This is a genomic window from Sphingobacterium faecale, assembly GCF_016746095.1.
In the GTDB taxonomy this organism is placed as follows: domain Bacteria; phylum Bacteroidota; class Bacteroidia; order Sphingobacteriales; family Sphingobacteriaceae; genus Sphingobacterium; species Sphingobacterium faecale.
In genome coordinates this window covers 288,357-632,322 of sequence record NZ_JAERTY010000002.1, presented here as the reverse complement: position 1 = coordinate 632,322, position 343,966 = coordinate 288,357, and the positions used below count along the sequence as shown (strand labels likewise).

General features: G+C 39.7%; 279 protein-coding genes, 1 tRNA gene and 1 rRNA gene (1 of these 281 running past the window's edge). 113 read left to right on the top strand and 168 right to left on the bottom strand.

The genetic code is table 11. The features are described 5' to 3' along the window. Positions 1-115 (bottom strand): 16S ribosomal RNA (locus JKG61_RS05625); the annotation flags it as partial. Positions 116-647: 532 nt separating this feature from the next. On the opposite strand from JKG61_RS05625, the gene JKG61_RS05620 reads away from it, so the two are divergent. After that, positions 648-827, top strand: a complete 180-nt coding sequence (locus JKG61_RS05620; RefSeq protein ID WP_202101990.1) for a hypothetical protein — start codon at positions 648-650, stop codon at positions 825-827. Positions 828-1,118: 291 nt separating this feature from the next. On the opposite strand, the gene JKG61_RS05615 is transcribed toward JKG61_RS05620, so the two are convergent. From JKG61_RS05615 to JKG61_RS05595, 5 genes are all read right to left on the bottom strand, one after another. After that, positions 1,119-1,313 (bottom strand): hypothetical protein, encoded by a 195-nt coding sequence (locus JKG61_RS05615; RefSeq protein ID WP_202101989.1) that lies wholly within the window; start codon positions 1,311-1,313, stop codon positions 1,119-1,121. Positions 1,314-1,403: 90 nt separating this feature from the next. Further along, the gene (locus tag JKG61_RS05610) at positions 1,404-1,841 is read right to left on the bottom strand and encodes a DUF5675 family protein (protein ID WP_202101988.1); all 438 of its coding nucleotides are present in this window, start codon (positions 1,839-1,841) and stop codon (positions 1,404-1,406) included. 205 nt (positions 1,842-2,046) lie between these two features. Then, on the bottom strand, positions 2,047-2,307 hold the full coding sequence (locus JKG61_RS23260; protein ID WP_394371072.1) for a fibronectin type III domain-containing protein: 261 nt from the start codon (positions 2,305-2,307) through the stop codon (positions 2,047-2,049). 1,072 nt (positions 2,308-3,379) lie between these two features. Next, entirely contained in the window at positions 3,380-3,763 is a 384-nt protein-coding gene (locus JKG61_RS05600) for a hypothetical protein (protein ID WP_202101848.1), read from the bottom strand. Positions 3,764-4,171: 408 nt separating this feature from the next. Then, on the bottom strand, positions 4,172-4,342 hold the full coding sequence (locus JKG61_RS05595) for a hypothetical protein (RefSeq protein ID WP_202101986.1): 171 nt from the start codon (positions 4,340-4,342) through the stop codon (positions 4,172-4,174). Between the two features lie 32 nt (positions 4,343-4,374). Between JKG61_RS05595 and JKG61_RS05590 the strand changes: the two genes are divergently transcribed. After that, positions 4,375-5,358 (top strand): helix-turn-helix domain-containing protein, encoded by a 984-nt coding sequence (locus JKG61_RS05590; protein ID WP_202101985.1) that lies wholly within the window; start codon positions 4,375-4,377, stop codon positions 5,356-5,358. Positions 5,359-5,912: 554 nt separating this feature from the next. Continuing rightward, positions 5,913-6,383 carry a hypothetical protein gene (locus JKG61_RS05585; RefSeq protein ID WP_202101984.1) on the top strand — a complete coding sequence of 157 codons (471 nt, stop codon included), beginning with the start codon at positions 5,913-5,915 and terminating at the stop codon, positions 6,381-6,383. Positions 6,384-6,442: 59 nt separating this feature from the next. On the opposite strand, the gene JKG61_RS05580 is transcribed toward JKG61_RS05585, so the two are convergent. From JKG61_RS05580 to JKG61_RS05570, 3 genes are read right to left on the bottom strand one after another with little or no spacing between them, the layout of a single operon-like run. After that, positions 6,443-7,828 carry a RagB/SusD family nutrient uptake outer membrane protein gene (locus JKG61_RS05580; protein WP_202101983.1) on the bottom strand — a complete coding sequence of 462 codons (1,386 nt, stop codon included), beginning with the start codon at positions 7,826-7,828 and terminating at the stop codon, positions 6,443-6,445. Between the two features lie 11 nt (positions 7,829-7,839). Then, positions 7,840-11,046 carry a SusC/RagA family TonB-linked outer membrane protein gene (locus JKG61_RS05575; protein ID WP_202101982.1) on the bottom strand — a complete coding sequence of 1,069 codons (3,207 nt, stop codon included), beginning with the start codon at positions 11,044-11,046 and terminating at the stop codon, positions 7,840-7,842. After that, positions 11,043-11,909, bottom strand: a complete 867-nt coding sequence (locus JKG61_RS05570) for a TlpA family protein disulfide reductase (RefSeq protein ID WP_202101981.1) — start codon at positions 11,907-11,909, stop codon at positions 11,043-11,045. The genes JKG61_RS05575 and JKG61_RS05570 overlap by 4 nt, the downstream gene beginning before the upstream one ends. 856 nt (positions 11,910-12,765) lie before the next feature. Here JKG61_RS05570 and JKG61_RS05565 point away from each other — a divergent pair. Together JKG61_RS05565 and JKG61_RS05560 are read left to right on the top strand one after the other, a co-directional pair. Further along, on the top strand, positions 12,766-13,341 hold the full coding sequence (locus tag JKG61_RS05565) for a hypothetical protein (protein WP_202101980.1): 576 nt from the start codon (positions 12,766-12,768) through the stop codon (positions 13,339-13,341). Between the two features lie 31 nt (positions 13,342-13,372). Continuing rightward, entirely contained in the window at positions 13,373-13,906 is a 534-nt protein-coding gene (locus tag JKG61_RS05560) for a DUF1016 N-terminal domain-containing protein (RefSeq protein ID WP_202101979.1), read from the top strand. Between the two features lie 323 nt (positions 13,907-14,229). Here the strand turns inward: JKG61_RS05560 and JKG61_RS05550 are convergent, their stop codons facing one another. The 3 genes from JKG61_RS05550 to JKG61_RS05540 are packed head-to-tail and all read right to left on the bottom strand — an operon-like array spanning position 14,230 to position 17,040. Beyond that, complete coding sequence (locus JKG61_RS05550) at positions 14,230-15,546, bottom strand: TolC family protein (protein ID WP_202101978.1); 1,317 nt, start codon at positions 15,544-15,546, stop codon at positions 14,230-14,232. 4 nt (positions 15,547-15,550) lie between these two features. Then, entirely contained in the window at positions 15,551-16,273 is a 723-nt protein-coding gene (locus JKG61_RS05545) for a LytR/AlgR family response regulator transcription factor (RefSeq protein ID WP_202101977.1), read from the bottom strand. After that, positions 16,270-17,040, bottom strand: coding sequence for a sensor histidine kinase (locus tag JKG61_RS05540; protein WP_202101976.1), 771 nt, complete (start codon positions 17,038-17,040; stop codon positions 16,270-16,272). Before JKG61_RS05540 ends, JKG61_RS05545 begins: the two co-directional genes overlap by 4 nt. A 390-nt stretch (positions 17,041-17,430) precedes the next feature. Here JKG61_RS05540 and JKG61_RS05535 point away from each other — a divergent pair, with 390 nt between their 5' ends. The 13 genes from JKG61_RS05535 (at position 17,431) to JKG61_RS05475 (ending at position 32,311) form a co-directional block, all read left to right on the top strand. After that, the gene (locus JKG61_RS05535) at positions 17,431-17,658 is read left to right on the top strand and encodes a hypothetical protein (protein WP_202101975.1); all 228 of its coding nucleotides are present in this window, start codon (positions 17,431-17,433) and stop codon (positions 17,656-17,658) included. Between the two features lie 172 nt (positions 17,659-17,830). Further along, positions 17,831-19,471 carry a vitamin K epoxide reductase family protein gene (locus JKG61_RS05530; RefSeq protein WP_202101974.1) on the top strand — a complete coding sequence of 547 codons (1,641 nt, stop codon included), beginning with the start codon at positions 17,831-17,833 and terminating at the stop codon, positions 19,469-19,471. Positions 19,472-19,688: 217 nt separating this feature from the next. Further along, complete coding sequence (locus tag JKG61_RS05525) at positions 19,689-19,994, top strand: hypothetical protein (protein WP_202101973.1); 306 nt, start codon at positions 19,689-19,691, stop codon at positions 19,992-19,994. Positions 19,995-20,204: 210 nt separating this feature from the next. After that, complete coding sequence (locus JKG61_RS05520) at positions 20,205-21,182, top strand: TlpA family protein disulfide reductase (protein ID WP_202101972.1); 978 nt, start codon at positions 20,205-20,207, stop codon at positions 21,180-21,182. A 301-nt stretch (positions 21,183-21,483) separates the two neighbouring features. Further along, positions 21,484-23,001, top strand: coding sequence for a hypothetical protein (locus JKG61_RS05515; RefSeq protein ID WP_202101971.1), 1,518 nt, complete (start codon positions 21,484-21,486; stop codon positions 22,999-23,001). 8 nt (positions 23,002-23,009) lie between these two features. Further along, entirely contained in the window at positions 23,010-23,846 is an 837-nt protein-coding gene (locus JKG61_RS05510; RefSeq protein ID WP_202101970.1) for a hypothetical protein, read from the top strand. 13 nt (positions 23,847-23,859) lie between these two features. Next, a complete protein-coding gene (locus JKG61_RS05505) occupies positions 23,860-25,092 on the top strand; it encodes a glycosyltransferase family 2 protein (protein ID WP_202101969.1) in 1,233 nt (410 codons plus the stop codon). A 22-nt stretch (positions 25,093-25,114) separates the two neighbouring features. Beyond that, positions 25,115-25,681, top strand: a complete 567-nt coding sequence (locus JKG61_RS05500; protein ID WP_202101968.1) for a hypothetical protein — start codon at positions 25,115-25,117, stop codon at positions 25,679-25,681. Positions 25,682-25,683: 2 nt separating this feature from the next. Then, the gene (locus JKG61_RS05495) at positions 25,684-26,346 is read left to right on the top strand and encodes a glycosyltransferase family protein (RefSeq protein WP_202101967.1); all 663 of its coding nucleotides are present in this window, start codon (positions 25,684-25,686) and stop codon (positions 26,344-26,346) included. A gap of 13 nt (positions 26,347-26,359) precedes the next feature. Continuing rightward, entirely contained in the window at positions 26,360-27,553 is a 1,194-nt protein-coding gene (locus JKG61_RS05490; RefSeq protein ID WP_202101966.1) for a hypothetical protein, read from the top strand. Between the two features lie 66 nt (positions 27,554-27,619). Then, entirely contained in the window at positions 27,620-29,806 is a 2,187-nt protein-coding gene (locus JKG61_RS05485; protein ID WP_262896189.1) for a peptidase domain-containing ABC transporter, read from the top strand. A 4-nt stretch (positions 29,807-29,810) separates the two neighbouring features. Then, positions 29,811-31,088 (top strand): HlyD family secretion protein, encoded by a 1,278-nt coding sequence (locus JKG61_RS05480; protein ID WP_202101965.1) that lies wholly within the window; start codon positions 29,811-29,813, stop codon positions 31,086-31,088. Positions 31,089-31,204: 116 nt separating this feature from the next. After that, on the top strand, positions 31,205-32,311 hold the full coding sequence (locus tag JKG61_RS05475; RefSeq protein ID WP_202101964.1) for a TlpA family protein disulfide reductase: 1,107 nt from the start codon (positions 31,205-31,207) through the stop codon (positions 32,309-32,311). 614 nt (positions 32,312-32,925) lie between these two features. On the opposite strand, the gene JKG61_RS05470 is transcribed toward JKG61_RS05475, so the two are convergent. The 10 genes from JKG61_RS05470 to ettA all read right to left on the bottom strand — a co-directional run bounded on the left by JKG61_RS05470 (position 32,926) and on the right by ettA (position 42,513). Beyond that, a complete protein-coding gene (locus tag JKG61_RS05470) occupies positions 32,926-33,099 on the bottom strand; it encodes a hypothetical protein (RefSeq protein WP_202101963.1) in 174 nt (57 codons plus the stop codon). Between the two features lie 127 nt (positions 33,100-33,226). Continuing rightward, positions 33,227-33,334 carry a DUF6934 family protein gene (locus JKG61_RS23255; RefSeq protein ID WP_394371070.1) on the bottom strand — a complete coding sequence of 36 codons (108 nt, stop codon included), beginning with the start codon at positions 33,332-33,334 and terminating at the stop codon, positions 33,227-33,229. Positions 33,335-33,530: 196 nt separating this feature from the next. Further along, positions 33,531-33,773: an AAA family ATPase gene (locus JKG61_RS05465; protein ID WP_202101962.1), complete on the bottom strand. Its 243-nt coding sequence runs from the start codon at positions 33,771-33,773 to the stop codon at positions 33,531-33,533. Between the two features lie 252 nt (positions 33,774-34,025). Further along, the gene (ccoS, locus tag JKG61_RS05460) at positions 34,026-34,202 is read right to left on the bottom strand and encodes a cbb3-type cytochrome oxidase assembly protein CcoS (protein ID WP_202101961.1); all 177 of its coding nucleotides are present in this window, start codon (positions 34,200-34,202) and stop codon (positions 34,026-34,028) included. 10 nt (positions 34,203-34,212) lie between these two features. Further along, positions 34,213-36,606 carry a heavy metal translocating P-type ATPase gene (locus JKG61_RS05455; protein WP_202101960.1) on the bottom strand — a complete coding sequence of 798 codons (2,394 nt, stop codon included), beginning with the start codon at positions 36,604-36,606 and terminating at the stop codon, positions 34,213-34,215. A gap of 6 nt (positions 36,607-36,612) precedes the next feature. Continuing rightward, on the bottom strand, positions 36,613-37,971 hold the full coding sequence (gene hemN / locus JKG61_RS05450) for an oxygen-independent coproporphyrinogen III oxidase (protein ID WP_202101959.1): 1,359 nt from the start codon (positions 37,969-37,971) through the stop codon (positions 36,613-36,615). A 5-nt stretch (positions 37,972-37,976) separates the two neighbouring features. Next, positions 37,977-38,405 carry a Rossmann-fold NAD(P)-binding domain-containing protein gene (locus JKG61_RS05445; protein ID WP_202101958.1) on the bottom strand — a complete coding sequence of 143 codons (429 nt, stop codon included), beginning with the start codon at positions 38,403-38,405 and terminating at the stop codon, positions 37,977-37,979. Between the two features lie 153 nt (positions 38,406-38,558). Further along, positions 38,559-39,620: a response regulator gene (locus JKG61_RS05440; RefSeq protein ID WP_202101957.1), complete on the bottom strand. Its 1,062-nt coding sequence runs from the start codon at positions 39,618-39,620 to the stop codon at positions 38,559-38,561. Positions 39,621-39,638: 18 nt separating this feature from the next. Continuing rightward, positions 39,639-40,829, bottom strand: a complete 1,191-nt coding sequence (locus JKG61_RS05435) for a PAS domain-containing sensor histidine kinase (RefSeq protein WP_202101956.1) — start codon at positions 40,827-40,829, stop codon at positions 39,639-39,641. 1 nt (position 40,830) lies between these two features. After that, the gene (ettA, locus tag JKG61_RS05430) at positions 40,831-42,513 is read right to left on the bottom strand and encodes an energy-dependent translational throttle protein EttA (protein WP_202101955.1); all 1,683 of its coding nucleotides are present in this window, start codon (positions 42,511-42,513) and stop codon (positions 40,831-40,833) included. A 256-nt stretch (positions 42,514-42,769) separates the two neighbouring features. Here ettA and JKG61_RS05425 point away from each other — a divergent pair, with 256 nt between their 5' ends. After that, positions 42,770-45,313, top strand: coding sequence for an ATP-dependent Clp protease ATP-binding subunit (locus JKG61_RS05425; RefSeq protein ID WP_202101954.1), 2,544 nt, complete (start codon positions 42,770-42,772; stop codon positions 45,311-45,313). Positions 45,314-45,359: 46 nt separating this feature from the next. Here JKG61_RS05425 and argC read toward each other — a convergent pair whose 3' ends face one another. The 3 genes from argC to JKG61_RS05410 form a co-directional block, all read right to left on the bottom strand. Next, the gene (argC, locus tag JKG61_RS05420; protein WP_202101953.1) at positions 45,360-46,379 is read right to left on the bottom strand and encodes an N-acetyl-gamma-glutamyl-phosphate reductase; all 1,020 of its coding nucleotides are present in this window, start codon (positions 46,377-46,379) and stop codon (positions 45,360-45,362) included. Positions 46,380-46,540: 161 nt separating this feature from the next. Next, the gene (gene argG, locus JKG61_RS05415; protein ID WP_202101952.1) at positions 46,541-47,728 is read right to left on the bottom strand and encodes an argininosuccinate synthase; all 1,188 of its coding nucleotides are present in this window, start codon (positions 47,726-47,728) and stop codon (positions 46,541-46,543) included. 82 nt (positions 47,729-47,810) lie between these two features. Further along, positions 47,811-48,527, bottom strand: coding sequence for a GNAT family N-acetyltransferase (locus JKG61_RS05410; RefSeq protein ID WP_202101951.1), 717 nt, complete (start codon positions 48,525-48,527; stop codon positions 47,811-47,813). Between the two features lie 522 nt (positions 48,528-49,049). On the opposite strand from JKG61_RS05410, the gene JKG61_RS05405 reads away from it, so the two are divergent. Beyond that, on the top strand, positions 49,050-49,277 hold the full coding sequence (locus JKG61_RS05405; RefSeq protein WP_202101950.1) for a hypothetical protein: 228 nt from the start codon (positions 49,050-49,052) through the stop codon (positions 49,275-49,277). Between the two features lie 51 nt (positions 49,278-49,328). Here JKG61_RS05405 and JKG61_RS05400 read toward each other — a convergent pair whose 3' ends face one another. Continuing rightward, on the bottom strand, positions 49,329-51,485 hold the full coding sequence (locus JKG61_RS05400; RefSeq protein ID WP_202101949.1) for a S9 family peptidase: 2,157 nt from the start codon (positions 51,483-51,485) through the stop codon (positions 49,329-49,331). Positions 51,486-51,625: 140 nt separating this feature from the next. Here JKG61_RS05400 and JKG61_RS05395 point away from each other — a divergent pair, with 140 nt between their 5' ends. The 4 genes from JKG61_RS05395 (at position 51,626) to recA (ending at position 55,380) form a co-directional block, all read left to right on the top strand. Next, positions 51,626-53,251: a S8 family peptidase gene (locus JKG61_RS05395; RefSeq protein ID WP_202101948.1), complete on the top strand. Its 1,626-nt coding sequence runs from the start codon at positions 51,626-51,628 to the stop codon at positions 53,249-53,251. Positions 53,252-53,325: 74 nt separating this feature from the next. Continuing rightward, on the top strand, positions 53,326-53,511 hold the full coding sequence (locus JKG61_RS05390; RefSeq protein ID WP_202101947.1) for a hypothetical protein: 186 nt from the start codon (positions 53,326-53,328) through the stop codon (positions 53,509-53,511). Positions 53,512-53,580: 69 nt separating this feature from the next. Next, a complete protein-coding gene (gene nth / locus JKG61_RS05385) occupies positions 53,581-54,252 on the top strand; it encodes an endonuclease III (protein ID WP_202101946.1) in 672 nt (223 codons plus the stop codon). Between the two features lie 105 nt (positions 54,253-54,357). Next, the gene (gene recA / locus JKG61_RS05380; RefSeq protein ID WP_021069112.1) at positions 54,358-55,380 is read left to right on the top strand and encodes a recombinase RecA; all 1,023 of its coding nucleotides are present in this window, start codon (positions 54,358-54,360) and stop codon (positions 55,378-55,380) included. 162 nt (positions 55,381-55,542) lie between these two features. On the opposite strand, the gene pruA is transcribed toward recA, so the two are convergent. The 6 genes from pruA to JKG61_RS05350 form a co-directional block, all read right to left on the bottom strand. Next, positions 55,543-57,180 (bottom strand): L-glutamate gamma-semialdehyde dehydrogenase, encoded by a 1,638-nt coding sequence (gene pruA, locus JKG61_RS05375; RefSeq protein ID WP_202101945.1) that lies wholly within the window; start codon positions 57,178-57,180, stop codon positions 55,543-55,545. 209 nt (positions 57,181-57,389) lie between these two features. Further along, positions 57,390-58,259, bottom strand: a complete 870-nt coding sequence (locus tag JKG61_RS05370; RefSeq protein WP_202101944.1) for a helix-turn-helix domain-containing protein — start codon at positions 58,257-58,259, stop codon at positions 57,390-57,392. A 98-nt stretch (positions 58,260-58,357) separates the two neighbouring features. Next, positions 58,358-58,966, bottom strand: coding sequence for a superoxide dismutase (locus tag JKG61_RS05365; RefSeq protein WP_202101943.1), 609 nt, complete (start codon positions 58,964-58,966; stop codon positions 58,358-58,360). An 89-nt stretch (positions 58,967-59,055) separates the two neighbouring features. Then, on the bottom strand, positions 59,056-59,526 hold the full coding sequence (locus tag JKG61_RS05360) for a nucleoside deaminase (RefSeq protein ID WP_202101942.1): 471 nt from the start codon (positions 59,524-59,526) through the stop codon (positions 59,056-59,058). Position 59,527: 1 nt separating this feature from the next. Next, positions 59,528-59,875 carry a tRNA-binding protein gene (locus JKG61_RS05355; protein ID WP_202101941.1) on the bottom strand — a complete coding sequence of 116 codons (348 nt, stop codon included), beginning with the start codon at positions 59,873-59,875 and terminating at the stop codon, positions 59,528-59,530. After that, positions 59,876-60,091 (bottom strand): hypothetical protein, encoded by a 216-nt coding sequence (locus JKG61_RS05350; RefSeq protein WP_202101940.1) that lies wholly within the window; start codon positions 60,089-60,091, stop codon positions 59,876-59,878. A 100-nt stretch (positions 60,092-60,191) separates the two neighbouring features. Here JKG61_RS05350 and JKG61_RS05345 point away from each other — a divergent pair, with 100 nt between their 5' ends. From JKG61_RS05345 to JKG61_RS05325, 5 genes are all read left to right on the top strand, one after another. Further along, positions 60,192-60,782 (top strand): porin family protein, encoded by a 591-nt coding sequence (locus JKG61_RS05345; RefSeq protein ID WP_237249378.1) that lies wholly within the window; start codon positions 60,192-60,194, stop codon positions 60,780-60,782. 295 nt (positions 60,783-61,077) lie between these two features. Beyond that, positions 61,078-61,857, top strand: a complete 780-nt coding sequence (locus JKG61_RS05340) for a succinate dehydrogenase cytochrome b subunit (protein WP_202101939.1) — start codon at positions 61,078-61,080, stop codon at positions 61,855-61,857. Between the two features lie 30 nt (positions 61,858-61,887). Further along, the gene (locus tag JKG61_RS05335; RefSeq protein ID WP_202101938.1) at positions 61,888-63,822 is read left to right on the top strand and encodes a fumarate reductase/succinate dehydrogenase flavoprotein subunit; all 1,935 of its coding nucleotides are present in this window, start codon (positions 61,888-61,890) and stop codon (positions 63,820-63,822) included. 72 nt (positions 63,823-63,894) lie between these two features. Next, complete coding sequence (locus tag JKG61_RS05330) at positions 63,895-64,668, top strand: succinate dehydrogenase/fumarate reductase iron-sulfur subunit (RefSeq protein ID WP_031301390.1); 774 nt, start codon at positions 63,895-63,897, stop codon at positions 64,666-64,668. A 214-nt stretch (positions 64,669-64,882) separates the two neighbouring features. Continuing rightward, complete coding sequence (locus JKG61_RS05325; RefSeq protein ID WP_202101937.1) at positions 64,883-65,344, top strand: response regulator; 462 nt, start codon at positions 64,883-64,885, stop codon at positions 65,342-65,344. Positions 65,345-65,499: 155 nt separating this feature from the next. Here JKG61_RS05325 and JKG61_RS05320 read toward each other — a convergent pair whose 3' ends face one another. From JKG61_RS05320 to JKG61_RS05305, 4 genes are all read right to left on the bottom strand, one after another. Continuing rightward, entirely contained in the window at positions 65,500-66,585 is a 1,086-nt protein-coding gene (locus tag JKG61_RS05320; RefSeq protein ID WP_202101936.1) for a hybrid sensor histidine kinase/response regulator, read from the bottom strand. A gap of 82 nt (positions 66,586-66,667) precedes the next feature. Beyond that, on the bottom strand, positions 66,668-68,827 hold the full coding sequence (locus JKG61_RS05315; protein WP_202101935.1) for a sensor histidine kinase: 2,160 nt from the start codon (positions 68,825-68,827) through the stop codon (positions 66,668-66,670). A gap of 37 nt (positions 68,828-68,864) precedes the next feature. Further along, positions 68,865-69,953, bottom strand: coding sequence for a ThiF family adenylyltransferase (locus JKG61_RS05310; RefSeq protein ID WP_202101934.1), 1,089 nt, complete (start codon positions 69,951-69,953; stop codon positions 68,865-68,867). Between the two features lie 19 nt (positions 69,954-69,972). Beyond that, positions 69,973-70,785, bottom strand: coding sequence for a hypothetical protein (locus JKG61_RS05305; protein WP_202101933.1), 813 nt, complete (start codon positions 70,783-70,785; stop codon positions 69,973-69,975). Between the two features lie 134 nt (positions 70,786-70,919). Here JKG61_RS05305 and JKG61_RS05300 point away from each other — a divergent pair, with 134 nt between their 5' ends. Next, a complete protein-coding gene (locus JKG61_RS05300; protein ID WP_202101932.1) occupies positions 70,920-71,165 on the top strand; it encodes a hypothetical protein in 246 nt (81 codons plus the stop codon). A 71-nt stretch (positions 71,166-71,236) separates the two neighbouring features. Here JKG61_RS05300 and JKG61_RS05295 read toward each other — a convergent pair whose 3' ends face one another. The 3 genes from JKG61_RS05295 to JKG61_RS05285 all read right to left on the bottom strand — a co-directional run bounded on the left by JKG61_RS05295 (position 71,237) and on the right by JKG61_RS05285 (position 75,837). Beyond that, positions 71,237-72,220, bottom strand: a complete 984-nt coding sequence (locus JKG61_RS05295) for a hypothetical protein (RefSeq protein ID WP_202101931.1) — start codon at positions 72,218-72,220, stop codon at positions 71,237-71,239. Positions 72,221-72,344: 124 nt separating this feature from the next. After that, complete coding sequence (locus JKG61_RS05290; protein ID WP_202101930.1) at positions 72,345-74,456, bottom strand: type IA DNA topoisomerase; 2,112 nt, start codon at positions 74,454-74,456, stop codon at positions 72,345-72,347. A 34-nt stretch (positions 74,457-74,490) separates the two neighbouring features. Then, positions 74,491-75,837, bottom strand: a complete 1,347-nt coding sequence (locus JKG61_RS05285) for a deoxyguanosinetriphosphate triphosphohydrolase (RefSeq protein WP_202101929.1) — start codon at positions 75,835-75,837, stop codon at positions 74,491-74,493. A 201-nt stretch (positions 75,838-76,038) separates the two neighbouring features. Here JKG61_RS05285 and JKG61_RS05280 point away from each other — a divergent pair, with 201 nt between their 5' ends. Together JKG61_RS05280 and JKG61_RS05275 are read left to right on the top strand one after the other, a co-directional pair. Continuing rightward, positions 76,039-77,097 carry an aldose epimerase family protein gene (locus tag JKG61_RS05280; RefSeq protein ID WP_202101928.1) on the top strand — a complete coding sequence of 353 codons (1,059 nt, stop codon included), beginning with the start codon at positions 76,039-76,041 and terminating at the stop codon, positions 77,095-77,097. 71 nt (positions 77,098-77,168) lie between these two features. After that, positions 77,169-78,662: a TlpA disulfide reductase family protein gene (locus JKG61_RS05275; protein ID WP_202101927.1), complete on the top strand. Its 1,494-nt coding sequence runs from the start codon at positions 77,169-77,171 to the stop codon at positions 78,660-78,662. Positions 78,663-78,700: 38 nt separating this feature from the next. On the opposite strand, the gene JKG61_RS05270 is transcribed toward JKG61_RS05275, so the two are convergent. From JKG61_RS05270 to JKG61_RS05255, 4 genes are all read right to left on the bottom strand, one after another. Further along, complete coding sequence (locus tag JKG61_RS05270) at positions 78,701-79,153, bottom strand: PepSY-like domain-containing protein (protein ID WP_202101926.1); 453 nt, start codon at positions 79,151-79,153, stop codon at positions 78,701-78,703. A 24-nt stretch (positions 79,154-79,177) separates the two neighbouring features. Continuing rightward, the gene (locus tag JKG61_RS05265) at positions 79,178-79,612 is read right to left on the bottom strand and encodes a PepSY-like domain-containing protein (RefSeq protein WP_202101925.1); all 435 of its coding nucleotides are present in this window, start codon (positions 79,610-79,612) and stop codon (positions 79,178-79,180) included. Between the two features lie 96 nt (positions 79,613-79,708). Continuing rightward, positions 79,709-80,995: a sensor histidine kinase gene (locus tag JKG61_RS05260; RefSeq protein ID WP_202101924.1), complete on the bottom strand. Its 1,287-nt coding sequence runs from the start codon at positions 80,993-80,995 to the stop codon at positions 79,709-79,711. After that, positions 80,995-81,666 (bottom strand): response regulator transcription factor, encoded by a 672-nt coding sequence (locus JKG61_RS05255; RefSeq protein WP_202101923.1) that lies wholly within the window; start codon positions 81,664-81,666, stop codon positions 80,995-80,997. Before JKG61_RS05255 ends, JKG61_RS05260 begins: the two co-directional genes overlap by 1 nt. A gap of 233 nt (positions 81,667-81,899) precedes the next feature. Here JKG61_RS05255 and JKG61_RS05250 point away from each other — a divergent pair, with 233 nt between their 5' ends. The 4 genes from JKG61_RS05250 (at position 81,900) to JKG61_RS05235 (ending at position 91,023) form a co-directional block, all read left to right on the top strand. Next, positions 81,900-87,188 (top strand): translocation/assembly module TamB domain-containing protein, encoded by a 5,289-nt coding sequence (locus JKG61_RS05250; RefSeq protein ID WP_202101922.1) that lies wholly within the window; start codon positions 81,900-81,902, stop codon positions 87,186-87,188. Further along, positions 87,154-89,490: a translocation and assembly module lipoprotein TamL gene (tamL, locus tag JKG61_RS05245; RefSeq protein ID WP_202101921.1), complete on the top strand. Its 2,337-nt coding sequence runs from the start codon at positions 87,154-87,156 to the stop codon at positions 89,488-89,490. The genes JKG61_RS05250 and tamL overlap by 35 nt, the downstream gene beginning before the upstream one ends. A 103-nt stretch (positions 89,491-89,593) precedes the next feature. After that, on the top strand, positions 89,594-90,532 hold the full coding sequence (locus JKG61_RS05240) for a malate dehydrogenase (RefSeq protein WP_202101920.1): 939 nt from the start codon (positions 89,594-89,596) through the stop codon (positions 90,530-90,532). A gap of 50 nt (positions 90,533-90,582) precedes the next feature. Next, positions 90,583-91,023, top strand: coding sequence for an aspartyl protease family protein (locus JKG61_RS05235; RefSeq protein WP_202101919.1), 441 nt, complete (start codon positions 90,583-90,585; stop codon positions 91,021-91,023). A 69-nt stretch (positions 91,024-91,092) separates the two neighbouring features. On the opposite strand, the gene JKG61_RS05230 is transcribed toward JKG61_RS05235, so the two are convergent. Next, on the bottom strand, positions 91,093-91,509 hold the full coding sequence (locus JKG61_RS05230) for a T9SS type A sorting domain-containing protein (protein WP_202101918.1): 417 nt from the start codon (positions 91,507-91,509) through the stop codon (positions 91,093-91,095). Between the two features lie 256 nt (positions 91,510-91,765). Between JKG61_RS05230 and JKG61_RS05225 the strand changes: the two genes are divergently transcribed. Beyond that, positions 91,766-93,670: a KUP/HAK/KT family potassium transporter gene (locus tag JKG61_RS05225; RefSeq protein WP_237249377.1), complete on the top strand. Its 1,905-nt coding sequence runs from the start codon at positions 91,766-91,768 to the stop codon at positions 93,668-93,670. 37 nt (positions 93,671-93,707) lie between these two features. On the opposite strand, the gene JKG61_RS05220 is transcribed toward JKG61_RS05225, so the two are convergent. Together JKG61_RS05220 and JKG61_RS05215 are read right to left on the bottom strand one after the other, a co-directional pair. Continuing rightward, complete coding sequence (locus JKG61_RS05220; RefSeq protein WP_202101916.1) at positions 93,708-95,399, bottom strand: amino acid permease; 1,692 nt, start codon at positions 95,397-95,399, stop codon at positions 93,708-93,710. A gap of 46 nt (positions 95,400-95,445) precedes the next feature. Further along, on the bottom strand, positions 95,446-96,120 hold the full coding sequence (locus tag JKG61_RS05215) for a hypothetical protein (protein ID WP_202101915.1): 675 nt from the start codon (positions 96,118-96,120) through the stop codon (positions 95,446-95,448). A gap of 142 nt (positions 96,121-96,262) precedes the next feature. On the opposite strand from JKG61_RS05215, the gene tyrS reads away from it, so the two are divergent. The 4 genes from tyrS (at position 96,263) to JKG61_RS05195 (ending at position 102,112) form a co-directional block, all read left to right on the top strand. Continuing rightward, a complete protein-coding gene (gene tyrS, locus JKG61_RS05210; RefSeq protein ID WP_202101914.1) occupies positions 96,263-97,546 on the top strand; it encodes a tyrosine--tRNA ligase in 1,284 nt (427 codons plus the stop codon). A 105-nt stretch (positions 97,547-97,651) separates the two neighbouring features. After that, positions 97,652-98,839, top strand: a complete 1,188-nt coding sequence (locus JKG61_RS05205) for an aspartate aminotransferase family protein (RefSeq protein WP_202101913.1) — start codon at positions 97,652-97,654, stop codon at positions 98,837-98,839. 175 nt (positions 98,840-99,014) lie between these two features. Further along, positions 99,015-99,764: an SGNH/GDSL hydrolase family protein gene (locus JKG61_RS05200; protein WP_202101912.1), complete on the top strand. Its 750-nt coding sequence runs from the start codon at positions 99,015-99,017 to the stop codon at positions 99,762-99,764. 86 nt (positions 99,765-99,850) lie between these two features. Beyond that, positions 99,851-102,112, top strand: coding sequence for an inorganic phosphate transporter (locus tag JKG61_RS05195; RefSeq protein ID WP_202101911.1), 2,262 nt, complete (start codon positions 99,851-99,853; stop codon positions 102,110-102,112). 40 nt (positions 102,113-102,152) lie between these two features. Here JKG61_RS05195 and mtaB read toward each other — a convergent pair whose 3' ends face one another. Next, entirely contained in the window at positions 102,153-103,472 is a 1,320-nt protein-coding gene (gene mtaB / locus JKG61_RS05190) for a tRNA (N(6)-L-threonylcarbamoyladenosine(37)-C(2))-methylthiotransferase MtaB (protein WP_202101910.1), read from the bottom strand. 201 nt (positions 103,473-103,673) lie between these two features. On the opposite strand from mtaB, the gene JKG61_RS05185 reads away from it, so the two are divergent. Continuing rightward, positions 103,674-104,495 (top strand): thymidylate synthase, encoded by an 822-nt coding sequence (locus JKG61_RS05185; RefSeq protein ID WP_202101909.1) that lies wholly within the window; start codon positions 103,674-103,676, stop codon positions 104,493-104,495. Positions 104,496-104,548: 53 nt separating this feature from the next. Further along, positions 104,549-105,040, top strand: a complete 492-nt coding sequence (gene folA / locus JKG61_RS05180; protein ID WP_317192383.1) for a type 3 dihydrofolate reductase — start codon at positions 104,549-104,551, stop codon at positions 105,038-105,040. Positions 105,041-105,078: 38 nt separating this feature from the next. Here the strand turns inward: folA and JKG61_RS05175 are convergent, their stop codons facing one another. The 7 genes from JKG61_RS05175 to argH form a co-directional block, all read right to left on the bottom strand. Continuing rightward, the gene (locus tag JKG61_RS05175) at positions 105,079-105,768 is read right to left on the bottom strand and encodes a hypothetical protein (RefSeq protein ID WP_202101908.1); all 690 of its coding nucleotides are present in this window, start codon (positions 105,766-105,768) and stop codon (positions 105,079-105,081) included. 185 nt (positions 105,769-105,953) lie between these two features. Beyond that, positions 105,954-106,571, bottom strand: coding sequence for a hypothetical protein (locus tag JKG61_RS05170; protein WP_202101907.1), 618 nt, complete (start codon positions 106,569-106,571; stop codon positions 105,954-105,956). A gap of 803 nt (positions 106,572-107,374) precedes the next feature. Beyond that, positions 107,375-108,343, bottom strand: coding sequence for a helix-turn-helix transcriptional regulator (locus JKG61_RS05165; RefSeq protein ID WP_202101906.1), 969 nt, complete (start codon positions 108,341-108,343; stop codon positions 107,375-107,377). Positions 108,344-108,502: 159 nt separating this feature from the next. Next, positions 108,503-108,967: a hypothetical protein gene (locus tag JKG61_RS05160; RefSeq protein ID WP_202101905.1), complete on the bottom strand. Its 465-nt coding sequence runs from the start codon at positions 108,965-108,967 to the stop codon at positions 108,503-108,505. 118 nt (positions 108,968-109,085) lie between these two features. Next, complete coding sequence (locus JKG61_RS05155; RefSeq protein ID WP_202101904.1) at positions 109,086-109,859, bottom strand: hypothetical protein; 774 nt, start codon at positions 109,857-109,859, stop codon at positions 109,086-109,088. A gap of 253 nt (positions 109,860-110,112) precedes the next feature. Continuing rightward, positions 110,113-110,751, bottom strand: coding sequence for a TetR/AcrR family transcriptional regulator (locus tag JKG61_RS05150; RefSeq protein ID WP_202101903.1), 639 nt, complete (start codon positions 110,749-110,751; stop codon positions 110,113-110,115). Between the two features lie 23 nt (positions 110,752-110,774). Next, a complete protein-coding gene (argH, locus tag JKG61_RS05145; RefSeq protein ID WP_202101902.1) occupies positions 110,775-112,106 on the bottom strand; it encodes an argininosuccinate lyase in 1,332 nt (443 codons plus the stop codon). Positions 112,107-112,233: 127 nt separating this feature from the next. Between argH and JKG61_RS05140 the strand changes: the two genes are divergently transcribed. Beyond that, positions 112,234-115,146 (top strand): alpha/beta hydrolase family protein, encoded by a 2,913-nt coding sequence (locus tag JKG61_RS05140; RefSeq protein WP_202101901.1) that lies wholly within the window; start codon positions 112,234-112,236, stop codon positions 115,144-115,146. 176 nt (positions 115,147-115,322) lie between these two features. Here JKG61_RS05140 and atpG read toward each other — a convergent pair whose 3' ends face one another. The 9 genes from atpG to JKG61_RS05095 form a co-directional block, all read right to left on the bottom strand. Further along, complete coding sequence (gene atpG, locus JKG61_RS05135) at positions 115,323-116,201, bottom strand: ATP synthase F1 subunit gamma (RefSeq protein ID WP_202101900.1); 879 nt, start codon at positions 116,199-116,201, stop codon at positions 115,323-115,325. Positions 116,202-116,284: 83 nt separating this feature from the next. After that, a complete protein-coding gene (gene atpA / locus JKG61_RS05130) occupies positions 116,285-117,859 on the bottom strand; it encodes a F0F1 ATP synthase subunit alpha (protein ID WP_202101899.1) in 1,575 nt (524 codons plus the stop codon). Positions 117,860-117,917: 58 nt separating this feature from the next. Then, a complete protein-coding gene (gene atpH, locus JKG61_RS05125) occupies positions 117,918-118,463 on the bottom strand; it encodes an ATP synthase F1 subunit delta (RefSeq protein WP_202101898.1) in 546 nt (181 codons plus the stop codon). A gap of 145 nt (positions 118,464-118,608) precedes the next feature. Further along, complete coding sequence (locus JKG61_RS05120) at positions 118,609-119,109, bottom strand: F0F1 ATP synthase subunit B (protein ID WP_202101897.1); 501 nt, start codon at positions 119,107-119,109, stop codon at positions 118,609-118,611. A gap of 92 nt (positions 119,110-119,201) precedes the next feature. Continuing rightward, complete coding sequence (atpE, locus tag JKG61_RS05115) at positions 119,202-119,393, bottom strand: ATP synthase F0 subunit C (protein WP_021069048.1); 192 nt, start codon at positions 119,391-119,393, stop codon at positions 119,202-119,204. A gap of 35 nt (positions 119,394-119,428) precedes the next feature. Then, positions 119,429-120,505, bottom strand: a complete 1,077-nt coding sequence (atpB, locus tag JKG61_RS05110; RefSeq protein ID WP_202101896.1) for a F0F1 ATP synthase subunit A — start codon at positions 120,503-120,505, stop codon at positions 119,429-119,431. 87 nt (positions 120,506-120,592) lie between these two features. Beyond that, positions 120,593-121,000: a hypothetical protein gene (locus tag JKG61_RS05105; RefSeq protein ID WP_202101895.1), complete on the bottom strand. Its 408-nt coding sequence runs from the start codon at positions 120,998-121,000 to the stop codon at positions 120,593-120,595. Further along, positions 120,993-121,220: an AtpZ/AtpI family protein gene (locus JKG61_RS05100; RefSeq protein ID WP_202101894.1), complete on the bottom strand. Its 228-nt coding sequence runs from the start codon at positions 121,218-121,220 to the stop codon at positions 120,993-120,995. The genes JKG61_RS05105 and JKG61_RS05100 overlap by 8 nt, the downstream gene beginning before the upstream one ends. Positions 121,221-121,295: 75 nt before the next feature. Continuing rightward, positions 121,296-123,527, bottom strand: a complete 2,232-nt coding sequence (locus JKG61_RS05095; RefSeq protein WP_202101893.1) for a helix-turn-helix domain-containing protein — start codon at positions 123,525-123,527, stop codon at positions 121,296-121,298. 236 nt (positions 123,528-123,763) lie between these two features. Here JKG61_RS05095 and JKG61_RS05090 point away from each other — a divergent pair, with 236 nt between their 5' ends. From JKG61_RS05090 to JKG61_RS05075, 4 genes are all read left to right on the top strand, one after another. After that, entirely contained in the window at positions 123,764-124,264 is a 501-nt protein-coding gene (locus tag JKG61_RS05090) for a cupin domain-containing protein (protein ID WP_202101892.1), read from the top strand. A gap of 70 nt (positions 124,265-124,334) precedes the next feature. Next, on the top strand, positions 124,335-126,188 hold the full coding sequence (locus JKG61_RS05085) for a DNA topoisomerase IV subunit B (RefSeq protein ID WP_202101891.1): 1,854 nt from the start codon (positions 124,335-124,337) through the stop codon (positions 126,186-126,188). Between the two features lie 62 nt (positions 126,189-126,250). After that, positions 126,251-127,096: a formyltetrahydrofolate deformylase gene (gene purU / locus JKG61_RS05080; protein ID WP_202101890.1), complete on the top strand. Its 846-nt coding sequence runs from the start codon at positions 126,251-126,253 to the stop codon at positions 127,094-127,096. A gap of 108 nt (positions 127,097-127,204) precedes the next feature. Continuing rightward, positions 127,205-128,983 (top strand): hypothetical protein, encoded by a 1,779-nt coding sequence (locus JKG61_RS05075; RefSeq protein ID WP_202101889.1) that lies wholly within the window; start codon positions 127,205-127,207, stop codon positions 128,981-128,983. 36 nt (positions 128,984-129,019) lie between these two features. Here JKG61_RS05075 and JKG61_RS05070 read toward each other — a convergent pair whose 3' ends face one another. From JKG61_RS05070 to JKG61_RS05060, 3 genes are read right to left on the bottom strand one after another with little or no spacing between them, the layout of a single operon-like run. Next, positions 129,020-129,919 carry a class I SAM-dependent methyltransferase gene (locus tag JKG61_RS05070; RefSeq protein WP_202101888.1) on the bottom strand — a complete coding sequence of 300 codons (900 nt, stop codon included), beginning with the start codon at positions 129,917-129,919 and terminating at the stop codon, positions 129,020-129,022. Between the two features lie 43 nt (positions 129,920-129,962). Continuing rightward, positions 129,963-130,718 carry an ABC transporter ATP-binding protein gene (locus JKG61_RS05065; protein ID WP_202101887.1) on the bottom strand — a complete coding sequence of 252 codons (756 nt, stop codon included), beginning with the start codon at positions 130,716-130,718 and terminating at the stop codon, positions 129,963-129,965. A 45-nt stretch (positions 130,719-130,763) separates the two neighbouring features. After that, the gene (locus JKG61_RS05060) at positions 130,764-131,498 is read right to left on the bottom strand and encodes an MlaE family ABC transporter permease (RefSeq protein ID WP_202101886.1); all 735 of its coding nucleotides are present in this window, start codon (positions 131,496-131,498) and stop codon (positions 130,764-130,766) included. Positions 131,499-131,713: 215 nt separating this feature from the next. Here JKG61_RS05060 and JKG61_RS05055 point away from each other — a divergent pair, with 215 nt between their 5' ends. Beyond that, the gene (locus tag JKG61_RS05055) at positions 131,714-132,622 is read left to right on the top strand and encodes a LiaI-LiaF-like domain-containing protein (protein ID WP_202101885.1); all 909 of its coding nucleotides are present in this window, start codon (positions 131,714-131,716) and stop codon (positions 132,620-132,622) included. Positions 132,623-132,651: 29 nt separating this feature from the next. Beyond that, positions 132,652-134,658: a (E)-4-hydroxy-3-methylbut-2-enyl-diphosphate synthase gene (gene ispG / locus JKG61_RS05050; protein WP_202101884.1), complete on the top strand. Its 2,007-nt coding sequence runs from the start codon at positions 132,652-132,654 to the stop codon at positions 134,656-134,658. Here the strand turns inward: ispG and JKG61_RS05045 are convergent. Next, positions 134,618-135,871 carry an MFS transporter gene (locus JKG61_RS05045; protein WP_202101883.1) on the bottom strand — a complete coding sequence of 418 codons (1,254 nt, stop codon included), beginning with the start codon at positions 135,869-135,871 and terminating at the stop codon, positions 134,618-134,620. The genes ispG and JKG61_RS05045 overlap by 41 nt on opposite strands. A 149-nt stretch (positions 135,872-136,020) precedes the next feature. On the opposite strand from JKG61_RS05045, the gene fsa reads away from it, so the two are divergent. From fsa to rnr, 3 genes are all read left to right on the top strand, one after another. Continuing rightward, entirely contained in the window at positions 136,021-136,680 is a 660-nt protein-coding gene (gene fsa, locus JKG61_RS05040; RefSeq protein WP_202101882.1) for a fructose-6-phosphate aldolase, read from the top strand. Between the two features lie 11 nt (positions 136,681-136,691). Then, entirely contained in the window at positions 136,692-137,210 is a 519-nt protein-coding gene (locus JKG61_RS05035) for a Fur family transcriptional regulator (protein WP_237249376.1), read from the top strand. A gap of 296 nt (positions 137,211-137,506) precedes the next feature. Beyond that, positions 137,507-139,636 carry a ribonuclease R gene (gene rnr, locus JKG61_RS05030; protein ID WP_202101881.1) on the top strand — a complete coding sequence of 710 codons (2,130 nt, stop codon included), beginning with the start codon at positions 137,507-137,509 and terminating at the stop codon, positions 139,634-139,636. Between the two features lie 45 nt (positions 139,637-139,681). Here rnr and JKG61_RS05025 read toward each other — a convergent pair whose 3' ends face one another. The 6 genes from JKG61_RS05025 to JKG61_RS05000 form a co-directional block, all read right to left on the bottom strand. Beyond that, a complete protein-coding gene (locus tag JKG61_RS05025) occupies positions 139,682-141,628 on the bottom strand; it encodes an OmpA family protein (RefSeq protein ID WP_202101880.1) in 1,947 nt (648 codons plus the stop codon). A gap of 57 nt (positions 141,629-141,685) precedes the next feature. Beyond that, on the bottom strand, positions 141,686-142,699 hold the full coding sequence (locus JKG61_RS05020) for a PorP/SprF family type IX secretion system membrane protein (RefSeq protein WP_237249375.1): 1,014 nt from the start codon (positions 142,697-142,699) through the stop codon (positions 141,686-141,688). Positions 142,700-142,729: 30 nt separating this feature from the next. Continuing rightward, positions 142,730-154,750, bottom strand: coding sequence for a gliding motility-associated C-terminal domain-containing protein (locus tag JKG61_RS05015; RefSeq protein WP_202102008.1), 12,021 nt, complete (start codon positions 154,748-154,750; stop codon positions 142,730-142,732). A gap of 462 nt (positions 154,751-155,212) precedes the next feature. Beyond that, positions 155,213-156,304: a helix-turn-helix domain-containing protein gene (locus JKG61_RS05010; protein ID WP_202101879.1), complete on the bottom strand. Its 1,092-nt coding sequence runs from the start codon at positions 156,302-156,304 to the stop codon at positions 155,213-155,215. Between the two features lie 2 nt (positions 156,305-156,306). Next, a complete protein-coding gene (locus JKG61_RS05005; RefSeq protein ID WP_202101878.1) occupies positions 156,307-157,278 on the bottom strand; it encodes a helix-turn-helix domain-containing protein in 972 nt (323 codons plus the stop codon). Between the two features lie 424 nt (positions 157,279-157,702). Continuing rightward, entirely contained in the window at positions 157,703-159,463 is a 1,761-nt protein-coding gene (locus tag JKG61_RS05000; protein ID WP_202101877.1) for a DUF4091 domain-containing protein, read from the bottom strand. Between the two features lie 235 nt (positions 159,464-159,698). Here JKG61_RS05000 and JKG61_RS04995 point away from each other — a divergent pair, with 235 nt between their 5' ends. Together JKG61_RS04995 and JKG61_RS04990 are read left to right on the top strand one after the other, a co-directional pair. Further along, the gene (locus JKG61_RS04995; RefSeq protein ID WP_202101876.1) at positions 159,699-161,096 is read left to right on the top strand and encodes an aldehyde dehydrogenase family protein; all 1,398 of its coding nucleotides are present in this window, start codon (positions 159,699-159,701) and stop codon (positions 161,094-161,096) included. A gap of 232 nt (positions 161,097-161,328) precedes the next feature. Continuing rightward, entirely contained in the window at positions 161,329-162,165 is an 837-nt protein-coding gene (locus JKG61_RS04990; RefSeq protein ID WP_202101875.1) for an aminotransferase class IV, read from the top strand. 77 nt (positions 162,166-162,242) lie between these two features. On the opposite strand, the gene JKG61_RS04985 is transcribed toward JKG61_RS04990, so the two are convergent. Genes JKG61_RS04985 through JKG61_RS04975 form a run of 3 tightly spaced genes read right to left on the bottom strand, consistent with a single transcriptional unit; the run spans position 162,243 to position 166,290 of the window. Further along, positions 162,243-162,833: an HmuY family protein gene (locus JKG61_RS04985; RefSeq protein WP_202101874.1), complete on the bottom strand. Its 591-nt coding sequence runs from the start codon at positions 162,831-162,833 to the stop codon at positions 162,243-162,245. Positions 162,834-162,860: 27 nt separating this feature from the next. After that, on the bottom strand, positions 162,861-165,185 hold the full coding sequence (locus tag JKG61_RS04980; RefSeq protein WP_202101873.1) for a TonB-dependent receptor: 2,325 nt from the start codon (positions 165,183-165,185) through the stop codon (positions 162,861-162,863). Positions 165,186-165,219: 34 nt separating this feature from the next. Further along, the gene (locus JKG61_RS04975; RefSeq protein WP_202101872.1) at positions 165,220-166,290 is read right to left on the bottom strand and encodes a PepSY-associated TM helix domain-containing protein; all 1,071 of its coding nucleotides are present in this window, start codon (positions 166,288-166,290) and stop codon (positions 165,220-165,222) included. Positions 166,291-166,551: 261 nt separating this feature from the next. Here JKG61_RS04975 and JKG61_RS04970 point away from each other — a divergent pair, with 261 nt between their 5' ends. The 4 genes from JKG61_RS04970 to JKG61_RS04955 all read left to right on the top strand — a co-directional run bounded on the left by JKG61_RS04970 (position 166,552) and on the right by JKG61_RS04955 (position 171,698). Further along, complete coding sequence (locus JKG61_RS04970) at positions 166,552-167,469, top strand: DMT family transporter (protein ID WP_202101871.1); 918 nt, start codon at positions 166,552-166,554, stop codon at positions 167,467-167,469. 80 nt (positions 167,470-167,549) lie between these two features. Then, positions 167,550-168,764 (top strand): porin, encoded by a 1,215-nt coding sequence (locus JKG61_RS04965; RefSeq protein ID WP_202101870.1) that lies wholly within the window; start codon positions 167,550-167,552, stop codon positions 168,762-168,764. A 119-nt stretch (positions 168,765-168,883) separates the two neighbouring features. Next, positions 168,884-169,783, top strand: coding sequence for a S1 family peptidase (locus JKG61_RS04960; RefSeq protein WP_202101869.1), 900 nt, complete (start codon positions 168,884-168,886; stop codon positions 169,781-169,783). A 103-nt stretch (positions 169,784-169,886) separates the two neighbouring features. Then, positions 169,887-171,698: an ABC transporter ATP-binding protein gene (locus JKG61_RS04955; RefSeq protein WP_237249374.1), complete on the top strand. Its 1,812-nt coding sequence runs from the start codon at positions 169,887-169,889 to the stop codon at positions 171,696-171,698. 112 nt (positions 171,699-171,810) lie between these two features. On the opposite strand, the gene JKG61_RS04950 is transcribed toward JKG61_RS04955, so the two are convergent. The 5 genes from JKG61_RS04950 to JKG61_RS04930 all read right to left on the bottom strand — a co-directional run bounded on the left by JKG61_RS04950 (position 171,811) and on the right by JKG61_RS04930 (position 181,142). Next, positions 171,811-173,847, bottom strand: coding sequence for a phosphodiester glycosidase family protein (locus JKG61_RS04950; RefSeq protein ID WP_202101868.1), 2,037 nt, complete (start codon positions 173,845-173,847; stop codon positions 171,811-171,813). A gap of 4 nt (positions 173,848-173,851) precedes the next feature. After that, on the bottom strand, positions 173,852-175,603 hold the full coding sequence (locus JKG61_RS04945; protein ID WP_202101867.1) for a RagB/SusD family nutrient uptake outer membrane protein: 1,752 nt from the start codon (positions 175,601-175,603) through the stop codon (positions 173,852-173,854). 14 nt (positions 175,604-175,617) lie between these two features. Then, on the bottom strand, positions 175,618-179,217 hold the full coding sequence (locus tag JKG61_RS04940; protein ID WP_202101866.1) for a SusC/RagA family TonB-linked outer membrane protein: 3,600 nt from the start codon (positions 179,215-179,217) through the stop codon (positions 175,618-175,620). Between the two features lie 110 nt (positions 179,218-179,327). Then, a complete protein-coding gene (locus JKG61_RS04935) occupies positions 179,328-180,503 on the bottom strand; it encodes a FecR family protein (protein ID WP_202101865.1) in 1,176 nt (391 codons plus the stop codon). A 48-nt stretch (positions 180,504-180,551) separates the two neighbouring features. Then, positions 180,552-181,142, bottom strand: a complete 591-nt coding sequence (locus JKG61_RS04930; protein ID WP_202101864.1) for an RNA polymerase sigma factor — start codon at positions 181,140-181,142, stop codon at positions 180,552-180,554. A 161-nt stretch (positions 181,143-181,303) separates the two neighbouring features. Here JKG61_RS04930 and JKG61_RS04925 point away from each other — a divergent pair, with 161 nt between their 5' ends. Next, entirely contained in the window at positions 181,304-182,521 is a 1,218-nt protein-coding gene (locus tag JKG61_RS04925; protein ID WP_202101863.1) for a DUF763 domain-containing protein, read from the top strand. On the opposite strand, the gene JKG61_RS04920 is transcribed toward JKG61_RS04925, so the two are convergent. The 8 genes from JKG61_RS04920 to JKG61_RS04885 form a co-directional block, all read right to left on the bottom strand. Continuing rightward, the gene (locus tag JKG61_RS04920; protein ID WP_202101862.1) at positions 182,518-183,774 is read right to left on the bottom strand and encodes a hypothetical protein; all 1,257 of its coding nucleotides are present in this window, start codon (positions 183,772-183,774) and stop codon (positions 182,518-182,520) included. The two genes, JKG61_RS04925 and JKG61_RS04920, sit on opposite strands and share 4 nt — an antisense overlap. Before the next feature lie 106 nt (positions 183,775-183,880). Beyond that, entirely contained in the window at positions 183,881-184,468 is a 588-nt protein-coding gene (locus JKG61_RS04915; protein ID WP_202101861.1) for an RNA polymerase sigma factor, read from the bottom strand. 223 nt (positions 184,469-184,691) lie between these two features. Beyond that, complete coding sequence (locus JKG61_RS04910; protein WP_202101860.1) at positions 184,692-185,714, bottom strand: MBL fold metallo-hydrolase; 1,023 nt, start codon at positions 185,712-185,714, stop codon at positions 184,692-184,694. A gap of 10 nt (positions 185,715-185,724) precedes the next feature. Beyond that, complete coding sequence (locus JKG61_RS04905) at positions 185,725-187,341, bottom strand: DUF4998 domain-containing protein (RefSeq protein ID WP_202101859.1); 1,617 nt, start codon at positions 187,339-187,341, stop codon at positions 185,725-185,727. Positions 187,342-187,368: 27 nt separating this feature from the next. Continuing rightward, positions 187,369-188,733, bottom strand: coding sequence for a DUF5126 domain-containing protein (locus tag JKG61_RS04900; RefSeq protein ID WP_202101858.1), 1,365 nt, complete (start codon positions 188,731-188,733; stop codon positions 187,369-187,371). Between the two features lie 27 nt (positions 188,734-188,760). Next, the gene (locus tag JKG61_RS04895) at positions 188,761-190,776 is read right to left on the bottom strand and encodes a RagB/SusD family nutrient uptake outer membrane protein (protein WP_202101857.1); all 2,016 of its coding nucleotides are present in this window, start codon (positions 190,774-190,776) and stop codon (positions 188,761-188,763) included. An 18-nt stretch (positions 190,777-190,794) separates the two neighbouring features. Beyond that, the gene (locus JKG61_RS04890) at positions 190,795-194,325 is read right to left on the bottom strand and encodes a SusC/RagA family TonB-linked outer membrane protein (RefSeq protein WP_202101856.1); all 3,531 of its coding nucleotides are present in this window, start codon (positions 194,323-194,325) and stop codon (positions 190,795-190,797) included. 246 nt (positions 194,326-194,571) lie between these two features. Further along, on the bottom strand, positions 194,572-195,747 hold the full coding sequence (locus tag JKG61_RS04885) for a FecR family protein (protein WP_202101855.1): 1,176 nt from the start codon (positions 195,745-195,747) through the stop codon (positions 194,572-194,574). Between the two features lie 150 nt (positions 195,748-195,897). Here JKG61_RS04885 and JKG61_RS04880 point away from each other — a divergent pair, with 150 nt between their 5' ends. Genes JKG61_RS04880 through JKG61_RS04870 form a run of 3 tightly spaced genes read left to right on the top strand, consistent with a single transcriptional unit; the run spans position 195,898 to position 198,281 of the window. Then, positions 195,898-196,929 carry a hypothetical protein gene (locus tag JKG61_RS04880; protein ID WP_202101854.1) on the top strand — a complete coding sequence of 344 codons (1,032 nt, stop codon included), beginning with the start codon at positions 195,898-195,900 and terminating at the stop codon, positions 196,927-196,929. 26 nt (positions 196,930-196,955) lie between these two features. After that, complete coding sequence (locus JKG61_RS04875) at positions 196,956-197,114, top strand: AlbA family DNA-binding domain-containing protein (RefSeq protein ID WP_202101853.1); 159 nt, start codon at positions 196,956-196,958, stop codon at positions 197,112-197,114. Positions 197,115-197,159: 45 nt separating this feature from the next. After that, positions 197,160-198,281, top strand: coding sequence for a Fic family protein (locus tag JKG61_RS04870; protein WP_202101852.1), 1,122 nt, complete (start codon positions 197,160-197,162; stop codon positions 198,279-198,281). A gap of 36 nt (positions 198,282-198,317) precedes the next feature. On the opposite strand, the gene JKG61_RS04865 is transcribed toward JKG61_RS04870, so the two are convergent. The 4 genes from JKG61_RS04865 to JKG61_RS04850 form a co-directional block, all read right to left on the bottom strand. Next, positions 198,318-198,485 carry a hypothetical protein gene (locus JKG61_RS04865; protein ID WP_202101851.1) on the bottom strand — a complete coding sequence of 56 codons (168 nt, stop codon included), beginning with the start codon at positions 198,483-198,485 and terminating at the stop codon, positions 198,318-198,320. A gap of 173 nt (positions 198,486-198,658) precedes the next feature. Further along, positions 198,659-198,883 (bottom strand): hypothetical protein, encoded by a 225-nt coding sequence (locus JKG61_RS04860; RefSeq protein ID WP_202101850.1) that lies wholly within the window; start codon positions 198,881-198,883, stop codon positions 198,659-198,661. Between the two features lie 67 nt (positions 198,884-198,950). Then, a complete protein-coding gene (locus JKG61_RS04855) occupies positions 198,951-199,304 on the bottom strand; it encodes a DUF5675 family protein (protein WP_202101849.1) in 354 nt (117 codons plus the stop codon). A 428-nt stretch (positions 199,305-199,732) separates the two neighbouring features. After that, the gene (locus tag JKG61_RS04850; protein ID WP_202101848.1) at positions 199,733-200,116 is read right to left on the bottom strand and encodes a hypothetical protein; all 384 of its coding nucleotides are present in this window, start codon (positions 200,114-200,116) and stop codon (positions 199,733-199,735) included. A gap of 605 nt (positions 200,117-200,721) precedes the next feature. Between JKG61_RS04850 and JKG61_RS04845 the strand changes: the two genes are divergently transcribed. Continuing rightward, entirely contained in the window at positions 200,722-201,315 is a 594-nt protein-coding gene (locus JKG61_RS04845) for a Crp/Fnr family transcriptional regulator (RefSeq protein WP_202101847.1), read from the top strand. Between the two features lie 242 nt (positions 201,316-201,557). Then, entirely contained in the window at positions 201,558-201,872 is a 315-nt protein-coding gene (locus JKG61_RS04840) for a hypothetical protein (RefSeq protein ID WP_202101846.1), read from the top strand. 38 nt (positions 201,873-201,910) lie between these two features. Here the strand turns inward: JKG61_RS04840 and JKG61_RS04835 are convergent, their stop codons facing one another. Genes JKG61_RS04835 through JKG61_RS04825 form a run of 3 tightly spaced genes read right to left on the bottom strand, consistent with a single transcriptional unit; the run spans position 201,911 to position 207,971 of the window. Next, the gene (locus tag JKG61_RS04835; protein WP_202101845.1) at positions 201,911-203,266 is read right to left on the bottom strand and encodes a RagB/SusD family nutrient uptake outer membrane protein; all 1,356 of its coding nucleotides are present in this window, start codon (positions 203,264-203,266) and stop codon (positions 201,911-201,913) included. 11 nt (positions 203,267-203,277) lie between these two features. After that, on the bottom strand, positions 203,278-206,292 hold the full coding sequence (locus JKG61_RS04830) for a SusC/RagA family TonB-linked outer membrane protein (protein ID WP_202101844.1): 3,015 nt from the start codon (positions 206,290-206,292) through the stop codon (positions 203,278-203,280). Continuing rightward, positions 206,289-207,971 carry a TlpA family protein disulfide reductase gene (locus JKG61_RS04825; RefSeq protein WP_202101843.1) on the bottom strand — a complete coding sequence of 561 codons (1,683 nt, stop codon included), beginning with the start codon at positions 207,969-207,971 and terminating at the stop codon, positions 206,289-206,291. Before JKG61_RS04825 ends, JKG61_RS04830 begins: the two co-directional genes overlap by 4 nt. Before the next feature lie 681 nt (positions 207,972-208,652). On the opposite strand from JKG61_RS04825, the gene JKG61_RS04820 reads away from it, so the two are divergent. Then, positions 208,653-209,051: a hypothetical protein gene (locus JKG61_RS04820; protein ID WP_202101842.1), complete on the top strand. Its 399-nt coding sequence runs from the start codon at positions 208,653-208,655 to the stop codon at positions 209,049-209,051. Here JKG61_RS04820 and JKG61_RS04815 read toward each other — a convergent pair. The 5 genes from JKG61_RS04815 to JKG61_RS04795 all read right to left on the bottom strand — a co-directional run bounded on the left by JKG61_RS04815 (position 209,028) and on the right by JKG61_RS04795 (position 212,650). Continuing rightward, complete coding sequence (locus JKG61_RS04815; protein ID WP_202101841.1) at positions 209,028-209,312, bottom strand: TolC family protein; 285 nt, start codon at positions 209,310-209,312, stop codon at positions 209,028-209,030. The genes JKG61_RS04820 and JKG61_RS04815 overlap by 24 nt on opposite strands. A gap of 261 nt (positions 209,313-209,573) precedes the next feature. Next, entirely contained in the window at positions 209,574-210,497 is a 924-nt protein-coding gene (locus JKG61_RS04810; RefSeq protein ID WP_202101840.1) for an RpnC/YadD family protein, read from the bottom strand. A gap of 92 nt (positions 210,498-210,589) precedes the next feature. Beyond that, positions 210,590-210,997 (bottom strand): hypothetical protein, encoded by a 408-nt coding sequence (locus JKG61_RS04805; protein ID WP_202101839.1) that lies wholly within the window; start codon positions 210,995-210,997, stop codon positions 210,590-210,592. A 93-nt stretch (positions 210,998-211,090) separates the two neighbouring features. Then, positions 211,091-211,273 carry a hypothetical protein gene (locus JKG61_RS04800; protein ID WP_202101838.1) on the bottom strand — a complete coding sequence of 61 codons (183 nt, stop codon included), beginning with the start codon at positions 211,271-211,273 and terminating at the stop codon, positions 211,091-211,093. Positions 211,274-211,411: 138 nt separating this feature from the next. Beyond that, entirely contained in the window at positions 211,412-212,650 is a 1,239-nt protein-coding gene (locus JKG61_RS04795; protein ID WP_202101837.1) for a hypothetical protein, read from the bottom strand. A gap of 209 nt (positions 212,651-212,859) precedes the next feature. Between JKG61_RS04795 and JKG61_RS04790 the strand changes: the two genes are divergently transcribed. Beyond that, positions 212,860-213,537 (top strand): DUF1016 N-terminal domain-containing protein, encoded by a 678-nt coding sequence (locus JKG61_RS04790; protein ID WP_202101836.1) that lies wholly within the window; start codon positions 212,860-212,862, stop codon positions 213,535-213,537. Between the two features lie 88 nt (positions 213,538-213,625). On the opposite strand, the gene JKG61_RS04785 is transcribed toward JKG61_RS04790, so the two are convergent. From JKG61_RS04785 to JKG61_RS04775, 3 genes are all read right to left on the bottom strand, one after another. Continuing rightward, positions 213,626-214,219 carry a collagen-like protein gene (locus tag JKG61_RS04785; protein WP_202101835.1) on the bottom strand — a complete coding sequence of 198 codons (594 nt, stop codon included), beginning with the start codon at positions 214,217-214,219 and terminating at the stop codon, positions 213,626-213,628. 104 nt (positions 214,220-214,323) lie between these two features. Continuing rightward, entirely contained in the window at positions 214,324-215,052 is a 729-nt protein-coding gene (locus JKG61_RS04780) for a LytR/AlgR family response regulator transcription factor (protein WP_202101834.1), read from the bottom strand. Positions 215,053-215,090: 38 nt separating this feature from the next. After that, complete coding sequence (locus JKG61_RS04775) at positions 215,091-216,800, bottom strand: sensor histidine kinase (RefSeq protein WP_202101833.1); 1,710 nt, start codon at positions 216,798-216,800, stop codon at positions 215,091-215,093. A gap of 307 nt (positions 216,801-217,107) precedes the next feature. On the opposite strand from JKG61_RS04775, the gene JKG61_RS04770 reads away from it, so the two are divergent. Together JKG61_RS04770 and JKG61_RS04765 are read left to right on the top strand one after the other, a co-directional pair. Beyond that, positions 217,108-217,257 carry a hypothetical protein gene (locus tag JKG61_RS04770; protein WP_202101832.1) on the top strand — a complete coding sequence of 50 codons (150 nt, stop codon included), beginning with the start codon at positions 217,108-217,110 and terminating at the stop codon, positions 217,255-217,257. 242 nt (positions 217,258-217,499) lie between these two features. Next, positions 217,500-219,203, top strand: coding sequence for an erythromycin esterase family protein (locus JKG61_RS04765; RefSeq protein ID WP_202101831.1), 1,704 nt, complete (start codon positions 217,500-217,502; stop codon positions 219,201-219,203). 178 nt (positions 219,204-219,381) lie between these two features. Here the strand turns inward: JKG61_RS04765 and JKG61_RS04760 are convergent, their stop codons facing one another. Together JKG61_RS04760 and JKG61_RS04755 are read right to left on the bottom strand one after the other, a co-directional pair. Beyond that, entirely contained in the window at positions 219,382-221,178 is a 1,797-nt protein-coding gene (locus JKG61_RS04760; protein ID WP_202101830.1) for an erythromycin esterase family protein, read from the bottom strand. 13 nt (positions 221,179-221,191) lie between these two features. Continuing rightward, the gene (locus tag JKG61_RS04755; RefSeq protein ID WP_202101829.1) at positions 221,192-221,392 is read right to left on the bottom strand and encodes a hypothetical protein; all 201 of its coding nucleotides are present in this window, start codon (positions 221,390-221,392) and stop codon (positions 221,192-221,194) included. Positions 221,393-222,018: 626 nt separating this feature from the next. Between JKG61_RS04755 and JKG61_RS04750 the strand changes: the two genes are divergently transcribed. Both JKG61_RS04750 and JKG61_RS04745 read left to right on the top strand, forming a co-directional pair. Further along, entirely contained in the window at positions 222,019-222,750 is a 732-nt protein-coding gene (locus tag JKG61_RS04750) for a DUF4369 domain-containing protein (RefSeq protein ID WP_202101828.1), read from the top strand. Position 222,751: 1 nt separating this feature from the next. Beyond that, a complete protein-coding gene (locus JKG61_RS04745; protein ID WP_202101827.1) occupies positions 222,752-223,879 on the top strand; it encodes a TlpA family protein disulfide reductase in 1,128 nt (375 codons plus the stop codon). 217 nt (positions 223,880-224,096) lie between these two features. Here the strand turns inward: JKG61_RS04745 and JKG61_RS23250 are convergent, their stop codons facing one another. Continuing rightward, a complete protein-coding gene (locus tag JKG61_RS23250) occupies positions 224,097-224,549 on the bottom strand; it encodes an erythromycin esterase family protein (RefSeq protein ID WP_202102000.1) in 453 nt (150 codons plus the stop codon). 14 nt (positions 224,550-224,563) lie between these two features. Further along, positions 224,564-224,842 carry a hypothetical protein gene (locus JKG61_RS04735; protein ID WP_202101826.1) on the bottom strand — a complete coding sequence of 93 codons (279 nt, stop codon included), beginning with the start codon at positions 224,840-224,842 and terminating at the stop codon, positions 224,564-224,566. 265 nt (positions 224,843-225,107) lie between these two features. On the opposite strand from JKG61_RS04735, the gene JKG61_RS04730 reads away from it, so the two are divergent. Then, positions 225,108-226,433, top strand: coding sequence for a TlpA family protein disulfide reductase (locus tag JKG61_RS04730; RefSeq protein WP_202101825.1), 1,326 nt, complete (start codon positions 225,108-225,110; stop codon positions 226,431-226,433). Between the two features lie 344 nt (positions 226,434-226,777). On the opposite strand, the gene JKG61_RS04725 is transcribed toward JKG61_RS04730, so the two are convergent. The 6 genes from JKG61_RS04725 to JKG61_RS04700 form a co-directional block, all read right to left on the bottom strand. Further along, entirely contained in the window at positions 226,778-227,593 is an 816-nt protein-coding gene (locus JKG61_RS04725) for an endonuclease/exonuclease/phosphatase family protein (protein WP_202101824.1), read from the bottom strand. Positions 227,594-227,603: 10 nt separating this feature from the next. Further along, the gene (locus JKG61_RS04720) at positions 227,604-229,172 is read right to left on the bottom strand and encodes a DUF5689 domain-containing protein (protein WP_202101823.1); all 1,569 of its coding nucleotides are present in this window, start codon (positions 229,170-229,172) and stop codon (positions 227,604-227,606) included. Between the two features lie 23 nt (positions 229,173-229,195). Next, positions 229,196-230,752 (bottom strand): SusD/RagB family nutrient-binding outer membrane lipoprotein, encoded by a 1,557-nt coding sequence (locus tag JKG61_RS04715; protein ID WP_237249373.1) that lies wholly within the window; start codon positions 230,750-230,752, stop codon positions 229,196-229,198. Positions 230,753-230,757: 5 nt separating this feature from the next. Next, positions 230,758-234,177: a SusC/RagA family TonB-linked outer membrane protein gene (locus JKG61_RS04710; RefSeq protein WP_237249372.1), complete on the bottom strand. Its 3,420-nt coding sequence runs from the start codon at positions 234,175-234,177 to the stop codon at positions 230,758-230,760. Positions 234,178-234,358: 181 nt separating this feature from the next. Then, a complete protein-coding gene (locus tag JKG61_RS04705; protein ID WP_202101820.1) occupies positions 234,359-235,546 on the bottom strand; it encodes a FecR family protein in 1,188 nt (395 codons plus the stop codon). A gap of 83 nt (positions 235,547-235,629) precedes the next feature. Next, on the bottom strand, positions 235,630-236,190 hold the full coding sequence (locus tag JKG61_RS04700) for a sigma-70 family RNA polymerase sigma factor (protein ID WP_202101819.1): 561 nt from the start codon (positions 236,188-236,190) through the stop codon (positions 235,630-235,632). Positions 236,191-236,910: 720 nt separating this feature from the next. On the opposite strand from JKG61_RS04700, the gene JKG61_RS04695 reads away from it, so the two are divergent. The 4 genes from JKG61_RS04695 to JKG61_RS04680 all read left to right on the top strand — a co-directional run bounded on the left by JKG61_RS04695 (position 236,911) and on the right by JKG61_RS04680 (position 241,726). Next, positions 236,911-238,521, top strand: a complete 1,611-nt coding sequence (locus JKG61_RS04695; protein ID WP_202101818.1) for a sensor histidine kinase — start codon at positions 236,911-236,913, stop codon at positions 238,519-238,521. Beyond that, entirely contained in the window at positions 238,518-239,264 is a 747-nt protein-coding gene (locus JKG61_RS04690) for a LytR/AlgR family response regulator transcription factor (protein ID WP_237249371.1), read from the top strand. The genes JKG61_RS04695 and JKG61_RS04690 overlap by 4 nt, the downstream gene beginning before the upstream one ends. Before the next feature lie 128 nt (positions 239,265-239,392). Beyond that, positions 239,393-240,658: a TlpA family protein disulfide reductase gene (locus JKG61_RS04685; protein ID WP_202101817.1), complete on the top strand. Its 1,266-nt coding sequence runs from the start codon at positions 239,393-239,395 to the stop codon at positions 240,656-240,658. A 219-nt stretch (positions 240,659-240,877) separates the two neighbouring features. Next, a complete protein-coding gene (locus JKG61_RS04680; RefSeq protein ID WP_202101816.1) occupies positions 240,878-241,726 on the top strand; it encodes a hypothetical protein in 849 nt (282 codons plus the stop codon). 14 nt (positions 241,727-241,740) lie between these two features. Here the strand turns inward: JKG61_RS04680 and JKG61_RS04675 are convergent, their stop codons facing one another. From JKG61_RS04675 to JKG61_RS04635, 9 genes are all read right to left on the bottom strand, one after another. Beyond that, on the bottom strand, positions 241,741-244,491 hold the full coding sequence (locus JKG61_RS04675; protein WP_202101815.1) for an outer membrane beta-barrel protein: 2,751 nt from the start codon (positions 244,489-244,491) through the stop codon (positions 241,741-241,743). A gap of 16 nt (positions 244,492-244,507) precedes the next feature. Beyond that, on the bottom strand, positions 244,508-245,767 hold the full coding sequence (locus tag JKG61_RS04670; RefSeq protein ID WP_202101814.1) for a 6-bladed beta-propeller: 1,260 nt from the start codon (positions 245,765-245,767) through the stop codon (positions 244,508-244,510). 104 nt (positions 245,768-245,871) lie between these two features. Further along, the gene (locus JKG61_RS04665) at positions 245,872-246,744 is read right to left on the bottom strand and encodes an endonuclease/exonuclease/phosphatase family protein (protein WP_202101813.1); all 873 of its coding nucleotides are present in this window, start codon (positions 246,742-246,744) and stop codon (positions 245,872-245,874) included. A gap of 80 nt (positions 246,745-246,824) precedes the next feature. Continuing rightward, complete coding sequence (locus JKG61_RS04660; protein WP_202101812.1) at positions 246,825-248,009, bottom strand: endonuclease/exonuclease/phosphatase family protein; 1,185 nt, start codon at positions 248,007-248,009, stop codon at positions 246,825-246,827. 6 nt (positions 248,010-248,015) lie between these two features. Beyond that, entirely contained in the window at positions 248,016-249,686 is a 1,671-nt protein-coding gene (locus JKG61_RS04655; RefSeq protein WP_202101811.1) for a DUF4998 domain-containing protein, read from the bottom strand. Between the two features lie 29 nt (positions 249,687-249,715). Continuing rightward, positions 249,716-251,005 (bottom strand): DUF4959 domain-containing protein, encoded by a 1,290-nt coding sequence (locus JKG61_RS04650; RefSeq protein ID WP_202101810.1) that lies wholly within the window; start codon positions 251,003-251,005, stop codon positions 249,716-249,718. Between the two features lie 47 nt (positions 251,006-251,052). Further along, positions 251,053-253,014 carry a RagB/SusD family nutrient uptake outer membrane protein gene (locus tag JKG61_RS04645; protein WP_202101809.1) on the bottom strand — a complete coding sequence of 654 codons (1,962 nt, stop codon included), beginning with the start codon at positions 253,012-253,014 and terminating at the stop codon, positions 251,053-251,055. An 11-nt stretch (positions 253,015-253,025) separates the two neighbouring features. Beyond that, entirely contained in the window at positions 253,026-256,133 is a 3,108-nt protein-coding gene (locus tag JKG61_RS04640; protein WP_202101808.1) for a SusC/RagA family TonB-linked outer membrane protein, read from the bottom strand. Between the two features lie 949 nt (positions 256,134-257,082). Continuing rightward, complete coding sequence (locus JKG61_RS04635; RefSeq protein ID WP_202101807.1) at positions 257,083-258,075, bottom strand: EamA family transporter; 993 nt, start codon at positions 258,073-258,075, stop codon at positions 257,083-257,085. A 149-nt stretch (positions 258,076-258,224) separates the two neighbouring features. Between JKG61_RS04635 and JKG61_RS04630 the strand changes: the two genes are divergently transcribed. Then, positions 258,225-258,686, top strand: coding sequence for an Lrp/AsnC family transcriptional regulator (locus tag JKG61_RS04630; protein WP_202101806.1), 462 nt, complete (start codon positions 258,225-258,227; stop codon positions 258,684-258,686). Positions 258,687-258,803: 117 nt separating this feature from the next. Here the strand turns inward: JKG61_RS04630 and JKG61_RS04625 are convergent, their stop codons facing one another. The 6 genes from JKG61_RS04625 to JKG61_RS04600 form a co-directional block, all read right to left on the bottom strand. Then, entirely contained in the window at positions 258,804-259,019 is a 216-nt protein-coding gene (locus tag JKG61_RS04625; protein ID WP_202101805.1) for a heavy-metal-associated domain-containing protein, read from the bottom strand. A 35-nt stretch (positions 259,020-259,054) separates the two neighbouring features. Beyond that, positions 259,055-261,274 (bottom strand): heavy metal translocating P-type ATPase, encoded by a 2,220-nt coding sequence (locus tag JKG61_RS04620; RefSeq protein ID WP_202101804.1) that lies wholly within the window; start codon positions 261,272-261,274, stop codon positions 259,055-259,057. A gap of 101 nt (positions 261,275-261,375) precedes the next feature. Further along, positions 261,376-264,732 carry a DEAD/DEAH box helicase gene (locus tag JKG61_RS04615; protein ID WP_202101803.1) on the bottom strand — a complete coding sequence of 1,119 codons (3,357 nt, stop codon included), beginning with the start codon at positions 264,730-264,732 and terminating at the stop codon, positions 261,376-261,378. A 29-nt stretch (positions 264,733-264,761) separates the two neighbouring features. After that, entirely contained in the window at positions 264,762-265,628 is an 867-nt protein-coding gene (locus JKG61_RS04610) for a DUF808 domain-containing protein (protein ID WP_202101802.1), read from the bottom strand. Positions 265,629-265,696: 68 nt separating this feature from the next. Beyond that, positions 265,697-266,248 carry an NADPH-dependent FMN reductase gene (locus tag JKG61_RS04605; protein WP_202101801.1) on the bottom strand — a complete coding sequence of 184 codons (552 nt, stop codon included), beginning with the start codon at positions 266,246-266,248 and terminating at the stop codon, positions 265,697-265,699. Between the two features lie 66 nt (positions 266,249-266,314). Then, a complete protein-coding gene (locus JKG61_RS04600; protein ID WP_202101800.1) occupies positions 266,315-266,815 on the bottom strand; it encodes a DUF2480 family protein in 501 nt (166 codons plus the stop codon). A 222-nt stretch (positions 266,816-267,037) separates the two neighbouring features. Here JKG61_RS04600 and JKG61_RS04595 point away from each other — a divergent pair, with 222 nt between their 5' ends. From JKG61_RS04595 to JKG61_RS04570, 6 genes are all read left to right on the top strand, one after another. After that, entirely contained in the window at positions 267,038-267,670 is a 633-nt protein-coding gene (locus JKG61_RS04595) for a helix-turn-helix transcriptional regulator (protein ID WP_202101799.1), read from the top strand. Between the two features lie 136 nt (positions 267,671-267,806). After that, on the top strand, positions 267,807-268,220 hold the full coding sequence (rpsL, locus tag JKG61_RS04590) for a 30S ribosomal protein S12 (RefSeq protein WP_002993550.1): 414 nt from the start codon (positions 267,807-267,809) through the stop codon (positions 268,218-268,220). A 19-nt stretch (positions 268,221-268,239) separates the two neighbouring features. Further along, a complete protein-coding gene (gene rpsG / locus JKG61_RS04585; RefSeq protein ID WP_022829265.1) occupies positions 268,240-268,707 on the top strand; it encodes a 30S ribosomal protein S7 in 468 nt (155 codons plus the stop codon). Positions 268,708-268,835: 128 nt separating this feature from the next. Then, complete coding sequence (gene fusA / locus JKG61_RS04580) at positions 268,836-270,959, top strand: elongation factor G (RefSeq protein ID WP_202101798.1); 2,124 nt, start codon at positions 268,836-268,838, stop codon at positions 270,957-270,959. Between the two features lie 141 nt (positions 270,960-271,100). Then, positions 271,101-271,406, top strand: a complete 306-nt coding sequence (rpsJ, locus tag JKG61_RS04575) for a 30S ribosomal protein S10 (protein WP_013667229.1) — start codon at positions 271,101-271,103, stop codon at positions 271,404-271,406. A gap of 141 nt (positions 271,407-271,547) precedes the next feature. Beyond that, the gene (locus JKG61_RS04570) at positions 271,548-272,264 is read left to right on the top strand and encodes a 3-ketoacyl-ACP reductase (protein WP_202101797.1); all 717 of its coding nucleotides are present in this window, start codon (positions 271,548-271,550) and stop codon (positions 272,262-272,264) included. Positions 272,265-272,325: 61 nt separating this feature from the next. On the opposite strand, the gene JKG61_RS04565 is transcribed toward JKG61_RS04570, so the two are convergent. The 6 genes from JKG61_RS04565 to JKG61_RS04540 form a co-directional block, all read right to left on the bottom strand. Continuing rightward, the gene (locus tag JKG61_RS04565) at positions 272,326-272,961 is read right to left on the bottom strand and encodes an outer membrane beta-barrel protein (protein ID WP_202101796.1); all 636 of its coding nucleotides are present in this window, start codon (positions 272,959-272,961) and stop codon (positions 272,326-272,328) included. Between the two features lie 340 nt (positions 272,962-273,301). Beyond that, the gene (locus JKG61_RS04560) at positions 273,302-274,537 is read right to left on the bottom strand and encodes a TCR/Tet family MFS transporter (protein ID WP_202101795.1); all 1,236 of its coding nucleotides are present in this window, start codon (positions 274,535-274,537) and stop codon (positions 273,302-273,304) included. Positions 274,538-274,876: 339 nt separating this feature from the next. Then, the gene (locus tag JKG61_RS04555; protein WP_202101794.1) at positions 274,877-275,401 is read right to left on the bottom strand and encodes a DinB family protein; all 525 of its coding nucleotides are present in this window, start codon (positions 275,399-275,401) and stop codon (positions 274,877-274,879) included. Positions 275,402-275,614: 213 nt separating this feature from the next. Then, positions 275,615-276,550 carry a siderophore ABC transporter substrate-binding protein gene (locus tag JKG61_RS04550; protein ID WP_202101793.1) on the bottom strand — a complete coding sequence of 312 codons (936 nt, stop codon included), beginning with the start codon at positions 276,548-276,550 and terminating at the stop codon, positions 275,615-275,617. A 32-nt stretch (positions 276,551-276,582) separates the two neighbouring features. Then, positions 276,583-277,533: an iron chelate uptake ABC transporter family permease subunit gene (locus tag JKG61_RS04545; RefSeq protein ID WP_202101792.1), complete on the bottom strand. Its 951-nt coding sequence runs from the start codon at positions 277,531-277,533 to the stop codon at positions 276,583-276,585. Further along, positions 277,530-278,549: an ABC transporter permease gene (locus tag JKG61_RS04540; protein WP_202101791.1), complete on the bottom strand. Its 1,020-nt coding sequence runs from the start codon at positions 278,547-278,549 to the stop codon at positions 277,530-277,532. Before JKG61_RS04540 ends, JKG61_RS04545 begins: the two co-directional genes overlap by 4 nt. 83 nt (positions 278,550-278,632) lie before the next feature. Between JKG61_RS04540 and JKG61_RS04535 the strand changes: the two genes are divergently transcribed. Beyond that, positions 278,633-279,622 carry a helix-turn-helix domain-containing protein gene (locus tag JKG61_RS04535; RefSeq protein WP_202101790.1) on the top strand — a complete coding sequence of 330 codons (990 nt, stop codon included), beginning with the start codon at positions 278,633-278,635 and terminating at the stop codon, positions 279,620-279,622. A gap of 43 nt (positions 279,623-279,665) precedes the next feature. On the opposite strand, the gene JKG61_RS04530 is transcribed toward JKG61_RS04535, so the two are convergent. After that, positions 279,666-280,376, bottom strand: a complete 711-nt coding sequence (locus JKG61_RS04530) for a hypothetical protein (RefSeq protein WP_202101789.1) — start codon at positions 280,374-280,376, stop codon at positions 279,666-279,668. A 227-nt stretch (positions 280,377-280,603) separates the two neighbouring features. On the opposite strand from JKG61_RS04530, the gene JKG61_RS04525 reads away from it, so the two are divergent. Further along, the gene (locus JKG61_RS04525) at positions 280,604-281,227 is read left to right on the top strand and encodes a hypothetical protein (protein ID WP_202101788.1); all 624 of its coding nucleotides are present in this window, start codon (positions 280,604-280,606) and stop codon (positions 281,225-281,227) included. A 132-nt stretch (positions 281,228-281,359) separates the two neighbouring features. Here JKG61_RS04525 and JKG61_RS04520 read toward each other — a convergent pair. Next, positions 281,360-281,433: transfer RNA gene (locus JKG61_RS04520), tRNA-Met, on the bottom strand. A gap of 241 nt (positions 281,434-281,674) precedes the next feature. Here JKG61_RS04520 and JKG61_RS04515 point away from each other — a divergent pair. From JKG61_RS04515 to JKG61_RS04505, 3 genes are all read left to right on the top strand, one after another. Then, positions 281,675-282,052: an START-like domain-containing protein gene (locus tag JKG61_RS04515; protein ID WP_202101998.1), complete on the top strand. Its 378-nt coding sequence runs from the start codon at positions 281,675-281,677 to the stop codon at positions 282,050-282,052. A gap of 66 nt (positions 282,053-282,118) precedes the next feature. After that, positions 282,119-283,576 carry an LptF/LptG family permease gene (locus tag JKG61_RS04510; RefSeq protein ID WP_202101787.1) on the top strand — a complete coding sequence of 486 codons (1,458 nt, stop codon included), beginning with the start codon at positions 282,119-282,121 and terminating at the stop codon, positions 283,574-283,576. Between the two features lie 74 nt (positions 283,577-283,650). Beyond that, complete coding sequence (locus tag JKG61_RS04505; protein WP_202101786.1) at positions 283,651-284,865, top strand: bifunctional 3,4-dihydroxy-2-butanone-4-phosphate synthase/GTP cyclohydrolase II; 1,215 nt, start codon at positions 283,651-283,653, stop codon at positions 284,863-284,865. Between the two features lie 57 nt (positions 284,866-284,922). Here JKG61_RS04505 and JKG61_RS04500 read toward each other — a convergent pair whose 3' ends face one another. The 6 genes from JKG61_RS04500 to JKG61_RS04475 are packed head-to-tail and all read right to left on the bottom strand — an operon-like array spanning position 284,923 to position 289,183. Next, on the bottom strand, positions 284,923-285,420 hold the full coding sequence (locus tag JKG61_RS04500) for an outer membrane beta-barrel protein (protein WP_202101785.1): 498 nt from the start codon (positions 285,418-285,420) through the stop codon (positions 284,923-284,925). A 7-nt stretch (positions 285,421-285,427) separates the two neighbouring features. Next, complete coding sequence (locus JKG61_RS04495) at positions 285,428-285,979, bottom strand: CopD family protein (RefSeq protein WP_202101784.1); 552 nt, start codon at positions 285,977-285,979, stop codon at positions 285,428-285,430. A gap of 54 nt (positions 285,980-286,033) precedes the next feature. Further along, the gene (hemE, locus tag JKG61_RS04490; protein ID WP_202101783.1) at positions 286,034-287,068 is read right to left on the bottom strand and encodes a uroporphyrinogen decarboxylase; all 1,035 of its coding nucleotides are present in this window, start codon (positions 287,066-287,068) and stop codon (positions 286,034-286,036) included. A gap of 6 nt (positions 287,069-287,074) precedes the next feature. Then, the gene (locus JKG61_RS04485) at positions 287,075-287,590 is read right to left on the bottom strand and encodes a hypothetical protein (RefSeq protein ID WP_202101782.1); all 516 of its coding nucleotides are present in this window, start codon (positions 287,588-287,590) and stop codon (positions 287,075-287,077) included. A gap of 8 nt (positions 287,591-287,598) precedes the next feature. Further along, positions 287,599-288,318 carry a response regulator transcription factor gene (locus tag JKG61_RS04480; protein WP_021068929.1) on the bottom strand — a complete coding sequence of 240 codons (720 nt, stop codon included), beginning with the start codon at positions 288,316-288,318 and terminating at the stop codon, positions 287,599-287,601. Continuing rightward, the gene (locus JKG61_RS04475) at positions 288,308-289,183 is read right to left on the bottom strand and encodes a sensor histidine kinase (RefSeq protein WP_202101781.1); all 876 of its coding nucleotides are present in this window, start codon (positions 289,181-289,183) and stop codon (positions 288,308-288,310) included. The genes JKG61_RS04480 and JKG61_RS04475 overlap by 11 nt, the downstream gene beginning before the upstream one ends. A 200-nt stretch (positions 289,184-289,383) precedes the next feature. Here JKG61_RS04475 and JKG61_RS04470 point away from each other — a divergent pair, with 200 nt between their 5' ends. Next, entirely contained in the window at positions 289,384-290,085 is a 702-nt protein-coding gene (locus tag JKG61_RS04470) for a YjjG family noncanonical pyrimidine nucleotidase (protein ID WP_202101780.1), read from the top strand. 26 nt (positions 290,086-290,111) lie between these two features. On the opposite strand, the gene JKG61_RS04465 is transcribed toward JKG61_RS04470, so the two are convergent. From JKG61_RS04465 to JKG61_RS04450, 4 genes are all read right to left on the bottom strand, one after another. Then, the gene (locus tag JKG61_RS04465) at positions 290,112-291,212 is read right to left on the bottom strand and encodes an SGNH/GDSL hydrolase family protein (RefSeq protein ID WP_202101779.1); all 1,101 of its coding nucleotides are present in this window, start codon (positions 291,210-291,212) and stop codon (positions 290,112-290,114) included. Between the two features lie 11 nt (positions 291,213-291,223). Next, entirely contained in the window at positions 291,224-292,033 is an 810-nt protein-coding gene (locus JKG61_RS04460; protein WP_202101778.1) for a 3-keto-disaccharide hydrolase, read from the bottom strand. Between the two features lie 142 nt (positions 292,034-292,175). Then, positions 292,176-294,668, bottom strand: coding sequence for an outer membrane beta-barrel family protein (locus JKG61_RS04455; RefSeq protein ID WP_202101777.1), 2,493 nt, complete (start codon positions 294,666-294,668; stop codon positions 292,176-292,178). An 85-nt stretch (positions 294,669-294,753) separates the two neighbouring features. Further along, the gene (locus tag JKG61_RS04450) at positions 294,754-295,035 is read right to left on the bottom strand and encodes an ATP-dependent Clp protease adaptor ClpS (protein WP_021068923.1); all 282 of its coding nucleotides are present in this window, start codon (positions 295,033-295,035) and stop codon (positions 294,754-294,756) included. A gap of 145 nt (positions 295,036-295,180) precedes the next feature. Here JKG61_RS04450 and JKG61_RS04445 point away from each other — a divergent pair, with 145 nt between their 5' ends. Next, positions 295,181-296,227 (top strand): 3-oxoacyl-ACP synthase III family protein, encoded by a 1,047-nt coding sequence (locus JKG61_RS04445; protein WP_202101776.1) that lies wholly within the window; start codon positions 295,181-295,183, stop codon positions 296,225-296,227. A 69-nt stretch (positions 296,228-296,296) separates the two neighbouring features. Here the strand turns inward: JKG61_RS04445 and JKG61_RS04440 are convergent, their stop codons facing one another. From JKG61_RS04440 to thrA, 4 genes are all read right to left on the bottom strand, one after another. Next, a complete protein-coding gene (locus tag JKG61_RS04440) occupies positions 296,297-297,481 on the bottom strand; it encodes a class I SAM-dependent rRNA methyltransferase (RefSeq protein ID WP_202101775.1) in 1,185 nt (394 codons plus the stop codon). 131 nt (positions 297,482-297,612) lie between these two features. Beyond that, the gene (gene thrC, locus JKG61_RS04435) at positions 297,613-298,920 is read right to left on the bottom strand and encodes a threonine synthase (protein WP_202101774.1); all 1,308 of its coding nucleotides are present in this window, start codon (positions 298,918-298,920) and stop codon (positions 297,613-297,615) included. A 120-nt stretch (positions 298,921-299,040) separates the two neighbouring features. After that, positions 299,041-300,033, bottom strand: coding sequence for a homoserine kinase (locus JKG61_RS04430; protein WP_202101773.1), 993 nt, complete (start codon positions 300,031-300,033; stop codon positions 299,041-299,043). A 40-nt stretch (positions 300,034-300,073) separates the two neighbouring features. Continuing rightward, positions 300,074-302,524 (bottom strand): bifunctional aspartate kinase/homoserine dehydrogenase I, encoded by a 2,451-nt coding sequence (gene thrA / locus JKG61_RS04425; protein ID WP_202101772.1) that lies wholly within the window; start codon positions 302,522-302,524, stop codon positions 300,074-300,076. Positions 302,525-303,033: 509 nt separating this feature from the next. Here thrA and JKG61_RS04420 point away from each other — a divergent pair. Both JKG61_RS04420 and JKG61_RS04415 read left to right on the top strand, forming a co-directional pair. Beyond that, positions 303,034-303,609, top strand: a complete 576-nt coding sequence (locus tag JKG61_RS04420) for a C40 family peptidase (RefSeq protein ID WP_202101771.1) — start codon at positions 303,034-303,036, stop codon at positions 303,607-303,609. A gap of 142 nt (positions 303,610-303,751) precedes the next feature. Next, a complete protein-coding gene (locus JKG61_RS04415; protein WP_202101770.1) occupies positions 303,752-304,267 on the top strand; it encodes a phosphoribosyltransferase family protein in 516 nt (171 codons plus the stop codon). A gap of 17 nt (positions 304,268-304,284) precedes the next feature. Here JKG61_RS04415 and JKG61_RS04410 read toward each other — a convergent pair whose 3' ends face one another. The 5 genes from JKG61_RS04410 to JKG61_RS04390 form a co-directional block, all read right to left on the bottom strand. Further along, positions 304,285-305,712, bottom strand: a complete 1,428-nt coding sequence (locus tag JKG61_RS04410) for a LysM peptidoglycan-binding domain-containing protein (RefSeq protein WP_202101769.1) — start codon at positions 305,710-305,712, stop codon at positions 304,285-304,287. A 243-nt stretch (positions 305,713-305,955) separates the two neighbouring features. After that, entirely contained in the window at positions 305,956-306,156 is a 201-nt protein-coding gene (locus JKG61_RS04405) for a twin-arginine translocase TatA/TatE family subunit (RefSeq protein ID WP_133585255.1), read from the bottom strand. Between the two features lie 86 nt (positions 306,157-306,242). Beyond that, entirely contained in the window at positions 306,243-307,508 is a 1,266-nt protein-coding gene (locus tag JKG61_RS04400; RefSeq protein ID WP_202101768.1) for a murein hydrolase activator EnvC family protein, read from the bottom strand. A gap of 100 nt (positions 307,509-307,608) precedes the next feature. Continuing rightward, complete coding sequence (locus JKG61_RS04395) at positions 307,609-308,379, bottom strand: DUF4292 domain-containing protein (RefSeq protein WP_202101767.1); 771 nt, start codon at positions 308,377-308,379, stop codon at positions 307,609-307,611. Further along, positions 308,369-310,081: a tetratricopeptide repeat protein gene (locus JKG61_RS04390; protein WP_202101766.1), complete on the bottom strand. Its 1,713-nt coding sequence runs from the start codon at positions 310,079-310,081 to the stop codon at positions 308,369-308,371. The genes JKG61_RS04395 and JKG61_RS04390 overlap by 11 nt, the downstream gene beginning before the upstream one ends. A 321-nt stretch (positions 310,082-310,402) precedes the next feature. Here JKG61_RS04390 and rplM point away from each other — a divergent pair, with 321 nt between their 5' ends. From rplM to tsf, 4 genes are all read left to right on the top strand, one after another. Further along, a complete protein-coding gene (rplM, locus tag JKG61_RS04385) occupies positions 310,403-310,846 on the top strand; it encodes a 50S ribosomal protein L13 (RefSeq protein ID WP_021068910.1) in 444 nt (147 codons plus the stop codon). Positions 310,847-310,857: 11 nt separating this feature from the next. Then, the gene (rpsI, locus tag JKG61_RS04380; RefSeq protein WP_021068909.1) at positions 310,858-311,244 is read left to right on the top strand and encodes a 30S ribosomal protein S9; all 387 of its coding nucleotides are present in this window, start codon (positions 310,858-310,860) and stop codon (positions 311,242-311,244) included. 18 nt (positions 311,245-311,262) lie between these two features. Further along, complete coding sequence (gene rpsB / locus JKG61_RS04375; RefSeq protein WP_021068908.1) at positions 311,263-312,069, top strand: 30S ribosomal protein S2; 807 nt, start codon at positions 311,263-311,265, stop codon at positions 312,067-312,069. A 164-nt stretch (positions 312,070-312,233) separates the two neighbouring features. After that, positions 312,234-313,070 carry a translation elongation factor Ts gene (gene tsf, locus JKG61_RS04370; RefSeq protein ID WP_202101765.1) on the top strand — a complete coding sequence of 279 codons (837 nt, stop codon included), beginning with the start codon at positions 312,234-312,236 and terminating at the stop codon, positions 313,068-313,070. Between the two features lie 73 nt (positions 313,071-313,143). On the opposite strand, the gene JKG61_RS04365 is transcribed toward tsf, so the two are convergent. The 6 genes from JKG61_RS04365 to JKG61_RS04340 all read right to left on the bottom strand — a co-directional run bounded on the left by JKG61_RS04365 (position 313,144) and on the right by JKG61_RS04340 (position 317,718). Further along, positions 313,144-313,788: a hypothetical protein gene (locus JKG61_RS04365; RefSeq protein ID WP_202101764.1), complete on the bottom strand. Its 645-nt coding sequence runs from the start codon at positions 313,786-313,788 to the stop codon at positions 313,144-313,146. Continuing rightward, positions 313,785-314,870 carry an aminotransferase class V-fold PLP-dependent enzyme gene (locus tag JKG61_RS04360; RefSeq protein WP_202101763.1) on the bottom strand — a complete coding sequence of 362 codons (1,086 nt, stop codon included), beginning with the start codon at positions 314,868-314,870 and terminating at the stop codon, positions 313,785-313,787. The genes JKG61_RS04365 and JKG61_RS04360 overlap by 4 nt, the downstream gene beginning before the upstream one ends. After that, entirely contained in the window at positions 314,839-315,516 is a 678-nt protein-coding gene (aat, locus tag JKG61_RS04355; protein WP_202101762.1) for a leucyl/phenylalanyl-tRNA--protein transferase, read from the bottom strand. Before aat ends, JKG61_RS04360 begins: the two co-directional genes overlap by 32 nt. Positions 315,517-315,531: 15 nt before the next feature. Then, on the bottom strand, positions 315,532-315,906 hold the full coding sequence (gene rbfA, locus JKG61_RS04350; RefSeq protein ID WP_202101761.1) for a 30S ribosome-binding factor RbfA: 375 nt from the start codon (positions 315,904-315,906) through the stop codon (positions 315,532-315,534). A 408-nt stretch (positions 315,907-316,314) separates the two neighbouring features. Beyond that, on the bottom strand, positions 316,315-317,370 hold the full coding sequence (locus JKG61_RS04345) for an AI-2E family transporter (RefSeq protein WP_202101760.1): 1,056 nt from the start codon (positions 317,368-317,370) through the stop codon (positions 316,315-316,317). A gap of 39 nt (positions 317,371-317,409) precedes the next feature. Further along, on the bottom strand, positions 317,410-317,718 hold the full coding sequence (locus JKG61_RS04340) for a hypothetical protein (protein WP_202101759.1): 309 nt from the start codon (positions 317,716-317,718) through the stop codon (positions 317,410-317,412). Positions 317,719-318,207: 489 nt separating this feature from the next. On the opposite strand from JKG61_RS04340, the gene hemA reads away from it, so the two are divergent. The 6 genes from hemA (at position 318,208) to JKG61_RS04310 (ending at position 325,042) form a co-directional block, all read left to right on the top strand. Next, on the top strand, positions 318,208-319,449 hold the full coding sequence (hemA, locus tag JKG61_RS04335; protein WP_202101758.1) for a glutamyl-tRNA reductase: 1,242 nt from the start codon (positions 318,208-318,210) through the stop codon (positions 319,447-319,449). A 106-nt stretch (positions 319,450-319,555) separates the two neighbouring features. After that, a complete protein-coding gene (gene hemC, locus JKG61_RS04330; protein WP_237249370.1) occupies positions 319,556-321,145 on the top strand; it encodes a hydroxymethylbilane synthase in 1,590 nt (529 codons plus the stop codon). Positions 321,146-321,200: 55 nt separating this feature from the next. Next, positions 321,201-322,172, top strand: coding sequence for a porphobilinogen synthase (gene hemB, locus JKG61_RS04325; RefSeq protein ID WP_202101757.1), 972 nt, complete (start codon positions 321,201-321,203; stop codon positions 322,170-322,172). 29 nt (positions 322,173-322,201) lie between these two features. Continuing rightward, positions 322,202-323,512: a glutamate-1-semialdehyde 2,1-aminomutase gene (gene hemL, locus JKG61_RS04320; RefSeq protein WP_202101756.1), complete on the top strand. Its 1,311-nt coding sequence runs from the start codon at positions 322,202-322,204 to the stop codon at positions 323,510-323,512. Between the two features lie 126 nt (positions 323,513-323,638). Continuing rightward, positions 323,639-324,451: a hypothetical protein gene (locus JKG61_RS04315; RefSeq protein ID WP_202101755.1), complete on the top strand. Its 813-nt coding sequence runs from the start codon at positions 323,639-323,641 to the stop codon at positions 324,449-324,451. A 171-nt stretch (positions 324,452-324,622) separates the two neighbouring features. Then, positions 324,623-325,042 (top strand): hypothetical protein, encoded by a 420-nt coding sequence (locus JKG61_RS04310; RefSeq protein ID WP_202101754.1) that lies wholly within the window; start codon positions 324,623-324,625, stop codon positions 325,040-325,042. A gap of 811 nt (positions 325,043-325,853) precedes the next feature. Here JKG61_RS04310 and recN read toward each other — a convergent pair. Both recN and porD read right to left on the bottom strand, forming a co-directional pair. Beyond that, positions 325,854-327,515, bottom strand: coding sequence for a DNA repair protein RecN (recN, locus tag JKG61_RS04305; RefSeq protein WP_202101753.1), 1,662 nt, complete (start codon positions 327,513-327,515; stop codon positions 325,854-325,856). Between the two features lie 16 nt (positions 327,516-327,531). Then, positions 327,532-328,425 carry a type IX secretion system protein PorD gene (gene porD, locus JKG61_RS04300; RefSeq protein ID WP_202101752.1) on the bottom strand — a complete coding sequence of 298 codons (894 nt, stop codon included), beginning with the start codon at positions 328,423-328,425 and terminating at the stop codon, positions 327,532-327,534. 103 nt (positions 328,426-328,528) lie between these two features. Here porD and JKG61_RS04295 point away from each other — a divergent pair, with 103 nt between their 5' ends. From JKG61_RS04295 to JKG61_RS04285, 3 genes are all read left to right on the top strand, one after another. Then, positions 328,529-329,146: a SprT family zinc-dependent metalloprotease gene (locus JKG61_RS04295; RefSeq protein WP_202101751.1), complete on the top strand. Its 618-nt coding sequence runs from the start codon at positions 328,529-328,531 to the stop codon at positions 329,144-329,146. Between the two features lie 101 nt (positions 329,147-329,247). Beyond that, on the top strand, positions 329,248-330,909 hold the full coding sequence (locus JKG61_RS04290) for a M28 family metallopeptidase (RefSeq protein WP_202101750.1): 1,662 nt from the start codon (positions 329,248-329,250) through the stop codon (positions 330,907-330,909). A 74-nt stretch (positions 330,910-330,983) separates the two neighbouring features. Continuing rightward, positions 330,984-331,397 carry a hypothetical protein gene (locus tag JKG61_RS04285; protein ID WP_202101749.1) on the top strand — a complete coding sequence of 138 codons (414 nt, stop codon included), beginning with the start codon at positions 330,984-330,986 and terminating at the stop codon, positions 331,395-331,397. 46 nt (positions 331,398-331,443) lie between these two features. Here the strand turns inward: JKG61_RS04285 and JKG61_RS04280 are convergent, their stop codons facing one another. Then, positions 331,444-333,051: a DUF4139 domain-containing protein gene (locus JKG61_RS04280; protein WP_202101748.1), complete on the bottom strand. Its 1,608-nt coding sequence runs from the start codon at positions 333,049-333,051 to the stop codon at positions 331,444-331,446. Positions 333,052-333,212: 161 nt separating this feature from the next. Between JKG61_RS04280 and JKG61_RS04275 the strand changes: the two genes are divergently transcribed. The 5 genes from JKG61_RS04275 to JKG61_RS04255 all read left to right on the top strand — a co-directional run bounded on the left by JKG61_RS04275 (position 333,213) and on the right by JKG61_RS04255 (position 337,002). Next, positions 333,213-334,061: a transketolase gene (locus JKG61_RS04275; protein WP_202101747.1), complete on the top strand. Its 849-nt coding sequence runs from the start codon at positions 333,213-333,215 to the stop codon at positions 334,059-334,061. A gap of 92 nt (positions 334,062-334,153) precedes the next feature. Beyond that, positions 334,154-335,107 (top strand): transketolase family protein, encoded by a 954-nt coding sequence (locus JKG61_RS04270; protein WP_202101746.1) that lies wholly within the window; start codon positions 334,154-334,156, stop codon positions 335,105-335,107. A 5-nt stretch (positions 335,108-335,112) separates the two neighbouring features. Continuing rightward, positions 335,113-335,658: an RNA polymerase sigma factor gene (locus tag JKG61_RS04265; RefSeq protein ID WP_202101745.1), complete on the top strand. Its 546-nt coding sequence runs from the start codon at positions 335,113-335,115 to the stop codon at positions 335,656-335,658. Positions 335,659-335,722: 64 nt separating this feature from the next. After that, positions 335,723-336,565, top strand: a complete 843-nt coding sequence (locus tag JKG61_RS04260; protein ID WP_202101744.1) for a hypothetical protein — start codon at positions 335,723-335,725, stop codon at positions 336,563-336,565. Then, positions 336,565-337,002 carry a hypothetical protein gene (locus JKG61_RS04255; protein ID WP_237249369.1) on the top strand — a complete coding sequence of 146 codons (438 nt, stop codon included), beginning with the start codon at positions 336,565-336,567 and terminating at the stop codon, positions 337,000-337,002. The genes JKG61_RS04260 and JKG61_RS04255 overlap by 1 nt, the downstream gene beginning before the upstream one ends. A gap of 11 nt (positions 337,003-337,013) precedes the next feature. Here the strand turns inward: JKG61_RS04255 and JKG61_RS04250 are convergent, their stop codons facing one another. Continuing rightward, positions 337,014-337,718, bottom strand: coding sequence for a DUF4397 domain-containing protein (locus tag JKG61_RS04250; RefSeq protein WP_202101743.1), 705 nt, complete (start codon positions 337,716-337,718; stop codon positions 337,014-337,016). Positions 337,719-337,859: 141 nt separating this feature from the next. On the opposite strand from JKG61_RS04250, the gene JKG61_RS04245 reads away from it, so the two are divergent. The 3 genes from JKG61_RS04245 (at position 337,860) to JKG61_RS04235 (ending at position 342,322) form a co-directional block, all read left to right on the top strand. Continuing rightward, on the top strand, positions 337,860-340,565 hold the full coding sequence (locus tag JKG61_RS04245; protein WP_202101742.1) for an FtsK/SpoIIIE family DNA translocase: 2,706 nt from the start codon (positions 337,860-337,862) through the stop codon (positions 340,563-340,565). Position 340,566: 1 nt separating this feature from the next. Further along, complete coding sequence (locus tag JKG61_RS04240; RefSeq protein WP_202101741.1) at positions 340,567-341,220, top strand: LolA family protein; 654 nt, start codon at positions 340,567-340,569, stop codon at positions 341,218-341,220. A 64-nt stretch (positions 341,221-341,284) separates the two neighbouring features. Continuing rightward, positions 341,285-342,322, top strand: a complete 1,038-nt coding sequence (locus tag JKG61_RS04235) for a LacI family DNA-binding transcriptional regulator (protein WP_202101740.1) — start codon at positions 341,285-341,287, stop codon at positions 342,320-342,322. On the opposite strand, the gene uxuA is transcribed toward JKG61_RS04235, so the two are convergent. Both uxuA and JKG61_RS04225 read right to left on the bottom strand, forming a co-directional pair. Further along, positions 342,315-343,478 (bottom strand): mannonate dehydratase, encoded by a 1,164-nt coding sequence (gene uxuA, locus JKG61_RS04230; protein WP_202101739.1) that lies wholly within the window; start codon positions 343,476-343,478, stop codon positions 342,315-342,317. The genes JKG61_RS04235 and uxuA overlap by 8 nt on opposite strands. 13 nt (positions 343,479-343,491) lie before the next feature. Then, a protein-coding gene (locus JKG61_RS04225; RefSeq protein WP_202101738.1) for an SDR family oxidoreductase crosses the window boundary here: on the bottom strand, positions 343,492-343,966 show its 3' portion. Its footprint extends 347 nt past the window's final position; only the last 475 of its 822 coding nucleotides appear in the window; its start codon lies off the right edge, out of view — the gene reads right to left on this strand; the stop codon is at positions 343,492-343,494.

The following is a 343,966-nucleotide window of genomic DNA, read 5'->3' as shown; positions in this document are numbered from 1 at the left end:
CACCCGTGCGCCACTCTCACCATTCCTAGCAAGCTAAAAATGGATCCCGTTCGACTTGCATGTATTAGGCCTGCCGCTAGCGTTCATCCTGAGCCAGGATCAAACTCTCCATAGTAAAATGAAGTGTAAGATCAAGACTATTTATAAAAAATAGAATTGTCTTTATTTAAATAATTTCTGATTCTATGACTGACAGGTTGAGTTTTTTTAACTTTCGCTGTTTCTCAACACTACTCGTTACGTTACATGATCATTTCCTTAAAGAACTTTGTCCGCATCCGCATCGCGCTTCTGCTTTTATTACCGACATCCGGAGATGTGACTTGTCATTTTTTTTTCCGGCCTCCCCTGCGGCGGCCGCCCTTCGTTTCCGTTGGGACTGCAAAGGTAGGAATCTTTTTCTAACCTCCAAATTTTATTTTAAAATAATTTCCGGAGCACTTTTCCCTTTTTCAAAAAACTAAAGAACCTTCTCAGATTTTTTAACTTTTACCTTTGGATTTTTAATTTTCAAACCGTCCCTCCCTCGCGGAGTGGTGCAAAGATAGGAACTTTAAAACCATATTTCAAAATGATAAAATAACAATTCTTTAATACAAACCTTAAACCACTGAAAATGCGAACGATAAAAATAATAAAATACGCCTATGGGGGTAGTCATAGGCGTTCTTTCTGTTTATTACCATAAAAATCTATCTCCTCTTCACTTTTTGGAGCAAGCAACTTACGCTATAAGACACCAACGTACCTATTACAGCCAAAACTATGGTCTGCACCACATCTCCTATACTAAAAGAGCTGCAGATAGAGCACAACGTGCCTCCTAGTGTGCCTGTGCGAATTTCGTTTAGTTTCATTGTCTTGTTGTTATCTTGTGATCGAGTTATCTTGTTAACAAGACCAACTGTCACACCTTACCACTTTCCTTCATTAATACCCTCATGTTGGGCGGAACACCGCGGAGTTGAACTGACAGAACAGAGCTCATCGAAGATAAACATCGAGGAGCTATACCAAGAGAAACTATTTATTCACCCTCTTTTTAATCCATAGACCCATTCGACTCCTCTGCAATACGCTTCCTGATGAAACGGGACACTGCATCGTGACTATGCGCACTAGCCTTTTTCTTCGTCACTCTCGTTAACTTGGTCACTCGATAACTCGTTAACTTCCTTCCTAGTCACCGCCTCCAATATTCCCAGCCCCACAGCCACATATTTAATAATATTCAATGCCTTCCCTGGCAATCTGATCGGAGCCAGCAGCAACACCTGTACCGCCTGGCTTATTTTTTTGATTATTTTGTTCATATTTTTAATGTTATCGTGCCTGTCCCGATTTTTTATCGGGGTTATCATGTTAACCTGTTATCTTGAAAAACCAGATAACTCGTTCACTGGTTACTCGATACCAATTACTGCTTCCCCCCTACCTATCGCCTCTACCACCAACTGATACAACATCCTGTAAGCCTTAGTCGACTCATATACGGCATAATCGCCATCGTACAGCTTAAAGTATTCGCCGATCAGCAGGCACCCTTCGGTATCGGAAAAATAGTTGCCGATATGGATATAGACGTACTTAAAATTCGGGACATCCCTGATCTCGACCATACCGCGGTGCACCTCCGGGAACTTACGTTTGTAGCGTGCATTCATCGCCCCATAGGTATTCAACCCCAGCTTATAGCTACCGGCAGGTATCGCCGTCGATCCTTTTATCTTGACATCCCGTACCAGATCCTCCAATCCATAGCAAAAAAACTCCCCATCGATATAGATCTCAGATAGGGTACTGTTATTCCCCTGTTTGATGCGTTTAACTTCTATATGCATGACATTGCGTTTATTGATTTACACCTTGGCCTAGGAGGGTTACGCGTATAGAAAACAGTATTGTAAGTCCGTTTAAACAGATCGAAAAAGAGAAACGGCTCCGAGCTGTTTAGGACTTCAAGGTTGTTTTTAGCGTAACCATCCAAGCCTTGATCTTTTGGTCCTTTTCTATCAAGGGAAAAGGACTAGGCCTTGCGGCTATGAGCTACCTTACCAACAACCTTGCTGTATTGCTCCAGTCGCCGGCACCTTTGCTGTTGACAGCACGCACGCGCACTTCATAATAATGTCCCGGCTCTAAGGGAGCAATGATATTATTTCGTGAAGAGGTCGTGGTGATACGGTCGCTCCATGGTTCTTCAGGAGTCCCAACTCTGCGATAGCAGTACTCATAAACCCGCACTCTAGGCTGTTTCACAAAATTCAACCGAGCCTGTCCTGACTGGTTCGTATCCGACAGCCGCACATCCTGTACTGCAAAAGGAGCCAGCGATGTCGTAGCCGGTGCATTGGTTGGGAAACCCGAGCTCAACAGCACCGATAGCTTCCCATCCGCCACCGAGTTGACATAATACCCCAGTTTCTGTAAAATAGATACCAGTGCAGGGATACTTTCATCCTTTATCGCTGTATCCTCTGGCGATCCACGCTTGCGTGCTGCAGCCAGTTTTGTCGAAAAATCATCCAACAGATCCTGTACATCTTCCAGAGCAGGTGTTGGCGTAGGAAAATTTGCATTTCCCGTCATAGCAGCCAGAATTGTTGTTGCCGCCATCAATAGTTGATCATCCAGCATACCACCAAATCCGATCAGTGCTTTCATTTTTGTAGCCATTCCAGTCGATTTGTGATCGGGTTATCTTGTTATCCAGTCATCATGTCAAGCTAATAGTTACTTCACCTGATGACTGTTTAGCTCATTCCCAGATCGATTCATACTTATACCACGTTCATTTTCCTCGCGAGATTACTTTGAACACCACAAACATAGCATCACAAAACACCCTAAATGAAAGCGTTAGCGTGTATTAGCGCATAATAAATCTTAGGCACGCAATTGTTATAACCTGCGCTAATTCGCGCTAATCAAAATTCTAGGAATACACCCCGGAACACATTAAAATGAAGAAAACAGACGCAGACTGTATTCAGTACACACCGTACTGAATACAGTAGCGCCCCTACAGCATGCAGTAGCACACGTACCGTGTACAGTACAGCACACATCAACTACAGTACGGCGCGTACTGTGATCAGTACGGAACCTACTGCAATGAGTACGCAGCGTATAGCCCACAGTACATCAGGTACTGCTTACAGTAGCTGATGTACTGTAAGCAGTATGCCGTCTACTGTAAACAGTAAAGCAGCTACTGATCACAGTAAGCGAGTTACCGTAGTCAGTAGCTCGCTTACTGTATACGGTACGGGACGTACTGAGTCCAGTACCGTAGCTACTGATCTCAGTAGGTATGCTATTTTAGGTAGAACCTATAGACCCCACGTCCGATCGCTACATAGTAAATGCGATCTGCGCGCTATTGATGCCCCTTCCTGGTCTTCAGAAGTTGCTTTGCCAGATCCCGTGCAAAAAAGTATTCTGTCTTGCCCAACTTCATCGGGTCGAGCTTCTCATCTGCTACGTAATTGCGAAAGGTCGCATCCGATATGCACAGCTTTTTCATCACATCCTGCTTGAACAGCAACGGCTGGTCCAATAACGACAGTAGATCACGGTCGAGGATCTCACACATCTTGAGCATCAGGTCTTCCATAATACCGAAGCGCCGCTGCAGCAGCTCCATCAGCTGCCCCTGCTTCTGAAGGATAGCCTGCTGAACTAAAAAAGTTTCATACTGCTTTTCTGATAGATCATTGCTTCTGGCGATCTCTATAACCAGTTGCTGGAGTATATTTTCCATGATGACATAAGGACATGCACAGTCAAAGTCCGGCCATAGCTACTATGCGGTACAACAAAATTTAAGTTTTTATAAGATTTATAATCAGTTGAGATCACTCTCTATCATCCATAATCCACATGCTTTACCCACAGACACCCTACCCCCCATGACTACATAACCCCGTAAGATCAAAATAGTTTGGAGTTAGCACCAGTAGTGACAACAATTACCGAATTAAGTGATACAAATCATTTTTAAGATCACAGCTATTTAGTAACTTAGACCTGCTATTCAGCATAGCCAGTTAGTTGCCGATCCCTCTATATTATTAGCTCATTCCCGATTATATTATCCAATATACACCCTATGGTCAGGTATTTCAGGACATTACCCCCCAGTCGGTCACGACACCGCCATTATCACTATCTATTGGCGGTATGTTTCCTGATGCACCATCCATTCGCCAACCGTGCCCTTACCTTCGATGTCACCGGGGCATAGGTAAGCAATAATCCCCCTCTGCCCTTTTTCATTTTCTATCATCATTATCCGATACGGAACCGAAAGTCCGCCGTATGATTCCCTTATATATAGCATATAATTATTTAAAACACTGAATATGAACCATTATGTTAAAATCTTTTATATTCCGGTTAAAGCAGATATCTCGGTTTGAACAACCGCTCCAGGATTATCTGCCTCCCCTTGAGGGCTCCGAGACGGGCTACTATGATGAGCCGCACATACAGCTCATCGAAGAGTATGTGGACTACCGTCAGGTATTGATCTACAGGCTGCAGGCCGTTGTACTAGAGCCCTGCGAGATACAGATCGAGTGCTGCCGCTCGGATTATCACCTGCTGTACCCCGTGGAGGCGGACGCAGATATCCGTATAAGGCGCGATAGCCCGCATGCTTCGGAGATTACACTGACCCAGGGTATGGCCACCTATGCCCATATCCCCAAGGCCGAACTTCATATCACCCTACAGCCCGGTACCTATACCATCCATGGGCTACTGATCGATATCGGGATGATCCGACAAGAGATATTCCGTGATGACCATTTTCTGATGCAGTTCCGCCTGCGGCGGCAGCAGAACAAAAAGCTCCTCTATCAGAGCGCCCAATGGCCTATAGCCGAAAAGACACTCTTACAGATACAGCATATCGAGAATTTTCTATTTCCTCATCATAAAGATAAAGAGGGCCGAGCTGTGGAGCTGGTGTATACCTTATTCGACATTGCCGAATACAAGCAGTTTGAACAGTACGAAAAGCTACAGGAAGGCGAGATTTTGGCCGGACGCATAAAACAATACATCGAAGATCAGGTCAATAAAAAATTCAGCATCCGAGACATTAGTCACCCCCCAAACAAGCAAAATCTAAGCTATCAACAACTGGCCCGTATATTTAAGAAATACAATAAAAAGACCATGATCCAATACCGAGATGAATTATTATTAGCCAAAGCCAAGATACTATTGCTCCAATACGATGTCTCGAATGTCGCTTACTTCTGTGGTTTTAATCAAATCAGTGCCTTTTCGGACTTTTTCTTTAGCCAGACCAATATTCGCCCCAGCGTATACAAATGTTCAAATCTATGAAATCAAGATGTTCAAATCTATGAAATCCATCTGAAAAACCCGTCCTATCTTTGATTTATGGTGGGGAGATACGAGACGCAAGGTAACAGTTAAATAGAAATAAAGATGTTGATCAGGGAACAGAAAATGAAAAGACAGCTACTAGCAGCAAAAATTTGCATGGTCTGCCTTCTAACGCTGATAATAACAATCCATTTTCTCAGACCCCGCGAAACGTATGGCTGTATCATTCAATGGGTCGATACCGCCAACAATAAAGTGTCACTCCGGATAGAGGGTTTATGCCGAGATAATAGTAAGGATAACCATCGAAACATGTGGTATGAAACTACATTTTACAACATAGAAGTAGAAACCGTTGAATAAACGAATAAAATACAATAAGACATGAAAATTGAAAACATTAAAAGAAAATTTGCCCTCTATACGGGACTGGGCTAACCCTCCTGAAAAAGTCAGGACTGGCAGGCCCCCAATTCGAAGAGTTTGTACACCGACCAACAGACGGATACATCTTGATTAATAATTTTTTAGATCATCATAAACATAAAGAGATGAAAACTATAAAGAATAAAATAACAGCAATTATTATAATGGGCGCTTTCGCTTTAGGAACATTCTTCTATGTTCAGGCGAATAACAACAGAGAACTTCTAAACACAGAGGTAGATAGCTTAGTAAAACCAATGGAAAAACCGGTTCTAGTGGAAGAGGTGTACTGGTTTGAACTCAATGAGACAATTAGTTCAAGTCCATCAGACCAAACCTTTAAAACAGGAGCTCCGATGCCGGGTGACCCTCCTACAACGGGCAATACCGAATGCGCACAAAGTGGCAACGCTGGCGATTATTGTGGGGTAGCATTAAGGTTTACAGGTTCGGGGGCCAACCCGATAGATACCGACCTTTCGGGCTACACCAATCTACAGGATGTTTTGGATAATCATCCGAATGCTGTAATTATAGTGACTGATGATCCTGGCGTTGATTCTGATCAAGACGGTTATTCGCAGAAACCTCTTTAAGTATCAGCAGGCTATTGGAGTAAGTATAGGAGGGTATTACCCCTCCTGTACTTTTGCTGTCATCGTTCATTTTGCGTATACCCTCCATTACGAATAGCATCAGGCGGTATAGGCCAGGCAAATCTTGGGCTATTGGGTTCCAATTTATAGATCTCTTCTCCTATTTTTCGAACTAGAGTTCGTTGAAAACGACCTTCCTTATTCAAACGGCGGACATCCTCCCAATGAGTCCCACGAAAATACAATTCCCGCTTACGCTCGTCCAGGATAAAATGCAACAGTTCTTCCTGGTCATTGGTTTCAAAGGGTATGTACACATCCTTATGTATTCGCTTACTTCGTAAGCTATTTAGATAAAATTTCGATTCCTCAAGTTTTCCAATTCGTATTAGCGCTTCCGCTAGGTTTAAATAGACCTCGTCCCGCGCCAGACCCGAAAACCATCCACCTTCACGACCGGAATAGGTTCCTTTAAATACTACAGATCCACCAGAAAGCGTAAAAAACAGCTTTTTACGTAAATCCCCGTCCTTATATAAATCCAGAAATTCTTCCGATACATTCATCCGCGCCTGTTGATAAACATACATGGACACAATACTATTATAAAATAAAATTTCTGAATTACCATAACCCCACAAAGGAAATGCGACCGCAGCATCTGTATCTAAGTCCGCATAATCCAATAGTGTACCATCAATCTGCAGACAAGCCTCCGCGTGTTTGGCAGCTAATTTATAATTCCCTTGTTGCATATAGATACGGGTCAGCAAAGCATGCACAGCTTGCTGTGTGGGCTCGATCATCGTCACGTGAACACGTTTTGGCGGAAGTAATTCCAGAGCTTCCAACAAATCGGAAACCATAACCCCATAAGTTTCTGCTACAGTAGCTCGCTGTATATTTAGGGTCGGATCAGCCGTCTTTCGCAATGGTAAGCCCAGCTTTTTTGCAGCTGTCTGCGGATCATAGACCTCGCAATACACCTGTGCTAAATTGTAGTAATTGTTTGCCCGAATAAACAGAGCAGCGCCTTTGATTTCCTTAAAACGCTCCTGTTGATCAGCAGCGACCGAGAGTTTTTCCAATCCATCCAATACCACGTAACAGCGTAAAATGGCTTCATAAGCCTCCGACCAATCGGTACGGAGTTCGGCCCCTGTATAGATTTCCTTTTCCCATGTATAGGCCTGCTTTTGAAATAGATTAGGGGCTTGTGTGGGTAATGATGAATAAATTGCATCCTTCAGATAGTATTCATCCGACCCGATAAAGTTTAAAGTCACGGGACCACTCCTTCCTAACACATTTTCATTGTCCAGTAGCATTCCATAATCCTCCAAAGTCACGGGTACAATGGTCTGTTTACTGGGTTTGACATCTAGAAAGCCCGAGCTACAAGCTTGTAGAAATAGTACAATCAATACTAAAAATATCTTATTCATCTTTCAAATCTTTATAAGTTTACACGTAACCCTAGGTAAAACTGTCTTCCTGCAGGATAGGTTGTATTGGGGTATTCGGGATGCAATCCGACCTTATTCTTTTTCCACATAATCCCCACATTCTGTAAACTGGTCGATAATTCCAGCCCCTTTACCCCTAGCCTATTCATCCAATTTCCTCCAAAAGCATAGGAAAGGTTAATATCTCGCAGCGCTATTTGATCCAATGGCGTAATTAAAGCTTCGGAAAAAACATATGCATCTTTTATCGAAGAATCATATTTAGATGGTGTCGCAGGCACGCTGGTGCTTAACTCATCACCTGGCTTCTTCCAGCGTTTATAATAATCCATATGGTAGTCAATATGCCCCTGTATCTCATGTTCCCGCCCCGGCACATAGGACTTGCGACGGGTGAAGTAATCAAATTTAAATAATATGAGTGTACTCGCTTGAAATCCTTTGTAACGCACTCCCAAACGATAGGAACCATAAAAAGGAGCTATCTTTACACCGGACCGGATTAAATCTTCAAATGTAAAACTGTCAATATAGGTTTTCGCATCCTCCGTCATCGAGCCATCAGGCAATTGCATTATCGGGAGACCGTTCTCTGGATTTAAGCCATACCAGGGGTAGCTGAATAATACATCCCGTGACTCCCCTTTGGTAAAATAGTTATACATCATATAATAGGATGTAAAATCCAAAGGAGCACTGTTCACCTTCGTCACTTTATTTGTTGTATAATTTAAAAGCATGTAATTATTGATATTCAGTTTGCCGACCTTGAAACTGTTTTGCAAGCTTACATCCACTCCTTGATTATGCATATTGGCATAGTTCATCATAAAACCAGCAGATACACCAATGGTAGGATCAATGGCTATAGAGTTTAATAAATGCTTTGCCTGCTTGCTATAATATTCGATAGAACCCGAGAAAAGCCCATGCCGTAGCGACCAGTCAATTCCGGCATTGAAGGTATTTACCTGCTCCCAGCGCAGACTCGGATTTCCGGGTGTATTTAATTCGGCAAATGGCACCCCCGATGTCGTGCTTGAACGCTTTGTGATCACAGGCAAGTGTCCCTGTGATTTATCAATATTGCCGGCGCTACCATAGCTTAGCCGAAGTTTAAGTAGGTCCAGCGCTTCTGAATTGTAAAAGCCGGCCTTATGCATATTCCAGGCAATACCTGTAGACCAGAGCGCCACTCCACGGGCATTGGTTTTCACCCCGAGCAGATTACTTCCGTCCCACCGCAAGCTACCGTTGAGTACATACTGTTCTTGCCAGGACAAACCAAAATTGCTGAATAGACTTAAGTCTCTCTGTACCGTAGGACTAATACCCGGATAGTTTAAGGGGATAGGTGTTTTTCTATTCATGGGTCGGGTAATGTAGGCGGTCCGTCCAAAACTGTAGTATTCTGTTCCCTGTTCCGTTTCGGGATCATAGCCATATAGATTCACGGCCCCCATCCCACTAGCTACCTGATCGGCTCCTTCAAATCCGGCCAGCGCATCCAAACGCAGATTTCTTGCCCAGACTTTCGAATAGTCCGCCTGGAAGCGTAAGGAATGGGACCGGGTCCCTCTAGGAAACTCTGTACTTAGCACCCCTCCTTCGGGGATTATTTTGCTCATATCGGCTTGGGTATACTTATTGACCAGATCACGCGCATAATAGCTCTTCGCTGAGTAATATAGCTCCCGTGCTTGTTGATGGCGGCTGTAATAATAGGTAGTCCGTAGCTTGATACCGATCGGGGTCTGGTAATTAGCCGTAAAACCTAGGGTTGTAATGTTCGTGTTATTATCAAATCTGGTTTCCTTCGGCTCGTCTAAAGGCCTGTACATCCAATCCAGTAGACCTAAGGATCGGGCCTGTTCCTGGTAGCTGTAACGCAATTCAGAAAAAGCAATAGGTACGGCAAGGCTATTCCTGGCTACATCGATCAATGGCAGATAGATGTTGGAGTTTTCCAGTGCTGCCCGATTAAAAGAATTGGTACGTGCATTTTGTGCATTATACCGTACTATTCCCTCCAGCTCCATCCCCTTAAATAACCTCAGCCCCATATTCAGAGCCAGGTTGCGCCGGCTGGAATGCTGACCGATAATATTGGCCTGTTGCTTATCGTAGCCGGCTGATAGACTGTAGCGTAAGTTATTCTCCCCTCCCCGTAGCCCAAGACTATACTGCTGCTGCACTGCAGGCCGGTACAGATATTCGCTGGCATCCGCACGGATATCACTGTTTAAGTACAGCTGTTTGGTAGCTTCGAACTCCTCTTCCGTTATCTTACCATCCCTTTTCTTGATCAAGAGTTCCACGTAAACAGGCATACGGGTTATATTGGTTTCGGGATAAGCTTTCTTATCAAACAGGGCTTCCTGGAATTCCATTACCGTTTCCGGAAGAAGTACCGATTGGCTGTAGAATAAATCAGGCTTAGCCGTTACCCGTAGGGTACTGTTAAAAGTAGCGTCCAGTTTACCTTGGTAGCTCCCTTTCTTCATATTAATGACAAGTACCCCATTTCCTGCCCGTGCTCCCCAGATAGAGGCTGCCGAAGCGTCTTTCAGAATAGTCACCGACTCCACTTCATTGGGATCGATACTCCGCAGATCCCCATCAAATGGGAAATCGTCCACAATGACCAGTGGCCTGGCATCGGACACCAAGGTCGAAGAGCCACGGACCCGTAAGGTAGGATTACCATTAATGTCTTCGCCTGTCAGATTCCCCCGGTCAAACTGTAAACCATTGGTAATACCTTCCAAGCGGTCCAATAGATTGGTCGAACTGCTACGATTGAGCAACTTATTATCGATATGGACGAAACTACCTGAAAGGCGTTCTTTCGGAGCAGAAAAATAACCGGTACTCACTACATCGACCGTTTCAATAGAGCCTTCACGCGCTGATAGGTAAACAATCTGCTTTTGTGATGCTGAAATAATGTAGGCCTTTTCATGAAAGCCGATATGTTTAATCTTTAGCTGCTGCCCAACCAGTGTTTTATCGAAAACAACTATCCCCTGACTATTAGACTGTCTTTCTTTTATAACAGAAGAAGACGCTGTGGCACCCACAATAGGAAGAGAATCTTGAACGGATAAGAGCTGGAGCTGTATATTTTGCTGTCCATAGCCAAAAAACACCGAAAACAACATACTTAGCAATATTCCGTAATTTAGTAGTCGTCTCATTGAGCATGCTCCTTTCTAACTTCTTTGGACAACCTAATCTTATCACGCTCAGGCATAAAAGTTATTGTCAGGTCTTCCCATTTACCCTGCTCGATACGATCTAAGTTTTCAACTGTCAATGTTCGTCCGTCTGGAGCTCCCCACAGGTTACCGTCTTTAATCATAAGTATCCCTAGCTTTTCTTTATAACGAGCTAGCATCCGATTAGCTAAATAGGAAAAGTCAAATAAAGAGGTCACTCCAAATTTAGACCGCTCAATAAATGCTTCTAAACGCTCTTCGGATTCCATCACACAGAGCGAAATGAACTGAACATTCTTGTAGCCTTTATTGCGCGTAATACTATCTAACTTCAATACAGATTCTATACAGGGGCCGCACCATGTAGGCCAGAAGTCAATGATCAGAACCTTACTATCTCCACGAAAATCGGCCAGACAAACGGAGTCACGACCTAGGGTATCCAAGTAAATAGGCATTTTATAATTCCAGAATACTTCAGGAATAGTGTCTCCTATATACAAAGGCGTTATACTTCCTTCCTCGGGCTGTACGTATTTGACAGACCTTACGGCCTCCTGCCCTTGAGCAGGAGTAACCGAAAGCCAACTAAACAACACACAGAATATTAAAGCTATAAGCTTTAGGCTGTAAGCTACAAGCCCTCCCATTGCGTCACCTCGATTGGAGCACAGCGGAACAGAGAGGTCTACACGCCTACAAGGCAATTTCATCTTTACGATTATCAGGCGACTAGAAAGGTCTTTGTCACTCTGTAACTGTGTTACTTTGTCATCCGCCAGTAGTCGGACACGGCTCTGGCCAACGGCCATACCTCTCCCACCCCTTAAAAAATTGTTCATTTTTCGGTTATTTTTGATGTGACCTAATATTATCCCGTCCCCCTGAGCGGAACGCAGAGGAGTCTAACGGGTCTAAAAACTATACAGCCTTTAGCCAAGCCACACGGTTAATAAAATAATGTTGAAAGGCAGACGAGGATTATTGGGTTATTTCATAAGGGTCTAATAATTGGTGACGCCTCATCTGCGCATGAATAAAAACCGACTTGCTTACTTATAGAAAATCTATATTATTTTGATTCGTATCCTTGGAAGACATTGATATTATCCTTACTTTTAGATTGCTTAAGTCCATATATGTGGAAAACACGTCTGTCCTGTACCGGATTCATATCTGTACAAGTCGGAAAAACCAAAAGAGAAATACTGATTATTGACCATTCAGGCCCTTAATACGTATTAGATTATAGACTATGGTCTATATACCCCTTTATTGGTTTTAATATCGTATTGCACTATTCGGGCGGACAGCATTTGTTCTTTATCAGTACGCGTAGCGCTGGGTAGCAACCTCGACCTTTGGTCGTGTGCTGTACATTGGCAATGGAAGACTCTTGTGTCGTCATAGTTTATAAAATTTGGTTACACATTTAAGAGTCTCGCTGAGGAAAAATAGAGCTAATAAAAAGGATAGGCTTCTACCTTCCCCCGCCTAGTTGGCACCAGCAAGGGCCGACACGGGTTCCAGTAGAAGCCTATCCCATAGATTGTACAAAGATATACAAAATTGGGAATATGCTCCTAAGGGCCTCGCGTCTTTTAAAATTGCTGGTTTCACTAGACGAGACTCAATCAGCGAACTGATTGTTAGACAAATATACAAACACTTTTTGAAAAACCAAAACTATATTTTAAAATGTGCTGGAAAAATAATTTAGCTGACTACTTAAAAGATAAGATTAAGAAAGATGAAATAAGCTCTATCGAAATACATGCTAGAACAGGCATTCCTGCGTCAACAATTAGCAACATTCTCTCTAAAAATCATAACAGATTTTTATGCACACAATTTATATTACTAAAATTATTGTTCAAAGAGAATCATCAGGAATTTCTTAATAAAATATTTGGCGAAACATATTTTCACAATGTTAAACAAGTAGAGAAAGGTAGTAGCCTAACTTCACTGGGCATCTACTTCACAAATAACTATCATTATGAAGTTTTCCCCAAGAAAAAACTGGTAGAAGCTACAGGCCTTACCTCAAAACGTTTAGATGATATTTTTAGTACTGATGACCGAAAGATTAAAATTGATGAAATAACAAAGTTAGAGATAGCTAGTGGTAAAGAAATCGGTTTCTTCTGTGACATGTTCTTTTCAGACATAAAGCTGAATTCAGATGATGAGTATGAGGTACTCCTACAAAAACAGCGAGACATAAACAAAGGAGCAAACTCCAGAAGAAAACCAAAAGAGGTTAAAAAGTAAGGTCAATTATAAACTAAAAGACTAAGCAACGATGGAATCTATAGTCTCAGATATAATCAACATTATAGAAAACGGTCGTCAAAAAGCCTATCATGTGATCAACATCTCTATGGTTGAATCATACTGGCTGATAGGTCAAAGGATTGTAGAAGACGAACAACAAGGCAAATCAAAGGCTGGTTATGGCGATTCTCTTCTAAAGATTCTATCTAAAGGATTGTCCAAAAAATTCGGAAGCGGATTCTCTCCCGCTAACCTGCGGAACTTCAGACAGTTTTACTTAACGTACCCCGATATTCAAAAATGCTACGCACTGCGTAGCAAATTGAGCTGGACGCATCATCGCACAATAATGCGCGTGGAAAACGAACGTGCCAGAGAATATTATATTCGCGAAGCAGAAGAACAAAACTGGAGTACCAGAAGCCTGGAGCGAAATATAAATTCTTTATATTATGAAAGATTGCTTTCTTCAAAGGATAAAAAGATAGGGCTACAGAGCAGTATAGAACAGGAGAAAAATTTATTACGTGAGCAAGGTGTCATGTATGGAAAGGAGGACTAAATGATGCTCAGAGCAGGCTCTTCTACTGTGGTCGGCTAAAAGTAACCATTCCGCGATAAACGACAATTTTAAGGATCCGTATTTTTTAGATTTCCTGGGTCTTCAAAATACTTACCTTAAAAAAGACCTTGAAACTGCTATACTCCGTGAACTTGAAGCCTTTATCTTGGAGTTAGATACACAACATACTTCTTGATGCCAGAGAGCGACTAGAGAGCAATAAACTTATCGATGGTTAAAATCTCGCGATTTATTCGAAAGTAAGTTTAACCAAAACTCCTACATCATCGGAGCTGATAAAACAGCAATAGCCATCGAAATCATCACTTCTCCCCTCTCAACACTTTAATCACCTCGCCATTGTACATCAGCGTATATTTGGCCTTAATCACATTGGCTTCGGCAACGTTATAATCTAACAAAGCCTTATTATACTCCATCGCAGTAGTCACACCGATATCATAACGCTCCTTCATAGCGCCATAATTTTTCTCCTGGGCAGCATACTGCACCTGTAACACCTGATACTCCTTCGCCGATTTGTAATACTCCTGTATAGCCAAGGTCAATACCTTCTCTCGCTCTACCTTTGTCTTATTTAGTTCGGACTGCTTATTTTCCAGATCAAGCTTCAGTCGGTTGATATTATTCTTGGTCTTGAAGGCATCGAATACTGGGACACTCAGTGATAGACCGAAATTGAGATTTCTATTCTGGTTGAGCTGATTAAAAAAGGGCATATAGATTCCTGTCAGATAGTCCTTTCGCTCGGACGAATAATTCGTACCGTATCCGCCCGAAAAACTGACCGTGGGATAGTAAGGCCCCTTGGCATAGCTAAGATTAAGCTCCGATTGTTTTAAAGATAGTTCGGCCAGTTGTATTGTAGGATCGTCTAGTACACCGGTCTGTCCCTGTGGTGACAATACTGTATTAGTTAACTTGAGATTAGGGCTTTCTATAGAGACAGAATCAGTAAGAGGCAATCCAAGTAACTGCTTTAAAGCGACCAGACTATTAGTATAAGAAGTCATATTCACAATACCGGTCAATTCGCTACTGGCCACCTGGCTCTCCGCTTGTGCTACATCGACGAGCGTATTGGTCTCTAATTGAAACTTGGTCTGTTCCTGATTTAACTGCTCTTGCGCAAACTGCAACTGCTTAAGACTCGTCTCGTGCAGCGACTTATTGGCTGCTGCCTCAAAGTACTTGGACAATAATTCCAGTTTGAGGGATTGTTCCAGTCGATTCTTCTGTACCTCTTTACTTTCCAGTCCTATCAGTGACTGTTTGAGCTTATTTTTCAAAGCAAATCCCTGAAACAATGTCGCTCGGGTACTGATATTCGCATTCGCGGAATTAGACCATTTATTGCCTGTGATGAGCTGTCCTGCTACCTGGTCAAAAGCGAGACCTAGGTTATAGCTATGGCCTGCACCAAAAGAAAGCGTAGGGATATAAGCATTCTTGGCATCCTTGACATCGACCTCAGCCAAGAGGATATTGATATTGGCCTGACGGATATCTTCATTCTGCGACTGCAGCAGCTCCAAACACTGATCCAAGGTCAGCTTGGTCTGGGCTTGGGTAAACGAAAATGTAATAAGTATTAAAAACGTCAGAAAAAAGATGCGCATAATATTAATCTCTACCAATATTTATAATTTTTAGAAATTCCTGTTTATAGGTTGGACCTAATAACAAGTGACGATCAGTGGCTTTCAATTTAATCGTTTTTCCATCCAATATTTCAAAATAATCCATATGGATAATGTGTGATTTATGAATCCGAGGGAATCGCTCTGAGGGTAATAACTTCTGTACCTCTTGTAACCTAAAGGGTACAATTATCTGTTCTGTCATTGTATATATAACCGAATAATTTTGTGCTGCTTGGATATATTTTATGTCTTCATAGGCTAACTTAACATATTTCTGTCGGTCTAATTTCAGACACAGAGATCTGGGTTCCTTTTCAACGTCTTCAGAAACCTTTTTATTCCTCTCTATCTTTTCGGATACTTTATTAATGGCTAAACAAAAACGCTCAAAAGAAAAAGGTTTGAGTAGATAATCAACGACACCGTATCGATAAGAATCCAATGCAAAATCTGAGTATGCGGTAACCAAAACAACATTCTTGAGATCATAAGCCTTTAAGAAATCAAGACCCGAAAATCGCGGCATTTCTATATCCAAAAATACCAGATCTATAGCTTCTCCATTTGCTTCGATATAAGCTACTGCTGCTGTCGGGTCAGTAAATGTGGATCTAACATCCAGATCAGCGACTCTCCCACAATAATGTTTTGTGACATCAATAGCGTGCTGCTCGTCATCAATTATAATACAGTTGATCATCATTCATAAATTTTTAGGTGTACAGTATGATATATGCCATCGTCATGGTAATCCAATATATGACTATTTTTATAAAACTGTTCTAAGGTGTTTTTTATATAACGCTTTCCGATAGAAAACTTAGTTTGATTATTTACAGATTCAACGTTCCGAATCTTATTCTTCAAAGATATTTCCAACAGCTGTGCAGATTGCTCTACTTGTAATATGATAGGGTACTCAGGATTATCATACACACCATACTTCATCGCATTCTCAAAGAATGTCAATAGAATTAAAACTGGGATTTTTCTATTACAATCTGTACCCTCTTGTGTGATATCAAAATAAAACTCCCCATTAAAGCGCAGTCGGTGCAATTCGCACAACTTCCTTATTTGGTCTATTTCTTCATCTATAGATACGCGGTGTCCCCTTGCATTGTCCCGGAGGGAATGTCTCAATATCTCGGACAGCAGCAATACAGCTTTATCAATATCCGGATCATTTGATAGAATAGCTTTGGAATGAATAAAATTGAGAACATTGAATAAAAAATGTGGATTAATCTGTGCATTCAACACCGCATACCTTGTCTGCAACAATTCACGCTTTAGCTTCTCTTCTTCGAGTTCTTTTTGAACAATTTGCTTATTTAGCTCACCCTGCCTTCGGAAAAACCAAGCCAATGCAGCATATATCCCATACCGGGAAAACACATCTAAACTACTAACTCCGAAAAACTTAATATTAGCGACAATTGGACTTTTGAAATTGATATATTCTACCATTAACAATACACAGCACCGTTTTAATACTAAGCACAGTAACACGGTTAATACTATACGCCCGAAAACCTTTATCCAATTTACAGGATTTGGTTTTGCCGGGAAAACTCTAAAAAAAAGAACGTAAAAAAATGAAGTCCCCCAAAAGGCATTAAACAGAAATTCTATAAGCAAATTCTTGTTGTGTATAAAACCTGAAGAAGAAAGAGAAAAAAGCAATAATTCTATACACCAATAGATCGTCCAGATAAATAGGTGTTTCAAAATCATTTTCTTTCGATTTTTTTTCAACTTTCTACTTTTCATGTACTATGGATAGCCTTTGGTGTAATTTAGTTAATTACTTGCCATAATAATCAAATATTTGAGGGTTTACAAAAAAGAAGAAAAAATATGAAAAAAATTTCATTAAAAACCCTCAACCTGAAAGAAATTGAACAATTATCCCGTGAGCAGTTAAAAGACGTGATAGGTGGATGGGTATCCTCAACTTCTGGGACAACCACTACAGAAGATTGTTCAGCAAGCTGTCAGAATCAAGGGGATAGCTGTAGAAACGCAGATTGTAAAGAAGGCTCTTGTGGATACCGTAATGGCACCTTAATCTGTGTGGCAAGCTAACCCACATGATTTGACGTAAGTTTAACTTCAATAAAACTCACGTCAAAAACACCTCTTCATGTAACGAGGGGACATGTTGGTGTATTTTAGACCACTACTAAAAAATAATCTTCCTAAATTAAGGAACAGCAGTTTCATACTGTTTAAATAACCACTTAATAAAAATAAATTCATGGGAATATTAAATATTATTGCAGACAGAAAACAAAGTGACCTATATAACACTTGTAGGTTTCTTCTCGAGAAGGCCGGGGCCAGATATACAAAGAAAGGTTTATTAACCACCCTGAGCGCCAATGTTGAATATCCATCCATGTTATCACTTAAAGACTCACTCTTCGAATACGGGGTACAATCCGCTGCTATTAAAAAAGGAGATCACAAATACAATGAATTTGAAACACCATTTATCTGCTCCATCCAAAAAGAGGACTGGCCTAAGACCGCATTTACTGTAGTGACTAAATCTGATGAAGAAAACATTGAATTCCTTGATCCAATTACAGGCAAACTTACAATACTATCCTCTCAAGAGTTTGAAAAAATAGACAAAAACATAGTTCTCCTGTTGGATACTTCCACTACCAAAGAGGAGACAAACTTCTTGGAGAACAGAAAAAAAGAAAGAACGGAGCAGCTTGTTAAAAGAACACCGCTATATTTATTAATTATAACATTATTACTAGCATTAGGGAACATCTTAATCCAACCGATAGGAGCTTCATCATGGTATAGTATCACGTTTATACTAACATCCTTTGTTGGACTTCTTACTTCTTCTCTTTTAATCTGGCACGAAATAGATGCACATAATCCATTTATTAAAGAGGTCTGTGGAGGATCGAACAAAAAACTAAATTGTAATGCAGTGCTTTCTTCTTCTAAGTCTTCGCTATTTGGAATAAGCTGGTCGGTCTGGGGATTCACATTCTTTGCCACTTTTTTTTCAACGCAGATTTTCTTTCCCGTTCATGAAAATTTTATATTACTCTGGTCGGGCATTTCAATACTGGTGGCTCCGTACATTGTATTTTCGATGTACTACCAATGGAAAGTTGTCAAACAATGGTGCCCCCTGTGTCTCGTAATTCAGTGTGTACTCGCTATTAACGTTATAGCTGCGATCAGCTATCTATTTTTAGATATCCAAAGGATGGTTACATTCGAGTTTTACAATTTCTTCACAATTCTTTTCATTGGTCTATCTTTCCTGATTCTGTCCTATACAGCCATCCCTGTTCTTAAAAACGCAAGCGATAGTAAAAACTATAAAAAAAAATGGGAAAAGCTGCGTTATAATCCTGAAATATTTAATGCACTTTTAGAAAAATCTGAGAGGGTTAATTTTCCTGTGGCGGATTTGGGAATCCTGATCGGCAATCCCCAAGCTACAAATGAAATTATCAAGGTGTGCAATCCCTATTGTGGACCTTGCTCGAAAGCCCATCCCGAACTGGAACATATCATAAAGTCAAACCCCGATGTACGGATACGGATTATTTTTACCGCTACAGGAGAGGAAGATGATATCAGAACCCCACCGGTAGCGCATCTATTTGCTATCCAACAAAAGCTGGGACATGAAACAGCACATAGCGCATTGGATGACTGGTATATGGCTCCAAGTAAGGACTATGAAACATTTGCAAAAAAATATCCGATGAATGGTGAATTAAAGCTACAAACCGAAAAGATACATGCAATGTGGGATTGGTGCAAGAATATGAAAATCAGAGCCACACCAACTTTATATATTAACGGCAGAGAGCTTCCTGACAGTTACAGAATCGCCGAACTAAAGAATTTTTTCTAGAAAAATTCGATAGAATTCTCTCTGTCCATAAAGACGAATTCTACCAAAAAAAATGCCCGAGCCAGTTCGAAATGTACTCGGGCAAAGAGAGCTCACAATTACTCTCTATTTATTAACCAAGCAATCCGAAGTGAGCGGAGAGCAGAAATAATAAACAAATCTAATCAAAAGGAATTGTCTTAGACAATCCATAAGGCTAGAAAAACATTAGAAACTTATGAAAAAAATTTCATTAAAAAACCTTAACCTGAAAGAAGTAGAACAATTGTCAAGACAGCAACTGAAAAACGTATTTGGTGGTTTCAGTGGAGGTACGGATCCCTCTTACAGTGATGAAGGAGAACCTCCGATCTACGAGGATGATTGCGTAATGTGTGAAACCCTAGATAGCGCTAATATGAAATCTTGCTGGTACGTCGCTTCACCAGGAGGAGGGGAAGCATTATGTGAAAGAGTGTATCCAAACAGGAATGTAGCAGTATATTTCACAAACTGTGCTGCAAATAATTGCACGATGAATTAGAATTAAAAAAGGGAGGCGACAAAAAAAATGCCTCCTTTTTATAACGGCAAAATTATGTTAAAAACATTTTACTTAATTTCTATTGTGCTTGTCTCAAACATCACAATGGGTTTCTCGCAGAAAGTAACCATTCTAGGAAAAATCTCCCCTAGTCTGCCAAAGAATAAAAAAGCGTACATTATAACTAGCAATTACATCAAACTAATTAATATGGATGCTAATAATGAAACGTTTTCACATAGTATGGCGATAAAGGACGATTATACCCTTGGTAGGCTCGTTTTGTCTGAAAACATAATGACAAATATGAAACAATACCAAAATGCAATAATTGCAAAAAAGATTAATATCACTACAGAGGTTTTTGAATTTATGATTGATACAAATTCAATCTCGCTCAACTTAGATATTACTAGCAATTCACTGCGTCAAACTGGAGGAAAGATGAGCTCACAGTTCCAAGAAGATAGAGCACTTAACGTAGAATACTTAAGACTCCATCGCGAGAAAAAAATGTTACTCTCAGAGCTCAATTTCTGGAGGATGAAAGAAAAGAACAACCTGATCCTTAAACATATAGAATCCCCTTATTCTGTAGTTTTATTTAGGGAGTTGCTCATGGTTTATGACGACAGAATGATTAATTCTGTAAAAAGCACATTACATGCACTGACAACATTTCATAATACAGATGAAATAAATCGATTAAGAACCCGATTAGATCAATTCATACGAGATAACGAAAAAAAAGATTCTATTCCAATGCCCCCTTTCGAACTCATATCAACATTTGATCAACGTCGAGTATCGAATATATTGGACGAATATGATAGTGTCCTCCTCATTATTGATTGGTGGGCAACTTGGTGTGCACCTTGTATTGCACAACATCCCGAATACTTCGCCTTAAGCAAAAGATTTGAAGCTGATAAGAGGATTAATTTTATTAGTATATCGGTCGATAAAAGGAATGAAGACGTAATTAGATATTTAAAAAAAAGTCCTCTCCCTATTGACAGTTATTGGATGACTTCGGCCTTTACTGAAAATTTAAATTATTTAAACAAAAGCATTGGTATTTACTCTATCCCTAAATATATGATTATTGATGTTAAACAAAAGTTGATTATCAGAATAGAAAATCTTAAGAACTTGGAAACTGCAATTCAAAAGCATTTAAATAATTAAATAAGTTCATTTTTTCTAACATATATCTTCATGTTGTAAAAGACCTCCTTCATGTAATTTGATACATTAACTGAATAGAATCTCTTTAACTTAATGTAATTAATCATTGCTAGAATGAATATCTCTTATTATTTAAAAATAAATTCATGGGAATATTGAAAGTATTCAATATTAAATCCATACTGGCCAATTTAACTTTCGACAAAAAATGGAAATCTTTTATACTAAATGAGAATACTTAAGAAACAATTCTACAGGTTTTAAACCAATAGTCAAAAATGAGCCCAAAATCTATGAATGTATGATATATATATCCGCACAACCCGACAAGATCTATTTCATCTGGCAACTAGAGATACTGTTACGAAACTTAAACAAACTAGGTATCCATCAGAATGACATTCAGGTTCTAGTCGCCTATAATAAAGATTTGGGTCTCAATCCTTATTTTCAAAAATTCATTGACTCTCATCTTCATTTAGCAACATTCTATGCGTACGAAGATCAACGCGAACGACCAAAATACACCTCCTCTATTCGCCCCAATATACTAAAACAACATTTTTATAAATATCCGGAACTGTCATCAAAAACATTAATGTACCACGACTCAGATATCCTTTTTTCTAGAATACCACATATAGATGAAGTTGAGGAAAATGACATCTGTTATGTATCTGACACCCGAAACTATCTTGACGTAAACTATATAAGAAACACTTCATCAGAAAATCTTTTGGATGATATGCTCTATATAGTAGGCCTTGGCAAGGACAAGCTTTTGAAAGAGAACCAACATACGGGTGGTGCGCAATATATTCTGAAAGGAATAACAGCCGATTTTTGGGAGAAAGTAGAAAACGATGCGGAACGACTCTTTGTTGTTATGAAGGATTATAATACAAAGCTTTGGCAAGAAAGTTACTCTACTACTAAGGAGTATAAGAGTAAAAAAAGAGGTATACAGGCCTGGTGTGCTGATATGTGGGCTGTACTCTGGAATCTTTGGCTGCACGAAAAAAAAGTAGAGATCCATCCGGAGATGAACTTTTCATGGCCTTACAGCCCTATCGAGGAATGGAACGAAAAGTCAATACAGCATTATTCTGGAAATATTAAAGAAAAGGAAAAACATTTTAAAAAGACAGAATACCTCAATTATATGCCTTGGTATGATGAAGCTTTACATTCTATTCCCAATACAAATTGTAGCTATAAAATAGTGAAGTTAATACAAGCTAGAAAAAAACAATTGGACAATAATAGGCCTTTCTTTTTAAACAGCTGTGTTGTATTTGATGGCAGAGGTATTGGAGAAGAACAGTTAGAAAATTTTAAACTCATCAAAGCATATATTCTAAAACACCTAGCTATAAAACTCTTTTTGCTAACAAATGACCAGTCACAGACCAAAGAAAACATGAGGGTCAATATTCAACAATTGTTATCTATATTGGACAGGGACTATGAACAAGTACTTTGGATACCCTTCAGATACACCCCTGATATAAAAGATATTCAGGATATATTGGAAAGTAATATTAGTAAAGATCTCTCCTTCTATCTGAAAGAGATATACAAAGTAGATCTGTTATTTACGGAAGTCTTTTCAAAAGTATTGGATATGGAGTTACTGCATGTAAATAGAGGTAAATTTAACTCAACAATACCATTACCCCAAATCTCTATACATCTCTTTTGCTTACCTAAAGACACGGAAAAGCAAAAAATAAAGTTAGCCGACATAATGAACAGAATCGATAGTGGGGATATTGGAGAAATCGGTGCTCTTCCTATTGCTTATAGCTTTTTATCATAATACGATCCATGAAACAAAAACACAACACGCTAGACATGCTTTACACCTACGTTTCGACAAACTTCAAAGATATACAGGATAAAATATTGGAAGATTGGGCCTCAGAAGTAATAGAAAATGGTAATCATAGTTTTGAAAAAGGGCTGTTGGGCTTGGGATGGTTAATTGCTTTTCTAGTAGAAAACGATTACATAAAAGGAGATGCTGACGAGATACTAGAAGATATAGATGACACCCTATACAAATTGACAATAGGTGAAGTATTAAACCCAAAGACAGAAATTGAACAATTACTTTGTTATGTAACATATTATCAGCAACGGTTACAATATAAGTCGAAAGCGCACTTCTACAGACGGTTTAGTCATTTTGAGTGTATGAAACTATTACTCAAAAAACTCAATAATTTTCTACTAGAAACCCGTGAGAAGACGTCGGTTTCCCTTATTAGGGATCAGATCAACATTGTGTTAAAATACAGTTTCCTTGTCAAGACTTGTGTAAATGAAAAATTGGTAGAAGAAGCCTTTTATCCAGCTGTAGAGGCGTTACTCAATTTTTTTAGGCAACAGGAAGAATTGAAGGGTGCTGAGGAAGATCTCGCTAAACTATACCTCTGCGTACAGCAGTACGATAACCCCTATTGGATTGATAGTATTGAAGCAATCTGTACTAATGCCGAAGATTATCCTCTTAAACACAATGAGATTATACCATTCTGTTGGACAAATATCTGTATCTGTTTTCCGAATAGAATCCTCTCCTTAGATAAGCAAGTTTCATTATCCAAAGCAGAAAGATATACCCTATATCTTTACCTTACCAATATCAAACAAGTTCATTAACAAAAAAACTGATATGCTACCTACATTTATCCTACAGAAAGATATTTCTATCGATCTGAGTAGAATAACCAGCAAATTGAACATTAATCCTAATAATTATAAGCCAAAAGACACACTGTTTACAGGACTGAAGTTTGCTATAGAATGGGCAATAAACCATGACGAAGATGTCATCTACTGTATCTGTGGAAAGAATGCACTAACGACATTTGACATTAAGACATTAGAAAAGGTAATCTATGATGCCGTACCCGAAGGAATAAATCTAATTTATATCGATGCACAATACAAACAAAGTATCATAATAAATAAGGACTGTAAAATCATAGAAGGCATAGAAGAAGCTTCTTCCTTTATTCTGGCACAACCTGCTTACAGATTTGTGCTGGCCGTTTTGGAGGGACGTGAAGAATTTCCCGATATGGATTGGTTGGCATTCCTTAGGATTATTGCTCCGCATTCCTTTGCCATCGGGGAAGAATGTCACTCGTTTGCAAAGGACAGGATAAAATTTCATATCGTATCTCCCTTTCGGAATGTAGCAGCGTATATCCAGGATTATCTTCCTTCTGTAAACAAACAAATTTATTCCGACTTTCATATCTATCTGATTGACGACTGTTCGACCGACGGCAGTTCGGTGCTTATTGACAAAGCGCCAAATATCACCAAAATCATCAACGCGAAGCGTAAATATGCCCTACAAAATATACTGGATGTATTATTAAAGCAACATATAGGAGATGAAGACATAATCTGCCTGTTGGATGCCGATGACAGACTACCCCATAAATATGTATTGAGCATACTACATAGTTTATATCAGAACAGATTAATACTACTTACATATGGCTCTATGCAACATCTGAATGGACATAGAAGGTTCGGAAACTCATACACTGAAGAAGAATTCGAAAATCTAAGAAAAAGTCCTTGGAAAAGCTCCCACATGAGGACTTTTAGATACAGTCTTTTCAAGGAATTGATACGGCAAGATCCTAATCTTTACAATTTAAGAGATGCAGAGGGTCAAATACTACGCATGCCCTACGACATGGCCTTGTTATTTCCGTTAATGGAATTGGCCGGATATGAGCACACAAAATTTATTAATACCATCATGTACGAATACCGCTTGCACGAAAACAATGATCAGTACGCAAACAGAGATGAACAATATGCAGGAGAAAAAGAAATACGGAGTAAAAGATCTTTGAAAAAGTTTTCTTTTAATCCTTCAACCTAATGACTAGGATTAATATACAACAATGAAAAAGAAAAATTTGATAGTGGTAGGGAACAAGCCGCCGACCAAACATAAATTGGATTTATCTAAAAAAATAGACTCATTCGACTATGTAGTGAGAATAAATAAGATGAATTATTATGGTGAAACAGGTACTAAGATTGATGGATATTTTTTGGAAGCAAACTCTGATTTTAAATATTTTCATAAGGGTGGGCCTTATAAAGAATTAATTAAACATGCAAACCAAATATTCATGCGACAGTATTGGTACGACAACTTTCAGGACTGGGCAGATTTTCTATTACCAGCTCAGTATACATCTGTTGAGATTATTAATGAAAGCTATGCGATGAAAGATACGGGTTTCGAACGGTTAACGTCGGTGATAAAGTTAATCGGATACTTAGTGAATTCTCACTGGAGCGAGTTGTATACAATTCATTTTACCGGGTTGGATTTGGAATGGCGCGATTTTATTATCGACCATAATATCGGCTTCGAATATCACTGCGGTGCAGGAAAACTTGAAAAAAAATATTTGAAACAACTGATTAAAAAAGAGAAAATTATCCAAATAAAAGAATAGACATGATTCCAGTATTAATTCCAATTAAAGAAATCAGCGAAAGATGCCCTCAAAAAAATGAGTACTTACTTAAGTATACCTTAGAATACCTAGAAAAAACAAATCGGTTGAATGCTACTTGGGTAATTTCTGATTCAGAGAAGTTACTCTCTTTAGCACAAAAAAGAGGAGCAAAAGTTTTCAAAGAGACGGTAGTCATTGGGCAAAACGAAAAACATGCATGTTGGAAATTTCTGCAAAATTCATTTTTTGAAAGAATTTTTATCTGTCCCGTTACGCAACCCTTTCGAGATTTTTCTTTATTAAAAAAGACCGAAGACTTATACGACAGGGAGAAAGTGAATATCGATTTTGTCACATCGGTAACTTTGGTACCTGATAGGGAGCAATTTTATGTGAATATAGATAAAAGCGAATGTTCGTTTAAGTTGACAAAAGAAAATCGGCTAGGAGCAACTTGCATGAATACATACATGATAGACGGGGCTCTTTATCTAATAAATTCTAATTTTTTAGAAGAATGTGTTAACTCAGAACATTGCACTAATCATTTTTGGAACGGCCGTTTTGCGGGAGCAATAAACAATGCTCCTTTTATTGACATAGATACTGAAGATGACCTGAACAAATTTAAATATCTTGAGAAATATTTTGAAAAGATCTAAACGGCTATGAAAGATGAGAAATAGAAAAGTTTTGGTGATGTCCCTCGCTATAATATCCATCGTGCTGATATACAGCAGTTATAGCACAGTTGGAAACACATTTGATTGGTTACGAATTATAAACTACTTATTATGGCAATTTGGACTAGTTTCAACAATTTATTATACCAAAAAAGAATTGCTTAATTATGCAGATACACTGTCGTCAAACGTAAAGAGTCGTCAATTTTATTTTTATGCTCAAAACAGACATTTTCTCGGCTTAAAAGTAGGCGATATTTTGAGTATTCTACCAATGTCCTTCCTGCTCACTTCGTTTGTTGCCTTTTCGATTATAAACATAGGGCCAGAGTTTAGGAATTACTATGTAGTTTTTGAATTAGTTATTGTGACCATAATTTTGCTTCTTGGGTTGTTTATGCTTGTGAAACTGCCGCTAAAATCGATAGAAAGAAGCATAATTCCCATCTTTTTGTTTTCGACTTCACTTTTTTTTATTGCACCGTTAAATTTTAGTCAGGAAAAAATAAACATGTTCAAGTTTTTTCTTTTTTCAAGTGGCTTTGCATTTCTAAATTTCTTGTTTTATCAAATTTGTTTATCAGCTATCGCTTTTTTAAAAAGACATGTTAATTACGAAAAAGTATTTCAAAATATCATTACCACCAAAAATTCATCGGACGCCGTACTAGGAGTGATTAATTCCCAAAAACCTATTCAAATATTAAACAAGAATAATTGTTTCCTGATAGGGAATACGGACACCAATATTAATATCACAATCGTCTTAAATATTTTCTGTAAAAAGTCGGCGAAATGCTTAGAAGACACACATGATTTAATGTTAAAAAACAAAGAGAAAGTTAATCTTCGAATTTTATTTAATTTCCACATCTACAGGGATGATTATCAGCGTAACTTAATTAGATCATTACTACATAACTATAGTTTGGGAGCAGATGTGGTAAAGATACTCAATGCATGTTATAAAAATCCTAAAGAATATACTAAATATGAAATAGAAGGAAAAAATATCGAAGTAGATTTTTATGATCATATAATTGAAAAGCAAGTTAAATGGTGTCAAAGCGCTAAGATTGTAGAGTGCCCAATAACATTTTTAAATGGTCATAAAATTCCATCAAGATATAAAATAGAGGATTTTCTAGAAGCATTGGAAACACCTTTGTACACAGGATACTGTTAAGTAAGGTAATTATACAGATTTGAAATAACTTAATAAATCAATTGTTTTTAAAAAAAATCCAAAATTTTGCTAGAACGCTTTCCCCATTATAAACAGATGGACATGATGGACTGCGGTGCTACCTGCCTGCGCATGGTATTCAAATACTATGGACAGCAGGTATCCATCCATAAAATCCGTAAGCTATGCCAGACAACAAAGAATGGAGTAAACCTCCTTGGTATATCCGAGTCGGCAGAAAAACTTGGGTTTCGTACCTATGGCGTGCGGCTAAGTCTCGAACAGCTTAACCAGATTGAACTCCCCGCGATACTCCACTGGAACCAGAACCACTTTGTGGTGCTTTATAAAATACGTAAAGGCAAATACTATATCTCCGACCCAGCATCCGGTCTTGTGACCTATGGTGAAAAAGAATTTGCCAAAAACTGGTTCTCCACCAAAGAGCTTCACCAAGGACTATCCTTATTACTAAGTCCCGGCCCCGATTTCTACCAGATTGACGAAGAAGAGCCCAACCTCAAACTGGGTTGGAGCAAAATGTTTACTTATTTCTATAAATACAGGAAGCTCTTTATACAGCTGATATTGGGTATGGTATTAGGGACCTTATTGTCTTTAATAGCGCCCTTCCTCACCCAGTCGGTAGTCGATATCGGTATCAACACCAAGAATATCAGTTTTATCAACCTGATCCTGATCGCACAGTTGATGCTGTTCATTGGCAGTACAGCGGTAACCTTCATCCGCTCCTGGATCATGCTGCATATCAGTACGCGGGTCAATATATCCATTCTGACCGACCTACTGATCAAAATCATGAAACTGCCCATGAGCTTCTTTGACCTCAAGACGCATGGGGATATCATGCAACGCATGTCCGATCAGCAGCGGATAGAATCCTTCCTAACAGGAAGCACGCTCAATACGCTATTCTCGTTGGTCAATATGCTGATATTTGGATCGCTGCTGATCGTTTACAACGGAACTATCTTTATGGTATTCCTCATATCCACCGCACTCTATACGTTATGGATATTGGCCTTTATGAAGTATAGGAGAGAACTGGATCACAAACGCTTTAAGATCGCATCAGAAAACCAGACTTATATGATAGAGATGATACAGAGCATACAGGATATCAAGCTCAACAATGCGCAGAAGCAGAAGCGCTGGGGATGGGAGGCTTTGCAGGCCAGACTGTTCAAGTTCAGAGTAGAAAGCCTGACTCTTTCCCAATACCAATCAGTAGGTTCCATGGCCATCAACCAGGCTAAGGGAATACTGATCACCTACATCTCGGCCAAAGCGGTCATCGATGGTAATGTCACGCTTGGTGGGATGATGGCCATACAGTATATCGTCGGGATGGTATCTAATCCCGTTAGCGCTCTGCTCGGATTTATGCAGTCTTACCAGGATGCTAAGATCAGTTTGGAACGGCTTAATGAAATATACGAAACAGAAGAGGAAGAAGATATCCGAAAAGATTATCTGACTAAATTGCCAGAGGATAGAACCATTGAACTACGTAATCTGACTTTCCGCTATTACGGAGCAGGTAATGAACCTATTTTCTCCAAACTCAATCTCACTTTCCCTTCGGGCCGCACTACTGCCGTAGTTGGTGCCAGTGGTAGCGGTAAAACAACTATCCTAAAACTACTACTTCGCTATTATAATCCTGAAGAGGGAGAGATACTGGTCGGGGGTAAACGGTTGGATCAGATTGATTTCGGTCTGTGGCGTGATAGCTGTGGATCGGTGATGCAGGAAAACTTTGTCTATGCGGATACGATCGAGCGCAATATCGCCATCAACGATGAATTTCCAGAAGAGCAAAAAGTCCAGAATGCCATCCACATCGCTAATATGGAAGAGTTTGTCGCGGAAGAACCCTTTGGACTGGCCACCAAAATCGGGACGGCAGGTAAAGGGATAAGCCAGGGGCAACGCCAGCGTCTGATGATCGCGCGGGCGGTATATAAGGATCCGGCATTTATCTTCCTAGATGAGGCGACCAACTCCCTCGATGCCAACAATGAAAGGGAAATCGTCGAAAAACTAGACCGCTTTTTTGACAAACGAACGGTAATTGTAGTCGCACATCGACTCAGTACGGTACGTAATGCAGACAATATCATCGTACTAGAAAAAGGAGAAGTGGCCGAACAGGGTACACACCAAGAGTTGACAGCGAAAAAAGGAAAATATTACGAACTCGTAAAGAATCAACTGGAACTAGGAAACTAAGAGCATGGCTAAGAAAACTTATATTGGCGAAGATATACACTCGGAAGATCTGCAGGAAATCATTGCGAAACCACCATCCTGGCTTTTGCGCCGAGGTATCTCTTTTGTACTGTTGACCATACTGATGATCATAAGCCTTTCGGTATTCATACGCTATCCGGAGATGGTACCGGTCTCTATGAAATTCAATACTAGTAATGCTCCCAAGGCCCTAGTCAGCAAGGTCAACGGAAACCTGGTCGGTATACTAGTAAAAGAAGGACAATGGATCGAGAAAGGAACGGATGTCGCTTATCTGGAAAGCATAGCTGACCACAAGCAGGTCATCGATATACTGGAACGTCTACGCAAGATAAGGAACGAAGGGTTCACCGTAAGGGATCTGGAAAACCTGGTCTCTCCTACCGAACTCGACCTTGGGGAGCTACAGAGCAGCTATCAGAACTTCTACCTCTCCTACCTGAACTATAAAGCGGTAAACCGGGATGGTATATTTCAGAAAAGAAAGAACTTCATCCAGAATGAAGTGCAGTATGTCAATGACCAGAACAGCCGTATAAAGCAGACCTATGATCTTCAGAAAAAAGAACTAAAGCTCGCCGAAGCAGAATATGACAAGTACAGGCTACTGGCCGAGAAGAAAATCATAAGCCCATTGGAGCTACAGCAGAAGGAAGCTATTCTCCTAGCCAAGAGACAGGCTATACCGCAAATGGAAAATACACTGATTGGCAACCAGAGTAGTCTACTGGCTAAAGACAAAGAGCTATCCGAAATCAATAACCAGATGATGGAAGAAGAAAAAAAGTTCTTTCAGTCGCTGAACACGTTTATATCCGATGCCGAGAACTGGAAAAAACAATATGTGATCAATACGCAGTCTGATGGCTATCTGGTCTATGGTGACTTTCTACAGGAAAATCAATTGGTCAAAACAGGGGATATCCTATTCTATATCAACGCGGGTAAGGATGATTATTATGGCGAGGTCCTGCTACCCCAAACAGCTTCGTCTAGAGTCAAAAAGGAACAGGAAGTATTGATTAAGGTACGCAGCTATCCCTATCGAGAATATGGCTATCTAAAAGGTAAGGTGGATTATATATCAGACATTCCGGTCAAGGACAGCTTATTCTTTTCCAAGGTCACTCTCCTACGCACAGATCAGGATTCGGTCATCAAGCTAAAACCTGGAATAATGGCCGATGCTGAAATCATAACGGAGGATCAGTCTATATTCAAAAGGATATGGCTCAATCTAACTAAATCACTTAAGTTTTAGACAATATCACAACGCTGGTTGTCACATCAGCATTAGATTAAAGGATTTTACAAACAAAATAAGCGTGTAGATACAACAGAATTTCGCTCCTAGGTACTGAACTAAGTAATGTAATTATGACCATAAGAAAATACCTCCAACTCCTTTTGTGCTTTTTAAGCTTCAATAGTGTTGCGCAAAGCCAAGAAAAGCCAACATTAGACATTGGTGATCCGGCTCCACCACTGCAAGTAAGAGAATGGATTAAGGGCGAACCTATTCAACAAATGGAAAGAGGGCACATCTATGTTGTAGAGTTCTGGGCGACTTGGTGTAAACCTTGTATCGAAGCTATGCCACACCTTTCTAAATTGGCTGCTAAATATAAAGACAAGGTCTCTATCATCGGCGTGGATGTCTATGAAAAAGAGAGTACTTCGGCAGGCAAGATTAAAGCCTTTGTAGATAGTATGGGTGGGCGTATGGATTATCATGTTGCCATTGACGACAGTAACCACATGGAAGAAGAATGGATCGTCGCCTTCGATGAGAAAAAAAATGGAATTCCTAGAACGTTTGTCGTGAATGCAGAGGGACAAATGGCGTGGATAGGTCACCCCAAAGACTTGGATTCCGTATTACAGAAAATAGTCAATAATGACTGGAATATTAGCAGAAGCAAAATAAAACGAAACGAGGAAGCACATTTCCAGAAACTACAAAAGGAGACTATTTACTTTTTAAATCAATACATGAATGAGCCAAATTTATTGCTTTCCAAAGTAAACAGTTTATTAGAAAAAGAACCAAGATTGAAACGCTCTCCATATATCCCGGTTTACGTGTTTTCTGCTCTACTTAAAACTGATCAAAAACAGGCTTATGAGTACGCGAAAAGCATCCTGACAGAACCGGATAGGGATCATGCTAATATCAGTTATTTGTTTATAGGTGCCATCCAATTCCACGCAGAAACATCGAGTTTACTACCAGAGATCTACGCTATAGGCGCAGAAGCCTACGAAAAATATAAGGATGCAGACAATGCCAAAATATCAAATCTCTCCAAGTACTATAATGATATGGCTAGCTGGTACTGGCTGGCCAACAATAAACCCAAGGCTATAGAAACGCAACAAAAATCCATCGAAGCATTGAAAAACCAAAAGGAATATTCTACATCAGAATTAGCTACACGTGAATCTCAATTGAAAGAGTATAAAGAGAAAGAAATAGGAAAATAAGACCATAGAATTTTAAGCACTATTTGTAAAACCTTTTTTGGCACAGAAATGCTAAGGCTCATCAATTTTTTGTCATACTTTTAAATTTACTCGTAATAGACATAACAAGTTAGATGATCATTGGTAATTAAAACTTTGAAAAATACACTACTTGAATCCTAATGAATTTATTCGTGTGACCGCATCTACCTACGAAAATGAACCTCTAAAAAGTTACAGTTATACCTACAAATGGAAGTAAGGTGCCAATATAACTACTCTTACAACACCGCTCACTGAGCAAGTGCTAGCAGAGATACCCCCAGTGACATAAGATTTATCAATTTAAATTGTCAATAAAACAGTCCGCCACCTAATCTTATTCATCTCTTAAACTATCAACAGGATTAGCATGAGCAGCTTTGATCGATTGATAAGCCAAAGCAACCACAGTAGCGCAAAAACAGCTATACAATGAAAACATAAGATTGGCTCAGGCTTTTCATCCCCTACTAAATCAATTTGAAGTAGTACTACGGAATTCCATTCATCGCGTATTGACCATTCATTTTAATGATGGTAATTGGATACCACAAAATAGAGACAAGGAATTTTAGGAGGAACCTAATACTAAATTACATTGAGCGGCTTTTTAATTTTTGGATCAGATCCCCAGGAAAGCCCTTCTCTTCTAAAAATGCTTTAGAATTGTTGGATTTTTTGACAAAAAACGGATCATTACCATAATCCTTTACATTTGATTTTTTAACTTTGACAGTAGTCGATTTATTATACTTACGATTGTCCATATCAATATCTCCTATATGCAATATATAACATAATTATTTCACCCGAATTGCCATAAAAGCTTCATAATTAACATGTTTTTCAAACTTACGCCACTCATGTAGCGAGTAACCATATATTTCTAGCTTTTCACTTAAATCTAACCACTTTTTTTATTGATCCATTCGGACCTCTGCTCTCAAACTCGAAGTCTAAAAAACTATCATTAGTTTTAAATTGGTAGTGTGGTAAACTCATATTTCCCTGATACATTTAATGGGTTCAGCTCTTACTACAGTACAAGCTTTACATTATATTTCAAAATATCTATACGTGGATGATTCATTTACAGTGTCGCCTCAATAATTTAGTCACAATTATTAAAAACTGGTTACTAAGCAAATATAGCAATACATACATATATTAACTAAAATAATTAGCAACCATGATCTTTCTATGGTAAAAAACTCAATCCGCTCCGCTCTGAGGAGAACAAATGAGAATTAGATCCTGTAAGATACACATCTACTTTAAAATCGGCTAAAAAAGAATTGACGGCTTTTTCCCATTCTTTTACTTCTTGTATCTCGTCCAGAAGCAGGTAATATTTCAGCGACTCTTTAAGTCGGTCCTTGACATGTTGATACCAGTCAAAATCTTCACCTGTGGTTTGTCTATAAAGGTTTTTTTTGCACAATATGCCTTTATCATTCTCTAAATCTCCTTCGCACGGATTAGTATTCGGTCATCAAGCTGAAACCGGGGTTAATGGCCGATGCGGAAATCGTTACCGAAGATTAGTCTATATTTAAAAGGATAAGGCTCAACTTAAAAAAGTCGCTTAAGTTTTAAGATACATTAAAATGGTCATAATATCAATCCTAACCGAAAACGCACCGATATAAAAAGTAATAGTTTTTGGTATACGCGTAAAACAGTATGTATACGGTTATCGCTTCTTTTCTTCCATTTCGTTATCAGCTTTCACCTCATCATCAAAAAGAATACGTACAGAGGGGGTATACGTATCATCATTTTGTCCCGTCTTATTCGCCCAGAAGAAAGCGCATAAAAAAAACAATGCTATCAAAACACTGCATCCGATTAAGAAAAAAATGATGGACATAGTTTCAAATTTAAATAAGTTTTCTCTTTTTCCCGTACCATCTTGTCATAAGGCTGGTAAAAGATATAATAGTAACCGTACTTATAGGCATTAATATAGCTGCAAAAAGTGGCGACATCGTCCCCTGAACAGCAAAGCTTATTCCTACTATATTATATAATAGCGAAATTACAAAACTCATTTTAATAACCTTGACCGCATCTTTACTAAAGGCAAAAAAACTTGGTAGCTTTTCAAATGATACGCCATCTAAAATAGCGTCACATCCCGGTGAAAAATTATTTATATCATCAGATACCGCTATACCAAGATCGGCTTTTCGTAAAGCTCCAGCGTCATTCAAGCCATCTCCCAACATACAGACATGCTGTCCTTCTCCCTGCCAAGCATCGATCTTTAATAATTTATCATTAGGATCCTGATTAAACAAAAGAATAGCACTTGGTGGAAAAATAATACGTAAGGCATCAGCCCGTCTTTCGTTATCTCCGGATATTAGATGCAAGTTGTAATCAGGCTTCAATTGTCCAATAACCTCAGCCAATCCATGCCTCCAAGACTGCTCTAATGTAAAAACTCCCTTCACAAGGTCATTGATTACCACATAGACAACCGATCCTTCTGAATCAGTGTGTTTGGAATTTGTAAATAACGCGCTTCCTATCTTAATATCATAATCTAAATAAGAAGCAGACTGCCCTTTACCAACGACCTCTTCATAGTCATTTATTGACAACACACGACGCCCGCCCAGCCATTTGATAATTTCACGACTCAAGGGGTGATTTGAGTTTCTACATACAGCGTAGACCAAATCTTTCTCCAGTTCGGTCAAACTTCCTTCAAAAAACATAGTAGACGCACTTGGAGATGAAATTGTACCTGTTTTATCAAATACAATAGTATCAATCGCAGCCATCTGCTCTATGGCTGAAGTATTTTTGATATACATTTTATTTTTATCAAAAATACTCAGCGCTGCACTCAATGTAAACGGTGAGCTTAGTGCCAAAGCACATGGACATGCGATGATAAGCACCGCAGTAAATGCAGCCCATGCCCGATCTGGAGAGCTCCCAATTATCCAGAACAATGCTGCCAATAAAGCTATGGACACCAATCCAACTGTAAAGTATTTACTTATGACACCTACAAATGTTTCAAACTTCCGTTCATACGACTTCAGGCTTTCATTATTCCATAATTTGGTAAGATAACTCTGAGAAACGGCTTTCACGACTTCCAATTCAATGGCCCCTCCAGTTTGCCTACCGCCAGCATAGACTACTTCGCCCAAAGTTTTCTCAACAGGCTTACTCTCACCTGTCACAAAACTAAAATCGACCAAGGCCTCTCCCTTTAATAGGATAGCATCTGCAGGAATAATCTCGTTATTACGGACTAGGATCCGCTGTCCGATCTTAAGATCGGCAATCTGCATGGGCCTCTCCTGCTCTTCCTCTAACAATGTTACGGCGACAGGAAAATAAGACCTATAGTCTCTTTCAAAAGAAATATGGTAATATGTTCTTTCCTGTACCCATTTACCTATCAGTATAAAAAACACAAGACTACATAATGTATCAATAAAACCTGCTCCAGTCTGCGTCAAAATCTCCAAGGCAGAACGAAAAAAAAGCACAAAAATACCTAATGCCAATGGCACATCCAGATTCAATCGTCTCTGTTTGAGACTATACCATGCGGAGCGGAAATAATCGGAAGCACTATACAGTAAAACAGGAAGACCAAATGCTAAGTTCATGTACCCGAAGAAAGCTGCATATTCACGTTCAAATTCGGCCATCCCAAAATACTCCGGAAAACTAATCATCATAGAATTACCAAAACAGAACCCGGCCACTGTAATCTTTCCGATTAATCCACTTTGATTTATTTTTTTTCCTTCTTTGATGACATCCTGTAGCGTGATTTTAGGATCATAACCAATATTATGAAGTAACTGCACCAGTTCCTTAAGCGATATTTCTTGTCTATTAAAGGTGATGCTAGCTTGCTTTTTCATGAAATCTACTTTAGAAGACTTCACCGAAGGATTCAGCTTAAACAAATTTTCTAATAACCAGATACACGAGCTACAATGAATAGCAGGCACATAAAAAGTAATAACAGAAATATTGTCATCCTGGTAATCGACTAATTTGGCGACGATGTTAGGCTCATCGAGATATTCCAAATCCTCTTTCTGATTTTTTTGAGATTTACCCGGATGACTATTATACCTGTAATAGCTTTGTAGATTATTTTCATTTAAAATCTGATAAACGGTCTGACAGCCTAGACAACAAAATTGGTGGTCATTCAATACATAGGGAGTTTGCTCTACAGCATCCCCACAGTGGTAACACTTTGTTTTAGTAATCAAACTGATATGCTCTGCCATATACTATTAAATCGCTTGACTAAATAAATTATCTCTTTCTTTTGTCTTTTGCAACCTTTCGTCAAAAGCCATACATACATTTCTCAGAAAAGACTTCCCTGTCTCTGATATATTTATTTCATTTCCTTCGACCCTAATTAAATCATCATCTACTAAAGATACTAATCTCTCGATAATCTTGCTATCTATTTCACTTCCTTTTAAAACCACTCTTCCTCTACACATCATATCCAATATGTATTCCCGTACTATAAGATCTTCTTCGTTTAACAAATGACCTTTAAAAACAGGCAACTCTCCTGCTTGAATTTTAGCATGGTATTCTTCAACCGTTTTGACATTTTGTGCGAATGCAGTCCAAGCATCACTAATAGATGAAACCCCCAACCCAATCATCAATGGTGTGTATCGATCTGCATACCCCATGAAATTACGATGCAAGGTTCCATTTTGAGCTGCCAGGAAAAGAGCATCCTCGATCTTCGCAAAGTGATCCATGCCGACATCCCTATAGCCAGCCTCTTGAATCATTGTCTTACCCAACTTATATAAAGCCAATTTTTCCTCGCCTTCGGGCAAATCATGCTCCGTAAACTTTCTTTGCCCGGGTTTTATCCATGGTACATGCGCATAACTATAGAAAGATATACGGTCCGGTGACATCTTCAACGATATGTCTACCGTCTTCCGGACAGAATCCTTTGTCTGCAGAGGCAACCCGTAAATCAAATCGAAATTAATGGATTCATAGCCGATAGCTCGGGCCTGGTCCATAATGTGTTCAACGTCCTCAATAGTTTGATGCCTGTTGATAATAGCCTGAACTTTATCATCAAAATCTTGGATACCTAAACTTAACCTTTTAAACCCTAAATCATACAAGGTTACTAAATGTTCTTCTGTCGTATTTGCAGGATGCGCTTCAAAGGAAAAAGACGCATCAGCAGTTTTTTCGTTTCCCTCAAGAATCCCCCCTATAAGACGTTGCAAATTCTGAGGCGTAAAGAATGTGGGAGTACCACCGCCTAAATGTATTTCACTAATTTTGAGTTTCTCCTCATTCAATAAGGCTGTATACATCTGCCATTCGGCAAGCAATGAAGTGATATAAGGATCTTCGACTTTATGATTCTTAGTAATACGCGTATTACATCCACAATAGGTACATAAACTTTCGCAATAGGGAAGATGAATATATAGACTGATACCTCTATCTTTCGAACTTTGATACCTCTCTTTTACCCGAAACTTCCAATCAGCTTGTGTAAACTTCTCATTTTCCCAAAATGGAACCGTTGGGTAACTCGTATACCGAGGTGCCGCTACGTTATATTTTGAAATCAGTACATTCGGATCCGCTTGCATAGTTATTATGTATTTAAAAGGTGTTTTTTATTTTCACAGTCAAAAGAGCAATGACATGCATTTCCCAAACATTGATTATTACCCCAGTTATTAAGGTTTAAAATCGTTTGAAACGCTATACTTTCAGCGGATTGATCTTTCGAGGGAGTATTGGCTATATGCATCTTTAAGGTCGATGCATAATGTATATCAATATGATTCAGAGTGGTTGAACGAGTTATTATTTTCTTAACCCCGATCTGCCACAATGCATCTAACAGCTCTCTGTCAAGTTGATCATCATCGGAAATAATAATAACCTCTTTACCCTTGGCGTAATGAATCGTACTAAAATTAAGGCCATTTGAGATCAACGTAAGGTCGTGCACCTTAGCATTAGCTTTGGCCAGTAACTCTTTTTCAAATTCCTTGATATTATAAGCGACAACTCTCATAGACGTGACAATGTACATTGCTCCATTTACCGTATAATAATCCAAATCTAACAGTAGTTCTGCACATTACGAGTGTAGCTGGTCAGACAAATAAATGATTCTTATCACTTATTTATAAAAAAGAACAGCGGCTATCTGTTCTAATAGCCGCTGTTACTGTTTTATTTTTTTCAACTCTTTTATCGAGAGTATCCGAATCGCTGTTTTTTCCTTGGTAATTATCCCTTCTTCTTTAAGCTCTGCCAATATTCTACTTATTGTCTCGTTTGCAGTACCAGCAAATGCAGCGAGGTCTTCTCTAGATATCCGAATCAATACTTCATCGTCATCTTTATTCTCTCTACTCTTCACCGCTATCTGAATCAATGCACTAGCCACCCGCTTACGTACTGTATCATAAGCAAAGCCGAGCATTTGTTCTTCTTTTTCTTTGATATCTCCTGACAACATCCGGATGAACTTACTAGCAATTCCAGGCTTCCGATAAATCAATTCAAAAAAGCTATCGCGAGTAATCATTGCTATTTCTGAATCTTCTAACGAGGCAGTACTCTCTGTATAATTTTCGTTCATTAAAATAGACTCGTAACCAAAAAAATGTCCATCTCCATGAATATCTGTAGATAATTCTCTCCCATCCTGATAATTTAGAAAACTCCTCACTTTGCCTTTTACCACATAGTATATGTATAATGGAGAGTCGTCTGTACCGTATATCAGTTGTTTCTTTTTGAACGTTTTAACGCGGGCCTCCTTGACTAAGCTTTCTAAAAGATAATTCTGTTCTTCTTCTTCTAGCTTTAAAAACTTTCCATTTCCTGCCGCTAAATCAAGACTATCTTTTTTTCTCAGCCGACTTTCAATGGCATTCAATAGCTCTATATCATCAAATGGTTTAACAATATAATCATCAGCTCCCATTTCCATCGCCTTACGCATGTCTACGCGTTCCGATTTAGCAGTTATGAAAATAAAAGGAATATGCATCGTAGTATCCTGTTTTCCCAACATATAAAGCACCCCGTATCCGTCCAGCTCAGGCATCATAATATCACAAAGAATCAAATCAGGATGATGTTTAGTTGCCAACTCCACCCCGACCATTCCATTCTCTGCAGTAATAACATCATACTCTCCGGTAAGTTCCAATATTTCAGCGCTTCCCTCTCTAATTTCTAAATTATCTTCAATAATTAAAATCGTCCTTTTCTTCATTTATATTTTGCTTTTAGCTTAGCGATTGAATACCATCCGAAATAATGCTCCTTGATTAATCGCAGACCAATATTCTAATTTTCCATCCATAAGGCTAACATATCTCCTCACTATATTGAGTCCCAATCCCGTCCCAGGAATACTTCCTGTATTATGCGCCCTAAAGAAAGGCTCAAATAGGTTTTTCTGATCCTCAACAGGGATACCTATACCATTATCCTTAACCACAATCGTACATGTCTCGTCTGTAATCTCGGTCGAAAATTCAATAAAGGTATCCTCTCCTGAATATTTAATAGCATTAGATATCAGATTTATAATACTATTTTTTAACAAATGAGAATCTAGGTCGAATTCAGCCTGTGCTCCTGTGTGCTGGTATACTATATGCTGATTTTTCTTACAAATGAGTTGCATTTCTCCAGATATTTCTTCACCTAAATGCACCAAATTTATATGCTGTTTATTAACCACTACAACACCCGCTTCTAATTTTTCCAAAGACAGAAAATCATTGAGAATATTATTTAGCAACTGCACCGAGCCCTTTATTCTATTGGTATGCTTTACAACAGATTCAAAATCGGGTCTTTCGATATACTTTTCTATGAGCGAAGCTGAAAGCTGCACCGAACTGAGAGGAGTTCTAAATTCGTGAGAAGCCATCGACACAAATCTAGACTTCAATTGATTCAGTTCCTTTTCTTTTTCCAAGGAATTACTTACATCAGCCTTAGCCTTTTCCAACTCCGAAACCAAAGAGATCAAGTCCTTCGTCCGATGCCGAACCACCTCTTCCAGTTCCAAGGTATGTTTCAGCAGCTCATCTTCTGCCTTCTTCTCTTTTGTTAGATCATGAACAAAACCGGTAAAAATACTTTTGTCTTTGTAAAAAACCTCACTTACAGCCAATCGGAAAGGAAAGGTTGTACCGTCTTTTTTCTTACCCCGCACTTCACGGCCAATCCCAATTATCTTTTTCCTACCGGTCTCTTTATAATTAGAAATATAACTATCATGTCTACTCTGGTCAGGCTCGGGCATCAACATCGAAATATTATTACCGATCACCTCCTGCGCCGCATAACCAAATAAAGTCAGCGCTGCAGGGTTGATAGACTCCACTAAACCTTTATTATCAATGGTAATAATGCCATCTATCGCTGTATCGATAATCGCCTCCAATAACCTTGCGGACTCTAAGCTCATACTATTTCACTAGTTTTTTGTATTTAATGCGTTTCGGTGCAACATCTCCCAAACGTTTCTTCCTATTCTCCTCATATTCGGAATAGTTACCCTCATAGAAGTATACTTGTGAATCTCCTTCAAAGGCCAATATGTGTGTACAAATACGGTCTAAGAACCACCTATCGTGTGATATTACAACAGCACAGCCTCCAAAGTTTTCCAACCCCTCTTCCAAAGCTCTCAATGTATTCACATCAATATCGTTGGTCGGCTCATCCAGCAATAATACGTTAGACGCTTTCTTCAAAGTGATAGCCAAGTGTACACGGTTGCGTTCACCTCCAGATAATACGCCAACTTTTTTCTGTTGATCAGCGCCGTTGAAATTAAATTTGGAAACATAAGCCCTAGAATTTGTAGGCCTATTGCCGAGTATAATATTGTCATTGCCTTCGGTAATGTTTTCCCACACCGATTTTTCGGGGTCTAAATCATTATGCAATTGATCCACATAGCCTAGGACAACTGTTTCACCAACTTTAAAAGTCCCCGTATCTGGAGCCTCTTGCCCTGTTATCAAGCGGAATAAAGTAGTCTTTCCTGCACCATTCGGTCCTATAATCCCTACAATTCCGGCAGGAGGTAACGAAAAACTAAGATTTTCAAACAAAATACGATCCCCATAAGCTTTTGAAATATTATCTGCTTCGATAACAACATTACCTAAACGGGGACCAGGAGGAATGAAAAGCTCTAACTTTTCTTCTCTTTCCTTCGTTTCTTCCGAGGCGAGCTTATCATAATTGTGCAAACGAGCTTTTGATTTAGCGTGTCTTGCTTTTGGAGCCATACGTACCCATTCCAATTCACGTTCTAGTGTTTTTTGTCGCTTGGACTCCTGTTTTTCCTCTTGTGCAAGTCGTTTGGCTTTTTGATCAAGCCATGATGAATAATTCCCTTTCCAAGGAATTCCCTCTCCACGATCAAGTTCTAAGATCCAACCAGCAACATTATCCAAGAAATACCTATCGTGGGTCACAGCTATTACTGTACCTTTATAATGTTGGAGATGCTGTTCTAACCAATCAATGGATTCTGCATCCAAGTGGTTGGTCGGTTCATCAAGCAACAACACATCAGGTTCTTGTAATAATAAACGACAAAGTGCAACTCTACGTCTCTCTCCTCCTGACAAATTGACAATCTTAGTATCAGGTTCTGGACAACGCAAAGCATCCATCGCACGTTCCAATTTAGAATCCAGTTCCCAAGCGTTCGTTGCGTCGATTTTATCCTGCAATTCGCCCTGTCTAACTAAAAGTTTGTCCATCTCGTCTGGATTTTCATAAACCTCAGGCAGACCAAAGCGCTCATTGATATCTTCGTATTCTTTAAGAATAGCTGTAATTTCTGCTACTCCCTCTTCAACAACTTCTTTTACCGTTTTATCCAAGTCTAGCTCAGGCTCCTGCGCTAAATATCCAACGGAGTACCCCGGAGAGAAGACCACCTCTCCTTGATAGGATTTATCTAATCCAGCAATAATTTTTAAGAGTGAAGACTTACCAGACCCATTTAACCCTATTACACCAATCTTGGCGCCGTAGAAAAATGAAAGATAAATATTCTTTAAAACCTGCTTTTGCGGAGGATATATTTTATTTACCCCAGCCATTGAAAAAATTATTTTCTCGTCAGACATATTTTTTTGACCTAAACTTTTATATTAATTTTTATATCTTCCAAAGATACCAAATTCGACCTTAATAGTGAAACTCTGTAGCTAAGCACACCATCTGTACGTTATAATAATTGCGAATAGAACCTGCCATTTTGACTACATTATCATATGGCTTGATTGTTGATAATTTATAGAAAATAATAAGTTAGGATTTACAATTATTTCATACATTTATAAAGTTCTAACTTAGTTCACATAAAGAAAGAAAGGTAATTACATGGAAGCAAAATTCTCACCAAGAGTCAAAGATGTGATATCTTATAGCCGCGAGGAAGCACTACGCTTACGTCACGATTATATTGGTACAGAGCATCTCTTACTTGGACTTATTCGAGAAGGTGATGGGGTGGCGATAAAAATCCTTAGAAATCTATTGGTAGACACTGGTTCAATCCGACAGTCTATTGAGGATGCAGTAAAAGGCTCATCAGTATCCCGAGCACCGGTTGGATCTGTCCCTCTAACCAAGCAGGCTGAAAAGGTTCTGAAAATAACCTATTTGGAAGCCAAGATTTTCAAAAGTGACATTATTGGAACAGAGCACTTGTTACTGGCTATTCTACGCGATGAAGACAACATTGCTTCACAGATTTTACAACAGTATAATGTGACCTACGATTTGTTCAAGAATGAAGTAGAACAGAATAAAGCGACCATTACAGACGAGGCGTCAGGCTCATCTACTCCGGATGATGACTATGCCGAAGAAGATAATTTCTCCGCTCCTAAAAAAGTTTCCGATATTAAGTCTAAAACTCCGGTTCTGGATAATTTTGGAAGAGATTTGACACGGGCAGCTGAGGACGGAAAGCTTGACCCTATTGTAGGTCGTGAGAAAGAAATTGAACGAGTTTCTCAGATACTTTCTCGTCGTAAAAAAAACAACCCGATCTTAATAGGTGAACCTGGTGTTGGTAAATCTGCGATAGCGGAGGGATTAGCACTACGTATTGTACAACGTAAAGTTTCACGTGTATTGTTCGATAAACGGGTCGTCACATTAGACCTCGCGTCTTTAGTAGCAGGTACAAAATACCGTGGCCAGTTTGAAGAACGGATGAAAGCTGTTATGAATGAACTCGAAAAGTCTCCGGATGTGATTCTTTTTATCGACGAGATTCATACCATCGTAGGAGCTGGAGGCGCATCAGGATCATTAGATGCTTCCAATATGTTCAAACCCGCATTAGCACGCGGCGAAATCCAATGTATCGGAGCAACAACATTGGACGAGTACAGACAATTCATCGAAAAAGATGGAGCATTGGATCGACGTTTCCAAAAGGTAATGATCGAACCGGCTTCTCATGACGAAACTATTGAAATCCTGAACCGGATCAAGGACAAATATGAAGAGCACCACAACGTTAACTACACACCAGAAGCAATTGAGGCTTGCGTAACCTTAACAACACGCTATATCACAGATCGCTTCCTTCCAGATAAGGCGATCGATGCTCTGGATGAAGCTGGTTCAAGGGTGCATCTTACCAATATCCATGTCCCCCAATCTATCATCGATATCGAAGAAAAGATAGAAGCGGTCAAAGTAGAAAAGAACAAGGTGGTCCGCTCTCAAAAATATGAAGAAGCGGCTAAACTACGGGATACAGAGAAAAAACTGCTTGAAGAGCTGGACAAGGAAAAAGCGGCATGGGAAACTGAAACAAAAAGCAAACGATATACTGTTACTGAGGACAACGTCGCTGAGGTTGTATCCATGATGACTGGTATCCCTGTACAACGCGTAAGTCAAACAGATAGCCAAAAGCTTCTCAACATGGGTGAATCCATGAAAGGTCGGATTATTGGTCAAGACGATGCTGTACAAAAGCTAGTAAAGGCCATACAACGTACCCGAGCTGGATTAAAAGACCCTCGGAAACCTATAGGCTCTTTCATTTTCTTAGGACCTACGGGTGTAGGTAAAACAGAACTAGCAAAAGAATTAGCTCGTTTTATGTTTGATTCCGAAGATTCTTTGATTCAGGTCGACATGAGCGAATACATGGAAAAATTTGCTGTCTCTCGTCTCGTGGGAGCTCCCCCGGGATATGTAGGCTATGAAGAAGGTGGACAATTGACAGAGAAAGTACGTCGCAAACCTTACTCCGTCGTTTTATTAGATGAGATTGAAAAGGCCCATCCAGATGTTTTCAACCTTTTGCTCCAAGTTCTGGATGAAGGCCAGCTTACAGATAGTCTTGGTCGCAAAGTGGACTTCAGAAACACCATCATTATCATGACTTCTAATATTGGTGTACGTCAACTAAAAGAGTTCGGCCAAGGTGTTGGTTTCACTACTGCTGCGAAAGAAAATCAGGCTGATGCACATTCGAGAGGTGTGATAGAAACGGCTTTGAAACGTGCTTTTGCACCTGAGTTCTTAAATCGTATAGATGATGTTATTGTTTTCAACTCCTTAACTAAAGAAAACATTTTCAAAATAATCGATATCGAATTAAGGTCGCTATTCGGCCGTATTGAAGCGCTAGGACATTCTATAGATTTAACAGACAAAGCTAAAGAGTTTATCGCTGAGAAAGGATACGACACCAATTTTGGAGCTCGTCCACTAAAGAGAGCCATTCAAAAGTATCTTGAAGATCCAATCGCTGAGGAGATCTTAAAAGGAGAACTAAAAGCCAGCGCCATAATAATGGTCGATTTGGATGAAGATAAAAAAGAGATTATTGTCAAAGGGGTCAATTCTGGCGACAGCTCGGTTTCTTCCGACATCAGTGAAGAGAATGAGAAGTAACCCTACTTTTAATAAAAAAGGCTATATTTAATATAGCCTTTTTTTATTAAAATCCCTGAGGTTTGAGATTAAGTCCAGCACGTTCATCCAGACCAAACATGAGATTCATATTTTGTACTGCCTGTCCTGAAGCTCCCTTCAATAAATTATCTGTAGCATTTAAGATCAATAATTTATCACCATGTTTTTCAAGGTGTATTATACTTTTATTCGTATTAACAACCTGTTTCAAATCAATATTCTCACGTGAAACAATGGTAAAAGGATGCGACTCATAATAGCTGATATAAAGCTGATATGCTTCTTCTTCGGTCAAAGCATAATCGAGGTAAATGCTAGAAAAAATTCCTCTAGGAAAAGCTCCGCGGAGTGGCACAAAATTAATACGTTCAGCAGCTCTTTCCATTAATGACCTTGAAGACTCTGGCAAAAATCCATCCTGCAGTTGATTTAATGACTCAGATATCTCCTGAAGATGTTGATGTTCAAAAGCCTTATAAGCGGAAAGATTGCCGCTCCTCCATGAGAAATGAGATGTAACTGTCGGCCTTTGTCCCGCACCTGTAGATCCCGTTGTAGCTGTTACATGAATCTGACTCTGCAACAATCCAACTGATGCTAACGGCAACAATGCTAACTGTATATTGGTTGCAAAACATCCAGGGTTTGCGACATACTGAGCAGATCGAATAGCAGATCTATTCAATTCTGGCAAACCATATAAAAATGAGTCCCCCTTATAATTTTTAGTAGCCTGTAAACGATAGTCTTGAGATAGATCAATTATTTTCACATGGGGTGACACCTCGTTTTGCTCTAAAAACTTATGTGCATCACCATGTCCGACACATAAAAACAGAACATCAATATGCGAGTGAAAGTCGGATGAAAACTCCAATTCTGTATCTCCCAACAAGTCGTTGTGTACTTCATATACCTTTTTACCGGCATTGGAAGCACTATTAGCAAATATTATTTCTACATTAGGATGATAGACAAGAACCCTCAATAGTTCTCCTCCCGTATAACCTGCAGACCCAACAATTCCAACTTTTACCTTTTTCATATGTGTATAATTTGCTTTTCAGTTGCCATATGGAATACTCATGGGTGTTTGTGCTTCGCTAAACATGAGTATTTCATGAAAATAATTTCTTAGTCTGTAAAAAAAGAGGCTTAAGGCTCTCCCGTTTCGCTTAATTACATTGTACAACTTAAAACTATTGACTATCCTTTGGCATTTACTTTGTGCCAAATAATGGTTTGATTACCGAAGATCTTAGAAAATCCTTTGACATCATCTCCTGTATAGCCTTCGTTCATTTCACCGTAACTGCCGAATTCATTATTCATCAGATCGTGGTCAGATTCAATACCGACAATAACAAAACGGTAGGGATGTAACTCTACAATAACACGACCAGTAACCGTTTCTTGAGATGATCCCAAAAAAGCTTCAATATCACGCATTACGGGGTCATGCATCTGTCCCTCATGCATCCAATTCCCGTAAAAACCTGCGATTTGATCTTTCCATGCCAATTGCCATTTCGTCAGTGTATGTTTCTCCAAGGTATGATGTGCTTTCACTAAGATAATTGGCCCAGCTGCTTCAAAGCCTACTCTACCTTTAATACCGATGATGGTATCCCCTACGTGTATATCTCTCCCGATACCATAGGGCTGAGCCAGCTCTTGCAATTGTTGAATGACAGACACTGCTCCGATCTTATTACCATTAAGACCAACAGGCTCTCCCTTTTCAAAATCAATATTTATCCGCTGTGAAGTAGTAGATGTAACAGGCGTTGGCCACGCAGATTCTGGTAGATATTGATTCGACGTGAGCGTCTCTGCTCCTCCAACAGAAGTCCCCCATAGCCCCTTATTTATAGAGTATTTAGCTTTCTCAGCGCTATATGGGAAACCATGCTTACTAAGATATTCTATCTCTGCTTCACGGGACAGCTTTAAATCTCTAATTGGGGTAATAATCTCAACTCCAGGAATAAGCGTATTAAAAATCATGTCAAAACGCACCTGATCATTACCTGCCCCCGTGGAGCCATGAGCTACGCAAGCAGCACCAATCTTTTTAGCGTAATTAGCAATAGCAGTTGCCTGACAGACACGTTCTGCAGATACAGACAATGGGTAAGTTGCGTTCTTTAATACATTCCCAAAAATAAGGTACTTAATAGTATCTTGGTAATAGTCGGCAGTTTCATCGATAGTAGTATGGGATTTAACTCCCAATTCGTAGGCACGTGCCTCAATACTTTTAACTTCATCTGCAGAAAAACCACCTGTGTTTACAACGACAGAGTGAACTTCCAATCCTAAATCCTTAGAAAGATAGATACAACAAAATGACGTATCCAAACCTCCACTGAATGCTAATACTACTTTTTTCATTCGTATAATTTATTTGTTCATTTAGTATACCCCTCATAGATTCGATTAATCTACAACAGTATAAGTTTATTTGTTGAAGGGTCTAAAACCCTTTTGCTGGCTTACGCCAATCAGAGAACAGCATTGTGACTGTCTTTCGTGTTGACTTCCAAAGCTTAGCTTCTATACGTTTTAGTAGAGATTGTTTCTTTGCAATCCGTTCTAATCGCTCTTTTGCTTCGGCCTTACGTTGTATTTTTTCTTTCAATTCTTTTTCCTTCTCAACAGGATTCCAAAGCATTGCCGTGCACATACAGTTTTTACGGTCTTTACTCATCAGTATATCATAATTTATACAACTTTGGCAACCTTTCCAAAACTCTTCATCTTGTGTCAACTCCGAATAAGTAACCGGCTCATAACCAAGGTCGGAGTTAATTTTCATCACCGCAAGCCCTGTTGTTAGTCCAAATATTTTAGAAGTCGGATATTTCTCCCTCGAAAGTTCAAACACTCTCTTTTTAATTGCTTTAGCTAGACCAAACTTTCGAAATTCAGGATTAACAATAAGACCGGAATTAGCAACGTAATCCCCGTGACTCCATGTTTCAATATAACAGAACCCCGCCCAAGTACCATCTCGATGTAAAGCTATTACAGCTTTCCCCTCATTCATTTTCTGAGCGACGTACTCAGGTTTTCGGCGAGCGATACCTGTACCACGGGCTTTTGCAGACTCAAACATTTCATCACAAATCTGTACAGCATATGTAACATGTTCTGCCGTAGCGGGAATAATCAAAAAATCTGAAATTGTCATCTTAAGATGTCGACCTAAAAATTAATACGCTAAAAATGCGTTAAAAGTAATAACTAAGGATTGAGAAATTCATTGAGCCAAATGAATTTACTAGGAATAGAATTTGTCTGCCTCTCGAATCAAGCTCGAGGCAGAATAGGTCGTCGGAATCGCAAAATTGGACAGTTCAAGGTACTATACCCAGACATAAGCATTGCAACAAACTTATTAAAAGTCTGTCCTAAATTGCTGATATATCTTTTTTTACAATACATTTAAACCTAATCTGTATATTTCTTAAATCTGACAGCGCAAAAATAAAGAATTATTTTTTTCTTTTATGCAAAAATATAAGAGTTTTTTTTTGAAAAATTTCATCCAAGCAGGAAATGTTAAAAAAAACTATCAATAAGACACTCCAATCATTGAAATGTTTAAAAAACAAATTTAAAAATAAATAACTCAAATCCTACTAACATTTGATTCCATTTGGCATCTGCTACCAAATACCGTATTTTTGCAGTTGTATATATTAAATTAGCTATGGTAGGTCCAAGTATTATTTTTTACGTTTTATTCGCAGTTCCGTATGTGTTTGTAATGTATTGGTTGGTAAGGCAAGACAAACGAAAGTATGCTTGGGGAATCACAATAGTGACTTTGATTGCTATTCTAGGTATTTATGTCTCCCAAAAAGCGAGTAAGAATGCCATTGAAAACTATCGGCAACATCAGATTGACGCAAGAGAACAAGAAGTAGAGAATCGTTAGAAAAATAAAAATTGCTTCAAACTATCTCATTTGAAGCAATTTTCTGATAAGCTAATCTATCATTCCTTCTAATTTCAGGATAAACGCATATTCTAATGCCTGATCTTTTAAATAATCAAACCTCCCTGATGCACCACCATGACCGAAATCCATATCTGTCTTCAATAAAACTACCTGATTCCCTTTTTTCAACGCCCTTAATTTTGCCACCCATTTAGCTGGTTCAAAATATTGCACCTGACTATCATGTAGTCCAGTCGTTACCAAAAGATTAGGATATTCCTTTTGTTCAATATTTTCATAAGGTGAATACGACTTCATATAGGTATACGCTTCAAACTCATTTGGATTTCCCCACTCATCATATTCATTCGTTGTCAATGGTATTGTCTCGTCCAGCATTGTTGTCACGACATCAACGAAAGGAACCGCTGCGATCACACCATTCCATAGATCAGGAGCCATGTTTACTATTGCTCCCATCAACAACCCACCTGCACTTCCTCCCTCAGCATAGAGATGACCTTTACGGGTATACTTATTCTCAATTAAATATTTACCACAATCGATAAAGTCTGTAAATGTATTTTTCTTCTTTTGAAGTTTACCATCTTCATACCATTGCCGTCCCATCTCTTCTCCCCCACGAATATGAGCTATAGCATAAATAAATCCCCTATTCAACAGTGACAAACGTGCACTGCTAAAGGTAGGATCCATAGACGCACCATAAGAACCATATGCATATAGGTGAAGCGGAGCGGAACCATCTTTCTTTGTTCCTTTTTTATAAACCAATGATATCGGCACCATTACCCCATCTCTCACTTTCGCGAAAGTACGTTCAGTCACATATTCATCCATATTATACCCTCCCAATACCTCTTGTTGTTTAAGTAGGCTTTTTTCCTTTGAGCGCATATTATATTCAAATGTAGAAAACGGCGTTACCAACGAGGTATAACCATAGCGAAACACATCCGTATTATATTCGACATTTACACTAGGCCGCACAGTGTAAGTTGCCTCTCCGAAATCCAATGGGTAAGAGGTGTTATTCTTGAGGTCGTGTATGGTCAGATTGGTCAATCCATTTTTACGCTCGGATACGACCAAGAAATCCTTAAATTCGTCCACCCCCTCGATCAGTACATCCGCACGGTGAGGTATAAAATCCACCCAATTATCCTGAGTTGTCGCATCCAATCCACAACTCATCACCCTAAAGTTTTGGGCATCTTTATTCGTCGTTACCAAAAAACGATCATCCAACGCTGTTACATTATACAGCACATCGTTTTGTCGCTTTTGGAATACGCGAAAGGCTTCGTTGGGCTGCTCTGCAGGCAGGTATCTCACCTCCGAACTTAGTGTTCCCTCCGATTCTATGAATATATATTTTCCATTTTTGGACTTACTAACCCCTATATAATTCGTATTGTCCTGTTCATGATACACCTCTACATCTACTGTATTACTTGTCCCTAATACATGCTTCTTTATTTTTTCCGACAATAGTGTTACCGGATTCTTGTGTGTGTAAAACAGCGTCTTACTATCCGCAGCCCAGACGCCCCCTCCTGTCGTTTGTGTAATTCGATCCTTCATGACTTCACCTGTCTGAAGGTCTTTGATATGAATTACATACTCCCTTCGGGATACCGTGTCTACGCCGTAAGCCAGATACCTATTATCAGGACTTATAGCTGTTCCAGAAATAGCATAATACGCTTTACCTTCAGCCATTTTATCCACATCCAACAAGACCTCCTCTACTCCATCGATTCCCCCCCTCTTGCGGCAAAACTTATAGTACTGTTTCCCATCTTCTGTACGACGGTAATAATAATAGCCGTTTTCTAAATAAGGAACAGATTCGTCCTTTTCCTTCACACGGGCTTTCATCTCATTGTACAATTTCATCTGCAATGGTTCTGTACTTTTCAACATCGCATCTGTGTAAATATTCTCATCTTCCAGATATTTAATTACTGCAGAAGAGTCTGGACCTTCCTTAAAATAATCATTTAGCCAATAATAATTATCGACTACCGTATCTCCATGTACCACCCTTGTATAAGGCTTTATCTTAGCAACTGGAGCCTTTACATCTGGCCAACTAACATTTCTAACTTTCTCTTGCGGAGAGCTACAAGCTCCTGTTATCATACCTAATATTATTATATAATTAATTATTCTACAGCTCATGCATTTAAAATTTACTACCGGATAGCCTTAAAAATACAAAATCTCTGCAATTATTAAGTTACAATACTTATTTTACATAGATTTAACTATTTTAACAAACACCCTAGCATTATATTTGCAATTGAAACAAAAATTAAATTATGCGTAATACAAAACTATTTATCGCTTTATTGGGAATAAGCATACTTCCTTATTCTGGCTTTTCTCAAGACAAGAAAGATAAAGCTCCTGCAAACTGGTATAACCTTGATTACAAATCAGATGGCATTATGGGTATCAGCACTGAGAAAGCATACGAATTATTGAAGGGACGTAAGTCTACTCCTGTCATCGTCGCTGTGATTGACGGCGGCGTCGATGTCAATCATGAAGACCTAAAAGAAGTCCTATGGATTAATAAGAAAGAAAGTTCTAAAAATGGAAAAGACGATGATGGCAATGGGTACATAGATGACAAATATGGGTGGAATTTTCTCGGAAATGCAAACGGAGAAAACGTCAACTACGACAACCTTGAGGTAACCCGACTAATCCGAAAATTTGAACCCAAATACATTTCTGTCTTACCTACTACTCGTCTATCAGAAGCCGAGCGTAGGGAGTTCGTCGCTTATCAAAAAATGATAGCGGACTATACGACAAAAATGGACGAAGCACAATTCGGAGACTTAAATTATGGGCGTCTACAACAAAGCATAGAAAAGATCATTAAGACGATCGGGAAAGAGCCTAAAGATATCAAAAAAGAAGATTTAGATAACTTCAAAACTGAAAATGACCAACAAAAGCTGGCCATCCGAATTGCTAAAAAAGAAGTCGAATCTGGCGGTTTTGAAAAATTTTATAAAGATATTAAAGAAGCTACAGATTACTACGGCGCCCAAGTAAAATATCATCTCAACAAAGACTATGATTCAAGATCTATTGTTGGGGACAATTATGATGACGCTAGCGAGCGTCACTATGGTAATCCTGACGTCAAAGGCCCAGATGCTGACCATGGAACCCACGTAGCGGGAATTATTGGTGCCAAACGCAACAATAATATCGGCATCAATGGAGTTGCTGATCATGTCGAGATTATGTCTATACGAGCTGTCCCCAATGGAGACGAAAGAGATAAAGATGTAGCAAATGGAATAAGATATGCTGTTGACAATGGTGCGAAAATAATTAACATGAGCTTCGGAAAGGGCTATTACTACAATAAGAAAACAGTAGACGAAGCGATTAAATATGCGATGGAAAAAGATGTATTATTGGTCCATGCTGCTGGTAATGACGGTAAGAATATAGATATTTCACCAAACTATCCTACTAAATACTATACAGATAGTTTGAACGCAATAACAGGAGAAGCCAAAGGTTGGATTACAGTAGGAGCAACCTCTTGGAAAATGGATGGAGATCTTCTAGCGGATTTTTCTAATTATGGTTACAAATCTGTTGATGTTTTTGCCCCAGGCGTAGCCATCAACTCAACAATGCCAGAAAACGAATACAAAGAACAGCAAGGTACCAGTATGGCCGCTCCTGTAGTTTCAGGATTAGCTGCAATTATCCGCTCATATTACCCTCAGCTCAGCGCTACTGAAGTTAAGGAAATCATTCTTAAATCGGTTACTAAAGTAGATCAAAAAGTCAAAGTAAAACAAGACGGGTCAAGCAAAAAGGTATACCTAGATGAAATTTCAGCAAGTGGCGGAATTGTAAATGCTTATAACGCTATAGTAGAGGCAAACAAATACATCGCCAATAAAAAGTAAAAAAATGTTAAATTTTCTATAATAATAATTCTTATTTTGCGTTCTACTACTAAACAACAATAAATAAGAGGCTTATGATCGAAAATTCTACTACTATTTATGAAAAAGCTTACGATAGCGATTTAAAAGAATCTACAACAGAAAAAGACGCCGCCTTTGAGACGAACATCAAAAATGGCATTCAAAATCTCGCAAAAGAACCGTCACAGAATGTTATAGATAATATTCTTTCTTATTCGAAATCATTGTTAAGCAAATAACAGGAAAGTCTCTAAAAGTTTAGAGACTTTCTTGCTTTAAGAGTCCCCTACAAATGAGTATCTTTGTTTATGTTAAAAAAAGACCGTTACAAAGCCTTTGTAGAGTATTTCTCAAAACATAACCCTGATGCTCAGACCGAGCTCGAATATAGTAATCCTTTTGAGCTCTTAGTTGCCGTTATTCTTTCGGCGCAGTGCACCGACAAGCGAATCAATCAAGTAACACCGGCTCTGTTCGCCCGTTTTCCTGAAGCCGAATCTCTTGCTGCAAGTTCGCCAGAAGAAGTATTCACTTATATCCGCTCTGTAAGCTATCCAAACAACAAGTCCAAACATTTGGTTGGAATGGCTCAAATGCTAATAAGTGACTTTGATGGAATAGTTCCGGAAAAAATCGAAGATCTTATAAAGCTACCCGGAGTAGGTAGAAAAACAGCCAATGTCATTTCATCTGTAGTATACAACAATCCTTCTATGGCTGTTGACACGCATGTTTTTAGAGTAAGCAATAGATTGGGATTAACCAGCAATGCCACTACGCCTTTAGCAGTAGAAAAACAATTAGTAAAATATCTACCTGAAGAAACTATTGCAGTAGCGCATCACTGGCTGATTTTACATGGAAGGTATATTTGTTTGGCTAGGACACCTAAATGCGATCAATGCCCGATTACCTACTTCTGTAAATATTTTGAAAAAACAAAGAAAGCACAACTTATCAACAGCACTTCCAATAACTAAAAAAGGTGATTACCTTTACGAGAAGCCTTGATGACTAATTATTTTAGCAAAAAATTTGGTTTTAAAATCTAAAGATTATATATTTGACTTAATAATACTAAAAACATGAGCAACGCAGATAAATTAAAAGCTTTACAGCTTACCTTAGATAAGTTAGAAAAATCTTACGGCAAAGGCACCATCATGAAGTTGGGTGATTCCGCAGTAGAACCAATTGAGTCTATATCTACAGGTTCATTGGGACTTGATATCGCTCTAGGTATCGGGGGGGTTCCCAAAGGCCGTATCATTGAAATATATGGTCCTGAATCGTCCGGTAAAACAACTTTAGCTACTCACATTGTGGCAGAAGCTCAAAAAAAAGGTGGAATTGCTGCTATTATTGATGCTGAACATGCTTTTGATAAATATTATGCTCAAAAATTAGGGGTTGACGTAGAGAACTTACTCATTTCACAACCTGACAATGGCGAACAAGCCTTAGAAATTGCAGACAATCTTATTCGCTCTGGTGCAATCGATGTAATCGTCATTGACTCTGTGGCAGCCTTAGTACCCAAAGGCGAGATAGAAGGAGAAATGGGAGAGTCCAAAATGGGGTTACAGGCACGACTTATGTCACAAGCCCTTCGTAAACTAACCGGAACCATATCCAAGACAAACTGTTGCTGTATTTTCATTAATCAGTTACGAGAGAAAATAGGTGTTATGTTTGGAAACCCTGAAACTACGACCGGTGGTAATGCATTAAAATTCTATGCGTCAGTTCGTTTGGATATTCGCCGCACCTCTCAGATCAAAGACTCAGACGAAGTATCTGGAAACCGTGTTAAAGTAAAAATCGTAAAAAACAAAGTAGCTCCTCCTTTCCGTATAGCGGAGTTCGACATCATGTTCGGTGAAGGTATTTCTAAAGTTGGCGAAATTATCGATCTAGGTGTAGAATATAATATCATTAAAAAATCGGGATCTTGGTTTAGCTATGGAGAAACCAAATTAGGTCAAGGACGTGATGCTGTGAAGAACCTACTATTAGATAATCCTGATTTAATGGATGAGTTGGAAACAAAAATCAGAGCAGAAGTTACAGGTGAAGCTTTAGATCAATCCGCAGCAATAGAAGAATAAACTGAAAAATAAGATAATATAAAAAAGGCTTTTTCACTAGTGAAAAAGCCTTTTTTAATGGCGCTGAACTAAATATGTATAACCCCAATTAAAAACACCAAACGGTCGAATAAAAAAGCACGGTCAGTAACCGTGCTTTTCATTTTATAAACAGTCTAACTATTATAATTCTTCTGATAAAAATGGATATCTATAATCTGTATCTGGAGTAAAAGTCTCCTTAATTGTACGTGGAGACACCCAGCGCAACAGATTAATCATTGACCCCGCCTTATCGTTTGTACCAGACCCCCTAGCTCCGCCAAATGGTTGCTGACCAACGACAGCACCTGTACATTTGTCATTGATATAAAAGTTACCAGCAGCATTGCGCAAAGCATACGTTGCCTCATCAATAGCATAACGGTCTTGAGAAATGATAGCACCAGTCAATGCATAGATAGAAGTATTGTCTACTAACTTTAACATCTCAGACCACTTATCATCTTCGTAGACGTAAATAGTCAATACAGGTCCGAACAACTCCTCCGATAGCGTTTCGTAATCTGGTGTTTTCGCTAGAATAACCGTTGGGCTTATAAAGTAGCCTTCAGACTTATCGTAAGTTCCACCAATGATAACCTCTGCATCAGGAGAAGCTTTGGCTCTATCAATATAGCTTGCGATTTTATCAAATGACTTCTCATCAATCACTGCATTAATAAAGTTACTGAAATCCTCAGTACCACCCATTTTGAAAGAATTGATATCCTTCTCCATTTTTGCTTTTAACTCGTTCCATATTGATTGTGGAATGTATGCTCTAGATGCTGCCGAACATTTCTGTCCTTGGAATTCAAAAGCACCACGAACCAATGCTGTATTCAAAACGTCTAAACCTGCAGAAGGATGAGCTACAATAAAATCTTTCCCCCCGGTCTCACCGACAATACGCGGATAAGTTTTGTATCTATGAATATTCTCTCCAATAGTTTTCCAGATATCTTGGAAAACACCAGTAGAGCCTGTAAAGTGAATACCTGCAAAATCCGGATGTTTAAAGATTACATCACCAGCATCAGGACCGGAAACATATACCAAGTTAATAACACCATCAGGAAGACCAGCTTCTTTAAAGATTTGCATTAATACGTTGGCAGAATAAATCTGTGTATTAGAAGGCTTCCAAACCACAACATTTCCCATCATAGCTACAGAGGTAGGCAGGTTGCCTGCAATTGCTGTAAAGTTGAAAGGAGTCAATGCAAATACAAATCCTTCTAATGGGCGTTGCTCTACACGGTTCCATACCCCTTTACTATTAGCTGGAGGTTGTTGCTGATAGATCTCAGACATATATTTCACATTAAAACGTAAAAAGTCTACGATCTCACAAGCTGAATCAATCTCTGCTTGGTATGGATTCTTTGACTGCCCCAACATGGTTGCAGCATTCAATTTATAGCGGTATTTAGTAGAGATAAGCTCTGCAGCCTTTAGAAAAATAGCCGCACGTTGTTCCCAAGGTAGATTTTCCCAGTCTTCTTTAGCAGCCAGAGCAACCTCGATAGCTTCTTCTACATGTTCCTTAGTACCCTGAGAATAGTACCCTAAAATATGCTTATGATCATGAGGAGGTGTCAATTTGACTTTTTTCTCCGTACGCACTTCTTTACCACCGATGTACATAGGAACATCTATTTCCTGATCTCTAGCATCTTGGATAGCCTGACGCAAAAAAGCTCTTTCTTTAGTACCTGGAGCATATGAATATACCGGTTCATTAACTGGAGCCGGAACATTAAAAAATCCCTTTAACATAACTTTTTGTTTTATTTAATCAACGTAAAATAACAAAATATATTACCCACATTATAGTACTGGATTGTCCATAAGTAAACATATTATATCCAAACACCAAGAAAGCAGCAAACTACAGTATCAATAAAACAACAAACCAACACACTACAAAACAACAAGATAAAAAAAACAACCTACATCAAACCTCATATAACACAACACAATTTCCGTTACAAATCCATACTATGCTGAGCAATATACCTACGCGGAGACATTTTGGTAATAGATTTAAAAACCCGGTTAAAATGAACCACATTGTTAAATCCAGATTGAAAAGCAGCCTCCGCAATATGCTCTGATTTATTATCTATCAAAATCTGACAAGCCTTTTCTATCCGAACTTCATTCAAAAAACTGATATAGGTTTTGGTAGTATGCTTTTTAAAAAACTTACAGAATGAGGTGGGAGTCATATGCACGATTGACGCTACCTGATCCACCGTAATATCTTCATTATAATGATCAAAGGTATACTTATAAACCTGACTGATACGTGCTCCATCTTTATCCGAATAAGCTACAGTCCTTACTCCCGAATACAGTGAAGAAGCATCGCTACGATGTATTGCTAAGGTGTAAAGTAAAGAAAGAAACTCTGTAAAGCGAGGCATCGATGTCTTGACCATCAAATTCGTAAAATAATGCATCATTGATTCAGAAAGACCGCGATCTACCATTTTACTCGTATCAAGCTCAAGCAAATACTCTTTGACCAATTCAAAATCAGGAATATGATAAAGCTTTTTCATACGCTCCAGGTTCACAAATATATGAATAGCATGTATATCGCCTATTTCTTCCTCATCTTCCATATCCCTGTCGAACATATGAGGTTCATTAGGCTTCAGAACAAAGATATCTCCAGACTGAAACGACTGCATAATATTACCTACCATAATCGTCCCTTTACCTTTCAAAATATAGGTAATCTGGGCTTCGTCATGGCGATGATAATAATTGTAAAAATTCTCCTTCTTATCCTCCATCACAGCAAAGACACCTTCACCATAGACAGAAACTGTAAACTGAATCGGCTTCATAAGCTCAAATCTATACTTCTTCTTTCCAAATTTGCCCGTAGATCAAAAAGGCGACAATGGATTCCCATGTCGCCTTTTAATCTCTTCCTTAGTTGCAATTATTTTGCAGCTGCATATTTTTTAGCAACAGCATCCCAATTTACAACATTAAAAATAGCATCTAAGTACGCAGGACGCTTATTTTGATATTTCAAATAGTAAGCATGTTCCCACACGTCAATACCTAAAATAGGAGCTCCCTTCACCTCCGCAACATCCATCAACGGATTATCTTGATTAGGTGTCGAAGTTACTGCCAATTTCCCATCTGCATCTACGATCAACCAAGACCATCCAGACCCAAAGCGGGTAGCACCAGCTTCTTGCAATTTCTTCTTCAACTCCTCAAATGAACCAAAAGTTTCTGTAATCGCTTCAGCTAATTCACCTGTAGGTTCACCGCCTCCATTTGCACTCAAAATAGACCAGAACAACTTGTGATTATAATGTCCACCACCATTATTACGAACAGCAGGAGAATACTTACTTACATTTCTCAAAATATCTTCTAAAGACGCGTTCTCAGCATCTGTACCAGCGATAGCCTTGTTCAAATTATCAACATATGCTTGATGATGGCGATCGTGGTGAATCTCCATTGTCTCTTTATCAATATGAGGTTCCAATGCGTCGTTTGCGTATGGTAACGCTTCTAATTCAAATGCCATAGTTACTTATTTTAATTAAATTTTCAAGTTTTATTTAACAATACGAATATAACAAATCACTTTAGCTAATGTTTCATAATAATGCCATTTTATCGTTTTGAGCGAAAAAAAGCCCTCATTAAAGCACCACATTCTTCCTCCAACACTCCACCTATAATCTGTGTTTTAGGGTGTAGTATATTCGGAGCGACCACCGTATATCCCCTCTTATCATCCACAGCCCCGTAAACAATACGTGACACTTGTGTCCAATACGACGCACCTGCACACATCACACAAGGCTCTACGGTCACATATAGCGTACAGTCGTTGAGATACTTCCCGCCCAAAAAATTAGCAGCCGCTGTGAATGCCTGCATTTCAGCATGCGCCGTTACATCGTTCAACCGCTCTGTAAGGTTATACCCCTTACCTATTATTTTATTTTGTGCAACGATAACGGCTCCTATAGGGACCTCGTCCTCTCTAAATGCCTGCTCTGCCAAACTGAACGCTTCTTTCATATAGAGCTCATCCAGCTTCTCCTGTGGCAACGTTTCTTCAAAATTATAAATCCGCATGCTATATCAATCGGGCACCATTCGGAACATTACGCTCTACTGCGGTCAAAACGATATCACCATTTTCATCAGCCAGTCCAGTCACTAGACATTCCGACATAAATTTTCCAATCTGTTTACGCGGAAAATTCACTACCGCGACAACCTGTCTACCTATTAAATCTTCCTTTGTATATAGCTTCGTAATCTGCGCACTAGACTTACGCTGTCCGATTTCAGGACCGAAGTCAATAAACAACTGATAGGCTGGCCTGCGGGCCTCGGGAAAATCACTGACCTCCAAAATAGTCCCCACTCTCAGATCCACTTTCTCAAAATCAGACCAACTTATTTCTGTACTCTCTGTCATTTATAATCTATTGCTTGTTAAATCTTCCATTTGCTTACCGATAGTAAACACGACATAATCCGTCGTACGTTTTAATCGCTTAGCTAAACGATCAATTAACTGTTCCTCCTCTCCTTCTACATAATGCAGATCATCTTCAGTAAGATGATTATATTTTCGGCTCAATTTAATCTTGGCAATCTGCCAATCCTCCTGTTTAATTTTGAGAATGCTCATAATTATGGTATTAAAATTGTATATATTTACACAATCTGTAAACAAACAACACTAAAACATGTGTTAAACTCTATTTAAACAAATCTACATAAATAAATTAATGATGAAAAAGTTTTTACCCGCATTACTCCTATTATTATCAGGTGCTACTGTAACTCAAGCTCAGATATTACCTAGTTTTGAAATCGGACTAAAAGGAGCATTAAACTATTCCAAACTAAAAGATGACAATTTCTTTAATTCAAAGAACAAAGCCGGTTACCAAGCTGGCTTGTACTCTCGCATTGGCGTTCTCGGATTCCACGTGCAACCTGAGCTATACATCACTGGAAAGAACATAGAAATCAATAAGGATTCTAAAGCTGAAGACATAAAATTCACAAGCGTAGATATTCCGGTTCTATTAGGCAAGCGTTTTGGCCTAGGCCCTATCGGTGCTAGAATACAAACAGGACCGGTATTCTCCTTCATTACCAATGATGACGGGGACAAAATCAAAAACATAACTGATTTTTCGGAATACAAGAAAAGTTCTACAGCATGGGCTTTTGGCGCTGGAGTAGACATATCTAGCTTGCGTGTAGATCTTCGTTACGAATTAGGTCTTAACGATATGGCCAAAGGTTCTACTCACAGTCAAAAAATCAACATGTGGAGTATAGGTTTGGGGTATCGCCTGTTTAAAATCTAAGAAATCAAGGGGACTTTATACGCCCTTAATTTCGAATGGTCGGGATATTTCATATCCCGACCATTTTTTATAACCGACAACATAGCATCGTTTGATTTAAATTCACTGTTGCCATGCTGCAACATATCGTTAGACGATAAAGAGTGTTTTTTCAGGGAGAAATCTTTTGAAGTAAAAAAATAATCAAAAAAAATTTAGAACAATTCTAAATTAAGGCTATTTAGTGGATTTAAAGTCATTTTTATAAATGATTTAGATATTTTTGCGATATTATAATCTATAAAAAAAAAGGATAATGAGTAGTAAATCAAAGCCACTATTGACTTCTTCACTGGGAAAGAAACTCATCATGAGCTTAACCGGACTATTTTTATGTTCGTTCTTAGTAGTTCACCTGATAGGTAATTTACAGTTATTTAAGAATGATGAAGGCTATGCATTCAACAATTATGCGTACTTCATGACGCATTTCGCCCCTATTAAAGTAGTTTCCTACCTACTTTACGCTTCTGTTATCATCCATGCTGTTTATGCTTTGACTTTAACATTAAAGAACAAATCTGCTAGACCTATCGGTTACAACCAAGGTAGCGGAAACGTAAACAGTAAATGGAATTCCAGAAACATGGGTATTCTAGGAACAATAATCCTAGTTTTCTTAGCAACACACATGCAGAACTTTTGGTTCCAATATAAATTTGGAACAACTCCGTATGTAGAATACAATACCGAACTAGCTACTGGCAACCGCGAAATCATTGCCTCTGACGTGCTACCAAACAACTACGATGGTTATAAGACTTTCGTAAATAATGGCATTGAGACTGTTCAAACAAAAGATTTATACAAACAAGTAGCATATACATTCCAGAATCCTTTTATCGTATTATTCTACGTGATTGCTATGGCAGCTTTGGCTTTCCATTTGATTCACGGGTTCCAATCCGCGTTTCAAACGTTAGGTTTCAATCACAGAAGATACATCGGATTTATTAAAGGACTTGGAATTTGGGTATTTGGAATATTAATTCCTCTAGCTTTTGCGGCAATGCCTTTGTATTTCTATTTTAAATAGTTTGTAACATCGAATAAATAGTATAAGATTATGTTAGATTCAAAAGTACCAGCAGGCCCATTGGCCGAAAAATGGTCAAAACATAAGTTCAATATGAAACTGGTAAACCCAGCTAACAAACGTAAATTCACAATTATCGTTGTTGGTACGGGTTTGGCAGGCGCCTCTGCTGCAGCTTCACTAGCTGAGCTGGGTTATAATGTTAAAACATTTTGTTACCAGGATTCTCCACGCCGTGCGCACTCTATTGCTGCACAAGGGGGGATCAACTCTGCAAAAAACTATCAAAATGACGGTGACTCCGTTTTCCGTTTATTCTATGATACGATTAAAGGTGGAGACTACCGTGCGCGCGAAGCAAACGTATATCGCTTGGCAGAAGTCTCTGTAAACATTATTGATCAGTGTGTGGCTCAAGGTGTGCCTTTCGCACGCGAATATGGTGGTCTTTTAGACAACCGTTCATTTGGTGGTGCTCAGGTATCACGTACATTCTACGCACGTGGTCAGACAGGACAACAACTATTATTAGGAGCATACTCTGCCTTGAACCGTCAGATTCAAAAAGGAAAAGTTCAATCCTATACACGTCACGAAATGCTAGATATCGTAAAGATTGATGGTCATGCAAGAGGCGTAATTACCCGCGATATGGTAACGGGTAAAATAGAGTCACATGAAGGCCATGCTGTCCTTTTATGTACAGGTGGTTACGGAAACGTATTCTTCTTATCTACAAATGCAATGGGCTGTAACGTAACAGCAGCATGGAGAGCACACAAACGTGGAGCCTTCTTTGCCAACCCATGTTACACACAGATTCACCCTACTTGTATTCCTGTAACTGGGGATCACCAATCAAAACTGACTTTGATGTCAGAATCTTTACGTAACGACGGCCGTGTTTGGGTTCCAAAAACACAAGAAATGGCAGAGCGTGTACGTAAAGGCGAATTGAAACCTGTAGATATCAAAGAAGACGATAGAGATTACTTCTTAGAGCGTAAATATCCTTCTTTCGGTAACTTGGTACCTCGCGACGTAGCTTCTCGTAACGCAAAAGAAGCTGTAGATGATGGTCGTGGTGTAGGAAAGACAGGCTTCGCTGTTTACTTAGATTTCAAAGACGCAATTGCTCGTCTAGGAGAAGATAGCGTACGTGCTAAGTATGGTAACCTTTTCGATATGTATCACAAGATTACAGACGAAAACCCATACAAGCAACCGATGCGTATCTACCCAGCTGTTCACTACACTATGGGTGGCGTATGGGTTGACTACAACTTGATGACTACAGTACCTGGATTATATGCATTAGGAGAGGCTAACTTCTCTGACCACGGAGCTAACCGCCTAGGTGCTTCTGCATTAATGCAAGGGCTTTCAGATGGTTACTTTGTAATCCCTTACACTGTTGGAGATTACTTAGCTGGCCTTGGAAACTTCAATCCTGTAGACAAAAACCACCCCGCTTTTGAGCAAACTCGTAAAGAGGTAGAAGATAACATCAACAAATTATTGGCTTTACGCGGTTCAAAAACCGTAGATGATATCCACAAAGAACTTGGACATATCATGTGGGAATACTGTGGTATGGCCCGTACAGCTGAAGGTCTTACAAAAGCAAAAGGCATGATTCAAGAACTTAAAAAAGAATTCTGGTCCAATGCATCCGTGTTAGGACAGAATGAAGAGTTGAATATGTCTTTAGAAAAAGCAGGTCGTGTTGCTGACTTTATCGAACTTGGAGAATTAATGGTGGATGACGCTTTAAACCGTAGCGAATCCTGTGGAGGTCACTTCCGCTTGGAATCACAAACAGAAGAAGGCGAAGCTAAACGTGATGATGAAAACTTCACTTACGTTTCAGCATGGGAATACACTGGCGAAAATCAACCCGAGGTCCTTCACAAAGAAGAACTGGTATTTGAAAACGTTAAGTTAACACAAAGAAGTTATAAATAGTATTGCGTATAGCGTATCGGGATATGCGCAATGTCTCAATACTCAATACACAGTACTCAATACTATACAGATATGAGTAATCACATGAATTTAACGCTGAAGGTTTGGCGTCAAAAAAATGATAAAGCAAAAGGACAATTTGTAACCATCCAAGCCAAAGACATCGCTGATGACATGTCTTTCTTAGAAATGTTAGACATTGTCAATGATGATCTTACCCGCAAAGGTGAAGACCCTATATATTTTGATCACGACTGTCGCGAAGGTATCTGTGGGATGTGTTCATTGGTAATCAATGGTCGTCCTCACGGTCCTATGGAAGGCACTACAACTTGTCAATTGCACATGCGTAGCTTTCATGATGGGCAGACTATCGTCATCGAACCTTGGAGAGCAGCCGCATTCCCCGTATTAAAAGATTTAGCGGTAGACCGTACAGCATTTGACCGTATCCAACAAGCTGGAGGTTACGTCAATGTCAATACCGGAGGAGTACCTGACGCCAACGTCATTCCTATTCCAAAACGTATTGCCGACGAAGCTTTTGAATCAGCGACTTGTATCGGTTGTGGTGCCTGTGTAGCAGCTTGTAAAAATGCTTCAGCGATGTTATTTGTCTCTGCCAAAGTATCTCAATTTGCTTTGTTGCCACAAGGACAAACGGAGCGTTACGAGCGTGCACAAGCTATGGTAGACCAAATGGATGCTGAAGGCTTTGGTAACTGTACCAATACTGGTGCCTGTGAAGCTGAATGTCCTGTTGGAATAAAATTGACAAATATTGCTCGATTGAACAGAGAATACCTAGGTGCGAAAATCTTCAGACAAGAAGACGTACACAATTAGATTTTTCTTACATAGATCATAATTAAGAGAGGTTGTTTTTATTTTATAAAGCAGCCTCTCTTAGTCTTTACCGTAAAAAACTTATTGTTAACCAATTAACAATAAAAAAAACATTAAAAAACAACAAACAAAAACAGCAGAAAGATGTTTGATTCTTATCATACTTTTATTTACTTTGTATGTTTAAGAATTTTTATTGATTGAAAGGTGGATTATGGAAAATAAAATTACAGTATTGTATGTAGATGATGAGGAGAACAATCTAATTTCCTTTAAAGCGACCTTTCGTTTAAAATACAAAGTACTTACAGCGATTAATGGTGCCGCTGCAATTGAGATAGTAAAAACGACTCATATAGATATTATAATAACTGATCAACGTATGCCGGAAATGACCGGTGTTGCATTATTGGAAGAAATTATAAAAATCAATCCAGAACCTATGCGTATCTTATTGACTGGTTATGCAGACATGGGAGCCGTAGTTGATGCTGTCAATAAAGGAAAGATATATCATTATCTAAGCAAGCCGTGGAGTGAATCTGAACTAGACGAAACAATACAAAGAGCTTATGAGGTTTACTCTGAGCGTAAGGATATACTAGAGACCTATTCCAAATTGGAGGTATCGAACGAACAATTAGAGTTCCTGCTAAGACAAAAATTACTTTCTTAACATGACAGAAAAACAAACAATTTCATGTTGCCAACGACGAGTACATCCTATAGACATCTGAAAGTTACTGACACTTTCTAAGCATATAAACTATCAGAAAAACAGGCTTCATATGTGTCGGCAAACCCGTTCAATCATAAATATTCAGGAACAGATTATTTATTAGGAATAACGACCCTAAACGTAGTACCAATTCCCAATTCGGAAGATACAGCAACTGTTCCTTGCAATTTTGCTAATGCATTTTGCACATTATAAAGACCAAACCCCATGCCCTCCGCTTCATTTGTGGCCCTGAAGAATAGTCTAAATATATCTTTTATATATTGAGGAGATATACCAAGCCCGGTATCACTAACCTCTATTGTTGCATTATTGTCCTTAACAATGACAGAAAGGTTGACCTCTTTATGATCATTATCTTTTCTTTGATATTTAAAGGCATTAGACAATAAGTTATGCAAAACAAGCTCTAAGACAGCATGGTCACTTTTAAATCCCTCTGACTGTTCAACACTAACATTCAGAGAAACCTGATTGTTATTTGTATACATCTTATAAAATTGAACTATATTATCGAAAAGCTTGTGAAAATCTATATCAGAAAGTTCCAGTTCGCCGCGACGTAACAGGAAGTAATCTCTTAAGCTATTTATATAGGCGTCCAATCGCATAAGCGACCCCTCCATCAATCCCAATATTTCACGTACGCGATCAATTTCGTCAAATCCTCCAGCAAGCTTAATCGCTGTTAGGATCCCCGTCAATGGTTCCCGTAAATCATGACTTACACTATACGCAAATTTATCCAGCTCATGATAAGCTTTCTGCAATTCTTCGTTTCTGATATCCAACATCGAAGTCGCTATATAAAACTTATTAGCTTCTTCAATTGATGAAATAATCTCCTCTTGCTGCCATGGTTTACGAACAAATCGGAAGATATGTCCCTTGTTCACTGCGTCCACAACAGTTTCCATATCGGCATATGCTGTTAACAAAATCCGAATTGGCCTAGGAAATTCCGTCCTGATATGGTGCAAAAAATCAACACCTAACTCACCAGGCATGCGCTGGTCACAGAACACAACACGTATGTCGGGATGAGTTCGTAATATTTCTCTAGCCTCAGAAGTATTAGAAGCAGTATGAACCAAATATTGATATCTAAAATTAGCTTTAAAACCAATTAGATTATTCACTTCATCATCTATGTATAATATTTCTGGAACCTCTTTCATAAATTTGGCAATAAAACATAATGACCAAATAATTTCTAAATCAAAGTTACGGAATTTTAGGCTATTTAATTCCCAATCTTTTTTAACTCTCCTGTTTAATTGGAATTATTAGATTAAAAACTGTACCACACCCCTCTTCCGAATCCACAATTATCTTTCCCTCATGCTTAGCAATAGTATTATATGCGATCGACATACCAAGGCCAGTCCCCTCACCTACATCTTTTGTTGTAAAGAAAGGTTCAAATATTTTCTCTTTAACACTACTTGGGATTCCGATACCGTTGTCTGAAATGAGAATAGAAATGAAAGATGGGTCTTCATAAATACTTGTTTCTATTTTAAGTATTCCTCCTAGATCACGTCCGAATTTCTTATCAATAGCATAAATAGCGTTGGTCAATATATTTAAAAACACCTGATTTAACTTACCCGCATAACACTCTACTTCCGGTAGATCACCATACTTTTTCTGTACTTCTATCCCTTCTTTTATCACACTACCTAATATCACTAACGTGGATTCCAACCCTTCATTAATATCCGCATACTTCAACGTATCTTCATCGACACGAGAGAATATCCGAAGACTTTTCACAATTTCTGCAGTTCGACTAGCGCCATCGTGCATACCCTTTAATAAAAAGTCAACTTCTTCCTTTAGATATTCAATATCGAGTTCTTCTTTATAAGCTTGTATCTGTTCCTGTTTTTCTAAAAGAGAGAGACCATCAGAAAACGCGATACGCTCCACCTCATCTAATGTCTCCCACACCATCTTAATATCCCTTTTAAGCGGAGCAACGTTAGAGGTCACAAAATTGATAGGGTTATTAATCTCATGTGCAACGCCGGCGGTAAGCTGTCCTAACGAAGCCATCTTTTCGGCTTCAACCAACTGAGACTGGGTCTCTTTAAGATGTGTCAATGTAGTCTGTAAGGACTCATTTGATTCAGTCAATTCCTTAGTACGCTCATTAACCTTTTGTTCTAAGACAATATTCTGCTCTCTGATAAGACGTTCATTTTCCTGCGAAATCGCTAACTCTCTTAATTGAGATTCTTCTTTTTCCTTCCGGTATATATTGATTTTATCACCCAGTGCAAAGGACAGTAGAATAGCTTCTATCACAGATCCAATCTGAACAGACCGTAACGTAAAGAAATTATATGGTAATATATTATAATCTTTAAGAACATAAACCAATACACTGATTAAAAATATACACCAAGCTACAAGAAAATACTTCGTTTGTCTATACTTTTGTTGGGACAACCGAAAAGCCAATATCAGAACAATAGTAGAACCTCCTCCTGCTACAATGTTTACCATCTTGTAAGCTGGGATAAACACACCTCCTACCAAAAGACCTAAAGCTACCAGATATCCGAGGAGAAATACATTCAACAAAACGTTAAATCTGGGCGAATCCTTAGCAGTCTGAAGAAATGATTTGACAAAGAAAATAGCAGCAATACCAGACATGGCCCCCGAAAAAGTAAGAAGTCGTGCTGATATCCAATTATTTTCAATAGAGAACAAGGGTTCTAAAAGTCCTAAAATGGCCAATTGAGCTACTGTAACCCAAAATATATAATTTACATACACATAATAATGCGCTTCTCTCGTAGAAAAGTACAGAAATATATTATAGAGAATCATGGACAACATAAGCCCTATATATATAGCAGAAAAAACATCTGTTTTTAGAAGACTTTTTACGACCCCTTTAGAACTATATATCGAAATCGGAGCAGATAGTTGCGTGTAACTAAATAGTTTTAAATAACATGTTATCTCCTCTCCATAATTTAAGGGTAGCTCAAATAAAAAATATTGATGCGCATATGCAAGATTTGCAGAATCGGATATCGAGTTGATGTTCAAACTATCTACCTTTTTTCCACGGATCGAATAGAAGACAACTTCATCGATATTGGCTTGGGACAGATTGACGACAAGATCTTCTATTTGGGACCGATTTGTAATAGAAAATTTAATCCAGTTATTGACAGTTTCAACGCCTAAATTGGGAACATCCTCTAGGTTTTCAGCAAAAAGGTCAGGACGGCTACTCACCTCCTCAAAGGTCAATTGCTTTGTCTTGTCTTTAAAAATCTGTACATACTTACCTATATATTTTCCTTCGCTATCTTCAGAAAACTGCAATGGCTCACTGGGATAGACAGAGAAAAAGGGCATAATAAACAATAAAAATAATAGTAACTTCCTATAACACATCTTCTTCTTGCTTATTATGGTAAATGTCTAAAAAGTACTAATTAGAAATGCCAACTGTTTTTTCAACATCTAAGTAATAACGTCCCGACGCTACACTATGTCCTAAAAGAATCCCCCGACATACCGTGGTGGTAACCGCCCCTCCCAACACCACCTCTGACGCTAATTGGGGCCAAGAAATAATGGTTTTCCCTATCTCAGGTATCGACTTTTTCATCTTAAGCGAAAGATTGTGAGCATCGACAATTTTCATGAGATACCCTCTGCGTTCATCCGCTGTCAATGTCTTCAGCCTATCGAGAGTCAAATCATCCGCTAGCCCGTGAAATACTGCTCGAGATGGCTCCATATCGAACCGTTCAATATCCAGCATACCACGATCGTTTGTATCCATTACTACAGGTATTTTCGCTTCTCTGGCTCTGAACCGACTTTCCAGCTTGACATCAAAACTATCACAGACCTCTACAAGCATATCAACTCCTCCATTTTCTAAAAGAAAATCATCGTAGTTATCACTATCAACGCCCTTTGGAAAAAGTTCAACCTTTAGATAAGGATCTATCTCTGCAATCTCTCTAGCCGCAATAACAACTTTAGGAACAGCTAAGTTAAAGACTCCCGTCCGTAAACGATTCATGTTACTTAAATCCAAGGTATCAAAATCCGCCAACCTCAATACTCCACAAATTCGCTCCATAGCAATTGTTAGTGCTATAGATTGGCCAACGGACAATCCGATAACCCCTATCTTCTTACGAGAAAGAAGTTGCTGTTCTTCCACGCTAATCTTAAGCTGATTCCGATTGGTTCTAACCTCTATAAACTCCTCTTCGTCTAACAAATGCACCAAAGACTTCCTCCACGGGTAATATACCCATACTCCATAGTCCGACATAGATTTGCCATTCAACAAGTTCTGAATCTGTATCTCTTCCTCTGATACACTCAACCCCATGGGATAACGACAACGTATCAACTCTTTAATTTGTCTCTCTATTTCATCGTACACGAAAACAACATCAGCAGATGCTTTAAGGTTTTCCAATTGACATTTGTCCTTTTCATGGCAAGCTCTAAAGAAAAGCACTTTGTGGGGGAACTTGAAATCTAGCTCATCCGTCATATTAAATTTATAAGTAGGTTTACATTATTTCGATATCATTATCATTGATATCACCTTCTAGTTCAGTTCTTTTCTTGGTGTTGGCTATAATTTCCTTTAAATTCCATTTGTCCATATTGTCCAAATCAAGCTTGTATTGTATTTCAATCTCTTTTGATCTCAATATCTCTATTCTGGTACAATTCTGGTTGGTTCTCAGTGCCATTATCGCATTTTTATCTTCCTCAGACGCTGTATCAAGACTGATCACATCGTCAAGGATCATTGTTGTAGCTAGAAGATCCAATTTTGGATAATAAAAGGTACCATTATTCCCTACACTCGTTTCCTGACGATATCCTACACTTTTAGTTAGATTTATAGTATAGGGAGCACAGAGTGCAAATAATGATTTGATTCCTATCTGAGGCGCAATAGCGATAGCAGCCCTTGTCAAGAAAATACTGCCGATTCCATACCCTGCGATTTCTCTTGAGTTCCAGAGTCCACACCCCTCTCCAGTTCCGTCTTGGGCATAATCCCATACAAGGTCAAATATCTTAGCGTCCATATTGCCTGTTGCTTCCTCAATGGGGAGAGGCTCTGACCCACCAGCAACGTGTATACGAGCCCCACCGTACACGTTCTCTCCATCCAGAGATTCTACAATTAAAACAAAAGCTGCAGGGTTATACATCCAATCATTTTTGGATGACGTTACTTTTTTAACGCCTATTGCCGTTAAGACATGTGCATGTCCCTCTATAAAACGCTCGCAAGTCCGAGGGTCATCTATAGCGCGGAAAGCTCTTAGCCTAACAACAGGACGTCCATCTTTAAATACTAATGCCACAGGAACGGTTATATGTTATTCGATTGAAGCACAAAACTAATCAATAAAAACTAAATGAATCCTATACAGGAAATATTTTTTAAAAGATTGACATTCCGATCAACTTAAGTATTTTTGGAGTTAAATTTTTATCTATGCAAGTTGACAAGGCTACATTAGTAAATATCGTACTATTAATTCACATGGCTCTGACAGGTATAATGCTATTTCGCCTATTCAAACTAAAAAATGCAACAGGCGGACAATTGATCATTACTTTCTTGGCATTAATACTCCCCGTTATAGGGCCATCTGCCATGATATGGTTCTATAACAGACAAATTAAAATGTCTGCAGAAAAAAACTCCAAGAAAAGCCCAGTTTCCAAAAAACGTAAGTAGAAATATCCAAGACTAACTTAGGAAAGCGATTACTTCATTATTTTGCAGAATGTTATCCTATTCAAACAGTTCTATTCTTTCACTAAATCAAGCACGACTTTAAAGTCGCCATTTTCATCCGTCAAAAATGACATTGGATTCTCCGGATCTTTAATAATTTCAAAAAGAGTATATCCCCAGGGCTTCCAGAAGTTTTCCAAAACCTGTCCATAAGTTTTGACGGCCCAATTATCAAAAATTGGTTTCAACGTCCAATCATTTAACGGCATAGGCTCTACAAAAACAGCATCAGGAGTATCCATATAGGTATATTCCGGCAAACGATTAAATAGATAAGCTGAATAAAAATAGCGGGCGCAGATTTCTTCAAACTGAATCGGGTGCAACTTTTTACCAGATATTTTTGCCAGAACATCATCATGATAAATAGCATTAGTACCGTTATCCTGCAATGTAGCAATAATGGCAAAATCTTTCATCCGCAAAGAAAAGATCAGCGTATTGATTTCATCTCGGTACAGGAATGTATCCTCTGCACTATCGACAGGAAACACTTGAATTGTAAAAGGATTACGATGTTCAAACTCCATAATTACACACAAAGACTGCATCATCGCATGTAGATTTCTAAATTTATGTACCAAAGCTTGAGAAAAATTCATCTCTTCACCAGTGCGTATAGCTTGCTTTATCCCTGTTTGAATTTCATTAAATACGACCCCATATAGAATCTTGGACACCCATTGAAATAAGGTAATCTGATCCAATGCATTTACCGCATCAAAACCATTCTTCATTGCAACTTCCACTTCTTCTTCTAATTCCTCTATCCTAGAGGCCACAGCTATCGAACAGGGCAACTGCAACTTTTTATAAGTAGTCATGCTTTCATCCAATAGTTTGAAAGGCTTATCTTCTAAATCAAAGGATCGCATCATCCAAACCGGAAAAACCTGAATACGCTCTTCCTCAGAGTCCAAAGTCACTCCAGTCAAAAAGCAAGTCTTGTTATCGAATTTAAAATCAACGAAGGGATTGTACAATTTTGTCGCCATAATACGGGCAAAGGTAAAGTTTTACATTTTCAATCTATCGGAATCATTGAGGATTGACCGTATTTTGACGTTCCATTCAAGAGTCTTCTTATACTCCTGATCAAATTAAGACGAACAACGGATATTAGCCAACATTAACCTTAAAATCCTCAAAGACTAAAGGTGCATCCACAATCTGTCCTTCCTTAGTCTTCACCCCCTTCAGCACAGAAGTCTTTCCTTTTTCCAATAAACTTTTCATTTCCTTCTCTTCAAGAAAGACACCGTTTAACGTCCTCCATATTTTAAAATCGCAACCGCGTGCATAGTGATCACACTGTGCAACCTTTTCATAAAGAAGTATATTTCCAGGCTGGCATTTGGGACACTTTATCTTCCCCTTTTGCTGAGGCTTTATCTCCTCCTGTGCTATAGAAATACGAAGCTGTAGAAGCTCTTTCGTTATTTTCACGGTATAATCCTTAATGTGTTTCATAAACACATCGTAAGAAACTTTATTTGCACGCATCTCCTCTAATTTCTGTTCCCACTTACCCGTTAGCGTGACCTTTGCAATAGACCTATCCTTGACCAGATTATACACTGCGAGGCCTTTCTCCGTAGGAATAAGCTTCTTCTTATCCCGTTTGATATAATCACGCTGGAATAATGTCTCTATCGTGGCGGCACGTGTAGCCGGTGTTCCCAGTCCACAATCTTTCATAGCCTGCCTCATCTCTTCGTCCTCTATCTCCTTGCCCGAAGTCTCCATAGCCTTCAGCAAGGACGCTTCCGTATGAATAGGTTTTGCTTTCGTAAAGCGCTCGGAAAGCTCCAACGAGAGGATCTCCAATAGCTCTTCTGCGGTCAGCTTAGGGAGCTGTGCATTTTCGTTATCCAGTTCATCCGTATTCTTGTCATCATCAGGTGTTTCTATCTGATCCGCAGACAGGCGCCAACCGTATTGTCGTATTACCGTACCTTTAGCAATAAGCTCTACCCCTTCGGCATCGATTGTTACAGTTGTAATATCTTTTAAACAAACATCCGAGAAACTCTCTACCATACGTTTTGCAATCATATTGTAGATATTCTGCTGCTCTTTGAGCATTGGCCCCGGTTTTTCGTCTGTAACCAATAGCGCATGGTGATCCGTCACCTTTTTATCGTCGACAGAACGTTTGTTCAGCTTAGCACCTATCAAGTTGCGGGATATCGCCGCTATCCCCTCCTCCGCAGTATCTGCCAAATGTTGAAATAATGCTTCCACCTGTTCGAAAACATCCTCACCAATATACCGCGAACCTGTCCTTGGATAGGTAATTACTTTCTTTTCATATAATGCCTGTGCCAAGCTCAACGTTTGATCCGCAGAGTAGCCATACTTTTTGTTGGCATCCTGTTGCAGAGAAGTCAGATCAAACAAGAGCGGAGGTTGTTCTTTCGTTTCTTTTGCCTCTACCTTGACGACTTTGGCCTGCGTTCCAATATTCAGTTTTGCAACCGTCTCTTCTGCAACCTCCTTTTTTTCGATCTTTTCAGAAGTCGCTTTAAAAGAGATACTATCTTTTTCAAAACCTGCCTGTATCTTATAAAATGCCTGTGGCTTGAAGTCTTTATTTTCGAGGTATCGTGAGCATATCATTGCCAAAGTCGGTGTCTGTACACGCCCTAAGGACAGCAGACCTCTGTTACCTGCAGCCAAGGTGATTGCCTGTGTCGCATTAATACCAATCAACCAATCAGATTCCGAACGTGATCGTGCAGACTGATACAAACTATCATACTCTCCGCCTTCTTTTAAATTTGCAAACCCCTCCTTTATTGCTTTATCGGTCTGCGAAGAGATCCACAATCTCTTAAATGGCACTTTTGATCCGAGATAGTAATAAATATTCCTAAAAATAAGCTCTCCTTCACGTCCAGCATCCGTTGCAACGATTATCTCCTCCGCCTGGTCCAAAAGACCTTTAATAATTTGAATTTGCTTCAATGCCCCCCCGTCATCAATCTGCTTTCCGTCTTTACGTACTTTCTTTACTTCAAGCTCAAATCTATTGGGTATAATCGGCAGATTTGACACCGACCAGTTATGATAACCATAAGCCTGGGGTGTACACAGTTGTACCAAATGACCAAAGGCATAGGTAAAAGCATAGCCATTTCCTGCTATATATCCATCCTTCACTTCCTTAGCCCCCATCACTCGGGCCAGATCTCTTGCTACAGAGGGCTTTTCTGCTATAACTACTTTCATTTTTTTAAACTCTAAACTTCATAACCTCCTTCATCTAATCTAGCGATGCGATCGAAATACCTTTTATCTTCCGGTATAGATCCACTGCATATACGTCAGTCATACCAGACACAAAATCCAATACCGCACGGATTTTGGAGTAAGCATCTTCTTTCTCCGTATGAAACTGTGCAGGAATCATCGCTACAATTTTACGGTCAAACAGGGTTTTATTCGTTTTGAGATAGGCAGGTACAAACTCTTCTAGTAAAGCATTCATAACCTTATAACCTGCGATTTCAATCTGTACAACAGCCGAAGCGTTATAGATTTCCGCAACAGATATTTTCTCAATTTTCTTCATTTGCATAACAATCTCTGGAGAGAGGGCATCAATCAGCGAACTTTCGAATGTACCCGAAAGAAATTTATCCTGGTTATTAGCAAAAACTTCGGCACATCCGTTAATTAATGTGTTTATTGCTTTGGCCCGCAATAACTCTACACGGCTTCCAGTATCATTCAATCCATCAAGTCGACTACGTAGCTCCTCACCACCACAGAGCGGCAGTAACAGCTCTTCTACTTCCTTATAAGACAAAATCTTAAGATGATGAGCATCTTCCAGATCAATAATATTATAGCAGATATCATCAGCGGCCTCCACGAGATACACCAAAGGATGCCTTAGATACCCATGATGGTTCGTAGGATCCTTCTTCAAGCCCAATTCCGCAGCAATCCTTTCGAAAGACACCTTTTCCTCTTCAAAAAAACCATATTTCTTGCGATGATGATTTCCCTTTACATGACCATCTATGGCTGCACACGGGTATTTAACGATAGACGCCAACGTCGAATAGGTCAACGCATATCCCTTTTCATCTTTACCATTGAAAGCATGTGTTAATATCCGCAAAGCATTCGCGTTACCCTCAAAATGGGTCAAATCAGCCCACTGCTTAGCAGACACATGCTCTTGATACTTTTGACCTGCCCCCTGCGTGAAGAACGAAGAAATTGCAGCTTCTCCCGAATGTCCAAAAGCTGGGTTTCCCAAATCGTGGGATAAGCAAGCTGCCGATATAATATTTCCTACCTCTTGCAAATAGGGTACTTCATTATCGATCTGCGGATTCTGCTTTTTCATTAGGTTATAAAACAAACGTCCTAAGGATCTACCTACAGAAGCGACCTCCAAACTATGGGTCAATCGATTATGGACAAATACAGCACCCGGTAATGGAAACACTTGAGTTTTATTCTGCAGACGACGGAACGGCGAGGAAAAAATCAAACGGTCATAATCTCGCTGAAACTCAGACCTTGCATCAAATTGTTCATTAGGGACACGATCTTCATAGCCCCATCTCTTTGCAGATAGCAGTTGTTTCCAGTTCATCAATTTTTTGAGTTTTGCATGGCAAACTTATATAAAATGCTTTGCATTCGCCAACTTCAACTATAAAATTCAAACCAAGAGATGCCTATTTTTAAACCAATAGGTTAAACCTATTATCTATCCAAGACAGCCCCCCTTCTACACCTTTTAACTTCCGACCTAACTAAATATTTGCTATTTTTATAGAAATAAATTCGAATCATGACAATCTATAAACTTCCCGACACCAAAGCTTTTGAAAGTTGTTTAAATAACAAGAATACACATTTACTGACTTTAGCCAATCGTACAGGCATGCAGATTGCATTAAGTGATTACGGAGCACGTTTGGTCAGTGTACTAGTCCCCGACAAACACGGCACACTGGTAGATGTAGTTTTAGGATTCAATAATATCGATGGTTATATACATGCCAAAGAACAATATCATGGAGCCACAATTGGCCGATATGCCAATCGCATCGCTGGCGGACATTTCCAGATAGGAAATACTTCTTGTTCTTTAGCACAGAATAATGGAGAGAACTCTCTACACGGTGGGCCTGAAGGCTTTCACCGAAAGGTATGGGACAGACAGGTCAGCTTAAAAAAACAGGTAGATTTCTATTATGTTTCTCCGGATGGCGAAGAAGGCTTTCCTGGAACATTAAATACATGTGTAAGCTATGAACTCACCAATGAAAATGAAATAAAGATTTATTTTAGAGCTACCACAGATAAGACAACTGTAATTAACCTTACGAACCATGCCTATTTTAACCTAAATGGGGAAGGAAATGGCGATATTCTCAACCATTATATACAAATTCCTTCCAGTAATTTTATTCCCATCAACAGCAAACAAATTCCCACAGGCCAAATATCACCCGTAGAAGATACCTCATTTGACTTCAGAGTTGCAAAAAAAATAGCACAGGAAATTAATAGTTCGGCAGATCAAATACAATACGCTATGGGATATGATCATGGATTCGTCAACGAGTCCCCTATAAGTACCCCAGCTGCAACAGCCTATTCGGAAGGCAGCGGAATTCTGTTAGAAGTCTTTACCGATCAACCTAGTGTCCATTTATACACCGGCAACTTTCTTGCGAATGATCAGGGCAAATCCGGACATCGGTATCTTAAGCATGGAGGTTTCTGTTTTGAAGCACAACACTATCCAGATAGCCCTAACCAAGGACACTTCCCTGCAGTTATTTTAAGTCCAGGAGAAGAGTTCCAACATACAATCATTTACAAATTCAGCGTCAAGAAATAGCTGTAATAAATTACTTACAAAGGCCGAACAAGTACATTTCAAGCTATATTTGAAAAAAAAATTATAGACTGATGAATAAAAAGATTTTATCAATTGCCCTTCTAAGCGCAGGACTAGCGTTTTCTTCGGCTCAAGCCCAGATGGCAAAACAGAAAGATGTTAAAATGGATGACTTATTAAAACATTTAAATCAGTTATTCCAAAAAGGCGATGATGCGTCAAAACTAGAATTAGGCAAAGAAGCATTAGCAATGTCTCAAAGCAAAAATGAAAATTTCGTTTCATTGGCAGCTAGAGTATACGAAAGCTTAGAACAGAATGAAAAGGCGGAAGCTGTTAACAAAACTATAATCAAAAAATTTCCAAAAGGAAGCAAAGCCCGCTCTGAAGCTTATGAAAAAATATTTGGCAATGAAAACATCTCTGCCGATATGGCAGAAAAAGGCTACAACACATGGTTAAAACAGTTCCCTGCAGCTTCATTCGATGAAAAAGACCGAGGTATTTACGATCAGGCAGCAGCTACATTAGCAGGTCTTTATTTCAAAGAAAACAATACAACAAAGGCTCAGACTTATGTCAACCTACTTAAATCGAGTATAAATTACCCTTCCTATGCTAGCAGAATTGCTACAGGGTTGATCAAAGAAAACAAGTATGACACAGCCTTACCGATCTTAGAAGATGCCTACACAAATGCATTGGAAGCCTCCAAATCTACTGATCCTAAAATAAAAAGCGGCGGAGCGGCAAGAGCTTATGCTTCTTTAGCTCCTGCTTATGCTCAAGCTTTGATAGAGAAAGGTAATTCAGAAAAAGCTGTTAATGTATTAGAAGAATACATGAAATCATCTCCTTATGCGGCAGGTACACCCGCTAATGTTATTACATTAGCCAAAGCCAATGCTAAACAGGGAAAAGAGTTAGATGCCTTCCTTTCTTTAGAAAATTTTGTGGTCAAAAACGGCAAAAATGCCGACGTTGTAAAAGAGATGCAGCCTTTGTACAACAAACTGAACAATAACAAAGCCAACTTCGACAACTATTTAACTGGCATCGAGGCAAAAGCAAAAGAAGCCATGGTTTCTAAATATAAATCAGAAATGATAAAAAAAGAAGCTCCTCAGTTCACTTTGGTAAACAGAGATGGAAAGACAGTTTCTTTATCTGATTACAAAGGAAAAGTTGTAGTTCTTGACTTTTGGGCAACTTGGTGTGGCCCATGTGTGATGTCTTTCCCTGGTATGCAGGCTGCTGTGAATAAATATAAAGGAGATCAAGAAGTTGAGTTTTTATTTATCGATACTTGGCAGAGAGAGGAAAACTACAAAGAGTTAGTCGGTGAGTTCATGACAAAAAACAACTATTCATTTCATGTTTTATTTGATGAAATGAAAGATAACACTAAAGCTACAACTACGGCATATGGGGTAAAAGGTATCCCACATAAAGTTGTTATTGATAAAGAAGGATTTATCCGTTTTGAATCGTCAGGTGGTTCTGCCGATGTTGATAAAGTAGTCAATGAGATGGAAACAAAAATCGAATTAGCTAGAAAAGGTTAAAAAAATGGGACTCAAATTTGAGTCCCATTTTTCTTTTGTTAAGGATCGATTCGAATAAACTTCCCGGCATTATCAAACTCCAGATCCAGCGCATTTGTTAATTCCACATCAAATCCATGTTTTTCTTTATCGATACTATTGATACCATCATTGGGATAGTTTTCTTTTACATAGCTCACGATAGGTGCCAATACGAATGAAGTAGGTATAGCGACCGTATTATCAAGCGCTTCCACTTCGGCCCAGTTTCCATTTTTATCAAACTTCACTTCTACCCTATTTCCTAGCAACACTTTATACTCCGTACCAGACAAAGGTTCATTTTCCCGCGTCACCGAAAGCACATTTATATCTTTAAAATGTACTTTCAAAAAACTATCAGCTGCAGAAGGAAGGTTATCCACACCAATCAGTTCCTCCTTTTCACATGACGTAGCAACAAATGCAACAGTCATTAAAAGCATAAATTTGAATATTAACTTTTTCATCATCTCTTTACATATTCAATTATAAAACTAATCATCAATACGGACAAACTGTCCTTTTTTATTAAATTCAAGATCTACACCATTAGTCAGTTCAATCTCGTACTTACGCGATTTACGGGAAATCTGAACAATTTCATTATTAGGGAAGCTCTTTTTAACGTACTCCAAAATAGAGGGAGGTACTATTTTTAAAGGAACCGCCTTAAGTTCAGCGTCGACTTCTGTCCACTCTCCCTTGGAGTCAAATTCTAACTTCACCTCATTTTTTAATTTCACCTCATAACTCTTACCTGTCAAGAACTCGCTTTCCTCTTTGACCAAGGTCACTTGATCAGCCGCATAATAAGTCGTCACAAAGCTTTGGGCTTTCTTTGGCAACTGAGTAAATGAGATTATTTTTTCCTGCGCTACAGTTACAAATGCCATTACTAAAAGCGCTAAAGTCATAAAGGATTTCATCATTTTTTTCATCTTCTTATTTATCTTTTGATTTATAACTCAAAGTTCCAATCCAATTTGGGAAACAATTGGGAATTAGAAGATATTTTGAAAAAATTATTATTTTTTTTGAAGCACAAAAAAATGCTTACCAGATTCATACTTATAAAAGAGCTCAATCTCATGCTGTCTCTCTAAGATAGATCGTACTATAGACAAGCCCAATCCGTTTGAATAATTATCTTGACTGCCTTTATAAAATCTTTCAAAGATATAATCTGGATTCAGTGCTCCTGAATTAGTATCATTTGATATTTCGATTTTATCCACTCCGATCGCTACCACTACTTTGCCATTAGGAATATTATATTTGATAGCATTACGCAACAAGTTGGATAGTAATATCTGCGCGAGATCTCTATTAAAATTAACATTAAACTCCTTTATATCCCCTTCGAGCACAAGCTCCACCCCCTTAAAAACGGCAATATCCTCCAAATCGTCCAGTAATGATCTTACTATAGGTATAAAATTGACCAAATCATTAACCACATACTGATTATTATCAATTCGGGACAACATAAGCAACGATCTGTTTAAGCTTACCATCCTATGTAACGCAGCTTTGGCCCCCGACAGCTTGACCAGTTGATCTTCATTCAACGTTGTGTCATTCATTAGGAGCTCTAATTTATTTATTGTTATTGCTAGAGGAGTTTGTAACTCATGTGAAGCATTTTCTAAAAAGCGTTTTTGGGATTCAAAGACCTCTTCATTCCGGTCGATCATATGTTTGACCTGCTGATTCAACTCTTCAAATTCCTTCACCTTAGTGGGAACCACCTTAAAACTCGCTGTATCTCCAAACCGATACCGACTCAAATTATCAAGAGTTAATTGGAAAGGCTTCCAAGCCTGACCCAAAACGAAATGATTAATAAGAAGTATACTCAGTATAATGACGACATACAGTACACCTAAAGATATAGCCAGATTAATCAAGTAATCATCTTCCTCTACCGTAGAAGTTCTAATCTCTAGCGAATACGCCTTCCCTTCTTTACTATAAAAACCTGTCCGCAAAACACGATAAGGTTCATCTTCCTCGTCATAGGGCATATAAATAAACTCCTTCGAAAAACGATTCTTATCCAATTCATCGTCAGCTCCTTCGACAGGCAATATTTTAAACTGATTGACCCCAAACTCCTTTGTGTTTTCTAAGATTTCAGGATTTTTGTAAGCCTCTCTGATAATTTCAATTTTTTGGTTCTTCAGACCATCGTCGATATTATCATACACCTCATCCATCAATATAGCATAGAAAAGCAATGCCCATACCGCCATCACGATAAGTATTGTAATAACTATAAAACGGTTAGTGTAGTATTTTACAGAAACAGCCATCACACCAATTTATAGCCTACACCGTAGACCGCTTGTATATCCAGCTCGGCTTGGGCGTCTTTAAGTTTCTTACGCAGATTTTTAATCTGAGAATAAATAAAATCAAGATTATCCGCCTGATCAGTGTGGTCTCCCCATACAGTTTCGGCCAACGTCGTTTTTTCCAATAACTTATTAGGTCTTAATAGAAAATAATAAAGCATATCAAATTCCTTACGATTGAGAGGCAATTCCTGCTCATCCACCATTACAATACGATTGTCCATGTCCAGCGACACATTTTGATACCGGATAATCGTCTCTCCGTGTTGCGTATTTCTGCGTACAATAGATTTTATCCGCGCCAAAAGCTCCGCAAAATGAAAAGGCTTCGCTAGGTAATCATCAGCGCCAATTTCCAATCCCAGCACCTTATCATCCACAGAATCTTTTGCAGAAAGAATGAGTACGGATTGATTTACATTCTTTTCTTTCAACGACCGCAACAGATCCAACCCGCTTCCGCCAGGCAGCATGATATCCAAAAGCACAATATCGTAGGCATAATTCAATATTTTATCCATCCCCCCCTCGTAGTTATCCGCACTTTCAACAAGAAAACGCTCCTGTTCTAGAAAATCCTGAATACTCCGAAGCAACTCCACTTCGTCTTCAATTATTAGTACTTTCATATTCCTATTAAAGATAATTATATTTTCTATCCTCTCTCTACATTTACGGAGAAATAACCTTCAAAATTGACACAGGTAATGCAAGAATGACACCACAATTTGGAAACATTTAGGAATTTTCCACCCCGACTTCTATTTTATCGAGTTTCGACCATAAAAATTACATTTTAGTAAACATTTAGCTTATTTTTACGTTATAATTAGAGGCTTGGTAACTAATACACATCATTGGTTTGAATAAATTTACACGCGTTTTATTACGCATTTTTTTATGGATTTTTGGCTCAGTAATAGCCTTGGTCCTATTGGTCATCTTCTTAATTCGTCTACCATCTGTCCAGAATTACATCGCGGGCAAGGTAGCACATTACCTAGAAGCCAAAATCGGCACACCGGTGGACATTGGTTATGTAAACATTACTTTTCCAAAAAAACTAGTATTGGAAAACATCTATTTTGAAGACCAAAGCCAGGACACCCTCCTTTCCGGAGAGAAATTAATGGTAGACATCAATATGTTAAAGATATTGAAAAACACTATTGAGATACAGGAAATAGACCTGGAAGGGATTACCGCTAAGATCACACGGTCAGCACCAGACGGCAATTTTAACTTTGACTACATCCTCAAAGCATTCACTTCCGAAAAAGAAAGCACCCCTACCGCACCCGATACTGCCTCAGCCCTACTATTCGATATCGACAAGGTGAACTTTGACCGTATACGCTTTGCTTACAAAGACGATATGATCGGTACCTCTGCAGATATCTGGCTGAATCACTTTGATACCCGTATCAAAACATTTGATCTGAAAGACAACATGACTTTCGATATGCCCAAGATCAATTTAGAGGGACTCACCGCCTACGTCAAGCAATGGGTGCCCAGCACAGAAAGCACTAAGCCTAACCCGGAAGATTTCGGCATCACCGACAGCATTGCCAATAGTACAGCCCTACTTCCCAATATCGGTACCGAATTCATCAAGTTAAAAGACATTTTTGTACGATATCAAGATGTTTCCTCTGCGATGGATACTAAGTTTGATATTAAAAACCTATCTGCCAATATCGATGTAATCGACTTAAACAAAGAAGTGGTCCGTATCAGAGAATTGATCCTGGATCAATCCGATTCCTATGTTACTCTTGGCAAAATACAACAAAAGACAAGCTCCACATCCGATAGCAGCAGTATAAACTGGGTCGTGTCGACCGATAAAGTGGTCATCGACAAAACAAACTTTGCATTCAGAAATGATAATGAAGCTCGGATGAAAGGTTTTGACTATTTCAACATCAAAATAACAGATCTAGCCGGCGCATTGGATGATCTTCACTATTCAGCAGACTCCATAAGTGGTTCTTTACTGAACCTAACGGCAAAAGACCATTCCGGTTTTTACCTAAAAAAGCTGAAGGCAGACTTCACCTATACCAATACCGGTGCGATCATAGAAAATCTGCTGGCAGAAACCCCAAACACGGTCATACGGGATTACTTTAAAATCAAATACCCTTCGCTGGAAGCTGTTTCGGACAATCCAGGCTTGCTTTCCATCGATGCTAGAGTAACAAAAACACAGATTGACATGTCGGACATCCGTTTTTTTGTTCCAGACCTCGAACAAATGGATGTTATGCAGCCCCTCATGACCAAGCGCTTCTTCTTGGATGGTCATGTAGTAGGTAAACTCAATGACCTCCATATTCCGTCCTTAAATTTCCGCACGCTCGACAATACCAATATTATAGCAAGTGCAGATATTAAAGGTCTCCCGGATACGGACAAGCTTTTTATAAACCTTAATCTTAAAAAACTAACGACAAGCAAACGAGATCTGGACAGGCTTATTGCAAAATCGTTGCTTCCAAAAGACATGGTTTTTCAATTTCCTAATTCGATATCCTTATCGGGATCATTTAAAGGAGGCATGAAAGGTTTTGACACAAACATGAGCCTATTGACAGAGAAAGGAAACGCCACCGTCAACGGATACTTAAGTATGGCTGGTAGAGATACCACATACGATGCTACACTTTCTATTGCTGATTTTAATATAGGACACCTCCTTGATCAGGATTCCACATTGGGAATTATTTCTCTAGATGCTCAGGTAAAGGGACGGGGGTTAGATCCTAAAACAATGATGGCTTCTGTAGATGGTACGGTAAACCGTTTAGACGCATTAGGATACCAATACGAAAATATAAAACTAAATCTAACGGCACAGAATGGTGATATCAATGGAAACATTAATTCCAACGACCCTAACATCATGTTCAATCTGGATATGAACGCAGATATGCGTGGCCATTATCCCGCTGTAAAAGCAGAATTAATGATTGATTCTGTGAATTTGAAAAATCTTAAACTCATGAAAGATGATTTCCGTTATCATGGTAAAGTAAATCTTGATTTACCAACAGCGGATATCAATCACCTAAACGGTAAATTACTTATTTCACAGTCTTCTATTGCCTACAATGATTCCCGATATGCCCTAGATACGATTTCTATTACTGCTGTAGCAGACACCAATCGTAATGCACTGGTTCTTCGGTCCGAATTTTTACGGGCCCACTTGGTCGGAAAATACAAATTAACTGATCTAGCTACTTCTTTACAGGATGTAGCAAAGATCTATTATAATCCAAAGAACGAGCCGCCTTCCACATTACAGTACGAGGATCAAAACTTTGAATTTTCTGCGACATTAAATAACTCGCGGTTTCTAAGGGATTTTCTACCGGGACTCGAACGGATGGATGACATATCCCTCGACGGCACGTTCAATAGTAAGCAAAAAAGTATCATGGCCAAACTAATAGCTCCAGCACTTATCTATGATGGGATTGAAGTTAGAGATGTAGGCTTGGATATAATTACTGTTGACAGCACCATGTATTATTCGACATTAATAAACAAAATCAAAGTAAATAATATCGAATTAAATAATACCGTGCTTAGTGGTAAAGTCATTGAAAACAATCTAGATTTTGGACTATGGATAAAAGACAAGGCACAGAAGGACCGATATCACTTGGGTGCAAAAATGAGTGTCGACGAAAGTAACTATATGCTTAGCCTCTTTGAGGACGGTCTGATGCTCAACTATGACAAGTGGAATATCAATCCTAATAATAGCCTTAGTTTTGGTAAAAACGGCATCCGTGCTCAGGATTTTAAATTAAGTTATAAGGGGCAGGATTTCAGTGTGCAATCACAAGATAGCACATTCAATTCACCTATCGACCTAACATTCAACAACTTTAGGATAGAGACTTTCTCAAGCATGCTTGAATCAGATGTTCTCAATTTTGGAGGCGGCATCAATGGTGCAGCTACGGTTTCGCGTTTATCCAGTAGTCCTATATTTGTATCTGATCTCGAAATACAAAAATTCTATTTTGGTCAGGATACCGTGGGTAATATTTTGGTCAAAGTAGATAATCTCAAAGAAAACACCTATTCTGCAGATGTCAAGATTACCGAAAACGGGAACGATGTACAATTATTAGGTGAGTATCTGGCCCCTCCTACCGGAGAAGCCAGTTTTAATGCAACCTTGGAATTAAAACCTCTAAAGATAAAAACGATAGAAGCGTTTAGCATGGGGTATCTACAAAATAGTGAGGGGGATCTTAATGGACTTCTTCAAATCAGTGGCAATTTTGATACTCCAAAGATAATCGGCGACCTTACCTTTAATAAAGCACGGATGAATGTATCCATGCTCAACGCAGATTTGTTGATGGACAAACAAAAAATAACCTTTAATAATCAGGGAATTTCCTTCAAACAATTTGAATTGAATGATCTTAGAGGAAATCAAGCCAAATTGAACGGTAGTATATTAACCAAAAATTACACCGATTTTGACTTCAATCTGAATCTGACAACGAAGAATTTTGCGGCTGTAAATTCCACCAGAGAAGATAATGATCTATTCTATGGCAAATTGAACATCACTTCAAATATCCGCATCTCCGGTGATTTAAATAAACCAGTTATTGATGGTGATGTAAAGGCAAATGAAAACACTGACTTTGTGTTTATCGTTCCTAATGAGAATCCTGGAATAGCAGAACGCGACGGAGTCGTTAAATTCGTAGATAAGAGTGATACTGCGCGGACTAATGTATTTGCAAGGCTGGACTCTATGACAACAGCGACAAAGTTATCAGGAATGGACCTTGCCCTCAACCTTAGCACAGATCGGGAGGCTAAATTCAAAGTCATCATCGATGAAGGCTCTCAAGACGCCTTAAACATACAAGGTATCGCCGAACTCAATACAGCCATAGATGCCAGTGAAAAAATAACAATGTCCGGTACATTTACGGTCGAAAAGGGGAACTATTCTTTCAATTTCGGTCCCATTAAAAAAGAGTTTGATTTCGAAAAAGGAAGTACTATCACATGGAATGGAGATCCATTAGATGCACGGATGGATATTACAGCAATTTACAAAGGTCGTTTTCCGACGTTAGAACTTGTCAGTAACCAAATCGGTACCGAAAGCCAGAATCTTTATAAGCAGCGAGTCCCCTTCAATGTTAAGCTAATTCTTTCTGGAGAATTATTCAAACCGGACATTCGATTTGACATTGACTTAGATGAAAACAATGCCATCGTTTCTCAGGATGTTGTTTCTAAAGTGAATATTGGACTTGCGTCCCTGCGTGATGATCCGGCCGAATTAAATAAACAGGTATTCTCCTTAATCATCATGGGACGCTTTATGTCTTCTAATCCTTTTGAGAGTCTTTCTGGAGGAGGCGGAGTAGAAGGTATAGCGCGTAGCTCAGTAAGTTCATTCCTATCCAGCCAACTCAACAACCTGGCATCGGACTTGATCAAGGGAGTCGAATTAGATTTCAACCTTCAATCTGAACAAGACTATTTAACAGGTTCGGGACAAAACCGAACAGACCTTGCTGTAGGGATATCCAAAATGCTATTTGACGACCGGTTAAAAATTACAGTCGGCTCTAATTTTGAAGTAGAGGGAAATACACGTCCCGGCGAAAAACCGAATAATATCGCTGGTGATATTTCTATCGATTACCAGCTTTCCAAAGACGGCCGTTACTTTGCCAGAGTATATCGCAAAAACCAATACCAAGCTACACTTCAAGGGCAGTTTGTAGAAACAGGTATCGGCTTTATTATCAACATGAGTTATAACCGTTTCAGAGAGCTTTTTATGAGTTCAAAAGCACTTGAACAGTATTATAATACCGATAACAGTAGTTTTAGAAAACGGTTTAATGTAGATAGAATGGAAACAGACTCTATCTATCGGGACAGTGTGCGAACGGTTATTAAAGACAGTCTAATGCTACATAGTCCGGAATTCCGCAAACGTATGCAAGAAAGGGAACAAAAAGAACAATTAGAGAGATCCCAAGATTCTGTTCAAAATAAAAAAGATACCACCAACAAAGATGCAGACATCTCAAAATCAATATCTGCAATCCGTAATGAAGAAGAGGAAAGGAGACAGTATGCACACTAGAATTACATTATCAATCGTATCTATACTATTTATTTCAGTATTGTTTTCTTGTAATTCGACAAAATACATTGCCGAGGGGGAGAAATTATATACCGGTGGTGAGGTCGATTTAAAACTCGATACAGCCATTAATCCGCAACGAAAATTAGCCTTTGAGGAACATCTAGAGTCTTTGCTACTACCCAAGCCTAATAAGAAAGCTTTAGGTGTACCATGGAAGCTTATATTTTGGAATATGGGAGGAGGCTATGACAGCAGCCAAAACCTTGTCCGAAATTTTTTAAAAAAGCAAGGTGAAGCTCCCGTTTTACTAAGTGACGTTAACCGCGAATACAATGAAAACCTATTACGTAACCGCATGGAAAACATAGGTTTTTTTAATGCGTCGGTCAGTTCCGATACTATTATAAAAGGAAAGTATGCCAGTGTTCTCTATACTGCGATACCACGTAAGATATACCGGATCAACTCACTTAGTTATAGCATGGACTCTCTGTCTGCTATTGGCCGCGATATCCTTTCAGTCAAAGAAGGTTCTTTATTAAAGAAAGGGGCTAATTATAATCTAGATGTTATTATCAGTGAACGCGAACGTATTGACAATCTTCTAAAAAACAAAGGCTACTATTATTTTAACCCAGACAATCTTTTGGTTGAAGTAGACAGTACAATAGGAAATCATAAAGTTGATATGTATGTGACAATAAAGCCAGAAACAACAAAGCAAGCAAAACAACCACAACGCATAGGTAATATCTATGTCTATCCGAACTACACACTAGGATCGCAAGGATATACACGCAGGAGTTCGCGAAATATGGATTTGTTTAACAATGGTATTTATTTCCTAGATCCACAGAATACTTTTCGAAAGAAAGTATTAGCCAATCATATTTTCTTTGAAAAGGGGGAATTATATAACAGGCATGACCACAATCAGACCATTAATCATCTGGTAAATCTGAACACCTTTAAGTTCGTTAAAAACAATTTCGAAAACAGTCCAGATTCAGCCAACACTTTGGATGTCTACTATTATCTCACGCCTCTTCCCAAGAAATCATTACGTTTTGAGATTTTAGGTAAAACAGCTACCGTATACAATGGTTCTGAAGCAAACGTAACGTGGACATTGCGCAATGCCTTTAAGGGAGCAGAAACAGTTACACTTAACGTTTTTGGGGGATATGAAACACAGACGGGAGGAAAAGTTAATTTAAATTCTGCTTATTACAGATATGGAGCCGAGGTTGCCATCACCTGGCCCCGGCTACTTTCCCCGTACAAATGGGCTCCTTCCAAACGATTCATACCTAAAACCTACTTAAAGTTAGGATACGAATTCTTAAATAGACGGACGGCCTATGTCCTGAACTCTTCCACTTTAAATTATGGTTATATGTGGAAAGAAAATGATCAAAAACAGCATGATCTGACACTGGCAGAGATCATCTATGTACAACCCCGGAACATATCCGCAGATTATCAGGCTCAAATGGATACTGTACCGACACTAAAACGTATTGTTGATCCTCAATTCTCCTTCGGCCCTAACTACACCTATACGTTTACCAACTCCATGGATCAGAATTTAAAACATACCTTTTACTTCAAAGGGGGAATTAATCTTTCCGGAAATGTATTAGGTCTCATCCAGGGAGCGAGCTATAAAAAAGACGAAACACGTACACTTTTTGGCACCGTATACAGTCAATTTGTTCGTGTCGAAGGTGACTTTAGGCATTATATGAAATTAGGTAAGGATGCTCAATTAGCGTCTCGGCTAATGATAGGAACGAGTTATTCCTATGGCAACTCCTACTCTCTTCCCTACCTCAAACAGTATTATAGCGGAGGGCCTAATGGCCTTCGAGCTTTCCGGGCTAGAGCGGTTGGACCAGGTTCATCCGCCCCTGAAAATATAGGAGCCGACAACTTCTTTGCAGACCAAACCGGAGATTACAAATTGGAATTGAATACCGAATACAGATCCAAACTTGCTGGTTTTCTACACTGGGCTGCTTTCGTAGATGCTGGGAACGTCTGGTTGCAGAGGCCAGATGTCAACAAACCTGGAGGACAGTTTTCCAAAGATTTCATAACCGAACTTGCTGTTGGTGGAGGTGCGGGGCTTCGTTTTGACTTTGATTTCTTGATCATACGCACCGATTTTGCTATGCCATTTAGAATCCCTTATCTTCCAAAAGGAGATCGTTGGGTATTCAAAGATATCGATATAAGGAGCTCCAAATGGAGAAGAGACAATCTTATCTTCAATTTAGCAATAGGTTATCCTTTTTAAATTACTATCTCGACTACGTGCCATCTATTTTTTACTTCAATCCTTTTTTAAACAAGTAATATTAAGTAAATTTAGTTATTAGATACGTTAAACTTGAAAACCGATGAAGATCACAATTATAGGAGCCGGAGCTGTGGGCGCCACCACAGCCGATAATATTGCAAGAGCTAATTTTGCCGAAGAAGTTGTATTATTGGATATTAAAGAAGGTGTTGCAGAAGGTAAAGCACAGGATATGATGCAAACGGCAGCACTGCTCGGTTTCGATACAAAGATAAAAGGAGTAACGAATGATTATTTACAAACGGCAGGCAGTAGCGTTGCGGTGATCACCTCAGGTATTCCCCGTAAACCTGGTATGACCCGGGAGGAGCTGATCGGCACCAATGCCAACATTGTAAAAACGGTTGTCGAAAACTTAGTAAAACATTCTCCTGAGATTATCATTCTAGTCGTATCAAACCCTATGGATACGATGACCTATCTTGCTCTCAAAACAAGTGGCCTACCCAAGAATAGAATAATCGGTATGGGCGGAGCACTGGATTCAGCGCGTTTTAAGTTTCAGCTCGCAACAAAACTAAATGCCTCTCCTTCCGATTTAAATGCCTTGGTTATTGGAGGACACGGGGATACCACGATGATCCCTTTGATACAAAAAGCTACTTGGAATAGCCTTCCTGTAACTCAATTTTTGACAGAAGAAGAACAAACTGATATCGTCAAAAAGACTATGGTTGGAGGTGCGACACTTACCGCTTTAATAGGCACATCAGCTTGGTACGCACCAGGAGCAGCGACCGCTGCCATGGTTAAAAGCATTGTATTAAACGAAAATAAACTTTTCACTGCATCAGTCTATCTAGAAGGAGAAATGGGTGAAGACGATATTAACATAGGAGTACCGGTTATTATCAATAAAAAAGGCTGGGATCGGATCGTACCCTTAGAGCTTACTAAAGAAGAACAAGCTTCTTTTAAAGCTAGTGCCGAGGCGGTACGCCATATGAATGCAGTACTCAAAGACAACAACATTATATAAGCCCCTATTTACGTCAGCAACGTATATCGTTGCTGACATAAAACACATACATGCACAAAATTCCGTTACAGCTCCTTCAACTAGAGGAAGAAGGCTTTCACATTCTTGTAGAAGTAACTATATCCGGCGTAGCTCATAACATGGTCGTAGATACCGGAGCCAGCAAAACCGTATTTGACAGAAGTACGCTTCTTCAATCTGGAATACCGGAAACCTCCTTTATCACATCCGATCTTCTATCAACGGGGTTGGGCACAAATGAAATGAAAAGTGAAACCATGACCCTTAAAGAGTTCAGCATACAAGATTGGATCTGTAAACCGACTGAAGTGGCTATTCTGGATCTGTCAACTATCAATTACGCCTACACTCAAATGAATCTACCTTCTATCATAGGCGTATTAGGCGGCGACATCTTACTAAATTATGGAGGGATAATAAATTACAAGAAAAGAACATTGACCTTAAATCGTAAAAAGCGAAATTTTTAGTCCTTTCAATAAACTGATAAATAGAACGAAGCTAAGAAAAACCTGCTTTTTAATATTGATTTAAAATTATTAACGAATGGAGATTCGTTTGACCACTGTCTCTGCTCCAAAACTAACTCTCACAAAATAAAAGCCAGCTGATACCTTTCCTTCCGTTTCAAAAGAAAGATTATGACTACCTGCATCAAGTGATGAGTTGGATAAATTTAGCACCTCATTACCTAGGGCATCCATTAATTTTATGGAAACATTCCCTTGCTTGGTCAATTTAAACGAAGCACTTATCTGCTCCGCCACAGGGTTATACATTACTTTTACATTTGTAATCACCTTGTCACTTCCCTGATCCTTAGCATCTAAAGAAAATAGATTATTATGCGATCCATATGCTACGCTTATCCCATTGGCATGGGCAAAATATGCCGAGGCCAAGATGAATAAGCCCGTGCACATTATTTTTACGTATTTATGGATATTTATTTTCATTATTTAATTTAGACAACAAGTAATCGGAAATGGTTTAGTCAAATCTAAATAATCTGATCCACACTTCCTAATACAAAGTTAGTTTTTTTAGATCTAGCAAGGTACGATTTTCACTTTTTTTCGGAGCTTTTAACAATTTTTAACAAGAAAATTCGTTACATCAGTATTTTGCTCTATATTGGCACCATATTTTAATAGTAACACTGTAAAAACACCTATGGGCTCAGACCATAAACACACACTCAACCGCCTTAGTATGGGCGGATTACTAATCTCCTTAGGCATCATATTTGGAGACATCGGAACCTCCCCTCTCTACGTCTTCAAAGCAATTTTCAACCAAGGATCCATTGACAAAGACCTCGTTATAGGCAGTATTTCCTGCGTTTTTTGGACACTCACATTACAGACTACCGTCAAGTATGTACTGATTACATTAAATGCAGACAACAAAGGCGAAGGAGGCATATTATCTTTATACTCGCTCGTTCGTAGAAAAGCAAAATGGCTGATTATACCGGCTATTATAGGCGCATCAACCCTATTGGCCGATGGTATGATTACACCAGCCATCACCATCTCCACAGCCATTGAGGGGCTAGCCATTCATAATCCGTCTTTTCCGACGGTCCCGGTAGTCGTATTGATAATCTCTCTTTTATTCCTTATTCAACGCTTTGGAACTTCTATTGTCGGTCGCGTATTCGGCCCACTCATGCTCGTATGGTTCAGTACGATTGGTATTCTAGGACTTTCCTATATTCATTATGCCCCTGAAGTCATCAAGGCTTTAAACCCTTACTATGCGCTAGAGACGATCATTAACTATCCAGATGCATTATTTATCCTAGGAGCTATCTTTCTATGTACCACTGGAGCAGAAGCTCTTTATTCCGATATGGGACATTGCGGCAAATCAAATATCCGCGTAAGTTGGATCTTTGTTAAGTTTACCCTAATCCTCAATTACTTTGGCCAGGGTGCTTGGCTTATCATGCACGAAGGTTCTGTCTTAGGAGATCGGAATCCATTTTACTCCATCATGCCGGATTGGTTCCTGATATATGGTATTACTATAGCCACTATAGCTGCAGTCATTGCCAGTCAAGCGATGATTTCAGGTTCTTATACACTGATCTCCGAAGCTGTAAGGCTCAATATCTGGCCCAAAGTCACCATTAGGTATCCCAGTGATCAAAAAGGACAGCTTTATGTGCCTTCTATCAACCTGATCTTATTTCTGGGGTGCATGTTGATTATCGCCATATTCCAAAAATCAAGCAACATGGAGGCTGCTTATGGTCTAGCTATCAATCTAACATTTCTATCTACCACAATATTGGTCATTTTCTTTATGATGAGAAAACGTATCAACAAACTGTGGATTATACTTTTTGCCCTCGTTTATTTCACGATCGAAATAGGTTTTCTAATGGGAAATGGTGTCAAGATAGCCCATGGTGGATGGTTGACACTTATTTTGGCCTGTAGTATATTCACCGTGATGTTTGCCTGGTATAATGCCCGAAAAATAAAAAATAGATTTGTACGGTTTGATGACATCAAAAAATACTATCCGATCCTTTCCAAACTCAGTGACGACAAGTCGGTACCCACTTTTGCTTCTCAATTGGTATATCTGACCAGTGCTAACAATATGGAAGAAATAGAAACCAAAATAATCTACTCGCTAATCAATAAAAAACCAAAAAGAGCAGATGTCTATTGGTTAGTCCATGTCGATGTAATGGATACCCCTCACGCCAGAGACTACACCGTAAAACAGCTTATTCCAGGCAAACTAATCCGGATTGACTTTAAACTTGGATTCAGAGAAGAGCAAAAAATAAGTTTACTTTTCAGAAAAGTTGTTGAAGACATGGTCACTAAAGGTGAAATCGATATCACGAGTCAATATGAGACGCTGAAAGAACACAAAATCACCGGTGATTTTAATTTCGTCGTGCTCGAGAAAGTCTTTTCCAGAACCAGCGACCTGAGCTGGGGAGACCGCATCATTATGGAAATCTACAAAATTCTAAAACACTTTAGCTTGAGTGAGGAGAAAGGCTTTGGTCTAGACAGTAGTTTTGTTACGCTAGAACGTGTGCCCCTTAATATCCCAAACACCGAAAACATTAAGTTAAGAAGACTGAAATAGTTATTTTTAGTTAAGAGGTTATAACTTTCATAACCTCTTAACTTTCATAATCTTTATTCAGCTTCGAGTGCTTATACCCATACATAAAATAGATAAGCAGACCTATCGCTAGCCATATTATAAATATAATCCAGTTACTAGCTCCCAATTCACTCATCAGATACAGATTAACGAGTATCCCTACAACCGGAAGCAAAGAAAAGCTGTGTTTAAAACTAAAGATACTTAATACCAACCATGTCCCCCAGAAAACTACCACAAGCGACTTGTGTACGATCACATCTTTCGTGCCCAGTGTTTGCCACTCCCGAAGACTATCCTGTCCATAGACAAACATTAGAAAAACGGCTACAATAAATCCGGCGCCGACGAGATATTTACCGTTGATATAAGGAACCTTAAATTTCGATTTTTTGGAAAGCCCCGTTTTATCCATATAGAGCACACCACCGCAAACTAAGATAAAGGCGAAAAATGTACCTACAGAAGTAAGATCAACAAAAAAGTCCATTTTGAAGAATAGCGCGGGTACAGCGACAACCACACCAGTCACCAAAGTGGCAAAAGAGGGTGTTTTATATTTGGGATGAATAGTCGCAAACTTCTTCCACAGTAATCCATCTCTACTCATTGTCATCCAGATACGGGGCTGGGCTAACTGAAAAACAAGCAATGCGCTTGTTATAGCAATAACAGAAGTCACCGATATAATTCCTGCCATATGATCGAATCCCACATATTGGAATACATAGGCCAAAGGGTCCTTAACGTTTAGATCTGTATAATTGACCATTCCTGTCAGCACCAAGGTAATCAGAACGTATAGTATGGCACATATAATTAAACAATAGATCATTGCTTTCGGTAAATCCCTTTGTGGGTTTTTACATTCTTCTGCCGTGGTAGAAATAGAGTCAAATCCAATAAACGCAAAAAAAACAGCGGCTATCCCACTCAACACACCTCCAATTCCATTAGGGGCAAATGGTGTCCAATTTTCAGGCTTTATAAAAAACGCCCCACCTAATATCACGGCAATGATTATCCCGATCTTAATAATAACCATGATATTACTTGCCCGTTGAGATTCCTTGATACCGATGTAAACCAACCAAGTCACCAAGACGGTGATTAATCCCGCCGGTAGATCAAAAACTAGGGGCAGATCTCCTATTTTTGGTGCTGTGTTATAAGCTTCTAAGGCTATTTTATCTATCCCCGTCAACTTGTCTGCTCCTACCTGCAACATCTTTTCGTGTGCTTCTATAGCATATCCCGGTGCCATGGTCAACCATTTGGGGATATAAATCCCAAAGCCTTCACACATCGAAACAAAGTATTGCGACCAAGAAATAGCTACGACCATATTAGACACTGCATACTCTAAAACCAACGCCCAACCAATGATCCACGCAAACAATTCTCCAAAAGCGACGTAAGCGTAAGTATAGGCAGATCCCGATACAGGGACGGTACTTGCAAACTGCGCATAGGATAATGCTGTAAATACACAGGCAAAAGCGACAAAAACAAACAAAAGCGATACGGCAGGTCCACCGTTATACGCTGCAAGACCAATCGTACTAAAGATACCAGCACCTACTATGGCAGCAATACCTAAAGAAACTAAATCACGGACACCTAAAATCTTAGCTAAACCTGAGCCATGTTTCTGCGAATCGATTAGTATTTGATCAACACTTTTCTTTCTGAAAAGTTGGTTTTTCATATTTTTAAGTTTAAAAGTTAAATCGAAGAACTGAGAAAGTCCCTTTTTATTCTAATTGTTGACTAAGGTAATTATATATATCAAAAAATCCCTGCAGCTGCGTCTCTCTATATCCTTGCAATCTTTCTCCTAACCCCCGGATATGCTGTTCGGTCACCTCAAATTTCCAAATCCGTCTGCATATATTGAATAAGGCGTGTGGCAGATTCTCCACTTTGGCATAGTCAAAGATATATCTCGAGGCTAGAAAGCGATCATAAAAATCAAAAAAAAGTGCTATATCTATCTTTCCCAGATGCAAGAGGTACGATGACACTGCCTTTCTATCCACTTGAGCCAGATGGTCGTACAACCGGCCTACATTAAGCAGATCATGCACTATAAGTTCGTGGTCCAACAGCAACTCCAATCCAATATGGGCAAGAAACGAAGGTCTAATTGGTAAATCCACGATATCCTTTTCTATAGCTAACCTCAGTTGATGCGTATGTTGATAAAAAAACTCAGAATTATGGAACAAACGATCTACTTCTACATGACGCCTCCATCCCTCCGTTATGGCATGTGCCTTTGGGGTAGTGTTTAGAATATCATCATATTTATGAAGCTGAAATGAGTATTTTTTATCTACATTCTTCAGTAAGTCCGGCAAAAGACCACCTAAAACCTGTTCAGGCTCTATAGCATAACGTTCAAAATAGTAGTGCGATAAAAAATTCACAGCAGGAGTATCTCTTAAATTATCGTAATATACAGCTTAATATCTTATCTTTGCAATCTTATAATTAAAAAACAATCATATTGTTATGAAATATCCAGAAGTGGGTATTCCATAAGGCAAATGAGAATCAAACACAACACTTATGAATTTTGTAGAAGAACTACGTTGGAGAGGCATGCTTCAGGATATCATGCCCGGTACCGAAGACTTACTTAATAAAGAGAAAGTGTCTGGGTATATCGGTTTTGACCCGACTGGCGATTCTTTACATGTCGGTCATTTGACCCAAATCATGACATTGATCCATTTTCAAAATGCCGGACACAAACCAGTTGCCCTTGTCGGAGGTGCTACAGGGATGATCGGAGATCCTTCTTTCAAGTCGGCAGAACGAAATCTTCTAGATGAAGCCACACTAAATCATAATGTAGCTTCACTAAAAAGTCAGTTAGCTAAGTTTTTGAGTTTCGGCGATGGAGAAAACGACGCTAAGATGGTCAACAACTACGACTGGTTTAAAGATTTCAAGTTTTTGGATTTTATTCGTGATGTGGGCAAGTTGATTACCGTCAACTACATGATGTCCAAAGATTCGGTAAAGAAGCGCTTAGAAGGTGATAACGGTTTATCGTTCACCGAATTTACTTATCAATTAATTCAAGGGTATGATTTCTACTATCTTTGGAAACACCACAATTGTAAAGTACAAATGGGCGGTTCTGACCAGTGGGGCAATATTGTTACGGGATCAGAAATGATTAGACGTCAAGATCAGGGTAGTGCATTTGCAGTAACTACACAGTTGATCAAAAAAGCTGATGGTCAAAAATTCGGAAAAACCGAATCTGGCGCAGTGTGGTTAGATCCGAAGAAAACATCGCCTTTCAAATATTACCAATTCTGGTTAAATGCCACAGACGATGATGCTAAAAGCTGGATCAAAATCTTTACATTAAAAAGTAAAGAGGAGCTCGATGCTATCATCGCAGAACATGATAATGCACCACATCTACGTACTGTTCAGAAGGCATTAGCAAAAGATATTACCATCCGTACCCATTCCCTAGAAGCGTACGAGACGGCGATCAAAACATCCGATTTTCTATTTGGTAATGGTTCATTAGAGTTCTTGAGCAATCTTGAGCACGAAGCTGTACTTGATGTATTTGATGGAGTTCCTCAATTTAACATTAGTAAAAATGATCTTGTATCCGGTTTGAACATCTTGGACCTACTTGCCGTTAAAGCGACTGTATTCCCGTCCAAAGGCGAGGCCAAAAAGATGTTGACGGGCGGCGGTGTCTCCTTGAATAAGGAGAAACTTAGTGCTATCGAACAAGTAATAACTGTTGATCATTTAATCAATGGCAAGTATCTGGTAGTCCAGAAAGGTAAAAAGAATTACTTTCTGATAACTGCAGTGTAATACCATAGTTGATAAACAAGCGAACAGGCTACTTCTCCTATAAGTAGCCTGTTTCAAAACAATCTCATAACTTTATAACCTCATAACTATTTATTACTTTTGGTCATGATCAGTAATAGAGAGTTATTCTTAAAAAACACGGCTCAAACATCAGATAGCCCCCGTCTGATCGAAGTCGAAAGAGCAGAGGGTTCTTACCTCTACGGTCCTCAGGGACAAAAATACTTAGACCTCGTTTCAGGATTCAATGTCAGTAATATCGGGCACCGACACCCTCGGGTAATTGCTGCGATAAAAGAACAATTGGACAAATACATGCACGTTACAGTATATGGTGAATTTGTGCAAGCTCCACAAGTCCAGTTTGCGACCAAACTACTAGAACAACTTCCTCGCTTTTTCCAATCCGTCTACCTCACCAACTCCGGAACAGAGGCTGTCGAGGGATCCATGAAAGTGGCTAAAAAATTTACAGGCCGTAGACAGATCATCGCGGCTAAGAAAGCCTACCATGGAAGCACACAAGGAGCCCTGAGTTTGATTGGCAACCCTGCTTATCAAGAAGCATACGCACCTTTACTTCCCGAAATTGATTTCATTACGTTTAATGATCAAGAGGATCTTGCCCATATCACGACTGCTACCGCGGCAGTGATTGTCGAAGCTATCCAAGGTGAAGCCGGTGTGCGCGTACCGGACAAGGCCTACATGCAGGCACTGAGAGAAAAATGTACCTCCACAGGGACCCTATTGATTTTTGACGAGATCCAGACCGGTTTTGGCCGTACAGGTTCTTTATTCGCTTTCGAGCATTTTGGAATCATTCCGGATATATTAATGCTGGCCAAAGGTATAGGCGGAGGCATGCCATTAGGAGCATTTGTAGCTTCAAAAGAGATTATGGATGTTATCAAAGCCAATCCAATGCTGGGGCATATCACCACTTTTGGGGGGCATCCGGTAAGTTGTGCCGCAGCCTTAGCATCTCTAGAAACCATATTAGAAGAAAAACTAATAGACAGTGTGACAGAGAAAGCCAGACTATTCCGGAAAGAATTAGATCATCCAAAAGTCCAGGAAATACGAGGATTAGGACTCATGATGTGCTTACAAGTCGATACTTTTGATCAGGTTTATAATATCAGTAAATATTGTGCTGAAAACGGTGTAATGATCGATTGGTATCTACATTGCGAAACTGCTTTACGGATAGCTCCTCCACTAACGATCTCTACCGAAGAGATCCGTGAAGCCTGTGCTATTATTCGCCAGGCACTCGACATATACGGTTAAAGGTGCTCAAAAATGGGGGTTGGACAGCAATAGCGTTCAAGTCGGCAGATTGCTCTGCTATGGTCGAGAAAACAGTGTAGCTTACAGCTTATTTTTCACGCTACCGTATTTTTTTGTGTATACACTGTTAATTGTGTACTTTTTTGTAACTTCACATTACTTAAACCTACAGTACATGAATAATAGAAGAACGTTTATCAAAAGCTCTGTATTGGCCTTGGGGGCTACAGCCCTTGGGAATTATGATGCAAAAGCAGAAACGCAAGCCAACATTAAGAATAAGCTAGAAATCAAGCAAAATGACATTATTCTATTTCAAGGCGATTCGATTACAGACAATGGACGCAACCGGGAAAACCAGCTGCCTAACGACACACAAGCATTGGGGCAGGGATATGCTATGCTTGCTGCAAGCGCGATGCTGAATAAATACGCAGAAAAGAATATCAAGATATACAATAGAGGTATCAGCGGCCATAAAGTCCCTCAATTACAAGATCGTTGGCAGGCAGACTGCATCGACCTTGCTCCCTCTATTTTGAGCATCCTTATCGGTGTTAATGATTATTGGCACAAACGAGATGGGAATTATACCGGTTCGGCCCAATTGTACAAAGAACAATATCAAAAACTACTGGACAATACCTTGGAGAAACTGCCCCAAGTCAAGTTAATCATTGCAGAACCCTTTGCCGTAAAAGAGGTGAAGCATGTAGATAATAGTTGGTTTCCTGAATTTGCAATGTATCAACAGGCCGCCCGAGATATCGCTAAAGAGTACAAAGCCCTATTAGTGCCTTATCAGGATATTTTTGACAAAGCCTGCAAACGTGCCCCTGGAGGCTATTGGACGACGGATGGTGTACACACAACACCTGCAGGGGCCGATCTAATGGCAGCGAACTGGTTAAATTGTTTTAAATAAAATCAATTAAAACAATAAAAAACAACACTTAACATTAACTTAATATATACTTGACTTTTTGTTCATAGTTTTGCAAAAATAAAACTATGGACAATTATTTATATTTAGTTATCATCACACTCATTACTCTAGGTATTATAGACCTGATGGTGGGAGTGAGTAATGATGCCGTTAACTTCCTAAATTCAGCTATAGGATCAAAGGCTATTCCATTCCGGCTGATCATGATCCTGGCGAGTGCCGGTATATTATGTGGAGCTGTATTCTCCAGCGGTATGATGGAAATTGCGCGAAGTGGGATATACATCCCTAGTATGTTCAGTTTCAATGATGTACTGATCATATTCCTCGCCGTGATGATTACAGATATCATCTTATTGGACGTTTTCAATTATTTTGGTTTACCGACTTCTACCACTGTATCCATTGTATTCGAGCTTTTGGGTGGTGCAGTATGTTTAGGTTTATACAAAATAGCAACAACCACCGGCGACTGGTCCAGTCTATCCCAATATATCAATACCGAAAAAGCATCAGAAATTGTAATCAGTATATTACTGTCCGTGGTGCTATCTTTTAGTGTCGGTATGGCAGTCCAGTATGTTTCTCGTTTGATCTTTACATTTCAATTCGAACGAAAAATGAAATCCTTTGGTGTATTCTTTGGAGGTGTGGCTCTTGCGGCCATTAGTTATTTTATAATCATTAAAGGGTTAAAAACCGTTACATTTATTGATAAAGCCACCAAGGATTGGATCAATACACATGAGCTGTTACTGATATTAGGCAGTTTTGTCCTATTTACCGCTTTCAGCTTCATATTGACCCGTCTAAAAATAAATATCCTTAAAGTCATTATTGGTATAGGTACATTTGCCCTAGCGCTTTCTTTTGCGGGCAACGACTTGGTTAACTTTATTGGTGTGCCTGTCGCAGCGATACAGGCTATCGGCTTTTTCCAAGCATCTGGAGGCAATCCTGAGACCTATATGATGGACGAGCTTGGTTCTGCTGACATCGTAGCTCCGGTCTGGATATTATTTATTTCAGGAGCTATTATGATCATCACATTGTGGACTTCCAAGAAAGCAAAATCGGTTATTGAAACCGAGATGAGCTTAAGCAGCCAAGACGGTGGTACCGAAAAATTCCAACCCAATACCTTATCTAGATGGATAGTTCGTGGTTTTCTCAGCGTCGGAAATGCTATAGGTTTTCTTATGCCTAGAGCCCTACAATCCCGCTTGGATCGTTCATTTGAGAATGAGCGCACGACAAAAAAGAAAACGCCTGATGAGCCCATGTTTGATATGGTACGCGCATCGGTCAACCTTATGGTCGCCAGCAGTCTGATTGCGTTAGGTACTTCTATGAAACTTCCATTGTCCACTACCTATGTAACCTTTATGGTTGCTATGGGTACTGCTTTTGCCGACCGTGCTTGGGATAGAGAGAGTGCTGTCTACCGGGTATCGGGAGTTTTCCACGTTATTGGAGGGTGGTTCTTTACTGCTGCCTGTGCTTTTGCGGGAGCGTTTATCATCGCTTACCTATTGAAGATAGGGGGTATTATTACATTTGTAGGCGCTCTAGTACTACTTGCAATTCTATTGGTTTTCAATGCTAAGAGTCACAAGAAAAAAGTTGCTGAGCAAGCCAAAAAGAAGTTAAAACTAGCCAAAGAAGATATTCATACCTTACAACAGGTAACAGAAGCCAGTTCCAATCAGATCAGTGAAGTTTTTGCAAAATCCAATATCTTTTACAAAGAGATTATAGATGGGTTGATTAAAAATGACCTGACCTCTTTATCGATGAATAAAAAACTCATCAAGAAGTTTTTAAGAGATCTGGATTCAACCAATGACAATCTATACAGCTTTATACGCAACCTGGATGATTCTTCGGCCAAAGGCAGCCGCTTCTATATAATGTCTTTAGGATACCTGCAGGATATTGTCGAAAATCTGTATGTCATAGCTACTAATGCGCATAACCATGTAGACAATAACCATAAGCCACTGAAAGACTATCAAGGCAATGATCTTCGCTTGGTAGCGGACGAATTGGGCAATTGGTACGCCGAAGTATACAATATGTACAAACGTCGGGAATTTTTAAAGATCGACAATACTATGAAGCAGCGGGACCAACTTCAAAAAGTAATTAACAATCTTGTAGACAAACAGATTGACCATATCCGAACCACTGAAAATAGTCCAAAAAATGCAAAACTATATTTCTCGATATTGTTAGAAACCAATGAGCTCATTAGTTCGACCTTCAAACTACTTCGACTGAACAAGGAATTTGAAGAGTTTAAAATAGACAATAAGAAAATTAAATAAGAAAAGAAAAGCTCGCTAATGCGGGCTTTTCTTTTCTTATTTAATGTGCCAGTATTTCGGGCAATTCTTCAATATCAACTTCTCCATTCTCGGAGATAGAAACAAACCGTACCGGAACGATTTCATTCACTAAAAGCGGGTCATATGCCGTGCGTACCTTTACATAATTCTTAGAGAAACCATGCATATAACCATCTTTAATATCAGACTCAAATAATACCTCGCCCACCCCAGTCAGGTTTTCCTCATAAAAAGCACGACGCTTTTTCTCTGATAATATATGGAGCATTTTACTGCGGTCTGAACGTTGTCCTCCCGGTACCGCACCTTCCATCTGCGCAGCTATGGTATTTTCCCGTTCCGAATAGGTAAAGACATGTAAATAGGAAATATCCATCTCGTTCAAGAAATTATAAGTATCTATAAAATCTTCTCTTGTCTCCCCCGGAAATCCCACAATGACATCTACCCCAATACAGCAATTGGGCATCAATGCTTTAATTTTGTCAACCCGCTCGGCATATAGTTCACGTTTATAACGTCTACGCATCTTCGCTAATATCTTATTGCTACCAGATTGTAGAGGCATGTGAAAATGAGGCACAAAGCGCTTCGACCGAGCAACAAACTCGATCACCTCATTGGCTAATAAATTAGGTTCAATAGACGAAATACGTATACGGTCGATCCCTTCCACTTCATCCAGTGCTTTTACCAGATCCAAAAATTTATCTTGACGCTTACCGTCACGGATTCCAAAATCCCCTATATTCACCCCGGTCAATACAATCTCTTTAACACCTGAAGCCGCTATCTCTTCCGCCTGCTTTACAATATCGTCTATTTTGCCGGAACGGGATGTGCCACGGGCCAACGGTATGGTACAAAAAGTACACGAATAGTCACAACCATCCTGGACTTTCAAAAAAGTACGCGTACGATCACCAATCGAGAATGCGGATACAAACTGATTGGTCTCGTCTATAGGTGCATTATGAATAATAGCTTTCTCCTGCTTGGTCAGATCATTAATATGTTCGATAATATTAAATTTCTCCGCAGCGCCTAATACCATATCCACACCAGGAATCTCCGAAATCTCCTTGGGTTTCAATTGCGCATAGCAGCCTACAATCGTAATATAAGCATTAGGTGAATGCTTTAACGCTTCTTTCACCACTTTACGGCATTTCTTATCCGCGTGATCCGTCACCGAGCAGGTATTGATGACATACACATCTGCCTGCGAGTTAAAAGGTGTAGTTTCATAACCCGCATCCTTAAAAATACGACCTATAGAGGAAGTTTCTGAAAAATTCAGCTTACATCCCAATGTGTAAAAAGCGACTTTCTTATTCATGATAATTTTGCAAAAATACACATTTTTATAGATATGATATTTCAGATTTTAGATTTCGATTAATAGATTGCAGAAATGAGATGACCATGACAGTAATAAATCAAAGGATTTCAACATTAGCTGTAATTTCCTTAGCTTTGAACATACTTGCTAATTCGCCTATCTGCATATTAGCAAATCAGCAAAAAACAAGATCATAAAATGAAACAATATCTAGATTTACTCCAACACGTATATACAGAGGGCGTCGACAAAACAGACAGAACAGGGACAGGTACACGTGGTGTTTTTGGCTATCAGATGCGTTTCAACTTAAAAGAAGGCTTCCCTTTAGTAACGACGAAAAAACTACACCTTCGTTCTATCATCCACGAGTTGATCTGGTTCTTGAAAGGGGAGACCAATATCCAGTACCTCAAAGAGAATGGCGTAAGCATATGGGATGAATGGGCTGATGAAAATGGCAATTTAGGCCCGGTGTACGGTTCCCAATGGCGTTCTTGGCCTACTCCAGACGGTGGGCATATCGACCAGATTGCGCAAATCATCCAGCAGCTTAAAAATACGCCTGACTCCCGTCGCATCATTGTATCCGCTTGGAATGTAGCTGAAATCGGCAATATGGCTCTTCCCCCATGTCATGCCTTCTTCCAGTTTAACGTAGCACCGGCACAACCAGAGAAAGGACTATTAAAACCGCAACTCTCCTGTCAATTATACCAACGGAGTGCTGATATTTTCCTAGGTGTACCTTTCAATATCGCTTCTTATGCCCTGTTAACCATGATGGTTGCACAGGTCTGTGATATGGAGGCGGCAGACTTCGTCCACACTTTGGGTGACGCACATATCTATAGCAATCACTTCGAGCAGACCGAATTACAATTATCGAGAGAACCAAAAGCACTCCCACAAATGAAGATCAATCCCGAAGTTAAAGACATATTCGAGTTCAAATTCGAAGACTTCGAATTAGTGAACTATGAGTTTCATCCACATATCAAAGCTCCGGTAGCGGTATAGTGAATATTTCGAAGTGTAGACTTTTTTAATTTTTACTTTTTAATTTTTGCTTCGTGAGTACCAAAATAACACTAATCGTCGCAGCTGCGGAAAACAATGCCATAGGAAAAGACAATCAAATGCCTTGGCACCTGCCCAACGATTTTAAATACTTTAAAAAGACAACTCTTGGCCATTCTGTGATAATGGGCCGTAAGACCTTTGAATCCATTGGGAAACCACTACCCGAACGTCGAAATATTGTCCTCACCAGAGACCAACATTACAGCAATAGGGATGTAGACGTCGCTAATAGTATACAGGAGGTTTTAACCTATTGCCGCGATGAAAGAGAAATATTTATTATAGGTGGGGCAAATATCTATCAACAGACACTTCCTTTGGCGCAGCGCGTATTATTGACCCGAGTTCATGCGTCCATCAATGGAGATGCTTTCTTTCCGGAACTTTCTCCCGCAGAATGGAGCCTGACCAGTCAGGAAAAACATACAGCGGATGAAAAACACGCCTACGACTATACTTTCGAGGTGTGGGAAAAGCAATAATAAGATATAGTTGTGCGTCGCCACACAACTATATCTTATTATTTTGACGGAAAATTTTTATCCACATGCTTTTGTAGTCGCTCGGCTCTTTTATAAGCTTTTTCTGCCCGTTGTTTGATACGGTTATACATCCCAAATATCTGATCGCCATAATCAAAATATTCGTTTTGAAGTTGACGTACCTCCCCATGCGCACCAAAAAAGTCCTGTTGGTCATTGTCCAATGTCACAATATCCACCGACACCTCTTCATAGCGGCGGTACACTTCATGTATCAGATCATTCTGACCCGGAGTACACCAGTCTTCATGCTCATAAATAAAATCCGCCCAACTATCAAACCATTTCCATTCCGCTATCAGATCCTCATGTAGATCTACCATTGCTTGGTTATGATATATTACTTCGCGGATAAAGTCCCCCACATCTATACTGAATTCTTCTTCAAAAGGAGGAAGTTCCACGCCTTCTACGATCTGTAATCCGACTTCAAGGAAATCCAGTTGCTGTTCGATCGGCAACAGCATATACTCCGATTCTGTAAGCTGTATATCCAGCTCAAAAAGCTTGTCCTTATGTTCGAAGAGCTTCTGCTTGGTTTCCCATGTCTTGTCGTGCATATCATAGTAAGCAATCAGCGCTTTGGTTTCAAAGTCGGGAGCTTTTTTATCCAGGTCAAAATCAAGGATAATAGTCCGTAAGGGATGGTCTTTAATAATGGTTTTCATTTGTAAATAATTTGACTTTCAATGGTCATTAACTTGTCCCGACTTGTCGGGATGGGATATCCAGATAACGATCATTGATGTTTGTCAAGTTGCTGCTATATGGATATTTCATCTGTAAATAATCTTTTTAAAAGGCCATTAAAAGGAGATGCCTCATAAATAGGAAGAGGCACCTCCTTGTCAGGTTAAAGCGCAAATGTAGAAATGACATCCGAATAATTCGGATTCGTATCCCTCCCCAGATAAGTAACCCTGAATTCGTACTCTTCAAATGCGACCAAGTTACTAATCTCCAGTACAGCCTTTGTGCTCAGTACTTTTTCCCATTCCGTTTCCGCCCCTTTCTTACGGAACTCAAACTGATAGTAGCGCGCCTTTTTCCAAGGTTCGATCTTAGCGACGACCCGCATAGTTCCTAATCCAGCCGGTTCTACCCTTAGGTTTAGAGCCTTGGGATTCAGACCCATTGAATAATCTACTTCTTTCGACGGTACAAAACCGGCGCTCAAAATAATTGTCGGATTACCCCTAGCCATAGTATCTACATACTTAGATAGCTCATTGATCAGATATTCCAGCTCTGCACGGCTTTCTCTGCGAGCCGATATAGCCTGTCGATCATTGAAAGCCGCATTCGCTACCGCCTTTCTAAAGTCGACAATCGCCGCACTCATTACTGTTAATGAGGGAGTCGGGGTCACAAAAACGGCATCATGCTCTTCCATCTTTTTGACAATTTCTTCTCCAAACTGAATCAGTTGTGCTGAATCTAAATTTCTAAAATCTGTTGTTGGTCTTCTCATAACCTTGTTTTTTTAAATTTTGTAAAACATTAATTTATAAATCCTGTTAGCTAACGATACAAAGGTGTAAACAGAACCCCATAAAAGGCGAAAAGTTATGGGACATAAAAAGAGCATCTACAAAAATGTTCTTGTCTCATTTCAAAAATTTCATCAAAAAAGCAGTCTAAAGTGGCAATAACGCGTTTTATTTTTCTTATAGGCCCAATACTTTATATCTTTTGGAATTGCAACAACGCAGAATCTAGAGCAACTAAATTAACGACTTACACACTTTATGGGATACTGCCCAAAGCAAAGCACCTATAGGTACACGCTCTTTACAACGATGTAAAACCAATTTACATACATGCAAAAGCAAAACACCTATAGGTACACGCTCTTTACAACGACGTAAAACCAATTTACATACATGTAAAAGCAAAATACCTATAGGTACACACTCTTTACAACGATGTAAAACCAATTTACATACATGTAAAAGCAAAACACCTATAGGTACACACTCTTTACAACGATGTAAAACCAATTTACATACATGTAAAAGCAAAACACCTATACGTAAACGCTCTTTACAACGACGTAAAACCAATTTACATACATGTAAAAGCAAAACACCTATACGTACAAGCTCTTTACAACGACGTAAAACCAATTTACATACATGTAAAAGCAAAACACCTATACGTAAACGCTCTTTACAACGACGTAAAACCAATTTACATACATGTAAAAGCAAAACACCTATACGTAAACGCTCTTTACAACGACGTAAAACCAATTTACATACATGTAAAAGCAAACTACATTTCGGGTTTGTTCATAGATTGTTTATCCCGATCCTCTTTTGGATAAACCTTATATAGCATATGATAAGCGTCTTCAAAACGGTCTAAATCTTCAAAATGCAAACACTCCGCTATCTGCCCGATGGACCTATCCGTATGCCTCACCCACTCTCTAGCTTTATCCAAACGTACCAGTTGGATCATCTCACTAATAGTAACCTTCTTTTGTTCAAAAGCCCGTGTTAGCGTTCTTTCATGAACACAGAGCTCATCAGCGATTTCCTTTCGAGGTATCTTAGCATCGAGAAAATGTTCCTTAATATACGTCAGCGCCCGATAATATAACGCCACCTCCTGATGTGCGGTATTCTTTTCTACTGCACCAAGCTCTTGATCAAAAAGAAAAACCAATTGGTTAACATGATAAGCGATCGCTATAGGGAGTGAATAAGCATTAGTGGCAAGCTGTTGGATCCTCTCAAATATCCGCTTTTGTTTATAGCCTATCAGACGGGGTATCAGACTTCGGCTACCATCTATAGAGAAAAGCTGGGCGATATTGGTGTACTCTTCCCGGAGATCTGAAAGCCTACCACCGTCTATACCAATCACCGTGAGCCAGTTCTTCCCCCGATCCAGCTGCAAAATCGTGTTACTGTCCTGGCAGGTTACCCCGAGGTAGGTTGCCGATTCGAGGTGATGCACACGCCCGTCATTGAGTATAGACTTACCTAGATGCTGAAACACCAGCCACAATCCCTCCCTCTCCTGAATCAGCTCAAATGGTTCGGATTGTTCCAAGTTTCCTTTAATCTCTATACATTTTAGCGCTGCTAACGTATTGTAAACTGCATGGAGCCCAGCAGCAACACAAGTGGATCCGTGTTCCTGTAGAAATCTAAAATAAAGGTTATCTATTGCAGAAGCTGCGGAATAGCAGTTACCTTCACGCAAACACGGCCGCAATACTTCGAGAATAGTCATGCTCATCATTTAGGATATACAATCCTAATATACAAACAAATACGCAAACATTCCTTAGTAATGGTACTAAAACCTATATCCAAACTTAGCAGAAATGGGAAAGTTTGGTGTCGTACGCTTTCCTTCATTCTCCATCATGTAATAAAGATTTGGATGGGATTATTCTTTACCTTTTTGCTTTATATTTATTTTATCACTGGAATTTCCAACACTAGCGTCAAATTCAAAAGAACGATCGCTATCCCCAATATTATCCTTAAAATAAATTTTAATTAAAGTATTACTTTCTTTTTCCCAAATAAACCAATCCTCAAACTCTATCTTATTGATACCATTATAATGAGAATTAGGATTAACGGGATCTTTCTCTGAAACCGTCGAATAAATCAGCCCGGTTGTATTGTCCCAGTCTTCATTTCTAATCAATTTCCCATTTATTTTAAAATTTGTCAACCACCAATTTACATCATTTTTCGATTTCAGCTCCACCACTTCGTTACCTGACGTAAGTATTAAATCCTTAGGATTGAAATCCGGTGGGGTTGATATCCCATCAGTTTTTTTACAATTGGTAAAAAACAACACACTAAAAGACATAATTAACAAAAACTTTAAATACTTCATTCTGATTTATTTTTTTGTATTAAAAAATTACCGTGTCCTGAAATAGTATGTTTTATGTAAGCTTACTCAGGACGAGACAAAAGAAAAAACAACGGAATAGAGCGTCAAAAGACTCTCTTTATTTCAGATAATAGCGGGTATTCAACCGAACCCCCATCTCCCTAAAATTAAAATCAGATACCCCTGGATTGGCCGGCCTTATTTTAAGCCTAGGAGTTATGTCTGTAAAGAAATCCAGATCTACACGAAGTCTATCATTGATAGGAGCAAATACACCAACATGCGCACCCGCTTGGAAAGGACGTCCATATTTGGGAATATAATGCGTCGTTAGGCCCATCGTTTCTCCAAGTACACCAAAAGGAATCTGATCGTTCGTAATATTGGAGGAGAATTGATAATAAAGATCTGCGCCAACCTTAAAACCTACATGCTCAAAAGGAAGATAGGTGAATGACACAGGTAGATGAACCGCGAAATATCTAAACTCCTTTGTCTTACCAAATTCAGGCAACATATCGTTGTAAAAATCTGACAATTCTCCTTTCTGTTCGAGTAGCTCTGGAGTCAATTTAAAACCTGCACTTCTTAGATTGAGTCCAATATCCCATCCTAACGTTCCATTATCAACAAAAGTACCTGATAGTCCAGCACCTCCATTGATTAAAAAGCTTGGTCTACTTTCCAACTTATACGATAATGAAGCATTGCTCTCTGTTACATCATATTGGAGATCCCCAAATGTTGTGCTAAAATCACGAAGCGCAGTCGCTCCTGCTCCTCCGACTACGTACCATTTTGGTTTGGTTTGCCCGTATCCCTCATTGTAAATAATAAGATTAATGCACAAAGCTAACCAAGATAATGTCATTCGCTTAGTAAAGTTTTTCATATTGATTTGATTTTATAAGTTAAACGCGTCTATTTCTATCAGACCTCTCTATTGATGAGACCTGTATACGCTTATTAATGTAAACAAAATCAAATGTATATAATTTTCCCATCAAAGGGTAAATTACAAAACTAGATTCACATCTTTTAACTTCAATCGTTATAAAACGTTAAAATAAGTTGACTACTAAAAGGTTTAAATTTTATGCTCTTTATAACCTGTGGCAGTTATACGATTAAGATCTTCTCAGGGGCTAATCATAGACCGAGCTTATTATTTGCTTAATAGCCTCCTTTATACGATTCATACCTTCAGGCTTTGAGATATCAATTTCACAGACCGTACTATCTGTCCGCTCAGCATGTAAGACGAGGTAATATATCGCCGCAACCAAGACACTACTTATTGCGCGTAAATCGATATTCTTGTCTCCAATTTCCTTGTCAGCAGAAGCGAAAAACAAACTACTCATTTTCTCCCGCTCTTGGAATACATGCGACATTATCTCCGACTTTTCGCTAATTTGCCAGAGTATTACTTCCCGCATCTCTGGACTTTTCATCAAACTATCCATCTGATATAACAGAAGAGATTCTAAAAACTCTTTAGTACCTTTAGATGGTATATCCATTAGATCTCCACCTACATTAAGGCCTGGCGTTAACCAGTAATCCTTCCCTTTGATATAAGTTTCGACTAAATTATCTAGACTACCAAAGTACAGCGCTATGAGCTTACGATCTACATTTGCCTCCTTCGCAATATTTGAAACGGTGAGTCCTGTATAACCTTTCTCGCTGAGTACCTTACCAATAGACGCCAGTAGCTTCCCCATAGTACGCTCCTTGTCGTTCTTCTCTCCTCTATAAGTTTTACGCTCTTGTTTCTTCATCACCATCCAGTCCGCTTATGGTACTAACTTAATAGCGCATCCAACGCCCGCTCGACCTTCTCAAAACCGAATTGAGCTTTGACCTCTTCAAACATGCGCTCGATATGATCGTTGCAAAGGTTACCGATACTGCCTTCATGCGTATGCTGCACTTCCTTAGCCGGCTTAAAAGTTCCCTCTTCAATAGCTAAACCAATATTCTTATAGGCCTCACGGAATGGGATCCCCTTCAACACCTCATTATTGACCACCTCCACACTAAATAAATAATCATATTTTGGGTCGGCTAAGATATTATCCTTTATGGAGATATGTTCTAACATAAAGGCTGCTATTTCCAAACAATCATTTAAAGAGTCGAAAGCAGGAAACAGATTTTCCTTCAGCAACTGTAGATCCCGATGGTATCCCATAGGTAGATTGGTCGTCATCATAGCGATCTCATTGGGCAGAGCCTGTATCTTATTACAACGGGAGCGAATGAGTTCAAACACATCTGGGTTCTTTTTATGAGGCATGATACTCGACCCTGTCGTCAGATGCGCCGGAAAAGAAATAAAGCCAAAGTTCTGATTGATATACAGCGTGATATCCATGGCAAATTTGGCTAATGTAGCAGCGACTGAACTCATGGCCTGAGCGACTATACGTTCCGTCTTCCCTCTCCCCATCTGTGCATACACCACATTATAATTAAGATCTTCAAAACCTAAGAGCTCCGTAGTCATCGTCCGATTCAGCGGAAACGAGGAACCGTATCCCGCAGCAGAACCCAAGGGATTCTTATTGCTCACTGTCCAGGCTGCCTTCAACAGGTGTAGATCATCCACCAAACTCTCCGCATAAGCACCAAACCAAAGCCCAAAAGAAGAAGGCATCGCTATCTGCAAATGTGTATATCCCGGCATTAATACATGTTGATGTTCTTTACTCAGGGATAATAATCGGTTAAACAGATTCTCGGTGCTAGCGAAAAGTCGCTGAATTTCAGCTCTAAAATATAGCTTCAGATCGACAAGTACCTGATCATTACGGGACCTGCCGGAGTGAATCTTCTTACCGGCCTCTCCTATACGCTGCGTAAGCATCATTTCTACTTGCGAGTGTACATCTTCCACACTATCCTCTATCTGGAACATACCACCCTGTATTTCGGCATAGATCGTTTTAAGCTCAGCCTGTACAGCCATCAGATCTTCATTAGTCAACAAACCTATATGGTTTAACATACGTGTATGAGCCAGAGAGCCCAGTACATCAGCTTCCGCTAGCTTAAGATCCATTTCTCTATCATTCCCTACCGTAAAGGATTCGACGAAAGCGTCTACATCTATATTTTTTTGCCAAATTTTCATCTAAATATTCTTATGATTACAAAAGTACCAAATACATCGTAAAATATTCCATACAATTGCTAAACCGTATCATTTCTCGCTTAAAAATCAATATTTTAGGGGCTAAAATTCTAACTTATTTTTATTGATGAACAAAAAATCGATATTATTCTTTGCGTGTCAGTTAGCTTGGTTGCTACCTCATGCGCAAGAAGGGAAAAAGCCATTGTCATGGCAAGAAATTCCATCATGGCATTACATCCGGATGAATGGTGCACAACCATCCGCAAATGGGAACTGGTTTGCCTACGTATCAGGCCCCTCTGAGGGAGACCTAACACTTACGCTCAGAAGTACAACCGATACGCTTAACTATAATTATAAAATCGGTGGACAAAGCTCACCTATTACTTTTTCAAATAACAGCCAATATATCGGGTTTTACGAGTCACCGGGCTTTAAAGAAATAAAAGCAAATGAAAAAGCAAAACGACCTAGTAGTAAAAAACTAAAAATCGTTGCATTAAAAGATACCGCATCGTTGAGCTTTGACAAAGTACAAAGCTTTACTTTTTCTAATGACGACAACAAATGGATCGCAATCCGCTTCGATAGCACGCCAAGCGCTCCCGGAGCACCTAGAGGTGAGGACTCAGGTCGCGGTGCAGACTTATTGTTGTACAATCTCCAGACAAAGAAAAGCTTTAACCTAGGGAATGTCAGCGATTACAAATTCAACAAATCGGGGCAATATCTCGCCTACACCGTAGATGCTAACGGCAAGAATGGTAATGGTATCTTTCTGATGGACATGACCACAGGTCTGACCTCAGCTTTACAAAATGACGAAGCCAACTTCTCCAAGATCAACTGGAATAAAGAAGGTAACGCATTCGCTCTCCTAAAATCTAAAAAAGATAAAAAATACAAAACTCCGGTATATTCGTTGATCGGTGTTAAGAACATAAAAGGACAACAAGCAGAGGTATTTACCTATTCCGGCCTGGATGAGAATCAGATCATGGCGGGATACGGTATCAGTCAGAATACTGGAGCCTCCTGGAGTAAAGATCTAAGTACCGTATTTTTTGGCATTGCGAAACTGGAAAAAACGGAAGAACCAAAAAGTACCGAAAAGAAAATTGATGATTTAGGTAAAGATTCAACGAATACGAAGCTTGCTGTCAAGGATAGTGTCGCCACAGATTCGGTAAAAACAAAACTTGCGAAAGCTGCACCTGCGAAACCACAGATCAACAAAAAAGATCTTGAAAAACCAGATATGATTATCTGGAACTGGCAAGACAAGCGTTTGCAATCGGCCCAACGTACGCAATTGCAAAGAGATAAGAATTTCATGATCATGAGTGCATGGAATGTTGCATCCAACAAATTTGTTTCTTTAGCGGACAGCGCCATAAAATCTGTTGCCCTAGCGCCCAACCAATCAATCGGATACGGGTTAGATTTCAGTCCTTACGAGTACGAAGCAAATCTGGATGGACAGGGCTATGGAGATCTTTACATCGTAGATGTAAAAACAGGATCTAAAAAACTTGCGATTAAAAAGTTATATATGAACGCTTCGCGTGGCTTTGCTTTCTCGCCAAACAGTGATTTCCTGTTGTATTATAATGATGGTAATTACTATACTTTGAATGTAAACACTTCACAGCAAAAGAATATTACAGAGAATATCCCTTCTTCTTTTATTGACATTTATGATGACCACAATGTCTCTAAAGTAGCAACTACCAACTATGGATGGACCGCTGACGGGAAGTATGTATTACTGAAGGACAACTTTGACCTATGGAAAGTATCTGCAGACGGCAAATCAGCTGCAACGCTAACGGACGACTGGAAAAGCAAAAAACTCACCACCAGAGGTGTTAGCAATCTATATGAAGATGATGAAAATATTGATCTAAAAAAAGATCAGTATTTCACCATCCTTAACCAGGAAACCAAGCAAAAAGGAATAGCCTATCTACCTGCTGGTCATAGCAAAATGCAGATCCTAAAGCTCGATGATATCAACATGAGCTCTGTAAATAAAGTAAAAAACAGCAATACGTTCTTTTACATCAAAGAGAGCAGCAACCAAGCTCCGGAATATTTTGTAAGTCAGGATAAATTCTTAAATAATGAAAACCAACTGACGAAAAACAGGGATAACAATGACAAGTATGCTTTATCCGCCGGTTCTAAACTGATTACTTATGTCAGCGATCACGGCGATACGTTGCAAGCAACCCTGTACCTTCCTGCGAACTATGTAGAGGGCCAATCGTATCCGACTATCACCTATATCTACGAACGACTCACAGACGATAAAAACACCTATGCACAACCGGGATATCCAGGAGGAGGATTCAACAGAGCGATGTACAATAGCAACGGTTACGCTGTATTGATGCCAGATATCAAATACAAATTGAATGACCCTGGTATGTCTGCCGTAGCTTGTGTAATCCCTGCCGTAAAAGCAGCAATCGCAACAGGAATCGTCGATGAGAAAAATGTAGCTATACATGGACACTCCTGGGGTGGCTACCAAACGGCATTCTTAATCACGCAGACAAATATCTTTAAAGCAGCGGTAGCAGGAGCTCCGTTGACGAATATGATCTCTATGTATTCATTGATCTATTGGAACTCAGGATCTTCGAACCAAGCGATTTTCGAATCGAGCCAAGGTCGTCTTACAAGCGGCTATTGGGACAATTGGGAAGCCTATACACGTAATTCGCCTATATTCCATATCAAGAAGGTCAATACGCCTCTTATCATTATGCACAACGATAAGGATGGTGCTGTCGACTATACACAAGGTGTCGAGTACTACAACGGGCTAAGACGTCTTAACAAACCCGTAGTAATGCTTACCTACAACGGCGAAAATCATGGACTTGCAAAAGAAGTAAATAAGAAAGATTATGCTGTACGTATGATGGAGTACTTTGATCACTATCTAAAAGGTAAAGAAGCTCCTACCTGGTGGTCCAAAGGCGTCGACTATATGGATCTGGAAAAACACTTAGAAGAGAGAGCATTTTAATAATGGTTAATGATAAATGGTTAGTGGTTAATGCTACTAGCCATTTATCAATAGCTGAAAAGCAGTCTCTTATAAGCTATTATATTAAACACAAGAAAGGCGTTGAAAATTTCAACGCCTTTCTTTTCTATAGGATTATCATTGACAGTTAAATATCAATCATTAATCGTTACAGATTAGCCATTTGACAATGCTGCCGCACCAGATACGATCTCGGTCAACTCTGTTGTAATTGCCGCTTGACGTGCTTGGTTGTAAGACAATTTCAATGCTTTCAATAAATCTCCAGCATTTTCAGTAGCCTTATCCATAGCTGTCATACGTGCTCCGTGTTCTGAAGCGTTGGAATCTAAAACCGCTTTATACAATTGAATTTTGATCGCCTTAGGAATCAATTCTTCAATGATCTTTTCCTTTGATGGTTCGATGATATAGTCAAGCTCTGCTACATTCTCTTCTTTTTCTTCCGGCACCAAAGGTAGAATCTGTTCCGAAGTTAATATTTGGACCGCAGCATTCTGGAATTGATTATAAACCACTTCTACGCGATCTATATTGCCTTCTTTAAACTCGTCCATAATATATTCCGTAACCTTAGAAACATTTTCAAAATTAAGATCGTTGAAAAGCTCGTTATGATTACCGATGACATTAAAACCACGCTTAGTGAAAAAATCGTGTCCACGCTTACCAATAGCAACGATACTTAGATTGCCACGAGCATGCTGCTCCGCATATTTACTGAAGATAAGATTATTCGTTGCTTTAATAACATTCGCATTGAAAGCTCCAGCTAAACCTCGATTAGAGGTCACCACGACAACCAATACCTTAGTGGGAACACGGTCTTGTGTGTACGGAGAGTCATTACCTTCTACAGAACTGGATACTTGAGCTAGAATATCTCTTAATTTATTGGCATAAGGACGTAACTGCACAATTGCATTTGTCGCACGTTTTAATTTCGCAGCAGATACCATCTTCATCGCTTTGGTAATCTGTTGCGTGGATGTAACCGACGTAATCCGGTTTCTTACTTCTTTTAAATTTGCCATATTCCAATTTAAGTAGTAAGTATTTAGTAATTAGTATTTAGACCTAGAAATCTAAGTACTAAATACTAAATACCTTGTACTTATTAATATTTTGAAGCTAATTCTTTAGCTACTGTTTCTAACACATCTGTCAACTCATCAGAGAATTTACCTGCTTTAAGAGCAGACAACACTTCTGGATGACGTTGTTCTAATTGTGTTAAGTATTCTTCTTCAAACTGTCTTACTTTATCTACAGGGACGTTACGCAACAATCCTTTTGTACCTGCATAGATAATAGCAACTTGTTTCTCCACAGAAACTGGAGAGAACTGTCCTTGTTTCAAGATCTGAACGTTACGTACACCTTTGTCCAATACGGCTTTAGTCGCTGCATCTAAATCTGAACCAAATTTAGCGAAAGCCTCTAACTCGCGGTACTGTGCCTGGTCTAACTTCAAGGTACCAGCAACTTTTTTCATCGATTTAATCTGTGCGTTACCACCTACACGTGATACCGAGATACCTACGTTGATCGCTGGACGGATACCTGCGTTGAATAAGTTAGACTCCAAGAAAATCTGACCATCTGTAATCGAAATTACGTTGGTAGGGATATAAGCTGATACGTCTCCTGCTTGTGTCTCAATGATAGGGAGTGCTGTCAATGAACCGCCACCTTTTACCAAATGTTTGATAGACTCCGGCAAATCATTCATATCACGAGCGATCGCATCTGAAGAGTTGATCTTAGCAGCACGCTCTAATAAACGAGAGTGAAGGTAGAATACGTCTCCAGGGTAAGCCTCACGTCCAGGAGGACGCTTTAACAACAATGAAACCTCACGGTAAGCTACCGCTTGTTTTGACAAGTCATCATATACGATCAATGCTGGGCGACCTGTGTCACGGAAAAACTCTCCGATAGCAGCACCTGCCATTGGCGCGTAGAATTGAAGAGGAGCTGGCTCTGCAGCAGAAGCTGCAACAACTACAGTGTAAGCCATAGCACCTTTTTCTTCCAATACGCGTACGATATTCGCTACTGTAGAGTTTTTCTGTCCTACAGCAACATATATACAGAATACAGGCTGACCTGCATCATAAAATTCTTTTTGGTTGATGATCGTATCGATACAAACCGCAGTCTTACCAGTCTGACGGTCACCGATTACCAACTCACGCTGGCCACGACCTACTGGAATCATCGCATCGATAGCCTTGATACCCGTCTGTAAAGGCTCAGTAACCGGCTGACGGAAAAGTACCCCTGGCGCTTTACGCTCGATAGGCATTTCATAAGTCTCGCCTTGAATTGGTCCTTTACCGTCGATAGGTTGTCCCAATGTGTTTACGACCCGGCCCAACATACCTTCACCTACTTTAATAGATGCGATACGGTTGGTACGTTTAATGGTATCTCCTTCTTTAATCTCATCTGATGGACCTAAAAGCACGACACCTACGTTGTCTTCTTCTAAGTTCATTACAATACCTTGTAATCCATTAGCAAACTCAACTAACTCTCCGGATTGAACTTTTGTTAAGCCGTAAACACGAGCAATACCGTCACCTACTTGTAGTACGGTACCTACTTCTTCTAATTCGGCTTCTGACTTAAAGCCTGACAATTGCTCTCTTAGAATTGCCGAAACTTCATCTGGTCTTACCTCTATCATTTTAACTTTGTATAAGGGGTTTTAGATTCTATTACTTTTATCAATTTCGCACCACGGTTTAAACGCCCTGCGTAACGAAATGTCTTTCTAGTTTGTTTAATTTTCCTGCGAGCGATGCATCAACCTGTCTATCGCCTACTTTCACAACAAATCCACCAATCAACGTCGGATCAACCTTATTAACCAAGATAACCTCGGCATTGATCTGTTGACCGATAGTAGCTTTTAGTGCAGCTAGATTTTCAGGTGACAATGCTGCAGCTGATAACACCTCGGCCTTTACAATACTTTTCAGTTCATTATACTCGCGAATGAACTCTAATGATGTTGCGTAAACCAATTCGCCACGACCTTTTCTGATCATAATATCAAAGAAAGAAGTAACCTCTGGTCTAACTTTATCTTTAAATAGGGCCGACAAGATATTTTGCTTCTTATCTACCTTGATAATAGGATTATTTAAAACAGCCTGCAATTCCGAGCTTGATTTAATCACCGCGGCAATTTGCTCCATATCGGATTTGACAGCCTCTAAATGGCCTTGCTCTTGTGCGAGATCCAGTAAGGATTTAGCGTATCTTGAAGCAACTTTGAATACTGACATGTTTGAAAAATTATCAAATGATGAGCTCGCTAAAGCTCGGTTAAAATTTAAAAGTCAAAATTAAAAATGTATTCAGCATCTAGCTATCAGTCTACAAATTGATTACTAATCACTGATGACTGAACGCTGATTACTGACCACTGAATTAGTTCAACTTGACGTCTTTCAACAAATCCGAAACCAATGCTTCTTGCTTGTTTTGATCCTCGAACTCCTTAGTTAACACTTTGCGTGCGATATCCAAAGATAACGAAGAAACTTGGTTTTTGACTTCCGCTAGAGCTTTCAATTTTTGATCTTCAATCTCACGCTTTGCATTTTCAATCAACTTAGCGCCTTCAGTTTGTGCACTTTCTTTAGCTTCAGCAACAATTTTATCTTTAAGATTTTTTGCTTCTTTAAGAATAGCATCACGTTCTTCACGTGCTTCTTTCAACAATTGCTCATTCTCATTAGTCAAACGTGCCATTTCCAATTTAGCTTTTTCTGCGGACTCCAATGCGTCAGAGATACCTTTTTCACGTTCATCTAGAGCACCAAGGATTGGCTTCCAGGCAAATTTGCCCAATAAAAAAACTACGATCACCAATACAATCAGTAACCAGAAAAATAAACCGAAGGAAAAATCGTGAATTAATGCTTCCATTATATATGTTTTATTTGTTTTTGTTTTTTGTTAAGTACATCATTTGCAACCAACCGTTGCAAATGATGTTCTGTACCTGTGTCAGATTGGGCTTATTTACCTAAGATTAGGGCAGCAAGTGCCAAACCTTCAACTAATGCACCAATGATGATCATCGCAGTTTGAATTTTAGACGCAGCCTCAGGTTGACGAGCGATAGCTTCCATAGCTGAACCACCGATTTTACCTAGGCCAATACCGCCACCAATTACAATTAAACCTGCTCCTACTAAACTTGGAATCATAATGTATATATATAAAATTTAACAAAAAATTCTGATTAATGATGCTCTGGATGTTCTTCAACAGCCATACCAATAAACAATGAAGATAACATGGTAAAGATGAATGCCTGAAGGAAAGAAACCAATAGCTTTAAAACAAAGATAATCAGTGTCAGCAACATAGAGATACCAATACTACCACCTAACGTTAATTGACTTTGAAACAAATAGATGACTGCTATAAAACCCATGATTACAAAGTGACCAGCAGTCATATTTGCAAACAAACGTAACATCAACGAGAAAGGTTTAGTAAAAATACCTAGTAACTCGATAGGTGCTAACAAGATTTTGAATGGAACGGGAACTCCCGGCATCCAAAAGATATGTTTCCAATACCCTTTATTTGCTTTAATATTTGTGATTAAAAATGTGACAATAGCTAAACCGAAAGTAATCGTGATATTACCTGTTACGTTAAAACCAATAGGTGTAAGTCCCATTAAGTTTAACAAGAAAATCAAAAAGAAAACCGAAAGCAAGTACGGCATAAATTCTCTATAGCGGTGACCGATATTCGGACGTGCCATCTCATCGCGCACATAAATAACAAGAGGCTCTAAAATACGCCCCATACCAGTAGGAATCGCATTAGCACTTTTTTTGTATGTTTTAGCCAGACTCAAGAACGCCCAGAATAACAATATAGTCGCGATAATCAAACCTGCGACATTCTTCGTAATCGAAAAATCCCAAGGCTTTTCGTTACTCGGATACCCTTTAGCATCATACTCAATCGAGCCTGCAGCGTCTGTCTTATAAATCTTACTGTGATATAGTTTATAGAATTGTCCATCTTTTTCCACAACTGCATCTCCATGATGAAATTCGGCAGAAGAGAACACCTTAAGGCCATTATCAATCAAAATCACTGGTAAAGCAAAGCCATAATGCTTGCCAGATGCCTTGTGACTGAACAAGGAGAAGTAATAATCATCTTTGACGTGATGTTGGGAATACGCATCTATCTCCTCGGGCGTAGAGATTTCTGATGCCTGAGCTCGAACTGTGAACGGATTAACTGTAAAGAAGATTACTGTAAAAAGCAAAATTGCTCTCTTAAGACTCACCATTTTAGACTACTAATATGAATAATGAAAAATTTTGGGCAAAAATACAACTTTATTTGTCATAAAATGCCATTTGATACAAACTTTTTGTTATTTTTTTTCAACAACGTTATCTTCCTGATTCAAAGCCTGAAAGGCAACGAAAACATCAAAAAATAAAAACAGAAAAAACACCGCTAAAAAGTTAAACTCTATAAAATCGTTTTCAAAAACCCCTAACCCTTTACGAACATAAATATATCCTGCGATAACTTTGACCGTCATGATCCCCAAAAAGACGAACCCCAAACTTTTAGGCATAGCCCAATTGGTCAACATAATCAATATTACGGCCAATAAGGAACCGACTCCACCAAAAGTATACAAACCTAACAAACTATACTCTGAACGGGACCAATAATCACCTAACTCCAGGCCTTGCAGTATCAGATAATGTGCAAAAAAAGCAGTTGTTGCAACCAACAACAACATTAAAATATATTTAATATAATTATTCATCCTTACTAATCCTATTGGCCTGACGGATAAACTGATATAAAGAAGCCAACACCCCCAACATCGTAAATCCTTTTGCCCACCATCCACCAGCGAATTCAAAACGCACATCGATCCAATCCCCCACAAAATAACACAAATAGATAGTCGCTGCCATCTGAAAAGGCATCGAAGTGAACACAATCCACTTGTTAATTTTTTTGGATGTTTTTTCTTCCTTCAAATGACTAGAGATTGGGCTGCAAACTTAGATAAAAAGCTTTGTATTTACGCCATATCAGCCTAAATAATTCATTTATCAGGCTTTAACCTGCTGATTTGCGTCCTCTTTTTCCAGAACCTTCTGCCCAATCTTAATTTCGGGGTAACCGTATTCATCGCCAAGGATCATTTTAATCTCCGAAGAAGACTTCCCTTCATTCGCTTTTAAAACGGTCAGAATATGATTTAACTTTTCTGTGGCTATTAAGTCCTCCGCATCGATCTCCTCTCCTACATAGTGGATCAGGTGCCCATAAATCGTCCCTTCGACCATACCACGTTTCGTAGCGATCTGAGCGATATCAAAACCATCCAAATACATCTCTAGTGTAACCTGTTTCGTATCTAACTCTTTCCCATCACCATCGTCGGCAGTAGCTACTGTCTCATCCTTTACCACATTAGCTTCCAGAACCAGATCCTCCAGCCCTTCCTCCTTGGTTAAGGCTGTAGCGATTGTAAGGCAATGCTTAAGCACTTCATACTTCCGCTTAAAATCTAAAAGCAGTGCCTTGAGTTCTTGAATATATTTCTTCGTTCGCTTCCGCACTTTCCACTCTTCAATATGCTGTGCTGTGGCATCTAACAACTCTGTCTCCATACGGGGCAAAAACCATTGGACGGCAGAGGACGTACGGTCGCATATCTTTTGATAATCCACTTCTTCGGGGTTAGCAAGCATACCATACAACTGTGTTACAAACTTATGAGCGACAGTTTCCTGCTGTTTGACGGCAGTCATAACCCTTGCCACAAATGCTTCCACCCCTGGTTTATTATCGATATTTCTATTGGCCAGTGAATCTACTAGTTCTTGGACAGCCTCTGTGAGTGTAGTCCAACGAAAACTCTGTAGTAAGATCTGACCTAAAAATACACGTTGGCACTGGACTAAAACCTTGTCCATTTCCTCTTCTTCCAACAGTTGTTTCATAAACCCGACCACCTGATAGTCTGTACGTATGGAATGTGCCGCAATCCTAGAGCGTAACACCAAGCCTTCCAAGCCTGTCAGCCGGCTCAGCGCGACATATACCTGTCCCGAAGCAAAAGAGGTCCCTGCATCAATTATTGCCTTATCAAAGGTCAATCCCTGACTCTTATGTATGGTAATCGCCCAGGCAAGGCGTAACGGGTATTGGGAAAAAGTCCCTAACACCTCTTCTTCGATCTTATCTTCCCCTTTATTATACTTATATTTAATATTCTCCCAAGTTTCGCGCTTTACAACGACATCATCACTTCCGTCTTTAAAGCTCACCACGATCTGGTGTTTATCCAAAATCAGTTCTTTTACTGTACCTATCTTGCCATTGAAATATTTACGGTCTTCGCCGACATCATTCTTGATAAACATCACTTGTGCCCCTTCTTTCAGAGCTAACGTCTCTTCGGTAGGATAAGCACCTTGTTGAAAATCATCCTTAACGATTGCTTTAATATTGTGCATACGTCCCGATAGCTTCAATAGTTCCTCTTGATTAATCTGTTCGGCCAGCTTATTATGAGAAGTCAATGTTATGTACTGCTCCCCCGCTTCTGGAACAAATCCCTCTCGAAAATGTCCATTCAAAAGCTCCAGATCTGCTGTAGTACATTCATTATTCCGAATATTATTCAACACATTTATAAATCCGGTATCCTGCTGTCGATATATCTGCTGGAGCTCAAGCTTCACCAGTGCACTATTGCGCAACACCTTAGCATCAAAAAAGAACATGCTTGAATAATGCTCCCTCAGTACCTGCCACTCGGCATCTTTAACCACCGGCGGCAACTGATAAAGATCGCCGATAAAAAGCACCTGTACTCCGCCAAAAGGTCGCATATCACGGCGCACGGACTTCAAGATCACATCTATGGCGTCGAGTGTATCCGCGCGCACCATCGACACCTCATCAATGACCAACAGCTCCAGCTCCTGTAGGATGGCACGTCGTTGCTTAGTTAGTTTTATTGTACTAAATAGACGGTTCTTATTGTAAATATTATGATCTTGCTCGTCCCATTTCAAAACATAATCCTCTATAAAAACGCCAAAAGGAAGCCAAAACAGCGCATGCAGCGTAGTACCCCCAGCGTTCATTGCAGCGACACCTGTAGGTGCTGTAATAGCCATTTTCTTATAACAATTGTCCCGAATATAACGGAGAAATGTAGTTTTTCCCGTACCTGCCTTTCCTGTAAGAAAGAGGTTTTGATTCGTCTGATTGACAAAAGCCACTGCTTTTTTAAAGATTTTGTTTTCGTTGTCGTATTGTTGCGTCATGATATCCTACAAAAGTAAGCGTTTTGTAATGAAGTTAGTAAAGGAAGGTATTTTTTGTCTTTGCCCAGACGGGGTCTTCTTTATTTTCCATATATGAATTATTTTCATCAGTGTTTGTGCAGCCGCTGTTACATTAGATATTTCATAGAATAACATTAAAAATTTAAAAAAGCAACTAACTTTATGTACTTTCAGCTTTAAATATTATCTTAACCTATATTAAATACAAAACGACTATGACATATATAGACAAGACTGAACTTTTTAATCAGATTGAAAAGAAAATTACAGATGCAGGGTTCAAAATCGAAAATATCGACCAAAACAGACCTTGGGGTGGTTTCTTTGTTATCGATGAAGCACAAGCTCAACAGTTCGCGAATCAATATTTCGAAGGTCTAGATATAAAGGACCTTCAAATCTCCGGAAAATTAAGTCCTAAAATTTTAGTCGTTGCTCCGTCCAAACGTCTTTCTTGGCAATACCACCACAGACGCGCCGAAATATGGAGAGTTATACGTGGCGAAGTCGGTGTTGTCACCAGCCTTGATGATGATGAACACGAACTCAAAATCTTAAAAGAGGGACAGTATATCCGTTTAGCACAGGGCGAACGTCACCGTTTAGTCGGACTTGGTGAATACGGTGTCATAGCAGAAATATGGCAACATACGGATGCTAGCAGACCTTCAGATGAAGACGATATAGTGCGTGTTCAAGACGATTTTGGCCGATAACATTTAATTATGTATTCGTGAATCCAAAGCATTTTATCTAAGTTTGCACACACTTCATACTTTACGGTACATGACTACATATAACGAAGATAGCATACGGTCCCTCGACTGGAAAGAACATATCAGACTACGTCCAGGTATGTATATCGGTAAGCTCGGGGACGGTTCGGCCTATGACGATGGCATTTATGTTTTATTAAAAGAAGTAGTAGACAACTCCATTGATGAGTTCGTAATGGGGGCGGGTAAAACGATTGACATCACCGTCAATGAAAACAAAGTCGCTGTACGTGATTACGGGCGTGGTATTCCTATTGGTTCGGTTGTAGATGTTGTTTCTAAGATCAACACGGGAGGTAAATACGACAGCAAGGCCTTTCAAAAATCTGTAGGTCTGAATGGTGTAGGTACAAAGGCTGTCAACGCACTTTCTGCCAGCTTCACCGTCCAATCCTATCGCCAAGGGGCAACCCGAATTGCCCAGTTCAGCAAAGGAGAGCTCATAGACGACGAACAAAAAGAGACCACACAACGCAATGGTACTGCTGTCACCTTCTACCCCGACGAGAGCATATTCAAACACTATAAATATAGGGTTGAATTTGTCGAAAACATGATATGGAATTATGTTTTCCTTAACTCAGGGCTTACCATTAACTTTAATGGGCAGAAATTCATCTCTGAAAATGGCTTAAAAGACCTACTGGAACGTAATGTGGACACAGAGGGCATGCGCTATCCCATCATTCACCTCAAAGGTGAGGATATCGAAATAGCAATGACACACGGTCAGCAGTACGGTGAAGAGTATTATTCTTTTGTAAACGGACAGCACACTACGCAAGGAGGTACACACCAAGCGGCGTTCCGGGAGGCTGTTGTAAAAACGATACGTGAATTCTATAAAAAAGAATTTGATGCTTCGGATATACGAGCTTCTATCATAGGAGCCATTGCTATAAAAGTACAAGAACCTGTTTTTGAATCCCAGACCAAGACAAAACTAGGCTCACAAAGCATAGGCCCTGAAGGCCCGACTGTACGGACCTTTATCAATGATTTCGTCAAAAAAGCGTTGGATGATTACCTACACAAAGACTCAGCCACAGCAGATGCTTTACTAAAACGCATCATGCAATCAGAGCGCGAGCGAAAAGATATTGCAGGCATCAAAAAATTGGCTAACGAACGCGCAAAAAAGGCATCCGTGCACAATAGAAAACTTCGGGACTGCAAATTACACTTCGGCGACAAGAGCGAGAGAAACCTAGAAACCACACTGTTCATAACGGAGGGGGATTCTGCATCCGGATCTATTACCAAGTCAAGGGATGTACAGACACAGGCAGTCTTTAGCTTAAAGGGGAAGCCCTTAAACAGCTTCGGCCTAACAAAAAAAATTGTATATGAAAACGAGGAATTCAACCTCCTCCAACATGCTTTGAACATTGAAGACGGGATTGAAGGACTCCGCTACAATAATATTGTCATCGCTACCGATGCCGATGTCGATGGTATGCATATCCGTCTGTTGCTGATGACATTTTTCTTACAGTTTTTCCCAGACCTTGTGAAAGCGGGTCATGTCTCTATTTTGCAAACTCCGTTATTCCGTGTGAGAAACAAGAAAGAGACAATCTACTGCTATTCGGATGAAGAGCGCCAGCGGGCTATTGCCAAGCTAGGAAACAAACCTGAGATCACACGATTTAAAGGGCTAGGTGAAATATCACCGTCTGAGTTTGGACTATTCATTGGAGAAGACATGCGGCTAGAACCAGTAATCCTTTCTAAGGACAATAAACTGCAACAGCTGCTGGAATACTATATGGGCAAGAATACTCCGGATAGACAACGTCATATCGTGGACAATCTTCGTATAGAAATCGACCTCGAATCAGAGCTCGCTCAAAAAGCAGGCTAAATACCTATCTCTACATGCAGTTATGCTGTATGTAGAGATTCAACCTAACCCAAAAACCAATCATGCAAAACCAAACACTTATACTGGTACAGTGTAAAGACGCTGTAGGCCTTGTCTCCGGACTATCGAATAGTATAGCTAAACATCAACTGAACATCATCACTATGCGTGAGTATGTAGATGAAGAAAATAATAAGTTCTTCGTTCGCATTCTGTGTTCAGGCCTGATCACCTCAACAGAAGCATTGCTTGAAGATCTATGCCGAGTACTTCCCCAAAATGCAAAGGTACAGATCAATCCAACGAACAGGAAAAAACTGGTGGTTCTGGTCACCAAGGAACATCACTGTTTAGCCGATATTCTGACCCGCCATTATTTTAATACATTGCAAGGTGAAGTGCAGGCTGTAATTGGAAATTATGATACTTTAAAAGAGTTTACGGAAAAATTTGACCTTCCTTTTCATCATATTTCACATGAAAACAGGAGTAAAAATGATTTTGAACAAGAAATAATAAATACGATAAACAGTTATTCTCCTGATTATATCATATTAGCGAAATTTATGCGCATTCTGTCTCCCAATTTTGTGCAGCACTTCGAACACCGCCTGATCAACATACACCATTCTTTTCTCCCTGCGTTCATTGGTGCCAACCCCTACAAACAGGCACACGATCGCGGAGTTAAAATTATAGGGGCTACCGCACATTTCGTCACCGACGACCTAGATGAAGGACCAATTATCGTCCAAAACACCAAATCAGTGGATCATAGCTATGATCTAAGTCGCATGAAAACAGCTGGTAAGGAGATTGAAAAAGCTGTATTAACACGCGCTATCCAACTCGTAATGGAAGACCGTGTGATTTTAAATGGCAATAAAACTATCGTCTTCAAATCCTAACAAAGCAGATTACAACATCATAAAAGTGACTAAAAACACGTTTTTAAATGGTGTGTAACATTTTTTATTCCATAAATTTTGCGGCTATTTGCATATCAAAATTTCGCAATGGAACACACTTTTCATCTCCCTGTACTTGGTCTAGCTTTTTCCATAGATAGCCCGCTAAAAGTCGCTCAGTTTGGTATCTCTTCCGTCCTATCTATCGTAGATGACGAACTCATCGAGCGTATGCGGGACTACTATTCCAAAAAAAACAGTCTACCCTACATCCCTATCACTCCAAAAGCGAAAGATAGCCGTTCTAAAAGAATTACCGCCTATCTCGACCTAGTACAGGACATTGTGAACCAGCAAATCGACACATTACGTCATTCGGATCTGGATAAAAGTGTTGATTTAAAAAAATACTTTAGCCTTCTTCCTGAATCCTCCAATGTCAAAAAAACATATAAGGCCTACCTACAGGAGACTGACATGGATAAGAGGGCAAACCTTAAGGCTACCCTGATGATGAATATCAATCCTGGGGAAATCAACGTAAACATAATGTCCAAAGTGGACAAAATCAATACTGATCCTGCAGGAAGTAAATTGGATCATATACACTCTGATGCCAGTGCAGCTTTACGGGGATTTGCACATAGCAAACTACAGGGTGGGCTTGTATTATCTGCTGGTATGAACCCTCGGCTATATAGTTATTTAAGCGAATTCCCACAGTTCATGCCCAACAAACGGGGTCAATTCTTAAAACGTGTTATCCTCAAAGTGTCGGATTATCGATCGGCACTCATACAGGCCAAATTTTTAGCGAAGAAAGGCATATGGGTGTCTGAGTTCAGAGTCGAATCGGGTCTCAATTGCGGAGGGCACGCTTTTGCCACTGATGGATTCCTGTTAGGCCCTATACTAGAAGAATTCAAAAAGAACAAAGGCTTTTTACAACAGGAACTCTATACCATGTATGCCGCAAGCATTCAAGCTAAAGGGTACACGGTGGACACCTGTCCTATGCTAACGATCACCGCACAAGGAGGTATAGGTACGGCCGCGGAGCAGACATTTCTACTAAACCACTATGGATTAAAATCTACAGGATGGGGTTCTCCCTTTTTGTTGGTTCCTGAAGCCACCACGGTAGATGATCAGACATTACGGGCATTAGCTTCCGCACAGAAACAGGATTTCTATGTCAGCGGAGCCTCTCCTTTAGGGGTACCCTTTAACAATTTCAAAAAAAGCAGTGCTGAGCTGAACCGGCTACAACGGATCCAAAAGGGGCGTCCAGGCGCGCCTTGTACAAAGAAATATCTGATATCAAATGCCGAGTACTCGGCAGAACCTATCTGTACCGCATCCCGCATCTATCAATACACCAAGTTAAAAGAACTGGAACTGTTCGATGCCGAAAGTACCGATTATCAAAAGAAACTGGAAGCAATCACTGAGAAAACATGCCTTTGTGAAGGTTTAGCCACGTCAGCCTATTTAAAATATGATATATTGCAAAATAAGGAAGACGATGCTGTAGCGATCTGTCCGGGGCCCAACACGGCGTACTTCAATGATATATATAGCCTACAGGATATGGTAGACCATATCTATGGACGCAAAGACCTATTAGTTGATTCGAATAGACCCTCTTTATTTATCAATGAGTTACATTTATATATTGAACACTTAGAACAGTACCTGCAAGATAACCGACTACAAATGGATGACAAAAAAGAAAAATTTGTCACCAAGTTCAAAGAAGAACTGCTTCGTGGCATCACCTATTACGAAAGTATCGCCTTTCAACTCTATCCCGTAGACCACGATGTACAACGGGCAGAGTTCTTAACAGAACTCAAAGACGGTCTCATACAAATTACAGCACTTTAATAAAACAAAAGAGGCCTTAACATGGCCTCTTTTGTTTTATTTTAACTTTCTAAATTTACCAAAGACTCCCAGAGGTAACTTAGGCCCTGCAGTAGCCTGCAGGTACAGTTCTCCAATTTCAAGGTTTTCTACTTTTGGAAAAGACGTACGGATTAGATTCTCTACAATTACGGAAGAGAAACCTAATGAATACGTATTTAATATCAGAAAGTGTTCCTGTGGATCTAAGAGTTTGACCACGTCCTGCATCATTTCCATAATATGATCTTCCAACTTCCATTTTTCGCCCTTGGGGCCGTGTCCGTAAGCCGGTGGATCCAGGATAATACCATTATAAGTATTGCCACGTTTCAATTCTCTTTTTACAAACTTCAACGCATCTTCTACCACCCATCGGATATCCGAAAGCCCGGACAGTTCCTGATTCTCATTAGCCCACGTTACGACTTGCTTGATAGAATCAACATGTGTTATATCTGCACCGGCCGCCTTTGCAATCAAAGAGGCACCGCCGGTATAGGCAAAGAGGTTCAGAACCTTAGGACGAGGAGTCTCAAATGATTTAACACTCTCTGAGATATAATCCCAATTGACAGCCTGCTCCGGAAATATCCCTACATGTTTGAACGAAGTCAATCCCAACCGGAATTTAATAGCGACATCTTTATTCTTATAGGTAATGTGCCACCTATCCGCATTTTTAGGATTTTTTTTCACCCAATCTCCACTCGTTGCCGAACGACCTTTAAACTTAATGTGATATCTTTTTTCCCATTCGGCATCACCCAAGGCCTTTGGCCACACTGCCTGCGGCTCTGGTCGGATTAAAACATAATCTCCAAAACGTTCCAATTTCTCGAAATCGCCACAATCAATCAACTCGTAATCTTTCCAGTGCTGTGGTGTTAATAACTGTATGTGTGTAGCTGTAGACAAAATACTAATATTTAATTCGGGGCAAAGGTAATCAAAACTCAGATTATTTTATCACCTGTCTTGCTGCTTTCATTAACGGACTAGCAAACACAAAATCATTCAACTCTTTGGCATCCGAATTCAGCATATCCTGATTAGAACCTTCCCAAAATTTCTGCCCCTTGTGCAAGAAAAGGATATACTCCCCTATCCCCATCACGGAGTTCATATCATGCGTAACAATGATAGTTGTGCAGGAATACTCTTCTGTAAGATCTTGAATAAGCTCATCGATCAAAATCGAAGTAGCTGGATCTAAACCTGAATTGGGCTCATCACAGAAAAGATACTTGGGACTCATACTGATCGCACGGGCTATCCCTACGCGCTTTTTCATCCCTCCCGACAATTCAGCAGGATATAGCTTATTTTTACCGGCTAGATTAACCCGCTCCAGGCAAAAATTAGCTCGGTCTATCTTCTCCCCTTTAGACATCTCGGAGAACATATCTAAGGTAAATATGATATTCTGTTCCACGGTCATCGAGTCAAAAAGCGCAGAGTTCTGAAAAAGCATACCTATTTCCTTACGGATAGGTATCTTCTCCTCGAAATCCATATGCGTGAATTCTTTTTTATCAAAAAAAACCTTCCCTTGTTCAGGCTGATGCAATCCTACTATACATTTCAATAGCGTACTCTTACCAGATCCTGAGCCTCCAATAATAAGGCTCACCTTTCCGGGTTCAAAAACAGCATCTATTCCACTCAGCACGACATTACTACCAAAGGCTTTATGAATATTTTGTATTTCGATCATATTGTTTCTATTGAAAATTACTGATTCGCAGATTTGCAGATTTACCTATAACATTAATGCCGTAATCATATAATCGCTGGCTAAAATAGAGATACAACCAATTACAACAGCTTTTGTTCCGGCCTGACCGACCTCTAGTGCTCCCCCACGAACATGGAACCCCTTATGTGCAGGTACCGTCGTAATAATAAATCCATAGAAAAAAGCTTTAACCATGGCCACAACAATAGTAAAACCTCTAAATTCACTTTGAATCCCCATGATATATTCATTCGGAGTCACAGCACCGGTCAAAGCGCCGCCAAGAAGTCCCCCTACAATAGCACAGAAAATAGCAATCGTCACTAAAACCGGAACCATGATCACCCCCGCTATCAGCTTAGGTAATATTAAGTATCCCGCCGCATTGATTCCCATAATCTCTAACGCATCGATCTGCTCCGTAACGCGCATAGAACCTATCTGCGAAGATATGGATGAACCTACCTTACCCATAAGTACCAGCGCTGAGATAGTAGGCCCCAACTCCAAAATATTGGAATCTCTATTAATCTGACCTATGACGGAACTTGGAATCAAATCCGAAACCAGCTGGAATGCAATCTGCATCGTCATTACCGCCCCTATAAATGTAGAGATGATAACGATAAGGCCTACAGAGCCCACCCCAATCTCATTCATCTCATGCAAAGTTTCCCGCCAATAAATCTTCCACTTTTCCGGCCGTTTAAAAACCTTCTTCAGCAAAAGGACATATTCTCCAAAATGATAAAAAAACATATGTTGCTGTTTACTATTTATGCTAAAATACATATTAATAGTAAAAAGTTCACTTCTTTTTATGCGTTTTATTATATAGGGTTCTTCATTCACCGATGAAACCTTTCAATTTACCGAATTTTCTGTTTCAACGATCCTATTCTATAGGAAAAGTTCAAAATAGCGGTGTACATTTGTAGTAGATAAGAAAGTTTAGCATTATATTTATTCGCAATATGAAAGGGAAAGTTTCGACAGGCATTTGGTTTATTTTTTTTGGTATCATAGCGCTGCTACACAATTTCGACGTCATAAATTTTAATTTCTGGGCTCTTATCCCTTATTGGCCGTTGCTTATTATAGCTATTGGAGCTAATCTGATATTCCAAAATCGCCCACACGGTATTTTTATATTGAGTGTCATCAACATCTGTCTCTGTATTTTCTTAGGTTATAAAGGGATGACTTCCACAGAACGTTTCAATTTTGGCAACCATGTTACTTATCGTACCGCTGAGGATACCTTAGGCACCGCACCTGTGGTAGAAGCAGCCTTTTTGCCAGGTACAGAGAGGGCAACCCTAGAATTCAATGTTGGAGCAAGTACAATAAGTATCGACAGCACCGCTCCTAGACAACTACTGAAAGCTTATACCAAGAATGGAAATGTAGGATTAAAGTTAGAACATAATGGAGATAGTCTACATCCACGGCTCGAACTTCATTCTGCCATAAAACAACAGAACAATCAACAGAATAACATTCAGTTGGCGTTGCACCGATCTCCGCTATGGGATCTAACGATCAATATGGGAGCTGCTAGTTTTATAGGAGATTTCACCAAACACAGTATTGAAAAAATAGAAATCAATGCCGGAGCAGCGTCCTTAAAATTAACATTCGATATGCCGCACGTCGCAGAATCAAACATAGAGATAAACACCGCTGCCTCGAGTTGCGAAATCAATATACCAAAAGACGCCGCCTGTAGGCTAGAGATGGAAAGTATTCTAACTTCCAAAAAGTTCGAAGGCTTCCATAAAAAAGACGATGTGCAACAAACGGACAATTACGATACCGCCGAAAAAAAGTATATCATCAAAATTACGGGAGCAGCTAATTCTCTAAAGATAAATAGATATTAACCCCACAAATACCTAACTTTGTAGGCAAGATGGAGGCAAACACGAAGTTGATATTACCGGGAGGTTACTGTAATTCGAAACTCGAATATTCAAGGTTTAAAACAAGGGAAGTAAAGATAGGCGATATTCCGATGGGTGGGAACAATCCTATCCGGATACAGAGTATGACCACTATCGATACGATGGACACCATAGGCTCGGTCGAACAGACCATCCGCATGGTCGATGCGGGTTGTGAATATGTCCGTATTACGGCTCCTAGCATCAAAGAAGCTGAAAATCTAGCAAATATCAAACGAGAACTCCGTACTCGTGGCTATCATGTCCCTTTAGTAGCCGATATACATTTCACACCGAATGCAGCGGAAGTCGCGGCCCGTATTGTCGAAAAGGTGCGCGTGAACCCAGGTAATTATGCCGACAAAAAGAAATTTGATCAGATAGACTATACCGATGCAGCTTATCAGGCTGAATTGGAACGGATACATAAAAAATTTGCACCATTGGTACAGATATGTAAAGAATACGGAACGGCTATGCGTATCGGTACCAATCACGGTTCTTTGTCAGATCGTATTATGAGTCGCTATGGAGACACTCCAGAGGGGATGGTCGAATCTGCAATGGAGTTTATACGTATCTGTGAAGACCTGAATTATTATAACCTCGTCGTATCCATGAAGTCTTCCAATCCTCAGGTTATGGTACAGGCTTATCGGCTATTGGTAGAACGTATGACGGCAGAGGACATGAACTACCCACTGCATCTCGGTGTTACAGAAGCCGGCGACGGCGAGGATGGTCGAATCAAATCTGCTGTAGGCATAGGTACACTATTAGAAGATGGACTGGGCGATACCGTTCGGGTTTCACTGACCGAGGAACCTGAAAAAGAAGCGCCGGTTGCTATTGCTTTAGTCAATAGGTACTCCAAAAGAAAACAACGGATAGATAGCCAAAAGGAAAAACCGATCTTCGTCTTATCTACTCCCGAAGAAACGAAACCTTATATCTCTCAGGAAGTAAACACTTTTGTCGGGGGCTCTTTGGTGCCACGCGTCATTGTCGATATTTCAAATAAGAATCTAAAAGACCCATTCATTCTATCAGAAGTCGGTTATCGCTACGACCTGTTGAATGACAAATACCACATGGGCGATCAGTCTGTGGATTTTGTCTATCTCGGAGACCACTTGCCTTCATTTAATATGCCAGGCAATCTAAAACAGCTATACAATTACAGAACATGGGTACAATTATCTAATACGAGTAATATCCATCCGGTCTTCACATTGGTAGAATTCAATAGTTCAACAGCTAAAGACCCCGTTCTAAACTTAGTCCGTCTCTCCAATACACAGCTCCAATCCGAAGAGTTTGAGCGTTTACAATTGGATAAAACCGTCGTCTTTTTACTGGAAACAGATGCTGCCCATGGAATGGCGGATCAACGTCAGTTTTTTGCTAATCTACAGGAGATTGGGATCGATACTCCGGTCATTATATATCGGCATTATCCTATAGAAGAGTTTTCTGCTCCTATGGGCAACGATATGGATCCCGAAGAGCCTATTTCCAAACTACAATTGTACGCAGCGACCGACCTTGGTGCATTATTGATCGATGGTCTTGGATCCGGTGTATGGATCGATTCACCGGCCACACCTACGGACAAATTATCATCGATTTCCTTTGGCATATTACAAGCTACCCGTTCCAGAATATCCAAAACAGAATATATCTCCTGTCCGAGCTGTGGCCGGACACTATTTGATCTTCAGGAAACCACACAAATGATCCGAAGCAGAACAAACCATCTTAAAGGACTTAAAATAGGCATCATGGGCTGTATTGTAAACGGCCCAGGCGAAATGGCTGATGCAGATTACGGGTATGTAGGTGCTGGTCCCGATAAGATTACACTCTACAGAGGAAAAGAAGTTGTCAAAAAGAATGTCAGCTCAGCCAATGCCTTGGACGAACTGATCGACATCATCAAGAACGATGGCCTCTGGATAGAGGAAGGGGAAATTTAAACAATCGCCTATGTATGTGTTGCCGGAGATAGGTATAAAAGCCTAGAGCTATCAAAACACCGATTGCCCCCATCAGATACAGTGTATGTTTGATACCGAGCCCTTCTGCTACAGCTCCGATAATCAGACTACCTATCGGAAATATACCTTGAAAGGCCATAACATAATAGGACATGATCCGTGCCCTATACGCTGGTACAGCGTGTGTCTGTATATAAGTATTGATACTCGAATTTTGCATCATCATGGCAAAAGAAACAGCGACAGTAAAAAGTAATGCCGAGATTAAATAATGTGCATACGCTAGCAACAAAAGAGAAATACCCATAATTAGAGCAGAGAACATCACTCGATAACGTAAGTTTTCTCCAGACTTGAGCCTCGCCATATTGATAGCACCAATCATAGCTCCCAGTCCTGCTGCACTCTCAAACCACGAAAAAGTACGTTCGTCTCCATTAAATAAATCCTTAGCTACAGCAGGTAATAACGATGTATAAGGAATAACAAAAAGACTAGAGCATCCCATAATAATAATCAAGGATGCGATATGAGGCGAACGCTTTAAATAGTCAAAACCATCTTTCAATCCTTCCCAGTTAGAAAACTGTTTGGATTTCGTGACTTTAATTTCATTGACCTTCATTTGGGAAAGGGTAAATAATACGGGAATAAAACTTAAAAAGTTGATAAAGAAACAGACCAGTTCGCCGTAAGTACTCAAAAGAAATCCACCGATAGCTGGTCCTACCATACGAGCGGCATTAAAAACCGAGGAGTTCAAAGCTATCGCATTAGGCAGATCTTTCTTATTATCTACCAGTGACACCAATAATGCCTGCCTAGATACCACGTCAAAAGCATTGATTACACCTTGCACAAAGCCGAGTACACACAGCCAATACACCGACACCCAATCGACATATACCACCAGTGTCAATACAGCTGCTTGGATCATCAGCAGTATCTGAGTCACCACCACGAGCTTGTATTTCGACCGCCCATCTACAAAACTTCCTATAAAAGGAGAAAAAAATAGAGAGGGCGATAGCGAAACAAAAGATACAAAGCCGAGCCAAAAAACGGAATCTGTAAGTTTATAAACCAACCAACTAATGGCTATACGTTGCATCCAGGTTCCGAGAAGAGAGATGGACTGGCCTATAGTATGTAACCGAAAATTGGGATAATGAAGCGACCTAAAAATATCCATATAGGCAATATACTTAAATTTGCGGATCTGCGAATAAGCAGATCTGCCTCATCATATTTCCGAAAAGAATTAACTACCTTTGTAACAGCTAACACTAGAGATAGTTTTTAGAACCTCATAAAATTTTGTAAACAACAATCAATCAAAACATGAAATTTTTTATAGACACAGCCAACCTAGCACAAATTAAAGAAGCACAAGACCTAGGGGTATTAGATGGTGTAACCACTAATCCAAGCCTTATGGCTAAAGAAGGAATTAGCGGCGAAGAAAATGTCATTAACCATTACAAAGCAATTTGCGAAATTGTCGATGGAGATGTCAGTGCAGAAGTTATCTCTACAGATTACGAAGGTATGATCAAGGAAGGCGAACAGCTTGCGGCATTGGATAGTAAGATCGTAGTAAAAGTTCCTATGATCAAAGACGGGGTCAAAGCGATCAAATATTTCAGTAAAAAAGGTATAAAAACAAACTGTACACTGGTATTTTCAGCTGGACAGGCCTTGTTGGCTGCAAAGGCGGGAGCGACATACGTATCGCCATTTATAGGACGTCTTGATGACATCTCCGTAGATGGTTTAAATCTGATCGAAGAAATCAGATTGATTTATGATAATTACGGCTTCCAAACACAGATCCTCGCAGCTTCTGTACGCCACAGTGCTCATATATTAGGCTGTGCCAAAATAGGTGCCGACGTCATGACGGGTCCTCTTTCTGCCATTACAGCTCTCCTAAAACACCCGCTGACTGATAGCGGTCTTGCGCAGTTTTTAGCAGATCACGCTAAAGCAGCAGGCAAATAAAAAAACAAGAAATGTCATCTGTAGAAAGTTCTAAACTTTCTACAGATGACACTTTAAATTTGACAACAATGAGTATGGAGAAAAAACAGACGAAAGAAGGTATCATTAACGAAGACTTTGCAGATTTACTAAGGAAGAACAAACTCAAAGTAACCCAGCCCCGTTTACGTGTTTTAGATATCATCTCAGAAAAAACAGCGGCCTTATCCCAACCCGATCTGGAAAAAATTGTTGGGAAAGATATCGACCGGGTTACACTTTACCGAATATTGGGAAGTTTTGAAGAAAAAGGAATTCTTCACAAAGTATTTGATCTTAATGGGACAGCGACTTATGCCATCTGTTCTACACGGTGTAGTGCAGAACATCACCATGATCAGCATATACACTTCATCTGCTCCGTATGTAACAGCGTCTATTGTTTAGACGAAGTTTCTGTACCTAAAATAAGTCTTCCTCCAAGTTTTACGCTCCATGCTATAGCCATCAATGCGGTAGGATTATGCGATCATTGTAACAGCGCTGAATAAGATCAGATGGGGTACCAAAGTGCCTTCAGTCCAACACACCGTACTCCATACCTTGGCCTATATGGGTACAGAACCACTAAATCTGAAATAAATTGTGTCGGATAATTACTCCCTAGAAAGGAGAAAAGAATAATTATTATCATATAAAAGGCAACTTCAGCATCATTTTTGTATATTTCCTATATCATATAAGTAACGGCTGTCCTTCAATCGTAAGAATAAAAAGAATAGTCAAGAACAGATATAACTGATAAATAAGAGGTTAAATCTGAAAGTTGGAAGACAAATAACAATACATGAAATCAAGAAAAGAAAATCCTTACAAAGAAGTGCTGACACAGCTGATTGTTGACATTTTTGAAAAATCAGGCAATTCACTTCTAAACTATAAACAAGTTGCAGCCAAGCTCAATATTAAAGATAGCGACTCTAAAGTTGCCATTGCCGACATTCTAAACGATTCCTCAAAAAGCGGACAATTCGCTCAGCCCGAAAGGGGAAAATTTAAACTCCGGCAATTGCAGGTCTATATCACCGGTAAGGTCGACATGACTGCTGATGGCTCGGCCTATATCGTCCCTGAAGATGAATTGGAAAATGATATTTTTGTAGCACCAAGGAAGCTACGTCAGGCTTTACATGGAGATATTGTCAAAGTACATGTATATGAGCGTAAAAAAGGCCGCAAAAGAGAAGGCGAAGTTGTTGAAATTCTACAACGTGCGAAGACCGATTTTACAGGCACCATAGATATATCACAGAGTTATGCATTCTTTCTCCCTGATGACCGAAAGATGCAGCATGATATTTTTATTCCATTAGATGGTCTCCATGGTGCAAAGAATGGCGAAAAGGTATTAGTCACCATAGTAGAGTGGCCTAAAAACGCAAAGAATCCAATAGGTAAAGTCAAATCTGTACTCGGTGCAAAAGGCGAGAACAATACCGAGATGAACGCTATTCTTGCAGACTACGGTTTCCCGCTTCATTTCCCAAAAGAAGTGGAGGAGTCCGCAAATGCTATTCCCGAAGAGATTAGCGCAGAAGAAATCGCTAAGCGTAGAGATTTCAGGAATACCTTGACTTTCACCATAGATCCTGCCGATGCTAAAGATTTTGATGATGCCATTTCATTCAAAGAGCTTGAGAATGGCAACTACGAAATAGGTGTACATATCGCTGATGTATCCTATTACGTCACACCAGAGAGCCTGTTGGACAAAGAAGCATTTGAGCGCGGCACGTCGGTATACCTGGTCGACCGTGTCATTCCGATGCTCCCCGAACGATTGTCCAACAACCTTTGTTCGCTCCGTCCCAATGAAGACAAACTCTGTTTTTCAGCCGTATTTGAGATGGACGAGAAGGCTAATGTTGTAGAGCAATGGTTTGGGCGTACAATCATCCATTCTGACCATAGATTCAGCTACGAAGAAGCGCAGGAAATTATAGAAAACAAAAGTGGAGATCACGCTGATGCTATCCTAAGACTAAATGAACTCGCCTATATCCTACGGGATCGAAAATTCAAGAATGGCGCTATCAGTTTCGAAAGTGAAGAGGTCAAGTTTCTTTTGGATGAAAAAGGAAAACCATTGGGAGTATATACCAAAGTTAGAAAGGATGCACACAAGCTGATCGAAGATTTTATGCTATTGGCCAATCGAAAAGTAGCAGAATACATTGGTAAGCAAGGAAAAGGTAAAAATAAACTTGGCTTTGTATACCGTTTTCACGACACACCGAACCCAGAGACACTGACTAGCTTTTCTCAATTTGCAGCACGTTTTGGTCACCGTCTCTCTATCAAGTCAGACAAGGAAACAGCCAAGTCTTTAAATGCTCTGATGATGAAAATCGAGGGAAGTAAAGAACAAAATCTACTAACATCTCTTGCGGTGCGCTCCATGGCTAAAGCTATATATACTACAAAAGGTACGTCACATTATGGTTTAGCATTCGACTACTACACTCACTTTACCTCACCTATCCGTCGCTATCCCGATGTTATGGTGCACCGTTTACTTCAATTTTATCTCGATGGAGGTACCAAAGTGAATATCGAACACTACGAGAAGATGGCGGAACATTCCTCACAAATGGAGAAAAAGGCTGCTGAAGCAGAGCGTGCTTCCATCAAGTACAAACAAGCAGAATTCTTGCAGGATCAAGTGGGGGTCGAATACACAGGAATAGTATCCGGTGTGACCGAATGGGGAATGTATGTAGAGATCCAGGAGAATAAATGTGAAGGCATGGTACGACTACGGGATATAACGGATGATTTCTATACCTTAGATGAGAAGAACTTTGCCATAATCGGACAGCGTAAGAAAAAAATATACCAGTTGGGAGACGAGGTACAGATTAAAGTCAAGAAAGTAGACTTAGAAAAAAGGCAGATCGACTTTACTTTATTAAGTTAAAACAAAAATGCCCCTTTCTATGCTGAAAGGGGCATTTTTGTTTCCTTAAAATTCTAATATTTCGACTTCCGTACGTCTATTGGCTTGATGTTCCTGTTCCGTACAGGATATTCCGTCAGCACATCTATTGGTGAGACGTGTCTCCCCATAACCTTTAGCTATTAAACGATTTCTTGAAATACCTTGACTAACTATATAATCTACGGCTGCTTGCGCCCGATTTTGCGATAACACTTCGTTGTATCGAGCAGAACCGCGGCTATCTGTATGACTTGAAAGCTCAATTTTTAAACTAGGATGATCTTTCATAGTCTTCACTAAACGATCTAATATAACTGCCGCATCCTTTCGAATAAAATATTTATCTAGATCATAATGGATATCCTCAAGTACAAAGCGATCTCCTTTTGTGAACTCAGGTTTCAGTTCTAACGTAACTTTTATAGTTGTGTCTCTATTAGCATTTATAATAGGTAATGAAACTGAATCTGGTAATAAACCATGTTTCTGACCAAGCAACGCATATCCTAAATGAGGTTCAAGCTTAAACTGAATACCTCCTTTGCCATCCGTTAGACCACTCGAAATAATTTGTCTATTTTTATCCATAAGGTTAACCAAACCGTTATCAATAGGCTTGCCGTTATCCTTATTACGAAGATTGACCTCTAACAAGACTTTTACATCTGGTTTTCTTAATGAAAAAGAGTAGATATCGTCAGAACCCTGCCCCCCTTTGCGATTGGAGGATAAATATCCGCTAATATAAGTTGGATTACTTTCAGCTATTATGAAGCAAAAATCATCGCCAGCTGAATTCAAGGGATATCTTAAATTCACCGGTTTAGAAAAGGTAGATTTTTGTCCCTCGGCCTTGAATAGATCCAATCCCCCCATGCCTATATGCCCATTACTAGAAAAATAAAGTGTGGAATAATGAATGGAAGGAAACATTTCGTCGCTCTCAGTATTAACTTCTGGTCCCGCATTTTTTGGGGTCCCCCAGCTTCCATCCTGTAGCTTTTCGCTATACCAAATATCTACGCCGCCAAGACCACCAGGCATATCAGAAGCAAAATACAGTGTTTTGCCATCTTCACTTAAACTGGCATGACCTAAGGAATATCGCTTTGCATCATTATAAGGAAAACTTTCAGCATGCCAGCCTGATCCTTCTTTGGTATATATTATTAATTCTAAATTTTGTTTTGCCCAGCGCATACCATGCTCTTGGAAACGTTGTGCATCACGCTTACCTGGATAAGTGCGTGTCACGTAATAAATCTGATTTTTAGCATCGATGGCTACAGGTCCCACATGGTATTTTGCATCATTAAAATCGCCAAAAAGATGTAAGGGAACATTTAATGTGCCGTCAGGAGTACGCTCGACACTATACATTCTTAAATAGGAATGTCCCGTCATACCGCTCTTCGAACCTAATATGCGATTAGGCTCTGTAGTCAATAAGCCTTTATCCGCTGCTAGGGGAAAATATCCGAAATCAGCGTAAACAGTATTGACTGCCGACTCATTTTTCACCACGTATGCACTTGGATTATTGGTCCAAACAATCGCTGAATCTATACCCTGTATAGAACGATCAATCCCTTTATCTTGACCAAACTGAGAAGTGTAGAGTTGATACTGCTCCCTCGCTTTCACATACTTGCCTTGTTGTTGTAACGCGCGCGCATAATTCAAATAGGTTTCTTTACTCGCTTTTGGTGCCTGCACAGCTCTTGCATACCAACTCTCAGCTTGATCATACATATTGAGATACAAGTAACTATATGCCAATCGCTCCAGATCTGACGTACGTGGACGTTTGGTATCAACTAACTTTTCATACAGCGCAGCTGCACGTGCATAATCCATACTTTGAAAAAGTTCGTCGGCCTGTCTTCCCTGACTTGGTTGTTCTTGTGCCTGAATATTACCTGACAATAATAAGCCAGTTAAGCTGGAATATATGATATATCGTAATTTCATTCTCTTATATTTTTAAAAGGTTCTAAAGAACTTTTTTATCACTTCGCATAACTTTTACTAGAAAAACCTAGGACTCAAAACCTGACGCCCGAATTTCCCAAAAGTGATGCCTAGTGTTACCTCATGTGTTCCATTTTGTGTCACTCCTAAACGATTGAGCATATGATCGTATGAGTATCCAATCCGTAGCTTTTGACTTACATAAAATTGAGCGATGCCGCTGATAGAATTCATGGAGCTCAACTTATTAACCGAATAATCTGTATAATCACGATTGAAAAATTTAGCTCTGGTTCTATAACCACCACCTATCCAAAATTTTTCATTGAAAATAAACATCGCATTTAGATCTAGTGAAGTAGGCCCTTTGAAATCATCTTTAAGTAATAAACTCGGGCGCAACAACAACCCTCTGTCTAATTGGAACAAGGCGCCAGCCATAAGATAACCGTGGATATTACGGCGCAAACTTTGAAGTGTATTCTGATTGAATACAAAATCTTCACCACTATCAGATCCAGCGAATAGATCATGGACAGCGACTCCAGCATACCACTTCGTATTATTATAGTATGCACCTAGGCGTATATCTGGTTTCCAAGTACTCAGTTTACCTTCTGGAATATTAGGATCATCTGGATCATTAACCGATATTTTGGTGCCGTCCAATCCATATTGTGTCACTCCTCCGGCTATACCAAGGCTAAGACGATGGCTTTTACTATCATCTAAAGGTAATCTTAAGGCATAATTCGCAAATATACCTGTAGCTGACTGAGGCCCTAGTCCATCTGCAGTAATCTGAAGCCCTACGCCATGACGCTGTGTTTCTGGATCTAGTACACCGTCTATGGAAAACGAGCCTGTCTTTGGTGCTCCGTTTAAACCCGTCCATTGGCTGCGTAAACCTACTTGTCCAAACCATTCACCTTTGTATCCAGCATAAGCCGGATTTACACTCATTGAATTAAAAATATATTGTGTGAACTGGATATTCTGCTGGCCATAACCCTTCACTGATAGAAGGGTTAGGCTCAACATTACCATAGTTTTTATTCCTTTTGTTTTCATTTTATCTGTTCTTAACGATATATCTACTTATTAACGACCGCCGTTAATTAACACCCATCCTTGACGCTGTACTTCATTATTTCCATTAAAGAACTTAACGATATAATAGTATGTACCGTCAGATAGGCCTGATCCGTTCCAGCGGTTGTCATAAGAATCATTACGGAACACTTCATTGCCCCAACGGTTAAATACAACTAGTTCGACGCGCTCGTAAGCTTCCCAACCTATGATTTCAAAATAGTCGTTTTTACCATCGCCGTTTGGTGTTATAGCATTCGGGATAAATAAATCTTCAGCAGTTATAACAATCGTTGCAATAGCTTGATCACAATTTGTTGGATTCAACAACTCACAGATTGTGTATGGGTACGTATAGGTACCTACTTTCATACCAGGTTGTACATTGATGGATCCATCAGGATTCATACTAAGTCCCGGATGGCTAGGCACTCCTGGGGTCAACTTGATCTCTGTATTAATCACTGGCAATCCATTTAACAAATCATTGTCCAAGACACTAGGAGTAACAGCTCCTGAACGATCGATCTGCATAGTAAACTGATCTTCAACCGCATCAATAGGTGCTGCTAAAACAGTGATGGTTGCTACTGCGCGATCACAGTTTTCTGGATTTAACGCTTCACAGATTGTATACCACCATCTATATACACCTGCTTTGGTCTGTGGTGCCACAGTAACTGTACCATCAGCATTCATCGTCAGCTTTCCAGGATATGGTCCATCGACATCAGGTGTGAAAATGATATCAGACTGGTTAGTTGCCGTGATCGACTTGTTGTTCAATTTGTCATTACTATATAGAACACTTGCTGTTTTGCCTCCATCATATCCATTAATTGGGGTAAATTGATCGTCTACTGCATCTATAGGAGCAACACGAACATCAATGTTAACAACCGCCTGATCACAATGCGTTAAATTAATCAAGTCGCAGATACGATATACAATCTGATATGAACCCGCAGGTGTACCTTTAGGAACACTTACATTACCTGTATTCGGATCAAGAACCGGAACATTCGTATTTACAGCGTTGTGATTTGATACCGCTGGTACCATGACTTCTATACGTACATTATCTGTAGTAGCACTACCTGCAGTCTGACTATTGAAGCGGTCGTTTGTTAAAATATTTCCAACAGAGTTAGATCCATCCATTCCAATAGTAGGTCCGAAATGATCATCGATAGCCTCAACTAAAGATGCAAATACTTTTATCGTCGCTATCGCTTTATCACAGTTTGTAGGATTAATCAGATCGCAGATTTCATACTGTATCTGATAAGTTCCTTCTGGGGTGGTAGCTGGTACATTAATGTTACCATTAGCCTCAATAAATGGCACTAAGCTATTAGTCGCATTAGGCACTGATCGCGCCGGTTGCACCACTTTCAATGATACCTCATTCAAAGTAACAGCTGTTACGCTCTCATCGTAACGGTCATTGATAAGTACGTTACCCAATGTTGTATTCCCTACCGTGCTATTTACCGGTTCGAATGTGTCATTTACAGCATCAATCTTCGGCAATGCCACTTGGATATAGGCTGTAGCACGATCACAGTTCGTCGGATTAAGCAACTCACAGATTTCGTAGAAAATCTTGTACTCTCCTGCCGGCGTTTTTGCAGGAACACTTATTTGTCCTGTAGCTGTATTCAACACTGGAACGTTCGTGTTTACCGCATTTGGCAATGACTCTGCAGCGGTTTTGACAAGAATACTTACCTGATCAACATTCGTATAAACATTGTTCAACTTGTCATTATCAATTACATTCACCGCATTTGATTTCCCACTAACGCTTGAAATATTGACTGCAAAATCCTCCTTAGCTACAATTTCGGCTGCAGTAACTAGGACTGTAATTGAAGCCTGATCACAGTTTGTAGGATCAGCTACTTCACAGATTTCATAACCTATTACATATTTTCCAGCAGGCGTCATCGCTGGTGTTGTAACTACTCCTGTCGCTGTATTCAATACAGGCACATTGGCTGCATACGCTGCTGGAGCACCTGGTTGAGGAGCAGCTGGAGTTACATTTGTAAACTTGATTTTTCCATCCTTAAAGGCACTCAATCCACCTTTATTATTAAAACTATCATTGTCAAGTGCGTTACCTACGGTATTAGCATGTAAACCTAATACAGATTCATATACATCATTCACCGCATTGATCTGCGAAGGCGTAACAATTACGGTTACTTCCGTATCCGAACAATTGGAAGGGTTCAACACTTCACAAATCGTGTACTTGATCGTATACATGTCTGCAGGCGTTCCTACCGGAACACTTACTATACCTGTAGCTGGGTCTAACACAGGCACAATCAAATTAGGATTACCTGGTTTAGCACCTTTAGCTGTCGCTGTTACATTCAATGACACTTTATCTAATGAGGCTTGCTCACGATTTAGCTCATCATTGTGTAGTACATTACCCAAGTTTGGATGTCCATCTACCGTAGCAATAGGTCCGTAAGTTTCTGGACGTGCAATAATAGTAGCTTTGTCTACTGTCACCGTGATTGTAGCCAGGCTACAGTTTGTAGAATTCAGGATTTCACAGATGCGGTAAACTATTTTATACTCTCCTGCAGGCGTCCCTTCTGGCACCGAAACGATACCGGTATGCGGATCTAAAACAGGAACAGGAGCATTACCTATTGCCGTAGCTGGAGTTACAACAGCTATCGTTACTTTATCCAAAGTAGCTGGCAACCCATTCAGCTTATCGTTTGTCAATGCGTTACCTACATTCTGGTTGCCTGAAGCACCATTTGAAGCCTTGAAATCATCATTATTTGCTTTTATAACAGCTTCTAATACACGTACGGTAGCAACAGCATCATCACAATTTGTCGGATTTAGTACTTCACATATACGGTAAGCATGTGTGTAAGTACCTGCAGGCGTACCTGGTGCAACCGTAATCGTACCGTCCGCGTTCATGGTAATACCAGTATGGCTGGACACACCTGGTGTAAGCATCACTTGTGATGGGACAACAACACCGTTATTAAGTCTGTCATTACCCAATACGCTAGTGGTCTTTCCACCGGTCATTCCATTTAAGGATTGCCCCAAAAACGCATCATCTATAGCCTCAATTGGAGCAGCAACAACATTAATATTTGCTACGGTTTGAGCACAATTGGTCGGATTCAATACCTCACAGATGGTGTATGGATAAACATAGTTACCCGCTGGTGTACCAGGCGCTACTGTAATGGTACCATTAGAGGCCATTACAATACCTGGATGTGGACGTGTACCTGGCGTCAACTTCACATCGGCTGGCACCACTTTTACACCATTCAATAGATCATTATCTAGGACCGATGGTAATGGGTTCGTTGTACCTATCTTACCATTAATAGGGCCGTAATTGTCTTCTTTCGCTTGGATAGGAGAAGCTGAAACTACAATTGTTGCTATAGCATTATCGCAGTTTGTAGGGTTCAACACTTCACAGATACGGTACGTATAAATATAGGTACCGGCAGGTGTACCCGCAGCCACTTCTATCGTACCATTGATAGAATTCATTGTAATCTTACCTGGTAACGGACTTGTACCTGGTGTAAGCGTAATATCTGAAGATACTACCCCTACATGGTTGAGTAAATCATTACTTAATACCGATGATAATGGTGTAGTTGTTCCTACTTTACCATTAACAGGTTCATGTGAATAATTATCATCAACAGCATCAATCGGTGCTGCTGTAACGATTACAGTAGCAATCGCTTGATCACAGTCGGTCGGATTAAGCACACTGCAGATCGTATAAGGATACTGATACGTACCAGCAGGAGTACCTGCGGATACCGTAATAGTACCATCTGTATTCATTGTAAGTTTACCAGATAGTGGACTAGCTCCTGGCGTTAACGTTACATCTTTACCAAGTTCGACAACTGTACCATTGATTAGGTCATTACCTAGTACGGAAGTAGTTTTACCGCCTACCTTACCGTTGATTGGTGCATAGATATCATCAATCGCATCAATAGTTGCTTCCCCAACAGTAACAGTAACGGTAGCTGTTTTACAGTTAGATGGGTTTATCTTATCACAGATACTATATTCGATCGTATATGGTCCATCAGGCGTACCGGCTGGCACTGAAACCTGTCCATTTACATCAATAACTGGTACATTTGCTCCTGGATTGACAGGGGTAGCTGGTTTCGTAACTTTTAATACGATATCGTTCAATATAACGGTACGACCATCAATAATGTCATTTAATAGAACATTACCCAAGTTACTGTTGCCCAGTTTACCACTTACAGGACCATAGGTATCATTATTAGCTTGAAGAGGTGGGGCGATAACAGATACTGTTATATCTGCTTCATCACAATTGTTAAGATTTAATACCTCACAGATTTTGTATTTGATGGTATAATCTCCTGCAGGTGTACCCTTAGGTACGGAAACGATACATGTATTCGGATCAAGAACCGGAACCGGTGCACCGTTTACTGGAGTAGCCGGATTAACAATTTTAACCTCAACTTTATCCAGTGTGGCTGGTAAGCCGTTAAGCTTGTCATTTGTCAATGCGTTACCCACATTCGGACTACCGCTTGTGCTGGTAACCGGTCCAAATGTATCATTAACAGCATCGATAGGTGCTACGATTACCTTAACAGTAGCAGTAGCGTTATCACAGTTTGTGGGGTTTAATAACTCACAGATTTTGTAGGTATAAGTGTAAGTTCCCTCAGGTGTACCCGGAGCTACGGTAATCGTACCATCCGAATTCATCGTAAGACCAGAATGGCCAGAAGTACCTGGTATAAGAATTACCTCTGATGGTACTACAGTAATATCATTCAATTTATCATTGTCCAATACGCTCGTAGTCTTACCACCGCTCATTCCATTGATTGGTGTCCCAGTGTAATCATTGTCAATAGCGTCTATTGTAGCAGCTACAACATTAATATTTGCTACTGTTTGAGAACAGTTGGTCGGGTTCAATACCTCACAGATGGTGTATGGATAGACATAGTTACCCGCTGGTGTACCCGGCGCTACTGTAATGGTACCATCTGCTGCCAAGATAATACCTGGATGTGGACGCGTACCTGGGGTCAGCTTCACTTCACTTGGCACCACCTTAACACCATTCAATAGATCGTTTTCTAAAACCGATGGTAATGGGTTCGTTGTACCCTTCTTACCATTAATAGGTCCGTAGTTATCTTCTTTCGCTTGGATAGGAGAAGCCGAAACTACAATTGTTGCAATAGCATTATCGCAGTTTGTTGGATTCAATACCTCACAGATACGGTACGTATAAATATAGGTGCCGGCAGGTGTACCCGCAGCCACTTCTATCGTACCATTATTAGCATCCATCGTAATCTTACCTGGTAACGGACTTGTACCTGGTGTAAATGTAATCTCTAAAAGATCTACCGCTACATTATTAAGTAAATCATTACCTAATACCGATGATAAAGGCGTAGTTGTTCCTACTTTACCATTAACAGGTTCATGCGAATAGTTATCATCAACAGCATCAATCGGTGCTGCTGTAACGATTACTGTAGCAATCGCTTGATCACAGTCGGTCGGATTAAGCACACTGCAGATCGTATAAGGATACTGATAGGTGCTAGCAGGCGTACCAGGTGCTACCGTAATGGTACCGTCTGCATTCATTGTAAGCCCGCCATGAGGACTTGTGCCTGGTGTAAGGGTGATGTCTGTACCTAATGTTACGACTGTACCATTGATCAGGTCATTGCCCAGTACGGAAGAAGTTTTACCCCCTACCTTACCGTTGACCGGTGCATAGATATCATCAATCGCATCAATAGTTGCTTCCCCAACAGTAACGGTTACTGTCGCAGGACTACAGTTGGTAGTAGGGTTAATCTTATCACAGATACTATACTCGATCGTATATGTTCCATCAGGCGTACCTGCCGGAACTGAAACCTGACCATTGGCATCTATCACCGGTACTTTCGCTCCCGGATTGATAGGATTCGCTCCTTTTGTAACAGTTAATATTATGTCCTCCTTAATAACCAGACGACCATCAATAACGTCATTTAATAGAACATTACCCAAGTTGCTATTACCCTGGTCGCCACGTACAGGACCATACGTATCATTATTAGCATGAAGAGGTGGAGCGATAACCGTTACGGTTATATGTGCTTCATCACAATTCGCTGGGTTCAATACCTCACAGATTTCGTATACAATGGTATAATCTTTTGCAGGTGTACCTTTAGGTACCGAAACAACACCTGTATTCCGATCAAGAACCGGTACTGGTGCGCCATTTACCGGAGTAGCCGGAGTGACAATTTTAACCTCAACTTTATCCAGTGTTGCTGGTAAGCCGTTAAGCTTGTCGTTAGTCAATGCGTTGCCCACATTTGGACTGCCACTTGTACTGGTTACAGGGCCAAATGTATCGTTGATTGCATCAATAGGTGCAGCTGTTACCTTAACTGCGGCCGTAGCATTATCGCAGTTGTTCGGATTTAATACCTCACAGATTTTGTAGGTATAGGTATAAGTTCCCTCAGGTGTACCCGGAGCAACCGTTATTGTACCATCTGGATTCATCGTAAGACCAGAATGACTTGGAGTGCCTGGTGTAAGCTTTATCTCTGATGGAATAACCGGTGCACCATCCAATAGATCGTTTTCCAACACCGTAGGTGTCTTACCCCCTGTCATTCCATTGATAGCTGTGCCTGTATAATCATCGTCTATTGCGTCGATAACAGGAGGCACTATTGTGATCTTAGCGATAGCATCATCGCAATTTGTCGGATTTGCTTTTTCACAGATGCGATACGGATAAGTATAAATACCAGCTGGCGTACCCGGTGCAACCGTAATAGAACCATCCGGATTCATCGTAAGGCCATCGTGGCTAGGTGTACCTGGAGTTAAGGTAATATTTCCTGTCGTTGCCTCAGCATTTCCTAATTTATCATTTTTAAGAACAGATTCTAACGGTGTAGAACCAGTTCCTGTTTTACTGTTCGTTACTGTATAGCTGTTATCATCAGCTACAATTGGATTGATTAATGAACGAAGCAATACCTCGTCTGAAGTCGAGCATGAACCATCCGTTAATGTCCACCTCAAAAGAACCTCAGCCCCGATAGGCATAGTCACTTTTGGATTACGTACATCCGCATCGGACAGTATTACCTCTGAAATTTGAGCCCCACTTATTGTAATGATAGTCCAATGCCCCTTTGCTGGTGTCTGATAAACATTACCATTCAATGTAAACTCTTTCTTATTAATGACTGCTTGATCTGCACCTGCATTAGCAACAGGAATATAAACTGTCACCGGTATTCTCGGACTTTCGCAAGCGTTAGCTAAAACTGATGCTGATACGTAATAGGTATACAGATTATTTGCCGAAGGATTAGCTCCTGCAACAGGTCCTAATAGTGTATTTTCATCTAATTGTGTACCACCCTCGGCTTGATCATAGAAACGTAAATTGTCACCTGTTACGACTAAGTCTTTTAGTGTCGCCATATCTGTAACACAGAAAACTTGATTCTCTGCAGCCACAGTCGGAGCTGCTAAATCCATAGGCGTAACATTCTCTAATAATACCTGATCAATTGCGCAAATAACACCACCTGTTCCTTCAGTACAGGCGTCTGGTTCAAATTTACCAAAGACAGATTCTTTGATTTCTAGGGCATCATCGCAGTTAAAATCTGCAATATTGCCTGTAAATTTAATCGTTTCCTCTAGTAAAGAAATCTTACCGTTCTTGGGTACGTTAGATTTCAAAACAAAGACATGACCTTTTTCCAGATCTGTTGATACAAACGTAGCAACATTCGCTGGAAACAAATCGGTCAAATTCTTTTCAAACGCCCAGTTAGCAGGTAGCTTTATAGAAAATTTATGTGGATAAAGGCCGTTAACTAGATCTTGTCCATCTGTACCAACTAGAACTACACCTTCGTCAATATTCGAAAACTCGAAGCTATATTTTGCACGGATAACATTCCCAGGGGCAGTAGTTGCTACAATAGCAGCATCTGACTGATTCACATTAAGTTCAGCATCTATTCTCTCAGCACCCTTTACTGTAATCCGGTTGGAGGTACTGTTACTGTGCTTGGCCACAGAACCACAAATATTTAGTGCATCTATATTAAATGCTATACGTTGTCCACTACGGAATTCACAACCGTTTGCATGCAATGCAAACTGTACATTCATCTTATACCCCGCTGGCAAAGTACCATCCGTCGCTGGCAAAGCTGATGCTGGTATCGTAAATATAATACCTTGTGCAGTCAGAGTTGCATCAACCTGCGCATCATCAATTATTGTGTAAGCTGGTACAGTTGAACCTTGGAAAGCCACGGTAACAGCAAAAGATCCTACTTTATAAGTAAGTGGATCACCATTAACAAATGGAACCTTAACTTTTATCTCTTTTGCAGCCCCATCGCCCGCATTATTTAATTCAATTGTATATGGGAATTCTTTACATATCTCAGGTCTCTCGATAGAAGATATCTGATCAACCACACGAGATTGTACATTAGCATAACGCGGCGTATAGACTAAGTCTAACTTTGCTGATCCTCTAGAACAAGCGTCACCCAAGCTAGTTGGATACCCTTGGCATGACTCTCCGTATACCAACGTTAATGAGCTAGACTCACAAGTCGTAGTTGGTATAGGTGCTGTAACTAAATAGTAGGATGAAGCACCATGATTAAGATCACCTAATTCATAAAAACCATTACTTTCTGCCAATGGTTGACCAACCGCGTTCCAATCCGAAGCACTAGCTACCTTCTGAATTGAACTGATACCGATTGGGCCAGCTGTTTTCGATAGCCATACATTTTTTAGATTACGGAATGAAGATCGGTTTTGTACCTGAACAATCCATTGAATCTTATCGGTTACCGTCTGTGGTGCTGCAGGTGCCGAAACACGAAGCGCATCTGCACCTGTATTGTAATAGAGTGTTTGATCACTTGTTGTAATATCTTCATCGTAATAATTCTGTGAATCATACTGAACCGTACCATTTAGAAGAACTTGTACACCAACCGTCTCTTGCGTTCCTGCTTCACATAGGGTTTTAACAATTGGATAAATCTCCAGTACAAAACCTTCATTTAAATAGCCTTGTGTATATGCTCCACCATGTAACTCTTTTAATCCCTCATTTAAATCAAAGTTAACGGAACCTCCTACAACTGGAGTGGACAATGAAATTATTTTTTCCTGAGGATCGTCAGACTGGTTTATCAGGACCAACTTAACTCCAGTCATCTCCAATCCTGCTGATACATTAAACACAGCCACTTTTGGAGAAACAAACTGTCTAAATTCAAATGGGAATAACGCATTGCGATGATTGTTAAGCAACGTGTAGTCTAGCGTAACCGCAACAGGTGAATTATTATCACATGAGGATATATTACCTGTACCACCTCCTTTGTATGCTAAAGTACCTTTTGCATAATAACCTGAAGCATGCGATGCACCACCGCAACCATATTCGATACCTCCCGCTGTAAACGCAGACTCTACTGAAAATTCACGGAGTCCATTATTGCCGCTCTGTTTAGCCTCTGTCTGGAAAGAAAGTGTAACAATATCATTATTTATAAAACCTGAAAATCCAACTAAATCTCCAGAGACATTTGCTCCGCTAAGATCTTCGGTATTAAATTCAAATAGACCAACACCTAATCCAGTATCCTTCGTTACAGGCAGGCCAGTGATGGTCATCTTTGTATTGCCTCTGATTATAACGACCTTACCAGAATTAGCTACCGGAGTAAAATCTAAATTCTCTCCTTCCGTCAATTTCACCACCATCTTACCGGTAGTCCATGCAGTCGATGGAGAAGTCCCGGTAAGTCTTACCGTATTGGTCTGCGAGATTTCTAGCTTATCATTAGTCGTAAATGCTGTTTTCCTTAATAATGGGAAGTCATCCGGATTGACAGTAGTCAAAGGTAGAACCGGAGTACCCGTATTATTTGGCGCGTCAGGATCTTGTTCCTTCTGACCGTAATTCACCCTTTTTAAACTAACCGGGCCGTTAATAAATCCGCCATTCGCACAATCTCCTGAATTGCATTTATTAGTTAATTTCTGCTCATAGCATTTTAAAGCTATATTACAGTCGGGTTTTGGATATAATACCGGTTTGATACGATAATAGGTGTCTGTTGAATTATCACAATCTATATTTGCATCAAATAATAACCGATACGAACTAAGATTTATAGCTGTTCCATTCGCTGAAGTAAAACTAAACACATATGTATTTCCTACTGACGGAAAAGCGGTACCAACAACCTTACCTTTTTCATTAAACAAACGCACTCCGTCAGGGGAAACGGTAAGGTTTGGAGAAAGCTCAACAATTAAATCTAAATGTGCACCAGGTTGTAAACCATGATGGGAAACACTCAGATCGCTCAACACAAAATCTGCTTGGTAAGCTATTCCACCAAAAACTTCTTGACCGCCCATATTAATACCATCAAATGAAAAAGTATTAGAGGGGCTAAGGTTTACTTTATTAAAAGTAATGATGTCCGTATCCGAACAAGCTTTATCATGCTTATAAGTTCCTTCGAAATAGGTGTTACCAAATCGAACACTAGATTCTAGCTCGGTACAATCCCCCTGTGCTATTGGTGCATGATTTTTTTGAACTACACGTATATAGACAGACTTGCCAGAAGCCAGTGGCTCTTCAATAGTCAGCTCCACGCGGGTAGTTTTACCTGTTGTACTATAAACAGCGCCTCTATCGGGAGACCAGCTCTCAAGGATAGTTGGTTGTACAGGTGCGAACGTACCATTTTGCGTTTCGGACAATCCGAATCCTTCAAAATAAGTCGCCCCATATCCTGCTGCATTTTGATTTTCGGTACCGATTACAAATTTTATATTTTGTGCAGTCCCAGTACCTGTATTTTTAATTTCGTAGATTTTTACGAATTCAGCACCACCCAGACAGGTTAGTTTTTCCGTTGGATTGGTGTCTATAATTTGTAGTATAGGTTTTATGGATGTATCCAGTATGATATCCGACTGACCTAGCCCCGTCCCCACTTCACATTCACCCTCACAACCATAATACGCTTTGTAATTGGTCGTCAATCCCTCACACTCTTCAATACGTACCGTCTCTTCGAAGGTAACCTTCTCTCCATTTGCGAGTGGAGTTCCCGTATAAACATATACCCCTTCAGATTCTTCGGTCCAAGGGGAACCTGTCACATCAGCTTCGGTAGATACGACACTCAATCCAGCACCTAAGGTACGTTCCAGTTTAAATGTTGTAACAGGGCCATTACCGTTATTGGTAATCGTAATCGTTCTTGTAATCCCTTTGCCTCGAATCCCTGACAAGCCAACAGGAGCTACTGAAACGTGTAAAACACCAAATGTTACATTCAATGCTTCACTTTCGGTTGTAAATGTTCCCGTATTATTGGTCAGGGTGTAAGCGATGCTCGCTACATCGCCAGATGTATTGATTGCTTCACATAAGGCCTGCACCTTGAATTCAATTTCAAGAAAGTTAGGACTCTGCCCCGTGGTAGTTTCTTCCAAGTCTGGCAGTGTAACCGTTACCAATCTAGCTTCAGGGGGACCTGTGGGCATTAGCCCAGTAAGCGCGGCTTCGACAACTGGCGTTCCTGTTGCCATAGAGGTAAACTTACCCTGTACAGTCATCGAATGATCAGAAGGAATAGCCAACTGAAAACCGATCGGTAAAGCAATTCTAAGTTGTCCATCAGTTTGCTTCACATCACCGCTCAAGACTTGCAGTCTGACCGTTTGATAAGCGTCACAAACACTCAAATCTGCAATAGGCAGATCCGTCTTTTGTGCAGACAACTGCCCAATACTTACAAAAAGAGTTAACATGCATATAACAAAAGGGCTTATTCCGCTCAAGCGACTTCGTCCTGTTGTTTCTGCATCCTTCGAAAAGAGAGTCATCAACTTCATATAGTTATATAATTTATAATACGTGTATAGGAGATATTAATAATATCTGATTAATTAGATACTGAAAAACAATATCCTGTTTAGTTTGTTTACAAACTACATTAATCCTGTGTATAGAATCGATGTAGCGAATTGGGCGCAAATGTATAGTATTAAAACAATTTTATTGTCTCATTTTTTTTATTTGGACAACAAATGATAAAATGAGACAATAACTAAAAGCAAACAAATCAACAACTTACAAAAAAAACAGAAGTATTTACCGCATAAACACCTTATATGCTTTATAATTAGTTTTGTGAATAAGATTAAGAAATAACAATGCCTATTATACTATGACATATGTGCTCGATAAGCAAAAGGAGTACAGCCTATCTCATTTTGAAAATTGCGAAAGAAAAAACCTTGAGATTTGAATAATTCTGTGTGGACACAAATGAAAAGCGAGTAGAATAAAAAACATTAAGAGATTCCGGAAAATACTCTTTCCCGGTATACCGTGGGAGAACAGCCTTTTTCAAGGTTAAAATTACGATAAAATGAAGCTCTGGAATTAAAGCCACAGGAAAAAGCAAGATCCTCCATCCCTATACTCAGTTCATCTGAAGCCAGCATTTCACAAGCTTTTTCAATCCGCCAAGCGTTTATCGTCTTTACAAATCCATCGGAATATACCTGCGTAAAATATTGAGATATCACGCTTTTGGCTATATTAAGCTCCTGCGCCATCTGTTCCAGTTTAAAATCTACATCAAAATACTTTTCCTGTCTCAAATAATTATCAATCTTGTCCTTATGCGCCAAGACAACATTATTAGGTTGCTTTACGATCACTTCCTCCAATAAATCGATTTCTCTTTGCTCCTCTTTAGACATACTGAGCGTTCCAACAGATAAAACAGACACTCCCCCGCGATATCTTCCCAGCATATACCAATAAATCAGACTCACACCCGAAAGCATTGCGCCAATAACAATAATACCCGTCATTAGAGGTTCTTCCTTCACACCTTCATTGTAAGTCGTCCAAACATAGGGCAACATAAAAGAGGTCAATACAAGGAGAACTATCATGGCATATTTAAAAACACCAAGATTCAATTTTGCATTCTTTTGGCTGCTAATCAGTACAAATATCGGATAGCTCGCCCAAGAGAGACACATGGCGCTATATAAGGATATATAATAAGCAACTGCATAATCCGTCCGAAGAACGGGGGAGCATAAAAAAGTGATGTAGGCAACAGCCCCGATAAGAAACGGAATAAAATGTAAAAAAATCTGCTTAGCTACTACTCTTCGATCTTCCAATATGCGATATATCCAGAAAAGGAATGGCCCAAATGTTAATCCAAAAGGAGCTGCCGTACTCACATATTCCATACCAGAAAAAACTTCCGTAAACAAAAACATTAAGCTTATATCCACAGTCATCTGTAATAAAAAGGCAGCAAGAATATGGTCAATATAGTTACGCTCTTTTATACTTCTATAGACTAACAACGCTTGTAGTGCGACTACGAAAATAGTTGTATAGAGACAAATAATAACCATTTTTATGAAAACGTAACTTGCTCCCTATAAATAGAAGGAAGTACCCCTACTATTTCTTTAAAATATCTATTAAAAGTCGTCTTGGAGGAAAAGCCCGAAGAATACGCTACCGCTTCAATTTTATAATCACTACCAAACCCAGCTAATATTATTTTAGCGTGATTAATACGATATCTCGCTAACCATTCGTAATAATTCAATCCAAGTTTGCTATTCAAATAATGAGAAATAACGGTTTTCGAAATTCCGACATGGGTAGACAATTTATCCAAAGATAACTTCGAGTCTAGAAACAGACGATCATTTTCCATGGCGTCCTTCAAACCTCTACCGCAACGCTCCAGGAGATTAGTATCCATATCATCATCCATATCTTCTACTATGATTTCTACAGGTTTAACTTCTAAAGATCGATATAACCCATACATATAATGAATAAGCATGAATAAGCTAAATACCATAGCGACTGCAATAGCTTGGATAGGATTAATTCCTACAAGTACATCAATCTGAAGATAGTGATGTATAAAAACTGCTCCTACAAAAAGTGAGATCCCCATCCCCAAAGCCATCAACTGCTTCAAAAGAACAACCCCATCCCTATTATTGCCAGCTCCTTTCAATCGATATAATATAAGCAACGGATAACCAACCTGTACAAGGATCATAACAGGCAAATACCATTGAAAATATACCCAGTCAAAAGTACCTCCCAATATACTATACCAAACCAAGAAAAATAAAAAGGGGAAATTCCCGACCAAGAGATCTCTATATATAATCGATCTGCTCTTATGAGACAGACACTGGTACATGCCCCAAAATAAAGGACCATACAGCAAAGGCATAGGCAAAGCATGGTTGGAGAACAGTATACAAAAGTGATATAATTGTAGTATCGTCAATATAGATACGAGCAACTCAAAAAGAGTTAATTTCTTAAAAAAAGGAGACAATGCCATATCGATTTTCATATTAAAACATCTTATATCATTTTTATATTAAGCTTCCATTAGCCGAAGCATAACACAAAAGTGTACACCAGCCACCTACTACTAGTAGCCGATAAAATGCCCTAAAAAACCGAACCCAGCCAACACCAGCTTTCACATAAAATAAAAGCAATGCGCTAAAAGTCTACATCAAGTTCAAAAATCTGTTTACTGGTTAAGGATTGATTCCTTTCTTATTATCCCCAAAGACATATCATAGATGCATTCGTATATATTGTTAAACAATATATACGAATGCAAAGTTAATATTAAATCTAACTTTAAAAAATAAATATTACTCCTACGTACATAACTTATTTTTCACGGTCATTATCTTGCCCCAATTCATCCGGATGGGAAGCTCATAGATATTTTATTTCCAACATAGCGTTGAATTCGCATCCAATCAGTTCAACAATGCTTTGGCTCGATTGAGATCTAAATTCCAGGTTTCTGTACGTTTCGCATTATCCAATTTACGGATAGCTTCATTCAGCTCTTCTAATTTATGTAATTCGTTACCCTGAGTCCACTTCTTTCTTAATACCTGTACCTTTTCATAATCCTGTATTCCTTCCAACATTCTTTCAAAACGTATAGAGCTCCTTCCTTGTGGATATACTATATAAGTATCACCAGCAGGCCAAGTTCTAAATCTAGAATCCTGTAAAGGATTCTCTACCCAAGAGTTATAGGCCCAACGTAGCACGCCATCGAATCCAGCGGCAAGCGCATACCAAGCTAAATAGGTGGATTCAGCCGGGTCGGAAAAGGTAAATTGATTCGGAAAAGCATCACTACAGCAAATATAAAAGGTACTATTCAACCCCCTGGACCTCCGTTCTGCCATGTCTGCTTTAGAATACGGATGACCTACCGCAATACTGATATCCTTGCTGTCTGGGAATTTCTTATAGGTTTTTTGATTATCAGCATAAGAGACACCTAATTCTGGCGCTATCTTTTTCAGTAGGGCAAAAGCAGCTGCCATCTGTTCTGCTTCGCGTTCATCTATAGCTATGTTGGTGATCTCCAACCACCCCTTTTTCCTTAAATGAGCCGAGAAATCTTTCAAAAAAGGACTCCACATTTCTTCAAAAACCGACGTCCCTGGTTTCGCTTCCACATCTATAAATTTTCCTGTAGCTTTATCTTTATAATGAATCATATTATTCCACGGAATAATCGAATAACAATTTATCATTTTTTGCACTCCTAAATCCATCATAAACTGAACCCATCTATCAAACACTTGATAGTCGTAGTGCCAGGAGCCATCTTCTTTCTTCTCCCAAATAATCATATCTGCATATGGGTCAAAAGTCTGCACATTCCACGGATCTTTATTAAGTGTAGCGGTAATAACCTTCTGCCCTGCGTCGGCCAAGGGTTTCATTACAGGCCTCAAAGCTGCGAAATGTTCATCCGACCACATGCCCACATTGGACAACCGGGCCACGGCAGCGGGATGTTGCCATTGATCCAAATGAAATGTCCACTGATTGACCTCAGGGAGAATCTCATCTATAACTTCCAGTTTCAACAACATAGTCTTCAACCTCTTATTTCCTGCGTAAATCTCCACAGAACTGCTATAATCTCCTTTCTTCATATCCCTAGGTATATCTATAGTCAACCATACAGGCCGCACTTCACGTCCCTTTACATCGTAACGATCTAGATTATCTAACATGTCCGGAGATAAGGATGCAGCAAAATCCTGCGGTTTACGGTGCCCACATCCCGGTCCAAATTCATCCGTCATGACATATCTCACAAAGCTAGCTTTAGCCATACCACTTCTATTCTCTCTACGACTGGCATCACTAAAACTTTCAACCCTTACCTGTACACCGTTTATATCTTCTGTAGTCCATAACAACAATTGTGCAGATACACGCTCGCCTTTCCAGCCTTTAAGTGTTACCTGGTTTTCTATAGGAACATGGGGGACTACGGATCGGGCAAAGCGTTTATCAATAGATACAAAAGAAACATTCATCCCTTTGCCTACATCGGACCAATCAGATAAAGTGTCCACGGTAGGATCCGCCATTTCAACAAATTCTTGTTGTTTAGCTAAAGTTTGTCCTTGAAGCGTATAAGCCTGACTCCATAAGATCAAACCAATAGCTACTATTCTTCCAGTTTTACTTGAGATTTTCATCTTTGTTATTTAATAATTAGTTTTTGTATAATCTATTGGATTTATTCTATTAAGAGCGCCTCATCCCATAGATGTCGGTTGATTGATATACTAATATAGCACCAATTTCCCTTATTTTAAATAATATCTGTCCTGAATATGTTTTACACCGATCACCTTGCCGCAATATTCCTTACGGCAAACAGATCTTTTGTTTTACCTTAAAAATATCCTATTTTTATTAACTGGAGGTTATATGCAACAGACATTAAAGACAATTTTCGACATACAGAAAGATCAGTATCAAAGCACCGGAAAGCTAGCTGTACAAGAACGCATACAGTACCTGAAAAAATTAAAAATCTGTATCCAGCAACAAGAATTTTCTATTTTTGAGGCCTTAGCGAAGGATCTTCGTAAAAGCCAATTTGAAGCTGCAGTCACCGAAGTTTACTTTATTTATTCAGAGATTGATTTCGCAATCAAGAACCTCCGCCGTTGGAGCCGTCCATTACGGGCTAAAGCTACTCTATCGAGTATATTCTCCAAAAACAGAATAATTTACGAGCCAAAAGGAAACTGCCTCATTATATCTCCATGGAACTATCCCTTTCAATTGACCCTAGGACCTTTAATATCAGCAGTTGCAGCAGGTAACACTGTGATGATAAAACCTTCGGAATACAGTATACATACTTCCGATATCATCGCAAAAATTGTAGCAGCAGCATTTCCTCCTTCTTTGGTCTATTGTGCACTGGGCGACCAAGATGTGTCTACGACACTTTTAACCTTTCCTTTTAACCACATCTTTTTTACCGGTAGTACTCAAGTAGGCCAGATTGTCATGCGAGCGGCATCCGCACACCTGAGTTCAGTCACGCTCGAACTTGGCGGCAAATCTCCTGTCCTTATAGCGGACAATGCGAACTTAAAAAAAACAGCAGAGAAGGTGGCTTGGGGGAAGCTATTGAATGCTGGTCAAACCTGCATAGCCCCCGATTACGTCTTGGTCCACGAGAATCAGGAACAGCAATTCATTGATTATTTCCAAGCTGCAGTGCAGGATCTTTTCTACACACCAACGGGGGATATCAATACGGACAGCTATGCCAAAATTATAAACAGCCGACACCTATCACGCCTACACGGACTAGTCCACGACGCGAAGTCACTCGGGGCGCAGATAGCCTGGAAGGGCAATGGAGACTCACAAGACACACTCGCTCCGATAATACTACGAGATATCCCTACGGAGAGCCGTATCATGCAGGAAGAAATATTCGGTCCGATATTACCTATCGTCACGTATAGTACACTGGACGAAGCGTTACGGCTTATACAAGACCGTCCAAAACCATTGGCTTTATATATATTTAGCGATAACTCAAAAACAATAGATCATATTCTTGAAAACACCACATCAGGAGGTGTATGTGTCAATGATGTTATCCTTCACGTGTCTAATCCAAACTTACCTTTTGGCGGAGTGAATCAGAGTGGAATGGGAAGTTCTCACGGTTATTTTGGATTCAAGGCTTTTTCTCACGAACGATCAATTATGTATCAGTCTAGAATTGCATTCTCAAAATTCATCTATCCTCCCTATACAAAAAAAGAAAGATTACTAAAATGGTTAAAACGGCTTATGTAAAACGGTAACTTAACTTTATAAAAAAAATTGGCACGATATTGGACAACTACATAGTATTCATAATTTAGGTTAATAATTGGTTAGTTAAAATGCCTGAGGCTCCCCGCTTTAGGCATTTTTCATTATACAGTAATAGCTTATTTAACATATCATAATACCTTTTATTATATTGCTTTTCCTTTTAGCATTGTCTACATTTGCTTAAGATCAACTCGCTCTTAATATAAAAAATATGCAGACACCCTTTGTAATTTTTAACGGGGCCTTAATACCCGAGCACGAAGCCAAGCTATCTGTAAACGATCTCGCTATTGTACGAGGTTATGGTATATTTGATTATCTAAAAACCATAAATGGCTGTCCTGTCTTTCTTGAAGATAACCTAGATCGTTTTTACCGATCTGCCGAGTTGATGGACCTGCCTGTAAGCTATAGCCGAGAACAGTTAAAAGACTGTATTGATACGATTATGCAAGCCAATAACATCCCTGATTCCGGCATCAAGCTACTGCTTACTGGAGGTTATAGTCCGGATGGCTACAGTATCGCCGAGCCGAATCTCATTATTAGCCAACACCCGATAACGGTGACCGCTGAGCAGCGAGGTATCAAGCTCCTCCCCTTGGATTACCACCGTCCCTTTAGTCAGGTCAAGTCTATTGATTACGTTATGGGCATACAGGGATTAAAAATCGCTAAAGAGAAAGGTGCAAACGATGTCCTCTACATACAGAATGGACAAATTTCCGAATGCCCACGGGCCAACTTTTTTCTAATCAGCGCTGAGGGCAAATTATTAACTGCAGCCGATGATGTATTGCCAGGCATTACACGCATGAAGATCCTGGAATTGGCAAAAGAAAAGATGGAAGTCGAAGTAAGAGACATCACCTTAGAGGATTTAAAAAACGCCAACGAAGCATTCATCAGCTCGACGACGAAAAATATTACACCTGTCTCCGCTGTATTGGGCTACAAAGATTTTGGACCAGAAGCAGGAACACGAACCCTTCAGCTCCAGCAACTCTTAGAAGAACTCGTCTCCAAGACAGTTAATCAGTATGCGTAAACGTACTCCGTAATTAAAAAGTCCGCAATGCCTCCCTCCAGACGGAGGGAGCTTTGCAGACCAACAAAAGAGAAATATTAGAACTTGTTCGTTCCGTTCGATTGCAACACATAATTAAATGTGTAGTGTTGCTTGGGCCACTTTTCACCCCGCGTAGGAATATCTGCAAAGTCAGCCGTCGTCACATTCGGATTACCTTTGTAATAGCTAACCATCTCCAATTTGGCGTAATTACCCTTACTGGTTTTCACTAGAATAAGTACCCCCGGCTTCATCAATATAGCGTGTTGAGGTGCATTATACAGCGTATTCACATAGTAGGTATTATTGCCAGTGATTCCGGATTCGCTATACCCCTCAGCAGGAGCCGTGGAGTAGTTGCTGAGCACCCCCTCCACCAATTGCCCTACAGCACCATTCCCAAAGCCAATAGTTGTACCTGATATCTTGATATCCCATTCCTTTGATTCTTCACCCATCTCTTTATTCAGCTCCAAACTAAAGAACACACCACCTTTATCCAATCCATTAAGATCCTTGACCGATACTACTCGCTCACTCTTCTCTTCTTCTTGGGGTTCCGTTTCGCTTTTACTGCAAGCCGTAAAGAGCAATCCTACTACAGCTGCACACAAACTCACTTTTTGAAAAATGTAATTTTTAATCATTTTTTTCTTAATTTTAATATGAATGTATTATTTAGTAATTCGATAAGATATGCCAGTGAAAAACAGACGACCTGGCATTGTTGCTACACCTGTATGCTTCACATTGCCTAGATTCTCTCCAGATAGGGTAAGGGCTATACGCTCTTTATACAACGATTTGACAACAGACGCATTCAACAGCGAATATCCCGATGCATATTCTTCATCTAAATTCAATATACCATTGCCATCAATATCCCTCACACCAAAGCGCCCCCGATAAGACCAGCGAAAAGTACAGGTCAACTTAGGTTTGGGACAGATGTACGTTAGGCTCATAGTACCACTATAGCGAGATCGATTGAAAAGTCCTCCATATTCGTTAGGCTTCACCAGTCGACTAGCACCAATCTCCGCATCACGTGTATAATATCCTTTACCAGCAGTGATGGCATCCTGCACCGTAGTATTGGCGGTCCTTAGGTATTGCCCACCCACCTGTAATCGAAAATCCTGCCATTCATAAGTCACGTTCGACTCTATTCCTTTGATCACCACATGTTCTTGATTCGAGTAGGTATATACCGACTTACCATTGGTTTTTGTTGCCAGTACAAATGTTTCGATCAGATTCGACACCTCATTATAAAAAGCATTAACACCTACGGTCAACTTCTCCCAGGGGTGCAGCCTTACTCCTCCTTGATAATTCCAGGAACGCTCAGCATCTAATGGTTTGATATTTTCAGCATCAAAAAGCACCTCCGAAATTTCACCTGCTGCCAACAATCTATCCAGCTTATAGGCCGCATCCTCAGCTCCAAATACACTATATCCCTGCGTAGGATTTGTCCAATTGAGATATAACTCTCTAAAGTCGGGAGCTTTATAGGCGCTGCCTACGGAACCATTGACTGTCAACCACGAAAGCGCCTTATACTGTGCAGCCAACTTGGGACTGAATTGTGATGCATAGACACTATGCACATCAAATCGTCCACCGCCAATAACATTCAATCGATCCGAAAAACGAATATCAGCCTGTACATAACCAAACCCAGCTCTAAACTCTTTTTTATCATCATATCGATTTGCCTTCAGCCATTCGTCGGTTGTCCCTACTCCTCCAGTAAGAGAGATCTGATCGTTAACCTGAAAATTATGCTGCAACTCCGCTCTGGAAAACTTTTGATCGAAAAAATCATGATTATATAAGTGACCATCTTCCAAAACATGGATTCGCGTATCGGTCTTATAAAAAGATTGATTGACTCGTAAAAAAGAAGTATGACGGTCTGAGAATCGATATTCCAATCGAGGCGTCAATGTAAAATCACGCCTCAAAAATTTCGATGACACCATTTCTTTCGTCACAGCGATATTCGTCTCGTACTGATCCTTGGCATACTCGTCATTATAATTCAATCCCAACTGAAGCTCCATTTTGGGCGTCATTTGATGATTGACTTTGACATGCCCCGTATGTCCGTAAAATGGAGGCACCGTTTTGCCCACTGCTCCATCACTATACCCGTAACCATTATTACTGAAGCGATTAAATGCTCCATATACACCCGTCTTACGGCCGGCTATACTTCCATCGACACCAATATCCAGTGCCTGATGCGTGCCATAACGCATGGAGGCACCCAACTTTTTGCCCAGAAGAGCTTTTTTGGTAATCACATTGATCACACCTGCCATTGCCTCCGAACCATAGAGCGAAGACGATGGTCCCTTCAAAATCTCGATACGTTCCACATTGGCCAGCGTGATACGAGAGAGCTCTAAAGTACCCGAACTCCGTCCAATGACAGGCTCCCCATCAATAAGTATCAATGTATACTTTGCATCAAATCCCTGCAACTGTACGCCTGTACCATGATTCTCTACCAGTGCTATCCCAGGCTGCTCGGCAAGTACTTCATTTAGCCTTACCATTCCCTTATCCTGCATTTCTTTGGCACCCACCACAGATACCGGCAACGGGATATCCGCCAGCCGCTTCTCCGTCCTCGTGGCTGTCACGACAATTTCATGCAGACCTACACTTTCACTTACCAACTGAAATACCGGACAGATTTGTTGCCCGAAGACTTCCGTATAAGACTGCTTCCCATATCCAACCTTACTAATATGTACACGATGTTTTCCTCCTTCATCCACAAAATGGAACAAGCCATCTTTATCCGTCTGTTCGCTTCTTTTTTGGCCAACTAAGTAGACGTTAGCACCTACAACCGGGCTACCGTTTTCATCTGTGACAAGCCCTTTTAACACCTCTCCTCCCTGCGCAAAAACCTCCTTGGCTCCAAAACAAAGAGCACAGTAAACCAACAAAATAACCCTTATTTTGCAATTGATATATTTCATAATATATTACACGTTAATTAATAATCAGCTATGCTTATTTCCACTTGCGCCGACACCAAATCAGGACTCCACTGATCACGAGAAACACAGCAAATAAAGTCGTCGCGAACGCTATGATTCTTCCCAAGAGACCACCGATCTGTCCCGAGTGAATATTATAATTCAAAGCCTTTATCTGATCGCCCACGCTTTGCGCATCCGAGTAGATGCCCTGTAAAAGCCTTCCGTCAGCAGGGTTGAAATAGAGTATTTCACGCCGGCCGAGACGATCCTCATATTTAGCAATAAACATAAAAACCTTACTTGATTTTCCCGGAAAGAAAATATTGACTTCCTGTATACCTGAAAAGGTATTCAACGTGTAGTTTAAAGACTCCTGAATACTATTTGTCCTCGGTTCGGCCACTTCTATTTGCGGTGCTTTTCGGGACGCATGTGCAGACCCCGTGAGCCAATATACACCATGCTCAAACCAACTAAAAGACATCATTAATCCACTCAGACAGATCAACAGCAAAAATACAGACGCGTAAAACCCTCCGTTCTTGTGCCATTGAAAGTTCAGCAGCCGCCAATTTCCTCTCCATGGCAATTGGAAAGCCTTCCTCCAAGCGCTCCGTACAGAAGGCCACCATAGCCACATTCCCGTAATGATCAACGGGATACAAGCCAGGGTAGACCAAGCCACTATCTTACCCCCTACCTTCCCTAAACCCAACTGGGTATGAAGAGTCCAGGCCATTAGAAAGGGATCCTTTGTAGTATCTGTCTTGCCCAGTACTTCGCCCGAATAAGGATTGATATAGAGCAAATGTTGACCATACATATACACTTTTACCGAGCGGTCGAGTTGCTGATTGACCACAATCTCCCGCACCTTGGTTTCCGAATGATACTCCTCGGCGATCTCCGACATACGATCGACAGACAATCTGACACCATCATTTGGAATATCAACATACAGAAGATGCGGATATAGCACATTTCTGATTTCTCGTTGAAAGGTATATACACAACCGCTTAAGGCTACCACTACAATTACTACACCTACCAACAGTCCTGTTATACCGTGTATTTCTCTCAATACTTTCTTTACCCTATTCATAATACCGGCAAAACTAATAATATTTATTAGATATATCTAACATATATTTAAATTAACTAAAAATAATTATTAGAAACCACTAACAAACAAATGATTCCACTCTAAAAAATCAGACAGGAACACCAAATATTTCATTATCCAGATCCACAAAATCAATTGGTAACATCGATAGATAATATTGAGGCGCCGTCTTTACAGACGCTACCTTTTTTAGATTTTAGTACCGTATATTTGTTCCAAACCTAAAACGGCACTTCATTTATGAAAATCACACAGCAAGCATTTTTACTGGGACTATTATCAGCTCTATTTTTTGCAGTGACCTTTGTTGTCAATAGACTCATGTCTGTAGAAGGTGGCAGTTGGATATGGAGTGCCTCCTTACGTTTTTACTGGATGCTGCCTTTTTTCCTGATTATTGTCATACTTCGCCGTAATTTAAAGCCACTGCTTAACGCGATAAAACAAAAGCCCTTACCTTGGTTATTATGGAGTACAATTGGATTTGGGATTTTCTATGCCCCCCTGACCTATGCTGCTGCATTCAGTCCATCCTGGCTCGTTGCCAGCACTTGGCAGATTACCATTATTGCAGGAATGATACTTGCTCCCTTTATTAACAAAAACTATCAATCCATCCATTCAAAAAGTACCTATACTTTTTCTGCAATCATACTACTAGGCATCGCCATCATGCAGATCCAAGCTCTCCAATCCGTGGAGATTTCAAATCTGCTATCAGGCTTCTTCTGGGTTTTAGTTGCCGCATTTGCATATCCTTTAGGCAATCGAAAAATGATGCAGCTAGCAGAAGGACAACTCGATGTATACCAACGTATATTAGGAATGATATTATGCAGTATTCCCTTTTGGATAGGGTTAAATCTCTACGGTTACTCTTCGGGGCATCCCTCACCTTCGGACAGTCAACTCTTACAGACCTTAATTGTCGCAGTATTCTCTGGTGTGATTGCTACTGTTCTTTTCTTCACCGCTACCGATATGGTCCGCAAAGATGAAAAAGGATTGGCCAAAGTTGAGGCGACACAGTCGGCTGAAGTCGTATTTGCTGTGATCGGCGAAATTTTCATCTTGCAGAGCCCCCTCCCCGACAACTATGCGTTGATAGGAATACTACTGGTCATTATGGGTATGTCCCTACACAGTTTAAAAAAGTAAACCTCTAATTACAATAACAATTTGGAGTTCAAACATAATCTTTCGAAATTCGTACCAGCTGGATTGACAGCCATTAAGCTATGAAAACGTATCCGACATTCCTGAAAACAGTATTTTCCAAAATTATTATAACCTCCTTGCTCCTAGCCATCTACACGATCCCTAGTCATGCACAGGACGCCAAAGATTCTATCGAGATGAGGATCAGGCCCTATGCTGGGCTACGAGGACATGCCGCCATCTACGATAGGAAGATGGATATTCAGGAAAATGCATCGCGTATCGGCACCGAAGTCGCTATGAAAAAAGGCAAGCTCGGATTTGTCGCTGCAGCCGAGCTCCAGGTCAACATGCTGCGTGGAGGGTCGAGTTTTAATGCCGACGGGAGCTTATCTGGGGGCTTTCTAACCATACAGTCGGGTCAGAACCAACAGGTCTTCGGCAACAGACTCGGCTATTTAGGCGTAGAGTTTGAACGTCTTGGGCGCCTTACATTTGGCAAGCAATGGAGTGTATACCGTGATGTGACAGCCTATACCGACCGTTTCAATGTATTTGGTTCCAAAGGATCCGCTACATTTATCGGAGGCACCGATGGAGGAGCCAATGGAACCGGTCGGGCCGATCAATCCATTATCTATCGCAACCAGATCGGGCGCTTCTATATCGGTGGACAGGTACAGGCTCGTGGTGCCAACAACCATCGTTTCATTGATGGCCTTGGCGCCTCTGCTCAGATGCAGATTATTCCTGAACTACGCATAGGAGCAGCCTTCAACAAAGCGTTCCTCAGTGACAACCTGATCAATGACGGTAAGATACTAGGCCTCTCGGGACAGCCCATCTATGCCACTTTAGGAGGCGATTTTAAAGGCAAGAAAATCGACTTCAGTGCTGTAGCCGTGCTACAGAAAAACGGAGATTTTACACAAGGACACTATGCCGATCCACTTGGCCAATACGCTACCCCTACCGTCGTATTTGACGCCACAGGACTCGAGCTATTTGCAAAATACAAGTGGAACAAACTATCCCTCCTTGCTGGTTACAATCTATACATACCCTCCTTTAAACCCAATAACAACCACCCTATTACCGACCCGATCGACAAAGGGTTTAAAAGAAACGACCTCATATTAGGTGTATCCTACCAACCCATACGATTTGTACAGTTCTACAGCGAGCAGCGTATCTCCAATGGCCGTACAGCACTTGGAGCGAAAGAAGATGCTGTCTTCACCATAGGCATGAAAATCGATCTGTCCACCCAATTATCGAAAATGATTGCATTATAACATTCTCGCTCCTTTTCTAAAATTATTGTTACGCGATACGCTGATAAGTACAAAGCACTAACTTTGCCCATGTGATGTAACCGAAATGTAAATCACACGAATTATTTTAAATGAGTATCATGAAGAAAAGTAAGTTATCGCTCAGCCTTTTGGCTATTGGTTTATTCTTTGGCAATATCGAGATCAATGCACAGACCTCAAAAAAATGGGATGGTTTCAGTGATCAACAAGAAATCACAAACAATTTTGAGTTGAAAACAGAAGAATTACTAAAGAGCAGCAAATACATCACCGCTGAACAAGCGGCGAAAGACCTTCTCGCTGTAGAAGGTAAAAAAGTAGACATGCCTTTGGTAAAGCTACGCAACAAAGCATTGGAAGCTTCAGAAATCGCCACCTTGATACAGCCTTCATTTGTATCCTTCGCAACAGCCTATGACTGTGGTAATTGTCACCGCACCCACCTCAATACCGCTTCGGGCTATATCATCAGCGAGGATGGCCTTATCGCTACCAACCACCACGTTATTGAAGGTTTTACAGAAAGTAAAGCTGGCAAAAACCTAGCGATGTCCATACAGACCGATGATGGTGAAGTCTATTTGGTACACGAGATTGTTTCTTCTTTCAAAGACGCCGATCTGGCTATCGTCCGTGTCGATACCAAAGGCAAAAAATTAACACCACTTCCATTGGGCAATACCGCTAAAGTCGGAGAAAATGTATTCGTCATGAGCAATCCAGCTCCGATGATCAATTATTTCACGACGGGTAAAGTGGCACGTAACTATATAGAATCAGTTTCAAAATCAGAAAGACTTCCACAGACAGATATCACAGCCGATTACGCTGCAGGATCCAGTGGAGCACCTATCGTCGATCAGTACGGCAATTTGATCAGCACCGTATCATCGACCCGTTCGATCTATTATGACATGAGAGAGCAAAAGAACCTACAGATGGTTGTCAAAAACACCAAGCCTGTAGTACTCCTTAAAGAGCTTATCAAAAATATTTAATCGACCATATCGTGGAAACGGTAAAGGGCTATTCTTGGTAAAAGGATAGCCCTTGTCTTTTGACAAACAATAACCGTCAAAATTTGTTAAATTGTAGACAACAATGAAAAATCCATTTAACAGAACCATCAGCCTTTTCGGCATTTTCCGACAGTTAAAGCCCTTTGTCCGTCCCAATAGGCGAATGATTATATGGACGTTGCTCCTCACCCTGGTGGGTGCTTTGATGGCACAGGTCAACCCCATTGTTTTGAAATACACCGTCGATGAAGTATCCCAACTGATCCAGCTCCCAGCTCCAATGGAAACCGGTATCCACGTACTGGCCCTCATCTCTGTTGTTCTCTTAGCAAAAGAAATCATCAATATCTTCATCAATTTTGGACAGAAGTACTACGGCGAAAAAATACGCATCAATGTAAGTTCCGAGTTGGCCCAAACCGTCATTGATAAAATATTGACCTATAGAGTAGCTTTCTATACAGATGGCAATCATGAATCCGGTAAGCTCCAGACCCGGATCGATCGCGGCATCGAAAGCCTCACCCGATTGGTACAGAACTTTTTCATCGATATCCTACCACTTTTTTCCAGTGCATTGTTAGCACTCATAGTGATGTATATCCAGAATGTGTACGTCGGTTTGGTATCTACCATTGTCGTACCCATCTATTTTTACGTAAGTTCCTTACAGGCCAAAAAATTGGGCGGCGTAAGGCGTACATTACGCAACCAACGCGAGCAGAAAACGTCTGGCCTTTTAAATTTGGTCAACTCCATACTGGTCATCAAAAGCTTTGTTCGTGAGAAATTCGAAGGAAAGAAACAGTATGATCTTCAGATGAAACTGATGGAAAGTCAACTCCATACCCGCAAAGTCAACTTTCTCTATGATGGACTCAAGACCTTCATCGAGCAGTTTGGCGTGGTAGCCATCATACTGTTGACCGTCTTCTTAGTATTGGATCAACAAATGACCATCGGTGCAATCATGCTACACATCATGCTATTTAACAATGTATCCGCTCCGATCCGCCAATTACATCGCATCTACGATGACATGAATGACGCCATGATCTATGCCGAAGGATATTTCGATATCTTAGAAGCCGATTCCGAGATCGAACCCAATGGTCACCATGCTCCGTCTACCACGAATGGTACGTTCGAACTTCGTAATGTGGACTTCAGCTATCCCAATAGTGTTAAGACACTACAAGGGATTGACATGCGTATCGAGAGCGGCAAGACCACCGCATTGGTCGGCCTGAGTGGAGCAGGCAAATCTACGATAATCAACTTACTCTGCAAGTTCTATCTACCTCAAGGTGGTGAGATTCTCTTGGACGGGATCAACCTGAATGACTATGACAATGGCGCACTGCGCGAAAAAATCGGGCTGGTATTACAGCGCAATCATATTTTCAAAGGCAGTATCGAAGATAACATCCGATATGGAAAAATAGAAGCCAGTTTTGAAGAAGTACAAGAGGCAGCACGCAAGGCCTACCTGCACGAGCAGATCATGGAACTCAAAGAAGGATATGCACATGACGCCACACTGCTATCCGGAGGCCAACAGCAACGGATTGCCATAGCACGTCTATTCTTAAAAAATCCACCCATTATTTTCTTGGACGAACCTACTGCCAGTCTAGATGCTATTGCTACCGAACAGATCAAAAACTCATTGGATGCCATCCAAAAAAACAGGACCGTAGTGATCATATCCCACTCCCTCTCTCAGATATTGGATGCCGATTACATCTATGTATTGAAGAAAGGGGAAGTTGTCGAATCCGGCACACACGACTCATTAATGGACGTCAAAGGTACCTATCGGGAAATATTCGATGCCTCCGCCCGCAGTCTCAATCTTGAAAAACTGGTACAGACGTATAAGGATGAAAAATAAAATCTTCATCTCTTTTTATGAAAATCCACGATGCGACAAAAAAAGATAAGTTTAAAAAAACGGTAGCCTGTATAGAAATACACAGACTACCTTTCAAATTGCAATAAACTAATTATTGATAAAAAGACTCATAATCACCTCTTAGAAATAACCACTGTAAAATTGGCTTTCCTTTCGAGTTTACTGTAGAAGACCATGAATTACCGGGCCCTAGCTTCCATCCAAGAACGCTGTTATAGTTATTCATATCTTTTAAAAAGACTTTAGTTTTAGTTTCCCCATCAAATCCCGTTTCTTTTACAGTTACTTCTCCCGTGACATAAGCAGACGATGGCACGGCTATCCCATTTTTGATCACCATAACCTCTTCGGACGCCCAACAATTCTCTCCTTGCGCGATTGCTCCCCCTACGAGTCCCATCGCAGAAGCGATGCGTCCTGCAGTTCCATTTCCGTCATTATTGATCGAAACGTTAAAAGAAACCAGCCCCTTCACCTTTGAATCTGTCCATCCGACCACTCCGCCCGCACCTTTTCCTGAAGCAGTTTTAGACACAATTTTCCCGCTCGCAAAACAATTTTCTACTACACCGCCATCATATACAATACCAGCAATCCCTCCTGCACGACCATTAGCGGTAGCCGTTGCTGTTACCTCTGCGGCAGAAAAACAATTCGAGATCATACTAGGTGCGCCAGTAGTGTTACGCTTACCCACATTACCGATAAGCCCCCCTACGGCATCTGTCCCTGTCACTTTTCCGGTAGAAAAGCAGTTTTCCAATACACCTATCTTCGCTACTTTATCAGGCGATCGTAATCCCAGATACCCACCAAATGCACCAGCTCCATTACTCGACTCGATGTCAACATCGACAAGCCCTAGGTTTTTACATGATCCAAACAATACACCAAACAGGCTTCCATAAGAGGATTTCCCCACCTTCAGGTTCCTGATCACATGGCCATCCCCATCAAAATGCAGATATCTTGCATAGGGATCCTGATTATTAAGCGGAGTCCAACTGCGACCTATCATATCGATATCCGCTGTCAATTTAAAATAATATGGGTTCGTTTCAGTGTTGGACCAATTCAGCGTATGCATACTCTGCAAATGCGCAGCAGTGGCGATCAGATAAGGATTAGTTTCTGTACCATCACCTCCGGCAAAAGCATCACCACCCTGTCCCTTCTTTTTGACCAATATAAAAGTCCGGAGCATGCGTTGTCCGTAATGATTGCGTACACCATTGTCCGTAGGATAGTTGATTACACCTTTAAAGCCCTTATCCTTTACAAACATAGTCGTAGAACCGCCGCCATCCATATTCAATGCATATTGTGGCGTAAAATAAGAAGTCATAAACTGAGTAACCTCTTTTGCGGTCATACCTGCAGATTCTGGAAATCGCCCATCAATGGTTACTAAGAGTAATTTCTTATCTTCTGTCACTGCTACTACTGTACGGGGGTGCCTTACTCCTTGATGCCGACGGTAATCTTCATAGTCCAGACTATTAAGATTTATTCCACTCACATCTCCAATAAAATCCTCTCCCACCTTTTTATAATCGTCGACCAACATAGGTGATCCGGAAAATATATTTAAGTAAGGAGATTGTGCATAGCTATCTTTTGTTCCCTTCTCTATTGTAAGATCTTGGCCTGAATTGTAAGAAATCGCTCCTTCATGTTTCCAATACCTCAAATGTCCAGAACTCAACGTAATAGGTGAGTGCACGGTACCATTCGTCTTGATGTAACTTGCATCCATTTCATAGGTACCATTGATGGCAACAATGGCACCACGGTTGGCTGCCACAGCAGATAATGTATCCTGCGCTCCTAAGCTCACAAATTCGAGTTCATATTCCGGATTCGTCAAATCTATCTCGACCACATTCACAAATTGATTCGCAGTCTGTGTCTGTATATACTTCGCAAACTGATAATGTATCAGCCCATTTGCCATGGTATCCATAGTCCACCCATCTTTATCCTTTAGGGTTACATGTGATACTGGAGGTACAGGTTCCTTAATTTCAGGGAACAGATTGTCGTAACGCGAGTTATCTAGAAATTTTTTGCTGCATCCGGTAACAGAAATACACGACACAAAAAGTACTAAAAAATATATCTTTTTCATGATTCTACCAGTTAGGGTTTTGAATTAGTGTCTTATTCGACAGATTAATTTCTTCCGTTGGGATGGGATATAAATAATCCCTATCTTCTCTGAACACACGTGTTAAATTACCATGCACCACAATATATCCCTTATTTCCTTCGGAAAGAATGATATCCTTACCCACTTCCAGAAAAACACTAGCGGTAGAGCTTGGCTTAGTACCTTCATAAAGACATACATCAATGGTTCCGTTATTATCCAGATCAAAATTCCCCAAACGACCAAAGTACATTCCTAAGAAGGGTTTTTCAAACAGTTTTCCCGACTTCCAACGCATCATATCGTTATAACGCAGTCCTTCCAGCATCATCTCTACGGTACGTTCGCGGCGTATCTCGAGTACGACTCCTTTAAAAGCACCTACTACATTTGGAAAACCATATTCTCCCTGTCCAAGGTAAGGATCGGGATTGGCATTTGCCTGCACCAGATTCAGGTTAGGCATGCCCACCCTGTTGCGTAATAGATTGATCGTCTTATTCAAATCTTCCTGTGTCAGTGTCTCCAATACAGCTTTAGCCTCCGCTAAATTTAGATAAACTTCAGCTATGCGAAATAACGGGATATCAGAAAAGCTTTTTCCCGAAGCATCGTAGGTTTGCTGCATACTATATTTCGTTAAATGATACCCCGTCACAGAGAACGTTAGGTTGGGAGCTACTAACGCTGTACTTCCGATACGTGCGTATCCTGGAGTCCGTATAGTCTGCGCCAAACGTGGATCTCTATTCTTAGTCTCTTCCACAAACTCCATTCTATCATAATTTGGCACATCCGTAAAACGCGCTCCCGATGTCATCAAATAATAATTGACCACACTTCTAGCGATCCCCGGTCGGCCGCGGGTACTGGAGTTTTCAAAATTCTGGACATCATGAAACAAGCCCAATGATTCATCATAATCCCTTGCCAAAATAACCTCCTGACCTACTGCTTTAGAATTAGCAAATAAATCCCGATAGGGCTGTGCTCCTGTTTTATAAAGTGAATATCCACCATCGTTTATCAACTCCTGCGAAACCTCGGCACATATCTGTAGATATTTATTAGCATTCGGAAGTTGGTGATAATGCCTAAAAGTTCCTTCGAAAAGTGCCATCCTGGACTTTAAGGCCATAGCAGTCCATTTGTTTACCCGATAAACATCTTTTGTCGTTGGCAGGTGCGCTATTGCAAAATCCAAGTCTCTCAAAATAGAGTCTGCGATCAGATCCCTGCTATCACGAGGTTTAAATAATTCAGCATCCTGGGACCCTAGTACCCGATTAAACCAAGGTAGCTCTCCATACCGAACCATTTTTTCAAAGTAGAAGTAGGCTCTAAAAAAGCGGGCCAGACCATCATACTCGTTTCTCACACGAACATCTGCTGTCTGGTGCGAATTTTCCAACAGATAGTTTATTCTTCTAAGTGGAGCCCAGCGCCACCCGAATCCTGTTGTAGGCGCAGCTGCGGGCACGGTACGTTGACCAGAGACCGCTAAGCTCAATGGAGTAATCACGATATCGTCAGCATTTTCTCCATAGACATCAGACGCCCCTGGCAAGACATCTAGATAAAACTTATTACTATACAGTTTTAGCTCCTGTTCATTAGAAAAATACGTATCCGGTGAAAGCGCCGCTAGTGGCATTTTATCCAGGTCACATGCACTCAAGGTGCCCAAAACGAGGAGTATGCCTGCTATATATTGTATCAAATATTTTTTCATCATCCTAATATTTAAGGTTATAATCCAATGTCTAGACCAAACATAAATGTCTTAGCCCAAGGATAGGTTTTGGCTGTACTCGTCGACACTTTATAGGTATTCTTCGTAGCAGCCTGTTCAGGATCTATATATTTACTCTTCAGCTTCGTATAAGTCCACAGGTTCTCACCGCTCAAGTAAATGCGTAAACGCGATAACCCGATCTTCCCTACCGTTGCTTCAGGAAGACTATAGCCCACGGTCAGGTTTTTCAAACGTATGTACATGAGATCCTGCAGATATTTTGTATTCGCAACCCCCAGCGAACGGTTCGTTGCATTTAATGCAATATAGCCTCTAGGCCTAGGGAAATAGGCATCCGGATTATCTTCACTCCATACCTGTGACATAAAATCGCGTGGGATAAAAGTTGCGTAGGGTCTAGCGTAGGGTCCCCAGAAATTTATAGCTTCTGCCCCTGGGTACCAATGCTGTCTACCTATTCCCTGAAAAAACACAGAGACATCAATTCCCTTCCACGAAGCTCCCGTATTGAAGTTGAAGTTATACCTAGGCAGAGAATTTCCGATGACCCGTCTATCTCCAGGATTGGCCAATGTATTGTCGCCCATAGATATCACCTTATCTCCGTCCAGATCCTCAAATTTCAAATCACCTGCGCGCAGGCCTTGATCGATAGCGGAAGAATTGATAATCGCATTCACCGCTTTTTGATCTACAGCATAATTTTTCGCTTCTTCATCCGTTTTAAAATAACCATTTACCTCGTAACCCCAAATCTGTCCTAGACGTTGTCCTTCATAAAAATTACTTAGGTTTTTATTCGGATTATCAAAACGTGTGATCTTCGACGTATTGTCCCCTACACCGATTCCTACATGATAGGCAAAAGGCTTAGCCGCCAGTTCAAATTGATCTTTCCAGGACACGCTCACCTCCCATCCTTTGGTCATTAAATCAGATGCATTTTCTTTAGGGAAGCCTGCTCCATAATAGGTCGGAATAGCTTTGCCCAGTGTCAACATATTCAAAGTTTCGCGCCAGTATACATCCCCATTAAAAGTCAGCCTTGATTGAAGTAACTCGACATCCAATCCTATATTGGTAGTATTTACAGTTTCCCAAGTTAGAGCACTCGAGTTTGGAGCGCTCTCATCGGCAAACGGAGCCACACTGCCATCGCCAAATGAATATTTTAAGACGCCGCCTGCGTTGACTGTCTGTATATAATCGTAATACCCCACCTGTTGATTCCCCAAAGAACCATAAGAAGCTCTTAACTTAAGTCCAGAAAATAAATGTTGATTCCAATCTTTGAAAAAATCTTCACGATCCACTCTCCATCCAGCAGAAAACGATGGAAAAAAACCGTAACGATGATTTTTGGCAAATCGGGAAGTACCATCGTACCGGCCTGCGGCTTCTAACAGATAGCGGTCTTTATAGTTGTAATTTGCCCGATAAAACACACCGAATAAAGCATACTCATTCTGCCCTCCATTTACTTCGATTACATCTCCCGTAGCGAGTTCTAAATCTGTCAGCTGATTACTCAAAAGACCGTCCCGTGCAGCTTTTACATCCTTTATATAACGGGTTTCGTAATTATACCCTCCCATTACTTTAAAATTATGCGCATTGTTCCATGTATGCTCGTAGGTTGCATACATATTTACGCCTTGAAAATAATGATTGATCTGTGATTCATAAAGGCGATTATTACCATTTCCTGTTGTAATACTCAATTCCTCCCCTGGGTATTTGGAATAAGGAATATTAACCGAACGATTCATAGTCTGATAATTGTAATGCGTAAAACGATAACTCGATCTCAGCTCCAATCCCTTTAACGGCTTTAATACAGCCTCTATAGTTGGTGAAAATTCCGATATTTTGTCCATATTATGATGCAGTCCCTGTGTCAACATCGCAGAATAGCCATCCATAACATTATAATTACTGATAGTCGTAGCGTATACTAAAGTCCCGTCAGGATTACGCGGCACGATACTCGCCAAACCATGACTTACAGAATTCTCGAAAGTTTTTTCCACACCTCCCACACCAGGATAACCATATGCAGAGTTAAAATAAGTTATATTCGTATTGATATCTAACCAGGGTTTTACTTCAAAATCTACTTTAGATCGTAGGTTATACCGTTTGATTTGATCTGGGTTCTGTCTGAATATTCCCTTTTGATCGTAATAATTGCCGGAGAGGCTATACCGTATATGATCTGCTCCACCTACTACACTAATATCGTGCGACTGCATCGGGCGTTTATCATCAAACAGGTAACTATACCAATCTGTATTTCCATAATACACATAGCTATCACGACCATCCCTTTTATCCAGTACTACCCATGGTCTATCGGGATGTTCTTTCTTATCCTCCCGTCGTATCCATAGCTGATAGTAATCATCGTCTGTATACCTGGTATAGTTTGTTCCCGCATATTGCGAAAAAAACTTATCGTTTATAGCGGCAGAATAGTATCCTCGACGTTCGTAATCAGTAGATGTAGTCGGTGTACTCATAGACACTTGTCCGCTGTAGTTGATTGCAGCGGCACTTCCGCTTCCAGACTTAGTTGTCACTATGATTACACCATACGAAGCCCTTGCGCCATATACAGCCGCAGCCGACGCATCCTTCAATACCGTGACGGATTCAATATCATTCGGATTGAGACGGTTGATATCTCCCTCAAAACCGTCGATAATCACCAGTGGCTTTGCATCGCTAGAGATGGAGTTCACACCACGGATATTGAAGCTACCTGTTGCTCCAGGTCTACCGGTGGAGAAACTGACATTCAGGTTGGGTACTGTCCCCTGCAAGAGAGATGAAGCATTCCCTCCTGGTCTACTCTTTAGTAACCTTGTATCTACCACACTAGCGGCAGCAGTAAGATTACCTTTTTTTTGCGTACCATATCCCACCACTACAATATCGCTCAATACACTGATAGCTTCTTCCAAAGTAATATCCAAAGCAGATGAAGTCGTCGGCCTTACCTCTCTACTGGTATAACCCACTGATGAAAACCTTAATATGTTTTCTTTACTATGCATCGTAATAGTATATACCCCTGCATTATTAGAGATCACACTATTACCCGTACCCACCTCCAATACTGTCACTCCTCCCAAAGCCTCTCCCTTCCTATTGGTGATATGTCCGGTGATCTGTCTTTGTTGTATTGCAGCGATTACGTCGCTATCCTCCATCGATTGCCTCTCTGCAATACTGGACAGTACAATGTTCTTATCCACTATTTTATATCCAAGACTATATTTACTGGATAATTCGTCCAATACATCCCTCAATTTGGCTTTAGCATAAAAGACATCCAACTTAAGCTCTTGCGGAATAGTTGATTCATTGAAGAAAACATTATATCCCGTTTGCTTTCTGACTTCTTTCAGCAACTCTTCAATTTTTAGATTTTTCTTCTTTAGCGTGATGGTTTGCCCTATCGTTACCGCACTTACATTCAGGCTGGCAACCACAAGCAAAGGAACGGCTAGGCTCAACTTCATGAGAATAGATTTAATAGGCGGAATCTGCTTTCTATCCAGAAAGCTATTTCCTAGTTTTTTTCCATACATTTGTGTTGATTGTTAATTAATTGATAACAGGTTATTTTTCAATCATGTCAGCTCGCTGACTCCAAGTCAGGGGTGTTGCAAGCACTCCTGATCTTTTTAGGTTTTCGTTTCTATTTCTTTACAGTGATTACCCTCCCTTCTCTTGAAAATTTTATAGAGCCTGTGAGCGCTATCGTTTCTAGTAGTTTGTCTATATTTTCATATTTAGATATAGTTCCGGTGAACGAATCCTTACTGAAATCCCCTTCGAAGTGGATCTCTACATCGTACCAACGGGATACCGCAGCCATTACATCTTCAATTTTAGATTTGTGAAAAGCAAAATCCCCATCTTTCCATGCCACGGCGTACATAGGATCTATAGCTTTTATTTCAAAGGACTTATCAAAAACAGCTTGTTGATTGGGTTCGAGAAATACTTGACCGTGATGATCCTTTAGGCTGACTCTCCCTTCTACCAACGTGGTTACTACGGTGCTTCCATAGCTACTGATATTAAATGTAGTCCCTAAAACCTCGAGTTCCTGATCTTTCGTGATCACCTTAAAAGGAATCTGCTTATCGGCTATTGTACGTTTTGCCACCTCAAAATACACTTCTCCTTCACACTTCACAATTCGCTCTCTATCTAGAAAATGCGCAGGAAAACTCACTTTGCTTTCCGCATTCAGCCATACTAGCGTCCCATCTGGTAGTTCCAACTTAAACTGCCCTCCTTTAGGTGTAGATAAGGTATGGTACTTCAAACTACCCGTGCTCGTTCCAGTAGGACTATACCTGAACACCATTTCTTTACCTTCTCCATTGGTTAGATAAAAACCTTTATCCATCAATTCTGCTCCACCACTCAGACTATCTAAATCAAATATGCGGCCATCGTCCAACTGAATTTGCGCGCGATCCTGGCCATGCACCACTTCACTTCCAGTCCTCGCAACAAGGTCGCCTACCTTTGACTTGGGGTACCACCAGATGACAGAGCCTAGAATCAGTAAAACAGCAACAGCAATTTTATAATATGGTATAGTTTGTTTTTGATCAATCCGACGTGCCTTTCTTTGTTGTCCTACCCGATTGTCATTCCAAACATTCTTTAGAATCCTATCAGATCCATAGAGGTTAACTTCCGGCACTTTCTCTTGGGGCTGCAGATTGTCGTAATAATTTTCCAATAAATCATGCTGTACAGGATCTGCCAACACCTCCTGAAGCTCATGATACTCCTGCTCGGTGCATTGTCCGTTATGATATTTTGAAATCAGTTCTCTTAGTCTCTTTTCTTCCATCTGCTGTGATACTTCTATAAGTATACACGCATCAGTATGAAAAATGTACTATTGCGAAAGTAAAAAAAGTAAAAAAAGGGATAAAAACAACATTTTACTGACTTTGAGCCGTATCAGTTTTGTAGCATTAGCGATTTGATTTCTGACTGTATGAGGAGAGACACCTACGGATTCGGCAATTTCTTTATAGCTCATTTCCTCAATCTTGTTCATTTTAAACACCTTTTTCTGTTCTGTTGGGAGTTCATCTATCATTTCATGAATCCGGCTTGTCATATCATCATCCAAGATGGACAAGCCTCCGGCTTCACTGCTTTCTTCAAAGGTATATTGCAGATATTCCTGGTACTGCATTCGAACCACAGATTTACGAAACGCAGATATGGCCATACGTTTTGATACCGTATACAAAAAGGGATAGAGTGCTTCTGGTTCCTTTATCTTTTCTTTATTAATAAATAATTGAATAAAAGTCTCCTGTATTACCTCATTACTCAATTCCGTATCGTTACAAAGATTATTAATTTTTGTAAACAGCATTTTATAATAAGCGTGGTATACAGATTCAAATACCTGCTCATCTCCATCTCGGAACTGATCAAACTCTTTAGCAGTGATTTTAAATCCAGCAATAGCCATAAGCCAAATGTATTACAAGTAAATTAATGCTATGTAAACTTCTTATTAATTTTGTAAACGATATAATTGGATATACGAAGTTATAAAATACTTAAAGAAAAAAAGAATCCTAAAAACCTATTAAAAAAACACTAAGTTTACACTAATAAAATTAGCAATCCATGAAGCGATCCGGCACGGCAGATCTACCCTTACACTACGGCAAAGTTCCCAGCTGGCTTTACGAGCGTATGTCGGCGTTAGGTCTTTCCATTGTCGAAAATATATTGACCGACTATGGAAAGGACGAAGTCTTGAAAAGATTGGCTGACCCTTTTTGGTTCCAGAGTTTTGGTGCTGTACTGGGCATGGACTGGCATTCATCCGGCATCACGACCTCCGTCATGGGTGCACTGAAAAGAGCCATTAATCCACATTCCGCACAACTCGGACTATACATCTGTGGAGGCAAAGGAAAATTGTCCCGCCACACACCAGACGAGATACAGCGTGTAGCATATGCCACAGGAGTAGATGGTAACAGCCTCGTTAGAGCGAGTAAGCTCACGGCCAAGGTAGACAATACCGCCATACAAGATGGCTATCAGTTATATCTTCACAACTTTATTGTTTCCAATGAAGGGAACTGGGCCGTAGTACAACAGGGCATGCACCAATACGATGGTACCGCCCGACGCTACCACTGGCACTCCCAGCATCTAAAGTCATTCATCGATCAACCCCATAGTGGTATACGCGGTGTATCCAGAGGAAGGATCTTAAACCTGACCGCTTTGGAAGCCACTCAAAACCGTCAAGGCATCTTATCACTATCAAAAGACGATGCTGAATACACCCTCCGACAAATCCGCCACCTACACATGCCTATGAGACACGATGTCCAATCCAAGGATGTCAATTTAAAACGACTGGGCGCACTTTTATATGTCACCCGCGAGGCCGATATCCACACTTTTGAAGATCTGCTCCTTCTACAGGGCGTGGGTCCCCGGACCTTACAGTCACTGGCACTGGTCAGCGAAATCATACACGGCGCACCCTGCCGCTTCGACGATCCAGCACGTTTTTCCTTCGCCCATGGCGGAAAAGACGGGCATCCGTTTCCAGTTCTCACCAAGGTCTATGACGAAGGAATCGCCATACTGCGCAATGGAATAGAAAAATCAAAATTAGGCCATACAGACAAGCTAAAAACCATACAAAAACTTCATCAGATTGTATTACAGACAGAGCAACAATTTACCCCTCGCTTTGACGTCCAACAAGTTATCGAACAAGAACGGAAAAACGCTTGGCAATACGGCGGCAAGACCGTGATGGGCGATTCCAAGAAGCCCATTCAAACCCAAAAAGGCCAACAATTATCACTCTTTTCTTAACCAGCAGCACCTTCTACATTTTTACGGCCTAAGAATATTGATATCCAGAGCAGCCCGATTGACAAAAACAACAGCAAGGCAACTACCGCCAGCCCCAAAGGTATATAGGGAATGTAGACTCCCTGCATTCCGGTCACCCCTTCCAACAATAGCAAAGATTCATTACCAACAATCCCCACTATAAATGATATCAACGCCCACTTGGTGAGCGGAGTTTCACGGGCAACAGCATTCAAAAATACAAAGCCCAAAATAAATAACGTGATTATGCCCAACAGCACCAAATGTAAATACCCAATCACAATCGGACGGAAACTGTAGGTCAGCTGTTGAAATGTGGGAATCAGCGCCATAACGTACAGCAGCAATTTAAGACACGCAGCCAATAGCACACACAGCAGTACACTGCGCAGCCAGACCGGCTGTATACCTTTTCCTCGCTTCACCCCCTGGACCATTCCCACTACCCAATAAAACCAACTCACATTCTGACACACGACTGCCATACCCAAAATAACATACAACCATACGGGCAGATCCATCCACAGTAGCGACAACAGGTAAGCAGGTACACAAGTCAATGCAAAAAAACGATACAGTATTGTCCCACCAGACACTTCTATCTTATGCGAGGCTAACCAATGATGCCACAAGCCCATGCAAGCGAAGAAAAACCAACCATTATATTGAAAGTGAAGAAAAAAATATACGGCTGATAGTTGCTTATCACCGTCTACATTATGTGTCGCCTGCAGATAAGCCAGGTAAAATGTCCCAACTGAAGACAGCACTAAAAAGACAAGTGCTGCCCTAAACCATTTCCGCACCAAGGGAGACAGCGCAGCTTGCCCAACAGTACGCCACAGCATCCCTACAAATACATAAGACAGCAAGATGGTAAGCGTGGAAAAGATGATGGAATAACGTCCATACCCTTGCCAGGAAAAACAGAACAACATACCGTAGGAGGCCAACATATTAGCCCCTAAAAGCAGCTGATAACGTTTTGGAAGACACGCATCTGGTTCACGCCGCAATGCCACCATAGCCATAAAAAGCATCAGCATATGGGATATCCAACCCGAAAAAGCGAAATGCGAATGTGCGTGAAGAATAAACTTCTGATTAAGCCATGTCTGCGGAAAGATCACCATACTGCGCATCAGCAGTCCAAGGGCGGCTACCAACATCAAATTGAATACGCCCAAGACCGTCCACTGCCGGATAGTGATTGAGGAAAAGATTCTACCCATATTAACCACAAATCTAACAACTTACAGTTCCAGTTCCTATGCAGAAAATTATATTTTTAAGTGATAGATATCATATTCTAGAGCTATTCACATCGAAAGTAATCGATCAGTTTAAAGGTAAGAACCAAGTAATAAGTGCGAGGTAGAGGCCTATATCTTTTTCTTTAAATATCATACGGAGCGTAGATACCGCTTTTGATTTTGCAAAATAAACGGTACTTGTTGTCGTACCGAGCAGGTCGCAGATTTCCTTTGTTTCCATTCCCTCTAGATAGGCCATACGAAATACTTCGGCCTGTTGCTTAGGTAGCTTTTCCAGTTCTTGAACAATCTGTTTTATCAATTCGATATAGATGATCTGTCCCAACATATCCCCTTCTTTTCCTTCGATAGCGGTCCAGTCATTATACGATAGAGAGATCTTTTTTTGATATGCGGACCCCATGTGATCATAACAGGCATTTCTAGTCACCGAAAACAGAAAAGATCGTATCATTTCATAGGTTTCCATTTTTTCTTTTCGTTGCCAGAGTTTACAAAACGACTCGGAAACTATCTCTTCGGAGACCTCTCTATTCTTTGTAATTTTGTAAGCAAAAAAATGTAAAGGTTCTCCAAATTGAGCGATAAAATATTGCAAACCTGACTCATGTCCAAGAGATAAAATTTCAACATATTTCAGGTCGTCTTTCACACTTCAGAGGTTTAAATAATTTTGATGGCATAACTAAGTTAAGCATTATAAATCAAAAACCGCAGCAGGTAAGCCTAAAAAATGCACCTACATACAGCTAATAAATAGTTCGAAGCGAAATTAAATAAAACCAGCTAGAAAAGACAGCACCCAACGATTAGATAATCATTATATAACATACGCCTAACATAAGGAGTATGTTAGGCGTATGTTATATAAGAAGCTACTTCAATTCCCCATTTTCCCAAGTCAACATTTCTCCCCAAAACGGAAGAATGGTGTTTTTACAGGTCACATGAGGAAGATGTTTCAAGGTCTGTGTAATAGAGGCCTGTCCTTTAGGGTAAGGTTTATGCCTCATTTCAATAAGATGCGACAGTAGCGCATAGTTAGTTTGGACCTGACCATCTCCCGCACCTAAAATTTCATTTTCTCTTGCTTCACCCCAACGCAATACCACTACGTCTACCGGCCCCTGTACTTTTTTGAACCGTTGTGGATCAAAGCCAGAATCTCCGCAATGTAGGATAGAAAAATTGTCTGCATCATCTCCGCAATCAATTCGAACCACGGCTACAAAATTGGACAGTTCAGGACTTCTCAAATGGTCTGATATATCGGTTTGTAATGTAAAGTTTCCAATTTTATAACCTGTGGCAACAGTGGAGAAATAGGGCGCGTTGTCGATATCAAAATTAGTAATCACAGGCTTGTTCAAATGCTTCATGGCAGCCATCAATTTCAGATTGGCATGATCGCCATGGTTATGCGTAATGTACAAGAAGTCTAGATAAGGAGCCAATTGTTCTGCCAACCGATGGTCTACATCTATTCCAAAACAGCCAGAAGGTGTCTTAATGACAAATCCCATATTGTACAGCATCCAGACGGATGCTGTACCTTTTTTGACCTTGGTATGCTTTACCTCTTTCAACACCTTCTCAAACGCCGTTCTATAGGCATATAGAATAGGTTCTTTATGTTCCAATTCTTCCGCTTCGTCCTCAGATTTCTTCAGGTACTCTTTAAAAGGAAGGTCAGAATAAGGGTCAGAATAAGTATCAATTGTCTTCAACAAGGATACACGCTCCTCACTCAATACCAAAGGGCTGGTTTTGTTCAACTTCTTGATCGTCTCTACCCCTACATTTACATAATTTTTCTGGTTCTTCTCAAAAGATCTCTTTTGGGCACTCGAAAGCTGACAAAAAGCGAGTAATAAAATTGATAAAGCGTATTTAAACATATGTTGATATTTATTGCATTTGTCCATTTTTCCAAACCATTTTCTCTCCCCAAAACGGAATTATGGTATTATCGCATTTGACCCCAGGCAGATGTTTCAGTGTTTGCGAGATAGAAGCCTGTCCATTTGGATACGGATCATGCCTCAGCTCTATCAAATGAGACAATATAGCGTACTTAGGTTCCACTTGACCACTGCCCGTCCCCAAAATATCATTTTCTCGTGGCGCCCCCCACCTTAAGACAGCCAAATCTAAAGGTCCTTCTACCTTTGTAAACTCAGTCGGTCTGAATCCTGAATCCCCACAATGCAGCATCGAGAAATTTCCAGCATCCGCACCACATTCGATACGGAATACAGTCACGAACTTCGGCAATGCTGGATCCCGCAAATGATCTGTAATATCGGTACGTATTTTTATATTTCCAATAGTAAAGTTCTTAGCATCTTTTGAATAGTACTTCGCATCCTTTGTATAAAAGTTAGACAATACAGGTTTACCTTTTTTATTCATAGCATCCATCAGTTTTACATGAGCATGGTCTACATGATTATGTGTCACACAAATGAAATCCAGATAGGGCTCTAGCTTCTCTGCCCAGCGGTGGTCCACATCAATACCAAAAGTCACTGAAGGGGTTTTGACGACATAGCCCATATTATACAGAAGCCATACCGCGACCGAACCATAGGCTACCTCAGTATCTTGTACTTCATCCATCAGTTTGTCAAAAGCCCTACCATACGCATATAGGATAGGAGTCGTATATTCCATATCGACCGATGCCTCATCCGCGGCCTTAAGATATTGTCCAAACGAAGCTTTCGGAAAACTATCCGAAAACACTTCAATCTGTCTCAATAAGGCCAACCTTTCGTTGTCCAGCGAAAAAGGAGAGGTTTGTAATAACGCCTCATAAACGTCTATTCCGTCATTAGTGGGTATCCTCGTCTCCAAAAATGCTGTAACATCCAACGTATCGATATCCGTCTCGTTGATCAGGAATCGTGTTTTTGTACGAACTACACCTCCTCTTTTGGCATCTACCAAGAGATAATTTTTATCTTTCACAAAAACTTCTGGTGTAAAACTACCATCTATCTTTTCATAACTGATGATATTACCGACTGCACCTACCCGCTCCTCAAAGGTCACTTTATCCACCTTGGAGGACACCTTTGCCGGAGAGTTGACCAATGCCGAGACATAATCAGTTCCGTAAATATTGGCACTGATAGATTCTACCAATGACTTATTTCCAAATTTGTCAACATTCTGTGCCTTGATTTCTAATGGTCCTTGGAGATCAGCAAATTCGACGATCTTGAAATATCCCCCCATCATTGCATCAAAGTTCGTCTCATTATAATCCACTCGCATCGAATCTTTAGTATCTCCCTGCGTATTCCAAGTCAGCACGCAATGTGACCTATTGGCATCAGTGGTCGGAAAGAGATTGACACGGACTCGGTAATATCCTGACTGTGCGTCCATTTCTTTAATCTTACCAGCATAGACCAAAGGTCCATCTTTTAAATGTTGATTCAGCAGATCATCTGCATTTTCGCAGCCTATCAGAAAAAGTTGAAAAAATGCCCATAAAAGTATATAGTTAATTTTGCTCATAGCTTCTATTGTTAAGTAAAGACAATGTTAATAGCGTTTCAATATTTCACCGAACATCTGAAACTCATTGATTGTATAAAACGCTTCGTTTTTGTTATAAGACTCCATAAGCTGCAACCTCATATAGCGGAATGGTTCAGTGGGTTTTGCATCAGGATTAACATTATCCTCATTGATCAAATATTCTTGATTGATATTGAACCAATCTTTTTCCTCATCGGTCAGACTCGCTAGATTGACCGGAGTCTTCCCCACATATTCACCAATCAGCGTCCAACCTTCTGGAAATTTGGCCCACCTCGCGCTATTCGCATCATTGGTACCCCATATCCTAAAACGCTTTGGACTTGACCTTGCATAAGTATAAGAAATATGAACTCGTGGCGATATTTTCACTCTGTTCAATCGAGCTTCCATATTCAGATCGAAAGTCGCATACACATCGTGTACAATCTCTCGTTTTGAAGGATCTGTATTTGATAGATTTTTCACAAACTTGTAGCCATAGTACAGGTTGCCTGAGGTCACACCATTAAACATCGTCTGTGGAGCATTTCCTGCAGCATGTGCATTACCATCGTTCTGCAAACCGGTGGCCGGATTGACACCATAAATACCATAGTCGCGGCTTCCATTGAATAATGTAGGGTTGAAAAAAGAAACCGCTTTGACGTACTTAAATTCTACTTCCTCTTCCTTATACGGTATCAGCGAATTAATCAAAGTATCCGACCTATTGCCCCACTTATCAGACACCGTAAAGCCAAATTTCTGTTCGATGGAAGGATATTGCCGTACAAAAGCAAACGTATTGATCGAATCTCTATTATAAATTGTCTTGGTAGGATCTTCAACCAGTGACACTAGACCTACTTGCAAAACATCTTCAGTCAGCACGTGAATAGCCAGAGGATTAGCGTTATTATTTTCCCATTTTAAGCGGACCCCACCAAATGCAGGTTCTACAAAAAGAGATTCAAAAGCAATCTCAAGTGGGGATAAAAGAGGGGCGGCATTGACCATAGTCAAATCCGATTTATTACCACTAATATCTATACAAGCAAGTTCTACCGATTTTTCATCTGTTCCCGTAAAACCTTCCACCAAAATCACAGAACTATAACGCGACACTTTGAACTCCACATTTTTACCACCTTTATTCTTATAGGTAGCTACCACTTGGTCAATATTAGGGTTACCAGCTGGTATGCTGAAGTGAATTTCTAACGCTCCAGATTTGGCTACAACCTTATTCACGGTCAGTTTATCAGGCCTATTGCTATCTATAACCACCTGTTCTACCCCTAAATAGGTGTCACCACAACCGACTAGCAGTGATAGACAAATGATTAAAGTGCTTAAAAAGCTTATTATATATTTCGTATTTTCCATTTCTAAGAATTAAAATCAGTCATATAGTTACCATCCCGGATTCTGCACGAGCGTCTTACTCTGCAACAAGGTATTCGTACGGATTGGCATTAAGTAATCTTTCATAGAGAATCGAGGTTGTGCCAGCACCCTGATATTGTAAAAATCAGTCTTATTTTCTCCATCTTTATTCCATCCTAGAATAGGACGATTAAACATTTCCTCTGCCATTAGCCATCTCCTGACATCATAATAGAAATATCCTTCAAAAGCCAGTTCATTCATCCGTTCTTGTCGTATAATCTGACGGAGCCCACCTTCGGTACTTGGTTTAGATTTGAACCTTGCTGAAGCATACTTGTTCCAGCTATCTACTACTCCTTCCATCCCTACACGTGCCCTGATCACATCCAAATAATAAAATGCATCATTTCCTCGGGAGTCTGTTTTTGTAGGGCCGCCCACCTCATTTAGGCTCTCCGCCAATAAGAGATACATATCCGCCAGTCGGATAACCGGGAATGAATAATCCTCCCGCATCAAGGTTATACGCGACTCCGTATAGGTCGTCTTTAAATGACTCAGTTTTTTTGCCAGATAACCTGAGAAGGGATAACCACCATAGGCTTCAGAGTGCTTAAATCCGCTACCAAAATGACGCATCATATTCGGAAATGAGGCCTCACTCAATGGTTTCTCCCTTCCTTCCCATATACCACCATCAAATCCTACCGAAGCGTAAAATCGTAGCGAGCGGTTGAAATGAAGTACAGCCGTCTCTTGCCCTTCTTTTATAAAGTATTTGCTATGCTCAGCGTCAGGAAGCTGCGTATTATATCGTGTCTGATACCATCCTTTGGTTTCCCAATCTGAATCTTCTTCGATCGGCACTCCTTTGGATGAATAAAACATCTCTACCACATTCAGCGTAGGACTTTGGCGCTGCCCAATATCTGATCCTGCTGATCCTGCTAAGTTAAAATACTCATCATTGCTCAACATTGTCGCCCAGCGCTGTAATACCGTTGTACTCTCATTTACTGCCCATATCACCTCTGGATTCCAAGAGGCTGTGACTGCTTGCCTTAGGCTCACCATAGCCTTGGTCGTATCATTGATATTGGTGCTGTTGACTCCACGAATGGCATTATTACCACCGTCCGTAGTCACCATAATAATTGCTCCATCTTCTTCAGCAGCCCGTACAGCAGCATCACAGGCTGCCAATGCGCGCTCCCATTTAATCTTACTATCACCAAAAGGGAATAACTCTACCCCTCTTTTATCCTTAAAACCGTTATAATTGTTATTATTATTAAATAGGGGACTGGCAGCCAACACTAATGTCTTTGCTTTGATACTCAAAGCAATAGTCTTTGTAAACCGACCATATTCGCTCACAATATCTAGCTCACCTATGCTTGGCAAATGTTCAATCGATTCATCCAATGTCCCTACGATATAATCCACCACTTTATCCACAGGCTCACGGTAGATCGCTAATTCTTCTCCCTTTGCCGAAATAGGAATCACTTCATCCATAAGTGGAATAGGACCGTACAATTGAAAAAGATATAGATGTAGATAAGCTTTTATAGTTTTTACTTCCGCTATCCACTTATCTCGGGTTGATTGATCCAGATCTCGAGGCCCTCCATCTTCGACACGGATATGTTCCAAGAACACATTGCAATGACGTATTCCCTGCCAGATATTTCTACTGGCACCATTGGCACCATCCCAAAAATTGACATAGGGATTGGCTACATTATTTCCCTTTAGGAAAGCCATTTGTGCAGCAGGGGGACCAGCAGAGAAACCACCTCCTGTATTTTTCTCCGAATAAATAATGTCTCCCCCACCCGAGATCCCAAGGGTATTAGTCGGATTTACCACATTTGGCAAGCTACTATAACAGGTAAATAGATACTTCTCGGCATTATACTTATCTTTAAAAGCATCTTCAAGTATAGGCTTGTTATCAGGCAGAATATCCAGATACTTATTACAGCCGCTGACAGAAGACAATAAGATAAAAGTCAATAAATAATATATACGTTTCATGTAGTATGTCTTTATAGTTTAAAAATTGATCTGGACACCTAGATTAAAAACCCGTTGCAAGGGATAAGCTAGACCATTGCCACGCATCTCCGGATCCCATAATTTAAAATCAGAAAAGGTCAACAGATTTGTCCCACTCGCATACACCCGTGTCGAGACACCACGTATATCCGGAATTTTATACCCCATCTCTACCGATTTGAGTCTCAGATAACTCGCTGTACGCATCCAATAATTACTTTTTACAAAATTGTTATTGTTACCAACAGCAACACCGCTACCATCCGGGGAAAGACGTGGCCATTTGGCATACAGGTCTCGGTTAGTTTCAGTCCATAAGCTTTCAGGAATAAAGCTCAGCATTGCTCTATTACCCTTTAATCCCGTTTTACTTCCCCAGTCCTCCGTCCATATTCCATTCTTAAATTCTCCTGTGAATACCTCCACAAAAGGAGCCATTGTGCTCGCGTCAAGGAAAAAAGAATAACGTGATTCTCCTTGCACAAATGCAGATATGTCAAAATTCTTATAACCAAAGGAAGCCCCTAATCCATACTGTATCTCTGGATTAACCGGATACCCCATAGGCACAATATCAAAGGAATTAATTACTCCATCACCATTGATATCACGGTATTTGATATCTCCGGCCTGATAATCTCCCCCCGTGCGGTGCACTTGCTGTATGGGCGAATTGGCCACCTCGTCATCATCTATAAACAAACGCTCGGCTACATATCCTCTTGACTGTCCTACTTTTTGACCAATGACCGAACGCCAGGGCGCAACTTCCGAATAATCCAATTCATCATACACCGTAATCTTGGACGAACCATAAGTGAAATTACCCCGTAATATATACCACATGCCATTATAGAAAGACTTGTTGTAATTTAAGGTAAGATCCACACCTCTGCCTACTGCTTCACCGTAATTGGTACGGATAATACCCGCTACCCCCATCACAGAAGGGATATCGTTCCTTTCCTGTACAATATTGGTACGCTTTTCATGATAGACTTCAGCAATCAAAGAAAGATCATTATTCAACAGACCTAGCTCTACTGCTAGATTCGTTTTATACGACACCTCCCATGTGATAAAGGGATTGGCGTGACGCAAGGTCTGGACCGTGGGACGTGTAAAGGTCTCGTAAGGGTTATTACCAAAACGACCTGCTACAGGACCATTCAAATTAATATTAGACGTAAAGAAAAAACGGTCTTCATCCTTTACAATGACATCATTACCAACGAGACCATAGGTACCTCTAATCTTGAACTTAGGAATAATCGATTGCAATCCTTCCCAAAACTTTTCATCCGACACCTGCCAACCTAAACCGAAGGATGGGAAGAAACCCCACCTATACCGTGGGTCGAAACGCTCCGATCCGTTCACACCGAAGTTGAACTCGGCAAAATACTTCTGTGATAATCCGTAAGTAAACCGACCAGCCAAGGCCACATTACGTGATGGCAAAGAGCTGTCCAAATTACTTGGACTACCATCCATACTTTCTTTTACAGATCCTACTAACAGCCCTCCAACATCATGTCTACCATCGAATTTCCGATTATACAACATGGCACCTTCGGCATAATAGCGAGCCTGTACTCTCTTTGATCCTGCAGAATAATCGATATGGTCCGAACCTCCCTCAGGGTTCAAAGAAGCTAAATCATAAGGGAATTCAGGATTATTAGGATTATATGTTCCTTTGATATATTGGTAGTAAAAAGGATTATAACTGCGAGCGATATTAAAGCCCGAATATCGCGTAAAGCTACCAATAAAACGTGCTTTCAATCCCTCAGTTACCGATTTCAGATCTTGGTGCAGCTCCAACTGCGTTAACATAGTACTATTTCTGACATCTTCGTAACCCTGCATCACATCGGCATAAGGGTTCATATATTGAGGTCCCCCCTCGCCGTATTCACTATCCGAATAGTTACCAAACAGGATACGATCCACATACTGTGTAGCCCGATCTGGCGCATAATATGCAGGGAACAATACAGGGTTTGCCAACAGCGTCCTTCCATAGGTTTTAGCCCCACCACTACCAGATTCGCCTATGGGGCCGGTATAATCATCAAAGTTTGCATTCAGCCTCACCTTAGCTTCTAAGGTCTTCGTTAAGTTAAGGTTCACATTCGAACGGACTGTATATTTCTTGAGGTCAATATTCGTATTGAAAGGGTTGACATTATCTACTTTTAATATTCCTCTGTCCTGGGAGAATGATCCTGCTAAGTAATAAGTTGCTGCATTACCACCTCCCGTCAGATTGATATTAGCTCGTTGATTGATTGAATAGTCCTTTGTCATCATGTCCTTCCAATTGACCGCAGGGTACACATACGGATTACGGTTCGGATCTCTAGTCATATCGATCTTCCCCTGTGGATACGTCAATACATTGTGCCGTGTCAAGCTTGCAATATTCGAATATTCCATAAAAGTTACTGGATCTACCACGTCCACCTTAGTAGTTGGAGTTGAGGCTGATGTCTCGTAACGAAATGAGGTTTTTACCTTTCCCTTTTCACCTTCTTTTGTCGTCACCAAGACCACGCCATTCGCTCCACGCGCGCCATATAATGCTGTGGCTGAAGCATCCTTCAAGATTGAAAAACTAGCAATATCATCGGGATTCAAACGTGACAAATCCCTTGAAGTCATCTCGATGTTATCGATAAGAATCAAGGGCGATGCCAATCCACTACCGAACGACGTGACACTACGTACAAAGAACTGGGCATCCTCTTCTCCCGGAGCACCAGTAGATTGATAAGCTACCAAGCCTGCCATACGTCCTGCCAATGCTGTAGTCAGGTTACTGGAAGGCGAACGTAGATCCTTCACATTGACAGTAGTAATAGAAGAAACTACACTCTCCTTTGCCTGCCGGCCAAAGGCTACGACAACCGTTTCTTCCAGTTCTTTATTGTCCTTAGCCAGTCTAATATTGATCAGTTTGGAAGTTCCGACTTTTACCCTTTGCTGCACATACCCTACCATCGAGAAAATCAAAGAATCCCCTTCATTGACCGCGATTTCGTAAACACCGTCGGCAGCCGTGTTGGTACCATTCGTGGTTCCTTTAACCAACACACTGACCCCCGATACCGGTGAGTCATCAATCGCGTCAGTCACTTTCCCTGTTATACGGTGCTGTTGAACGACAGGCAACTCTCTGATCACATCTTTCCTCAGGTTAACTACCGATTTGCCGGTCGCTGCCACAGCGGTTGCAGCTGGTTTTATGACGATGGTGTTACCCTCTAATAACCAGGCAACGGACTGTCCTTGCAACAGCTTCTCCATAGCCTTTTCGATTTTCATCTTTTGGATATCCGGGCTGACTTTAATTTGTGCGAGGGCTTTACTTTTTATAAAAAATTCATATCCGGTCTGTTGTTGAATGCTTTTCATGGCCTGCACCAGAGACATACCGTTTGCTTTAAGGGTGATATTCTGAGCGAATCCATTGGCCCATACTGCTGTAATATTTAGCAAAATAAGTACAACTATTAATTTCATAATTAAGAGCACACGGTTAACAGAAGGCCTATGCAGCCCTTCAGGTTTTGTTTTAAAAATCATACATTTGTACTGTTTAGATCATATTGTAATTTGTTAAAATGAGCAATCTTCTCTTTGCCTAGAGATCATAATTACGATAGATAGATCAAGCAACTGTGGGCAGTGTTCGCGCACTGTCCACCACTTTTTCTTATCTCTCTTTTTTAGTCTGTTTTTATTCCATAGTAATTTTTTGGTTGGTTTTTAGTTGAATATTAATAATTTGTTCCTTTCCTCCGTACGCTCCATCCGGAATCGAATTCCACTACTTTCCAATATACGGAGCACTTCTTTGAAACTTTTCCCTCTATTGATACTTGCATATAGATGCGTGGGTTTCACAGCATTATCAATACTGAAATCAAAATCATACCATCTGCTCAATATCTTGAGCGCATCCCGTAACTCAACCTCTTCAAAAACAAAATGATTATTTTTCCACGAGATGTAAGCACCTACATCGACCTGTCTTTTGCGGAATCCATTACCACTGCGGACTCCCTGCTCACCTGGCATCAAAGGGAGAGTGTGACCATCAGCGTGCAAGGACACAGCTCCTTCTACCAGGGTGGTCTGTGTATAGCCTTCATCATCACGATAAGCTTTCAAATTGAACTGGGTACCAACCACTTCTACCTGTTGCTGATCTGTTTTAACAGTAAATGGGATTTTCTTTCCGTTTTTACTAAGCGTAGATACATCAAAATAAGCTTCTCCTTCCAGCTCTACCACCCGACCTCCTTCCTTAAAAAAAGATGGGTAAGTCAACTTGGACTCCGCATTCAACCATACCTTCGTACCATCTGATAAGGTGATCTGGTACTGACCGCCTTTTGGAGTAGCTATTGTAGCATATACCACTTCCATATTGTCCATCGTCTGAATCAATGTACCATCTTCATATTTCAATTGGTCGCCCAATATTACCCCTTGTCGGTCTTCACTCAACTCAATAATACGACCATCTGAAAGCGTGATAGAAGCTCGATTGGTACCAGGAGCAAGATCTTCAAGTAATGTAGTATCTGGAGCCATCACTCCCGATCTGTAATACAGAAGAGCACCCATTAAAAGCACACAGAACACGCCCGCATAAGGTAACAATCTACGGAATAGGGGTACCTTAGGCCGTTGATGAATTTTGGAAAGTGTAGTTTCCAACAACCTCTTCTGTCTATCTGACTTTCCCTGTTCTGTGGACAGACTCAGATACATCGCTGTATCTTCCAGTAAAGTACGGTCATCCTCCACCATCAGTAGCAAACTGTCGATAGAAGGATTTTGTCGAGCTAATTCGTTGAGCTCCATCAACTCATCTACCGTAATAGTTCCCTCAATCTTTCTCTTGATCAACCTAGCTATTTCCGACGTTTCATACATATTACTTTTACCTTAATACCACCAATACGAATCAAAAAGAAGAACCTTAGCAAAAAAGTGAAATAAATTGCAGCTGTAGATTATAAACCTCAAAAAATTGATTATCTAATTAAAAATCAGTATACTTATAAAAAACCAATATACTTAAGTATGACTAACCACTATAAACCAGAACAAGCCTGGAAGAGCTTTATATTCTATCCATCTGCAACATTCGTGATTACGGCAGCTTGCTCCTTCTGTGCTTACATTCCACTCTTGCACACATTATCAGGCGATCTTTACGATCAGTTTTTAGCAGATCGTATACAATGGGCACTACTTTTGTCAATAGTGTTTTCCTCTTTCTTTACCTTATGTATAACTCTAATAATATCACGATCTCATAGCCGTAGACCGCTAACCAAAATCACACTCTTCTTCTGGTCATTCGTTCCTTATTTTTTGTATACTGCTTTCTTTGGATATCTATTCCACAGGCAGAAAAGCATTGATCTGGACAAAGTAGTCCCCTACCGTTCCCCTTATTCTATAGACAAAGAACCTTTCCCTGCTATAGAAATCGAGTTGACCAAACTATCTTATCAGGGAGACCTAAGCTACTACCTTTACGCTATATCAATTGGCTTTTTCATATTAGCACTATATAAAGGTTATCGAAAGCATTTTTTGACTATGGTACAGTATATCGCCGATAGACCGAGCTCCTATCCACAAGAGACCACAGCTGTTGTGGATAACAGTGAAGAGCTACTTCATAAAGCAGAAAAACTAGCTAATACTTTTTCAAAACCACCGTCCGAAGACACACCTAAAGCCAAGGTAGATATAGAAATGTATGCATTCATCTATGGAAAGGGATTTGACTATGTCATTATTGACCATGGCTTTACTGTACCTATGGTATTCGATGACGAAGAAGGTCCAGAAAATTTTTACGATGGTATATTCCTGCACATCAATGACCTCCTTTATATCCGGTATGACCATATTATGTTAATAGATGTAAAAAAGAAGATTATCATTATATCTCCCTTGCTCCAGAAGGTATTTGACCAGATCAACAAGGAAAGTGTCAAGAAAAAACTCTTTTCTTACAGAGTACCAGGCCAGCCTAAAGGGTACTATACCATTGCTCCACATTTGGCCCTCAAATTAAAAAAGAAATTCAACATGGAATAATCAACAACTGAAATACATATAACCTCATGACAGAAAACCATCGTATTGAATTCAAACAGAAAGTAACACCTGAACTGGAAAGGGAGGTAGTAGCATTTCTGAATACAAAGGAGGGCGGAATAATCTATATTGGTATTGATAAAAATGGAAAAACTACAGGATTAGATAATGTAGACCAAGAATAGCTTATCCTAAAGTATCGTCTTAAGAATAATATACTACCATCCTGTTTGGGACTTTTTGATTTAATTTCCGAAACACAAGAAGGAAAGGATGTACTAAAAATCATTGTAGCTGGCGGGTACGAAAAACCTTATTACGTTAAAAAATACGGTCTTTCTGAAAAAGGCACTTTCATTCGCATAGGTAGCTCAATCGAACCCATGCCAACTAGACAGATCGAACAGCTCTTTGCTAGAAGAATCCGAAATTCCATAGGAAACATCAAATCTCCTAAGCAGGATTTACATTTTCAACAGCTTCATATTTATTATCAATCTTTAGGAAAAAGTCTAAACGAACAGTTTGCAAAGAATCTAGAACTATTGACCGAAGAGAACAGTTTTAATTATGTCGCTTACCTAATGAACGATATTAACAATATATCGGTTAAGGTCGCTCGCTACGAGGGGGTGAATCGTGTGCAGTTGATAGAAAGCAATGAGTATGGTTACGAATCATTAACCAAAGGGGTAAATCAAGTTCTAGACAAACTGAATGTTGAAAATCGTACACATACTGAAATAACGGCGAAACAACGAAAAGAATTACGTCTATGGAATGCCATTGCATTGCGCGAAGCTACCATCAATAGTTTTGTCCATAATGATTACAGTAGGGAAACAGCACCAAAATTCGAAATATTTGATGATCGTATAGAGATCACCTCATACGGTGGACTAACAGAAGGATTGCGACCAGAAGAGTTTTTCGAAGGCTTCACGGTGCCTCGTAACAAAGAATTAATGCGGATTTTTAAAGACCTGGATTTAGTAGAACAACTCGGTTCCGGAATACCACGAATATTAAAGGCCTATAAGAAAGATGTCTTTCATTTTTCCGATAATTTTTTGAGGATTGTATTGCCTTCATCAGTACCAGTGGTAGTCACCCCGCAAGTCACCCCGCAAGTCGAACAGCTTTTAAAAGTTTTTGATGATATATATACAAGAAGTGAACTTCAAGAAAAGATGGAGTTATTAGACCGAGAGAATTTCAGAAAAAACTATCTTCAACCTGCTATTGAAGGTGGTTTTGTAGGATTGACCATTCCCGACAAACCTACCAGCAGAAATCAACAGTATTATCTGTCGGACAAAGGAATAAATTGGGTTAAAGAAAAACAAAAATAACAGGATCCGATCTCTCGGGTCCTGTTTTGATTTTAGCTAACGCTTATATTTATTTCTGTGGAGAAGCTGACTCACTATATAGCTGGCTACTGTTCCTATTACTGCGGTGATAACCGTCTGCAGGATATCTCCCAGCGTGATCGAAGCCCATATCGAGCACAGCGTACCACCTATGGTACCCGCCCGTATTTCGTTTAATTTCATAGTTTTTAAGTTTATAAGGTTAAAAAGCAAATATCGTCACCTCGACCTTGCGGAGAGGTCTAAAAACCATACTTAATCAGCTTTATTTGAGTTAACCTGCTATCTTGAAAAAACTGGATAACTCGTTCACTAGATAACATGTTTACTACTTAACTCGATAACTTCACTATCCATTACTGCTCTTCTTCAACCTTGTCACTCTCGTTAACTTGGTCACTCGATAACTCGTTAACTTGGTCACTCGATAACTCGTTAACTTCCTTCCTAGTCACCGCCTCCAATATCCCTAGCCCCACAGCCACATATTTAATAATATTCAATGCCTTACCTAGCAATTTGATCGGAGCCAGCAGCAATACCTGTACCGCCTGGCTTATTTTTTTGATTATTTTGTTCATTTGGTTTTAAGTCATTGAGGTTAAGTAAGTTATAGTGGTTATAAAAGTTTGTGCAGCGCAGTGGGAACTATAACCTTGTAACTATATAACCTTGTACCCTACCTACCGCCTCTACCACCACCTCATACAACATCCTGTAAGCCTTAGTCGACTCATATACGGCATAATCAACATCGTAGAATTTAAAATATTCTCCAACCAACAGGCACCCCTCGGTATCGGAGAGATAGTTGCCGATATGGATATAGACGTACTTAAAATTCTGGACATCCCTGATCTCGATCATACCGCGGTGCACCTCCGGGAACTTACGTTTGTAGCGTGCATTCATCACTCCATAGGTATTCAGCCCCAGCTTATAGCTACCGGTAGGTATCGCCGTCGAGCCCTTTATCTTGACATCCCGTACCAGATCCTCCAATCCATAGCAAAAATGAAGAAAACAGACGCAGACTGTATTCAGTACACACCGTACTGAATACAGTAGCGCCCCTACAGCATGCAGTAGCGCACGTACTGTGTACAGTACAGTGCATACTCACCACAGTACGGCGCGTACTGTGATCAGTACGGAACCTACTGCAATGAGTACGCAGCGTATAGCCTACAGTAGATCAGGTACTGCATACAGTAGCTGATCTACTGTAAGCAGTATGCCGTCTACTGTAAACAGTAAAGCAGTTACTGATCACAGTAAGCGAGCTACCGTAGTCAGTAGCTCGCTTACTGTATACGGTACGGGACGTACTGAGTCCAGTACCGTAGCTACTGATCTCAGTAGGTATGCTATTTTAGGTAGAACCTACAGACCCCACGTCCGATCGCTACATAGTAAATGCGACCTGCGCGCTATTGATGCCCCTTCCTGGTCTTCAGAAGTTGCTTTGCCAGATCCCGTGCAAAGAAGTATTCTGTCTTGCCCAACTTCATCGGGTCGAGCTTCTCATCTGCTACGTAATTGCGAAAGGTCGCATCCGATATGCACAGCTTTTTCATCACATCCTGCTTGAACAGCAGCGGCTGGTCCAATAACGACAGTAGATCACGGTCGAGGATCTCACACATCTTGAGCATCAGGTCTTCCATAATACCGAAGCGCCGCTGCAGCAGCTCCATCAGCTGTCCCTGCTTCTGAAGGATAGCCTGCTGAACTAAAAAAGTTTCATACTGCTTTTCTGATAGATCATTGCTTCTGGCGATCTCTATAACCAGTTGCTGGAGTATATTTTCCATGATGACATAAGGACATGCACAGTCAAAGTCCGGCCATAGCTACTATGCGATACAACAAAATTTAAGTTTTTATAAGATTTATAATCAGTTGAGATCACTCTCTATCATCCATAATCCACATGCTTTACCCACAGACCCCCTACCCCCCCCATGACTACATAACCCCGTAAGATCAAAATAGTTTGGAGTTAGCACCAGTAGTGACAACAATTACCGAATTAAGTAATACAAATCATTTTTAAGATCACAGCTATTTAGTAACTTAGACCTGCTATTCAGCATACCCAGTTAGTTGCCGATCCCTCTATATTATTAGCTCATTCCCGATTATATTATCCAATTTACACCCTATGGTCAGGTATTTTAGAACATTAACCCCCAGTCGGTCACGACACCGCCATTATCACTATCTATTGGCGGTATGTTTCCTGATGCACCATCCATTCGCCAACCGTGCCCTTACCTTCGATGTCACCGGGGCATAGGTAAGCAATAATCCCCCTCTGCCCTTTTTCATTTTCTATCATCTTTATCCGATACGGAGCCGAAAGTCCGCCGTAGCGGATAAGAATTGCTATACAGTGATCAATGACAACACAAATACAATGGAAAGAATCTATATACAATTTGAACGTTACAGCTCCTTAAACGAAGAAATCAAACTGGACTTAACGACACTCGGCAAGATCAAGAGATACAACAAAGGCAGTTATTATAAACACGAGGACGAAGCTGTTTCCAAATGGTGTTTTATCATACAAGGGCTGGTCTCCGAAGAACATTTCAATGCGGGCGATCGACTGGTCGTCGAGCGCATATGCGATACCAATGAATACTTTGTCGGTACCAAGCACACCTTTTCATCCACCGGAGAACCCTTGGCTATAAAATTTCTCAAGCCTACCTTGTTGTATGAAATCAGGAATAGTCATCTACAGGAGCTGCTGGATCAACATGATGAACTCAAAGCCATCTATCACAGATTAGTACAGCGAAAGCTCAATCAGTCCAATAGACATATACACCGCACCAATGGACTCCTGGCAGAAGAACGTCTATACGATCTGCATCTCGATCGTCCCAATCTGATCAAACAGCTTACCGTAGAACAAAAAAGTGCATTTCTCAAGCTTGCCAATAACGAAGCCTACTATAAGGCCAAAAGATATATGGACAAAAAGCTGAAAAATATTTCCTAGCTGTACGAATCGTACAAGTTCGAGCGCAAAAGCAGCCCTAACTTTGAAATATCAAAACGCAAGTACAACGGATCGGCGATACCAGGTATCAATGAAAAGGGGAAACTCACCAAAAGGGTACACCTTGCAGGCTGTGTCCAGGTGTATAAAGAAAAGGCGGCAGCGATAAAAAATTGGGAACTAGTGATCACTCCGCCCTAATAAAAGAAAGAGGGAGATCGGCTGTTATTAAAATTAATAATATGGAAAAGTTAAAAACATATGCTGTCATCTTTACGTTGGCGATAGCATCAATAATAGTATTTTCAGCGTATACGCTGATGGATAATAAAACAGAAGAAGTGGCTACGCAGGAGTGGCGTCGAGTACTCAATGCCAATAATGATTTTGAATGGAGACAAGGACTCCCTTCAAGCACTACGTCCTGTGAAACAGATCCAGATATCTGTCATGTGGTGCTTCCTGCAGATATGGATCCAAAAGATATGACCAAAGACGAGATTATAGAAAATGCTGTTGGTGGTCAATATGCATTGGGTTTTACTGTAGAACCATAAATTAAGAGGTAGGATTAATCCTACCTCCTTAAAATATATTAATTAATAAATTCCAGTTCATTACCTGGAATCGGAAACACATACCGATTATCATCGGGAGGCAGCTCCAACAGCTGTCCATCGGTCCCCCGCTTTTTCAATGTAATCTGAAAGCGGGGGTCTTTATTTAATCGTTTTAGATCAGACCAACGACGCCCTCTAAGAAACAGTTGCTTTCTTCGTTCCTCTAATGTTAAACGCAACAATTCATCAGCATTATCCGTCTTGATAGGGTGATATTTATTCGACATCCAACGATTTGACAACAACTTATCAAGATAGATTTTGGCTTCACTACTTCGGTTTAAGCGTATTAGACATTCTGCTCGGATCAGGTATAGCTCATCCGTAGCTAAACCACCGAATGATATCGAAGACCCCGAATAACTCCCTTTAAAGTTAGACCGATTTTTTTGAACGTCACTAAAAAAGCACGTGCGTCTAATATCATCAGGATGAAAATCCTCTAGTAGCAATGAATCACAGAATGTTTTATTCAGAACCAGATACCTTCCCGTTGTAAGTGAGCTAAAAAAAATAATTTCTTGATTATTTCCTAACTCACCCAATGGAAAAGGACGCGGAGCAGAAGCTGTTAACGTATTATAATCTAACAATTCAGCTTTAAATGCCATTGCTGACTCAACATTAAGTAATGCTTTATCATATTCTTCAATGGCTAGATAAATCCGGGCCAGTAGAGCGAAAGCTGCCACTTTGGAGGGCCTGGTCACGTATTCCAATTTATCGGGTAAACTAGCCTTGGCAAAGTCCAAGTCTTCAAAAATTTGTCTATAAGTATCAAAGAGTGAGGCACGCTGCTGGACAACTTCAATATCTGGATCTAATCGAAGAGGAATCCCTCTTAGCTCCTTAAGTCTAGTTACATCGTATTTATCACCAAAGGCCTCTACTAGATTGTATAGCGCCCAAGCTCTGTGAAACTTTGCTGTAGCCTCGATTACTTGCCATTGAGGTGAACTATCTCTATATTTTGTAACTCCGTCCAATACGACATTGGCATAGAATATGGTTTTGTAGGGTTCACTCCAATCATAACTACTATTGTCGGGATAGGGAGGGAGGCTCCAAAGATAAGTCTCCCTATCAATCTGCGTATATTGCAAAAGGTTTGTTGGCTCGACAAACATCTCGTCTCCGGCGATAATATGCAGACCAACCCCTCGATTCATCGTTGACATATTATCCAATAAGCCTTGAAAATCTTCGAGCTTCTGTGGTACTACGAGCGATTTGGTGGGCTTTATAGCAAGAAATTCCTGATGACACGCCTGCAATATGAGTATAAAGCCAATGCAGAATAGCATCTTAACTGTAATAAGTATTCTTTTCATCTGTATAATCTTTAAAGGTTAAACTGTAGCCCCATGGACAAAGAGAATGGTGTAGAGCTTCGGAAACTATTTACGAGCGGCAATACATCCGGATCTATATCCTTTTTATTTTTAGTCCATAAGAGCCCAATATTGTCTGCAAACACAAAAAGTGTAGCAGATCGAACCCAGTCTTTCTTAAGCAACCGATCAAACTCGTAGGACAATTTAGCATCATGAAAGCGGATATGATCACCACGCTCCACAAGCACATCACTGTAACGGTAAAACGTATGCCGATTGGCATTCACTGCTAATGGTACCGAAGGAATATTTGTGGTCAGCTCATCTCCTGTTTTCTGCCACCTATCATAGTAATCTTCATGACCGCCCTTCCCTTGTATAAGCCCATTATAATCTACCGACTCCCTTCTGAAATAATAGCCTAATTTAAAATTTAAGGTAAATGATAGTGTCAATCCATTAAAAACGAAACTATTCCTCAGACTACCAAATTGTGTAGGCCGTGCGGAGCCATGATACACCAGATCTTCGAACTCCGTACTTGACATTATTTTTGCATAATCTAGAGATGGCTCCCCATTCAGATAGCCCCGAGGAGAACCATTATCTGGATCTAATCCTGCCGATCGGTAACTGTAGTAGGCATAGAGCGGAAAACCCATTGCTGGTTGACTTGTATTCTCCGTGTACGACCGTGCGGTTATATTATCCTTCAGGTATGTCGTCACTCTTTCTCTCTCAAAGTGATAGAGTAGATCGGTTGTCCATTTGACCACACCAACAGTATTGCCTGTACCAACCGTCACATCCAGTCCCGAACCGGAAGTATGTGCCGTATTACCAATGAAGGCTGCCACACCCGTCTGTGGTGGCAAGGGGCTTTCACCAATGATATCTTTTCCTTTCTTCTTATAATAATCTAGGGTAACATTCAGTCGCCTGTCCAGCGCACTCAGATCAATTCCAATATTCTGCATAATGACCTGCTCCCAGCGCAATTGCGGGTTGGGCGGATTGATAATATCTGCATACTTTAAACCATTTGCAGCAATAAATGCGGAGAACCGGGCTGTGGTGTAGGCCGAAAGACTTCTATTGACATTGCCACTGCTACCGTAGGTAAGACGTAATTTTAATACATCAAAGAGTGTACTGCCTTTTAAAAGCTCATTTTTAATATTCCATGCCCCACCAATGGAATACAACGGAACCCCTTTTTGGTTGGTCTTGACCCCGAACAGGTTACTCCTATCCCACCGTACACTCGATGAAACCGAATATTTGTTCCACCATTCGTACGATGCATTGCTGTATAGGGAAACAAAGCGATCGACAGTTTCACTTTCTTTGTCTATGAAGGGAATCCGTCCACTTCGATTAGTCCCAGGAAATAGTATAAAACTGGTTTTATAATCTACTTCCGAGAAAATACCATAATCCTGATCATACCCATACTCTCTACCTATGAGCGACTGTAGTTTATTTTCCGAGATCTCGTAACCGGCTATGACATGCAGGCCCGTAAGCCGATCTTGCCCGGCATAGGAAAGCTGTGTCCTAAAGTTATATCCTTTTGCCGTTTCATTGGAATAATCGAGAATAGAACCGGTTGGAATAGCGCTAGTAACAACTCCTGCCGAATTGATAGACGAATACTGATTGAGCAGATTACGGGTAAAATAATCGCCTCTATCATTCAACGTTTTGCCTGATCCGAATTTCAGCAAATGCTGGTAATTCAACGATAATGCAAAGCCTCGGGATAGATCCACATCGGTACGCAGGTTGAAACGTACATCATGGTTACGTAGCGAATTATTGGACCGTTCGATCTCGTCCAAAAGATTGTACGACCAGTCGTAAAATCCTAAATCGCCCGATTCCTTGATGAAACGCGAGCTGTAATCCAAGGCTAGACCTCTGCCAGTACCATGCTGATCCACTAGCCGTGCATAAGGATATAAACTAGAAAATTTGGCGGGCAGGTAAAAACGACTGCTTGATGAGTTACTATAATTGATCTGTGGATTGATCTCCACGCGATCACGAAGCATTTTTAACACATTATCAACGCGTAGCGTATACCGCTCCAAGCTATTGCCCCTGAGTGATTCCAGGTTCTTATCGGCACCACCCGATAGGTAGTAGCGATGCTTATCCGAACCACCACTAAGATTGAGCGCAAGCTGTCTTAATGAAGAGCTTCTGTAAGCATATTTGGAAAGATCAGTCCGCAGATCATAGCCCTTAAGTGCCTCTATCTGCTGATCGATTTCACCTCCTCTTGCCGGATGGTTCTTTTTCTCGAATAGCAACTCGACCACTTCACTTAGTGGTACCTTTGCGGCACTCGCTATATCATTCGTATAGACCCCGTTTGCAAACAGCTCCTTTTCCAGATCAATATAATCGGCATTGCGGATTGCCTGTCTATACGATAGGTCTGGGCGCTGCCCGATGGTATACGTACTGGAGAGCGATAGCCTGACCTTACTATTATATTTCCCTTGCTTGGTCGTAATCACGATAACGCCATTCCCTGCACGGGCACCCCATATCGAGGTAGCCACCGCATCGCGCAGTACCGTGATGCTCTCGACATCCTCGGGGTTAATGGCGTTCATATCGCCATCGAACGGAAAGTTATCAATAACGATAAGGGGATCGGTCCGCGACTGGATGGTACTCTGCCCACGTATTAAGATATCGCTATTATTAATTCCCTTGGTACCGACATTATTAAAGATAAGACCAGGCACCTGATCGGCCAATCGTTCTAAAATACCCATACCGACACCGTACTTAACCTTGGCGCTATCCAGATGCGAATAGGCGCCCGTGGCTCGCTCTTTCCCGATCCGCTGGTACCCCGTATTAATCAACACTTCATCGATTTCGACAGGTCTTTTGACCGTATCTTTTGATAGATGCATTGCCTTTTGCTGTGCCATTACACTAAAGGTGGTTGCATACATCACTGCTAACAGCGATATGCCCCTAGATATTAGATTCAACGTTTTCATAGGGTAAGTCTATCTTTAATGATCAAAAAGGGCTTCGTTCTTTTCTCTAATGAAATAGCGAGACCATACTTTGCCAGGTATTGATTGACTTCAGTTAGATCTCCCGTAGGCTTGGGTATCGATATTGTAAGCCGATCATTTCGCCCCGTCTCATTGTAGAGATTAATGCCCATTTTTCCATACTGATTAATTTCTTCAACGAGCTTTTCTATTAAGATATTAGTACCATTAAATGTCTTTTCTTTGGTACCGTAGGCAGCTCGAAGAGCACTGTCTTTTTCTGCTGATGCTAGAAGCTTTTTTTCATCAATGAGTTTAAGTATATAACAGAGAATCTCTCTCGGCTCTACAACAGCTTGATATTGCGGGATCATCCTATCCAGATCATCCTGCATATATTTGAAACAAGAGTCTCTATCTTCATAATGTACAATCTGCTCATAACAATAGCCATTTCCTGCGGCAAGCCAGTCTGCATAGCGTTGCCCCGGAATACCTCGCTTGATCAGCTTATCTGCGTCCTTTACTTCTAGTCTTGTATTTATCTCCCAAAAATAATGACCAGCTGTAGAGTAGGCTCTCGTATATAGCGCAAAGAGATTGGAATTTAAATAAGTGATTTTTCTTCCGATTAAAGAGTCTTCTCTTATGTCTTGTATCAGAGGTAATCCAGGCTGATAAGGCATTAAGGTACTACTATAAGATACGGGACCTTTCTCATCATTACCAACATTTTGAAGTAATGATCTGTCAAAATCATATTCTACAATGACGTCAGTCTTCGTTCTGAAATTAAATATTCCTTTCAGAGCTTCATCTATATTGAAAGCATTGACCTGTAGTGATTCGGAGCTGCTACGAATTACGCCTTGCGAGTCTATCCAAACATAATGGGGCAGTGTTCCATATTTAAAATAATCATCTATGTCCTTACCTTCGGAGATAAAAGTAAGATTTGGTGTTTGAGCACCGCGTGCCTTTATGAATACGGAAACACGTTCTTTACTTTCTGTTGAGACACTTAAGAACGTCACATCTTTAGCATATTTTTGTTGCAGTGTGTCAAGCTTGGGAAAAGCAGCTATACAACCTCCGCACCATGTAGCCCAAAAGTCGAGTATAATCAGCTTGCCCCGATAGTCATTCAAGGTCATTGTTTTTATTTGATCAGGATTACTTACGACCTGCAGAGGCATATGCCACAGTTCGTCGGGTATTTTATCCCCTATCTGCAAAGCATTTGGCTTCTTAAGGCCTTTGGCCTCCTGCCCCAAGACAGGAGAAACCAAAAGACCACTAAACAACACACAGAATATTATTATACAGGCTAATGGCCAATAGCTAATAGCAGATGGCGACCTCAATCCACACAGCACGTCACCTCGATTGGAGCGTAGTGGAACAGAGAGGTCTATACAGAATAAAGATGTCATACCTCTATTCTTATCAATTGGGCGACTAGAAAGGTCTTGATAACTTGCCTCGGTCCCGATTTTATATCGGGATAGCTTATGGCTATTAGCTAATAGCACTCCCACAGCGTCACTGCGCTGTGTCCCGAATTTACTTCGGGAATACCGCTGGAGCGGTAGAAGCAGTCTCTCTCTATTTTGAATTTTCAGGCGGACACGGCTCTGGCCAACGGCCATACCTCTCCCAGCCCTTAAAAAATTGTTCATTTTTTGGTTATTTTTGATGTGACCCAATGAAGGTGGCGCCGGAAAAATAGACCGGTCAATATCCTCCCGTACCCAATCCTTGATCAGGCCACACGGTTAATAAATAAAATTGATTGATTTGTTATCGGGAAGGGCTCACTATCTAAGTTTTATATTGGTTATAATTTCGGGTAATAACTGGAGCGCAAAACCGATTAGATTGGTCTTCTTAAGACCAAGTCTACTAACCTGAACTATTCAGGAGCAGATATTAGATTTTTTGTTCTTCTTTTTAAGTCCATTCTCGTTATCTATTTAACGAGTCCCTTAAAACATCAACAGGGCGGTCCCTGTTTTCAGCTGTCAACAAGGTACTAGCACAGACCCCGAAACAACATCCAACAGGAAACCAGCCCTGAAGAAAAGCAAATATAGGATATTTACTAATTCTTTTGGGCAATGGTGTACTCCTGTCGTCTCGCTTCGGTTCAAAAAGTGCTAGTTTCTGTTGACGAGACCCATAAAAATAATACTAAAAAGTATATGAAATAATACACTTTTCAATTAAAATTCAGTACAATGATACAAATATACATATAATGACGTAAAATAAAAATAAAATGACGTGTTTTTCAGTATTTACTTTACATCATGCTTTAGCTAACTTGGTTTATCCAATTCAAGTTGGGTTAAATCGGTACAATGACTAAAAAACATATAGGGAAAATTCTAGACTTTGTGGCAGAAAACCATGCTCTTCCTAAAGTCACTATCATAGAAATGGCTGGGTATGCATCTCAATCTACGTATTATAAACACATAGTTCAAGATGACCTTCCATTTAAAACATTGTATAAATATGCCAGAGCTATGAACTACAGGTTTTCAAAAGAGATACCTGAATTTACAAACTGGCTTAAGAATAACAATCTAGTAATAGCAGACGCATCAAACGACAAAATTAATATTTTAGCTCTAGAACGTGATCAATGGAAAGAAAAGTACTATGAGCAGATGAAAGAATATAATGAATTAATGAAAGAACACAATTCGTTAATTAAAAACTACAACGAGCTACTAAAAAAAGGTAGTAGCGTCTAAACCATTTACGAGACAAGGCTCGCAGAAGTTCCAACAGGAAATTATCACCTCTCCATTGTACATCAAAGTATACTTTGCATTGATGACATTAGCTTCCGCGACGTTGTAATCCAATATCGCCTTATTATACTCCATAGCAGTAGTCACACCGATATCATACCGTTCCTTCATCGCATTGTAGTTCTTCTCCAGCGCAGCATGTTGCACCTGTAGTACTTGATATTCTTTCGCTGATTTGTAGTATTCCGAAGCTAGCGCCACTTTGCAAATGGTGTCTCAATAAACAAAAAATTACATTACCACTCACAGAGCAGGTGCGATCCGAGAAACCAGCACAAAAAAAGGTGATGCTATCAAGTTGAAAGGCAGATCGGTATTTGAGTTTGATGCGGACGGGAAGATACACCGACTGACGGATATAGCGAAATGCATCTTTGAAAAAAACAGCGGAGTGAAGACACAAAAAAAAGCGTTCAGAATTGATTCTAAACGCTTTTATAATATCTGTTCTGATAAATCTATTTACGCTCCCGCATAATATGGCTTTACCTGCTCTTCGGTTAAGCTAAGCTTTTTGCAGACATCCACTATCGAATAGCCTAAATCTTTAAGTATTTCGATTTTACCTTGAATTTTACCTTTTTCAATTCCCTTCTCAATCCCAGTCTGGATTCCCTTCTTCTCCGCCTTGTCCAATAAATATTCCCGAGTGCCCATAGTATCGCTCCTTCCTATTTTTTCTTCTATTTCTGATTCAAATATACTCAAAATGTGCTGGTTATCAAAATTTACATAATACGTTAAAAAATCGTACAGCCCCTGACGGGTTACCTTATCCATATTACGCTTCATCATTTCATCATAGAGATCATGCTTAATTTCCTTGAGTTTCTCGTCTGTAATGTTCTTGTGCAGTATAGCCAATAACGCCGTCAGCACCACTACCGAAAACGGATTGCTATTGGCCCGAAGCTCAAATTCATCCTGATCCAAGATTTTATAGCTGTTGAAATCGTACTGAATCTTAGTAGACATAAACTCACGTATATACACCTTGGGCCGATAACTTTTATTACCATCAGCAAGGATAGCTATTGCTGTGACAGGCACTTTGTATCGATCATATATCTTATAATAATATTGAAACATACGCTCTGCCAGATCACCCTTCCCCTTGCTCGACTGCACCTCGATATGACATAGTATATACTGCTCGCCACCGTGTTTAAGAGAGACCTTGACCAGCTTGTCTACAAAGCGTACCCCCCTACCATTGGCCTGAGGAGGGAATAATGTTTCAAATTCCTTATCCAAATAGTCAAAGGGTTTGCTCAAATCAAACTCAGCATCCGCAGTAGGAAACATAAACTGTAAAAAATGGAAAAAGGTCTGTTCCAATATGGATTTCCAAAGGAGATCATCGACCCGCCTTGCGCTTTTACTCATAACTGTCTATCAAATGGTTACTAAGCAAATATACAAAAACAAAACCTTCTAAACTAAAATAATTAGCATTTACAATTTCAATTGTAAAGACCTCACTTCTCCCCTCTCAACACTTTAATCACCTCACCATTATACATCAAAATATATCGGGCCTTAATGACATTAGCCTCAGCGACATTATAATCCAATAACGCTTTATTATACTCCATAGCAGTAGTCACACCGATATCATACGTTCCTTCATCGCATTGTAGTTCTTCTCCAGTGCAGCATGTTGCACCTGTAGTACTTGATATTCTTTCGCTGATTTGTAGTATTCCGAAGCTAGCGCCACTTTGCAAATGGTGTCTCAACAAACAAAAAATTACATTACCACTCACAGAGCAGGTGCGATCCGAGAAACCAGCACAAAAAGAGGTGATGCTATCAAGTTGAAAGGCAGATCGGTATTTGAGTTTGATGCGGACGGGAAGATACACCGACTGACGGATATAGCGCAATGCATCTTTGAAAAAATAGCGGAGTTAACACATAAAAAAAGCATTCAGGATTAATCCTGAACGCTTTTATAATATCTCTTCTGATAAATCTATTTACGCTCCCGCATAATATGGCTTAACCTGATCTTCAGTCAGGCTAAGTTTTTTGCAAACATCAACTATCGAATAGCCTAATTCTTTAAGCATTTCAATTTTACCTTGAATTTTGCCCTTTTCCATTCCAGTCTGAATTCCTTCCTTTTTTGCTTTGTCCAATAAATATTCTTGAGTGAACATCCTGGCGCGAAGGAATTGTACTCTCGCAACCTAAGGAGAATGAGGCTAATATTTAAAGAAACAGTCGGCAATGAAATTTGGCCACAGCTTGTGGCCAAAATATCGATTCGGGGTTATATAAGCTCTTTCATAACCTTACTAATCCCTATCCTCTATATCGTCAGTAGCAACAGCGGTGAATAAATATTTTGACATGGAGTCCGCACTTTTAACCTCTATCGTTGATCGATCAAAGAATTTGGCATATTCTAACAAGGGTCCACACCCTGCTTCAGTAAAAATAGCAGACAGCTTTTTATCTCCTATTATATCGTAATGGATAAAGGCTTCCATGGTATCTATTTTCAAATATTTGGCGTCAATTTTATTTATAGCTGTAAGTTCTTTGAGTTTTTCCCCTTCAGGTGTTCCTTCGTTGGTCAATAATAAAAAAGTGCGCAGTATCCATTTATCGCTATGATGGGTGACCACAAAATAACCGATTTTATGCACCCCTGCATGAAAGGCCAATAAGGTGTGTTTTTTACCGACAACCGTCGTATGATTTTCAGTAAAAGCGAATCTGTGACCAAGCATGATAAAGGCTGCTCCCGCCGAGTCAAAGCTTCGTTCTTCATAACGTCTTAAAGCGTGATGCTGTATATAAATCGGTAGCTTTTCGGTAGAGACAACATCATTAAACCCTAATTGTGCTGCAGATACAAAAGCCAATTGCCCCCATTCTACTGTATTTGACGGCAAATACCCTAAGCGTGCAATAGGACGGACGACGTTGTCGATCTCCTCCGAAACAAGCTGATGCGGCACTCTAGCTAAGCTAACTGTATTGCTACCTCCGGCTTTGACCGTACGCAGTTCTGCGAATACAAATTGAACGGATCCTTTGTAAAAATCAAACAGGGTATAATTGTAGTAAGCTAAATCCACATACAGCTTCCATACCATACTACTATACCATTTACCGTCAATGTAAGGCCTCAATAAATCCTTAATGCAATCTTGTTCTTTAAACTCGCCTTGCGGCAGATGATTGAATACTTGAAGAACAAATAGGCCTTCCGTGAGAAAACTAGCATAGCTAATGGATTCGCCCGTTAACGTTTCGATCTGAAGGGTCTTCAATCTGTTATTAAAATCTTCCTTATACTTTTTTCGTTCTTTCGCGTCGACGATGATACGGTCGTCCAGTTCAATCTTGACCGTTGGGTAGCGCACGTTATAACATTTGAGCAATGTGATTTTTGGAATCTTTTCAAAATAACCATCGCCAATCAATTTTATCATAGCCGTACGAAGTCTTTCAAAAAAAGCCTTCTGCGCCAAAAGATCAGTTTTGACAGGAGAGACATATTTTACGGAAGCTTTTCGTTTGGCCATAGGCATATAATTGGTTATCTACTAGCCTCCTAAAATACAAAAATATCAGAAATAAATAATTAAAGAAGATTGCCCAAGAGGTTAAAAAGTGAGGGAGAATTATAAACTATGCAACGGCAAACGCCCAATAATAGGCTTGGTACCACCTGTGGAAGAGAAGAGAAGAGAAGAAAGGAAAATAGATATCAACCAATATTATCCCTATAGCGATGGAAACAGATAAAATATATGTAGAAATACTGAGTGCGTTGAAAAGTAAAATTCAGCTGGCCCAACAGCGCGCAGTCATATCTGTCAATACGGAGATGCTACAGCCGTATTGGACTATAGGTAATGATATATCTAACAAAATCGCAGAATCTGGATGGGGAGCAAAGATTATTGATAACCTTTCCAGAGATTTGAAAGCTGAGTTTCCTGACAATAAAGGGTTTTCTGTCCGTAATTTAAAATATATGCGAAGCTTTACAGAAGCTTACCCTGACTTTGTGCAAGTTGGCACTGAAAAATTGGATAATTCAATTGTGCAACCACTGGCTGCACAAATACAAAATACTGTTAATCACAATGAATCAATCGTGGAAGGCATGATTGCACAAACTATCCAGACATTTTTGCAACCAGCGGTTGCAAAAATACCATGGACACACCATACGATTATATTAGACAAGGTAAAAACTGTAGAGAGCAGATTGTTTTATATACACAATACAATTGAAAACGGGTGGAGTAAAAGTATTTTATCTCTTCAAATAAACAAAAAACTGCACGAGCGTCAAGGACAGGCTATTACCAACTTTGGCGAGACCTTGCCTAAAATTCAATCTGACACTCACACCACAACACTTGTAGTGTCCCTAAACACCATAAATTTTAAGCTATTATGAGATAGGCAGAATGATTGTGGAAAGATTTGGCACATGCATATATGCCAAATCTAGAATAAAAGAATACTATATTTATTACGAACAACAGTTACTTTTCAAAATAGACCTTTTTCACTGATTCGTAATTTTTGAAATCGACCCGTGCTGTACTCGATGATTTTAAGCCAGCCGGAACAATCACATAGCGGATATGGGTGTATCCTCCTGAAACGGCGGTTGCATTTGCAAATGTCGCAGGAATCGCACCGGGGGTGAGCCAATCCTGGTTTAACGAAATAGACCCTACGCCGACCAACACAGTACTGAGATAACTTCCTATAACCTCATTGGTGGTCGTATTCACCCACGTACCGGCATAAGGTAAGGGAACTATGGACTCCTCTGAAGAGCCATGCCTTAAATACGCATAAAACAGTCCTTTTTTGATGACATCTAATGTAACTTCCGGTGCCTGGATCGAAAAATTCTTTCGCATTGGGGAGCTAAAGACTGCTTTAGCCGGAAGTGGTATCCAATCACTGTAAATGACATTGGCCGTGCCTGGCGCGCCTTGTTCGCCTTTCGCTCCTGCCTCTCCCTTTGGTCCCTCTGGACCGACAGGACCAGCTTCTTTTTTACATCCACCAAGAGTAACCCCTACCGCGATCAAGACGATCAGATTTTTTAATAACGTTTTCTTCATTAGTTTTGTTAATTAGTTTAATAATGTTTACTGTTAATGATACGGTGTCTACAACTTTTACGCTGCGGTAGCAAGGTTATAAAAATTAAATATCCCTTGGAATTTTATGGGATAGAAGGTTGATTTGAGGGATAAAAAGAGGGAGCAATTATCATACTTATATCTTCAACATACTTTCTGGAAACCGGAATCTCCTTGTTATTAACGAGCACACATCGCACATTAAATTTGTCAATCTTCTTTCTATTGACGATGAAGGCTCGGTGTATCTGGACGAAAATAGCAGACGGTAAATGTTCCATAATCTGCTTAATGGTGCTTCGGATTTTGTACACCTCCTTTGGGGTATTTAAAAGCAGATAATTGCGATCCGCTTCGATATAATGGATGTCTCCGATAGGGAGATCAACCATAAATTCGTTATGTTTTACTTTTATCGTAGGACCAGATTTTACATTTCGAGGGGATTGACGGATCCCTAGCGCTACGGCAGCGATCAGATCCATAGATTTAAAGGGCTTGGTGATGTAGCCGTATGGCGCGGTGGCAATGGCCTTTTCCATGACCGCTCTATTATCATAAGCTGTTAGGTATAGAAAAGGGATAGCAAACTGGTCTATAATCTCCTGCCCCAAGCTGATGCCATCGGCCAGCCCCTCGCCAAGATTGATATCCAGCAGGATAAAATCTACCTTATACTGGCTGAGCATTGAGAGCGCCATAGCGGCATTTTTGGCCTCTAGGACATCGTATCCATTGTCGTAGAGTGTTTTTTTTACTAATCTTCTGTTTAGAAAATCGTCTTCTACAATCAAAACCGTTTTTGTTGTCATTTAATAATCAAGATAAGTGATGGTAGATAAATCATATGCTAAAAAATAAGGGTCAACTCAAACCCATTGTCGGTACTACTAGCGCCAACAGCATCCAGCTGATCGATTAAGCCTTTTATGATCTCTAGACCTAATCCGGTCTGCTCGGGCTGATAGAAATCGAATCCTATGCCATTATCGCTATACACCAGTGCATTTTTTAAGTTAGCTTTTTCTATCTCTATATGTATAAGGCCTACGGCGATTTCTTTGAAAGCATACTTCATACTGTTGCTTACCAGCTCTACAATAATCAATCCTAAGGGCATAGCCACATCTATGGATACCGCACCGATATCACCAGACACGGTAAGATGGATGTCTTTCTCATGATCGTCATACGATTCCTTGACAATAGTAGCCAGTGCTGCAATATAGTTTCGAAGATTGACTTCACTTACATTTTCGTCCACATTCAGTTTTTTATGCAATAGTGCCATAGAATGGATACGGTTCTGATTGCTTCGGATGAGTTCGTCAATCGTACTGAAATCAACAGATTCTTTCTGTATGTCCAAAATGGAAATAACATGCTGCAAATTATTCTTTACGCGATGCTGCAGCTCCGATAAAAGGATGCGCTTCTGTTCCAACATCTTGGAAACATCGGAGACTTGCTTGTTTATAATTTTATTCTGCGAATTGATCTTTCGGTTTTTCAAAATGAGCAATACCGAACCTATCAAAATGACAGCAAGCAGGCTACCGATTAAAATCATCTGTTGATTTTTACTTTTTATGATGGCTTCTCTTTTTTCGATTTCATACTTGTCTTTGGTCACTTTAAAATTTTGGGCATCCAGCGTAGCTAAATAGTGCAGATGAGCGGTATGGTATTTTTGGTAATAATAATAGGCTGAGTCCACCTGCCCTGCTTTTTCATATAAGATACTCCGTAGTTCGAGAATATCGTCCATGTTCTCTCCTGTCCTCCGAGGATCATAATGCAAAGACGAGTCACTATATATGAATGCCCGAGGAATATCACCCATCTCCGAATAAATACGACTGATATTATGATACATCATCGCCGTTCCCTCTCTATTTCCAAGGGTTAAGAATTGTTTTGCTGCGAGCAAGTTATAGCTAACAGATCGCTCTCCATCCAATAATATGCCCAATAATAAATAACTATCGGCAATGTCTGAGCTATGATCAAACTTCTTACTGTAGGTGAGGGCTTTGTACGCAAAAGCGATAGCCGATGCCGAATCGCCAGCAAAGCGATAATACGATGATCTACGGATACAATAGGTACTAAATAGGTGGTCCAAACGATTCTTCTGATAGCAACTGTAAGCATGATCCAAATGAGCATTGCAAGAAGCCAAATCGTCCAGCAATTCGTATATCAATGCTGCAATAAGATGCCCCTGGTATTCATGCTGGGGCAGATTATGAAGCTGAGCTTGGTCAATGACGCTTAATACAAGTGTTATCGCCTCCTTGACATTGGACTGTTTGACAAAGATATCAGCAAGCAGCAACCGGACCCTGAGCTCGAGGTCGACCTGCTCTTTGCCCGTGTAATAATCCAAAATAAAATCGTGTAGGCTGTCGGCCAAAAGTTTGGCCTGTCCGAATTGACGACAGAGAATTAAACTATCAATCTGCACTATATCCTGGGATAATGATCGTGGTGGTTGCCTGATCTCCTTACAGCTAAACAATAAGATCACGATAGCGATTGGAATAATTCGAAACCACATACAGCATATTTTAAGTTAATAAGCAGTACCCGTCTACAAAGGCGTAATCTGCTGAATACTATTATCGGGCAGATCGTATGTCATCTGCAATGATAATAAATTGATGCTAAAAATAACGTTTTTTTACTACTTTACTTTAACAAAACATCAGAACTATCTGGTGTAGCCATAGCGAATTTCATTTTTTTCATTTTTGGTAAATAATATAATTCATGCCTACTCTCAACAGCATTTTCGGCGTCCTGCTTCAATTACATGAGGTTTGGTGAATGCAAATGTAGTAAGCTGAAAAAAAACCGCGACCCTTATGGGACAGAATTACGGTTTTAGGGACAGAAAATTGAAGACTTCGGATCAAAAAGCTAAATCGCATTCACTACCAAAGCATAAGAACTGTTCTAGAGAAATTGAGCAACTCAACGAAATCGATATGTCTGTATCCCGTATCTGCCGATAACGCTTTATTAAATGTGCAATAATGTAGCCGGTAAAACAAATAGAGCATATATGAAAATCTCTTCTCCCCTCTCAACATTTTAATCATATCTTCGTTATATATGAGAGTATAAAATCTGGCTAAAAACATTACATTTATCATGGCGGTATCCTAAGATTCAGCGATTTCAATATATCCACTTTTGCTGTATCAAAAACACCGCCACTTTTTAAACGTTTAGGATGCCTTGATAAACATAAAAAATGAGCTTAACCAAGTTGCTTCAACATGTCTTTACAATACTGTGCTTTACAATGATGGTATATAATTGTAAAGCACAGAGCGACCTTATTGAAATCGATAAAATAGAATTTCACTTCCTTGATAACTGCAGGTGGGGGGATATATTGGTAGCAAGAAATTCATCCTTTAACGTGTCCCAGGATGATAAGAACACTTTAGAACTAAAATATTCAAATACATTCACCACGGGCGGTATGTTCGTGGACATATACCGACCTAAGATTTTACTTCCGCATGTTAAAAAGAAAAGTTCTGCAATATTAAATATCGAGGCAAAGATGACAGGTGGAGGAAAGATGAAATGTGTCATTAAATCTATCAACGAATCCGAACAGATCATTAGTGAAAAGACACATGAACTAAAGAGCTCGGAGCACTGGAAATTAAATACAATACGAATACCATTAGACCAAAACGTAAAAACAATAACATACCATATTACATACCATGGACATGAGAACCCGTTGCAAAAAGTAAGTATCAAATCGCCTGTATTATTAATTAGAAAAAACTCCATTACCCCAGCCCCTACAAATAACATCGATAAAAATAAGATCATCCCAATTTATGAATCTGAGCTATTATACGCTAAACCTATCTCCCCTTTAATCAACTCTACGATCATCGGGCTTGGCGAGCCAACACACGGCAGTAAAACGGTAAAAAAAATACGTTACGATGTTACAAAAGAATTGATTGAACATCAGAATGCCAAAATCATCGCGATGGAATGCCCAACAGATTTGGCCTTGATCTTCGACAGCTATGCACAGGGATATTCAGACGAATCTTCTCTTGAAATAATAAAGCAAAATACCAGTTTTGGGATGGAAGATGGCGATATGCTAGTAAGTTTCCTTAACTGGGTAAGAGATCTGAACACCAGTAGAACCATACATAGGCGGGTACATATTGTTGGTATCGACAGTCCAACTTACTATATTGATACTAACATATTCGAAAACTGCATCTATCTCTATCAAAAAGGATATATCACAAAAAATGATTTTGCCCTTATAAAAACAGGCCAATTTTCTGTATTCAACAACGAACGTTTAAAAGACGACCGTATTTATTCCACTTATTTTGACCAAAATCTCAGGTTTCTTCAAGAAAGAAAAAACAACTATAACAGATCTCAGCGCGATAGTCTTATGACCGTTAAAACTCTTGAACTTCAGAAAAACCTAGCTGCAAATGAAAAAATCGTAATAATGGCCCACAGCGAACATTTAAGTCGGATAAATTATGATAAGCAAAGAAATCTTGGACATTATTTAGCAACTGAACTTGGGCATAAATATCACAGTATTACCATACAGTTTGGCATAGGCACTTATCTGCAGGACTCCTGTTTCATAGCTGGAGACATTCTTGTTGATACACTTCCGCCTGCACCTGCAAACTCTTTCGAAAACCTCGCGTTAAGATCAGGCTACGATCTATTTTATTCTTTGACGGAGGATTTACCCGAATTTGACAGCTATGCATCAATACCGAGGTATCATCTGGGAAAACCGGCCTTTAACTACATGAGTAAAAAACGATTCGATGCTTTTGTATTCGCAAAAGAAAGCAACCATTTTCACCAAGAGATGAAAAACAAGTACGAAACCATTCAAAAAAAATGGATGGACAAAAAATCTAAAATCAAGTTTTTTTAAAATGAAGAAAATATTTCTTTTTGATTTTCACCCCTCAGTAAACAATAGCGGAGTATATTCGCATATCTCGATCGCAGCAGCCCACTCTTGAAGCAAGAAATAGCTTGCTCACATTTCCCTCCTACAAAACCTTTAGAGAAACCCTTTTCTTATAAAAAGGGGCTCAAAGAAGAAGATTCTACCAAGTTTCGGATTCCCCCTTATATCCAGAAAGAAGACTTTTGTATTCTTTCCTTTTGTTATACAAAAGTTCAAAATGATGCAAAGGACGTGCACCTGCAAACGGCTTGAGGATAGGTTTACTTTCTTTAATAAAAACTACGCCATCATGTCGCCTCTGAAGGTTTCCAATCGTATAGTGAAAATACTCAAGACTATTACGCCCAACATGTAACATCCAATGAATTGGAGACAACAGCTTTGAAGTAGGGTAATAAAAATAATCACAACCGTCTAAAGACAATGCGTAGCTTTCAAAACTGCCAAAAACCGGTTTTGAAATATCTTGATATACCTTACGAGGAGAACCGCAACTATCTTGAAGAGTCTGCCCAGTCCCTACAGTAAAATGAAGAGAGAAGAACTTGTCCCCTAAAACTTCATAAAGATAACTCCCCAACGTCTTATGCTGACCACTAGGATAAGTCAATGGTGTTTTTTGGAGATGCCCAGAATGCGCAAGAATGGCAGCTGACTCTTTTTGTGTAACAAATAAAGAGTATAGATGGTGATATCGCTTAAACATATTAGCATCTCGGTTTTCTAATGAATAGGCTGGATTTATAAGTTCATCTAACATATACATACAGTATTGAAATTCGTTAGATCCTAATTTATGTCTTAGATTCTCGTCATTTTCAGCTATTTTTTTGGCATCAACTATTTCACCATTCATTAATAACTTGAGATATATAAGTGATTTTTCAACACCGAGTAACTCTCTAAAATAATCCATCAACATAAATTGTGAGATTGGAGACGGATTGTCTATTCCAAAAACACTTACCTTAGCCTCCCTTTTACTATTATATTCTCGAAGCCAGTCTATAAGAGGCATAACCGTATTCTCTTCGCTAAATAGTAGTTTAAGTTGTTCAACAATTATTAACCTAGTTTTATTATCTCCATATCCTTTAACATATTGATCTAATAACAATACTACATCAAAAGGAATTTCTAATAAGACCAACGTACAAGAATAATTAGTGACCAGGTCCTTCACAAGCTGTAATCTAGATTGCATTATGGTAACACTTCCATGTGTAGCCTCCCCCAATCCAACAACCTTAACTCTATCAAACGTCTTATTTACTGGAAACCCTCGCTCTGACGCAATATCTAATGGCACTATTTCAACGGCTTGTATAGGGTTGAAGTTATCCTTTTTAACAGTTGAAAAAATAGGATTGAGAGGCTCTACTTTCTTTTCATTGCAAGAAAACTGTAAGGGACTAAGTTTGACAACCTGGTTCCCCAACGTGTTACCATAATAAATTACACTTATGTAGACGGAATAAGATTTCGTAATATTGAGCTGTAATTTCTGCCATGAAGTCTCTCTTTTTGAGATCACACTATCTGTGAAAACAACCTCTTCTTGCTCACTAAACCCAACTGCCTTTAATACAACGATCCCATCACTATTACATAATACAGGAATAGAAATCTCAAGTTTGTCAGAAGTACGAACACAATTTGGACACAAAATATGATTACCTAAAGCAAACCCCATATTGCGATTATGCCATGAGATCTGCTTATAATTGATTTTCAAAAAACCACCGTTCTCCAAAGAATCCGAGTTAATATCTGCATTCTCCAATTTATTTAGCCACCGCCAACTACATTCCTTCGACTCTCTAAAACTTACGTCAAAAAAATCAGATTTACCTTGTCCGTATACGATTGTTATGCCATAAAATACGATAAGAACAAACCCTTCCCTTAAAACTTTATAAAATACGGATACTTTCATAAAACAACTTTACTTACATCTGCCACATACATAGAATTCCTGAATCATAGGCATCAAACATACCATATATATTGTTTTGTAGATCGTAAAAATGACAGCCAGAATCACCATCATAAGCAGTATCTAAGATGGCATGTCCTATTCCGTTCATCATCATAAAAACAACCATCATATTACCACTTTCTGACACATTGAAATCACCACTATAATCCATATATTGGACTCCGAACTACTACTAAATCCTATCCTTTCCCTGAAACCATTTGCGAAAGACAGGTCTATCCCATAATTCAGAACATCCATTATCGCAAAAATAGCACCATTATCAGCCTACTATTGTTCACCCAGGAATCACCATAACCAAACAGAATATCTCCATAAAACTGTCCTGTAGCAAATGCTAAAGCATGTATTGCTCAATCATTTCCACTTCCAGCAAAACGTCCTAAAATATCCAATAAGTTAAATCTTGGAATAACACTGCACTCTCTATAAAAGTTGATCAAATTCTAATTTTGTTTTTCTTTTCGTAAAAAATAAATTAATTAAACACTCAAAAGTAAATATATACCTATCAATAAAGATATAATATTAACCATTAAAAATACAATAACCATGAGTTTTAACTAACAAAACCAATTATATCAGCATACAAACAAATCCATGGCTATTTATAAGTTTTTAAAAGCTAAATACCTAATTATTAATAAAAGACTAGTCAAGAACCAATAATAGCTTAAAAATTACTTAATAAACTGGCATAAAAACAACTATATTTAAGAAAATGAACTACTTATAAATTTTGAAATAAAAACATTGAATATTTCTAGCGCTCATAATATGAAAACACTCTATTTGCTGATTTTTACTCTAACATCATTTCCTTCTTTTTCACAGTACAAGTATACCATTGAAGGAAAATTTAACACCGACTTATTTGGAGATACCGATAACTACAGCATCCGGGATGGTGATTTAATTTATTTAAAATTTTTGAGCTCACCAAAAACGGATACGGCTCGGGTCAAAAACAAATCATTCAGGTTCGAAGGAGAGTCTTCTAAACCTGAAATTACAATGTTATCGGTCAGCCTACAGCATTTGGGTAAGGGACCTGCTTTTGGAAATCTTTTATTACTAGACAATTGCCATTATGACATAAGTTACAAACAAACATCTGATAAATTCAAAAGAGTTTTCTATGATGACAAGATAAGCACCAACTCAAAATTCTATCATCTCTGGGAGACAATAGGAATAAAGAAGGAAGATTATTTGAGTAAGGAAAATGAATTAAAGGAGCTGTTGGAAAGCCCTATCAATACTCAAAACAAATCACTTTTTGAGAAAGAGTTAACGGAAGTGAGAAAAGCGCTCGATGAGCTATATAAAAATGCTGCTCAAGAATATAGTGGCACTTATGAAATGACCTATCTTCTACCGACCGACCCCAATTTTAACTATGAGAGATATATTGCTTTCTACAATGAGCTGCCAGAATATATCAGAAAAAGCTACTATGGTGAAAAGTTTTACCAGCGCCTTATTCTTACCAAACCTGAGCATAATTAAAATGAAACTGAGTATACTGTGTACAATAAAAATCGTATATCTATCTCTATATCTTGTGCTCCCTTCATATGGGCAAGTGACCCAACGCAAAATAATAATAAATGGAGAGCTGTCTGAGATCCTCAATAATCAGAATAAATGCGCTATAGTGGTCGACGGAGACACTATCGTTAGTATCATAGGCCACAGGGGGAGTTTTAGAGCCAGTATCCTAACCGATACAGATCTTGCGAAACCTTGTTTAGCAACTCTGATTTATCCTTTCGACAGGACTATTGATTCCTCAAAAAAAAAGATAATCCAGCTTTTCTTTTTAGATGCCGATACCATTAACATACTGATCGATTCTAAGCATGGAACAATCGAAACATACGGCGGATATGAAAATATGGTCAACTCGGCATATCTACGATTAGACAAACAATATTTTGATGCTGTCCAGGCCAAGCATACAGATAAAAACGCCTCTTTAGATTCTTTAAGTATGCGTTATTACAAACAGCTAATCGACACAGCTGCTAGATATAAAAACTCACTTTCGAGCTATAACAGATTGTTTTCGTTATTTCGTCCCACAGCCTTTCCTCTTCGGGATAGCATCTATAACGTAATCCAGGCACTTGACCGAAACATTTTTACAGAGGAAGACCTACAGGTTATCAGTAGTACTTACATGAAATTCGTTCAGAAGAATATCGATAAAGGAAATGACACACTATGGCCAGAATTGCAATATGAAACATTTGAAAGCATAGATTTTTCCAAGCTTTCGCTGTCTTATGATTATGTTCTGATAGATATCTGGGCTACATGGTGTGGCCCGTGTATTGAACAACATCCACATATAAAAAAATTAGCCGTAAAATATGCTGCTAAGAGTCGATTCAAGATAGTGGGCCTGGCTATACAGTGCAAAAAAGAAGATTGGGCTAAGCATTTAACATCCCATCCAACGAACTACTTGAACTATTGGCTGGATAAAAAAAATACTGAAAAACTGGTAAATCAAATAAAAATAACTGAAATACCTCGCTATGTTCTATTAAGAACAGCGGATAATACCCTAGTAGAAAAGCGGATACCCTTTGATAAAATCGAAGCAATACTTGAAAAATATAATATAAAATAATAGATAGCGAAAGAGAGCTCAGCCTATCACCTAGAAAGTTTATTTACTATTTGCTCACGCAGATCTCATGCCAACTGGTTTTCAGAACTTCACCATTTCCAAAACACAACTGATCTTGTAAAAACATTATCAACCCACTGTGGGAAAATTGGGAAAATCACTAAAATACTGTTCCGTAAAACCGAACAGGTTATGGCAAGTCCAATATTTCTCTATATTATTTTTTATACGTATGGATTACTTTTTCATGAACTTGACTTCTTGTAAACAGAAGTAAAGAAAAATATCTTGTGTTTTGCATAACGTAGCTGTGAGCTATACTTCTATTTATAAATACAAGGCCGTCAAAGTCTGTTTTTAGATCACTAAATGAATAATTACCTGAATATGCTAACCTTTTGCCTCGAGAAATCTGTAACAGGGGGACAGCCTTTCTGACTTGACCTGTCGAAATAAAAAGATATTCTTTATTTAATTTGTTTACCATCCCCTCAAAACTAAAACTCAAAGCATTTTGCATACTGTCGACTATGGGTTTCCTATATGCCGAACAGGAATCAACAAGAGTAGATCCGCTACCAAATGTAAAATTATAAGCAAGATATTTCCCCTGAAATCGCTCGTGAATCCTCGCACCTAGCGATTTCTCTTTTTTGTTAAAACGCGAAATTGGACTTGATTTTTTTAAACACTTCCCTCCACATCTGGCAAAACCACTTCTTTTGAAAGGTCAAACTCCAATGGAATATGGCTGGAATTTGGACGCTTAGAAATAATGAGAACATTTTCTTCAAAAGAAGAATCCACATAGTTAACACAGCCTGACATGCTATTTCTCCAATCCCATGAGCAGTCATTATACCTCTTGAAATCCAGGTCATAGTATTCTTTATAAGACTGTGCACTTAACAACTGGATGTTAACGAGACAATATATACATATACACCAAATACGATTATTCATTCTGAGAGTTGCCTAGCTAGTAGCGTTTACTTAGTTTGTATACTTTTATAAATCTACGAGATTGTATCTAATTGCGCTAGGAGTTTTGTAAAAGTTACTTAACTTGTAACCTATAAATCAAATATTGAAGCGCCGAGTTAAAAACGATCATTTTAATAGTTTATTTATATATGGAATACTCATGTTTGTGCTTCGCTAAACATGAGTATTCCATTCCGATAAATCGGAACAGGATAATGACAGATAAAGAACGAATTATACACCTATGAAAAACCACATCATTCTGCTTATAATTTTCCTTTCCAACGGTGCATCAGCATTTGAAAGAGATTCTATATACTTAATTAATCAAAGTAAAACGCCCCAATTTTTCAACTATGACAATATCTTTGGGAATCTGGAATCTATATCTCTCGCACCATCAGAGGAAAAGGTAGTGCGTTTTGAAAAGGAACTTTTGTTAATAAATTCAAATGGCAATGTACCCATAAGAAAAAAGTACCTTATTACAAAGAGTGATACGCTGATTATAAATACGACCACTCTTTCGTATAAAAATTTTGACTACGACTTAGAAATCCTAAATACTGTACAAGAAGAATACCCAACTTTTGAATTGTACCACATCAAGGACTCTAGCTTTCGACGTACGGTAAACGAAAACAATATAGAACAGTTGAAAGAGATACTATTGAACAACTATAAAGCAAAGGATTCTATCATTCGCAACAACTATACTTTAAATAGAGACTACCAAAAAAAACTAATAGATCATTATCGATTTGAATACCTTTCGGCATCCATCGATTGCATCTTTATAAAACTAAAAGATACAGCATCTATTAATAAAGAACTTTTCCTTTTACTACCACATTTTCATAATGTAACGCCAATTTTCACAAAAAACTACCGCACTTCAATAAAATCATTAGTAGCTGGGTATTCTTTGGGACATTTGGGAATAGACCTGGATTCGATAATCAGTCAAATAAACCAATCGCTTGTATTCTATTCAAAAGACTTTGCGCTCTTCTATTTTACAAATATTCAACGAAATAAAGACCAGATCCTATTCCGAGAGACTTATCAAAAAACAAAACCTTTCATTACTGACAATATGTATCTCCGATATCTAGAAAACATTGACCAAACATTGCAATTGAATGAAAGTCTTAATGATGTCTATATAAACCAAACAGGCACTTTATCTTTAGATAAGATTTTCAAACAAAACAGAGGAAAGTATATAATATTGGACTTTACGGCCAGTTGGTGCGCCCCATGTATGACTTCTATTCCTATTACGGAAAAGCTAAGTAAAGAATATCCAGAAGATATAGCCTTCATTTACATATCTATTGACAATGATATCAATCAATGGAACAAAGCTGTAAGTGACAATAATATACCCAAAACAAAAGCATATTACCTCGTAAACGGAATCCATAGTTCGATCGCAAAAAAACACCAAATAACGAGTATCCCACGCTACTTAGTATTTGATCGACAGGGGCAATTAATAGATCAAAACGCACCTTCCGCCCTAGATGGGGGATTAGAAAGAAAAATCAAAATGTTAAAAAACAACTAACAAAGGAGGCTGACTTATACCCTTTCGCACTTTTGTTATCAAAGAACTCAATAGTATGAGTAGAACGCATACCTCCATGTGACTTTGATATATATATCGTCTATTAAAGAATAAAGACATTCTAAATGAGTGAGTTTTGAACGCAGAATTAGATGAGTTATTAAACCTATAAAACATAGGTGATTTGGAGATTTGTCAAATTATCATTTGGAAGGATATAAATATACCATCTTATTAAATTAGACGGAAAGAAAGCTGAAATATAACTACAAAATAAGTTTTAAATTTCCATTGGAGGATTTATTTTATCCTCCAATGGAAAACCAAACGACCTAACATATAATCTACAGTTCGAAAATCGCTTTAACAGGGCGGTGATCAGAAGCATAGGTCTCCGCAATGACATGGTGCGATACGACAGTCCAGTTAGCATTCTTGACGGCAATATAATCAATCGTGCGCCTAGGTTGAATCTGAGGAACCGTATGTTCGCAGCCCTCCACACAACTGCGTCTGAACGCGTTGTCTAAGGTCTGTATAACTTTACTATCAGGAACGGCATTTAAGTCACCGCACAGTATAACCGCTTTTTTCTCCGATTTAAAATAGTCAACGATGTGCTCTATCTGTACCTGACGATTGGCATGATCACGTGTAGCATCCAAATGTGTTGTCGCAAATATGACAGGTTGTCCTCCTACCGTCAACTGCACGGCAGCCAAAATCCGCTTTTCGGCTACCACTTTTTGCGGCAGCTGCACCAACACAGAAGTATCGATGGATAAACGGCTCAATATCGCTAAACCATATTCTCCTCCATCATGATCTATAGCTTTGAAATAACGGTACTGATACCCTAACTTATCCGCTATCAATTTCGCCTGATTTTTATGTCCACTACGAGCTGTCCCATTATCGACTTCCTGTAAGCCAATTAAATCTACATCTGCCGATTTAATCACGCCAACAATTGCGTCTATATCAATCAAATGGGGTTTACTAGGTGGGTTGGCATGATGTATATTATAACTTAAAACCTTTAGATTAGCTAAGGTTGAAGGTTCTTTTTTAGCTTTTATCGCGCAGCCACCTAATAAGGCTATCGAAAAGATAAAAAAGAAAAAACTTCTGAATCGGTGAAATCGCTTACTATTTTTCATATCTAACATTCTATTCGATCACTTTTGTTGCATACCAACCTTCATTTGTCCCATTTGCTTTCGGGAACTCGCCTTCTATTTCTTCTATAGTCGACTGCTTAGACAGATCAACTGTACGCTGCGACCGGGCCTTTACCCATCTTCCCAAACGTACATTGTACTCGCCACCTAATTTATAAAACCATCCTGCATCTGCAGGAGCGGGTCTAGCAAGGTAAATGGTGTTAGATCCTTGCTTGTAAAACGGCTGCTGTTGTAATGTTACAGGGTTTATAATATCATACCAATCTGTATTTGCAATCCGTAGACCTGCTTCTTGAGCAACATTCAATATAGCGCCGTTATATCCGGTGACAATTACATCGATTGGAACCGAACTCTTGGTCACAGCCGTCCCTTCAAATACGGCTATCGCATCTGTAAAAGCACTCGTACCATTTAAAAACAAATCTGTATTTACATCTCCAAAACCATCACCCTTGACCGATCCTGTTTTCCTAGACACGATCCAGTTCGCATCTGCTATAGAGGTCGACCCGACCCCATTAATAAGCTTGGCCGAGTTACCAACATAGAAGTAGGTTCCTTTTTTAACCTGTCCACTTTTAAGATCAAACTTATACGAGCGCTTACCTCCGGCAGCCCAACCATTCACAGGAACACCAGTAGGTTGATAGCCCGAATTGGTATTGTGGGTGACAACAGAATACGGTGTTTTAGAAAAATCAACATCCTGTGTTGCCAAAAATTGAATGTACTCTCCATCCAGATCAGTACCTTCTACATCTCCGATATAACCGGAAATAACGATAGCTGCACGACTTACGGTAGAGCTTAAGACCGTGATGTCCGAATCTCTACGAATCCGTAAATGCGGAACCCACTTGCCTTCGACCTGAGTGTATCCTACTACGCCAAAAAAATTAGCCATCCCTGGGAGCACTTGCTGTGCAAAGGTAGCAGAAGCATCCGTATGTAGTACAAAATTATCAAAACCATCATTGACCAACCTATCACCAGCATAGGTATCAGTCGGCTCAGGTATGGGGTCAAAACCTCCTTTTACAATAACCAGCTCTGTACTTTCATATTTATCCGGGTCAGCTAGAATATAGCTGCTCGGCACTCGATTGACTGCAATAACACGACCTGAAGCAATTTTATTTATAGCCGATTTATCAACACCTTGAATAACCAGAAGGCCATTTTCACGCTTCATCACGCCACCAATAAGGTTGACACGTACTGAGTCGCCTGGCACATACTCTGCTGCTGCATCACCAATCTGTATGGCTATCCCTCTAAGCTCGTTGAGGCGCAATCGATCTTGTACCATCAGTAACCCTGTAGGAAGGTTCTTACCGGAATGATCAGAGACAACCGTACCTGTGATACCTGTTGCACCCAATAGCGTCTCATCGGTCAATTTCAGATCTTGACCTTTATAAAAACTGCGCAGATCATATATCGCGATATCAGGATTGACAGTAGCCCCAGGAAAATTACCCACGGTATCGCAGCCCCAACAACAAATTAGTATTCCTACACAAAAAAACACATTGAAAATATACCTTTTCATAACCTAAAGTATTTAATAAAGTATTAAGGCTTTTGCCACCAAACTAATGTATTAATATCATCTGCACCCATATTTTTTACAGCATCCCTGTAGTTTTGAGCATTCGCAGATTGAATATATACGGGGTAATTGAGTCGTACAGGCATCTTCCCACCATTTCTCAGACCCGCTCCTTTGGGAAGAACAGGGTGACCTGTGCGTCTCTGTTCAAACCACTGCTGAAAATCTGTCAGGAAAAGCACATAATATTTTTGCAACTGTATGTTTGCCATTTTGCTCGCCGCATCTCCGGCATCCAGCGGCAGATTATCATCCCACTGTAGACCAGCAGTTGCCACATAATCGGCAAACTCCTGATTATTGATATCTGTGGTAAATTGAGGAACCCAATAATTAATAGAATTTGTAATTGCCTTGTAATAACTTTCTGCAGCATCTCCTTGTATCCATCCTTTTGCTATAGCCTCGGTTTTGATCAGCTCCACCTCTGCATAGGTCATCAATATACCTGCCAACTTACTCTTCTGCAAAGAAAACTCTGATCCGCCAAAGGAATAAAAATAAGACTGCTTTAACTCTTTACCACCTGGCTCATAGCCGCTATCTACCCCTAAAAAACCAGATGAACCAGGCGCTATCCCAAGTCTATTACGTGCATCTTTACCATATTTATTGGAGATATCAATGCGTGGATCGTTCCATTCATCTAGTTTCAAAATAAAAAAATTACACAATGATGCTATCGTAAAATCAGCTTCCCTCAAACCAATCACATAAGGATTGGTAAATGGATCTGTCGTCACTACATCACCTGTCCATTTTACGGTAGCTGACTGTCCATTGTTCTCAAAAATAGGATACTTCAACGTATTATCCTGCAATATATCTTTAATTTTGGTGGTTACTTGGACTTTTACCTCATCCTTAGACGAAACCCGCAACAATAACCTAAGGTACAAGCTATTGCCAAACCTTCTCCAATGATCCACATTACCTGCATATATAGGATCACTAAGTGGTACTATTTCGTCTTTATTTTGTGCTAATAAAGAATTGGCTTCTTCCAGCTTCTCAAACAAACTCAAGTAGATATCCTTCTGTCTATCAAATTTCGGTTCCATTATGCCTTCCTTTCCTCTGTTGGCCTCGGTGTAAGGTACATCACCATAGGTATCTGTCAACAATGAAAAAGCCCATACTTCATTTATTAAAGCGACTCCTTTATAAGCGGTATTCTCATATTTTTCCGTTGAAGCAATTTGATAAATATCTCTAAAATTGGTCAGCTCAGAATACCATGCATTCCAGGTATAATCAGCCCATGTCGGTCTAAAATCATAGCGAAACACGGCGTTCTCATCTTCGCTCTGGTATACTGTCACCTGCATCAACTCATTGTTAAAATTGCGGTTACGCAGCATATTGGCCTTTGCCATATTCACAATAGCAGGTGCTAACAATTTTTCTGGAGCCGGATCCAGTACGCTGATGGGATCCGTATTTACCTCTTCAAAATTATGCTCACAGCTTGACAATAAGAGGAAAAACAAGGGTAAAAATCCTATAAATATTTTTTTCATAACCATTAATTTAAGCCTACCACTAAATTAAAACCAAAAGAACGGGTGGATGGGAACTGTCCGACCTCAAATCCGGTCACTATGTCTGTCCCACTAAGTGTTCCAAATTCAGGATCAAACAAAGGCCACTTGGACCAGATAAATAGATTTCGACCATATACCCCCATGGTGACCCGCGAAAGCTTTGCCGATTTAATCCATTGCTTCGGCAAGGAATAGTCAAAACGAGCCTCCCTGAATTTGATAAAATCAGTTTTGTAAGTAGCGCCTTCACCATTTGCGGTACCCATAGTAAAATTGTAAAAAGAAGTAATGTCCTTCGCTATCGTTGTATTGGGACTATAGGAACCATCACCATTCCGTACGACCCCCTCTCCGATAATACCACTATAACGTCCGGGTAATGTAGCCGTAAGCTTTCCAAAATCCGCTAGGCGGCCATGCGTATAAGAGTGTCCGACACCTCCCAACTGTGCATCAAACAAGACATTAAGCCTGAACCCCTTATAGCTAAATTCTGTACCTATGCTTCCTTTATACTTCGGAATAGTATTTCCTAAATACACGGGGGTAGCTGATAATTTTGCAAGTCCTGAGTTGGCATCATAAACGACCTGTCCATCGGGCGACCTTTCAAATCCGATCCCGTACATATCCCCTAAACTGCCCCCGACTTTGGCAACGATCTGTGCACCACCAACAGCAGAAGAACGCAAGATCACGGTACTGTCAGTATTGGCCATAGACATGATTTTGTTCTTATTGTGCGAGAATGTTAAATACGTTTTCCATTTAAAATTTTTGTTCTGGATAGGTGTACCATTAATAGCCACTTCGATACCTTGATTATTAATCTGTCCAGCATTGATAATCTGGCGGGTGTATCCGGACGATCGGTCTACAATACGATCTAAAATCTGATTTTTTGTATATCCTTTATAAAACGCAACATCTAACTCCAATCTTTTCTTAAACATCTTGACATCAGCTCCTACTTCATAAGTAACGGTCTTAAGGGGCTTAAGGTCGGGATTGGGCAGGGTATTGGGATTTGTCAAGGCATTGCCGGGGTAGATCCCATTATCAGCTAATGGATAAGTGTAGGCCGTACGATACGGAATAGTACCACTGCTTCCTGTCTGGGATAAAGACAGTCTAGCCTTTACCATATCAAAATATCTTGGCATAGTGAAATAATCAGACGCTACGAAACTCAAACTCGCTGAGGGGTAAAAAAAACCAACATTATTTCGTCTTACGGGATTAGCTAACGTACTACTCCAGTCTTGACGAGCCGTCAAGTCCAGATAAAGATAGTCTTTGTACGAAGCAGACATCAATCCGTAAACGCTATTGATATGAAACCTACTGGTATCTGGAATAACAACAAGATCGTAAGCCGCATTATCAAAACTGTACAGATTAGGCTCGATCAAACCATCTGCTCTCTTCTCGTCCTTGTAATACCTATTTCTTAGTAAGCTTCCTCCCAGTGATGTATTGATCTGAATATCCTCGTTAACTTTTTTATTATACTTTAACAGGAAATCTGCTGTTATTTCCTGAACGTCAATATCCTGTGTACGATATGACCCTTTCGGCAATCGGGCTGCAGTCCAGGGACGTTTCTGTTTTCTTAACTCTTCCGATCGGTCCATCGTGGCACGTAGCTGTAGACTTAATTCTTTTGTAAAATCATAATTCAATTGCACATTTCCCATCAGGCCGTTACGATTCGACCCATTGATAAACTCATAGGAGATAGCGTAAGGGTTTTCTGGGGATGTGGTAAAGACATCTTTCAATTCTTCGTTTTCTTTGCCTTTCACCCAGTAATCATTGAGCCAATTAATGTCACCATTGGGTACCCAGAATACATACCAATACATGACAGACTGGTTGCCATACCCCATACCAGGAAGATTGTCACTAAATTTATTCGTATAATTAGCTTTAACAGAAAGATTTAACTTAGAAGTCAATTTACTATTTGCAGAAAGAGATAAATTGGTTCTTCTATACCCCGTATTTGGAATGATCCAGTCGTTATCTGCATGCGTAGCGGAGAATCGGTAGGTTGTCTCTTTTACTCTTCCATTAATACTTATCGAATTGGTCCATGTTTGTCCCGTCTGAAAAAAGTCTCTGACTTGATTTTTATAAGGCACCCAAGGAGTAGGTTCCAAACCCGCACTTTGCGTCTCTGGATTATATTGGATAAAGGACTGTCCGTTGAAACGTGGTCCCCAGGCCAAACTGGTACCACTATTAGTACCGTACACATAGGTCGAGGCGCCATTTAACCCCTGTCCATATTCATACTGCAAGTCTGGCCATCGATTGGGCTGTTCAAAAGCTAAATTGCTATTGTAGGTAATACTAGGCAATTTATCTTTTTTCTTATTTCCTGATTTTGTTGTTACAATGATAGCACCATTTGCTCCTCGCTGACCGTATAATGCAGAAGCCCCTGGCCCACGCAACACGGTGACACTTTCAATATCTTCGGGATTGATGTCATTAATACCACTACCAAAATCTGTAGGTTGTACACCATCTTCAGGTCCAGCAGCATTGGACCCCGAAGCTGTACGCCTGCCACTCCCGCTATTTAATACGACACCATCAACGACGATCAGGGCCTCATTTTCTCCGGTTAAGTTATTCTCTCCACGTAAGATGACTTTATTAGATCCTGTGGGACCTCCATTGGAGCGCACCATATTCAACCCTGGTACTTTACCAGACAAAGCATCCAACCAATTGCCGGATACGGCGTCTGTCAATTGGTTGCTATCAATTTTTGTAATAGCATAGCCCAAAGCCTTTTCTTCCCTTTTTATCCCCAAAGCTGTCACCACAACTTCATTCAGCTCTTGCTCATCCTCTTGCATGGTAACCTGCAACTGTCGCTGTTGACCTACTACGAGTTCCTTTTGCTTAAACCCAAGCAAACTCATCATCAACACATCCTGCGCATCTTTTACAATGATACGAAAACTACCATCTGCAGCACTGATAACAGTTTGGTTATTGGATTTGTTACGAATGGTCACCCCTGCTAACGAATTGCCTTTACTGTCGCGCACTTGCCCAGTAATAATCATTTCTTGGACTTTCGCTACTGTCGCCTTGCGTTGAATAACGATTGTATTTCCATTTAATACATAAGTCAACTGTTGATTTTCAAAGATTTTATCCAAAATCTCAGCAACTGTTGCATTTTTTAAATTTAACGTTACAGAAGCTGTACCCTCCAATAGATGGGCATTATAAGCAAAATTGTACGCCGACTGTTTCTCGAGTGTTGTCAACACATCGAGCAATGTAGTCTGTTTTTTTACGATCGTAATGCGCTGCGCAAAACTCTCTGCACTAGAAAACTGCAAAAACACAGTAATCATCAAAATCCCAACTAATTTCATAATCAGTATGATTCTATTTGATATGTAAGCGTTCTTCTTACATATTAAAATGTTTTTTTTATACATTTGATATGGGGTATATCGTATTCAATATTTAATAAATTCGATTGTTAGTTGAATCAGGACCCAGCCTTTAATCGGGAGAGTCGTCACCTCTCTCGATTTCTTTCATAACCTAAGCTTATTTCATGGCAGTAACCCTCCTTCCTTGAATCGTGAACCGTACAGACCCTGTGAGCTCTAGGCTTTTCAGTAATTCTTGCAGACTTGTTGACTTAGAAAACTTACCTCCAAACTCAACACCATTCATATCTCCGCTGTAATCGACCTCAACATCATACCATTTCGATATCATGGTCATTAGCTCATGGATCGGTGTTTTCCTGAAGATGAAGTATCCGTCTTTCCATGCTACTATAGGGTCAGTATCAACCTGGGCTACTAAAAGCTTCCCGTTTTCAGAAACAGCTTGTTGACCGGGCACCAATATCCGCTTGGTATGACCTTGGATTACGCTGACAGACCCCTCCAGCAAAGTGGTATACACCTTAGCCTTGTCCGCATCGGCAGCTATATTAAATTCAGTCCCCAATACCTGTACCTTGGTATCGCCAGCTTTCACCACAAAAGGTTTTTCCTTATTACTTGCGACATCAAAATAAGCTTCCCCCGAAAGCTCCACATCGCGGGTCCCTCCTACAAATTGAGCAGGGAAGCGTAATGTAGAATGAGCATTCAACCAGACGGCTGTCCCATCCGTTAATAACAATTGATAGTTCGCTCCCACGGGAGTGCGGATAGTATGGAATGTATGCTTCGTTGATTTTTTATCAGATAACCCTCCTTCTTTCAACGTATAAACCAGCCGTCCGATACTGTCTCTATGCAACGAAATCCCATCGATATCGTCAAAATCATCTTTTAGCGCTCCTTCGAGATCTATAATTCTACCGTCGGATAGCTCGAGAGTTGCCTTGTCCTGACCCGGTGGAATTAGGTCTACAGCTTCTATAGCCGCTTTCTGCTGACTTAAGTATTTATAGGTGAAAAGAGCTAATGGGAGAAGCAAGGACAATATGATTGCCGCGTACTTATAGCTTTTTTTCCATTTATCTATTTTAGGTTTTTGGGTACCAGGAGCAATTCTTTCCTGAACGATTTCCCAGTTTTTGGTCCGATCTGTTCTACCAAAGTCCTGCAGCTTCCTAGAGACCTGTTCGGCATTTGTCAATTCATCAAAAAACAGTTTATTTTCATCCGATGCGTTTACCCAGGTCATCAGGATCTGTTCTTCCGTATCAGTTAACTCTGCTTTCAAATACTTAGCGCACAACTCGCCTATTTCATAATATTCTTCAAATCTATCCATAGCGTCTTATACAGTAAAGACACTTATACAAAAGAAGAGGATAAAGAAATTAAAAAATAAAAAAGATGGAATGGTATTACTGTCTACAGGTTATACAGCGAGAGGACTAATGCGAGGATATCCGGCCGAAGCTTTAGCTTCAACAACGATGTGGCTTTTTGCTTTTGCTTCTTAAGCGTATTTATCGAAAGCCCTAATTCTTCGGCTATTTCTATATTATTTTTACCTTCAACAAATGCCAACCAAGATAATGTTCTGTATTTCTCGGGCAATGCATTAATCGCGGTATGAATCTCAGACAACATTTCTGCTGTAATTATCGCCTCCATGGTACAACGTGCTAAAGGTTCACCTCCAGTTTGCATGTCTGCAAAATTTGCCACGACCCTTTCATGCCGAATCTGGTTCAAGCTCAAATTTCTTACGGTACTGTATAGGTAATTTTTAATCGCCGGTAAATCTTTAGAAATAGTATCCTTGCTCGTCCAATAGCGCACAAAGGCTTCTTGTACAACATCCTGCGCTTTCTCTACATCAGCTAGCATCTGTAGACTAAAGAATACCAATCTATCATGATATGTATCAAATATCATTTGAAAATCTCGGATCCCAGCATCCACCCTACCTGTAGCACTGCTCATCATATTGGTTTTCTATCTAGGCTTACTGCTAGTAATCGATTTTATTGATTTAAAAAATCACTTTTAGTTACTGCAATTAAAATTAATAAATTTCGGATACATTTCCATATTCTTTTGCTAGATAGCGTGTGCTAAGCTACAGCAATAATAAAAAGTTAATGTTAGGTAAGTATGAATAAATAATTAGCATTTTAGTATCTCAACCAGCTGACAGACTCGAGTCATACGCCGAGACCAAGAAAAAAATAGCTTCTTACAAAATCAATAATCTCATAGGTAAAGATATTAATACGGGTCAGGTTAAATACTTATAAAAAAAACTTAACTTGTAGCCGAGATATTTCCTATTGGATTGTGCAAAAATGACCATAAACAATACACAAGACTTATTTTTATCAAAAGATATACTTCCTTTATCTGACTACACGCTCAATCCAGATAGCGGGTCGAAACTAGAACAGCTTTTACAACAGCCGCTCTCATCAGTAGTTGAGATTAAAGATAGACAGGCTATACTCGGACAGATAATTGCCTCCTATTCAAAAAAGAGGGTTTGAATGATTTATTAGCTCAATGAACTGACAAGAGGTAAAATAGTAAAATTAACACGAACCGATATCCTTAGCGAACTAGCTCTTTTACCAAGCCAATGTGGGTAAATCCTAATTTGGTATTTTGAAAAACCTTATAATTCTAGACGTTTGTAGTAATAAATCACAAATCATGAAAAAGATAATACTTTTACTAATTACTACACTCTTTTGTCTGCATACTATTGGCCAGACTAAGAATGAGACAGAGCAATACTCCATAGACAGTACAAAAAATTATTATTTAGGAAATATTGACCTCGGAAGAATAAGCCTCGGTATAACGCTAGACACACTAGCGAAAGTACGAAGTTATGCAAATAAATTTCCAAACATCAGCAATAAGACCTTTACTTACCTTGAAAACGGGAATAGAGCCCAGCTACGTATTCAATGTCGTCTGCTTTCGGATATAAAGAATTATCAATTCGTTGTGAAAGACGATCACGAAAATGCACTCCTATCTGGCAGTGCGGAGGGCCTAACTTTCACCAATGATCCGATTTTTGGTTATTCTGCAAAATTACCAGTCATAGACATACAGAAGAAAGTCATCTCAATAACGCTTTATAACAAAACAAATCCCGCTCAACAAGGGACAGCTATAATCTATAACAAAACTCTGCCAAGAACTGAAATTGCATTTTTGGGAACGGAAGTAAATACTCGAGAACCTAAGGGAATCTCTTCAACAATGTCAAAAGATTGCTCAGAAATAACACTTGGCCGGGACTCTCGGGGCTTAAAGGCCTCAATAAGAAAAAACGATTACAACTTTATCTATAGTATACTGATAAAGAAAAAGAAAACTGGTGATGCCGTATTCAAAAGCCGCACCTGGATTTACGACTACCCCTATGCCGGAGCAGATAGTGGACCTGAAATTTTTGTTGACAAGCAGTACTTTAAAACCTCTGGCGAATATGAAATCATTATCCAACCCGATCTGAAGTATATATCGGAAAAAGAACTGGAACAATACAGTTCTAAAAAAACAATCTATGTAGATATAGTAAAGAACTATTCGGCTCAAGAGCTGATATTGTGGTCTATCTTACTACTGATCATCTGTATGGGTACAACATCACTCTTGATATACCTAATACGCAGAAAAAACAGACAAAAGGTCAAAAATGAAAACCTGCAGAAAAAAATAGCAGAGGCACGGCTCTCTTCTATCCAATCTCAACTAAACCCACATTTTCTTTTTAACGCCCTATCCAGTATACAGAGCTTCATAAATGATAACGATGTGGATAATGCAAACAGGTATCTCAGCAAATTTGCCCGTCTCACACGCCATGTGCTGGATAGCTCGACATCCACCTCTTTGATAGATGAAATCAATCTGTTAGAAGACTATCTCCAAATGGAGCAGCTACGCTTCGGCTTTCAATATAAGATACAGGCTAAAAATCTAGATAGCAACAACATCGAAATACCTTCCATGCTCTTACAGCCTCTTGTTGAAAATGCAATAAAACATGGTGTAGCCGAGCAGAAAGAACAAGGCCAAGTCAACATAGATTTTGACAGGGACAAAAATGATCTAAGGGTTACTATAGTAGACAATGGCAACGGATATAATGTAAAGCAGGTCGTAACAGGATTAGGGATAAAATTAACAAATGAACGAATCGAGCTATGGAATGAACTGCATTCACAGGCACCTATTTCCCTTACTACCATTTCAAATAGTAAAGGAACATCTGTATATTTAACTTTTAAAAACTGGTTATCATGATCCGTGCCCTACTAATAGACGATGAAACGGCTAATATAAACAATCTAAAAGCCATGCTAGCCAAATATTGTCCCCAAGTGACGATATTAGCTACTGCAGATACGATCTTGGAGGCTACAGAATTAATAGAAATTCACCGGCCTAATCTTCTTTTTCTGGATATCGAAATGGGCAGCAGCACCGGATTTGATCTGTTGCGGCGTATAGATACGATTGACTTTCAAGTGATTTTTGTGACCGCATACCACCAATACGGGATACAGGCCATAAAACACGCGGCACTGGATTATCTTTTGAAACCAATCGATATCGACGAATTAAAACTGGCCGTTGCAAAGGCTGATGAAAAAATAAACACATTGACACAACGATCGCAGGTAGATTTTCTGCTCCAGCAATGGACATCGAAAAGGCTCCCACAGAAAATAGCCTTATCTTTTCAAAATGAAACCCGATATCTGGCGATACAGGATATCGTACGATGTGAAGCAGATGACACTTATACCGTTTTTCATTTTCGCCGTGAGCCCAAAATAATTGCTTCAAAGCCATTGAAAGAATACAGTGAAATACTGACCCCACATGGTTTTATACGAACGCATCAGAGTCATTTGATCAATCCAAACTATGTCAAGAGCTGGCTCAAAGAGGATGGTGGTACTATACTATTGGAAAACGAAGTAAAGATACCTGTCTCTAAACCCAATCGAGAACGTGTAAAGGAAGCTTTGACCCAAATCTAACTTTCCGATATACTCCATAACATCGTAGCGTTAAAAGCATTACAACATATAACACTATCATAATGTGTCTATAGCACACATTTAATTTCTTTATATTAAATTCGGTTGTACAATATATCAAACTTTATATGAACCTAAAAATAACCAGGACATTAATAGTACTAATAGCATTGTTAGTGAGTCCATATATTTATGCGCAGCATATCATGTTACCTCTCCAACAAAAAATAGGATTCGGCCCGTTCCCTCCGGACAATGGCTCTATTATCTTTGCCCCAGATAAAACACACCCTGCATACGATAGCTTTGCACACCTAGTGTATACTAATATCCCGTCCGATTGGTCGAATGTTAAAAAGGGATTAATTATGTTTGACATGCTCCAGTTTTTGTATCAAAGCTCTTTTACATATCTTGATCCTAAAATATATCAACAATTTAAAACTGAACGTAATTTCAAAATCCATGATGATGATCTTTCTCAGGAACCGATTGCCTGTTTTGTAAGAATTGTATTTGGAACATCAGCGGATGGTCAGGAGGTATACCTGTTGGATAAAAATCAAAACGGAGACTTTTCAGATGAAACCATAACGAAACTTGAAGAACTAGATATACAACAACCTATAACAGGCCTCAAAGAACGACTATCCATGACCCATTTTGATCTCAACAATGGAAATAAAACGGTCCGACTTTCTATTCCCCTTCTGATTTTCAAAAGTCGATTTGGTTACGCATACAGCATTCCCAGTTACAATGAAGCTCTCTACAAATCCGGCGACACGACACATATCCTATATGCTGGCCACCAGTTTAGATTTCCTGATTATTGGGTATCCGATCTACTCATAGATGCAGACACAAAAAATATCATAGCAAAGTCCCGCAAATTTGTGTTGGACAACCGCAAATATAAAAACTTGGGAGTCGATCCCCGGTCCAACCAGCTTACCATAGTAGAGGTCGATCCGGACAGTAGAGATTCTAATCTAAGCGATTTTCAACACGAGGACATACAGAGCAGAGAAACAATAGATACCGAGTCTTTAAAAGGCAAATATATACTATTGGATTTTTGGGGCTCGTGGTGTGGGCCATGCCTCGCTCAGTTACCTAAGCTAGCCGAAATATACCGCAATTTAGATCGATCAAAAATTGAAATAATCGGTGTGGCAGGAAGGGACAAATACAAGAACGCATATCAAGCTATATTAGAGCATAAGATACCTTGGAAAAACATTTTGTCAGACCAAAAGAATAACCTCACTGAAATATATGGCATCGTCAAATACCCGACCTGTATATTGATAGACCCCGAAGGTAACATTGTCGAAAAAGATATCTCGACACATGAACTGACCGATATATTAGCCAAATACAAATTATTTTAAAGACTTTTCCTTTTGTGGAAAATATATCACTATAGCATCTTATCTAAGTAGGAGAGAAATATGAAATACTCATGTTTAGCGAAGCACAAACACCCATGAGTATTCCATTCCGATAAACCGACGCAAGGAGCTCGTCGGAGACAATCAGAACAGGATAATGAGAGATAAGAAACAAGTTATATATCTATGAAACATATATGTTATAAAGTATCGATTTTAATGGTTGGACTTATTTGCAGCAACTGCTCTGACCCGCAAAAGGTAAAGCAACAGCTTCCTTCAAAAGAAAATCTGGAAAAGAAAGCGGAAACTATTATAGCTTACAATAGAAACCGGATACCTGTACCTCAACTATTGGATAGTATCGATGAAGAGCGGACGACAGAGGAACAGCTCTTCTTAGGTGAGAAATTCTTCTGTGATAGCCTAAATAAAAAATTACTTGCTATAAATATAGCACACCCTATATCCAACATCTATTTGATTGATTTTCGTGAAACCGATAGTACCGCTATATTTAAAGATTATGTTGGGTATTATAAAGATGGGGTATTTCATGGTACCGCCAAATATCAAAATGCTTTTCATCAGGAATCCTTCTTGCTCGAATATAATCCACAGTTGGGAAATGTTTCTGTACAAATTGGAAAGCAGAAAGAAAACTATTTTAGCATCAGCTTGAATGATTTTTCGTCGTTATTGAAAAAAAACACATCTTCACTCATCATAGATGAGTCTGATCAGAATTTTAAGAATATTTTAGACAGCAGTAAACATAAAACCCGTGGCTTTAGAATAGACATAGACGGATTGCCTCTTTCAGAACAAAAAATTATTCACCCTTATGATTATTACTATGAAGCTATCTTACACAAAGATGGTACGATAGACCTATTGAAAAATAAACCTCCGCAACAGGCAAATAGCCGTTATTATAACGAACATATAATAAATCAAATCATCCCGCGGGAAATAAAAGCAAGAAAACTTGAACCAATGCGTATATTCAATCAACCGATAAACACAAAAATCCAGTTAAGAGTAGTGTTTTATTTAAAACATAAATAGGCCCTTATTATCTCCTAAAAAATCCTAGGATAATAGGCTAGGCTAAATAAGAAATATTGTTTAATAATCTTCTCACTACCATAAGTTATAAAATTCGTATTTGCTCTACTGAACACACCAGAATTCTTATTAAAAATATCATTGGCAGAAAATTTCATTTCTAGATTATTTCCCTTTAGCAACCTTAGACTCAACGACGAATTAAAAATCATGCTTCCTCTTGCTTCATACCCGTTAACTATATTTAGATAGGAAGCATTGGCATTGAAAGTAGTCCGTTTAAAAATTTTGAACGCTAGACTTAAATTGGTATCATAAAACTTATTATCAAAACTTTGCAGAGATTTTATCGAAACCTGTTGAATATAAAAATCTGCTTTTTGCTTTAAACCCAGCCGCACATCTGGAGTAAGCTGAAAACCCAAATCTAAACCACCTGAATAAGTCTGTGTCTGTGTACGATAAAGCTCCTCCGCGAGCTCCTGGTTAGTATACAGCAGTCGTCCTTGTAAACTAAGCTTGGCAGTCATATTTTTATTTTCCGAAAACCGAAAAGGCCTACTATAACTGAGTGATGACACATAAGCTATCTGAGATTTGGGGTTGTTTCTCAGACTAACTTCCCTGCGGCCGTCGTCCGTAAAAACAACACGTTCTATAAGAGCTCTATCAGTCATATCGGCACTAACGAATAGCTCCAGATTTTTAGGTACTGTGCCAAAAATATTATTAGCGAATTTAATAGATAGACTATTAGTAACACTATTCTCTAAGTGTGGATTTCCCACATACAGATTGAGTAGATTAATATCATCTACCACAGGACGTAACTGATCCATTGTCGGAACCTGGGTCTTACTACTCCAGTCTAAATCAACATGCCATAAATGCTCTTGGTCGACCATATCTTGATAAGAAAGTCCAAGGGAAGGCTGAAAAGTCATGAGATTTCGTTTGAATGTTCTGTCTATGTATCCAGAACTACTATGTTCTTTAATAACCGCAATAGCAGCATTTCCTGATAAATACAAACTCTGTTTGAACGCGCGATATATCTCTTTAAATACAAATTCTCGCCTAAAAGAAAATGCTCCCCTATAGCTATACCGTTTATAATCTTCGTTAAAGCTCAACCTTTCATTCACTTGTAGAGAATCTAACGTACTTCTATCTGTATCTGCTGAATAGATTGAGAATCCCTGCGATATACTCGTTTTGGTTCGAGAACCAAAAAATACAGGAAAAATTTCTCTTATTTGTACAGCTATGTCTTGATCAAAATGACTGCCATCTTGAATATTTTTACGTGCAAATTTCCGTTCTGACGCAATGGCCCCATCTCGGTAAAAATCCTTACTTATAATGCTGTTTTCTTCTTCCCGTTCTGTATTCAATTTATGGTCTATTACAAGATCGTTAAACCATCTGAAACGCCCATATTGGCTGGGCAATCGATAAGCGTAGGAAGTGACCAAGCTGAGTCCTTCTTTTTTTAATCGGCGATGGCTAAGCTGATTTTCTTCGTACCGGACACTATTAATATCACTCCAAGCATGAAGATTCTCTTCTTGTTCTTTTTTCTGACTATGTGTATTTAGCTTTACACTTAACTTGGTATCATAATCGTTGTCATATTCATACTGAAGAATTGAAGAAAGTGATTTGTCTAAGTTATCAGAGGTTAAGTTTGACTCCCGATGATTGTCTAAATATCCGGGGGTCAACCAGCTCGTATAAATCTGACTTTCAAATTGATTAGCAGCATGTTTGTAAAATACATTCTGTAGGATGTGATTCTTTTTACGGACTCCGCTATGTGGTGCAAAATCATGTTGATATCTCGCTCCTAATGCTACTTCTTCGTTATCCCCCAATCGACGCATATCTGGAAAATAGTCAGTTTTTACAGTGATGCCGCCAAAACTAGTATTTCCCATCAACATATCAAGATCTTTCAAGGGCTTATTAACATTATTGGTCACCGCACCAACAGACAGCTGGCTGGCTTTATTAAAAGCATTTAGGGAGAGCTCTCCCTCATAGTATTTTTGCAAAGCTCTACCCCCCCCTACTTTTCCGAAAACACCCCTATCTTTGTCCTTTTTTAATACGAGGTTGATATCTTTAGTATCCCGATTATCCTTTTCTGTGTCATATATCTGAACTTTCGTTATACTGTTTTTAGGTAAGTTGCCAAGTGCTATTTTTGAGCCTACAGAGAAAAATGGCTTACCATTGACCAGTACGCGACTGATTTTCTTACCGTTATAAGTGATTTCTTCATCTCCCCAAATAGTGATTCCAGGGAGTTTATTCAAAAGATCTCCTGCTACAGCGTTTGAATCCAATTTAAACGCATCAGCGTTAAACTCGATCGTATCTCCATTCAGCCTCACAGGGGCAAGTATGTCGACCTCTTCGATCTCATGCACACGCTCTTGTAGATAAAGATTGCCGATAGCCGTTTTTAAATTATTACTTAAGACTTCTATTTCCAACGTTTCATAGCGTTGGTGCTGTATACGGATCCTATACCGCTGATTGATTTCTAGTTTCTGGAGTGTAAAGTATCCATCGTCAGAAGATAAAACCAAGCGATACACTTCTTCAAACCCTATTTTATAAAGAGAAACAGAAGCTGCCTCTACGGTTAGGTTTCGAGCCGAATCTAGCAATTTACCTTGGATCTCAGCCCCAGTCTGCCCCCAGACATACTGACCACCCAACAACGAGACTAGTAAAAAGAGGTAACGGAGAAATCTCATATGCAAACAAGACAGATTACTTCAGTCTAGAAATAACCAAAATAGGATTTGTGGATTTAGTTTTGTTCTCCAACAATCCTTTAGTAAACGCAGGTATCTCACCCTCGTTTTGAAGACTGGGATGGCGGTTAAAAAGAATTGCCACGTCACTTGGGGTAATGTAACTGTAAAGATATTGCCTATCACAGTCGAGAAAGAAACTATCACTATAAGCAGAACTCATAGGCAAAAATTGATTGGTTACAGTAGGTCTTATTTTCTTTAAATCGTATAATATTCCTGTCTTGGGATCATACATAATGTCACTAATATTATTAGATGCATTGGTAATCATTAGTGTGGCAAAAAAACGGTTATTATGAGAAAAAACATGATTTAAACCAAAGATTGCATCCGGATACTTCTTGGATACCACGTCCGGAAGACGCCCTCGGAATTCGGAAAAAAAATCCTTAGGAAGTGAATTTTGATAGGGGAATACAAGGAGTGTTTCCTTGGACAGCCCTTTTTTTTCTGTGATTGTATATAAGGTATTATTATAAAGTTGGACATATAGCAATTCTTCTTTCTCACTGGCTTTACTGAACATATTCTGCACCGAGGAATAATCTTCTTTAACCAACTGCTGCCTTTCAATTATCGGCGTATAGACACCATTCCGCAACATTTCCAATTGTGACTTATCAGTATCTACAAAAGGAGAATGATTCAAGAAAATACTGTTTCCTAAAAAGCCCATTCCATCTACTGTAATCCATTCCTTCTTCTCTTTGACAAAACTACCGTCAAATCGAAATATCCCCATAGCAGCATTGTCTTTAGACGTACCATATGAAGCATAAATCAACCGCTCGGACTTATTGACAAATACATTTACAAAAAGAAAATCACCGTTGTTACAACTTTTACAATGTGGCACTTTATCGATCTTATGCTTGAACTTGCCCAAGCGGTCGAAAAAAAGAATGCCTTTTCCCCTCAGATCAAATATGATTATATACTCTTCCGTAACCCATAGATCCTTTACTTCTTGTACAATACTGTTAGAAGTCTGTTCTAGAGGGACATACATTACCTCGTTAAAAAGATCTCCTACATCGCCCCCCCGTGCCTGGTGAATTGGCAACCGCAAAGTGTCCCTAGACATGTCATCGGACAAACAAGATGATAAATAAGGAAAGGAAGAGGAACTTAATGTCGCTATTATACTCATCAACAAACTCCCCGTAATAAATTTAAAGAAAAGTTTTACTTTTTTGCTTTTTTCTAAAGGCATCCCAAACAGATTAACATGTTATTAAGAAATGGCTATTGATCAATGATAAAACGACCCTCAACAAATATATCAAGAACAAACTATACTATTGAAAAAACGCTGATTTAAAACCGAATCTGACAGGATACGGGTAGATGATCTGAAGGATAACGATTGTCACCATATACATCCGAATACACTTCGTAATCAGATATGGCAGTAGTTTTGTCTACAAAGATATAATCTATGCGCCCTCCTGGTTCCCCTTGAAAAATACCACCAGGGAAAGCAGTTCCCACCTTACCTTTCCTGCCATTGTCGGATATATCGTAACTATCCGCAAATACAGCTTTCATCGCATCAACTTGGCTACTATTGGGTTCCGAGTTGAAATCCCCTACAATTAGTACGGGATGTATATCTGCTATCTCTTGAATCTTACGCACTATCAAAGGACCTGATTCGCGTCGGGCTATTTCATTACGCCAATAAAGATGAGCATTAAAGAAGTAAAAAACCTGTCCACTCTTTTTATCCTTCATCTTTGCCCATTGACAGATACGGCGATCCGTCGCATCCCAGCCAATACTCGGGATATCCGGTGTCTCGCTGAGCCAAAAAACTCCCGAATCTAATAGTTCAAAAAGAGCAGTTTTATAAAGTACCGCACAGGTATGTAGATTACCATCTTTACCTCCATAGCCTACGTTGACCTGCTCAAAACCAGGCAATAACATCAGCAGTTCATCCATCTGTGTCGGACTGCCCTCTTGAGTACCTAAGATATCAAAGCCATGTGAGGTAATTAGTCGAGCCAAGGGTTCCTTACGTATAACCCAAGGATTGCCTGTCGTTTGATCTGCAGCAGCATCATACCGAATATTATAAGTGGCGACTTTAAACGTAGCACCGTTATGCTCTTTATTAAAGTGAATCTGTTGACTCTTACATCCTAAGAAAATAAGAAAGACGATAAAAACCCATAATATTCTCTTCATAGTTACGACTTTAACACGAATGGTCCAAAAAAGGTACGCCTGAAAAATCAGGCGTACTTATTAAATGCGTATACACTTTCCTATTTCACATCGAAATGCATCAAGAAAGGATAATGATCCGAAGCAATGTCGGTATACGGATCCTGGAGGATCTCTGCATAATCACACTGTTGTGACAGCGATTCCGATAGATAGCTGTAATCTAACCTAAAACCTAAAAAATCTGCACCAAGGTAATCTGTCCGGGTAGGGAAACTGGCTTTGTAAAAGGTATTATCATTCAAAGTAACCGCATCCTTAAAACCGCTATCTTCAAAAAGGCGCATAGCCCGGTAATCGAAAGGTACTCGCGATGGACGATATTTCTGCATACTTGCAGTCCAGAATTTAGAGCCTAATAACCGTTCATCAGTAGGTGAAATAGAATTAAAATCACCCGAAATAAGAACCGGTCCATTCACGCTCTTCAATCTAGCCTGTGCTATGACATGCTCGGCTTCTTCTACAACCAAATCATTGCTCTGCGAAGAGAAGTGTACCGCAAAAATATTGAGTCCAGATGTCTCGGCATTGATATAGCCGTGTACACGATAAGTAGTTTTTTTACTGGTAATCAATACACGCTCGATATTTTTAATCTCTTGCTTAGAAGTAATCCCAGTAGGATAGCCATCTTCTTTAAGCAACACACTGAAATCGTGGCCGTAGGTCTTGGCTAGTGCAGTAAGGTCTGCATGCTTAAAACTTACCAACTCTTGAAAAACGATCACATCAGGGTCCAATTGAGACACCCACGCCGTGAATCGCTCCATATTCTCCTTTTTCTTCCATTCAAACCCGTCCTTTACATTGTAAGATAAGACAGTCAGTCCCGTTTTGGGAGTAAGGACAATAGGGACAGTCTTCGTATCTGGCTTTAGCACGACATCTTTGTAGACAGGATTGTAGCCTTTCTTCAGAACCGTAATACGGACTTCCGTATCGGTAAATATCTTATAAGAAAGCTCTCCATCCTTCACTAGCGAGTGCGCCCGTGGCACCAGCATATTGACATCAGGGCGTCTCTTAGAGATAATGACCGTAGCCTCGCCGGTAATACGCTCATTGCTCCCGTTGATCAACTGTATGCTTACTTCTGTAGCGGCAAGTTTTGAGTCTTCGCTGGGAATGGTCCCAGAATCTTTACTACAACTAGCTCCAACAAATAATAATGCACAAGCGTAAATAAACAACATTACGTTTTGTTTATGAATAAGTCTCATCATCACGTTTTAGTTTTTAGAAAGTCTAAAATTGGCAAAATGATATACGATCTCCTTTGCCGGATTATATCCCCCTGTAATAGCTGGTTCTCCCCCAATATTAATAACAATAACACGATTATGCTTACCCTTCATTTGACTGATATCTATCTTCATATCGACCCACTTTCCGAGTTGCGCATCACTAAGTTTGTTATCATTTTTACCGGGCTGCCACAGTTCCTGTCCATACGGATGCTCTGTAGGGAATCCCCATATGCGATTCATAAAACGAGGCCAGATAACTCGAAAATTGTCATATACTCCTGGGAAGAAACTTTTATCGGGAGCAAAAACCTTAAATCTTAAGTAAGGGTATAATTCCGAGTTGAATTGATAATCTAAAGGAATCTTGAAAATCAAGGATGCAGAACGGTCACGCAGTGTCACTTTCATCACATTTTCGAGACCACTTCCAGCAGGGTATGTAGGAGGATTGGTGACTAAATCAATCTTCCAAGCTGCTGTTTCTAATAACCCATTGATGAAGAAAGCCGATGGTAGGTTAGAATCTGTAGGAGTATTTACGAGTTCTACCTTGCCTGATTCCACAAAAGGAGTTAACAAATGATCTATACCTAAAGAATAAGGTATATACTTTACTTTCTTAACTAGATCATTCTCTAATAAATCTACCAAAAAGCGTGCATTGACCTCTGCCATATCTCCCGAACGACGTACAAAGGGCAAAAATGGACCTCCACCTACTGTAGCAACAACAGCATTACGATTGTAGGATGTTTTGGTCATCTCAAACAAAGTACCTCCCGTGAGGTCAATCTCATCGAGATCAGTAAAATAGAAGAGATCTTGCAAGCTTTTAGTATGTATCGGAAAAGTTAATTTCTTGATATTGGCGACACCTACTACATTGAAAGTAGTCACTCCATTTTTCCTCAAGACATCAGCTTCTGCAGGCAAGAAAGGAGCTGTGGGCGAAGGCATAAAAAAGCTTATTTTCTGACTTAACACAATCGTATCTAGTATCTCAACACCATTGACCTTAGGTACCACACGATAATCTACATCAACATTCACTTCGTCTCCCGTTTTCAAATTGCTAGCAAAGATCCGAGGATTGACATCACGCTTACCTTCAGTCACTACTCCAGACTGGTCTTCATAAACATACTCCAAATCACAATACGTCAATAATATAGAGGATATATTTTCGGCCCAATCCAAGAGCGCATTGGAACGAGAAGCAAATATACGCGGTGACTGCACAGCAATAGTCGCCAGTTCGTTGTTGGTATAAGGGATCAAAGCTATCTCCTGTGGAACGGACTTATTGCCATACTTATCCTCTGTATAAACTTTAAACCGATACAATTTAGACTGCTTTAAATTAGGAACATTAACCCAAGAAACTACGGAATCTACGACAATACGCTCCTTATCGTATTCGACAATAGTCTTGCTGGCTTTACCTAAATATATTTGATCATTAGTAATCCGTCCGGCTTTCATCAAATCCAACTCCACGCGCTCAAATCCAATTTTACCGGATATAGTATCAAACTTGGCAGGGTATACCTTCTCCCCTCCAAAAGGTTCAACATTATCATAGATACCCTTACATGAGTAAATCGCCAATATACCGAGACAGGTAATGACACTAAATAAAATATTTTTTTTCATTATCGTATAGATATTAAGGTGAATTCTACTTAATTACTAGCTTTGCGCCCATAAAGAGTTATTTCAGAAAGACAGTTTGCACCAACACCTGTATAATTGGATAAAAAGTCAGATACGGCCTCGTAACGGAACCAACGTGTCTTCTTGGTAAAAGTAGGAAAATCAGGATACATATAAGCCATATCGCCTGCCTGCCCCGCCTTCACAAAGTCTAATTCACTAGGAAGAAGTGGTATAGGAATCTGATGATATGCTATAAGCACCCAATCCTTAGTATCTTCGTCCCAATAGTACATATTATAAGCTCCCACATTTTCGGCGCGATAATATTGACCTTGAATACCCAATGAAGCCGTTCCATATCGGCGCTGATGTGTGACAACCCTACTGAGTTCATAATAATCACCCAAATCAATCATAAGATTCCAAGGCATATTCTTATCAACCAGATTGCCGGTACGGCCGCGCTTACCTGTATGCATAAAATTGAAATCTTCGCCGGTATTAATAATATCGTCTATTACATAACGTGTACGTCCCTCATTGTCATTACCAAAGACCATTGGAACGCCTCCAATAGAGTCATTCGGGTTGGGTAATTTCCATATCTTTTTTGGTATCAGTTGGTCTTTTAATAAAGTAACTTCCCCTTTTTCAATTGATCCGGTAATATTACCATAACGATCTTCCACACGAACCTTTACGTTAACTTTGTCTGACTCCACTTCATCCAAATCATAGACGAAACGACGATCGGCCTCTGCTTTGGAACTAAATATTGTTGTCACTTTTCTCGGACCTGATTTATCGGAAAACTCGAAATCAACATATACATTAATATCTTGTTTTAACTCATTGCCCCAATCTACAAAGAAAGAACCAAATCCTGGCCTCACTTCGAGTGATCGGGCCACACGTTGATAAGCCGGCTCCAAAGGCTCAATATTGACGGTCAAAGGTGTAGACCTGTTACCTGCTCTGTCAACAGCGTACAAACGTATAGCATGCATATCTGTATCTGGAAGACCATATACATCGAGTGAATCTACAAAATAGGATGCATTAAACTTAAAGGTCTTTCCCTTACTGTTCGTATATTCGGCTTCAACGGCCAAGAGATCTTCATCATCGGGCAAGCCGTAAAAGAAACGGGCTCCTCCATATAAAGATTTATAATACTTGAGTACAACCGGTCCAGGAGGCGTACTATCATCTATATTGATATTGTACCGATCTTTCTCTTTACAAGAGAAAACGAATGCTAGCAACGCTATACATATACAGGCACTTAAAAAGTTTTTTATCTGTCTATGACTCATTATTGTTCATATCTAAAAGTAATACACTAAATAATCTATACAATCCCTTAATTAACCCAGCCAGGGTTCTGAATTAATTTACTATTAGTATTCATTTCGTTCAAGTCTATTGGCCATAGGTAGTCCGTAATGGTAAATCTACGCTGCTGTTTCACATCTAAAACGAAGAAAGTTTTGGCATCCTTACCATCCGTATCCCATCCCCACATAGGCGAAGAAAAGGCTTGTCCCGCACGTTTATAACGCCACATATCCCAAAAACGCAATCCCTCAAATGCAAATTCGATAGAACGCTCCTGTAGGATAATATCACGTAATCCTTCTTGGCTTAGATGCTTATTAGGATTACGAGCAAGACCGCTGTTCCCCCAAGACTCCTGCACATCCGGAATTCCTGCCCTCTTACGGATCTTGTTAATATCAGTGTACACATCTTCACTAGGCCCATAGTATTCATTCATTGCTTCTGCTCGCATTAAATACAAATCAGACATACGAATTAAAGGTAACGGATACTTGATAACACGTTGCCAATAGCCAGATTGAGACTCAGGATGTGTCAACTTCTGAACCCCGATTCCTGATGCAAAATAATCACTTGGAGAGTACGTTGCACTCCTGCCTCCATCCGTATTATAATAAAACTGTGTGTTGATGCGCACCCCATGACCTCGCCAAAAACCACCCGTAACACCTAGATTGGCGTAAAACCGAGGTTCTCTTCGCAAATAAAGATTAATGGTCTCTCCTCCAGGCTGCATATATCCTTGGAGCGGTTGATAATCACTATCCTCTATACCTGGCAAACGTACAACTTCATGCTTACCATTCATATCATAAGTTAAATCTTCATCTATCGGCAGTCCATTTTCTGTATAGTAGCGCTCTGCCATTTGATAAGATGCACCTAGCCATTGGAATGAAAAAGAAGCACTATTGGCTAGACCGTCTCCATACCCTGTCGGTAGCCTAATAGCAGCAGCAGACCCTAATCCTGCTGAACGATAGCTGATTCCAGACATCCCCCAAACAAGTTCTTTATTCCAAGGGTCGGTAATTACCATGCGAAGATCATATAAAGTTTTCATCTTGTCTGGATTTTTCTCAAAAGCCTGTCGATCAAAAATAAACGGTTCCTTTTGATAAGTATACATCCCCAATCCATTACGCTCTGAAATTGCGATCGCTTCATTGATAGCATCCAGTGCAGTTTTCCACTTTTCTTTATCATAGGACAAAGGGAAAAAAGGTTGCCCATCAGCGTTGACAAAATCTCCGAAAAACTCCATGTTACCATTAAAAAACGGACTAGCCTGATAAACCATAATTCGAGCTTTCATTGCCATTGCAGCAACTTTATCAATCTGCCCCAAATCACTATCAAGAACACGTTCTTTCAAATCTGGGATCGATTCATCAATGAGACCTAGTATAAAACTAAAACTCTCTTCGACCGTAGACCTAGGAATAAAAAGCTCTTCTTTAGTGGACTCAGGACCTGCTGTTTTCTTCATAATAACAATAGGGCCGTAATGACGAACCAACAAAAACGCATAATAGGCCTTTAAGAATTTAACTTGTGCGGACCATTCTCTCTTTTCCTGATCGGTCATGTCCTTAACTTTACCTATATTCTCTAAAAATACGTCAGCCTGACGCATAGCCTCATAAAGTGGCTTGCCCGCGCCAGTTCCTGACCAATAGCCTATCTGAGGCGATGTCTGTGATTGTAAGCCTCTCATAATACGCATACCACGCAGATATCTATCATCGTTGTTCAAGTCCAAACGCGCCAGCCACTCATCACCCAGCAACCAAGAACTGCCATGGGTGATATCATCACCTGGTATATAACTATAAACCTTGGCTAATGCATCGTATGCATCTTGCTTTAAATTAAATATATTCTCTAACTTCAGCGTATTATCCGGTACCACATCCAAATATTTGGTACAGCCCGAAAGTGTCAGAGCTATGCCGCATGCTGCGACCAGTACAACTTTTTTCATCTTCATTCTCATTAAAAAATCAATTGAAAACCTACATTAAAACGTCTGTTAGGAGGATATCCTAAACCTTTACTTCCCATCTCAGGATCCCATAGTTTAAAACTGCTCAGAACGAGTACGTTTTGAGAGCTAAAATACAACCGGGAGCCTTTTTTGATTCCGAAACGTTCTAGTCCTTTTGGACTGTAACCAAATTCTACGGACTTCAGACGTAGAAATCCGCCGTCTCGCAACCACCAAGTTGAATTGCGGGTATTATTGGTCATAGCATTGGTTGATAACCGTGGCCAAAATGCATGAACATTAGGATTAGTCTCACTCCAGTAATCTTTGGCTATAATAGCCAATGCATTACGATGATCCACAAATGGCGCTATCCCACTATCACTTGCATTGATAAAAAATGAAGTGCGCGCATTCCCTTGAAAAAAGAAGGAAAAGTCAAACGCCTTATACCCCATAGAAGCCCCGAATCCATACTGAATCTCCGGAACTGTAGGGTACCCAATAGGTACCATATCATTCGAATTGACGATACCATCACCATTCACGTCCATATACTTAATGTCACCGGCACTATACTCTCCAAAATCCTGCTTCGGAGAATTGTCTACCTCATGCTGATCGACAAAAAGACGCTCAGCGATTAAACCACGGGGTTGATTGATATTAGTACCTATACGCTTGAGATAGGTGTCCGAATAATCTTTCTCATCAAGCGCGACATATTTATTAGTGGCATAAGTAAAATTACCACGCAAAGACATCCAAAAATCCTGACTGAAAGTCTTATTAAATTCTACCATACCATCAAACCCCTGTGACTTGACTTCTCCGACATTCCCACTGATGGATGCTTCTAAACCAGCAGTAGAAGGGAAATTCTGACGGATCATATAGATTTTACTACGATAGTCTCTAAAAAAGTCACCTTCAATTCTCAACCCCCCATTAAAAAATCCCATTTCAAAGCCCAAGTTTATTTTCTCAGACTGTTCCCAAGTGATATCTGGATTAGCGTACCTATTCGTACTATAACCATAATATTCATTATTAAATGTACTGCCCCAGGTATAACCCGCGCCGCCTAAGGTAATATCTGACAGGTAGAAGAAACGCCCTGCGCGTCCGGCAATCGCATCGTTACCAACAATACCCCACGTACCTCTCAATTTAAAAGTGTTCATTACAGGACGGATATTATCCCAAAATTTTTCGTTGGAAATCATCCACCCTCCACCTATAGAAGGAAAGAATCCATAACGCTTGTTTCCTGTAAATTTTTCAGAACCATTGTAACCGTAAGCAAACTCAGCAAAATAACGATCGCTATAACTATAGGAAAAACGGCCCGAGTTTCCCATATTACGCTCTGGTAAGGTTTCGTAAATAGAAAAACTATTACCTGCAGTCAGTAACTTCTCTTCCATCATACCAACTGTCATTGCTGAAACAGTATGGTTACCAAATACACGGTCCCAGTTAAACCGAGCTTCGAAGTAAAAATGTCCATTGGAATTACGACTCGGAATAACATTTCCTAAATAAGGTTTTCCTCCAGTAGGATTAAGCAATAGTAGACTATATTCCCCTGTCACCTGATTATACTTGTCAATATCGTAATAATAGGGATCATAACTTCTACGCCCAGCGTAACGTCCCCAGGTTGTTGCTGAAGCCTTCCCTTGAAATTTAAGCCCTTTAGTGAAAAAATCTAAATCCTGAAATAGAGTCGCTTGGGCAATCACATTATTCTCATTGCGATCTTCGTACCCCCTTACCATTTCTGCATAAGGATTGGGCATCAGCCCGCTCTCCGTATATTTATTACCGAATAGAATGTGCTCGGAATACAAATTTGCTGCATCGGGTAAATAATAGGGTGCAAAATCGACTGGGTTAATATTCATTACCCTATTAAAAATACTGGTTGCAGAATGAAATGGACCATTGTATTTTTCATACCTTGCCTGAATCCGTGTATCTAATTTAGTCGTTGGGCTAAGCTTAAACACTACGTTGGTACGAACATTATAACGACCGATATCAATATTATTATTAAAATTATTTTTGTTATCAACCTTCAACAACCCAGACTCTTTATCAGCTCCAAAAGCAACATAGTAAGTAGCAACCTGCCCGCCACCGGAGATATTCAGATTGACCTTTTTGTTACTCACCGACTTGTTAAATAAATAATTGTACCAATCGACATTAGGGTACAACATCGGATCTTCTCCATTCATTGTCGATTGAATTTTTTGCTCAGAATAATAGGGTTCTAAAAGAGGTGTTCTTGTGGTCCTCGCTTCATTGTATAACCTCATATAGGATACCCCGTCAACCATTTCAATCTGTTGCACAGGCGCAGCGATGTGATAATCCACACGGGCACTCAATTTGACCGGCCCTTCTTTTCCAGATTTGGTCGTAATCATAATGATACCATTAGCACCACGCGCACCATACAATACGGTAGCTGAGGCATCCTTAAGCACAGAGAAAGACTCGATATCATCCGGTTGAAGACGAGCTAGGTTGTCCGTAGTAGATTCAAATCCATCAATTAGAATTAATGGAGAGGATTGGTACCCAAAGGTGGTCACACCCCGGATGAAAAACTCAGCATTATCCGCTCCTGGCTCTCCCGAAGGAGAAAATGCAATCATACCGGGAATCCGGCCAGCAAATGCGGAAGTCAGGTTAGATGAAGGCACCTGTAGATCTTTGGTATTGACTGTAGTAATAGCTCCTACAATACTGGACTTCTTCTGCGTACCGAAGGCAACTACCGTAACTTCGTCAATCTCGGACTCGTCTTCAGAAAGTTGAACTTCGATTACGTTTCTGTCATGTACGGGTTCTAACATCAAGTTATAACCGACAAACTTAAACTCTAATGTGTCTTTTGCCGAACTCAGGAGAGAGAAACCCCCATTTTCATCCGTCGATACAGTAGTGCGTTTAAGCTTAGAAAGAACACTTACTCCTGCAAGTGGCTTACCTGTTTTCAAATCCTTTACGATACCTGACACATTTCTTTCTTGCGCCTGCACTGAAGTGCTACAAAAATAGGAAATGGCCAAAAATACCCATAAAACAATGTAACGTATTTCCATATATGATAACTATTTGGTTTAAATTTTACATGAGACGAAATTTCCTGAAACCCTACAACATTTGCATTCAAGCAAGAAAACTTGTTAAAAGCAAAAAAGGAATACATATTTAGAGGTTAATAAAAGTGGTTAAAATGGTTAAGTTTACAACCCCTTTATTTTCAAAAACTTTCTTATCTCTTCATTTTATATTATCTAAAATCCTGACGAACAAAATCTGCTGCAAAACTAATCTTCAGGTATTAAAAAGGAACAAACTCTGAGTTAACAAAACATTAAGCATTCCCCCTAAAATAATCGCTGTAAAGAAAATCAACATCATTAAACAGAAAAAACATCGGATCCATCATAAAATATTTAACATTGGTATAGCTTCTCGTAAAATACAACAACTTGAAGTAATACGAAACTAAAACAACAGCAAATTAAAAACAATTAAAGTAATTACAAAACTTATTTTAACAAAAAACGAAAAATAAACTAATTTTTAGAGTCTAAAAAACATACTTTACTTACTTTTTTAACAAAGATTATCGTACCCGATACACCAAAAGGCAGATTTATCACAGTTCGAAACAAAACGAAATTTTTTTCACGATTCAATAGCTTTAAGCATTTTCGTTATATAAAACCACCCACTTAATAAAAATACAGCATCAGCCAAAAGATCGAATGCATCATTTATCACCAAAACCTTGATCCTGACATTGGGAATTTTGTTCTTTTTCCTTATGGGCAAGAGAATAACGACATGGAATCGTCAGAAATTAGAAGTACCTATCGAACGTCCCGTTCTGATTGTAAGCTATGTAGGTTATGTGACGAAAGAGATAGCGGTTACGGCATCGGAATTAAAGCGCTATCGATCTCCACGATCCATATTTCACGCTAACTATCAGGCATTAATCACACTTGTATTTAGGTATTTTGACCAGTGGAACACCAGTACTCAACTTTGTTCCACTGGTAAACAATTTGGTTTACGTATGTCTTCGTTACTAGATATTGAAGTCACAGACGGTATCCTATGACTCCCACCGCTATCTAATCTATTTTTATGGGTACTATCTGAAGACAGATTGATATAGATAAGTGCTATAAACAATAGTGCTATACCGATCAACTGTGTGAACAAAATCTGCTCGTTAAGAACGAAAAATGCACACAATATAGCTGTTGGGAGCTCTAATGTAAGGAGTATGGCACTCAATCCAGGCCCAAGCTTGGGCATCCCTACGCTAAAGCATATAGGTGGGATTACCGTACCGAATATCGCTAAGAAAAGCCCCCATTGAAAAAGGCCTCCATCAATATGGGTACTGTAATATAAGGAATTGCAGTTGATCAAAAAAATAGCAAGGGTAGAACCTGTCGTCATCAGAGCCCCCTTTTCCAAGAAATGCATCCCTTTACCCAATTCGCTGGTGAATAGAATATAAAAACAATACAAGACCGCAGAAGATAATGCCAGAGTAATGCCCAGCAACGAGAAGTCCTTGGTGGTAAACCCAGTAAATCCGCCTGCTAGAAATGTTGCAAATAGGATAAAAGCAGCAGCTCCCAGCTGCTTGAGATGCGGAGGTCGACCTAACACCATCCACTCCGCAAACATGCTCATCCAAGCCATCTGCATGAGTAAAACTATCGCCAGAGATGCTGTTATGTACTGCACCGAAAGATAATATAAATAAGTAGCAATCCCCATACAAGCTCCAGCCAAAAGAAGCTTACAGCGTACAGCTGCTGTTGGTAGATCGTCTTTTTTCCCACTTCGGAGACGCTGAACAAAAGAAGCAATCCAGAGAATTATAGTCCCAACAACCCCTTGAATAAAAGTTACCTCCGCAGCGCTGTATCCCTGTCCATACGCTACCTTAGCAAAGGAAGATAACATTCCATAACTCAATGCACCAAGAGCAACAATCCACACGTACCTGTTCATAGTTTAATTCTGTACGGACAAATCTATCAAATACTGTTTTACAACCAACAAACAAGTTTCAAACACAAATATAATCCATGAAATAACCTATTTTTGGGATTTAAAACAGAAAACAGTAGATAAAACAGGTCATATTCGGAATAAATACAATGGAAAAATTAAGCAGCCAAGAAAAAGCACTATTGAGGGAGCTCCAGCGGAATGCAAAATTTGACATCAATGAACTGACAGAACGCTTGCATATGTCCCGCACATCGGTTTACGAACGGATAAAACGACTGGAACATGAAGGTTACATCAAAGAGTATGTCGCCATCTTGGATCAGGAAAAAGTCGGGCTAAATTTTACGGTCATCGTCAATGTATCCCTGATCAGCCAGCAAAAGGTACATGTAGATCGTTTTTTGGAACAGATTACGGCCCTCGATGAAGTTATGGATGCCTACGTAACAGGAGGTATATTCGACATCGTACTAAAGGTGGTGGTGAGCAGCCCTGAGGCCTACAACGCATTTGCTTCAGGAAAGCTATCGGCCATACCGGAAGTGAGTAAGATTCAGAGTTCCTTCGTCATGCGCTATATCAAACAGACTACGGCATTACCATTTTAGGTATTAGGGAAAAAGAATGTCTAGGTAAAATAAACAGGAATCTAAAGCCAATATCTATAACAAAAAAGGGGGGGGCCATAATTCACTTATGAGACCCCTTTTTTCCATTTGTTAGCATTAAATCTGCTCGATATTAAAACCTGCTTCTTTGACTGTAGCGATAATTTTATCTGCGTCGATATTGGTAGAATTGACAGTAAGGATTTTATCCCTATTTGCCGTATCTACTTCCCACGATTCAATTCCCTCTGCTTTATCCAGATAAGGGGTAACCTTAGTGACACATCCGCCACAGTTGATATTAGTTTTAAATTGAAATTTTTGAGTTTCCATATTATACTTGATTTATTGTTGTTTAAAAATGATTTCTATTTTTTGATCTTGAGCCACAAACTGTTGCTCACCACACTAACACTGCTTAATGCCATAGCTGCTCCTGCAATCATCGGATTTAACAAGAAACCATTGATGGGATAAAGCAGCCCCGCGGCTAAAGGGATACCGATCAAATTGTATATGAATGCCCAGAAAAGATTCTGTTTGATCGTTGCCACGGTCTGTTTGGAGATTTTTATCGCCTGAGGAATTTTCAGCAGATCGGATGAAATAATGGTCATCTTGGCTACATCCATAGCGATATCAGATCCCTTGCCCATCGCAATACTTACATCGGCAGTGGCTAGTGCACTACTGTCATTAATACCATCTCCCACCATCGCAACGATGTGCCCCTGTGCCTGTAACTCCTTTACAAATTCGGCTTTTTGATGAGGCAACACCTCTGCCCTGTAAGTCGTAATACCTGTCTGCTCCGCAATAGCCGCTGCAGTCGAAGTATTGTCGCCTGTCATCATATAGACCGTAATCCCCTTGCTCTGTAATGTCCTAATAGCCATTTTTGAGTTTTCTTTCACCTTATCGGCTATAGCCATTATTCCCAACACTTTACTATTCGTTGCAAACCATATCACTGTCTGCGCCATAGCTGCCCAAGATGATGCTATTCTAGCGACCTCTTCGGGAACCTCCACTTGATGTGCAGACAGCAGTGCAGGATTGCCCACTAGATAAAGCTCTCCATCTAATACCGCTTCCACCCCCTGTCCAGTAATACTCTCAAAGCGTTCCAGAAGCAGTGAGCTATAGCCTTCCAAATGATGCACAACAGCATCAGCCAAGGGGTGTTCTGATTTTCGTTCGATCGAAAACAAGATCTGCTTATTCTGTATATTGTCCTCCACCCAATACTCGGACATAACCTTGGGCTTTCCTTCGGTTATCGTCCCTGTCTTGTCCAATACTACTGCTGTAATATTTTTGGCCAACTGTAAACTTTCGGCATCTTTGATCAATATACCGCTTCCAGCGGCTTTGCCCACACCGACCATAATCGCCGTTGGTGTCGCCAGCCCCAAAGCACAAGGGCAGGCTATCACTAAGACTGTAACGGCAGAGATCAGCCCCATCACCCAAGCGTGCTCGCCACCAAGCACAGTCCACAATAGAGCCGTGACTACAGCAATACCGATGACAACAGGAACAAAGACACCTGCGATTTTATCCACCAGCTTCTGTACAGGTGCCTTAGAGCCCTGGGCATCCTGCACCATACGTATAATCTGAGCCAGCATGGTGTCCTTACCAACTTTTTCTGCGGCAAATTGAAAACTTCCTTTTTGATTAATAGTACCGGCATACACTGGCTCTCCCTCTTTCTTCTCCACGGGAAGAGGTTCCCCACTGAGCATACTTTCGTCCACAAATGAGCTACCAGTTATAACCCGACCATCTACCGCAATCTTTTCACCAGGTTTGACCATCACGGTATCACCGACCAAGAGCTGTTCTATAGGAACAGTCTTCTCCTCTCCCATAGGCAATATGACCAATACAGTCTTAGGCTGTAGGCCCATTAATTTTTTGATAGCGGTGGAGGTATTTCCTTTTGCCTTTTCTTCCAATAGCCTTCCTAATAAAATAAAGGCAATAATCACTGCCGCTGCCTCAAAATAAACATGAGCCTCTATACCGCGTGACATCAGATAGTCCATCGCCACCATGTTAAAAAGACTAAACAAGTAGGCTATACCTGTACTCAATGCGACCAGTGTATCCATATTGGCTTTCCTATGCTGCAACTGCTTCCAAGCATTCACAAAGAAATCTTTACCAAACCAAAGCACAACAGGTGTTGAAAACACCAGCATGGTCTCATTGGCATAGGGTATATTCATGAAAAACATACCGATAATGACTACCGGTAAGGATAGCAGAACCGCACCAATAGTCTTACGCTTTAAATCGGCGTATTTTTGTTCATGGAGCTCCTCTAATATTTCCTGCTGTTTATCTTCTTCTTCGATCAATATGTCAAAACCTATTTCTTGCAGCGCCAGTTGCAACCTTGTCGGGTCTGCTTCTCCCTCTCGAAAACTGACGGTAACGGTAGCCGTAGCAAAATTAACCGAGGCATCTATAATTCCTTCCACAGTCTGCGCCATGCTCTCGACACTCGAGGCACAGCTGGCACAGCTCATATTGAGTACTGGGAAAGATTTTTTTATTTTTTTTGACTCTATAACTTCCATAATTGCATGTTACTATTTAACAACACAAAGGTGGACAATTGCAATACAATAATTTTATAGTATTTGGAGAATGTGTTATACAATTATGGGAATAAATTAATCTAGCTCATCTTGCTCACTAAGGATAATAAATCTTGTTTGGAAAGATTGTTGAACCAAGTCACCTCACTCTCGATCAGATCACCAGCAAGCTTTTGTTTACGACGCTGCAAATTCATTATTTTTTCTTCAATTGTATGATTACAGATCAGTCGTACTGCCGTAACTTTTTTATCCTGTCCAATGCGATAGCTCCTATCGATTGCCTGATTTTCGACCGCAGGATTCCACCAAGGATCAACGAGATACACATAATCTGCTCCTGTCAGATTAAGTCCTATCCCCCCAGCCTTTAAACTGATCAGAAATACACGTATTGAGTCATTCTGCTGAAATTCCGAGACAATGGCCTTACGGTTTTTCGATTGACCGGTCAGATAAGTATAAGTAATACCGTCGTCGTTGAGACGTTCTTTTATCAACTCCAACATACCGACAAATTGAGAAAAAACTAATATTTTGTGAGCATGCATCTTACTTTTGATCTGCTCCAAAAGAACCTCAATCTTGACACTATGAGCTGTCGAATACCCTTCCTGCAACAATGCAGGAGAGTTGCAGATCTGCCTGAGCCTCGTCAGAGAGGCTAAGACATGGATACGCTCTCCATCTAAAGTATCCGAGTCGGTCGAATTAATATAGCTACGCACCTCATCCTCATAACCCGTATAAATGTCCCGCTGTGTATCATTCATTTCACAATAGATAACGGTCTCCGTCTTTTCTGGTAGCTCGGCCATAACCTGCCTCTTGGTACGGCGTAAAAGGAAAGGAGCTATACGCTGCTCGAGCTCTACTGTCCTACGCCTAAACTCAAACTGATCGATAGGTGTGGCGTAAGTATCTTTGAAAAACTGTTTATTACCCAATAATCCTGGACATATAAAAGAAAAAAGTCCAAAAAGGTCAAATGTACTGTTCTCGATAGGGGTACCGGTCAGAATAATTCTATTGGCCGATCGGAGAAGACACACTGCTTTATAACGTTCCGAGTTGGGGTTTTTCACCAGCTGTGCCTCGTCAAGAAAAACGTATTGAAATTTTTCTTTTTTGAAGGTACTAATATCCGACACCAATACACCATAACTCACCAAAACAACATCATAGGCAGCAAAGCTTTGCTCCTGTCGCTTATATCCCCCCACATTATAGTTAAGGATGCGCAGACTTGGTGCAAATCGCATCAGTTCATTTTCCCAATTAAATAGAAGTGAGGTTGGTACAACAATCAGATTAACCCCAGACTCATACTTTTCCTTGATATAGAGGAGAAAGGTAATGATCTGCACTGTCTTTCCCAGCCCCATATCATCCGCCAGACACCCTCCAAAACCGAATCTATCCAAAAAACAAAGCCAATTGAATCCTTCATGCTGATAATTTCTTAAAGTAGCCTGCAGCCCACGGGGAATGGTTATCTCAGGAATCGCCCTTGCTTCTAAAAAATCGTATTGAAACATGGTCAATTCTTCGCGTACCTCGTGAGCCAAAACCTCCTGCTCAAAGTATTGAGATACTTCAGAAAACCGCACTTTGGGGATATGCAATAGTTCTTTCTCAAGATACCCCAGACTAAAGTATCTACTAATCTTATTGATCCATTCGTCGGGCATTACTCCTAAAGTTCCGTCATCCAGCTCCACAAATTTACTTTTATTCTTAAATGCACGTTGTACCTGTCTAAGTTTCGCTGTCTGATCTCCAAAGTTTATTTTAACGTGTACATTAAACCAATCCTTCCCACTATTGACTTTGATATCTATCTTGGCAAGATGTGAATTGATACGTGTACCGTCAAGCTCTTTAAATCCGAGAATGCGGATACCAGCCGCCCTCCAAAAAGCAAATGCAGATAAGAACCAGTCGGCATCAAAAAATTTATCTTTGTAAAGATAAAAATACTGTACATACTGCAACTGCTCCGCAAAGTCGGGATGCTGATTTAATACCAAAGCCGTAAAACGATCTTCATATCCGCGATCCCGGTTTACTTTAAATCTATTCCCCATGGCGTCGACTGTATACGGTTGCTTACGGGAGTATACCGGCACCTCGGTATCTCCATAACGTACAATAGGCGTGATCGAAATGATAGAGCCTTCCTTTTGAAGATAGATAATCTGCTCTATTTCCATATGCGGTACCACAGGGGACGTTGGCGAACTAGCTTTATAAATATACGCATACTCGATCTCTACATAGTCCTCTATAGGCGCTAAGAACTGGGTTTCAAATGCCTCATACCGGGAACTATGGATCAATAGTATTTCATTATTACCCTTCAAAAAACGTATAACACGCATCAGATCCGAATCCGGAACATAAATATACTGTTCTTTGAAAAGGATAAAAAAATCGCTTTTGATTGCTAATTCAGCGATGGGAACAAGTACGTCCAGTAAATATAGTACACTGCTCACTTCATAAAAAGGTTCTTTTTTAAGAACTTTAAGTTTCAACTCCGGCTTGACCACAGCTAGTTTCACAGGAAACAGACTTTTTGCAACAACACTATCAGACTTATCTCTATCATGGTAGTAAACTGACAATCCAATAGGATTGGAAGCAATCACCTGAAGAGCTAGATTTTCAATTTCGGTTGCACCTCCTTCAAATCTGTTCTGGTAACTAAGCAATGCACTCAAAAAACGAAGTGTCTCCACCGTATTGTCAAGTAGGAGCTGCCGTGCAAGATCGACCGGAATCAAAGGGTTCTTTAATTTCCACTGCTGGGTAAACTCTGCCTCAAACAATAAAAAATTAAGCTCATCATAAAAACGGTGTCTGCTCAACACCAACACCCACTTTTTCGAATCACTACGTGACAACAACGTAGGCAGAGAAGAACTATTCCTGGCAAAAGAGGGCAGCCGAAGAAAAGACTGATCAATACGCAGCAACCCTTTTTCCTTTGTAAAAAAATGGGTCTTTCCTTCTTCAAAATGAAGTTGAAAATAGGAATCCATATCTTGCTCCTCTTCAAGCCCATAGCCTTTCGCTAGACTGCGAAGTCGGTAATCCCGCAACCGATAATCAAAAAAGACACGGTAATCATCCTTCTTTAGGATAGCATCCAACACCTCAAGCTGATGAACACATAGCCTATCCGACTGCAAACCACAGGTACAGCTCAGCATTAAAACTGTACCTTTCAGGTGAACGTCAACCTCGGGATAGAATGTGCTACAGTGCTCTCTTGTAAATAAACCTTTATTCAACTCTAGAAGCAAAGGATAGACATGTTGATGACTTTCCAGATTCGCTATATTGATATCTGCGGAAAGATGGCGCAGGAAGTCATAAATAGAACATGCAGAAAAATTGACATCCTGTAAAACGAAAGAATGTAGTCCTCCCATTATTTGTATTTTTTCAAAAGCGGGATTTATTACTTTTTAAAGAGTGAAACCACTTTTTTAATCATAGTTATAAGACCGACTATAATTATACCGGCCAATAGTCCTACCAAAAACTCTTTCAGAAAGGAAGGAATAGCAGGGAACAATTCGTGCAAAAAGTGAATATTATGTACAAAAATACCGCCAGAGACCAAAATCAATGCTACGGTACCAATCACAGCCAGAGATTTGATAATAATAGGCAAGAGCTTAACTAATGTCATCCCAATATAGCCCAACAGTCCTTTATTTTCGAAACGCCGCATAAGCCTATACCCAAAGTCATCCATACGCACAATAAGTGCCACAATACCGTACACTCCTATGGTTGCTATAAGGGCTACAATAGAGACCGTCAGAATCTGTAAAGGCAGTTCCTTATCGAGAACTGTCCCAAGCGCAATAATGACGATTTCTACAGATAAAATAAAGTCGGTGGTAATAGCTGATTTTATCTTATTCTTTTCCGCCAATCCGTCATCCCCAATCCCTTCTTCAGTAGCCTGGTCAATCTGATTGGTACGATGAAAAAAATATTCTATTATTTTTTCTACTCCCTCAAATGCTAAATACGCACCTCCTAAGACCAGAATAACTTTAATTGCTAAAGGAAAAAAAACATTAAGCAGTAATGCAATCGGTACAATAATCAATTTATTGAGCAAAGACCCTTTAGTAATGGCCCACAACACCGGGATCTCTCTGGAGGCGAGAAAACCTGTCGCTTTCTCTGCATTAACAGCCAAATCATCACCTAATATACCTGCTGTTTTTTTTGTTGCAATCTTACTAGCGATTGCAACATCATCCATCAATGCGGCGATATCATCTAATATCGCAAATATCCCTGAAGCCATTTATTTCCTTTATCTTATGACTGTAAAAATATAAATTAAAGTGGAAATATAGCTAGCTGGAAACATGATTATGATTTTTTATAAAATGGAGAACACAGCAGTAATCTGACCATTTTGTCGATACGCTCTTTATATTCCAGCGTTAATTCTCCTTCGACTGTAAGCAACTGCTTACGCTGCATAGGTAAACTATATGGCAATGTCCACCCCCTTAATGCTTTGGCAACATCATCCATCCCATTAATACCCTGCATCGCCTGTACGCCATCCGCCCAACAGACCAAGCCAATCAGCTTTCCTGTCAGATAAGGTGATGGCATTTTAGCACTACACTCTAACCAGTCTAAACAATTCTTCATCACGCCGGTCATTCCTCCATGATAAAGAGGCGTAAGCCATACCTGAAGAGTTGTTTCCCTGAACATTATATTCATTCGATCAACCGCATTGGGTACTTTATTTAAAGTCGCATCAAATAAAGGAACTCCGGAATCCGTAACTCGAAAAACATCAACAGAAAGCCCTTCTGCTAAAAATATTTCTTCAAAATACTTACTTATTTTTTCCGAAGTCGCTCCCTCTCTTCGGTCTAAGGAACCATTAAACAGTAATACTCTCATTTTATTTCTTCTATTTTACCTTCTTTATATTGTTAATTTTCACTTTTTTTAACCCCTTGAGATTTGTTAGCGTTTATATATAACCTTGGGCATCCCTGCTTCGCCATACATCAAGGTGGCCACAAAAGGGCGCAGGCTATCGACAGCAGTCATAAAAATATCAGGAGCAATTTTTGGATTAGCTTTCACTACCGCTTTCTTCCCTGCCAAGTAGGTGAAGTCTGCTTTTTGGATATTAGTCCGCCAAAGGAGATCGACAACTTCGGCTGCCGGTCTATAGTCGACACGAGAGGCTATACCATAAAGTCTATCCGCAATCATAAAATAAACCCAAGTAGGAATAATGGTATCCTCGCTACAGCATACAGCTACCGCTTTATGCCGTAGAGCCTCCCAATCATAGGCACCAATCGCATCTTTAAATTCCTTTTCTCTTATTATGAGCCCCATAAACAGAAACTCTCGAATATCGAGAGAAACGACTTCTTCCAATGGGGCATAATCCATCAGATCTACCGTTACAATACCTGAAGCATGCACTTTATTTACAAAAACATTATCTTCCATACAAAACACATTTTATTTGTCAATCACTAAATAAACATACACTTAAAGAGCTAATACTATGCGTACGATATAACAATCGAAATGTATAAAATTAAAGAAACATCGAATATCCATGTTGCAAAAATGAGAAAAGGCACTTAATAAAGCAAGTTAAAACTTGTTTTATTAAGTGCCTTTTAGAAAATAGCATTACCTTTGTATCTAAATGTATAAATTGTAGCTATGAAGAAAGAAAGTGTAAACCGTATCTTAATAACGCTAAAAATGAGAGGAGAGGCTACACTTGCTCTATTAGCGTCCGAACTTAAGATTACGAAAGAAGGCGCACGTCAACATCTAAATAACCTTATTGATGCGGGTCTGGTCTCTACATCTCAACGAAGTGAAGGAGTAGGACGCCCTACTACATATTACTCGCTAACAGAAAAGGGCGTTACACGATTTCCGGATACACACGCTCAGGTAACAGTCGATCTACTAAATGCAGTAAAAAACTTACTGGGCGATCAAGCCTTGGACCTGCTTATATCCGATCGCGAACGGCAGACCTACACACGCTATGAGCAGGCACTCTCATCTTCGAACAGCATTGAAAGCAGACTCGAAAAATTACGGGATCTCCGTACAGAAGAGGGATACATGGCAGAATGGAAAAAAGAAAACGAAACCTACTACTTCATAGAAAACCACTGTCCGATCTGCGCAGCAGCCACCGCCTGTCAGGGATTCTGCCGAGCAGAATTACAGAATTTCATTAAGCTCCTAGGTCCTAAATATGAGATAAAACGAACACAGCACATTCTCGCCAAAGACAGGCGCTGCGTTTATGAAATAAAAAACATTGTCTCTAATTGACAGCCAAGGTAGCGATAGGCAGCCTAAAATTGTTGAAACATTTTACGCCATAACTATTTAGAGTTCAAAATATTCTTTATATCTTTGCGGACTTTAAAAGTATTTTAAACAAAAATTTAAAAACAAAAACAGGTAAATGCCTACTATTCAACAATTAGTTAGAAAAGGTAGAGTAGCTCTGGTAGACAAGAGTAAGTCACCAGCGTTGGACTCATGTCCACAGCGAAGAGGTGTATGTACGCGTGTATATACTACTACCCCTAAAAAACCAAACTCAGCAATGCGTAAAGTAGCTCGTGTACGTTTAACAAACGGTAAAGAGGTCAACGCTTACATCCCTGGAGAAGGTCACAACTTACAAGAGCACTCGATCGTATTGATCCGTGGTGGTCGTGTTAAAGATTTACCAGGTGTGCGTTACCACATCATCCGTGGTGCATTAGATACTTCAGGTGTAGCAGGTCGTAACCAACGTCGTTCTAAGTATGGAACTAAGCGTCCTAAACCAGGACAAGCAGCTGCAGCTCCAGCAAAAGGCAAAAAGAAATAATTAAACGGAGGAAAGAAAAATGAGAAAATCAAAACCAAAAAAGAGAATCATTTTACCTGATCCAAAGTTTAACGACGTTCAGGTAACACGTTTTGTAAATAATATGATGTTTGACGGTAAGAAATCTATCGCTTACTCTATTTTTTACGATGCAGTAGAATTAGTAGAACAAAAAACACAAGAGAACGGACTAGAAGCTTGGAAAAAAGCTTTGAACAACGTAATGCCTGCAGTAGAGGTTAAATCTCGTCGTGTTGGTGGTGCCAACTTCCAAGTTCCTATGGAAGTACGTCCAGAGCGTAAAATCGCTTTAGGTATGAAATGGTTGATTTCTTACGCTCGTAAACGTGGTGAGAAAACTATGTTCGAAAAATTAGCAGGAGAAATCATTTCAGCTTCTAAAGGTGAAGGTGCTGCTGTGAAGAAGAAAGAAGATACGCACAAAATGGCGGAAGCTAACAAAGCGTTCTCACACTTCAGATTCTAGTTTTGAAAACAACAAAACAAATATGATTACACCGATCGCTGATAAAGATTACCATCATTATCACGGTCGGTGTACTTATTTAAAGTGTTAAAATTAAACAGCCTTCCAAGGCAAACTGCAAAAATAAAATGGCAAAAGATTTAAGTTTAGTAAGAAATATCGGTATCGCTGCACACATCGATGCCGGTAAAACAACCACTACAGAGCGTATTCTGTTTTACTCTGGTGTGAATCACAAATTAGGTGAAACGCACGAGGGTTCTGCGACTACAGACTGGATGGCACAAGAGCAAGAGCGTGGTATCACAATTACGTCTTCTGCAGTAACTGTATTCTGGAACTACCGCAACAAAAAATACCAAGTAAACGTAATCGATACTCCTGGACACGTGGATTTCACGGTTGAAGTAAACCGTTCCCTTCGTGTATTGGATGGATTAGTTTTCTTGTTCTCTGCGGTAGATGGTGTTGAGCCTCAATCTGAGACCAACTGGAGATTAGCAGACAACTACAAAGTACCTCGTATTGGTTTCGTAAACAAAATGGACCGTTCAGGTGCTGACTTCTTAAAAGTAGTTAAGCAAGTTAAAGAAATGCTTGGCACGACTGCTGTTCCTCTTCAATTACCTATCGGTGCTGAAGATAACTTCGAAGGGGTAGTTGACTTAATCAACAACCGTGGTATCGTATGGAACACAGAAGATAAAGGTATGACTTTCACAGAAGTGCCTATTCCAGAAGACATGTTGGATGAGGTTGCTGAATACCGTGAAAACCTATTAGAAGCTGTTGCTGGATACGATGAGTCTTTGATGGAGAAATTCTTCGAAGATCCAAACTCGTTGACAGAACGCGAAATCCTTAACGCACTTCGTGCTGCGGTATTGGACAACGCATTCGTACCAATGGTATGTGGTTCATCATTCAAAAACAAAGGTGTACAAACGATGCTTGACTTCGTAATGGAGTTATTGCCTTCACCATTGGATCAAGAAGCTGTAAAAGGTACTGACCCGCGCAACGGTGAAGAAATCGAACGTAAACCATCTGAATCGGAGCCTTTCGCTGCTCTAGGTTTCAAAATCGCAACTGACCCATTCGTAGGTCGTTTGTGTTTTGTACGTGCATACTCAGGTGTATTAGAAGCAGGTTCTTATGTCTTGAACACGCGTTCAGGAAACAGAGAGCGTATTTCTCGTATCTTCCAAATGCATGCTAACAAGCAAAACCCAATTGAAAGAATAGGTGCAGGTGATATCGGTGCGGTAGTAGGTTTCAAAGACATCAAAACTGGTGATACACTTTGTGATGAAAAACACCCTATCGTTCTGGAAGCAATGAACTTTGCAGAGCCAGTTATTGGTTTAGCTATTGAGCCTAAAACCCAAGCTGACGTTGACAAATTAGGTATCGCTCTTGGTAAATTATCTGAAGAGGATCCTACATTCGTTGTTAAAACAGACGAAGATACCGGTCAAACTGTAATCTCGGGTATGGGTGAGCTTCACTTGGATATCTTGATTGACCGTTTGAGACGTGAGTTCAAAGTAGAGGTAAATCAAGGTGCTCCTCAGGTAGCCTACAAAGAGTCTATCAATGGAACTACTGAACACCGTGAAGTTTATAAAAAACAATCCGGTGGTCGTGGTAAATTCGCAGACATCAAAGTTGTTGTTTCTCCTATTGACGAAGATTACGACACATCAAAATCAGCTCTTCAATTTGTGAATGAGATCGTAGGTGGTGCTATTCCTAAAGAATACATTCCTTCTGTTCAAAAAGGATTCGAATCTTCATTGAACAATGGTGTATTGGCAGGCTATCCACTATCAGGCATGAAAGTTCGTTTGATCGATGGTTCATTCCACGCAGTGGATTCAGACTCTCTGTCATTTGAGCTAGCAGCTAAGATGGCATACCGTCAAGCTTTACCTAAATGTTCTCCTGTATTGATGGAGCCTATCATGAAGGTAGAAGTGTTGACTCCAGAAGAAAACATGGGTGACGTGATGGGTGACCTGAACCGTCGTCGCGGTCAGATGCAAGGTCTTGACACACGTAATGGTGCACAAGTAATCAAAGCCATCGTTCCTCTATCTGAGATGTTCGGTTATGTAACTCAATTACGTACGATCACTTCAGGTCGTGCAACTTCCACTATGGAATTTGACCACTATGCTGAAGCACCTCGTAACGTACAAGATGATGTAATCGCAAAATCTAAAGGTAAAGTTAAAGGTATCGAAGACTAATAATTGAGAATAAGGATAAAGGAGCAAAGATGAAGGTCATGTCTTTTATCTTTGTTCTTTCCGTCCTTAATCCAAAGAAAGATAAACCGATCACTGGTTGCGAATAGCTCTAATCAGTGGTCATATTAAAACAAATAAAAAATGAGCCAAAGAATCAGAATCAAATTGAAATCTTACGATTACAATTTAGTTGACAAATCAGCTGAGAAAATCGTAAAAACAGTAAAACCTACAGGTGCAGTTGTTAGTGGTCCTATTCCATTACCTACTGAGAAAAAAATCTATACGGTATTACGTTCACCACACGTTAACAAAAAAGCACGTGAGCAATTCCAATTGTGTTCTTACAAGAGATTGTTAGACATCTACTCATCTAACTCAAAAACAGTTGATGCGTTGATGAAATTAGAATTACCTTCAGGTGTTGAAGTTGAAATCAAAGTGTGATAGATTTCAGTTACTGAAAAAGAAAAGCCTTCTCGTGAGAGAGGGCTTTTTTTATGGGTACAGGTGAACTTCTCGTGTTAAATAAACGTAAACTCTCCACAAGGTGGACATAAGGATAAAAACTATTGAGTAGTTTTGTACATGGAGAATTTAAAAGGAAAGAATGCACTCATCACCGGTGGCGGTAGAGGCTTAGGTAAGGCAACTGCCCTAGCGTTTGCCAAAGAAGGCATCAACGTAGCGATTACAGGCAGGAATGAGCAACTATTGAAAGAGACCATTTCTGAGCTAAGGGCTCTTGGAGTACAGGCGACTTATGTGGTCTTTGACGTGGCTGATTTTGACGCTGTGACAACGGCTATAGCGAAATTAAACACGGACTTTGGAACATTCGACATCTTGGTCAACAATGCAGGCGTGGCCGCTTTTGGATCGGTATTGGATATGGATCCAAAGATGTGGAAAGACATTATAGAAACCAATCTATTGGGTACCTATTATGTCACTAAAGCGATCCTGCCTCAGCTTATAGAAAAGAATGAAGGAGATATTATCAACGTATCCTCCACTGCAGGCTTAAATGGCGCAGCGACTACTTCTGCTTATAGTGCGTCAAAATTTGGCGTGATTGGTTTTTCAGACTCCTTGATGCGTGAAGTACGTAAAAACAATATCCGCGTGTGTACATTAATGCCAAGTACTATTGCATCGGATATGTCCAAAGAACTGAAGCTCACAGACGGCAATCCAGAGACCGTACTACAACCGGAAGACTTTGCCGAACTGATCGTCGCCAATCTAAAATTACCGCGTAGAGCGATGCTTAAATCAGCTTCATTGTGGTCCACAAATCCATAAAAAAGAAAAATCCCGATAAGCTATGCTTATCGGGATCTTATTTCTAGAACTTCTATCCAAATTAGAATTTGAAAGTCAAACCGAATGTTGCTGTGTTAAAGAAGTTATTGAACTCGTTAACATTTGCTCCGAAAGAACTAATAGCTTTAGCGCCATCAGCATCAACTTTAGAAGTATTGTAACCAATGATGTTTGCAAATGCAAAGTTAACAGCGATTTTCTCTGTTAGGAAATAGTTCGCACCGATACCAGCGTTAACACCGAAAGTGTTTGTTTTGTCTCCTTTAACAGTAGTACCCGATGTAGTAACTTCTCCTTTAGATCCTGTGTAATCAACATTTAATTCTGCATAAGTTTTAAAACGTGATCCAACTTCTAAGAAGTAGTAACGACCGAAAACACCTGCTCCGAATGAGTTTGTTTTAACTTTTTTCTCAGCGTTCTCTTTGTAATTGTTAGTAACAGAATCATTAACGATTAAGTTAATACCCACTGCAATTTTATCAGTCACGAAATAACCAACTTTAGGGTTAAATTTGAAACCTGATACTTTCACTTCTGTATTTTTATTATCAGTTTTTCCAAAACCGATGTTACCTTCTACGATAAGGTCAGTTTTTCCAAAACCAAATTCTTGTGCTTGAGAAGCAACTGTCAAACCTGCAACAGCAGTTAATGTAAGTAAAATTTTTTTCATATCTTTTTAATTTATATTTAACACTGGCAAATGTAGAACTTTTTAAAATCAAAAAAAGAACAAAAAGTCTCCTAATTGTCACAACAACTAAAACAAGTAAATAAAAAACTAAAAATCAGCACGTTACAAATGTAACAATTGTGTTTTTTATTAAAATACAATAAATAACACCTATTTTATACAATTCAACTAAGAAAAAAGCATTAAAACGTTGACCATTATTACAAAAAGGTCAATTATTTAAAAGGTTTCAAACGAAACTATAAAATGCACCTTAAAAATCTAGATAGATTTTGATTATCAAAGTATATTCCTACAATATATCAAAATCTAAAGTGTTCTATGATCTATCGGATGTGCCTTCCTTTTGAAATTTATTAATACTAAAATAGCATAAAATCAAGCCAATAATTCCCAATGTTGCTGCTATAAGAAAAGGAATTCCCGGAAAATAAAGTGGAGCTCCTTCATTCGTAAAATAAGAAAAGGTCGATGTCATTATTGGCGGCGCGACAAAGGTAGTAAAGCCGAGTAGACAACCCAAAGCACCTTGAAGCTCTCCCTGTCCATTGTCAGGGACATTTAGGGAAATAAGACTTTGCAGAGCTGTTCCGTGAATACCGCCTATAATAAATATTATTATTCCAACGAATAATAACCATTGCACAGGAGAGAAAGCAAAAATAAAAAAACCGAATATGAGACAACAAAGACCACCGATCAGCATACTCCGCTCCCCTATCCTATCCGCAAGGAAAGCTACCCCCCACAACTGTACGATAATAGAAAGGGCACCAATAAACGCCAGAGAATACCCCACCATCGAATTATCCCAGTGAAACTTCTCTATAGTAAAGAATGACCATACGCTTTCCATGCTGTGTGTTGCCATGGAGACGAATAACATCGCGATAGCCAACGACCAAACGGCTGGCAATTTCTGTAAATGCACGAGGGCACCAAAGGGATTAGCTTTTCTCCAATCAAATTTCCTTCTATTCTCTTTCTCTAGGGACTCTGCAAAGAAAAAATATCCGAAGATAAAATTGATCAGGCTCAAGGTAGCCGCAAAAAGAAAAGGTGCGTGTGTTCCCCACTCGGCCAACACCCCTCCAATGGCGGGACCTAAAATGAATCCCGCACCAAAAGCGGCATTGATCAAGCCGAAAAACTTTGTTCGATCTTTTCCCGTACTGATATCAGCTACACAAGCTAATGCAACCGAAAAACTCGCTCCCGTGATCCCAGCGATGGTACGCCCAAAAAACAGCCACAATATATCAGGTGCAAAAGCTAAAAAAATGCAATCTATTCCGAAGCCTAACAAGGAGCTCAGCAACACTGGCCGGCGTCCGTAAGCATCACTGAGGTTACCCAATATAGGAGCGAAGACAAATTGCATAAGGGCATAACAAAAAGACAACCAGCCCCCATATTGGGCGGCGGTACTAATATCTGTATGCAATAAATCAGTCAATAGCTGTGGTAGAACTGGAAAAATAATACCGAACCCTGCGGTATCTATGGTGACCACTATCACGATAAAAAATAGCGTATATCTCTCTTTAGATTTCATATTATGAAGCAATAATAAAGAAGTTACTATATCTGATGGTATAGTATCTGTTAACAATTAATAAATACAGGAAAGCCCTTGGTATAGAATCAACCAAAGGGTATAATTATTATTAAGAATAGATTTATTATTGCCGCATAATGGCACAAAGGTATTAAAAAGAAAGCTTAACATCAAAACACTGCTAATCTCAACAAACAATGACGATTGATTTTTCGCGTAGAGATTGGCCATGCTCTTAAGTCGCACTTCAAGCCTTTCTCTAGAGTACTACTAAGAAAGGCTTAGAAGTTCGGAGCTTTTTTGTCAGGCTGTGGTTTGCATTAGCAGCCCCCGCACTTACACCTTATAATCATTTAACAGAGTTTTAATTTGCTTGAGATGATGGATAGGATGATACCCCATTAAATAGAAGATCTCCCTAATATTCATTTTACCTAACAAAGGGTGTGGAATAACGAGAAGATCCAGTTCATCTTCTTCATAAAGTTCCAACAGAGCACTTATTTTTTCGAGATCGCTGCGAAGTGACGTAATAATAGTCTCTTTTTGTTCAAAGCTGACTTCCGCAGGTGGCAAAAACTGTTCAGGTGCTTTTAGACTTGTCTTTGCGTAGTTATCCAAAACAGTCTGATAAGACCAAGTGGATCTATCCAAATCGCCAAACTTTTGAACCAGGTATTCTTTTGAAACCAAAGCTTTAGTAAATGGAACAATAGTGGAGCCTACATGATGTAATTGTTGCCCCGCTGTCCATTTTCGACCTTGGGTATAGAGATATCCCTCTTCTTCCAATTGATCTATATAGTCTACTAGGATTTGATGGTTTTTTACAAATGTCTCAATTAATTGGCACTTTGTCATATTTATTAAGATATGTTATCTGATTAGCTTTTAAAAGTAATCATAATGACTGTCATATACCAAAATAAAACTTTCGTGACTGTTGGTGATTTTCATTGAGCCGGATGAAGAGCGCTCATTGATGCCTTATAATATAGTATCGAATCAATAACAAAGGCACTTTCAGAAAAAAGCTCCAAGTTTCTTCACTTGGAGCTTATCTATTATTCTTTATTATAAAGCCCTATCTACTTCATCGATCATTCTGTTGATAGAGATTACTCCGCCACCTGCTAAATACCATGTTTCCGAATCTAAGTACACAATCTTTCCATTTTTAAACGCATTTGTGCGTTGGATCAATTTGTTCTCAACTTCCTCTTTGTTTAATGGAGTATCACCAATAGCGGCACTTCTATCCACGACAAATAAGATATCAGGATTGGTTTCTGCAATAAATTCGTTAGAGGTCTTCGTGCCATGAAGATGCGTATCTAGACCTTTTGCAGCTTCCTGCACACCTAGAATATCGTGGATAAGACCAAAGCGTGAACCACTGCCATAAGCACTAAAACGTCCTTTGTTATGTAATACGACTAAGGCCTTTGCATCAGATTTCCCTGCTTTTTCTTTGACTGATGCAGCCTTGTCCTTGATAGCGGCTAAGGAAGCTTCAAACTCTTTTTCCTTACCGAAGATCTTACCCAGGTTAGTGGTATTTTTCTCCAATGCACCGAACTGGTCTTTTGTATCCCAAACAGGAATAATAGTCGGGGCAATTTTAGAAATCTGTTCATAGGAATCTTTAAGCCTTCCTCCGATAATGATTAAATCAGGATTCAGCTCATTCAATTTTTCGATATTAGCCTCAACCAGATTACCCAGGTCAGCAATACTCTCATCGTCCTTATATTTTGAAAGATACTTTGGCACTCCTGTTTTGGGGATACCTACCGGCTTTACGCCTATAAAGTCTAAGTTTTCCAATTGACTAAAGTCCAATACGACTACTCTTTGGGGATTGACCGGCACATCTACCGTTCCCAACTCATGAGTTATGGTGACTTTATCGTTAGACTCTTCACCCTCTGCTTTTTTTTGACTAGCATTATTACAGCTCGTAAAAGCAAATGTTATCGCCAACGCGAATAAAAAAATAGATTTTTTCATATGTGATATAATTTATTTAAACAGAATTAACATTATATTTTTTTGACTTTTAGCAATAGATACAGAAAATATACCCCTCCTACCAGATTGATAATTGTACTAATAGGCGTAGAAAAATTAAGTATTCGCTCCATAATGAACTGCCCTCCGACAATAGCAACGATAGACACCAGACAACAGGCCGGAATAACCAGTCCATGGCGCTGCGACTTGATCAGTTGGTAAGTTACATTGGTCACCAATAATCCTAAAAAGGCGATTGGTCCAATTAACGCAGTAGAAACCGATACAAGAATAGCAATGATAATAAAGAAGGTCTTCACCACCTTAGGGTAATCCACTCCAAGACTAATTGCCTGATCACGTCCCAAAGCGAGTACATCGAGATACCTATTCATTCGGAAACCGAAGAGCAAAACGATGATCAAAATACCTGTAGCATACCATAGCAAGCTTTCATTTATCTTATTGAAAGAGGCAAACATCTTTCCCTGAATGATGAAAAAGTCATTGGGATCAATCAATAACTGCATAAAGGAGCTGAACGTATTGAACAAAATCCCAAGTACCAGTCCCACCAGTAGCAACAAATACATATTGTTGCGTCCTCTTCTATAAATCAGAAAATAAAGCAGAAAGGAAAATCCGATCATGAATAGAACCGACAGCAAGAAATTGTCAAAACCATTAAGAACACGAAAAGTCATATCGCCGTATACAAACACGATTATGGTCTGCAATAGCATATAGACTGATTCAAATCCCATAATAGAGGGGGTTAAAATCCTATTGGCAGTGATCGTCTGAAAAGCAACAGAAGAATAAGCAACACAACAAGCTACGACAAGCATTGCGACCAACTTGATGGACCTTAATTCTAGCGCAAACCGCCAACTAGTCCCAAGATTATAACCTAAGAATAAACCTATAATAATAAGGGCCAATAATAGTAATAGCAAAACTCTCTTCTTGTTCTCCTTCATTTCTTACGCAATAAAAGAAGGAGAAATAGTATACCTCCGATAAAACCAACGACCATACCTATCGGAACCTCGAAAGGGAAAATGATTACCCTTCCAATAATGTCACAGATCAGCAGGAAAATAGCTCCCCACAGCGCAACAAAAGGAAGAGTTTTCTTAATATTATCGCCATATACCATACTGACTATATTCGGAACGACCAATCCCAGAAAAGTAATAGAACCGGCAATGATAATGACAGTACTAACCGTTAAGGAGACACATAATACGCCAATGTTCATAACAGCTTTGTAGTTCAGTCCGAGATTTTTGGAGAAATCCCGCCCCATCCCTACAACGGCAAACTTATTGGCATATAGATAAGTGACTATTATCGCAGGTAGACTGACATAAATAAGCTCGTACTGTCCCTGCAAAATACCAGAAAAATCGCCCATCATCCAAGCATTCATGTCTTGCACTAAATTATGATTGACGGCAAAAAAAGTAGCAATGGAGTTCAGAATACCTCCAAACATAAGTCCCACTAATGGAATAAAAATAACGTTGCGGAATCGTATACGCTCTGTAATAAACAAGAAGAGCAAGCTTCCCAGGAATGTAAAGCAGAAAGCGAAAGCTCCTTTTACAAGCATACTAGATGCTGGAATAAGAAACATCCCTGCCAATAAGCCCACCTTGGCTGCTTCTAATGTCCCAGCTGTAGTGGGTGACACAAATTTATTCTGTGTCATCTGTTGCATAATAAGACCACATACACTCAATCCGATTCCAGCTAGTATTAACGATATGGTTCTTGGTATACGACTCAAAGACACGATAGAAATCTTGTCCATATCCCATAGAAGAATATCTGATATAGAAATATCGGCCACTCCTACAAATAGAGAGAGTATAGAAAAAAATAATAAAACGAATATAAGTAGTGTTGTCTTCAACTCCTTAGCCCAGTATTTGAAACAATTAACAGAATCATTACAATGATATGCCTTAAAGCTATTCTTATTAAGACTCATTATAAATATATTTGCAAAGCTAGATTTATCTAAATGCAAGAGGTTAACAAAACAGGATGATTATTTAATATAAAAGGATTAAAATGAGGCTTTCAGCAAAGTTGAAACAGGTTGACAGGTATTATATCCAAAAGGAAATAGACGATGCCTATAACAGGTCTACCCTACTGGACGAAAGTGAAGTTGACATTGTAGAAGACAGAATAGGCCAAATCACCTACAAACAGATGTCCTGCGGGGGCATGTTGTTAATTGATGTAACAATGACCCTGCAACAGGTTATGACGGATATCTTCAAGATAGACGGTGAAAGCGTAATGATGGAATTTATGTTTGACTCTAAAATAGAAGCCGATATTGATAAGCTAACACACTCTACATGGGATCTAGCCAACACACATAATATAACCTTCTCTAAAAACTACCACGGTCGGTTTAAAATGCCTCCAAACATCCCTGTTCAGTTTCTAATCATCATCCTCTCTAAGGAGTATTATTTTAACCTCATTCCGAAAGACTATATACTGCATCAAGAGTTTGTAAATAATATCTTCGAGCAAAAGACAGCTACGCTCTCCAAGACGATGCTGCAGTTCAACCCATATATACATGCAGTCATTCACGAAATAAGGTCATGCACTAGAAAAGGAGAGTTAAAACGCCTCTATATTGAGAATAAAATACAAGAGCTCCTCCTATTGCAACTCGAAATAAACCAAAAGCAGCACCTTTTATATAATAAATCAGGCTTGAATGACCGGGATCATAGAAAGCTCCTAGAAGCCAAAAATATATTAGATATCGGTTTTAGAGATGCTCCGGGGATTCCGGAGCTTGCTCGAATGAGCTATCTCAATGAGTTCAAACTCAAAAAAGGCTTCAAATCCTGTTTTGGCATGACGATAAAGAGCTATGTGATTTCTTTACGGATGAGACATGCCATAGATTTATTGAATGAAGAGAAACATAGTATAACCGAAATCGCCTACCTGTGCGGATACAATGGCATTGTACAGTTTTCTACTGCCTTCAAAAATTTTTACGGTTATGCTCCGAGCTATGCAATAAGATAAATTCGAAGGAGTCAACCATTCAGATGCTAGCATCCATTTTCTCCTAAGGTTTGTTGAGATATCCCCTTAATGATACTCCACCATGTGTCCAATTATATTGATCGCTATGTAGTGTACCTATCGGAAATGCAATATAAGGTTCAATAACAACATTGAATTTCTTCAAAAAAGAAGGGCTTAATCTTCCTGATAACCTAGCGAAACCTAAATAGGTATTGTTTTTATACACAGAATCCTCATAGCTAGATTCCCGACGTTCGCTGACCAATCGTCTTGTTGAATCCGCCGATGATGTGCTAACAGGTTCCCATTGGTAAAATTGTAGGGTTTCCCTACGTCGCTCGGTTATGACCTTAGAAGGAGTTACTCCCAATGAAACAGAAAAATTTTCAGAAACTGTATAATTCAACAAGACAGGAACCGAGATCATACCTACCGTGTGACGTATTCGGATATGCATTGTATCTGCTTCTATTTCCTCTCCCACCGTTAAGCGAGAATAACTCGCTCTCAACTCCCCAGAAAGCCAAGTTGACAAAGGAATCTTAGCAGATAAACCGTCTCCAAATGAGAAACCTTTACTCGAAAAAGCAGAGTTGACATTAAGCCCTACGTTTATCTTACTGATATCCGCACTATTCCCGATCAATGGTCTGAGATTTGGAAACTTCAACCGCTTCGATTTCTCGGATGCGCCAAAGAATGGCATCTTTCTCTCCTGAATATCTTCGGGAAAAGGAATGGTATGATGCATGTTTTTCGGAATCCGTTCTTCGATGTGAATCGGAAGCCACAGCCCCCATAATCTCTATCCTGTTTTGGATTACCTGAATATTGATGTGAAATATATTATCATAAAAAGCCAGACAACGGCGAAATTGGTTGATGAGAACCTATCCGGTATTATCGGAACGGTATTGTAGCATTTTCACAATAATCACGTTCATTTTGATATAAGTTAACTTTAAATTTTTATAAACCATGAGACAAGTTTATCTATTTTTTGCCGTGCTTATTCTTACAGCCTGTTCCAAGGAAGAAACCTATGGCCCATTTAATTTAAAAGATGGACAAGAAGTTGAGTTGTTTGTTAGCCATCGTTACGGTGCAGTCGGTGATGGCCCTTTAATAATGCCTCAGAATGCATCTCCACAACTTTCACTTTCCGCATTCGATGAAAGAGAACCCGGCTATGATTATCATGTAAAGGCGAAAATGGTAGCATATAACGGGCCTCGAATGCAGGATGGTGGCCCTATGAGCCATCTTAAGTTTATCGAAGTTATCCGAAAGGAAAAATATGAGGGTAATGAAACTTTTGAACTTGAACTCATTCAGTCCTATATCCCTGGAGGACCAATAATTGTTCTTCTCAAGGAAGAAGATAAATACTTTTTCATCTCAAACATTCAGCTCACTTACAATGACACTGAGATAGAAAGTCAATTGGAGAAAATTTGGGAGAACTGGGAAGAACTTCGTCAAAAAGCTAAAAATAGAATTCCTGCCGAACCTAAATGGAAATCCATTCGGGCAACAGTAACCCATGATCCAGATAATTTTGGTCGGGCGTATCGGGTACATAGCCTAAAACTTATTGAGTGAAAAGACATCTTATTTACTCCTGCCCTAATTTGAAATTTAAACGGAGTTAAAGACTACTCCCTTTATATATTGAATATAGAGTTAATACCTATAAACGACAAAAGCTCCAAGTTTCCTTGAAGCTTTATCTAGTAGCGGGGAGCAGGATCGAACTGCCGACCTCAGGGTTATGAATCCTGCGCTCTAACCATCTGAGCTACCCCGCCGTTTCAGTGATGCAAATATAGCAATAAGGAACTATTTTCAAAGTAATTTTTTAGAGATTTTAATAATTTTATATCCCTTAGAAAAGCTGTTTAATGCAATTATCTAAAAATGAAAGCGCTAACATGTTGACAACTTTTTGATTGTTAACAAATTTTATTCCACTTCGTATACTTTTAGAATAAAAATATGTATTATTACAGAAATCAAGTAGAAAAAGTTAAACTAAAAAGTGATTTATCTATGTCAGAAAAAACTAAAATACACCTAGAATATATAATCAACTCTTCTCCTCGTATTCTTTACCCATACCTAATAGAGCCAAATGATCTTTCTCAATGGTTTGCTGATGATGTAATTTATCACGATGGGGTTTACGAATTCATTTGGGATGGTGAATCTCACCGGGCAAAGCTAGCTATTTATAAAGAAAACAAATACGTTAAGTTTAAATGGATAGATGATGAGCCTCATTTTTTTGAGCTTGAAATTATTCAAGATGAGCTCACGAACGATGTAGCTTTAGCGATTACTGACCATGCTAAAGACGAAAATGTAGAGGATCGAAAAAAAATCTGGGATAACTCGATAAGCTACTTACAAAGTGTAATTGGTGCTTAAAATTCTGTATCTTTGTTCATCATGCATAGCCTCATGTAAAGCTAACAAGGCTATGCTTATAGATACATGAAAAAAGTACATAAATTAATATTACAAGCATTCATTAAGCCATTTATTGTCACATTCTGTATTGTGATGTTTGTGCTTTTGATGCTTTTTTTATTTAAGTATATCGACGACCTTATCGGAAAAGGATTCGAGTGGTATGTAATTATGGAGCTTATAGGCTATCAATGTGCCGTACAGTTGTCCATGGCTCTCCCACTTTCTATGCTTCTCTCTTCAATCATGACTTTTGGCAATCTAGGAGAAAGCTATGAATTGGTCGCCATAAAGGCCGCAGGCGTTTCATTACGAAAAGCCATGAGCCCTCTATTTATTCTCGTTGGCTTATTTGCCGGTGGCTCATTCCTATTTTCAGACTATATACTCCCAGTCGTAAACCTAAAAATGGGTTCCTTATTATGGGACGTCCGCAATAAGAAAGCCGATTTTTTAATCAAACCAGGTATCTTTAACAGCACTATCCCTGGATATGCCATTCGTGCAAAAAGCAAAAGTAAAGACGGGACTGTACTCTATGACCTTACTATTTACGATAAATCTAAAGGTAATGCAGCAAGTGATGTTTTAGTCGCCAAAGAGGGATATATGTATAATTCACGTGATCAGAATTTTATGATCCTAAAACTTATCGATGGAGTCCGATATGAAGATTCACGTGCCGATAATGCAAAAACATACGACCCTCGTCAACAGTTTACACGTTTTTATTTTAAAGAGACGGAAACAAAGTTTAATATGGATGCGTTTGAAATGAAACGTACAGACGAAAATCTTTTTAAACAACACCATCAAATGCTAAACCTGCGTCAACTAAAACTCAAATCAGACACTAATTTAATGGAGCTAGATAGTGTCTCAAAGATAAGCTCGCAAGAACTGAAGCACAATATTCTTTTTACCTCCAGGTATTACAATGAAGGTATACGTGGGAATGCAAAAATAAAAATCAACGGTGATATAATATCTTATATCCCAGAATCGAATAGAAGAAATGTAGTTAGTAGTGCATTAGGACAGATCCAACAATTCAAAGACGGAACATTCAATAGATCTACCGAATACCAAGGACTGATTGACAAAGACATTCGCTATGATATTGAATATCACAGAAAATTCACTCTTGCTGTATCCTGCCTTCTTCTCTTTGCAATCGGAGCCCCTTTGGGCGCTATTATCAGAAAAGGCGGACTAGGAGCTCCCGTGGTTATATCCATTATATTCTTCCTTATATACCACATCATCTCGACAGTAGCGGAAAAATCTGCAAAGGATGGTGCTATGACTCCTTTTTGGGGAATGTGGATGGCTATAATAGTGCTCAGCCCTTTAGCGGCTTTCCTCACCTACAAATCCACTACGGATTCTGCACTATTTGATATGGACCAATACAAGATCAAAGCTCAACTTGCTCTGGAGTGGGTTAAAGAAAAACTAAACATCAAAAAACAAAAGGTTTAATACCAATTTTGACTTCTTGGTTATTAAAAGAACAAAAATCAAATATACCTTTGTAATTGAAAACTAATATATCAATGGATATAAAATTAAACACAATCGAAGAAGCCATTGAAGACATCAAGGCTGGAAAAGTAATCATTGTAGTAGACGATGAGGACAGGGAGAATGAAGGCGACTTTATTACTGCAGCTAGAAATGCTACCCCTGAAATAATAAACTTCATGGCGACACACGGACGCGGATTGGTGTGTGCACCATTATCGGAAGAGCGTTGTAAAGAGCTCAATCTGCATCCAATGGTAGGCCAAAATACAGCTATATACGAAACTAATTTTACCGTTTCTGTGGATCTTCAGGGATATGGTTGTACAACAGGAATATCAGCTTCAGATCGTTCAAAAACTATAAAAGCGTTAATAGACCCTAATATTAAACCTGAGGAATTGGGGCGTCCAGGTCATATATTCCCATTGATAGCCATGGACGGAGGCGTTCTACGTCGTACTGGACACACCGAAGCAACTGTCGATATAGCAAGACTTGCAGGCTTCGAACCCGCAGGCGTATTGGTAGAGATCCTCAAGGAAGATGGTGAAATGGCACGGCTACCCGATCTACTTGAAGTCGCCAAACGATTTGATCTCAAAATCATTAGTATAGAAGATCTAATCGAGTATCGTCTAAAACATGATTCCTTAATAAACGAAGAAGTATCCGTAAAAATGCCTACGGCCTACGGAGAGTTCCAGATGAAGGCTTTTACCCAAAAGAATAGTGGAGAACAACACCTTGCTATATACAAAGGCGAATGGAAAGAAGATGAACCGGTATTGGTACGTGTACACAGTTCTTGTATGACTGGAGATATATTTGGCTCATGCCGCTGTGACTGTGGCCCTCAGCTGCATAAGGCTATGGAAATGATCGAAAAAGAGGGGAAGGGTATCATTGTATACATGAACCAAGAAGGACGCGGTATTGGCTTAATCAATAAACTTCAAGCCTACAAATTGCAGGAAGAAGGTGTCGATACGGTAGATGCCAATATCCAACTGGGATTTAAAGCAGATCATAGAGACTATGGTGTAGGCGCTCAGATACTCCGCCATATGGGAGTTTCGAAAATGAGACTAATGTCCAACAATCCTACGAAAAGAGCTGGCCTAGTAGGTTACGGTCTCGAGATTGTTGAAAATGTGCCTATCGAAATAGAGCCCAATGTTTACAACGAAGAGTATTTAAAAACTAAACGAGACCGAATGGGACACACCATTCTCAAAAATATATAAATAAAAAAAGAGGATTTGATCCTCTTTTTTTATGATTAATATCTCTTCATAACAGATTTACCATAGGTGATAGCGAACACCCAATGTCACATAATTGGGCTTAAATTTTTCATCAGTCGTTATATACTTCACTTTATATCCGCCATAAACAGATAATTTAACCGGAGAAAAGTAATAACTAACTCCTAGTTGCCCATTCAAAACGAACAAATCATCTTTGACCAACTCATAGTCTATTTCTTCCTCTTTCTGAAAACGGACAAACTCTTCAGCAACACCAACTCCTAGAAAAACATTAAAATCACTGTTGCGCTTATTTAAGAATGAAAATAGGTAGTCTGCTCCTACGGATACAAAACTACTTCTACCATGCACTTGAGCCTGGAGTGCGCTTCTATTGTTCAAATCATATTTGGCCTGTACACCAAAGCTATTCTCTCTAGCAGCTTTTACATTAACATCCCCATAAAAACCGAATGCCCAATTATGCTCTTGCCCAAAAGCAACCGATGTAAAGACTACTATTGTTATAAATGTCAGAATTCCTTTTATCATATCACATCTAATCTACGTGTTCTCCTTTTGATTTACGGTATTTTTTATAAAGTTTGATCAAAAACATCAACAGTATAGCTAAGAATAAAATTCCAACCACGCCATATATCCAATTGAAAGCCGATTTTAAGATAACAACAAAAACAATCGCAAACACGAGTATGGTAGCGACTTCGTTCCATAACCTTAGCTGATGTGACGTCCATGTTGATTTTTCATCTCTAAGTGCAAACATCAACCTTTGTGTCCTAAAATGGTAAAAAACCAGACCAACAACAAACAAGAGTTTGACATGCATCCATCCCAACGTCAACAATCCAGGACTCGTGTAAAGCATCAGTAATGCTGAAGCTATTGCAATATACATTGCCGGAGTAGTAATCACCCACCATAGACGGTTTTCCATTAATGTAAACTGATTATGCAAAATTTGATATTCTATCTCCCCTTTTCCTTTTGCTTCGGTATGATAGATGAAAAGTCGAGGCATATAAAATAATCCCGCCATCCAACAGATCACAAAAATAATATGCACCGCTTTTGCATAGAGATATATCATAGCACAAAAATAAAAAGGAAAAATCAAATAATTTTTCCTTTTCTTATCTAATCCTTAGTATCTGAACTCTCTTATGACTTCCACTGCGTATTTGACATGGTCAAATGGCATATCAGGCATAATACCATGTCCCAGGTTACATATAAAGCCGTTTTCACCACGCATTCTTTCGAACAGCTCATGAATCTTAGCTTTGATCACCGGTTTGTCGGCATACATAATAAACGGATCTAAGTTTCCTTGGACAGCGATGCCTGCAGGAAGACTCTTCTTGATATTCAGCAGATCCGCATTCCAATCGACAGAAATAACATCAGGGTTACTCTCAGCCATTACAGGCGCGAATACAGATGCTCCTTTCGCAAATGATATTACAGGTACTGTACGCTTCAGATTTGCTAAGATATATTTATTATATTTATGCGAGAATGTATGGTAGTCATTCCATGACAACGCGTTAGCCCAGCTATCAAAAAGCTGAACAGCATTAACCCCAGCATCGATCTGCATATTTAAATAAGCAATTGTAAGATCTGCTATTTTCTGAAGAATAAGGTGTGCCAATTCAGGCTCGTTATTCAACATTAACTTCGTTAACTTAAAATCTCTAGAAGATCCACCCTCTACCAAATAACTCAAGATAGTAAATGGTGCACCTGCAAATCCTATTAATGGAATCCGTCCATCAAGACGTTGTTGTATAACATGTATAGCATCGGCTACATATTGTAGCTTGTCGAGACAATCGACAGATAAGTTTTCGGCATCCTTCCAGGTACGAACAGGATTCGAAAAACGAGGTCCTACCCCTTGCTCAAAAGAAAGATCTCCTCCCATCGCTTCTCCAGTGACGAGGATATCCGAAAATAAAATGGCAGCATCTATACCTAGAAGATCAACTGGAAGCATGGTCACATCCGCAGCGATCTCTGGAGTTTTACACATCTCCAAAAAGCTGTACTTATTTTTAATTTCCCAATACTCTGGCATAAAGCGTCCTGCTTGACGCATCATCCATACCGGAGGTCTCTCTACTTGCTGCGAAAGCGCAGCCTTGATAAACAAATCGTTCTGTAAAATTGTACTCACTATATTTTAATTATATTTTTTTACGTCTTCTTTAATTTTTGCAACAATATCACTCTGCCTGTGCGTCAAAACTAATTTATCCGTTAGTTCTAAATACGCGTTCACACGATCATAATCTTGCTTTCTTAGATTAATATTAGCCAAATTGATCAAGACCATTCCTTTTTCATTATCTCGACGCCAAGGCAGCCTCGAAGCCAACTGAAAATGATACTCCGCTTCTTCGATATTATTATTTTTCAATGCTAGATTGCCCTTCATAAACTCGTAAAAGTTTCGTCGTCCCTTACGAAGGGTATCAGGATTTTTAATCTCAGCCAACAGCTTTTCAGTTTGTTCATAATCTTGTCTATGGAATGCCTGCGTTGCTAGAAAAACTGTCCCCTCTCTATACTGGCTCCATATAAAGTAACCAATAATTCCTAACAAATAGATACAAACGTTATAGTGCTTAAAAACAACAGCATAGGCCAATCCAATAATGGCTATGCCTATGATTATCATTCGGCGCCTTGTATTCATAAAATATATTATTCGGCTTGACCGTCCGTATTATCTGTAAATTTATAACCGACCCCTCTTATCGAATGAAAATAAATAGGATGCTTTTGATCGGGTTCAAAATACTTTCTAAAAGTCAGAATAAAATTATCAATCGTACGTGTAGAAGGGTACACATCATAGTTCCACACGGTTTCTAAAATCTGCTCTCTGGAAACGGCCTCATTACGTCTTTCGATGAGTAACTTTAGGAGCATAGTTTCCTTTTTTGTCAACGAAGTGACGGTGCCATCTGCCAAGTGCAACTCGTAGGAATTGAAATAAATAGTCTTGTCGCCTATGGTATAAGAATTGAGTTCCTTTAATTCGTCTCCTTTCATTCCCCTACGGATCAAGTTACCGACGCGTAAGATTAGCTCTTCAAGGTTAAACGGCTTTACCAAATAGTCATCCGCTCCCTTTTTTAAACCTGTAATACGGTCCTCACTGCTATTTTTAGCCGTTAGGAACATTATAGGCACTTCAGTATTCTGAAGACGAATAGTTTCTGCAACCTGAAAACCATCGATTTCAGGAATCATTACATCCAAAATAATCAGATTGAACCGTTCTTCTTTGAAGATTTTCAAAGCCTTTTTACCATCGGTTGCCGTTGTAACACGGTATCCTTCCAGTTCTAAATTTAATTTGATGGCCTCCAACAAGTGTTCCTCGTCTTCGACTAAGAGTATCCTTTGCTTAGCTTGCATAATTTTCAAATGTTACTTCAAAGATGCTTCCAGAAGGTTTGTTATCCATCACCTTAATTGTAGCATCATGTTTTTGCAATACAGATTTCACTATATATAACCCCAAACCAGTTCCCTTGGCTTTACGGGTAGATTCATTTCCTACACGGTAAAATTTATTAAAGATAAGTCTCTTTTCGTCATCTTGTATACCAGCTCCATGATCGGCAACAGAAAACATAAGATCATTATCCTTTTTCTTCAAGCTCACCTCTACATTAGCACAAGGTGGCGAGTATTTGACTGCATTCTCAACAAGATTGGTCACCACGTTGGTAATCGCAAACTTATCAGCATGTAAGACAATACCTGGTTCGATCTGCGGTTTGATAATCTCGGATTTGCACGCATTTTTTTGAAGTCGATCTAAAATCTCTTCAATCAATTCCGAAAAATCAAAATCCTCTTTAGGTAGAATAAAAGTCCTGTTTTCCAGTTTGGTAGCCAACAAAACATTTTCCACCAAATAATCAAGACGTTCGATATCTTTCAACGAGTTGGACAAAAAAGTTTTCTGTTGTTCACGATCCAAGTCCCGCTTCAATATAGTCTGTAAATAAAGCTTAACAGAAGCCAAAGGAGATTTTAGTTCATGTGTTACGGAAAGCAAAAAATTCTGTTGTTGTTGCTGGTAGTAGCGCTCACGTTCCAAATGCTTTTTCAGCTTGATTACAGCTAAAACAAAAATTGCTATAAAAATCAACCCCTCACCAATAATCATCCCCTTTCTGTCCGGCACATGTTTTATAAACATATATCCCCACCCAATTAATTGGCAAAGTGCATATAGCGCCAGTAGATAAAACCAAAAGAGTGCTCTTCTCATAAATGCAATTTCAACAAAAATAGGCAAATACACGGGCATAATAAAATAGCCCTTGTTTTATGACACTAATAAGAAAAAGACGCGGCATATCTTCCGTTAAAAAATATAATTGATCGAAAGAAGCTACTAAATCCAATTAGACAATTAGACAATTAGAGCGATTATATTGTCTGCTATATTGAATTTATGTAGGTTTGTACATGTTCAATCAAAAAAAAGACATATTCTTCGATCTAGATCATACAATTTGGGATTTTGACAGAAATGCAGAAGAAACATTACACGAACTCTACATAACATTTCAATTTGACCGGCTTTTTGGAAGCAATCGCGCAGACTTATTTATTGAAACCTACACGCTGAACAACCATCGCGTATGGGCCCTGTACCATCATGGCAAGATAGACAAGCCCACCTTAAGGAGATTAAGATTTGCAGATACCTTCACACAGCTCGGTGTCGACCCAGCACTATTTCCCCTTGCTTTTGAAGAACAATACCTCAAAATATGTCCTACGAAGACAAATCTATTTCCCAATGCGCACGAGACACTCGCTTATTTGCAGGATAAATACAATCTTCATCTGATATCAAATGGATTTAAAGAAGCCTGTGAGCTCAAATTAAAACATAGCCGTCTAGAGCACTACTTTAAAACAGTTGTTATATCAGAAATATTTGGAGTTAACAAACCAGATCCTCGAATCTTTGACCATGCTATAAGTAATGGCCAAGCCGAAAAAACAACTTCTATTATGATCGGTGACAATGTTGACGCAGATGTACGGGGAGCACAAAACGCAGGTCTAGAAGCAATATACTTTAACAGTACTGGAGCAGATAAGCCAACAGATGTACACTATATGATCAGGGATCTAAAAGAGCTAAAGCATATTTTTTAAAATAGAGAAGGGGTATATCCCCCCTCTTATTTTAATATTTTCTTAAGCAATCGAATATAGGCCTGTGCTATCTTGTCCATACCATAATCATTAGGATGAGCAGAGTCCACAGTAGAATTGATATCCAAAGCAATCTCTCTACTATCTAGCCAATATAGTTTTTTGTCCCCCTCTTTTACTAACTTATCAAAAGTAGTTTTCCCCACGTATGTAGACTTTTCGTAAGCAACTAGTGTCCCGCTATTCATAACCCCTGGAGTAAATGCAGAACTATGTCCTGTAAGAATAATCGGAGTTTTTGGGTGCTTCGCCCGAATAGTTTTGACTGCTCCAACAATCAATGAATCCAATTGCCTTTCGCTTCGCTGAGGAGTTATTATTAAATTAGGAAGACAATCCAAAACATATACAGCTGCATCTTCTAGAGCGATCAAATCCAACAAAGGCTGCTCCAAACGTCCATTCCCTGAAAATGCCAGATTGACAACTTCATTATCCAAAGAACGTCCCACTATATTTGTCCAAGCCATCCCCGGTCGCGACACACAGGCCCCTTGTGCAATAGAAGTCCCGTAAACAACAATAGGAGCTTGCTTTCCTTTATTATCCACAAAAAAAATCTGCTCTGCTTTATCTACCCCTATTTCTAGCCACTTTACAGTATTGTACAACGGTAGGTACAAACGGTATACTCCTGCTTTATTTTTGCCGATATTACTAAAAGTATACTGGATTGTGTCTTTGAACTGATAACTACCATGTGCCCAGCGCCATATATTACCTTCCTTCATATATAAATCGACCCCACTGACACCCGTCGTCGGCATATGTGGCATGTTTAGATCTCCAGACACCCCATAGCGTACCACTATAGTATCAGCATCTGTACGGAAGTCAACGTATACGCCAGCTGCATTTTGCCCCAAATTCCAGACAGCATCCCGGACCTGTCCTTGTAATCGACTCGGAAGGCGGCCAAGCGAGACTTGAGTATGCATCTCTTTAGTCCTCCCCTTTAGAGCCTCAGCCTCCACAGGATAAAACATTCGTTCGACCTGCGCAAATGCATCTTGTAAACAGATTAAAAAAAGGAAAGCACATACAGTTATGGCTCTCCATCTTGCCATGCACATTCTCATTAGCGCAATACCTTTACAGTCACATTACGATACCATACATCGTCTCCATGGTCTTGAAATCCGATCACCCCTGGCTCAGCGCCCACTTTAGAAAGTAATTCAAAAGCTAGAGGCCACTTGTCTTGGCTGAATTTACTAGATTGCAACAGTTTTTCCCACTCGGGGGTTCTAATTGTATATTCCACAACCTTCTTGCCATTCTGAAAATGTTGAACTTTCTCTCCTTTCACAACAATTTTCGACTTGTTCCACATTCCTACAGCTTTCGCATTTTGAGGTTTTGCAGGAATCATATCGTACAATGAGGCCGATTGGCGATTCCCATCAATACCTTTACTAGCGTCAGGATGTTTATCGTTATCCAGAATCTGGTATTCCGGACTTGATATATAAATCGGTTGACCTTTGACTTCTCTAGCTAGAAAAAACACACCTGAGTTACCGGCTTCTGAGATCTTCCATTCAAACTCCAGTTCAAAATCTTTGAAATCATGAGCAAAAATGATATCCCCACCTTCAGGCTTATCAACACTAGGTTTTTTAGAAAATTTGAGTGCGCCGTCTTCTATATTCCATTTATTAGGAACATACGTCTTATTATAGCCACGCCACCCCTCCAATGAACTACCATCAAACAGCACGTAGGCTCCATTTTTGGCTTTCTTAAACTTTGTGAGATCTACCTTTGGCAAGTTCATCAATTCATAAGTCGGAGCAACCGCTTGGAAGCTCTTTTTGCCCTGCGCATGCGCTACAGAAAAGGAGAACATCCCAATCATTAAGCAAGCTGACATAAAGCTGTTTTTCATTAAAGTATTTTTTATTTTATGGTCATCAAATTACCCAAAAGTCGTCCAAAACAATTCAGGTTCAAATCTACAATCACAATTCTATCAATAAATATACAAATACTTAATGTAATTCCTACACTTAGTAGTCTAAAAGAACAGTCTAATAACCGCCCATGTTTTCATCGGAAGGCATGTCTTCATTTTTCTTTCTGCCTTTAGTCAAATCCTGTACACCGAAACGATAAGAAAACCCTAGGGTAAATGTTCGCTTAGACCATCTAAAATATCGATCGGAATATTGTGATGGGAGATAACTATCACCACCAAACTGTCTAGAATCAAATAAATCACGAACATTAAACGTGACACTGCCTTTCCCCTTCAATACATCCTGCTTTAACGCTAGATCTACCCCCTTCATGGCTTTCATCCGGCCTTGTAAGCTATTCATTGGAGCACGATAATCGCCACGCAACTGAAGAGAGGTCAATTTTGCCAACTTGAGGTTTGTCGTTAGATTCGCATTCCAAGAGAGTCCGTCAGAAGAACGAACGTTATACCCTTCATTCGGTTCTATTTTAAAGTAAAAAACATTCCCATTGGCAGTTATATCCCACCAAGAAAAGATATTCACCTTAGACACGACCTCAAACCCTGCATTGTTTCTAGAACCTATGTTTTGCCAACGCATAAAAGTAGCATTGGGGTTATCAGCCAAATAGATAGCTGCTAAAGAATCATTTTGATCATACTGAAACGGTTGCGTAACATCGTTTATACGGCGGTAGTAAGCCGAAGCAAGGAAATTCCACCCCGAATAAAACTTTGCAAAACTCATCTCTACAGCATGGATATCTTCGGGCATCAACTCCGGATTACCTTGTCTAAAGTTCGTCTCGTCCGATAAATCTACGAAAGGATTGACCTGCCAGCCCCTTGGACGTTGTACCCGTCTAGAATAACTCAGCTGCACCTTATCACCTTCCGCGTTAACATCATAAGTTAAAAACAAACTCGGATATACTCGAAAGTAATCGAGCTTGCCTAGCGTCACATCTGTACCTTTATTAATGAGAGATGGGTCATAACTACGGATAGTCGTATTTAGAAAAGCATCCTCCGCACGCAGTCCTAATTGTAGCCCTATTCGTTGAGATAACATACGCTGATAGTTAGCGTACAATGCATGGACACCCGATTTCATATTAAAATCATTGTTTACCCCATAATCAGGTTCAAACACTCCTTCTACTAATTTATCCGAACGTTGTCCTTCATCCGATGAGCGTAATATCGTACGGTACCCAGCTTCGAATTTATGGTTCTCGCCCAATGGCAAAACATAATCCAGTTGAAAATTCCAATTCCGGCCACTTTCATTGGTTGCATTTTTACGTCTACTTTCGGAGATAGTAGAAGTCTTATCGTAGCGCTGTATATAGTCATTCGTACCATCCTCCTTGTCATAACCATAAGTTACATTAGCCGTCAACTCCTCTCCTTCCCTACGTAGGGTGCGCTTAAAATCAAAACTGATATCATATCCCAGATCCTCTTCTTTCTGTCTGGATTCACGGGAACTAGAACTGCCATAATCAGGGCGGTTATAGTAGTTGTAAAGAATATCTTCCCCTCTTCTATTATCCCTCAAACTCAAATTGGCTCCTACTCTAATCGTCGTCTTTTCATTAGCATAATAATCCGTCCCTAAACGAAAAGAATTATTTATTCCCTTTCGGAATGTTTCTGAGTTCGATTCGGTGATTTCACTGTTATCCTGTTGCAAACCGTCAAACAGCTGTACCGTACGTACGCCACCCTCGCCTACATTACGGCCATGCCTATAATTATATCCTCCAAAATAATTAAACTTACGGTCCCTATAATTCAACGTAACCCCCGCATTATAATTATCGTAACTACCGACAGAAGCATTTGCCACCCCATTAAAGCCAGTGCGGACATTCTTCTTCAACACGATATTGATAATTCCGGATTGCCCTTCCGCGTCATACTTTGCCGAGGGGTTGGTAATGATTTCGACCTTAGCAACGGCATCAGCCGGTAACGACTGAAGCAATTTATTAACATCAGAACCTGCCATAGCAGACTCTTTGCCATCTATCAAAATACGAACACTGTTAGACCCTCTCAAACTCACAGAACCATCCATATCCACCTGTAATGTGGGAACATTGGCGAGTAAATCCTGCGCCGTACCACCTACACTAACCATACTTTGGGAGACATCAAACACCTTTTTATCGATTCCCAACTGCAATTCGGGCAGACGCCCCTTCACAACAATCTCGTCCAGCTGGCGACCACTCTCAAAAAGGAATACAACACCGATATCGTTTGTCTTATTAGCAGCTATTACCACACCTTCCCGTTCATAATCAAGCATTCCTACAAAACTGATCTTTACAAGATAAGTACCGGCAGGCAGTCCATCAATAGAAGCGACTCCGTTACCATCCGTCTGCCGTCCCTTTACAGGCGCCTTTGAAACAGCGTGCAACAACGCGACACTGGCTCCAAGAACAGGCTCTTTGGTCAACTCCTCTACGACAGTGACTTTAAACTGGCCTTGTTGCGCATATATAAATAAAGGAAGGGCAAAAAATAGGGTAAATAGTAATTTAAGTTGCATAGCTTAGATTGCGTTCGTAAGCTACAAAAATGGAGAATAAAACAGAATAAGGGACTATCGTAACTGTATTATTACCGAGCAAAATCTACTCCACCGAAACGGTAAGACCTTCTGCCTTCAGTATCTTCCGATAGATCTCTAGCTCCACATAAGGTCCTTCTAATACAGCGCATTTGCCTTCGGTGTGCACCTTCCAAGCAATACGCTCGGCCTGTGTTTCTGTATATTGCAAATGATGGATCAGACAATAGATTACGTGATCAAACGTATTGATATCATCATTCCAAAGAATAAGCTTATGGCTTTCTTTTACAGAAGCTAATATTTCTTCAAGCGTAAAGGTTTCTTGTGCGGTTTCTACACCCATAGCGCAAAAGTAGTGTATTTTTCAAAAAAACCGTAATTTTGTAGTAATTTCCTCCCTATGGACAGACCTCTTTGAATAAAAGGTCATCCTAATCAGCGAATGGGTTGAAAACAATTGGATTATTAACGACTAGAATTACAAGATCATGTTCCAATCTAAAATAGCAGGCCTAGGGCACTATGTTCCTAAAAATGTGTATACCAACAATGACCTTACCCGATTCATGGATACTACCGACGAGTGGATCCAAGAACGTACCGGCATCAAGGAAAGACGGTATGCCGACCGTCTGGAGGAAACGACGACATCAATGGCTATTGAAGCAGCCAAGATCGCTATAGAGCGTGCAAAAACAACGGCTAAAGACATCGACTTCATCATATTTGCCACCTTATCTCCAGACTATTATTTTCCAGGCTGTGGCGTACTGCTCCAAAGGGAAATGGGTATGGGAGAAATCGGAGCGTTGGACATCCGTAACCAGTGTTCGGGCTTTGTCTACGCATTGTCTATAGCCGACCAATTTATAAAAACAGGAATGTATAAAAACATACTGGTGGTCGGTTCAGAAAAACATTCTTTTGCTTTGGACTTTTCGACACGAGGCCGTGCCGTATCCGTGATATTTGGTGATGGAGCAGGTGCAGCCATACTACAACCAACGACTGAGACGGGCAAAGGTATCTTGAGTACCCACCTCCACTCCGATGGTGCGGATGCCGAAAAACTAGCCATGTATTACCCTGGAGCATCAGGAGGAAAAGGCTTAGAAAATAGACCAGAATGGCCCGATCAGGAACTAGGAGGAATGTTCGTGACTCCTAAAATGCTAGAAGATGGAAGTGCTTTTCCGTATATGGATGGTCAGGCCGTTTTCAAAAAGGCAGTGGTAAAATTTCCGGAAGTCATCGGTGAAGCTTTAGCTAAAAACGAGCTAACACCTGCCGATATAGACCTTCTGGTACCGCATCAAGCCAATCTCCGTATATCACAGTTTGTACAGAAAACATTGGGGTTAGCGGATGATAAGGTGTTCAATAATATTCAAAAATACGGCAATACAACAGCTGCATCCGTACCAATAGCGCTTTCAGAAGCTTGGGAAGAGGGCCGGATCAAAGAAGGCGATTTGGTTTGCCTAGCCGCATTTGGAGCAGGCTTTACTTGGGGATCGGCGTTGATCCGGTGGTAATAATATAATGCTGTGATAAGGAATCGTATTTCTGCCGAATTTCTTACCACAGCATTTCAACCTGCTTTCTTACAATACACGCACCAATAATCCCTTTAGGTATTCACCTTCGGAGAAAGAAGCACGAACGGGATGATCCTCTGGCTGCGAAAACTGTCTAATAAATTGGATTTCTTTACCCGCATCCAAAGCAGCCCAAGCCAAAACTTGCTTAAAGGTCTCAATATCCATTGCTCCAGAGCAAGAAAAAGTTGCCAATAGACCACCACTCCCCAACAACATCAATCCCCTACGATTCAAATCCTTATAAGCTCTCGAAGCTTTTTCTAACGTCGATCTCGAGGGAGCGTACTTTGGTGGATCCAGCACAATTACATCAAACTTTTCTCCACCCTCTCCCAATTGACGCAAATACTTATTTACATCAGACTGAACCGCTACATGTTTTGTCTCATCAAAACCATTATACTTCACATTTTCCTTTAAGGTGTCTATCGCCAACGCAGAACTGTCAACAGAGACAACTTCATCAGCTCCTGCTCGAAAAGCATTTAAAGTAAAACCACCCGAATAACAGAAGCAATCCAGCATCCGCTTACCTTTGACATACTGAGCCGTCAAAAAGCGGTTTTCACGCTGATCGCAGTAAAACCCTGATTTCTGACCATCAATGATATTTACCTTATAATGGATCCCGTTTTCCACGATTTCAACAAAATCTGGAGGTAATTCTCCCCACAATACGCCATTACTATCCGGTAGCCCCTCATAGTCTCTAGACTTCAAATCACTTCTTTCGTAAATTCCCTTAGGTTGCAGGAGATTCACCAATTCATCAACGATAAGTCCTTTGACCTGCTCTATCCCTGACGAATGAACCTGAATAGAAATATAGTCTGCATATTTATCCGCAATCAGTCCAGGCAAAAAATCAGCTTCCGCAAAAATCAAACGAACCGCATCATTATCTGCCGTTAACAAATGCTTTCGGTTCCGAACGGCCTTTCTTACACGCAGTCTCCACCAGTCTTCATTAATCTCATTCGCTGGATTCCATTCCAACAAGCGAACTGCAACGCGCGATATATTATTATAGATACCATAAGCAATGAATTCCTGTTCTATATTATATACTGCCACAACCTCTCCAGATTGTACGCGGCCATTTATTTTGCCAATCGCTCCAGAAAACACCCAAGGGTGTAATTGCCAGGCTGCTTTATCTTTACCTTTTTGTAAGATTATCGTATTCATCGCACAAAAATAAAACTGAAGAAGCAAACAATATTATTTATTTTAAACTTTTTCAAAATTTTATTCCAAACTAAACAAAAAAAGAGCAGTTCCTATCGGATACTGCTCTTTTCGAATATAGGACGATCAGTCTATCTACTAGCGAGTAAATAGGCTTTAAAATCTTCATATCTGACTTTTAAATCCGTCGCAAGCTTAGGTTTATTGGACAAATCTACTGCTCCCTTAGGAAGAGTTACTTTGGCAAATACCGCTTCGTCTATTGCGTCTGGAAATTTACAAGGGTGTGCCGTTGATAAAAATACAGAAGCGTAGGTCCCCGGTGTATCTCTACGATATGCCTCCGATGCCAGATAAGCTATCGCAGTGTGAGGGCAAGCTATGTAATTATATTTTTCATACAGCTCTTTCATCGCTTGTTCAGTCGCAACATCGTCATAGGTATACGAAGAGACCATACCTCGAAGGTGTTCTAAATCTCCATCAAACATATCTTGTATTCTGACCCAGTTACTTGGATTACCTACATCCATAGCATTGGCTAGTGTTTGAACGGAAGGCTTGGGTTCATAGTTACCCGAACGAAGAAAGCGGGGAACGGTATCATTTACATTTGTCCCTGCAACAAAATGCGTTACTGGGAGTCCCATTTTATAGGCCAATAACCCAGCACCGATATTCCCAAAATTGCCGCTAGGCACTGTAAATACGACTTCAGAGATCCCCTGAGCTTTCAATTGCGCATAAGCCCAAAAGTAGTAGAATGTCTGAGGAATCAATCGGGAAATATTGATTGAGTTTGCTGATGTGAGACGCAACACACTATTAAGTTCGCGATCATTAAAAGCCTCTTTCACCAAAGCCTGACAGTCATCAAATGTACCATCTACTTCCAGCGCTCTAATATTCTGTCCATTAGTCGTTAACTGCTCCTCCTGTACCTTAGATACTTTTCCCTTAGGGTACAAAATCGTGACACGCGTTCCTTCAACTCCTAAAAAGCCTAAAGCCACTGCTCCACCGGTATCTCCTGATGTCGCGACCAAGACATCCAAGAGTTGATCGCCTTTTTGAGAGAAGTACCCCATGATCCGACTCATAAAACGAGCTCCAAAATCTTTGAAAGCATAAGAAGGTCCATGGAACAATTCCAAAACAGCCGTCTCTGCATTCAAGAACTTAACCGGGGCATCAAAATTAATGGCATCATCAACAATCTTTTTCAAGTCCGCCTTAGGGATATCATCACCGATCAATGCTGAGGCCACCGCCAAAGCGATCTCCTGAAGTGAATATTGTTGTATATTCTGGATAAAAAAAGGATCTAATTGTGGGATGACTTCTGGCATATACAATCCCTTATCCTGAGGGAGAGCGTTAAAAACGGCTTCTTGAAAAGAAACACGCAATGCTTTATTATTTGTGCTATAAAGTTTCATATGTATATAATTTGACTGTTATCTGTCACATGGAATACTCATGACGGTTTATGCTCCGCTAAACATGAGTATTTCATATGTATATAATTTTCAATGGTCATTAGTTAGCTTTGGGCTTTTCTATAGGTTATCAAACTCCAACAGTCGAGGCCCCTCGACATTAACAGCAGACACATACTGATAGCTATCGATTTCTTTTGACGACAGGTGTTCTTTAATCTTAGTGGTCGCTACACGAGCGATATCTTCGCCTCTGGAGATGGTTACAACCGACGGTCCAGATCCCGATATCCCAAAGCTTAACGCCCCACATTCTAGGGCGATCCGCTTCATTTCATAAAATTCAGGAATCAAAATAGCGCGTGTAGGTTCGATCAAGACATCCTGCATACTGCGACCTATCAAATCATAATCATTTTGAAAAAGACCTGCAATCAACCCTGCGATATTGCCCCATTGCACGACAGCTTCTTTCAATAGCACCTTATCTTTTATGAGCTGGCGGGCATCCCGTGTCGGTACATCAACCTGTGGAAACACAATTCCAGCATAGAGATCTCCGGGTACGGGGAGCTTTATGACGTCCAGTGCTTCCTGTCCGCGAATCAGCGCGACTCCCCCCATCAATGCTGGTGCGACATTATCAGCATGTCCATGTCCACACGCCAGGCGCTCCCCTTCTACACAGTAGGGCATTAACTCTTCCTTCGTAAGAGGTGTTCCCAACAAAGCATTAATAGCATACAGACCAGCAACGGTGCTCGCAGAGCTAGAGCCTAAGCCAGAACCTATTGGCATATGCTTGATAAGTTCAATCTCCACACCAATGGTATCTGCAACTCCCAGATCCCGCAACAGCATCTTCACACAAGCACTCACCGTATTACGGTCGGCATCCAGAGGCAGGCGTCCGTCATCCCCTGCTATCGAACGGATACGGACCCCTGGTTCGGCTACGCGATACATCTTGACCTCATCGCCGGGTTCATTGACAGCAAAGCCCAGGATATCAAAGCCACAGATCATATTTGCCACGGTAGCAGGCGCAAAAACCCGAACCTTATCTTTTATATTATCAAAGTTTACTTTCTTCTCTAATTTTATTTCGTTCATAACTCGACTGTTAAACTGAATCAAATTCTTATGTAACGGCTTACCTGGCACCGACATTAATTAAATCGGCAAATACGCCTCCTGCTGTTACTTCTGCTCCGGCTCCAGGCCCCTTCACGACGAGCGGACGTTCCTTATACCGTTCCGTTGTAAACGAGATGATATTATCACTACCGGATAGTGCAAAGAAAGGATGTGAGCTATCGACCATCTGCAGAGAGATCTTCACCTTACCATCTTTCAATGTACCGATGTAACGGATGACTTTATTTTCGCTTGCCGCTTTATCCTTCAATGTATTAAAATACTGGTCTGCTTTCAATAATTCGGCATAAAACTCATCAACAGAGGCCGCCTGCAGACAGGAATCGGGCAGGATAGCGCCTAAATCGACATCAGATGCTTCGATTACATGGCCTCCATCTCTTGCCAAAATCAACATTTTACGCATAAAATCTACTCCTCCCAGATCATCACGTGGGTCAGGCTCTGTATAACCCAACTCCTGTGCCTTTTTCACAACTTCATAGAAAGAAGCATCGCCAACGAAATTATTAAAGATATAAGAGATCGTACCCGACAGAATTGCTTCTATCTTTAAAATCCGATCCCCGCTCATCATCAGGTCTTTTAAAACACGTACAATAGGTAGCCCGGCTCCTACATTGGTTTCATAGAAAAAGTCAACGCCGTGTAAGCGCGCCGTGTCTCTCAACGAACGATATTGTGCATAATCGCCCGAATTAGCGATCTTATTACATGTTACGATAGATATATTGGATTTAAAGATGTCTTCATAATAAGTAGCAGGCAACTTGCTCGCTGTATTATCTATAAAAACACAATTTGGCAGATTCATTGCTCTCATTCTTTCCATGAAACCGGATAGATCTGCTATTTCTCCATTGCTTTCCAAATCTTCTTGCCAGTCTTCTAGATTAATGCCCGCTTCGTTAAAGTGCATTTTCCGAGAGTTAGAAATCCCGACGACCTTTACTTCGATATCATTATTGTCCAATAGAAAATCATGCTGTTCATACAGCTGTTTAAATAATGTAGCACCGATATTCCCCGTACCTAGGTTAAAGACATGTAAAGTCTTTTTCAGCTCGGCAAAGAAAGCATCATGCACGGCATTCAACGCCTTGCCAAGGTCATCTTTTGAAATAATAACCGATATATTGAATTCTGACGATCCTTGGGCGATAGCGCGTACATTTATACCATTCCGCCCCAATGCATGAAACAACCTTCCTGATATACCTGGAGTACGCTTCATATTCTCGCCTACTATAGCCAAGACAGAAAGATTCTCTTCCAGCTCAGGCATAATAAGCTTATTGGCTTCAAGCTCTAATTCAAATTCAACAGCGATCAATTGCAATGCTTTCACTACCTCTTGCGGATTGACCGCAAATGTTATGCTATGCTCAGAGGATGATTGTGTGATTAGAATCACGTTTATCTGCTCTCTTGCCAACATCGTAAAAAGTCGACCGGAAAACCCTGACTTACCGATCATTCCGCTTCCTGTAAGATTGATAATAGATATATCTGAAATAGACGATATACCTTTTATAGGATAACTAGACTTATCCGATTCAAATTGGATAACGGTTCCTGCCAAATGAGGTTCAAAGGTATTACGAATAGCTATAGGTATTTTTTTCATGAATGCCGGAATCATCGTCGGCGGGTAGATTACCTTGGCCCCAAAGTACGAGAGTTCCATTGCTTCCGTATAAGATAATATAGGTAACGAAAATGCCTTTTTAACAATCCGAGGATCGGCTGTCATCATTCCGTTTACGTCTGTCCAGATTTCGATAACAGAAGCTCCTAGGACAGCTCCAAAGATGGCAGCTGTATAATCAGAACCTCCACGGCCCAATGTTGTCACCCGTCCCTTATCATTGGACCCTATAAAACCAGTAACAAACAACAATTTATCTGCGTGGGTATAAGATAGCGCGTGGATAAGCTGTGTCGTCAACTCTTCATTGATGTGGGCATTCCCGAAATTGGAATCCGTCTTGACATAGTGAGAAGCATTGATATACTCAGACTCCGGTATATATTGCTCCATAATCTTAGAAACCAAATAATTTGAAAAGCGCTCGCCAAAAGAGACAATCAGGTCTTTGCTCTGCATACTCAACTCTCTCAAAGCAAAGACGCCTTGTAGGATTTCATCCAGGTCGTTGAGCATAAGCTTTAACTTGGTAAATACCGGATTTTGGAATTTGACCGCGATAAGACTCTTTACAACATCGAAATGCTTTTCCTCCAACACTTTCAGATTCTCATCAAACGGCTTTCCTTCAGCAGCATGTTCTGCCATTTGGGTAAGCAAGTTCGTTACACCCGACATTGCAGACAAAACAACAAGCGGCTTCTCTCCTTTATCAAAAGATTCCTTAACGATTGCCAACACCTCTTGGATACTTTCTTTTGTACCTACCGAAGTTCCTCCAAATTTTAATACCTTCATCAGTTTTATATTAGTTTGTGTCAAAATAGTTCAAAAAAAAAGCCTTCCTCTTTTCTGGAGGAAGGCTCTATATATTCGTTACACTTAATCATTGCACCATAGAACTACTTCCTCCAGAATCTATCCCGGTGGTAATAATAGTTGTTGAAATAATAGTGCTTAAAAACATCTCTTTTGTAAATTTTTCATAAAGATAATACAACTATAACAACAAATGCAAATTTATTTTAATAAAATAGAAATATTAGTCTACTATTTCTATCTAATCAGAGTTGGTAACCAAATACACCAGCTCATTATTATATCAGAAATAACATTTTACAATCCCTACAATGGAACAAACATAGTATCCTCTGTAATACAATTGTTTAGAAGAATTAAAAAGTTAAAGTTTTGTTAAAAAAATGTAAAATAGTTTGGAACCGCAACCATAATACCCTATCTTCGTTGATGTCGATGTGTAGATATACATCTACGGAGGGAAAGTTGTAATTAAATAAAGCGATTTAATGAAAACAAAAAAGATAATAGCAGGCATGCTATTTATAGGCTTTTGTCTAGTGTCGCACGCACAAACAACGAACAAAAGTAAAACAGGAGATCAGGATAATCTTACAAAAGAGTACTTTTCTCAGATAATGGGTGTAGCTATTAATACTACAACAAGTACAAAACTCTATCAGTTTGTCTATGATTGGCTAGGTACTCCCTACCGATTAGGTGGAGATTCCAAAAGAGGTATAGATTGTTCTAAGTTCTCATTGGCTGTTTATGAAAACGTATTCAATACCACAATCGGATACAACAGTAGGAATCAATATGACAATGTAACTCCTATCAGAAAAAACGATCTTCAAGCTGGAGATTTAGTTTTTTTCAAAATTAGAAGCAAAAGTATTACGCATGTTGGAGTCTACCTAGGAGACGATAAATTTGCACATGCTTCATCAAGTAAAGGAGTTATGGTCAGCAGTCTCAATGAAGCATATTGGCAACGTTATTATTATAATGGGGGAAGACCTAAGAAAGATGAAGACAGAGTGATGACTGCAGACGTTTCAAACTATAAGGAAGACAATAAATAATCAATCTTATAAAGAATATAGAAAAAGCCTCGATGGAATCCATCAAGGCTTTTTCTATATATCCTCTCTTTGATAATTTTCCTGTCTATTGTATGGCACTTCTCTCCTAATTTCACTAAATTAGCATAGTCAAATATTCATTATGTCAACAAAGAAAACTTTAATATTAAATAAGCAACAGATACAGCAAAAATCACGTCGTATTGCCTATCAAATCCTAGAAGACAATTTTGAAGAAAAGTCTTTTGTACTCGTGGGCATTGCAGATCGCGGATATATTTTTGCTCAACGGTTACAAAAAATTCTTTTGGAAATTGCTCCTGAAAAAAAAATAGAGCTTATTAAGGTCAATATAGAAAAAAGTAAAAGAAATCTAGAAGCGAATACGGATCAACCTGTCGAGATGGCTAAGGACAAAGCGATAATTATCATTGACGATGTATTAAATAGTGGACGTACACTCGCTTATGCCTTGGGAGCTTTCATTAATATACCCCTAAAGAAAATGCGTACTGCAGTACTTATAGACAGAAGCCATCATAAATTCCCTATATTCAGTGATTTTTATGGCACTAAGCTATCTACTATATTAAAAGAACATGTAGAAGTTAAACTAGAAGAAATCGATAATGAAGAAGATGCTGCTTGGCTTTACTAAGCAGCAGCATCTTTTATCTACCCTTTATTTATTTTAAGTTTCATTCCAGGTTTGATCATATCACTTTTCAAGCCATTGTCAGCTTTTAATCTGGATACTGAACTTCCCGAAAACTTGTTAGCTATTCGATCTAGCGAGTCACCTCTTTGGACGGTATAAACTACAGTAGTATTTTTCGCACGAGCTGCTGCGGCTTTCACATTATTCGCTAAATGGGAATCTACAGGTTTTTCAATAATCAAGAGACGGCCAGCAACCTTGCTCTTCGAAGATAGCCCATTCCAAGCTATAAGATCCTGAACCGGTACGCCTAGTTTTCTAGATACACTGACTAAAGATTCCCCATTTTTAACCTTATATTTCTTCTGTCCTTGAACTGCCAATTTTGTTTCCGGTTCGCTCTTCAATAAGTCTTGGGGCACAATGTTGTTTAAAGCTAAATACAAAAGACTATCATTTGTCCCCTCAGTAATAGGCAGCAACAGACGTCTCGGCTTTTCGACCGAACCTACCACAATATTCTGCTTGAATGCCGGATTATATTTCTTTAACTGGTCCAAAGATACCCCGACAGCTTCTGCTACATTTGCCAAAGCAATCTTCTTATCCACCATAATCAACTTGCTCGCCATTTGTAATTCCGTAGCTTCTTCCTCTATTCCATAATAGTCGGCATTCGAAAGAACATAGGTCATCGCGATATACTTGGGGATATAATTTTGCGTCTCTTTAGGAAGGAATGGAGCTAACTCCCAAAAGGAAGGATTTGTGAATCCTGATCGCTGTATCGCTCGCTGTACACAACCTCTTCCACAATTATAAGAAGCCAGAGCGAGCAGCCAATCGTTAAACTGTGTATACGCCTCATTAATGTATCGAGCGACGGCGTAACTCGCTGCATAAGCGTCTTTCCGCTCATCTATGTTACCATTCATTTCCAAGTCATAGTACTTGGCGGTAGCATACATAAACTGCCAGGGTCCAACGGCACCTGAAGTAGAAACCAAATGAGGGTTTAATGAGGACTCGACTAAGGAAAGATATTTGATCTCCTCGGGTATCTTAGTCTCTTCAAAGACAGCTTCATAGATTGAAAAATAATGCTGGCTCAACCCTAACAACCTATTCATATAGGGCCTGTAGTTCTGAGATGCATATTTACCGATATAACTCCTCACCTGTGAGTTGAATTCCAAAGGCACCTCCTTTGAGATAGACTTCAACCTTCTCAGTATCCCTAGGTCTTCGGGGGAGACTTCCAGAGTAGGATCTATATTCTCCTTGATTGAATCGAGATGAGATGCCAATTGCTTTTGTTGAAGCTCTATAAAGGCATTCATAGAACTGTTGAGTTCTTCTTTTTGGGTATCAATCGCAACTTCCTGAGCTACCGTACACGAGAACACAAATACAGTAGCGATTGACAGTGTAATAGAAAATTTCATGCTTTCTAGTTTTTTAGCCGACTAGTGGGCAAGGTTTACAAATAAAATTTCCATGATTCTTTTGAACACTCAACAGATATGAACCGATCCCGATGTTATCAGACAACCTCTTGAACACGAATGCAAAAGATAAAACATCATGAAAAAAAATCTTAATGGCCTTAAACGGCGAACACTTACAAAAAAAAAGGATTCAACCCTCCAAAGCGAAGATCAAATCCTTTTCCTATGTAAGAGCAATCATTAAGAATTGCTTGTGTTATCAGATGTATTGTTCTTTTGATCGGACGGCTCTTCCTTTTGCCCGTCCTTAAATTCTTTAACACCACGTCCCAAACCACGCATTAATTCTGGAATTTTCTTTCCTCCAAACAATAACAGAACCAATACAACTATAATGATAATTTCTTGGGTCCCTATAAATAATAAATTTGATGTATACATTTTGTTGTATTATACTTTATAAAAAACTATTACAATAAACTCTCCTTACTTACAAATATAGATATTAATAAATTAATATCCCGTAACTATCTTGCTATCCAAGCAGATGGATCAAACTCCTGCTGCCCTTGCGACAGTCCAAAGTTCACTATAGGGAATCCTAAATCAGGATCATCAGCAGCGGTCCCCAACTGTTGCCCCCTGCTGACCTTCTGTCCTCTCCGAACAACTATAGAAGCTAGATTAGAATAAAAACTAAAATACTCACCATGCCGTACTACTATCACACCTGAAATAGCTTGCACAATTTCTCCATCAAACACAGCCTTAACCGCAGCTCCAGAACTAGTACGGATTGCAATATCCGGCTCAAAGGCAGATACCCCTTCAACAGTTCTCATACCAAACCCTCGCACAATATTTCCCTGTGACACTGGCCACGGTAACCGCCCCTTATTCGACTTAAAGTCTGCAGACAATTTAGCTGCCTCTGGTGTAGAGCGTAAGATCTCACTGTCTGTCTTTTTAGGAGTCTTCTTTTCGACTTCTTCTACTGTCTTTCCCGTACGTTTAGCTTCTGCTTCTGCGAGACGCTTACGTTCAGCTTCCGCTTTTCTCCTCTCCTCTGCTATCTCTCTCTGGACAGCTGCTCGTATCAAGGCCTCCATTTTTTTCTTTTCCTGTTGTTTTACCGACAGCTGACCTTTAAAACTTTTCTCCTCTTTAGCTAACTGATTCAACTGAACCTGATGCTCAGAACGATCTTTGGCGATGACATCTTTTTCTTTTCGTTGCTCTGCCAACAATTCATTCTGCATTTTCCGATCCGACTCAAGACGTGCAATCTTCAATTCGATCTCCTTTTTCACACCTTCGATTTCAGCGGCCTTTATCTTACGTGCATCTGTAAACTGTTGCAAATATTTCACACGTTTGAAAGCCTGATTAAAATCTTTAGAAGCAAAGATAAACATCATCTTATTGTACGCATTTTTATTTCGGAATGCAAACAAGACCATTTTCTCATAATCTTGTCTCATCTTTTCAAGCTCTGCCTTCAATTCATTAACAGACTTTGTATTATCATTTATCTGCTTAGAAAGATTATTCAATTCCCGATTTATTATCGTAATCTTATCTTCTCTCAGATTCAACTGACGGCTCAGCGCATTTACTTCTTTTTGAGAAAGAAGTTTCTCTTTTGTTTTGGCGGACAACTCTTTATTTAAAGCTGAAATATCAGCATTTATTTTCTCTAATTGCTTCTTTAATTCCGCACTGCTTTGACCGTATGAAAGATGCACACATGCACCAATAATGAATACACTGAGTAATATTTTCTTAAAAACCATGAATTGCCACTTCTTAACTTAGCGTTTTATACAACCTCCAAAAATAAACATATCTCAACTACTTGCCTAATAAAAATCACTTTTTAACACCTGCCTTCTATCACTCTATTACTTTATATTTCCCTGGAACAGCAAAGGGCATTTCTATATCTTGATTAAAATCAGCCTTACTGTAATTTAAAATCGCACTTATATTCATTTCTCCTGCTCCTATCCGTATTTGCTGATTCTGAGGAAAATTGTACCCACCCAGAATAACAAAATTACTATAAAAAGATTCTAAATAATCGCTTCCTCCGACCGCATTCAGCCGAAATACTTTAGGCCTATTCTTTTCATTCAAACTGTACTGAAACGACAGGTCGTCTCTTACGCCAACAAGCTGCACCTCGTCAACAGCACTAGCTACTGTAACCCGATCGGTTCGCAATAAAGACTGGGATACATTTGCCATAAAAAGATCCTGTAGTGTAAAAAAAGAAACACCAGTCCCGGTATAAAGGTGTATGTAATCAAAGCGTTTACCAATATATTCACTCCTCATCTTATTTAGAATCTGAATGCTATCCGGTGTAATTCGCACGCGTGCAACCTCAAAATTAATCAATGTAGCAGTTACAGAAATCCAAATTTCCCGGTCGCGCAGAATTCGTATATGTAGTGTCACGTCCTGTTTTTCATTATCAAATTCGACTTTTGCCTTCGCCTTCCCACTAAAAGTCCTAAAATCAAGATTATTGATCAAATAAGCATCTGCACCATTCATATAAACCTCTCCTTGCCCACCCTGAATACGAGTTGCTTTTTTCTTACTGCCACATCCCCATACAAGCAATACTGCCATCAACAATAGCACATATTTATTCCACATAGCGCTTCTCTTTTATCTTTAACTTGATCTTTTCTACATTCACTTCTCCCATTTTAGCGAGAGCTAGCGCCTTTTCCCATTGTTTTACAGCCTCTTTATCTCGGCCTAATTGAATAAGAATATCTCCATAATGCTCACACAACAGCGGCGAAACAGACGAAGAGGATTTAATAGCCTTTTCCATCCAAACGACAGCTTCTTTATAATATCCCTGCTGAAATAACACCCAAGCATAAGTATCTTGAAAGGTCGCGGAATTCACATCTATTTCATTGGCCTTTTTTGCATACGCCGCAGCCTTCTCCAAATCCTTATTCCGAATAGAGAGATAATAAGCCAGATTATTCATAGCCGTGCTGTTCGTACTATCCAATTGTATAGCTTCTTCATAGGCTACATCCGAAGCTGCATCCATTTTCAGCTGATGGTACAGATCTCCCAGGCCACTATAAATAATTGACCTTAAATAGGTGTTTTCTTCTTCACTATGATCCAAAGCCATTTCCAACATGACACGTGTTTTCTCAAAATCTTCCTTTACCATAAAAGCCAGTCCAGAAAAATACATCAACATCGCATTACCTGGATTAGCCCGTATAGCCTCATTCGAATGACGGATTGCTTCATCCACCTCGTTCAATCCTAGATCGGTATTAATCAACATACGCCACGCATCCACGTGCTTAGGATTGATACCAACGGCGGTAAGAAATAGCGAGCGTGCCTCCCCTGTATTTCCTTTTCTCCACAGCACTTCACCTTTAACCACATGGCTTTCAGCTATCCGTGGATGCATTAAAACCAAGGCATTGGCCAACACTTGAATCTGGTCCAAGTTAAAATCTTTAAATCCTGGGTTCATCAGATTCAACATCACACGATGCTTATCTACAAAATCAACTCGGTTGGACTCAAAAGCTTGCTTTAGCACCTCAAACGTCATCTTCATTTTACCTTCGGCTTTATACGCGTCTGCTAAATCCAAATAAAGTACCGGATCTTTACTATACTTCAGTCCTCTTTCTAAAACTCCTATAGCCTGCTTGTTCTTACCTTTTTGCAAATTCAAATAACCCAAGGTTCCATATACATGTCTTAACGTCGACTGGCTATCCCACGGTTCTAAGAGCTGTTCCGCATCTTTTAAGCGATCATGCATCACATACACATCCGCCAAAACGACATCCAAAGTATCTGAGCCATGGCCTCGGTCTACTTCGTCTTGATAGACAGCTATCGCCTCCTCTAGTTTCTTTGCATTTGAAAGAGCCATAATCAAATCCCTTCCGATCGATGTCATATTTGAATTTTTGTCACGTAGTTCTTCCAAAACAGGGATAACTTCTGACCAATTCTGCTTACTTTTATAAAGTTCCACGAGCAGGTTGGCATGCATCAGAGTCTCCTCATAGCGATAGGCTGTCTTAGCATTTTCTAAAGCTTCATCATAATTACCAGTTTGACCAAACAACAGGGCCTTCGCGTAGTATACTTCTGCCGCATTCGGGTAATCCGCTGTGATACGGTCCATTTCGCCCATAGCTTCTCTAAAATCCCCTATTTTCAACTTCTCCTCAACCTTTGCCAAACGCGTCTTATAGGGAGGATCTACATGTTGCGCCTGAACCCTTGCAGCAAACAATAACAGCCCCAATACTACCCCCTTCTTTAGCATATTCGCTACTTTTATACTTAATACCATCTTTAGAAATCATAGTAACACCTTTTACTAAGGTAACATATTGCCTTAAAAAAAGAACACAATAGTATCAAAAAGTTTAATTCCAACGACATTAATAAATGTTAATTTTTTCATTTCTTTGCATCTCCTTACCGCAAAAGAACTATTCGATAATCCAATCTCCCTTATATCAGTTAAATACAACCACAAAAGACAAGTGATAAGAGTAAAATAAAAGAATACAACTTGTTGCAGATTACAAAATAAAAATCATACCTTTGCAATCCAATTGTAGTGATTACGATTGGTAAATAACAAGTTTAATTAATTAAATAAAAGCAAGTGAATACGTTAAGTTACAAAACTGTCTCTGCCAACAAGAACACCGTTAACAAAGAGTGGATCGTTGTTGACGCTGAGGGCGAGATCTTGGGGCGCTTGGCCAGTGAAATTGCGAAAGTAATTCGTGGAAAACACAAGCCTACATTCACCCCACACGTAGACTGCGGTGATAACGTGATTGTTATCAATGCAGACAAGGTTAAATTGACAGGAAACAAATTAGGCGACAAAACTTATGTTCGCTACACTGGCTATCCAGGTGGTCAGCGTTTTGTGTCTCCTAAAGAATTAATGGCAAAACACCCAGAGCGCATCATCGAGAAGGCTGTTCGTGGTATGTTACCTAAGAACCGTCTTGGCCGTCAGTTATACAAAAATCTTTTTGTTTACGCTGGTGGAGAACACAAACATGAGGCACAAAACCCAAAACCCGTTAAATTCTAAGGAGCATTATTATGTCAACAACTAACACTTCAGGAAGAAGAAAAACTGCTGTTGCTCGTATTTACTTAGGAGCAGGAAGCGGAAACATTACCATCAATGGTAAAGACTACAAAGAGTATTTCCCAACATTGCCTTTGCAGTACATTGCTACTCAATCTTTATTAGTAGCAGAGTCACTAACAAATTTTGATGTTAAAGTTAACGTTCATGGTGGTGGAGTTAAAGGTCAAGCAGAAGCGGTACGTTTAGCAATTGCTAAAGCACTAGTTGAGCTAGACCCAGAAGTAAAACCAGCTTTACGTGCTAAAGGTTTAGTAACGCGTGATGACCGTATGGTTGAGCGTAAAAAACCAGGACGCAAAAAAGCTCGTAGAAGATTCCAATTCAGTAAACGTTAATCAAAGGAGGATCACAAAATGGCAAGAACTACTTATCAAGATTTATTGGATGCTGGTGTTCACTTTGGTCACCTTACTCGTAAATGGGACCCGAAAATGGCTAAGTACATTTTCATGGAACGCAACGGTATTCACATTATCGATTTAAACAAGACTCTTACGAAATTAGAAGAAGCTTCTTCTGCTATTAAGCAAATCGTAAAATCAGGTCGTAAAGTTTTATTCGTAGCTACGAAAAAACAAGCAAAAGAAATCATCGCACAACAAGCTAAGGATGTAAACATGCCTTATGTTACAGAGCGTTGGTTAGGTGGTATGCTTACAAACTTCGCAACAGTTCGTAAGTCTATCAAAAAGATGTCTAACATCGACAAAATGCAAAAAGACGGTACATTCGATGTATTATCTAAAAAGGAAAAATTAATGATTCAGCGTGAGCGTATCAAATTAGAAAACCTTTTAGGAGGTATCGCTGATTTGAATCGTCTACCAGCAGCTTTATTCATCATCGACGTGAAAAAAGAGCACATTGCAGTAGCTGAAGCTATTAAATTAAACATTCCTACTTTTGCAATGGTAGATACAAACTCTGACCCTACTAACATTGATTTCCCTATTCCAGCAAATGATGACGCTACTAAATCAATTAGCTTAATCGCAGGAATTATCGGACAAGCAATCATCGAAGGTTTGGAAGAGCGTAAACGCGATAAAGAAGAAGATGCGGAAAAAGAAGCTGTTGCAGCTAAAGCAGCAGTTGACAATGGTGAAGCAACAGATGCTGCTCCAGGAAAACGCACTCGTAAAGCAAAAGACGTAGAATAATAATTCTATATTAAGCCGGATAGACAAGTGTTGGTTTCTGGAAGAAAAGCTTCCTTAAACAAACCTGTCTATCCGGTTTCTTTTTATAACATTAACAATAGCTTTACTTACAAAGTATACTTTTGTTAATCCTACAATTGTAATTTTAAAAAAAATAAAATATCATGTCAGTACAAATTTCTGCATCAGATGTAAACAAATTGCGTCAACAAACAGGCGCAGGTATGATGGATTGTAAAAAAGCTCTAGTAGAAGCAAATGGCGATTTCGAAGCTGCTGTTGACTACCTACGCAAAAAAGGAGCTAAAGTAGCTGCTAGCCGTCAGGACCGTGATTCTAACGAAGGTGTTATCATCGCTAAATCTTCAGCGGATGGTAAAACTGGTATCGTGGTAGAAGTTAACTGTGAAACTGACTTCGTCGCTAAAAATGCTGATTTCGTAGCTTTCGCAGATAAAATCGCTGACGTAGCTTTAGCTAATACTCCAGCTTCTTTGGATGCATTAAAAGCTTTAACAGTTGATGGAAAAGTTATTTCAGAAGCGTTAATCGAGCAAACTGGTGTTATCGGAGAGAAAATCGACGTTTCTAAATACGAAATCGTAACAGGTGAAAAAGTAGTAGCTTATATCCACGGTAACTACCGTTTAGGTGTATTAGTAGGTCTTTCTGCTGACGCAGCAGGAGCTGAAGAAGCAGGTAAAGACGTAGCTATGCAAATTGCAGCCATGAACCCAGTTTCTATCGATAAAGATGGCGTTGATTCAAAAACTATCGAGCGCGAATTAGAAATTGCTAAAGAGCAAATCCGTGCAGAAGGTAAACCTGAAGAAATGGTAGAAAAAATCGCTGCTGGTAAATTGAATAAATTCTACAAAGAGAACACTTTATTGAACCAAGAGTTCGTAAAAGATTCATCTAAAAACATCGCTCAATTCTTAGATTCAGTTTCTAAAGGATTGACTGTAACTGCGTTCAAACGCGTTCAATTAGGAGAATAATTAGAGTATCTACTCGAAAAATAAAAAACCTGCTTTAAATTATAAAGCAGGTTTTTTTATGACATTAATACCATCACTTATTCGGTCGGTGTGATATGAAATGGGATTTCAATTTATCCAATCCAATATCCTCTTCTTCTTTATCCAGTTCATACAGCCATACTTTATCATTCAACATCTCTACCCTCTCCTTAGAGTTTATCAGATCCAATGGTTTCACACGGAACTCCTTATTCAACGGTTGCTGCCGCGGCTGTGATGTCTTACTATGTTGAATTATCTGTATATGGAACGTAGGCCATTTACCTACAGCAGCAAAATTAGCCATATAGAATTGAGCATAATCATGCTTTGGAATCAAATTCCCGAAAACGCCTGTCACTTTGGTTCCAGACAATACAGAAACACTTACCAAAAGTTCAAAAGACGTTTCATTAACGATATAAAACTTAGCTATACCGTTTTTTTGCTCACCTGCTACGCCTATGAAAATTCCTCTATCGACAAACGGTAGGTTTGACGTAGAAGCACTTTCTTCTAGCTCATCTTCGGGCATCCTCATATTTCCGTGTACAAGTGTCACCTTGGTTTTTAAAACCGGAATCTCAAAACCTGTATCATCTGTAACGCCAATAACATCGTTGGTCTGAATAGAGGTAATATGCCCCTCAATGGGTTCGTCTACAAAACGAACTAAATCTCCTATTTTATATATCATGATAATGTATTCCTTTCTATTATACCTACAAACCTATCAATATCCGCTTTTCTATTATAGATATGTAAGCCTATTCTTATTCCTGCTCCTCTTGGGAAACACTTAACGCCCTCCTCCATCAATCGAGGAAATAAATCCGGATTCACCTGCACGTTGATGAGCGTAGATCTGACCTTCCTATTCTTGATCTCGGGCAACAACCATCCTCGATCTTCAAAAATAGCATAAGCATAGTCCGTAAGTTGTGTTAAATAATCCTTCACCCCTTGCAATCCAATATTCTTCAAAAAATGAACCGATTGAAGCAAAGTTCCATGCGTCAGCGTATCCTGATGTCCAGGCTCAAAGAACGTATCCAAAATAGACTTGTTCGCCCACATAGCCTCCCTTGGCCTGTCCAGTGTTCTCGCTTTGGTATACAAGACTTCCTTTAACTGCTCCGAAATCATCAGATAGCCATTACCAAATCCAGCCATTAGCCATTTATAGCCCGAGCCTCCTACGGCGTCAAATCCCGATCCAGAAAAATTAAAAGCTTCAGTCCCTAAATACTGCGTAGCATCCCCAATAATCAATAGATCTGAAAATGCGGCCTTTAACCTCTTAACAAAGTCTAGATCTATTTTTAATCCCGATATATACTGCACCAAACTCAACATAAGTACATCAGGCTTATCCCTTTGGATAGTATCCCAGATCACCTCTTCGACCTGAGCGCACATGTCGATATTAGAGAACGTAAACCCTCTACTCTGTACCGGATAATTTAAGGAAGGATAGTCGCCATCCAACAGCAAAATCCGTAGCCCAGCGGGCAATCCGGAAAGAATACTATGTAAAGCGAAAGAAAAATTGGGAACAGCATATACGTTTTGGGTATCGCAACCGAATAAATCAGCGAATTCTCTTTTTACCGTTGCTATAAACGCGGGCTGTTGATCTCTAAGATCATTATGCAAGTCGAAGAACTCCCTTTCCCTTTGTCTGCGCCAGTCGAAATGCGAACGTGGCATCAAGCCATTACCTGCCGTGTTCAGGTAGCAAATATCATCAGGTATATCGAAATAACTTTTGTAGTCCATTGATTTCAACTTCTTGTTGTTGTAGTTTGCTATAAAAAAAAGATGCATCTACAGTAGTTGCTCCCATTGATGCTAAATGCGAAGAATAAATCTGGCAATCGATCAACTCCAGATCAAAGTTTTGAGATAGGTAAATCAGAGCTGCCTTTGAAGCATCGGGAACCTTAGAAAACATGCTCTCTCCACAGAATACCTTACCGATCAGAACACCGTATAATCCGCCTACAAGATTTCCACCTTGACGTACTTCGATACTATGTGCATAACCTTCCTGATGTAATCGAGCATAAGCAGTCAGCATATCGTCTACAATCCATGTCCCATCCTGCCCCCTTCGCGCTACAGTAGAACACTGCTGCATCACATCATCAAAACAGGTATTAAAGGATATCTCAAATACATTCTTCGCAAGCACTTTAGCCATCGACTTACTCACCTTCACATGTTGAGGATAAAGAATAAAGCGTTCATGAGGAGCGTACCACAGAATAGGTGTATCATCGCTGTACCATGGAAATATTCCGTTCTTATAGGCTTCGAGTAACCGTGCGGTACCAAGATCGCCACCTATAGCGAGCAGACCATCTTCTTCAGCTAATTCAGGCTCCGGAAACAGAATACTATGATTGTCTAACTGAAATACCATCAAAAAATCACGTATCTATTCATCCGGTTGCCTCGGTTCCTTGCTAATTTCGTCAAATAGACGATCCATATGCTCTACATATTCATTAGTATCGTCCAGAAAGAACTCTAAATCTGGAACAATCCTAGCTTGATTTTTGATGCGTGCACCGAGCTTGTATCTGATCTCACTCACTTTGGCCTTGATACCTGCAATGTCTTCTTTCGCAGTAGTGGTATTCAAAAAACTTAAATATACACGAGCAATTGCTAAATCTGGAGTAACACGGACCTTTGTTACCGTTATAAAAGCTCCAGGAGCCCAGTTCTTACCATCTCTTAAAAAAAGCTCTGCCAAATCTTGTTGAATCACCCCTGCGAATCTTTGCTGTCTCTTACTTTCCGTTCCCATACTATATCAATTAGAATATTTAAAGTCAATCATTGAGGCAACCAAAATCAAGAATACCTCGCCTATTACAAACTTAGATAAAATGCTTTGTATTCACGAACACCTCAAATTAAAACTTTCATGATTCCATAAAATCACCGACGGAGATATAAAAAAAGACTTGTCTCGGGCAAGTGGACAAGTCTTTATCAAAATTAGTTTATAATTGGATAGAAAAATCTCTTTCAAGTTTTAAGACGTTGAGGTCTATCAATATTCAGTCGTTTAATTTTTTGGTTACATTTGTGAGTATTTACTCACAAAGTATTTCTTTTCATCTCCCTTTGTGTTACAAACATAAGCAGATATTTATAATAACCGAAAATATATTTTAAAAAAAAGTAAGTGATCACTTTTGCCGGTTTTAAATTAATGCTGTTTTTCTTCTTGGAATACATCCGAAGACTGTCGGCCAAATTCGTTGCTATATACTTTAATTAAGACCCCAACTGAAGATAAAATAAGAGGACCAAAGATAAGCCCAAGCATGCCAAACATGTTCAATCCTAAAAGTACACCAAACACAGTAATCATTGGTGGAACATTTCCAAGGGTTCTAAGTATAGTAAATCGTAAGATATTGTCTATACCTCCTACTAAAAAGAAGCAATAGATCCCCAATCCAATACCACTTGCAGTTTCTCCTGACGCTAAAACCATAACCGTTATAGGTACATAGATAGTCATCGTACCCAGTACCGGAACAATCGATGCCACTCCTGTAAGTACACCTAAAAGCACAAAGTTATCTACACCAAATATCCAATAGCCTAACATCGCCACCAGTCCCTGACATATTCCTAAAATAGGAATTCCCAACGCATTGGAACGCACCATCAGATTTACCTCACCCCAAATCTCATTTTTACTGCGTAATGAAAACGGGATAGCTCTCTCAATTGCTCGTTCCATAGTCTTACCATGCACCTGCATAAAATAAAGGACAAATAAGGTTACAACGATATTAATTACCACCTCCACAACGGAGTTTACAATATTTGGAATATACCTTGTCAATCGTTGAACAAAGGCCAATAATGCTTCATCAGACATATCGATATCTTTAAGCAATGGCTTATCTTTCATATACTCCTTCACCAAATTGAACTGATCCATAATCTGATCGGTATTATTCAAAAAAGTAGTTAACTGAGGACCTAAATAATCCACAATAGCCCATATAGGTAACACGATAAATACTATAGAAATAAATATGTACAATACACTAGTGAACGATTTATTCCATTTGCGAACTTCTGTTAAAGAGAAATAAGAGCTTCGAAACAAAATGTACAACGTAATAGCCCCTAAGAATCCAGGTAGATAATACAACAAATTCTTAAACACCAAAACACAGATTAGTAGAATAATCAAAATCAGCATAATCTGATTAATGGGTGTGTTATTTATCTGCTTAGTCTTCATTTTAGTATATGATTTGTAATTAACATTGACGTCTTTATTTTATTGGATTTCTTTGACTTTCCTCACACTAAACAACACTACAAACACTCCAATAAAGAAAACCAGCCACCCCCATTTTAAGTGAAGTGTCTTAGCCAACATACCGTCAACTAACTTCAAGCCAAAATAATTATTAATCTTAAAATAAACGCCTAAAAATGCTAATATCGACCAAGCTAGGAGTAAATATGCGCCCATTCGAAATAATTGGATCTTCCGAATAAAAAAGAACATCACCAGCAACGATAAAATCCCAAAAGTGATACAAAACAACATTACATCAGTCTGATAGAGGTTCCAATTACCCATTAATGGGACTTTAATAAACGGACAAACTACAGAAGAAACCGCTACGATTGTTATCCCTAACAACGCGTATATTTTATTAAGCAAATACATACCCGTAAAGGTAAATCTCAGATTCCGCTTGTCAAAAGATTTCAAATATAAATAAGGTGGTCGACATCATAATTTTAACCTCACGCCGCAATTTAAACGATTATTAACGAGAGCTCAAATACAAACTTCTACCTATCAACTCAATACCCTTCTAATCCATAAAAAAACGATGAGCTATCCTTGCCATGGAGTAAGTATTAATTGATCAACTACGCCTAGTTACTTCATAATGATCAAAGTTTCAAAACCATCAAAACAAACTCATAAATAGTCAATTAACAAAAAATTAACACTATTTATAACCCTTCTAAATTACCTCGTTTGACAGATTTTTGACATAACACCCAAGGTTTTAATCTACATTTGCATCAATATAATAGAGGCTAGATTACCAAGGCGTTGAAGAATTTAAAAGTTATAGCATTTACCCACAAACATGTTGACCTAAAAGATTTGGGCAATTTGGTTATTTGTAACGAAGAGTTAGATTCCAGATTAATCAATCTAAAAAACAACTTGGATATCCCTGAGATATTCTATATTGCCACATGTAACCGTGTGGAATTTGTTTTTTATGGAGCACATGAATTAACAGATGAATTCATCGCTGAATTCATGGATAAAATGAACTTTTGTGTTCCATCGGACAGGTTGCAATGTTATTTAGGACAAGTGACCCGTTATTCGGGACTGGAAGCCCTTAATCATCTTTTTAGAATGTCCTGCTCCTTAGAAAGCTTGGTTGTAGGAGAAAAAGAAATTTTAGCTCAGGTTAGAAAAGCTTACGAAAAATGTCGAGAAGCGGGCTTTACTGGAGACTTTCTACGTTTAATGATGGATCGTCTTGTCAAAACAGCTAAAGAAGTTTATACACACACCAATATCTCTAAAAATCCAATATCCGTAGTATCCTTAGCATATCGCAAATTGCGAGAAGTAAAATTATTGGATAATCCTAGAATACTAGTAATTGGTTCTGGTGAAACCAATCAAAATTTGGCCAAGTATTTGAAAAAGCATAAACTCTCAAACTTCGTAATCTTTAACAGAACGATTGAAAATGCAAAATCGTTGGCCAAAGAATTAAATTGCCAGGCCTATCCTTTAAGCCAGCTAGCAGAATATAAAGGTGGATTTGATGTCATGATTACCTGCACAGGAGCGTCTGAATCGATTATTGACACTCCTCTTTATCAAAATCTATTACAAGGGGATCCGGACAAAAAAATAGTAGTTGATCTAGCTATCCCAAACGACATAAATGCAGAAGTCATTACTAATCATGCTATCCACTACATTGAAGTAAGCGGTCTCCAGGCTATTGCCGAGAAGAACCTTCAAGAACGATATGGAGAACTGGCAGCTGCCGAAAAAATAATCGACGAAAATATCAGAGAATTTCTTCCTCTTATAAAACAACGACGCGTAGAAGTTGCCATGCGTCAAGTTCCGAATAAGATAAAAGAAATCCGGGAGATAGCGTTGAACGAGATTTTCGCTCAAGATCTCAATCAGCTCGACCCACAAGCCCGCGAAGTATTAGAGAAAGTCATTAATTACATGGAAAAAAAATATATAAAAGTTCCCATGGTAATGGCAAAAGAGATCTTGGTAAAAAATACCGAATTCGAAAACAATTAATTTACGAAAATCTTCCTAAAAGATACTTTAATCTGACATTAAATAGTCAGATTATTAGTGTATTTGGCTAAATTTGCTTTGGCATTTTTCGTAACATATACAATCCATGTTGAATAGAAAACTAATTATTGGCACCCGAGGCAGTGAGCTTGCACTGTGGCAGGCTAACTTTGTAAAAGATAGATTAGCAGAAATTGGCATTGAGGCCGAGTTAAAAATTATTAAGACACAAGGGGATATCATCCAACACCTTAGACTTGACAAATTAGAAGGCAAAGGCTTTTTCACGAAGGAACTAGAAGAAGAACTACTCTCCGCGCAGATCGATCTGGCTGTACATTCTCACAAAGATCTACCTACTGTAAACCCACCAGGACTGATCATCGCAGCAGTATCCGAAAGAGAAAATGCTGCGGAAGTCATTATCATCCACAAAGACTGTGTTGATATCACAAAACGTCTATCACTAAAACATGCCGCTACTGTTGGCACCTCTTCAAACAGGCGCAAAGCGCAATTACTGTCCCTCCGACCGGACTTAGAATTTGAAGACCTTAGAGGTAATCTTCAGACACGGATACAAAAGTTAAGAGACGAGAAGTACGACGCTATTGTACTGGCAAAGGCAGGGGTAAGCCGTATCAACATGGAGCTTTCTGATTTTCACATCGAGGAAATTGCCCCGGTAGAAATAATACCAGCCCCTGCTCAAGGAGTCTTAGCCATTCAGATAAGGGAGTCGGACCAAGAGCTTTTTGACTTATTGCAAAAAATCAATAACACCAAAGTTGAGCAAACGATAGCTGTAGAAAGAAAAGTGTTAAACATGTTTGAAGCGGGCTGTCATGCTCCTTTAGGATGCTATTGTCGCGAACGCGATGGCAAGTATGAATCATGGACCTCCATCGCTAAAGACAACGAAGACTTTCCTGACCGTTTATACCTACAGGCCGAAACTACAGAAGGAATGGCCGAAACCATCTTCAAAAAGTATGATAGGTCAAGAAAACTACCTTCTTCTTTATTTATAACTAGAGATTTAGACGAGAACTCTTACCTAGCGCGATACCTGAAAAAACATCAGATAGACATCGATGCGCGATCCTTAATAAGGATATATCCTACGATCAATGTCCTGGATTCCTTTATTTTAAAAAGAGCTGATTGGATTTTTTTTAATAGTAAAAATGCGATTGAGCATTTCTTTGCTTTAGATCCTTATATTCTAAAAAAAACAAAAATAGCCGTATTAGGAAGAGGATCAGAATCTACTCTTCGGAAATTTGGTCGGGTAGCCGACTTTTCGGGAGATGATCTTGGTATTAGCACAGAAGCCATAGCCCAAGAATTTGCACAGTTGGTCGATGGACAGACCGTGCTTATTCCGAGAGCTAAAGATTCCTTACAGAGTATCCAAAAGGCCTTAACTCCTAATACGCAGATTATTGACATGCCTATCTACGAAACGGTTCTGGAGGAGAACGTTGATAAATCTAATGCCCAAGTATTAGTATTCACCAGTCCAAGCAACGTGGAGGCATATTTCAAAGAAAATCTAGCAGATCCTGATCAAAAAATAATATGTATTGGCTACTCAACAGCACAGGCTATAGAGAAAATGGGACTTCCTTACACCCTTCCCTTTTCACCAGATGAAATGGGACTTGCTGAGGCAATATTTGGAATTGATTATTAATCGTTAATGAATAAGGAGTAAAGAGCAAAAACAAAGAGTAAGAAGTAAAAGAAAAATGTTAAAACGTCCTAGAAGAAATCGGAAGTCTCCTATCATCCGTGATATGATACAGGAAACACATGTGTCATCAGCCAATTTAATCTTTCCCCTATTTATCATAGATGGTGAAAACCAAAAATCAGAAGTAAAATCTATGCCGGGTATCTTTCGGTATTCGATAGATAATTTATTGAGAGAAGTAGAAAGTTGCTTAAAACTAGGTTTAAAGGCTTTTGATCTCTTTCCTGCTGTTGAAGAGTCCTTAAAAGACAAATATGCAACAGAGAGTTATCGAGAAGGCACCCTTTATTTGCGAGCAATTGAGGCCGTCAAAACTAATTTTCCGGAAGCCTGTGTCGTTACAGACGTAGCCATGGATCCTTATAGCTCAGATGGTCATGATGGTATCGTTAAAGATGGCGAAATCTTAAACGATGAGACACTAGAGGTTTTAGGTAAAATGGCACTAGCCCATGCCCAATCTGGAGCTGATATTATAGCTCCTTCCGATATGATGGACGGACGAATCGGCTATATCAGAGAAATTCTGGATTCAAATGGGTATACCGATGTCTCCCTAATGTCCTATACGGCGAAGTATGCTTCAGCGTACTACGGTCCATTCCGTGACGCCTTAGGTTCTGCTCCTAAAAAGGGAGATAAAAAAACCTATCAGATGAATCCTGCAAACAGCAGAGAAGCGCTCATCGAGGCTCAATTGGATATGGAAGAAGGGGCGGATTTTCTTATGGTGAAACCAGGTCTTCCTTACTTAGATATCATCAAGCTGTTGCATGACAATTTTGACCTGCCGATAGCTGCCTATAATGTATCGGGAGAATATGCTATGCTTAAAGCAGCGATAGCAAATGGATGGCTTTCAGAAGCTGTGATTATGGAAACAATATTAAGTTTCCGTCGTGCTGGAGCAACCTCTATATTGACCTATCATGCAAAAGAGGTCATAGAAAAGGGCTGGGTAAAATAGATCAGAAAAAACAAACTCTTAATAACGTTATGGCGACAAAAGATATATCAAGAGAGAAATCGGCTCAACTTTTTGAGAAGGCTAAAAATTACTTTCCTGGAGGGGTCAACTCTCCTGTACGTGCGTTTAAATCCGTATACGGTAGTCCATTATTTATTGAACGCGGTGATGGTTCGCGTCTCTGGGATGCGGACAACAACGAGTTCATTGACTTCTGCTGCTCTTGGGGTCCTTTGATCTTAGGACATAATAATTCACAAATCCGTGAAGCGGTAAAAGCCCAGTTGGGTAAAGGTTTGAGCTTTGGAGCTCCTACCCGTCTCGAAAACGAACTTGCCGACCTGATATTAACACACAATAAATATATAGAGAAGATACGCTTCGTTAGTTCAGGCACTGAAGCGGTTATGTCTGCAATAAGGCTAGCGCGTGGTTATACCAACAGAAGTAAAATCGTCAAATTCGAAGGCTGTTATCACGGTCACTCCGATTCACTTCTTGTAAAGGCGGGATCAGGTCTGGTCACCTTTGGAGAAACCTCTTCTGCTGGAGTACCCAAAGCATTTGCCGACGAGACAATCGTAATTGCTCTAAATGATAAAGAAGCACTAGAGAAGGTCTTCTCTGACTTCAAAGACCAGATTGCTACAGTAATAATCGAGGGTATTCCGGCCAACAATGGACTGCTTATCCAAGACAAAGACTATATCCAATTCTTGCGAAAAATAACAAAAGACAATGGTGCTTTATTAATTTTTGACGAGGTTATAACCGGCTTTCGCTTAGGTTTTGAAGGTGCTGCAAAATATTACGACATACAACCCGACATCATTACTTACGGTAAGATCATCGGTGGTGGTATGCCTGTGGGAGCTTACGGAGCATCCTCCGAAATCATGTCAAACATATCTCCTGATGGGAATGTTTACCAAGCGGGGACACTATCGGGCAATCCAGTGGCTATGGCAGCAGGGATAGCAGCTTTGCGGATATTGTCGCAGCCTGGATTCTATGAAAAACTAGAACAGACAACACAGGATTTCGTTAATGAAATTCAATCGTTTATTACCGAAAAGCAACTTGATGTAAAGATATTTACAGTAGGTTCGATCTTTTGGTTTGCCTTTGCAACTTCAGAACGCATACAGCGTGCGGATCAGATCGATCCGAACTCCATGTTGTACTATAAAAAAATGCACCGTGAGTTGCTCAATAGAGGAATATATTTTGGCCCATCGGGCTATGAAGTAGGATTTATATCCGCAGCACATACAGAAGCCGACTTAGCGATGGCTCTAGCTGCAATCAAAGATTCTTTACTGATTGCTTTTGAAGCATAACCAAATTTAAAAAGCATGAAGCAGGCTTCCTTCACGAAGGAAGCCTGTTTTTTTGTCCCTCAAAACAAATACGACAATTCAACTGTTGTATACGTTACATTAAATTCACACATAAACGTTAATATTATGAAAAATTGGATATGTAGCATTACAGCACTGACATTACTAGCTTCCTTTAGTGCCTGTAATGGACCCACAAAAAACACGGACGGTGAAGTCAAAGATAGTACGCTACTCAAAGATACAGTCGGTGCTATAGCCGTAAATCCTATTGCTCATGCAAAGGATTTTCCAGGAGCGACTTTGAGCATAGCCAGCATAACGGGAGAAAAAGTCGGTAGTGACTCCGCAAAAGTCACTGTAAAATATAACGTACACAACTTCAATCTGACCGAACAGACGGCCCATACCCACAATATGGCGAACTCACATGAGGGCCAACATATACACTTCATTCTAGATAATACTCCCTATGCTGCGCTGTACAAACCAGAGCATAGCGTTACCGTAGCACTCAACTCGGAGCATTACTTAATGTCCTTTCTATCTAGGTCATTTCATGAATCGATCAAAACAGTTGATGCGTCGAAATTGCTAAAGTTTAAAGTCAATGCAGACGCAAAAATTGAGGAGCTACCGGAGGTCACAGAGCCTTCATTATTCTATAGCCGTCCCAAAGGGGAATATAAGGGTACTGACACCAAAACTATCCTATTAGACTTTTTTATTGAGAACACCAGGTTGGCAGCCGACGGGAATAAAATCAAGGCAGATATTAACGGTCAAGAATTTTTATTAGATCAATGGACTCCTTATGAAATTCTGAACCTACCCTTAGGCGAAAACGTTATAAAACTCACACTAATTGATAAAGACGGTAATGCATTGACCGGCGATAATGTTTCTGTAGAGCGGAAAATAAAGCTTATTGCGGAATAATCAACATACTATATAAGGCACTAGAATGACCTGCTCATAGGGTAAATCTAGGGCCTTATTCTTTTATGGCAATATTTTTGCTTAGATTAAACGATTAAAGACTTGTAGTGTCTTATCTTTATAAATAGAAAAAAGAAATCGATTGTTTAACATGGAAACTAATTTGAAAATATGAAACGATTATTACTAGCATTTGCGATAGCAGGGGCATCCCTCGTTACGCTTAATTCTTGTACAAAAGAGTACATTACAAATAATTTTGTCCCTAGCCAGACTATGATATACGAAAGAGTATTTGGTGATTGGAAAAGGGAATCTAGCAATCGTCTATATGTTGAGCTGTCTGTCAAAGAATTGAATGCTTACTATATGGATCAAGGTATTGTAACACTTGCTATGAGTCAAGATGGAGAAAAGAGTTACGACGCTATTCCTGCAACTATCGATGGTATATCCTATTCATTCAACTATAAGCTTGGCAGTGTCCGTGTTTATTTAGAAGATCCAATAATGGACAACGGTGTGACAATCAGTCCACCTGATAAGGTATTCTTCAAAGTTTCATTAACAGACGCTGATTGGGTAGAATAAGGCTCTAAAAAGACTATCATTTTACACTGCCCCCAAAAGGTTATATGCTTTTTGGGGGCATTTTTATGATCAAGTAGAAATACCCATCCAATTCCAGTCCCATTCTAGATGGACTTTATCTTACCAAAATTGGATAAAACAATAACAAAAATAAAATACAAAAGGTTTGTTTTTCCGCCAAAATCAAGGGGGTGCAAAAAAACATTTTGCCGTTTTCCAAACCTTTTTCACGCTATTTTAGCAGCGAAAAACACTCAAAAAACAGCCTTAACGACTTCAAAAACCGACTTTTATAACGACAAAAAAAAGCAAAAAACCGACTCCCGCACGCTAGCGTGTGGAGGCTAGGCGCTAGCGTACAGAATCTAGACACTAGCTATTCGAATTGACAAGCTATCACCCGCAGACCAGACGCTAGCGTATACAATCTACACGCTAGCATAGAGCTTCTAATCGCTCACGATTAAAATCAGGACGCTAGCTCCCCATGAACAAACGCTAGTGTGCGTTGTCTAGACGTTAGCCCGTCTACGCTGTACGCTTGCTACGGGCATAGACAGGCTAGCGCTTTGCATCCGTGTAGTAACGCACCTCCTCTGCTCACTAGCTTGCATAGTCTGTGTGCTAGCGCAGCAGGCCTACGCTCTAACGTGTATCTTCCCAACCCTAGCGTACAAAGTAGAATCACTATCGTTCTTCACACTCAGGATATCGAAAATAAGCTATCTGCCACAGACATTTCGTTCTGCTGTGGTAATTACAGGTGAACTTATAACTAAAAAAACAGGGTAAGATTGTCCTAAGCAGATGCTCAGGACTTTAATAGCTCTCGTGCGTGCTGTAATGCTGCTTCGCCAGGGTTGGCTCCGCTCAACATTTGTGCGATTTCCATAACACGCTCATCCTTATTCAACAATTGTATATTAGATTGGGTCTTATTCCCACGGTCTTCTTTATAAACTTTAAAGTGCGCTTTTCCTTTTGAAGCGATTTGTGGTAAATGCGAGATCGCTAATACTTGCATATGATCTGCCAAGCTATCCATTACCTCTCCCACGCGCAATGCTACCTCACCAGATATACCTGTATCTATCTCATCAAAAATAATCGTCGGTAGAGCAGATGATTTTGCAACCAAAGACTTAATTGCCAACATAACCCGCGACAGCTCTCCTCCAGACGCCACCTTATGAATAGCCTGCATAGCCTGCCCCTTATTTGCGGAGAAAAGAAATTGTACAGCATCTAGCCCCTTTACACTCATCCGATCACCATCTAACAATTGTAAATCAATCTTCAATTGCGCATTAGGCATTCCTACGGCATTCAGTGTTCGCTGTACCTCCATCTCCACCTTCGGAATAATAGCTTCCCGCTTCTCATGGATATCGCGTCCTAACTGTAGTACCCTTTGCATTTGCTCCTTCTGTTTATGGGCAAGTTCTTCTACAAGCTGATCTTGGTTTAAAACCATCTGAAGCTTAGTCTCTAATTGTTGGCGAATCTGCAACAGATCATTTTCAGAATCTACACGGTGCTTTTTCTGTAAAACGTAGATCTCGCTTAAACGATTATTCACTTCATCTAGGCGCTGTTCATCCAAATTGACCGCACTCTCCTGCGTAACCAATTCGTCAGCAATATCTTTGAGCTCAATCAGGGCACTCTGCATTCGCTCAGTCAGAGCCTCAACACCACTAAGGTAGCGAGTCACATGTTGCACCTGTCCTACACTATCCTTCAAAAGTGAAATCACATTAGCCTCACCCTCCGACAAGGAATAGCCTGCAGCATTTAGCCCGCGTTTTATTTCTTCAGCATGCTCCAACTGCTGCTGCTCATCTTCCAATCCCTTGACCTCATCAAGCTGTACATTCACACGCTCCAATTCGTCAAATAAAAACTGATTATAATCAGCCTCCGCATTTGCACTATCCAGCTCTTCCTGTACCGACTTGAGCTGTTTGTCCAAACTCCGTAGCTCCTTCAATTCCGCTCTAAACGAGGTCATCCGTCCTTCATTTTCGGCTAGACTATCCAGAACAAATAATTGAAAATCTTCCGTATTGATCTGTAAAGCAGCATGCTGGGAATGAATATCGATCAACTTTTCTCCTAACGCCTTCAATATGGATAACGTAACTGGGGAATCGTTAACAAATGCACGCGATTTACCATCCAACAGAATTTCTCGCCGAATGATAGTCTCGGTTTCGTAATCTAAGTCTTCTTCTTCAAAAAAATGCTCCAAGCCATAAGCAGCAATATTGAAATACGCTTCAATGACACATTTCTTTTCCTCGCTAAAAAAAGGACGGCCTTCCACCCTATTACCCAAAATCAAGCCTAAAGCACCCATTAATATTGATTTTCCAGCCCCCGTCTCACCTGTGATAATATTTAGTGCACAATCAAACGAAATATCCAGGTTATCTATTAACGCGTAATTCTTAATTATTAATCGTACCAGCATAAAACTTCAGTCAAAATTAGTTTTTCAATTTCTCATACTTAGCGGAATTGCCGGGGTCCAAATCGACCAGAAGATTAAATATCTTAACACTCTCATTCCCTGGCATCTTTGAAAACAAACCGACAAACTCATTAGATTTAGCAGTAAACAAAACATTGGTCAATACATTTCCTGTATTAGACCGGTCCACTTCTTTGAGTTTTGACAGAAGTTCTGCCATTTTTTTCTTAGTTTCCTGTTCATTTTCCGTCATCCGATCTAGCCCATCTCTATGATAGGTGTAAGAAAACTCCCGATAAGGAAAATACTTCCTGTCCAATAAATTATTCACCAGCCAGTATCTATTATCTGTCGCATCCATAGCCCGCCAGCCTTCTGTTTGTGTAGACTGCGAATAGTTTACGATATTTCTCGCTCGTCCCAATATAGCAGTCCCCCCCATACTCTTAAAGGTATCCATATCCATCCCAATAATAATCTGAGCATAGAATGCCAATAAAGAAGACAGCGTGCCCATATTTTGGTTTTCATTAAACTCTAATTGTTCACCTTCTGTATAAGAAAAATTAAAATACTTGTCTTTAAAACTTAGCACGGGTGAGTTATAATTCGTTCCATACACAGGGCGTGCGGAATTGACCTGAACAGAGGCTTTATATTGACTTACTCCATCAAAAGAAGAAATGACAATATTAAAACTACAGTCAATACGTTCCTCCGGACTAATTTTGTTGTCTGTCCAGGATCTATTATTCAAAAAATCCGAAATAACATTTTTCAAAAAATCGATCGTACGTGAATTTGCATTTTGAACCTGTGGTACTGACACCTCAACTCGTGCCAACAACTCCTGCCCCTGCAACAAACAGCAAAAATGAACCAAAAATAAGGTGAAAAGAATTCTGACCATACATATATAGATATCTAAATCAAACTTAGATAAAATGCTTTATATTCACGAATGTCAGTTTGAAATAATCTAAATTTGAAAAGAAAACAATATGTTTGTGTTCATGTCAGACTTTAGCAAACAATTGAGTAAATATATGCCGGAGGCTGCTGCTCCCATTATCTCCCAATGGATCAATGACACGTCATGCCGCTTTAAAGTAACCCGAAGCCGTAAGACCAAATTAGGGGATTATAGAGCTCCTTTTAGAGGTAGTCCACATCAGATCACGGTAAACCATGACCTTAACCCATACTCTTTCTTGATCACGAGTATTCATGAATTTGCCCACCTCAAGACTTATCAAGATTATAAAAGCACTGTCAAACCTCATGGCAAAGAGTGGAAACAGAATTTTGCAACACTCATACAGCCTTTTATTAAACTGTCTATATTCCCTACAGATTTACTCATCGCGATTTCGTCCTATATGAGTAATCCATCGGCGTCCTCATGTACAGATCTAAATCTATACCGTGCATTAAAAAAACACGACACTCAAAATACCGACGGAGCGACTGTGGTGGAAGAGCTTCCTCTCCATGCGATTTTCTCTTTAAAAAATGGGCGGAAATTCAAAAAGATGGAGAAAGTCAGAAAGCGTTACAGATGCGTTGAAATAGATAGTGATAAAATATATCTGTTTCACCCAATTGCCGAAGTCTTCCTCTCTGAAGATTAATTTCTTATTCTGAGAGCCCCTTATCAATAGGTCAAATTATGGGAAAAATATTGTAATTTTAGGGTTTGCAATCCACTATACTTTAAACAGCGTATTCACATATGAACAAACAGCTATTCATCACATTATCTACATTCTTTATATGCATTGGATGTACGCAAATCAACAGTACTTCATACGATGCATCGGGAATTGATAGCGCTGCTATAGCGGCTATCGACATGCAAAGCTATGCTAATAATGTAGCCAATCTGGCCTCTGATAAATTTGAAGGAAGGATGCCATTTACCAAAGGAGACAGTCTTACGGTCGATTACATCAAAAATCAATTTATAGCGCTAGGATTGCAGCCCGGAAATGGCGACTCTTTTTTCCAAGAGGTACCTATGGTCGAGATATCGTCCAAACCCGTAACTCCAACACTTACATTTAAAGGTAAGAATGGTTCTTTATCTGCTCAGTATCTGGATGATTATGTCATTGGTACTAGCCGATTGGAAGATCATACTGATATCGCATCTACGGATTTAATATTCGCTGGTTTTGGTATTGTAGCTCCTGAATATAACTGGAATGACTATGCCGACCTTGATGTAAAAGGCAAGACCGTAGTTGTCTTAGCTTCCGATCCCGGACACTACGACAAACAGTTATTCAAAGCAGATACGATGACCTACTATGGACGATGGACTTATAAGTTTGAAGAGGCAGGTCGACAGGGTGCGGCGGGTGTATTAATTATCCACGATACCAAAGCTGCGAGTTACGATTGGGACGTGGTCCGTTCGGGATGGAGCGGCCCTCAAATGGACCTCGATGACAAAAACACCGTAGATCCAAAACCCCAATATGAAGGATGGATATCGGCAAAAACTGCACAGCAGTTGTTTAAACTGGCAGGAATAGGCTCAGAAGCAATAGAATCTGCTAAAAAACCAGGGTTTAAAGCTATCCCTCTAGCTATTTCAACAGCAATACAGTTGAAGAATACTTTAAAATATGCCAAATCTAACAACGTCATTGCGAAAATAGAGGGCACCAAAAGAGCCGAGGAGACCATCATCTATACGGCGCACTGGGATCACCTAGGAACAGGAGAAGCGGTAAACGGAGATTCCATTTACAATGGAGCTATAGACAATGCTGCAGGAGTCTCTGCATTATTTGAAATAGCAAGGGCCTTTCAGGCGGCAAAAGTAAAACCGGAGCGGACTATCATCTTTATGGCTGTGACTGCCGAGGAGCAAGGCTTATTAGGGTCGGCACATTATACCAACAATCCTATCTACCCTATCAACAAGACCGTGGCAAACCTAAATATGGACGCCTTCAGTCCCTTGGGAGAGACGAAAGATGTCTCTATTGTAGGATTTGGACAAACGGAAATCGATGACTATGTCATACAATCCGCTAGTAAGTTCGGCCGGACAGTACACGGTGAGAAAAATCCAACATCAGGTGGCTTCTATAGATCAGACCATTTCAATTTTGTAAAAAAAGGTATTCCTGGTCTCTTTATGGGGAGTGGCACTGAATTGGTATCTACGGATACGGTACAAATCAATAAACGAAGAGCAGCGCTATCGAACCGCTACCATGCGCCATCTGACGAATTAGATGACAACTGGGATTTTGAAGGAATACGAACGGATATTAAGTTGTTTTTTGATATTGGGTACACATTAAGTATGGAAAAAACGTTCCCACAGTTCAAAATCATGTCAGAATTTCGTGAATTAGGAGAGAAACGATTAACAAAGTAGTACTTTTGACGGAATCATTATTAAAAAAAGAAAAACAAAAGAGAGAACTTAAACTATAAATCATGTTAACAGGAATGAAACATCTACACTCCACCCTAGCGATCATCTTATTGGCTGCTTTGGTTATTTCAATTATCATTACAGCTGTCAATTATTTTAAAGCTAAACCTTACAACCGTAAAGTAGCATTAATCGGCTTTATCAGTGCACACCTTCAGTTATTGATCGGTCTAATTTACTTTTTCACCCTAAAATACTATACCCTGTTTTCAGCTGGCACTATGAAAAGTTCTGAATTACGGTTTAAAGTAATCGAACACCCGTTGACTATGCTTATAGCGATAGTTTTGATTACTATTGGTTACTCCAAGGCTAAAAAAGCAAAAGAAGATTACGCAGCCAACCAAAAGGTATTCATTATGTACACTATCGGATTAATACTTATACTCAGTAGAATACCTTGGTCAACATGGTCTATATTCAACTAAACAAAAGGCATCGAAATAATCGATGCCTTTTGTTTAGATGAGAGGCTTAATTAAAATCTAAGGTCTTATCCTTTGGTGATTTTACTAAATAGCTGATTCTATAAGTTTGTGTTTCGTTAGGCTTTAATCGAAGTGTCCAGGTCGCAATTCCTGTTTCTGTATTAACATGCGCAGATTTAGCGTCCAATAACTCCACTTCGATTGACTTATCCGTAGAAATAGGGTATTGATCTTTCAACAAGATATCAACCTCGCTGGATTTATTGTTCCTGACTTTAATCTCATAGGTAAACACCTGCCTCTTCCAACTACCTGAAATCTGTGTACTCTTTTGATCCATTATCCTTTCTCTTTTTATAGATATTCCCTTATCCCGACCAAGGCTAAGATTCAACGTATCCACAGTTACGTTCGGGTTGATATAGGACTTACCCACAAACATATTTTCGAAGGAAACATTCGCCTCACCTGGTATAAGGTTTAATTTCTGAAAATCTGTAATCTCAGCCATCAAGAAGGCATCCTTATCCAATTTTGGCACGGCATAATACTTATAGATAGCTGGCTGTGTAAACTCTTTCAGTGCTACACTATGAGGTTGTCCGTTTGACAAGATAGTATAAGGAACCTCAATATCGAAGGTCGTACTCAACTGATTTTCGACCATGCTAATGGCTGGAATAGCAAGCTCTTCGGCGTACTTAGCATCTGCGGCAACCGCTGCCCGTATAGACTTTGCACTCATAGATTGTATCTTATTCTGCGTTCTGTTTTGTACACTTAAATTTGCAAAAATTGCGTCATCTAGATTACGGATTACAGCATAAGATGGCGATAGAATTGGCGCAGTTCCTCCTACGGCAGGATTACCGGTTGACAGAATCAACTTAGCGTTCCTCCAATCCACTCCTGAGCTTTGCGAGACGCCAGCCTTGTAGTACATTTTCAATGGAGACGACACAGAAGCAGCCTTCAAATCGTAATAAGCTTGCCAGCTCGCTGCAGAAGTCATATAGCGTACTTCCATCGCAACACTTCCACTGCGAGTGGAAGTAACTTGCAACTTTAGTTGGCCTCCATTTCCTGTGTACATACGTAATCCCTCCCGAATTTTAGCTATCCGTTTATCCAACTGTTCGATTTCTTTGCTCAGAGTAGATATATCCTTATTAAGATTTACCGATTTAAGCTGATAATAGTCCACCAGCTTGGAGAGGTCTGCGATATCAATCTTGCCATCTCCACCGCCCAACAAATTCTGGTTAGTCAAAATCTGCAAAGCCCCACGCGCTGCGTCCAGTTTATTCCCTAACAATTCTCTGTCAACGGTAAACAAATCCAATGAATCCTTGAGCTTTTGATGAGCAGGATTAGTGATCTGTACATCTTCAGCTCGTGTCTTGGCTACGGATAATATAGAGAGATAATCGGGCCCACTGATCTGGATATTCCGTTCATCCAAGTCGCTGGCCACATTATTGATCACCAAGTCACTACTACCGGCGGGTAAGTTTACTTGAATGCGATTCTGCACCTGAGCGCCATTGGCATAGACAGTTACTTCTTTTACTTCTGCGCTTGCACTGTGCTTGTTTTGTGCAATACTAGGCAATACCATACCGAAAAATGAAACACAAAAAACAATTTTTTTCATACAATAATCTGTTTTATTAACCATTTTGAATCTAAGATTTGACTAGGGATGCACAATCCATTCCAATTCCATAACCGACAACAATTAAAAATGCAAATAATACCCCTAAATATTCAAAATTCACTACCTTTACGAATAAACATTATGAAATTCAATTAAAGATGAGTGTAGATATTAACAATCTCGAGCAAATCGCTTCTCAGGTAAGACGTGACATTGTACGTATGGTACATGCCTGTCAATCTGGTCACCCAGGAGGGTCTTTAGGATGTGCAGACTACTTTGTAGCACTGTATTTTCACGCCATGAAACATGATACTTCTTTCCAAATGGATGGAAAAAACGAAGATTTATTTTTCTTGTCCAATGGACATATCTCCCCTGTGTTTTATAGCACCTTGGCTAGAGCGGGTTATTTTCCGGTAAGTGAGTTATCTACATTCCGCAAACTTAACACACGATTACAAGGACATCCTACCACCCACGAGCACCTTCCGGGAATACGCGTTGCCTCAGGTTCTTTAGGACAGGGGCTTTCTGTCGCTGTTGGAGCTGCGCAGGCCAAGAAGCTAAACAACGACAACCGTTTAGTCTATGTGTTGATGGGAGACGGAGAACTGCAAGAAGGCCAAGTATGGGAAGCTGCAATGTATGCACCACATAACAAAGTAGATAATATCATTGCTGCTGTTGATTACAATGGAGCGCAAATCGATGGTCCTACAAACCAAGTATTATCACTGGGAGATTTAAGAGCTAAATGGGAAGCTTTTGGTTGGGACGTACTGGATGTGAACAAGGGAAATGATATGGCTTCAGTAATTGCAGGCTTAGAAGAAGCAAAATCCCGTACTGGGAAAGGAAAGCCTGTGGTCATATTATTACACACCGAAATGGGATTTGGTGTAGACTATATGATGGGCACTCACAAATGGCATGGTGCTGCTCCAAATGATGAGCAATTAGAATCAGCTCTTAATCAAATCCCTAGAACTTTGGGAGATTACTAATTTAAAATAGACTTTTAGAAATCAGATATTAAAAATGAGATTATAACCATATAGTAGTAATCTCATACCTTGTATCTCACATCTATAATATAATGAAAAAATATACTTTTACAGAATCTAAAGATACACGCTCGGGTTTTGGAGCGGGCCTGTTAGAAGCAGGCAAAATGAACAGCAATGTCGTAGCACTCTGCGCCGATTTGATCGGTTCACTTAAAATGGATGCATTCATTAAGGAATTTCCGGAACGATTTTTCCAAATTGGTATCGCCGAAGCTAATATGATAGGAATTGCAGCAGGACTTACTATTGGTGGGAAAATACCTTTTACAGGTACTTTCGCTAACTTTTCCACAGGCCGTGTTTACGATCAGATCCGCCAATCCGTAGCCTACTCCGATAAAAATGTTAAAATCTGTGCTTCACATGCGGGACTTACATTAGGTGAAGATGGAGCTACTCATCAGATTTTAGAAGATATCGGCTTAATGAAAATGTTACCGGGGATGACTGTTATAAATACCTGTGACTACAATCAAACTAAGGCCGCAACGATTGCGTTGGTAAACCATGTGGGGCCTGTATACCTACGTTTTGGCCGGCCTGTAGTACCAAACTTCACCCCTGCCGATCAGAACTTTGAAATCGGAAAAGCTATTATGCTTAATGAAGGAACAGATGTAACCATCATCGCGACAGGACATCTTGTATGGGAGGCTATACAAGCCGGCGAAGAGTTAGAAAAACTGGGGATCAACGCAGAAATCATAAATATCCATACCATTAAACCATTGGATGAAGATGCTATCCTAAAATCCGTAGCAAAAACAAGATGTGTCGTAACAGCTGAGGAACATAACCGCCTTGGGGGACTAGGTGATAGTATAGCTCAGGTATTGGCTCAAAAACTACCTACCCCACAAGAATATGTCGCTGTCAACGATAGCTTCGGAGAGTCGGGCACACCGGCACAGTTGATGGAAAAATATGGGCTTAATGCCAACAGTATAGTAGCTGCCGCACGTAAAGCTATCAGTAGAAAATAAATCAAATGGAAGACGCGCAAATCATAGCTATGTTTGCAGACGAACGTACACGAGAAGCGGCGTTCAGTCATTTGTTAAAAAAATATCAACAGAAAATATATTGGCATGTCAGACGCATGGTCATTGATCATGACGATGCGGATGACGTGACCCAAGATATTTTCATCAAGATATGGCGAAACTTAGAAAAATTTAGAGAAGATTCACAACTCTACACTTGGCTGTACCGTATCGCCACAAATGAATGTATTACTTTCTTAAATAAGAAAAAACAAAAGCACAACGTATCTCTTGATGACGACAATTCTTCGTACCTTTCTGAAACATTAGCCGACACGACTTATTTCAGCGGAGACAAGGCGCAGATGAAACTTCAACAAGCCCTCTTGACGCTTCCAGAAAAGCAACGTTTGGTTTTTAATATGAAATATTTCGAAGATTTGAAATACGATGAGATCTCTGAAATATTAGGAACTAGTGTAGGTGCTCTGAAAGCATCCTACCATCTAGCAGTTAAGAAGGTTGAAAACTTTTTTAACAACAACGATTAAACCTTTTTCCTAAGAACCTATCTATACATAGACCATGAGAGAAAGAGACATATACAACGAGCATATGGAAGAAAACCATCTTCCCAACTCACTACGTGTGACACCTTTTTCTACACCCAATGATTTCTTTACAAAACAGAAAGAATTTATTCTAACGGAAGTTAAAGTCCGTACTTTTCAATCTCGTGCGTTACCGGCATCTGATGGTTATAGCCTGCAAAAAGACTATTTTGAGCAACTCGAAGAATCTATTTTAATTAAGAAATCAGAAATTAGGATTAAAGAACAGGTGACTTCATCTGCCGATGTGCCTCAGGGTTATTTCGAAAATCTAGAATATTCAATACGGGCCCAAATTTCAGAAATTAAGCTTAAAGAAAAGGTCATTGACAGTGGTTTTAGCATTCCTATCGACTATTTTTCTTCATTAGAAAAAGATGTAGCAACGAAAAGGTCAGAAGAAGTACTTAAATCAAAAATCCATTCTGATGGTTACTCGATACCGCTAGATTATTTCAAATCCTTATCTGATACTATTAAAAGCAAAACATCTGCATATAGAAAAGATGACGAAGTAAAAACTATTGCGATCAACAGAGATAGAAACTGGATAAACTTTATTTCTGCTGCGGCAATAGCATTTCTTATAGGATTTGGTTCTTATTTTACATTAAAGCAAGCTCCATCTTCTAATTCTAAGGCCGAACTTCAGACAAACACGACCAAAATTAATCTTGGCGAAGTAAGTGATGAAGAGATTTTAGAGTATCTGGCTCAGATTTCGGAAGGAGAAGAACTCATCCACCTGACAAAATTTATAGAACAAGAAGATACCGCTAGCCAAAATCACATAGATAATACAATAGCTGACGAGGATATAAAGGAATATTTAAATTACATGCTATAATGTTACGTTTAAAGTATATTTTAACTACACTTTTCTTATTGCTGATCTCCCTTTCGATAACATTTGCCCAACAAAGAAACTTTGAGGCGATTGAAAGTGAGAAAATTGCTTATATCACCAAAGAACTCAAGATAACGCCGAGTGAAGCTCAGAAATTTTTCCCTATATACAATAAGTATAGTGATGAATTAAGAGAGTTAAAACGGGCAAAAAGAGGAGAAACTCCTCAGCAGGCGAACTCTTTCACAGGAGTAAAACGTGATGTAATTGCTTTTGATGCAAAAGAAGTCGAAACTAAAAAAAAATATAGAGAAGAATTCGCAAAGATCCTTGGACAAGCCAGAGCATCACAATTCTTCCAAGTTGTTGAAGATTTCAATGATCTATTGAGAAGCACATTACAAGAACGCCAAAACAACGATAGACGAAAAAAATAATAAGAGTTCACCTAAAATTTTATAGATTGGAGAGACACTTCATCGTCTTCATCCTTTGCATGGAGTAAACCGACGACCATCAGTGTATAAAACGCTCTATTTTCGGGGACGAAAGTCTGTAAAATCTCTAGATTTTGTTTTTCATTTCCGCTAGGTATGATTTTCACACTCATACTCTCATTCGCTTTAACCTCTATAAATTCGGTAATACCTTTAAAAGGTAAATGACTAAATAAAGGCTGCCTCCCTTCTTGATCCCACATACTAAGAGCCGGAGCATCTTTAACCATATGTACCAGTCTAACTTTTGCATACCCGTTTTTAGGTACTACAATATTATCCTTAGAGAGCAAAGCCTGAACACCTCCCTCCTCGTAAAGAAATAAACTATATATATTGCCAGCCTGCAAAGATATGTCCCGCGAAGTCCTAATCTTTCCTCCACTTGTAGTTACTCCTTCTATAAGGAGCTTTTTCTCACCTGGATAGACATTTCGATGCGGCATGAATTCACGGAAAGAAAACTTCTCATTTGTCTTATTGAACCTTACACCATCGAAAAAAAGATTCATTTCGGAAGTTGCCGGAACAGCATTAAAGGTCGCCAAACTAGATAAGTCTCCTGGGCTATCATACTGCTTTAAGTCATCATCTTTTACACAACTGCTCAGGAATAATGCTATTAAAAAAAACAAGACAAAATATTTATACTTCATGACTAACAACAAAATACTAATTTAATGATTAAAACGAACGGTATAAAGCAAATGCTACACATACCTTACAAATCCCTAAGAACAATACATTTCTCCCATTTTTTTTTAATAAGTTTGTATACGGTAAAGTATAACATTTTCATGGCATACAAAGGCAATACATTTAAAAATAGCAGTCAGGGTCGAAATACAAAAGAAACGAAGAATACTGCAACACCCACTATAAAAAAAACTCCTTCATTCGCAAAATCTTTTGATAATATCGATTTTTCGGAAGGGCAAAGAAAGGCCTTAAAGATAATTGGTCTCTTCTTGATACTAAGTTCTTTTTTATTGGCTGTTGCATTTACATCTTACCTGTTTACTTGGAAAGAGGATCAAAGCTATATTGCTGCCACCAATGGCGGTTGGAAAACACTATTTAACACTAATGTAGAACTACAGACAGAAGGCGTTGAACTTCCTATTGTAGAAAACAAGTTAGGAAAATTAGGAGCTCTCTTAGCCAATCTATTTATTTTTGAGTGGTTTGGTATAGCTTCGTTTCTGTTTATTCTGATTCTCTTCGTTGTCGGTTACAAACTACTTTATAAAAAGTCGATACTTCCTGTTTGGAAAACTCTTCTCTACTCTTTTATTGGAATCATCTTCCTTTCAGTTACGCTTGGTTTTATACAGGAATATATTACTGAAACGCCCCATATATTGGAAGGGAAATTTGGATTTTGGACCAATCAGCTCTTAAATACGCAAATCGGAAAATATGGTGTGGGAGGATTATTAATTTTCTGCTACCTGACGGCGTTGATATTAATTTATAATCTCGACCTTAAGTTCTCTTTTCAGTCTTCAATCCAAAAAGACAATCCAGACAATGCAGAAAAAGAATTTGAGGATCAAAAAGAAAACAGGAGTTCGACAATTAAAAGAGAAAACATCTCACCTTTAGAAGAACAAGAGGAAGGCGACGACGTTAATATAGATGGGGCTATAATTGAAGTTTCCAATACCTTGCGAAACAGAAACGTAACGAATTCTATATCGCCTAGTCTTAATGATCGGTATGCACATCTACGGGTAGAAAACAAAGAAGCAGAAAGTGAAGACCCTATGTTGGATGATATAGAACTCACAAATAGTCTGAGCTTTGAAACGAAGTCATCTGTTGAGTCAACTACATTGTTAGAAAATACCACAATAGAATTAACGGTAGATCCACCTCTTGATATTACGCCTGTACAAGACGAGATAAATGAACCTACACTGACTATTGAAGAACAAAAAGAAGAAAAATCGATCTCTGCAAGCGATTTAGTAGCCCAATTTGGAGAATATGATCCTAAACTAGACTTATCAAGCTATCAACATCCTACATTAGAACTACTTAAAGACTATGGCACTGGCAAAATAACAATAAATCCACAAGAACTGGAAGCCAATAAAAACAGAATCGTAGAAACGTTGAGGAATTATAATATTGAAATCGAGCATATCAAAGCCACAGTTGGCCCGACAGTTACCCTCTATGAGATCATTCCCAAACCAGGGGTTCGGATTTCTAAAATTAAAAATCTTGAGGATGATATTGCATTAAGTCTAGCCGCTTTAGGAATACGGATTATTGCCCCAATGCCGGGTAAAGGTACGATAGGTATTGAAGTACCGAATAGTACGCCAGAAATGGTATCGATGCGCTCAGTGATATCAACAGAGAAATTTCAGAAAACAGATATGGATCTACCTATTGCGTTAGGTAAGACTATTTCCAATGAGGTATATATAGCCGATTTGGCTAAGATGCCCCATTTATTAGTTGCTGGGGCTACAGGCCAAGGTAAATCGGTAGGTATTAATGCGATATTGACCTCCTTACTTTACAAAAAGCATCCTGCCGAATTGAAATTTGTTCTCGTAGATCCTAAAAAAGTAGAGCTATCTCTATTCAAAAAGGTAGAACGGCATTTCCTTGCTAAACTTCCTAACGAAGATGATGCGATTATCACCGATACGAAGAAAGTTATAAACACTTTAAACTCACTCTGTATTGAGATGGATCAGCGCTATGATCTTTTAAAAAATGCACAGGTGAGGAATTTAAAAGAGTATAATGTTAAATTTGTCAATAGACGATTAAACCCTGAGGAGGGACATCGATTCTTACCATTCATAGTTCTTATTGTTGATGAATTTGCAGATTTGATGATGACAGCCGGAAAAGAGGTGGAAACACCTATTGCACGACTGGCACAACTTGCCCGTGCTGTGGGTATACATTTGGTAATTGCTACCCAACGACCTTCGGTCAATATTATTACGGGTACTATTAAAGCCAACTTCCCAGCAAGGCTCGCATTTAGAGTGCTATCGAAGGTTGACTCTCGAACTATCTTAGATTCTGGAGGTGCGGATCAGCTTATCGGACGAGGAGATATGCTTTTAGCGACAGGTAGTGACCTTATACGCATACAATGTGCATTCGTCGATACACCAGAAGTGGAGGGTATATCTGATTTTATTGGAGCTCAACGGGGGTACCCTTCTGCTTTCATGCTACCGGAGTATATCGACGAATCGGGCGACGGGTCAGGCTCCATGGATTTTGAGATGTCAGAAAGAGACCAGCTATTTGAAGAGGCAGCTCGTCTTATCGTCATGCATCAACAAGGCTCTACCTCACTAATACAACGGAAGTTAAAGTTAGGATACAATAGAGCTGGACGTATCATCGATCAATTGGAGGCTGCAGGTATTGTAGGTCCATTTGAGGGCAGCAAAGCCAGAGAAGTCTTATACCCGGATGAATACTCTTTAGAACAGTTTTTAGAGACATTGAGAAAAGCTGATTAATATGAAGAAAATTATTTTTACACTGATGTGTACGGTTATTGCTACAATAGCACTGGGACAAACAGATCCTAATGCAGCAAAAGTATTAAATGCAGTTTCCAAAAAGTACGACGCCTACAAAACCATTCGTTCGGAGTTCGAACTTACGGTACATGATGCCAACAAAACAACTTATAACAATACAGGCGTCATGTATTTCAATAAACCCAAAAAGCAGTATGCGATCAAAATGGAAGACCAGGAAATACTATCCGACGGAAAGACAGTATGGAGTATTTCCCATGACATAAAAGAAGTCCAGATCACGGATGCTGAACATGATGACAACACAATAGGTCCGAACAATCTTTTTTCATTCTATAAAAAAGGGTATAAGTATGTCGGTATGCCCCAAGAAGAGTTTAGTAAAAATGGAAAAAAAGAGGTTTTACGTGTAGTAGAGTTATCACCTTTAGATACTAAAACCAACTATTTTAAAATAAAATTACGCATAAACGAAAACAACCATATACATGATGTTGTTATATTTGACAAGTCAGGTAATAGGTTCACTTATACTATCAAGTCATTATATTTAGGTCAGAAATTTCCTGAAAGCACTTTTACCTTCTCTAAAGATAGGTATAAAGGATATGAAAGCATAGACTTACGATAAGTCATGAAAGGAGGCAAACATGGCCTCCTTTTTTGTATATTAGGCTCCATAGAATCCGACCGATATGGCCAAAATCACCTTAAAAGAAATAGCTAAAAGATTACACTTATCCCCATCTACTATCTCAAAAGCGTTGAATGACAGTTACGAGATAAGTGAAGAAACAAAGAGAAAAGTTAGAGAATTTGCTCAGCGACACAATTACCAACCTAATCCTTTAGCCAAATATCTAAAGCTAGGAAAGACCAATAACATTGGTGTTCTTCTCCCCAATATCCAAACTTCTTTTTCTGCTCAATTACTACGATACCTGCATAAGAGCGCAATACACAATAGTTACAACTTTATCCTTATGCAGAGTATCGATAACGAGAAGGATGAAGAGAGAGCACTATTGACATTGACCAATCAAGGTGTAGACGGTATTCTGATAGCTCCGGTGAGCGAAACCTCTAATCAACAATTATTATCCGACATTCATAATAATAACTGTCCTGTGGTTATCTTTGATCGTATACACTATAATCTCGACACCCATAAGGTAGGTATAGACAATGTCAGGAGTACCTATCTAGCGACAGAGGAGCTCATAAAAATAAATAGAAAAAATATAATAGCGTTCTGTGGTAAAAATATTGGTGTAACCCAATACCGCCTGGAAGGATATCGAAAGGCCCTTGAAGATTATAACATCCCAATTAAAGAGGAAAATATCATCTATATAGATTACAGAAAATCCTTAACAAAAATAGATGAGGGGCTGAAAAAAATTATTATTAGGCATATGCGTTCTAACGACCCGCCTAACGCTATATTGGGTACAACGGAGACGTTGACTACACGTGTGCTTGGAGTCCTTGCAGACCTAAAAATACAGGTCCCAAAAGAAATTGCGGTTATTGGTTTTTCCAATATAGAGTTTGCAAATAGCCTTAACCCTGCATTATCTACCGTCCACCAGCCTACAGAAGAAATGGCCAGTACTGCATTACGGTTACTTCTAGATCTTATAAACTCAAAAAGAGATCGGAGTCAGATAGATTTTCAAACTATTCTTTTAGAAACCTCTATCCAGCTCCGAAAATCGACTATGCTTACATAAGGGCTATCAGGCCCAGCTCTACTCCTCTTAATTCAGCCAAGCCACGTAGCCTACCAATAGCAGAGTAGCCAGGGTTGGTGACTTTGTTCAGATCATCTAGCATCTGGTGCCCGTGGTCAGGACGAAAAGGAATAGGCCGTAGCCTCTTTTGATTTTCCTCAATGAATATTCGGAGAAGACTCGGCATATCCACATCGCCATCAAGGTGATCAGCTTCAAAAAAATTGCCAACACTATCCTTTTTAACGTTTCTAAAATGTGCAAAATACACACGCTGTTTAACAGCTTCGGCTATTTCCAAGACATCATTACTTTTACCTGCTCCTAACGATCCTGAACAAAAACAGATTCCATTAAATTCACTATCAACGCCCTTTATTATCCGAAGGTAATCCTCTTTACTACTGGCTATACGAGGTAAACCTAAAATCGCATAAGGTGGATCGTCCGGATGCAGTGCCATCTGTATCCCGTTGATCTCGCAAACCTCACGAATCTCCTCTAAAAACCATAAGAGATTGCTCAAAAGTCCATCAAGTCCGATGTTGGAGTATACGTTTAAACTATTTTGAAGATCTGCCAACGAGATATCTTTTTCGCTAGGAATCCCCATCAATATCACTTGAGTTAACAAAGCCAAATCCTCGGTCGAACATTCTTCAAAACGTTGCTTAGCAGCCGTTACGATTTCCTCAGAATAGTCTTTATCAGCGCCTTGTCTCTTCAATATATAAATATCAAATACAGCTAGGTCGGTCCAATCAAAATAGAGAGCCTTTGCGCCATTTTCCATTTCCTTATCGAGCATCGTCCGCGTCCAATCCAATACTGGCATAAAATTGTAGGTAACGATATATATTCCACAGGAAGCTAGATTTTCAAGTGTTTGTTTATAGTTCTCGATATATCGCTTTGCTTCGCTACCTCTAGTCTTTATGACTTCATGCACTGGTACACTCTCAACAACGGACCACGAAAGTCCACTTTCCTCTATAATACGCTTCCGTTCAAGGATATCCAATACTGTCCATACTTCCCCATGGGGCACATGATGTAATGCCGTGACTACACCAGTAGCACCTGCCTGTCTAATATCTTGTAAAGAGACTGGGTCATCCGGACCGTACCATCTCCAAGTTTGTTCAAATTTCTTCATTCTTTCTTCTTAATTATACACCTGTCCATGCGTTAAAGCCACCGTCTACGTACACGGTTTCTCCAGAAACAAAAGCAGATGCGTCACTCAGCAAGTAAATAAGGGTTCCCTCTAATTCACTGGGATCACCTAAACGGGAATACGGAGTACCATTAACAAAACGCTGCGCCCGGTCAGTAAATGTTCCATCTGGATTAGTCAACAATGTTCTATTCTGTTCGGTCAAAAACACACCTGGTGCGATCGCATTTACACGAACTTTGTCTCCATAGCGCAAAGCCAACTCAGTAGCCATCCACTTGGTATAGCCTACAATACCATTCTTCGCAACTGTATACCCTAATACTCTTGTTATAGCCTGACTAGAAGACAGAGAGCCGATATTGATAATCACTCCCTTTCCTTTCTCTGCGATAATCTTTCCAAATATATGTGTAGGTATTATCGTCCCAAACAGATTCAGTTCAATTGCCTTAATTGTATCCTGC

Excerpts from the sequence above, each read along its gene's own strand:
- JKG61_RS05620 (WP_202101990.1), top strand. The coding sequence starts at position 648 with ATGGGGGTAGTCATAGGCGTTCTTTCTGTTTATTACCATAAAAATCTA.
- JKG61_RS05615 (WP_202101989.1), bottom strand. The coding sequence starts at position 1,313 with ATGAACAAAATAATCAAAAAAATAAGCCAGGCGGTACAGGTGTTGCTG.
- JKG61_RS05610 (WP_202101988.1), bottom strand. The coding sequence starts at position 1,841 with ATGCATATAGAAGTTAAACGCATCAAACAGGGGAATAACAGTACCCTA.
- JKG61_RS05600 (WP_202101848.1), bottom strand. The coding sequence starts at position 3,763 with ATGGAAAATATACTCCAGCAACTGGTTATAGAGATCGCCAGAAGCAAT.
- JKG61_RS05595 (WP_202101986.1), bottom strand. The coding sequence starts at position 4,342 with ATGCTATATATAAGGGAATCATACGGCGGACTTTCGGTTCCGTATCGG.
- JKG61_RS05590 (WP_202101985.1), top strand. The coding sequence starts at position 4,375 with ATGTTAAAATCTTTTATATTCCGGTTAAAGCAGATATCTCGGTTTGAA.
- JKG61_RS05585 (WP_202101984.1), top strand. The coding sequence starts at position 5,913 with ATGAAAACTATAAAGAATAAAATAACAGCAATTATTATAATGGGCGCT.
- JKG61_RS05580 (WP_202101983.1), bottom strand. The coding sequence starts at position 7,828 with ATGAATAAGATATTTTTAGTATTGATTGTACTATTTCTACAAGCTTGT.
- JKG61_RS05575 (WP_202101982.1), bottom strand. The coding sequence starts at position 11,046 with ATGAGACGACTACTAAATTACGGAATATTGCTAAGTATGTTGTTTTCG.
- JKG61_RS05570 (WP_202101981.1), bottom strand. The coding sequence starts at position 11,909 with ATGAACAATTTTTTAAGGGGTGGGAGAGGTATGGCCGTTGGCCAGAGC.
- JKG61_RS05565 (WP_202101980.1), top strand. The coding sequence starts at position 12,766 with ATGTGCTGGAAAAATAATTTAGCTGACTACTTAAAAGATAAGATTAAG.
- JKG61_RS05560 (WP_202101979.1), top strand. The coding sequence starts at position 13,373 with ATGGAATCTATAGTCTCAGATATAATCAACATTATAGAAAACGGTCGT.
- JKG61_RS05550 (WP_202101978.1), bottom strand. The coding sequence starts at position 15,546 with ATGCGCATCTTTTTTCTGACGTTTTTAATACTTATTACATTTTCGTTT.
- JKG61_RS05545 (WP_202101977.1), bottom strand. The coding sequence starts at position 16,273 with ATGATGATCAACTGTATTATAATTGATGACGAGCAGCACGCTATTGAT.
- JKG61_RS05540 (WP_202101976.1), bottom strand. The coding sequence starts at position 17,040 with ATGGTAGAATATATCAATTTCAAAAGTCCAATTGTCGCTAATATTAAG.
- JKG61_RS05535 (WP_202101975.1), top strand. The coding sequence starts at position 17,431 with ATGAAAAAAATTTCATTAAAAACCCTCAACCTGAAAGAAATTGAACAA.
- JKG61_RS05530 (WP_202101974.1), top strand. The coding sequence starts at position 17,831 with ATGGGAATATTAAATATTATTGCAGACAGAAAACAAAGTGACCTATAT.
- JKG61_RS05525 (WP_202101973.1), top strand. The coding sequence starts at position 19,689 with ATGAAAAAAATTTCATTAAAAAACCTTAACCTGAAAGAAGTAGAACAA.
- JKG61_RS05520 (WP_202101972.1), top strand. The coding sequence starts at position 20,205 with ATGGATGCTAATAATGAAACGTTTTCACATAGTATGGCGATAAAGGAC.
- JKG61_RS05515 (WP_202101971.1), top strand. The coding sequence starts at position 21,484 with ATGATATATATATCCGCACAACCCGACAAGATCTATTTCATCTGGCAA.
- JKG61_RS05510 (WP_202101970.1), top strand. The coding sequence starts at position 23,010 with ATGAAACAAAAACACAACACGCTAGACATGCTTTACACCTACGTTTCG.
- JKG61_RS05505 (WP_202101969.1), top strand. The coding sequence starts at position 23,860 with ATGCTACCTACATTTATCCTACAGAAAGATATTTCTATCGATCTGAGT.
- JKG61_RS05500 (WP_202101968.1), top strand. The coding sequence starts at position 25,115 with ATGAAAAAGAAAAATTTGATAGTGGTAGGGAACAAGCCGCCGACCAAA.
- JKG61_RS05495 (WP_202101967.1), top strand. The coding sequence starts at position 25,684 with ATGATTCCAGTATTAATTCCAATTAAAGAAATCAGCGAAAGATGCCCT.
- JKG61_RS05490 (WP_202101966.1), top strand. The coding sequence starts at position 26,360 with ATGAGAAATAGAAAAGTTTTGGTGATGTCCCTCGCTATAATATCCATC.
- JKG61_RS05480 (WP_202101965.1), top strand. The coding sequence starts at position 29,811 with ATGGCTAAGAAAACTTATATTGGCGAAGATATACACTCGGAAGATCTG.
- JKG61_RS05475 (WP_202101964.1), top strand. The coding sequence starts at position 31,205 with ATGACCATAAGAAAATACCTCCAACTCCTTTTGTGCTTTTTAAGCTTC.
- JKG61_RS05470 (WP_202101963.1), bottom strand. The coding sequence starts at position 33,099 with ATGGACAATCGTAAGTATAATAAATCGACTACTGTCAAAGTTAAAAAA.
- JKG61_RS23255 (WP_394371070.1), bottom strand. The coding sequence starts at position 33,334 with ATGAGTTTACCACACTACCAATTTAAAACTAATGATAGTTTTTTAGAC.
- ccoS (WP_202101961.1), bottom strand. The coding sequence starts at position 34,202 with ATGTCCATCATTTTTTTCTTAATCGGATGCAGTGTTTTGATAGCATTG.
- JKG61_RS05455 (WP_202101960.1), bottom strand. The coding sequence starts at position 36,606 with ATGGCAGAGCATATCAGTTTGATTACTAAAACAAAGTGTTACCACTGT.
- hemN (WP_202101959.1), bottom strand. The coding sequence starts at position 37,971 with ATGCAAGCGGATCCGAATGTACTGATTTCAAAATATAACGTAGCGGCA.
- JKG61_RS05445 (WP_202101958.1), bottom strand. The coding sequence starts at position 38,405 with ATGAGAGTTGTCGCTTATAATATCAAGGAATTTGAAAAAGAGTTACTG.
- JKG61_RS05440 (WP_202101957.1), bottom strand. The coding sequence starts at position 39,620 with ATGAAGAAAAGGACGATTTTAATTATTGAAGATAATTTAGAAATTAGA.
- JKG61_RS05435 (WP_202101956.1), bottom strand. The coding sequence starts at position 40,829 with ATGAGCTTAGAGTCCGCAAGGTTATTGGAGGCGATTATCGATACAGCG.
- ettA (WP_202101955.1), bottom strand. The coding sequence starts at position 42,513 with ATGTCTGACGAGAAAATAATTTTTTCAATGGCTGGGGTAAATAAAATA.
- JKG61_RS05425 (WP_202101954.1), top strand. The coding sequence starts at position 42,770 with ATGGAAGCAAAATTCTCACCAAGAGTCAAAGATGTGATATCTTATAGC.
- argC (WP_202101953.1), bottom strand. The coding sequence starts at position 46,379 with ATGAAAAAGGTAAAAGTTGGAATTGTTGGGTCTGCAGGTTATACGGGA.
- argG (WP_202101952.1), bottom strand. The coding sequence starts at position 47,728 with ATGAAAAAAGTAGTATTAGCATTCAGTGGAGGTTTGGATACGTCATTT.
- JKG61_RS05410 (WP_202101951.1), bottom strand. The coding sequence starts at position 48,527 with ATGACAATTTCAGATTTTTTGATTATTCCCGCTACGGCAGAACATGTT.
- JKG61_RS05405 (WP_202101950.1), top strand. The coding sequence starts at position 49,050 with ATGGTAGGTCCAAGTATTATTTTTTACGTTTTATTCGCAGTTCCGTAT.
- JKG61_RS05400 (WP_202101949.1), bottom strand. The coding sequence starts at position 51,485 with ATGAGCTGTAGAATAATTAATTATATAATAATATTAGGTATGATAACA.
- JKG61_RS05395 (WP_202101948.1), top strand. The coding sequence starts at position 51,626 with ATGCGTAATACAAAACTATTTATCGCTTTATTGGGAATAAGCATACTT.
- JKG61_RS05390 (WP_202101947.1), top strand. The coding sequence starts at position 53,326 with ATGATCGAAAATTCTACTACTATTTATGAAAAAGCTTACGATAGCGAT.
- nth (WP_202101946.1), top strand. The coding sequence starts at position 53,581 with ATGTTAAAAAAAGACCGTTACAAAGCCTTTGTAGAGTATTTCTCAAAA.
- recA (WP_021069112.1), top strand. The coding sequence starts at position 54,358 with ATGAGCAACGCAGATAAATTAAAAGCTTTACAGCTTACCTTAGATAAG.
- pruA (WP_202101945.1), bottom strand. The coding sequence starts at position 57,180 with ATGTTAAAGGGATTTTTTAATGTTCCGGCTCCAGTTAATGAACCGGTA.
- JKG61_RS05370 (WP_202101944.1), bottom strand. The coding sequence starts at position 58,259 with ATGAAGCCGATTCAGTTTACAGTTTCTGTCTATGGTGAAGGTGTCTTT.
- JKG61_RS05365 (WP_202101943.1), bottom strand. The coding sequence starts at position 58,966 with ATGGCATTTGAATTAGAAGCGTTACCATACGCAAACGACGCATTGGAA.
- JKG61_RS05360 (WP_202101942.1), bottom strand. The coding sequence starts at position 59,526 with ATGCGGATTTATAATTTTGAAGAAACGTTGCCACAGGAGAAGCTGGAT.
- JKG61_RS05355 (WP_202101941.1), bottom strand. The coding sequence starts at position 59,875 with ATGACAGAGAGTACAGAAATAAGTTGGTCTGATTTTGAGAAAGTGGAT.
- JKG61_RS05350 (WP_202101940.1), bottom strand. The coding sequence starts at position 60,091 with ATGAGCATTCTCAAAATTAAACAGGAGGATTGGCAGATTGCCAAGATT.
- JKG61_RS05345 (WP_237249378.1), top strand. The coding sequence starts at position 60,192 with ATGATGAAAAAGTTTTTACCCGCATTACTCCTATTATTATCAGGTGCT.
- JKG61_RS05340 (WP_202101939.1), top strand. The coding sequence starts at position 61,078 with ATGAGTAGTAAATCAAAGCCACTATTGACTTCTTCACTGGGAAAGAAA.
- JKG61_RS05335 (WP_202101938.1), top strand. The coding sequence starts at position 61,888 with ATGTTAGATTCAAAAGTACCAGCAGGCCCATTGGCCGAAAAATGGTCA.
- JKG61_RS05330 (WP_031301390.1), top strand. The coding sequence starts at position 63,895 with ATGAGTAATCACATGAATTTAACGCTGAAGGTTTGGCGTCAAAAAAAT.
- JKG61_RS05325 (WP_202101937.1), top strand. The coding sequence starts at position 64,883 with ATGGAAAATAAAATTACAGTATTGTATGTAGATGATGAGGAGAACAAT.
- JKG61_RS05320 (WP_202101936.1), bottom strand. The coding sequence starts at position 66,585 with ATGAAAGAGGTTCCAGAAATATTATACATAGATGATGAAGTGAATAAT.
- JKG61_RS05315 (WP_202101935.1), bottom strand. The coding sequence starts at position 68,827 with ATGTGTTATAGGAAGTTACTATTATTTTTATTGTTTATTATGCCCTTT.
- JKG61_RS05310 (WP_202101934.1), bottom strand. The coding sequence starts at position 69,953 with ATGACGGATGAGCTAGATTTCAAGTTCCCCCACAAAGTGCTTTTCTTT.
- JKG61_RS05300 (WP_202101932.1), top strand. The coding sequence starts at position 70,920 with ATGCAAGTTGACAAGGCTACATTAGTAAATATCGTACTATTAATTCAC.
- JKG61_RS05295 (WP_202101931.1), bottom strand. The coding sequence starts at position 72,220 with ATGGCGACAAAATTGTACAATCCCTTCGTTGATTTTAAATTCGATAAC.
- JKG61_RS05290 (WP_202101930.1), bottom strand. The coding sequence starts at position 74,456 with ATGAAAGTAGTTATAGCAGAAAAGCCCTCTGTAGCAAGAGATCTGGCC.
- JKG61_RS05285 (WP_202101929.1), bottom strand. The coding sequence starts at position 75,837 with ATGAACTGGAAACAACTGCTATCTGCAAAGAGATGGGGCTATGAAGAT.
- JKG61_RS05280 (WP_202101928.1), top strand. The coding sequence starts at position 76,039 with ATGACAATCTATAAACTTCCCGACACCAAAGCTTTTGAAAGTTGTTTA.
- JKG61_RS05275 (WP_202101927.1), top strand. The coding sequence starts at position 77,169 with ATGAATAAAAAGATTTTATCAATTGCCCTTCTAAGCGCAGGACTAGCG.
- JKG61_RS05270 (WP_202101926.1), bottom strand. The coding sequence starts at position 79,153 with ATGATGAAAAAGTTAATATTCAAATTTATGCTTTTAATGACTGTTGCA.
- JKG61_RS05265 (WP_202101925.1), bottom strand. The coding sequence starts at position 79,612 with ATGATGAAATCCTTTATGACTTTAGCGCTTTTAGTAATGGCATTTGTA.
- JKG61_RS05260 (WP_202101924.1), bottom strand. The coding sequence starts at position 80,995 with ATGGCTGTTTCTGTAAAATACTACACTAACCGTTTTATAGTTATTACA.
- JKG61_RS05255 (WP_202101923.1), bottom strand. The coding sequence starts at position 81,666 with ATGAAAGTACTAATAATTGAAGACGAAGTGGAGTTGCTTCGGAGTATT.
- tamL (WP_202101921.1), top strand. The coding sequence starts at position 87,154 with ATGAAGAAGAGGAAAGGAGACAGTATGCACACTAGAATTACATTATCA.
- JKG61_RS05240 (WP_202101920.1), top strand. The coding sequence starts at position 89,594 with ATGAAGATCACAATTATAGGAGCCGGAGCTGTGGGCGCCACCACAGCC.
- JKG61_RS05235 (WP_202101919.1), top strand. The coding sequence starts at position 90,583 with ATGCACAAAATTCCGTTACAGCTCCTTCAACTAGAGGAAGAAGGCTTT.
- JKG61_RS05230 (WP_202101918.1), bottom strand. The coding sequence starts at position 91,509 with ATGAAAATAAATATCCATAAATACGTAAAAATAATGTGCACGGGCTTA.
- JKG61_RS05225 (WP_237249377.1), top strand. The coding sequence starts at position 91,766 with ATGGGCGGATTACTAATCTCCTTAGGCATCATATTTGGAGACATCGGA.
- JKG61_RS05220 (WP_202101916.1), bottom strand. The coding sequence starts at position 95,399 with ATGAAAAACCAACTTTTCAGAAAGAAAAGTGTTGATCAAATACTAATC.
- tyrS (WP_202101914.1), top strand. The coding sequence starts at position 96,263 with ATGAATTTTGTAGAAGAACTACGTTGGAGAGGCATGCTTCAGGATATC.
- JKG61_RS05205 (WP_202101913.1), top strand. The coding sequence starts at position 97,652 with ATGATCAGTAATAGAGAGTTATTCTTAAAAAACACGGCTCAAACATCA.
- JKG61_RS05200 (WP_202101912.1), top strand. The coding sequence starts at position 99,015 with ATGAATAATAGAAGAACGTTTATCAAAAGCTCTGTATTGGCCTTGGGG.
- JKG61_RS05195 (WP_202101911.1), top strand. The coding sequence starts at position 99,851 with ATGGACAATTATTTATATTTAGTTATCATCACACTCATTACTCTAGGT.
- mtaB (WP_202101910.1), bottom strand. The coding sequence starts at position 103,472 with ATGAATAAGAAAGTCGCTTTTTACACATTGGGATGTAAGCTGAATTTT.
- JKG61_RS05185 (WP_202101909.1), top strand. The coding sequence starts at position 103,674 with ATGAAACAATATCTAGATTTACTCCAACACGTATATACAGAGGGCGTC.
- JKG61_RS05175 (WP_202101908.1), bottom strand. The coding sequence starts at position 105,768 with ATGAAAACCATTATTAAAGACCATCCCTTACGGACTATTATCCTTGAT.
- JKG61_RS05170 (WP_202101907.1), bottom strand. The coding sequence starts at position 106,571 with ATGAGAAGACCAACAACAGATTTTAGAAATTTAGATTCAGCACAACTG.
- JKG61_RS05165 (WP_202101906.1), bottom strand. The coding sequence starts at position 108,343 with ATGACTATTCTCGAAGTATTGCGGCCGTGTTTGCGTGAAGGTAACTGC.
- JKG61_RS05160 (WP_202101905.1), bottom strand. The coding sequence starts at position 108,967 with ATGAAGTATTTAAAGTTTTTGTTAATTATGTCTTTTAGTGTGTTGTTT.
- JKG61_RS05155 (WP_202101904.1), bottom strand. The coding sequence starts at position 109,859 with ATGAAAAACTTTACTAAGCGAATGACATTATCTTGGTTAGCTTTGTGC.
- JKG61_RS05150 (WP_202101903.1), bottom strand. The coding sequence starts at position 110,751 with ATGAAGAAACAAGAGCGTAAAACTTATAGAGGAGAGAAGAACGACAAG.
- argH (WP_202101902.1), bottom strand. The coding sequence starts at position 112,106 with ATGAAAATTTGGCAAAAAAATATAGATGTAGACGCTTTCGTCGAATCC.
- JKG61_RS05140 (WP_202101901.1), top strand. The coding sequence starts at position 112,234 with ATGAACAAAAAATCGATATTATTCTTTGCGTGTCAGTTAGCTTGGTTG.
- atpG (WP_202101900.1), bottom strand. The coding sequence starts at position 116,201 with ATGGCAAATTTAAAAGAAGTAAGAAACCGGATTACGTCGGTTACATCC.
- atpA (WP_202101899.1), bottom strand. The coding sequence starts at position 117,859 with ATGATAGAGGTAAGACCAGATGAAGTTTCGGCAATTCTAAGAGAGCAA.
- atpH (WP_202101898.1), bottom strand. The coding sequence starts at position 118,463 with ATGTCAGTATTCAAAGTTGCTTCAAGATACGCTAAATCCTTACTGGAT.
- JKG61_RS05120 (WP_202101897.1), bottom strand. The coding sequence starts at position 119,109 with ATGGAAGCATTAATTCACGATTTTTCCTTCGGTTTATTTTTCTGGTTA.
- atpE (WP_021069048.1), bottom strand. The coding sequence starts at position 119,393 with ATGATTCCAAGTTTAGTAGGAGCAGGTTTAATTGTAATTGGTGGCGGT.
- atpB (WP_202101896.1), bottom strand. The coding sequence starts at position 120,505 with ATGGTGAGTCTTAAGAGAGCAATTTTGCTTTTTACAGTAATCTTCTTT.
- JKG61_RS05105 (WP_202101895.1), bottom strand. The coding sequence starts at position 121,000 with ATGAATAATTATATTAAATATATTTTAATGTTGTTGTTGGTTGCAACA.
- JKG61_RS05095 (WP_202101893.1), bottom strand. The coding sequence starts at position 123,527 with ATGACGCAACAATACGACAACGAAAACAAAATCTTTAAAAAAGCAGTG.
- JKG61_RS05090 (WP_202101892.1), top strand. The coding sequence starts at position 123,764 with ATGACATATATAGACAAGACTGAACTTTTTAATCAGATTGAAAAGAAA.
- JKG61_RS05085 (WP_202101891.1), top strand. The coding sequence starts at position 124,335 with ATGACTACATATAACGAAGATAGCATACGGTCCCTCGACTGGAAAGAA.
- purU (WP_202101890.1), top strand. The coding sequence starts at position 126,251 with ATGCAAAACCAAACACTTATACTGGTACAGTGTAAAGACGCTGTAGGC.
- JKG61_RS05075 (WP_202101889.1), top strand. The coding sequence starts at position 127,205 with ATGGAACACACTTTTCATCTCCCTGTACTTGGTCTAGCTTTTTCCATA.
- JKG61_RS05065 (WP_202101887.1), bottom strand. The coding sequence starts at position 130,718 with ATGATCGAAATACAAAATATTCATAAAGCCTTTGGTAGTAATGTCGTG.
- JKG61_RS05060 (WP_202101886.1), bottom strand. The coding sequence starts at position 131,498 with ATGTTTTTTTATCATTTTGGAGAATATGTCCTTTTGCTGAAGAAGGTT.
- JKG61_RS05055 (WP_202101885.1), top strand. The coding sequence starts at position 131,714 with ATGAAAGGGAAAGTTTCGACAGGCATTTGGTTTATTTTTTTTGGTATC.
- ispG (WP_202101884.1), top strand. The coding sequence starts at position 132,652 with ATGGAGGCAAACACGAAGTTGATATTACCGGGAGGTTACTGTAATTCG.
- JKG61_RS05045 (WP_202101883.1), bottom strand. The coding sequence starts at position 135,871 with ATGGATATTTTTAGGTCGCTTCATTATCCCAATTTTCGGTTACATACT.
- fsa (WP_202101882.1), top strand. The coding sequence starts at position 136,021 with ATGAAATTTTTTATAGACACAGCCAACCTAGCACAAATTAAAGAAGCA.
- JKG61_RS05035 (WP_237249376.1), top strand. The coding sequence starts at position 136,692 with ATGTCATCTGTAGAAAGTTCTAAACTTTCTACAGATGACACTTTAAAT.
- rnr (WP_202101881.1), top strand. The coding sequence starts at position 137,507 with ATGAAATCAAGAAAAGAAAATCCTTACAAAGAAGTGCTGACACAGCTG.
- JKG61_RS05025 (WP_202101880.1), bottom strand. The coding sequence starts at position 141,628 with ATGAAATTACGATATATCATATATTCCAGCTTAACTGGCTTATTATTG.
- JKG61_RS05020 (WP_237249375.1), bottom strand. The coding sequence starts at position 142,699 with ATGAAAACAAAAGGAATAAAAACTATGGTAATGTTGAGCCTAACCCTT.
- JKG61_RS05015 (WP_202102008.1), bottom strand. The coding sequence starts at position 154,750 with ATGAAGTTGATGACTCTCTTTTCGAAGGATGCAGAAACAACAGGACGA.
- JKG61_RS05010 (WP_202101879.1), bottom strand. The coding sequence starts at position 156,304 with ATGGTTATTATTTGTCTCTATACAACTATTTTCGTAGTCGCACTACAA.
- JKG61_RS05005 (WP_202101878.1), bottom strand. The coding sequence starts at position 157,278 with ATGAAAATCGATATGGCATTGTCTCCTTTTTTTAAGAAATTAACTCTT.
- JKG61_RS05000 (WP_202101877.1), bottom strand. The coding sequence starts at position 159,463 with ATGAAAATCTCAAGTAAAACTGGAAGAATAGTAGCTATTGGTTTGATC.
- JKG61_RS04995 (WP_202101876.1), top strand. The coding sequence starts at position 159,699 with ATGCAACAGACATTAAAGACAATTTTCGACATACAGAAAGATCAGTAT.
- JKG61_RS04990 (WP_202101875.1), top strand. The coding sequence starts at position 161,329 with ATGCAGACACCCTTTGTAATTTTTAACGGGGCCTTAATACCCGAGCAC.
- JKG61_RS04985 (WP_202101874.1), bottom strand. The coding sequence starts at position 162,833 with ATGATTAAAAATTACATTTTTCAAAAAGTGAGTTTGTGTGCAGCTGTA.
- JKG61_RS04980 (WP_202101873.1), bottom strand. The coding sequence starts at position 165,185 with ATGAAATATATCAATTGCAAAATAAGGGTTATTTTGTTGGTTTACTGT.
- JKG61_RS04975 (WP_202101872.1), bottom strand. The coding sequence starts at position 166,290 with ATGAATAGGGTAAAGAAAGTATTGAGAGAAATACACGGTATAACAGGA.
- JKG61_RS04970 (WP_202101871.1), top strand. The coding sequence starts at position 166,552 with ATGAAAATCACACAGCAAGCATTTTTACTGGGACTATTATCAGCTCTA.
- JKG61_RS04965 (WP_202101870.1), top strand. The coding sequence starts at position 167,550 with ATGAAAACGTATCCGACATTCCTGAAAACAGTATTTTCCAAAATTATT.
- JKG61_RS04960 (WP_202101869.1), top strand. The coding sequence starts at position 168,884 with ATGAAGAAAAGTAAGTTATCGCTCAGCCTTTTGGCTATTGGTTTATTC.
- JKG61_RS04955 (WP_237249374.1), top strand. The coding sequence starts at position 169,887 with ATGAAAAATCCATTTAACAGAACCATCAGCCTTTTCGGCATTTTCCGA.
- JKG61_RS04950 (WP_202101868.1), bottom strand. The coding sequence starts at position 173,847 with ATGAAAAAGATATATTTTTTAGTACTTTTTGTGTCGTGTATTTCTGTT.
- JKG61_RS04945 (WP_202101867.1), bottom strand. The coding sequence starts at position 175,603 with ATGATGAAAAAATATTTGATACAATATATAGCAGGCATACTCCTCGTT.
- JKG61_RS04940 (WP_202101866.1), bottom strand. The coding sequence starts at position 179,217 with ATGTATGGAAAAAAACTAGGAAATAGCTTTCTGGATAGAAAGCAGATT.
- JKG61_RS04935 (WP_202101865.1), bottom strand. The coding sequence starts at position 180,503 with ATGGAAGAAAAGAGACTAAGAGAACTGATTTCAAAATATCATAACGGA.
- JKG61_RS04930 (WP_202101864.1), bottom strand. The coding sequence starts at position 181,142 with ATGGCTATTGCTGGATTTAAAATCACTGCTAAAGAGTTTGATCAGTTC.
- JKG61_RS04925 (WP_202101863.1), top strand. The coding sequence starts at position 181,304 with ATGAAGCGATCCGGCACGGCAGATCTACCCTTACACTACGGCAAAGTT.
- JKG61_RS04920 (WP_202101862.1), bottom strand. The coding sequence starts at position 183,774 with ATGGGTAGAATCTTTTCCTCAATCACTATCCGGCAGTGGACGGTCTTG.
- JKG61_RS04910 (WP_202101860.1), bottom strand. The coding sequence starts at position 185,714 with ATGTTTAAATACGCTTTATCAATTTTATTACTCGCTTTTTGTCAGCTT.
- JKG61_RS04905 (WP_202101859.1), bottom strand. The coding sequence starts at position 187,341 with ATGAGCAAAATTAACTATATACTTTTATGGGCATTTTTTCAACTTTTT.
- JKG61_RS04900 (WP_202101858.1), bottom strand. The coding sequence starts at position 188,733 with ATGGAAAATACGAAATATATAATAAGCTTTTTAAGCACTTTAATCATT.
- JKG61_RS04895 (WP_202101857.1), bottom strand. The coding sequence starts at position 190,776 with ATGAAACGTATATATTATTTATTGACTTTTATCTTATTGTCTTCTGTC.
- JKG61_RS04890 (WP_202101856.1), bottom strand. The coding sequence starts at position 194,325 with ATGAAATTAATAGTTGTACTTATTTTGCTAAATATTACAGCAGTATGG.
- JKG61_RS04885 (WP_202101855.1), bottom strand. The coding sequence starts at position 195,747 with ATGTATGAAACGTCGGAAATAGCTAGGTTGATCAAGAGAAAGATTGAG.
- JKG61_RS04880 (WP_202101854.1), top strand. The coding sequence starts at position 195,898 with ATGACTAACCACTATAAACCAGAACAAGCCTGGAAGAGCTTTATATTC.
- JKG61_RS04875 (WP_202101853.1), top strand. The coding sequence starts at position 196,956 with ATGACAGAAAACCATCGTATTGAATTCAAACAGAAAGTAACACCTGAA.
- JKG61_RS04865 (WP_202101851.1), bottom strand. The coding sequence starts at position 198,485 with ATGAAATTAAACGAAATACGGGCGGGTACCATAGGTGGTACGCTGTGC.
- JKG61_RS04860 (WP_202101850.1), bottom strand. The coding sequence starts at position 198,883 with ATGAACAAAATAATCAAAAAAATAAGCCAGGCGGTACAGGTATTGCTG.
- JKG61_RS04850 (WP_202101848.1), bottom strand. The coding sequence starts at position 200,116 with ATGGAAAATATACTCCAGCAACTGGTTATAGAGATCGCCAGAAGCAAT.
- JKG61_RS04845 (WP_202101847.1), top strand. The coding sequence starts at position 200,722 with ATGGAAAGAATCTATATACAATTTGAACGTTACAGCTCCTTAAACGAA.
- JKG61_RS04840 (WP_202101846.1), top strand. The coding sequence starts at position 201,558 with ATGGAAAAGTTAAAAACATATGCTGTCATCTTTACGTTGGCGATAGCA.
- JKG61_RS04835 (WP_202101845.1), bottom strand. The coding sequence starts at position 203,266 with ATGAAAAGAATACTTATTACAGTTAAGATGCTATTCTGCATTGGCTTT.
- JKG61_RS04830 (WP_202101844.1), bottom strand. The coding sequence starts at position 206,292 with ATGAAAACGTTGAATCTAATATCTAGGGGCATATCGCTGTTAGCAGTG.
- JKG61_RS04825 (WP_202101843.1), bottom strand. The coding sequence starts at position 207,971 with ATGAACAATTTTTTAAGGGCTGGGAGAGGTATGGCCGTTGGCCAGAGC.
- JKG61_RS04820 (WP_202101842.1), top strand. The coding sequence starts at position 208,653 with ATGACTAAAAAACATATAGGGAAAATTCTAGACTTTGTGGCAGAAAAC.
- JKG61_RS04810 (WP_202101840.1), bottom strand. The coding sequence starts at position 210,497 with ATGAGTAAAAGCGCAAGGCGGGTCGATGATCTCCTTTGGAAATCCATA.
- JKG61_RS04800 (WP_202101838.1), bottom strand. The coding sequence starts at position 211,273 with ATGTTCACTCAAGAATATTTATTGGACAAAGCAAAAAAGGAAGGAATT.
- JKG61_RS04795 (WP_202101837.1), bottom strand. The coding sequence starts at position 212,650 with ATGGCCAAACGAAAAGCTTCCGTAAAATATGTCTCTCCTGTCAAAACT.
- JKG61_RS04790 (WP_202101836.1), top strand. The coding sequence starts at position 212,860 with ATGGAAACAGATAAAATATATGTAGAAATACTGAGTGCGTTGAAAAGT.
- JKG61_RS04785 (WP_202101835.1), bottom strand. The coding sequence starts at position 214,219 with ATGAAGAAAACGTTATTAAAAAATCTGATCGTCTTGATCGCGGTAGGG.
- JKG61_RS04780 (WP_202101834.1), bottom strand. The coding sequence starts at position 215,052 with ATGACAACAAAAACGGTTTTGATTGTAGAAGACGATTTTCTAAACAGA.
- JKG61_RS04775 (WP_202101833.1), bottom strand. The coding sequence starts at position 216,800 with ATGTGGTTTCGAATTATTCCAATCGCTATCGTGATCTTATTGTTTAGC.
- JKG61_RS04770 (WP_202101832.1), top strand. The coding sequence starts at position 217,108 with ATGGGACAGAATTACGGTTTTAGGGACAGAAAATTGAAGACTTCGGAT.
- JKG61_RS04765 (WP_202101831.1), top strand. The coding sequence starts at position 217,500 with ATGAGCTTAACCAAGTTGCTTCAACATGTCTTTACAATACTGTGCTTT.
- JKG61_RS04760 (WP_202101830.1), bottom strand. The coding sequence starts at position 221,178 with ATGAAAGTATCCGTATTTTATAAAGTTTTAAGGGAAGGGTTTGTTCTT.
- JKG61_RS04755 (WP_202101829.1), bottom strand. The coding sequence starts at position 221,392 with ATGGATTATAGTGGTGATTTCAATGTGTCAGAAAGTGGTAATATGATG.
- JKG61_RS04750 (WP_202101828.1), top strand. The coding sequence starts at position 222,019 with ATGAAAACACTCTATTTGCTGATTTTTACTCTAACATCATTTCCTTCT.
- JKG61_RS04745 (WP_202101827.1), top strand. The coding sequence starts at position 222,752 with ATGAAACTGAGTATACTGTGTACAATAAAAATCGTATATCTATCTCTA.
- JKG61_RS04735 (WP_202101826.1), bottom strand. The coding sequence starts at position 224,842 with ATGAATAATCGTATTTGGTGTATATGTATATATTGTCTCGTTAACATC.
- JKG61_RS04730 (WP_202101825.1), top strand. The coding sequence starts at position 225,108 with ATGAAAAACCACATCATTCTGCTTATAATTTTCCTTTCCAACGGTGCA.
- JKG61_RS04725 (WP_202101824.1), bottom strand. The coding sequence starts at position 227,593 with ATGAAAAATAGTAAGCGATTTCACCGATTCAGAAGTTTTTTCTTTTTT.
- JKG61_RS04720 (WP_202101823.1), bottom strand. The coding sequence starts at position 229,172 with ATGAAAAGGTATATTTTCAATGTGTTTTTTTGTGTAGGAATACTAATT.
- JKG61_RS04715 (WP_237249373.1), bottom strand. The coding sequence starts at position 230,752 with ATGAAAAAAATATTTATAGGATTTTTACCCTTGTTTTTCCTCTTATTG.
- JKG61_RS04710 (WP_237249372.1), bottom strand. The coding sequence starts at position 234,177 with ATGAAATTAGTTGGGATTTTGATGATTACTGTGTTTTTGCAGTTTTCT.
- JKG61_RS04705 (WP_202101820.1), bottom strand. The coding sequence starts at position 235,546 with ATGGATAGATTTGAAGAATATTATGAAATAGGCGAGTTGTGCGCTAAG.
- JKG61_RS04700 (WP_202101819.1), bottom strand. The coding sequence starts at position 236,190 with ATGATGAGCAGTGCTACAGGTAGGGTGGATGCTGGGATCCGAGATTTT.
- JKG61_RS04695 (WP_202101818.1), top strand. The coding sequence starts at position 236,911 with ATGAAAAAGATAATACTTTTACTAATTACTACACTCTTTTGTCTGCAT.
- JKG61_RS04690 (WP_237249371.1), top strand. The coding sequence starts at position 238,518 with ATGATCCGTGCCCTACTAATAGACGATGAAACGGCTAATATAAACAAT.
- JKG61_RS04685 (WP_202101817.1), top strand. The coding sequence starts at position 239,393 with ATGAACCTAAAAATAACCAGGACATTAATAGTACTAATAGCATTGTTA.
- JKG61_RS04680 (WP_202101816.1), top strand. The coding sequence starts at position 240,878 with ATGGTTGGACTTATTTGCAGCAACTGCTCTGACCCGCAAAAGGTAAAG.
- JKG61_RS04675 (WP_202101815.1), bottom strand. The coding sequence starts at position 244,491 with ATGAGATTTCTCCGTTACCTCTTTTTACTAGTCTCGTTGTTGGGTGGT.
- JKG61_RS04670 (WP_202101814.1), bottom strand. The coding sequence starts at position 245,767 with ATGCCTTTAGAAAAAAGCAAAAAAGTAAAACTTTTCTTTAAATTTATT.
- JKG61_RS04665 (WP_202101813.1), bottom strand. The coding sequence starts at position 246,744 with ATGAAGAGAATATTATGGGTTTTTATCGTCTTTCTTATTTTCTTAGGA.
- JKG61_RS04660 (WP_202101812.1), bottom strand. The coding sequence starts at position 248,009 with ATGATGAGACTTATTCATAAACAAAACGTAATGTTGTTTATTTACGCT.
- JKG61_RS04655 (WP_202101811.1), bottom strand. The coding sequence starts at position 249,686 with ATGAAAAAAAATATTTTATTTAGTGTCATTACCTGTCTCGGTATATTG.
- JKG61_RS04650 (WP_202101810.1), bottom strand. The coding sequence starts at position 251,005 with ATGAGTCATAGACAGATAAAAAACTTTTTAAGTGCCTGTATATGTATA.
- JKG61_RS04645 (WP_202101809.1), bottom strand. The coding sequence starts at position 253,014 with ATGAAAAAAGTTGTACTGGTCGCAGCATGCGGCATAGCTCTGACACTT.
- JKG61_RS04640 (WP_202101808.1), bottom strand. The coding sequence starts at position 256,133 with ATGGAAATACGTTACATTGTTTTATGGGTATTTTTGGCCATTTCCTAT.
- JKG61_RS04635 (WP_202101807.1), bottom strand. The coding sequence starts at position 258,075 with ATGAACAGGTACGTGTGGATTGTTGCTCTTGGTGCATTGAGTTATGGA.
- JKG61_RS04630 (WP_202101806.1), top strand. The coding sequence starts at position 258,225 with ATGGAAAAATTAAGCAGCCAAGAAAAAGCACTATTGAGGGAGCTCCAG.
- JKG61_RS04625 (WP_202101805.1), bottom strand. The coding sequence starts at position 259,019 with ATGGAAACTCAAAAATTTCAATTTAAAACTAATATCAACTGTGGCGGA.
- JKG61_RS04620 (WP_202101804.1), bottom strand. The coding sequence starts at position 261,274 with ATGGAAGTTATAGAGTCAAAAAAAATAAAAAAATCTTTCCCAGTACTC.
- JKG61_RS04615 (WP_202101803.1), bottom strand. The coding sequence starts at position 264,732 with ATGGGAGGACTACATTCTTTCGTTTTACAGGATGTCAATTTTTCTGCA.
- JKG61_RS04610 (WP_202101802.1), bottom strand. The coding sequence starts at position 265,628 with ATGGCTTCAGGGATATTTGCGATATTAGATGATATCGCCGCATTGATG.
- JKG61_RS04605 (WP_202101801.1), bottom strand. The coding sequence starts at position 266,248 with ATGAGAGTATTACTGTTTAATGGTTCCTTAGACCGAAGAGAGGGAGCG.
- JKG61_RS04600 (WP_202101800.1), bottom strand. The coding sequence starts at position 266,815 with ATGGAAGATAATGTTTTTGTAAATAAAGTGCATGCTTCAGGTATTGTA.
- JKG61_RS04595 (WP_202101799.1), top strand. The coding sequence starts at position 267,038 with ATGAAGAAAGAAAGTGTAAACCGTATCTTAATAACGCTAAAAATGAGA.
- rpsL (WP_002993550.1), top strand. The coding sequence starts at position 267,807 with ATGCCTACTATTCAACAATTAGTTAGAAAAGGTAGAGTAGCTCTGGTA.
- rpsG (WP_022829265.1), top strand. The coding sequence starts at position 268,240 with ATGAGAAAATCAAAACCAAAAAAGAGAATCATTTTACCTGATCCAAAG.
- fusA (WP_202101798.1), top strand. The coding sequence starts at position 268,836 with ATGGCAAAAGATTTAAGTTTAGTAAGAAATATCGGTATCGCTGCACAC.
- rpsJ (WP_013667229.1), top strand. The coding sequence starts at position 271,101 with ATGAGCCAAAGAATCAGAATCAAATTGAAATCTTACGATTACAATTTA.
- JKG61_RS04570 (WP_202101797.1), top strand. The coding sequence starts at position 271,548 with ATGGAGAATTTAAAAGGAAAGAATGCACTCATCACCGGTGGCGGTAGA.
- JKG61_RS04565 (WP_202101796.1), bottom strand. The coding sequence starts at position 272,961 with ATGAAAAAAATTTTACTTACATTAACTGCTGTTGCAGGTTTGACAGTT.
- JKG61_RS04560 (WP_202101795.1), bottom strand. The coding sequence starts at position 274,537 with ATGAAATCTAAAGAGAGATATACGCTATTTTTTATCGTGATAGTGGTC.
- JKG61_RS04555 (WP_202101794.1), bottom strand. The coding sequence starts at position 275,401 with ATGACAAAGTGCCAATTAATTGAGACATTTGTAAAAAACCATCAAATC.
- JKG61_RS04550 (WP_202101793.1), bottom strand. The coding sequence starts at position 276,550 with ATGAAAAAATCTATTTTTTTATTCGCGTTGGCGATAACATTTGCTTTT.
- JKG61_RS04545 (WP_202101792.1), bottom strand. The coding sequence starts at position 277,533 with ATGAAGGAGAACAAGAAGAGAGTTTTGCTATTACTATTATTGGCCCTT.
- JKG61_RS04540 (WP_202101791.1), bottom strand. The coding sequence starts at position 278,549 with ATGAGTCTTAATAAGAATAGCTTTAAGGCATATCATTGTAATGATTCT.
- JKG61_RS04535 (WP_202101790.1), top strand. The coding sequence starts at position 278,633 with ATGAGGCTTTCAGCAAAGTTGAAACAGGTTGACAGGTATTATATCCAA.
- JKG61_RS04530 (WP_202101789.1), bottom strand. The coding sequence starts at position 280,376 with ATGCATCATACCATTCCTTTTCCCGAAGATATTCAGGAGAGAAAGATG.
- JKG61_RS04525 (WP_202101788.1), top strand. The coding sequence starts at position 280,604 with ATGAGACAAGTTTATCTATTTTTTGCCGTGCTTATTCTTACAGCCTGT.
- JKG61_RS04515 (WP_202101998.1), top strand. The coding sequence starts at position 281,675 with ATGTCAGAAAAAACTAAAATACACCTAGAATATATAATCAACTCTTCT.
- JKG61_RS04510 (WP_202101787.1), top strand. The coding sequence starts at position 282,119 with ATGAAAAAAGTACATAAATTAATATTACAAGCATTCATTAAGCCATTT.
- JKG61_RS04505 (WP_202101786.1), top strand. The coding sequence starts at position 283,651 with ATGGATATAAAATTAAACACAATCGAAGAAGCCATTGAAGACATCAAG.
- JKG61_RS04500 (WP_202101785.1), bottom strand. The coding sequence starts at position 285,420 with ATGATAAAAGGAATTCTGACATTTATAACAATAGTAGTCTTTACATCG.
- JKG61_RS04495 (WP_202101784.1), bottom strand. The coding sequence starts at position 285,979 with ATGATATATCTCTATGCAAAAGCGGTGCATATTATTTTTGTGATCTGT.
- JKG61_RS04485 (WP_202101782.1), bottom strand. The coding sequence starts at position 287,590 with ATGAATACAAGGCGCCGAATGATAATCATAGGCATAGCCATTATTGGA.
- JKG61_RS04480 (WP_021068929.1), bottom strand. The coding sequence starts at position 288,318 with ATGCAAGCTAAGCAAAGGATACTCTTAGTCGAAGACGAGGAACACTTG.
- JKG61_RS04475 (WP_202101781.1), bottom strand. The coding sequence starts at position 289,183 with ATGAGAAGAGCACTCTTTTGGTTTTATCTACTGGCGCTATATGCACTT.
- JKG61_RS04470 (WP_202101780.1), top strand. The coding sequence starts at position 289,384 with ATGTTCAATCAAAAAAAAGACATATTCTTCGATCTAGATCATACAATT.
- JKG61_RS04465 (WP_202101779.1), bottom strand. The coding sequence starts at position 291,212 with ATGGCAAGATGGAGAGCCATAACTGTATGTGCTTTCCTTTTTTTAATC.
- JKG61_RS04460 (WP_202101778.1), bottom strand. The coding sequence starts at position 292,033 with ATGAAAAACAGCTTTATGTCAGCTTGCTTAATGATTGGGATGTTCTCC.
- JKG61_RS04455 (WP_202101777.1), bottom strand. The coding sequence starts at position 294,668 with ATGCAACTTAAATTACTATTTACCCTATTTTTTGCCCTTCCTTTATTT.
- JKG61_RS04450 (WP_021068923.1), bottom strand. The coding sequence starts at position 295,035 with ATGGGTGTAGAAACCGCACAAGAAACCTTTACGCTTGAAGAAATATTA.
- JKG61_RS04445 (WP_202101776.1), top strand. The coding sequence starts at position 295,181 with ATGTTCCAATCTAAAATAGCAGGCCTAGGGCACTATGTTCCTAAAAAT.
- JKG61_RS04440 (WP_202101775.1), bottom strand. The coding sequence starts at position 297,481 with ATGAATACGATAATCTTACAAAAAGGTAAAGATAAAGCAGCCTGGCAA.
- thrC (WP_202101774.1), bottom strand. The coding sequence starts at position 298,920 with ATGAAACTTTATAGCACAAATAATAAAGCATTGCGTGTTTCTTTTCAA.
- JKG61_RS04430 (WP_202101773.1), bottom strand. The coding sequence starts at position 300,033 with ATGAACGAAATAAAATTAGAGAAGAAAGTAAACTTTGATAATATAAAA.
- thrA (WP_202101772.1), bottom strand. The coding sequence starts at position 302,524 with ATGAAGGTATTAAAATTTGGAGGAACTTCGGTAGGTACAAAAGAAAGT.
- JKG61_RS04420 (WP_202101771.1), top strand. The coding sequence starts at position 303,034 with ATGAAAACAAAAAAGATAATAGCAGGCATGCTATTTATAGGCTTTTGT.
- JKG61_RS04415 (WP_202101770.1), top strand. The coding sequence starts at position 303,752 with ATGTCAACAAAGAAAACTTTAATATTAAATAAGCAACAGATACAGCAA.
- JKG61_RS04410 (WP_202101769.1), bottom strand. The coding sequence starts at position 305,712 with ATGAAATTTTCTATTACACTGTCAATCGCTACTGTATTTGTGTTCTCG.
- JKG61_RS04405 (WP_133585255.1), bottom strand. The coding sequence starts at position 306,156 with ATGTATACATCAAATTTATTATTTATAGGGACCCAAGAAATTATCATT.
- JKG61_RS04400 (WP_202101768.1), bottom strand. The coding sequence starts at position 307,508 with ATGGTTTTTAAGAAAATATTACTCAGTGTATTCATTATTGGTGCATGT.
- JKG61_RS04395 (WP_202101767.1), bottom strand. The coding sequence starts at position 308,379 with ATGTGGAATAAATATGTGCTATTGTTGATGGCAGTATTGCTTGTATGG.
- JKG61_RS04390 (WP_202101766.1), bottom strand. The coding sequence starts at position 310,081 with ATGGTATTAAGTATAAAAGTAGCGAATATGCTAAAGAAGGGGGTAGTA.
- rpsI (WP_021068909.1), top strand. The coding sequence starts at position 310,858 with ATGTCAACAACTAACACTTCAGGAAGAAGAAAAACTGCTGTTGCTCGT.
- rpsB (WP_021068908.1), top strand. The coding sequence starts at position 311,263 with ATGGCAAGAACTACTTATCAAGATTTATTGGATGCTGGTGTTCACTTT.
- tsf (WP_202101765.1), top strand. The coding sequence starts at position 312,234 with ATGTCAGTACAAATTTCTGCATCAGATGTAAACAAATTGCGTCAACAA.
- JKG61_RS04365 (WP_202101764.1), bottom strand. The coding sequence starts at position 313,788 with ATGATATATAAAATAGGAGATTTAGTTCGTTTTGTAGACGAACCCATT.
- JKG61_RS04360 (WP_202101763.1), bottom strand. The coding sequence starts at position 314,870 with ATGGACTACAAAAGTTATTTCGATATACCTGATGATATTTGCTACCTG.
- aat (WP_202101762.1), bottom strand. The coding sequence starts at position 315,516 with ATGGTATTTCAGTTAGACAATCATAGTATTCTGTTTCCGGAGCCTGAA.
- rbfA (WP_202101761.1), bottom strand. The coding sequence starts at position 315,906 with ATGGGAACGGAAAGTAAGAGACAGCAAAGATTCGCAGGGGTGATTCAA.
- JKG61_RS04345 (WP_202101760.1), bottom strand. The coding sequence starts at position 317,370 with ATGAAGACTAAGCAGATAAATAACACACCCATTAATCAGATTATGCTG.
- JKG61_RS04340 (WP_202101759.1), bottom strand. The coding sequence starts at position 317,718 with ATGGGTAATTGGAACCTCTATCAGACTGATGTAATGTTGTTTTGTATC.
- hemC (WP_237249370.1), top strand. The coding sequence starts at position 319,556 with ATGTTGAATAGAAAACTAATTATTGGCACCCGAGGCAGTGAGCTTGCA.
- hemB (WP_202101757.1), top strand. The coding sequence starts at position 321,201 with ATGTTAAAACGTCCTAGAAGAAATCGGAAGTCTCCTATCATCCGTGAT.
- hemL (WP_202101756.1), top strand. The coding sequence starts at position 322,202 with ATGGCGACAAAAGATATATCAAGAGAGAAATCGGCTCAACTTTTTGAG.
- JKG61_RS04315 (WP_202101755.1), top strand. The coding sequence starts at position 323,639 with ATGAAAAATTGGATATGTAGCATTACAGCACTGACATTACTAGCTTCC.
- JKG61_RS04310 (WP_202101754.1), top strand. The coding sequence starts at position 324,623 with ATGAAACGATTATTACTAGCATTTGCGATAGCAGGGGCATCCCTCGTT.
- recN (WP_202101753.1), bottom strand. The coding sequence starts at position 327,515 with ATGCTGGTACGATTAATAATTAAGAATTACGCGTTAATAGATAACCTG.
- porD (WP_202101752.1), bottom strand. The coding sequence starts at position 328,425 with ATGGTCAGAATTCTTTTCACCTTATTTTTGGTTCATTTTTGCTGTTTG.
- JKG61_RS04295 (WP_202101751.1), top strand. The coding sequence starts at position 328,529 with ATGTCAGACTTTAGCAAACAATTGAGTAAATATATGCCGGAGGCTGCT.
- JKG61_RS04290 (WP_202101750.1), top strand. The coding sequence starts at position 329,248 with ATGAACAAACAGCTATTCATCACATTATCTACATTCTTTATATGCATT.
- JKG61_RS04285 (WP_202101749.1), top strand. The coding sequence starts at position 330,984 with ATGAAACATCTACACTCCACCCTAGCGATCATCTTATTGGCTGCTTTG.
- JKG61_RS04280 (WP_202101748.1), bottom strand. The coding sequence starts at position 333,051 with ATGAAAAAAATTGTTTTTTGTGTTTCATTTTTCGGTATGGTATTGCCT.
- JKG61_RS04275 (WP_202101747.1), top strand. The coding sequence starts at position 333,213 with ATGAGTGTAGATATTAACAATCTCGAGCAAATCGCTTCTCAGGTAAGA.
- JKG61_RS04270 (WP_202101746.1), top strand. The coding sequence starts at position 334,154 with ATGAAAAAATATACTTTTACAGAATCTAAAGATACACGCTCGGGTTTT.
- JKG61_RS04265 (WP_202101745.1), top strand. The coding sequence starts at position 335,113 with ATGGAAGACGCGCAAATCATAGCTATGTTTGCAGACGAACGTACACGA.
- JKG61_RS04260 (WP_202101744.1), top strand. The coding sequence starts at position 335,723 with ATGGAAGAAAACCATCTTCCCAACTCACTACGTGTGACACCTTTTTCT.
- JKG61_RS04255 (WP_237249369.1), top strand. The coding sequence starts at position 336,565 with ATGTTACGTTTAAAGTATATTTTAACTACACTTTTCTTATTGCTGATC.
- JKG61_RS04250 (WP_202101743.1), bottom strand. The coding sequence starts at position 337,718 with ATGAAGTATAAATATTTTGTCTTGTTTTTTTTAATAGCATTATTCCTG.
- JKG61_RS04245 (WP_202101742.1), top strand. The coding sequence starts at position 337,860 with ATGGCATACAAAGGCAATACATTTAAAAATAGCAGTCAGGGTCGAAAT.
- JKG61_RS04240 (WP_202101741.1), top strand. The coding sequence starts at position 340,567 with ATGAAGAAAATTATTTTTACACTGATGTGTACGGTTATTGCTACAATA.
- JKG61_RS04235 (WP_202101740.1), top strand. The coding sequence starts at position 341,285 with ATGGCCAAAATCACCTTAAAAGAAATAGCTAAAAGATTACACTTATCC.
- uxuA (WP_202101739.1), bottom strand. The coding sequence starts at position 343,478 with ATGAAGAAATTTGAACAAACTTGGAGATGGTACGGTCCGGATGACCCA.